This window comes from Janthinobacterium tructae, assembly GCF_006517255.1.
Taxonomy (GTDB): Bacteria; Pseudomonadota; Gammaproteobacteria; order Burkholderiales; family Burkholderiaceae_D; genus Janthinobacterium; species Janthinobacterium tructae.
On the sequence record NZ_CP041185.1, the window covers coordinates 5,145,535 to 5,602,990 of the forward strand.

A 457,456-nucleotide genomic window follows, 5' to 3' on the forward strand; every position below is an offset into this window, starting at 1 on the left:
CCCGACAGCGCCATGTTCAGCGCCGGCGTGACGGGCACGAATGGCAAGACATCCTGCGCGCTGTGGCTGGCGCAGGCATTGGCGCGCCTCGGTGAAACGTCTTCCGTGATCGGCACGCTGGGCGTGGGCCTGTGCAAGCCGCGCGGCGCCATCGAATTCGACGTCACTGGCTACACCACTCCCGACGCCGTGCTGCTGGCGCGTAAACTCGCCGCCATGCGCGATGCCGGCGCCAGGGCCGTCGCCATCGAAGTGTCGTCGATCGGCCTGGACCAGGAACGCGCGGCCGGCATGCATTTTGATGTCGCCATGTTCACCAATCTGACGCGCGACCACCTCGACTACCATGGCGACATGGCGGCCTACGAGGCGGCCAAGGTCAAGCTGTTCGACTGGCCCGGCCTGAAAACGGCCGTCATCAACCTCGATGACCCCATGGGGCTGCGCCTGGCGCGCCACGTGGATGGCAAGCTGTCCGGCGAATATCCCGTCATCGGCTACACCTTGCAGGATGCGGCCAGCCAGCCTGACTTGCCGGGTGTGCTGATGCTGCGCGCCAGCCAGTTCCGCAGCCGCCATGCCGGTACCGACTTCCACCTGGAATGCGCGCTGGGCGTGGCGCTGGTCAAGACGCAACTGGTGGGTCACTTCAATATCAGCAACGCGCTGGCGGTGCTGGGCGCCTTGCTGGCGCATGGCACCGGCCTGCGCGCCGCCATCGACGGCATCGAATCGCTGCAGCCTGCCCCAGGCCGCATGCAACAGGTGGGTGGCCAGGAAGCGCCGATGGTCGTCATCGATTACGCGCATACGCCGGACGCGCTGGAAAAAACCCTGGCCGCCTTGCGCCAGGTGGCGCAGGAGCGTGGCGGCCAGCTGTGGTGCGTGTTCGGCTGTGGCGGCGACCGCGATCCGGGCAAGCGTCCGCAGATGGGCGCCATCGCGCAGTTGGCCGATCATGTTGTGGTCACCAGCGACAATCCGCGCAGCGAAGACCCGCACGCCATCATCGCGCAAATCGTCGCCGGCATGCGTGCAGACGGCCCGCAGCCACAGGCCATCGAAGACCGCGCCGCCGCCATCCTGTCGGCCATCAAGCATGCCGCCAAGCCGGACGTGATCTTGCTGGCGGGCAAAGGCCATGAGCCGTACCAGGAAATCAAGGGCAAGAAACTGCCGTTCTCCGATACCGACCATGCGCAACTGGCCCTGTCGGCGCGCCTGACCATGATGAGGACGAACTGATGCGCGGCACCCTGACAGAGTTGATGCCGTCACTGGACGGCGCGCAGCTGGCGGGCGACGCAGCGTTTGACGGCGTGTCCACCGACAGCCGCAGCGCCCAGGCCGGCTCGCTCTTCGTCGCCTTGCGCGGCGAGAGTTTCGACGCCCACGACTTCCTCGACCAGGTGGCCGCGCGCGGCGTCGCCGCCGTGCTGGTCGAGCGCCTGCCCGCAGGCTGGGACAGCGGCAAGGTCCCGGCCATCGTGGTCGCCGATACCCTGGTGGCGCTGGGACGCATTGCCCATCACTGGCGCCGCCGGTTCAATTTGCCCGTCATCGGCGTCACCGGCAGCAATGGCAAGACCACCGTCAAGGAGATGATTTCGTCCATCCTGGCGGCGGCCTTTGGCGAAGAAGCGCGCCTGGCCACGCGCGGCAACCTGAATAATGAAATCGGCGTGCCATTGACCCTGTTCCGCCTGAGCGAGCAGCACCAGGCGGCCGTGATCGAGATGGGCATGAACCATCCGGGCGAAATCGCGCGCCTGGCGGCAATCGCCGCGCCGACGCTGGCAATGGTCAACAACGCGCAGCGCGAGCACCAGGAATTCATGCATACAGTGGAGGCAGTGGCGCGCGAGAACGGCGCGGCGCTGGCGGCATTGGCCGACGACGGCGTGGCCGTCTTCCCGCACGGCGATGAATTCACGCCCGTGTGGCGCGAGCTGGCCGGCGCGCGCGCCGTCATCACCTTCGGCCTGTCGAAGGACGCTGACGTGAGCTGCACGCACCGCGCGGCCGAGGATTTTGGCAGCGACATGTTCGTCAGCGTGCGCGCGCAGGACGGCAGCTTGCGCCAGTTCTTTGTCGGCTTGCAGGCGGCGGGCGACCATAATGTGCGCAATGCGCTGGCGGCCGTGGCATGCGCTGTTGGCGCGGGCATCGCCATCGAACATATCAAGCAGGGCCTGGAGGCGTTCGCGCCAGTGAATGGCCGTCTGCAGAAAAAACGTGCCGCCAACGGCGCCACCATCATCGACGACACGTATAACGCCAATCCGGATTCGGCGCGCGCGGCCATCGATGTGCTGGCGCAGGCTGCGGCACCACGCATCCTGGTGCTGGGCGAGATGGGCGAAGTCGGCACGCAGGGGCAGCAGTTCCACGAAGAGATCGGCGCCTACGCCGCCATCAAAGGCATCGAATACGTGCTGGCGACGGGCGGCCTGGCGCGCCATCTGGTGAATGCGGCGCAGGCTGCCGCCAGCCAGGAATCGGGCACGGTCGTGGAGTATTTTGAACAGTTCGACGGCTTGCTGGCGGCGCTCGATGCGCATTTGTCCGGCCGTTCGGATGCAACAGTATTAATCAAGGGCTCCCGCTTCATGAAAATGGAACGGGCCGTGCAGCATTTGATTGGTTCAAACAACAATAACAAGGAAGCTCACTAATCATGCTGCTCTGGCTCGCTCATTATTTCCAGGACGACATTGGCCCATTGCGGGTCTTTAACTTCATCACGTTCCGCGCCGTCTTTGCCACGCTGACGGCGATTTTGATCGGCCTGTGCGCCGGTCCCGCCGTGATCCGCATGCTCACGCGCATGAAGGTCGGCCAGGCCGTGCGCACGGACGGCCCGCAGACGCATCTGAAAAAACACGGCACGCCGACCATGGGCGGCGTGCTGATCCTGATCGCCATCGGCATTTCCACCCTGCTGTGGGCCGACCTGTCGAACCGCTTCATCTGGCCGGTCCTGATCGTCACGCTGGGCTTTGGCGCCGTCGGCTGGGCCGACGATTACCGCAAGGTGGTGCACCAGGACCCGGAAGGCATGCGCTCGCGCGAAAAATACTTCTGGCAGTCGTTGATCGGCATCGTCGCCGCGTTTTACCTGGCGTTTTCTGTCTCCGTGTCGGAACCCGACGCGGGTCACGTGTGGAATCTGATCTACGCCTGGGTGCAGTCCGGCTTCGCCATGGACCTGCCGCCGAAAGCCGACCTGATCGTCCCGTTCTTCAAGACCATCAGCTATCCGCTGGGCGTGTGGGGCTTCATCGCGCTGACCTACTGCGTCATCGTCGGTACCAGCAATGCCGTCAACTTTACGGACGGCCTGGATGGCCTGGCCATCATGCCGACCGTGATGGTGGGCACGGCCCTGGGCCTGTTCGCCTACCTGACGGGTAACGCCACGTATGCGCGCTACCTGTTCATTCCGCACATTCCAGGCGCCGGCGAACTGGTGATCTTCTGCGGCGCGCTGGCCGGTTCCGGCCTAGCCTTCCTCTGGTATAACACGCACCCTGCGAAAGTGTTCATGGGCGACGTGGGCGCACTGGCCCTGGGCGGCGCGCTGGGCACCGTGGCCGTCATCGTGCGCCAGGAAATCGTCCTGTTCATCATGGGCGGCATCTTCGTCGTCGAAACGCTGTCCGTGATTATCCAGGTCGTCTGGTTCAAGTACACCAAGAAGCGCTATGGTGCTGGCCGCCGCGTTTTCCTGATGGCGCCGTTGCATCACCATTTTGAACAAAAAGGCTGGAAAGAGACGCAGGTTGTCGTGCGTTTCTGGATCATCACCATGATGCTGGTGCTGCTCGGCCTGACCACTTTGAAGCTGCGCTGATGATGTACGACGCTAAAACCGCACTGGTACTGGGCCTCGGGGAGTCGGGTCTGGCCATGGCCCTGTGGCTGGCCCGCAGCGGTGCCTGCGTGCGCGTGGCCGATACAAGGGAAACCCCTGAGCGCCTGGCCGCGCTGCAGGCTGCCGTGCCGCAGGCGCAGTTCATCGCCGGCGCCTTCACGGCCGAGCTGCTCGATGGCGTCGATTTTGTCGCCGTCAGCCCCGGCCTGGCGCCGGGCCGCGAACTGGCGCAGATTGCACCTGCCGCTGCGGAGAAAAATATCCCCGTGTGGGGCGAGATCGAACTGTTCGCGCAGGCCTTGGCCGCGCTCAAGGCGGAACGCGGCTATGCGCCGAAAGTCATCGCCATCACGGGCACCAACGGCAAGACGACGGTCACCAGCCTGGTGGGCTTGCTGTGCGAACGCACCGGTCTGGTCACGCGCGTGGCCGGCAATATCAGCCCGGCGGCGCTGGACGTGCTGCGCGAGGTGCTCGATGCCGAGCCCGCGCCGCTGCCGGTCGATGCCGAAGCTGAAGCGGCGCAATCCGTTGCCAGCACCTTGCCGCAGGCGTGGATACTGGAGTTGTCCAGCTTCCAGCTGCACACGACGTTCAGCCTGCAGGCCGATGCGGCCACGGTTCTGAATCTGTCGCAGGATCACCTGGACTGGCATGGCGACATGGCCTCCTATGCGAGCGACAAGGCACGCATCTTCGGCGAGCAGACCGTGCGCATCCTGAACCGCGACGATGCGTTAGTTATGCACATGGCCGATCCGCTGGCCGCGACGATCACCTTCGGCACGGGCGAGCCGCTTGACGTGGACAGCTTTGGCCTGGTCAATGAACGGGGCATCTTCTGGCTGGCGCAAGCCGTGCCCAGCGAAGAAGTCATCGAGAAAAAACGCAAGAAGAACGATCCGGCACCGGAACCGGTGCCGACGATGGCGAAGAAACTGATGCCGGCCGATGCGCTGAAAATCCGCGGCCAGCACAATGCCTCGAATGCGCTGGCGGCGCTGGCCCTGTGCCGCGCCATCGGCCTGCCGTTCGCACCGCTGCTGCATGGCTTGCGCGAGTATCAGGGCGAGCCGCACCGGGTGGAACTGATCACGGCCGTGGGTGAAGTCGAATACTACGACGACAGCAAGGGCACCAACGTGGGCGCGACAGTGGCTGCGCTGTTCGGCCTGGGCAAGGCGTTTGGCGGTGCGGAGCAGCGCCTGGTGCTGATCGCCGGCGGTGACGGCAAGGGGCAGGACTTCTCGCCGCTGGCTGAACCCGTGTCGCGCTACGTGCGTGCCGTGGTGCTGATCGGCCGCGATGCGCCTGCGCTGCGCGCTGCTCTGGAGCCGGCTGGCGTGGACATCATCGACTGCACCACCTTGCCGGAAGCGGTCAAGCGCGCCAGCAGCCTGGCGCTGGCCGGCGATGCCGTGCTGCTGTCGCCCGCCTGCGCCAGCCTGGACATGTTCAAGAACTATGCGCACCGCGCACAGGTATTTGTCGACGCCGTGCGCGACATCGCGCTGGAAAACGGACAGGATATCTGATGGCCTTCCAACTGCCTTTCAGCTTTGGTTCCGGCTCGGCTGCCAAGCCGCTGGATAGCCGCGCGCGGCAATCGAAGATGATGGACTATGACAAGCCGCTGGTGTGGGTGGTCCTGCTGCTCATGTTGCTGGGTATGGTGATGGTGTACTCGGCGTCGATCTCGCTGTCGGACGCGCGCAAGTTCGCCGCCTACACGAACAATTATTTCGTCGTGCGCCAGGCGCTGTTCATCGGCGTGTCGATCATCGTCGGCGCGCTGGTGTTCCGCATTCCCGTCGCCACCTGGCAAAAGATGGCGCCGTGGCTGTTCATCGGCACCCTGGTGCTGCTGGTGATGGTCTTGATACCTGGCCTGGGTGTGTCGGTTAACGGTGGCCGCCGCTGGCTGAACCTGCCGGGCCTGCGGCCGCAGCCGTCCGAGCTGATGAAGGTGGTGATGGTGCTGTACGCTGCCGACTACACCGTGCGCAAGCAGGAATACATGCACAAGCTGACCAAGGGTTTCATGCCGATGGCGCTGGCCGTCAGCTTCGTCGGCCTGCTGCTGCTGATGGAGCCAGACCTGGGCGCTTTCGGCGTGATCGTCTGCATCGCCATGGGCATCCTGTTCCTGGGTGGCGTCAACGCCATCTGGTTCGGCGGCATCGGCGCCATGCTGACGGCGATCTTCGTCACCATCATCGCTTTGTCGAAATTCCGCCGCGAGCGGTTTTTTGCGTATCTCGATCCTTGGCAGGAAGACAATGCGCTGAACAAGGCTTACCAGCTGACGCACTCGCTGATCGCCTTCGGGCGCGGCGAATTGTTTGGCGTGGGCCTGGGCGGCAGCGTGGAAAAGCTGCACTACCTGCCCGAAGCGCATACGGACTTCTTGCTGGCCGTGATCGGCGAGGAACTGGGCCTGGTGGGTGTGCTGATCGTGATCGGCATGTTTTACTGGATTATCAAGCGCGCGTTCGATATCGGCCGCCAGGCGATCGCCATCGACCAGACCTTCGCGGGACTGACGGCAAAAGGCATCGCCATCTGGATCGGCGTGCAGACCTTCATCAACATGGGCGTGAACCTGGGCCTGCTGCCGACCAAGGGCTTGACTTTGCCCCTGATGAGTTATGGCGGCACGGGCGTACTGATCAACTGTATCGGCCTGGCGATTTTACTGCGCATCGATTACGAAAACCGGATCCTGATGCGCGGAGGCCGGCTATGAATAACGTGACGAACTTGAAAACGACGAAAAGACTGATGATCATGGCGGCCGGCACCGGTGGCCATATTTTTCCTGGGCTGGCGATTGCGCAGACCATGCGCGCGCGCGGCTGGGAAGTGAGCTGGCTGGGCACGACCCATGGCATGGAGCAGGAGCTGGTGCCGAAGCACGGCATTCCCATGGATGCCATTGAATTTTCCGGCATGCGTGGCAAGGGTCTGGCGCATACGGTCAAAGGCGGCTTCAAGATGCTGGCGAGTTTTTTTGCCATCCGCCGTTTCATCGCCAGCCGCAAGCCGGACGTGGTGATGGGCATGGGCGGCTACGTGACCGTGCCGGGCGGCCTGATGGCGCGCCTGAAGGGCGTGCCGCTGGTGCTTGTCAATGCCGATGCGGCGCTGCTGCTGTCGAACAAGACGCTGGTGCCGCTGGCACAAAAGGTTTGCTTCGGTTTTCCCGCTGATTTCGGCAGCGCCGCCGGCAAGGCTGTCGTCACGGGCAATCCCGTGCGCGCCGAGATCCTCGCCATGGCGCCGCCGGCATCCCGCTTTGCGGGCCGCAGCGGGCCGCTGCGCATCCTGGTGGTGGGCGGCAGCCTGGGTGCGAAAGCGCTGAACGACAATCTGCCTGCCGCGCTGGCCCTGATGCCGGAGGGCGAACGTCCGCTGGTGACGCACCAGTCGGGCAAGAAGAATATCGACGCCCTGCATGCCGCGTATGCGCAGGCGGGCGTGCAGGCCAATGTGGTCGACTTCATCGACGACATGGCCAAGGCGTATACCGAGGCCGACCTGGTGATTTGCCGCGCTGGCGCCATCACCCTGTCGGAATTGACGGCGGCCGGCGTGGCGAGCGTGCTCGTGCCGCTGGTGGCGTCGACCACGAGTCACCAGCGCGATAACGCGCAATGGATGGCCAAACAAGGCGCGGCGATTCATCTGCCGCAGACGGAAATGAGTGCGGCGTCGCTGAGCACCCTGCTGGCGTCCTTGACGCGCGATACCTGCCAGCAGATGGCGCAGGCGGCACTGGCAGCAGGCAAGCGCGACGCCAATGAGGCGATCGCACACGTATTGGAAAAACTGGCATGAGGTTAGCTCTGTGAAGCATAAAGTAAACAATATCCACTTTGTCGGCATCGGCGGCAGCGGCATGAGCGGCATCGCCGAAGTGCTGGTCAACCTGGGCTACAAGGTGTCGGGCTCCGACCTGGGCAGCAATGCGGCGACGCAGCGCCTGGCGAGCCTGGGCGCGACTGTCATGCTCGGCCACGCGGCCGAAAATATCGGCGACGCCGATGCGGTCGTGACCTCGGGCGCCGTCCCGCAAGACAATCCGGAAGTGGTGGCAGCGCGTGCGCGCAAGATCCCGCTGGTGCCGCGCGCCGTGATGCTCGGTGAATTGATGCGTTTGAAACGCGGCATCGCCATCGCCGGCACGCATGGCAAGACGACGACGACCAGTCTGGTCGCTTCGGTGCTGGCGCAGGGCGGCCTCGATCCTACTTTTGTGATCGGTGGACGCCTGACCAGTGCCGGCGCGAACGCCAAGCTCGGATCGGGCGACTACCTGGTGGCCGAAGCCGATGAGTCGGACGCCTCGTTCCTGAACCTGGCGCCGATGATCGAAGTGATCACGAATATCGACGCCGATCACATGGACACCTACGAGCACGATTTCGAAAAGCTCAAGCAGGCGTTCGTGCAGTTCACGCACCGTCTGCCTTTCTATGGCCGCGCCATGCTGTGCATCGATGATCCGCACGTACGCGCCATCATCCCGTTCGTGACCAAGCCGGTCACCACCTATGGCTTCGCGCAGGACGCCGAAGTGCGCGCCATCAACGCGCGTGCAGTGGGCCTGGAAATGCATTTCACGGTGCTGCAGGAAGGCTATCCTGATCTCGACGTGGTGTTGAACCAGCCTGGCATGCACAATGTGCAAAATGCCTGCTCGGCGATCGCCATCGCGCGCGAAATCGGCATCGCCGACAGCGCCACCCAGCAAGGACTGGCCGAGTTTTCCGGCGTGGGCCGCCGCTTCACGCGCTATGGCGACGTGGCACTGCCGAACGGCGGCAGCTTTGCGCTGGTCGATGATTTCGGCCACCATCCGGTGGAAACGGAAGTGACCCTGGCCGCTGCGCGCGCCGCCTATCCTGGCCGCCGCCTGGTGCTGGCTTTCCAGCCGCACCGCTACAGCCGCACGCGCGACCTGTTCGAGGATTTCGTCAAGGTGCTCGGTGCACCCGACGTGCTGCTGCTGTCCGAAGTGTATGCGGCAGGCGAAGCGCCCATCGTCGCCGCCGACGGCCGCGCATTGGCGCATGCGCTGCGCGCGCGCGGCAAGATCGAACCGATTTTCGTCGAGTCCATGACGGACATGGCCGACACCATCATGAGCGTGGCGCGCGACGGCGACGTCGTGCTGACCATGGGAGCCGGCTCGATCAGCGGCATCCCGCAACAACTGACAACGTATCAATCTCACACTGCAAAGGCCTGACGTGAACCAAGCTTCAGCTATCGACGTTAAACAATTGGGCAAAGTCGGCGTCCTGTTCGGCGGCAGCTCGGCCGAGCGCGAAGTGTCGCTGATGTCCGGCGCGGGCGTACTTGCCGCTCTGAAAAGCCGTGGCGTGGACGCGCACGCGTTCGACACGGGCGAACGCAGCCTGGCCGAACTGGCTGCCGAGCAATTTGACCGCGTCTTCATCGCGCTGCATGGCCGCTTTGGCGAAGACGGCAGCCTGCAGGGCGCGCTGGAGCAGCTGGGCATCCCTTACACGGGTAGCGGTGTGATGGCGTGCGCGGTGGGCATGGACAAGGTCTATACCAAGATGATCTGGCTGATGCACCAGTTGCCGACGCCACAGTACGCGGTGCTCAATGACAGCTCCGACCTGGCCAAAGTGGCAGCTGAACTGGGCTTGCCGCTGATCGTCAAGCCGCCGCATGAGGGTTCGAGCATCGGCATCACCACCGTCAATGAAGCATCGGCCTTCCAGGCGGCCTACGATATCGCCGCCGGTCTCGATGATTCGGTACTGGCCGAGGAATTCATCAAGGGCCGCGAATTCACCGTGGCGATCCTGGGCCAGGGTGCCACGGCGCGCGCGCTGCCGCCGATTGAAATCGTCGCGCCGCAAGGCAATTACGACTATCAGAACAAGTACTTCACGGACGATACGCAGTATTTTTGTCCGCCGCAGCTGGACCAGGCGATTGTGTCGGAAATGGAGCGCATCGCCGTGGCAGCCTACCGTGCCCTCGGCTGTGAAGGCTGGGGACGGGTCGATGTGCTGATGCGTGCGGCCGACAGCAAGTTGTTCCTGCTGGAAGTCAATACCTCGCCCGGCATGACGGGACACTCGCTCGTGCCGATGGCGGCACGCGCGGTGGGTATCAGCTATGAAGACCTGTGCCTGGAAATCGTCGCCGGCGCGCGACTGAAAATGCACAAGGGACAGCACTGATATGTGGCATGACGCTAAAAGCCTCAATACGACTGCCAACGGCTTGCTGGCCGCGGTTCTGGTCGTGTGCGTGGCGGCCGGCGTCTGGTGGGTGTCGCAGCGTCCCATGTTCGACCTGCGCACGATCAAGGTGGAAAGTGCGGACGACAAGGGCCTGCGTCACGTGAATTACCTGACCCTGCGCAGCGGCACTTTGGGCCGCATCAAGGGCAATTTCTTCACGACCAACCTGGAAAGCGTGCGCGGCGTGTTCGAAGCGGTACCCTGGGTGCGCCGTGCCAGCGTGCGGCGCGAGTGGCCGAACCAGCTGATCGTGGCGCTGGAAGAACACGAAGCGCTGGGTACCTGGGGCGAAGACGGGCGTTTGCTGTCGGTCAAGGGCGACGTGTTTACGGCCAATGTAGCCGAAGCCGAAGACGACCATGAATTGCCTGCGTTTGCCGGTCCCGATGGCAGCGAGAAGGAAGTACTGGCCACCTATGTGCAGCTGGCAAAGTGGTTTGCGCCGTTGAAGATGGTGCCTGAATCGCTGTCGCTGTCGAGCCGCTATGCGTGGACCGTGAAACTGGATAACGGCATGAGCGTGGCGCTGGGGCGCGAGCAAAATCATACGACCCTGAAGGCGCGGGTCGACCGGCTGGTGGGCATCTACCCGCAGCTGGCGAGCCGGCTGGAGAATATCGACACGATCGATATGCGCTACCAGAATGGTCTGGCGCTCAGTTCCGCCGGCCTGGTGATACCGGCCGAAGGCAAGGATGGCAGGCCGGCGCCAGCCATCAGGAAGAAAAATGGCAGTCCGATTAAAAAACCGACTTAACCGAATAATCAATTTAACAATAGCCCAAAAAACTAGGCGACAGAAATGACAAAAGACGCGAAAAACCTGATCGTCGGCCTCGACATCGGCACCTCGAAAGTGGTGGCGGTGGTAGCCGAAGTGATGTCCGACGGACGCCACGAAGTGATCGGGCTGGGCCAGCACGAATCGAAGGGCCTGAAAAAGGGCGTAGTGGTGAATATCGAGGCCACGGTGGAATCCATCCAGCGCGCGCTGGAAGAGGCCGAGCTGATGGCTGACTGCAAGATCCGCAATGTGTACGCGGGCATTGCGGGCAGCCATATCCGCAGCTTCAATTCCAGCGGCATGGTGGCCATCAAGGACAAGGAAGTGACGGCGACCGACGTGGCGCGCGTCATCGAGACGGCAAAAGCGGTTAACATTCCGACCGATCAGCAATTGCTGCACACGGTGCCGCAAGAGTTCATCGTCGACAGCCAGGAAGATGTGCGCGAGCCTATCGGCATGAGCGGAATCCGCCTGGAAGTGAAGGTGCATATCGTCACCGGAGCCGTGTCGGCAGTGCAGAACATCGTCAAGTGCGTGCGCCGCTGCGGCCTGGAAGTGTCGGACCTGATCCTGCAGCCGATGGCTTCGGCCGATGCGGTGCTCACGCCCGACGAGAAGGAACTGGGCGTGGTGCTGATCGACATCGGCGGCGGCACGACCGATGTGGCGGTATTCTCCGATGGCGCGATCCGCCATACGGCAGTCATTCCCATCGCCGGCGACCAGATCACCAACGACATCGCCATGGCCTTGCGTACCCCGACCGCGGAAGCGGAAGAAATCAAGATCCGCTATGGCGTGGCCAAGCAGGTCCTGGCCGACCCTGGCGAATCGCTGGAAGTGCCTGGCCTGGGCGACCGCGGCCCGCGCAACCTGTCGCGTCAGGCGCTGGCGGCAGTGATCGAGCCGCGGGTCGAGGAGCTGTTCGCGATGGTGCACCAGGTGGTGCGCGAATCCGGTTATGAAGGTGTGCTGTCGTCGGGCATCGTGCTCACGGGCGGTACGTCCATCATGCCCGGCATGGTGGAAATGGCGGAAGACATTTTCCTGAAACCGGCGCGCCTGGGCACGCCCGAGTATCGGGGCCAGCTGGCTGACGTGGTGCGCAGTCCGCGCTATGCCACGGTATTGGGCCTGCTGCTGGAAGCGAAGAAGCAATACCTGCGCGGCCACATCGTGACGCGTCAGGATGGCTCGGTGAAGGCGGTCTGGCAGCGCATGAAGGAATGGTTTTTAGGTAATTTTTAAGGGCGTACTTCAAGCCCGGCAGCACAGGTTTTTTGGCAGCATCGCAGGTACACACACATAACTTTATTTTATATTTAACCGCAGTTTTCAATCTCCAGTTCTCCTACCAATATGAGGCCTGGCGCTTGGAAACCGCATCTGATAGGAGCACATCATGGAGTTCGATATGGTCGATAACACAGCTTTAGGTACCGTCATCAAGGTCGTCGGCGTCGGCGGTGCGGGTGGCAATGCAGTCCAACACATGATCAACAAAGGCATGTCGGGTGTGGAGTTCATTGCCGCCAACACCGACGCACAGGCCCTGTCGACATCGAAGGCGCACAACATCATCCAGATCGGCGATACCGGCCTGGGCGCCGGCATGAAGCCTGCCGTCGGCCGCCAGCTGGCCGAAGAATCGCGCGCACGCATTGCCGACGCGCTGCGCGGCGCGCACATGGTCTTCATCGCTGCCGGCATGGGCGGCGGTACGGGAACGGGCGCTGCACCTATCGTGGCCGAAGTGGCCAAGGAGCTGGGCGCGCTGACGGTCGCCGTGGTATCGAAGCCATTCTCGTACGAAGGCCAGAAGTGCATGGACATCGCCGACGAAGGCCTGGAGCAGCTCTCCTTGCACGTCGATTCGCTGATCATCATCCTCAACGAAAAACTGGAAGAGATCTACGAAGACGAAAGCATGCTGGAATGGATGCAGCACGCCGATGATGTGCTCAACAACGCGGTGGCCGGCATTGCCGAGATCATCAACGTGCCGGGCCACATCAACGTCGACTTCAACGACGTGAAAACCATCATGGGCGAGCAGGGCAAGGCCATGATGGGTACGGCGACCGCTTCCGGCGTCGACCGCGCGCGCATCGCCGCCGAACAGGCTGTCGCTTCGCCGCTGCTCGATGGCATCGACCTGTCCGGTGCGCGCGGCGTGCTGGTCAACGTCACGGCCAGCCGTGGCTTGAAAGGTAAAGAGATCAAGGAAGTCATGGCTGCCGTGCGCGCGTTTGCCGCGCCGGATGCGTCGATCGCGCAAGGCATCGCCTACGACGACGCCATGGGCGACGACATCCGCGTCACCGTGGTGGCCACGGGCCTGGGCCGCGCCAAGAAAAACATCCAGCTGGTACCGCAGCAAGTGCTGCGCACCGGTACCCACAACAGCCCGCTGACCCCGTCGGCTGCCATGGGTAGCGCGCAAGCGGCGACGACGACGGTTGGCGTGGCTACGCCAGCAGCCGGTTTCGACGGCATGAAGGCGCCGGCAGTATGGCGCCGCGAATCGGCTTCCGAGCAGGTGCGCGCGATGGAAAAGAATGGCATGGAAACCTACGATATCCCGGCATTCCTGCGTAAACAGGCCGATTAAGGTGATCTGATGTCAGCAAACACGACGGCGGCCTGAGGGGCGCCGTTTTTTTTGGCGGTTTTTGACTTTTGCCTTTGCCTTTGCCTTTGCGGCCACTTTCTGCACAAATACGGCAAGTCAGGCATACTATTGCGCAGTGTCGGCATCATGCCGGCAGAACCAGATCACGGGCGCTGTCCGCTCCACGGAACGGGCTGCGTCCTCAACCGACAGTACACAAGGAGTCAACATGACCATCAAGATCGGCGACACCCTGCCAGAAGGCACCCTGGCCGAATTCATTGAAAGCGAAACCGAAGGCTGCGCACTGGGCCCGAACACGTTCAACGTGCAAGACCTGGTCAAGGGCAAGAAGATCGTCATCTTCGGCCTGCCAGGCGCCTACACCCCGACCTGCTCCGCACAGCACGTGCCAGGCTACGTGCAGCACGCTGCCGACCTGAAAGCCAAAGGCGTCGATGAAATCTGGTGCATCTCCGTCAACGACGCGTTCGTGATGGGCGCCTGGGGCCGCGATCAGAAAGCCACCGGCGTGGTACGCATGATGGCTGACGGCAATGCCGCCTACAGCAAGGCCCTGGGCCTGGACGCCGATTTTTCCAAGCACGGCATGGGCACGCGCTCGCAGCGCTACTCGATGCTGGTCGACAATGGCGTCGTGACGCAATTGAACGTCGAGCAGGGCGGCAAGTTTGAAGTGTCGAATGCGGAAACCTTGCTGGGCCAGCTGGCCTAAGCAGAGTGCAGCGTGGGTGGACCTGTGCAGGTCGGCGTAGGTCGGCGTAGGTCGGCTTAGCGCAGCGTAAGCCGACGAGCTGCGTTCGCACCGCGTTTGCTCTGGCATTGTTGGATTACGCGCTACGCGCTAATCCAACCTACGCAACTAGACGGGGTCAGACCCCTTCAAAAAAACGGCGCCATCGGCGCCGTTTTTACGTTTACTGTACTGAGGGTTTCGTCGCCTCGAACATGGCCGCATCGATGCTGAACGAATAATCGTCTTGCAGCGCAAAATATCTGCGCGCTTCTTCGGGTGCGCCATCGAACAGGTTGCGGATGGCTGCTACGCGTTCGCCTGGCGTGCGCATGCGCGCCACCCACTCGTCGAACTGCATCGTCAGTTTCCACACGCTGCGCAAGCTGTGCGTGAAGCCCGCGTTATCGAACTTGGCGCCCCACTCGCAGGTGCGGTAGTCGCGCACGTGCGACGCGTCGCGCAGCATTTCCACCGCTTGCAGAGTGCTGTCGTACAGGGCCGTTTTCGGTGCGACGATGTCGACCACCAATAAAGTGCCGTTCGGGCGCAGCACGCGCCAAGCCTCCGCCAGGGCAGCGGCCACGTCGTTCCAGTGGTGCGCGGAAAAGCGCGTGACGACCATGTCGAAGCTGGCGTCGGCAAACGGCAGGCGCGCCACATCGCCCTGTTGCGTGCGGATGTTGTGCAAGCCGCGCTGCACCCTGGCGTAGTCGACCACGTCGAGCATGGGCTGCGCCAGGTCATACGCGACGACCGATTGCGCCACGGGAGCGACGGCGAAGCTGGCGTGGCCGGCGCCGCAGCCCAGGTCCAGGACGGCCGGCTTGCCATGGCGGCGCGCGCATTCCTGCATCAGCACCAGGTCGGCGCCTTGCGCGTGTACCGCGCTGCTCAGGTAGGCATTCGCCGTCTTGCCAAACTGTTCGGTAACGACATCGTGCTGCTGCATGGTTTTCTCCTGTTGATGGGTGAGTTCCTGCAGAATAGGGATAAAATTATCCTGTAACAAGACCATAACTTATACTGGTATATTTACTACCACGCAGGTATCTGATGTCGAATAAGCTCGCTGAATTCATCCGCGCCCGGCGCGAAGCCGTCACCCCCGCCATGGCCGGCTTGCCTGGAGGTGGGCGCCGCCGCACGCCGGGCTTGCGGCGCGAAGAGCTGGCGCAGCTGTGCGACGTCAGCCCCACCTGGCTGACGTGGCTGGAGCAGGGGCGGCCCGTGTCGGCGTCGGCCAAGATGCTGGCCCGCCTGGCGCAGGTGCTGCAGCTGAGCGCGGCCGAGCGCGCCTATCTGTTCGAGGTGGCCGACAAGCATGATCCCAGCCATGGCACAGGCGAGGGCGGAGGGCCGGCCGCCGCCGAGCTGGCCGCCATCGTCGCCGCCATCGACGCGCCCGCGTATATCCTCGACCGCGAATGGAATGCCGTGGCGTGGAACGGGGCGGCGTCCGCGTTGTTTGCGGGCTGGCTGCATGACGACGGGGATGCACCGAACCAGCTGCGCTTCATGTTCCTGGATGCGGGGGCGCGCGCGCTGGTCGTCGGCTGGCCCGAACGGGCGCAGCGGCTGGTGGCGGAATTCCGCGCCGATATCGGCCGCCAGGCGGACCAGGCGCCGCTGGCCGGCCTGATCGCGGAACTGGCCGGCGCCAGCCTTGAATTTCGCCAGTGGTGGGGCGCGCAGCAGGTGCAGGGCCGCGATGGGGGATTGCGCCGCTTCCAGCATGCGCAGCAGGGGCTGCTGGAGTTCAATCAGGTGACCTTGCACCTGGCGCGCCAGCACGACTTGAAACTGGTGATGCTGTTGCCGGTGCCATAAGGTAAACGGTCGCGCTTGCTATAATCGGGCTGACGGCGTGGCCTTGCCCGCCGGTCCTGGCTCCGGCCGTCGCCATGATGACGGTCCCGTTCTTTTGCCCGGAGTCTGTCCTGTTACCCCGCAATCAAAACCTGCGCAGCATCTATGTGATGCTGGTCGCTGTCGCCATGTTTTCCCTGATGGACACAGCCATGAAGCTGCTGTCCGCCCATTATCCCGCCATGCAGGTGACGGCCTTGCGCGCCCTGTCGTCCTTGCCGCTCGTGTGCCTGTACCTGCTGTACCGCGGCGCTTTCAAGAACGTGCTGAAGGTGCGCTGGCCGCTGCACTTGCTGCGCGGCGCGCTGGGCGTGCTGATGATCACCCTGTTCGCCTACGGCTTGAAGCGCATGTCGCTGGCCGAAACGTATGCGCTGTTCTTCGTCGCGCCCTTGCTGATCACGGTCCTGTCGGTTTTTATTTTGAAGGAAAAAGTCGATGTCGCGCGCTGGTGCGCCATCGCCGTGGGGCTGCTGGGCGTGCTGGTGGCGCTGCGCCCGGACGGCTCGGGATTCTTTTCGCTGGCCGGCCTTGCCGTGCTGGGTTCGGCCGCCTGCTACGCCATTTCGGCCGTCACGGGACGCATCCTGAGCCGCACGGACGCCAGCGAAAGCATGGTCTTCTGGCTGATGGTGATGATGGCCATCGGCGGCGTGGCCCTGTCGGCGCATGAGTGGGTGAGCATCCGCCGCGAAGACTGGTGGCTGCTGGCGGGCCTGTCCGTCAGCGGCTTCCTGGGGCAGCTGGCCATCACGGAGGCATTTCGCTTTGGCAAGGCGTCCAGCGTGGCGCCGTTCGAATACTCGGCCCTGGCCTGGGGCATGGCCCTGGACTGGCTGCTGTGGTGCGCCTTGCCCGACGAATACACCCTGATCGGCGCGGCCATCATCATCGGCAGCGGGATTTACCTGGTGCGGCGCGAAGCCGTACACGCCGAGAGCGAACATCCATGACGGCCGGATGTGGTTTTTCTGGCTTGGCCCATGCCGTGCCGCAACGAACAGTCAGCAAATAGATATAATCGACAGATGTTAAAACAACGCACTATCAAACAACAGGTCCGCACCATCGGTGTCGGTTTGCACTCTGGCACCAAGGTCGAGCTGACCTTGCGTCCCGCCGCGATCGATACGGGCATCGTGTTTCGCCGCATCGACCTCGATCCCATCGTCGAGTTTCCCGCCAGCGCCATGGCCGTGGGCGATACGCGCATGGCTTCCGTGCTGATCAAGGATGGCGCCAGGGTTTCTACCGTGGAGCATCTGATGTCGGCTGCGGCCGGCCTGGGCGTCGATAATATGTACATCGACGTGAATGCGGAAGAAATTCCCATCATGGATGGTTCCGCCTCGTCCTTCGTCTACCTGCTGCAGCAGGCTGGCGTGGAAGAGCAGCAGGCGCCGAAGAAATTCATCAAGGTCATCAAGCCGGTGGAAGTGCGTCATGGCAAGGGTGACGCGGAGAAATGGGCGCGCTTGTCGCCGTACGACGGCTTCAAGCTCGACTTCTTCATCGAATTCAATCATCCGGCCGTCGATGGCACGATGCAGCGCGCCTCCGTCGACTTTGGCGACGTGTCGTATGTGCACGACGTGGCGCGCGCGCGCACCTTTGGTTTCATGCAGGACGTGGAAAGCTTGCGCGGCATGGGCCTGGCGCGTGGCGGTTCGCTGGAAAACGCCATCGTCATGGATGAATACCGCATCCTCAACGCCGATGGCTTGCGCTATGAAGACGAGTTCGTGCGCCACAAGATCCTCGACGCCATCGGCGACCTGTACCTGGTGGGCCACCCCTTGCTGGCGTATTACACGGCGCACAAGTCCGGCCACGCACTGAACAACCAGCTGCTGCTGGCGCTGCTGGAACAGCCGGAAGCGTATGAAATCGTCTCGTTCGATACCAACGAGGCGGCGCCGCAATCCTACTTACGCCAGATGGAGCGCGAGTGGTCGTTGACGTAGGTCGGATTACGGCCCGAAGGGCCTAATCCGACCTACGTGCTGCCGCCTGGCGTTGTTAATCTTTAGGTTCGCGGTGGTGGCGCAGCATATTGCGCAGCGCCGCGATCAATTGCTCGTTCTGCTTCGACGCGGGCAGGGCCGTGCTCAGCTCTTCCAGGGCCGTCATGGCTTTTTCCGGCAAGACCAGCGCCCGTGTATGCACGATGGGCGCGATGCTCCTGATGACCTGCACTTTCAGCTTGATGCCTGAAATCTGCCAGCCCTTTCTTTCCAGTTCCCCTTGCAATTTCGGTAATTGCTGCTTGAGCTTGGCCGCCAGCGCCGCGTTCGGCGTGGCCAGCACCAGCTGGCCGCTTTCAAATTGCAGGATGTCGCAATGCTCGAACATCGCCGGCAAGGCCCTGGCGCAATCTTTTTGCAGGGCGGCCAGGCGCGTGACGGTGGGCATCAGGGATGCCATCGTGGCGTTGCCGCGCAGAAAATCGGTTGCGCCAGTGACGGCCGGGCCTGAACGGGCAAAGCCGTAGCCACGGCGCGGCGCCGGAGAGTAGGTAGGAGTTCGCATGGCCGAAACATAGCACACTCGCCCGCGCATGACGAGTGCGGCGGCGGGTGCGGCGCAGGCTGGCCGGCCGTATTGCCTTACAGTATGGAAAATGTCCGCAATTTCTGCCATTTGTTTGTCATTAAGCTATTGTTATATGGTGCATTAGCCCAACCTTGGCGGGAACGCATGATAAAATCATCGTCTTTTGCCATAGTCGAACTCCGTGCGGTCACGCGATTGTTACCTCGTTGTCACCTACCGAGCTTTTTTTAACGGCGTTTTTTCAAGAATTCAAGCATGTCATTACTGACCCAGATTTTCGGTAGCCGCAACCAGCGGCTGCTCAAGCAATACCAAAAAACGGTACGCGAGATCAATGCGCTCGAGCCGGCCATCGAAAAGCTGTCGGATGCCGAGCTGCAAGCGAAGACGCCTGCCTTCAAGGAACGCATCGCCGCTGGCGAATCGCTCGATGCCTTGTTGCCCGAAGCATTTGCCGTCTGCCGCGAGGCCAGCAAGCGCGTCCTGCGCATGCGCCACTTCGATGTGCAGATGATCGGCGGCATGGTCTTGCATTTCGGCAAGATCGCGGAGATGGGCACGGGCGAGGGCAAGACCCTGATGGCCACCTTGCCAGCCTACCTGAATGCCTTGTCGGGCAAGGGCGTGCATATCGTGACCGTCAATGATTACCTGGCGCAGCGCGATGCCGAGACCATGGGCCGCCTGTATGCGTGGCTGGGCCTGTCGACTGGCGTGAACATGTCGCAGATGGAGCACAGCGCCAAGCAGCAGGCGTACAACTCCGACATCACGTATGGCACGAATAACGAATTCGGTTTCGACTTCTTGCGCGACAACATGGTCTACGAAGCGCGCGAGCGCGTGCAGCGCAGCCTGAACTTCGGCATCGTCGATGAGGTCGACTCGATCCTGATCGATGAAGCGCGTACGCCGTTGATCATTTCGGGCCAGGCCGAGAACCACACGGACCTGTATTACAAGATCAATGAAGTGCCTGCACTGCTGACTTTGCAGATCGGCGAAGAAACGCCGGACGGCAAGGGCAAGGTTGACGTGCCGGGCGACTATACCAAGGATGAAAAGGCGCACCAGGTGCTGCTGACGGAAGCGGGCCACGAAAAGGCCGAGCGCATCCTGATGGAAATGGGCCTGCTGCCGGAAGGCGCTTCGCTGTACGATTCGGCCAACATCAGCCTCGTGCATCACCTGTATGCGGCCCTGCGCGCGCATGCGCTGTACTTCAAGGATCAGCACTACGTGGTGCAGAACAGTGAAGTCGTCATCGTCGATGAATTCACGGGCCGTCTGATGACGGGCCGCCGCTGGTCCGATGGCTTGCACCAGGCCGTCGAAGCGAAAGAAGGCGTCAAGATTCAGAACGAGAACCAGACCCTGGCCTCGATCACCTTCCAGAACTACTTCCGCATGTACGCCAAGCTGGCCGGCATGACCGGTACGGCCGATACCGAAGCATACGAATTCCAGGAAATTTACGGCCTGGAAACGGTCGTGATCCCGCAAAATCGTCCGTTGCAGCGCAAGGACCGCCAGGATCAGGTCTACAAATCGTCGGCGGAAAAATACAACGCGATGTTGAACGACATCCGCGACTGCTACGAGCGCGGCCAGCCCGTGCTGGTCGGTACGACCTCGATCGAGAACTCGGAATTGCTGTCGGGCATCCTGACCAAGGCCGGTTTGCCGCACAACGTGCTGAACGCGAAGCAGCATGCCCGCGAAGCCGAAATCATCGCCCAGGCAGGCCGTCCGAAAGCCATCACCATCGCCACCAACATGGCCGGTCGCGGTACGGACATCGTGTTGGGCGGCAACGTCGAGAACCAGATCAAGTTCATCGAAGCCAATGCTGAACTGAGCGATGCCGACAAGGCCGCCCAGTCGCAGAAGCTGCGCGATGAATGGCAATCCTTGCATGACCACGTGGTCAATGCGGGCGGTTTGCACATCATCGGTACCGAACGCCACGAATCGCGTCGCGTCGACAATCAGCTGCGTGGCCGTGCCGGTCGCCAGGGCGATCCGGGTTCGTCGCGCTTCTACCTGTCGCTCGACGATGCGCTGCTGCGCATTTTCGCCGGCGACCGCGTGCGCGCCGTGATGGATCGTCTGAAAATGCCGGAAGGCGAACCGATCGAGGCAGGCATCGTTTCGCGTTCGATCGAATCGGCCCAGCGCAAGGTCGAAGCGCGTAACTTCGACATCCGCAAGCAATTGCTGGAATACGATGACGTCGCCAACGACCAGCGTAAAGTCATCTACCAGCAGCGTAACGAACTGCTGGAAACGACCGACATTTCGGAAATGATCGGCTCGCTGCGCCATGGCGTGTTCACCGACCTGGTGCATGAGTACGTGCCGCACGAATCGGTGGAAGAGCAGTGGGATATCAAGGGCCTGGAAAATACCCTGTCCAGCGAATGGCAGCTCGACTTGCCGTTGCAACAAATGCTGGAAGCCGATTCGACCCTGACGGACGAAGAGATCCTGGAAAAAGTGCTGGTCGCGGCCGATGCCGTGTACCAGTCGAAGATCGATATCGTCGGCAAGGAATCGTTTGGCGGCTTTGAGCGCAATGTCATGCTGCAAAGCGTCGACAGCCACTGGCGTGAACACTTGGCGGCGCTCGATCACCTGCGCCAGGGTATACACCTGCGCGGTTATGCGCAGAAGAACCCGAAACAGGAATACAAGCGCGAAGCGTTTGAACTGTTTGGCCAGATGCTCGACATGATCAAGAACGACGTCACGAAACACGTGATGACGGTGCGTATTCAGTCGCGCGAAGAAGTCGATGCGGCCGAACAGGCGATGCAGCAGTCGCACGTGGAAAACGTGCACTACCAGCATGCCGAGTTCGATCCGAACGCGGCGCCGGAAGAACTGCTGGCGCCTGCGGCAGGCGGCAACACGGACAATGTCGACGACATGAGCGTGAGCATGGGCGTCAAAGTGGGCCGCAACGACCCATGCCCTTGCGGCAGTGGCAAGAAGTACAAGGCTTGCCACGGCAAGCTGGCCTAAAGCCGGCTTCGCAGCCTGAACAAAAAACGGAGACCGCGGTCTCCGTTTTTTTATGTCCGCAATGGCATGCGCTGCGTGTTCATGAGTTCAGGGAAATGCCCAGTATTGCGGTGCCTGCGATGGAATGCCTTTCAATCCGCCACGGTTCCTTGCCCGTTGCCCCGTCTTGATCATGGTGGCGATATCGGTCAGCAAGACGCGGTTGCTGGCGAAGTAATCGTGTCCCATGAAGTTCATGATGACGGTCGAGGCATCGACGAGTTCCATGCCGGGGATGCCGACGACGGGGCCGCGGATGTCGCCTATCCTGTCCCAGTCGGCAAAGGTGTAGGAAGCGCGGATGGCCTTGTCGTTCGCGGAAGCGTACAGGGTGGTGGGGAGCTTGAGGCTGGCAAAACGGGGGGCGATCTGGTCGCGGAAGATATCGGCATTGATGTCCGGTGCCGCCAGCACCACCTGCTTGAACAGGGGCAGCAGGTCGGGGCGTTTTTCCAGCAGGTTGGCAAGGGCCACGGTCATCGGGCGGTTGCCCATGCTGTGGGCGATCAGGTAGATATCCGTGGCGGAAGAATGTTCCGCGAAGTCGGCCAGGAAGGCCTGCAGGTGCGCCTGCGTCCATTCGGCCGAATTCTGGTCGTATTCATAGCCGGCCAAGGTGCCTTTCGACGGCCAGCTGTAGAACACGGGCAGGGCGCCGATATCGAGGTCGACCGCCATCTGCGCCGTGCGCCGGGCGGCGTCGTCAAAGGAGTTGCTGTAGCCATGGATGTAGATGAAGGCGGCCTGCCGTTCCGGGGCAGCCTGTATCCTGGCCTTGACGGTGGCGAGAAAATCCGCGCGCGACAGGCGCGAGGCTGCCTTGATCAGCACATATTTTTGCGCATTATCGCTGGAAAGGATAGCGTACCAGGGCGGCAACGGCAGTTCGCCCGGCGCTCTTTTTTCAGGAATGCTCACCACGACGCTGCCATAGCTGAGGTAGGGCGCCGCACGGTTGGGCTGCCAGCCATAATTGTGGCTGCGGGCCTGGTATTGCCTGTCGGTGGCGTAATACACGGTGACGTGCATGGCGCCGGCTGGCGCAGTCTCGTTGCCGGACGCCAGCGTGCCGCCACTGCCGGTGCTGCCGACCAGATTGCCGAGGTTACCCAGCAAGCCGCCCATGCCCGACCATGCACTGCCCGACGGCCCGATCGTCGATGGCTGCGCTACCGCGCCAGGCGGCGCTTCAGATGCCAGTTCGGCAGAATCGCCGTCCAGACGGTACGCCACGCCATCCTGCACCGTACAGGCCGTCAACCATGCCAGCAGGCAAAACAGGCAAAACAGGCGTAACAGACGCAACAGACGCAACAGGCATGACAGACCCGCATCGCTGTGCTGCATTCGGTTTGACTGACCATGCGCCATGACATCCTCTCTGGCCGGTACGATGGCATGACTCACCATCGTCCATGCCCATACCTTAGCGCCGCCAGGTGGCATGGTTCTGATAAATCGCAAACCTGGCCACGCTGCCGACCCGCTTTGGCGCAGCCGGGGCCGTTGCGACTATTCACTTGCCGTATGTTCAACGGCGCCGCGAAGGCGCTACAATAGCGCTTCCATTTTCCCTCGCAGAAGAACTCACCATGGCCGTCAATTCTCCCAAGCCCGTCGCCGCCGACTTGAAAGCCGTCGCCGGCATTGAAATCGGTGTTGCCGAAGCCGGCATCAAGAAACCCAACCGCAAGGATTTGCTGGTATTGAAACTGGCGCCGACGGCCACCGTGGCCGGCGTATTCACCTTGAACCGCTTCTGCGCCGCGCCCGTGCAAATTGCGAAAGCCAACCTGGCCGCCGTGACGGCCGGCGCCGCGCCGATCCGCGCGCTGCTGGTCAACACGGGCAACGCGAATGCGGGCACGGGCGAATCGGGCCTGGCCGACGCACAGGCCAGCTGCGCCGCACTGGCCGAGCTGCTGGGCTGCACGCCGCAGCAAATTTTACCGTTTTCCACCGGCGTGATCCTCGAACCCTTGCCCGTGCAGCGCCTGGTGGCCGGCTTACCGCAAGCCGTGGCCGCGCTCACTTCTGACAACTGGTTCTCGGCCGCCGAAGCCATCATGACCACCGACACGCAGCCGAAAGCCGGCTCGCGCAGCGTCACCATCGGTGGCCACGCGGTGACCCTGACGGGCATCAGCAAGGGCGCCGGCATGATCAAGCCGAACATGGCCACCATGCTCGGTTTCCTCGCGTTTGACGCCACCGTGGCGCAACCGGTGCTGGACCAGCTGGTGAAGCAGGCGGCCGACAAATCGTTCAACTGCATCACCATCGACGGCGACACGTCCACCAATGACTCGTTCATGCTGGTAGCCACGGGCGCCGGCAGCCTGGTCATCGATTCCATCGACTCGCCGCACTATGCGCAACTGGCCGCTGCCGTCACCGAACTGTCGACCTTCCTCGCGCAAGCCATCGTGCGCGACGGCGAAGGCGCCACCAAGTTCATGACCGTGACCGTGGAAGACGGCCGCAACGTGGAAGAGTGCCGCAAGATCGCCTATTCCATCGCCCATTCGCCGCTGGTGAAAACGGCCTTCTTCGCCTCCGACCCGAACCTGGGCCGCATCCTGGCCGCCATCGGCTACGCGGGCGTGGACGACCTGGACGTGGGGCAATTGAATTTGTACCTTGACGACGTGTGGGTGGCCAAGAATGGCGGCCGCAATCCGGACTACCAGGAACAGGATGGCCAGCGCGTGATGCAGCAAAGCGAAATTACCATCCGCGTGAAACTGGCGCGCGGCGACGCCACGGCGACCTTGTGGACGTGCGACCTGTCGCATGACTACGTGTCGATCAACGCCGACTACCGCTCATGACCGGTCTCGATCAATTCCTGCTGCGCGCGGAAAGCTTGCTGGCGCGCGTGGAAGCGATCCTGCCGCAGGCGACGCCCGCGCCCGACTGGACCAGCTTTGCCTTCCGCTGGCGCCGGCGCCAGGGCGCTGCAGCTTATTTGCAGGCCGTGGCCCATGTGTCGAACATCGCGTTGGACGACTTGCACAATATCGGCACGCAAAAAGCGCAAATTGAACAGAACACGCGCCAGTTCGTCGGTGGCCGTCCGGCCAACAACGTGCTGCTGACGGGTGCGCGCGGCACGGGCAAGTCATCCCTGATCAAGGCATGCCTGAACCAGTTTGCCGGCCAGGGCCTGCGCCTGATCGAAGTCGACAAGGCGGACCTGGCCGACCTGCCCGACATCGTCGACCTGGTGGCGGCGCGCCCCGAGCGCTTCATCATCTTTTGCGACGACCTGTCGTTCGAAGAGGGCGAAAGCGGCTACAAGGCGCTGAAGGTGGCGCTCGATGGCAGCATCGCCGCGCAATCGGACAATGTGCTGATCTACGCCACCTCGAACCGCCGTCATCTGATGCCCGAACGCATGTCGGACAATACCAGCTACAAGACGGACGACGATGGCGATTTGCATCCGGGCGAGACGGTGGAAGAAAAAATTTCGCTGTCCGAGCGCTTCGGCCTGTGGCTGTCGTTCTACCCGTTCAAGCAGGATGATTACCTCGATATCGCCGCCCACTGGCTCGCTTCCTTCGGCTGCACGCCGGAGCAGATCGCGCAAGCGCGCGGCGATGCCTTGCGCTGGGCCTTGCAGCGCGGTTCGCGTTCGGGCCGTGTCGCTTGGCAATTCGCGCGTGATTATGCTGGGAAACTACCTGCAGGAAAGTTGCCGCAATGAGCGAAGTGAAAGTGACACCGGTGGACGTCGCCGTCGGCATCCTGATGAAGCCGAATGGCGACGTGCTGCTGGGCCAGCGTCCGGCCGGCAAGCCGTATGATGGCTATTGGGAATTCCCGGGCGGCAAGGTCGAGCCGGGCGAAGCCATTTTTGACGCCTTGAAACGCGAATTTGTCGAGGAACTGGGTTTATATATCGACAGTGCGGAGGCCTGGTGCGGCGTCGAATATGTGTATCCGCACGCCCATGTGCGCCTGCATTTCTATATCAGCCGCGAATGGCGCGGCGAGCCGCAAAGCCTGGAAGGGCAGGCGTTCGCCTGGCAGGGTACGGTCGGCGTGGAACCTTTGCTGCCAGCCACCATTCCCCTGCTGGAATGGCTCGACGAGGTGCGCCGGGAATCCCTGGCGCCTGCCTGACCCCCACTTGTGCCAGCGGGCAGCGCCATGCTGCGCGCTGGCGCAAGCTTTCCTGTGACTTTCCTTGTATCGTGCGCGCTTTGCGCTACAGTGCTTGCATCAAGCACCGGGGAGTTTCGCATGCCGCTGACACTGATCTTTACCGATACCGATGAATTACTGATCGCCGCGCTGCACAAGCGTGCCCGCGCGCATGGGCGCAGCCTCGAAGAGGAGCACCGCGACATCCTGCGCAGCGCCTTGCGACCGCTGCCGAAGCGTCCGCTCGACGATATTCTGCGCAGCATGCCCGACGTGGAGCACGACGCGGATTTCCAGCGCTGCTCCTGACCCGCCATGCCGATGCCTGGCTATCTGCTCGATACGGATGTGATCGTTGCGGCGCGCAAGGGCGGCGCTGCACCGGCAGGTGTGCTCGCATTTTTCGAACGGGTAGCACCTGACGCGCGCTATGTGCCGGTACAGGTGATCGCGCAGTTGTGTGCGGGCATACAGCGCAGCTGGCGGCGCGAAGCGGCGCTGGAAGCACTGGCGCTGGAAGGCTGGCTGGAAGCCGTGCTGGCAGAGTATGCGCCGCGGCTGCTGGAATTCGACCTCGATTGCGCGCTCGTGTGCGCGCGCCTGCATGGCCACGGCCATGCGCACGGCGTCGATGGACAGATCGCGGCGATGGGTATCGCCTATGGTTTGACGGTGGTCAGCGGCAGGCTTGACAGTTTCGTGACGCAGGGACTGCGGCTGGAAAATCCGTTTAGTTGAGGCTTATTGGGGCTTACTGCGGTTTGTTGTCTTCGTCCGCGAGCGGATCTTCGAACGGATCGGCGGCGGGGATCGTGTATTTTTCCTCGGCCCAGGCACCCAGGTCGATCTGTTTGCAGCGTTCCGAGCAGAAGGGGCGGAATTTGTTGGCTTCAGTCCATTCGACTTTGGCGGCACAGGTAGGGCAGTTAACGACGGTCATGATGGGGCAAATAAGTAACAGTTAAAAATTACAGAGCGTGAGCTCGAATGGAACATCGACTTCCAGCGGCTTGGGTTTCAAGTCGCCACCCTGGGTAGTGAAGCGTACCCACAGCATATATTTGTTGGCGGAAATTTCCGGGATGGCGCCGATATTTTCATCCAGGCTCAGGCGCAGCATCTGATACACCTTGCCTTGCAGCATTTGCTGGTAGCTGCCGCCATTGGCGATCAGTTTAACGGGTCCGCCGGAATCGCGCAGCAGGCGCAAGACCAGGGCCAGCGCATCGAACAAGGGCGCCAGCGGGGCGAACCAGGCTTGGATATCGGTCAGGCGCTGCTCGGAGCTGCGTTTTTGCCAGGCAAAGTAGGAAGGCAAGTCGAATTCGCAGGCGCCGCCCGGGATGATGGTGCGGCCGCGAATACTCATCAGCCATTCATTGTCGCGGATATTCTGCCCCGTCTTGCCTTGCGCCGCCACCAGGGCGCCGCTGACACTGTCGAGTTCACCGAGGATGGCGTCCAGGGTTTCCGGCTCCACATTCGGATTGCTGCGGTAGCCCAGCAGGCTTTGGCGCTGGCGCTCGAGTTCCTGCAGCAGGTCGGACTTCAGGTCGGCGCGGCCGGCCACTTCGAGCATGTCGAAAATAGTTGCCAAGGCAACATGGTGCTGCATTGCATGCTCTTGCTGGATGAAGAACTTGAATTTGTCGTACAGGTCTTCCAGACGCAACAAGGTACGTATGCGTTCGTTGAAAGGGTATTCGTAGACAATCAAAATAATTCCCTTAAGTAAGGACCTGCAAACAATCCCGTGATTTTGAACCAAGCGTCGACAAATTACAAACGTTGCGGCCCGATTCAGGCCATTCTTTTTGAAAATGCCAGATATAAATCGTGCAACTGGGCAATCTGCGGTGCCAGGGCGGCCAAATCGCCATTATTGTCGATCACATCGTCCGCCGCCGCCAGGCGCATGGCGCGCGTGGCTTGCGTGGCCATGATGGCTTTGACTTGTTCTTCCGATAATCCATTGCGGGCCATCACGCGCGACACTTGCAGGCTTTCCAGGCAATCGATGACCAGCACGCGATTGACTCTTTCCACCCATCCGCCGGACTCGACGAGCAGGGGCACGGCAAAGATCACATAGCTGCCCGTCGCTGCGGCGGCCGCCGCCAGGGTGGCCTGGCGGATGCGCGGATGCAGGATGGCTTCCAGTCTGGCCTTGGCGGCGGCGTCGGCAAACACCAGGTTGCGCATTTTTGTGCGGTCGAGGGCGCCGCGCGCATCGGCGTAGTCGGGGCCAAATTCCGCCACCAGGGCCGGCATGGCGGCGCCGTTCCGTGCCGTCAGGCTGTGGGCGATCTGGTCGGTATCGACGATGGTGGCGCCGTGCGCGGCGAACAGGTCGGCCACGGTGCTCTTGCCGCAACCGATGCCGCCGGTGAGGCCGACGCTGAAATAAGGGACGTTTTGTCGTTGCATGTATTTATCCATAATGGCGCAGTGCCGCACCGGTCAGCCGGTCAGACCCTGCGTGAGGCGCGACAGGGGCGCGCCGTACAGCAGCGCTATCAGGCCCGCCGCCGCCAGGTAGGGGCCGAACGGAATCGGTTTGTCGCGCCCGCGCCTGGCGAAGACGATCAGGCCGATGCCGACCACGGCGCCGACCAGCGACGACAACAATATGATGGTCGGCAGCATGGTCCAGCCCAGCCAGGCACCGAGCGCCGCCAGCAATTTGAAGTCACCATAGCCCATTCCCTCCTTGCCTGTCGCCAGCTTGAAGGCCCAGTACACGGCCCACAGCGCCAGGTAGCCAGCGGCCGCGCCGATGACGGCGTCCTGCAGGGGCACGAAGGTGCCATTGATGTTGACCAGAAGACCTGCCCACAGCAGGGGGAAGGTCAGGTCGTCGGGCAGCATTTGCGTGTCGGCATCGATGAAGGTCATGGCGATCAGCAGCCAGGCAAACACGAGCGTGGCCAGGCCCGTCCAGCCGCTGCCGAAGTGCCAGATCAACAGGGCCGACAGCGCGCCCGTCAGCAGCTCGACCAGCGGATAGCGCGCCGAGATGGGGGCCTTGCAGGCGCTGCACTTGCCGCGCAGCAGCAGGTAACTGATGACGGGGATGTTTTCCATGGCCGTGATGCGGTGGCCGCAAGCGGTGCAGTTCGAATGCGGCAGCATCAGGTTGTAGCGGTCCGTATGCGGCAAGGGCTGGCCGCTTTCTTCCGCCACATAATTATCGGATTCGCGCTGCATCATTTTCGGTACGCGGTGGATCACCACGTTGAGGAAACTGCCGACGATCAGGCCGAACAGGGCGGCGACGAGGGCGACGGGCAAATTGCCGGGAGCGGCGAACAGCAGGGTATCTTGCAGCATGGTGGATGGGTCTGAGGTGATGATGTTGCCGCGCAAACATTGCCTGGCACTGCCGCAGTGTAAAACATCTGCCAACACATGGGGACGTTTTGCGCAGGGTGATTTATCAAATCACCGCGCCCAGCTTGAAAATCGGCAAATACAGGGCGATCACCAAGGCGCCGACCAGCACGCCCAGCACCACTATCAGCGCCGGTTCCAGCAGCGCGGAAAGGGTGGCCACCGTGGCATCGATGTCCGCCTCGATGATCTCGGCCGCACGCGACAGCATGGCGTCGAGCGCGCCCGATTCCTCGCCGATCAGGGCCAGTTGCGTCAGCAGCGGGGGGAACACGCCGCTGTGCTCCATGGCCAGGGCCAGGCTGCCGCCGGCGCGGATTTCACGCTCGATGCGCGTCGTCGCTTCCTGGTACAGCGCGTGGCCGGAGGCGGCGCCCACCAGGCCGAGCGAGTCGAGCAGCGGCACGCCGGCGGCAAACATGGCGGCCAGGGTGCGCGTCCAGCGCGCGATCGCCGCCTTGCGCAACAGTGTGCCGAAGACGGGCAGGTGCAATGCCCGCAGCTGCGTGTTGCGCCGCAAGGCGGGCCAGCGGCGCCAGGCCAGGTGCAGCAGCAGGCAAGCGAGCAGGAGCGCCGCCAACAGAGCCAGCCAGTAGCGGACAACAAAAGCGGATAAATCCATGACGACCAGGGTGGGCAGCGGCAAGGGCGCGCCGAAGCTGTCGAAGACCTGGCGGAAGGCGGGCACGACCACGCTCATGATGATGGCCGTGACAGCGATGGCGACGAGCACGATGAGCAGCGGATACATCAGCGCGCCGCGCACTTGCCGCCGCAGGGCGATGGCCTTTTCCTGGTGCGTGGCCAGGCGCGCCAGCAAGTCCTGCACGATGCCCGCCTGTTCGCCTGCCGCCAGCAGCTTGCAGTACAGCTCGTCAAACAGCAGCGGGAACTGGCGAAAGGCCTGCTGCAGGCTGCTGCCCGCTTCGATGGCCTGGCGCAAGTCGCGCATCAGCTCCGTGATCGCGGGTTTGGCGTGGCCCTTGCCGGCGATGTCGAAGGCGTGCAGCAGCGGCACGCCGGCCGCCATCATGGTCGACAGCTGGCGCGTGAACAGCGCGATATCCTTGCGCGTGATGGCTTTGCCGGGCGCGGCGCGCACAGCCTGCACACGGGTGGCCAGGATACCCTGGCGCCGTAGCGCACCCTTCGCAGTGCTGGCGTCGGCGGCGCGCAAGATGCCATCGACCGCCTGGCCATGACGGTCCGTGCCCTTCCATGTAAAGCGCCGCTCGGCCGCCATGTGCACCTCCTGCCGTCACGGTAGCAGCGTCAGGAAAAAGTACCAGCGGCGCTGGCGGCAAGCTTGATGTGGCTCAGCCTTTGGTGGTTTGCACTTCCGTCTGCACAAGGGCCTGGGCTTTCACGTCGGACGCCTCTTCCTCGTCGCTGTCGGAGCCCTTGCTGATGCTTTCTCCATCGTCGCGGCGCAAGGTCCAGAAGGTCAGCGAGGACAGCACCGTCAGGGCAGCCAGGGTCAAAAAGGTGTGGTGCAGGGCGGTGCTGAGCATGGCGCGGTCCGACTGCGGCATGTCGCCCAGGTACCAGCCCGTGATCAGCGAACCGAAGGCCAGGCCAAAGCTCATCGACAGTTGCTGCATCGAGCTGGCGATGGTGCTGGCCATGCTGGAGTCGGTCTTGTCGACATCGGCATACGCGATGGTGTTCATGCTGGAAAATTGCAGCGAATTGAAAAAGCCCATGCACAGGCTGATGCCGACGATCACGTACAGCGGCGTGCCCGCACCCACCTGCGAAAACATGGCGATGGTGATGCCGATCAGCACGGTGTTGACGATCAGCACCTGGCGGTAGCCGAAGCGGGCCAGCACGCGCGCGGAAATGAATTTCATGCCCATGGCCGCCGCCGCCGACGGCATCATCAGCAAGCCCGACTGCCAGGCGGGCAAGCCCAGGCCCAGCTGGTACAAGAGCGGCAAGAGAAAGGGCAGGCCGCCCACGCCCAGGCGCGTGACGAAGCCGCCCACCACGGAGACGCGGAAGGTGCGGATCTTGAACAGGGTCAGGCGCAGCAGCGGGTGCAGCACTTCGCTCGAATGCCAGGCATACGCGGCCAGCAGGCTGATGGAAATGAACAGCAGCACGGCAAACGAGGTGGCATCGATGCGATGTTCGCCGAAAATTTCCAGCAGCCACGACAGCAGCGCGATGCCCGTGCCGAACAGCACCAGGCCGATCAGGTCCAGCGGACGCGGTTTGTCGCCGTAGTAATCGGGCATGTAGCGGTGCGCCAGGTACAGCGCTGCCAGGCCGACGGGCACGTTGACAAAGAAAATCTCGCGCCACGACAGCCAGTGCACGATCAGCCCGCCCACCGTGGGCCCCAGCAGTGGGCCGATCAGGGCGGGGATGATGACGAAATTCATGGCTGCCAGCAATTGTGACTTGGGAAAGGTGCGGATGATGGTGAGCCTGCCCACCGGCATCATCATGGCCGCGCCCACCCCTTGCAGCAGGCGCGCGGCCACCAGCATGGGGGCATTCACGGACAGGCCGCACAGGATGGAGGCGAGGGTGAAGATGGCAACGGCGGCGGAAAATACGCGCCGCGTGCCGAAGCGGTCGGCCATCCAGCCGCTGATGGGAATGCACACGGCCAGGCTCAGGATGTAGCTGGTGACGACGGCCTTCAGGCTCAGCGGCGTCACATGCAGGCTGGCGGCCATGGCGGGGATGGCGGTGTTGACGATGGTGGAGTCGAGTTGCTCCATGAACAGGGCGGTGGCGACCACCCAGGGAAGGTAGCTTTTAATCGGGGAACTGGTCATGGGTGCGAGCCTGAGGAGGAAGAACGGAGCCGACAGTACGATGAATTGTCACATAAATGGCGCCTGCGTGCCGCCCGCGCCCGTCATTCTGGCAGCGTGCGGGGGGCGGCGTCCATGGAACATTTGTTCCATGGCAATAGATTGCGGGCAAGGCTAGCATGTGTTCCTGGCAGCTCCGGCCTCCTCTTTTTCCGAAAGTCACACCACATGAAAAATGCACTTACGTTCCTTGTCCTGGGCGCTGCCCTGTCCGCATGCGGTGGCGGCAGCGATGGCGGTACGCCGGAAGCACCGGTCACACCACCTGTCGTGGTCACGCCTCCCGTCGTCCCAGCCGACAGCGTGACGGTGGCATCGGAAGCCGTGGCGAAAGAGGCTGGCCTGACTGTCATTGCCGGTGCCAGTGCTGACGAAAGCGTGTATGACGTGGCCGCCGATATCGGCGACACCTGGCGCATCACGTTTGACAGCGTCAAGAAAACCTATGCCATCCGTGTCCTGTCGACGCAGTTCGGCTTGAGCGACCGCAGCGGCACGTTCAGCGCTACCACCACCGGCAATCTGACCACCTACACGGCAACAGATTTCAGCGTTACCGTCGATGCACGCACGCGTCTGCTGTCGGGCAATATCAAATTGGGTAACATGGTCTCGACCGTCAGCGGCAGCGGCTATGCGGTGGGTGATGTGGCCAAGCTGGCCGGCAACTATATTTTCCTGGGGGCCATGCGCAATGCTTCCAACGGCGCTTTTCCTTTCCATCCGAAAGGCAGTCTCAAGATTGCAGCCGACGGAGCGGCCCAATTGTGCAATGGCGGCGTGTTCAACGCGCAAGGCGTGTGCTCTGCGGTATCGCCGCAGCTGGAAGCGGAAAACGCCAGCCTGACCCTGGTCAAGGATGCAAAGACCGGTTTGCTCGTCGCCCGCCAGGGTGGCCAGGACTTCGGCATCGTGCACGTGCACTCCGGGGACCGCGGGCTGGCGCTGTTCATCGACCGCTACGGCCGCAACCAGGAAAACGTCCTGCGCGTGGGCACCATCGTGGCGGCCAAACAGCAGAAGATCGGCACGGAACTCAATGGCAGCTATGCCTGCGCGGCGTCGGGCATCAGCGCGAACATCGTCGTTGCCGGCAGCACCGCCACCCTGACGAATAACACGACCGGCAAGACGCATGCGGAAACCATCACCGTCAACAAGCTGGGCCTGGGCGCGCAAGCCGTCGATTTCGATGGCGTCGCCGTGTTCAAGGACCCGGCCGATGTGCCGGCCGATTATTCGATGTTCATGCCCGTGTCGTCGAGCATGGCAGTCGAGTTTTCGACCGACCGTTCGTACATGGGCATGTGCCTGAAAAAATAGCCGCTAGCGTTTGATCTGATCCAGCAAGTAGGTCGGGTTAGCCGGTACGGCGTAACCCGACATCCCCATCAGCGTGGCAATCGTTCCAGTGCATCCAGCAGAGGCAGCGCCGCGTCGGCGATGCGCTCCAGGCTGGCCTCGCGCAGGGCGGCGGTGTCCACCGTGTGGCCGGAGTCCAGCCCCGCCCAGCGCAGCAGCGCCGAACATGCGGCGGGCGTGTCGAACATGCCGTGCAAATAGCTGCCCAGGATTTGCCCGTCGCCCGATACGGCCCCCTCGGGCCGTCCATCGATCATGAACGCCGGCTGCCGCAGGGCGGCGCCGTGCGAGACGCCCATGTGGATTTCATAGCCTGCCACGCGCGCATCGTCCGCGCCGGAAAACGCGCAGTGCCCTGCCACCTGTTGCAGGCGCTTTTCCGCCGTCAGTTCAGTCACCATGTCGAGCAGGCCCAGTGCCTTTGACTCTCCTGCCGCGCCTTCCACGCCCAGCGGGTCGCACACGCTTTGCCCTAGCATCTGGAAGCCGCCGCAGATGCCCAGCACCTTGCCGCCGTAGCGCAGGTGCTTCGCCAGATAGGCGGGCCAGCCCTGCTGCTGCAGCCAGGCCAGGTCGCCGCGCGTGTTCTTGCTGCCTGGCAGGATCACCAGGTCGGCCGGCGGAATCGGCTGTCCTTGTTGGATGAATTGCAGGTCGATGCCGGGATGGGCGCGCAGCGCGTCGACATCCGTGTGGTTGCTGATGCGCGGCAGTTGCGGTACCAGCACCTTGAAGGCGCCCCGTTCGGCCTGCGTCGCTTCGACGGCGTCCTCCGCGTCGAGGAACAGGCCTTGCAGGTAGGGCAGCACGGCCAGTACGGGCTTGCCAGTTTGCTGCTCCAGCCAGTCGATGCCGGGTTGTAGCAGCGAGATGTCGCCGCGGAAGCGGTTGATGACAAAGCCGAGGATGCGCGCGCGCTCGCTGTCGGACAAACACGCCAGGGTGCCGATGATGTGCGCGAAGACGCCGCCCCGGTCTATGTCGGCCACCAGGATCACGGGACAGTCGACGGCTTCCGCAAAGCCCATGTTGGCGATGTCGCGCGCACGCAGGTTGACTTCGGCGGGGCTGCCGGCGCCTTCGACGATGACGGCGGCATATTGCTGGCGCAGTCGCGCGTACGATTCGAGCACGGCGCCCATGGCGATGGTCTTGTATTGCTGGTAGTCGCGCGCATCCATCTCGGCGCGCACCTTGCCATGGATGATCACCTGCGCGCCCGTGTTCGACGACGGTTTTAACAGTACCGGGTTCATGTCGGTGTGCGGCGCGATGCCGCAGGCCAGTGCCTGCAAGGCTTGCGCGCGGCCGATTTCTCCGCCGTCCGCCGTCACGGCGCTATTCAATGCCATGTTTTGCGGCTTGAACGGTGCTACCGTCACGCCGCGGCGCATCAACAATCGGCACAGGGCTGCAACGACGGTGCTCTTGCCCGCATCGGACGTCGTGCCTTGCACCATCAGGGTGGGGAAGGGGGTGTTCATGGCTGGCGCTCCTGCCATTGCGCGATGATGTCGCTGATCCGGCGTAACCCCTCTGTGATGGCGGCCGGACCGGGCGAGAGGATGTCGGGCGACTTGATCTCGAACAGCATCTGGTTTTTCACGGCGGGAATCGCATCCCAGCCCGGGCGTGCCGCCAGTTGCGCGGGCTGGAATTTCTTGCCGCACCAGCTGGCGATGATGATGTCGGGCGCGCGCCGCACCACGGCGCAAGGATCGGCGATGATGCGCTCTTTCGCACCCGGGTGGGCGGACAATTCCGGGAAGGCGTCCGTGCCGCCGGCGATGTCGATCAATTCCGCCGCCCAGCCGATGCCGCTCATCAGGGGATCATTCCACTCTTCAAAGTACATCACGGGCTTGCGCGTCCAGGCGGCGGCGCGGGCCCGGGCGGCGGTGATGTCCGCGCGCAGGCTGGCGATCAGTTCGCGGCCGGCGTCCTCGCGCTGCACCAGCGCCGCCAGTACGGCGATCATGCGCAGGATGCCGTCTACCGTGCGCTGGTTGAACTGGTGTACTTCGATGCCGGCCTTGACCAGGTCGCGGCAGATATCGGCCTGCATGTCGCAAAAGCCGATCACGAGATCCGGTTTCACTGCCAGTATGCGTTCCAGGTTCGTCGACGAAAAGCCGCTGATCTTGGTCTTTTCCTCGCGTGCGCGGGGAGGGCGCACGGTGAAGCCGGAAATGCCTGCGATGACGTCTTCGGCACCCAGCGCATACAGCGTTTCCACGGCTTCCGTCGACAGGCAGGCGATGCGCTGGTAGTGACTCATGGCGCCGTCTTGGCTGCGGGAGCGCTGCGGCGCTGGCGGGCCACCTCCAGCTGTTCGCACATGGCGGCCGTGCCTTCGATCATGCGCGGGCCGGCGCGGTTCAGCAGGTCGCCATTCAGGCGGAACAGATTATTCTTGCGCACGGCCGTCATCGAGGGGAAGGCGCGCCACATGGCCAGGCCGCCTTCGCTGCGCGGATCGCTTTTTTCGCTGGTGCCGAAGATGGCTTCCGGATCTTCCTGCAGCACGCCTTCCGGCGTGACGACGGGCGCCACCACCTTCATCGCGGCAAAGATATTCTGCGCGCCGCATACGCGCATGGAGTCGCTGATGATGCTCGCGCCGCTCAAGGTGTACAGGGGCTTGTCCCACACCTGGTAAAACACGCGCACGGGCGGGCGCTGCGCATACTGGGCCGTCAGGCTGGCCAGTTTGGCGCGCAGCTGCGCGGCGGCCGGCTTGGCGACTTTTTCCGTGCCCATCAGCTGGCCCAGGCGTTCCATGCTGTCCGGGATGTCGGCCAGCTTGCGCGGCTCGCTGTGATAAATCGGCACCTTCAGCTGGCGCAGCATGGCGATCTGGCGCTCGGCGCTGCCATGCATCCACACGACGATCAGGTCCGGCTTCATGGCGATGATACGCTCCATGTCGTACTGGCGGTTGTCGCCTACCTGCGGGATTTTCTTGGCCGCTTCCGGATAGTCGCTATAGCTGACGACACCGGAAATTTTCTCGCCGCCACCGGCTGCGAACAGCAGCTCCGTGACGTGCGGCGCCAGCGCCAGGATGCGCTGCGCGGGCCTGGCCAGGGTGACGGCATTGCCATCGTCATCGCGTACGGTGATGGCGGCGTGCGCCTGGGTCGAGATCAGTCCCGCCAGCAGCAGTGCTGTTTTCAAGTGGTTCATAGCTTCTTCCATGTGGTGAGTGCCTGTTCCAGCTGGAGCCAGGCGTCTTCGTTCGGCGGCAAACCCAGGCGGATGCCGTAGGCGGCGTGGCGGAACAGGCGCACCCAGATTCCCTGCTGGGCCATATGGTGCCAGAAGGCTTCGGCGTCTTCTTCCGGCCACCATTGAAACAGCGCGCAACCGCCGCTGACGATGCCGTGGCTGGCGAGCAGCTGGCGCAGGCGTTCGCCTTCTTCGCGCAGGCGCAGGCGCATCGCATCCTGCCAGCGCGCGTCGGTCAGCGCGGCCAGGGCCACTTGCTGCGCCGGGCCGCTGACGGTCCATGGCCCCAGCATGTCGGCCAGCTTGCTGAGCAGCTCGGGATGGGCGGCGACAAAGCCCAGGCGCAGTCCCGCCAGGCCGAAGAATTTTCCGACCGAGCGCAGCACGATGAGTCCAGGCTGGCCCGCGTGCGGTCCCAGGCCGGCTTGCGCCTGCGTGTCGCCAAACGCTTCATCGACCACCAGCCAGCCGCCGCGCTGGGCCAGTCTGTTTGCCCAGTCCAGCAGCACCTCGGGCGCGATGTGCGCGCCGGTGGGGTTGTTCGGGTTGCAGACAACCATCACGTCGCAGCTGTCCACCGCATTGGCCAGCTGCGCATACGGTACATGCCGCAAGCTGTGGCCATGCTGGCCCCAGTGGTGCGCGTGTTCCGCGTATGAGGGCGCGGCGACGACCACGCAGGATGGCGCGCGCAGCCGGGGCAATGCCTGGATGGCCGCCTGCGTGCCGGCCACCGGCAGCATGGCTGGCGCGTGATAGTAGGCACAGGCGGCGGCAGCCAGCGCCGGGTTGCTTTCCGGCAGACGGTGCCAGGCGCTGGCGCTGCTGGCGGGCACGGGATAGCCGTGCGGATTGATGCCGGTCGACAGGTCGATCCAGTCGGCCAGTGGTCGTCCATATTCGCGCGCGGCGTCGCGCAGGTTGCCGCCATGTTCAAGCAAGGTATTTCCCCCGCAGGTAATACAGCCCGGCCAGCAGCGTCACCCAGATCAGCCACAGCACGGCCGTTTCTGCCACCAGGCGCCAGGCGCGGTCAATGTCGCGCGCTTCGGCCGGACGGCCGGTGCCCAGCGGCGGGCGGCGTTCCAGCTCGCCGTCGTAGATGGCGTCGCCACCCAAGGCCAGGCCCAGGGCGCCGGCGCCGCTGGCCATCACGGGCCCCGCGTTCGGGCTGCCCCAGCTGGGGGCCTGGCTGCGCCAGCAGTGCCAGGCGCGCTGCTTGTCCGCCATGGTCTTGCCCAGCAAGACGTAGGACAGGGCCGTCAGGCGCGCCGGCAGGTAATTCAATATGTCGTCGATGCGCGCGGCGCAACAGCCGAACCAGTCGTAGCGTTCGTTGCGGTAGCCCCACATGGCGTCGAGGGTATTGGCCAGCCTGAATAGCACGGCGCCGGGGCCGCCTGCCACGGCAAACCAGAACAGGGTGCCGAAGACGGCATCGTTGCCGTTTTCCAGCAGGGATTCCGTGCTGGCCTTGGCCAGGCTGGCCGCATCGGCGTTGGCCGTGTCGCGGCTGACGATGCGCGCCGTCAGCAGGCGCGCGTTGTCCAGGTCATCCATGGCCAGGGCATCGGCGATCGGTTGATTGTGGTCGCGCAGGCTGCGCAAGCCGAGGCACAGATACAGCAGGAAGACATGCAGGGCCGCACCGGCCAGGCCGCACAGCCACCAGGCGGCATAGCTGATCGGCAGTACGGCCAATACCCACGCCAGCGCGCCGCGCAGAAAACGCCCACGGCCCCGGTTCAGCAGGCGTTCGAGCGCGCTGGCGATGCGGCCAAAGCCCACCAGCGGATGGCAGCGGCGCGTCTCGCCCAGGATCAGATCGAGCAGCACGCCGGCCGTCATCAGGCCTGCCAGCATGGGCAGCGACAAGCCGCTCAGCATGGGGCGCCTTTCAGGTGCAGCGGCAGGCCGGCGGCGACAAACACGGCCCTGTCGCAGATGGCTGCCACGGCCTGGTTCAGACGGCCCGCTTCATCGGTGAAGCAGCGCGAGATGGCGCCGTAGGGCACGATGCCCATGCCCACTTCGTTCGAGACGAGAACAAGGTCGCAGCCGGTGTCTTCGATTTCGGCCAGCGCGTACAGCAGGTGCGCGCGCTCGCTGTGGAACAGTTCGGGCAGGGCGATGTCACCCACGTCCGGATAGGTTTCGCCACTGGAAAACATCAGATTCGTCAGCCACAAGGTCAGGCAGTCGACCAGCAGCAGGCGCCCGGGCAGTGCTTCCCGCAGGATGGCGTCGCCCAGGCGCAGCGGTTCTTCCAGTGTCGCCCACTCGGCCGGGCGCTGCGCACGGTGGTGCCTGACGCGCGTGGCCATCTCCTCATCGCCCGCCTGGGCGGTGGCGATATACACGATTTCCTTGCCCGACTCGCGGGCCAGCTTTTCCGCATAGGCGCTCTTGCCGGAACGGGCGCCGCCGAAGACCAGGGTGCGCGTCATGGCGCTGCTACCACTCGGTGCCGGCTTGCGCGCCGATGCCGGCCGCATATGCATGCTTGACGACAGCCATTTCGGTGACGGTGTCGGCGATGGCGATCAATTCGTCCGGCGCGCCACGGCCCGTGATGACCACGTGCTGCATCGCCGGGCGTTCCAGCAGGTCGGCGATGACTTTATGTACGTCGAGGTAGTTGTACTTGAGGGCGATATTGAGTTCGTCGAACAGCACCAGGCCGTAGCTGGGGTCGGCCAGGAAGGTCTTCGCCTGCTCCCATGCCAGTTCGGCTTTTTCGATGTCGCGTTCGCGGTTCTGCGTTTCCCAGGTATAGCCTTCACCCATCGCATGAAAACTGATTTCGTCGGGGAAGCGGCGCAGGAATTTTTCTTCGCCGGTCGACATGGCGCCCTTGATGAATTGCACCACGCCCACTTTCATGCCGTGGCCCATGGCGCGGATGGCCATGCCGAAGCCGCTCGAACTCTTGCCTTTGCCATTGCCCGTGTTGACGATGATGATGCCGATTTCCTTGTCGGCCTTGGCGATGGCCGCGTCGATGATGGCCTTCTTGCGCTCCATGCGCACGCGGTGGCGTTCGTTGATCGCTGCGGTGTCCGCGTCGATGGTCTTGTTGTCGCTCATGTCAGTCCTCTTTCGGTATGAATATCTTGCGTTTGCCGTGGGCTATGATCTCGATCGGGTGGCCCAGGTAGTCGCCCAGGATGGATGCCTGCATCACCTCTGCCACGGGGCCGGCCAGCCAGCCGCCATCGCCCATCAGCAGCAGCGCATGGGTCGAGACGCTGTGTGCCAGGTTCAGGTCATGGCCTACCATCACCACGGTTTTATTCTGTTCGCGGCACAGCTTCGACAGCAGGCCCATGACGCTGACCTGGTGCGCCAGGTCCAGCGCATTGGCCGGTTCGTCCAGCAGCAGCAAGGGCGTATCCTGCGCCAGCATGGCGGCAATCGCCACGCGCTGGCGTTCGCCGCCGGACAGGCTGCGCACGTCGCGCTCGGCCAGGTGTTCCACTTCCATCGATGCCAGCGCCGCCAGGGCGATGCGCTGGTCGTCGCTGCCTTCCCAGTAATGGTTGTCGTGATACGGGTGGCGCGCCGACAGCACGGTTTCAATGACGCGGTACGAGAATGCATCGTGGCGCGCTTGCGCCAGGAAGGCCCGTTCACGCGCCAGCTCCTCCAAAGGCCAGTCGACCAGGGCGCGGCCTTGTATGGTCACGTGGCCCGCATCGGGTTCGCGCAAGCCGGCCAGCGCGCGCAGCAAGGTGCTCTTGCCCGCGCCATTGCGGCCGATCACGCTCCAGCATTCGCCATCCTTGATGTGCCAGGTGAGGTTTTCCACCAGGCAGCGCGTGCCTGCTTTCAGGCTGAGTTGGTTGGTGTGTATCATGTGCGGCGCAATCGATGGAGCTGGTACAGGAAGACGGGCGCGCCTATCATGGCCGTGACGACGCCAACGGGCAGCTGCAACGGTGCCAGCACGGTACGCGCCAAGGTATCGGCCAGTACCAGGAAGGTGCCGCCGGCCAGCGCGGCGGCCGGTATCAGCAGGCGATGATCGGGGCCGCAGGCAAAGCGCAGCGCATGCGGCACGATCAGGCCGACAAAACCCACGCTGCCGGCACTGGTGACGGCGCTGGCCGTGAGCAGGCCGGAACAGAAGAACAGTCCCTTGCGCAACGCGCCCACGCGCACGCCCAGGGTGCTGGCCGCTTCCGCGTGCAGGGCCATGACGTTCAGCGAGCGCGCGCTGCGCAGCGCAAAGACCAGGGCGCCGGCCAGGACCAGCCAGGGCATCAGCCGCGCGGGCGCGCCGGCCAGGTCGCCGATCATCCAGAACACCATGCTGCGCAAGCGGCTTTCAGGGGCAATCGACAGCATCAGGGTGACGATGGCCATGCAGGCCGAGGCCAGGATCACGCCCGTCAGCAGCAAGAGCGAGGCGCCGCCTTCGGCCGCCGTGCCGCCGCGCAGGTCGCGGCGGGCAAAGAAATACAGCAGCATGGACACGCCGACGGCGCCGGCAAAGGCGGCCGCGTCGACCACCCACAGCGCGCACATGAACAGCAGCGCGGCCAGCGCGCCGACGGAGGCGCCGGCGGAAATGCCCAGCACATACGGGTCGGCAAGGGGATTGCGCAGCAGCGCCTGCATCATGACGCCGGCCAGCGACAGCGCTGCGCCGGTGACAAACGCGGTCAGCGCGCGGCCCAGGCGCAGGTCGAGCAGGGTGGCGGCGAGGGTATCGGTCTTGCCCTGCATCACATGGAACAGGGCGGACGGCAGGTCGGCGAGCGGAATCGCAATCGAACCGATCATGCCGGAGAAAATCAGGCTGGCAATTGCGCACACGATCAGCACCGTGAGGATCACAGTGGCGCGGTGGCGCATGTTGCGGAAAAATGGGTGCATGTACTGCCTTAAAAACGGGGACTGCAGAACTGCATCTGCGGGCGACGGCATGCCATCGCCCGCAGCTTACATCATTACGACGGGGTTATTTCATGCCGTAGCGTACGCCGACGAAGACTTTCGAGCCGGGTGTCGCGTAGAAGCGCGCCAGTTCGTAATCCTTGTTGGCGATGTTGTTCCAGCGCGCCAGCACCGACCAGTCGCGGGTGAACTGGTAGGTGGCGTACAGATTGACCAGGCCATATCCGCCCAGGACGTTCTTGTTGGCGGCATCATCGAAACGCTTGCCCGACAATTGCCACTCGGCGCCCGACGTCAGCGCGCCAGCCGTGTAGTCGACGGCGAAGTTGGCGTGCTGCTTGGCGCGGCGTACCAGTTGCTTGTCCTTGGTTTCATCGCGCGGGTCTTGCAGGTCGATGTTGCCGCTGACGTTGAAAGCGCCGAACTTGCGTGCGCCAGCAATCGTCAGGCCTTCCAGCAGCGCCTTGTTGACGTTGTAGGCGCAGCCGTAGCCGGTGAACAGCGGATCGGGACAAGGCGAGGTATTCACCAGCAGGTCGCTGACCTTGTTGTGGTAATAGCTGGCGCTCAGTTTCGACACGCCGTCGTCGTAGCGCAGACCCACTTCGGCGTTGCGGCCCTGTTCCGGATTGTTCGTCGCCAGGCCATAGCCCGGGTAGTACAGCTCATTGAAGGTCGGTGCGCGGAAGCTGGTGCCGTAGCTGGCGTTGGCGCGTAATGCGTTGGTGATGCGGTAGCCGTAGGCGACGCTGCCCGTGTTGTGCGTGCCGAATGCCGAGCTGTCATCACGGCGGCCGCTGATGCTGACCAGGTGCGCGCCGCGTACCAGGTTGTACGATGCAGCGAAGGATTTGGTATGGCGTGCGCCCGTGACTTCGGGCGTGGTGCTCGATGTGACATCTTCATCGCGGTAGCCGGCCAGCAGTTGCAGGTTGTCGCGGCCGAAGCGGATGTCATTTTGCCAGGTCAGGTCGGTCTGCTTGGTGTTGATCTGGCTCTTGCTCCACGAATCGGTGCCACCATCATTACCGGCCTTGTCACGCGCTTCCGCATAACGCAGTTCACTGGTCCAGTTGGGCAGGAATTCGTTCTTCGTGAAGACGGAGACGTTTTCCAGTTTCTCGTTGCTGCGTGCATCGTAGCCAGGACCGGCGTCATACTGCGCTTTCAGTTCGCTATTCAGGAATGTCAGGCCCACTTCATGGCCTTTGGCCATCTGATAGCCGAACTGGCCGCTGAAGCTTTCCTTGTCGTAGCCGTCTTTGTCTGGATTGTAGGTGTATTCAGGCGATGCACCGAGCTTCGAGGCCGAGAAACCATCCGATTTTTCCTTGCCAGCTGCCAGCGCATAGCTGAAGCTGTTCGGACCAGCGGTGGAGCCGGCCACTTGCGCTTCGACCTGGCGCGTGTTGTTGCTGCCGTAACCGGCGAATGCGGAGACGCGCGTGGCGCCGTCGCCTTTTTTCGTGAAGATCTGGATCACGCCGCCGATGGCGTCCGCACCGTACATGGTGCTCAGTGGACCATAGACGATTTCAATATGATCGATGCTGGAAAGGGGCAAGGCGCTCCAGTTGGCCGTGCCCAGGGTGGACGAGCCAATGCGCACACCATCAACCAGCACGATATTCTGGTTGCTGTTCGCACCGCGAATGAATACGCTGGCCGCAGTGCCTGCGCCGCCGTTGCGCGCCACTTCAATGCCGCGTTGTTTTTGCAACAGGTCGACAATCGAGCTGGCGCCAGAACGCGCGATGTCTTCCGAGCTGATGGTCTGCGTATCGCTCAAGACTTCGCTCAGGTGTTGCGGGTAGCGGCTGGCGGTGACGACGATCGGATCGAAGGTATCTGGCGTGGCTTGGGCGAAAGCGGCAGGCGCGGCAATGGCTAGCGCGAGCGACGTGAGGGCCGCGTGGCGGGAAACAGCATGGGTCATGATAATTTTCAGTAAGTAATATGCAACCAGCCGACGTCCCCGTAGGCCAGATTGAACAGAAGTGGGAACTGAAGATGACGATCGAAGATGGCCATGGGCCATTCGGATCGCGAACATCCCCGTTCGCACACTTCCACCTGTCCTGGCCGGTATCCGGGCTGGCAAGTACCGCTATCCCACCTTCCCATGCTCGATGAGCAAGCACAGTGGTTGTCAGAGATAGCTTGTCGCCCGCTTCCTGTCGGGAGGGGCGACACTTGCTTACCGTTGCGGGGGCAGCACACGCTCGCCGCGGGAGCGGCATCGTGTTTCCCGTTTAACTGCGCTCATGGACATGAGCGCGGGCACCAAAACCCCGCCATTATACGTGCAGCAGGCGTAGACTGAAATGGCTGGCTGGACGCTTCGAGATCAGAAATCGACGACGACCGTCGCGCCGTAGGCGATTTTGTGGGCGGAACGGGCGGCCAGCAGGGCGGTTTCTTCCAATGGCAGCCGGGCTTGCAGTGCCGACAGCAGGCGGATGGTGCCCGCGTGGCAGATGATGACTGCCGTTTCGTGTTGTTCACGCAACAGATCGCCTAAAAACGCATCGACGCGGGCGGCCATCGCCAGCACATTCTCACCTCCGCCGGGACGGTACCAGGCCAGATCGGCGGCCCAGGCATCGATGTCCGCGCGTGCAATCGCGTGCCAGGGCTGCATTTCCCACGCGCCGAAATCCATCTCGGCCAGCCGCGCGTCGAAGTGCAAGCCGCTGGAAGGCAAGTCTTGCGCCAATGCTGACGCCAGGCCGGCGCAGCGGCGCAGCGGGCTGGCATACAGCGGCACGCCGGCCGGCAGCGTTGCTTGCAGGCTGGCACGCGCCGAGGCCATTTCGTGCGACGCCACCGCCACGTCGCTGCGGCCATAGCAGGTGCCGCTGGTCACCTGCGGCGCGGGGTGGCGCACTAAAATCAGTCGCATGTTAATAGAAGCGTATGGGAGGCTGGAAGCTGGACAGGATGGCCAGGTAAATCGCCACTTCCGCCAGTTGCTGTACTGCGCCCAGGCAGTCGCCTGTGTAGCCTTGCAGGCGGCGCTGGCATTTGCGGCCCAGCCAGAATGCGACAGCTGCCGCCACCACGATGGCAAAGACCAGCGCAGCCCAGTCAAATATCCCCAGCACGCCGCAGGCGATGGCGGGCAACTGGGCGCAGACGGCGGCGATGATGAACTCTGCGGTAGTCATTTCTTGCGCCATCGGCTTGGCCTTGCCTTCGTCGCGCGCATAGTCCATGCCCCAGATCAGCGAGACGGCGGCCAGGCGAGACAAAGGATGGGCGATGAATAATGTCGCCACCAGCGTGGCAGGCGGCAGCGAAGCGAGCGCCGCGCATTTGATGGCCAGCAGGCAGATGATGCCGATGGCGCCATATGCGCCGATGCGCGAATCCTTCATGATTTCCAGTACCCGCTCGCGCGTCAGCCCACCGCCAAAGCCATCGCACATGTCGGCGAAGCCGTCTTCATGGAAGGCGCCCGTCAGATAAATGCCGGCGGCGACGGCCAGCAGCACGGCCACTGCCGAAGGCAGGAGCCAGCTGGCCAGCAGATACACTGCGCCGGAAATGGCCGCCACCACCACGCCGACCAGCGGGAAGTAGCGCGAGGCGTGCTGCAGCCAGGCCGGTTCGAAACCCACCCAGCGCGGGATAGGCAGGCGCGTGAAGAACTGCAGCGCAATGAAGAACAGGCGGCACTGATGGATTGCGGCGGAAACGGGATGGGTCATGGTCTTAGTCTGGCGTGGACTTTTCGCTGACCTGGGCCGAGGCGAAGGTCGCCATCTCGCGCATGAAGTTGACGGCCGCGTGCAGCAGCGGCAAGGCCAGGGCTGAACCCGTGCCTTCGCCGAGGCGCAAATCGAGATGCAGCAGCGGACGCGCGTCCAGGCTTGCCAGCAGCTGGCGGTGGCCGTTTTCATCGGAGCAGTGCGAAAACACGCAGTAATCGAGGATGGCCGGCTGCAGACGGGCCGCCACCAGCAAGGCGCTGCTGACGATGAAGCCGTCGATCAGCAAAATCATGCGCCGTTCGGCCGCTTTGAGCATGGCGCCTGCCATCATGGCGATCTCGAAACCGCCGAAGGTGGCCAGTACGTCGAGTGGCTCATTGACTGCCGCATGATGGGCGACGGCCGCTTCGATCACCTGCTGCTTGTGCAATATGCCTTCCTTTGACAGGCCGGTGCCGGCGCCCACACAATCGGCGACCGGTGTTTGCGTCAGCTTGTGCATCAGCGCGGCGGCGGCGGTGGTGTTACCGATACCCATTTCGCCAAAGCCAAGCACATTGCCATCGAGCGTGGCGGCCAGATCCATCCCCGCCTGCATGGCGGCGATGCACTGTTCCTTGCTCATGGCGGCTACGTTGGCAAAGTTGCGCGTGCCCGGGCCTTGCTTGCGGTCGAGCAAGCCTTCGCGCGGGCCGAAGTCGTGGTTGACGCCCGCATCTACTATATACAAGGCGCAATGGTTCTGACGGGCAAAGACATTGATGGCGGCGCCGTCGGCCAGGAAATTTTCCACCATTTGCCAGGTCACGCTTTGTGGATAGGCAGAAATGCCTTCGGCGACGACGCCATGGTCGGCCGCAAAAACGATGATGGCAGGCTGGTGTAGTGTCAGTTGCGTGCTTTGCTGGATCAGGCCGATCTGGCGGGCCAGCGTTTCCAGTAATCCCAGGCTGCCCAGCGGCTTGGTCTTGCTATTGATGGCATGTTCGAGTGCGCTGGCCAGTGCGGGATTGGCGGTGGGGGTGATGTGTGGGATAGGCATGAGAGTCAAAGTGGGTGAGGCAGGGGATTGTTGGCGCTACGATATCACACAGCAATATTTGCTCAGCTGCAAAATAGCCCTTGCGGGACGCGCAGCCCAAGGCTATAATTCGCCCCCTCGCTGAACGATGCATGCAAATGCTGAGTGAAGTGGGTAAAAAAGAAGGTTGACGAAATGCTGAAAAAGCTTCATACTCTTCCTTCTTCGCAGCTGACAAACACAACGCTTTGTCGATAGCGCGAAAGTAGCAAATAAGCAGTACCGAATACCGTTCTTTAACAATTAACAGTCGATAAGTGTGGGCATTTGATGTAAGTGCAGCGTCAATCTTCGGATTGGCGTCTAACTTAAAATATCAAATGTTCACAAGAAATAATGAAATAGGATACTTCTTCGGAAGTAGCCTGTCAGTTTTTTGAGTGAGCAAATCTTTTGTAATGCAAAAGATTTGGATGGTAGTGATACTGTCCGACCTGTCAGAAATGACATTAAACAGAGATTAAACTGAAGAGTTTGATCCTGGCTCAGATTGAACGCTGGCGGCATGCCTTACACATGCAAGTCGAACGGCAGCACGGAGCTTGCTCTGGTGGCGAGTGGCGAACGGGTGAGTAATATATCGGAACGTACCCTAGAGTGGGGGATAACGTAGCGAAAGTTACGCTAATACCGCATACGATCTAAGGATGAAAGTGGGGGATCGCAAGACCTCATGCTCGTGGAGCGGCCGATATCTGATTAGCTAGTTGGTAGGGTAAAAGCCTACCAAGGCATCGATCAGTAGCTGGTCTGAGAGGACGACCAGCCACACTGGAACTGAGACACGGTCCAGACTCCTACGGGAGGCAGCAGTGGGGAATTTTGGACAATGGGCGAAAGCCTGATCCAGCAATGCCGCGTGAGTGAAGAAGGCCTTCGGGTTGTAAAGCTCTTTTGTCAGGGAAGAAACGGTGAAAGCTAATATCTTTTGCTAATGACGGTACCTGAAGAATAAGCACCGGCTAACTACGTGCCAGCAGCCGCGGTAATACGTAGGGTGCAAGCGTTAATCGGAATTACTGGGCGTAAAGCGTGCGCAGGCGGTTTTGTAAGTCTGATGTGAAATCCCCGGGCTCAACCTGGGAATTGCATTGGAGACTGCAAGGCTAGAATCTGGCAGAGGGGGGTAGAATTCCACGTGTAGCAGTGAAATGCGTAGATATGTGGAGGAACACCGATGGCGAAGGCAGCCCCCTGGGTCAAGATTGACGCTCATGCACGAAAGCGTGGGGAGCAAACAGGATTAGATACCCTGGTAGTCCACGCCCTAAACGATGTCTACTAGTTGTCGGGTCTTAATTGACTTGGTAACGCAGCTAACGCGTGAAGTAGACCGCCTGGGGAGTACGGTCGCAAGATTAAAACTCAAAGGAATTGACGGGGACCCGCACAAGCGGTGGATGATGTGGATTAATTCGATGCAACGCGAAAAACCTTACCTACCCTTGACATGGCTGGAATCCTTGAGAGATCAGGGAGTGCTCGAAAGAGAACCAGTACACAGGTGCTGCATGGCTGTCGTCAGCTCGTGTCGTGAGATGTTGGGTTAAGTCCCGCAACGAGCGCAACCCTTGTCATTAGTTGCTACGAAAGGGCACTCTAATGAGACTGCCGGTGACAAACCGGAGGAAGGTGGGGATGACGTCAAGTCCTCATGGCCCTTATGGGTAGGGCTTCACACGTCATACAATGGTACATACAGAGCGCCGCCAACCCGCGAGGGGGAGCTAATCGCAGAAAGTGTATCGTAGTCCGGATTGTAGTCTGCAACTCGACTGCATGAAGTTGGAATCGCTAGTAATCGCGGATCAGCATGTCGCGGTGAATACGTTCCCGGGTCTTGTACACACCGCCCGTCACACCATGGGAGCGGGTTTTACCAGAAGTAGGTAGCTTAACCGTAAGGAGGGCGCTTACCACGGTAGGATTCGTGACTGGGGTGAAGTCGTAACAAGGTAGCCGTATCGGAAGGTGCGGCTGGATCACCTCCTTTCTAGAGTTTGCACGAATCAGGTAACTGATTCACGCATCAAATGTTCACACTTATCGGCTGTTTAATTAAGAAGAAACAGTAGTCGTAGTAGCACCGCGTTGGGGCTGTAGCTCAGCTGGTTAGAGCACCGTGTTGATAACGCGGGGGTCGTTGGTTCGAGTCCAACCAGCCCTACCAGTAAAAACAAACCCGGGGGTAAGGTGGACACTAGTCCAGCCAGACCTATCAGTATGTAACACACCCAGGGGGATTAGCTCAGCTGGGAGAGCACCTGCTTTGCAAGCAGGGGGTCGTCGGTTCGATCCCGTCATCCTCCACCAATACTTTGAAAGTGCAAACGTAAGCCGTCAGGTTTAGGTTTGATCTTTTAGCGATCAAAGCTGTTTCGTTCTTTAACAATCTGGAAGAAGTAAAGATTATTTATTGATCGGTTTGCCGTAAAACGCAAATCGATGGGTAATGATTGTATGTATCAACAAACAAGCAACAACGTTGTACTTTCTTATCCCTGTAGCGCTCTTTCATCATGCAAATGATGAGAGGCTAACGTTATAGGGACAAGCGAATAAGTGCACATGGTGGATGCCTTGGCGATTACAGGCGATGAAGGACGTAGTAGCTTGCGATAAGCTGCGGGGAGTGAGCAAACACACTTTGATCCGCAGATTTCCGAATGGGGCAACCCACCCTTTTAGGGTATTGCATACTGAATACATAGGTATGCAAGGCGAACGCGGCGAACTGAAACATCTAAGTAGCTGCAGGAAAAGAAATCAACCGAGATTCCCAAAGTAGCGGCGAGCGAAATGGGAAGAGCCTGTACGTGATAGTCGGACCGATAACAGAATCCTCTGGAAATAGGAGCCATAGTGGGTGATAGCCCCGTATGTGAAATCGGACCGGTGGTACTAAGCGTACGACAAGTAGGGCGGGACACGTGACATCCTGTCTGAATATGGGGGGACCATCCTCCAAGGCTAAATACTCGTAATCGACCGATAGTGAACCAGTACCGTGAGGGAAAGGCGAAAAGAACCCCGGAAGGGGAGTGAAATAGATCCTGAAACCGTGTGCATACAAACAGTAGGAGCGGACTTGTTCCGTGACTGCGTACCTTTTGTATAATGGGTCAGCGACTTACATTCAGTGGCAAGGTTAACCGCATAGGGAAGCCGTAGAGAAATCGAGTCCGAATAGGGCGATCAGTCGCTGGGTGTAGACCCGAAACCAAGTGATCTACTCATGGCCAGGATGAAGGTGCGGTAACACGCCCTGGAGGTCCGAACCCACTAATGTTGAAAAATTAGGGGATGAGCTGTGGGTAGGGGTGAAAGGCTAAACAAACTTGGAAATAGCTGGTTCTCTCCGAAAACTATTTAGGTAGTGCCTCAAGTATCACCATCGGGGGTAGAGCACTGTTATGGCTAGGGGTCATTGCGACTTACCAAACCATTGCAAACTCCGAATACCGATGAGTGCGAGCTTGGGAGACAGACGTCGGGTGCTAACGTCCGGCGTCAAGAGGGAAACAACCCAGACCGCCAGCTAAGGTCCCAAAGATTGGCTAAGTGGAAAACGAAGTGGGAAGGCTAAAACAGTCAGGATGTTGGCTTAGAAGCAGCCATCATTTAAAGAAAGCGTAATAGCTCACTGATCGAGTCGTCCTGCGCGGAAGATGTAACGGGGCTAAGCCAGTCACCGAAGCTGCGGATATTGTTCTGTGATTTATCACAGATATATATGGTAGGAGAGCGTTCTGTAAGCCTGCGAAGGTGTCTTGTAAAGGATGCTGGAGGTATCAGAAGTGCGAATGCTGACATGAGTAGCGATAATGGGGGTGAAAAGCCTCCACGCCGTAAGCCCAAGGTTTCCTGTTCAACGTTCATCGGAGCAGGGTGAGTCGGCCCCTAAGGCGAGGCAGAGATGCGTAGCTGATGGGAAGCAGGTTAATATTCCTGCACCGTCGTATGATGCGATGGGGGGACGGATCGCGGAAGGTTGTCCAACTGTTGGAATAGTTGGTTTTTGGCTCATAGAAGGCACTTAGGCAAATCCGGGTGCGGAATTCAAGGGGTTGAGACGAGTGCACTTGTGCATGAAGCAATCGGAAGTGGTTCCAAGAAAAGCCTCTAAGCTTCAGTCATACGAGACCGTACCGCAAACCGACACAGGTGGGCGAGATGAGTATTCTAAGGCGCTTGAGAGAACTCGGGAGAAGGAACTCGGCAAATTGGTACCGTAACTTCGGGAAAAGGTACGCCCCGGTAGCTTGACTGGTTTACTCCAGAAGGGTGAAAGGGTTGCAATAAACTGGTGGCTGCGACTGTTTAATAAAAACACAGCACTCTGCAAACACGAAAGTGGACGTATAGGGTGTGACGCCTGCCCGGTGCTGGAAGATTAAATGATGGGGTGCAAGCTCTTGATTGAAGTCCCAGTAAACGGCGGCCGTAACTATAACGGTCCTAAGGTAGCGAAATTCCTTGTCGGGTAAGTTCCGACCTGCACGAATGGCGTAACGATGGCCACACTGTCTCCTCCCGAGACTCAGCGAAGTTGAAATGTTTGTGATGATGCAATCTACCCGCGGCTAGACGGAAAGACCCCATGAACCTTTACTGTAGCTTTGCATTGGACTTTGAACCAATCTGTGTAGGATAGGTGGGAGGCTTTGAAGCGGGGACGCTAGTTCTCGTGGAGCCAACCTTGAAATACCACCCTGGTTTGTTTGAGGTTCTAACCTTGGTCCGTTATCCGGATCGGGGACAGTGCATGGTAGGCAGTTTGACTGGGGCGGTCTCCTCCTAAAGTGTAACGGAGGAGTTCGAAGGTACGCTAGATACGGTCGGACATCGTGTTGATAGTGCAATGGCATAAGCGTGCTTAACTGCGAGACTGACAAGTCGAGCAGGTACGAAAGTAGGACATAGTGATCCGGTGGTTCTGTATGGAAGGGCCATCGCTCAACGGATAAAAGGTACTCTGGGGATAACAGGCTGATTCCTCCCAAGAGTTCATATCGACGGGGAGTTTGGCACCTCGATGTCGGCTCATCACATCCTGGGGCTGTAGCCGGTCCCAAGGGTATGGCTGTTCGCCATTTAAAGTGGTACGTGAGCTGGGTTTAAAACGTCGTGAGACAGTTTGGTCCCTATCTGCCGTGGGCGTTGGAAATTTGAAGGGGGCTGCTCCTAGTACGAGAGGACCGGAGTGGACGTATCTCTGGTGTACCGGTTGTCACGCCAGTGGCATTGCCGGGTAGCTAAATACGGAAGAGATAACCGCTGAAAGCATCTAAGCGGGAAACTTGCCTTGAGATGAGATTTCCCAGAGCCTTGAGCTCTTTGAAGGGTCGTTCGAGACCAGGACGTTGATAGGCTGGGTGTGGAAGTGCAGTAATGCATTAAGCTAACCAGTACTAATTGCCCGTACGGCTTGTCCCTATAACCTTAGCAGGTACAGAGGATAAGACGGTACAACGTTGCGTGTTTGTTGATACTACTATTCATTACCCAATCTTTGCTTCTTCCGGATTCAGGCTTTGTCGCTCCACTGAGGACAAATGCCAGTACAAGTTATGCCTGATGACCATAGCAAGTTGGTCCCACCCCTTCCCATCCCGAACAGGACCGTGAAACAACTTTGCGCCGATGATAGTGCTGCAACCAGTGTGAAAGTAGGTTATCGTCAGGCTTGTTATTCGCAGTAGAGAAAAACCCGACCAGCAATGGTCGGGTTTTTTTTCGTCTGGTGGTTTTGTTTGCTGCTGGTGCTGGTGGTGGCTGTCGGCTTACGCGCGTTGCGCTAAGCCGACCTACGCCAACCTACGCCAACCTACGCCGACCTGCGGTCAGAGCCGGTAGGTCGGATTAGCGTAGCGTAATCCGACAACATTGTTGGCGTCGTGGCATCAGCTACCACGATAAGTGGAATACGACCACGGCGATACCACCAGCGGCACATGATAATTCTCATCCGTATGCGCAATGCCGAAGGCCAGGGTGACCAGGTCGATGAAGCGGGGCGAGGGCAGTTCCACGCCCTGGGCGGCGAAATAGTCGCCTGCGTTGAATACCAGTTCGTACTGGCCCGCTTTCATGCTGTCGCCTTCCAGCAAGGGTGAACTACAGCGGCCGTCGCTGTTCGTCATATCCATCTTCAATAACACTTTGCCTTCCGGCGCGACGGAAAACAGGGCCACCTTGACGCCGGCTCCCGGTCTGCCGTGGGCGATATCGAGTACATGCGTGCTGAGTTTTCCCATTTGCTATCCTGTATATAGGGTGAGTGAATGTGCTTATTGTGCAAATCATATACCGGCGACTGCGCCCGGCTATATGATTGGGCATATAGCCAACATTGTCCTCCTATAGGCGCGCCTCCGCATGAACAATTACGAACATTATCCACGCGACTTGATCGGCTATGGCCGCACGCCACCCCATCCGCAATGGCCGGGCAAGGCCCGCATCGCCCTGCAATTCGTTCTCAATTACGAGGAGGGGGCGGAAAACAACGTGCTGCATGGCGATGCCGCCTCGGAAACGTTTTTATCCGAAATGATCGGTGCGGCCGCATTCCCTGCGCGCCACCTGAGCATGGAGTCGATTTATGAATACGGTTCGCGTGCCGGATTGTGGCGCTTGCTGCGCATGTTCGAGGAGCGGCGCCTGCCGCTGACCGTGTTTGGCGTCTCGATGGCCTTGAAGCGCAACCCGGATGCGGTAGCCGCCTTTCAGCAACTGGGACATGAAATCGCCTGTCATGGATTGCGCTGGATTTCCTATCAAAACATGGATGAAGCGACGGAACGCGCACATATGCGCGAGGCCGTGCAGATCATCCGCGAATTGACGGGTTCCGCCCCGCAAGGCTGGTATACCGGGCGCGATTCACCCAATACGCGCAAACTGGTGGTCGAGCATGGCGGTTTCCGCTATGACGCCGATTATTATGGCGATGACCTGCCTTTCTGGGAAAAGGTGGCGTACACGGATGCCGCCGGTATGCCTGCCATGCAGCCGCAGCTGATCGTGCCTTACACCCTGGATACGAACGACATGCGTTTTGCCGCCATGCAGGGTTTCAATTCGGGCACGCAGTTTTTCGATTATCTGAAGGATGCCTTCGATGTGCTGTATGCGGAAGGCGATCCGAACGGCTTGAACCAGCCGAAGATGTTGTCCGTGGGCTTGCATTGCCGCCTGGTGGGGCGGCCGGGGCGGGCTGCGGCGCTGGCGCGCTTCCTCGACTATGTGCAGGGCCATGAGCAGGTGTGGATCACGCGCCGCATCGATATTGCCGAGCACTGGCATGCGAACCACCCCTATGGTGTTTGATGGGTATTGATATTGGATGATAAGTAAAATCAGTCTTTGCATATAGTTGTCCCATATGCCGGTGTTAATCTCCTATACTGGGACTATACCGAGGCCAGCATGTCAGAACCGATCCGCTTTTATTATCGTGGTGCCGTACAGGAAGTACGCAACGCCGCCCCTACGCAGACTGTGTTGCAGCACCTGCGCGAGGACTTGCATTGCACGGGCACCAAGGAGGGCTGCGCGGAAGGCGATTGCGGCGCTTGCACGGTGGTCATCGGCAGCCTGGTGGATGGCCAGGTCGAGATGAAGGCCGTCAACGCCTGCATCCAGCTCACGCCCACCCTCGACGGCAAGGCCCTGTTTACCGTGGAAGACTTGCAGCAGCCCGATGGCGCCTTGCACCCGGTGCAGCAGGCGATGGTCGAATGCCACGGTTCCCAATGCGGCTTTTGCACGCCCGGCTTTGTCATGTCGCTGTGGGGCATGTATCTGCAGAAAAACGGTGAGACGCCCACGCGCTGCGAAATCGACGATACGCTGTCGGGCAATCTGTGCCGCTGCACGGGTTACCGGCCCATCATCGATGCGGCCAGGCGCATGGGCGAACTGCCGCATGTCGCATTCGACCGCGATGCCCTGGTGCAGCAATTGCAGGGGTTGCAGCGCGCTAGCCTGAGCACTTATGAGCACGGCGGCCAGCACTTCCACGCGCCGCGCAGCATCGATGAACTGGTGGCGCTGCGCACGGCAAAGCCGCAAGCGTGCCTGCTGGCCGGTTCCACCGATGTGGGCCTGTGGGTCACCAAGCAATTGCGCGACCTGGGCGACATCATTTATCTGGGTAACGTTGCCGCGCTGAAAACCATCGCCATCGTTGACGGCAAGCTGCAGATTGGCGCCGGCGCCAGCCTGAACGATGCCTATGCGGCGCTGTGCGAGCATTATCCGCAAGAGTTGTCGGAATTGTGGCAGCGCTTTGCTTCCTTGCCGATCCGCAATGCCGGCACCCTGGGCGGCAATGTGGCCAATGGTTCGCCCATCGGCGACTCGATGCCGTGGCTGATTGCGCTGGGCAGCGAGATCGTGCTGCGCGGACTTGCCGGCCAGCGCATCATGCCGTTGGAAAATTTCTATCAAGGTTACCAAAAGAAAGATCTGCAGCCCGGTGAATTCGTCGAAGCTGTGCGCGTGCCCTTGTCGCGTGCCAATGTGCATTTTCGCACGTATAAACTGGCGAAACGCTTTGACCAGGATATCTCGGCCGTGTGCGCCGCGTTTGCCTTCCAGCTCGACGGCGAGCACATCATTGATGCGCGCATCGCCTTTGGCGGCATGGCGGCCACGCCGCAACGCGCCGCGCAAACGGAAGCGTTTCTGCGCGGACAAGCGTGGACGGAAGATAACCTCGTTATCGCCATGCGCTTGCTGGCCGACGACTACGCACCGCTGTCCGACATGCGCGCCTCGAATACCTATCGCATGACGACGGCGCAAAACCTGCTGCGCCGCTTCTGGCTGGAAACACGCTTCGGTGCGCCTTTGCTGCGCACTGCCATCAACGCCTACGCTTGCCGCGCTTGAAAGGAGCAGCATGAACCATCCTGTCACGCCCGAATTGCAAGCGGCCACCTGGGCCGCCGTGGGCAAGCCCAGCCCGCATGAATCGGCGCAATTGCATGTGCTGGGGCAAGCGACGTACACGGACGATATCGCCGAACTGCAAGGTACCTTGCACGCGGCACTGGGCCTGTCGCAAAAGCCGCATGCGCGCATCACGGCCATGGATTTGTCGGCCGTGCGCGGCTCGCAGGGGGTCGTCGCTGTCTACACGGCGCAGGACATTCCCGGTACCAATGATTGCGGCCCCATCATCCATGACGATCCCATCCTGACTGCGGAGCTGGTGCAATACGTGGGCCAGCCCATCTTCATCGTGGTGGCCGATACACACGACCATGCGCGCCGCGCCGCCCGCCTGGCGCAAGTGTCGTACGAGGAATTGCCCGCGATCATGACGCCGCAGGCGGCCAAGGCCGCGCAATCGTATGTGCTGCCGCCCATGCAGCTGACGCGCGGCAACTACCAGGCAGCGTTCGAGACGGCGCCGCATGTGGTCAAGGGCCAGCTGTACGTGGGCGGGCAGGAACAGTTTTACCTGGAAGGGCAGATTTCCTACGCCATCCCGAAGGAAGCGCAGGGCATGCTGGTGCTGTGTTCGACCCAGCACCCGAGCGAGATGCAGCACGTGGTGGCGCATGCGCTGGGCGTGCATTCGCACAACATTACGGTCGAATGCCGGCGCATGGGCGGCGGTTTCGGCGGCAAGGAGTCGCAGTCGGCCCTGTGGGCGGCGGCCGCATCGATTGCGGCGGCCAAACTGAAGCGTCCCGTCAAATTGCGCGCCGACCGCGACGACGATATGCTGGTGACGGGCAAGCGCCACTGTTTTTATTATGAATACGAAGTGGGCTACGACGACGATGGCAAGATCCTTGCCGCCAAGGTCGACATGACCACGCGCGCCGGCTATTCGGCGGACTTGTCCGGCCCCGTCGCCACGCGCGCCGTCTGCCACTTCGACAATACCTATTATTTGTCCGACGTGGATATCCGCGCCGCCTGCGGCAAGACGAATACGCAGTCGAACACGGCTTTCCGGGGCTTCGGCGGACCGCAGGGCGCCATCGCCATCGAGTACGTGATCGATGAAATCGCCCGCCATTTACAACGCGATGCGCTCGATATTCGCCTGCTCAATTTCTACGGCCGCAACGATGTGGAAGGACGTAATGTCACGCCGTACGGGCAGACCATCGTCGACAACGTGATCCATGAACTGGTTGCCGAACTCGAAGTGAGCAGCGATTACCGCACGCGCCGCCGCGCCATCGATGCCTACAACGAGGCCAGCCCCATCCTGAAGAAGGGCCTGGCATTCACGCCCCTGAAATTCGGTATCGCCTTCAACGTCACGCATCTGAACCAGGCCGGTGCGCTGGTCCACGTGTACGTCGATGGCTCCGTGCTGGTCAACCATGGTGGCACGGAAATGGGGCAGGGCATCAATACCAAGGTCATGCAGGTGGTGGCGCACGAGCTGGGCCTGGACCTGGAGCGCGTGCGCGCCACGGCCACCGACACCAGCAAGGTGGCGAACACGTCGGCCACGGCGGCATCCACCGGCGCCGACCTGAACGGCAAGGCGGCGCAGGATGCGGCGCGCCAGATCCGTGAACGCCTGGCCGATTACGCGGTCAAACTGTATGGCGGTGAGGCGGCTTGCGTGCGCTTCTTCGATAACCATATCCACGTCAACGGCCATGTCGTGCCGTTTGCCGAGCTGGTGCAGAAGGCTTACCTGGCCCGCGTACAACTGTGGTCGGATGGTTTTTATGCCACGCCGGGCCTGTCGTGGGATGCAAAGACGATGACGGGCCATCCGTTTTCGTATTACGCATATGGCGCGGCCGTGGCTGAAGTGGTGGTCGATACCCTGACGGGGGAATGGAAACTGCTGCGCGCGGACGCCTTGTACGATGCGGGTGAGTCATTGAATCCGGCGATTGATCTGGGTCAGGTGGAAGGGGCATTTATTCAGGGCATGGGTTGGCTGACGACAGAACAGCTATGGTGGAATGCGGCGGGCAAGCTGATGACGCACGCGCCATCGACATACAAGATTCCCGGCATTTCCGATTGCCCGGAAGATTTTCGCGTCAAGCTGTTCCAGAACCGCAACGTGGAAGACAGCATCCACCGTTCCAAAGCCGTGGGCGAGCCGCCGCTGCTGCTGCCGTTTTCTGTGTTCTTTGCCATCCGCGACGCCATTTCCAGCGTGGGCCATCACGCCGTGCAACCACCGCTCAATGCCCCCGCCACCAGCGAGGAAATCCTCAAGGCGGTCATGGCCGTGCAAGCGGCCGGCGTGGCCGCTTAAGGAGTTGACGATGAGCGACTGGCTGACAGTGATGGACGATGACACGCAGGCATCCGTGCTGGTGACGGTCGCTCTGGTGGAAGGTTCCGGACCGCGCGAAGCGGGCGCGAAGATGCGCGTCACCCTCGATGGTCAAATGGATACCATCGGCGGCGGCCACCTGGAACTGCGCGCCGTGGAAATCGCCAAGAGCATGCTGGCCACGGGTGACACGCATGCGCGGCTCGAGCGTTTTGCGCTCGGTCCCAGCCTCGGGCAATGCTGCGGCGGCGTCGTCCATCTGGCTTTTGAATATGTCGATGCCAGCCTGAAAACATTGCTGGCCGCTTTGCGCGAGCGCCGCCAGCACGATAGTTGGCGTCTGGCGGCACTCGATGGTGAGAGCGCGTCGGCCCTGTTCGATGCGGCCGGTAGCTTGATCGCTGGCACGCCGGGCCAGGCGCCCGACACGTTTTCACGCGAACGCGCAACCCATGTTGCGCAGGGGAGTGAAGGGCGGCGCTGGCTGGTCGACCCTTGCCTGGCGCCGCGCGCCCATCTGACCTTGTTTGGTGCCGGCCACGTGGGCGCCGCCATCGTGCGCGCGCTGGCCGATTTGCCCTGCACTATCACCTGGGTCGATGAACGCGAAGACATGTTTTCCGCTGCATTGCCTGCGGGATTGCCAGATAACGTGCGCATCGCTGCCACCGATACGCCCGAGGAATTTGTCGCCATGGCGCCGCCCGGCGGCAGTTTTCTCGTCATGACGCACAGCCATGCGCTCGATCAACGCTTGACGCAAGCCATCATGGAGCGCGAGGATGCGGGCTGGTTTGGCTTGATCGGTTCGCACACGAAACGCAAGCAGTTCGAGCACCGCCTGCAGGCGCGCGGCGTTCCGGACGAGCGCATTGCCGCCATGGTGTGCCCGATCGGCATGCCAGGTATCCACAACAAGGCGCCGGCCGTGATCGCCGCTTCCGTTGCCTGTCAATTACTCATGGTGTGGGAAGAAGCCGCCAGCGCGGCCCTGGCCGCACCGCTGCGGCTGGCCTCTGCCAGCGCGCCTCCGCGTCGCCCGACACGCGTCGCCATTCATCCGTTATAGAAAGAAGTCATGCCGATTGTTCCTGCCACATTGCAAGCTTATCGTGCCAGCTTGCTGCACTTCCACGCCGATCCCGCTTTCACCGAGGAGGCGCACGCCTGGCATGCGGATGGCTTGCTGATCGTGGCCGAAGGCAAGGTCTTGGCGGCAGGCGATTACTCTGCACTGCAGGCGACTTTGCCGCCTGGCACGCATATCGTCGATTACCGCGGCAAGCTGATCGTGCCCGGTTTTATCGACACGCATCTGCATTTCCCGCAGACGGAAATGATCGCTTCGCCAGCGCCCGGTTTGCTGCCGTGGCTGGAAACGTACACCTTCCCCACCGAGCGCGCATTTGAAGACCCTGTGCATGCGCGCAATGTCGCCGAGTTTTTCCTCGATGAACTGCTGCGCTGCGGCACCACCACGGCCATGGTGTATGGCAGTGTGCATCCGCAATCGGTCGATGCCTTCTTTGGTGCCAGCGAGGCGCGCGGCTTGCGCATGGTGGCGGGCAAGGTCATGATGGACCGCAACTGTCCCGAGTTCCTTCGCGACACGGCCGAGTCGGGCGCACGCGAAAGCGAAGAGTTGATCCGGCGCTGGCACAAGCATGGCCGCTCGCTGTATGCGATCACGCCCCGCTTCGTGCCGACGTCCACGAATGAACAGATGCACCTGGCGGGCGAACTGGCGCGCGCCTATCCGGATACGTATCTGCAGACCCACGTGTCGGAAAACGAGGATGAATGCCGCTGGGTGCGTGAACTGCACCCGCAGGCGCGCAGCTACCTCGATGTGTATGACCAGTACGGCATGCTGCGCCCGCGCGCCATGTTCGGCCATTGCATCTGGCTCGACGAGCGCGACCGCGCGCGCATGGCGGAAACGTCCTCGGCGGCCGCCATTTGTCCCACCTCCAACTTGTTCCTCGGCAGCGGCCTTTTCGATTTCGAGCGAGCCGATGCGGCGAAAGTGCTGCTGTCGCTGGCCACCGACGTGGGCGGCGGCACCTCGTTCTCGATGTTGCAAACCATGAACGAAGCCTATAAAGTAGCACGCTTGAAAGGCAGCTATCTGCCCGCCTTGCGCATGTTTTACCTGGCGACCCTGGGTGCTGCACGGGCCATGCAACTGGAAGGTACCCTGGGCAATTTCACGGCAGGCACGGAAGCGGACTTCATCGTGCTCGACAAGCAATCGACGCCGCTGCTGGCGCGTCGCACGGCTGGCTGTCAAAGCCTGGAGGAATTGTTGTTTGCCTTCGCGCTGCTGGGCGACGACCGTGCCGTGGCCGCCACCTATTCAGGCGGGCAATGCGTGCATGTGCGGGGGCAGGGCTGACCTACCCGTTGTTCCATACGAATTATCCTGAGCGAGAACGCGAATGCACAAGAAACTCACTGGCCTGGCGCTTGGCGCCGCGCTGGCATTGACCGGAACGGCGCATGCCGCCCCGTCTTCCAATGAAGCGGCCACCGCGCGCCATTTTGCGGCCCTGCTTGCCGGCGCGCAGCCGAAGACAGCCGAGTTGAGCCTGTTCTTTTCCATGATGCCCAAGGGCGGCGATTTGCATCACCATTACTCGGGCGCCATTTACGCCGAGCAATTCCTCGATTGGGTCGACAAGGAAAACTATTGCGTCAACAAGACGACGTATCGCATCGAAAGCAACAAGGATGTCGTGGCGGCCGAACGCGCCAAGCCCGCCGCACAGCGTGGCTGCCTGTCGTCCACGGAAGTGTTTGCCGATGCTGGCCTGTATGCGCAATTGTTGCAGCGCTGGTCGACCAAGGATTTCTACAACCATGGCGCCATCCAGACGCCACCGGACCGTACTTTCTTTGATACGTTTGGCTACTTCGGCCCCGTGGCGTCGAGCAATACGGCGGACGGCCTGAAAACCCTGAAGCAGCGCGCCATCGCGGAAAACCTCAGCTACATCGAGACGATTTTCGAACTGTCGCCGTTCGTGCAGAATGCGCAGTTCGACCAGCAGGTGCTGGCGCCGGGCTTGCCGCCGGCAGCCCTGCAAGCCGTGCTGGCCAACTGGACAGGCAGCCTGGAGCAGGACGCCAGCTTCCAGAAAAGCATCACCGCCTACAACGACAACGTGAACGCCAGCAGCGCCGGCATCGACGATGCGAATTTCACCATGCGTTACCAGGCGTATGTGCTGCGTTTCCTGTCGCCATCGCAAGTTTTTTCCTCGATGGTGGCCGCGTTCAAGGCAGCCAGCCTGAATCCGCTGCTGGTGGGCGTGAATATCGTGGGCCAGGAAAGCGTGAACGTGTCCATGCGCGATTACAGTCTGCACATGGAAATGTTCAAGTTCCTCAAGGCAAAATATCCGAACGTCAAGATCGCCTTGCATGCCGGTGAGCTGGCGCTGGGCATGGTGCCGCCGGAAGGCATGGCGTTCCATATCGCCGAAGCCGTCGATGTGGCCGGCGCGGACCGTATCGGCCATGGCATGGATATCGCCTACGAGCACAATGCGCTGGCCACCATGCAGAAGATGCGTGAACGCAATATTCCCGTGGAAGTGAACCTGACCAGCAACGATTACATTCTCGGCATCAAGGGCCAGGCCCATCCGATCACCCTGTACCGCAAGTACGGCGTGCCCTTCGTGATCTCCACCGATGATGCGGGCGTTTCGCGCAATACCCTGTCGAATGAGTACGTGCTGTTTGCCAGCCAGTACAAGACCGATTATGCGGAAATCAAAAAGCTGTCGTATAACAGCCTGCGTTATTCGTTTTTGGCTGAAGGCGACAAGCAGCGTTTGCTGAAAGCACTCGATGCCCGTTTCAGCCGTTTTGAAGCGCAAATTGCCGCTGCCGACAAGGCAGGCAAGAGCGGAAAACCGTAAGTTGTACGACGTTAGCGACTGATACTCTTTGAACGGCCGGATCTTCCGGCCGTTTTCCATTTCCTCTCCCAAATCCCTAAGATGTTATTTTGTCAATTTTGTGGCGACCATGCGACACAATTAAAGGCAGATGCACGACGTTATACAATTTCCTGGATGAATCAATTTCAAGTACATATTGCTCATTTATAATCTCGCGCCATAAGCCCGGACGCTGTCACACGATATCAATGCAGCTAGTTACCACATGTTATTTATACTTAAAATATATAAATATGTAAAAAAAAACGTATTTGTCATCCATTTTTTGATGATGCATAGTGGGATGAGTGTGATATTAAAAAGTCACAATTCATATGGCTGATAGCGTATGAAGATGGGTATTTGCAGTAAATAAAGGTGAGATGCAGGGTGAAAACGAACAGTCAATGGAATAAATGACGACATTTTCCTGCTTCTTGCCGCCATGTCACAGGCTTGAAATATTTAACAATTACACTCGCGGCTTGCCATGTTAGCCGGGTAGGTATGTCGGGTGTATGACACAGGTGCTAGCGCCCCGTGTTGTACGGAAGAGAGCACGTTTCTCGCCGTTATTGCTTGAAATATCGATGCTTGTGATGAGTGGAAAGGCATTTGTGCAAGGTCTTGTCAGGGCCAGCAGCCAGTCCAGCCGGCGTAACAGTTGCAGTATCGTAAAGAGGAAATGTTGTGTTTGTGTTGCTGTGCGGCGCAGCCGGACAGTGGGGCAATCCAGGATTTTCAAAAAATAATAGTCTTTTCTGGGGTTAAAGATGATCAATCACAAGCGACTTCGGCTAACGCAAATCGCGTTAAGCCTGTCTATTGCACTGGCGGCGGCACCATCGTTCGCACAGAACACTACGTCTTCCATCGGCGGCCGTATCTCGGCCACCGACGGCAAGCCGGCAGCTGGTGCCACCGTTACCATCGTGCATACCGAATCGGGTTCCGTCAGCAATGTGACGACCGATGCGGAAGGCCGTTACGTTGCCCGTGGCTTGCGCGCAGGCGGTCCTTACACCATCACTATCACCAAGAATGGCGTGGTAGAAAAACGCGAAGGCGTGTATATCGCCCTGGCCGAAACGGCCAACGTCGACGCCACGCTGGGCGCCGACATGCAAGTGGTGAAAGTCAGCACCAATGCTGTTCGCAATCAGGTTTTCAACCGGAACAACATGGGTGCCGGCACCAATATCGGCCCGACCGAACTGGCTACCCAGGCATCGATCTCGCGCAGCCTGCAAGACTATGCCCGCGCCGACCCACGCCTGTCGCAAACCGACAAAGAGCGCGGTGAAATCTCCGTTGCCGGTCAAAACTCGCGCTACAACTCGATGACGATTGACGGCGTGGCCGTGAACGACACCTTCGGCCTGGAAGCGTCCGGTACCGCGACCGGCAAGCAGCCAATTTCGATCGAAGCGATCCAGTCGGTTCAGGTTAACGTTGCCAACTATGACGTCACCCAAAAAGGCTACACCGGTGCGAACGTCAACGCTGTGACCAAATCGGGCACCAACAAGGTCAAGGGGAGTGTCTACTACGCTTTCCGTAACGACACCATGTCGGGCGACCGTTACAACAGCACCGACGACACTTACTACGCACCGCCAAAATCGAAAGACACCACCAAGGGTATTACCCTGGGCGGCCCGCTGATCGAAGACAAACTGTTCCTGTTTGCCAACTACGAAAAAACCACCAGCTCGCGCGGCGCGCCAGCATTCGGCCCTGTCGGCAGCGCACAGACCAACGTTGCTATTACCCAAGGTGCCATCGATAGCGCGGTTGCTATTGCCAAGGATAAATACGGTATCGATGCCGGTACTTCGGCAGTTCCTGCGGGTTCCGAATTCACGGCGACGGAAAAGTTGCTCAAGCTGGACTGGAACCTGACCGACACCCAGCGCATGATGCTGCGTTACACCAAGACTGAACAGTCCGAGCCGATTTACACCGGTTTTTCCGGCACTGGCCTGTCGCTGAGCTCGTACTGGTATGACCAGAACAAGAGCCTGGAAACCCTGGTTGGTCAATGGACCGCCGAGTGGACCCCGACCTTCTCGACCGAAGTCAAAGTGTCGTCGCGCGACTACGACAGCGTACCGCGCAACAACGCTTATCTGCCGGCAATCGGCCTGCAGTTCAGCGGCGCGCTGCCAGCTGGCGCACCTTCGAACCTGGCTACCGGCAACCGCTTCCTGAACTTTGGTACCGAACTGAGCCGTCAGCGTAATATTCTTGGGACCAAAACCAAGGATTTCTACGCAGCCGGTACCTGGTCGCTGGGCGACCATGAAGTCAAGTTCGGTACCGACTATAGCAAGAACGACATCTATAATGCGTTCCTGCAAAACGTCAACGGTAACTACACCTTCGGCTGTATTAACAGCAGTGCCACGTTTGCCTATTCGTTCGGCGCCATCAACTGCGGTTCTGCCACGGCAGCGCAATTGCAGGCAGCCGTGCTGGAAAACTTCAGCCGTGGCCGTCCTAGCTCGTACACCTATCAGGTGCCACAAGCAGGCCGTACGCTTGACGATGCCGTGGCGACGTTCTCGCTGAAAAACATCGGCCTGTTCCTGCAAGATACCTGGGAAGTCAACAAGCAGCTGACGTTGACCGCCGGCCTGCGCATCGACGGCACCCGCATCGGTGAAAAGCCGATCTACAATGCGCGTGCAGCACAGGCAACTGTCGCTCGTACCACGCCTAACGGTCGTCAGACCGGCGGTTTCGGTATCGATAACTCGCATACCATCGACGGCGAAAACTTGTATCAGCCACGTTTTGGCTTTAACTACAAGCTGGAATCGGCGCGTCCGACGCAAATTCGCGGCGGCTTCGGCTTGTTCCAGGGCGCGGCGATGAGCGTCTGGCTGGGCAATCCATACCAGAACACCGGTATGGCAACCCAGAACATTACCTGCGCCTCGTCGGCCGGCACTTGCCCGACCACCGATGGCTTCTTCAATCCCGATCCAACCAAGCAGCCAATGAGCGTGCCAGCGGTTATCCCGGCAATGAAGGTTGATGCCCTGAGCCCGAACCTGGCGCAACCATCGGTATGGAAAGCCAACCTGGCCATCGAACATGAGCTGCCATGGATGGGTCTGATTGTCAGCGCGGAATACCTGCGTTTCCAGACCAAGAGCGCGATTTACTACGAAGAGCTGAACATGGGCGCGCCAACGGCAACCGGTAGCGATGGCCGTCCAATGTACTATGGCCCTAACGCCTACAATACGGCTTGCTGGAATGCAAATGGCGCCCTGATCGGCGGCGCCAATTGCAGCGCCTTGACCAAGGCTGGCAGCAACGCCTCCTTCGGCCAGGTGCTGATGGCTAAAAATACCGACAAGGGCGAGTCGAACGTGCTGACCCTGTCGGTGCGCAGCCCGACCCGTGATGGCCTGTCGTGGGGCTCGTCGTACACCTATACCGATGGCACTGAAGTATCGCCGCTGACGTCTTCGACCTCGAGCTCGAACTGGGGCGGCCGTGCCGTCTTCAATCCGAACGAAAACGTGGCGTCTAACTCGAACTATCTGGTCAAGGATCGCTTTACCGCCAACGTCAACTGGCAAAAACGTTTCTTCGGCGAATACAAGACCACCTTCGGTCTGTTCTATGAAGGCCGTAGCGGCAAACCATACAGCTGGACCATCAACAATGACTTGAACGGTGACGGCCTGGCTGGCAACGACCTGATGTACATCCCTAGCGCGCCAGGTTCGGGCGAAGTGGTGTTCGCCGGTGGGACGCCAGCAGCGCGCGCCGCCAACGAGGCAGCGTTCTGGAAAGTGGTCAACGCCAATGGCGACCTGCGCAAAGCCAAAGGTGGCGTGATCGGCCGTAACGAGAGCTTTTCTCCATGGACCAACAGCTTCGATGTGCGCATGAGCCAGGAAGTACCGGGCTTCTTCAAGGGTAACAAAGGCATCATTACCTTCGATATCCTGAACGTCGGTAACCTGCTGAATCGCAAATGGGGCCGCATCAATGAAGTGGGCTTCCAGGGCGCCGGTGGCCAGGTGCGCAGCTTCGTTGACTATGCCGGTATGGAAAACGGCAAGTATGTGTACAACACCCGTCCTGTGGTGGAAGGCCTGGAAACGCGTCAAGTCAAAGGCGAATCGCAATGGGCACTGCAAGCAACGGTCAAGTACGAATTCTAATCTCGTCCTTGCCTCGTAGCTTGGCAAACTAAAAAACGGCTGGTGGCGACACCAGCCGTTTTTTTTATACACAAGATGGTTTACTCTTCCCCTTTTCAATAAATATCATTCCATGGCTCACTTCCTACGCACTCCGGTCGCTGCCGCGGCCCTGATCCTGATCCTGTCCGCCTGCAGCAACCTGGCGCCTGCGCCCAGCGGCCCGATCGAAGTGAACCTGGTCGCCCTGAACGACTTCCATGGCAACCTCGATCGCAGCAAATTTACCTACACGAGCGTTGCCGATGCCGAGCGCAAGACGGTGCAGGCGGGCGGCATCGATACCCTGTCCGGCGCATTGAAGGCCTGGCGGCGCGAAGATGCGCAGCTGATTTTTGTCGGCAATGGCGACCTGGTCGGCGCCAGCCCCGCCATGTCGGCGCTGTGGGCGGACGAACCGAGTATCGTCGCCATGAACATGCTGGGCATGAAGGCCAGTTCCGTCGGCAACCATGAATTTGACCAGGGCAAAGCGGAATTGCTGCGCCAGCAGCGCGGCGGTTGCGACTCCTCGCGCGCCGACAAGGCGTGCAAGTTCACGCCCGATTTCAAGGGTGCCAGCTACACCTATATGGCGGCCAATGTCATCGACACGCAAACGGGCAAGTCCCTGCTGCCTGCCTACCGCATCGAAGAGGCGCATGGCGTCAAGGTGGGCCTGATCGGCGCCGTGCTGAAAGATACGCCATCCGTGGTGACGGCCGCCGGCATTGCCGGCCTGCAGTTTGGCGATGAAGCGGACGCCATCAACGCCACCTTGCCGCAGTTGCGCGCACAGGGCGTGGGCGTGTTCGTCGTGCTGCTGCACCAGGGCGGCGAGACGACCGAAGCCGTCGACCAGCCCGATTGCAGCCACCTGAAAGGTGAAGTGGTCGACGTGGTGAAACGCCTCGACCCGGCCATTCAACTGGTCATCAGCGGTCATTCGCACCAGGGCTATCTGTGCCGTGTCGATGGTCGGCTCGTGACGCAAGCACAGATGGGCGGGCATATGCTGACGCGCATCAAGCTCAAGGTCGATCCCGTCAAGAATGCGCTGATTGATGCCAGCGCGCACAACGTCGTCATGTTGCCAGGCATGTATGAGCCGGACCCGGCCGTGGCTGCCTACCTGGAATCGGTCAAGCAGCGCAGCGCGCAAGAATTGTCGCGTCCCGTGGCCGCCATCGCCGTGCCGAACGTGGGCCGCAGTACCAAGGGCAGCGGCGCTTCCGCGCTGGGCGACCTGGTGGCTGACAGCACCCTGTTCGGCGCGCGCGCTTTTGGCGCGCAAATCGGCCTGATGAACAATGGTGGCATCCGCAAGGACCTGGAAGCGGGCGCCGACCTGATGACGAACGTGGGCCAGAACCAGGCCGTGGTCCCGTTCGGTAATACCCTGATCGTCGTCAGCCTGTCCGGCGCGCAAATCCGTACCCTGCTTGAGCAGCAGTGGCCGGGCGCGGTAGCGGAAGACAACAACCTGTTGCAAGTGTCCGAAGGTTTTACGTATCGCTGGGACAGCACGCAGCCGCAAGGCCAGCGCGTGCTGCCGGGCAGCATCATGCTCAATGGCATTGCTCTTGAAGACAATCAACAATACCGTGTCGCTGCCAACAGTTTCCTCGCTGGCGGCGGCGACCGTTTTACCGTGCTGGCGGCCGGCACGCGCCGACTCGACACGGGCGTGCGCGACATCGATGCCTTCAGCGATTACCTGATCGCGCGCGCGCGTGCCGGCAAGCCCGCCGGCAGCGCCACGGCGGCAGGGCGCATCGTGCGCGTCAAATAATTTACAAGGAATAAGCATGCGTCATTTATCTGTTTCCCTGCTCGTCTCTACCCTGTTCGCGGGCACGGCCCACGCCGATTTCACCATTCCCGGCTTTGAGCTGGTGCACACCTCGCCCGTGGAAACGAGCTTGACCAATCCCGACCTGCGCGAGCCCGTTGCCGTGTGGCGCGAGCTGTTCGATTCGGCAAAAAAAGAGATCGTCATCGCCCAGTTCTATGCCGTCAGCAAACCGGGCACGGCTTTTGAGAAGGTGCTGGCGAGCCTGACGGCCGCCGGCCAGCGCGGCGTGAAGATCCGCTTCCTGCTGGACCAGAAGGGCGTGGGCCTGTCGGAAGCGGCGACCATCGCCCGGATCAAGGCGATTCCGAACCTGGACTTGCGCCTCATCGATTTCAATAAAATCACGGGCAACGGCATCGTGCACGCGAAATACCTGGCCGTCGATGGCGAGGTCGCGTACATCGGCAGCCAGAATTTCGACTGGCGCTCGTTCGAGCACATCCATGAGACGGGCTTGAAAATCACGGAAGCCGCTATGGTGGGCCAGGTGCAAGCCATTTTCGAACAGGATTGGCAAGCGCAGGCATTGACGTCGCAAGGCAGCCGCGCCACGGTACTCAACAGCAAGGTGGTGCCCGCCAATTACGCGCAAAACGCTTTCCTGCTGGCCAGCCCGAATGCGTATAACCCGGCTGGCGTGGGCGACTCGGAAACGGGCTTGCCCGCCTTGCTGGCCGAAGCGAAAAGCGAAGTGCGCATCCAGCTGCTCGATTACGCGCCGCTGTCCTACGGTCCGAACCGCACGCGTCCGTACTACGCCGTGATCGACAACGCCGTGCGCGCGGCCGCCCAGCGTGGCGTGAAGATCAAGCTGATGGTGTCCGCCTGGAACACGGAAGCGCCGGCCATCGCCTACCTGAAGAGTTTGGCCCTGGTGCCGAACGTGGAGATCCGCATCGTGACGATTCCCACGGCCTCGACGGGTTTCATTCCATTTGCGCGCGTGATCCACAGCAAGACCATGAGCATCGATGGCAAGCTGGCCTGGGTCGGCACGAGCAACTGGGCGGGTGGCTATTTCGATTTGTCGCGCAACCTGGAAGTGGTGCTGCGCAACGATGCCATGGCGCAGCGCATCGCCGCCCTGCATGAGCAGACGTGGAGCTCGGCGTATGCGCAGCCGATCGACATCAACAGGCAGTATCCGAAACCGGCCAAGGCTGCGCCGCAAGGCAAGGAGTGATGGTGAACATGAAAAAACTGCTGACAGTGCTGGCGCTGGGCGCCGCTTTTGCTTCCGGCAACGTCCTGGCCTGGGGCAATGACGGCCACCGCGCCGTGGGCGCCATTGCCGATCAATTGCTCAAAGGTAGCGCGGCACAGGCGCAAGTAGCGAAGTTGCTGTTGCCTGGCGAAAGCCTGGAAAAGATCGCCAACTGGCCCGATTGCGTGAAGGGCACGTATTGCGGCCCGCAATCGCCGGAAATGCTGACCTATGTCGCGGCCAATCCCAAGCATGGCGAATACCACTACACGAACGTGCCATTCCAGAATGCGCACTACCACGACCATGGCGTGGGCACGGCTGACGACGATATCGTGCAAACGCTCAAACAGGCGATCCTGGTGCTGCAGGGCAAGGCTGATGCCGCCAGCAATCCGCACGGCTTCAGCCAGCGCGAAGCCTTGATCCTGATCACGCACCTGGTGGGCGATATCCACCAGCCTTTGCATGTGGGCAATGCGTTTCTCGGCAAGGATGGCCAGTTTTTCGTGCCCGCCATGCAGGCGCAGATCGATGACATCGCCATTTTCAATGCACGCGGTGGCAATGACTTGCTGCTCGACGATGCGAAGATGACGGCGCTGTCCGATGCCGTGATTCCCGCGCCGTTGCCGGCGGAAGAGGGGACAACAAAAGCTCCCGCCTATCCGAAGTCGCCCACCAAGCCCCTGCATTCCTACTGGGATACGACCGTGGTCGATTACGCCATGCGCCGCCTGAGCACGCGCACGCCGCAGCAGTTTGCGCGTACCGTGATCGCCAGCGCGCCGGTGGTGAGCGCCAATAGCGGCGACCCTGTCACCTGGCCGTATCAGTGGGCCGATGCCGCGCTGGCGGCGTCCAAGATTGCGTTTACGGACGTGGTGGCCGGTCCGGCCACGCAGCAGACCAGCCGCAAGGGCGAGGTGTACAAGGTGTGGGCCTTGACGGTGCCGGACAATTATCCCGTGCCCAGCTCGGCGCTGGCGAAGCAGCAACTGATCGAGGGCGGCTATCATCTGGCCGCCGTGCTGCAGGCGATCTGGCCGCAGTAAGATGTCATTTGAAAGCGGCCTGCGGGCCGCTTTTTTCATGCCAGGGTGATGGCAATTCCCATCTCGCGGTAGGGCGCGAGCAGGGCGTCGTCCACGTCGCGGTGCACGATGATGTCGTTGACCTGGCTCAAGGGCGCGATCTGGAACGGTGAAGCCGTATTGAACTTTTCCGGCGAGGCCAGCACGACGGTGCGGCTTGACGCCTCGCTCAGCGCGCGTTTCACGCACGCTTCTTCGTAATCGCCTGTGGTGATGCCCGCTTGCGGATGCAGGCTGGATACGCCCATGAAATACAGGTCGGCGCGGATGCGGCCGATGGCTTCCACGGTCGCCGCGCCGACGCCCACGATCGAGTGCTTGTACAGGCGCCCGCCCAGCATCAGTACCTCGATGCCTGGGTGATTCACCAGCTCGACGGCAATCGACGGACTGTGCGTGACGATGGTGGCGCGCAAGTCGCGCGGCAGCTGGCGCGCCAGTTGCACGGCGGTCGTGCCGCCATCGAGAAATACCACTTGTCCCGTTTGTATCATGGCGCCCGCCGCGCGGCCGATGGCGGGCTTGGCTTCGGGCGAAATCTGTTCGCGACCCGCAAATGGCGCCAGCGCGGGCGAGCGGGGCAGCAAGGGCAGGGCGCCGCCATGCACGCGTTCCAATAAGCCGTCTTTTGCCAGCTCGCGCAAGTCGCGCCGTATCGTGTCTTCCGACAAGCCCAGGGCGTCGCTGACGGCCCTGGCGACGAGCTGGCCTTCGCGCTGGAGCAGGTCCAGCAGGTATTGTTTGCGTTGATGTGTCAGCATGGATTTTCTTGTATTTTCTTGATATTGCACGAGTTTGCATGATAAAGTCGGCGAAGGCAAGTACATGCAAGCACAAGGAGATGACATGCGCGAAGAAAACAGCAAGCAGGAACGGGTCCGCATCCAGCAGGTGCAGACCCTGTCGCACGACTGGTATCTGCTGCAAAAGACCACGTTCGATTACCTGCGCCATGATGGTCAGTGGCAGACGCAGACGCGGGAAACCTATGACCGCGGCGATGGCGCCACTATCCTGCTCTACAACAAGATCAAGCGCACGGTGATCCTGATCCGCCAGTTCCGCTTTCCCACGTATCGCGAGGGCCACGATGGTTTCCTGATCGAAGCAGCGGCCGGCTTGCTGGAAGAGGCCAGTGCGGAACAGCGCATCCGCGCCGAGGTGGAAGAGGAAACCGGTTACCGGGTCGGGCAGGTGCACAAGGTCTTCGAAGCCTTCATGAGTCCCGGCTCGGTGACCGAGCGCCTGCATTTCTTTGTCGCCGAATACGATCCGGCCAGCCGCATCGGCGACGGCGGCGGCCTGGCGCACGAGGGCGAGGATATCGAAGTGCTGGAACTGCCCCTGGCGCAAGCGCTGCAGATGGTGGCCGATGGCCGCATCTGCGACGGCAAGACCATCATGCTGCTGCAGCATGCGCAGCTGCACTTGATGCCGCGCAAACTTGGCATGCAGATACTGGTTGCCGGTCCCTACCGCTCCGGCACGGGCGACGATCCCGCCCTGATGGCGGCGAATGTGGCGGCCATGCAAGCCGTTTGCCTGCCCCTGTATGCCAAGGGACACATGCCCGTGCTCGGTGAATGGCTGGCCTTGCCCATGCTGGCGCTGGCTGGTTCGACCCGGGTGGGCGACGCCGTGTACGAGGAACTGTTTCACGCGCATGCGACGCGTTTATTGAGCCACTGCGATGCGGTGCTGCGCCTCGGCGGCGCATCCCAGGGTGCCGACCAGATGGTGAGCGTGGCGCAAGATCTCGGTTTGTCCGTGTATTTCTCGCTGGACGAGATTGCCCAGGCGTAAAAAAAGCGAAGCCCAAAGGCTTCGCTTTTTGTCATTTTAGGGAGCGCCTGAAAAATGCCCAGGGCAAGGCAACGACGCCATGGGTATTTTCTCAGGTGCTCTTAACGTGACTTGACGAAGGGGATACCGATGGCTTTTGGCGCGATGGATTTCGCCATCAAGCCTGCCAGCACGATCACGGTGACCACGTACGGCACCATCTGGATCAGCGAGCCGGGAATACGGCCCACGACGGGCAAGTCCACGCCTTCGATCTGGATCTGGATGGCGGCGAAGAAGCCGAACATCAGACAGCCGAGGAAAGTGTAGACGGGGCGCCAGTTGCCGAACACCATGGCCGTCAGGGCCAGGTAGCCGGCGCCGGCCGACATGTCGCGCAGGAAGAAGCCGCTTTGCACGATGGCCAGGTACGCGCCCGAGAACGAGCACAGGATGCCGGCCACGAGCATGGCCAGGTAGCGCGTCGCTTCCACGCTCACGCCGGCCGAGTCGGCCGCATGCGGGTTTTCGCCGCAGGCACGCAGGCGCAGGCCGAAGCGCGTGTGGTATAGCAGCCAGTGCACGAGCGGGATCAGCAGGAACGCCACATACACGAGGATGGAATGGCCGCCGATCAAATGGGCATACACCCAGCCGATGAAGGGGATGTGTTCCACGTACTGTGTGCCCGGCAAGACCACGTCGAACAGCCGCGCCGAACCGAGGTCGGGCGTGCGGCCGCCTTGCTGGAAGAAAAATTGCGCCAGCACAAACGTCAGTCCGCTCATGGCGATATTGATGGCCATGCCGGCCACCAGCTGATTGCCCTTTTGCGTGATGCTGACATACGCCTGCAGCAGGGCCAGGGCGACGCAGACGAGCATGCCGGCGGCCATGCCGTAATACGGGTTTTGCGTCGTGTAGGCCACGGCGGCGGAAGCGAAGGCGCTGGCCAGGATCTTGCCTTCCAGGCCGATGTCGATCATGCCGCTGCGTTCGGCGAACAGGCCGGCCATGGCGGCAAAGATCAGGACTGGCGCATTGCGCACGGTCGATACCAGGATGCTGGCGAAATGAAAGTCGTCGAGTGTCATGGTGTTAGCCTTTGGTGCGCTTGAGCAGGGCGGAAATGGCCGGTGCGTAGAAGTTTTCCATGGCGCCGCAGAACAAAATGATCAAGCCCTGGATGAAAATGAACGTTTCCGTCGGGATATTCGGTTTTTCCAGCGACAAATCAAAACCGCCCTGTATCAGCGCGCCAAACAGCACGGCCGAGAGGAAGATGCCGACCGGATGCTGGCGGCCCATCAGGGCGATGGCGATGCCGATGAAGCCGGCGCCGCCCACAAAATTGAGCGACAGATAATGCGTCGAACCCATGATGGAATTGACGGAGCCGAGGCCTGCCAGCGCGCCGGAAATGAGCATGACGATGATGATCATCTTGCTGATCGACACGCCTGCATAGTGGGCTGCATGCTTGTTCAGGCCCGTGGCGCGCAGCTTGAAGCCCCACGACGAGCGCCAGACCATCACGCCGTAGATGACCAGGGCGGCAATCGCCAGAATAAAACTGATGTTCAGCGGCGTATCGCCCAAGGATGGGAACCAGGTGGAGAGGCGCGGCATTTCGCCGCTTTCCGCAAACACGCGGCTGGCCGTGTTCTGCTCGCCCGGCGGAATCAGGTACTTCACGATGATGAAGTTCATCAGGCTGGCGGCGATGAAGTTGAACATGATGGTGGTGACCACAATGTGGCTGCCACGCTTGGCTTGCAGATAGCCGGGCAAGAAGCCCCACAGCGCGCCGAACAGGGCCGCGCCGAGCATGGCGGCCGGAATCAACAGCCAGGCGGGCAGCGTCTGGTCGAAGGCCAGCATGGCCACCGTCAAGCCCAGGCCGCCGATATACATCTGGCCTTCGGAACCGATATTGAACAGGCCGGCCTGCATCGCCACGGAGACAGACAGGCCCGTGAAAATGAAGGTGCTGGCGTAGAACAGCGTGTAGCTCAAGCCTTCCGGATTGAGGATGGCGCTGTTGACGAGGATACCCAGCGATTCTGCCGGGTCTTCGCCCAGCATATAAATCACCAGGGCTGCGACCAGCAAGGCCGACAGCAGGTTTAACATGGGCATGACAAAGGCTGTCGCCCAGCGTGGCAAGTCGTTATTCATGATTTGTGCATTCCCCCCATCAACAGGCCGATGCGGGTGGTATCGAATTCTTCAATTTTCAGTTCGCCGGTGATGCGTCCGCCGCACATGACGAGAATGCGGTCGGCCAGCGCCCGCACTTCTTCCAGTTCGACGGACACCAGCAGGATCGCCACGCCCGCGTCGCGCAGGGCCAGCAATTGCGTATGGATGCTTTCGATGGTGCCGATATCGACGCCGCGCGTGGGTTGCCCGACCAGCATCAGTTTCGGCTTGGCCAGCACTTCGCGCGCGATCACCACCTTTTGCTGGTTACCGCCAGACAACAAACCGATGCGCAGATCCGGGTTGGCCGGGCGCACGTCGAAAGTTTTCAGCAGCTCCGCGCAGCGCGCGCCGATGGCTTTGAAGTTGAACAAGCCCCAGCGGTTTTTCAGGTGGTCCTGGTAACCGAGGATGGTGTTTTGCATGACGGAAAAATTTTTCACCACGCCATCGCGCAAGCGGTCTTCCGGAATGTGGGCGATGCCCAGTTCGCGGAAGGCCAGCGGCAAGCCGTCGGCGTCAGTGCGCTTGCCAAACGGCAAGTCCTTGTCCAGGAAGCGCAGCTTGCCGGACGTTGGCAAGCGCATGCCCGACAGAATTTCCAGCAGTTCGCTCTGGCCATTGCCGGAAACGCCCGCGATGGCGACGATTTCGCCGGCGCGCAAGTTGAAGCCGATGTCGGCCAGCAGCTTGACCTGTTGCGCATCGGCCAGTTGCAGACCGTCCACTTCCAGCACCGTGGCGCCCGGATTGTACGGTGCACGGGGCAAGTGGCTCTGGATGGGGCGGCCCACCATCATATTGGCCAGTTCCTCTTTCGACGTGCCGGCGGTCGCCACGGCGCCCACCACCGTGCCGCCGCGCATGACGGTGACGTTGTCGGTGATTTCCAGGATCTCTTGCAGTTTATGCGTGATCAGGATGATGGTCTTGCCTTGCTCCTTGAACAGGCGCAGGATTTCAAACAGCGACGCCGTTTCCTGGGCCGTCAGCACGGCCGTCGGCTCGTCGAGGATCAGGATATTGGCGCTGCGGTAAATCTGCTTGAGGATTTCCACGCGCTGCTGCGCCCCGACGGACAGGTCTTCGATCTTCGCCAGCGGGTCGACGTCGAGGCGGTAGCGCGCGCAAATCTCGCGCAGCTTGGCTTCCGCTTCGGCACGGTGGCTGGCCAGGCGAAAACCGCCTTCCGTGCCCAGCATGATATTGTCGAGGACGGTGAAGTTCTCGACCAGCATGAAATGCTGGTGCACCATGCCGATGCCGAGATTGATCGCTTCCTGGCTGTTGCGGATAGGCTGTACTTTTCCGTCGAGCAGGATTTCTCCGCCGTCGGCACGGTAATACCCGTACAGGATACTCATCAAGGTCGATTTGCCGGCGCCGTTTTCCCCCACCAGGCCATGGATACTGCCCTTGGCGATGGAGAAACTGACGTCGGCGTTCGCCTTCACATGTCCAAACTGCTTGGAAATGCTGCGAAATTCTACTGCTGGCTGCATAGGTTCATAACTGGATAGTTTCATGGAAACGCGCCGCGCGGAGACAGGCCCCGGCGGCGCGCTAGAAGATACGGAGAAAAATTAAACCGGGCAGCTGCTGCCGACGCGGTAATCGATCACTTTGATCTTGCCATCGATAATGTCCTTACGCGCACCCAACACGCGCTTTTCGATTTCCGGCGTAATCAGCTTGCGGTTGTTCGCATCGAGTGCCCAATCCACGCCGCCTTCTTTCAAGCCTTTATAGCTGACGCCACCCTTCCAGGTGCCGTTCTTGACTTCCATGAAGCTGTCATACACCGTGTTGTCGACGCGCTTGACCATCGAAGTGAGGATGCTGCCAGGGTACAAACCATTCTGGTTCGAATCGACGCCGATGGCCAGCTTGCCTTTTTCCTTGGCCATTTGCAGGGTACCCATGCCGCTGCCGCCGGCCACGGCGAAGACGACATCGACACCGCGCTCGAATTGCGAGCGGGCCAGTTCGCCACCCTTGGCCGGGTCATTCCAGGCGCCGGAGGTGGTGCCGACCATGTTTTGCGTGATTTCCGCTTTCGGATTGATGGCCTTGACGCCTTGCGCGTAGCCGCAGGCGAAGTTGCGGATCAGGGGGATATCGATGCCGCCGATGAAGCCGACCTTCTTGCTCTTGCTGGCCATGGCTGCAGCCACGCCCACCAGGTAGGAGCCTTCTTCTTCCTTGAAGACGACGGAATTGACGTTGCTGCCGGCGGCCTGGCCGTCGATCAGCACGAATTTCACGTTCGGGAATTCTTTTGCGACTTTTTGCACGGCTTGCGTTTGCGCAAAGCCGATGGCGGCGATCATGTCGAGTTTCTTGCGGGCCAGGCCGCGCATGACTTGCTCGGCTTGCGTATCGCTCGATGCCTGAACTTCGATGAAGGAAATGCCTGTGTCTTTTTTGAAGCGCGAGGCACCTTCGAAAGCGGATTGGTTGAACGACTTGTCGAACTTGCCGCCCGCGTCATACACGACACCCAGTTTTGGGGTAGCCGCGGACGCTTGAGCAGTCAGAAATACGGCTGCGATCGTCAAACTAAATTGTGTAAGTTTCATGAATTGGCTCCTGGAAGATCGATATTGTATATTTTTTATAGGTGAAACATATAATTTGGGGCCGATTTAGCCTGTTTTTGATGCAGGAGATGATAATTCCTTATCAACATTGCACCGTATTGAACAAGATCATTGCCGGCCGTGTGTGCTTTTATGTCGACAATGTGATGCTCATGCAACAGTCGCGCCCCGTCTCTTTTATAGTTACAACATCGAATGGGGCTGCCGGAGCTGGCTGGAATGCGCCGTCAATGGACGGGCAGGGCAGGCACGGAACCGGCGCCACGATGGGCGTCCGGATCACTATGCATCATGCCAGATATGTATGACAAATACGTTTTTGTTTATGTATTTATATGCAGCGCATATAAATGGCCTGTCAGGCTGATGGGGGATTGATGATATTCAGGAAGGCCCGCACGACAGGCGCGTCGTCGAGCGTGGTGTAGCTGATATACAGGTTGGCCGACGGCGGATTGGTCTTGATCGGCAGGAAGACGACGCCGGGCCAGCCGATGCGGCTCGTCGTTTCCGGCACCAGGGTCACGCCCAGGCCCGCGCCCACCATGGCCAGCAGGGTTTGCGGCTCGCTCGCTTCCTGGAAAATCACGGGGTCGAAACCGGCATTGATGCAGCATTGCACCAGGTAGCGGGGAAACGCGGATTTATCGAGGTTCAAGGTGAGCATGGGCTCGTGGGCGATGTCGATCAGTTCGATGGCCGTGTTTTTGGCCAGCGGATGGTGTTCGTTGACGGCCACGCAGACGTTTTCGCGGAAGCACAGCTCCTGGCGCAGGTTATCGTGGCGCAAGTCGTCGTCATTGAGTTTCGGTTCGCGCCAGAAGCCCACGTCGATCTGCTTGGCGCGCAGCGCCTCGTACTGCACCGTGGGACCAAATTCATGAATGGTCCAGCTGACGCGGGGAAATTTGGTCTGGAACTCTTCCAGCAGGCTGGGGATGGGGCCCCACATGGCCGAGCCGACGATGCCCACGCGCAAGCGGCCCACTTCGCCACGGTCGATCTGGCGGATGGTGTCGATGGTCATGCGCATCTTGGCCAGCAGCTCGGCCGCTTCATTCATCAGTGCCTTGCCCGCCACGGTCAGCTCGAAAGTGCGCGTGGTGCGCGCAAACAGGCGCACGCCCAGTTCGCTTTCCAGTTTCATGATCTGCTGGCTCAGGGGCGGCTGCGAGATATGCAGGCGCTCGGCGGCGCGGCTGAAGCTTTTCTCCTCGGCGACGGCAAGAAAATACTTTAACTGTTTCAGATCGATGGACATGCTTTCCTTGGCGTTGCGTGGTGCCTGGCGATGGAACGGCGCGCAGACCTTGATACAGGCATGCGCGCTTTCTTTACAGCGGTCCTATTATCGTGCCACGACTGCCCGCATGGCAATGGCCAGCGCGGTGCCCACCTGGGCATTGTGCTTGACCAGCGCGATATTCGTCGCCAGGCTGCGCCCGTCCGTCAACTGCTTGATGCGCGACAACAGGAATGGCGTGACTTGCTTGCCCTTCACGCCGCCCGCATCCGCTTCCTGCAGCGCTTGCGTGGTGATCGCGTCGATTTCTTCCTTGGGCATCGCTTGCGCGGCCGGCACCGGGTTGCTGACGATCACGCCGCCTTTCAAGCCCAGTTGCCATTTCGTATCGATGAAAGCGGCCTGCTCGGCGGCGGTATCGAGGCGGAAATCGGCCTTGAAGCCGCTTTCGCGCGTGAAGAAGGCAGGAAAACCTTCCTGGCCCACGCTGATGACGGGCACGCCGTGGGTTTCCAGGTATTCCAGGGTCAGGCCGATGTCGAGGATGGATTTGACGCCCGCGCAGACGACGGCGACCGAGGTTTGCGCCAGTTCCTGCAAGTCGGCCGAAATGTCGAAGCTGGTTTCCGCGCCGCGGTGCACGCCGCCGATGCCGCCCGTGACGAACACGGTGATGCCCGCCAGTTCCGCGCAGATCATGGTGGCGGCCACGGTGGTGGCGCCCAGTTTGCGTTGCGACAGGACGAACGGCAGGTCGCGGCGGCTGACTTTCATGGCATCGGGCGAGGTGCCCAGCAATTCCAGCTGTTCCGGCGACAGGCCCACGCAGATCTTGCCGTCGATGATGGCGATGGTGGCCGGCACGGCGCCGCCGTCACGGATGATCTGTTCCACTTCGCGCGCCATTTCCACGTTTTGCGGATACGGCATGCCATGCGAAATGATGGTCGATTCCAGCGCCACGATGGCCTTGCCGGCGGCGCGCGCGGCGAGCACTTCTTGCGAGAACAAGAGGAAATTCTGTAATTGGGTCATGTGTCAATCCTGTTGAAAGAGGGTAGGGGGAGGCGGCGCCAGGTCGGCATCGTCGATGTCGTCGAGCGCGCCGGCGGAAATCTGGGGGGAGACAGTGGCGGCCGATTCCAGGGTCATGGCGGCCAGCTTCAGGCCGCGCCGGCACGCCAGTTTCAAATCGCTGCTGTCGTGGTAGAGCGACCAGCAGACGGCGGCGGAAAACGCGTCGCCGGCGCCCGTCACGTCGACGGCGGCCACTTCGCGCGCGGCCAGGTGCACGACAGGCGCGTCCAGGCCGTCGCCATCGGTGAAGTACACGCCTTCGCCGCCGCAGGTGACGATCACATGGCGCGCGCCCTGGCGCTGCACTTCGCGGCAGGCGGCGCGCACCTCAAACGCCGTGGGCAAGGCCCGCGCCACGCGCGTTTCCAGTTCGCCCCGGTTGAGGATCAGCAGATGTAAGCCCGTCAGGTCTTGCGGCAAATGCGCCATCTTCGGCTGCGACACGGCGACGATGACCAGCGGCGTGGCGTGGGCAGCATCCTGGCGTGCATCGGCCAGCAGTGCCTGCACGCTGTCGTGGCCCAGGTTCAGGTCGCAGACGGTGAGGGCGGCGGCGGCGCGCTGCGGCTGGCGGCTGTGCAAGAAGGCCGGGGTCAGCTGTTCGTAGAGTTGCATGTTGGCCATCGCCAGCAGCATTTCGCCATGCTCATCGAGCACGGCCGTATAGGTGCCGCTGCTGGTGTTGCTCAGATGCAAGCTGCCGCGCATGTCGATACCCGCATCTTCCGCGTGCGTCTGCAGGGCGTGGCCGGCCGCATCGTCGCCCAGCGCCGTCAGCAGGGCCACGGGGATAGCCAGGCGGGCCAGGTTTTCCGCGATGTTGCGGCCCACGCCGCCAAACACCTCTTCCGAGCGCACGGGATTCGAGGTGCCCATCTGCAGGGTGGCCAGGGTGCGCATCTTGCGGTCCAGGTTGGCGGCGCCGATGCACAGCACGGGGCGGCTGTCGGGCAGCACGTAGGCGCGTCCCAGCAGACGTCGTTCGCGTATCAGGCCGGCGATGTGGCCGGCCACGGCCGAGCGCGACAAGCCCAGTTCGCTCGCCAGGTCTTGCTGCGAGATGAAGGGATTGTTGCGGATCAGCGCATATAACTGGTCTTTTTTATTGGTATCGGTCACAAGTTTTCGCTGAAGGGTTAAACATTTGTCTGGAACTTTAAACATTTGTCTGTTTGGTGTCAAGCTTGTGCCAAGTTCGTGTCAAGTAGGCATAAAAAACCTTCGTATGGAGCTTGTATGCATGGATTTCCCGGGCATGGCAGGCCTGGGCTAGCCTCGACTATAATATCGGCCATTTATATTTGAATTGTATAAATGGGCAAGAAAAATGGTATTTGCCATACATATTCCGTTTGATGCATAGTGGCGGAAAATAGCAGCCATACGCATCTGGATAGTCCAGCAACAACCATATATACCCGTAACCTGGGCCGTACTTCTTCACCGGGGACGGCCGCGCAGGCAGCAACCATCATCATTAGTCAATCAGAGGATAACCATGTCGAACAACACCCCTTTCCACGCCGCCGAAATCATCCGTGCCCGCGCTCCTGAAAATTTCAAGCCGCGCGTGGCGATGATCCTCGGCTCCGGCCTGGGTGTGTTGGCCGAGCAGATGACGGACGCCGTCAGCATCAGCTTTGACGAATTGCCAGGTTTCCCGATCAGCACCGTGCACGGCCATGCCGGCGAACTGGTGGTCGGCACCCTGTCGGGCGTCGCTGTCGTCTGCATGAAGGGCCGTGGCCACTTCTATGAAGGCTATGGCATGGGCGTGATGACGAGCGCCATCCGCACCCTGAAGCTGCTGGGCTGCGAAATGCTGTTCGTCACCAACGCCGCCGGTTCCCTGCGCCCTGAAGTGGACGCCGGCAGCCTGGTGGCCATCAGCGACCATATCAATCTGCTGCCAGGCACGCCGATGGTCGGCCCGAACGACGACCGCTTCGGCCCGCGCTTCTTCAGCATGGCCAACGCCTACGATGCCGATCTGCGCAACCTGGTCAAGGACACGGCAGCCTCGAACGGCATCACCCTGCACGAAGGCGTGTTCGTCGCCTACCCTGGCCCGAACTTCGAGACGGCCGCCGAAATCCGCATGATGGCCCGCCTGGGCGCCGACACGGTCGGCATGTCCGTGGTGCCGGAAGTGGTCTCGGCCCGTCATTGCGACCTGAAAGTGGTGGGCGTATCCGTCATCACCAACCTGGCTGAAGGCATGTCGCCATTCGCCCTGTCGCACGAGCAAACCCTGAAATACGCGGCCATCGGCGCGAAAGACCTGGTCAAGCTGATCCTGGCTTTCCTCTCCAAGGTTGCTGAAAAACCGCAAGCCTAAATACTTTTTACGCAGTAGCGGCGCGCCGGCCACCGGCGCTGCCGCGCGGCAGGCCGGGAAAATCCGGCCTACACTGTCCGCATCATTCCGCATCATTCCGTAAAGCGAGCCTTATCATGTCACGCGCATTTATCCTCCTGCTTGATTCCTTCGGCCTTGGCGCGACGCCAGACGCCGCCAAGTATGGCGACGCAGGTGCCAATACCTTTGGCCACATTGCCAGCACTGTCGCCAAAAGCGGCAAGACCTTGAAACTCCCGAACATGGAACGCCTGGGACTGGGTGCCGCCGCGCACCTGGCCAGCGGCGAATGGGCCACCGGCTTCGACCAGCGCGACGGTTTCACCGGCGCCTACGGCGCGGCGCGCGAGCGCTCCACCGGCAAGGACACGCAGAGCGGCCACTGGGAAATCGCCGGCGTGCCCGTCGAATTCGACTGGGGCTACTTCCCCCGCACCACGCCATCGTTCCCGGCCGACCTGACCGACAAGCTCCAGGCCCTGTCCGGCGTGCCCGGCTTCCTCGGCGACTGCCATGCCTCGGGCACGGACATCATCAACAAGCATGGCGATGAACACGTCGCCACCGGCAAGCTGATTATCTATACCTCGGGCGACTCGGTGATGCAGATCGCCGCGCACGAAGAATCGTTCGGCCTCGAGCGTCTGTATGAAGTGTGCGAAATGGCCTTCAAGTTGGTCGAACCGTACAACATCGGCCGCGTCATCGCCCGCCCGTTCACGGGCAGCAATGGCAACTACACGCGCACTTCCAACCGCCACGACTATGCCGTCGCGCCGCCAAGCAAGACCCTGCTCGACCACGTCAAGGATGCGGGCGGCGAAGTCGTCGGCCTGGGCAAGATCAGCGACATTTTCGCTACCCAGGGTATTTCCAGGGTCGTCAAGGGCGTCGACAACATGGCGCTGTTCGAAGCGCTGTTGAAGACAGCCGATGAAGTGCAGGACAAGTCGCTCACCTTCGTGAACTTCGTCGATTTCGACCAGGCCTTCGGCCACCGCCGCAACGTCGAAGGCTATGCCGACGCGCTGCGCGAAATGGATGCGCGCCTGCCGGAATTCATGGCCAAGCTCAAGGAAGGCGACCTGGTCGTGATCACCGCCGACCATGGGTGCGACCCCACTTGGCACGGCTCCGACCACACCCGCGAACACATTCCGATGATCTTCTTCGGTCCCGGCGTCGCCCCGCGCGCACTGGGTATTTCCGAGACGTTCTCCGATATTGGCCAAACCCTCGCCAAGCACCTTGGCGTACCACCACTTGCTAATGGAACCAGCTTGTTATGACACTCATGCACCCCGAATTCAAGCGTAACGAGGCCGTTGGCCTCGACCTGGGCTGGATCAACCAGATCCGCGTCAACCGCGCCGCGACGGACCGCCGCGCGGCCAGCCTGGCGAACCGCCGTACGGTGAAAAAGGAATACCAGGCTGCCTGGCTGGTGAAAGCCATCCAGATGATCGACCTGACCACCCTCGGCGGCGACGATACGCCGGGCCGCGTGGAACGCCTGTGCATGAAGGCCATGCGCCCGCTGCGTGCGGACCTGATGGACGCACTGGGCCTGACGCAATTGAGCACCGGCGCCGTGTGCGTGTACCACGAGATGATTCAGCCGGCCGTGAAGGTCATCCAGGGCCGCTTGCCCATCGCCGCCGTGTCGACGGGTTTCCCGGCCGGCCTGACGAGCATGGAAACGAAGCTGCGCGAGATTGAACTGTCGGTCGCCGCGGGCGCTTCCGAGATCGATATCGTCATCACGCGCCAGCACGTCCTGAACGGCAACTGGCAAGTGCTGTACGACGAAATGCTGGCTTACCGCAAGGCTTGCGGCGTAGCGCACGTGAAGGCGATTCTCGCCACGGGCGATTTGCTGACCATGGAAAACGTGGCCAAGGCGTCGTGGGTCTGCATGATGGCCGGTGCCGATTTCATCAAGACCTCCACCGGTAAAGAGGGCGTGAACGCCACCATCCCAGTGGCCCTGACGATGGTGCGCACGATTCGCGAATACCACGAGCAGACGGGCTTCCAGGTGGGCTTCAAGCCGGCCGGCGGCGTCAGCTCGGCCAAGAGCGCGCTGCAATACCTGACCCTGATGAAGGAAGAACTGGGCAACGAATGGTTGCAACCGCACCTGTTCCGCATCGGCGCTTCCAGCCTGCTGACCGACATCGAGCGCCAGCTCGAGCACTACGTCACCGGCAGCTACTCGGCCAATCATCGTCACGCACAACCTTAAAGAACAATCGTCATGCCAACAATTAACGAGATTCTCACTACTATGGACTACGGCCCTGCTCCCGAAAGTCAAAAAGAAGCGCAGGCGTGGCTCGATGGCCACCAGCGCAAATTCGGTCTGTTCATCGACAATGCCTGGAGCGAGCCGGCGGAACTGTTCGCCTCGACCAATCCTGCCGACGGGACGCAACTGGCCGAACTGACGCAAGCGAGCGACGCGGACGTGGAACGCGCCGTGGCAGCGGCGCGCCGCGCGCTGCCCGTATGGCAGGGCATGGGTGGCCACGGCCGCGCGAAAGTCATGTACGCGCTGGCCCGTTTGCTGCAAAAGCATTCGCGCCTGTTCGCCGTGCTGGAAACGCTGGACAACGGCAAGACCATTCGCGAAACGCGCGATATCGACCTGCCGCTGGCCGCGCGCCATTTCTACCATCACGCCGGCTGGGCGCAGCTGCAATCGGAAGAATTTGCCGATTACCGCGCCGTGGGCGTGGTGGGCCAGATCGTGCCGTGGAATTTCCCCCTGCTGATGCTGTCGTGGAAAATCGCCCCGGCCCTGGCGGCCGGTAACACGGTGGTCTTCAAGCCGGCCGAATTCACCTCGCTCACCGCCATGCTGTTCGCCGAATTGTGCCTGCAAGCGGGCGTGCCGGCCGGCGTGGTCAATATCGTCACGGGTGACGGCACGGTGGGTGCCGCCATCGTCAACCATCCTGGCGTCGACAAGATCGCGTTTACGGGTTCCACCGAAGTGGGCCGCGCGATCCGTATCGCGACGGCCGGCAGCGGCAAGAAGCTCTCGCTGGAGCTGGGCGGCAAGTCGCCGTTCATCGTCTTTGAAGACGCGGACCTGGACGGCGCCGTGGAAGGCCTGGTCGATTCGATCTGGTTCAACCAGGGACAAGTCTGCTGCGCCGGTTCGCGCCTGCTGGTGCAGGAATCGATCCAGGAGCGCTTCCTGAACAAGGTGCGCGCGCGCATGGAAAACCTGCGCCTCGGCTCGCCGCTGGACAAATCGATGGACGTGGGCGCGCTGGTCGATCCGGTGCAGCGCCAGCGCATCGCCGCGCTGGTCGACTCTGCCCGTGCCGAAGGCTGCGACGTGTGGCAGCCGGCGTGCGAACTGCCGCTTGATGGCTCGTGGTTCCCGCCGACCCTGATCACGGGCGCGTCGACGTCGGCTGCCGTGGCGCAGGCTGAAATCTTCGGCCCCGTGCTCGTCGCCATGAGCTTCCGCACGCCGCCTGAAGCGGTGCAACTGGCGAACAACACGGTGTACGGCCTGGCCGCCAGCGTGTGGACCGAGTCGATCAGCCTGGCCCTCGATATCGCTCCCGCCATCAAGGCCGGCGTGGTGTGGATCAACAGCGCGAATCAGTTCGACGCGGCTTGTGGCTTCGGCGGCTATCGCGAATCGGGCTTCGGCCGTGAAGGCGGCCGCGAAGGCATGCTGGAATACATGACTGCCCTGGCCGAAGATGCGCGTCCGGCCCTGCCGGTGGTGGAAGCGAAGGCCAAGGCCAATGTGAAACCGGTTGCCGCCGATCCCTTCGCCATCGACCGCACGGCCAAGATGTATATCGGCGGCAAGCAGGCGCGCCCTGACAGCGCCTACAGCGCGCCCGTATTTGGCGTGAATGGCGCCTTGCTGGCCGAAGTGGGCCTGGGCAGCCGCAAGGATATCCGCAACGCCGTCGAAGCGGCGCACAAGGCGTCCGGCTGGACCAGCGCCACGGCGCACAACCGCGCGCAAGTGCTGTACTACATCGCCGAAAACCTCGCTGCGCGCGCCGACGAATTCGCCGCCCGCATCGCCGCCATGACGGGCAGTAAAAATCCCGAGAAGGAAGTGCAGGCATCGATCGAACGCCTGTTCTACTACGCCGCCTGGGCCGACAAGTACGACGGCCTGGCGCACCAGCCGCCCACCAAGGGCATCACCGTGGCGCTGAACGAAGCGGTCGGCGTGATCGGCATCGTCTGCCCGAATGAAGCGCCTTTGCTCGGTTTCATTTCGCTGGTGGCGCCGGCCATCGCGCTGGGCAACCGCGTGGTGGTAGTGCCGTCGGAAGCGCATCCGCTCTCCGCGCTGGACCTGTACCAGGTGTTCGATACGTCCGACCTGCCGGGCGGCGTCGTCAACATCATCAGCGGCAATGCCGATGAACTGGCGCGCACCCTGGCCACGCACGCCGACATCGACGCTGTCTGGCGCCATGACGGCTCGCTTGACGGTTGCGCGGAAGTCGAGCGCCTGTCGGCCGCTACCCTGAAGCGCACCTGGGTCGGTGGCGCCAAAGGCCGCGACTGGTACAGCGCGGCCCAAAGCGGCGGCCGTGCCGTGCTGGCGCATGCGTCGCAAGTGAAAAACGTGTGGATACCTTACGGTGTTTAACTGACTGATCATTGGAATTGTAAAGCTGGGGTCAGACCCGTCGGGGGGATACGCCAATGGGCGTATCCCGATCCCGCAGGGACTGACCCCAAACCTATTTTTATTGGAGTTATTCCATGTTGTTAACCCAGGAAATCATTCGCAAGAAGCGCGACAAGGGCGTGCTGAGCGCCGAGGAAATCCAGTTTTTTGTGCGCGGCATCACTGACGGCAGCGTCAGCGAAGGCCAGATCGCGGCGCTGGGCATGGCCGTCTATTTCAACGACATGAACATGGACGAGCGCGTCGCGTTTACCCTGGCCATGCGTGATTCCGGCCAGGTGCTGGACTGGCGTTCGCTGAACCTGCCTGGCCCCGTCGTCGACAAGCATTCGACGGGCGGCGTGGGCGATGTGGTTTCCCTGCTGCTGGGCCCCATGGTCGCCGCGTGCGGCGGCTACGTGCCGATGATCTCGGGCCGCGGCCTGGGCCACACGGGCGGCACCCTGGACAAGTTCGACGCCATTCCCGGCTATTGCACGGTGCCGGACAATGAACTGTTCCGCAAGGTGGTCAAGGAAGTTGGCGTGGCCATCATCGGCCAGACGGCCCAGCTGGCGCCGGCCGACAAGCGTTTTTACAGCATCCGCGACGTCACCGCTACGGTGGAATCAGTGGCCATGATTACCGGCTCCATCCTGTCGAAGAAACTGTCGGCCGGGCTGGATGCGCTGGTGATGGACGTCAAAGTGGGCACGGGCGCCTTCATGCCGACCTACGACAAATCGGTGGAGCTGGCCGAGAGCATCGTCGCCGTCGGCAATGGCGCGGGCATGCAGACCTCGGCGATTTTGACGGACATGAATGAATCGCTGGCGCCATACGCCGGCAATGCGCTGGAAGTACGCGGCGCCATGGATTACCTGACGGGCCGTTCGCGTCCCGCGCGCCTGCACGAAGTCACGTTGTCGCTGTGCGCCGAGATGCTGGTGCTGGGCGGCCTGGCGGCCACCGAAGAGGAAGCGCGCGTGAAATTGATGGCGGCCCTCGATTCGGGCGCAGCAGCCGAGCGCTTCTCGCGCATGGTCGCCGCCCTGGGCGGCCCGGCGGACCTGGTCGAGAACCCGGACAAGCATCTGGAGCAGGCGCCGTTCGTCGTGCCGGCACCGGCGTTGTCCGCCGGCTTTGCCAACGTGCGCGATTGCCGCGCCATCGGCCTGGCAGTGGTGGCCCTGGGTGGTGGCCGCCGCCGTCCGACGGACAGCATCGATTTCGCTGTCGGCCTGACGGATCTGGTAGGTCTGGGCGAGCAAGTATCCGTCGGCCAGCCGCTGGCCATGGTGCATGCGCGCACGCAAGCGGCGGCGCAGCAAGCCGTCAGGGAAATCCAGGAAGCGTATGCCATCAGCGCGGTGGCGCTGGCGGCCAGTCCGGTGATTTACCGTACGATTCGTCCGTAAACTATTTTTAGCCCCAAAGCAGGGTTTGGGGTCGTACCCTGAGGGTACGACCCCGGCCTTTGCGGGTTTTACAGGTAAATAATCAAATGAACAACCAAGAACTGATCGCCGAAGCCAACGCCGGGCGCGAACTGGCGTACGCACCATACTCGCGTTTCAAGGTGGGCGCGGCGCTGCTATGCAAGGATGGTCGCGTCTTCCGTGGCTGTAACGTGGAAAATGCCGCGTATGGCCTGTGCAATTGTGCCGAGCGCACGGCGTTTTTCAGCGCCATCGCGCATGGCTGTAAACCAGGCGATTTCGCCATGCTGGCCGTCACGGGCGACACGGCTGAACCGATCTCTCCATGCGGCGCCTGCCGCCAGGTGATCTTCGAGATGGGTGGCGCCGACCTGCCGGTGATCCTGACGAACCTGAAAAACGATGTCATGGAAGTGACGGCGGGCTGGCTGCTGCCGCACGGCTTCGGCAATTCCGACCTGGACATGAAGTAACAGGATACGCTTGAACAAGACGATCGACATCCAGGCCGCCGTGGCGATTGCCGCGGCCGAAGCCATGGCAGCCAAGACGCAGGGCACCTTCGGCGTGGGCGGCGTGCTGCTCGACGGCGCCGGCAACGTGCTGCAATCGATGCATAACAACGTCGTGCGCCAGGGCCTGGTGTTCGATCCCACCGCGCATGGCGAGCGACAGCTGGTGGACTGGTATTTCGCCGAGCGGGCCAAGGGCACGCCCTTGCCGCCGCCCGGCGAACTGACCATCGTCACCTCGCTCGACCCGTGCTGCATGTGCACGGGGGCGATTTTGGCGGCCGGCTTCAACGTGGTGGTGGCCGCGCCCGACGTCAAGGCGGGTATCAATTACGATGGCGGCGCCACGTTCACGGCGTTGCCGGCGCCGCTGCAGGCGCAGGCTGGCCGCAGCTTTTGCTATCCGGCCGTGCGCGGTGCCACCGAGTATGCGCGCTTGCCGTCCGGCGCCGCACCCAAATCTTTTTTCATCGGCAAGAGCATCCACGAGGCGACGCAGGCACTGTGCTCGCTGGTGTTCGAAGCGACATCGGCGCAGGTAATGCAGTTGCTGAACGCCGGCGACGACGTGCACCTGCGCGATCCCGCCACCTTGCCGTCCGAGCATGCCGTGGTGCGCGCTCTGCGCCGCCGCTATCCCGATGCCCTGACTTACCGCTGTGACCCGCATGCGCCCGATGCGGGCCTGGCGCCATTCCTGCAGGCGGCCATGGAGCAGGACGCACGCGATGGCGGCCAGGGCGACGCGGCCGCCTTGCTCGATTCCTTTGGCAACCTGCTGCTGTGCATGCCGGGAAAACTGGCGCAATCGGCCATCCGCACGCCGTTCATGGAATGCACGCGCCAGTACGCGCAGCTGCGTTTTGAATTGATGGCGAATGCGGCGCCGACGCTGCAGGAAGAAATCAAAAGCTACCTGGGCCACCCCAAGCATGGCACCTTCGTGCTGGCCATCGGCCCGGACGACAGCGCCGCCAGTTTCATGACCCTGGGCGCCTACGGCTCGACCATGGAAGGGGCGCTGCCGGAGAATAATCCGGCCCAGTTCCAGTACGTGCGCCCGGCCATGGCGCAAGATGCGCTGCTGGTGCTGTGCGACGCCATGCCGCCGCTGTACCGCAAGCTGATACGCATCCGGCCGTGCCAGGTGGTGGACCAGGCTTTGATCCGCGTACTGGGCTAGGCGTCGTCTTCGGGCAGGTTCTTGAGTAAAAAGTCGCGCACGTTTTCGCCCGCCACGCGGCGGATTTGTGCCTCCGACAGGCCCGCGTCGAGCAGCGCCTGCGTCAATCGCGGCAGGCCGGCGGCGTCGATGGCGGTGGTAACGGCGCCATCGAAGTCCGAGCCATACGCCACGTGCTGCGCGCCGATCAGTTTTACCGTGTAGGCGATGGCGCGCGCGATCGACGCCACGTCCTTGCCGCAGACGGCCGTATTCCAGAAACCGATGCCCACCAGGCCACCCTGGGCGGCGATGCGCTTCAATTGTGCGTCGCTGAGGTTGCGCCCATTGGCGCAGGTGCCGCGCACGCCCGTGTGCGACACCATCACGGGACGTTTCGCCAACGTTAACACGTCGTCGATGGTGGCCGGCGAGGCGTGTGCCAGGTCGACGATCATCTTGCGCTGCTCCATGGCGCGCAGCCATTGCCGGCCCAGCGGCGTCAGGCCGCCTTTTTTCAGGCCGTGCTGGGAGCCCGACAATTCCGTGTCGAAGAAATGCGTGGGCGCGGCCATGCGGTAGCCGGCCTGGTACAAGGTATCGAGGTTGTCCAGCTTGCCTTCGAGCGCATGTGCGCCTTCCAGTGTCAGCCAGCCGGCCAGCAGGTCCGGATTCTTTTCGCGCGCGGCGATGAAGCTGCGCAGCTGGGCGCGGCTGCCGATCACGCGCACCTTGCCGTCGCTCTTGGCCACTTGCTGGCGCAGCTCGTCGGCCTGGTAGGTAGCGCGTGCCAGCAGGCTGTTCCAGGTGGCGGGCGGCAAGCCTTGCGCCACCACCAGCGCCGTGATGTTGTCCGTGTCGCTGCCATTGCGCTCGATATTCATCTTGCGCGGCGTCTTGGTGACGACGGAAAAGGCTTGCAGCGCCACGTTGGCCCGCTGCAGGCGGGGAAAGTCGACATGGCCGCGCTGGCTGTCGCGGTTCAGATTGCGTTGCCACAGCAGGCTGTCGGCGTGCAGGTCGGCGATCCACAGGCTCTGGTGCAGGGCTACAGTGGCTGTCGAAGGCGCCTTGCCGGACGGCGGATGGACACGGTTGAGGTGCTCGTCCACGAGGACGGGAGCGGACAGGAAAGCGCCAGCCAGCGCAAGGCTGGCGGCGGTGAGGGTGCTGATAATCATTGTTCTCCGTCTTACCATGGGTCGTAGGTGCCCAGGCTCCAGATATGGCCTTCCGGGTCGCGGCACGTAAAGCCGCGTCCGCCGTAATCTTCATCCTTGATGTCGAGCACGATCTCGGCGCCGGCCTCGCGCGCGCTGCGGTAGACGGCATCGGCATCGCTGACGACCAGGTAGCAGTTTTGCGTGTTGGCGCCGCCGACGTCACCAGGCAGTTTCATCAGGCGGCCATAGTCGCTGTCGAGGGCCGGCGCCACCATGACCATGCCGTTGCCAAAGCTCAGTTGCGCATGGGCGACGCCACCATTGCCGTCAGGCACGATCAATTGTTTTTCAAAACCGAGCGCCTTGCATAGCCATTCGATGGCGGCGGGCGCGTCGCGGTAGCGCAGGCAGGGAATGGTCGTGCCGGTTGTAGCTTTTGCTGTCGTGGTCATCAGAAAACTCCTATGGCTGAGGGGGAGTAGCTTTGATCGTCTATTCAGCGTAGCGTTCCGTATTCAACCCTTCCATCGGGATGGGTTTGATGCCCGTCAATGCTGCGCGCACTCATAGTGCCATAGAACAATCATTGCACTCTTGCCACGACGAAAATTTTTATTGCGGTGACTGCGAAGAGTTCGCTGCCTTCGTGTCCGTGCCTGTATCGTCGCTGTTGCTTGCCCATCTCAGCAGCATGACGAGGGCAAACAGCATGATGGCCAGTGGCAAGATGGTGATCAGGAACGCCAGACCCAGGCAGCACACCAGCAGCATGGGCCAGGACATGTCGCGCAGGGCGGCCATGCCCTGGCGCGCGTAGGCGCACAGCTCGCTCCAGAAAGTGCTGAAGGAAGTGCTGCCCGGTGCCGAATTGATGTCTTTCATGCCGTTCTCCTGTGGTTGCCGCTGCCGTATGCAGGTTGGCGATGAATCCACTATAGGTAAAACCTTGCTGCCAGACATCGTGTATGCGACGAATGGCAGGAATGGCGGAGCGAACGGCGACAAATCAGGACAAACGGTTACTCGAACACCTTGAGTTTCAGCTGGAAACTGAGGGCGCCATACAGGCGGTCCTTGTAGGACGGCACGACGGCGATATTCACGCCCACGCGCTGGTATTCATAGCTGATGGTGGGGACCAGGGCCGGAAACCAGCCGCCATCGCGCATCTTCGGATAGCCGCTGAAGCCGCCAACGACGGCGCCGATGCGCAGCGGGCCTACCTTGATCGGCTGGTAGTACACGCCCAGGTAGTTCGAGTAGGCGCGGTCGCTATTGTAGAAACGGCCGGCCGTGACCGACGCGACCGTGGAAAAGCGGTATTCGGCGCCCAGGCCCGGATTGCTGTCGTTCAGGTTCTTGTCGCGCTGAAAGTGATACGAATAAAAGCCCGCGTTGAGCCAGGTTTCGCTCAGCGGCTGATTGTCTATCATGCCCACTGTCTGCGCCTGTACCGTGGATGCCAGTGCCAGCAGCGCCGCGCAGGCGACCTTGCCCAGCAATGACGCGGTGCGCGCCGATGACCATTGTTTCATGCCTGTTCCTTATCCTGTCGCTATGGCGCCGCGATTGCAAACGCTCCAGCGCGCCATGCTATCACTGCTCGTTTGTTCCTTGGAAATTTCATCACGCGCCGGGCACTGCCGCAGGCAGGGCGATGGCCGCCTGCACCATGTGCGTGAGCAGGATTTCGGCCTCTTCGTAATCCTTGCGCGTGAGCTGCTTGCGATCCAGCACCAGGGCCATCTGCGCCGAAAAATCCGCATACGACTGCGTCATGGCCCAGATGGCGAACATCAGGTGCGTGGCGTTGACGGGCGCGATCCGGCCGGCGGTGATCCATGCCTCGAAGACGGCGATATCCTTGCGCAGCAGCGGCACGACCCGGTCGCGTATCTGCGCGCCGTACAGAGGTGCGCCATTGATCACTTCCAGCGCATACACGCGCGAAGCCCATGGCTGTTCGCGCGAAAAACGCAGCTTCGCGCCGATGTACGCGCGCAGCACGTCGCGCGGCTCGTCGTGTTCATTGGCCAGCGATTCCATGCGCGCCAGCCAGTCGTCGAGCACATCGTCGAGCACGCGCTGGTACAGCAGTTGCTTGGACGGGAAGTAATACATCAGGTTTTGCTTCGACAGGCCGGCCCGCTCGGCGATGGTGGCGATCGACGCGCCTTCATAGCCGCTTTCCGCGAATGCGCGCACGGCTTGCTCCAGGATGTCTGCTTCCAGGCGGTCGCGGTTTTGCAGGCGCCGGCCACCGGCATTTTTCACAGGAAGGGCAGGAGATTTTTCGCTGGCCATGGCAGGTTCTTTAGCGTGGGCGTATCGATTGCAGGAAGGCTTGCAGCACGGGGGTATCGGTGTAGGCCACGTTGAAGCGAAACCACACCGTCTCGGGCGCGCGCAGCATGAAAAATTCGTTCGGCGACAGCAGGATGCCGGCCTTCAAGGCCATGTCGGCGATGATCTTGCCATTCCATTCCGGTGTCTGCAGGTCGGGCCAGCCGGCGCTGACGAACATGCCGCCACGCGGTCGCGCCACGGGCGCCATGCCCGTTTGCGCCAGGCAGTCGATGCTGCGCTCGCGGGCCGCCTCGAGCTGCGTCACCAGGCGTTCCACCATGCGCTTGTAGGGCCGCGCGGAGATGGCGTGGTAGACGGCGCGCTCGTTGATTTCCGACGTCGTCAGCCCTGCCAGCATTTTCACGCGCACCAGTTCGGCCACCAGCGGCGGCGAGGCGCAAATCGACCCCACGCGCAGCACGGGCGACAGTGTCTTGGAAAAACTCCCCACGCGGATCACGCGGCGCAAGCCGTCCATCGCCGCCAGTGATGCTTCGCCGCGTGCCGCCAGCTCGCGGTAGATATCGTCTTCCACCAGCCAGAAATCGAACTGCTCGGCCAGCGCCAGCAGACGGTGCGTCTGCGCCTGGCTCAAGGAAGTACCGAGCGGATTTTGCAGTACCGTGTTGACGAACATCAGCTTCGGCTGCGTGCGCGCGGCTTCAACGGCCAGCGCATCGAGATCGAGGCCCGCCTCGCTGCGCGCAATGCCCACGGGGATGCAGCCGTGGTGGCGTATCAGCGACTGCAGATTGCTGTAGCCGGGGTCTTCCACCAGCACCGTGTCGCCCGGCTTGGTCAGGCTGCGCAGGATCAGATCGAAGGCATGCGTGGCGCCATGCGTCAGCAGGACCTGGTCCGGCTCCACCTGGAACAGCTCTTCCGACAGGCTGTTTGCCAGGTGCTGGCGCAGCGAGGGAAAGCCCAGCGGGTGGCCATAGCCGCGCAGCCGGCTGGCGGGGATGCGCATGGCCTGGCGCACGGCATCGAGCACGGTCGCTTCGCCATACATCTCGGGCGGCAGCCAGCCCGCGCCCACGGGCAGGGCATCGGATACGCCCGAATACAGGTCCGGCGTGAGGGCATCGATGGCGGTGGGGCTGGCAAGGGTGTTGGCTATGAGTGCCGCCTGCGGCGAGGCGGCGATATCGTGGCGCGCGACGAAATAGCCGGAGCCGCGCCGCGACGACAGCAAGCCCAGGTTGACCAGGCGGTCATACGATTCGACGACGGTAAAGGTCGATACGCCATTGCAGCGGGCGAACTGGCGCACGGACGGCATGCGCGTGCCGATGCGCAGGGCGCGGCTGCCCACCATGACGCTGATGGCGATGACGATCTGCTCGACGAGGCCGCCCTTTTTCTGGCGGTCGATGTCCAGCACGGGCCAGCCACTGCCTTGCTCGGGGGCATCGTCTGTGCTGTCGCTGTGCTTCACGGTGGCTCCTTATGCTGCCTTGCACAAAACTGTAGTGGTTTTTCGACCTGTACGGTTGGGGTACTTTGCCGTTTGTGTATCTGTGCCATTGGAGATGGCCTGTCTATTATTACATCAGCTTTTTGCCAACTGGTAAATTATTTTACGCTTCGTCAAAAACGATGCTGGCGCCGCGCCAGCCCATCCCAAGGAGAAGATCATGAACGAAACAAGGCCGGAATCGATGTCGGCATTCTGGATGCCGTTTACGAACAACCGCGATTTCAAGGCCAACCCGCGCTTGCTGGTGTCGGCCGAAGGCATGTATTACAAGGACGTCGATGGCAACGCCATCCTCGATGGCACTGCCGGCCTGTGGTGTGTGCCGTGCGGCCATGCGCAGCCGCAGATCGTCGGCGCCATCCGCGAGATGGTGGGCCAGCTCGATTTCGCCCCCACCTTCCAGATGGGCCATCCGGCCGCCTTCGACCTGGCGGAAAAACTGATGGACTACACGGGGCATAAATTTGGCCACGTCTTCTACACGAACTCCGGTTCCGAAGCCGTCGACACGGCGTTAAAAATCGCGCTGGCCTATCACCGCGTGCGCGGCGAGGGCGCACGTACGCGCCTGATCGGCCGCGAACGCGGTTATCACGGCGTGGGCTTCGGCGGCATTTCCGTGGGCGGCATCGGCGGCAACCGCAAGACTTTCGGCCCCTTGCTGCCGGGCGTGGACCACCTGCCGCACACGCACAACCTGGACAAGAACGCCTATACGGTGGGCGAGCCCGAATACGGCACCCACCTGGCCGATGAACTGGAACGCATCGTCGCCCTGCACGACGCCTCGACGATCGCCGCCGTCATCGTCGAGCCGGTGGCCGGCTCCACGGGCGTGCTGATCCCGCCGAAAGGCTATCTGAAACGCTTGCGCGAGCTGTGTACCAAACACGGCATCCTGCTCATCTTCGATGAAGTGATCACGGGTTTCGGCCGCATGACGACGCCGTTCGCCGCCGACTATTTCGACGTCGAGCCGGACCTGATGACGACGGCCAAGGGCCTGACCAACGGCATGGTGCCGATGGGTGCCGTCTTCAGCAAAAAGTATATCCACGACGCCTTCATGGATGCGCCACCGGGCATCGAACTGTTCCACGGCTACACGTATTCCGGCCACCCGCTCGCTTGCGCCGCCTCGCTGGCCACCCTGCAAGTGTTCGAGGAGCAGGACATCCTCGGCCACGCGAAAAACATGCAGGCGTATTGGCAGGATGCCGTGCATTCCCTGAAAGGCTTGCCGCACGTGATCGACCTGCGCAGCATCGGCCTGATCGCCGGCATCGAACTCGATCCCATCGCCGGCAAGCCCGGCACGCGCGCCTTCAACGCCTTCAAGCAGGCCTTCGCCGACGGCGTGCTGATACGCACGACGGGCGACATCATCGCCCTGTCGCCGCCGCTGGTGCTGGAAAAACAGCATGTCGACGAGCTGTTCGGCAAGCTGGCGACCGTGCTGAAAAACCTCGATTAAGGAAGCCCCATGACTGATCTCGATACGATTACCCACTACATCAACGGCGCCAAAGTCGACACGCAAAGTGGCCGCTACGGCGACGTCTACAACCCCGCACTGGGCGTACCCGTGGCCCGCGTGGCCTTGGGTACCGTGGAAGACGTGGATGCGGCCGTGCAGGCCGCCGCCGCCGCCTTTCCCTCCTGGTCGGCCACGCCGCCATTGACGCGCGCGCGCGTGCTGTTTCGCTACCTGCAGCTGTGCCAGCAGCACACGGACGACTTTGCCGCCATGCTCACGCGCGAACATGGCAAGACCTTTGCCGATGCCCAGGGCGAAGTGGCGCGCGGCATCGAGATGGTGGAATTTGCCGTCGGCATCCCGCAATTGTTAAAGGGCGAATTCACGGACCAGATTTCGCGCGGCATCGACGCCTGGTCCATGCGCCAGGCGCTGGGCGTGGTAGCCGGCATCACGCCATTCAACTTCCCTGTGATGGTGCCGATGTGGATGTTTCCGGTGGCGATTGCCTGCGGCAATACCTTCGTCTTGAAACCGTCCGAGCGCGATCCGTCGGCCTCCCTGCTGCACGCCAAATTGCTGAAGGAGGCGGGCTTGCCCGACGGCGTCTTCAACGTGGTGCAGGGCGATAAAGTGACCGTTGATGCCTTGCTCGACCACCCCGTGGTGCAGGCGATCAGCTTTGTCGGCTCGACGCCGATTGCCGAATACATCTATGCGCGCGGCAGCGCCAGCGGCAAGCGCGTGCAGGCGCTGGGCGGCGCGAAGAACCACATGGTGGTGATGCCCGACGCTGACATGGACATGACGGTCGACGCGCTGATCGGCGCGGCCTACGGTTCGGCGGGCGAACGCTGCATGGCTATCTCTGTGGTGGTGGCCGTGGGCGACGCGGGCGACAAGTTGATCGACGCACTGGCAACGCGCACGGCCGCACTGAAAGTGCGCGACGGCATGGAAGATGGTGCGGAAATGGGACCGGTCGTGTCGCTGGCCGCCAAGCAGCGCATCGAAAAACTCATCGCCTCGGGCGTGGAGCAGGGCGCGACTTTGGTGGTCGATGGCCGCAACCATGTGGTGGCGGGCCGCGAGAACGGCTTCTTTGTCGGCGGTACTTTATTTGACCACGTCACGCGCGACATGAGCATCTACAAGGAAGAGATTTTCGGTCCCGTGCTGTGCGTGCTCCGGTGTCCTGACGTGGTGCATGCGGTGGAGCTGATCAACGCCAACGAGTATGGCAACGGCGTGGCCATCTACACGCGCGATGGCGGCGTGGCGCGCGAGTTCGTGCGCCAGATCCAGGTCGGCATGGTGGGCGTCAACATCCCCTTGCCCGTGCCGATGGCCTTCAACAGCTTTGGCGGCTGGAAGCGCAGCATGTTCGGCGACCACCACGCGTATGGACCCGAAGGCGTGCGTTTCTACACGCGCCACAAGGCGGTGATGCAGCGCTGGCCGAACACGGCAAGCGCTGGTGTGGAATTTGCTTTTCCCCAGATGAAGTAAAGGTTTCAAATTACGAGCCGGCCGCACATAACAAGAGGAATACGCGATGATCGAGTCTTTGAACTATTTGCCGCATCCCGCCCTGCCCAACGAGGAACTGGCGGGCCATTTCACCGATCTGGCGCCGCCCCTGACGGCACGCCAGGCGGCCATCGAAAGCGCCCGCTGCCTGTACTGCTACGATGCGCCGTGCAGCCGCATCTGTCCGTCGGAAATCGACGTGGCCAGCTTCATCCGCAACATTCACGACAAGAACATCAACGGCGCCGCCGCCGGCATCCTGAAACAGAATATCCTGGGCGGCAGCTGCGCCCGCGTCTGCCCCACGGAGATCCTGTGCGAGGATGTCTGCGTGCGCAACCACGACGCGGAAGGCCAGCCTGTGAAAATCGGCCTGTTGCAGCGCTACGCCGTCGACCACATGCATTTTGCGGCGCACCCGTTCCAGCGGGCGGCAAGCACGGGCAAGACGATCGCCATCGTCGGCGCGGGCCCGGCCGGCTTGTCGTGCGCGCACCGTCTGGCCATGCTGGGGCACGACGTGGTGATCTTTGAAAAAGAGGACAAGGCGGGCGGCCTGAATGAATACGGCATCGCCAAGTACAAGCTGACGGACGATTTCGCGCAAAAGGAAATCGACTTCCTGCTGGGCATCGGCGGCATCGAGATCCGATGTCGCCAGGTGCTGGGCGAGAACCTGCAGCTGCGCGACCTGCACGCGCAGTACGATGCCGTGTTCCTCGGCCTGGGCCTGGGCGCCAGCCGCAAGCTGGGCCTGACGGGCGAAGATGCGCCGGGTCTCTTGGCCGCCGTCGATTACATCGCCGCGCTGCGCCAGGCCGACGACCTGGCCGCGCTGCCCGTACCGAAACGCGCCATCGTGATTGGCGCCGGCAATACGGCCATCGACATGGCCGTGCAGATCCAGCGCCTGGGCGCCGAGGAAGTCACCCTGGTCTACCGGCGCGGCTTCGACGCCATGACGGCCACCCACCATGAGCAGGACATCGCCAAGGCCAACCAGGTGCGCATGCTGACGTGGGCCCAGCCACAGCAGGTGCTGCTCGATACTGCCGGCAAGGTGGTGGGCATGCGTTTCGAGAAAACGCGGATGCAGGGCACGCGCCTGGCGGGCACGGGCGAAACGTTCGACGTGGCGGCCGACGCCATCTTCAAGGCCATCGGCCAGAGCCTCGACACCGACGTGCTGCACGACCCGATGGCGTCGCTGCTGCAGCGCGAAGGCGACAAGATCGCCGTCGATGCGGGTTTTCGCACGGTGCTGCCGGGGATCTACGCGGGCGGCGACTGCGTGGCGCTGGGACAGGACTTGACGGTGCAGGCCGTCCAGCATGGCAAGCTGGCCGCACTGGCCATCCATTCCGATTTCTTCAATAAAGTGGAGGCTGCATAATGGCTGATCTCAGCATCGAATTTTGCGGCATCAAGGCGCCGAATCCCTTCTGGCTGGCGTCCGCGCCGCCGACCGACAAGGCCTACAACGTGGTGCGCGCCTTCGAGGCGGGGTGGGGCGGCGTGGTGTGGAAAACCCTGGGTGAAGACCCTGCCGCCGTCAACGTCTCGTCGCGCTACTCCGCGCTGTATGGCAAGAACCGCGAAGTGGTGGGTTTCAATAACATTGAACTGATCACCGACCGCTCGCTGGAGATCAACCTGCGCGAAATCACGCAGGTGAAAAAGGACTGGCCCGACCGCGCCATGATCGTCTCGCTGATGCTGCCGTGCGAAGAGCACTACTGGGCCGACATTTTGCCGAAGGTGGAAGCGACAGGAGCGGACGGCATCGAGCTCAATTTCGGCTGCCCGCACGGCATGCCGGAGCGGGGCATGGGCGCGGCCGTGGGCCAGGTGCCCGAGTATGTGCAGATGGTCACCGCCTGGTGCAAGAAGCACAGCAAGTTACCCGTCATCGTCAAGCTCACGCCGAATATCACGGACGTGCGCATGCCGGCGCGCGCGGCCAAGGCGGGCGGCGCCGACGCCGTCTCTCTGATCAATACCATCAACTCGATTACCTCGCTCGACCTGGACCGCATGGTGGCCTTGCCCATCGTGGGCGGCGCCAGCACGCACGGCGGCTATTGCGGGTCTGCCGTCAAGCCGATCGCCCTGAACATGGTGGCGGAAATCGCCCGCGATCCGCAAACGCGCGGCTTGCCCATTTCCGGCATCGGCGGCATCGGCAACTGGCGCGACGCGGCCGAATTCATCGCCCTGGGTGCCGGCTGCGTGCAGGTGTGCACGGCCGCCATGCTGCATGGTTTCCGCATCGTCGACGAGATGAAGGATGGCTTGTCGCGCTGGATGGACGAGAAGGGCTATGCGCGCATCAGCGATTTTTCCGGCAAGGCCGTGGCCAACACGACGGACTGGAAATACCTGGACATGAATTACCAGGTCATCGCGCACATCAACCAGGACGACTGCATCAAATGCGGCAAGTGCTATGTGGCCTGCGAAGACACCTCGCACCAGTCGATTGCGCAACTGATCGACGCCGCCGGCACGCGCACGTATGAAGTGATCAAGGAGGAATGCGTGGGCTGCAACCTGTGCGAAATCACCTGTCCGGTGCAGGGCTGCATCACGATGGTGCCGCAGGCCACGGGCAAGCCATACATGAACTGGACGCAGGATCCCAGGAATCCACGGGCGTTGGCGGAAACGGCGTAGGGCACGTTTTTTGCGTACGTTTATTTTATAAACTGTTGCCTGTCTTTGCAGTAAGCTAGACTGCCGCAGTTTACACAATGCCGTATCCCTGGCGTCATTCAAGATGCCGGCGGCCTAACCGATGGAGAACACCTGTGAACCACGACTATTCAGGCAATACGCAGCTGTGGAATGAAGATCTGGCGCCCACCACGGCAGCGCAGCGCACCTGGCGCTGGTATCACTTTGCCGCGCTGTGGGTGGGCATGGTGATGTGCATTCCCGCCTACACCCTGTCGGCCAGCCTGATCGACAGCGGCATGTCCGGCTACCAGGCCGTGCTCACGGTATTTCTCGCCAACGCCATCGTGCTCCTGCCCATGCTCTTGATCGGCCATGCGGGCACCAAGTACGGCATCCCGTATGCCGTGCTGGCGCGCGCCTCGTTCGGCACCATGGGCGCGCGCCTGCCGGCGCTGATGCGCGCCATCGTCGCCTGCGGCTGGTACGGCATCCAGACCTGGTTCGGCGGCCAGATGATCTACACCCTGATGGGCGTCTTGATGGGGCATGAACTGGGCGGCGAGAAGATCGCGGGCCTGGGCATCAACGGCAGCCAGTTGCTGTGCTTCCTGGCTTTCTGGGCCATCCAGTTCTATTACATCCTGCACGGCATGGAGTCGATCCGCAAGCTCGAAACCTATACGGCACCGCTGAAAATCCTCATCTGCTTCGTGCTGCTGTACTGGGTGCACAGCAAGGCTGGTGGCGTGGGGGCGCTGCTGGACCAGCCATCGCAGTTTATCCCGGGCGGCAAGAAGGCGGGCCAGTTCTGGAGCGTCTTCTGGCCATCGCTGACGGCCATGGTGGGTTTCTGGGCCACCCTGGCACTGAACATTCCCGACTTCACGCGCTTCGCCAAGACGCAGCGCGACCAGGTGATCGGCCAGTCCGTCGGCTTGCCCGTGCCCATGGGATTGCTGGCCATGCTGGCCGTGATCGTCACTGCCGGCTCCGTGGTCATGTACGGCAAGGCCATCTGGGACCCCGTCGACCTGGCCAGCCGCATGACGGGCGCCGCCGTGCTGGTCGCCCTGATCATCCTGCTGATCGACACGGTCAGCGTCAACCTGGCGGCCAACCTGGTGGGCCCGGCGTACGACTTTTCCTCGCTGGCGCCGAAGCAGATTTCCTACAAGATGGGCGGCTACATCACGGCCTTCATCGCCATCGTCATGATGCCGTGGAAAGTGCTCGAATCGACGCAGGGCTATATCTTCACGTGGCTGATCGGCTACTCGGCCTTGCTGGGCCCCATCGCCGGCATCCTCATCGTCGACTATTATTTTGTGCGCAAGACGCAGCTCGACGTCAGGCAGTTGTACCGCGATGACGGCATCTACTCGTATGGCAATGGCTGGAACATGGCGGCGCTGATCGCCTTTGTCATCGCCGTGCTGCCGAATATCCCGGGCTTTCTGAACGCGGCCTTTCCCACGGCGTTTCCCGGCGTGGCCGAAGGCTTTAAAACCATTTATACCTACGCCTGGTTCGTGGGCGTGGCCATCGCCGCAGTCGTCTACGGCGTCATGATGAAGGGCAAGGCGGCAGCACGCGTGCAGCAGGCACCGCAGTCCTGATCTTTTCGAGAAGGAGACAAGATGACTACACTGATACGTGGCGGTACCGTCGTCAACGCCGACCGGGCCTTCCGCGCCGATGTGCTGATCGAGGGCGACACGATTGCCGCCGTCGGCGAAGACTTGCCGGTGCCGGTGGGCGCCACCGTGATCGACGCGGGCGGCCTGTACGTGATGCCGGGCGGGATCGACACCCACACGCACATGAATTTGCCCTTCATGGGCACCGTGACGTCGGACGACTTTTTCACGGGCACGGCGGCGGGACTGGCGGGCGGCACCACCACCATCATGGACTTCGTCATTCCTGCCCCGAAGCAGTCGCTGATCGAGGCGTATCATCAGTGGCGCGCATGGTCGGCCAAGGCGGCCGGCGACTACACCTTCCACGTGGCCATCACCTGGTGGAGCGAGCAGGTTCATGAGGAAATGGGAGTGCTGGTGCGCGAGCATGGCGTAAACAGCTTCAAGCACTTCATGGCCTACAAAAATGCCATCATGGCCGACGATGAAACGCTGGTGAAAAGCTTTACCCGTTCGCTGGAACTTGGGGCATTGCCCACCGTGCATGCGGAAAATGGCGAACTGGTTTTTCAATTGCAGCAAGCCTTGCTGAAAAAGGGGATTACCGGGCCGCAGGCGCACCCCTTGTCGCGTCCTCCCGCTGTGGAGGCGGAGGCGGCCAACCGCGCCATCGCGATCGCCAATGTGCTCAATACCCCCGTGTACATCGTGCACGTCTCGTGTGCCGAGTCGCTCGACGCCATCACGCGGGCGCGCGCCAACGGCCAGCGCGTGTATGGCGAAGCGCTGGCGGGCCACCTGGTGATCGACGACAGCGTCTACCAGAGCGATGATTTCGATTACGTGGCGGGCCACGTCATGAGTCCGCCGTTTCGCGGCAAGCACCATCAATCGGCCTTGTGGCACGGCCTGCAAAGCGGCAACCTGCACACGACGGCCACCGACCACTGCACCTTCTGCGCCGAGCAGAAGGCGGCCGGCAAGGATGATTTCACGCGCATCCCGAACGGCTGCGGCGGCGTCGAGGAACGCATGGCCGTGGTGTGGGATGCTGGCGTCAATTCCGGCATGCTCACGCCCTGCGAATTCGTCAAGGTGTCGTCGACCAATGCGGCGCAGATCTTCAATATGTATCCGCGCAAGGGCGTCATCGCGGCAGGCAGCGATGCCGACATCGTGCTGTGGGACCCGCAGGGCACGCGCACCATTTCCGCCGCCACGCAGTTTGCCAAAGGGGGCTTCAATGTCTTCGAAGGGCGCACCGTGCGCGGCATCCCCCGCACCACGATTGCCGCCGGCAAGGTGGTGTTCCACCAGGGCGAGCTGACGGCCGTCGAAGGGGCAGGGCGCTATATCGAGCGCCCGGCGTTTGCCGCCACCACCGCATGAAGTCAGGAGACAATAATGGATGATCTACGCATCAATGGCGAACGGCTGTGGGCAGCCCTGATGGAACTGGCGCAGATCGGCGCGACAGTAAAGGGCGGCGTCAAGCGCCTGGCCCTGACGGACCTCGACAAACAGGGGCGCGACCTGGTGGTGCGCTGGGGCCGCGAGGCGGGCATGAGCATCACCATCGACCAGATCGGCAATGTCTTCATGCGCCGCGACGGCACCGACAATACCCTGCCGCCCGTGATGACGGGCAGCCATATCGACACGCAGCCCACGGGCGGCAAGTTCGATGGCAATTACGGCGTGCTGGCCGGACTGGAAGTGGTGCGCACCCTGAACGACCTCAATATCAAGACGCGATCGCCCATCGAGGTGGCGTTCTGGACCAACGAGGAAGGCTCGCGCTTCGTGCCCGTGATGATGGGTTCCGGCGTCTTTTGCGGCGCCTTCTCGCTCGAAACCGCGTATGCGGCGAAAGACACGGAAGGTAAAACGGTGGGCGAGGAGCTGGCGCGCATCGGATACAAGGGCGATCAGGTGCCGGGCGACCATCCGATCGGCGCCTATTTCGAAACGCATATCGAGCAGGGGCCCGTGCTGGAAGACGCCGATAAAGTCATTGGCGTGGTGCCTGCCGTGATGGGCCTGTCGTGGTACGACTGCGTGGTGACAGGCATGGAAGCGCATGCTGGCCCCACGCCCATGGGCCTGCGCAAGGATGCGCTGCAGGTGGCCACCGTCATCATGCAGGAAGTCGTCGCCATTGCCAACCGCTACCCGCCGTACGGGCGCGGCACGGTGGGCATGGTGCAGGTGTTCCCGAACAGCCGCAACGTGATCCCCGGCGAAGTCAAGTTCAGCATCGACCTGCGCAATGTGAACGACGAACTGCTCAACACCATGCATGGCGAGATCACGGCCTTCATCGACGCCACGCGCGAAAAAACAGGCTTGGGCATTTCACTGGAAAGGGTGTCCTATTACCCGCCATGTCCGTTCCACCCCGACTGCGTGGGCGCCGTGCGCAATGCTACCGCAAAGCTGGGTTATTCCGTAATGGACGTGGTGTCGGGCGCCGGTCACGACGCCATCTACGCGGCCAGGCTGGCGCCGGCCGGCATGATCTTCGTGCCGTGCAAGGACGGCATCAGCCACAATGAAATCGAGGATGCCAAGTCCGAGCACCTGGCAGCGGGCTGCAATGTGCTGCTGCACGCGATGCTGGAGCGGGCCGTGGCCGTCTAGCTGCGCTGGCGCGGCGGTGCTATGCTGGGCGCCTTGCGATCACAGGCAACCGGCAATGAGCACTCTCCATTTCGATAACGAAGCCAACCCTGCCGCCGCGCATGCGGCGCGCGGCGGCGAGCTGCTGGCCGGTGGCGATGCGGCCGGCGCCGAAACCTGTTTCCAGCAGGCGCTGGTCTTCGACTCCGGGCATGTATTCGCCCTGGCCAACCTGGCCTGGATGCGTGGACAGGAAGGCTTGCTGGCAGAAGCGGAAAGCTATTACCTGCGCGCGCTGGCGCAAGTGCCCGATGACGTGCATCTGCTGCAGAACCTGGGCGCGCTGCTGATGACGATGCGTCGCCCGGTGGAGGCCGAGCGCATCGACCGGCGCGTGCTGGCGCTGGCGCCGGAAATGCCTTCCGCCTGGTCCAACCTGGGCGCGCTGCTGGCCGCCATGCAGCGCGAGACCGAGGCCGAACGCTGCTACCGCCATGCCATCGCACTCGATGGCGACTACGCCAATGCGCGCTACAACTTGTCGTATCTGCTGCTGCGCCAGGGCCGCCTTCTCGAAGGCTGGCAGATGCTCGAAGCGCGGCCGCAGCCGACCATGTTTGGCGCGTATTTTCGCTTTCCCCGCTGGCAGGGCGAGCCGCTTACCGGCCAGTCGCTGCTGATCTGTCCCGAAGCGGGCATGGGCGACATGCTGCAACTGTGCCGCTATGCATCCTGCCTGCGCCAACTGGGCGCGGCGCGCATCTCGCTGCTATGTCATGCGCCGCTCAAGACGCTGCTGCTAGACCTTCCGGAGATAGACGAAGTATTCGCCATCGGCGAGACCGTGCCGGACGACGGCTGGAATTACTGGGCACCGATCCTGAGCCTGCCCGGTCTGTGCGGCACCACCCTGGAGACAATTCCGGCCCAGTTGCCGTATCTGTGGGCGCAGCCGCAGGCCGTCGCGGCGTGGCGTACGCGCCTGCCGGCGGCGCCACTGCGCGTGGGCCTGGCCTGGCGCGGCAGTGCGCAATTTGAAAACGACGATGCGCGTTCGCTGGCCACGCTCGACGTGCTGGCACCGCTGAGCGCGGTGGATGGCGTGCAGTTTGTCAGCCTGCAGAAGGGGGCCGGCGAAAACGACACATCGGCATCACTCGCCCTGGTCGCCGGCGGCGCGGCGCTCGGTGATATGGCCGATACGGCGGCGCTGGTCGCCAACCTGGACCTGGTCATCAGCGTGGATACGGCCGTGGCCCATCTGGCCGGGGCGCTGGGCAAGCCGTGCTGGCTGCTGCTGCCCGACTACCTGCCGGACTGGCGCTGGATGGCCGGGCGCCTCGATACGCCCTGGTATTCCACGATGCGGCTGTTCCGCCAGCCTGCGACAGGTGGCTGGCAACCCTTGATTGGCCATCTTGCGCAGGAACTGGCGCGCTGGCGCCAGGCGCACGGCTAGGTTTTTGGCTGGAAATTCCGCAAGAAATGCAGCAGGGCTTGCGCCGCGATGTCGGCGTCGTCGGCCGTCATGGTTTCCAGCGGATTGTGGCTGATGCCGCCATTGCCGCAGCGCGTAAACAGCATGGCCACGTCGGTGATGGCGGCCATGGCCATGGCGTCGTGGCCGGCGCCCGACAGCAGCGCGTATGGTGCGATGCCGACCGATTCCACGGCTTGCGCCAGCTGCGCCATCAGCCATGGCGCGCACGGCGCGGCACGCGCCGACAGCAGCAGTTCCAGCTGGTAGTCGATCTGGCGCCGCGCGCAGATGGCGGTGATGCCATCGAGGATGTCGTCGACGGCCGCCTGGCGTACCGCGTCGCTGGCCGCGCGGATATCGAGCGACAGGGTGCAGGCGCCGGCGATCACGTTGACGGAACCGTTGGGCACCTGCAGCTGGCCGACGGTGCCCACCAGCGCTTCGCCCTGGCTGCAGCGCTGTTCCACCAGCAGGATGATTTCGGCCGCCGCGCTGGCCGCATCCTTGCGCATGGTCATGGGCGTGGTGCCCGCGTGGCTGGCCACGCCGCCAAGATGGAGCAGGTAGCGCGAGCTGCCGGCAATCGCCGTGACGATGCCCAGCGGCAGGTCACGCTCGAGCAGCACGGGGCCCTGTTCGATATGCACTTCCACATAGCCGAGCAAATCGGCCGGATCGCGCGCGATGGCGCCGATGGCGCTCGCCTCGTGACCGGCGGCGGCCAGCGCGTCGCGCATGCTCACGCCATCCGTGTCGCATTGTTCCAGCAGCGACAAGTCGAACCTGCCCGTGACGGCCGTGCTGCCCAAAAACGTGCTCTTGAAGCGCACACCTTCCTCTTCGGCGAAGCCGACGATCTCGACGTGGAAGGGCAGCTTTTCGCCCCGTTCGTGCAGGTGGCGCACGACGGCGATCGGCAGCACGATGCCCAGCCGGCCGTCGTACTTGCCGCCGTTGCGCACCGTGTCGTAATGCGATCCCGTCATCAGCGTCTTTGCGCCGGGTGCGTCGGACAGATAGCGGCCGACCACATTGCCGACGGCGTCGATGTGCACCTGCATGCCGGCCTCCAGCATCCAGTCGGCCAGCTGCGCGGCCGTTTTCCGGTGCGCCGGCGTCAGGTAGGCGCAGGTCAGGTTGTAATCGCTGTCGCTCCAGCCGGCCAAGGTTTCGGCGTGCTGCATGATGGCCGGGCCGAAGTCCAGGCGCACGTCGAACAGCTCGTTCAGGCGCAGCTCGGCGATACGCTTGATCTGCCGCAGCGATTCGGCCAGTTCATCGGCATGGCGGTTCTTCAGGCGCCGGGCAAAGGTGGCGATGATGTCCTGGCGCGTCAAACCCTCGCCCGTCGGGCCCTTGACGGCCAGGATGAAGGGAAAGCCGAACTTGGTGTTGTACTCGCTGTTGAGGCGCTGCAGGGTGGCAAATTCGTCGGCGCTGCACAGGTTCAGGCCGGACTTGGCCTGTTCGCGCGTCGACTCGGCCGTCAGCTGTCCCGCGACGGCGGCCTTGCCGGCCAGTTCGGGGTGGGCGCGGATGAGTCCCAGTTGTTCTTCGGGCGAGGCCAGGGCCAGCACGCGCTGCAATTCCGTCTTGAGCGCCGTCAGGCTGGCAAACGGCCGCGCGGCAGCTGCGCGCTGGGCGATCCAGGGCGAATGTTCGTAGATGCCATGCAGCTGCGCGATAAAATCGGCCTGGCTGCCGGCGTTCAGGTCTGAAAGGGTGGTCATGGTTTTCCGATCATGCAAGCAGTGATGATAGCGCCCCGTTCCTGCATCCATTATATGCGCGTGCTGATAGCGCCTATCGCTGTACCAGCGCCTTGGCCGCCGCGCTGACCTGGTCGCGCAGCCATTTATGCTCGGGTGCCTGGTGCACGCGCTGGTGCCACAACTGGTAAAAGCGCATCGGCGGGAATTTCAAGGGCACGGTATACGTTTTCAGCGGCAGGGTCTTTTCATAGAAGCGCATGAACTGGCGGCCCGTGGTGAGTACCAGGTCCGTCTGCGTCAGCATGTAGGGGATCAGGCCGAAATACGCCGATTCGACCACCACGTTGCGCTGCAGGTTTTGCCGTTCGAGGAAGGAGTCGATCACGCCGTGGTAGCCCGGCATCATCTGCGACGGCGCCACGTGGGGCAGGCTCAGATAATCGTCGAGCGTCATGGCGTCGCTGGCTGTGCGCCGCGCATAGGCGTTTTCCGCATGCATGGCGCAGACGATGGGATCTTCGAACAGCTTCGAAATGTGCAGATGGGCGGGCGGTTCATCCCAGTTGGCGATGACCAGATCCAGACCCCCGTCGGACAATTGCCGGATATGATCGATGCCCGGTCCCAGGCTGTGCAGCACGACGCGGCTTTTCGGCGAACCGCGGCGCAACTGGGCCACCACATTGGGCAGGAACTGGCTGTCCAGGTAGTCGGGCGCGGCGATATGGAAGGTGCGCGCCTCTTCCTGCGCCACGAACGGCGTCTTCTTGATGAACAGGCTCTCCGTCTGGTCGAGGATGCGCTTGGCCGGATTGAGCAGGCTTTCGCCATGCTGGGTGGGCACCATGCCGCGCGCGCCGCGCACCAGCAGCGGGTCGCCCGTCAGTTCGCGCAGCTTGCGCAAGGAGGCGGAAATCGACGGCTGCGGCTGATTGAGTTTGAGCGCTACGCGCGAGACATTCTTTTCCACCAGCAGCAGGTAGAGGATGCGGATCAGGTGCAGGTCGAGGTGTTGCGGCAGGCTGGACATGTGGCGGCGGCTCTGTTGTATATCGATTTGAATATGTCAAATATACGATATTTTTCATGTGAAGGGCGGTAATTCCGTTTATCTTGTGTAGATTGGCACGAATATGGGTTCGGTCTGACTAGAGGAAATTTATGGAAGTATTTGCCTATCTGATTCCGTACGGCCTGGAGTGGCTGAACCTGATTGTCCGCTGGCTGCACGTCATCACGGGCATCGCCTGGATCGGTGCTTCCTTTTATTTTGTCTGGCTCGACAACTCGATCCGCCCGCCTGCGCCTGGCTCGGATCTGGCGAAGAAGGGCGTCTCTGGAGAGCTGTGGGCCGTGCATGGCGGCGGCTTCTATAACCCGCAAAAATACCTGCTGGCGCCCGCCGAACTGCCGAAGGAGCTGCACTGGTTCAAATGGGAAGCGTATTCCACCTGGTTGTCCGGCTTTGCGCTGCTGACGATTGCCTATTATTTCAATGCCCAGGCCATGATGATCGACAAGGCCGTGGCCGATATCTCCAGCGGGCAGGCCGTCGGCATCGGCATCGCCACCCTCGTCATCGGCTGGACCGTGTACGACCTGCTGTGCCGCTCCAAGCTGGCGCAATATGAACTGTGGTTTGGCGTGACGGTGTTTGCGCTGATCGTCGGCGCCGCGTACGTGCTCACGCATTTGCTCAGCGGGCGCGCCGCCTACATCCACGTGGGTGCCATGATCGGCACCATCATGGTGGCCAATGTGCTGATGCTGATCATCCCCGGCCAGCGCAAGATGGTCGAAGCCATGGCGGCCGGCAAGCTGCCCGACCCCAGGCACGGCCTGAAGGCCAAGCAGCGCAGCGTGCATAACAATTACTTTACCTTGCCGGTGCTGTTCATCATGATCAGCAACCACTACGCGATGACCTACCGCAACGATCACGCCTGGCTGGTGCTGGCGCTGATCATGGCGGCCGGCGTCTTCATCCGCCACTTTTTCAACTTGCGCCACAAGGGCCGGGTCGAGTGGCGCTATCCGGCCATCGGCGTGGCCTTGCTGCTGGCCGTGGCCGTGGCCATCGCGCCGAAAGCGCCCGTGGCGGCCGCGCCTGCGGTGGACCCTGCCGCGCAGTTCCAGCGCGCGCATGCCATCATCGCCCAGCGCTGCGCCACCTGCCATTCGGCCCAGCCCACGCAAGCGGGTTTCGCCACGGCGCCGGCCGGCATGATGCTGGATAATGAAACGCAAATCCGCCAGCACGCGGCGCAAATCTACAAGCAGGCCATCGAGCTGAAAGCCATGCCGATCGGGAACCTGACCAATATGACGGAGGCCGAGCGCAGCGAATTGGGCGCCTGGCTGCAACAGACCATGCAAGGAGCAAAATGACTACGCACGCAGAAAAAATCACGGCCTGGATCGACGCACACTTCGACGAAGAAGTCGCCTTTTTACAGAAGGTGGTGCAGCAGCCGACGGATACGCCGCCCGGCAATAACGCGCCGCATGCGGAGCTGGTGGCGCAGCTGTTGCAGGCATATGGCTGGCAGGCGGAAAAGCATGCGGTACCTGCGGACCAGGTCGAGGCCTATGGCATGCAGAGCATCACCAACCTGATCGTGCGCCGCCCGTATGCCGAGGGCGGGCCGACGGTGGCCCTGAACGCGCATGGCGACGTGGTGCCGCCCGGCGACAACTGGACGTATCCGCCATATGGCGGCCAGATCGACGGCGGCTATATGTATGGCCGCGCGACGGCCGTGTCAAAAGGCGATTTCGCCACCTATGTGTTTGCTGCGCGCGCGCTCGAAGCGCTGGGTATTGCCTTGAAGGGCCAGCTGGAACTGCACTTTACGTATGACGAGGAATTCGGCGGCTTGCTGGGGCCGGGCTGGCTGCTGGAGCAAAATCTGACGAAGCCCGATTTCGTCATCGCAGCCGGTTTCAGCTACGGCATCGTCACGGCGCACAACGCCTGCCTGCAGCTGGAAATCACCGTGCACGGCAAGTCTGGCCACGGTTCCATGCCGGAGACGGGGCATGACGCGCTGCAGGCAGCCAACAAGATCCTCAACGCCATCTACGGCCAGTTGCCGGAGCTGAAAAAGATCAAGTCAAAAGTCGCCGGCATCGATTCGCCCACCATGCTGGTGGGCCGCATCGACGGTGGCACGAATACCAATGTGGTGCCGGGCAAGGTGGTCATGAAGATGGACCGCCGCATGATCCCGGAAGAAGACCCTGTGGCGGTGGAAGCACAGGTGCGCGCGCTGATCGAAGACGCCGTGAGCGGCGAACCTGGCATCCGGGTCGAAATCCGCCGCCTGCTGCTGTCGCACGCGCTGCGGCCCTTGCCCGGTTCCGAGCAGCTGGTCGCCAGCCTGCAGAAAAATGCGCAAGCCATCCTTGGCGAGACGATTCCTGCCGTCGGCACGCCCCTGTATGCGGATGCGCGCCTGTATGGCGAACGGGGTATCCCCGCCGTGCTGTATGGCGCCGGCCCGCGCACGGTGCCCGAGTCGAACGCGAAGAAGGCCGATGAGCGCCTGGCATTGGACGACTTGCGCAAGGCCAGCAAGATCGTCGCCCTGACCCTGCTCGACTTCCTGGCGGAGAAATAGGGAGGGGTACTTTGGCTTACAATGGGGCGGACACTCACACTGTGAAGAAGAACCCCCCATTGATTGAAGAGCCAAATTGAATACCCGTTTTCTCGAAGCGTTTGTCTGGGCTGCGCGGCTGGGCAGTTTCCGCACGGCGGCCGACAAGCTGCATATCACGCAGGCGGCCATTTCCAACCGCATCGCCTCGCTGGAGCAGGACTTCGGCACGCGCTTGTTCGACCGCGACGCGCGTGAAATCCGCCTGACTTTCGCAGGGCGCAACCTGCTCGTGTACGCCGAACGCATGCTGGAACTGTGCCGTGACATGTATGCGGCCAATTCTTCGCCCGCGCAGATCACGGGCGAAGTGCGTATCGGCGTCATCGAAACCATCGTGCATACCTGGCTGATCCCGTTCCTGCAGCGCGTGCAGGAGCGCTATCCGGGCATCGAGATTCAATTGACGTCCGAATCGACGCGCCGCCTGCACGAACAGCTGCAGCAGGGCGAGCTCGATATCGCGCTGCAGACGGACATGCTGACGGGCGACCATATCCGCAGCACGGGCAGCGGCGCCATTGCCATGGGCTGGGCGGGCAGGGCTGCCGATTGGCCCGACACGGGGGCGCCCTTCACGGTGGCGCAACTGGCGCAGCACCCGATCATCACCATGAACCGGGGCTCGCAGCCTCATTCCGCATTGAAGGCGCTGTGCCAGGACGAGGGCGTGCAGTTAGGCAGGGTGCATTGCGTCAGCTCGATCTCCGCCATCGTGCGCCTGGTGAAGGCCGGCTTCGGCATCGCCGTGCTGCCGCTGGCGCCCCTGCGCGAAGAAATCGAGCAGGGCAACATCGCCCTGATTCCCTGCGTCAGCGCCCTGGCACCGCAGCGCATCGTCATCAGCTACAGCGAAGACATCACCACGGAAGCGATCCAGCTGGTGGCCATGCTGGCGTGCGAGGAGGCGGCCAGGTTCACCCTGGGACTGGGCGAGGAATATGGCGCCGGATGATGTCGTGGCGTAGGACGGATTAGCGCCACAGCGCGTAATCCGACAACATTGTTGGCCCGTCCCCAGCGCGACCCACAAGAAAAACTTATCAGTCGCGTTCAGAATAACCCGTTTGCCAAGTGATGGTGTGCCACCTATTCTGGGTTTGCACCCACTTACAACGCAAACGGAACCATCATGACGACGTTCACCACCACCTTGCCCGGCATCCTGTTTGTCTGGACCAGCGCCGACCCCGAACACGAACTCGATTTCAACCGCTGGTATGACCGCGAGCACGTGGAAGAGCGCGTGCGCATTCCCGGTTTTGTCAGCGGCACGCGCTATCAGAGCCTGCGCGGTCCCCGTAAATACCTGGGCCTGTACCGCACTGACTCGCTCGACGCCTTCCAGACGCCAGACTACTTCAAGGCCTTCAGCCAGCAGACGCCATGGTCGGTGACGAATCTGCAGCGCATGCTTGACCCGATGCGCCGCGTCTGTGCCATTGAGGCGGAAACGGGCATGGGCACGGGCGCCTGGCTGGCCGTGCTGCGCCTGGGTGGGCCAGCCATCGGCCAGGATGCACAGGCGGTGGCCGGCCTGGCGGTGCTGGGGACGAAGCTGCGGCAGATCGACGGCGTGATTGCCACGCGCGTGCTGACACCCGACGCGAAGCTGTCCGGGCCCCTGCCGGCGGAGCGGAAGGAGGGCCGCGTGCTCGACCCGATCTTCCTGATCGACGCCTCGTCGGAAAGCGCCGCCGTGGCGGCGGCCAATGCCGCCAGTGCGGCGCTGGGGCTCGACGGCGAACAGGCGGCCATCCTGCAACTGTCCTGGCAGCTGCGCGAGGCCGACCTGCACGCTGCCTGACACGGCCGCGCACATCTTGCCGGCACGGATAACACGAGACACGGGCCACGGCGCAGGGCAAAGCATCCTGCGCCGGGCCTGCAATAAAACTGACGAGAGAGGTAGGCAATGACCACATATACAACGGCAAACGCTGCGCGTCCGACGGCGCAGGCACCGGGCGACAAGTCCAAGACGGGCCGCCTGGCCACGGCCAGCATGGTCGGCACGACCCTGGAATGGTATGACTTCACCGTCTACAACACCATGGCCGCGCTGATCTTCAATCATCTGTTTTTCCCTTCATTCGATCCGCTGACAGGTACCATCCTGGCCTTTTCCACGTATGCGGTCGGTTATATCTCGCGTCCCATCGGCGGCGTTATCTTCGGCCACTTGGGCGACAAGCTGGGACGTCGCTGGGTGCTGGTGGTGACCCTGATGCTGATGGGCGTGACGACGGGCCTGATGGGCCTCTTGCCCACGTATGCCACGGCCGGTATCTGGAGCCCGGTCCTGCTGGTGGCGCTGCGCTTCGTGCAGGGCATCGCGCTCGGTGGCGAATGGGCCGGCGCCGTGCTGATCTCCGTCGAACACGGGGCACCGGACAAGCGTGGCCGCAACGCCTCGTGGACGCAGGTGGGGCCATCTTTCGGCACCCTGCTGGCGACGGGCTGTATCGGCCTGATCACCTATCTGCTGCCGCATGAAGCGTTCATGGACTGGGGCTGGCGCATGCCATTCATCGCCAGCCTGCTGCTGGTGGCCTTCGGCATGTGGATACGCAGCGGCATCGAGGAAACCCCGTTGTTCAAGGAACTCGACCAGCAGGACGCCAAGGCCGAAGCGCCGATCGGCGACGTGCTGCGCATCTACTGGCGCCGTCTGTTGATCGCCGGCGGCGTGCGCATCGGCTCGGACGTGCTGTATGCGCTGGTGGTGGTGTTCACCCTGACCTATGTGACGACCGTGCTGCACCTTTCCTCGACCCTGGCGCTCACCGCCATCATGATCGGCACGGCCTGCAATGCGCTGTCGGTGCCCCTGTTTGGCGCCCTGTCGGACAAGATCGGCCGCCGTCCCGTGTATGCGCTGGGTGCCATCCTGGGCCTGGTGTGGGCGTTTGCCTTCTTCACCTTGTTGGATACGGCCAGCCCTGCCGCCATCGTTGCGGCCGTCGTCGTGGGCCTGGTCATCCACGCCATCATGTACGGCCCGCAGGCGGCTTTCGTCATCGAGCAATTCCCCACCAAGGTGCGCTATGCGGGTTCCTCGCTGGCCTACACTCTGGCCGGCGTGATCGGCGGCGGCTTCGCGCCCCTCGTCATCGCCAGCCTGTACCGCTCGTACAACAGCACCATGGCCGTCTCGCTGTATGTGGCGGCGGCTTTGCTGATCACCGGCGCCGCCGTTTTCGCGGCCAGAGAAACGGGCCGCGGCCCTCTTGAGGAATAACATCATGACGACATTGAGTTTTCAACTGGCAGGCCACGGCCCCGTTACCTTCGACATCGATAATCTCATCATCGCCGGCTGGACGGGCCGCGACGTGGCGATGGTCGAGCACCATATCGCCGAACTGGAAGCCATCGGCGTGGCGCGCCCGAAAAGCGTGCCGACGTTTTACCGCGTGGCGGCGGCGCTGCTGTCCAGCGATGCCGCCATCGAAGTGCCGGGCCGCGATTCCTCGGGAGAGGCCGAGTTCGTGCTGTTTTCCACCGAATACGGCTTGCTGGTGGGGATAGGTTCCGACCACACGGACCGCAAGGTGGAAAGCTATGGCGTGACGGTGTCCAAGCAGATGTGCGGCAAGCCCGTGGGCGATACCCTGTGGCGCTATGCCGACGTGGCCGGCCACTGGGACCAATTGCAGATGCGCTCGTGGCGCGAACGGGCGGGCGTGCCGGCCCTGTACCAGGACGGCCCCGTGACCCGCATGCTGTCGCCGGAAGACCTGATCCTGCGCTACACGGGGCAAGCGACCCTGCCCGTGGGCAGCGCGATGTTCTGCGGCACGCAACCGATCATCGGCGAGATGGGCCATGGCGACGCGTTCGCGCTGGAGCTGTATGATCCAGCCTTGCAGCGCTGCCTGCAGCACCGCTATGCCGTGCAAACCCTGCCCGTGGAAGGATAAGAGAATGACCCAGTTGACCAAGACCATCCGCGAACTGGCTGCCGACCTGGCCGCCGGCCGCATCACCAGTATGGCACTGACACAGCAGATGCTGGCACGCGCCGAGGCGCATCGGGCGCAGGGCGGCTATGCCTATGTCAGCCTCGATGGCGAACAGGCGCTGATGGAAGCGCGGGCCAGCGATGCGGCGCGCGCCGCGGGCATCGTTGCCTCGCCGCTGGCCGGCGTGCCTGTTTCCATCAAGGACCTGTTCGACGTCAGGGGGCAGGTCAGCAGCGCCGCCTCGCTGGCGCTGGCCGACGCGCCGCCCGCCGATGCCGATGCGCTTGCCGTGGCGCGCCTGCGCGCGGCCGGCGCCGTCCTGCTGGGCCGCACCAACATGAGCGAATTTGCATTCTCCGGCCTGGGCTTGAATCCCCATTACGGCACGCCGCGCAATCCGCACGACCACACGCGCGTGGCGGGCGGCTCCACCTCGGGCGGCGCCGTCACGGTGGCCTTGGCGATGGCGGCCGGCGCGCTGGGCACGGACACGGGCGGCTCGATCCGCATCCCTTCCGCGTTTTGCGGCCTGACCGGCTTCAAGCCGACGGCAGCCTCCGTGTCGCTGGCGGGCACGCTGCCGCTGTCGCGCTCCCTCGATTCGGCCGGCCCCATCGCGCACAGCGTCGATTGCTGCGCCATCCTGTATGCGGCCTTGTCCGGCCACGATATTGCCGATGGCGCGCCAGCCCTGAAAGGCTTGCGCTTCGGCTTTACCAGCGATTACGTAGGCGCCAATGTCGAGCCGCAGGTGCAGCAGGCTTTCGGGCGCGCGCTGGACAAATTGCGTGCGGCAGGCGCGCAGGTGGAACAGTTCGATTTCCCGGAATTGCTGGAACTGCCGGGTATCAATGGCGGCGGCGGCCTGGTGGCGGCGGAAGCGTGGCACTGGCACAAGGTGTTACTTGAAAAGAAGGGCGCGCAATACGACCAGCGCGTGGCGGCGCGCATCCGCCGCGGCCAGCAGCAAGGCGCAGCGGACTACATCGATCTGCTCGATGCGCGTGCGCGCCTGATCGCCATCGCGAAGCAGCGTCTGGCGCCATTCGACGCCTGGCTGATGCCCAGCGTGGCGGTTCTGGCGCCGCAGGTCGCGCCGCTGGAAGCGGACGACGCCACCTTCTTTGCCACGAATGGTCTGGTGCTGCGCAACGCCAGCGTGATCAACTTCCTCGACGGCTGCGCGCTGTCGCTGCCGTGCCACGCCGAAGGCGAACTGCCTGTGGGGCTGGGCATTTGCGGCCTGGCCGGCGCCGACGATCAAGTGCTGCAAATCGGCCGCGCCGTGGAGGCGCTGCTGCGGGGGAGTGGAAAAGAATAGTGCCTCAGTGCAGGAAAATGCCGGGTTTGTAATATGATAGCTGGCATTGACATGGGATAGTCGCGCTTCGGGCGCCGGCAAACTTCAACTGTGCACCGATACGACCTGATTAGCTGTCATGACTGCGGCGTGCTGTACCGCAAACGTCCGCTGCGTCCACGCGAAAAGGCGCGCTGCATCCGTTGCCGCTCGGTGCTATACCGGGGCGCGCACGCGCGGGGCGCATCGGCTGAATTGACCAAGGTGGTGGCGCTGACCCTGGGCGCCGCCTTCGTCTTCCTGATCGCGCAGTTTTTTCCCATCGTTGAACTCGACGTCAATGGACTGAAGTCCAGCGCCACCTTGCTCGGCTCGATCCGCGTGCTGTGGTCCGAGCAGATGCACATCGTGGCGACGATGGTGTTCTTGTTTACCATCCTCTTTCCCGCCATCGAACTCGCTTCCCTGCTGTATGTGGCGCTGGGCTTGCGCGGCGGCGTCAAGGTGCCGGGCTTTAACCGCGTGCTGCGCGCCGTGCAGACGGCGCGCGAATGGGGCATGACGGAAGTGCTGATGATCGGCATCCTGATTACCGTCGTGAAGATGACCAGCCTGGCCACGGTGCTGCCGCAACCGGGGCTGTTCGCGTTTGGCGCACTGACCCTGATGCTGGCCATCGTCGTCTCGTTCGACCCCAAGGCCCTGTGGAACCTCGGCGACGACCTGACCCGTCAAGCGCTGCCGGGCATCCGCTACAAGGCCTTCGCGCCGGGCGCGAAGATCGCGCCCTGCCACGCCTGCGGCCTGGTGGCGCCGCCGCTGGGCAAGGGCAAGCATCTGGCGTGCGTGCGCTGCGGCACGACCCTGCATGTACGCAAACCGGACAGCATCAACCGCACCTGGGCCTTGCTGATCGCCGCCATGATCCTCTACATTCCCGCCAACCTGCTGCCCGTGATGGTGACGCAATCGCTGTTCGGCGCACAGGACGACACCATCATGAGCGGCGTGGTGCTGTTCTGGACCAGCGGCTCGAAAGGCCTGGCCATCATCATTTTCATCGCCAGCGTGGTTGTGCCGATGTTGAAACTGGGCGTGCTGGCGCTGCTGGCGTTCACGGCGCAGCGGCGTTCGCGCTGGCGGCCGCGCCAGCGCACCATCTTGTACCGCATGGTCGAATTCATCGGCCGCTGGTCCATGCTCGACATCTTTGTCGTCACCCTGACGGTGGCGCTGGTGCGCTTCAAGTCACTGGCCGTGATCACTGCCGGACCCGGCGCGCTGGCCTTTGGCGCCGTGGTGGTGCTGACCATGCTGGCGGCGATGCAGTTCGACCCGCGCCTGATCTGGGACCCCGTCGACGAGCAGGTGCCGGGAGAGGAAGAACCCGTGGTGGTGGCAAATACCGGAAACAATACAGTGATTGGAGAACAGCATGTCTGACAAAGAAGCCGGTGACCTTTCCGAAACGGGTGGCCAGGGCGTCCCCCCGTTGCCGGAACCCGATGTGGAACAGGGCAGCCGCTGGCTGCCGTCGCTGGTATGGCTCATTCCGCTGCTGGCCGCGCTGATCGGCGCCGGCCTGGCCGCCAAGTCCATCCTCGACCAGGGCCCCACGGTGACAGTCAGCTTCAAGAGTGCCGAAGGGCTGGAGCCGGGCAAGACCAAGGTCAAGTACAAGGATGTCGATATTGGCCAGGTGCGCGCCATCACCCTCGGCGAGGACTTGAGCAAGGTGCTGGTGACGATCGACATGAGCAAGGAAGCGCGGCGCTTCGCCACCGCCGATTCGCGCTTCTGGGTGGTGCGCCCGCAGATCGGTGCCAGCGGCGTGACGGGGCTGGGCACCTTGCTGTCGGGGGCCTACATCGGCGTCGACACGGGCAAGTCGGAAGCCAAAAAAGAGAACTTCGTCGGCATGGAAAACCCGCCCGCCGTGGCCGGTGACCAGAAGGGCAAGCTGTATACCCTGCATGCGGACAGTCTCGGCTCCGTCGACGTGGGTTCGCCGCTGTTCTTCCACCGCCTGCGCGTGGGCAAGGTGGTCAGCTTCGCGCTGGACAAGGATGGCAATGGCATCACCATGTCGGTCTTCGTGAACGCCCCGTACGACCAGTTCGTCGGCAAGAATGCGCGCTGGTGGCATGCCAGCGGCGTCGACGTGCGCCTCGATTCGAGCGGCTTCAAATTGAATACGCAGTCGCTGGCGGCCATGCTGGTAGGCGGCATCGCCTTCGAGGCGGAAAACGGCCGCAAGCCCGAGGAGCCGGCGCCGGCCAATACCAATTTTCGTCTGGCGGCCGACGAGGCCAGCGCCATGCGCGAACCCGATGGAGAGGCGATCACCACCGTATTCTATTTCGACCAGTCCCTGCGTGGCTTGCAGCCTGGCGCCACGGTGGACTTCCGCGGCATCGTGTTGGGCGAGGTGCGCTCGGTGGGCATCGAATTTGATCCCGTGAAGAAGAACTTCCGCATGCCCGTCACCGTCAGTCTGTATCCGGCCCGCCTGGGCATGCGTTTCAAGACGGCCGTCGACGATGCGGAAGGATCGGCCGGCCACCAGCTGCTCGAACGCATGGTCAGCCGTGGCTTGCGCGCTCAGCTGCGCACGGGCAACCTGCTCACCAGCCAGCTGTACATCGCGCTGGACTTCTTCCCGAAAGCGCCGAAGGTGGCGCTGGACTTGAACAGGTATCCGCTGGAAGTGCCCACCGTGCCCAATACCCTGGACGAACTGCAGACGCAGATCGCCAGCATCGCCCGCAAGCTCGATCAGGTGCCATACGCGGAGATCGGCAATAACCTGAACGCCACCATCAAGCAGGCCAATACCCTGTTCAAACAGCTCGATGGCCAGGTGGTGCCGGAAATGCGCGATACCCTGACGGCGGCGAAACAGACCTTCGGCACGGCCGAACAGGTGCTGCAAAAGGATTCGCCGCTGCAGTCGGACGTGCGCCAGGCCTTGCAGCAACTGACGCAAACCCTGCAATCGCTCAATGCCCTGTCGGATTACCTGGAACGTCATCCCGAGTCCCTGATCCGCGGTAAAAAAGGAGATGAAAAAAAATGATGAAACCGATTTTTTCCGCGCTGCTGGCTGGCAGCCTGCTGGGCGCCTGCTCCACGCCCCAGCCCGAGCATTTCTATACGCTCAGCGGCGGCGCCGACGCGCAGCCGGACAAACCCGTCAAGTACTATGTCGAGGTGCTGGCCGTCAGCGTGCCGCAGCAGGTGAGCCGCAACCAGTTTGTTGTGACGGCGCCGTCGGGACGCATCGAATTGCTGGAGCAGCAGCGCTGGGCGGGACCGCTGGCTGGCGAAATCGGCCAGGCCCTGTCCACGGCCGTGACGGACGACCTGGGCGCCATCGATGTGTTCCGCACGCCGCATCCCGATAACCTGCCCGTGTACCGCATCAGCACCAATGTGCAGCGTTTCGAGTCCGTGATGGGCCAGTATGCGCTGATCGATGCCGTGTGGAGCGTGCGCCAGCTGGCCAGCAACAAGGTGGTGACCTGCCGCACGATCGCCAATGAAAAGGTGGGCGCCGGCTACGATGAACTGGTGCTGGGCCACCGCCGCGCCGTGCACCGCATCGCCGCCGATGCGGCCAGCGTGGTGCGTGCTTTTGACAACGGCAACGCCGCCTGCCCGGCCGCCTGAGCGGCATTGCGCTACCCAGTCCCGGCTGCCGCTGGTAAAATGCGGCCATGGGAATGACCTTGTTCACGCGCCGCTTTGCCGCCTGGATCGCCTGCTTTGCGATCCTGCTGGCGGCGCTCGCACCATCGATTTCCCAGGCCGTCGCCAACGCCAAGCAGGAATCCGGCTCCGGCTGGGCGGAAATCTGCTCGGTGGCCGGCATCCGTTTTGTCCAGGTTCTTCAAGCCGATGGCGGCGCCGCCGACGAAAAATCCGGCGGCAAGGCCATGCAGATGGAGCATTGCGCTTTCTGTTCCACGCATGCGGGTTCCGTCGGCTTGCCGCCAACGAGCCCCGTGCTGCCGCTGCTTGTGGCCAGCGGTACGGCCATTTTCCCGGCGCTGTATTACCAGTCCCCATCCCCGCTGTTCATCTGGTCCACCGCGCAGTCGCGCGCGCCGCCCAGCCTCGTTTAAGTTTTTTTGCTTTTTCAATGTTGGCGCTGTTCACCTTGCGGTGTGACGCGCCGCATCCGCACACTTAAACGAGAATCACATGAACAAGAAATTATTGGTACTGGCCGTGGCCATCACCGCGGCCTACCCCTGCGCGCGGGCGCAGCAACTTGACCAAACCGACCACGCCATTGACACCGTCGTCGTTTCCGGTTCGCGCGCGCAATCGTGGCTGTCCGAGACGCCGCAGGCCATCGGCGTCGTCAATGCCAGAACCCTGGAACGCGACAAGCCCAAGACCATGGGCGATATCCTCAACCGCATCGCCGGCGTGTACTGGAATGACCTGGGCAACGAGCAGCACAGCATGAGCATCCGCCAGCCCATCGGCACGAATGCCGTCTACCAGTACCTGGAAGATGGCATCCCTATCCGTCCGCTGGGCGTCTTCAATCACAACTCGCTCAATGAAATGAACATGGCGGGGGCCAGCGGCGTGGAAGTGGTGAAGGGCGCTGCCTCGTCGCTGTACGGCAGCAATGCCGTGGGCGGCGCCGTCAATTTCCTGACGGCCGGCGCCAGCGCCACGCCGACGGCCAAGGTGGGCGTGCGGCGCGATAACGTGGGCGGCTACACCCGCTACGACACCTCCGCCAGCGATACCTGGGGTCCGCTGGGATTGCGCTTTTCTCATTACAGCTCGCGCCGTTCGCGCGACAACTGGCAAGAGTACAGCTATGGCGACAAGGATTCGTTCTCGCTGCGCGCCGACTATGCGCTCAGCCCCACCTCGCAGCTGCGCGCCACCCTCGTCCACACGGATCTCGATGCGGCCATGACGGGCAGTCTGTTCGAGAATGACTACCGCGCCAATCCGGGCAAGAGCCTGAACACGTTTACCTACCGCAAGGACAAGACCACGCGCATGAATCTGGCGTGGGAGGGCGCGACGACGGCCCATGGCACCAGCACCGTCACCGTGTTTACGCGCAAAAATGACCATGGGCAGATTCCCGCGTATTCCATCGGCAGCTGCGCAGGCATGCTGTGCAAGGGCGTCATCAACAACAACCACGTCGATTCGCTGGGGCTGGACGTGAAACACCAGCAGGAATTCGCGTGGCTGCGTTCGCGCCTGATTGCCGGCGTGTATGTCGACAAGAGTGATAATCCCTTTGTCAGCGATAACCTGTCCATCGTGCGCGATGCGGCCACTGGCCGCTACCTGCGCTATACGCTGGCCAATGCGTCCAATCCGCAGGGCGTGCGCGACTACCAGACGGATATCCTCAACACGGCTGTCTTCGCGCAATGGGAATTTTCTCCGCTGGCCGGCACGCGCGTGGTGCTGGGCGGACGCTCTGACGCCATCCGCTACGATTACCACAACAAGCTGGCGCCCGGCGGCAGCGTCAATTACGGCGCGCCCGACGAGTCGCGCAGCTTTTCGCATGTGAGCCCGAAGCTGGGCGCCACCTACGCCATCGGCCAGGCGGGCAGCGCGTATGCGAACGTCAGCCAGGGTTTTACCCCGCCCGAGGTGAGCCAGCTGTATGGCAAGACGGGCATCGCCGACCTGCAGCCGTCTGTCTACAACAACTATGAACTGGGCTTGCGCTGGGCCTTTTTGCAGGGCCGCTTGAAACTCGACACGGCCCTGTACCGCCTCGACGGGCGCGACACCATCGTCAGCTATACGCTCTCGCCGGGCAACAGCGAAAACCGCAATGCGGGACGCACGCGCAGCGAAGGGCTGGAGCTGGGCCTGAACTACGACAGCGGCCCGTTCGACGCGCGCTTCGCCACGGCCATCGCGCGCCACCGCTACCTGCGCTACCAGGTCTCCGCCAGCCTCGATTACAGCGGCCGCACCATGCCGCAGGCGCCGCGCGACATCACCTCGATCGAGATCGGCTACAAGCCCGTGGCCGGCGCGCGTATCGCGCTCGAAGCCGTGCACCAGGGCCGTTACTGGATGAATAACGCCAATACGGTGGAGTACAAGGGCCACGCACTGCTGAACCTGCGCGCCAGCTACCAGCTCGCGCGCGGGCTGGAAGCATGGGCGCAGGTGCGCAATCTGATGGACAAACGCTATGCCGATTCGGCCAGCAGCAGTTATTCGGGTGTGGGCAGTTACGCGGCCAATACGCAGAACCAGTACACGCCCGGTGCGCCGCGCAGCGTGATGCTGGGCCTGGGCTATACCTTCAACGCACTGTGAGGCTGGCCATGGACGATCACACCTTTCTCATTGCACGGCGTAAAAGCCTGTACTGGCGCATCCACTTCTGGGCCGCGCTGATCGCCTCGCCATTCGCGCTGGTGGCCACCCTGACGGGCATTTTGTATGTGTTCACGCCGCAGATCGAGGCAAGGCTGTACCAGCACCTCGACCATGTGGCACCGCAAGCATCCATGCTGCCGCTGGACGCCGCCGTGGCGGCAGCCGAACGGGCGGCGCCGCGCGGCTGGACTGTGCAACACGTGGTGCCGCCGTTTCAGCAGGACGACGCGGTGCAGGTGGCGTTTGCGCCGCCCGGCGGCGCGCAGGATGAACATGCGGGCCATGGCGGACATGCCGCGCCGGCCACGCCCCCCAGGCCGAAGTTCGGCCTGCCCGCGCAAGCCATCATCGTGTATGTGAATCCGTATGATGCGCGCGTGCTGGGCAGCCTGGCCGGCAGCGAACGCTTCGGCAACTGGGCGAAAAAGCTGCATTCGCGCCTGCTGCAAAACGATGGCTGGCGCTGGATGATCGAGCTGGCCGCCAGCTGGCTGATGGTAATGCTGGTGACGGGCGTGGTGCTGTGGTGGCCACGCGGCGCGCAATCTGGCTTGCCGAAGCGGGGCGCGCGGGGGCGCAATGGCTGGCGCCAGTGGCATGCTTTTCTCGGCGTGGCGCTCGGCGTCGTCAGCGTAGTGATCCTGACGACAGGGTTGACGTGGAGCCAGCAGGCGGGCGGACGCATCCGCGCGCTGCGCGATGCCAGCGGCCAGGCGCCGCCGCCTGTGCCGCGCGGTTTGCATTCGCGCGAGGAGGGCGCTCCGCTCGACTGGCAGGATGCCTGGCAAGTGGCGCGCAGCCATGCACCGGCCATCGCCGTGCAGCTGACGGCACCGGCCGGCCAGGACGATGTGTGGCGCGCCACCATGGCCGACCGCAGCCAGCCCACCTTGCGCTTCGACCTGCAATTCGACGCCTACAGCGGCAAGCCTTTGTACTATGCGGGGTGGCAGGCGCAGACAGCGTTCGGCAAGGCCACGGCCATCGGCATTCCATTTCATCGCGGGGAGTTCGGCTGGTGGAACCAGGCCTTGCTGCTGCTGTTCGGCGCCAGCGTGCTGTTTTCGCTGGTGTCGGGCTGGGTGATGTTTTTCAAGCGTCGTTTGCCAGGCTCGCTGGGCTTGCCCCGGCTGCTGCCGGGCGCCTGGACCTCGCCGTCCGCGCTGGCCTGGCTGGTGGCGGCCGGCATGTGCGCGCTGATGCCGCTGCTGCTCATTTCCGGCTGCATGCTGATGCTGCTGGAGCTGCTCCTGGCGAAATGCGGTGCGCGTATCGGCAGGATGCGACTGCGCTAAAATAAGGGGCGCGGCCAGGCTCGTTGCCATGGGCCGCACCCTTGTACTGGTTGACGCATGATATTCATCGACTTTCCCGCCTTGTCCGCACTGGCCGCCGCGTCGGCCCTGGTGACAAAAAAATGCAGCTGCTGCGCCGTGCCGCTCGATGCCTGGCAACGCCTGCCCACTTCGCTGGAGCTGGATCGGTTTGAAGAAATCGGCACCCTGCGCGAAGACCCGTACGAGGAGCCGACGTTTGCCGAATACCACCCGCACGGCACGCGCTATGACAGCATCGATGCGCCCATCGCGCCGCGCTACTATCCCGCCAACCTGAGCCAGGTGGCGCGCTGCCTGAACTGCGGCCGCCACTACCTGCGCTACAACGAGGCGGGCGGCTATTTCACGGAGCTGCGCATCCGCGCGCTGCGTCCGGCATTGCTGGCCGACGCAGCGTGATGCGTCGCAGGGTTTAGTCTGCGCGCAGGAAGTCCAGCAGTAGTCCCGTAAAGGCCAGTTCCGCTTCGATGTTCGACAGGTGCGAGGCATCGACGGTGGCCACGTCCGCATGGAAGATAGCCTGCTGCATCTGCATGGCGTCGGAGACCGTGGTGACCGGATCGAGGATGCCGGCGATGATCAGTGTCGGTGCAACGATGGCATGAATGGCGCCGCGCAGGTCGGCCTCGGCCAGAGCGTCGCAGCAGCTGGCGTAGCCTTGTGGATTCTGTTGGCGCAGCTTGTCGAGCATGGCGGCGATGGTGGCCGGGCGCGCGGCGACGAATCCCTGGCTGAACCAGCGTCCGGCCGCGCCGTCCGCGATGGCGTCGAGTCCCTCCAGGCGCACGGCGCGCGCGCGGCTATTCCACCCTTCCTGTGTGCCTACCTTGCCCGCTGTATTGGCCAGCACCAGCTTGTGCAGGCGCTGCGGCGCATGGATGGCGAGCCATTGTCCGATCACGCCGCCCATCGACAGGCCGCAGAAATGCGCCTGGCCGATCCGCAGGTGGTCGAGCAGGCCCACCACGTCCTGGCCCAGCATCTGCATGCTGTAGGGGCCGGGCGGACTGCCGGAGGCTCCATGGCCGCGCGTGTCATAGCGCAGCACGTGGAAGTGCGGCGCCAGTGCTTCGGCTTGCGCATCCCACATGCTCAGGTCGGTGCCGAGGGAATTCGACAGCACCAGGCAAGGCTGGCGCGCGTCGCCTTCGCTGCGGTAATGCAGCGATAGTCCATTGATGTCTGCGATTGGCATGTGCGTCCCTTATCCCTGATCGCCGCCACCGACAGGCAGCACGCTGCCCGTGATGTACGATGCTTCATCCGAGGCGAGAAACAGGATCGCGCCCACTTGTTCATCGATGCTGCCATAGCGGTGCATGGCGCTGTGGGCGATGGTCTGGTCGACGATGCCCTGGTACCAGCGCAGTTCCTGCTCATTGAGGGGCGTGCTGTTGCGCGGAATCGCGCGTGGCGGTGCTTCCGTGCCGCCCGTGGCGACTGCATTGACGCGGATGCCGTGTTCCGCATTTTCCAGCGCCAGGCTGGCCGTCAGCGCATTCACGCCACCCTTGGCCGCCGCGTACGGCACGCGGTAGATGCTGCGCGTGGCGATCGACGAGACATTGACGATGGCGCCGCCGCCCTGTTCCAGCATGGCCGGCAGCACCGCGCGGCAGCACCAGAGAGTGGGGAACAGCGAACGGCGGATTTCCGCTTCGATCTGTTCTTCCCGGTAGACCTCGAAAGGCTGTGCCCAGATGGTGCCGCCCACATTGTTGATCAATACGTCGATGCGGCCGAAATCGGCCATGGCCAGTTCGGCCAACTGGCGTGCGCCCGCATAGTGTTCCAGATCGGCCTTGCAGACGCTGACGCGCGCCCCCAGGGCAATCGCTTCGGCGGCCACCTGTTCGACCAGATCGGCGCGATCAGCCAGCACCAGCTGCGCGCCTTCGCGCGCGGCGCGCAGCGCGACGCCGCGGCCTATGCCCTGCGCCGCGCCCGTTACCAGCACGACCTTGTCGGAAAATCGTTGACGATCACTCATTTTTCACACTCCGCTGCTTGCCGAGAATTTCTCGTAGTAGAAGTTGGTGGGTGTCACGCCCGTCTCATTGAGCCAGTTGCGCACCGCATCGACCATGGCGACAGGGCCGCACAGGTACACATCGACATCGCCGCCGTTCATCCATGCCGGCTCCACGTGGGCCGTCGCATAGCCCTTGCGCGCATGGTTGCTGTCGGCCGCCGCCACGCAGGTGACGTAGGAGAACTGCGGATGGGCAGAGGCGATGCGGGCGAGCTGCTCCAGTTCCACCAGGTCGTGCTCATTGGTGACGGCGTACACCATGCGCACGGGCTGGGGAAAGCCGTGCGTGGACAGTGCGCCCAGCATTGACAAAAATGGTGCGATGCCGGTACCGCCCGCCAGCAGCAGGACAGGGCGTTGCACTGGCCGCAGGTAGAAGCTGCCATAGGGACCGGCGAAGCTGGCCGCTGCGCCCGGTTGGGCCGCGTCGCTCAGGTAGCCGCTCATCTGCCCGCCGGGGACATTGCGCACCACGAACTGCGTCTGTGCCGCGCCTGGGGCCGAGCTGAACGAGTACGAACGCGTCAGGCTGGTACCCGGAATGGCCACGTTGACGTACTGGCCCGGCAGAAAGTCGAGTGCGGCAGGATTGGCCAGGTCGATGGCGAAGGCGATCGTCGATGGCGACAGATGCCGTACCGATGCCACGGTGCCGGCGTGGCTGGCCACGGCCGTCTTGCAGGCGGCGGAGGTGGCCGGGATCTTCACCACGCAGTCGGAGGTGGGACGCATCTGGCAAGCCAGGATATGGCCTTGCGCCGCTTCTTCCGGCGTCAGCGCATCCTCGATATAGCTCGACGCGGGCAGGTCGTAGCTGCCGGACTCGCAGTGCCCCCGGCAGGTGCCGCAAGCGCCATCGCGGCAATCGAGCGGGATGTTGATTTTCTGGCGATAAGCCGCATCGGACAGCTTTTCATTGTCGTTACATGAAATGAAGCGGGTGATCCCGTCTTCGAATTGCAGGGCGATGTTATGGCTCATCGTCGGTCTCCTTGCTGGTAAAGCTTGTTAAATGTGGTACACGTCGATGACCTGGTTGATGTAGTCGTTCTTCAGGACGACATACTTGTTCAGGATCAGCGGCTGTGCGCCGGAAAAGTCGATGATGTAGCGCGACATGCCGAAGTAGCTGTAGTCGCGCTTGTAGCGATGGCTCAGCGTATGCCAGTTGAAACGCACCGTGCAGATGGCGCCGTCCTGGCTTTCCAGCTCGATGTTGGCGATGTTATGGCTGGTGCGCGTGTCCGGCATGGTGGCGCTGGAACGCTCGGTCTTGATGCGGAAGACGCGGTCTTCCAGGCCCTGGCGGGTCGGATAAAAGATCAGCGAAATCTCGCGCTGTGGATCGGTGACCAGGGTGTCGTCATCGTCCCAGGCCGGCATCCAGAACTGCGCATCCGGGTGGTAGCAATCGAGCCAGTCGTCCCATTGTTCGTCGTCCAGCAGACGGCTTTCGCGGTACAGGAAGCTGGCGATGTCGTGCTGCGCGATGGCGCTCATGGCTGTTCTCCTTCGGCCGCCAGCGCCCGTTTCATGACGTCGAGCCAGTAGCGGTGCTGCACCGTGTACAGGCCTTCATCCTCGGTGCGCGCGCCACTCATGATTGGCTCCAGCCCGATCTCTTGCGCGGCCGCGTCGGCGCCCTCGATCCAGTGCGTGGCACCGCGGCACATGTCGTTCCATGGCATGGCGCTGCCCGCATAGCCCTGCTGGCATGCGCGGAATTCTTCCAGGTCATCCGGCGTGGCCATGCCGCTGACGTTGAAGAAGTCTTCGTACTGGCGGATGCGCTGCGCACGCGCTTCGTCGTCCTCGCCCTTCGGCGCAATGCAGTAGATTGTTACTTCGGTCTTGTCGACGGAGATCGGGCGCAGCAAACGGATTTGTGAGCCGAACTGGTCCATCAGGTAGACGTTCGGGTACAGGCAAAGATTGCGCGAACGGCTGATCATCCAGTCCGCTGTTGGCTTGCCGAACTGGCGCGCGTAGTCCGCGTGGCGCGCGAAGTTGGGCCGATCCTGCGGATTGGCCCACTGCGTCCACAGCAGCATGTGCCCCTGTTTGAAGGCATAGAAGCCGCCGCCCTGGCGGCCCCAGTTGCCCGCATCCATGGCGCGGATCTTGTCCTCGCGCTGTTCCAGCTGTTCCTTGCGGCGGTTCGTGGTGGCCGCATAGTTCCAATGCACGGCCGAAACGTGGTAGCCGTCCGCGCCATTTTCGGCCTGCAGCTTCCAGTTGCCTTCAAAGGTATAGGTGGAGGCACCACGCAGCACTTCCAGCCCGTCCGGCGACTGATTGACGATCATGTCGATGATCTTGCCGGCTTCGCCGAGGAATTCCTCGAGCGGTGCCACGTCGTCGTTCAGGCTGCCAAACAGGAAGCCCTTGTAGTTGGCGAAGCGCGCGACTTTTTTCAGGTCGTGCGAACCTTCCTTGTTGAAGCATTCCGGATAGCCCGCGTTCTCCGGGTCCTTTACCTTCAGCAGCTTGCCGCTGTTGTTGAAGGTCCAGCCGTGGAAAGGGCAAGTATAGGTGGCCTTGTTGCCCCGCTTGTGGCGGCACAGCTGCGCGCCGCGATGGCTGCAGGCGTTGATGAAGGCATTCAGTTCGCCCAGGCGGTTGCGCGCGATGAAGACGGGCTGGCGGCCAATGTGCGTGGTGTAGTAGTCATTGTTGTTGGCGATCTGGCTTTCATGCGCCAGGTAAATCCAGTTGCCTTCGAAGATGTGCTTCATCTCGAGTTCGAACAGGGCTTCATCGGTGAAGGCGCTGCGGTGCAGGCGATGGTCGCCCGTGGCCTGGTCCTCGACCAGCAAGGCATCGAGATCGGGCGCCGTCGCAGCGGTTGGCCGGTATGGGTGGATGGGGATCATGGCATGACCTCTAGGCGGCTGCGCGGTTGCGTTCGATTTGCGAGGTCGGTGCGGCTGCGGTTTCCGGATACAGGTGGAAGTCGAAGTCGATCGAGGCAAACGGCTGTTGCAGGTCCTTCGCGGCGATGGCTGCGGCATCGCTGACATGCGTGACGGCCGGCACCAGGCCTTCGCGGCTGGCAAAGGCGAAGTCGTCCCACAGGTAGGCATCGCCATCGATGTTGATCTGCGTGGTCAACTGGCGCTGGCCTTCGGCGCTGATGAAAAAGTGGATGTGGGCAGGGCGCTGGCCATGGCGGCCCAGCAGGTCCAGCAGGTGCTGCGTGCTGCCATCCGGCGGACAGCCGTAGCCCTTGGGCATGATGCTGCGGAACTGATAGCGTCCCTGTGCGTCGGCGTAGATGGTGCGGCGCAGATTGAAGGATGACTGGCTTTGGTCGAAGAACGAGTAATTGCCCATCAGGTTGGCGTGCCAGACTTCGACCTTGGCGCCCGGCAGCGGCTTGCCCTGCTGGTCATAGACGGTACCCTGCATGAACAGCACTTCAGCCTGCGCGCTTTCGCTACCGTCGTCAAGACGGGCAAAGCCTTCGCTTGCGGGGGCGCCGGCGACATACAGCGGGCCTTCGATGGTGCGCGGCGTGCCGCCTTGCAGTCCGGCCTTGGCCTCGGCTTCGTCGGCGCGGATATCCATGAAGCGCTCCAGGCCCAGACCTGGCGCCAGCAGGCCCAGTTCATGTGCGGCGCCCGCGTTGGCAAGGAAGTCCAGGCCAGTCCAGAATTCGGCGGGCTGGATATCGAGGTCTTCCATGGCCTTGCACAGATCGCCCACGAGGCGCAGGACGATGGCCTGCACGCGTGGATGGGCCGGCCGGTCGGCGGCGTCGACGATCCAGCTTTTTACCAGGGTATCGATGTCATTGTGTGTCATGTTTGTCTCCTCTGTTGGGAATGATGCTGCGGCGGTTAAAGATCGTTTGCGCGGACCGACGACGGGTGCCGGCACAGGGGCATCACCTCGATCTGCATGTAGGGGTATAGCGGCAGCGACAGCAGCAGCGCGTGCAGCTCCTCGTTGCCGGCCACATCGAAAATGCTGACGTTGGCATACTGGCCGGCGATGCGCCACAGATGGCGCCACTGGCCCTGTTCCTGCAGGCGCTGCGCCAGTGCTTTTTCTTCCTTCTTCAGCGCGTCGGCCCGCTCTGGTGGCATGTCGGGCGGCAGTTTTACATCCATCCTCACGTGAAACAGCATGGCAATCTCCTTATTGGCGCACCAGGCGGCGCAGTTTGTCGGTGTCTATCTGTACGCCCAGGCCGGGACCGGTGGGCACCTGCAGCATGAAGTCGCGGTAGACCAGCGGCTCACGCAGGATTTCCTGCGTCAGCAACAGGGGGCCGAATAATTCCGTGTCCCATGACAGGTCGGCAAAGGTGGCGCACAGGTGGGCGCTGGCCGCCGTGCCGATACTGCCTTCGAGCATGGTGCCGCCATACAGGCCGATGCCGGCCAGCTGTGCCACGGTGGCCACTTGCTGCGCGGGGATCAGCCCCCCCGACTGGGTAATCTTGACGGCATACACGTCGGCGCTGCCGGCGCAGGCCAGGCGGAAGGCGTCGCCGGGGCCGTGCAGCGCCTCGTCGGCCATGATGGCGACGTCGAAACGGGCAGCCAGGCGGCCCAGCGCGGCCGTGTTATCGGCGCGCACCGGTTGTTCGATCAGGTCCACGCCGCCATCCTGCAGTGCGGCGATGCCGCGCATGGCATCGAGCTCGCTCCACGCCTGGTTGACGTCGACCCGCACGCTGGCCGCGTCGCCCAGGGCGCGCTTGATGGCCAGCACATGCGAGACATCGTCAGCCACGCTGCGCGAGCCGATCTTCAGCTTGAAGATGCGGTGGCGGCGCAGTTCCAGCATCTGCTGCGCTTCGGCGATGTCCTGCGCCGTGTCGCCGCTGGCCAGGGTCCAGGCGACAGGCAGCGCATCGCGCACGCGGCCGCCCAGCAGTTCGCTCAGCGGCACGCCCAGGCGCTGGCCCTGCGCATCAAGCAAGGCTGTCTCGATCGCGCATTTGGCAAAGCGGTTGCCCTGGATGGTCTTGCGCACTTTCGCCATGGCCATGGCCACACCGCTCGCCTCCATGCCGACCAGCAAGGGGGCGATATGCGTGTCGATATTCGTCTTGATGCTTTCCGGGCTCTCTTCACCATAGTTCAGGCCACCGATGGTGGTCGCTTCGCCCCAGCCCTCGATGCCGTCGGCGCAGCGTACGCGCACCAGCACCAGCGTCTGCGACTTCATGGTGGCTACCGACATCTTGTGCGCGCGGATGGTTGGCACGTCGGCGAGGATGGTTTCTATGCTGAGTATCATATTTAATTTGTATAATGTGAGCAGGTATGTGTACGATATTCCCCGTTACACCCCACGTCCAACACTGTTTCGGTATGGTTTCAATACTTAAAAGGTATATATGGAGCTGCGTCACCTGCGCTATTTCGTCGCCGTCGCGGAAGAGAAGAATTTCACGCGGGCCGCCGAGCGCCTGCACATCGCCCAGCCGCCGTTAAGCCGCCAGATCCAGCAGCTGGAAGAAGAGCTGGGAGTGCAGCTGATCGAAAAGGGATCGCGTCCCTTGCGCCTGACCGAGGCGGGACGCTTCTTTCATGCGCATGCGCAGGAGCTGCTGGCCAAGGCTGCCGACCTGAAGACCATGACCCAGCGCGTGGGCAAGATCGAGCGCACCTTGTCGATCGGCTTTGTCGCCTCTACCCTGTATGGCCTGCTGCCGGAGATCGTGCGGCGCTTTCGCGAACGCTATCAGGCGGTGGAGATCAGTTTTCACGAAATGACCACGATGGAGCAACTGCAGGCATTGAAGGAAGGCCGTATCGATGTCGGCTTCGGCCGCCTCAAGCGCGAGGATGCCGCGATACGCCGCATCGTGCTGCGCGAGGAGCCGCTGATCGTGGCGCTGCCCATGGGGCACCGGCTCGCCGCGCAAGCAGGGCCGCTGAAGATGAACGACCTGCTGCACGACCCGCTCATCGTCTATCCGAAGTCACCCCGGCCCAGTTTTGCCGACCAGGTGCTGGCCACCTTCAGCGACCGCATGATCGTGCCGGAACAGGTGATCGAGGTGCGCGAGCTGCAGATCGCCATCGGCCTGGTGGGCGCCGGCCAGGGCATTGCCATCGTGCCCGACAGCCTGCAGGGCATGAAGCGCAACGACGTGGTGTACCGCGCCATCGACGACCGGCGCGCCGTATCGCCCATCATCTTCAGCGTGCGGCTGATGGACCGCTCGGAAGAACTGTCCAACATGCTCAGCGTAATTTATGAGATCTACGACGCCTGCAAGCTGCCCCACGTCAAGGAAGAACTGTAGCCCGACGTGGGGAGGCACCGTTTAGAACGCGTGGCGCACGCCCATCAGCACGCCGGACTGATTCAGCCCCGCGCCCACGGTACCGCCGGCATCGAGGGCGATGGCGGCGCCGCCCTTGTTCTGCATGCGGCCCAGGGAGGCGTGGACGGCCGTGCGCTTGGACAGGTAATAGGTGGCGCGCAGCACCGCCAGATTGGATGCCTTCGGGCTGTCCTTGACGTCCAGGCGCGACAGCTGACCATCGAGCTGCCACGGGCCGTCGAAGGTGTAGGACGCGCCCAGGTAATACAGGCCCAGGCGGCTGTCGCTGGCCGCATCGATGCGGCGCTCGATGGCGCCGCCGCCGATCTTGGTTTGTCCCAGCACCGCGTAGCCATTGAGCGAAATGCGCCGGTCGGTATCGGCTGCGCGCACCAGGCCGTTGGCCGCGCCGGGGCCGCCGCGCAGCTGGTCGTACGAGGCCGAGGCGCCCCATGTCCTGGTATCCCAGGCCAGCATGCCCGTCACCTGGCGGCAGGCGCGCGCATTGCCGGGCACTTCCCCCGCGCAGCCGGTGGCGGCGGGCCCGCCCGCCGAAGACGCATCGCGCCCGAAACTGTAAGTGGCGCCCACCGTCAATTCCTTGAACACGCCCAGGTAGCCGATGGCATTGTCACTGCGCGCATTGGGCAGGTACAGATCGAGACTGCTGATGCTGAAGATGTTTGGCCCGATGATGTCCGACCTGGCTGTGGCGAGGAAAGTCATGTTCACCTGCCGGCCCAGCATCAGCTGGCCGTAGGCATTTTTCAGGCCGACATAAGCGGCGCGGCCGAACAGGCGGTTGCCCTGGCCCATGGTGCCCATGTCGGCGCCGATGCCCGTTTCCAGGGCGAAGATGGCTTGCGCGCCGCCCCCCAGGTCTTCGCTGCCGCGAAAGCCGATGCGCGAGGGCAGCGAGGCCGTCAGCGACGGCATCTTGACGATGCTGTCGCCGGCGGCGTTGGCATTGGTGGTGTAGGCCATGCCCAGGTCAAGCAGACCGTACATGGTTACTTGCTGGGCGTGTGCACCCGTGCTCAGGCATCCTGCCGCGATCAGTGCCGTGCAGGCGATAGTGTTGTTCATGCTGGTCTCCGTTGTTGTCATGATGTCGTGGTGCTTATGATTGAACGGCGCGCGCGCGTGGCGGCATCGCCGGTGCCGCTTGCACCGAGGCCGAACGGCCGTGGCGTATCAGCGATACGGCGATGACGGCGATGGCCGCGGGGATGGCGATGGCCATGAAATTCTGTTCCAGTGGCAGCGCCATGCCGACCAGCGTGCCGATGGCGATGGGCGCCAGGATGGCGCCGCTGCGGCCCACGCCCGAAGCCCAGCCGATGCCGGTCGAACGGATCGCCATCGGATAGAACTGGCCCGCATAGGCATAGGTGACGATCTGCGTGCCGATGGTCGAGGCGCCGGCCAGGCCCACCAGCAGGAACAGCAGTTCGGTCGGCACCTTGAAGCCAAGCAGGGTAATCGACATGGCCGCCAGCGCGTACATGCCCATCAGCACATACTTGATGTTGAAACGGTCCGCCAGCCAGCCGCCACCGACGGCGCCGATGACGGCGCCGAAATTCAGCACCAGCACGAAGGTCAGGGCCGAACCGAGGCTGTAGCCGGCGCTGGCCATCAGCTTGGTGAGCCAGGAGCTGAGCGCATAGACCATGAACAGGCACATGAAAAAGGCGATCCAGAACATCGCGGTGCTGAAGCCGCGCCCATCCTGGAACAGTTTGCCGATGGGCGCGCCCTCGGCGCGGTCCTGCGCGGGCAGGGCGAAGCGGTCGCCGGCATCGGGACGATACGACGGCTCCATGCGCGTGACGATCTGCTTGAGTTCATCGAGGCGGTTTTCGCGGATCAGGAAGGGCATCGATTCGGGCAGCGTTTTCAGGATCACGGGTATCAGCAGCACGGGCAGGCCGGCGGCCATGAATACGGACGACCAGCCATAGGTTTCCAGCAGTCCCTTGCCCAGCAACGCCGCCAGCATGCCGCCCACGGCATAGCCGCTGAACATCAGGGTGACCATGGTGGCGCGGATTTTCTTTGGAGAGTATTCCGTCATCTGCGCCACCACATTGGGCATCACCCCGCCGATGCCCAGTCCTGCCAGGAAGCGCATGGCGCTGAAGGTGTACGGATCGTGCGTGAAGCCCGCCGCCGCCGTGAAGACGCTGAACAGCGCGATGCAGATGGCGATTGCCTTGCGCCGTCCGATACGGTCGGCGATGGTGCCGAGGAAGATGGCGCCAAACATCATGCCGAACAGCGCGGAACTGACCATGAAGCCCGCGTTTTGCGCCGTCACGCCCATGTCCTTCATGATCGAGGGCAGGGCGATGCCGGCGACGGCCAGGTCATAGCCGTCGCAGATGATGATGACGGCGCACCACAGTAGCATCCCGGCGTGGAAGCGGTTGAAACGGGCCTTGTCGGATAATTCGTGTACGTCGATATGTCGCATGATGCAAGTCTCCTGGGTGTTGTTGTGGGTTGTGGAGGGCCAGCCGCGCGGCCGGATGGGCGCGCGGGTGTGGTGAAGGGAAGTGCGGGATGGGCGTCAGGATGGGCGCACGGCCTGCCGCCGCCTGGCATGCAGGAGCCAGCAGGCCAGCATGCCGATCAAAATGCCCCAGAAGGCCGAGCCCAGGCCCAGGAAACTCATGCCCGAGGCGGTGGCAAGGAAGGTGATGACGGACGCTTCGCGGTGGTGTTCGGCCGCCGCTATGCCGGCGAGGTTGACGGTGATGGCGCCCAGCAGTGCCAGGCCGGCCAGGGTGGCCACCAGTTCGCGCGGCAGGGCGGCGAACAGCATCACCAGCGAGCCGCCGCACAGGCCGGCGAGCAGGTAGAACAGGCCGTTGGCCACGCCTGCGATGTAGCGCCGCGCGGGATCGTCGTGCGCATCGCGCCCCGTGCACATGGCTGCGGTGATGGCGGCGATGGCGATCGTGATGCCGCCCGCGCAGGCCACGGCCAGCGAAGCCAGGCTGCTGGCCGTGAGGATGGGGCGCACCGGGCTGTCATAGCCGGCCCCGCGCAGCACGGCCATGCCGGGCAGGTACTGGCCGGTCAGGGTGGTCAGCACCAGCGGCAGCGCCAGGCTGAAGGTGCCGGCCCACGACCAGGTGGGCGCGATGAAACGCGGCGTGGCCAGCTCCAGCGTGATGCCGTCAAAGTGCGTGTGGCCGCCGGCCCAGGCCAGCAGCGCGCCGCTGAGCAGCAACAGCACGATGCAGTAGCGCGGCAGCAGGCGCTTGAACACCAGGTAGGCGGCGATCATGCCGCAACTGAGGAGTGGCAGCGAGCCGATGGATTTGAAGGCATTCAGGCCAAATGGCAGCAAGATACCGGCCATCATGCCGCTGGCAATGCCTTTGGGGATGAGCGCCATCAGACGGTCGAACTGGCCCGTCACGCCGATGGCCAGCAGGATCAGCGCGGCCGTCAAGTACGCGCCCACCGCTTCGCTGACCGGCATGGCGGGAAACAGGGTGATCAGGAGTGCCGTGCCGGGTGCCGACCAGGCTGTGATGACGGGGAGGCGCAGCTTCCAGCTGAGGAAAATGCCCGCCAGTCCCGCGCCGATGGAAATGCCCCAGACCCAGGAGGCAAACATGGCATTGCTCATGTGCGCCGCCTGGGCCGCCTGGTAAAAAATCGCCAGCGGACCCGCATACGACACCAGCACGGCCATGAATCCGGCGGCCACGGCTGATACTGACCAGTCGGCCAGACGCAGCCCGCCGGCGGCCTGGCCGCCATCGCGCGGTTCCGGCGGCAGGCTGGCCGCGTGCTGCTGTGGTTTTATGCTTTGCGGCAAGATATCACCTTGATTGTTATCTGATATATGGAGAATAGATAACTGGTGCGGTGGCGTCCAACACCGATTGGGTATCCATTCGATACTCAAAAGGTATGCGTGCGGGCAGCGATCTACTGCGCCGGGAAGCGCCCGCCGTGTTTGCACCTGCGCAGAAATTGACATGGCCAATAGGAAAACGCCATAAATCGTGGTACTTTTTGCATGGTTGCTAGTCGATAAATTCTTGCGCAGAGGTCCGAACGACATGTCTTTTTTGATAGTGCTGGCCGCCCTGGCCTTCCTCATGCTGGCCGCCTACCGTGGCTACAGCGTGATCCTGTTTGCTCCCGTGGCCGCGCTGGGCGCCGTGCTGCTGACCGACGCGTCGGCAGTGGCGCCCGTCTTCAGCGGCATCTTCATGGAAAAGATGGTGGGCTTCATCAAGCTCTACTTTCCTGTATTTTTGCTGGGTGCCGTGTTCGGCAAGCTGATTGAACTGTCCGGCTTTTCCCAGTCCATCGTGGTGGCCGCCATCCGCTACATCGGCCGCTCGCGCGCCAATGCCGTGATCGTCGCCGTGTGCGGGGCCCTGACGTATGGCGGCGTGTCGCTGTTCGTGGTGGTGTTTGCCGTGTATCCGTTTGCGGCCGAGCTTTACCGCCAAAGCAACATCCCCAAGCGCCTGATGCCGGGCGCCATCGCCCTCGGTGCCTTCTCCTTCACCATGGACACCTTGCCCGGCACGCCGCAGATCCAGAACATCATTCCCACCACTTTTTTCCAGACTACGGGCTGGGCCGCGCCCTGGCTGGGCACCATCGGCGCCGTGCTGACGGTGGCAACGGGCCTGGCCTACCTGGAATGGCGGCGGCGTTCGGTGATGGCCAGCGGCGAAGGCTATGGCGGCGATAGCGAGCCGGTCGCGCCGGCCGACCCGGCGAATCTGCCGTCGCCGCTGCTGTCCGTTGCGCCGCTGTTGCTGGTGGGGGTGGCCAATTTCCTGCTGACGCATGCGATACCTCGCTGGTATGGCGCCAGCCACGTCATCACCAGTGATGAGCTGCCGGGCCTGCATGCGCCCGTGACCACCTCGATCAGCGCCGTGGTCGGCATCTGGGCCGTCGAAGGGGCCTTGTTGCTGGGCATTTTGCTGGTATGCGCCACCGCCTTCCGGCGCATCAAGGATTCCTTTGCCGAAGGCACGAAAACCGCCGTCGGCGGCGCCTTGCTGGCAGCCATGAATACGGCCTCTGAATATGGCTTCGGCGGCGTCATTGCCGCGCTGCCCGGTTTTATCGCCGTCAGCAATACGCTGCGCAGCGTGCCCGACCCGCTGGTCAATGCGGCCGTCTCGGTGACGGCCCTGGCCGGCATCACGGGGTCGGCCTCGGGTGGCATGAGCATCGCGCTGGCCGCCATGTCCGACAGCTTCATCGCCGCCGCGCACCAGGCGCACATTCCGCTGGAAGTGATGCACCGCGTGGTGGCCATGGCCAGCGGCGGCATGGACACCCTGCCGCACAACGGCGCCGTCATCACCCTGCTGGCCGTGACGGGACTGACGCACCGGCAGTCCTACCGCGATATTTTCGGCATCACCGTGATCAAGACGGGTGTCGTGTTTTTGGTGATTGCTACTTACTATCTGACCGGACTGGTGTGAGTCATCGGTTTGAGTGCTTCAGGATTGCGCTAGGGTTGAGGGCGATCGATTGCTGGAACATGATCGACAACTTGTACGGTTAATTCGCCTATCGGCACTCGCCGCGCAGAACCGCTGACCGGCTCGAACAGCACGATAGCAGCAGGTGTCGAGACGACCACCCGACCAATTGCCACCCGGGTTTCATCCTTGAAAAGCGCAACGCAGTTGGCTGTCGAGATGACAGGCACAGTCTTTTTTCGCGGGGCAGACAACATCTGCAGCAGCGCTGCATGCGCTCTGACGGGCTCGCAAGTGGCGGGGCTAATTACAAACTTCCTGAAGTAGAGGGTTCCCAGTTGCATGCCAAGCATGGGGACGCTGGAAATCAGGATCACGGTGAATATGAGAACACCAGCAAGCCAGAATGGACTAATGAATATGAATCCGCCGAATAAGCTTGATTCGATCATCCCCTTGGCCAGCAAGCGGCCGCTTGAGTCATGTTTTGTCGGGCGCCAAAAATAGCGCCAGAAACTATTCGGTCCAATGAGTGTTTTGGCTTGGCGGGTTCCTGAGTAAAGCAGGACGCATATAAAAATGAACATGCCCGTTGTCGCCACAAGGCCGAGTGGCCAAGTCTGTTCAAGCATCGGCTGCCATTTGATTTCATCGATTTCCAGAACTGCGGAAATCATGGCATATACCGATAATCCGAGGAGGTCCAATACGGATGTATAGACTGTCTGGTGTGGTATGCCAAATGTCGTTTCAACCGCCATTGCGACGCCATAACCAAGCAATGTAAGGGTCAGGCTGATGGCCGAAATGATCGTGATACCCCATGTAATGCTGTTGCTGGCCTTTTCAACAGCGTTGCTGTTGTCACGTGACAGCCTGGTGTGCATGGCGCCAGATGCCGTACGCTTGCCTTGATTCACCTGAGGTGTTCGTGTCATGCTTGGGCGCATTACCATGTTCCTTGTTAGGGCGCTTGCTTGTGGAGCGGCGTCTGTTTCCTGACGCCGGCGTTGACTGCTCCGGCTGCTTTGGTGGCGATTACCATGGCATGCCTCTCAAGGCTCGTCCCCATTGCTGCAGGAAAATCAGGAACAGCACCACGACAATGAGTGTTGCAATAAAAACCAATCCATACTGTTCTCCCATTGTGATTTGGCCTGATTTTTGCAGCTTGAACGATGCCCAAAGAAACAGGCACGCTGATACCTGTGAATATCCCAAGCAATTCAGTCGGGTGATCGATCAGGAGCAGGAAAAAGGCGAGGATCGGGAGAAATCCGATGAGCAGCCCAAGCAGATAGGCTTTCTTCTTATTTGCTGCTTGCTCTGGCAAATGATTCATCATGGCATAGACGCCTTCTCAGAAAGTTGTATCGCCCAACGAGCTGATTTGTGACGCGAAGTCCGGCAAGGCGAGGTGCTGACGGCATTGGACGATGCTGGTCGGGGTGAGAGGATTCGAACCTCCGGCCTCTGCGTCCCGAACGCAGCGCTCTACCAGGCTGAGCCACACCCCGCTTTCCTTCATTACAGCAGATGGCGGGGCGGCTTTCAAGCGGCTGCGTCAAGGTCTATTTCTTTTCCTGCTGGGCCTTTTTGATGTCCGCTTCGCTGACTTTTTTCGCCGGTGCCTTTGTCGCCGGTGAAGTGGGCGCCTTGCGCGTGGCGTTCGCTTGCGCCATGACAGCGGCGCAGTCCGTGTCGGGGGCTTTGTCGACGTTGACCAGCGGCAGCAGGGCGGCCAGCGGCGTGACGATGGTGGCCAGCGCCACGGCGGCGCCGGCTTTTAATGCCAACGGACCTTTTTGCGGGCCCACGTCCGGATTCTTGAACGTGCCTTTCGCGTACAGCGGCGTGCGCAGGGTGATGATGCGGGCACCCTTGGTACGCGGGCGCACGTCGAGGTCCAGGGTTTCGCTTGCCAGGTTGACGTTGCCCGTGACATTCACGACGGCCGTGTCCGTGTCGAGCACGAAGCGGCGCACGTCGGCCTGGCCATTCGTGACGGCGAAATCGCTGGCCAGACAGTTCAGGTGGACTTGCTTGTCGCCGAAGATTTTCACGAAGACGGCATTGGCCAGGTTCAGGCCGGCCAGTTCCAGCATGAACTGGCTGACGGAGCCTTCGCTGACAGTGGCCGCCAGCTCGCCATTGGTGCTGGCCAGCATGGCCGAGACGGAATTGCCGTGGCCCGTGAGGGCCGCGTCGCCATACACCTCGCCGAAACTCGCTTGCATCGATTGCAGCTTGGGAAACAGTTCGCGAATCTTGAGGTGGCGTGCCGTCACCTTGGCTTGCGCGGCGATGGTCTTTTGACGGCCATCGAGCGTGATATTCGAAGTGATGTCGCCACCGGCCATGCCGAAGTTGAGCGGCGTCAGGCTCAGTACCTTGTCTTTCATGTGGATGTTGGCGACGACGTCGTTGAGCGGGATATCGTGCGTGCGCACCAATTTCTTGCCGGTAAACTTCACGTCGGCGTCGAGCGCATTCCATTTGGCCGTGTTGAACTGTTCCACGGGCAAGGCTTTGTTGTCGGGCTGCACGGCGGCCTTGCCGCGCGCCTGTTTCTGCGCATTGCTGTCCGCGCCGATGGTGGGGCCCAGGTCTTCCAGGCGCAGTTGCTGCGACGTCACTTCGCCGCGCAGCAAGGGACGCGGCTGGCGCGGCAGGTATTGCAGGGTGCCGGCCAGGTCGCTCTGGCCCACCGTGCCCTTGAAGTTCTGGTACGTCCAGCTCCAGCTGGCGCCATCCTTCTTGCCCAGCAATCGACCCCTGGTGGCGTAGTCCGGCGTTTCCGGCAGCAGCACGCCCGTCAGCGGGTACAGGTCGGCCATGCTGGCGCCGGCCAGGCTCAGCTGCAAATCGATGCCCGACAATGAGCGCGGATCCGTCAGGGTGCCGGCGATGCTGGCCTTGTTCTTGCCCAGCACGGCGTGCGCCTGCACGGGATAGACGGTGTTGTTGTCGGTCAGGGACAGCACGGCGCCGGCCTTGCCGCCGCCCGTCACGGGCGTCTTGCGGTAGCTGCCGCCCAGGGTAAATTCAATGCCGTATTTTTCCACGGGGGCGCTGCCCGGCGCGTCGCCCGGCGTGGCGTCGGGCGCCGTCGAGCTGACCTTGGCGCGCAAGTCCAGCGCGATGCCCTCGTCGAGGTAACGGATGGCGCCGTCGCCAAAGGCCATGCGCTGGATTTCCACCTCCCATGGCGAAGGGCCGTTATCCTTCAAGGTCCAGCTATTGCTGCCGTCGGCGCGCCGCTGCAGGGCAATGTTTGGCGCCTCGAGCGCCAGGTCCGTCAGCACCACGCGATGCTGCAACAGGGGCAGTGGATGGAGGGCCACGTCGATGCGTTTCGCGCTGGCCAGTTGCGGGCCTGCCGTGGCCCAGTCCGGGTTGCTCATGCGCACGTCCTGCGCGCTGATGACAGGGCGCGGCACATAGCGACGCCAGCCCGGCTCCGTCTTCAATCCTCGCTTCCATTTGACTTGCAGGTCACCTGCGATGACGAAGCTGCGGCCCGTGCTTTCCGACACTTTCTCGTTGATGTAGGGGCGGGCGCGGTTCCAGTCGAAGGTCAGCACGAAGATGACGAGGAGGGCGATCAGGGCCAGCAGGGCGGCCAGGCTCCAGCCGAGGATTTTCAGGGGTGTCGAGCGTGTCATGGGATACCAATCGCAGTGATTTGTCATCAAGGTAGACCGATAGGCCCTATCGGTCGGTGCGCTGGGTTACGTACGCATCGCGATTGCTGGCATTGATTCCATAATTCGATTATTATTGAAGTATGGAAAATGAAAACGCAATGACGCTGCAAGCCGGGCCGCTGACGAGCACGGCTGCCATCGCGGCGCTGGCGGCGCTGGCGCAGGAATCGCGGCTGGCTGTGTTCCGCCTGCTGGTGCAGACGGGGCCGGAGGGCATGGCCGCGACGAAAATCGCCGAGGCGCTGGCCATTGCGCCATCGTCGCTGTCGTTTCACCTGAAGGAACTGGCGCACGCCGATCTGGTGACGGCGAGCAAGGCGGGCCGCTCCATCATTTATGCCGCCAACTATGCGGGCATGAACGGCTTGCTGGCCTTTTTGAGCGAGAACTGCTGCGCTGGCGCGCCTTGCTGCGTCAGCGAACCACATTTACTGAAGGAAACCACGACATGACGATCACCATTTATCACAACACGGCGTGCGGCACCTCGCGCAACACCCTGGCCCTGATCCGCAACACGGGCGTCGAGCCCGTCATCATCGATTACGTCAAGCACCCACCATCGCACGAGGAACTGGTCGACCTGGTCAAGCGTGCTGGCCTGTCCGTGCGCGCCGTGATGCGCGACAAGGGCACCCTGTACGATGAGCTGGGCCTCGCGAATCCCGAGCTGAGCGATGCGGCCCTGCTCGATGCCATGCAAGCCCATCCTATCTTGATCAACCGCCCCATCGTCGTCACGGAACTCGGCGTGCGCCTGTGCCGGCCGTCGGAAAAAGTGCTGGAGATCCTGCCGCTGCCGCAGCAAGGGGCATTCGTCAAGGAAGACGGCCAGGCCGTGGTGGGCGCCGACGGCAAGCCGGTGGTCTGAGATGGACGAGCTGGCCAATGAGTTACCGAATATCAGCGCTGCGCACCTGGATCTGCCCAGCCTGGATAAATTGGCGCCGGTCAACGCTTCCACGCATGCGCCGCGCATCCTGCTGCTGTATGGCTCCTTGCGCGAACGCTCGTACAGCAAGCTGCTGACACTGGAAGCGGAACGCATCCTGCGCCACTTTGGCGCCGAGACGCGCGTGTTCGATCCGCACGGCTTGCCCATGGTCGACAGCGTCTCGCCCGAGCATCCGAAAGTGCAGGAGCTGCGCGCGCTGTCGCTGTGGTCCGAAGGGCAAGTGTGGTGTAGCCCCGAGCGGCATGGCGCCGTCACGGGCGTGTTCAAATCGCAGATCGACTGGCTGCCGCTGGAAACGGGCAGCGTGCGGCCCACGCAGGGACGCACCCTTGCAGTGATGCAAGTGTCGGGCGGTTCGCAATCGTTCAACGCCGTCAACGGCTTGCGCGTGCTGGGACGCTGGATGCGCATGGTGACTATCCCGAACCAGTCTTCGGTCGCCAAGGCGTATCAGGAATTCGACGAGGCGGGCCGCATGAAACCGTCGCCGTATTACGAGCGTCTGGTCGATGTGATGGAAGAGCTGTATAAATTTACCCTGTTGGTGCGCGACCGCCGTGATTACCTGGGCAGCCGCTACAGCGAACGGCTGGAGGCGGAGCCGGCCATCGTGCAGGCATTGGCGGGCGCGGCGATGGAGCACGAACGCAGCAGCGGCACATAAAGAAAACGGCGCCAGTGGCGCCGTTTTTTATTGCTGATAATGAAACGCGATCAGTGATTGCGGTCCACGGCAAACGAGCACAGTTGCAGCATGGATTGCTTGTAGACGCTGTCCGGCCAGCCGGCGATGGCATCGGCGGCGCGCTTGCCGGCGATTTCCGCCTGCTTGCGCGTGTAGTCGAGGGCGCCGCTGCTGGTGATGGCGGCCAGGATGGCGTCGAAATGCTGTTCGTCGCCTTGCTCGATGCAGCTGCGCACCAGTTCGCGTTGCTCTGGCGTGCCGTTTTCCATCAGCCAGATCAGCGGCATGGTCGGTTTGCCTTCGCGCAAGTCGTCTCCCACGTTCTTGCCGATTTCGGTGGCGTCGCCTGCATAGTCGAGTACGTCGTCGATCAGCTGGAATGCCGTGCCCAGCGAGCGGCCGTATTCGGCAGCCGCTTCGATATCGTCTTCGCTGGCGCCGGCGATCAGGGCGCCCAGTTGCGCCGACGCTTCGAACAGCTTGGCTGTCTTCGAGCGGATGACGTTCAGGTAGCTCTCTTGCGTCACATCCGGATCGTGCATGTTCAGCAACTGCAGCACTTCGCCTTCGGCGATCACGTTGGTGGCGTCGGAGAGGATTTGCATGACGCGCATATTGTTCAGCGATACCATCAGCTGGAACGAGCGCGAGTGCAGGAAGTCACCCACCAGTACCGAGGCCGCATTGCCGAACAGGGCGTTGGCCGTCTGGCGTCCGCGGCGCATCGACGATTCATCGACGACATCGTCGTGCAGCAGGGTGGCGGTATGGATGAATTCGACCACGGCAGCCAGTTCATGGTGCGCCGTGCCGCGATAGGCGTGGGCATTGGCCACCAGCAAAATCAGCACGGGACGGATGCGTTTACCGCCTGCACTGATGATGTATTCAGCGATCTGGTTAATCAGAATCACGTCGGAGTGCAGTTTTTGGCGGATCACCGTATTGACTGCGTCCATATCGGCGGCAATCGTTTGCACGATGGTGTTTTGGTTAACGTGTTTGTTAGCGTCAGACAAGGCGAACCTGCATTAGATTGTGGGTGCGGCGATTATACGACAAGGCTTGCGCGAGCGTGATGTTTGCCTATGACTGTAGAGCAATTGTTTGACCTTGTTGGCACTGGCGCGTGCTTTTCTGTCCGCCTGGCGCAAGCCTGACATCATGGTCAGGTTGTCGACATACCACGATCGTCAAGCTTTGTGAATAGTTTTTGACGCAATTTCTCAGTCCGTGTATAATCGCTGGTTCCCCCTGTTGTGTACGGCTTGCTTTGCGTGGCAGTGGGACAAATTCTTTCAACATTTGATGAGGTTTCAAATCATGTACGCGGTCATAAAAACCGGTGGCAAACAATACAAAGTTGTCGCTGGCGAAAAACTTAAAGTAGAACAGATACCGGCAGACATTGGTTCCGAAATCACCATCGATCAAGTTCTCGCAGTAGGCGCGGGCGACACCATTAAGTTTGGTGCGCCATTGGTCGAAGGTGCAACGGTACTGGTTACGGTTGTGGCGCATGGTCGCCATGATAAGGTCAAAATTTTCAAGATGCGTCGTCGTAAGCATTACCAAAAGCATCAAGGCCATCGCCAGAATTTTACCGAAATCCAAATCGTTTCGATCAACGGCTAATCGCCGCTGTTTGAATTAATCAGCTATCAAGGAGTCTTAAATGGCACATAAAAAAGGCGGCGGCACAACGCGAAACGGCCGTGATTCAGAATCAAAACGTCTGGGCGTTAAAGTCTACGGCGGCCAAGCTATCAATGCTGGCGGCATCATCATTCGTCAACGCGGCACGCCAGTGCGCGCCGGCGAAGGCGTAGGCATGGGCAAAGACCACACCTTGTTCGCGCTGATCGCGGGCAAAGTGAAGTTCGTTGTCAAAGGTGCTGGCTCGAAGCAATTCGTGACCGTTGTACCTAACGCAGCAGTACCAGCGTAATTCATCGCGGGGCGCCAGTTCGCCCCGCCGTGATCGCATGATGTAAGGCGCAAGCCTTCAATCGAAAGGCTCTGCCCAAGGTAGAGCCTTTTTAGTTTTATGGCGGCAAAATTATGAAGTTTATCGACGAAGCAAAAATCGAAGTCATCGCGGGCGATGGCGGCAACGGCTGCGCCTCTTTCTGCCGTGAAAAATTCCGGCCTTTCGGCGGTCCCGATGGCGGCGATGGCGGCAAGGGCGGCACCATTTGGGCAGTCGCCGACCGCAATATTAATACGCTCGTCGATTTCCGCTTCTCCAAAATGCACAAGGCTCGCAATGGCGAGCCTGGCCGTGGCGCAGATTGCTATGGCAAGGGCGCCGATGATATCCATCTGCGCATGCCGGTCGGCACCTTGATCATCGACAACGCGAGCGGCGAAATCCTGGCCGATCTGACCGAACACGGCCAGACCGAAATGCTGGCCAAGGGCGGCGAAGGCGGCTGGGGCAATATCCACTTCAAGTCCTCGACCAACCGCGCGCCACGCCAAAAAGGCGAGGGCAAGGAAGGCGAACGCCGCGAACTGCGCCTGGAACTGAAGGTACTGGCCGATGTGGGCCTGCTGGGCATGCCGAACGCCGGCAAGTCGACGTTCATTTCGGCCGTCTCGAACGCGCGTCCGAAAATTGCCGATTACCCATTTACCACCCTGCACCCGAACCTGGGCGTGGTGCGCGTGTCGCACGAGAAGAGCTTTGTGATCGCCGATATTCCCGGCTTGATCGAAGGCGCTTCCGAAGGCGCCGGCCTGGGCCATCAATTCCTGCGTCACTTGCAGCGCACGGGTCTGCTGTTGCACATCGTCGACCTGGCGCCGTTTGAAACCAACGTCGATCCGGTCAAGGAAGCCAAGGCGCTGGTCAAGGAGCTGAAGAAATACGACGAGTCGCTGGTCGACAAGCCGCGCTGGCTGGTGTTGAACAAGCTTGACATGGTGCCGGAAGAAGACCGCAAGAAGCTGGTGAAGGACTTCCTCAAGCGTTTCGCCTGGAAAGGTCCCGTCTTCGAGATCTCCGCGCTGAACCATCAGGGTTGCCCGGAACTGGTGAATGCGATTTATCAGCATCTGGAAGCGAAGAAACACAGCGAAAGCCGTGCCGAAGAAACGCAGATGACCGAAGAAGCACGCGGTATCTCGTCGATCGACCCGGATGATCCGCGTTTCAAGATCCTCGATTAAGGCTGTATCCTGATGTCAGTACAGGCGGTCGCTGTCGCGTCTTCGCGCAAGCAAGCGTGGCAGCGCCGTGTATTGCATCTGATCGCGTATGCTTACGGGCTGAGCGTGGTCGCCTGCCTGCTGTTCGCCGATGAAATGGCGGCCGGCATGGGCATCTTCCTCAATGGCGTCAATGGCTACAGCCAGTTCTACGCCTCCCATGTCGGTGTCTGGGGCGCTACCGCGCTCCTGGCGCTGTTCGCAGCACGGCAGGGCGAACCGCCCATCCTCGGCGATATCACTGCAATGTTGGTCCTGGCGCAGCCCGCCGGCCGTTTGTACGCGGCCATCAGTTTCGGCTTGCCCCAGGGTTTTGTGTTGTTCATGTGCGCAATGGAGCTGACGGCGGGGCTGGCCTTGCTGCTGCTGCGTCCTGCGCGCTGACGTCTATTAAGTGAAGAGCGCCGCCCCATGGATTCCGTGATTCAAAAAGCTACCCGCATCATCATCAAAGTCGGCTCCTCGCTGGTCACCAACGATGGCCGCGGACTCGACCATGCAGCTATTGCCCGCTGGGCTGCGCAGATTTCCGGCTTGCGCGCGCTGGGCAAGGAAGTCGTGCTGGTCAGCTCCGGCGCCATCGCCGAAGGCATGCTGCGCCTCGGTTTCGAGCAGCGCCCCACCGATATCCACGAATTGCAGGCCTGCGCCGCCGTCGGCCAGATGGGCCTGGCGCAAATCTATGAAAGCAGCTTCCGCGCCCACCAGCTGGGCACGGCGCAAGTGCTGCTGACGCACGCCGACCTGGCCGACCGCGAACGCTACCTGAATGCCCGCTCCACCCTGACGACCCTGCTGCGCCTGGGGGTGGTGCCGATCATCAATGAAAACGACACGGTCGTCACCGATGAAATCAAGTTCGGCGACAACGATACCCTGGGCGCCCTGGTGGCCAACCTGATCGAGGCCGATGCGCTGGTCATCCTGACTGACCAGCACGGCCTGTTCTCGGCCGACCCGCGCAAGGCCCCGAACGCCTACCTGATCACGCAAGGTGTGGCGGGCGATCCGGCCCTGGAGGCGATGGCCGGCGGCGCCGGCAGCAGCCTGGGGCGTGGAGGCATGTTGACGAAAATCCTCGCCGCCAAGCGCGCCGCCAAGTCCGGTGCTCATACGATCATCGCCTGGGGCCGTGACAGCGACGTGCTCAGCCGCCTGGCGCAGGGCGAAGCGATCGGTACGCAGTTGCTGGCGCAAACGGGACAGTTGACGGCGCGTAAGCAGTGGATGGCCGATCATCTGCACACGGCCGGCGCCGTGGTGCTGGACGCGGGCGCCGTGCAAAAGCTGCGCCAGGAAGGCAAGTCCCTGTTGCCGATCGGCGTGACGGGCGTGAACGGCGAATTCGGCCGCGGCGCCGTCATTACCTGCGTCGATGCCGACGGCGTACCCGTGGCGCGCGGCCTGTCCAACTACACGAGCGGCGAAGCGCGCCGCATCATGCGCAAGCCCTCCACCGAGATCGAGTCGATTCTCGGCTATATGGAAGGCCATGAGCTGATTCACCGCGACAATATGGTGTTGTTGTAGGTCGGATTAGCGCGTCGCGCGTAATCCGACAGCTCCAATGTTGTCGGATTACGGCGCTTTGCGCCTAATCCGACCTACGCAGCGACTCCATCGGCCCTATTCGGGCCGTTTTTTTGCCTACACCACGGCCGGCATCGGCGATTTGCTCTTGTAATCGCACAAGTCGGCAATCATGCAGTTCCAGCATTGCGGTTTGCGCGCCGTGCATGTGTAGCGGCCGTGCAAGATGAGCCAGTGGTGGGCGTCGTGCAGGAATTCCTTGGGTATGAATTTCAACAGTTTTTGCTCGACGATATCGACATTCTTGCCCGGCGCGATGCCGGTGCGGTTCGAGACGCGGAAGATATGCGTGTCGACCGCCATGGTCGGTTCGCCAAACGCCGTGTTCATGACCACATTCGCCGTCTTGCGGCCCACGCCGGGCAAGGCTTCCAGCGAGGCGCGGTCGCGCGGCACTTCGCCGCCGTGCTGTTCCAGCAGGATCTGGCAGGTGGCGATGACGTTCTTGGCCTTGGTGCGGAACAGGCCGATGGTGCGGATGTAGCTGGCCAGCTCATCGACACCCAGGGCCAGTATCTTGGCTGGCGTATTGGCGACCGGATACAGCAAACGGGTGGCTTTGTTGACGGACACGTCCGTCGCCTGCGCCGACAGCAGCACGGCGATCAGCAGCTCGAACGGCGTCGTGTATTCGAGTTCCGTTTTTGGCGACGGATTGGCGGCGCGAAAGCGCGTAAAGATTTCCAGGCGTTTGGCGGCGTTCATGCGTCTTTTTTCGGCGTGGTGGGGGCGGGCGGTTCGGTCTGGGCGGCGACGCTGGCGGCGGCCTTGGCGCGCGCGCGCTCCATGGCGGCGGCGATGATGGCGCGCTTGCGTTCCTTCTCCGCCTGTTCATCGGGCGTGACAGGCACTTCCTGCGTCACTTCCTGCATCTTGGCGACGGCCTTGGCGGCCAGGCGCGCGTCGTTGGCCTCGGCTTCGCGGCGCAGCCGCCGTGTGCGGAAATCGTGGCGCGCGCGCGCATCGTCGGCTTCCGCCTGGCTCCAGGCATCCCAGCCGGTGGCGTCGCCGCTGACCGGGTACATCACAATACAGTCGACGGGGCAGGGTGCCACGCACAGGTCGCAGCCCGTGCACAGGCTGGACACCACCGTATGCATCTGCTTGGCGGCGCCGACAATGGCGTCCACCGGGCAAGCCTGGATGCACAGGGTGCAGCCGATACACAGCGATTCATCGATATAGGCGACAGATCGCGGACGTTCGAGGCCGTTGACGGGATTGAGCGGAATGACTTTTTTGCCCAGCAAGCCGGCCAGGCGCACGATGCCCTGTGCGCCGCCCGGTGGGCACTGGTTGATGTCGGCGCTGCCGGCGGCTATCGCTTCCGCATACGGGCGGCAGCCGTTGTAGCCGCATTTGGTGCATTGCGTTTGCGGCAGCAAGTCTTCGATCTGGTCGGCAAGTGAGGGAGGGGCAGGGTGCGGCACGGTCATCTTCGATACGGTAAAACGCCATTATCGGCCATCCGGCGCGCGCACAAGTAAAAACCTGTTTCGTGAGAGGGATAAGGTGTGCCATGGCGAGCTGTTGCAGGCGCGCCGCAATCGTATTTTATTTCCTGCGGGAATGTCAAAGTGAAAATAAACAACTTTGCAATTTCTTTTTTTTGTGGGAGCATGATTTTTATCAAGCCTGTGATTAAAAAAAGCCGACCGCCAGCCCTGTTGCCGCGCCTGCACTGCCAGGTGCGCCAGGCCATAGGAGCCAAACATGCGTTTCCTCCGGACAGTTGGTTTGCCCTTCTGTTTGCTCATGCACTCTACGCTTGCCCTTGCGCACGGGCAGGCGACCTCCCCCGTGGCGACGCCGGGCGCTGCCAGTTCGCGCATCGTCCGTTTCGCGGCGGAAGACTGGCCGCCCTTCATTTCCCATAGCCTGCCTGCCGATGGCATGTCGGGCGCCATGGTTAGCGCCGTCTTCGAACGCATGGGCTATGTCGTTAAGTATGAGTATTTTCCGTGGAAGCGCGCCATGCAGTTTGGTTTGAGCAGTCCCCGCTACGCGGGTTTACTGGCCGTCTGGCGCACGCCCGAGCGGGAAAAACTCTGCCACTTTTCTGTTCCGGTTGGCAACACACAGGGGGTGCTGGCCTACCTGAAGGAGGATGGCGTGCCCGGTACCACCCTGGCCGAACTGGGCAAGCTGCGCATCGGCACCGTGGCCGGCTATTCGAATGGCGAGCAGTTCGATGGCATGGTGGCGCGTGGCGAACTGAAGACGGAAGAGGGCTTGAATGACGCGACGAATCTGAAGAAACTGTTCATCAAGCGATATCGCGTGATCGTCATCGAGCGACACGTTCTGCAGCACTTGCTGATGGGACGCAACTTCAGCAAGGCCGAGCGTGAGCGCATCGCCATTATCGATACCGTTTTCAAGGAGCGCCCCGTGCATGTGTGCTTCCAGCGCACCGCGGACGGCGCGGTGCAGCAAAAGCGCTTCAACGAGGCGGCGCGCGATATCGACACGGCCCGGTTGGAACGCGATTACTGGAAGCGGCTCGACCAGAGCCTGGCGACGGCGCCACCGAATCCCTGAGCTATCGCGCCACTGTTGTTCGTTGCCAAAACGAAATATCTAAATACGAAACCATTCGTTCTTGTTTGTTTGTCCATCCTTTAGTCTGCAACCACTGTGTTGACGACTTTGAAAGGATGTTTTCGTATGTTGGAACTGATTCACAAGCACTACCCCGCACCACGCCTGCGGCAACTGGCACACGCCGTCTCGGTGGCCGTACTGGCGCTGGCAGCGCCCGGCCTGGCGCATGCGCAAGCCGCCCTGGATGGCGCTGGCGCGCTCGACGCCGTCATCGTCACGGGCGCGCGCGGCACGGGCCGCACGGTGGCCAACAGCGCCGCGCCCATCGACGTGATCAGCGCGCAGCAATTGCAAGCTACAGGCAAGTTGAACCTGCTCGATGCGCTGGACACGGCCTTGCCATCGTTTAACTTGCCGGCCCGCGTGCAGCCCGACCTGGGCAGCATCGTGCGCGCCGGGCAGCTGCGCAACCTCGACCCGTCGCATACGCTGGTGCTGGTCAACGGCAAACGCCGGCATACGACGGCCATCGTCAATGAGGATGGCTTTCCCGGTTCCGTCGCCACCGACCTGGCCCTGATCCCCACGGGGGCCATTGCCCGCGTGGAAATCCTGCGTGATGGCGCCTCGGCCATCTACGGCTCCGACGCCATCGCCGGCGTCATCAACATCATCTTGAAATCCGATGACAAGGGCAGCTTCAGCACGCAGCTCGGTTCCACCTACGATGGCGACGGCACGAACGGTTCCGCGCGCATCGATGGCGGCACGCGTCTGGGCGAACACGGCTTTGCCCACTTCGGCGCCGAAGTCCAGCGCCAGGGCATCGCCGTGCGCAATTTCGGCCTGAATGCCGGCTATCTGTCGTATCCGGCCGTGCGCAACAGCGATGGCCAGCTGGTCAAATTGGGACCGAACAACAGCTTGCCCGCCGGCGCTTCGCCGAACCCGGCCGAAGCGAACCGCAACAGCAATCCATGGCGCAATACGGGCGTGCCGCAAAGCACGACTGCCTCGCTCAGCGCGAACGTCGGCTATGACGTGTCGAACGAGGTGCAGCTGTACGGCTTCGGCACGTATGCCCACCGCAATGCCCGCTCGGCGCAGAATTTCCGCCTGCCCAATACCATTTTCAATAACAACAAAGGCTTGCTGTCCGTGTATCCCGACGGCTTCACGCCGTATGAAACGACGAGCGAAAACGACTTTTCCTTGACGGGTGGCATCAAGGGCGAGACGGCGGGCTGGAGCTGGGATATCAGCAGCACCTACGGCCGCGACGATATCGACGTGGGCGTGGAAAATTCGGCCAATTACTCGCTGACCTATCCGGGTGGCAAGACCGATTTTGACATCGGCAACCAGCGCTACAGCCGCTCGACCACCAACGCCGACCTGCGCCGTCCCGTGCCGCTGGGCTTGAGCGAACCGGCCGACCTCAGCGTCGGTCTCGAGTATTCGCATGAAACGCAGCAGCGCAGCCCGGGCGAACCTGCTTCCTGGCAGGGCAGCGGCTCGTCGGCGCTGGCCGGCTACCTGCCCGTCGATGCGTCCGACACGGCACGCCATAGCTATGCAGCGTATATCGGCCTGGGCGCCAAATTGACGCCGCAATGGCTGCTCGACACGGCCCTGCGTGCCGAGAAGTATTCCGATTTCGGCAGCAAGACGACGGGGCGTTTGTCTGCCCGCTATGACGTCACGCCCGCCGTGGCCGTGCGCGGCACCGTCAGCAATGGTTTCCACGCGCCCAACCTGGTGACGCAATCGTATTCGAACACGTCTGACCATGCGGGCGTTCCCTACACCCTGGCGCAGCCAAGCTCGGCCGCGGCGCGGGCCCTGGGCGCACAAGCGTTGAAACCGGAAAAATCGACGAACCTGTCGGCCGGGCTGACCATCAATCCTACGCCGACACTGCGCCTGGCCGTTGATGCGTATCAAATCAAAGTCAGCGACCGCCTGGGCGTGTCGTCGAACATCGGCATCGATCGCAGCTCGGGCGTGGCGCTCGACGGCAGCGGCCGGCCGTTGACGGCGGCGCAAGCAACCGTCATTGAGAACCTGCTGCGCTCGGCGGGCTTGACGGTGGGTAATGGCCTCGTCGCGCATTACTTTGCCAACGTGGGCGACACGCGCACGCGCGGCATCGATTTCACGGCGGAAGATGTGCTGCGCGTGGCCGATGGCAAGCTGCGCTGGACGGCGGCGGCGAATCTCAACCATACGAGTCTGGTGGACAAGGCCGCACTGCCAACGGTGCTGCAAGGCTTGCCGAATATCGGCACCCTGAGCAAGTCGGCCGAGTATGACTTGCTGTACCGCGCACCGCGCGACAAGGAGATCGTCACGCTGGCATATGAAAAAGCGGGCTGGACGTTCAACCTGCGCGAGACGCGCTACGGCAAACTCAAGCGCCTGAACGCCATCACAGGCGGCGATTATCAACTGAAGGCCGCCTTCGTGACGGATGTCAGCGTCGGCTACGACATCAGCAAGCGCATCAACGTGACGGTAGGCGCCAACAATGTCTTCGACCAGAAGCCCAGCCAGGTGCCGCGCGAGGCACGCAGCGCGTCGAATCTGGCGCAGTACACGGGCGCGTATGACAACTCGGGGCCATTAGGCGTATTGGGCGGCTATTACTACGCCCGCGCCACCGTGTCCTTTTAAGAGCGCTCAAAAAAGGCCATGGCGGCGTTGCATCGCCTCGCCGTACTTTCGTACTGTCTTCGGCAATGCGCCTGGCCCTGACCTTTTCATTGAGCACTTTTTATTACTTATCTAAAAATCAGGAACTCACATGTCTGACAACACGCAACACGCGGCCATCGATCTGGAATGGGCCAATCTCCTCTCGCCGCAACGCCGCACGGTCTTGCGTGGCGGCGGCCTGGTGGCGGCGCTGGCCGCCTCTAGCCTGACTGGTTCCGTGCTGGCGCAGGATGGCGCCGTCAAACGCGCGCAACCAGCACCCGGTAAAAGTCCGTGGGGCGAGCATACGGATACGGCGCCCACGCCGCGCCCTGTCAGCGTGCGGCCCGGCGAGGAAACCTTGCCGGGCAAGCCGCGCGCCTACACGGATATCGAGAGTTATCACGCGCATATTTATTTTGATGAAGACAGTTACCAGAAGGCGGCGCTGATACGCAAGTGGGCGGCCGAGCGCTTCCAGATCGAGCTGGGCGACTGGAACCTGGAGCCGCGCGGCCCGCACGTGACGCCCTCGTTCTATTTCGGCTTTACCAATGATTTGCTGCCCGTGATCGTGCCGTGGCTGCAGTTGAACAGCCTGGGCCTGACGATATTGATCCACCCGAATACGGAAGATCCGCGCGCCGACCATCTGTATTACGCGCTGTGGGTGAACCGTTCGCAGCCCGTGAATGGCTATGCGATGAAGAAGCCGGGGCCGGGCGAACCGCGAGTCGAGCAGATCTTTGTCAATACGCACCCGACAGTGAAAATCGAAACGTCGCGCGCATGAGCTGGGTATAAAAAAAACGCCACGTCAGTGTGAACTGGCGTGGCGTTTTGATGGATATGCTGTGTATCAGCCGTGTTTCTGGATGAATTCGCCGATTTTCGGGCAAATGACCTCGCGCCAGCGGCGGCCCGAGAAGATGCCGTAGTGGCCGCATTTCGGCGCCACGAAATCTTGCTGCATCTCGGCAGGGATGCCGGAACACAAGTCATGCGCCGCCTGCGTCTGGCCGGCGCCGGAAATGTCGTCCAGTTCGCCTTCTACGGTAAACAGCGCCACATTCGTGATGTCTTGCGGACGCACCAGCTGGCCGCCCACTTTCCAGGTGCCCGTCGGCAGGCTGAATTCCTGGAACACCGTTTTGATGGTTTCCAGGTAGTACTCGGCCGGCATGTCCAGCACGGCGTTGTACTCGTTGTAGAACTGGCGATGGCCTTCCGCCGGCTCGTCATCGCCCGTCACCAGGTGCATGTAGAACTCGCGGTGGCTTTGTGCGTGGCGGCCCGGGTTCATGGCGATGAAACCGGCGTGCTGCAGGAAGCCCGGATACACCTTGCGGCCAAAGCCAGGGTAGTTCGGCGGCACCGCGTAGATCACGGTGTTTTCAAACCACGAGAATTTCTTTTCCGTCGCCAGGTTGTTCACTTGCGTGGGCGAGCGGCGCGGGTCGATGGGGCCGCCCATCATCGTCATGGTCTTCGGCATGTGCGGATCTTTTGCCGTCGCCATCAGCGAGATGGCGGCCAGCACAGGCACGGTCGGTTGACAGACGGAAATCACGTGCAAGTCAGGCGCCAGCAGGCGGATGAATTCCTGCACATAGTAAATGTAGTCGTCCAGGTGGAACGGGCCTTCCGTCAGCGGTACCATGCGCGCGTCCGTCCAGTCGGTGATGTAGACATCGTGCTCGGCCAGTAAGCCGCGCACGGTATCGCGCAGCAGGGTCGAGTGGTGACCGGACAGGGGGGCAACCAGCAAAACTTTGGGCTGTTGCAAGCCAGTGGCTTCTTTTTTGAAGTGAATCAGGCGGCAAAACGGTTTTGTCACGACAACGTGTTCGCGGATGTCGACGCTCTCGCCCTGGACGAGCACGGATTTGATGTCGAATTGCGGTTTTTCGTAGTCTTTGCCAAGGCGGTACATCAGCTCGTAGCCGGCTGCGATGCGTTGCGAAAACGGAGTGTGGGCCAGTGGGGAAACCGGGTTGGTAAATAACTTGGAGGACATGTCTGCCCATTGCATCACCGGAGTGAGGAAAGAGCGTTGCAGTTCGTGCAGTTGGTAAAGCATATAGAGTCCTTGTTTAATTCCAAGCGCCAATATCGGCTCAAATATCATAATCCAATTCTACGATATTTGTTGAGGACAAAATGTGCTTTACCGCGCATAGGTCCATAGTTTGCGCATCGATGTGACAGCGCGCCACACTTGCGTGGATAGACCTGCAACGATGTTTTAAAAGCAAAAAAAGCAGCGTTTCCGCTGCTTTTTGTATATTTATTTGCCGCTACGCCCCGGCGGGGAGGACGATCCCCATCGGAATGGCCGCCGCAACTGCCGTGCGTTTAGCGCACCAGCATGTCGAGCTTGTCCTTGACGTCCTTGTATTGCTCGGCTTCCGGCAAGGCAGCCTTCGTCTTGGTGATCGAAGGCCAGTTGCGGGCCAGATCGACGTTGATCTTGATGAAGGCTTGCTGGTCGCCCGGCACGTCTTCTTCCGCGAAAATCGCGTTCACCGGGCACTCTGCCACGCAGACGGCGCAGTCAATACATTCGTCCGGATCGATCGCCAGGAAGTTCGGGCCTTCCCGGAAACAATCTACCGGGCAGACATCGACGCAGTCGGTGTAGCGACAGGCGATGCAGGATTCGGTGACAACGTGGGTCATAACAGTCCTATCAATTTTTGGGGGAGGTGCTGTAGCGCCTGCAGGAACCTCGGCGGCGCATACTAAAGCAAAGCATTGTATTTTAAGGCAATTCGCTATTTCTCACAAATCCCGCTTATATACAATACGTATAAGCAAATTCATTTTTTCGCGTTGCCGTTGCCGTGCAGAGAGTGCAATTCAGCGACTATCCGGGACGTTGCCATGACGAACGCGGCAAGAAAGCGACAGTCGCCCGATGCGGCAGGGCGCAGTGCGGGCAGCGTGCTGACTTGCCGTGTGGTGTTTTTGTTTTACTCAAATCAAGATCGATACCAAATACATGCCAGAAAAATCAGGCGCTGGCACGTATTTGCGTCAGCAACTGTTGCCAACGTGCATTTTCAGCACTGCCATCCTCGGCAAATGTGATGGTGCGGCGCGCGGTGGGCGCGTCAACGGTGATCTGCCAGCGGGGGATATCGGCACCCAGCTGTTCTCCCGTGGCTTGCTGATGCGTGAAAAAGCCGCTGCTGGCCAGTGCCGCTTCCAGTCCGGGGCCAGCCGGATGGGCCTGCGTATCGATGTCATACTGTTCACTCAGGCCGGCAAAGCCGCCGCTGCTGCGGGCTGAAATTTTCATGCTGCTCCTTGTTGTCGATGTTGGTGGGGCCAGTCTGGCAGGTTTGAAGCGGGCGCGCTGGTGCGCTGGTGTATTGCGCTGGTACTGCGCTGTCGTACTTTCTAGCGTGCGCCGTAACTGCGGCACCAGGCGGCCAGCGCTTCGCGCTCCGCTTCCAGCAATTGATCCGACTCGCTGTATTCCGCGTGGTTCATGGTACCGCAGCAGGCGCGCCTGTCTTGCACGGCACCATCCCCGTCGACGATGTCGGCGGCAAAGCTCATTTGGCCATCTTCTGTCATGGCATTCGCCTTGAGCACTTCGCGCACGGTAAAGCTGTTGCGGATGTAGTCCAGGTAGGCGCCATTGCCGTCGGCCTCGGCGATCGTCAGCATGTGGCCAGCCACGTCGGCATACGTGGCGGCTTGCTCGGGCGACGCCACCAGGGCGCGCAGGACCAGGCTGCGCAGGTAGTCGCCGCAGCGGTGCAGCACGGCCGCGTCGTCTTCCAGCTGGGGCTGGCGTTCGTGGGCAAAGATGTCGGCCAGGATGTCGTAGATGGCCCCTGTAAACACTTGCGAGATGGCGTGGACTTCCGTGCCTGCTTCCGACAACTTGATGTCGTTGTCGGCATTGCGCAAGCCGTTAGGCCGGCCCAGGGCCAGGCCGAACTGTTCCGCCAGGTCGGCCAGGAAGGTCTTGTCGTGCAGGTCGGACTTGGTTTGGGCAATCACCGCTTCCACCTGGTCCAGCTGCGACAGGGCCAGGAAGATGGCGGTCAGGTCGCCGAACGATTCGTGCAAGCCGCCCGTTTGCGGTGGATTGTTACTGAGCAGCCAGTTCGGCTTGAGGCCATCGAGCACGGCGTGCCCCGTTTCATGCGAGACGATGTCGAGCGAGCGGCAGGTGTAGACGCGCTCGGTGGCGCCGCTGGGGATGAAGTCGCCGAACTTGAGGGCCTTGTCGCTGCGGCTGTAGTACGCGTTCATCACATTGGGCAAGCCGTGCGGGAACACACGCAGGGGCGCTGTATTGCTGGCGCTATTCCATTGCCAGGGCAGGGGCGGCGCCGTGTCGTTGCTGGCCAGTGCGCGCTGGTACATGGTGAGCGTCATGCGCACGATGGCAAAGGTGTGCACGGCATCGAACTGGTCCGTGTTGGGCGAGACGATGAAGTCGCCGAAGGCATTCGGGCTGACCTGCGCGATGCCCGGTTCGCCAAACGTGATGCGCGCGTCGCGCGGGCCTTGCAGGATCAGGCCGGGCAAGAAGGCCTTGCGCGTGCCCAGGTCGCTGACGGACGGGTCTTGCTTCCAGATCAGCACGCGCGAACCGACGGGCACGGCGGCCAGGTTGCGGGCCGTTGCCTCGCTCAGGCGCGGCGGGCCCGGCTGCAGGGTCAGTTGCGCATTTTTGCGGTGCTGGCGGTACGGCGCCGAGGGGGTAGGGACATAGCCGACGGGCAGGGACACGCATTTGGTCAGCACGGCTTCGACCGGCACGATGACTTTCTGGTCCATGGTAGCTCTCCAAGATACGCGCAGCTGGAATTGGAATAGTCGTCCCGCTTCGGTGTATCCGGTTTGATCCCGCGCAAACGAGATGCGGGACGGCGGGCGTTTTTTGCCAGGCCAGTGCCCGCTGCGGCCGCGCCTGCCGCATGGTGGCTGGTATGATGCTGGCCGTAGGGCCCCGTTTTTATAATAAAAGGATCGTTTGATGGCGGATATAAATATAGTTCAGCAACATAAGCTGACAGCAGCAAAGGCGCGCGAAGCGGCGCAGCAAGTGGCCGACAAGCTGGCCCAGGAATATGACCTGGCGTGCGCCTGGGATGGCGACGTGCTGCGCTTCGAGCGCAGCGGCGTCGATGGTTCGCTGACTCTGGAAAAAGAGCAGGCGCAACTGCAAATCAAGCTGGGCTTCATGCTCAGCGCCTTTGCTTCCACCATCGAAGGCAAAATTGCCGAGAAGATGCGCAAGGTGTTTACCGAAGCAGTTTGATGGCGTTCCACCCGCTTGTCTCGCACCCTGTTTGGTGCTAGGGCAAGCGTGGCAGCGATGGGCGAAAAGACGATGCAAACACGTCGCTTTTCGCCTTTTTTGCGTCTGACTGTACGCTGACGAACATTGCTAGCACATTTCTATTTGGAAAGCCATTGGACTTTGGTGGATTTTTGCGTTATACTTGAGTCATATTTACAACAGCTACACCGCGTTTCACCTTCTGCTTCGCAGTACTCTCCGCTCGCTGAGTGGTGAATAATTCTTCGGGTTTTACACCCGCATCCAGTTAAAAGTAGATTGGTCGATTTTTTCGGTCAAATACATTTGGTGCCATGTATTTGCATGGCGCTAGCGTTGTTAAAAGTCCTGAACCACAGCCTCTTTTAGCACGCACACGGCACCCCGGCACCGGCTTTGGCCATCCGCTGGTCATACGCGTGTCACCCCCTGTTTACTGTCGCTCCCGTGTGCTTTTGCGCCGTGGCGTAGCCGACGCAACAGGGTTTGCTGATTCCCGCCGCAAGCTAGCAGCTTGCTGGGTTTCATTCCATTCGTCAAATCGAGGGAGAACCACATCGTGGCAAAACAAATCATTATCGACCATGTGTTCAAAGTGTTCGGCGACAAGCCAGAAGAAGCACTTGAACTCGTCCGCAAGGGCGCCAGCAAGCAGGATATCCTGGCCAAGACCGACTGCACCATCGGCGTCTTCGACGCCACCTTTACCATTGAAGCGGGCGAGATCTTCGTCATCATGGGCCTGTCCGGTTCCGGCAAGTCGACCCTGGTGCGCATGCTGAACCGCCTGATCGAGCCGACCGCCGGCCGCATCCTGATCGATGGCAACGACATCAACACCTTGCCGGACGCCCAGTTGCGTGCCCTGCGCCGCAAGGACATCAGCATGGTGTTCCAGTCGTTCGCGCTGCTGCCGCAAATTACCGTGCTCGACAACACTGCCTTCGGCATGGAACTGGCAGGCATGCCCAAGGCCGAGCGCCATGCGCTGGCCCAGCAAGCGCTGGAGCAGGTAGGCCTGGACGGCTACGGCGCCAGCTATCCCGACGAATTGTCGGGCGGCATGCAGCAGCGCGTGGGCCTGGCCCGTGCGCTGGCTTGCGATCCATCGATTTTGCTGATGGATGAAGCGTTTTCCGCGCTCGATCCGATTATCCGTACGGAAATGCAATCGGAACTGCTGCGCTTGCAGCAGATCAAGCGCCGCACCATCGTCTTCATTTCGCATGACCTCGACGAAGCCATGCGCATCGGTGACCGCGTTGCCATCATGAAAGACGGCCACGTGGTGCAAGTAGGCACACCGGAAGAAATTTTGCGTAAACCGGCCAACGATTATGTGCGCAACTTCGTGCGCGGCGTCGATGCTGCGGCCGTCTTCAAGGCCAGCGATATTGCCCGCAAGAGCCAGATCGTGGTGTCGGAATCGCCGAGCCGCGGTTCGCGCGCCGCGCTGTCGATGCTGGAAGAGCAGGATCGCGCGTTTGCCTACGTCGTCAATCCGCAGCGCAAGTTCCTCGGCGTCGTCTCGGTCGATTCGCTGCGCAGTGCGCTCGACGGCCATGTGGGACCGCTGGGCCTGGCACATGCCTATCTGCCCGACGTGCAGACCATCAATGCAGATGAGCCAGTCGCCGGCCTGTTCGGCCAGGTGGCGCAACTGCCCTACGCCGTCCCTGTGGTGGCCAATGACGGCAGCTTCCGCGGCGCCATCAGCAAGACAACCTTGCTGAAGTTCCTCGACCGCGATACGCCAGCCATAGCCGAACAACAACAGAAAGGACAAGCATGAACCCAAGCACCGTTTCTACCGTAGAACCTGTTGTTGAACAGGCCGCCCAGATCAATCCCTGGGCGCTGACGCCGCCCACCGACGCCAGCACCGCATGGCTCGACGCCGCCGCGCCTGCCGTGCAGCCGGAACAGGCGTCCGGCTTTCACCTGACACAGATTTTCGATGGCTCGCTGCCGCTGGAAAGCTGGATCAACCAGGGCCTGGGCTGGGTCGTGGCGCATTTCCGCCCGTTCTTCCAGGCCGTGCGCGCGCCGATCGACAGCGTATTGTCCGGCGTGGAAGGCGTGCTGCTGGCCGCTCCGTCGCTGACGGTGATCGCCATCATCGGCTTGCTGGCATGGCAATTTACCAGCCGCACCCTGGCCATCGGCACCGTGCTGGCGCTGCTGCTCGTGTCGATGCTGGGCATCTGGCCGGAAGCCATGACGACCTTGTCGCTGGTGTTGACGTCGCTGGCCTTCTGTCTGGCAATCGGCTTGCCGTTGGGCATTTTCCTTGCCAGCAGTGACCGCGCACAGAATATCTTGCGCCCCTTGCTGGACGCCATGCAGACCACGCCTGCCTTTGTTTACCTGGTGCCGGTGGTGATGCTGTTTGGTATCGGTAATGCGCCAGGCGTGATCGTGACGATCATCTTCGCCCTGCCGCCGCTGGTGCGCCTGACCAACCTGGGTATCCGCCAGGTGCGTCCGGACCTGATCGAAGCGGCCCGTGCCTATGGCGCTTCGCCGTGGCAGTTGCTGACCCGCGTGCAGTTTCCGCTGGCCATGCCGTCCATCATGGCCGGTATCAACCAGTCGCTGATGCTGTCGCTGTCGATGGTCGTGATCGCCTCGATGATCGCCGTCGGTGGCCTGGGTCAGATGGTGCTGCGCGGTATTGGTCGCCTGGACATGGGCCTGGCAACCGTGGGTGGCCTGGGCATCGTGCTGCTGGCCATCACCCTGGACCGTTTGACGCAAGCGATGGGTCAGCCGCGCCGTGGCGTGCGCCACTGGTATCAGACGGGTCCCGCCGGTTTCGTGCTGCGCCTGGTGCGCGGCAATACGAAGAAAAATAATGTTGAACAGCAAGCAACGCTGGCCAACGCACAATAAAGGAACCACATGCATCAAATTGACAATTTTAAAGTGACGCAAAAATCGCAACGCAAGTTCCAGCTGTTTTCCGCCCTGGCGATCGCCGCCCTGGCCCTGACCACCAGCCTGGCCATGGCGCAAACGCCGGCCGCCTCCGCCAATGAGTTACCCGGCAAGGGCGTCAAGGTGCAGCCGCTGCAAAGCTCGATCGCGGAAGAAACCTTCCAGACCATGCTGGTCGACAAGGCCCTGGAAAGGCTGGGCTACGAAGTGCAGCCGATCAAGGAAGTGGAATACCCGACCGCACATATCGCCATCGCCAACGGTGACGCCACCTTCATGGCCGTGCATTGGGACCCGATGCACAAGGATTTTTATAACAATGCGGGCGGCGACGCCAAGTTGTTGCGCACCGGCCAGTATGCGGGGCCTGCCGCGCAAGGTTATCTGATCGACAAGGCGACTGCGGAAAAGTACAACATCACGAATATCGACCAGTTGCGCGATCCCACCCTGGCCAAGCTGTTCGACCATGATGGCGACGGCAAGGCTGATTTGACGGGTTGCAACCCCGGCTGGGGCTGCGAAGCGCTGATCGAGAAGCACATGGATGCGTACAAATTGCGCAAGACGGTGACGCACGTGCAGGGCAGCTATGCGGCCCTGATCGCCGATACCCTGGGCCGCTACAAGCGTGGCGAACCGATCCTGTACTACACGTGGACGCCGTACTGGGTGAGTGGCGTGCTGGTGCCGGGCAAGGACGTGGTCTGGCTGAAAGTGCCATTCTCGGCTAATCCGGACAAGGTGAATACCCGCCTCGACGAGGGCAGCGATTACGGCTTTGCCGTCAACACGGCGCGCATCGTGTCCAACAAGGCCTGGGCGGAGAAAAATCCGGCCGCCGCCAAGCTGTTCGAGGTGATGCAACTGCCCGTGGCCGATATCAATGCGCAGAACGAGCGCATGCGCCGCGGCGAAAGCACGCAAGCCGATATCGCGCGCCATACGGCCGGCTGGATCAAGTACCACCAGCAGACGTTTGATGGCTGGATCGCGCGAGCGCTGGCGGCGGCCAAAAAGTAAGTTTTAACGCCGTTTCAACATGTAAGAGTGGCTACCGTTTTGGTAGCCATTTCGACGTTAACGGCCTGTTTTCGTGATTTTTTGTGAGTTTTCAGGCATTTTTGGCCAGTTTCAGGTGCAAAATCGGGAAAGGCTTGCCGAATGGATCAAGCGGCGAGCGGTTTTCCACGATAAAGCCCAGGTGCTGGTAAAAGCCATATGCCTGCGTGTTGTGTTCGTTGACATCGACGGCCGTGGCGCCCAGGGCCGCGAGGGCATGCTGAACCAGCGCGCTGCCGGCGCCGCTGCCGCGCTGGTCGGGATGCACGAACAGCATCTCGATCCTCGCGTGCTCGACGCACAGGAAGGCATACGCGACGCCATCATCGGCGCGCAGCACGTGCAGCAGGCGCTCGGCCGCCACCCTGGCCAGCTCATCGCGGACGAAGGGCATCAGGAAGGCGATATCGCTATCGGCAAGAAAATCGTGGGTGGCGCGTACGGACAGGTGCCAGACGTCGAACAAGCGGGGCAGGTCGGCGGCATCGGCCAGCGAAACCCGGGAAATCGGTGATGGTGTCATGCAGAAATTATACTGCCCCGGCAGTTGTCGGGGCAGGAGAGCGACGATCAGTCCTTCAAATCTTCGATCAGGTCGATGTATTGCTGTTGCGCCTCTTCCTTCGAGGTGCCGGCCAGGGCCGCCCAGGCGTCAAACTTGGCGCGGTTGACGAAGTCGGTCATGCCAGGACGCTCGCCCGTGGCGTCGCCGCTCGAGGCTTGCTTGAACAAGGCGTAAATTTTCAACAAGGTCATATTGTCCGGACGCTCGGACAGGGTCTTGGAATCGAGCTGCGCTTGTTCGAATTGCTCTTGTAAACTCATGATGGCTCCTGTGTGCTGATGGAATCGCTGGAAAAGTGCGGCAGGCCCGGCGGAGTGGCCACCGTGCGTGCTGCAGTGCCTGACATCATAGTGAAAAAAGCGCGCCGTGCATTAGAGGGGATACTCAAAAAAAAACGCCGTCACAAGGACGGCGTCTGGCGGCAGGCAGTGTCTGGACTGCCTGGCAGCTTTATACGCCCAGCAGTTCGACGTCGAAAATCAGGGTGGCGTTCGGTGGAATCGCGCCGCCGGCGCCGCGTGCGCCATAGCCCAGTGCTGCCGGGATGATCAGCTGGCGCTTGCCGCCCACTTTCATGCCTTGCACGCCTTCGTCCCAACCTTGAATGACGCGGCCGGCACCCAGCGGGAATTCGAATGGGTCGTTGCGGTCTTTGCTCGAGTCAAATTTCGAACCGGCGCTGCCGTCGTCGTTTTGCAGCCAGCCTGTGTAATGCACGACAACATTGTTGCCGGCTTGCGCTTCAGCGCCTTCGCCGACGACGGTATCGATGTATTGCAGGCCGGAAGCGGTAGTGGTGGTGGTCATGATAATCCTTGTGTAGGCGATGAAAGCTTCAGATTGTAGAGCAATGAGTTGCAAAGCGCCATTCCAGGCGCGGCACAGGGAAAAAGGGCAAATGACGGCGATGTGTGGCTGCCGGCAGCATTTAAGGGGGATTTCACACAATAAATACAGTGTTCCACGTAAAATGCCTGTTTTGTATTTAACAGTGATTTCTTCCATGTTCCGCAGTCTACGCCGCCTTGTTTTTTCCTCGCTGTGCCTGGTTTCCGCAATATCGACGGCGCAAGCCGAAGTGGTGGTGGTGCTCAATTCCCGTGATGCTACGGTGCAACTGCTGGACCAGAAAACCTATGCTCCCCTGTCCACCTTTGCCGTCGGCAAGGAACCGCATCACCTGATGGAAACGCCGGACGGCAAGTCGCTGATCGTTGCCAGTTCCGTCGGCAATGAACTGATTTTCCTCGACCCCGTGTCGGGCCAGATCCAGCGCCGCATCAGCAATATTCTCGACCCGTACCAGATCGGCTTTTCGCCGGACCAGAAATGGTTCATCTCGAACTCGCTGCGCCTGGACCGCATCGACCTGTACCGCTACGACGGCAAGAACCTGACACTGGCCAAGCGCATCCCATTGCCAAAATTGCCCAGCCATATGGCCTTCACGGCCGACAGCACCATGGCTTTCATTACGCAGCAGGGCAGCAACCAGGTCAGCGCCATCGACCTGGCCACGCAGACGGTGAAATGGACCATGCCTGTCGGTCCGGCGCCGGCCGGCATCACGATGACGCCCGACGGCAAGCATTTGCTGGTGGGCATCATGGGCAGCGATTACGTGGAAGTGATCGACTGGCGCACGCAAAAGACCGTCAAGCGCATCAAGGCGGGCGCCGGCACGCATAATTTCCGCGCGCTCGGTGACAATCGCATGACGTTTGTCTCGAACCGCGTGTCAAACACGATCAACATCATCGACCAGAAAACTCTGGAAAACGTGGGCACCATCAATGTGCCCGGTGGCCCGGACTGCATGGAGATCACGCCCGATGGCAAGACGATGTGGGTGACCTTGCGCTGGATCAAGAAAGTGGCCGTAATCGACCTGACCACGCGCAAGGTGATCAAGACCATACCGGTGGGCCGCTCGCCGCATGGCGTGTATTTCGCCACTCACTCGCCGCGCATGTGATGACGGGTGTGATGATGCAACGCCTCACTTTCGCGGGCGGCGTGCCCGCCATGCTGCTGTGCGCCAGCACCATGCTGTTGCCCGCGCATGCCGCCGCACCTGTCGCTCCAGCCGCATCTGCCACCGCCTTTGCCGCCCCCACTGCCGCCCCGGCCGCCTGCAAGGGCACCCTCTACATGACGTTCGACACGGGTAGCCAGTCGCAAGCGCAGCTGATTGCCGACGTGCTCAATCAACGCCATGTGAAGGCGACGTTCTTCCTGGCCAATGAAAAAACCACGCGCGGCGACTATTCGCTCGATCCGTCCTGGGCGCCGTACTGGAAAGCCCGCGTCGCCGAAGGCCATGCGTTCGGTACGCATACATTTGACCATGTGTACTGGAAGAAGGATCTGGCCAACGGCTTGATCCAGGTCAAGCCCCAGTTCGGCAAGGATGGCGGCAAGCTGGCCTCATTCAGCGATAAGCAATTTTGCGAGCAATTGCGCCGCGTCGATACGCGCTTCCAGGAGTTGACCGGGCATAAGCTTGATCCGTTCTGGCGCGCGCCGGGCGGCTACACGTCGCCGCGCACTCTGGCGGCCGGCAGTGCCTGCGGCTACCAGCATGCGGGCTGGGCGCCGGCAGGGTATTCCGGCGATGAATTGCCTAGCGACAAGTATCCGAACGCCATGCTGCTGAAGAAAGCGCTGGCCAACCTGCGCAGCGGCGATATTTTCATTGCGCACATGGGCATCTGGTCGCGCAAGGATGCGTGGGCGCCCGCCAATCTGGACGCCTTGATTTCCGGCTTGCAAGACAAGGGCTTCTGCTTTGCCACCTTGCGCGAGCATCCTGCCTACGCGCAGAAGAAGGGCCAGCCATGACCGCCGCCGACATCGTCAGCCTCGTCACGCCCGCCATCGACGCCGTGGTCGACGCCTTTGGCGTGGCGCAAGGCTGGCTGTTCCAGACTATCGTCAACCCCCTCGTGTATCACCTGGGCTTTGGCGAATTCACGGAAGAAGCGTTCGAAGGCACGGAATGGCTGCTGATCGGCCTGTGCGAACTGGTGCTGCTGTTTCTCGTGCTGCGTCCGCTCGAAGCCTTGATTCCCGCGCAAAAAATGACCGACCCGCGCGCCCGCTGGAACGATTTTATCTACACCGTGCTGCACCGCATCGGCCTGTTTTCCGTGCTGGTCTTCTTCACGCTCGATCCGCTGATGGATGCATTGGCCGGCGCTTTGCGTTTCGATAATATCCATCCCCTGAACCTGGAGTCGCTGTTGCCCGGCATCAGTCCCTTGCTCAGTTTTATCATCTATTTTGTGATACTGGACTTCGTCGACTATTGCTACCATCGTGCTTCGCACCATTTCGGCTGGTGGTGGGGCTTGCACAGCCTGCATCACAGCCAGCAAAACATGAACTTGTGGAGCGATGACCGCAACCACTTGCTCGATGATTTCTTGCGCGACGTGGTGATGGCCCTGGTGGCGCTCGGTATCGGCGTGCCGCCTGGGCAATATGTGCTGCTGGTGTCGATTTCGCGCATTCTGCAAAGCTTGCAGCATGCGAATGTGAGGATACACTTCGGCCGCATTGGCGAGCGGCTGTTGATCTCGCCCCGTTTCCACCGCACGCACCACGCGATCGGCGTGGGGCATGAGTCGAAAGGCAAGGGCAGCATGGGTGGTTGCAACTTCGGCGTGGTCTTGCCGATTTGGGATATGCTGCTGGGCACCGCGAATTTCGCGGCCGGCTATGCGCGCACGGGCGTGCGCGACCAGCTGGCCCGCATCGATAGCGATGGCGTGGGCCGCCCCGGACGCGAGTATGGCCGCGGCTTCTGGCAGCAGCAATGGCTGGGCCTGCGCCGCATGGTGGAGTTTGCAGGAATCAAACGAAAAGGACGCCGTTGATGCGTAATGTGTTGAATTCGTATGGCCGCGCCTTGCTATCGCAATTGCACGGCAAGATACTGCTGTTAAGCGTAGCGCCATTCATCCTGTCGCTGATCCTGTGGGGCGCCCTGCTGTATGTGGGGCTGCAGCCGCTGATCGACAGCCTGCATGCGCTGTTTACGCAGTACGATTTCTTCCGCACCAGCGGGCAGGTGCTGGCCACCTTCGGCCTCGGCGTGCTGAAAGCCGTGATCGTGCCGCTGATCGCCATGTTCATGCTGTTGCCGCTGATGATCTTGACGGCGCTCATTTTCATGGGTCTGTTCGCCATGCCGGCCATCGGCCGCCACATTGGCGGGCGGCATTTTCCGCAGCTGGAAAAGAAACACGGCGGCAGCCTGCTCGGCAGCGTCGGGACTTCCCTGGCTACCTTTTTGCTGTTCATCGTCGTCTGGGTGCTCATGCTGCCGTTGTACGCGTTTCCGCCCGCCGCACTGGTGGGGCAAGCCGTGCTGTGGGGCTGGCTGACCTACCGCGTGATGGCATATGACGCCATGGCCGACTACGCCAGCGTGGAAGAGCGCCACGCCATCATGCGCACGCAGCGCTGGCCGCTGCTGGCCATCGGCATGGTCTCCGGCGCGGCCGGCGCCGTGCCGGGCATGCTGTGGATGGGCGGCGTGATGTCGGTGGTGTTCTTCCCCTTCCTGGCGGCGTTCGCCATCTGGCTGTATGTACTGATCTTTATCTTTACGGGTCTGTGGTTCCAGTATTACTGCCTGGAAGCACTATCGCGTTTGCGGGGCGTACGCGGCATGACCGACGTGGCGCCGGCGGACGCCTGACCTTCACTAATCGAATCGAACGAGGAAGTTCCATGGCTATCGGATTGATCATCATCGGCGACGAAATCCTGTCAGGCAAGCGCACTGACCAGCATTTCCCGAAAGTAGTGAGTATGCTCAAGCAGCGTGGCTTGCAGCTGAGCTGGGCGGAATACGTGGGCGACGAACCGGCCCGCCTGGTCGCCTTGCTCAAGCGCAGCTTTGCCAGCGGCGACATCGTTTTCAGCTTTGGCGGCATCGGCGCCACGCCGGACGACCATACGCGCCAGGCGGCTGCCGATGCGCTGGGCTTGCCGCTGGTACTGCATCCGCAAGGCAAGGTCAATATCCAGCAGCGCATCACGGAAATGGGAGCAGAGGCGGGCGTGCCGGCCGACTTGAACTCGCCGGAAAACCTGCACCGCCTGAAAATGGCGGAATTTGTCGAAGGCGCCGAACTGATTCCGAATCCGTACAACAAGATTGCCGGCTTTGCCGTGCGCGAGCATTATTTCGTGCCGGGCTTTCCCGTCATGTCCTGGCCCATGATCGAATGGGTGCTCGACACGCATTACAGTCATTTGTTCAACCAGGTGCCGCATGCGGAACATGCCTTGCTCGTGTACGAAACGGCCGAATCCCTGCTGACGCCGCTGATGGTGCGCCTGGAAGCGGAGTTTCCGCTGATCAAGGTGTTCAGCCTGCCCAGCGTGGGTGATGCGCAGACGCGCCGGCATATCGAACTGGGCGTGAAGGGCGAACCCGCGCAAGCGGCGGCCGCCTTTGCGGACATGCGCGCCGCGCTCGATGCCCTGCAGGCGGAATACACCACCATCTGAGCTGCTGCCAGCCCGGCCGCCGGCGGCTTTTTCGCCGGCGTCCAGCCCGCCTTGCATCTTAGTACGCAAGCGTACGTTCCCAGACGTTGTTTTTTTGCGAAAATCTTCGATGAAGCAAGATTTTTGTGTGCGCTCGCCAGTCGTTTTGATGCCGATGTGGTGGAATGGTGAACAGGAACCTGGCGTGTCAAACGCGGGGTTGCCTGCCTGTGCAGCAGCGTGTTTTTTTGATTCACCGGTATGGACATCATGTTAAGCAAGCTCTGTAGTGACCGGCCCCGGCCGGCCCTCGTCTTATCCTGCGCGGAGCGGTATTGCTACCGTATTTTCCGCGCCGTCCAAACCCAACCTTACCCCAGCATCCCATGAAAGACACAGGCGTCAACCTGGCCGCGCAAGAGCGGCCACCCTCTGATCCAGCTGCCGAGGCACCGCCGCCGGCGAGCCCGCCGAAGAAGCGCCGTTCGCGCATCTGGCCGATCTTTGCCATCATCGTGCTGGCGCTGATCGCCGGCGTGGCCTGGTTCGTCATGCGCGAAGTGCGCACCTCGGCCCTGCAGGCCGAGTTTTTCACGCGTCTGGACCGCCAACTGACGTTCAAGGTCGAGCCAGGCCCCGCGCCAGCGGGCGCCATCCGCTATCCGCAGCACGGCCCGTATGACGAGCGCCTCGGCTATGCCAGCCTGCCTGACTTCATCACCAAGCTGAATGCGCGCGACTATGCCGTCACGGCGCAGGCGCGCATGTCGCCGAAGATGGTGGAGCTGGTCGACCGGGGCATCTTTGCCACGTATCACGAGAAAAACCGCGCCGGACTGACCATCCTCGATTGCCGCGCCGCGCCCCTGTTCGCGGCCAGCTATCCCGAGCGCATGTTCGACGGCTTTGCCGACGCGCCGCCCGCGCTGGTGCAAAGCCTGCTGTTCATCGAAAACCGCGAATTGCTCGATCCGGGCACGCCCGAGCGTAACCCTGCCGTGGAATGGGACCGCCTGAGCAAGGCCGTCTTCGACAAGGCGCTGAACCTGTTCGGCGGCCACCGCGGTGGTGGCGGCAGCACCCTGGCCACGCAGATCGAAAAATACCGCCACTCGGAAGACGGCCGCACCAGTTCCATGCAGGATAAATTGCTGCAGATGATTTCGGCCAGCCTGCGCTCGTACCAGGATGGCGAAAACACCATGGAAGCGCGGCGCAAGATCGTCGTCAATTACCTCAATACCGTGCCGCTGTCGGCCAAGAGCGGCTTTGGCGAAGTCAACGGCATTGGCGACGGCATGTGGGTCTGGTATGGCCGGCCGTTTGCCGAGGTGAAAACTTTGCTCAAGGGTAATATGGACCAGCCGGACAGTGCGCTGGCCTACAAGCAGGCGCTGAGCTTGCTGATCGCGCAGCGCCGTCCTTCGCATTACCTGGTGGCCGGCGGCGCCGACCTGGAAGAATTGACCAACAGCCATCTGCGCCTGCTGGCGCAAGCGGGCGTGATTTCGCCGCAGCTGCGCGATGCGGCCATCGCCCAGAAGCTGCGCCCGTCGTCGGCCTCGGGCGTGCAATCGGAAGCATCGACCTCGTTCGTCACGCGCAAGGCCTCGAATGCCGTGCGCAACCATTTGGCCAGCATGCTCGGCGACCCGCGCTTGTACAACCTCGACCGCCTGGACCTGAAAGTGGTCAGCACGCTCGACGCGCAGGCGCAAAACGCCGTTACCAAGGTCTTGCGCGAGCTGCGCGACCCGGAAGTGGCGAAAGCGGCCGGGCTGACGGGCAAGGGCATGCTGGGCAATGGCGACCCGGCCAACGTGGTCTACAGTTTTACCCTGCTGCAAAAGGGCGATCAAGCCAACTTGTTGCGCGTGCAAACGGATAATTTTGACCAGCCGCTCGACATCAACGAGGGCGCCAAGCTGGACCTCGGTTCGACGGCCAAGCTGCGCACCCTGGTCACGTATCTGGACATCATCGACCAGTTGCACCAGCGCTACAGCGGCATGGGCGCCGCCGAGCTGGGCAAGATTGCCGTCGATCCGAAGGACATGCTGTCGCAGTGGGCTATTGCCTACTTGAAACCATTGCCGCTGGGCGAGGCGCGCAACTTGCCCGCCATGCTGGCGGCCGCCATGCAACGCCAGTATTCGGGCAATCCGGGTGAAGGCTTCTTCACGGGCGGCGGCTTGCATCATTTCGGCAACTTCTCCAAGCTTGACGACAGCCGCATCATGACGGTGCAGCAGGCGCTGCGCCAGTCGACCAACCTGGTGTTCGTGCGGCTGATGCGCGACGTGGCCCGCTACTACATGTTCTCGCGTCCCGATTCCTCGGCCTCCCTGCTGGCGGACGCGGACGATCCGCGCCGCGCCCAGTACCTGAGCCGTTTTGCCGACAAGGAAGGGCGTGAATTCCTGCACCGCTTCTATCAGAAGTACCGCGGCAAGAGCGTCGACGAGCAGGAAAAGATTTTGTTGGCCAGCATCCGCCCGACGCCCGTGCGCCTGGCAAATATCTTCCGTACCATCAATCCGAAAGGCACGGTGGCGGAATTCGGCGATTTCCTCAACGCCAACCTGCCATCGCAAAACGAAGTGCCGCCCGAGCGCGTCGCCAAGATGTACCAGCAGTACGCGATGGAAAACTGGTCCTTGGCCGACCGCGGTTATCTGGCCAATGTGCATCCGCTGGAGCTGTGGATGGTGGCGTATCTGCGCCAGCACGAAGGCTCCACCCTGTCGCAGATGGTGGCGGCCAGCGAGAAGGAACGCCAGGAAGTCTATAAATGGCTGTTCAATACGCACCGCAAGCATGCGCAGGACCGCCGTATCGCCAACTTGCTGGAAGTGGAGGGGTTCCTGGAAATCCACCGCCAGTGGAAGAAGATGGGCTACCCGTTCGATTCGCTGGTGCCGTCGTATGCGACGACCCTGGGCGCGTCGGCCGACCGTCCCGCCGCGCTGGCCGAGTTGATGGGCATCATCATCAACGATGGTGTGCGCAAACCGAGCGTGCGCATCGATTCCATGCATTTCGCCGCCAATACGCCGTACGACACCATGGTCAAGCGGGGCACGAAGGTGGAAGCGGAGCAAGTGCTGTCGCCGGACGTGGCGAAAGCCGTGGCCAAGGCCATCCGCGAAGTGGTGTCGGATGGCACGGCCAAGCGAGCCAGGACGGCGTTTGTCGGCGCCGACGGCGTGCCCATTCCCATGGGCGGCAAGACGGGCACGGGCGACCAGCGTTTCGACGTGTATGGCGCTGGCGGCCGCCTGATCGAGTCGCGCTATGTGAACCGTTCGGCCACGTTCGTGTTCAATATCGGCGAGCGCTTCTATGGCAGCATGACGGCGTATGTGCGCGGACCGGAATCGAAAAACTACGATTTCACCAGCGCCTTGCCCGTGCAACTGCTGGTGTCGCTGGCGCCGAGCCTGATGCCGCTGATCGAGGCGCCCGCGCCGGCCGAAGGCGTGGCCAAGCAGTGCACGAATTAAGGTATTGTTGCAGCTGAAAGCCGGCCTTCACGGGCCGGTTTTTTTTTGAGGGAGTGCAATTGGACAAGACGCAGCAGATTTTTCAGCAATATCACCGCTTTGACGATGGCGCGCTCGTTTCCATCGAACAACTGTATCAGCCCGGGGGCGTGCAAGCCGTGCGCATCGTCTTGTATGCAAGAAATCATGCGCTGGACGGCAATGTCTGGCGCCAGGTCGCCATCACGGTGGGCGCGGTGCGCGAAGTGCTGCTCAGGACGCCAGGCAACTTCATCAACCGCATTTGCTGCGGCGTGAAGTTGCAGCGTTTCGGCGACGTCTGGTGCGTCGATGTCGACGGCACCTACACGCACGATGATCCCGCGACACTGGATGAAGTGCGCCGCGATGGCGATTGCTACGTCATCGGCGGCACGGTCGAGGCAATCGAGCTCGATTAGCCGGCAAACACGGCGGTTTTATCTGCCAGGCGCGCATGGTAGGCGGCGATGGCAGGGTAGTCGGGGCGTTGCATCGGCGCCATCAGCCAGCGCTTGACGGACAGGCACAGCACGATATCCGCCAGGCTGAAGGCTTCGCCGCAGACGAAGGCGCCCGTACGCTGCAGCTGCTGTTCCAGGATACCCATCATCTTGTTCCATCCGGCAATGCCGGCCGCCAGCTGCGCCGCATCCTGGTGTGCGGGGCTGTGGCGCACCAGCGACAGGAAGGCGTAGCGCCAGCTGTTGTTGAGGTCGCCCATTTGCCAGTCCATCCATTTTTCCACTTCCGCGCGGGCGCGGGGCGTGCTTGGCAGCAAGTCGTCGCGGCCCGCCTGGGCGCACAGGTAGCGGCATATCGTGTTCGATTCCCACAGCACCAGGTCGCCGTCAACCAGCACGGGCACCATGGCGTTCGGATTCAGGGCCAGGAAGGCGGCGTCGTCCGTGGCGCGGAAGCCGCTGCCCCAGTCTTCGCGTTCGTACGGCAGATCGAGTTCCTCGCACGTCCACAGGACTTTGCGGACATTGATCGAGGCGGCTTTTCCAAGAATTTTCAGCATGCGGGGCTCCGTAGGGCAGGGATCGATTTGCCACTGTAGCGGATTTGGCCATGCCGCGCCGGTGAAAGTGCCTTGCATAGTTGAGGTTTTCTTGGCATCGTAGCCACCCATGAAACCTATGCGCCACCACATGTCCAAAATCCTCGCGTTCAGCCGCTTTTCCGTGCGCGATTTTCTCGCCACCGCCGGTCCCACCCTGCTGCTGGTTGGCGCGTTTTGCGCGCTCGCCTACTGGCTGGTCGACCCGGCGCCGCCGCGCCAGGTGAGCCTGTCGACGGGGCAGGACAATAGCGCGTACGAAGAATTCGGCAAGAAATACGCAGCCACCCTGGCCAGGCACGGCATCAAGGTGACCTTGCAGCCGTCGCTGGGCTCGCAGGAAAACCTGCAGCGCCTCAATAGCGGCAAGACCGATATCGCCTTCGTGCAAAGCGGCTCGACGGAGCATGCCGATGCCGAGCGCCATGGCCTCATTTCGCTGGGCAGCCTGTTTACGGAACCCGTCTGGCTGTTCCTGCGCGAAGACAAGGCGGTGACGGAACTGACGCAATTGAAAGGCATGAAGATCAACCTGGGACCGGAAGGCACGGGCGTGCCCAGCCTGTTCCGGCAGTTGCTGTCCGTCAATGGCGTGGAAGCGAACGAGCTGACGGTGAGCGACTTGCAGAACACGCCGGCCACGGTGGAGCTGCTGGAAGGGCGCATCGATGGTCTCGTGTTCAGCTCGGCGCCGGAAGCGCCACTGATCCAGATGCTGCTGCAAACGCCGGGCATCAAGCTGTTTGATTTTTCGCAAGCGGAGGCGTACACGCGGCGCCTGCCTTTCCTCACGCATGTGGTCTTGCCACGCGGTATCGTCGACCTGGGGCGTAACATCCCCGCGCAGGATTACCACCTGATCGCACCGACCGCCACCCTGGTCGCGCGCGAAGACTTGCATCCGGCCTTGATCGACCTGTTCGTGCAGGCGGCGGCCAGTATTCACGGCGGCACGGGCTGGTTCCAGCAACAGGGGCAGTTCCCGTCCGCGCGCTACACGGAAATTCCCGTCGCGCCCGAAGCGCTGAAGTTCTACAAGGATGGCGCGCCCGTGCTGCAGCGCTATATGAGTTTCTGGCTGGCCAATTTCTTTGACCGCATGTGGGTGCTGGTAGTGGCGCTCGGTGCATTGATCTTGCCGCTGTCGCGCGTGGTGCCACCCTTGTACGTGTGGCGCATCCGCTCGCGCGTGTACCGCTGGTATGGCCAACTGCGCACGGTGGAGCAGGCGCTGGAAGACGTGCCGCCAGAGCAGCGCGCGCAAGTGTATGCGGCGCAATTGAAACGGCTCGACCAGATCGAGGAAATGGTCAACCAGATCTCGATTCCCCTGTCGTTTGCCGATGGCTTGTACGGCTTGCGCAGCCACATCAATTTCGTGCGCAAGCGCATCTTGACCTTGATGGGCGAACATCCAGAGGCGGGTGAGCCAGCCTGAAGCATCAAGCCAGGGCGGGACTTGCCTCTGGCCGACGCATGGCCGTCATCGGCAGGTGTTCCGTTACTCCTGGTTTCAGGCGCCCAGCCACGGCAGCCCCGCCTTGCACCAGCCGCCGATCTGCTTGCGGTGGCCGTCGGCATCCTTGTCGCCCTCAAAACCTTCGAGGATGTCGAAGCAGTTCACGTAGCCGTGCTCGGTCGCCAGCTTGGCCGCATGGCGTGAACGCACGCCGGAGCGGCACAGGAACAGCAGCACCTCGTCTTTGCCGGCCTGGGCAGCCAGTTGCGCGAGGAAGTCGGGATTTGGTACGCCGCCCGGATACGTGGCCCATTGCACCGCACCATGCTGGGTATCGGCGATGTCGACCCGGCCGACCCAGTCGCGCTCGGCATTCGTGCGCACATCGATGAGCTTTGCAGCGGCATCGCCTTGCAGCAAGTCATACGCTTCCTGCGGCGTGACGGCGCCGGCATACGGCGTACCTTCATTGGCCCGGCTGCGGGCGGTGGTCAGGATGTCGGCGGCGGTAGTCATGGCGTCCTCGATGAAAGTGGGGTGGTGTGGTCGATTATAGTGCGCCGTCCGCGCCCCGCAAATGGGAAGTCACGCTGCGCGGTGGATGCACCACAAGAAGGCATTTTTTAGAAATGCGCATAAAATGCACGATAATGGTGCGTTATTCATTTTTTGCACTTGCATAGTGCATTCTTGAATGACTCAAACTCAGCAGGAAAATCGCGGGCAGGAAAACTTTCACAGGGATGGCAGTCATTTTGTTGTTGGCGCCAGGGCGCTTCTGAAGCTGGCATGGAATCTGCTATGATCCTTATGAGTTTTGGTGGCACGCAATGTTTGCTTCGCTTCATCAGCCCAGACGCATTAAGGTCGGCTCACCCCACATTCATTTAGGAGATACGCATGGCAATGACAGCCGCAGAAGTCTTGAAGATGGTAGAAGAAAACGAAGTCAAATTCGTTGATTTCCGCTTTGCTGATACCCGTGGCAAAGAGCAGCACGTGACGGTTCCCGTGTCGCACTTCGACATGGACAAATTCGAGTCGGGCCACGCCTTTGACGGTTCTTCGATCGCTGGCTGGAAAGGCATCGAAGCGTCCGACATGATCTTGCTGCCGGATCCAAACACGGCCAATATCGACCCGTTCATGGAAGAAACGACCCTGTTCATGCAGTGCGACGTGATCGAACCGTCGGACGGCAAGGGCTATGACCGCGACCCGCGCTCGATCGCGAAACGCGCCGAAGCCTACCTGAAATCGTCGGGCATGGGCGACACCGCCTACTTCGGCCCTGAGCCAGAATTCTTCATCTTCGACAGCGTGCGCTGGAAGATCGACATGTCGGGCTGCTTCGTCAAGATCGGTTCGGACGAAGGTTCGTGGTCGACCGGCAAGGACATCGAAGGCGGCAACAGCGGCCACCGTCCTACCGTCAAGGGCGGCTACTTCCCAGTGCCACCAGTAGACAGCTTCCAGGACATGCGTTCGGAAATGTGCCTGATCCTGGAGTCCTTGGGCATCCCGGTTGAGGTACATCATCACGAAGTCGCTGGCGCAGGCCAGAATGAAATCGGTACCCGCTTCTCGACCCTGGTCGAGCGCGCCGACTGGACGCAAAACCTGAAATACGTGGTGTGGAACGTGGCGCACAGCTATGGCAAGACCGCCACCTTCATGCCGAAACCTATCGTTGGCGACAACGGTTCGGGCATGCACGTGCATCAATCCGTATGGAAAGATGGCAAAAACCTGTTCGCTGGCGACGGCTATGCCGGCCTGTCCGATTTCGCCCTGTACTACATCGGCGGCATCATCAAGCACGCCAAGGCACTGAACGCGATCACCAATCCGGGCACCAACTCGTACAAGCGTCTGGTACCAGGCTACGAAGCTCCAGTGAAACTGGCGTACTCGGCGAAAAACCGTTCCGCCTCGATCCGTATTCCGCACGTGGCCAATCCAAAAGGCCGCCGCGTGGAAGCGCGCTTCCCGGATCCACTGGCGAACCCGTACCTGTGCTTCGCCGCACTGCTGATGGCTGGCCTGGACGGCGTTGCCAACAAGATCCATCCGGGCGAAGCCGCCTCGAAAGATCTGTACCATCTGCCGCCAGAAGAAGACGCGCTGATCCCGACCGTGTGCGCTTCGCTGGAAGAAGCACTGGAAGCCCTGGACAAGGACCGCGAGTTCCTGACCCGTGGCGGCGTGTTCAGCGATTCCATGATCGACGCTTACCTGGAACTGAAAATGCAGGACGTGCAGCGCATGCGCATGACCACGCATCCTGCCGAGTTCGACATGTACTACTCGCTGTAATGGCGCCATGCCGGCAACTTGCCGGTAGTGAATAAAAAACGCGGGTGAGGCGATGGTCTTGCCCGCGTTTTTTGTTATGGCGTCACTGGGCGGTGTTGTATAGTCGGCCCAGGAACGATGCGGCACGAGCCGACAGGAGTGAAGATTGACCAAGCATTACAGAATGGCGCTGATGGCAGGATTGCTGGGCGCGGCGGCACAGGCGCACGGGCAGCTGTATGTGTGCGCCGATGCGCAAGGACACAAGACGTACACGGACAAGCGGGCTGGCGCGCATTGCCAGCTGCTCGATTTACCGGGCGCCATGACGGAGCCGCCACGCAAGACGGCGCCGCTGGCCGGTGCGCCTGCGCGGCCCGCCACGCAGGCGGTGGCCACGGCGGTGCCTGCCGCTGGCGCGTTTCCCAAGGTCGATGGCGCCGAGCAACGGGCGCGCGACCTGGACCGGCGCCAGATCCTGCAGGACGAATTGCGCAGCGAAGAGCAGAAACTGGCGGCCCAGCGCCTGGAGTTCAACGAGGGCCAGCCTGAACGCCAGGGCAATGAACGCAACTATGCCAAGTATCAGGAAAGAGCGGCGCAGTTGAAAGAGAATATCAACCGGACCCAGCAGAACGTCGAGGCCCTGAAACGCGAGATTGCGAATATTCGGTAAAGTACATGACAATAGACAACCATTCCAGCCGTCCCGCCCACCTGGCCGGTCTTGATTTGCTCGCTTCGGCCGTGATCCTGCTCGACGGCGACGGCCGCATCAGCTATGCCAACGCGGCGGCGGAAAACCTGCTGGAAAGCTCATTGAAGGCCCTGTCGCGGCAAAAGCTGACGGCGCTGTTCCTCAACCCCGAGGAGCTGGCCGGGATTTGCGCGCAGGCGCTGGAACACAAGTTTTCCGATTTGCGCCAGGACCTGAGCCTGGAACGCCTGGGGCGCGAGCCGCTGCGCGTGCACAGCATCGTCAGCGCGCTCGACGCGCCACGCGACGGCGTGCTGATCGAGCTGCGCGAAAACGTGCAGCAATTAAAACTCGACCGCGAGGAGCGCATCCTCGATCAGAGCCAGGTCAACAAGGAGCTGATCCGCAACCTGGCACATGAAATCAAGAACCCGCTGGGCGGCATCCGCGGCGCGGCGCAGCTGCTGGAGCTGGAACTGCCGGCCCTGCACCTGAGCGAGCTGCGCGAATACACGCAAGTCATCATCAAGGAAGCGGATCGCCTGCAAACCCTGGTCGACCGCCTGCTGGCGCCGCACCGCCGCCCGCACATCGTGGGCGACGTGAATATCCACGAAGTGTGCGAGCGCGTGCGCAGCCTGATCCTGGCCGAGTTTCCCAGCGGCCTGACCATTTCGCGCGATTATGATGCGTCGATTCCCGAGTTTCGCGGCGACAAGGAGCAATTGATACAGACCGTGCTCAACATCGCGCACAACGCGGCGCAGGCGCTGGCCGAGCGCATCGAAGCGGGCGATGCGGAGCTGATTTTCAAGACGCGCGTGGCGCGCCAGGTGACCTTGGCCAAGGTCCGCTACAACCTGGCATTAGACTTGCATATCATTGACAATGGACCGGGCATCGCACCCCAGATCCGTGACCGGATTTTCTACCCGCTGGTGTCGGGCAGGGATGGCGGCAGCGGGCTGGGACTGACCTTGGCGCAAACCTTCGTGCAACAGCACCTGGGTGTGATCGAGTGCGAAAGCCGGCCTGGATACACCGATTTCAGGATCGTTCTCCCCTTGCCATAAGCGAGGAAGTATCCCACCCATGAAATCCATTGCGGGACGCACACACTAATGAAGCCAATCTGGATAGTTGACGACGACGAATCAATCCGCTGGGTGCTGGAAAAAGCCCTGGCGCGGGAAAACCTCGCCACCAAGAGTTTTGCCAATGCGCGCGACGCCATCGCGGCACTGGAATTTGACACGCCGCAAGTGCTCGTGTCTGATATCCGCATGCCGGGCGCCTCCGGCCTGGAATTGCTGCAGACGGTCAAGTCGCGCTTTCCCGGCTTGCCGGTCATCATCATCACGGCCTTTTCCGACCTCGATTCGGCCGTCGCGGCCTTCCAGGGCGGCGCCTTCGAATACCTGGCCAAACCGTTTGACATCGACAAGGCTGTCGAGCTGATCCGCCGCGCGCTGGAAGAGAGCCTGCGCGAGACCAGCGTCGAATCGGGCCCGTCTGAAACGCCGGAAATCCTCGGCCAGGCGCCGGCCATGCAGGAAGTCTTCCGCGCCATCGGCCGTCTGTCTCAATCGAATGTGACGGTGCTCATCACGGGCGAATCGGGTTCCGGCAAGGAGCTCGTGGCGCGTGCGCTGCACAAGCACAGTCCGCGCGCGGCGCAGCCCTTCATTGCCCTGAATACGGCGGCGATCCCGAAGGATTTGCTGGAGTCCGAATTGTTCGGCCATGAACGCGGGGCATTTACGGGCGCTCAGACGACGCGCCGGGGCCGCTTCGAGCAAGCCGAGAACGGCACTTTGTTCCTTGATGAAATCGGCGACATGCCGTTCGACTTGCAGACGCGCTTGCTGCGCGTGCTGTCCGATGGCCATTTCTATCGCGTCGGCGGGCACCAGCCGATGAAGGCCAACGTGCGCGTCATTACGGCCACGCACCAGAACCTCGAGCAGCGCGTGCGCGACGGCCTGTTCCGTGAAGACTTGTATCACCGCCTGAACGTGATCCGGCTGCGCCTGCCCAGTTTGCGGGAGCGGCGCGAGGATATCCCCATCCTGGTGCGCCACTTTCTGGTGCAAAGCGCGCGCCAGCTGGGCGTGGAAGCCAAGCGCATGAGCGAACCGACGATGCAATTTCTCAGCGGCCTCGATTTGCCCGGCAATGTGCGCCAGCTGGAAAACCTGTGCAACTGGATCACCGTGATGGCGCCGGGCCAGACGGTGGAAATCAAGGACTTGCCGCTGGAATTGACGCAGGGGCAGAGCGATGGCGCGGCCACTGCAGCGGCGGGCGAAGCGCCGACGCCGGCCGTGGCTCATCCGCATGGCGGCCAGGTCTTCGAAGCGGCCGCGCCTGCCACCGGTGCGCCGCCGGGCTGGATCGGCCTGCTGGAATTACAGGCGGCCGGCATGCTGGGCGCCGGGCAGCAGGAAGTCATGGCCGTGCTGGGACGGCAATTCGAGTCGGCCCTGATCAAGACGGCGCTCAAGCATACGCACGGGCGCAAGAACGACGCCGCCGTGCGCCTGGGCATCGGCCGCAACACCATCACCCGCAAGATCTCCGAACTGGGCATCGACGGCGCCAAAGACGATTGATCTATCTTCCGGACGGGACGTCTGTCCCGTCCGCATTCCCTCCCGGCGTTTCTTGCACGCCACAACACCCACAACACCCACAGCAGGCGATAAGGTAAGCTGGCGCCTGCCGGGCTGTTTCGTCCGGTCTTAACTTTCATTGTGGAACTGTATGCTGATTAACTGCGTGGCCTATCAGGATGGCAAAAAACTGGCCGACTTGCCGATTGACGATATCAGCGATTACGTCGAGCGCCCCGACTGTTTCGTCTGGGTAGCCCTGCTCGACGCCACGCCGGACGAGCTGAAACAGATGCAGCACGAATTTTGCCTGCATGAACTGGCGGTGGAAGACGCGCAGCGCGGACACCAGCGACCGAAGATCGAGGAGTATGGCGACTCCCTGTTTGCCGTGGTGAAAACCGTGGAAATGGTCGAGAACGAACTGGTCATGGGTGAAGTCGACATCTTTGTCGGTGCCAATTACGTGCTCTCGTCACGCAGCAACAGCTCGCAAGGTTTTCTTGGCGTGCGTGCGCGCGCCGAGCGCGAACCACACTTGCTGCGCCAGGGCTCGGCCTTCGTGCTGTACGCGCTGATGGACGCCGTCGTCGACCGTTACTTTCCCGTGCTCGATGCGCTGGAATCGGAGCTGGAACTGATCGAGGACCGCATCTTCGACCGGGGCACCGAGCGCGACAATATCGAACGGCTGTACCAATTGAAACGCAAAGTCATGGTCTTGCGCCACGTAGTGGCGCCCCTGATGGAAGCGGTGGGCAAGCTGCACGGCGGGAGGGTGCCGCCGTTGTGCCACGATACCCAGGAGTATTTCCGCGACGTGCACGATCATCTGGCGCGCATCAACGGCACGCTCGACACCATCCGCGACACCATCAGCACGGCCATCCAGGTGAATCTGTCGATGGTGGCCATCGACGAGAGCGAAGTGAACAAGCAGTTGGCGGCCTGGGCGGCTATTTTCGCCGTATTCACCGCGTTTGCCGGCGTGTGGGGCATGAACTTCAAGTTCATGCCGGAGCTGGACTGGCAATACGGCTATCCCGTGGCCGTGGGACTGATGAGTTGTGTCTGCGGTTATATGTATTACTTGTTCAAGCGTTCCGGCTGGCTATAAAAAATTCCTGCGTATCTGTATTATTAAACAATAGCCAGGGGTACAATCGCGGCAGGTCCGCTCGGGCGGGCCATGGCTGAGGGGTGCCACGCCGGCAGGTTGGCTGGCGCTTCCAATGCTGCGCAGGAGCATTCATGAGTATTCCGTTGTTTGATGTGAATTCGCGAGAACCCCTGTTCGATCCCGAGCAGCGACGCACCTTGGCGGAAGCGGCCCTGCGCTCGATTACGGCCTCGACGGCGCGCGCCCGTGGCGACGACTTCCTGCGCATCCTCGTCAAGGACCTGGCCGAAGCGCTCGACGTGCACTATGTGATCGCCGGACGCCTGGTGCACATGGACGATGGCAGCGAAGGCATCCGCACGCTGGCCCTGTGGGGCGGCGACGGCTACCAGCCGAATATCGAATACAGCCTGCAGCACACGCCTTGCCAGGACGTAAGCTGCCAGAGCATGTGTTTTCATGGCAGCGACATCCAGCGTCGCTTTCCATTCGATAGCCTGCTGGTCGACATGCAGGCGGAAAGCTATGTCGGCATGCCGCTGATCGATACCGAAGGCAAGACCCTGGGCATTCTGTCGGCCATCGACACGCGTCCCATCGATGAAAACAAGCGCTTGCTGGCCTTGCTGCTGTTGTCGATCTTTTCGGCCCGCGGCGCGGCCGAGCTGCAGCACCAGGAGCGCACGCAGCAGCTGGAGGAAATCGTGCGCGTGCGTACCGAATCGCTGCTGGTGGCGCAAGCGAACCTGATCGAGCAGGAACAGATGGCGGCCCTCGGTTCGCTGGTGGCGGGTGTCTCGCATGAAGTCAACACGCCTATCGGCGTGGCGCTGACGGCGGCGTCGAGCATGAGCAGCTATGCCGACCAGCTGGTGCAGCTGCTGGGCGGCGCCAAGGTCAGCCGCGCCGAACTGATCGACATTGCCGAATCGCTCAAAGGCGCGGCGGCCTTGATTGAGCGCAACCTGGCGCGCGCGGCCGACCTGATCGGCAATTTCAAGCAGCTGGCCGTGGACCAGGTCAGCGAATACGTGGCCGACCTGGCGCTGCACGACTATGTGCACGGCCTGGTGTCGGCGCACAGTCCGGAACTGCGCAAGGCGGCGCTGGGCGTGGAACTCGATATCGCGCCCGATTGCCATGTGCGCCTGGCGGCCGGGAAATTGTCGCAAATCCTCTCGAACCTGCTGATGAACAGCGCCCGCCACGGCTATCCGCAGGGCGGGCCGGGGCGCATCACGATACGCGCGCGCATCGAGGCGGACGCGGATGATGCGGCCTTGCGCTGGCTGCTGCTGGAGTTTTCCGACGATGGCGTCGGCCTGGCGCCCGCCGTGCGCGAGCATATGTTTGAACCGTTCTTCACCACCAAGCGGGGCCAGGGCGGCTCCGGCCTGGGCATGCATATCGTCTACACCATCGTGCAACAACTGGGTGGTCAGGTGTGCGCCATCGATTGCGTTCCCGGCTGTCATATACAGATCAGACTGCCGCTGGCCTCTCCGCAGGCGTGAAAAAACCTCACTGACATAGTGCAGCGACGCTGATTCCTGGTGCATACCGTACACCATCATTGTGCAAAACAGTATTACTGAATTATAAATTGTTGTTTTTTATTCCTGCGCTCAGTACATCGTTGACACCTTCCAATTCCGCGTGTTTTGATGGCTCATTAAGGTTCAGTTTGCCGATGGCAGCTGGGCCTTTAACCGGTAGTGGCACGGCGGCCATGCATCATTCATTAAATTCGGGAAACCCTTTGGCGGAAGCCTGAATACGGTTTTCATAGCGATAAGAATGTTAATGAGCAGATAGCCGCCCTGCACGGAGCGCCGCATCCGTAGTTCAGTGGCGCCGAGTTTACATGATAATAATGCAACATAAAACTATATCAAAGGGAGTTTGCAATGATGATGGAAACAGTCTTGTCTCGTTCTTTGCGTTTGATGTTTACGGGGAGCGCTGTCGTCGCTGGCCTGACCATGCTGGCCCAGCCAGCCATGGCACAACAGAACGATGCACCCATGCAGCGTGTTGAAGTCACCGGCTCCGCCATCAAGCGGATCGATGGTGAAACCTCGGTGCCGATCACCATTATTAAAATGGATGACCTGAAAAAACAGGGTATTACCACCATCGAGCAAGTCATGTCGAACCTGAGCGCTTCGCAGGCTTCGCAAGGCACCAGTCAGGTCGTCGGACTGGGTACCGGCGGCGCGTCGTTCGCCGACTTGCGCGGTATTGGCGCGAACAAGACTCTCGTCTTGCTGAATGGCCGGCGCATGGCCAACAATGCGCTCGACAGCTCCGCGCCCGACTTGAACATGATCCCGTTTGCCGCGCTCGAACGCGTCGAAGTGTTGCGCGATGGCGCGTCGTCGCTGTACGGCAGCGATGCCGTCGGTGGCGTGATTAACTTCATCACGCGCAAGGACTTCCAGGGCGGCATCGTCAGCATCGGTGGCGATATGCCGGAACAATCGGGTGGCTTCTCCAAGAATGCGAATGTCGGTTTCGGCTATGGCGACCTGGATAAAGATGGCTTCAATATTTTCGGTATGCTCGATACCCAGAGCCAGCGTGCCATTACCGGTACCCAGCGCAATTACAACAAGCGCTATCCAGGTGGCATTTCGCCGACCACCAGTCCCGCCAATTACTATCAGGACGACCAGACTGGCAATCCGACCGCGCCTAGCTGCGCTGCCGGCACCTTCCTCGTACCTAGTGGCGATGGTACCAGCTGCAATATGTCGACCTCGAACTTCGTGGACTATGTACCGAAAAGCAAGCGCACGACCGGCTTGCTCAAAGGCGTCTTGAAGCTGAACGCGAATCACGAGATCAGCCTTGAATACCTGAACAGCGAAAGCAAGGTCTACAGCGCCATCGCCCCTGTACCGTATGGTGGCCTGCGCCAGAACCGCACGCGCCTCGATGGCTCGCCAAATCCGTTCTACCCGGGCAATGGCAATTTCACGCCGAACATTCCGCTCAATGCCAATTACGTCGATCCCAACTTCATGCCTGCCGGCGTCAAGCCTGGCTTCGTGAACGTCAAATGGCGCGATTTGCCGAACGGTTCGCGCGCTGATGAAAATATCAACAAGCAACAGCGTCTCGTCGCTGGCTTGAATGGCAACCTCGCTGGCTGGGATTACAACGCGGCGCTGACCTTCAATGAAAACAAGGTCGCTGTGAATCTGATGGGCTACAGCGATGGCGGCATTATCACGAAAGGTGTCTTGAACGGCATCATCAATCCATTTGGCGAGCAAGATGCGGCCGGCATGGCCTTGATCGAAAGTGCTGCATTGAACGGCAATGTTCGTAATGCCAAGGGCACGACCAAGGTCGCCGACTTCAATGCAAGCCGCGAACTCGGTGACTGGATGGGTGCTGGTCGCGCTGCCGCTCTGGCCGTGGGTGCGCAAGTGGGACATGAGAAATTCCTCAGCACCGCCAATTCGGAATATGCCGCCAAGGTCGTTGCCAGTACCGGTATTGATCCGGAAACGCATGATGAAGGTTCGCGCACCACGCAAGCCGTGTACGCCGAATTGAACGTGCCTATCCTCAAGACACTGGACGTGACCGCCGCCGTGCGCTATGACCGTTACAGCGATTTCGGCAATACGACCAATCCGAAAGTTGGATTCCGCTTCCAGCCGACAAAAGAAGTGCTGTTCCGCGGTTCGTATTCGACCGGTTTCCGCGCGCCATCGCTGTATGAGATCAATTCTTCGCAAACGTACACCAATACCAGTCAGCGTGATGATCCGATCAATTGCCCGGATGGCACGCCATTGCCTGGCAAGCCCAAGGCAACGAATTGCAAACAGCAGTTCCAGGCCTTGTTTGGCGGCAATAAAAAGCTGTCGCCTGAAGAGTCGCGCAACATTACCGTGGGTGTCGTACTCGAACCCATCGCCAACCTGAGCATTGGTATCGATTACTGGGATATCAAGCTCGACCATTCGATCGGTGCCCTGCAGGAAGACGATGTGTTTGGCGACCCGGTTACCTACGCTGCCGTGTACCACCGCACGGCGAACGGCAACCTGGCTACCGACGGTTCACAATGCCCGAATCCGGCCACTTGCGGCTATGTCGACCTGCGTACCCAGAACCTGGGTGGCGTGAAGACCCGCGGCCTCGACTTGAGCGTCAACTACCGTTTGCGCACCAGCGACTTCGGCACTTTCGCCCTGATCACCAACAGCACTTACGTCAACAAGTACGATTATCAAAGTGCCGAAGGCGGTAAATGGAAACAGAATGTGGGTGTCTTCTCCGGCTCCGGTCCGATCTTCCGCTGGCAGCATACGGCCAGCGTGAACTGGAACAGCGGTATCTTCAGTGCCGGCATGTCGGCTCATTACAAGTCTGGCTACCTGGACCAGGATGAAGAGAACAAAGTGCCGTCCTATACCACCTTTGACGCTTTCGGAACGGTTGCCGCCACCAAGAATGTGACCCTGACTGCCGGTGTGCGCAATCTGTTCGACCGCGAACCGCCACTGAGCTATCAAACCAACACCTTCCAGGCTGGCTATGATCCACGCTACGCGGACGCCATTGGCCGTACCGTGTATCTGCGCGGTAGCTATACGTTCTAAGTCTGTTGCAGGCTGAAAGCTAAAACGCCCGGGTGAAAACCCGGGCGTTTTTTTTGCCTTGCCGTGCGGCACGGCAGTCGTTGCTTATTTTTCGCGCGCCGCCATCGACAGCGCCACCGCCTCTGCCACCTTGATGCCATCGACGGCCGCCGACAGGATGCCGCCCGCATAGCCGGCGCCTTCACCGGCCGGGAACAGGCCCCGCGTATTCAGGCTTTGCAGGTTGTCGTCGCGGCGCTTGATGCGGATCGGCGAGGAAGTGCGCGTTTCCACGCCCGTCAGTACGGCGTCGGCCTTGTAGTAGCCCTTGATCTGCTTGTTGAATGCCGGGAACGCTTCACGCATGGCCGTGATTGCGTACTCGGGCAGGGCCGGCGCCAGATCCGTCAGGTGCACTGCCGGCTTGTACGAAGGAATCACACTGCCGAACTCCGTCGAGGCGCGGCCCGCCACGAAATCGCCCACCAATTGGCCTGGCGCATCGTAGTTGCCGCCGCCCAGGGCGAACGCGCGCTCTTCCAGGTCGCGCTGCAGCGCGATGCCGGCCAGCGGGTCGCCCGGATAGTCGGCTGGCGTGATGCCGACGACGATGGCGCTATTGGCGTTGCGCTCGTTGCGCGAGTACTGGCTCATGCCGTTCGTCACCAGGCGGCCTGGCTCCGAGGCGGCAGCCACCACCGTGCCGCCCGGGCACATGCAGAAGCTGTAGACGGAGCGGCCATTGCTGGCGTGGTGCACCAGCTTGTAGTCGGCAGCACCCAGAATCGGGTGGCCGGCGCTGGGGCCGAAGCGGCAGCTGTCGATCAAGGATTGCGGGTGTTCCACGCGGAAACCGATCGAGAATGGCTTGGCTTCGATGTACACGCCGCGGCGGTGCAGCATCTCGAAGGTGTCGCGTGCGCTGTGGCCGATGGCCAGCACCACGTGGTTGCTGGCGATGGTCTCGCCATTGTCCAGCACCACGCCGCGTACCTGGCCGCCGTCGGCACCGGGCACGATGTCGAGATCGACCACTTTGCTGCTGAAGCGGTATTCGCCGCCCAGCTGTTCGATATTGGCGCGCATTTCTTCCACCATCTTGACCAGGCGGAAGGTGCCGATGTGCGGCTTGCTCACATACATGATTTCCTCGGGCGCGCCGGCCTTGACGAATTCTGTCAATACCTTGCGGCCGTAGTGCTTGGGATCCTTGATCTGGCTGTACAGCTTGCCGTCGGAAAAGGTGCCGGCGCCGCCTTCGCCGAACTGCACGTTCGATTCCGGGTTCAGTTCGCGCTTGCGCCAGAAGCCGAAGGTGTCGACCGTGCGTTCGCGCACCTGCTTGCCGCGTTCCAGGATGAGGGGGCGCAAGCCCATCTGCGCCAGGATCAGCGCCACGAACAGGCCGCATGGCCCCGTGCCGATGACGATGGGGCGCGCTTCATGCGTGTGGCCGGCCAGCTGTTCGCCGCCGGCGACGAATTTGTAGTCGGTGTCGGGTGCGGGCATCAGATGGATATCGTGGCCCAGGCGCGCCAGCACGGCCGCCTCATTCTTGACGTCCACATGCAGCGAGTAAATCAACACCACGGCGCTGCGCTTGCGCGCGTCGTAGCTGCGCTTGAAAACGGTAAAGCCGAGCAGCTCGTCCGCGGTAATGCCGAGGCGCGCCAGGATGGCGGCGGGCAGGGCTGCATCGTCGTGTTCGAGGGGGAGTTTTACTTCATTGAGTCGTAACATGGTGTGTATTTTCAAAAATTGCCGGGCTCCGTATCTAGCAGAGAGTCTGTGGCGCATCGCGCGCCGCGTCGCTATTTTACCTGTAAAGACGGGCAGCTTCCGCAACCAGGCCATGGCGCTGGCAGCGGCAGTGCCGCGCTGACTGCATGGCCTGAGCACCCTGCGCGCCACCCGACATGCCGGCCGCAGATTTAACAATTGATTGTTTGTGCATTGATATTTTCATGAAAAATGTGTGTGATTCAATATTTCATTTTGATAATAGATGCGCAATCCATTGAAAAATCTGTTTTGCATCAAAGGTGACGCCAGCGACCTGTGTTTCACGCAGCCGGCCGACTCGCCGCGCGCACTCGCCAACCGTGCTTTTTTGCGTCGCCTCATAGGAGAATTGCCATGCCAGCCTGCCGAAAAATGGCGAACGCAAGGGCATCTTGGCTGGTGCGTTTTGTCCGCCAGCGACGCAAAGGATGGCTGGGGACTGTGCGATATCGCCGCATTTTTATGTCAAAAAACAACAAAAAAAGCCTGTTTGGAAATTTTTCATGCAATCGCTAACTGATTCGGCAATGGTAATTGACAATATTTTTCTTGTTACAGATACTTACCTGTGTCAAGAGTTACGACACATAAAGTGCCACGCGAGCCGCTGTGATCCAGTCGCTTGGTGTTCATTAAAAATTACAAGTTGAGATTGCTAAAACATGATGCTGAGTAAACCAAAATTAAGCCCTATCAGTAAGGCGGTGTTTTTTGCTTTGAGCGCCATTGCTGCCTCCGCCCATGCACAAAACAGCGCAGGTGCCGCAGAGCCGGTCATGCAACGTGTTGAAGTGACTGGTTCGAACATCAAGCGCATGGACACGGAAACTGCTTCGCCAGTGACCGTCTTGCGTCGCGACGAAATCAAGGCCACCGGTGCAAATACCGTGCGCCAGATTCTCGATACCCTGACGTCGTTCGACACAGGCACCCTGAAGGATGACGGTTCCTCGAGCAGCTTTGCGCGCGGCGCGTCCGGCGCGTCCATGCGTGGCCTGGGCAAGAGCGCCACGCTGGTGCTGGTGAACGGTCGCCGCGTGTCGAACTATGCCTTCGCCGATGGCGGCAAGGAAACCTTTGTCAACGTCGATTCGATTCCTGCTGACGCGATCGAGCGTGTGGAAGTGCTGAAAGATGGCGCATCGGCCGTGTACGGTTCCGACGCCCTCGCCGGCGTGATCAACATCATTACCCGCAAGAGCTACCAAGGCGTCAGCGTGAGCGCCAATTACCAGCAACCGACCAGCGATAGCCTCGGCAAGCAGACCACTGTTGGTGTGTTGGCTGGTTATGGTGACCTGGAAAAAGACCGCTATAACGTCTTCTTCAACATCGAAGGCTACAAGCGCGAGGGTTACAAACTGGCTGACGTGATCGGCAAATATCCTTCCTACCACAAGAAAGTTGTCAGCACCGCTTTCGGCGATCCTTCGCTGACGTCCTACCCAGGTAACTTGAACCAGGCCGCCGGTGGCGGCAATCCTGCCGTGCGTCAAGCCGTCAAGGGCTGCTCAGTCATCAATGCCACGGGTCTGTGCACCAGCGACCTGAATGGAATCAACCCATGGTCGGACGGTGCCGAGCGCGTCAACATGTACAGCGCCTTGCACTTCAAGCTCAGTGACACGACGCGCGGTTTCGCCGAAGTGTCGTACTCGGAAACCCGTACCAACTACGAGCCACTGCCATTCGGCATGGCGGCAGGTTCGCCATGGAACTGGTTCGACGGCAACAAGAAGCAATCGCAAAGCGTGCAGAAGCCAAAACTGCCAGCCAATTCGCCTTACAATCCATATAACTTCCCGGTTGGTCTGGACTATCGCTTCATGGACAGCAACCTGGACTGGTCCGCGCCATCGAAAGCCACACAATACCGCGTCATGGCAGGCCTGGAAGGCACGATTGGCGCCTATGACTGGGAAGCTACGGTTGGCCGCACCGGCGGTGACGGTACCTCGCGCAACCGCGGCCCGCACCGTGACCGCATGCCTGCCGCTATCGTCAGCGGCGAGTACAAGCTTGGTGGCCAGAATAGCGATGCATTGCTGGCGAGCATGTTCCCTGTGATCGGTACCGATGCGGAACTGTCGACCAACTTCCTCGAAGGCAAGCTGAGCGGTGAGCTGATGGCGTTGCCAGCCGGCCCATTGAGCTTTGCCTTTGGTGCAGAAGTGCGCCAGGAAAAGCAGAAGATCAAGTCGCTCGACAACGTCATGAACGCCGAGATCATCAGCCAGGGTTCGCTGTGGATCGACGGTCAGCGCACGACGAGCGCCGCTTACATGGAGTTGAATGCGCCAGTCGTCAAAGGCCTGGAGCTGAACGGTGCATTGCGCCTGGACAAAGCACCCGGCTTCTCGGCACACGTGTCGCCTAAACTGGGCGCCAGCTGGAAAGTCGTGCCACAGTTGTTGTTGCGTGGTACGGTTTCCGGTGGTTTCCGTGCTCCAAATATCCCGGAAACCCTGGGTAAAGTGGGCTTGACCGGCTTCTTCAACAGCTCGCTGGATCCAAAGCGTTGCGATACGGCAACTGCCATTCGCGATATCCTGCGTAACGGCAATGCCAGCGACAAGGCAGATGCAACCACCGCCTACAACTCGGGTTGCCTGACGTCGATCCCGGCCATGATTTCGTCGAGCTCGACCCTGAAACCGGAAACCTCGCGCAGCATCACGGTAGGTTTCGTGGCTGAGCCGGTCAAGAACTTCACCATTGCACTCGATTACTTCAAGATCGAACGCAAGGACCAGATCGACTACCGCGACGTGCCGTATGTGCTGGAGCGTGAAGACAATGCCGGTTATTCGGACAAACTGGTGCGCAACCCAATCAGCGACACCGACCGTCGCCTGGCTGCCCGCGCCAACACGCTGAAGCCAGGTTCGAACATCGCCTGGGGTGCAGGTACCATCCAGTCGCTGTTGCTGAGCTATGAAAACTTCGGCAAGACCGATTCGCAAGGCGTGGATATCGACTTGAACGGCCGCATCTCGGCAGGCGAGTACGGTACCGTGACCCTGGGTCTGGCGAGCACCGTTTCCCTGAAACTGCGTAGCTGGGATATCGATGCCAATACATACCGTCCTAACACGGTAGGCAACCTGGGCGTGCCTCGTGTCGTGTCGGTGCTCAGCGCCGCATGGCGCAAGGGTCCGATGACGGCTGGCGTGCGCGTCAACTACACTTCGGCCCAGTCCTTGAACTACGACGAGACGGATGAAGCGCGTTGGGGCGAAGCTGGTTGCCGTAAGGCACTGGCAGCGCTGGACGCCAATGATCTGTCGTGCCGCGTTGCCAGCGATGTACGTACTGATTTGAACTTTGCTTACACGGGCATCAAAAACCTGCGTTTGCTGGCGAACATCAACAACGTCTTCGAACGCGACCGTCCGATGAACGTGCGTACCGGCTACGTGTGGCGTCCACGCACCCTGAAAGTGGGTGCCGAGTACACGTTTTAATTAGACAGCCTGGACGGCGCCGGCAAGGGCCGTCCACTGATCTGGCGTGACATCGCTACGATGTCGCGTCACTGGCGCAGTGCGGGAAACCGTACTGCGTTTTTTTTATGCTATTTACATACCGTCCCACAAGGCGCCCAGGGTGGCCAGCGCCGTCAGGCCCGCCGTCTCGGTGCGCAGGATGCGCGGCCCCATGGACAGGCCGATGGCGCCGGCGGCCAGGGCCGCTTTTTCTTCCGCTTCCGAAAATCCGCCTTCCGGTCCCACCATCACCGTAATCGCTTGCGGCGGCTGGTGGCGCGCCCAGTCTGCCAGCGACTGCTGCGCGCGCGGCGTCAGGATGATGCGCTTATGCAAATCTTGCTGGCTGCTCCAGCTATTGAAGTCTTGCAAGGGCGCCAGCTGCGCCAGGCGGTTGCGTCCGCATTGTTCCGAGGCGGAGACGATGATGCCTTGCCAGTGCGCGAGCTTCTTCTCGGCCCGCTCGCTGGACAGGCGCACCACGCAGCGCTGCGCCGCCAGCGGCACGATGCCGGCCGCGCCCAGTTCGATGGCTTTTTCGATGATCCAGTCCATTTTCGATGCTTCCGGCAGCGCCTGCGCCAGGGTCACGGCATACGGCAGTTCCGCTTCGCGCGCCACGTGCGCCTGGATTTCCGCCGTCACGCTGCGCTTGGCGACCGCCACCAGGCTGGCTTGCACTTCGCCGCCTTCGCCATTGAACAGGGTGATGACGTCGCCCGGCGCCAGGCGCACGACCTGGATATGGTGGGCGACTGCCTCCGGCAGGGAGACGGTGGCGCCGGCGACGAGCGGCTGGGGGCAGAAAAAACGCGGCATGCAAATCCTCAACGGGGGTAAGTGGGGTGGAAAGACGTCAAAGTATAGCCATTTGGCGGGCCAGTACGCCGCAATTCTAATTTGCAGCCCCCCAGTCTGGTAAAATAGTTGACTACAGAAAGCAGCCGGCTTCCCTGTCCGCGCTGTTGCAAACGAATCCCAAACTCGCGACTGACCCACACCATCATGACAACTACGCTCCCGACTACCAAAATGGCCAATGCGATCCGCGCACTGGCAATGGACGCTGTACAAAAGGCCAACTCCGGCCATCCAGGCATGCCGATGGGCATGGCCGAGATCGCAGTTGCCCTGTGGAGTGGTCACTACCGCCACAATCCAGCGAATCCAAAATGGCAGAATCGCGACCGTTTCCTGTTGTCGAACGGCCACGGCTCCATGCTGCACTATGCGCTGCTGCACCTGACGGGCTACGACCTGTCGATGGATGACATCAAGGCCTTCCGCCAGATGCATTCGAAAACCCCGGGCCACCCGGAAGTCGATGTCACGCCAGGAGTGGAAACGACCACCGGCCCGCTGGGCCAGGGCATCGCCAACGCGGTCGGCATGGCCCTGTCGGAGCAATTGCTGGCTGCTGAATTCAACAAGCCTGGCCACGACATCGTCAACCACTACACCTACGCCTTCGTCGGCGACGGTTGCCTGATGGAAGGTATTTCGCACGAAGTGTGCGCGCTGGCCGGCACCCTGGGCTTGAACAAGCTGATCGCCCTGTACGACGACAACGGCATTTCCATCGATGGCAAAGTCGAAGGCTGGTTCACGGACGACACCCCGGCCCGCTTCGAAGCGTACGGCTGGAACGTCATCCGCGCCGTCGACGGGCATGACGTTGCCGCCGTGGCTGCCGCCATCGCCGCCGCCAAGACCGCCAGCAAACCAACCCTGATCTGCTGCAAGACCATCATCGGCAAGGGTTCGCCGAACCTGCAAGGCGGCGACAAGGTCCACGGCGCCGCGCTGGGCGACAAAGAAATCGCTGCCGTGCGCGAATACATCGGCTGGGATGCCGCACCGTTCGAGATGCCGGCCGACGTGTACGCAGCCTGGGATGCGAAGCAACAGGGCGCCCTGCTGGAAGCGGACTGGAACGAGCGTTTCGCCGCCTACAGCCGCGAATTCCCGCAACAAGCCGCTGAACTGACCCGCCGCATGCAGGGCGAGTTGCCACAGGCATTCGAAGCGGCCCTGAGCGCCGCCATCGCTTCCTGCGTCGAGAAGAAAGAAAACATCGCCACCCGCAAGGCCAGCCAGAACGCCATCCAGGCGCTGGCGTCGTCGCTGCCGGAATTCCTCGGCGGCTCGGCCGACCTGACCGGTTCGAACCTGACCAACTGGAAAGAGTGCGTGGCCGTGCGTTCGGGCCAGCCTGGCAACCATATCAACTACGGCGTGCGCGAATTCGGCATGAGCGCCATCATGAACGGCATCACCTTGCACGGCGGCTACATCCCGTTCGGCGCCACGTTCCTGACGTTCTCCGACTACAGCCGCAATGCCCTGCGCATGGCCGCGCTGATGAAACTGCGTTCGATCTTCGTGTTCACCCACGATTCGATCGGCCTGGGCGAAGACGGCCCGACGCACCAATCGGTTGAGCACGTCTCGTCGATGCGTTTGATCCCGAACCTGGACAACTGGCGTCCATGCGACACCGTCGAGTCGGCTGCTGCCTGGGGCGCCGCCGTGCGCCGCAAGGATGGCCCGTCGACCCTGATCTTCTCGCGCCAGAACCTGCCGTACCAGGAGCGTTCCAGCGAGCAAATTGAAAATATCTACCGCGGCGGCTATGTGCTGAACGACGTGGCGGACGCCAAGGCGATCCTGATCGCTACCGGTTCCGAAGTGGAACTGGCTGTCGCTGCCGCCAGCGCGCTGGCCTCGGAAGGCATCAACGTGCGCGTGGTATCGATGCCGTCGACCGACGTGTATGACCGCCAGGACGCCGCCTACAAGGCCAGCGTGTTGACGAAGGGCGTGCCGCGCGTGGCCATCGAAGCGGGCGTGACCAGCTTCTGGTACAAATACGTGGGCCTGGAAGGCGCCGTGGTCGGTATCGACACGTTCGGCGAATCGGCGCCTGCCGGCGTGCTGTTCAAGCATTTCGGTTTCACGGTCGAGAACGTTGTCGCCAAGGTGAAAGCCGTTATCGCTGGCTAATATTGATTTTTAACGGTCCTGGCGATGTGCTCGCCAGGGGCGTGCATGTACCTTCTTTTTTAATCAGGAGCAGAGTATGACGATCAAAGTTGCAATCAATGGCTACGGCCGCATCGGCCGTAATGTGTTGCGCGCTTTCTATGAAGGCGGCAAGAAACAGGACATCCAGATCGTTGCCATCAACGACCTGGGCGATGCCAAATCGAACGCCCACCTGACCCGCTACGATACCGCGCACGGCAAGTTCCCGGGCACGGTTACCGTCGAAGGCGACAACATGATCGTCAATGGCGATCCGATCCGCGTGTTTGCACAGCGCAATCCTGCTGAAATCCCATGGGGCGAGCTGGGCGTGGACGTCGTGCTGGAGTGCACGGGCTTCTTTACCACCAAAGAGAAAGCTTCGGCTCACTTGAAGGGCGGCGCGAAAAAAGTCATCATCTCGGCACCAGGCGGCAAGGACGTCGATGCGACCGTCGTGTTCGGCGTCAACCACTCGGTACTGAAATCGACCGACACCGTCATCTCGAACGCATCGTGCACCACCAACTGCCTGGCACCGCTGGTCAAGCCACTCAACGACGCCATCGGCATCGAAACGGGCCTGATGACCACCGTGCACGCCTACACCAACGACCAGGTGCTGTCCGACGTGATGCATGAAGACCTGCGCCGCGCCCGTTCGGCCACCATGAGCATGATCCCGACCAAGACGGGCGCTGCTGCCGCCGTTGGCCTGGTGCTGCCTGAGCTGAATGGCAAGCTGGACGGCTTCGCCATCCGCGTGCCGACCATCAACGTCTCGCTGGTCGACCTGACCTTCATCGCCAAGCGCGACACCACGGTGGAAGAAGTCAACGCGCTGATGAAAACCGCATCGGAAGGCGCCCTGGAAGGCATCCTGACGTACCAGACCGAACCGCTGGTATCGATCGACTTCAACCATAACCCGGCTTCGTCGAACTTCGATTCGACCCTGACCAAGGTATCGGGCCGTCTGGTGAAAGTATCGTCGTGGTACGACAATGAGTGGGGTTTCTCGAACCGCATGCTCGACACCACCGTCGCACTGATGTCGGCCAAGTAATTCCTGGCTAGCCTGCAAAAAACGCCCTTCGGGGCGTTTTTTTATTCGTGGCCGTGCGAATAAAAGCGGCGCCGGTAGAAGCGCCACAGCACGCGCAGGTCGCGCAGCACGGGTACGCCGGACAGCAGGGTCAGCACGCCGGCGAGCAGGATGGTGGCGGCCGGAAAGCCGATGTGCTTGAAGGCCAGTGCGCCGCTGACGCCGCCGATGAAAAAGCAGCTGATCAAGAGGCTGTGCGTTCTCAGCTTGCCGCGGTTGACCTTGACCATGCGGTCCGGCAGGTGGCGCCGGTTGTAATACGCCATCTTGCCCAGTTCGATGCCGATATCGGTGGACAGGCCCGTCACGTGCGTGGTGCGGATGACGGCGCCCGAAATCTTGGTGATGATGGCGTTTTGCAAACCCATGACAAAGCACAACAGCAAGATGGTGACGGGGCCCAGCACGTCGGGCATGGTGGCCAGATAATTGCCCGTCAGGCCGAACAGCAATAACAGGGCCGCTTCCAGCAGCAGGCTGGCGGCAAACTGGCTGTGCAGCCGGCGCCGTTTGCCCCAGTTCACCATGATGGCGGTCACAGCCGCACCGCTGACAAAGGCCAGCCAGGCGCCCAGCGCGGCCAGGGCCAGCGTGATATTGCCCAGCGCCAGGTCATCGGCCATGCCGGAAACGATGCCCGTCATGTGCGAAGTGTAGCCGCCGATGGCCAGAAAGCCGCCCGCATTCACGGCGCCGGCCACCAGCGCCAGCACGCAACCGAGCTGCAGGTTGGCTTGCGTATCGCGTGCCGATCCGCTCAGGCGGGACAGGTAATGGAGCGGCATGCGGGCGTGGTTTCCTCTTGCCGTGGCTTATTTATAGATGCCGGAACCGACAATCATATTGTCGACCCGTTCGATGTAGCCGGATTTTTGCTCGACCACCTTGGTCAGCGGATTGGGCCACTTGAAGTCTACCCAGCCGCGTCCGGCCGGCGTATTGGCCGTGGTGATCAGCGACTTGACGATGGCCTTGCCTTCATTGTCCTTCAGGTCGATCAGGTTCTTGCCGACCATCTTGGGATTGTTGCCGTGCGCCAGGGTGACACCGTTCATGTCGTACACATAAATGTACAGGTCGCGGTCATGGAAGCTGGTGTTGGCGGGATCGGCAATGGCGGCAAAGGCCTTTTCCTTGCCATCGGCCTTGATCATGGCCACGGCGCGCTTGGTCATGGCGATGGCTTCGTCCGCGCTGCCCTTGGGGGCTGCCCAAGCCGCTGCCGGCATGGCGCAGAGGATGAAACTGGCAACGAGGGCTTGGATGCCCGTTTTTACACTCGTCTTCATACGCTGTCTCCTGGGATGATAGGCAACCCCGGCGCGGCCGGTTGTACGGCACTACTGGGAAGTGGAATTGCCTGTACGTATCATACGCCGCCGCCGGGCTTATGCAATCGTTGCGGGAAAGATCGTGTGCCACAGGCGCATCACGTTGTCCGCATGCACGCGCACTCTTTCCGGTTCCACCCGGGCCAGGTCGTGGCCCTGCAGGCGCAACTGGTGCTGCAGCTTGCGTAGCGCGCGGTAGGCGTCGGCCACCAGGGCGGCCAGCTGCGCGTCGATCAGTCCCAGTTCGCCGCACAGGCGCAGCAGGGCGATATTGCCCGAGTTGGCCGTCAGCTGCGGATACTGCGCCGCGTGCTGCAGCACCAGGTATTGCACCATGAACTCGATGTCGATCATGCCGCCCGGATCTTGTTTCAAATCAAAGCTGCCGGGGCGGGGCGGGTGGGCGTCCAGCATTTTCTTGCGCATGGCCACCACTTCACCCTTGAGCGGGCCGTTTTCCGGGCGCTCCTTGCGCAAGATCGTGTCGCGGATGCGTTCGAAGTGCTTGCCGATGGCGACGTCGCCGGCGCAGAAGCGTGCGCGCGTGAGCGCCTGGTGCTCCCACACCCAGGCCGCGCTGCCCTGGTAGCGCTCGAATGCCTGCACGCTGGAAACCAGCATGCCCGAGGCGCCATCGGGGCGCAGGGCGATATCGATGTCGAACAGGATGCCGGCCGAGGTGTGCGAGGTCATCCAGGTGATGAAGCGCTGCGCCAGCTTGGCATACAGGCCGGGCGCTTCCTGGTCGTCGTCGTCGAACAGGAAGATGACGTCCAGGTCGGAGACATAGCCCAGTTCCTTGCCGCCCAGCTTGCCATATGCGATGACGGCGAATTTCGGCACCTCGCGGTGGCGCGTGGGTAAGGTTTGCCACACGGCTTGCACGGTGGCGGCGACGATGATGTCGGCCAGCTGCGACAGGTAATCGGCCAGCTTTTCCACGCTCAGGTCGCCCGCCAGGTCTTGCGCCAGGCACTGGAACAGCTGCGCATGGTGTGTTTCGCGCAGGATATCCATCTGCCGCTCCGTGTCGCCGGGCGCGTCGTCGAGCTGGCGCTGCAGGTCCAGTGCCAGCGCATTTGGATCGGGCACCGTGTTGCGGATGCGTTCATCGAGCAGTTCGTCGAGCAGGATAGGATGTTGCGTGAGGAAGGTGGCGGCCCAGCCGCTGGCGCACACCATGCGCACGACGCGCTCTAGCGTATGGGGATATTCCGTCAGCAGCGACAAATAGGCCGAGCGGCGCGCGATGGCTTCCAAAAAGTCGAGCAGGCGGCCCAGGGTGGCCAGCTGGCTGGCGTTACCGTTGGAAACGGAGCAATCGGTGATCAGGGGCAGGGCGGAATTGACGAGGGCCACCAGGCGCGTGCGGCTCGCCTCGGGCAAGGATTGCAGCCGCGGCGCCTGCCATGTGGCCAGCAAACGGCGCGCGCAGGCGGCAGGTTCGTGGAAACCCAGCGCGGCGAAGCGCGCCTCGATGGCTTCCTGCTGGTCCGAGGCGGCGCAGTCGTTCGACGTCTGCGGGTCGATGCCCGTGTCGGCCGGCGGCGTGCCGCTGCTCTTGTCGCTGAACATCTCGTCGAACTGGCCGGCGACAAACACGCGGTGCGCTTCGAGCTGGGCCAGCAGGGTAGGCGTGTCGGGCAAGCCCATCATCTGCGCCACCACCAGGCGGTCGGCCTCGTTGGCGGGCAGGGTATGGGTTTGCGCATCGTCCAGGTATTGCAGCCGGTGTTCGAGGTTGCGCAGGAAAGTGTAGGAGCCGAGTAATTGCTCCACGATGGCCGGTTCCAGCAAACCCTTGTCTGCCACCGTGCGCAGGGTGGCGCGCGTGGAACGCTCGCGCAGTTCCGCATCGCGCCCGCCGCGTATCAATTGAAACACTTGCGCGAGGAATTCGATTTCGCGGATGCCGCCGCGGCCCAGCTTGACGTTGTTGCTGCGGTCCGGGTGCAGCCGCTCCTGGCGGTTGACCTCGGCGCGGATCTGGCCGTGCATGGTGCGGATGGCATCGATGACGCCGAAATCGAGGTAGCGGCGGAAGACAAACGGGCGCACGATGGCGTCAAGCGACGCAATATCTTCCGGCTTGCCCGTCACGGCGCGCGCCTTGACCCAGGCGTAGCGCTCCCATTCGCGGCCCTGCACGATCAGGTATTGCTCCACCATGCCCAGGCTGGCGGCCAGCGGACCCGAGTTACCGTTCGGACGCAAGGCCATGTCCACACGGAAAGTAAAACCGTCTTGCGTGATTTCGGCCAGGGCGGCGATCAGCTTCTTGCCCATGCGAATGAAAAACTCGTGATTCGACAGGCTGCGCTGGCCCGGCTGAGTAGCGACCGTATCGCCATCTTCCGGGTAGACAAAGATCAGGTCGATGTCCGACGAGACATTCAGCTCGCCGCCGCCCTGCTTGCCCATCGCCAGCACCATCAATGCCTGTTCCTCGCCCGATTCCTCGCCGACGGGCATGCCGTGCAAGGCCACCATCTCGGCCATGATGGCGTCCACATGCGTGCGGATGGCGAAATCGGCAAAGCCCGTCATCGCCGTGACGACCTCGTTCAAGTCGGCCTGGCCGCAAAGATCGCGCTCGATCAGGCCGCACACGAGCAGGTTGCGCAGGCGGCGCATGGCCCGCTCGGCCGGCAGCGGCGGCGTGGCGGCGTTCGATTGCTCGGCCAGCGCAGCGGCAAAATCGAGCCCGTCGAGCGGCGCGCGCACCAGTTGCGTTATCTGCGCGGCGCGCTCGGGGGCGGCGCTCAGCCAGCGCTGGTAGAAACGGGAGGCGGAGATCAAAGGCTGTGTGCTCATGGTGTCGGTAAGGGTCTCGTGAATGCTGCGTGCATGGTTCTTGTTTAACTTGGCTGTGAACGGCGGGGGATGCGGTAAAATTGTGCCGCTGGCGCGAATGCCGCCGGCAGTGCATGCTCTTCCGGACGATGGTAAGGGAGGCTTTGCTCAGAAGCAAGCGCAAGGATGCAGGCGCGCACCACGAATGCAGACGATTTTTGCCATTATTTGACGCCGGGCCAGTTTATTAGCTTATTGATGCAAAAACCGCCAGAAGCAAGCGTGACAGAACATGTGCCATTGGCCTTGCGCTGGCAGCGGCTGCGTGCCGCCTATCGCATGGCCAATCTGGCCACCCACCATGTGTTGGGTTTTACCATCAAACTGGTGCTGCTGGCGTATTTCGCCTTCGCCGTGCTGTTTTTGTTCCTGCGCTACGCCATCCTGCCGAATATCGATTACTACAAGGGCGATATCGAGCGGGCGGCCAGCCGCGCGCTGGGCAACCCTGTCAGTATCGCGCGTATTTATGCCTCCTGGCATGGCGTGCGGCCGAATCTCTTCCTCGGCGACGTGAGCCTGCGCGACAAGACGGGCCGCCAGGCGCTGAGCCTGCCGAGCGTTTCGGCCACCGTGTCATGGTGGAGCGTGCTCGGTTCCGTGCGCTTCGATACGCTGGAAATCACGCGGCCTGACCTGGACGTACGGCGCAGCAAGGATGGCAAGCTGTATGTGGCAGGCGTGCTGGTCGACAGCAAGCAAGGCAGCGACGGCAAGGGTGCCGACTGGCTGCTGTCGCAGCATGAGATCATCATTCGCGACGGCAAGGTGCGCTGGACCGACGAAGCGCGTGGCACGCCGGAGCTGGCTTTAAGCCAGGTTAACTTGCTGCTGCGCAACCACTGGCGCAGCCACCGGCTGGGCTTGCAGGCCACCCCGCCTGCCAGTCTGGCCGCGCCCATCGATGTGCGCGCGCACTTCAGCCATCCCCCTTTCAGCACGCGCATCTCGGATGTGTCGATGTGGAAGGGCGAGTTGTACGCCGACCTGAAAAACGCCGACCTGGCCGCCTGGCGCCGCTATCTCGACTACCCGTTTGAATTAAGCCAGGGCAAGGGCGCCCTGCGCGCCTGGCTGAGCCTGGATCACGCGCGCCTGGCCGGCTTCACGGCCGATGTGGGTCTGACGGAGGTGCAGGCGCAACTGGGCGAGCATATCGCCCCGCTCGACTTGCTGTCGGTCAGCGGGCGCATTTCGGCAAAGGAAGAGCTGTCGGCGCAGGTGCCGGACGGCAAACCCACCTTCGGCGCGAATGGGCACCAGGTCGAGCTGACGAATTTCGCGGTGGAAACGCGCGATGGCCTCAGCCTGCCGCCCACGACCCTGTCCGAACGCTTTGTCGCCGCCACCAAGCGCAAGCCGGCGCGCACGGAAATCACGGCCAAGTCGCTCGATTTGCACACCCTGGCCGCGCTGGCCGACAAGCTGCCGCTGGGCGAGCAGCAGCGCCAGCGTCTCGATGCCCTGGCGCCGCGCGGGCGTTTGCAGGATTTTTCAGCGCAATGGGAAGGCGACATGGCCACGCCCGCCAGCTACCGTTTGCGCGGCAAGCTCATCGATCTGGGCCTGAATGCGCAGCCGGCGCGCCTGGCCGTGGCGAAGACGGCGACCAGCCCTGCACAGGCGGCTGCACCGGCCATTCCCGGCTTCGACCACCTGACCGGCAGCATCGACGCCAATGACAAGGGCGGCAGCATTGCCATCGATGCGCAGGATTTGGTGTTGCAGTTCCCCACCTACCTGAGCGAGCCGGCCTTGCCGTTCGAACAATTCGCCATGCAGGCGCGCTGGACCTTTGAAGCGGGCAATATGCTGCAAGTCGGGCTGGACAAGCTGGACTTCGATCAGCAAGGCTTGCGCGTCGCCTTGCAGGGCACGCACCGCATGCCGCTCGACGGCAAGAACCTGGGCCAGGTCGATTTGACGGGCACGATCGACAATTTCCATATCAACACCATCGGCCGCTATCTGCCGCTGCAAACGCCCGAGCACCTGCGCCACTGGCTGACGGGCGCGCTGGAAGGCGGCGTGGCGCGCGATGTCAGCCTGCGCCTGCGCGGCGAACTCGAGCATTTCCCCTTCAAGGGGGATACGCCCGCCCAGCGCAATCGCGGCGACTTTCGCGTGGCCGGCAAGCTCGAGAACGGCATCCTCAATTATGCACCGGGCGAATTGGCGGAAAACGGACCGCTGGCGGGCAAGGCGCCGTTGTGGCCGCAGGCGGAAAAAATCAAGGGCAGCTTTATTTTCGAGCGGGCGCGCATGGAAATCCGCGGCGACACGGCCACCACGGGCGGCGTGGCTCTGACGAATGTCAAAGCCGTAATTCCCGACCTGACCGTGTTCGACACCTTGCTCGATATCGAGGGCAATGCCGCCGGCCCGATGCAGGAATTCCTCAAGTACGTGGCGGCCAGTCCCGTGCTGGGCTGGATCGAGCATTTCACGGACGAAACGACGGCGACGGGCAACGCCAGGCTGGCCCTCAAATTGCACTTGCCGATCGAGCGCATGCTCGAGGCGACCGTGCAGGGCAGCTTGCAGCTGGCGGGCAACGACGTGGTGCTGTTCCACGACATGCCGCCCGTGCTGGGCACGCAGGGCAAGATCGAATTTAACGAGAAGGGCGTCAACCTGAATGGCTTGAACGGCAGCCTGCTGGGCGGGCCGCTGGCCATCTCGGGCGGCACGCAGGCGGACAATTCCATCCAGGTGAAAATTGCCGGCAACATGACCATCGACGGCTTGCGCAAGACGTATCCGGCGCCCGTGTTGCAGCGGCTGGCGAAGCATTTGAATGGCGGCGCGCGCTACAGCGGCTTGATCACGGCGCGCGACCACCAGGTGGTGGTCAATGTCGAGTCGCCGCTGACGGGCCTGGGCCTGGATTTCCCCGCGCCCCTGAAAAAGCCTGCCGGCGACAGCCTGCCCGTGAAATTCACCTTGACGGGCAATGCGGCGAACGGCGCCGGCCTGCGCACGGACGATATCCGCATCGCGCTGGGCTCTGGCATCGCCGCCCGCTACCAGCGCCAGAAGCAGGGCAAGGATGCCTGGCGCCTGGTGCGCGGCGGCATCGGCGTGAACGTGCCGGCGCCGGAACCGGACAGCGGCATGATGCTCAACGTGAATATGAAAACCCTGGACGTGGACAGCTGGATCGCCGTCGGCGGTGAAATCGCCGGCAACGCCACGGCGCCAGCCGATGCCGGTGGCAACGCCGACGACGCACCCGATATCGCGCAATATGTGGTGCCGGACATGATGGCGGCGCGCGCCAGCGAACTGATGCTGGGCGAGCGCAAGCTGGAAAACGTGGTGGTGGGCGCCACGCATCAAAAGGATGTGTGGCAAGCCAATATTGACGCGAAACAAGTGTCGGGCTATGTGACGTGGCTGGAAACGCCGTCCGGCCTGGGCAAGATGACGGCGCGCCTGTCGTCGCTGATCATTCCGGAATCGGCCGCCAACGATGTGAAGAGTTTACTGGAAGGCAAGAGCGGTGCCCAGTCGATTCCGTCGCTCGATATCATCGCCGAGCAATTTGAACTGTTCAACAAGAAGATCGGCCGGCTGGAGTTGCAGGCCTATAACACCATGGCGGCGGGCGGGCGCGAGTGGCGCGTGGGCAAGCTGCAATTGTCGAATCCCGATGGTGCGCTGAGCGGCAATGGCAAATGGGTCATCAAGGATGGTCAAAGCACGACCAGCCTGCGTTTCGGCCTCGATATCGTCGATGCGGGCAAGTTGCTCGACCGCTTCGGCTTTGCCGATACGGTGCGTCGCGGCAAGGGGCGCCTGAGCGGCGACATCGCCTGGAACGGCTTGCCGTATTCGCTCGACATTCCCACCCTGTCGGGGCAGATCGAGATGAATGTGGAGTCGGGCCAGTTCCTCAAGCAGGATCCGGGCGCGGCCAAGCTGTTGGGCGTGCTCAGCCTGCAAGCCTTGCCCCGTTTGCTGAAACTCGATTTCCACGATGTGTTTTCCGAAGGCCTGGCCTTCGACGGCATCACGGCCAACGCCAGCATCAAGCGCGGCGTGGTGAGCACCGACAACCTCAAGATGCACGGCGTGGCGGCCACCGTACTGATGGATGGCAAGGCCGATATCGCCAATGAAACGACGAATTTGCACGTGGTGGTGATCCCCGAATTTAACCTGGGCACGGGGCCGCTCGTGTATGCGCTGGCCGTCAACCCCGTCATCGGCCTGGGTAGTTTCCTGGCGCAATTGTTCCTGCGTGCCCCCGTGATGAAGGCGCTCACCTATCACATGCAGATTGCCGGACCGTGGAAGTCGCCCGTCGTGACCAAGCTCGATGGTGGTAAATTGGAGCCTGTCGCCGTGCCTGCCGCCGCGGCCGTGGAGGCGGTGGCGAAATAGGCGAGGCGTTCGAATGGAGAAGAGGTGGCAATGATGCATACAGTCGCAGCAGTACAAATGATTTCCTCGCCGTCCGTGGCAGACAACCTGGCCACGGCGCGACGCCTGGTGGCACAGGCCGCCGCCGCTGGCGCGCAGCTGGTGGTGTTGCCCGAATACTGGGCCATCATGGGCCAGCAGGAAACGGACAAGCTGGCCCATGCGGAACAGCCCGGTAGCGGACCGATCCAGGATGGCATGGCGCAGATGGCGCGTCAGCACGGCATCTGGCTGATCGGCGGCACCTTGCCCCTGATCTCCGGCGAGGAGGGCAAGGTCTTGAACACCACGCTGGTGTACGACCCGCAAGGCGAGCCGGCCGGCCGCTACGACAAGATCCACCTGTTCGGTTTTACGCGCGGCACCGAGTCGTACAATGAATCGCGCACCATCGTGCCTGGTGCGCAAGTGCGCGCCATCGAGACGCCGTTTGGCCGGGTCGGACTGTCCATCTGCTATGACTTGCGCTTTCCCGAGCTGTACCGCGCCATGGGCGATTGCGCGCTGATCGTCGTGCCGGCCGCATTTACCCATACGACGGGCAGCGCCCACTGGGAAGTGCTGTTGCGCGCGCGCGCCATCGAAAACCAGTGCTATGTGCTGGCCTCGGCGCAGGGCGGCTTGCATCCGAACGGCCGGCGCACATGGGGCCACAGCATGCTGATCGACCCTTGGGGCGAAGTGAAAGCCGTGTTGCCCGAAGGCGAGGGTGTGGTCAGCGGCGAAATCGACCTGGTGTTTTTGGCCGGCGTGCGCGAATCCTTGCCAGCGCTGGCGCACCGGACGATGTGAATTGAATTGTGAGAAAGAGTTATGAAGCCATTTGAACCCAATCTGTCCAGCCTGGCCGTGGCGCGCGACATCCTGCTCACGCCGTTCGGCCTGGACGAAGACAAGCTGCTCAAAGCCCTGGGCACGATGTTTACGCACAAGGTCGACTATGCCGACCTGTATTTCCAGTCGACCAGGAGCGAAGGCTGGAGCCTGGAAGAGGGCATCGTCAAGACGGGCAGTTTTTCCATCGACCAGGGTGTGGGCGTGCGCGCCGTGTCCGGCGACAAGACGGCCTTTGCGTATTCCGACGATATTTCCGAGCGGGCCTTGCTGGAAGCGGCAGCAGCCACGCGCACCATCGCGCGCGCGGGCGCCGGCAGAGTCAAGATCGCGGGCCAGATGCAGCCGCAAGGCGGGCGTTCGCTGTACCTGCCCAATGATCCGCTCGCCTCGCTGGATGCCACGGCCAAGGTGCAACTGCTCGAGCGTGTGGAAAAGATGGCGCGGGCGAAAGACCCCAGAGTCGTGCAGGTGATGGCGGGCCTGGCCGGCGAGTACGACGTGGTGCTGGTGCTGCGCAGCGACGGCGTGCTGGCGGCCGACATCCGCCCGCTGGTGCGCGTCTCGCTGACCGTGATCGCGGAACAGAATGGCCGCCGCGAAACGGGCTCGGCTGGTGGCGGCGGGCGTTACAGCTATGACTATTTCAGTGATGCCGTGCTGGAACAATATGCGGCAGACGCCGTCAACTCGGCCCTGGTGAATCTGGAAGCGCGCCCCGCGCCCGCCGGCCCCATGACCATCGTGCTGGGACCGGGCTGGCCCGGCATCCTGTTGCACGAGGCGATCGGCCATGGCCTGGAAGGCGATTTCAACCGCAAGGGTTCGTCCGCGTTTTCCGGATGCATCGGCGAGCGCGTGGCGGCCAAGGGCGTCACGGTGGTCGACGACGGCACCCTGGCCGGCCGGCGCGGCTCCCTGAATATCGACGACGAGGGCAACCCGACGCAGTGCACGACCCTGATCGAGGATGGCATCCTGAAGGGTTACATCCAGGACACGATGAATGCGCGCCTGATGAAGATGCCCGTGACGGGCAATGCGCGCCGCGAATCGTTCGCCCACCTGCCCATGCCGCGCATGACGAACACGTATATGCTGGGCGGCGACATGGACCCCGGTGAAATCCTCGCTTCCGTGAAAAATGGTTTGTATGCCGTCAACTTTGGCGGCGGTCAGGTCGACATTACCAACGGCAAGTTTGTCTTCTCGGCCAGCGAAGCGTACATGATCGAAAATGGCAAGCTCAGCTATCCGGTCAAAGGGGCGACCCTGATCGGTAATGGTCCGGACGTGCTCAACCGCGTCTGCATGATCGGCAACGACATGCGCCTCGATTCGGGCGTGGGCGTGTGCGGCAAGGAGGGGCAGAGCGTGCCCGTGGGCGTGGGGCAGCCAACCCTGCGCCTCGATGGCATTACCGTCGGCGGCACAGCCTGATTTTTTGGATGGTTTGCGTAGGTCGGGTTAGTCGCGTAAGCCGACACCCCCAATGGCAGTGTCAACAATGGTGTCGGATTACGCGTGGCTTCGCCCCGCTAATCCGACCTACGCTCCCGCCTTTCTGATTCCTCAGCAAAGCGCGTAACCCGACACCACCATCACGCCAACACCACCGGCCGTGCCAACATGGTTGCTGGATTCCTCAGAATTTGTACTTCAGCCCGGCACTGAAGAAACGTCCCGCCGCACCCGCATAGTCGAGCGGGTTGTAGCCCGTGGCGCCATACGTGAGCGGATCGAGCGGGGCGATCTTGTCGAACAGGTTTTGCACCGTTGCAAACACTTCCAGCTTGGGTGTGGCCAGCCAGCGGGCCGTCAGGTCCACCGTCGTGAACGAGGCGATGCGGCAGCCGCGCGGCGCATCGGTGCCGTCGGCGAAATGCGTGGCGCAGCCGTCCGGATCGTTCTTGAAGCTGATATTGTCGAGCGGCGCGCGGTAGTTGACATTGGTCGAGACGCGCCAGTTCTGACGCTCCCAGGTGGCGCTCAGGTTGACCCTGTCACCGGGCGTGCCCATGCAGTTGGAAACATCGCAATTGCCGTGCGTGCCGGCGAAATCGCGCTGCGTGCCGTCCTGCTCCGTGCGCAGCCATTTGTACAGATGCGTCCACTTCAGGTCGAACACCAGGTTGCCATGGTCGCCGCCCAGGTTGAAGCGCTGGCGCGCGTCGATATCGATGCCGCGCACCGTCGTTTGCGCGGAATTGACATAGCTGGCCAGCACGGCCGTGATGGCACCCGGATCGCCGGGCTTGTCGCTGGCCGTGGACGGGTCGCGTGCCACGTGGCCCTGCGCAATCGCTGTGTCCGTCTGTTCCTGGTTGATCTCATTCTTGCGGCGGATTTGCCACAGATCGACCGAGAGGCTGGTGCGCGGCAGCGGGTCCCACACGGCGCCCACGGAATAGCTGCGCGAACGCTCGGGCGACAGCTTGGGATTGGGCGCGGTGATGACGGCGATCGATGCCGGGTCGCAGGCCAGGGTCACGCCGAGCGCGCAGCGCAGCGGGTCGCTGGCGGTGGAAAACGCAGCCAGGCCGCCAACGCCGTTTTCCGCCGCGCCGGGTGCGCGGAAACCCTTGGCGAAGGTGCCGCGCAGGGCCAGTTCACGCAGCGGCGTCCATTTCACACCCACTTTCGGCGTATAGGAATTGCCCACGTCAGTGAAGTGGTCGGCGCGCAGGGCGCCCGACAGCTCCACGCTTTTCAGCACGGGCGCCAGCACTTCGGCATACAGGGCCGAAGCGTTGCGGCTGCCCTTGTAGGCGGAATAGCCGAGGCAGATGATATTGCCCCGTTCCGTGCCTGCGGTGGGCTGCAGTTCCGTCGACTCGTGGCGGAATTCGGCGCCCACGGCCAGGCCCAGGCTACCGCCGTCGAGCTTGCCCATTTCGCGGCTGGCCTTGAAGTCGATCTGCGCGATATGCGTTTTGGCGTCGTTCGAGATGCGCGGCGACAGGGCCGCGTACAGTGCGGGCGAATTGAGACCCGCGTTTTCCGCGATGCGCCATACGCTGCCGGCGGGCAGGGCCGCATAGGCAGGGTTCAGGCGGGCCGCAGCCACATTGGCGTCGCTGGGGTTGAGCAGGGCGAAGGCCACGTCGCGCTGCAGGAAGCCGCCGCGCTCGTTCGCGACCTTGTTTTGCGAGTACAGCAGGGCGCTGTCGATGTCCCAGCCCGCCACGCTGCCCTTGATGCCGGCGACGAAGCGCGTGAAGGTGGAATCGACTTCCGAGGTGCGCGGACCCACGTCGGCGGCCAGGTAACGCAGTCGTGCAGCGCGGCCGAAGTAGGGATTGTCAGGATGGCCGGCGCCCAGCGCCACAGCCGCATTGCTGACGGGGCCGCCCGGAAAACCCACCGAGCCGCTGATGGTCGACGGCGTGGTGACGGAACTCGATTCGCTGTGATACACGTTCAGTTCGGCATACGCTTGCAGCGCTGGCGTCAGTTGCCAGGCGCCACGGCCAAAGAAATTGATGTTCTTTTGCCTGGGCTGGATCTGGCCATATTGCTGCGCGGCATCGGTCAGGCAGCCGCCGCCTGGATCGCCCTGCGGGTGGTTTGTGAAGTTGCCGCAGGCGGCGCCGGGGAAGGTGCGCGTAAAGCCCACGCCGCCCAGGTTGCCGCGGTTATAGTAGTCGAAGGTGTCGGGATTGCGCACGTTGCCGTTGACGGCGCTGCCCGCCGCATTGTTGTCGGTGATGGCGCCGGCGCCGCTGAGGGTTTCCTGCGCGCTGAAGCCCAGGTCGCGCAAGTCGCTGCGGCCGACGGCGCCCCGTCCGGCCCGGTCGCGGTTCGAGATCGCCCCTTTTTCGCTGTATTCCAGGTTCAGCAGCACATTGTAGCGGTCGTTGTCGATATCGCCGAAGCCGTGCGTGATGGATGCGCGCGCCTCGCGCCCGTCCCAGTCTTTCGTCTTGCCGTAATTGCCCTTCACGGCCGTGCCCTGGTAATCGCGCCGCAGGATCACGTTGACGACGCCGGCGATGGCGTCCGAGCCGTAGATGGCCGAGGCGCCATCCTTGAGAATTTCCACGCGCTCCACCGCTTCCAGGGGGATGATGTTCAGGTCGGCAAATACCTTCTGGCCGTCGTCTGCCAGGCCGTAGGGCGCCACGCGGCGCCCGTTCAGCAAGACCAGGGTCGACGCCGTGCCCAGGCCGCGCAGCGAGATGCCCGACGCGCCGGCGGCAAAGCCGCCGCTGAAACTGGTAGGGACCGAGCCCTGGTTGTCGACGGCCAGGGTTTGCAGCAGTTCGGCCACGCTGGCCTTGCCCGATTTCTCGATATCGGCCGCATTCAGGGTTTGTACGGCCGAGGCTGTTTCAGCCTGGGCGCGGCGGATGTTCGAGCCGGTGATTTCCACGCGCTGCAGGGGCGCAGGTGCAGCATTGTCTTGTGCCAGGACGGGTAGACTCAGCAGTGCACTGGCCAGTGCCAGGCCCAGGCGTGGTGGCGAAAAGGCAGCGGGCTGAAACAAGGGGGTAGGGCTCATTGTGTTCTCCGGAAAAGGTCAGGCAATCAAAGGTCGTCGATGCGTCCTTGAGTCTTGTCCGTCCGGTCTGCCCGTGATTAGATCTTGATCAGTAGTGTGTCGTTTGCCGTCGCCGCAATGGGCGTTGTGTGGTGTGCGCGCCACGACGGGCTCCACACTGGACTGGACTGGCCATGCCGGTCTAGTGGCGCGCAACTTTTTATGCTTTTTTACGCGCTTTGCCGTGTAAAACGGCAGCGGCATGCGGCTTTGCCGACAAATATGCTTGCCAACCCTTGCAATTTAGGTTTATAGTCGTTCATCACTTATGGATGACTCGCATGTTCGCTCGCCACTTTTTTACCGCTTATTTTTACTTTAGCAATTCCAACCCAAAGGCGGTGGAGTAGCGGTCGGTTCACGTAGCAGCAAAAAACGAGATCCCAGCAAATTCTAAAAAACCGCCACTGATGGCGGTTTTTTTTTACCCAGATGTTTTACCCTTCCTTAAATTTTGGAGAAAATGATGCCCCGCACCGATGATTTGCGAATTCGCGAAATGAAGGAATTGACCCCGCCGTCCCACCTGATCCGCGAATTCGCCTGCTCGGAGCAAGCCGAACAGACCGCTGCCAGCGCCCGTATCGCCCTGCACCGCATTCTGCACGGCCAGGATGACCGCCTGATGGTGGTGATCGGGCCGTGCTCCATCCACGATACCAAGGCGGCGATGGAATATGCGCGCCTGCTGGTCAAGGAGCGTGCGCGTTTCTCTGGCGAACTGGAAATCGTCATGCGCGTCTATTTCGAAAAGCCGCGCACCACGGTGGGCTGGAAGGGGCTGATCAACGACCCGTACATGGACAACAGCTTCCGCATTAACGACGGCTTGCACATGGCGCGCGAATTGTTGCGTGATATCAATGAGCTGGGTTTGCCGGCTGGCACGGAGTTCCTCGACGTCATCAGCCCGCAATACATCGCCGACCTGATCAGTTGGGGTGCCATTGGCGCACGCACCACGGAGTCGCAGGTGCACCGCGAGCTGGCCTCGGGACTGTCGTGCCCGGTCGGCTTCAAGAATGGCACGGACGGCAATGTGAAAATCGCCGTGGAAGCCATCAAGGCCGCCTCGCAGCCGCACCATTTCCTTTCCGTCACGAAGGGCGGCCACTCGGCCATCGTCTCGACCAACGGCAATGAGGATTGCCACATCATCTTGCGCGGCGGCAAGACGCCCAACTATGACGCGGCCAGCGTGGACGAGGCCTGCAAGGCCATCGCGGCGCAAGGCCTGGCGGCGCGCCTGATGATCGACGCCTCGCATGCGAACAGCTCGAAAAAACCGGAAAACCAGATCCCCGTGTGTGCCGACATCGCCAGCCAGGTGGCCGGCGGCGACAGCCGCATCGTCGGCGTGATGGTGGAATCGCACCTGGTGGCCGGGCGCCAGGATTTGATCCCGGGCAAGGAATTGATCTATGGCCAATCCGTCACCGATGGCTGCATCGACTGGAGCGCCAGTGTGGCCGTGCTGGAAAACCTGGCGGCGGCCGTCAAGCTGCGCCGCCTGCAGGGCGACGCGGAATAAGGTGGCGTGCAGCATGAAAAAAAGCCCGGAAAGCTAAAGCTTTCCGGGCTTTTTTACTTAATTCAATTCGCCTGACAAAAGCGTAGCGAGCGGCAACGAGTTGCGGCCGAGACGCGGAACTGTGCTTGAGCACAGTGAGCATCGCAGGCCGCTACTCGCGACGCGCAGTAGCTTGTGTCAGGTGTACTTAGAACTTGTACGTGGCGCGCACGTAGAAGGTGCGGCCCAGCGGATCAGTGTAACGCGGATCGTAGCCGGACTGGAAGGTGCCGATCTGGTTACTGAACGGTGGATCTTCGTTCAGCAGATTTTTTACGCCCACGGTGACTTCGGTATTCTTGAAGCCGGAGTACGCGCCCGACAGCGACCATACCGAGTAAGCCTTGACGCTTTGCTCGAATTGCGGATCGACATAGTTCTGGTCGCGGTAGCCGCTCATGTACTTGTTCGACAGCGTGGCATTCCACTTGTCCATATTCCATTGCAGGGAGGCATTGTGTCTCCAGCGGAATACCGGTGCATTGTCGCCATACACGCCCACGTTTTGCACGAATTCGCCGCCGCGTTCGTTCTGGTACTCATACTTCTGTACCCAGGTGCCGTCAAAGGCGAACGTGAAGTTGCCATACTGGCTACGTGGCAATTTCCAGTTCAGGCCCAAGTCGATGCCCGAGGTGTGCATTTCGCCCAGGTTGCCCAGGGTGGCCAGCACGTAATCGAGCTTGCCATCAGCGGTATAGATGAAGTTGTTCTGATACTTTGCGTAGTTGTCGAACAGGGTCTGTTCGGCCACGGTGCCGATCTTGTCGCGCAGCTTGATCTGGAAGTAATCGAGCGAGACGGTCAGCGACTTGGTAGGTTCGATGACGATACCGGCGCTGAAGGTTTTCGATTTTTCCGGGCCGACGTCCGGATTGCCACCCGAGCGGATGTACTGCTGCGCGCCGCAGGCGACATTGCTGTTGGCGCCAGGAATCGCGACGCCGCCTGGGCACAGGCGTGGATCGTCGTACTTGTTGGCCGTGAAGGTCTTGGTTTGCGGACCATGCAGGTCATACAGTGTTGGTGCGCGGAAGCCTGTGTTGTAGGAGCTGCGAAGCAGCACCTGGCTCGTTGGCTGCCAGCGCACGCCGACCTTCGGATTGAAGCTGCCGCCGACGTCGTTATAGTGGTCATAACGGGCTGCCAGCGACAGTTCCAGGTCTTTCACGACAGGAATGCTCAGTTCCGAGAAGATGGCGGCGATATTGCGGCTGCCCGACTGGTTCTGCGCTTCGGCGTAGCCGGAGCTCGACGCCTGGCCGGCCAGATCCCGGTTCACGTTGTACTCGGCTTTGTCGTTGCGGAATTCCGTACCGACGGCGAAACCGACGGCGCCAGCCGGCAGGTTGAACAGCTCGCGGCTGACCTTGGCGTCGACCGCGGTGCTGGTCATCTTCGCGCTCAGGTATTCGCCTTTCAGGACGGAGTCCTTCAGGTACGCATCGCCAGCGCTACTCTGCGCGCCGAACGGGTTCAGTATGCCATTGCCGATACCGTCGATGATGCGCTGGTCATTCAGGTAGCCGCCCGTGAAGGCGCTGGTGGCCTTGCTGACGGAGTAGCTGAGGCCGACGTTGTAGTCCCACGCACCCAGGACGCCTTCGGAAGCCAGTACCAGGCGGTCCGAGGTGCTGGTGTCGAAGCCGCTGCGCTGGCCCGACGCCACCGGACGCCAGCTGATGTCCAGCGGCGCGCCCGACAGGCCCGCCACGGCTGGTACACCGCCGCTGCCGCCTGGATAGTAAGGGGAGCTCGACGACATGAGGATGCCGATGTTCGACATCGGCGGCGGCGAGATGCGCGCCTCGTTGGTGCTGCGCGAGTGCAGGTATTCGATGGTGGCCAGGTGATCCTGGTTCAGCTTGAAGCTGGCCTTGCCGAGGAAGGATTCCTGCTGGGTTTTCGGGATGGCCTGGATGAATGGTGTGACATCCATGGCGCAGGTGCTCTTGCCCGAAGTATTCTTGTACAGGTTCTCACCCACGCAACCGCCGGCGAAGGCCGGGTTGCCGATCAGGCCATTGCCGGTATCGTAAAAGTTGGCAGGGAAGGTGGTGCCGCTCAGGTTATCCACGCCCTTGCTTGGGATGTAGCCGCTCTTCGAGAAGGAACGGTCGGCCGTGCTCAGCGCCGACTGGCGATGTACGTCAACCACGCCGAAGACGTTGAAGCCATCTTTGTTCAGATCGCCGTAGCCGCCGGACAGGTTCAGGCGCGACTCGTCGCCGCCCCCCGCTTTTTGTGGCTCGTAATGTTCGACCGTGACGGAGCCGCCCTTGACGGAACGCTTGGTGATGAAGTTAATCACGCCGCCAATGGCATCGGTACCGTAGATGGCGGAGGCGCCGTCGCGCAGCACCTCAACGCGCTCCAGGGCTGAAATCGGAATGATGTTCAGGTCGACGGACGAGCCGTTGAATGGGTGGCTGGCGATACGGCGGCCGTTCAGCAGGACCAGGGTCTTGTCGCCGCCGATGCCGCGCAGGTCGGCGACGGACTGGCCGCCCGTACCGGAGCCTACGGATTGCGAGCTGCTTTGCGAGCTCTGATTCATGGAAATGGTGGACAGGACTTCCTGTGCCGTCGTCAAGCCTTGCTTGGCGAAATCATCGGCCTTGATCGAGGTGATCGGCAGCGCTGTCTCCGATGCCAGGCGCTTGATGCTCGAACCGGTGACTTCCACGCGCTGCATGGTGCCATCTGTTGTTTCTTGCGCATACGCGGCATGCATGCTCAGGGCCATGCCGCCAGCAAACATCAGGCGCAAGGAGCGCGACATTACATTTTCTATCATCATCTGAAATTCCTTGGTATTGTGATAAAGATGGCATTTATTTTGAAATAACTTGTTGTCTGCTAGCAATTTATTTGTTTATTTCAAAATCCACCAATGAAAATTCTGTAAATTTTCAGGGTCCTCATCAAAACATTCACGATTCAGATTGTCAATTTCGGGCGGACTTTTTGGATGAAATGCAACATTTTCCTGTTTTTTTTATAATCCTTCAGTAATAAAGTATCGTGAGCCCTTGTCAGCCGTGCTCAGATGGGTAAAATAAAACGGCGCACATCATCGCTGACGGCGCCGCTTTTCTGTTGCTGGCACGCTGTTGCCAGCGCTGCCTGTTTTATCTATCGACCTGAAAATTCCCCTTAAAACGTATAGCTGCCGCGCAGGTAATACGCGCGCCCGATCGGATCCGTGTAGCGCGGGTCATAGCCTTTCTGGAACATCGTGCCCTGGTTCGAGAACGGCGGTTCCTTGTCCAGCAGGTTTTTCACGCCAGCCGTCAGCAACAAGCCCTTCCACGCATAACTGCCCGACACGCCAAGCAGGCTGTAGGACGGCACATCGTGCTTGTATTGATCGGCAACATTGTTCTGGTCCGTATAGCCGGACTTGAACGATTGCGACAGGGTGGCACCCCAGTTGCCCATGCGCCAGTTCAGCGCCGCCGTGTGCTTCCAGCGGAAGACGGGATTGTTGTCCGCATAGCGGCCCACGTTGGCGATGAATTCGCCACCGCGCTCGTTCTGGTAGTCATACTTGTGGGTCCAGGTGCCGTCCACTGACACGCTGAAATCACCGTAGGCGCCACGGCCCAGGCGCGCATTCAGGCTCACGTCGATGCCGTCGGTTTTCACTTCACCGAGGTTGTCGTTCAGGTCGAGAATGGCAAAAGGCGAGCCGTCGGGATTGCGCAGGAACAAGGCCTTGTATCTTTCGTAGTTGCCATAGATCGATTGCTCTGGCAGCGAGGAAATCTTGTCTTTCAGGTGGATGTTCCAGTAGTCGACGGCGACGGTGATTTCCTTGACCGGTTCGAGCACCAGGCCGAAGGCGAAGGTGGTGGATTTTTCCGGTTTCAGCTTTTCATTACCGCCTTGCAGCTTGAATTGCTGCAAGTCGCAATCGCGCAGGGGATTGGCGCCCGGCTGCGGCACGCCGCCCGGGCACAGAATCGGGTCGTTGTAGGAGTCATTGGTATCGTTCTTCGACGGCGGAGCGTTCTTTTCAAACAAGGTCGGTGCGCGGAAACCCGTGCTGGCCGAACCGCGCAGCACCAGCGCGCTGCTGGCCTGGTAGCGCAGGGCCAGCTTGGGATTGGTGGTGCTGCCCACGTCGCTGTAATGGTCGAAGCGGGCGGCCAGCTGCACTTCCAGATCCTTGATCAATGGCAAGTTGACTTCGCCGAAGACGGCCTGGATCGTGCGCGAGCCGCTTTTCGACAGCGAGCCGGACAGGCCGGAACTGGCGGCCTGGCTGGCAATATCGCGGTTGACATTGAAGTCGGCTTTTTCACGCCGCAGTTCACCGCCGAGAGCGATGGCCAGCGGGCCGCCGGCCAGTTGCATCAGTTCGCGGCTGCCCTTGATGTCGAAGCCCGTGGTGGTGACCTTGGCGCTCTGTACTTCGCCGCGCAGGGCGGTGCTGTCCAGGTAAGCCTTGCCGGCCGCATCCTGTTCGCCGAAGGGATTCAGGATGCCATTGAGCACGCCAGCGGCAAAACCCGCATCCTGCACGTAGCCGCCCGTAAATTTCTCGGACGACTTGCTGATCGCATGGCTCAGGCCCGTCTTGTAGTCCCAGCCCGCCAGCTCGCCTTCGAGCGCCAGCACCAGGCGGTCCGCCTTGCCGGTGGAATCGATCTGCCGTTGACCTGCCTCGATGGGGCGCCAGTTGACGCTCAGCGGCTGTCCCGACAGTCCCGGCTGGACCGGCACGCCGCCCGCATTGCCCGGATAGTATTTGCTGCTGATGGGCAGGATCAAGCCCGTTTGCGGTGGCGGCGCCGTGCGCGCCTTCACCTTGTTTTCCGAATGCAAGTATTCGAGCGTGGCCAGGTGGCCGCCGCCCAGCTTGAAGGCGCCCTTGCCGAAGAAGGCGACTTGTTCCTGTTCCGGCAGGTCGTCGATCTGGCGCGTGTAATCCTGGCGGCAAGTGCCACTCCCGGAGGGGATGGCCAGCGGCGGCCTGCATCCTGCGGCAGCGTACGGATTGCCGGCCAGGCCCTTGCCGCCATCTGCGGCCGCATCAAAATAGTTGCCTGGGAAGGTGGTGCCGCTGGTACCTTTGGTCACGCTCACGCCCCGCTCGGGAAAGACGCCGGTCTGGGAAAAATCGCGGTCTTGCGAGGTCAGCACATTTTGCTTGTGGTAATCGACCACGCCGAAAATATTGTAGCCGTCCGTATCGAGCTTGCCGAAGCCCGTCGACAGGTTGATGCGGTGTTCGCCGCCGCCCTTGTGTTCGGGCGCGATGACTTCGGCGGTAATGTTGGTGACATTGATCGAGCGCTTGGTGATGAAGTTGATGACGCCGCCGATGGCGTCCGTGCCGTAGATGGCCGAGGCGCCGTCGCGCAGCACTTCGACGCGCTCCAGCGCGGCGATGGGAATGATGTTCAGGTCGACGCTGGCACCGTCATACGGATGGTTGGCGATGCGCCGGCCATTGAGCAGCACCAGGGTCTTGTCGCCGCCCAGGCCGCGCAAGTCGGCGCTGGCCTGGCCGCCCGTGGGCAAGCCGCTGGTATTGCCGCCGACGGCATTGCCGCTGCCCATGCTGGAGGAATTCGAGGGGATCTTGTTGAGGACTTCCTGGGCCGTGGTCAGGCCCTGCTTGGCAAAGTCTTCGGCCTTGAAGATGGAGAGAGGGGTGGCTGTTTCCGAAACCAGCCGCTTGATGGAGGAACCGGTGACTTCGACTCTCTGCATAACGGGGGACTCGCCGGCGGTGCGGGAGTCCTGCGCCATGGCCGCATGGCCATACGCGCCGAGCAAGGCTGCGCACAGCAGGCGCAAGGTAGGTGAGGGACTGCGGGTTTGCGTCATCTGACACTCCTGTGGCGTGGGTTTGGCCAATTGGCTTGCAAGGGAGTTTTACAGGTGCGCAGAAAATAAGGTTTGCGCTGGCGCAATATGCGTGCGGATGAGTGACCTGGCGCCACAGTCACCGACGAAAAAAGGCGGTGATTGCTCACCGCCTTGCGTCAGGATACAGGTGTCAGCTTAGAAGAACTTGTAGCTGGCGCCCAGTTTGAAGTAGCGGCCGATGGCGCCACTGGCATCCATCGGGTTGTAGCTCATACCGCCGTAGGTCAGCGGGTCGAGCGGCGCGATCTTGTCGGTCACGTTGTTGATCGAAGCAAATAATTGCAACTGTTTGTTGACGTTCCAACGGCTCGACAGGTCGAGCGTGGTGAACGAGGCGAGCTTGCAACCGTTCGGCGCCGCGCTGCCATCGGCCAGCTTGGAAGCGCACGGCTTGCCTTCAAACAGGATGTTTTTCATATCCGAGCGGTAGTTCAGCACGCCGCTGACGTTCCAGTTGCCCAGGTCCCATGAGCCGGTGAGATTGATCTTGTCCTTTGGCGTGCCGGCGCAGTTGGAGGTGTCGCAATTGCCATGCGTACCGGCGAACTGGTAGCGCACGGTGGACGACTCGGCCCGCACCCATGAGGCGATGTGGGTCCAGGTCAGGCCGAACGTGGCGCGGCCGTAGTCGCCCAGGCGCACGCGCTGCTTGATGTCCAGGTCGATCCCCTTGATCTCCGTAAAGCTGGAGTTGCGGTACGGCGCCTTGGTGATCAGCAAGGTGCCCGTGTTCGGCGTGACGACGCCATTGATGGTCAGATTGTTGTCGGCGCGGATGGCGGTCGGCAGGGCGGCCGCTTCGTTGTACGGCAGCGGATTGATCTCGTTTTCACGCTTGATCTTCCAGCCATCGAGCGACAGACTGGTATCGTTGAACGGATCCCACACCAGGCCCAAGGTGTAGCCCTTGGATTTTTCCGGCTTGAGGCTGGGGTCGCCGATCTTGACGGCCGCCACTTGCAGTTCACAGTCACTGGCATTGGCGCCCGGCAGGCGGGTGCCGCCCGGGCAGCGCACGGGATCGCTCACCGTCGAGGTGCCCGTCGATTGCGAGTTGGCATTGCTTTCGGCCGGTCCTGGAGCACGGAAGCCTTCCGAATACGTGCCGCGCACCGCGAAGGTTTTTAGTGGCGTCCACTTGGCGCCCAGTTTCGGTGTGGTCGACGAGAAACGGTCGTATTTGTCGTAACGCAAGGCGCCCGACAGTTCTACCGTCTTGAAGACGGGCGCCAGCACTTCCATGAATACGGCCGAGACCTTGCTGTCACCCTTGGCGGCGACATAGCTGGAGTTGATGGAGCCGTTTTCCGTGCCCGACAGCGATGGATTGTCGAGCTTGTCGCGGCGGTGTTCCGCACCGACGGCCAGGCCCATGGCACCACCGGGCAGCTGCATCAGTTCGCGCGAAGCCTTGAAGTCGATTATGTCGAGCTTGGTCGTGGAGTCGGAGGTAGCGTTCGTCACCATGGCCGCGTACAGCGAGGCGGGATTATTGCCTGCCTGCGCGCCGATATAGTACGGGAAATATTTGCTGTTCGGATTGCCCAGGGCATCCTTGACGACGGCCATGTTCAACATGTTGCTGTAATCGAGGTGCAGCTTCGATTCCGAATGCGTGTAGCCGGCATCGTAATCCCAGCCCATGGCATTGCCCTTTACGCCGAGCACGATGCGGTTGAACTCGTTATTCGCCTGGCGCGTGCTGGCGCCCACGTCGAAAGCCTGGTAGCGCACGCGCACGGGTACGCCATACGGATTTTGCGGATGGTTGGCGGCCAGCACAATGGTGGTGCCGGCGCCGGAGCCGTAGTTGACGACGCCAGTGGGACTGGTGGCATTCGGCGGAAAGGCGATGGTCGGCGTGATGGACGGTGGTATCAGGGTAAAGGCCGTATCGCGCTTCGAATAGCCCGCTTCCGCGTACACCTGGGTATCGGCATTGACTTGCCAGGTGCCGCGCGTGTACAGGTTGATCGATTCGATCTTCGGCTGCATCGAGCGGAACTGGTCGTGGTGCCACAGACAGCCACCTTTTGGATCTTGCGGTGAAGACACGGACAAGGTGGAGCAGCCGGGCAGGGACACATAGTTGTTGGTGACGGGGTCGCGGATCAGGCCTGCTGGTGATGCATTCGCATCGTTGTTGCCGTTGATGTAACCGCCGGCGAACTGGGTGTTGATCGCATAGCCATACGGCCGCAGGTCAGCCTTGCCTATCCATTTGCGGCCGGAGCGCTCGTTGTTCATCAGCATGTCCGATTTGCTGTATTCGGCGTTGACGACGACGTTGAATTTATCCGTGTCCAGGTTGCCCTTGCCGAAGGTCAGCGAGGCACGGTGCTGCTTGGCGTCGCTGTCGCCGGAAATGCCCGTGTCACCTTTCAGGGTCAGGCCTTCGAAGTCCTTGCGCAGGATGATGTTGACGACGCCGGCGATGGCGTCCGCGCCATACGTGGAGGAGGCGCCGTCCTTGAGGATTTCGATGCGTTCGACGATCTGCATCGGTACGGTGGACAGGTCGGTAAAGCTCTTCTGGCCATCATCAGCGCGCGCGAACGGCGCCATGCGGCGGCCATTGAGCAAGACCAGGGTCGAGGTGGCGCCCAGGCCGCGCAGCGAGATGGCCGTGGAGCCGGCGGCAAAGCCGTTGCCGAAACCCGTCGGCAGGGAGCCGGCGCCATCGGCGGTGAGGGTTTGCAGGTACTCGGCGACGGTGGCCTTGCCCGATTTCATCAAGTCGTCGCGGGTGATGACCTGTACCGGCGATGCGGTCTCGGCCGTGGCCCGTTTGATGCTCGAGCCTGTAATTTCCACACGTTGCACATTGGCGTCTTGCGCCATTGCCGGCGCAGCCATCATGCCTAGGCTGAGCGCTGCTACGCTACCCGAAAAAATCAGGCGTACGGAGCGGGACATCACTGTTTCCATCATCATTCTCAGAACTCCGAAAGTGTGCTCGGCTGGCCCTTGTGCGGCACAGCTTTGCCAGGGTGATAAAGATTGCTGCGTCGGCAATCGCTGTGGATAAGTCGGCATTTTTATAAGGTGCCGTCATCGATAAGATCATTTTCCGAGAAACCTTGTCAACGCGTACGTATGCTCTTTCAGCATGGAAACAACAGTGTTTTTTATAATGTTGATGTGTTTCAATATTTGCAATTATTTCAATGTTGCACTGCGATGCGTATTTTCCGTACTGTCATAAAAACAGTTGTCATTGGCGGCCGTAAGGGTTACTGCTAAGTGGATTTCTCACGGCATCCGCTTGCCTATGCTGCGCTGCGGAAAATTCTTCCCGCGAGGCAGGCGAGCGTGGCTGCACGTCACGCCAGTGCTGCGGCTTTTCTCCCGGCGAACAAAATATGCGTTATCGTTACGCCTTTTTCCAGCTCGTCTGCACGCGGCCAGGCTGGCGACAAACAAGGCATAGATCTTGCGAGGATGGACTGGTTTTGGCGGTGGACTCCTGTATCCCAGGGGGAAGCCAGTACAAGCGCACCAATACGGTGCGACAGATAATCGAGATGAAGGGTATTACATGAAGTCACCATGGATGCGGCGCGTGGCGCTGCTCGCCTGCCTGGCCACCCTGCCGCTGGCGGCCATTGCCGCCGATGCGGCCCCTGCCCCTGCAGCCGCGCCGGTAAAAACCTTGCGCTATATCCTGCCGGCCGCCGAGACGGGCTTCGATCCGGCTACCGCGCGCGACCTGTATTCGAACCACATCACGCAGGCCGTCTTCGATACCCTGTACACGTATGACTACCTGGCGCGCCCCGTCAAGGTCGTGCCGGGCGCCGCCGCCGCCATGCCGGAAGTGTCCGCCGACGGCAAGACTTACACCATCCGCCTGAAAAAAGGCATCCTGTTTACGCCCGACGCCGCGTTCGGCGGCAAGCGCCGCGAATTGACGATGGCCGATTATGTATATTCGTGGAAGCGATTGTTCGACCCGCGCCTGGCCTCGCCCCACAGCTGGCTGTTCGAAGGCAAGGTGGTGGGCCTCGATGACCTGGCCAAGGAAGCAGGCAAGTCGAACAAACTCGATTTCAACAAGAAGGTGGCGGGCCTGGAAATCCTCGACCCGTACACCTTGCGCATCACGCTGACCAAGACCGATTTCAACTTTCCCATGATCCTCGCCTACGTGCCGACGGCCGCCGTGGCGCGCGAAGTGGTGGACAAGTATGGCGACGTGAAGGGCGAAGTGGGTTCGAATCCCGTCGGCACCGGCTACTACACGCTCGGTGAATGGACGCGCGGCAACCGCATCGTCCTGAACCGCAACCCGCAGCACTTGCCCGAGACGTGGAATTTCATGGCTGGCGACGATCCGGACGACCAGCGCATCGTGCGCCAGATGCAGGGCAAGCGCATTCCCGCCATCGACCGCATCGAAATTTCCGTCATGATCGAAGACCAGTCACGCTGGCTGTCGTTCCAGAGCGGTGGCACGGACGTGTTCTGGCTCGACGGCCCGCTGGCGCCGAAGGCTTTGCTGAACGGCAAGCTGCGTCCCGAGCTGGCGGAGAAGGGCGTGCAACTGTCGCGCCTGCTCGATCCCGAGATCAGCTATTACTACTGGAATATGCAAGACCCGACCCTGGGCGGCTTCAGCAAGGAAAAGATCGCCCTGCGTCGCGCCATTGCCATGGCGCACAATATCGACGAGGAAATCCGCATCATCTGGAATGGCCAGGCCAAGCGCCTCGACTATCCGATCCCGCCGGGCGTGGTCGGCTACGATCCGCACTACAAATCGCTGTTGCAATACGATCCCGTGCTGGCGAATAAACTGCTGGATAAATTCGGCTACAAGAAGGGCGCCGATGGCTGGCGCACTTTGCCGGACGGCAAGCCGCTCTTGATCCGCTATGCCTCGCGCAACGAAGCCAATGGCGTGCTGCAGGCGGAAATGTGGCGCAAGACGTACAACTCGCTGGGCATCCGCATGGAAAATGACCGCATGATCTTTTCCGATATTTTAAAGACGGAAAAGCAGTGCAAGATGCAGACGCGCACGGCGCCATGGCTGGCCGACTATCCGGACGGCGACAACTTCATGCAGCTGTTCTACGGCCCGAACACGCACCAGAACAACAACGGCTGCTACCAGGACCCCGAGTACGATAAATGGTACGCGGCCAGCCAGGCGATGCCGGCCAGCCCCGAGCGCGATGAGCTGTTCCACAAGATGGCGCGCCGCCTGGAAGTGAACGCGGGCGCCCTGATCGGCTATGCGCGCTATCGCAACATGCTGGCGCAAAAGACGGTGCAAGGCTACAAGAAGCACCCGATCCTGTTCCAGGAGTGGGCTTACATGGATATCGACAGCACGGGCACGCCAGTAGCGCCTGCTGCTGACTCGGCTAAAAAATAAGCGCAGCTTATAAAAACAAGGAATTATTATGTTCGCTTATATCCTGCGCCGTCTATGGCAGATGCTGCCCACCATGCTGGGCGTCGTCCTGCTGGTGTTTATCCTGTTCAACTGGGTAGGCGGCGATCCCGCCTACATTTTGGCCGGCAAGATGTCTAGTGCGGAAAGCATCGCCAACATCCGCCGCCAACTCGGTGTCGACCAGCCGTACTACGTGCAACTGTGGATCTTCATCAAGCAGATCGTCACGTTCGACTTTGGCCAGAGCTGGGCCACGGGGGAATCCGTGTCGCACATCATTACGTCGCGCCTGGGGCCGTCGATGATGGTGCTCATTCCGCTGACCGTGCTGGAAACGTTTTTTGGCGTGGCGCTGGCGCTGGCGATCGCCTTCGTGCGCGGCTCGCTGACGGACCGCGCCGTCATGATCGCCTGCACGGTGGGCATGTCGATTTCCATCCTCGTCTACATCATCGTCTTCCAGTACGGTTTTGCTTATAAACTGGGCCTGTTCCCCGTGCAGGGCTGGGGCGACAGTTTCTGGGAAAACCTGCTGCGCTATTCGACCCTGCCGATTCTGATTGGCCTGGCCGTGTCGATCGCGCCGACCCTGCGCCTGTTCCGCACCTTCGTGCTGGACGAGGCCAACCAGGATTACGTGCGCACGGCGCGCGCCAAGGGCCTCAAGGAAGGCCGCATCATGTGGGTCCATGTGCTGCGCAACGCCGGCATCCCCATCATTACCTATGTGATGTCGAACTTGCCGGCCCTGCTGATCGGCGCTTTCCTGTTGGAACGCTTTTTCGGCATTCCCGGCATCGGGCGTGAAGTGATTTTGGCGGTCGAGCGCAGCGACTTTCCGGTGATCAAGGCGATCACCGTGTACGTTGCCGCCGCCACCATGCTCTTCAACCTGCTCACCGACCTGCTGTACCAGGCGGTCGATCCTCGCGTACAACTGAAGTAGAAAGAGACGATGTCGAAACCTCATACATCGCCCGGCCTGTGGGCCCTGGCGTGGCGCCGTTTGCGCGGCGACAAGATTGCAATGGTATCGCTGGCCGTGGTCGGCGCCTTTTTCCTGCTGGTACTGGCCTCTGCCAGCGGCCTGCTCGCCTCGAACTGGGAAGACGAAGTGGCCGTCAGCTATGCGCCGCCCACCTTCATCGGTGCCGACAAGGATGCGTCCGCGTCCGGTGATGGCGCCATTCCTCTGGCGGACGAGCGCAGCGCGCCGACACCCGTCAACGTGCTCGATCCGCTGGCCGACGATATCGCCGAACTGCGCGCGCAGATGGGCAGCAATCCTTCTGCCGGCGTGGACATGTACGGCGTCACCGACCCGCTGGCCGACGACTTGACGGCCTTGCGCGCCGGCATGGGCAAGGCCAAAAAATTGATCGCGCACAAGGCGGCTACCTTGCCGTTCGGCGCCGACAAGTGGGGCCACGACATCGTGCAGAAAACCATCAAGGGCGGCGAAACGTCGATCGTGGTGGGCCTGGTGGCGGCCTTGCTGGCGGTCGTGCTGGGCACGATTTTTGGCGCCGTGTCCGGCTACTTCGGCGGCATCGTCGATGATTTTTTCAACTGGTTCTACAGCATTTTTACCTCGATTCCGTCGATCCTGATGATCTTGACGGTGGCGGCCGTGCTGCAGCAAAAGGGCGTGCTGACCATCGTGCTGATCCTGGGGTTGACGGGCTGGACGGGGCCGTATCGTTTGATCCGCGCCGAGTACATCAAGCACAAGGCGCGCGAATACGTGATGGCGGCCGACGCCATCGGCGCCTCGCACTGGCGCAAGATGTTTTCCCACATCTTCCCGAACGTCAGTCACGTGGCCTTGGTGCAAATGTCGATTCTGGTGGTGGGCTTCATCAAGGCGGAAGTGATTTTGAGTTTCCTCGGCTTTGGCGTGCCGGTGGGCACCGTCTCGTGGGGCAGCATGCTCAACGAGGCACAAAATGAACTGATCCTGGGCAAATGGTGGCAGCTGACCGCCGCCGCCACGGCGATGGCCGTGCTGGTGACGGCGTTCTCGCTGTTTACCGATGCCTTGCGCGATGCGCTCGACCCCAAAGTGAAATAGGAGTTGCTCATGGACCAGAATAACCTGTTGGAAGTGCGCGACCTGCGCGTCACCTTCCGCCTGGACAAGAAGACCACGTTCGAAGCCGTCAAGGGCATCTCGTTCAACGTGCCGCGCAACAGCACCGTGGCCCTGGTGGGCGAATCGGGCAGCGGCAAGTCCGTCAGCTCCTTGGCCGTGATGGGCTTGTTGCCACCAGATAACACCATCATCGATCCCGGATCGAGCATCCATTTTGGCGGGCGCGACTTGCTCAAATTGTCGATCGCCGAGCGGCGCACCATGTGCGGCAAGGATATCTCGATGATTTTCCAGGAGCCGATGTCGTCGCTGAACCCCGTGTTTACCGTCGGCTTCCAGATCGCCGAAGTGTTGCGCCAGCACATGGGCATGAACCGCAAGCAGGCGCGCGCGCGCACGCTGGAGTTGCTCGACGAAGTGGGCATCCCCGATCCCGCCAGCAAGATCGACGCCTACCCGAGCCAGATGTCGGGCGGCCAGCAGCAGCGCGTGATGATCGCCATGGCGATTGCCTGCGAACCGAAACTGCTGATCGCCGACGAGCCGACGACGGCGCTCGACGTGACGATCCAGAAGCAGATCATGGACCTGATCGCGGCGCTGCAAAAGAAACATCAGATGTCCGTGCTCTTCATTACCCACGACCTGGGCCTGGTGGGAGAGATCGCCGACCAGGTGATCGTCATGCGCCACGGCGAAGTGCGCGAAACGGGGGAAGTGCGGCAAGTGTTTGAAGCGCCGCAAGACAGCTACACGAAAGCCCTGCTGCATTGCCGCCCCTCGCTGGACGAGCGCCCGTGGCGCCTGCCCGTGATTGCCGACTACATGGAAGGCAAGGCGGGCCCCGGCGTGGAAGTGAAACAGCGCACGCGCGGCTACACGCCGGGCGATGAACCCGTGCTGGTAGTCAATAATTTAAGCAAAAGCTTTTATACGCGTGTAGGCCTGTTCGGCAAGCGCGAATTCCAGGCCGTCAAGGATGTGTCGTTCACTTTGCCGCGCGGGAAAACACTGGGCGTGGTGGGCGAATCCGGTTCGGGGAAGACGACGGTGGGCCTGACCTTATTGCGCCTGCACCAGGCGACGGGCGGCACGGCCATGTTCCACGGCAAGGACCTCATTTCCATGCCGAACAAGGAGTATTTGCCGTATAAACGCCGCATCCAGATCATTTTCCAGAATCCGTATGCTTCGCTCAACCCCAGGTTTACTGTCGGCCAGATCTTGCTCGAACCGATGCGCATCCACAAGATCGGCGCGAACGATCAGGAACGCATCGCCAAGGCCTACTGGCTGCTCGACAAGGTGGGACTGCCGGAACAGGCTTTCCACCGCTATCCGCACGAGTTTTCGGGCGGGCAACGCCAGCGCATCGCGATTGCCCGCTGCCTGACCATGCAGCCGGAAATTCTGGTGTGCGACGAATCCGTGTCGGCGCTGGACGTGTCGGTGCAGGCGCAGGTACTCAACCTGCTGCAGGACTTGCAGGATGAATTCGGCTTGTCCTACATCTTCATCTCGCACGATTTGTCGGTGGTCAAATACATCGCCGACCAGGTGATGGTGATGCACAAGGGGCAGGTGGTGGAGCTGGCCGATTCGGATGAGTTGTACCGCAATCCCGTGCATCCGTACACGCGCACGCTATTGAGTGCTATCCCGAAGGGCGTGCAAATCTAAACACGCTTTTACGGTAAGATAGCGCCCATGCCCAACCTCATTTACCTGCTCGAACATTACGGTGTCCTGATTGTCTTTGGCATCGTGCTGGTGGAGCAGCTCGGCTTGCCGATTCCCGCCTTTCCCATCCTCGTGGTGGCGGGGGCGCTGGCCGTCGATGGCGACATGAATGGGGGGCTGGTGCTGGCCGCCGCGCTGGGTGCCTGCCTGATCAGCGACTTCACGTGGTTCCGCGCGGGCCGCCATTTCGGCAAGCGCATCCTGCGCCTGCTGTGCCGCATCTCGCTGTCGCCCGATTACTGCGTCAGCCAGACGGAAGACAAATTCAAGCGCTGGGGGCCGAAAGCCCTGATCGTCTCCAAGTTCGTGCCGGGATTCAATACCGTGGCCGCGCCCATGTCGGGCGCGCTGGGTACGCCGCCGGGCCTGTTCTTCCTGTACGCGGGGCTGGGCGCCTTGCTGTGGAGCGGCACGGGCATCGTCGTCGGCGTGATTTTCCATGCCAGCGTGCAGCAGGTGCTCGACTTGCTCAGCACTATGGGCAGCACGGCCTTGCTGATGCTGGCCACCTTGCTGGGCCTGTTCCTGCTGTATAAATTCCTCGAGCGCCGGCGTTTCCGCCAGGCCTTGCAGATCGAGCGCATCGGTATCGATGAATTGCTCGAACTCATAGAGCAGGGCGAGGAACCGCTGATGGTCGACGCGCGCAGCGCCACGGCGCAAGCACTGGAGCCGGCCGTGCCGGGCGCCTTGTTCTTCAATGGCAAGGAACCCGTGCCCGCCATGATCGCCATGGACAAGGACCGCCACATCATCGTGTACTGCAGTTGTCCCAACGACGTGACGGCCGCGCAAGTGGCCAAGCTGTTGCACCAGCACGGCTTTCACCGTGCCAAGCCCCTGCATGGCGGCCTCGATGCGTGGAATGCCGCCTACCGCTCGGACCAGCCGTCGCCTGCCAGTCTGCTGGGCGAAGGCATGCCCTCGTGAGCCGTAAAAACCGGTAGTAATAATACGAAAACGCCTTTCCCAGGCGGCCGGGACGGCAGCACCACGCCTGCGCCATCCCGTACAAAGCGGCTTTGCGCAAACTCCGGCATACTTTGCTTTCAAGGCGATTCCTGCTGCTGTGCAGCATGCTTTTTGCGCGCTTGCCGTGTGCAAGTACTTACTATAAATCATTGTTTTTGAGTAATTTTGGCGCCGCTTGTTGCATTTGGAGTGGAACTACCAATAAAGGCTGGTTTTGATGTACTTAAACTACAAACTTTGCTTGCCTCCGGGCGCATTCATCCTTTAAGCTTGGCGTCCCATGCGTCCCACTTCATCATTTAAAATCATGAGCGCTCCGTCTTCTCCCGTACTGCCGACTTCCGCCTTCGCCGATGGACCGCGCCTGCTGGCCGACGTGGGCGGCACCAATGCCCGTTTCGCCCTGGAAGTGGCCGCCGGCCACATCACCCTGGTCGAAGTGCTGCCCTGTGCCGATTACCCGAGCCTGTCCGCCGCCCTGCAAGCCTACCTGGCCCTGCCGCACATTGCCGCCGCCGGCGGGCAAGCCGTGCGCCATGCCGTGATCGCCATCGCCAACCCGGTCGACGGCGATTTCCTCAGCATGACGAACCACCACTGGTCGTTCTCGATCCGCGCCATGCGCGAAGAGTGCGGTTTCACGACCCTGGACGTGGTCAACGATTTCACGGCCCTGGCGCGTTCCTTGCCACAGCTGTCGAACGAGCAAAAGCACCAGGTGGGCGCGGGCACGGCCCGTCCGAACACGGCCATCGGCCTGATCGGCGCCGGCACGGGCCTGGGCGTGTCGGGCCTGATTCCTTCGCACGGCGGCTGGATCGCCCTGCAAAGCGAAGGCGGCCACGTCAGCTTCGCGCCGTTCAATGAAGTGGAAGTGAGTATCCTGCAATTTGCCTGGCGCGAATACGAGCACGTCTCGGCCGAGCGCCTGATTTCCGGCGATGGCCTGGAACTGATCTACCGCGCCCTGGCCGACCGCGCGGGCGTGCCGGCGGAAGCCTTGCCTGCGGCGGAAATCACGCGCCGCGCGCTGGCTGGCGAATCCCAGCTGTGCGACGACGTCATCGAGGCGTTCTGCTGCATGCTGGGCACGGTGGCGGGCAACGTCGCCGTCACCCTGGGCGCGCTCGGCGGTATTTATATCGGCGGTGGCATCGTGCCACGCCTGGGTGCGCGCTTCGACCGCTCCGGTTTCCGCGCCCGCTTCGAACGCAAGGGCCGCTTTGCCAATTATGTGTCGCAAGTGCCGACCTTCGTCATTACGGCGCAGTACCCGGCTTTCCTGGGTGCATCGGCCATTCTTTCGGAGAAACTCGCCTCCCTGTGATGCGGGCAGCGGGCGATGTGTCGCGCCAGGGCCGGGTAAAACGCGTGTTTTGCCCGGTTTTGCGCTTTTCCGCTTTTTATCAGGTACAATTGGCATCGTTGGATGAAACGACGACTGTCGCTCTCCTGTCTGGCTGAATCTTCGCCACGGGAATAGCAGCCGCTCCGGAGTTCGTTTCATTGCTGGTTATTTAAGGCCAGCGCCATGGATGGCAGGACTTTCACTGCATCCGCTTTAATCCCGCTTTGCGCGCATCGGCCAAGGCGTCGGAAAAACAGCCTCAACTTGTAACCCAGCACGGCGTCATCATCGATGTCTGCCATCTGTTACGTTGAAATGAACGTTTTTGATTTCTTTCTCTGCCTACGAATTGCAATACACATCCGCACAGAATTGCTATGAATACAATTGAGGCTAAAAAAGTCCTCGAAACCGCGTTGCTGTGCGCTCGTGAATCGCTGACGATCCACAGCCTGAAAAAGCTGTTCGTCGATGCGGACGAGAATGGTCGCGTGCGTGGCGTCGGCGTCGGCGCCGACACGATCAAGCAATTGCTGGAAGAATTGCGGCAAGAGTGGGAAGGGCGCGGCATCGAGATCGTCAGTCTGGCTTCGGGCTGGCGCTTTCAAAGCCGCCCGGAAATGAAGATGTATCTTGACCGCATGACGCCCGAGCGGCCGCCCAAGTATTCGCGGGCGACCCTGGAAACCCTGGCCATCATCGCCTACCGCCAGCCGGTGACGCGCGGCGATATCGAGGAAATCCGCGGCGTTGCCGTCAATTCGCAGACGATCAAGATGCTGGAAGACCGTGGCTGGGTTGATGCCATCGGTTACCGCGACGTGGTGGGACGGCCGGCCTTGCTGGCCACCACCAAGCAGTTTTTGGATGACCTGGGTTTGCATTCGCTGTCCCAGCTGCCGCCTTTGCAGCAAATCAGTGAAATGCAGGGCAATGGGCTCGAAGCCCTGGAAGCGGCCCTGCAAGAAAATTTTGACAAGGCAAGCAATGAGCTTGTCCCCCAGCTTGGTGCAGGTAGCAATACGGCTGTGACAGATGTAGATGTGACAGCAAGCCTTGATGCCGGCCCCGATGCTTCGCCCACGGACGAAGCCTACACTCACGACCCTGCGCCAGAACTAACGGTTGACGCTGCGCCAGGTCAGCACAGCCAAGAAACGAAGAATGAATAATCCGAACACACCCGAGACAGTAATCGCCAGCGACGAAGCCATCGTTGCCAAGCCCAAGCGCCGCACCAAGGCCCAGATCGAAGCCGATGCAGTGGCTGCAAGCGCTGCTGCCGCCGCCGGCGATGCCGTCGCTGCCAAGCCGAAGCGCCGCACGAAAGCCGACGTGGCCGCCGACACGCCCGTCGTCGCCGCTGCTGAAACTGAAGCTGCGCCAGCCGTCAAGAAAACCCGCGCCAAGCCGGCCCTGAAGGCCGTCGCCGACGCCGCGGAAGCCGCTGCCGAAGCCGTAGCTGCCCCGGCGCCGCGTCCGCCGCGCGCGCGCGCCGCCGCCAAGGCCGCTGCCGCCGAGGCGGAAGCCGCGCCGGAAGTCGTCGCTGACAAGCCAGCCGAAGCACGCCCTACCCGTGGTCCGCGCCAGATGCGTGGCGTGCAGGCGGAACGCGCACTGCGCCAGCCGCCGCGCGCCGAAGCGCCGCAGGCGGCCGAAGCCGTTGCAGCAGCGCCTGCCGCCGAGCAAGCCGCCGCGCCTGTCGCCGATGTGTTCGATGCCGAAGGCAACCTCGTGTCCGGCCCGCGCCTGCCGCGCGGTCCGCGCAACGACGTGCCGGGCGCTGGCAAGAATGCCGGCAAGAGCCGTAAAAAGGGCAAGGGCCGCCAGGCTGCGCCTGGTAAGCTCAGCGATGCTGATGCTGTCTTCTCGTTCGTCACCTCCGACGCATTCGACAGCGAAGAAGGCGGCGTGGGCCGCGTGCAGAAAGTGGCCGTGCGCCGCGACCTGACGTCCGACGACGACGCGCCGAAGCTGCACAAGGTGCTGGCCGAAGCCGGTCTCGGTTCGCGCCGCGACATGGAAGACCTGATCGTGTCGGGCCGCGTGTCCGTGAATGGCGAGCCGGCCCACATCGGCCAGCGCATCCTGCCAAGCGACCACGTGCGCATCAATGGCAAGTTGATTCAGCGCCGCGTCAGCAAGAAGCCGCCGCGCGTGCTGGTGTACCACAAGCCGGCCGGCGAAATCGTCAGCCACAACGACCCGGACGGCCGTCCATCCGTGTTTGACCGCCTGCCGACCATGAAAGCCGGCAAATGGCTGGCCGTTGGTCGCCTCGACTTCAACACGGAAGGCTTGCTGCTGTTTACCACTTCCGGTGACCTGGCCAACCGCCTGATGCACCCGCGCTACGGCATCGACCGCGAGTACGCCGTGCGTACCCTGGGTGAGCTGGAAGAGGGCATGCGCCAGAAGCTGCTGGCCGGCGTCGAGCTGGAAGACGGCCTGGCGCAATTTTCGAAGATCGCCGATGGCGGCGGCGAAGGCATCAACAAGTGGTATCGCGTGGTGATCGGCGAAGGCCGTAACCGCGAAGTGCGCCGCATGTTCGAAGCGATCGGTCTGACCGTTTCGCGCCTGATCCGTACCCGCTACGGCGCCATGACCCTGCCGAGCGGCCTGAAACGCGGCCGTTGGGAAGAGATGGAAGAAAATACCGTACGCGATCTGTTGACCGCCTACGGCATTGAAAAGAAAATGCCGGCATCGGGCGACCCCCGTGCCGCTGGCGCCGCCAAGGGCCGCGAAGCGCGCAAGGTCGAACGCAAGGACCGCGATGACGAGCCGAATGGCAACCGCATCGATGTCAGCAACCGCAACGCCGATCCATTCCCGGTCGCACCGCGCCGTGGCCAGCCGCAAGGCCAGTTTGCCCGTCCGCAAGGCCAGGGTCGCCCAGGCGGCGCCGGCCGTCCAGGCGAAGCGCGTGGTCCTGGCCGTGGCCAGCCGCAAGGTCCGTTCCAGGGTGGCCAGCCGCGCTCGTCGGCATCGTTCGACGGTGCGCCGCAAGGCCAGGGTCGTCCGCCGCGTGCGGCAGGCCAGGGTCAGGGTCGTCCTGCCGGTGGCGAAGGCCGCGCGCCGCAGCGCGGTCCACGCCAGCCCGATCCGCTGCAAACGACCTTCGGCTTTGCCAATACGGGGCCGCGCCGCAATGCGGGCGGTGGTGCCGGTGGTCAGGCGCGTTCCGGTGGTCAGCCGCGTGGCGGCATGGACCGTGGCGGCATGGATGGCATGCCGCGCCGTCGCAGCAAAGGTTAAATCAGGGGATTTCTTCTCGTGCGCCCGATAATCTGCCGCGGGCGCGCGCTCTTGTAACTGTTGTAAGCCGGGCCTCTCCTTGTGTGCGGCATTGCGGCGAAGTTAATAAGAGGTTATAATCTGCAGCCTAATAAAAGTTCTCCGCAGGGTTGTTTGGCGGGGAGTGCTTATCTGGTTGGGGAAATACAGGAAGATGGGCAGATGCCCATTTTTTTTTTGTTGAACCGTTTGTCATGGCTCCGCAAGGGGCCATATATGACTTGAATGCGTGTTTTTGCATGTTGTCGGCGCTCAATATGGCGCTGTCATGCCGAAAACGGGCCTTATTTCTGGAGAATTTCTTGCAGCAGTTGGGATTAATTGAAAAGACAGTTACAGGTCTGGGCTATGAGCTCGTTGATGTCGAACGTGCCGAGCGCGGAATGCTGCGCGTCTTTATTGATTTCAGCGCCGCCGATGCCGCTGAAAAAGGTCCGATCACGGTCGAAGACTGTGCCACGGTGAGTCACCAGTTATCGCATGTGTTGACGGTAGAGAACGTTCCTTACGAGCGTCTCGAGATTTCTTCCCCGGGTCTGGATCGTCCGGTGCGCAAGCTGGAAGACTTTGTCCGTTTCGCAGGTCAGGAAATCATCGTCAAGCTGAATGTGGCGATGCCGGGTACGAACAACCGGAAATCGTTCCAGGGGATCTTGCAAGAACCCGTGGGCGATAAATTGTCGTTGGAATTTGAAGGTAAGGATGGTCCGGCGATGTTGGAGTTTACGCTCGCGGATGTGGATAAGGCACGCTTGGTGCCGCAGGTGGTTTTTAAGGGACGCAAAGCATGAGCCGCGAAGTTTTATTATTGGTTGACGCGCTGGCGCGCGAAAAAAACGTCGATAAAGATGTCGTCTTCGGCGCCCTCGAATTCGCGTTGGCGCAAGCCACGAAGAAACGGTATGAGGGTGAGGTAGACATCCGCGTTTCGATCGACCGCGAAACGGGCGAATTCGAATCGTTCCGCCGCTGGCACGTGGTGCCTGATGAAGCGGGCCTGCAATTGCCGGATCAGGAGATCCTGCATTTCGAAGCAAAAGAACAGATTTCCGATATCGAAGTCGATGACCACATCGAAGAGCCGATCGAATCCGTTGAATTCGGCCGCCGTTTCGCCCAGGATACCAAACAGGTCGTCCTGCAGCGCGTGCGTGACGCCGAACGTGAACAGATCCTGGTCGATTTCCTGGAACGTGGCGATTCGCTCGTCACCGGCACCATCAAGCGCATGGAACGCGGCGACGCCATCGTCGAATCGGGCAAGATCGAAGCGCGTCTGCCACGCGACCAGATGATCCCGAAAGAAAATCTGCGTATCGGCGACCGTGTGCGTGCCTACATCTTGCGCATCGACCGCAATATGCGCGGCCCGCAAGTGATCCTGTCGCGCACCGCGCCAGAATTCATCATGAAGCTGTTCGAACTGGAAGTGCCGGAAATCGAGCAAGGCATGCTGGAAATTAAATCCGCAGCCCGCGATGCCGGCGTACGCGCCAAGATCGCCGTCTACACGGCCGACAAGCGCATCGACCCGATCGGTACCTGCGTCGGCATGCGCGGTTCGCGCGTGCAGGCTGTCACCGGCGAACTCGGTGGCGAACGTGTCGACATCGTGCTGTGGTCGGAAGATCCGGCGCAGTTCGTCATCGGCGCCCTGGCGCCGGCGAACGTGTCGTCGATCATGGTCGATGAAGAAAAACACGCGATGGATGTCGTCGTGGACGAAGAAAACCTGGCAATCGCGATCGGCCGTTCCGGCCAGAACGTGCGCCTGGCCTCGGACCTGACCGGCTGGAAGATCAACATCATGACGGCCGAAGAATCGGCTGACAAAGCTGCCCAGGAAACGGCTGCCGTGCGCATCCTGTTCATGGAAAAGCTCGATGTCGACCAGGAAGTGGCCGATATTCTGGTGGAAGAAGGTTTCGCCAGTCTGGAAGAAATCGCTTACGTGCCAATTTCCGAAATGCTGGAAATCGAATCGTTTGACGAAGATACCGTCAATGAACTCCGTACCCGTGCGCGTGATGCGCTCGTGACCGAAGCGATTGCTTCGGAAGAGGGTCTGGAAGGCATGGACGAGGCGTTGGTAGGTCTGGAAGGCATGGACCGCATTACCGCCGGCAAGCTGGGTCTGGCTGGTATCAAGACCGTTGAAGCATTTGCAGCACTGGCATACGACGAATTTGGCGCAATCCTGGCCTTGTCTGCGGACCGTGCGCGTGAACTGATTACAAGTGAATTTAAAGATGTGACCGACGATGAGATGAAGTTGGTTGACTCGAAATATGACGATCGTGCCAAGGCGTTGCAAGCCAAGGCATGGAGTCTGGCCGAATCCGCAAAGGCTTAATTTGAGTATCTTTATCATCTCCGCGACACATAGAAAAGAGGACTGAATGGCGAGTAACAACGTAGCCCAATTTGCCACCGAACTGAAGATGCCTGCAGATTTGCTGCTGACGCAGCTGCGTTCTGCCGGCGTCGAGAAAAGTTCGACGTCAGATCCATTGTCGAAAGATGATAAGGACAAGCTTTTGGATCATCTGCGCCGCACACACGGCGCAGCGGCTGACACAGAAAAGAAAAAAATCACCGTGACCCGCAAGGAAACGACTGAAATCAAGCAAGCTGACGCCACCGGCAAGTCGCGCACCATCCAGGTGGAAGTGCGCAAGAAACGCACTTTCGTCCAGCGTGACGAAGCTGCGCCGGTCGCAGCAGAACCGGTCGCGCCTGCCGCACCGGTGATCGATCCCGCCGACGTGGCGCGCCGTGAAGAAGATGCCCGTAAACAGGCTGAACTGATCGCCCGCCAGGAAGCTGATCTGCGCGAAAAGCAAGAACGTCTGGCCAAGCTCGACGCGGAAAAAGAAGCCCAGGCGAAAGCCACACAACAGGCTGAATTGGCTGCGAAGAAAGAAGCTGAAGCGGAAGCGAAGAAAGCGGCTGCCAAGGCTGCTGCTGCGCCTGCCGTCAGCGCCGCTGCGCCTGTCGTTGACGACGCCGCTGCCGAAGCGAAAAAAGCTGCTGCCGCCGAAGAAGCGAAGAAGAAAGCTGCCGCCGCTGCTGTTGCCGCCAAGGAAGCCGCTGACAAAGCGGAAGCCACGGACCGTGCACGCAAGGCTGTTGCCGACGAAGTTGCCCAGATCAAGGCCATGATGAACGCGCCACGCCGCGCCATCAAGGCACCTGAACCCGTACCGGTTCCGGTCAAGCCGAAGGCGCCGGAAGGCACCCTGCACAAGCCTGCTGACAAGAAACCTGGCGACAAGCCGGGCGACAAGAAGCCTGCTGTTGCAGACAAGAAATCCATCAAGTCGGCGAATGTATCGTCCACCTGGTCCGATGACGCGAAAAAACGCGGCACCACCGGTGGTCCCAAGCCACGCGGCAATAGCGGCCCGGGCGGCCGTGACAGCTGGCGCGGTGGCGCGAAGGGCCGTCGCCCGACGCACCATGACGACCGTGAATCGAACTTCCAGGCTCCTACGGAAGCCGTCGTCAAAGACGTGCACGTACCGGAAACGATTACCGTGGCCGAATTGGCACACAAAATGTCCGTCAAGGCATCCGAAGTCATCAAGCATTTGATGAAATTGGGCCAGATGTGCACGATCAACCAGGTGCTGGACCAGGAAACCGCCATGATTCTGGTGGAAGAAATGGGCCACAAGGCGTTTGCCGCCGAACTGGACGATCCGGAAGCGCTGCTGGCTGATGTGGGCGAACACGCGCACTTCGAGTCGAAGCCACGTGCACCGGTGGTCACCGTCATGGGTCACGTCGACCACGGCAAGACCTCGTTGCTCGATTACATCCGTCGCGCCAAGGTTGCCTCCGGCGAAGCGGGCGGCATTACGCAGCATATCGGCGCTTACCACGTCAATACGCCACGCGGCATGATCACCTTCCTCGACACCCCGGGCCACGAAGCGTTTACCGCCATGCGTGCTCGTGGCGCCAAGGCAACCGACATCGTTATTCTGGTGGTTGCCGCCGACGATGGCGTGATGCCGCAAACGAAAGAAGCGATTGCCCATGCGAAAGCAGCCGGCGTACCGCTGGTGGTGGCGATCAATAAAGTCGACAAACCTGGTGGCAACGTGGATCGCGTGACGCAGGAACTGGTCGCCGAGCAAGTCGTGCCGGAAGAATACGGTGGCGAATCGCCATTCGTGCCGGTCTCGGCCAAAACGGGTCAGGGTATCGACGACCTGCTGGAACAAGTGCTGTTGCAAGCCGAAGTGCTGGAACTGACGGCACCGGTCGATGCGCCAGCGCGCGGCCTGGTTGTCGAGGCGCGTCTGGACAAGGGCCGTGGTCCTGTCGCGACGATTCTGGTGCAGTCCGGTACATTGAAACGCGGCGACGTGATTCTGGCTGGCTCTTCGTATGGCCGTGTTCGCGCCATGCTGGACGAGAACGGCAAGTCCATCGCTGAAGCCGGTCCTTCGATTCCGGTCGAAATCCAGGGCTTGACGGAAGTGCCGGTTGCCGGTGAAGAAGTCGTCGTCATGGCTGACGAGCGCAAGGCGCGTGAAATCGGTCTGTTCCGTCAAGGTAAGTTCCGCGACGTGAAACTGGCCAAGCAGCAAGCTGCGAAACTGGAAAACATGTTCGACCAGATGGCCGAAGGCGAAGTGAAAAACTTGCCACTGATCATCAAAACCGACGTGCAAGGTTCGCAAGAAGCGCTGGTTGGTTCGTTGCAGAAACTGTCGACCTCCGAAGTGCGCGTACAAGTTGTGCACGCGGCAGTCGGCGGCATCACGGAATCGGACGTCAACCTGGCAGTCGCCTCGAAAGCGGTCATCATCGGCTTCAACGCCCGTGCTGATGCCCAGGCACGCAAGCTGGCCGAGTCGAATGGCGTGGACATTCGCTACTACAACATCATTTACGATGCGATCGACGAGATCCGGTCGGCGTTGTCGGGCATGTTGGCACCAGAGAAACGTGAAACCGTCATCGGCCAGGTCGAGATCCGCCAGGTTATCCTGGTCTCGAAAGTGGGCGCGATTGCCGGTTGCCTGGTCACCGATGGCGTGGTCAAGCGTGCTTCTTCCGTCCGCCTGTTGCGCAACAACATCGTGGTGTGGAGTGGCGAGATCGACTCCCTGAAACGCTTCAAGGACGATGCGAAAGAAGTTCGCGCCGGTCTGGAGTGCGGCCTGTCGCTGCGCAACTACAACGACATTCAGGTTGGCGACACCCTGGAAGTGTTCGAAGTCCAGGAAATCGCTCGTACCCTGTAATCACAGCAGTATTGGCGCGGACATAGTGATGTCCGCGCAAACACGTGGGGCGCATTGGTCAACGGGCAACCGTTTGACTCATGCGCCCTGCGGCACTTAGGACAGCATAAAATCATGGCTAAACATAGCAAAACCATGCCAGCGCGCGGCTTGCGCGTGGCCGACCAGATCCAGCGCGATCTGGCTGAAATCGTCGCCTACGAATTGAAAGACCCGCGCGTGGGCACGATGATCACCATCACCGAAGTGCAGATCACGCCCGATTACGCGCATGCCAAGGTGTTTTTCACGATGTTGAAAGACAGCAAGGAAGCCATCAAGAACACCACCGAAGGCCTGATGGCCGCGTCTGGCTTCATCCGTGGCTTGCTGGGCAAGCGCCTGCACATCCATACCCTGCCGATGCTGCATTTCGTGCACGACAGCTCGACGTCGCGCGGCATGGAAATGTCCTTGCTGATCGATAAGGCCAACGCCACGCGCGCGGCCGACGCCGAGCCGGACGAAAAGCCTGCAGACAAAGCGGACGAGCAATAAACGTGGCAGGTCCGAAGAAACCACCGGGCATCAAGCGGGTGCGCGACCTGGTCGACGGCGTCTTGCTGCTCGATAAGCCCGTGGGCTGGTCCAGCAACGATGCCCTGATCAAGGCCAAGCGCGTGCTGAATGCCAAAAAAGCGGGCCATACGGGCACGCTGGACCCGTTCGCCACGGGCTTGCTGCCGCTGTGCTTTGGTGAGGCCACGAAGTTCTCGCAGGACTTGCTGGAAGCCGATAAAACCTACGAAACCCTGGTGCACCTGGGGCAGACGACGGATACGGGCGATACCGAGGGCGAGGTGCTGGAAACGCGCGACGTCAACGTCACCGAAGAGCAGATCGAAGCCGTGCTGGCGCAGTTCCGCGGACCGATTTTGCAGACGCCGCCCATGTACTCGGCCTTGAAACGCGACGGCAAGCCCCTATATGAGTATGCAAGGGCCGGTATCACCCTGGAGCGCGAAGCGCGCCCGGTGACCATCCACAAGCTCGAGTTCCTCGGCTACGAAGCCCCGTTCCTGAAATTGTCCGTGATGTGCAGCAAGGGCACGTATATCCGCGTGCTGGGCGAAGACATCGGCCATGCCCTCGGTTGCGGCGGCCATTTGAACGCCTTGCGCCGCACGCAGGTGGGCAGCCTGACCTTGGACGGCGTCGTCACCCTGGACGAGCTGACGGCGCATGCCGCGCCGCTGAGCTTGCTTGCGCCCGTCGATGCATTATTGTCGAGTTTTCCCGCCGTCCAGCTGACCGAAGAATTGGCCAAGCGTTTCCTGCACGGCCAGCGCATCGCACTGGGCAAGGAAGAGGTCGCCGTACCAGCCGAACCGGGCAGGGTGCGCGTGTATCACGACAGCAAGCTGCTGGGCACGGGCCAGTTGCAGGAATACAGCATCCTGGCGCCGGAGCGTCTGATCGCCACGGCACATCAATAAGTCACAGCAACGTCATATTACCCAGCGACACTCGTTAAACCGTGTCGCTTTTTTAAACAAATCGTCCCCGACTGCGGGAGCCGCCAGCATTTTTAGATAGCGTTGCAACGCAACATGCTATACTACGCGGTTCCGGAAATAGATTAGCATTCGGGTATCTCGTACACCTTGTACGCACTCCGCAGTTTTTCAGTAACTACTACGACCATGTCAAATACAAAACGCGCAATTCGTAATATCGCCATTATCGCCCACGTTGACCACGGCAAAACCACGCTGGTGGATCAGCTGCTGCGCCAATCCGGCACCTTCCGTGAAAACCAAGCGGTCGACACCCGAGTCATGGACTCGAACGACCTGGAAAAGGAGCGCGGCATTACGATTCTGTCGAAGAACTGCGCTGTTGAGTACGAAGGCACCCACATCAACATCGTCGACACCCCAGGCCACGCCGACTTCGGCGGCGAAGTGGAACGTGTTCTGTCGATGGTCGACTCGGTTCTGCTGCTGATCGATGCACAAGAAGGCCCGATGCCGCAAACCCGTTTCGTCACGCGCAAAGCGCTGGCACTGGGTCTGAAGCCTATCGTCATCGTCAACAAGATCGACCGTCCAGGCGCACGTCCGGACTGGGCCATCAACCAGACGTTCGAACTGTTCGACAAACTGGGCGCTACCGACGAACAACTCGATTTCCCTATCATTTACGCTTCGGGCCTGAACGGCTATGCCGGCCTGACCGAAGACGTGCGCAGCGGCGACATGAAGCCGATGTTCGATGCGATCCTGCAACACGTGCCTGTCCGTGATGACAATCCGGAAGGCCCGCTGCAAATGCAAATCACCTCGCTCGACTACTCGTCGTACGTCGGCAAGATCGGCATTGGCCGCGTCAACCGCGGTACCGTCAAGGTCGGCCAGGACGTGCTGGTCATCAACGGTCCAGGCGCCACGCCGATCAAAGGCCGCATCAACCAGGTGCTGAACTTCAAGGGCCTGGAGCGCGTGCTGGTAGACGAAGCCGTTGCCGGCGACATCTGCCTGATCAACGGTATCGACGAAATCGGCATCGGTTCGACCCTGTGCGCAGTCGATACCCCGGAAGCGCTGCCTATGCTGACCGTCGACGAGCCAACCCTGACCATGAACTTCATGGTCAACAACTCGCCACTGGCTGGCCGCGAAGGCAAGTTCGTGACCTCGCGTCAATTGCGTGACCGTCTGGACCGCGAACTGAAAGCCAACGTTGCTCTGCGCGTAGCGCCGACCGACGACGATACGATCTTTGAAGTATCGGGCCGTGGTGAATTGCACCTGACGATTCTGCTCGAAAACATGCGTCGCGAAGGCTTCGAGCTGGCCGTATCGCGTCCGCGCGTGGTCTACAAGATGGTCGATGGTGTGCGCCACGAGCCGTTTGAAAACCTGTCGGTCGACGTGGAAGAAGTCAACCAGGGCGGCGTCATGGAAGAGCTGGGCCGTCGTCGTGGCGACCTGCAAAACATGGAATCGGATGGCAAGGGCCGCGTGCGTCTCGAGTATCTGATCCCGGCGCGTGGCCTGATCGGCTTCCAGGGCGAATTCATGACCCTGACCCGCGGCACCGGCTTGATGAGCCACGTATTCAACGAATACGCGCCAGTCGACAACACCCGTGGTGAAATGGCTGGCCGTCGTAACGGCGTGCTGATCTCGCAAGATGACGGCGCCGCTGTTGCCTACGCCCTGTGGAAACTGCAAGATCGCGGCCGCATGTTCGTGGTCCACAACGATCCAGTGTACGAAGGCATGATCATCGGTATTCACTCGCGTGACAACGATCTGGTCGTCAACCCGATCAAGGGCAAGCAGCTGACCAACGTGCGTTCGTCGGGTACCGATGAAGCAGTGCGCCTGGTACCACCAGTGCAAATGTCGCTGGAGTACGCGGTGGAATTCATCGCCGACGACGAACTGGTTGAAATCACGCCTAAATCGATCCGTCTGCGCAAGCGCTTCCTGAAAGAAAACGAGCGTAAGCGCGCCGGCCGCGACTCGTAATTGTTGTAGTGGTGCGGCGCTGCGTCGCCGCGCCAACCAGACCCGCTGTGCTTGCATAACCTTGCGGTGATGCGACACAGCGGGTTTGCCGTTCTGGATTCCCTTTTTTGTAGCGAGCGTATTGTGACTGTCCTAACCCTGCCTTCCCGCCGCCTGTCCGTCGCCCCGATGATGGACTGGAGCGACCGCCATTGCCGCAAGTTCCACCGCGAAATCACGCGCCACACCTGGCTCTACACCGAGATGGTGACGACGGGCGCGCTGGTGTATGGCGACGTGGAACGCCATTTGCGCTTCAACGAGGAAGAGCACCCGGTGGCGCTGCAGCTGGGCGGCAGCGACCCGAAGGACCTTGCCACCAGCGCCAGGCTGGGCCAGCAATGGGGCTATGATGAAATCAACCTGAACTGCGGCTGCCCGTCCGAGCGCGTGCAGAAGGGCGCGTTTGGCGCCTGCCTGATGGCCGAGCCGCAACTGGTGGCCGACTGCGTGAAAGCCATGCGCGACGTGGTCGATATCGACGTCACGGTGAAGCACCGCATCGGCATCGATGACAGCGAGTCGTATGACTTCGTGCGCGATTTCGTCGGCACCGTGGCCGATGCCGGCTGCAAGACGTTTATCGTGCATGCGCGCAATGCCATCCTGAAAGGCTTGAGCCCGAAGGAAAACCGCGAAGTGCCGCCCCTCAAATATGACTATGCCTACCGCTTGAAGCGCGAGTTTCCCCAGTTCGAGTTCATTATCAATGGCGGCATCAAGACCCTGGACGAGATCGACCTGCATCTGCAGCACCTCGACGGCGTGATGCTGGGCCGTGAGGCGTATCACAACCCGTACGTGATGGCACAGTTCGACCAGCGCTACTACGGCGACGACACGCCCGTGAAAACGCGCGAACAGGTGCTTGAAGCGATGATTCCCTATATTAGCGCGCAGCTGGAAAAGGAAGCGGGGCGGCTGAAGCTCAACAGCATCACGCGCCACATGCTGGGCTTGATGCAAAACCTGCCTGGCGCGCGCGGTTTCCGCCAGACCCTGTCCGATTCGAAGAAGCTGGCCTCGGGCGACCCGCGCCTGCTGCTGGAAGCGGCGGCGCGCCTGTCTCTGCCCGCCTGATGAGCGGTGACTGCCACAGCCTTGCGCGCCTGATCGACGGCTACCTGCTGGCCGTCAGCGCGCTCAAGGATGATGGCAGCCTCTTCGCCTGTACCTATCTGGCGGCGCTGCCGCCGCAGGCGTCCTTTGACGCGCTGTGCCGCGCGCTGGAGATAGCGCCGGACGGCCTGCGCCTGCAGCCGATAGCAACAGTCGTGTGCAGCGGCGCCTTGTGCACGCCGCGCCAGTGGCTGATCGAGCGCTTGTGTCCGATCAGTGAGGCGGACCGCGCGCCGCTCGATGCGCGTCTATATGACGGTTTCGAGCGCGAACTGGCCGAACTGCTGGGCAAAGAGCCGCACTGGTATCAACTGGTATCATCGGGTCAGCGCCGCCTGGCCGGACAATTGGGCGCCATCTGGAGCGTCTTTGTCTTTGGCACAGAGTGCCACGCCTATGCGATGCATTGCAGCTGGGACAATTGATTCAACTTGTCTATACCGCTGCCCCGGCGCAGTGGTATTGTCCGCACTTCCCCTTCCTCTGAGCACCTCTCCACAAACGATCCAATATGGCTACGCCATGTGTTGTAAATGCGCTGTTTCGGCGCACGCCCGCACTGCCTTGGGGCATTTCTAGTAGGCAAGAAACGGCGTTGTTGCCATTTCCCCGAAGAAAGTTAATCAGGCATTTATTCAGGTACTTATTGCTTGCTTTGAGGCAAAATTTACACCTATAATTGATTATAGACAAATATTTCTCATATGAATTTTTGATGTTGATTTCATATTAACGGTGTCAACAATTCAGTATGTGGAACAAATTTGCATTCGCAGTCACTGGCGTTTTCAGGGCTGTTGTAGACCAGGAAGTACCCCAGGCTGCGTGCGGCCGGATACCGCCAGCATACCAATGGGTAAGGGCGGATACCGGTGTCTCGCGGCCTTCGTCTTGTCGTGCCGGGCAAAAATTCTTATCAATAGTTTCATTTACGAAGAGCCGAAATGAATTTAGCAAAAATGAAGGTTGGTACCCGCCTGGGCCTGGGATTCGCCCTGGTACTGGTTCTGCTGGTGGCCGTGACCGTCCTCGGCATCGCGCGCATGGCGCAAATCCAGGAACGTCTCGATCACGTGATCAATGTCAACAATGTCGTCACCCGCCTGGTGATCGACATGCGTGGCAACGTCAGCGACCGCATCACCTCGCTGCGCATCCTCACCCTGATGACTGACGCGAGCGATATGGAGCCGGAAATGGCGCGTATCAAGACGCAGACCAGCACCTATCAGGAAACGCAGAAAAAGCTCGAAGAGAAATTCGCCGTCGAGTCGACTGCCGAAGAAAAAACCTTGCTCGCTTCGATCAAGGAATACGAGGCGGCAGCCATGCCGGCCATCGCCAAGGCGTCGGCACTGTGGATGGCCAACGATGCGGAAGGCGCCACGCGCGTGATGATCAAGGAAATCCGCCCGGTACAGAAAAAATGGATCGATGCGCTGGAGCAATTGGCCACCCTGGAAGACAAGTTGAACGAGCAGATGCAATCGGATGCCCGCAAGGCGTTTGACAGCGCGCGCCTGTTCATGATCATCCTCGGCGTACTGGCCGTGGCGATGGGCGTGGCGGCGGCACTGATCATTACCCGTGGCCTGCTCAAGCAGCTCGGCGGCGAACCCGACTATACGGCCTCGATTGCCGGCAGCATCGCCAAGGGCGATCTGTCGATCGGCATCCACACGCAAAGCTCGGACAATTCCAGCCTGCTGGCGGAAATGAAAGAAATGCGCAATAGCCTGGTCGGCGTCGTCGGCCAGGTGCGGGTCGGTACGGAAACCATCGGCACGGCCTCGCATGAAATCGCCGACGGCATTATCGACCTGTCTTCGCGCACCGAAATGCAGGCCAGCGCACTGGAAAAAACCGCCTCCGCCATGGAAGAGCTGACTTCGACCGTGAAACAGAATGCGGACAATGCGCGTGAAGCCAACAAGCTGGCCGCCACTGCATCGGACGTGGCCCTGAAGGGCGGTTCCGTGGTGTCGCAAGTGGTTGACACCATGAGCTCGATCAATGAATCGGCGAAGAAAATTGTCGACATCATCGGCGTCATCGATGGCATCGCCTTCCAGACCAACATCCTGGCGCTGAACGCGGCCGTGGAAGCGGCGCGTGCCGGCGAGCAAGGCCGCGGCTTTGCCGTGGTGGCCTCGGAAGTGCGCAACCTGGCGCAGCGCTCCGCTGGCGCCGCGAAAGAAATCAAGATTCTCATCGACGATTCGGCCGAGAAGACGGAACGCGGCACGCGCCTGGTAGGCCAGGCTGGCGTGACGATGGGCGAAGTGGTCGACAGCGTGCGCCGCGTCACCGACATCATGAGCGAGATCGCCAGTGCCAGCCAGGAGCAAAGCGCCGGCATCGAACAGGTCAACCTGTCGATCATCGAGATGGATGGCATGACGCAGCAAAATGCGGCCCTGGTGGAACAGGCGGCCGCTGCGGCGCAAAGCTTGCAAGACCAGGCGGCCGAACTGGCCCATGTGGTCAGCATCTTCAAACTGGTCGAAGGCGAAGAGAAGCCGGCAGCGTATGTGCCGGCCCCGGTGGCCGCCGCGCCCGTCGCCGTGCGCAAGCCTGCGCCGGCATTGCGCCCGGTGAAGTCGCTGACCCGCAAGCCGGAAGCGGCCGCTCCCGTGGCCGCTCCTGCGCCACGCAAGGCGGCAGGCGCCGGCAGCAATGACGAGTGGGAAGAGTTTTAAGCGCGACCAACAGCGCTCAGGAAGTAGTAATTACCGTATCTGATAATCATGGGGAAGCACATGTTTGAGAATAAGCGTTTGATGAGTGTTGCAGCAGCCTTGCTGGTGTCCGTTTCTTCCACCGCCTTTGCGGCAGAGGTGCCGGCGTCGTTCGATGCCAAGAACTGCAAGGCCGACTATCCAAAAGCCTCGCTGATGAACGAAGAGCAGGGCACCGTGTCGATGTCCTTCCTGGTCAATGCCGATGGTAGCGTTGCCGATTCGAAACTCGACAAGAGCAGCGGCTTCAAGAACCTGGACAAGGCCGCCATCAAGGCCCTGGCCGCATGCAAGTTCAAGCCGGGCACCAAGGATGGCGCCGCAGCGCAAACCTGGACCAAGGTCGATTACGCCTGGAAGCTGGACTGATCCACCTGTCGCCGGGAGCGCGTCTCCCGGCATGGCCGACTCCGCTACGGGCGGCGCCTGCAAGGGTGCCGCCCGTTCTGTTATGTGCGCCAGCCAACGGCGCTGTCGCTGCCGATTCTGTTACCCTCGAAACATACCTTCGGGACATCCCATCACAAGAGGCTTACCATGCAGCGCATCCTGACACTTTCCTCCCTGGCCGCCAGCGGCTTGCTGCTTTCCGCTTGCGCATCGCTGGGCACGCCTGCGGGCTTGCAGGCGGGGCAGACCGTGGCCGTCGTGAATAGCCTGAGCTGGGACAATCCCCTGACGGGCAAGCGCGACGGCGTGCGCACCAGCTGGCCCATCAAGGATGGCAAGATTGCCCCTGAGTATTTTCCCCTGGCGCAATTGAAGCAATGCGATGCGGACGGCAAGCCTTGCGCCTGGGGCGTGATGCGGGCGCAGCGCGGCGCGCCCACGCTGGCCTATGTGGACGGCGGGGTCGACCTGGCCGTGAGCGTATCGATCGACGTGGCGCGGCGCCAGGATGCGCGCCAGGGCGAGACGCAAACGGCGATGGCGATTCCGCAGGATGTGGCCGCACTGTCGGGCAAGCAGCGCGTGCAGCCCGGCTGGAAATTGAGGTATGGCAAGGTCGAGCAAGTCGAACTCGATTACGGCGTGCGCTATCAGGTGTGCGTGCAGCGCTACGATGCCGCTGGCAAGGCCATCGACACCTGCGCGATTCCGTTTATTTGAGGAAACCTGGCGCCTGGCCCGCTTGTGGCGGCTTTGCCACATCTCATGTTGCGGCGTGCTTCGGCGTGTAACAATCGGTAAAAGCGCAGCAAAGCCCGGCGTAATTTCTTATAGTACTGGTAGTACACATTAGGAGAATTACGATGAAAACCCTGTTGGCAGTAATCTCGCTGGCCGCCTTGGGTGGCTGCGCCGTGGCGCCCCCCGGTCCCGCGTATTACGGTTCGCGCGCGCCGCAGGGAGCCTACAATCCTTATGAATGGCATACGGTCTCGTCCGAGCCGGTGCAGTCGGGCCGCGGGATGAGCGCACCGCGCGTGGAATACACGAATGAACCCGTCTACGTGCAGCAGCAACCAGTGTATGTGCAGCAACCTGTGTATGTGCCGGCGCCCGTGTACGCGCCACAACCGTATTATTACAATCCACCCGTATCGATCGGGCTGGACTTCATGTTTGGTTTTGGACGCTACGGTGGACACCGCGGTGGCTGGGGCGGGCATGGACGCTACCACGGCCACCGCTAATCTATTGCGCTTGCATGCAGGACATAGCCGGACAAGCGTTGCTTGCCCGGCTATGTCATTTTACTAGTGGAAATATACCGAATTCTGGTGTAGCACATCCGCCGAGCACAGGATGTACATTGCCGCCGCTGCCAGACCTATTTGCAAGGCGCCAAAGCTGATCGGGATGAGGCGGGACATGTCGTACTCCTGAGTAGTGAGGAATGTGTGGTCAGGCTTTCATCATAGGTTGAATTGATGCTCTCGGGCATCGGATGAATGTCCGCCGCGATGTAGGACAACACCTCGTGCCTGGCACCCCGCCTCGCTTTCCCGCCTGAGGATTACTTAGCGGTTTTTCCAGCGCACCACGGGCGCTTCCGGCGCCGTGTCCGGCACGTTCGAGATCGTCAGCCAGTGCGTCAGGCGTTCCGGATGCTTGAGATTGATGCCCATGCCATCGATGATGCCGACCTGTTCCAGCATGCGCGCATCGATCTTCGCCTTTGACACGGTGGGTGCGCCCATGACCATGCGGTCATACGCCTTGCGCGCCTTGTGCTCCCACTTGTGCAGATTGCTTTCGTCGAAGCGGTTCGCTTCGAAATACACGGTCAGGGTGCCATCGAGGTTGCCGAAGCCGACGATCCCCGCGCCCTTGCGTATGGTGGTGGTGTTGTCGAGGTCAAATTCCGCAGTGGGCACGAAAATGCCGGCGCGGCCATCGATGTCGGGACGTCCCACGGGCGTATCCTTGCCGTAGGAGCTGGTTTCGGTAATGGGTTTCTCTGCAGACATGGTGCGTGTGTGGTGGCCGTACCGGGAGCGCGATCGGGCCCGGCAGCGCCAGTCATCCTGTTCAAAAAATGCGTGCTGATAATCAGGGCGGGGTAGGGGCCCTGGCGGTGCGATGCTTGGCATTGCTTGATGCCCCGCTATTGTAGCGCCAATTTAATTCTTCCTTGCAACATTTCCTGAAGTAATGCACCCGTTTGCCCATGAAAAAGCCGCCCGGCCAAGTGGCGGAGCGGCTGTTGCGCAACGACCCTGGATTCAGGCGGCAGTCTTGCGGCGTGCCATGAAACCCAGCAAGCCCAGGCCCAGCAGCATCATGGCGTAGCTTTCCGGTTCCGGCACGGCAGTCGTCACCGAGACATTGTCCAGATAGGAGCCATAGCTCGGTGCGGAGACCGGGCCGATCGATTCGAAGCGCAGCAGGGTGGACGAACCGAGCGCGGACACGTTCTGGCTGTAGGTTTGCCACACGCCGCTCGTGGTGCCGATCAGGGCCGTTGGCGTGAGCAGAGTGGAACCCCAGTAGACATTCATCAGGCTGCTCGCACCGCCTGGCGTATCCGGGCGGCCCGAATAGGCAAACGACAGCGCATACGTGCCGCCGGCCGTGGTGGCGATCGATTGCGATACTGAGGTCAGGCTCGCGGCGTTGAGTTCCAGGTATTGCGTACCGGCGGCGGCGACGGGGTTGAAGCCGCCTTGGCCGCCTTGCGTGGCGCCTTTCTGGATTTCAAAGGCCGAGTTGCCGCTGGCTGACGAGGTCCAGCCTGTCACGCTGCTGAGCGCAGCCCAGGATGAGGAGATGACATTGTTTTCAAAACTGCCATTGACCACCAGTTCGGTCGCGGCGTTGGCTGTGCCAGCGGTGGCCAGGGCGGCCAATGCGGCAATCTTCAGGAGGGTGGCTGGCATTTTCATGGTGTTCCAATTTAGTTGATTGTAGGATAATTCAATTTCTTAAATGACATTTAAATGATATCACCAAAACTCACACCAAACACCAGGGCCGACTAAAATATTTGCAATTGTGAAATTATTGGTGTCTGTATTGCAATTAATTTCCATGGTGAAGCAATTGCTGCCGCGATGTAAGGCGAGCGCGACTACTAACCTTCTTGCATGGCAGTATTTTTGTAACATTCGGGCGTAAAAAAACCTGCATCGTAACAACAACGATGCAGGTTTTTTTGAGGGTATGTGCGGCTGCGGCAGCATATTGATTCGATAGGCACTGCCGCATGCAGCGCTCAGAACGCCAGGCGGCCCTGCAGATAGACCATGCGCGGTGCGCCCACCAGCTTGCCCAGGTTGCCGTCCGAAGTGCGCGTGAAGTAGCGCTTGTCGGCGAGGTTGTTGACGCCGGCGACCAGCTCCAGGCCCTTCTGGCCCGGCACTTTCCATTTTACTTGCGTGTTCCAGGTGCGAAAGCCGGGGATGACGCCCAGATTGCCGGCCGGGTTTTCCACCACGGTGTTGGCCTCGTCGGCGAACTGGCGGCTCTGGTGGCTGCTCGACAAATCGAAGCCCCAGGCGCCCAGCTGGTAGTGGGCGCCGACGGTGTCCGTGGTGCGCGAATAGAAGGGTACGTCATTGCCCGCGTTCGCGCCATCCTGCAAGGTCGCCTTGGTGTAAGTGTAGGTGGCGTAGGCGTTCAAGCCGGCCAGCGGGCCGGATTGGTCGAAATGGTAATCGACGGCCGTTTCCAGGCCCCGGTGATGCGTGGCGCCCACGTTGTAGAAGACGACGTTCTCGCCGCTGCCGACGGACTGGATCTGGTTGTCGAACTTGATGTTGAACAAGGTCGCCTCGGCCGACAACTGGCCGCTCTTCCAGCGCGCGCCCAGCTCGGCTGTTTTCGCCAGTTCCGGCTGCAGCGGATTCTTGCTCGATTGCGCATTGAGCTGCGTGTTTTGCACGGCGCCAAACGAGCTGTTGTAGTTGCCGAACAGGGTCACGTTGTTGCTCAGCAAGTAGGCCACGTTCAGCGAGGGCAGGGCCTTGTTATTGAGCAATTCGATCTTCTGGTCGACCGGCAAGTGGTTGTAGCGTTCCGTCTTGATATGCTCGTAGCGCACGCCCGGCGTGATGCGCCAGGCATCGATGGCGATCTTGTCGTCGATATACACGGCTTGCGCATCGGTGGCATTGTTGGCGAAGCGCGTCGGCTTTTGTTGCACGCCGCTGGCGATGAGCACGTTGTAGATGGTTTCGTCGGCCCGCTCGGCCAGGTAGCGGTAGCCGACGGTGACGTCCTGCGAAACCTTGCCGGTGGTAAAACGCTGCGTGTAGCGGGGCTCGATGGCGGTCGTTTCATAGTTGCGCGGCTGGTGGCCCAGGTTTTTTCCGCTGATCAGTGTGCTTTCGCGCGAGCTCTTGTTGTAATAGGCGCGCACCTCGAATTCCTGCGTGCCGGACAGGGCATTCAGGTAACCGATGTCGAAGGCCTTGCGCTCGCCGCTCCAGAAGTCGGTGGGGCGCGTGTTCTGGAACGGGTCCGCCTTGTACTGGGCTGCCGTCAGGCCACCCGGCGTGCGCGACGTCACGTCGTAGTAGGACAGCTTGCCGTAGACCTCGGCCGTGGGACTCAGGTCGTAGCGAAATTTCAGGGCGAAGTCGTTGACCTTCTCGTCGCTGCCGACGCGCCAGTCGCTGCCGCGGATGCCCGAGTACAGCAACGCCAGGCCCAGGCCGCTGTCGAGTTGGGTGCCTGCAAAGACGCTGGCCTGCGTATTGTGGCCCACTTCGCTGTAAGAGTTGTAGCGCACGCTGGCGTCGCCCGTGATGCCTGGCGTGGTGGGCACGCGGCGCGTCTTGAAGTTGATGATGCCGCCCACGTTTTGCGGACCGAAGCGCACGGCGCCGCCGCCGCGCACCACATCGACCGTCTCGACATTGGCCAGGCTGACGGGCGCGAACGACAGTTGCGGCTGGCCATACGGCGCCACCGACATCGGGATGCCGTCGAGCAACACCGTGCTGCGCGGCGAATAGCGTCCGGCCAGGCCGCGCACGCCGATGTTCAGGGCGATGGCGCTGCCGGCGCTGCCCGAGTTGTCGCTGATCTGCACGCCAGGAATACGGCGCATCACATCGCTGAGGCTGGTCGCGCCCGAGTTGTCGATATCGTCCTTTTGCACCACCGTGCGCGCGCCCGCGAAATTCTTCGTGCTGGCGGCCATGCTGGTGCCCAGCAGGTTGCTGCTGACCTGAATCGATTCCAGGATGGGGCCGGCGTTATCGGCTGTGCTGGCCGTATTGGCTTCCTGTGCCTGCGCGGCAAGGGAAGTGCCCAGGCAGGCGAGGGCGATGGCCAGGGCGCAGGGGCGCAGCGAAAACGGCAGTGTGGAAAGTGTGGCGGCCATGCATGGATCTCCGTAGTGACAATGTTTGCGCGGGCAAGCAGGCGGCGCGACAACAGCGTGGCGTGGACATCCGGCGCAAGGGGATAAGAATGATAATGATTCTCATTTTATCCGTCAATTGCGCAAACTGCGTAGGGCTGGCTTTCTCCGCGCGGGGTGGGGAAGTGTTGCTGGCGCGGTACAGCGGGGCGCCTGGATTGCTGCTTGGCAGCATTGCTGGGGTGCGACGGCATTACGCGCGCTTCTTGTATACTGCCGTTTTTGCAGCCGTCAGACGTGAAGGTACAATGAGCCAGACAACTGAAACGACACCAGGCAGTTCCTCCTCGGAACGCCGCCAGGGCGACCAGCCGGCAAGTGCTGCGCGCAAACTCAATCTGCTGGTGGTCGACGACAACCAGGAAGTGGGCGAATCGCTGGCCATGCTGCTCGAAGCGCTGGGCCACCACGCGGTGGTGGTGCGCAACTGGCAGATGGCCGTCGAGCAAGTCAAGCTGTGCGTGCCCGACGCCGTCTACCTCGACATCGAAATGCCCGGCATCAGCGGCATCGAAATCGGCCGCCGCCTGCACCACAATCCCGAGACGGCCAACGCCGTGCTGATCGCCGTCACCGGCCACAGCCTGCCCATGTACATGGACGACGCGCTGGCCGTGGGCTTCCGCCACTTCCTCGTCAAACCCGTGCGCCTGGAAGACCTGGCGACGACGGTGCAGTCGGTGTTGGCAGGCTAGTCTTTCCGCTGCCACGCCTGATGAGTAGTCAGGTGTTCAGCGCTGCGGCGCGAAATTGCAAGCCGAGTGCATGCGTCACCTTAAAAATGGTGCCGAAGCTTGGATTGCCTTCGCCTGACATGCTGCGGGAGAAGAAGGCTGATGTTGCCTCATGCATGTGTGCGGAAATGAAAAAAGGGTTACAAGCCGAAGCATGTAACCCTTTTATTTTCCTACGCATTCTGTGGGGTGGCTGATGGGGCTCGAACCCACGACAACAGGAATCACAATCCTGGACTCTACCAACTGAGCTACAGCCACCACTGTCTTACTTGCCTGTTTAGCTGTTTTGCTGAACAGGTGCCGAATTATACAAAGAACTCGGCGAAGTGGCAAATCTAAATGCAGTCTTTTTTAAAGAATCGAAAGATTGCATGAAAACGGTCGCTTTTGCTCACACCGCTCACACGGACAGGTGGGTGACGGGCGGCTGCAAGTCCAGCAAACCGGAGAAGGCTTTCGCCAATGCTTCGACCTTGGCCGTCGTGTAGCCCTGCAGTCGCGGGGCGTCGTTGTCGATGCGGCGCAGGCTTGCCGCGTCGAGCAAGCGGGCCAGCTGGCGCGCCACGGCGTCGCCTGTGTCCACCAGCGTAATTGTTTCCTGCGTGTGTGCGCGCACCGTGCGGACGATGGCGTCCTGCACGAAGGGGTAGTGGGTGCAGCCGAGCACCAGGGTATCGACGCCTTGCGCCAGCATGGGCGCGATGTAGCGTTCGAGCATGGCGCTGGTAGCGTCCGTCGGATCATTGCCCAGCTCGCACTGCTCGATGCGGTCGGCCAGGCCGATGCAGGGCTGCAAGATGAACGTGGCGCCCGTGGCGGCGCTCACCTGTTCGCGCAGGGCCAGCAGCTTGTCGCCGCGCAAGGCGCGTTCCGTTGCCAGCACGGCGATCTTGCCGTTGCGGCTGATGGACGCCGCCGGCTTCAGGCCCGGTTCGACGCCGACGATGGGCAGATCCGGGTAGCGCGCGCGCAGCGCCTTGATGGCGGCGATGGTGGCCGTGTTGCACGCCACCACCAGCGCCTTCGCGCCTTGCTGCAATAAAAAGGCGGTGATGGCCAGCGAACGGTCGACCACTTGCTGTTCCGTCTTGTCGCCATACGGCGCATAGCCGGAATCGGCAAAGTACATCAAATCTTCCTGCGGCAGCTGCGCGCGGATATGGCGCAGCACCGACAGGCCGCCCACGCCGGAATCAAAAATGCCGATGGGCGCGTTTGGGCGGGCAGTGCTTGCAGTAAAAGTCATAGGGAACCGTTGAAGATAAAAAAACGCCGCGCTGATGTTGCCGCGCGGCGTCTATGGTAGAGCTTGTTTAAGCGACCGTCACGGGAATCTTGCTGACGCTATTGAGTTGCTCGATCTTCGCCTGCCATTCTTTCGGGCCCGTGTTGTGCACCGAAGTGCCTTTCGCATCCACGGCCACCGTCACCGGCATATCGACGACGTCGAATTCGTAGATCGCTTCCATGCCCATGTCGGCAAAGCCCAGCACCTTGGCGTGCTTGATGGCTTTCGACACCAGGTAGGCGGCGCCGCCCACAGCCATCAGGTAAGCCGACTGGTGGCGCTGGATCGATTCGATGGCGACCGGGCCGCGTTCGGCCTTGCCGATCATGGCGATCAGGCCCGTTTTTTCCAGCATCATGTCGGTGAACTTGTCCATGCGCGTTGCCGTCGTCGGACCGGCCGGACCGACGGCTTCGTCGCGCACCGGATCGACGGGGCCGACGTAGTAAATCACGCGGTTCTTGAAGTCGACCGGCAACTCTTCGCCACGGGCCAGCATGTCCTGGATGCGCTTGTGCGCGGCGTCGCGGCCCGTCAGCATCTTGCCATTCAACAGCAAGGTCTGGCCTGGCGTCCACGAGGCGACTTCTTCCTTCGTCAGGGTATTGAGGTCGACGCGCTTGGATTTTTCCGTGTCAGGCGTCCAGTGCACTTCCGGCCACGACGACAGCGATGGCGGCGTCATGTAGGCGGGGCCGGAGCCGTCCAGCACGAAGTGGCCGTGGCGCGTGGCGGCGCAGTTCGGAATCATGGCGACCGGCTTCGATGCGGCGTGCGTCGGGTGCATCATGATCTTCACGTCGAGCACGGTCGTCAGGCCGCCCAGGCCTTGCGCGCCGATGCCCAGCGAGTTGATTTTGTCGCACAGTTCGATACGCAGTTCTTCCAGCTTGTTTTGCGGGCCGCGCTGTTTCAGCTCAAACATGTCGATGTCTTCCATCAACACTTCTTTTGCCATCAACATGGCTTTTTCGGCCGTACCGCCGATGCCGATGCCCAGCATGCCAGGCGGGCACCAGCCGGCGCCCATCGTTGGCACCGTCTTCATGACCCAGTCCACCAGCGAGTCGGACGGGTTCATCATGATCATCTTGGATTTGTTTTCCGAACCGCCGCCCTTGGCAGCGACTTTCACGTCGACGGTATTGCCTTCGACCAGTTCCATGTGCACCACGGCTGGCGTGTTGTCCTTGGTGTTCTTGCGGTCGAAATGCGGGTCGGCCACGATGGAAGCGCGCAGCTTGTTGTCGTCGAAGTTGTATGCGCGGCGCACGCCTTCGTTGACGGCGTCGGTAACCGTGCCGGAGAAGCCTTCGAAGCGCACGCCCATGCCGATTTTCAGGAAGACGTTGACGATACCCGTGTCCTGGCAAATCGGACGCTTGCCTTCCGCGCACATGCGCGAGTTGGTCAGGATTTGCGCGATCGCATCTTTCGCCGCCGGGCTTTGCTCGGCCGCGTAGGCGCGCGCCAGGTGCTCGATGTAATCAGCAGGGTGGTAGTAGCTAATGTACTGCAACGCTGCGGCGACGGATTCGATCAGGTCTTCTTGCTTTATGACAGTCATGGTGTTCTCGCGGTGGATAAGAAGGGTAGGACTCTTTGCTAAAAGCCCATGGCCGCCGCTGGCAGCCATGGGCTTCTTTTCTTTAGTGTGGTGCTCTGGCCTGGTTCTGCGTGACGGTCATGATGCGGTCCGTGTACGCAATCGCCATCGCCGACAGGATGAAGACCATGTGTATCACCGTTTGCGCGATGATCACTTCGATCTTGTACGAGTTGGCGTTGATGAAGGTCTTCAGCAGGTGGATGGACGAGATGCCGATGATGGCCATCGCCAGTTTCGTCTTCAGCACGGACGCATTCACATGCGACAGCCATTCCGGCTGGTCCGGATGGTCGTCGAGGTGCATGCGCGAGACAAACGTTTCATAGCCGCCGATGATGACCATGATCAACAGATTCGAAATCATGACCACATCGATCAAGCCCAGTACCACCAGCATGATGGTCGCTTCATTGAGCTTGGTCGGCAGGGCGCTGCCCGGTACGGCCACGGCCGTCAAGACGTGCTGCAGGGCCGCGTCATTGCCGAACACGGCGCCGATCAGGTCCGACAGTTCCACCCAGAAATGAAATACGTAGACGCATTGGGCAAGGATCAGGCCCAGGTACAGCGGCAGCTGCAGCCAGCGCGACATGAAGATGAAGGCGGACAGGGGATGCAGTTTGCTATGGGAGGGCTTTTGTGAGTGGTCGATCATCTGGAGTTTCCTGGGGGTAAATACCAATTTTTGGTATGCCCGACATTTTACACTCGCTGCTGATCACTGCGCATACCCTCGATTTGGATTCTTGGCCTTGATGAAACACAAAGTGGCATCAAGTAGTTACGGTGTTGTCGGTTTTTCATCCTGAAGGCTGAAGGACGTACGCTTGACGCCCGTCGGCAGTGGCGATTATGGTTAGAATGGATCGAGGAAAACGCTGCATGTAAGGCGTCCGTAAGACAGCAGGAATATTGTGTTAACAAACAATTACTACACTGGAGACTAGCATGGCCGCTATAGAGAACCAAGGGCAGGGCACTGAGCAGCAGGGACCGGAAGAGTCGCGCGTATTTGAACCGTCGGCAGCATTTGCCGCACAGGCAACGATTTCCGGCATGGACGCCTACCGCGCCATGGTGGCCGATGCCGAACGCGACTACGAAGGCTTCTGGGCCAAGCTGGCGCGCGAAAACCTGAGCTGGAAAAAGCCGTTCACCCGCACCCTGAACGAAGACGACGCGCCGTTCTACAAGTGGTTCGAAGACGGCCTGCTGAACGTGTCCTACAACTGCCTGGACCGCAACATTGAAAATGGCCTGGGCGACAAGACGGCCATCATCTTCGAAGCGGATGACGGCACCGTCACCAAGGCAACGTATACCGAGCTGCACGAAAAAGTCTGCAAGTTCGCCAACGGCCTGAAAGCCAAAGGCATCGCCAAGGGCGACCGCGTCATCATCTATATGTCGATGTCCGTCGAAGGCGTTGCTGCGATGCAAGCCTGCGCGCGCATCGGCGCCACGCACTCCGTCGTGTTCGGCGGCTTCTCGGCGAAATCGCTGCAGGAACGCATTATCGACGCGGGCGCCGTCGCCGTCATCACGGGCGACGAGCAATTACGCGGCGGCAAGAAGCTGCCATTGAAATCCATCGTCGACGAAGCGCTGGCGCTGGGCGGCTGCGAGTGCGTGAAAAACGTCATCGTGTATAAACGCACGGGCAGCGACCTGCCGATGGTGGCCGGCCGCGACACCTGGCTGCACGACCTGGTCGAAGGCCAGAGCGCGCAATGCGAGCCGGAATGGGTCGATGCCGAGCATCCACTGTTTATCTTGTACACCTCCGGTTCGACGGGCACGCCGAAGGGCGTGCAGCATTCGAGCGGCGGCTACCTGCTGTGGGCCGCGCTGACGATGAAGTGGAGTTTCGACATCAAGCCCGACGACGTGTTCTGGTGCACGGCCGACATCGGCTGGGTGACGGGCCACAGCTACATCGCGTATGGCCCGATGGCCGTGGGCGCCACGCAAGTGGTGTTCGAAGGCATCCCGACCTACCCGAACGCGGGTCGTTTCTGGGAAACCATCAAGAAGCACAACGTCAGCATCTTCTACACGGCGCCGACGGCCATCCGTTCGCTGATCAAGGCGGCCGACGTGGACCCGAAAGTCCATCCAAGCAACTACGACCTGAGCAGCCTGCGTTTGCTGGGTACGGTTGGCGAGCCGATCAATCCGGAAGCGTGGATGTGGTACTACAAGCACATCGGCGGCGAGAAATGCCCGATCGTCGATACTTTCTGGCAAACGGAAACGGGTGGTCACATGATCACCCCGTTGCCAGGCGCCACGCCGATGGTCCCCGGTTCCTGCACTCTGCCATTGCCGGGCATCATGGCCGCCATCGTCGACGAAGCGGGCCAGGACGTGCCGAACGGTCAGGGCGGTATCCTGGTGGTAAAACGCCCATGGCCGTCGATGATCCGCACGATCTGGAACAACCCCGAGCGTTTCAAGTCCAGCTATTTCCCGGAAGAACTGGGCGGCAAGATGTACCTGGCAGGCGACGGCGCCATCCGCAACAAGGAAACGGGCTACTTCACCATCACGGGCCGCATCGATGACGTCTTGAACGTGTCGGGCCACCGCATGGGCACGATGGAAATCGAATCGGCCCTGGTGGCCAACCCGCTGGTGGCCGAAGCGGCCGTGGTGGGCCGTCCGGACGACACGACAGGCGAATCGATCTGCGCCTTCGTGGTGCTCAAGCAAGCGCGTCCGACGGGCGAGGAAGCGAAACGACTGGCGCTGGAGCTGCGCAACTGGGTCGGCAAGGAAATCGGCCCGATCGCGAAACCGAAGGAAATCCGTTTCGGCGACAACCTGCCGAAAACCCGCTCCGGCAAAATCATGCGCCGCCTGCTGCGCGTGCTGGCCAAGGGCGAGACGATCACGCAAGACGTCTCGACCCTGGAAAACCCGGCGATTCTGGATCAGCTGAAAGAAACGTCGTAACAGACAGGCCAGTCCCTCCGGAAGTGCCGTGCGCAGCACTGGCGCGCATCCTTCCGCCGGGTCTGGCCAAACTTTTACCCCTGGGTAAATAACTTTGGCAGTCTGTAGAATCTTTGCTATAATCTGCGGCTTCGCGACAAGCGATATGCAGTACACAATGTGAGCAAGCAAGACGCGCGCATTGCCTTCAGGAGAGATGGCTGAGCGGCTGAAGGCGCACGCCTGGAAAGCGTGTATAGGGTAATACTCTATCGGGGGTTCGAATCCCCCTCTCTCCGCCAAAGATACAAATTGGCCAGTTCAAGGAAGTCCCAGAACGTCCACAAAAAACCGTTTTAGCCCGTGCTAAAGCGGTTTTTTTGTATTCTGGCGTCCAGTACTGTCCAGCTGCATCCAGCTCATCGGGGGGCATTACCTAGGTCGTATGCCCCCGGCTCTAGGAACCTTGCCCCCGGAAGTTGGTCAAAAGTAGTTTCCGGCATTGTGCCGAGGGAGACTACCATGGCCAAGAACAACGTTTCGCTGACCGAGATGCAGGTCAGGAATGCCAAGCCCAGGGAAAAACCTTACAAGCTATTTGATGGTGCTGGACTCTATCTTGAAGTCGCAACCAGCGGTTCGCGCATTTGGCGTTTGAAGTTTCGCCAATTGGACGGCAAGGAAAACCGGCTCACCTTCGGCCCTTATCCAGAAGTTACGCTACAGGATGCGCGAGAAAAGCGTCTGGAGGCGCGTCGATTGCTGCTGAAAGGAATAGACCCCGCCAAGCATCGCGACGACGCAAGGCGGCTCGCCGCCGAAAAATCCTCCAATACCTTCGAGAAAATCGCCAGGGAGTGGTACGCAAACAAGGTGCCAACATGGAGCGAGCGTACTGCCAAGAACATGCTGCAGCGTCTTGAAGCCGATATTTTTCCACGGATCGGCGACAGGCCGATCACGGAAATCAGGCACCGCGAATTGATTGATACCCTGCGCAAGATCGAGGAGCGCGGCGCCACCGAGATCGCGCATCGCCTGAAGGCCGTCTGCTCGCAGATATTCAGCTACGCCATCCAGTGCGGCCTGGCCGACCGCAACCTGGTGGTGGACATGAAGGACGTCCTGAAGACCAAACGCGTCTCGCACTTCGCCGCCATCGATGCCGATGAATTGCCCGCCTTCCTGGACACGCTGGCGCGCAACGAGGCGCGCATGTTCGAGCCGACGCGCATCGCGCTGCGCCTGATGCTGCTGGTCTTCGTGCGCACCAGCGAACTGATAGAGACGCCATGGAGCGAAGTCGATCTGGAGAAGGGCGAGTGGATCATTCCCTGGCAGCGCATGAAGCGCGGCAAGCTGACCGTCAACCCCGACACGACCAATCACCACGTTTGCCTGTCGCGCCAGGCGCTGGCCTTGCTGCGCCAGCTGCACACCATCACAGGCCGCGGCACATATCTGTTTCCCAACCAGCGCGACCACGACAAGCCGCTGAGCAACAACACGATGCTGGTGGCGCTGGCCCGCATGGGCTACAAGGGCCGCATGACCGGCCACGGCTTCCGGGCGTTGGCCATGAGTACCATCAAGGAGCGCCTGGGTTACCGTCATGAAGTGGTGGACCGCCAGCTGGCGCACGCGCCCAAGGACAAGGTGGCCAGCGCCTACGACCGCGCCCAGTTCCTGTCGGAGCGCCGCAAGATGATGCAGGAGTGGGCCGACTACCTGGAAGCCGTGGAACGCGGTGATACGCCGCAGCCAGGCCATCATGGATCGCTGGAACTGGTGTGGCCAGCGCCGCGTCGTTAAGGAGACAGCCATGCCAAGACGAATTGAACCTCTGACAGAGCAACAGCTGATACAGGCGGAGCCTGGGGACAAACCATTCAGGTTATTCGACGGCTACGGCCTGTATGTTGAAGTCATGCCGACTGGCTCGAAGGTCTGGCGCATGAAATTTCGCCAGAAGGACGGCAAGGAAAATGCCCTGACATTCGGCCACTACCCGGAGGTATCGCCAACGCTTGCTCGATGCCGCCGCGCAGTCGCACGCCAGATGCTGCATGATGGGCTGGACCCGCGTACAGAGTTCGACGCGGCCCACATGCGTCCACCGAAGCCCGTCAGGCGGCATTGCCTCCTTCCAGTTGCCATGGACGATAGAAAGGTGGAGCGCTGCGTAAGCCAAGTTGGCAGGCAAGCGTTGGAGCAGTTGCACGGCCTTGTGTTCCCGGCGCTGAGCCGCGTCGTGGCCGAGGAAGGTGTGAGAAGCGACATGCAGATCATACTGGAGAAAATCCAGAAGGAGCGCAGCGCCGAAGTGATTGATTTGCTGTACGACTACTGCGCCGACATCATCTTTGGCTGCCTTGGATTGGGCATTGATGAAGATTATTTGATCGAGGCCATGAGGGATGCCAGGGTGGCGCAGCGGCGGAGGTGAGCGTATCTATGCCGCAGGTATCCCGGTACTTTTCCGGCTTCATTTGGCTCTGGTCCCTTTGTTACCGATTGGCCTGATGCTTGATGAAGTGTCGATTATTGAGGATGCCGTGTTTGCAGGTCTGCTGGCCTCGATACACGCTTGCATCCAACGTAGCACCTCGCTTCTGAGCCATGCAGAGGAGCGTCCCTGCAGCTTGACAGGGGCGGGGAAGCGGCCTTCCTTGACGCCTGCATAAACGCTGCTGCGCGACTTGCCGCAGGTTGCCAGCACTTCGCCCAGGCGGATGAAGCGCTCTTCGCCCATGCGAGGTTCCACGCGGCGCTCTTTCAGGTATTCGGCTGTCGCTGCTTTCATGGCGTCCCCCTTCGTGAATCAAAAATGCCAGCGGCAGCACCGGGGCGAATGGCATATGCCGCAGGCCTTGCCCTGCGACCGATTCGTCCTTCGTCGAGACGCGCTCGCAATCATTATTCCGAAAACATGGGTCCAGTATCGAATGCCGTAATCGCTGGTGCAACAAGAATCGGCCTGCCATGCCACTTGGATCAAGCCTGCCGCGCACTTTGTGTGAGATCAAGGCTGGACACAGGAGCGGGTTCGTGGAAGCTTTAGCAGCTAAAAATTCGGCAATCGACAGCGCATTCTTCATGTGATAGATACATTGGCGCGGCCCAGATTTCATTGCTCCTGTTGCTGTATCGCCGCCACATGTGCATGCGACTGCTGGCATCTCACGCCATCAATACCTGTCAGCAATCGTTTTGACCGCCTCCAGGGGGAGCTCTTTCTGTCCACGCGGAAAGGCGCAGCCATCGGGGGAGAAGCGTGCTATTGCCGTGTAGTACTCGTACAGCAGACTATGAAAATTTGTTCCTGACATTGATCAAGGTCGGCCCAGATGCATGTCAAATGTTCCCACTTGGACGCTGCCAATTGCCGCTGATCAACCGTGCTACTTTCGGCATACATTCCTGCTAAATCTGCTCTCGTACCTGCAAAAAAATGGTTTGGTCGTGGTGTTACCCGGTGATTTAAGGGTTTCAGTCGCTGCACAGGGCGGAACTACCGTGCTAGTTTCGGCATACATTCCTGCTAAATTTGCTCTCGTACCTGCAAAAAAATGGTTCGGTCGAAGTTGCGTCCGATGATTTTTGTGGTTTAGTCGCTGCGCGAAGCGGGGCAGGATAGGTGAAGTTAGCTAACCTTTGGTTAGCTAACTTCACACCTGCTTATTCGCACCTGCGGTGCTCAACGGTCAATGTGTAGTGGTTTAATGTACCCGGACACTGATTTAGGCGAGAATGCTCGCCATGGAGAGGTGTTTGATGAGCAAGCAAAGACGTACGTTTTCCCCTGAGTTCAAACGGCAGGCGGCATGCCTGGTACTGGATCAAGGATATAGCCATACAGAGGCAAGCCGGTCGGTCGGCATCGGCGAATCAGTGCTGCGCCGCTGGGTGCAGCAGCTTCAGTTGGAGCGGCAAGGCATCACGCCACAGAGTAAGGCAATGACGCCTGATCAGCAGCGAATATAGGAACTCGAAGCACGCATTGAGCGTCTCGAGCGGGAGAAGTCCATTTTAAAAAAGCTACCGCGCTCTTGATGTCGGAAGGGATAGAACGTACGAGGTAATCGATCAGATTTGTGGTGACGAATCAATCGAGTTGATCTGCGCGGTGTTCGACGTGGCGCGGTCATGCCTGTATGCACATCGGGAGCGCGTCCGCCACATTGATGTTGAGCGCATGGCATTGCGTAGCCGCGTGCACGAGCTGTTTGTCGAGAGTCGCAGTTCGGCGGGAAGTCGCAGCATCATGGGCATGATGCGCGAGGAAGGCACGGCAATTGGCCGTTTTAAAGTCAGTCGTTTGATGGAGGAGTTGGGACTGGTCTGCAAACAGCCTGGCAGCCATGCCTATAAGCAGGCTACGGTGGAGCGGGTCGATATTCCGAACCACCTCAACCGTGAATTCACAGTGGAGGCGCCAAATCAGGTCTGGTGCGGGGACATCACCTATGTCTGGGCGCAAGGCCGATGGTATTACCTGGCCGTGGTGTTGGACTTATTCGCTCGCCGAGCGGTGGGCTGGGCATTCTCGCTACGACCCGACGCCGACCTTGTTGTGCAAGCGCTGGAAATGGCTTACGAGCAGCGAGGTCGACCACAGGGGCTGCTGTTTCATTCGGATCAAGGTAGCCAGTACGCCAGTCGAAAATTCCGTCAGCGCTTGTGGCGCTATCGGATACGACAGAGTATGAGCCGTCGGGGAAATTGTTGGGATAACTCCCCGATGGAACGGCTGTTCCGCAGCTTCAAAACTGAATGGCTGCCGTCAACTGGTTACCTGACGGCACAGGAAGCACAACGGGATATTAGCCACTACCTGATGCACCGGTATAACTGGATACGGCCACATCAGTTCAATGAGGGGTTGGCACCGGCCGTCACCGAAGAAAAACTTAACGTAGTGTCCGGGATGGGTTGACCACTACAAAGTGCTGAGTGGCTGCCCCAAATAGGGGCAGGCTATGTCTGTCCCATCAAAAAGCCTCGCCCAATCCGAATTTTGATGCCAATATATCAACACAAGGGTTGTGTTGAGGAACTTGAGCGGGATGATGACGTTCTTTTTCTGCAAAAATTGCTCATGAGCAATCACTTTGGATACGAGTGTGTGCTTATTCCGTAGTGCTCGTTTGATGCAGAATTGGCCTGCGTAGCGCTATCCTTAATTTCTTGCGGGCACTGACATCCTATAGTGACTGATGGTATGCTTGATGCAATAGCAACTTGACGCAGATTGCCGTAGACAATTAGGTACTTTAATGCCATTAACTTTCAAGCCGATAAAAGATAAAACCAATTGGGCGGGCTGCCGGTGGGAGGTCGTAGATGACGACAAGCTTGCAGAGCTTATCGCACGAGTAGCCATGGGGCAGAGTAGGTACGTTCGCCGTGTACTTACTGAGTTAAGCGTTAGCGCGACAAAAGGGAAGTCAACGGCCTTAGACGGCGCAATTAAACTTCTTACAGTTGTAGATCCAGAATATCCCTTTCATCGGGATGGCTGGATGTTTCAAGTGATATCTTGGATTTCAGCGCATATGCAGGGTCTTGCAGACGTTATTGCATATCCGCACACTATTCATGCCCATAAGGGATTCGATGGTGTCCATGTCCAATTCGATAAGAAAAAAAGATCGGTTTCGTTGGTTGTTATTTGCGAAGAGAAAGCAACGACAAATACGAAAAATTTGGTTGGTCGTATTTGGAAAGAGTTTGCGGAAATGGAATTGGGCAATCGTGACAATGAACTAACAGATCAATTAACCCATCTTTTAGAAAATCGATCAGATATCGATGTCGATAAAGCAATTGAGGAAGTTATATGGAAAGATGCAAGGGCGTATCGGGTTTCGGTCACTATCGATGATAAGTTTAATAGCGACGCGGGCTATGCTAATTTATTCAAGGGATATTCGACTACCATTTCTGGAAAAATAGATCGACGTCGGAGCGAAGTATTTTACTCTTCTGATATAAGAGATTGGTTCGATAAGTTGGCGGTTAAATCTATTGAATTCGCCAAAAAAATGGAAAAAAACTAATGTACGATCCGATAACATCTCGTCTAATTAGAAGCTCCCCTCCTTTACAGGGTCTGGACAGAGATCGCTTGCCCGAAGAGATGGCCAAGGTATTTGCGGAAATATCTGCTGCACGCCTGCGCATTCGTGAAGGATTGGACGTCGAGACAGATGCTCTTAGAGGTGTGATTAATCGAATGCGTCGTTTAGCTCTGACTAACGAGGCATTGGTAGCAAGTACTCCGAATCGATTGGATAGAGCCTCTGCTGCATTCGTTGCGGGGTCGGCCCATGTGCTAAGTTTTAACGCAAATAGCATTCTTGGAGATGCACCAAATCGTAGTTACTTGGGTGCTCAAAGTATATCTACGGACTTAGCTGCAATACTTTTATTTTTAATTGCAGAGGCTACTCCGGATGCTGCGGAACTTGCTACTAAAATTCAGGCAGAAGATGGCCAAAATCCAATCGTTTTGAGCTTAATTGGTGCTGTACAAGGAATTGCGAAGGGAGAGCTTGAGCAGTTGTGTCAGCAAACGATACCAACACTCGATCTCGGAAATTACGATTCTATGGCAGATGCTGCTATCCAAGCGCTCTACTTGGAAATCTTAAAAGGCGTCATTCGTCTAGCTCAAGAACTGTTGCATATCCAAGACCTGCAGTCGGAAAATGCTCAAGAGATATTTTTCCGGGTCAAAGGCTTAGCATCGGCAGCTCCCGATGACCAGGAATGGCTTACGAAAGAGATTGGTGCCTTCTCCGGCCCCCATCATTTAGCGTCGTTGCTTATAGCGTTAAGCTTAGATTTACCGGGGATAACAATTCATGGTATCCCCCCGCCTACTGGGGTGTCTCCAGAAAAATGGCGGGAATCTATTCGACGGATTGCAATTGGAAGACCATATCTTTGGCGAAATCATCGTGAGGCGATTGATAAAGGGTATTTGAACCCTGGGGTTTCTGCTGCCGTAGGATTTCCAACTGGGGCGGGGAAGTCAACTCTTTCAGAATTAAAAATTAACTCAACGTTGTTAATGGGTAAGAAAGTTGTGTTCCTCGCACCCACTAATGCGTTGGTCGGGCAGGTAACAGCCGCGCTAAAGCGAGTTTTTCCCAGTGAGCATGTAACCCAAGAAAATCTACTAGATATCTCCTTCAACGACATCTCGACAAATACCCCAGAAGTGGTCGTGATGACGCCGGAAGCATGCCTTGCGCAAATCAGTGTCAATCCTTCGGGATTTGAAGATGTTGGCATGTTAGTGTTTGACGAGTGCCATCTGCTTCACAATGACGCTAACGCTTTCGGGAGGAGGGCTCTCGACTCAATGCTTTGTATACTCGGCTTCGCCTCTTTGGCACCCTCAGCAGACTTCCTCTTACTCTCTGCAATGATGAAAAACACTGGCGAAATTGCCAGTTGGCTACAGAGCTTTACCGGCCGTCCTTGCTTGGAACTCTCACTTGCTTGGAAACCTACTCGACAGCTAAGAGGGAGTGTTGTTTATCGACAAGTCGAACTAGAAGAGCTTTCTAAAGGACTTGTAATATCTAGCAAAGTTGGAAAAACAATTGCTCCTTCTACTAAAGACAAGGAAGCGTTAATCTGCCAACCTTTAGGGCTTTTCGGATTGCAACAGACTTGGGCAACTAGGAAGAAAGTGGATTATGCGCTACTGCCGCTGCTTAGTGAAAATATCAATCTTGGCGCCAATAAGTACTGGAAGATTACGCCTAATTCTGGTGAAGTTTCTTCTCGAATTGCAAATGAAGCTGCAAAGTCGGGATTGAAAACTCTTGTCTTTTTCCAAACTATTAAAAATGCTGCAAGCGCGGTTGCTAAATTAAAAAAGCTTGGCGGCAGGACTTCTGTGAGACTTAATGAAAAAGAAAATAAATTATTAAAAATATCTGAGTTGGAAATGGGTGGCGCTGATCATCTTTATATCGATATAAAGAATGGTCGCCTGAATAATCAGTGTGTTGTTCATCACGGGCTTCTGCTAACGGAGGAACGTCACCTATGCGAATCTATATATGCACGCCCAGATGGTGCTGCGGTAATGGTAGCAACCTCTACGGTAGCTCAAGGCATGAATTTTCCTAGCGAATTGGTAATTATTGCAGAAGATAGTAGATTTGATGAAAACTTGGATAGACGTAAGGTATTGGAAGCTCAAGATCTTCTTAATGCAGCCGGTCGCGCAGGCCGGGCTGGTTCAAAATCTAATGGTATTGTGTTAGTTGTTCCAGGTAAAGTTGTTGGAGTTGATTTCAATAAAGGTATAATTGGTAGCCATTGGAATAGTCTGCAGGAAATTTTTGCGCAATCTGATCAATGTTTAGTTATTGACGATCCGATAACTGCAATACTTGATCGTGTGCATGCTAATACAGCCACCGCCAATGAAGTTGAGCGTTATGTTATTTCCAGACTGGGCAATTCAGTGGCAGGGAAAGACGTATCTGAGAAAATTTCAAAAATCATATCAAGGTCTTTAGGAGCTTACCGTGCTATCAAGCAAGGCGACAAAAATTGGATTTCTGAACGGATTAACGCAGCTATAAAATTCTACGAAAACCATAACAATAATGATGAATTTGATAATGATGAATTGCAGATTGCGTCTACCTTAGGCATACCAGTTTCGGTAGTTTCGGCACTGTCAAAAGAGGTCACTCCGGAGCTGATTTTAAAGCTGGATTCGGTCGAAAAATGGTGTAGTTGGATGTTCGCATGGATATCTAGGAATGCTGGATTTTTCAAAATGATTATTCGCGACGATACGCTTGAAGATCTATTTGGCGGCGTATTCGTAAAAATATCGAATGATGATGAGAAAGCTACCTATGCTTTGCCATATTTAAAAAAACTAACAAAACTATGGATGGCGGGTGCATCACTGTCGAAACTTGAGTTGGCGATGGGGACTGATGTTGATAATTTGAAAGTATGTATAAAGGCTCGACGCTTTGTGTTACGAGTAATTCCAGAGCTAGCCTATTTCTTTGGAATACCTTTATTAGTGCATCAGCACAAAGTAAAAGACACTGAAATTCCTGTTGAATTTCCCGCTGCTTTGGCGCAGTTTGGCCGATGTGTCAAAGAGGGGTTTGATAGCTATGAAAAGTTTGCTCTTTCTCAGTTACGTCAAAATATAAATTTATCAAGAATGCAGGTCCATGATCTATTTGGGAAGATTGCGCCCTATTTAGATGAGCCTGCTAAGAGTGAAAGCTGGAAGTCGGCATTTAATCGCGTTAGGGGTGCACGTGATTCTTATGAAGATGATGACATGTAATTTCCATGAATTCTTGTTGATAAATTCCATATAGTGAGTAGATTAATATATGGCGTCTGAGCAAATCTCAACTATTGGATACTTGGCAATTGCGAGCGGTGGGGAAGCGCTGGCAGCAACGACATTTACAGGCGCCAAGGGAATCTTTCGGTTGCCTTCCGCCGCAACGGTTTTTCGGCCGAACATCAAGTTGAGGCATCATCAAGGCCGAAGATTTCAGGTACACGATCTAAAAATTCGCGATGCCAATTAGAGCGCCTTCTGCGTAGTGTCTCCGAACTGTACTGAAAGCCATGTTGGTGTATGAGTTTTGAAACGTAATCATCAAAATCGGATCGATTTTTGATTCCTAGTGGTTCTAGCTTATCTTTATTCTGATGTCGATACCTGTAACTATTTTCCGCAATTAATCCAGCCAAACAATATAAGATAGTCTTTTTAGAGCTGACGATCTTGCGCCGCATCCCATGACTGACGACAAGATGTCGAAGGCTGGGGGGTAATTTCTCGAGAAATTCTGCAGATTCTTTAGGCTTACTATGACGCTTTTGCCATTCCAAATTTAGCCGCATCAAGAGAAGTGCCAGTTGCCGCCCAATGTCATGATTGGGATCATCAAGAGGAACAAGTAGGGCCAACGAATCAAGAACTCCCTTGTCATATACACGAATATTCGCTCGATCCGAATCGATAATGCTGCGTCGAAGTATTCTAGTTTCTCGGTCATCCCCACTAAACATCAGTGTTGACGCTCGCAAGAACCAGATGCTGAATTGGCTATAGAAAAAATCGGAGGGGAGAATTTTTACGGCGACGCGTTGAGGGGAGAATCGTGCGTCGGAGACATATCCATAGTGGTTCAGCTGTGTATAGTGGCTGAGGGCGTTAAGGCTTGTGCGGCTCCCACTGAAACTTGCCAAATCGCTCCAAGAGTAGCACTGATCTATCTTTAGTCGAATTTGCTTTGCTGTTGGAAGCAGCTCAGCGACAATTTCCATTCGCTTGATACGGGCAGGATCGGCAGCTATTCCCTCGACCCCCTTTTCATAGCTCTCGACTTCGGCAATGAGTTCGGACTGAACAATCCTTCCTGGACGGGAAGCAATCGCCATAATGCAAGCCGCTAATGCTGGCACGTGAAATGGGAATTGTTCGCGCTCGCCAATCAAACGAATCCTTGTGCGTATTTGCTGCATGATGCGGCCCTTGGGGGTGCGATCATCAAGCGCTGCTTTGGCCTCCCGCACCAGCGAAACTACGACAAAGTACGGCGCTTTAGTTTCCCGATGGAGGCGCAATAAATCCTTATTAGTCGGCGATATTGACCAGTCTAGCAACGAGTATGAGAGTCCCCTTTCGTTAACACCAATGTTGTTTGCATGCTGAAGTGAGTTAAGAATCGCCCAGGCGGCTGATTCCCGATCACGTTCCGTCTCGAATATGTGGGAAGACTCTCCAACCTTTTCTTTAACTAGCTTGGATAAGTTGCCAAGTTGCGTGAGTCCGTTACCCTGCTCGTGCTCCCAAGTCATGGTGAGCAATAACTGGAGTTCAGCATCCATGAGATCGATAGATGCTGATTCGAATTCATGTAATTTTTGTTTTGTCAAGGGTAGCATTCGTCGTGGTAGATGTGGACATTTTATCCCTATCTTGAATGGGGCAGAATACCTAACGGTGAACGAGTTCACCAAAAACCTACCCCTAACTACGGAGTCATAGCATGCTTACCAATGCAATTAAGCAAGTATCCGGCACTGCCGGTGAGGCGCTCGAAATGCGCGCGTATCAAAAACTCAAAGATCGCTACAAAGACGATGGTGTCATAAAGGCAATCATTGAGGGTGAGTTGCGCTCAGCAGGCGAGACGATGGAGTCGTTCAATATCTACCTCCGTGTAAAGACGAAAGTGCAAAACGACAAAATCAGCATCGTTCGCGCTGAAAAAGAAGCCGAGGAGCTTGCACAGAACTACCTGGGCTCAACCGGTTTTCGTAATGACTAATCTGCAATTTTGAGCCTGACTCGAATCGGCGGCCGTCAATTTACGATAGCCGCCGATTTTTATTTGTAACTCACTTAACCCCGTTACCACGCTCCCACTGTGCGTTGCCACTGCTGTATATTGGCTACTATGACGGCTCATTTTTTGGGAAAATTGGGGAAAATTTTTACGCCCCCTGCTTCGACAGTGGCGATAGTCATGGGGGAAATGTCTGAGGTGTCACTCGTTCACCTACTATCACTTCTTTTACTCGTACAGCAGCGGCAGCGTGCGCAAGCCTACAGCCTAGGATTGGCCGTACCTAATAGGTATCCTACCTATAGGCTATCTTTAGTAAGAGCGAAAAAAAGAGCTACGGGCAAGTGCGCGTAACTCTTTGATTTTATTGCTTATTATTGGTGGCCCGGGGCGGAATCGAACCACCGACACAAGGATTTTCAATCCTTAGCTCGAATGGATATTTTTTGTTGCATTAATTCATGGTGTAGGTAGCCAACTTTTTGGTAAGGGCATCGTTGGGGGTATTCTTTAATCTACCATCCGTCGAAATCAGCCATCCATGCGCTTTGCCAGCTATGATTCGAATCCCCCTCTCGCTTCGCTGCCAGCCGGCTGGACTGAGACTGGCTTGGCACGCGGGCGCGGTTTTGCATTACTCCCCCTCAAACCTTATCCCATCTCAATTCCCCATATTTTTCCCCCATGTATCGTAAGCCTCTCCCACCACCCCCGGAGAGTCCCATGTCCTACACCTATACCAAAGTCGACGAACTGGAAAAAACCACCATGGTCGGCAACCATCAATGCGTCGCGCTGGTCCGCCATTACGCGGGCGCGCCAGCCCCGTTGGCCTGGAAGCAGGGGGAGGCAGCGTTGGGAAATCGCTTGCTGCGCAAGGGCACGGCCATTGCCACGTTTATCAACGGTAAGTATGCGAATCATCAACAAGGCAATCACGCAGCCCTGTATATGGGACAGACGCTGGACGGGATCATTGTCATGGATCAGTGGTCGGGCAAGCGCCTGGGCATCGTGACTTCGCGCACCCTGCGTTCCAAAGGGCAATACAAGAATGGCTTGCATATCGATCCCAGCAACAATGCCGATGCTTTCTTCGTCATCGAATAGGGGAGCATCCATGCAACCTAAACCTTTGTTGACCGGCGTCGCCTGCTGCCTTTTCCCGGTGCTCGCGCAGGCTGCGGTGACCGCCTCATATGCTTGTCCGGAGAGCGTGCCTGCGGCATCGATCAGCCTGACCGGCGTACCGGCTGGCTGGGCGCCGTATATCGACAGCCAGCTCTACCTGAGCGCCGCAGCGCCTATCGATGGCGCACCGCAGCGCAGGGGCCAGCTCGTGCCCAGCGAGGAGCGCAAGAAGAAAGGGCAAACGACGCTCAGCTACCGACTGGAAGGCCGCTATCCAGATGGCAAGTGGCTGCAATGCAGCTATGGCGTGCATGGAGAAGTAACGCTGTCGAGGCGAATGGACGACAGTGTCAGCGTGTGCGAATTTACCTACAGGAAAGGCAGCAAGGCCGGGCAGAACGAGATCGATATCGATTGCCGGTAAGTGAGTTGGTATCAGCGCTATTGCTGGCGGGATCGCAGTCCGCAAAGCCCGATGCGCCTGCGGCTGTGCATTTCGGTTTACGCGTTCCGCTAAGCCGACCTACGAAATGGTCGCCTGCCCGCAGCGCAGACGCAAAAAAACCCGCCGAAGCGGGTTTTTCAATCTACAGCCAAACCAAAAACTCAGAACTGGTTCATGGTGTTGTCTTTACCAGCCGCTTTCAGCGCCGCTTCGCCGCTGAAGTAATCCTTGTGATCGTCGCCGATGTCCGAGCCGGACATGTTTTGATGTTTCACGCAGGCGATGCCCTGGCGGATTTCCTTGCGCTGCACGCCGGCCACGTAGCCCAGCATGCCCTGGTCGCCGAAGTATTCCTTGGCCAGGTTGTCGGTCGACAAGGCGGCCGTGTGGTAGGTCGGCAGGGTAATCAGGTGATGGAAGATGCCGGCTTCGCGGGCCGAGTCGGCCTGGAAGGTGCGGATTTTCTCGTCGGCCGTGATCGCCAATTCCGTCTGGTCGTATTCCACGCTCATCAGCTGGGCGCGTTCGTAGGCGGACACGTCCTTGCCGTCGGCCTTCATGATGTCATACACCTGCTGGCGGAAGTTCAGGGTCCAGTTGAACGATGGGCTGTTGTTGTACACCAGCTTGGCGTTCGGGATGACCTTGCGGATTTCGCTGACCATGCCGCCGATTTGCGCGATATGCGGTTTTTCCGTTTCGATCCACAGCAGGTCGGCGCCGTTTTGCAGCGAGGTGATGCAATCGAGCACGCAACGCTCTTCGCCGGAACCGGCGCGGAACTGGAACAGGTTGCTTGGCAGGCGTTTTGGACGCAGCAGCTTGCCTTCGCGCTTGAGGATGACGTCGCCATTGCCCAGCGCATCGGCCGACACTTCTTCGCAGTCGAGGAAGGAGTTGTATTGGTCGCCCAGGTCGCCTGGTTCATTCGTGACGGCGATCTGCTTGGTCAGGCCGGCGCCCAAGGAGTCCGTGCGGGCAACGATGATGCCGTCGTCCACGCCCAGTTCCAGGAAGGCGTAGCGGATGGCGCGGATCTTGGCCAGGAAGTCTTCATGTGGCACCGTGACTTTACCGTCCTGGTGGCCGCATTGTTTCTCGTCCGATACCTGGTTTTCGATCTGGATGCAGCAGGCGCCCGCTTCGATGAACTGTTTCGCCAGCAGGTACGTGGCTTCCGCATTGCCGAAACCGGCGTCGATGTCGGCGATGATGGGCACGACGTGGGTGATGTGGCCGTCGATCTTGGCCTGGATCGCTTGCTTCTCAGCACCTTGGGCCGCGTCCAGCTGGCGGAACAGGCCGCCCAGTTCGCGGGCATCGGCCTGGCGCAGGAAGGTGTACAGTTCGCGGATCAGGCTGGTGACGGCGGTCTTTTCATGCATCGACTGGTCTGGCAGCGGGCCGAACTCGGAGCGCAGGGCGGCAACCATCCAGCCGGACAGGTAGAGGTAGCGGCGGTCGGTGCTGTTGAAGTGCTTCTTGATCGAGATCATCTTCTGTTGACCGATGAAACCGTGCCAGCAGCCGAGCGACTGGGTGTACTTGGATGGGTCCGCATCGTAGGCAGCCATGTCGTTGCGCATGATCTTGGCCGTGTAACGGGCGATGTCCAGGCCGGTCTTGAATTTGTTCTGGGCGCGCATGCGGGCGGCGGACTCGGGATTGATGGCGTTCCAGGCGCTGCCTTGTTGCTCTTTCAAACCAGCAACAGCCTTGATGTCGTCTTGATATTGGGACATGTGAATCTCCTAAAAAGAAAAGCTATGTTTGAGAAAATCGCCGAGTGCGCCACAACGTCTTGTCGAAGCAAACTGCATGACTAAATAGTAGGCCGATTCGCGCCAATGTTCAAGTCTTATATAAGACATATAACTTAAATTAAGTCTTTGTTTTTCAATGGCTTAATTATGATTTTTCAGGATGTGAAATGAATTTTCAAAAAGTGAGAGCATCAATGGCTGAGTCTGGCGGTTCAGATTCCGCGATGTGAAACGCCTTTTCAGAATTTGGTGCAGCGCGACAAATCGGGGGCGAAAAAAAACCGCCCGAAGGCGGCTTGGGGCGCAGGCGGCGCGTTTAGCGTCCCACGGTCTGCCGCTGGTCCTTGATGAACAGCGCCGTCAGCATGCCGATTACGCACACGCCGATTACATAATAGGCGGGGCCCAGCACGTTGTTCTTCAGCATCAGGGTCACGACCACGGGCGTCAGGCCGCCGAAAATCGCGTACGACAAGTTGTAGGAAAACGACAGTCCCGAGAAGCGCACCTGGGCCGGGAACGCCTGCACCAGCACGTAGGGCACGGCGCCGACGACGCCGACGAACAGGCCCGTCATCGCGTACAGGGGCAGCAGCAGGTCGGGGCGGCTGCCGACGGTGGTGTAGAAGATATATGTGCTGATGGCCAGCAGCACGGAGCCGACGAAGATCACGCGCTTGCCGCCCAGGCGGTCGGCCAGCATGCCGGCGATGATGCAGCCGAAGGCCAGGCACAGGGTGGCCACGGTATTGGCCACCAGGGTGGTGCGCGGCGCGATGTGGTGGATCTTTTGCAGCAGGGCAGGCGTCATCAAAATGACGACAACGATGCCTGCCGACAGCATCCAGGTCAGCAGCATTGACACGGCGACGGCGCCGCGGTGGCTGCGCAGCACGGATTTCAGGGGCATTTCCGTGGACAGCGCCTTGCGTTGCTGCATTTCCGCAAAGACGGGGGTTTCATGCAGCCAGCGGCGCAGATACATGGCGCCAAAGCCGAAGAGGCCGCCCAGCAAGAACGGATAGCGCCAGGCGCCATCGGTGATTTCTGCCGGCGTGTAGACGGTGTTCAAGCCCGTCGCGACGAGCGAGCCGAGCAGAATGCCCACCGTCAGGCCGGCCGTCAGCACGCCGCAGGCAAAGCCCGTGAAACGGCTCGGCACGTGTTCGGACACAAACACCCAGGCGCCCGGCACTTCGCCGCCCACGGCCGCGCCCTGGAAGACGCGCATCAAGAGCAGCAGCAGCGGGGCGGCCAGACCGATGGTGGCGTAGGTCGGCAGCAAGCCGATCAGCAGGGTCGGCACGGCCATCATCAGGATGGAGAGGGTGAACATGCGCTTGCGGCCGAGCAAGTCGCCAAAGTGGGCCATGACGATGCCGCCCAGCGGACGCACCACGTAGCCGGCGGCGAAGATGCCGAAGGTTTGCAGCAAACGCAGCCATTCCGGCATTTCCGGTGGGAAGAACAGCTGGCCGATGGCGTTGGCAAAGAAGACGAAGATGATGAAATCGTAGAATTCCAGCGCGCCGCCGAGGGCGGCCAGCGACAGGGTTTTATAGTCTTGCTTGGTGAGGGGACGGCTTGCGGCGTTGATTGCGGCGGTGTTGGAAGTAGGCATGTGTCTCGTTCTTGTGTGTTATCGGAGATTGCCAGACCTAGCATACGCATTTCCGCCGTGTGAGTAAATGCGGTGCGTATGGGGAATAGCCTCAGCTGTGCTTAATACAACGCCGCTATCATCGGCGTTGACTTCATTGGAAAGGACACACAATGCACATCATGATCGTGGGCGCCAGCCGGGGCCTGGGGCGCGCGCTGGTGGACGGTTTGCTCGCTGACGGACATACCGTCATCGGCGTATCGCGCCAGCAACCCGCCGACTTGCCTGCCGGCCAGGGCACACAGCTGCAATGGATCGCTGCGGACCTGGCCGCACCGGCCGAGGCCGTCGAACGCATCGCGCGTGTAGCGCCCGCCGTGCTGGATGCGGTGATCTACAACCTGGGCGTGTGGGAAGAAAAAGCCTTCAGCGATGACTACGCTTTTCTCGGCGATGCGGACGAGGCCATCGTCGACATGGTCAATATCAACATCACGGCGACGATATTGCTGCTCAAGCGCCTGGTACCCCGCTTGCTGGCCAGCAGCAAGCCGCAGCTGATACTCACGGGGTCGACGTCCGGCCTGCGCCAGAGCGGCCGCCCGGAAGTGACGTTCAGCGCCTCGAAATTCGCCCTGAACGGCATCGCCGATGCCTTGCGCGAAGGTTTCCGCGTACAGGGACTGGCCGTGACGGCGCTGCAGCTGGGCTATCTGAATACCTATGATGGCTTGTCCGTGCCTCTGGCGGACGCCGCCGCGCGGGGCGAGGGCGAGCTGATTCCCGTGCATGACGTCGTTGCCGTCGTGCGCATGCTGCTGAGCCTGTCGAATGCCTCGTTCGTGCGCGAACTGGTGCTGCCGGCGCTGCGCGACGAGCGTTTCTGACTGTCAGGTATCTTCGCCGTAGACCTCGGTCCAGCCGAGCCGCTCTTCCAGCCACTCGTCCACCTCCGAGCTATCCATGTGCAGCAGGGCAGCGCCCAGCCGCAGCTTGCCATTGGCAAGGGCCAGCACGGCAAATACGGATTCCAGCATGACGGGGTCCTGCTGGCCTTGCAGGTCGCGCGCGGCGATGGCCGGTAGCTGCGCCCAGGCTGCCTGATAGCTGTCGGCCAGCCAGTCCGGCAGCGGCGGATTGTGCTTGCGGTGGCGCTCCAGCTCGATCAGGGCGATGAGCGCATAAAAATCTTCCTCGCGCGATTGCGCGTTGCCCAGCATGTGGACGAGCTGGGGCACGGCCGCGTACGAGGCGACGCCCACGTCGCCCTGGTGGTGCAGCTCTTCCCACAGTTCATGCCAGACGTCTTCGCCCGCCTGCATGGCCTTGAGCGCTGCGGCCACGTCGTAGGGCATGCGGTAGCCGCCTTCCAGGGTGGGCCAGATGGGATCGTCTAGTGAGAGCAGCATGGGTTTCCTTGTTCAAACATGCAAGTCATTATGCTTGGCGCGCATACGCAAACATATGCTGCACATACTCGGCCTTGCCTAGCGGCACGCCGTTATGCCGCAGGATGTTGTAGGCCGTCACCAGGTGAAAATAGAACTGCGGCGTGGCCCAGTTGAGCGCGTATTCCAGGCCCGTCATGTCGAAGCTCAAGCCGCCAGCCAGGGTGATCGACACGGGCTGCTGCGCGCTGTCATCGACCGCTGCGCGATCCGCCGCAGCGAGCATTGCCAGGGTGTCCTCGATCAGCGTCTTGGCTTGCCGCATGTCGGCGGGCGTGGCGAGCTGGGGCAGCGCTTTCTGCGTCAGCCGGCACACGGCTTCCTGCGCCTGCGTGCACGTGAATTCCACCTGGCGCGCCAGGGTGTGCATGTCGGGTGCCAGGCGCGCGTCGAGCAGGTTTTGTACCTCAAAACCCAGCGCCTGGGCGCGTTCTTCGCCTTTGCTTAGCAGGGTGCTTAGGGAGCGCAGCATTTGTGCGAAGCAGGGGATGGTAATGGCGTAGACCGACATGGATAGTCCTCGATTGAGTGGAGATGCAGGGGCCTGGCGCCAGATGGGGCCAGGGCATGCCCAAGGCGGACCAGATATTAGCATATTGAAATTTGTAATGATTTGCTAAAGGACTGCCGTTCCCGCTACCATGGCAGCCTCGGATGGCCAGCCCAGGCTGGCTGCCCGGGTTTGCGTATTTTCCCTCGATAGGAACTCCATGAAATCACTCGTCACCAGCGCCGTCTTCGCTTCCTTGCTGGGCTTGCTGCCGGCCGCTGCGCAAGCGCAAGATGCACGCGATCAATTCTTCGCGACCCTGGAAAGCCTGTGCGGCCAGCAATTTGACGGTGTGCTGGTGTATCCCAAGGATCCGCGGCATGATTTCGCGGGCAAGCGCCTGCATGCGGACTTTGCCGCTTGCGGCGAGCGGCAAATCAAGGTGCCGTTCCAGGTGGGCGAGGACAAGTCGCGAACCTGGATCATCAGCCGCACGCCGGCGGGACTGGCCTTGCAGCACGATCACCGCCACGCGGACGGTACGCCCGACGCCGTGACCATGTATGGCGGCATGGCCAGTACAGCTGGCTCGGCCTTGTCGCAATCGTTCCTGGCCGACGACTACACGGCCATGCTGGTCAAGGGTGCGGCCACAAATGTGTGGACCATCAGCATCAGCGCCGACGGCTCAACCCTTACGTATCACCTGGAGCGCGACGCCCAGCCGCGCGCCACCGTAGTGTTCAAGCGTAGCGGCGCCGGTTAAGTTCAGTTCGGTCCGTTCCGGGTTCTTGCTGGAGGAGCTGCCGGGCCGTGCTCCAGCGTGCCCATCGGACATGCTACAGTCCGCCATCGCCGCCTTCCTCGATCATTATCGATGCCTACCTGGACTTCCCCGCCACAACTCGTCGCCCTTGCCGCCTTTTATGTGCAGGCGCAAGCCCAGCCGGATGCCTTCAGCGACGCGGCCTTCCTCGATGCCGTCAAGGCTGCCCACTGGCCCACCAACTGCTGGAGTTACATGGAGGCGTCATTCGCCATCATCGCCCCCGCTTGCCTGCTGCGTCCGCATCTGGCCGCCGAGCTGATCGCCATGCCTATCGACGCCATGATCGCGGGTGGCCTGGAGGATGCGGGGCAAGTCATCGCGATCGGCCTGGACTGCGCCAGGCGCGACGCGCCGTATGTGGCGCCGAGCGAGGAGGGCAAGCGCTGGCTGACGCAGGTGTGGCCGGGATTGGGAGAACTGATCGGGCAGGTATTTGCGGCCAGGCTGCAAGCGGCGCTGGCCGATGAAGATTGATGTAACTATAAACTGACAGGAATACACATGATTGCAGGAAATTTCTTCCCTCGCGACTATAAAAATTTTCCTTTCAAGCAAGGAGATCTGCTGCTTTCTCAAGACGAGGGCGGCAAGTTTTCTGTTTCCAAGGTGTTGAAGATAGATACAGTCGAGGTCGGCCGCGGCGAGGCGATTTACCTGGGCGGCAAGGACATCGTGGCAACGGAGGACGATTACCTGTTGATCATCGGCTGTGCGTACGGCGAATACGAGTTTGACACGGCCGAGGAGGCGCAGGCTGCGGCGCACGAGGGCAGCTGGACGGTCAGGATAGGCCACGCTCCGAATCGCAGTCCGGGCGCGGCGGCGGGGCAGTCATTGATTGGCCATGAACCCGTTCATGAAAGCGAGCTGGAGGGCTACCGTCTGTGGAAGGAAGCGTTTGATGCGGGCGAGGCTGGCGTGTTCTGACTCCGACGTGGCCTGTTGTGTGGCGGATACTTCCTCTTGACCAAGGAAACTGGTTTGCGTTAGGGTATACGTAACTACTTACATATATTCCGATCTCATGTCCTCCAACCTGCAAACCTATGGTTCCCTGATGCTGGCCAGCCGCCTGCGCCGTCTTTCCGATCAACTGTATGCCGGTGTCGATACCAGCTATCTGGCGGCCGGCGTCGAACTGACGTCGCGCTGTTTCCCCCTGTTATTGCTGCTGCGTGACAACGGTCCCACGGCGATCACGGCCCTGGCCGCGCAGATCGGGCAGACGCATCCGGTGGTGGTGCAACTGGGGCGCAAGCTGCTCGACGCTGGCGTGGTGGTGGAGCTGCCGGACGCCAAGGATGAGCGGCGCCGCCTGCTGGCGCTGTCCGACGCGGGGCGCGCTTTGCTGCGCACCATGGCGCCCCTGTGGGATGACGTGCGCGCAGCCGTCGATACGGTATTCGAACACGGTACGCCGCAATTGATGGCCAGCCTCGACCGCGCGGAAGCGCGCTTGCAATCGCAAGGTTTCGGCGAGATGATCGCCGCCTGCCGGCGCCAGCGCGAGCGGGCTGCCGTGGAAATCATCGACTACGCCGCGCCCTACGCGGCCGATTTCAAGCGCCTGAATATTGCATGGCTGGAACGCTATTTCTATGTCGAGGCGCTGGACGACATGGTGCTGTCCGATCCGCAACGTTCGATTCTCGACGCTGGCGGGCAGATTTTCCTGGCGCGCCTGGACGGCAAGATCGTCGGCACCTGCGCCCTGATCCGCGCCGGCGAGGCCAGCATCGAGCTGTCGAAGATGGCCGTCACGCCCGAGTGCCAGGGCCTGGGCATCGCGCGCCGGCTGATCGAACGGGCCTTCGACGCCTTCGAGGCCAGCGGCGCGCAACTGTTGTTCCTGGAATCGAACAGCAAGCTGGCGCCCGCCATCCGTCTGTATGAAAGCAGCGGCTTTGCCCACGTGGCGCGGCCCGCTGGCGACGCGCATTACCAGCGCGCCGACGTCTACATGGAGTGGCAGGGCAGGTAGCACACGCCAGGGCGCCACGCGGCGCTCCCCATCGGCCGTCTCCCGCGTTACAATACGCGCACCCATAACGGAACTCAGGTTCCACTATTCGAGACGCCGACGCCGCATGCCTTCCTTCCCGATGCCCTTCCCGCAGATGATCGTTCCACCGGAGCCCACCCAGGCGCGCAGCAAGCAGGCGTTCGAGCGTCTGCTGCTGGTAGGCGAACAGTTGCTGGCGGAAAACCGTTTCGATGAAATCGGCGTGGCCGACCTTGCCAGGCTGGCGGAAACATCTGTCGGTACTTTTTACCGTTTATTAGGCGACAAGGACACCTTGAGCCGCTTGCTGCTGCAGCGCTTTTTTTCCGACATGGTGGAAAAGGTCGAGACCCTGACGGAGTTGCGCCAGTGGGAAGGGCGCAGCCTGGAAGACTTCATCCGCGCCATGGTGGCCATGTTCGTGGCCGTGAATGGCGGGCGCAGCGGCGTCTTGCGGGCCTTGATCACGCGCGCGTCGCAGGATGCGCAATTTCGCGACAGGGTGCACCAGATCAATCATCTGATTTCGCAACGCACGGTCGCCGTGCTGGCCAGCAAGTCGTCCAGCATCCGCCACCCGAATCCCACGCAGGCGATGATGGTGGTGCCGCCCGTGCTGCTGGGTATCCTGAACCAGCATACCCTGACGGGTTCGCTTTCCTTTTTGTCGGGCGCGGCACTGGAAGATGAACTGGTGCGTGTTGCTTTAAATTACCTGACTTAAGATATTTATCGATTTAACTTGAAATCGGAATTCGGATTCCGTATTATGTTTTCCAACAGCAGGAAAACATATTCCTGCACCTGAACACAAAGCATGTTCAACAGCAAGGAGACAGAATGCGGCGTCACACGACATCCGATGTTCCATTGCATTACCTCGACCTGGGCAAGGGGCAGGGCGATCCCGTGTTTTTGTTGCACGGCCTCGGTTCCTGCGCCGAAGACTGGCGCCCGCAAATTGACGCGCTCGGCAGCAGCTATCGCCTGATCGTGCCCGATATGCGCGGTCATGGCGCCAGTCCGGCGCCAGACGGCGACTGGCAGATCGGCGACTTCGCCAACGACCTCTTCAACCTGATGGACCAGCTCGACGTGCCGCGTGCGCACATCGTCGGCTTTTCCCTGGGCGGCATGGTGGGCCTGGAAATGGCCAACCGCGCCCCCGGCCGGGTAGCCAGTTTGTGCCTGATCAACTCGCAACCGTTTCAGGGCAGCAAGCCGGCGTCTTTGCTGTTTGCCTACTGGCTGCGCCGCACGGTGATCGCTACCTTCGGCCTGAAATCCATGGGCAAGATCATCGGCAAGAAACTGTTTCCCGATCCATCCCAGCAAGCGCTGGTCGGGCGCTTCGCCACGCAGATGGCAGGCATGGACAAGCGCGCCTATCTGGCCGCGCTGGACGCCATTTTCCACTGGGATATCGAACTTCACTTCCAGGCCCTGGCCATGCCCGTCTTCATCATGGCGGCCGACCAGGATTACACGCCCGTCGCCAGCAAGCGGGCCTTTGCCGCACAGTTTCAGCAGTGCGAGATCGAGATCATCGCGAACTCGCGCCATGCCACGCCCCTGGACCAGGCGCAGCGTGTGAATACCTTGTTGCAGTCCTTCCTCGCCACACATTCAAAATAAACAGGCCACTCGCCGCACGGGCAGGGGCCGGGAAACAGTCATCGCAGGGCAGGTGCACGCTTTTTGCGCGCGGGTACCGTTACGTCTTGCGATCCTGGAATCCGGCCGTCTTCCCTGGTGGTAAGCAAGCCTGACATTGGAGACGCTATGAAACTTGCTTTGAAATTAATGCCCGCCGCCCTTGCCGTTGCCGGTGCCTTTGCCACCCAGGCCCAGGCGCAGGAAGCCACTCCCGCTGCTGCCAGCACGGCCCAGGAAGCCAGCGATGCGAAAGAACGCATGGAAACCGTGACGGTTTCTGCCCGCCGCCGCGAAGAGCGGCTGCAGGACGTGCCGCTGGCCGTCACGGCGTTTTCCGCCAAGGCCCTGGAACGGGCGAATATCCAGAACCTGGCCGACTTGCAGGAGCGCGTGCCGAACCTGACCGTGTACGCCTCGCGCGGCACGAATACCACGCTGACGGCCTTCATTCGCGGCGTGGGCCAGGCCGACCCCGTCTGGGGCGTGGATCCGGGCGTGGGCATTTATTTTGATGACGTCTACATGGCCCGTCCGCAAGGCGCGCTGCTCGACGTGTTCGACGTGCAGCGCATCGAAGTACTGCGCGGCCCGCAAGGCACCCTGTACGGCAAGAACACCATCGGCGGCGCCATCAAGTACATTTCGCGCCCCCTGGCGAAGGAAAACGGCGCCTCGGCGGAAGTGGGCATTGGCAATTACAACCAGCGCAACTTCAAGGCGGCCTTCAACCTGGCCAACGAGAATGGCACCTGGCGCGCGCGCCTGGCGGCCGCCAAGCTGGACCGCGATGGCTTCGGCCGCAACACATTTAATGGCGAACAGGTAAGCGACCAGGACAGCACGGCAGCGCGCCTGTCCGTCGGCTACTTTTCGCAGGACATCCCCCTCACCGTCGTGCTGAGCCTGGACGCCACGGATGACAAGTCGGGCGTGCGCGGCTTCCAGCGCATGGGCGTGAGCGCCTTCGACCCGCTCAAGCGTCCCGCCAGCATGGATGCGTATGACATCCAGAGCGGCATGCCGGGCAACAACTTCACGCACAACCGGGGCGGTTCGCTGGTGGCCAACTACACGCTGTCGAACGAGTGGTCCGTGAAAGTGATCGGCGCCAAGCGGCGCAGCACGTCCGAGCAAACCATCGACTTCGACGGCTTGCCGCAACCGATTGCCGACGTGTTTGGCGATTCGCGCGACGAACAGAAAAGCCTGGAATTGCAGGCGTCATATAGCGGCGACTACGGCGCCGGCGTGATCGGCCTGTACCGCTTCGAAGGCACGGCCGGCGGCGGCATCTACAACAACTTCCTGGGGCGCCAGTTCACGGCCGCTGTCAGCACGGTAGAGACGGACAGCACGGCGCTGTACACGGACTGGACCTGGCCGCTGGGCAGGGTGTGGAGCATCAATGCGGGCTTGCGCCACACGCGCGAGGAAAAGCGCGCCATCGTGCTCAACCGCGCCTTTGCCGACGTGGGCTTCACGCGGCCCATCCAGACGGCGGCCGACTTCGACAAGTCCTTGTCGGTCAGCAATACCTCGCCGAAAATCTCCGTGCGCTATGAAGCGTCGAAGACGACGAATTTCTACAGCAACCTGTCGCGCGGTTTCAAGTCGGGCGGCTACAACGTGCGCGCCAACAACCTGGTGGTGCCCGATTCCGCGCGCCCCTACAAGGATGAAAAACTCGACGCGCTGGAAGTGGGCATGAAATACGCGGCACCCGACGACACGTTTGACGCCAACGTGGCCCTGTTCTACAACCGCTACAAGGATATTCAGTTGTCCGTGTTTACCAGCTATGTGCAGCCGGGCGGCGTGCCGGGCTTCTATGGCGACTTCACGAATGCGGGCAAGGCGACGGTGAAAGGCGCGGAATTCGAATTCTCGTGGCGGCCGAACCGCCAGTGGGAAGTCAACGGCTTCCTCGCCTTGCTCGATGCCAACTATGACGAGTTCATGAGCGGCGGCAAGAACATTGCGGATACGCAAAAGTTCAGCAATACGCCAGCGCGGCAAGTGGGCTTGAATGTGACGCGCACGGACCGCGACGTCTTCGGCGGCGCCCTGCGCAGCATGGTCGGCTACGGCTATCGCAGCAAGGTCTACCCGACCACGGACTTGAGCGAAACCCTGGCGCAAGGCGGCTACAGCATCTGGACGGCTGGTGTCGTGTGGGAAGCGCCGAAGAACTGGACCTTCAGCCTGCACGGCAGCAACCTGGGCAACAAGCGCTACCGCACGGATGGCTACAACATTCCCGCCGTCTTCATCCTCGACGGTTTCTATGGCCCGCCGCGCCAGATCATCGCCAAGGCGGGCTACAAATTTTAAGGGGGGGTAGAAGTGCCGGCTTGACGGGCGTCAAGCCGGGTCGTTGTCGCTGTTTTCGTCGTGAATAATAATCAGGAGACTGGCATGGCACATCTGCATCAGCAACTGCGTCACTTCTTATCCGCAATCATCGCCGCCTGCGGCTTGCTGGCCGCGCTGCCGGCGGCCGCTGGCCAGTGGGACTTCGGCCTGTACGCGAGCCTGTGGGGCACGCGCGAATACCAGGTCTGGCTACCGAGCAATTACAATCCGAACACGCCGCTGCCCGTGGTGCTGATGTTGCACGGCTGCGGTTCCGAACCCAACAGCATGGCCGCCGTCAGCCGCTACAACCAGCTGGCCGACAGCGAGAATTTCATCGTCGTCTATCCGCGCCAGAACGCCACGGCCAACCCCATGCGCTGCTGGAATTTCATGTTGCCGCTGAATCAGGAGCGGGGTACGGGCGAGCCGGCCGTGCTGATGGGTATCTTGAACAAGGTCAAGAACAAGTATGCGGTACAGGACAGCCGCGTGTACGTGACGGGCATCTCGGCAGGCGGCGCCATGGCTTCCATCATGGCCGCCTGCTATTCGGACGTGTTCGCTGCCGTGATGGTGCATTCGGGCGGCATGTACAAGGGCGCCATCGGCATGCTCACGGCCGCCGATTCGCTGTTCAACGGTAGTTCCTTCGACCCGAAAGTGCGCGGCAAGGATGCCTGGCGCTGCTCCGGTTCGCCGCGCCGCCTGATGCCGACGATGGTGTTCCACGGCACTTCCGACATCGTCGTCAACCCCGTCAACGGCGAGCAAACCATCGAGCAATTCCTGCAGACCAGCGATGTTGGCGACGATGGCCTCGACAATGACAGCGTGCGCTACCGTGCCGACAGCATCGTGCGCCAGACGGTGCCGTACGGCCGCAGCTATTCCATCGACACGTATCTGCACAACGGCGCCGTCATCGCGCAAAAGTACACGGTCGAGGGCATGAATCACGCGTGGAGCGGCGGTCCTCCCGGCTGGCCCTTCAGCGATGAGCTGGGCCCGGACGCCACCGTGATCAGCTGGAATTTCTTCAAGCATTACCAGCGTTGATGGCGTGAGGAACTGCGGCTTGTACAATGGGGCGCAGCGATTGCGCCCCACTTTATGCCTGTGAAAGATCCCATGCCTGCTTGCCGCCTGTTGTCCTGTCTTGCCCTTGCATTGCTGTCCGCCTGCTCCAGTGTCGGCCCGTCTGCGCCATCGACGGCCGACGTGCAGGCGTTCGAGCGTGCCGCCCAGCAAGACAGCATGCGCAGCGAATGCGACTGGAGCGTGCGCTATGCGCCCGTCGCACCGAAGGACGCCAGCGTGGCGCAACTGCAGGCGATCGCCACGGCGCGCCTGGGGGCCTTGCAACTGCTGCCCGCCTGGACCCTGTCCATGCCCGACAGCGCGGCGCGCGCCTTTACAGAGTCGGAGCAAGACCGCGCCGGGCTGCAATTGTTGCTCAGCATCGTACTGCCCGCCATGGAGCGCTACCCGGTCGGCGTCTTCGCGCGCACGGGCTTGCGCCACGTCGTCCTTGTCAAGGATCTGAGCGTGGACGGCCAGCGCCGCCTGGCCATGCCGGCGCCGGAAATCGACAGCGTCGTCTACGCCGACAACCTGCTGGCCGCCCTGTGTCCATCCGGCATGGAGCTGCGCGTGCACCACGAGTATTACCACTTCATCGAATACCGCCTGTTCAACGATTTCTACTACCGTGACCCCGCCTGGCTGGCCCTGAACCCGCCCGGCACAGCCTACGGCCAGGGCGGCGCCACGGCCTACGGCAAGGGCTTCCAGAACCTGGGCCACCCGCAGCCTGGCCTCGTCAGCCTGTACGCCGCTTACGGTCCCGAGGAAGACAAGGCGGAAGTGTTCGGGTGGATGATGACGCCGGCGTACGCGCTGCGGCTGGAGCAGTGGAGCTTGACGGACGCAGCGCTGGCTGCAAAGCGGCACGTCTTGCGGCAAGTACTGGACAGCAAGACAACTTCTGACTAAAGATCAAGCTGGTTTCTCCAACTGGCGCACGTCCTGACGCCCGCTCCTCCCTGTATTTCCTGGTAACTATATAATCTGCGCTTGGGCGATCCCCGCCCCTGAACGTCGATTGAAGGAATGCCATGCCAGGATATTTCATGCGCTCTGTAGCGCTCTTTACCGTATCGGCCGTGTGCATCTCAGCCAGCGCCGCCGAGGTGGTGGCAGTGGATGCGCAGCAGCGCGCGTCCTTGCTGGAATTTTATGCGCAGCAATATCCGGGCGAGCCCGCTGCGCGCACCGTGTTCGAGAGCGTGCCCGTGGTAGGCGGCCGTGGTAGCGAAGTGGTGGGCAGCGTGGAAACGTCGCCGTATCGCGGTCATGGTGCGCTGTGCCGTACGCAGCGCACCAAGTTCGTGCTGCACGGCGAGGGCAAGCAGGCGCGCTGGCAGGAGGCGGGCATGGAGTATTACGCCTGGCTCGACCGTGGCACTTGCCGCGCGGTGGCTGAACCCGTGCGCATGCTGCAACGGATACCCGATGTGGAGCTGGAAGGCGTGTTGCTGTACCAGAAGCCGCTGCTGGAGCGGGCGCGATTATTGATGGCGGGTAACACGGCCTGCGCGCCGCTGCGTGCGCTGAAGTTTACGCTGGCGGCCGTCGACGTGGGCGCCGCCGCACCGCGCGCCGAAGAGCGCTATGCGCTGGTGTTCAAGAGCGACCGCGACAGCTACGCCCGCGTCTGGCTGCGCAAGAGCGGCGCCCAGTATGACGCCTGGAATGTGACTTGCCCACCAGTGCTGTAAGCTGCGCCTCCTCGATTTATTTTTTTGACTGTTGCAACCATGAACGAAAATTCCACTTCCGCCCGCAGCTGGGGCACCATCGTCACGCATAGCGACGAGATGGCCATCATCTACCGCTATGTCGACACCTTCCATGACGACTGGGACCTGTCGTCGCAGCCGGACCGCATCATCATCGCCTGGCGCTACGAAGATGAAACAGGCATGCCCGCGCCGAACGAGCGCGAGCACATGGAAGAGCTGGAAGCGGCGCTGGCGCCCGTGGTGGAAGAGGGCGGCTTCGCCACGCTGGCGCTGGTGTCGACCGGTGAAAACTTGCGCGAATGGATTTATTACACGCAGTCGGGCGAAGAGTTTTTCAACCGCCTCAACACAGCGCTGGCATCGCGTCCGAAATTCCCGATTGAAATCCGCAGCGCGGCCGACCCCGCCTGGTCGACTTACGCGGGCTTTATGGCTTCCCTGCCGAAGTAATTACGCCAATGCGGCCACCACGATGCGCGTGGCGGCCGTGATGATGTCCTGGTTCGTGTCCGCTTTTTTCTGTTCGCGCGTGTAGTACACGGCGATGACCAGCGGCGCGCCGCTGGGCGGGTAGGCCACGCCAATATCGTTGACGCTGCCATGCGCGCCCGAGCCCGTTTTATCCGCCACCTGCCAGCCGGCCGGTACGCCGGCGCGGATGCGCTTGTCGCCCGTCGTGTTGCCGCGCATCCAGGCGTCCAGCTGCTGGCGCTGCGGCGCCGGCAAGCTATTTCCCAACAATAATTGCTGCAAGCTGTGCGCCATCGACGCGGGGCTGGCCGTGTCGCGCACTTCGCCGGGGATGGCGCTATTGAGTTCCGTTTCCCAGCGTTCCAGCTGGAATACCGTATTGCCGATGCTGCGCGCAAATGCCGTCACGGCTTGCGGCCCGCCTAATAATGTCATCAAGAAATTGGCTGCGCTATTGTCGCTGTACTGCAAGGCGGCGGCGCACAGGTCGGCCACGCTCATGCCGTCGGCCAGATGCTTTTCCGTGATGGGTGAATACGTGACCAGTTCCTTTTTCTCGTAACGCACGTGCTGATCCAGCAATCCCGGCTGGCTGACGCTGCGGGCCAGCACGGCGCCTGCCAGCATCGCCTTGAAGGTGCTGGCCAGGGGGAAACGTTCGTCGGCGCGATAGGTAACGCGCAGCTCGCTGCCCTGGCGCCAGGCGGCAACGCCGAGGCGCCCGCCAGCGGCCTGTTCCAGCGCGGCCAGTTGTGTATGGGCGGCGGCGATGCCGGTGGCGGGTGCGGCAAACAGCAGCGGTGCCGGGCACAGCAGGGCGGCGCCACTGGCCAGCAGGAGGTGGCGGCGGATGTGGTTCGGGGATTCAGTCATGGTTTGTCGGTGTTTTAGGTGTGGAAAGGGTGGCCAGCAATTCGCCGATGGCGAGCAGGTTGGCCGGTTTGGTCAGATGGTGGTCGAAGCCGGCCGCGCTCGATTGGCTGCGGTCGTTTTCGGCGCCCCAGCCCGTCAATGCGACGAGCACGACGTTGGCGCCGGCCGGTATCCGGCGCAGCGCGCGCGCCACCTCGTAGCCGTTCATGCCGGGCAAGCCGATGTCGAGGAAGATAACGTCTGGCAAGAATTGCGGCGCCATGGCCAGCGCCTGCGCGCCATCGTGGGCCACTTGCGTGGCATGGCCCATCATGTCGAGCACGGCGGCGAGGGTATCGGCCGCATCGATATTGTCGTCGACCACCAGCACGCGGAAGTGGGGGCCGCTGGCGCCGTGGACCGGCGCGGCCGGTGCGGCGGGCGCTTTCGTTTCCGCCAGCAGCAGGGGCAGGCGCACGCTGAAGGTGCTGCCCAGGCCGGTGCCGGGACTGGCCGCCGTGGCGCTGCCGCCATGCAGCTCGGCCAGGCGCCGCACCAGCGACAGGCCGATGCCCAGACCGCCCTGCGCGCGGCCCATGTTCTGTCCCACCTGGGTAAACATGTCGAAGATGGTGGCGATCGACTCGGCGGGGATGCCCACGCCGCTATCGCTGACCTCGATCAAGGCCTCGTTGCCATCGCGTACCGCGCGCAAGCTGATATGGCCACCGGCGGGCGTGTACTTGGCGGCATTGTTGAGCAAATTGCCCAGTACTTGCGCCAGCCGCGTGGGGTCGGCATCGAGCTGCAGCGGGTCTTCAGCGAGTTGCATCTGGAACTGGTGGTGGCCCGCTTCGATCAGTGGCATGCTCGTTTCCACGGCGCTGGCGATGATGGTTTTCAAGTCCGCGCGTTCCAGCCTGAGTTCGATCTTGCCCCGCGTGATGCGGGCCACGTCCAGCAAATCATTGACCAGGTGCACCATCTGATTGACTTGCCGCTCCATCACGTCGCGCACGCGCGCCATGGTGGCGGGCTTGTCGGCAGCCAGGCGCATGATCTGCAAGCCGTTGCGGATGGGCGCGAGCGGGTTGCGCAGTTCGTGCGCCAGGGTGGCCAGGAATTCCGTCTTGCGCCGGTCCATCTCGGACAGGTTGTCGGCCAGCTGGCGCAATTGCTGCTCCGAACGCTTGCGCTCGCTGATGTCGCTGAACAGCACCGTCAGCAGGCGGCTGCCGGGGCCGCCCAGGCGCGCGGCGAAGACTTCGAACCAGCGCTCCATGGCCACGGCTTCGTTTTCATAGCGCACGGGTTCGCCCGTCTTGACGACCTGGTCGTACAGGTCGAACCAGTGCTGGTCGTGCTCGGGCACGAAGCTGCGGATGGTCTTGCCGATGGCATTGTCCAGACCCGACTGCTTGACGAAGGCGGCGTTGCCTTCCAGGTAGCGGAAATCGATGGGGCGGCCTTGCTCGTCGTACAGCATTTCGATAACGCAAAAGGCCTGGTCCATCAGCTCGATCAGGGTGCGGTAGCGTTCCTCGCTGCGGCGCAGCGCATCTTCCACCTGTTTCTGGCGCGTGATGTCGAGCAGGACGCCGGGAAATTGCAAGGGTGTGCCATCGGGTGCGTATTCCGCGCGGCCCCGCGCAATGACCGAGCGGTACTGGCCCTCGCCGGCGCCGATGCGGTAGCTGGCCTCGAATGGCGTGTGCGCGTGCACCGCCTGGCTTATCTGCGCGCTGACTTGCTCGCGCTCATCGGGATGGATGAGGTCCAGGTAGCGTGCCAGCGGTGCCGCCTTGGCCGCTTCTGCATTGACGGAGAACAAGCGCGCCATATTGCTGTCGGCCGTGACCCGGTCGGCCACGATGTCCCAGTTCCAGGTGGCCACTTCACCGGCCTCCAGGGTCAGGCGCAGGGTTTCTTCGTTCTGCTTGCTGGTCGTCAAGTCGAGCGAGATGCCGGACAGGGCGATCACGTTGCCGGCGCCGTCGCTGGTGCAGGTGCCGCGCATGTGCGCCCAGTGCAGCGATCCATCGGGCCAGCGCACGCGGATGTCGATCTCGAAATCGCTGGCGCTGGCGATGGCGGCATGCACCACCGTTTGCCAGTGCTGCAGTTCGCCGTCGAGCATGGCACCGGTCAGCTGCGCGTAGTCGATGTGGCTGGCAGGTGGCAGGCCCAGATTGGCCTTGAACGCGTCGGAGCCGGCCATGCTGCCGCTGCCCAGATCGATCTCCCACGTGCCCATGCGGCCGCCCTGCATGGCCAGGCGCAGTCGCTGTTCCGTCTGCCGTTGCTGCGTCACGTCGCAATGCGAACCCAGCCATTCAACGATGCTGCCGTCGGGTGCCAGCACAGGCAGCATGCGCACGACCATATTGCGGTAGGTGCCGCTGACGTGGCGCAGCCGGTATTCCGCTTCGAACACGCTCGTCAGGTGCGACGGCATGACGTAAGGCAAGTTGCGGTCGTCCGGATGCAAGGCATTGAGCCAGCCGCGGCCCAGCAGTTCGGCTTCGGTCTGGCCCGTGAAGGCGCGCCAGGAGGGCTGGTCGGCATCGAACTGGCCGAAGGTTTTCGTGCTCCAGACGATGTCGCAATGGGCGCGCAGCAGTAAATGGGCGGCCTGGGCGGCGGCGATGGAGGACGGGACGGCGTTGCTGGGCTGGCTCGGTTCTGGCATGGAGGCGATCGACGATGGTGCGGGGTACCGCCGCCGCACTGGGATGGGGCGGCATGGCAGCTCAATTCTGGCGATATTACAACTATTTTTACCCTCAGGGTTGTCTTGCAGGACGCCAATTCTGCTTTCTGCAGGCCATGAGAAAAAGGCGCGCCGTGCAGCAAATCATCGGGTGAAACAGCCACGCATTGGCGCTGTTGTGGCTGAATAACCACTAGTCAGCCCTTTATGTTGATGAATGAATATTTTACATAACAATATTCTTGCAGCGCATAAGGCGCTTGAATTAAATTGGCGCCTTACTTAAAAGTTGGTGTTCATCAGACATCCCAGAGATGCGGCCGCCACCGCTGTCAGCTTGGACGACAGCCAGGGCAGAGCCAGTGACGCCAGGAGCGGAGAAACATCCGCTCGCGCTGCTGCACCATGACGGTGCAGAGAACGCCAGCGCCGTACATAAGCCGGAGACAGGTTGGAAGACAGATTTCGCAATTCTTTTTTAAACTTCTGGGAAACAACATGACCAAGATGTCCAAGATGCACCAGCGTTTGTGCGCCAAAAGCGCCGCCATGCTGGCACTGTCCGCTGCCTTGCCTATCGGCTCGGCGTATGCTGATGAAGTCGCTGCTGATACGACCCCTGCCGCCAGCCAGCTGGAAACCGTGACCGTGACGGCGCAGCGCCGCAAGGAAAATATTCGCGACGTGCCCGTTTCCGTATCGCTGTTGCGCGACGAGAAGCTCGACGTGCTGGTATCCGGCGGACAAGATATTCGCGTGCTGGCCGGCAAAGTGCCTAGCCTGAACGTGGAATCGTCGAATGGCCGCACCTTTCCCCGCTTCTACATCCGCGGCTACGGCAATACGGACTTCAATACGTTTGCATCGCAACCTGTTTCCCTGATCTACGACGATGTCGTGCAAGAAAATCCCATTTTGAAGGGTTTCCCGATTTTTGACGTGGCCGGCGTGGAAGTGTTGCGCGGCCCGCAAGGTACCCTGTTCGGCCGTAACACGCCGGCCGGCGTGGTGAAATTCGAATCGGCCAAGCCCAAGCTGGAGAAGGTCGAAGGCTATTACAACGTCTCCGCCGCCACGCACAACACGACCAATTTCGATGGCGCCGTCAACGTGCCACTGAGCAAAGAATGGGCCATGCGTGTCTCGACCCTGCGCCAGCACCGCGACAATTATGTCGACAACACGTTTACGGGCAAGAAAGATGCGCTGGACGGCTACAACGAACACGCCGAGCGCGTGCAACTGCTGTACGCACCGAACACCACGTTCAACGCCCTGTTCAATGTGCATCAGCGCACCACGACCGGCAGCGCGCGCCTGTTCTTCGCCAATGCAATCAAGAAGGGCACGAATGACCTGGTCGATGGTTTCGACCCGCAAAAATCGTACACCAATGGCCAGAACTTCCAGCGCCTGCGTACCAGCGGCGCCAGCGCCCGCCTGAGCTGGGACCTGGACAGCGTCAAGCTGTTCTCGATCACCGGCTATGAAAAGGTCAACAATTACCTGAGCCATGGCGACATCGACGGCGGCGTACCTGGCCCTTCGAATAATTTGCCATTCCAGGTGGAGACGGCTGGCGGCATCAGCGGCGTCACCCAGTACAGCCAGGAATTCCGCGTCGAATCGAAAAACGCCGGTCCTTTGAACTGGCAGTCGGGCCTGTATTTCTTCGATGAAGATGCCAACGGTTTCACCGACAACTTCAATAGCGACACGGGCGCACTGACCTCGCACGTGGCCAGCCATCAGAAAAACAAGGCCTGGGCCGCCTTCGGTTCCGTCAACTACGCCGTCAACGAAGATTTCATGTTGCGCGGCGGCTTGCGCTATACCAAGGACAAGAAGGATTTCAACACGGTCGAAGCGGACCGCGTGAAGCAAATCTCCCCCACCAGCGCCGATGTCAGCAAGGGCAAGGTCAACTGGGACTTGAGCGGTACCTATAAATACAACAAGGACGTGAACTTCTACGCCCGCATCGCCACCGGCTTCCGCGCGCCGAGTATCGCGCCAGCTGGCGACAAGGTGCCTGTCACCATCGCTGATGCGGAAACCATCCTGTCCTACGAGGCCGGCATCAAGGCTGACTTGTTCAACCGCCGCGCCCGCGTCGCCTTCAGCATTTACGATTACGAGATCAAGAACCAGCAACTGACCGTGGTCGGCGGCAGCTCGAACGTCAACCGCCTGATCAATGCTGCCAAGACCAGCGGCCGTGGCGTTGAGCTGGACCTGGAAGGCTTCGTGACGCCTAGCCTGAAAATGTCCCTGGGTGGCAGCTACAACTTCACCCAGATCAATGACGCTGGCCTGGCCGTCAGCAAATGCGGTTTTGCGTCCTGCACCATTCTTGATCCGATCAATGCCGCCGGCAACGTCGTTATCAACGGCAATCCGCTGCCACAGGCGCCAAAATGGATCGTCACGGCCACCGGCCGCTATTCGATCCCGCTGGAAAACGGCGAACTGTTCCTGTTCACGGACTGGGCATACCGCAGCAAGATCAACTTCTTCCTGTACGAAGCGGCCGAATACACGGGCAAATCGTTGCTGGAAGGCGGCTTGCGCGTAGGCTACATCTGGGATGCTGGCAAGTATGAAGTGGCCGCTTTTGGCCGCAACATCACCGATACCCGCCGCATCACGGGCGCCATCGACTTCAACAACCGCACTGGCTTCATCAATGAGCCACGTCAGTTTGGTGTGCAATTCAAGGGCAACTTCTAATTGCCTGATACCAGGCGCCGGCCCTTGCGGCCAGCGCCTGCTTCAACCCGCCCGGCTTGCGCCGCGGCGGGTTTTTTTATGTGCGCTCGGGAAGGCGCGCCAGCCGCTGCGCCCAGGCAGGAATGGCTTGCCGCCAGAAATCTTCCACGTCGTCGGCGCGCACGTCGAGACCGAGGAAGCGGGCGGCCGGCAGCAGCGCCGACGCCAGCAGTTCGCCGGCATGCGTGCCCGTATCGAAGGCGATGGCGCCCGTCTGCTTCGACAGTTTCTCGCCGCTGGCATTGTTGACCACAGGCACGTGCAGAAAGCCCGGATGCGGCAAGCCCAGCACATCCTGCAGATACAGCTGGCGCGGCGTCGAATCGAGCAAATCCGCCCCGCGCACCACCTGCGTGATGCCCTGCACGCCATCGTCAACCACCACGGCCAGCTGGTACGCCCAGTAACCATCGCCGCGCAGCACGACGAAGTCGCCCACCTCGCCAGCCAGGTCCTGCCGCTGCGGACCATGCCAGCGGTCGGCAAAGCCATACACGGCTTGCGGCCCCTCTGGCACGCGCAACCGCAAGGCCCGCGCCGCCTTGCCCGGCGCCAGACCGTGGCGGCAGGTGCCCGGATACACGGCGGCCCCGCCTTTGGGTACACCTGCCTGCAACACCGAATCGTGGATCTCCTTGCGCGAACAGCCGCACGCATACACGAGCCCATCGTCCTGCAAGCGCGTCAGCGCCGCCTGGTACAGCGGCAGCCTGCGGCTCTGCCACGTCGCCTCGCCATCCCACGTCATGCCGCAGCGCTGCAAGGTGGCCAGGATCGCCATATCGGCGCCCTCGACATTGCGGTCATAGTCCAGGTCCTCGATGCGCAGCAGCCACGTGCCGCGATGCACCTTCGCATCGAGATAACTGGCCATGGCGGCTACGAGCGAGCCCATGTGCAGGGGACCGGAGGGAGAGGGGGCGAAGCGGCCGATGTAGGGAGGGATCGTTAAGGTCATGCGAAATTTTTTTACGATAATCTGATGTGCGGGTGCCGCAGTGTTGGGTGGTATGTCCTAAGACTGCAAGAGAAAGTATCGTTTAGAGTGAAAAACAAGTCAAATTTTGAGCTTGATTTTATGAATATTTTGTTCTTGAAGTAGCCTTTTAAATTGTCTTTCATGAGTACTGATATCGATAGTTACAAATAATTGATGTCGTAAGGTTGTGAGGATCATAAAATGCATCTACCTCACCCCATGACCCAGATTGTGGAAGAGTAATTTGAAAGTTTTCAAAAAACCAGTTCCTCATAATTTTCGTATATTTCCCTTCTGGTTTTGATTGAATTTCATTAATGTTATTTTCTGGTCCAAAGTCCCAGAATTTTATGGGGCCATCATTTTTTTCAAAAAAGACAATTAAAATTAAAGTCTCTCTTGGATTTTTTTCATTTTTCAATGTTGTTTTGTAGGATATTACCTCATCATCTCTTGTTATCCAGTCTTTCCATATTTGTTTTTTTGACTGTGAAAGTAGGTCATGTCGTTTCATACCTTTAAATACGGATATGTATTTCCCGGCATTAAGGGATCCATCAGAAGTATGCATTTTCATAATATATGTCATTTCAATTTTATTTTTGTACCAATTTTTATAACTTTGGTTTTGAAATCAGACAAGAAGAATTGTTGGCCGCCACCATTGCCAAAAATAGTAGCATCTTGAGCCATTGCAACGCTTGTTGCTACACACGTATCTTTTTTAACTCTATAAGCCTGTACGTCTGGACGATAGCCAAATTTTCTATGCGGTAATACTTGCAATAATTCGCCTAGCTTTGACTTGCTTCCCGATGCTTTTTTTAATGTATCTTCGTCAAAATAAAATCCCGATTGCCCTGGAACTCCTCCGTAAATAACGGTATTTGCTTTTAAGATGGTATTTTTCCAATTGTCTCTGCCTTTGTATTCACCATGTCCTTGCCATTGGCTTGCCCAAGCTGCTGGATTTTTTCCAATACATGGATCGCAATTTGTATTTTTATTGCATTTTTTTGATAGTCCTAGTGGGTCGACCCAACCAGTTGGATTTGTGGCATATCGATAGCAATTCAATCCTCCCAGTAATCTGATGGGATCTTGCGTCAGGTAACGTCCTGGCTCTGGGTCATAGTACCGGTAGCGATTGTAAAACAGCCCCGTTTCCCCATCCTCATACTGCCCCTGAAACCGTAGCGGCTGTTCGATTTCTCCCTCAGTGTGCAGCAAGCGCCCCCAAGCCTTGTAGAGCGCGCTCCAGACCACGTTTCCTTGCGCATCCGTCAGCTCGCGCGGCGTGCCCAGGTGGTCGCAGTGGTATTGGGTGATGCGGTCGTGTGTTGCCGCGTCATCGGCTGCCGCTTGGATACCTTGCCATGCCGATACCTGCAGCGTTTCGGTGTCCGCCTGTTCTTGCGCAATCGCTGCCTGCAGTTCGGCGTCGTGGCGGGTGGCCGGTAAATCCCATTGCGCGACGCGCGGCAGGTGGACCGTGCTGGCCTGGCGACAGGCTGGCGAAGCGATCCTTGCCAGCGGTACGAAGCTGTCCGGCTCGTACAGGTATGTGATCGTGTCTTCTTGCCCAAGTTCCTGTGCCAGCGTGTCGCCATCCCAGACGAAGAAGGTGGTGGTGGCGTTCGTGCGGGCGGGCTGGTCTTTGGTGATGTCTTGCTGCTTGCTCCAGCGTGCTTCGTCTACCCGCTTGGCGATGCGGCGGCTGAAGGCGTCATAGAAATAGTGTGCGCGGTGGCGTGACTGGCGTTCCGTCCTGGTGGCGTGGCTGAGGCGGTTTTCGGCGTCATATTGCAGTTCCAGGTCGCTCCAGGTCGACTCCCTGCCCGGCGGATGGAAGCGCTTGCTGGTGGCATTGCCTTGTTCGTCGTAATCGTATTCGGTATCGCCATAGCTGTTCAGGACGTTACCAGGCGCGGGAGCCTTGTCGAGCAGATTGCCTGCCGGATCGAAGGCGAAGTGTTCGGCCAGGCCCGGTTGCACGGCGGCCAGCAACTGGCCGACGGGGTCGTAGGTATAGCTGAGTTTGCCAAGCGGGCCGGCAGTGGTGGTGCCTGTTTGAAAAATGGTGCTCAGGTTGCCTTGCGCATCGTATTCGAAGCGGCGTTCGCGCACGGGGGCGGGCGCATTGGGGCCGCGCGCCAGGGTCATTTGCGTGAGCCGCGATTGCGGGTCGTACTGGCGCGTGGCGAGCAAACCGCTGTTGCCCAGCTGCCGCTGCTTTTCGCGGTGCAGCTTGTCGCGCTCGACATCGACCACGGCCTTGCCTTGCCACAGCACGCCATGCCAGTGGCCGGAACCGTAGCGCAAGGTGTCGATGCGGCGTCCGTTCGGCAAGACCGTCTGGATGCGGTTGCCCAGCTCATCATAGGCGTGCGTCATGACAAAGCTGGCATCCGGCATGCGCGGGGCGTTGGGCAGCCTGCCGGCGTCGGGCAGGAATTGCAGAAAATATGCGCTGCGCTCTTCGGTCAGCTGGCCCAGCGCATCGTGGAAGAAACGCTGTTCGGCTTGCGGCGCGGATACGGCCGTCAGGCGGCCCAGCGCATCGTAGGTGTAGCGCACCACGCCGTCCGCCGTGGTCTTGACGGATAACAAACCGAGCGCGTCGCGCAGCAGCTGCGTGCGCCGGTTGCCGCACTCGGTGGCGGTGAGGTTGCCGGCCCGGTCATAGCTGTATTGCGTGCGCTTGCCGTCGAAGCCCGTTTCCGACGTCAGCCAGCCTTCCGCGTGATACGCGAGCCGGTAGCTTTCGCCCTTGGCGTTGATCAATTCCGTCAGTTGCAGTGCGGCATCGTAGCGGTACTGCACCGTCTGGCCGACGGCGTCCGTGCGCTCCACGGGCAAGCCCTGGCCGTTGTAGCGGTAGCGCGTCTGCTGGCCGGCGCCATCCACGTGCGAGACCAGATTGCCGTCTGCATCGTAGGCGTAGTGTTCCCGTGTTTTGTCTGGTGCGATGAGCCCGGTCAGGCGGCCGAGGCCATCGTACTCATAGCTGCTGACGTGGCCCATGGCATCGCGTGCCGCCGTCAACCTTCCCTGCCTGTCGTAGCTGTATTCACTGCTGTGGCCGGAACAGTCCGTGTAGCTGGTAAGCAAGCCCTGGCGGTTGTACTGGAAATGCTTGCTGCCGCCCCTGGCGTCGATCAGTTCCACCAGCTGGCCGCGCTGGTCGTAGCGGTAGCGCGTGACGTGGCCCAGCGCATCCGTGATGCTGACGGGACGACCTGCCGCATCGTATTCGCGGCGTGCGGTGTTGCCCAGCGCATCCGTGAAGGAGACGGGCTGGTTCTTGCCGTCGTAGCCGATGCTGCTGCTGTTGCCCTTGGCATCGGTGCTGCGGGTCAGGTTGCCGGATGCATCGTAGGTGTAGCGCGTGGCGGCGCCGTTGGCGTCGATATCGGCCAGCAGCATGCCATCGCGGTCCCACTCGCGCCGGCCCAGCGAGGCGGCCTTGCCGTCGATGACGCGGCGCACTTCGGTGACCAGCAAGTTGGCGTCGAATGTGTATTCGAGGACGCCGCCGTTTTCCGTGACGCGGCTGGTGTCGTTGTCCACGTAATCGATGCGCGTATGCTCGCTGCCATCGTGCGCCCGCGTGACGATGGCGCGCGCCTGGTAGCTATTAGCCAAGTTGACGGGATGGCGCTGCGCCAGTTCCGGTTCGCTCAATGGGGAACCGCTCCAGCGGGCGCGCAGCGCGTCCAGGCTGATCCATTCCAGCTCGTAACTAAAACCCGTGTAGCTGCTGCACGACGTGAGCAGGTGGTGACGATAGCTGTAGCGGCGCGTGTCGCCCAGGGCATTCGACTGGTTGACCAGGTTGTGGCGGGGCGCGAAGGGCGGCTGGGCATCGTCCGTTTCGCTGGCATAGTCGTAGCGGACATGGCAGAGTCGGCTGCCGTCGGGTAATACCTCGTCGATTCTCTCGATGTGGATGGCCTTTTCCGACTCCCCGCGCATGGCTTCGAGCACGCTGCCGTCATCGCTGCGCAGGCGCAGCAGCACTTCGCCCGGTTTTGCCTCCATGAAACGGTCGATGCTGATGCCGCGTCCATCGCGCCCCTCGCTGCGCACGAGCGCAAAACGCTGCGTGGCAATCGGCGTCGACGGGGCCAGCATGGCGTTCACGCCGTCGTAGCCGTGTGGTAGCCAGCCGTCTTCAGCGCGCGCGTAGCGGTCGATGCTGCCGTCGCGCCATAGCACGGTAAAGGTGTCGGCGCCGTCGCGCGTGAGCGTAAAACCTTCCTTGCGGCTGTCGTGTTGCTGGCCCGGTTCCAGGCCAGGCAGGCGCAGGGCGCGGCCGCTGTCATCGTGCAACACGATGCCGGCTTCGCACAGCGACAGGCTGGTGGTGTAGGGCGTGGACCAGCGCGCGCCCAGCAAGCCCCAGTCTTCGCATTCGGCGCCGGAGCGATAGCAGCGCGTCCAGGCGATGGGGATGCTGCGTTCGAGCGCGAAATCCGTCTGGTACAGGATTTCCTGGCCCGTGCCGAAATGCACGGGCTTGCGGCCCTTGACGGGTTTTTTGGCCGGGCCGCTATCCTTGGGGCAGCAGTCGGAGGGGGCTTCCGATTTCGGTTCCTTCTTGCCCCGGCTCTTGCCGTCGTCACCGCCATTTTTTGGGGGAGGTTTGTCGAGTTTTGGGGGCGGCTTGTCCGGTTTCTTGCCGACCAGCTTGTCCTTGACCTTGTTGATGGTCGGCGCCGTTTTTTTGCCGAGAAACTTGCTCAGTATTTTTCCGCCGGGAATCTTGCTGAACACTGCCGTTTGCAATAATGTGCCTGCCGCATTCATGACGATGTCTGAGGCGGTATTGAGCAAATCTGGTGTCTTGCCTGTCAATATGTAGTCCGTCGCCTGGTCGAGCACCGTGGCCGATGCTTCCATTGCCGTGCCTGTCGTAACGGTCGCCGTGCCGGCAACTGCGCCGGTTGCTGCCGCTGTTTCCATCGCGGCAGCTGCCGGCAGGCCAACGCCAGTTGCCGCAACGCCCACTCCGGCGACTCCCAGCACGGCGCTGCCTGTCAGGACGGTGCCACCCGCATCCACGAGGTCTTCGGCAGCGCCATGCATGCTCTTCGAACCATGCTCCTTGTAGTCTTGTGCCGTTTCCCGTATCGCCGCCTTCAGGTCCTTGAGCACGGGCTTGGCCGCCTCCGCGCCCCGCTCGTAAATCTTGCCCACGGTATTGCGCGAATTCATCCATACTTCGCGCCCCATCTGCACCAGGCTGGCGCCGTTGGCGCGGTGGATGGGGCTGGCGACCTTGGTGTCGACCTGCTTGCCGACGGTGCCGCTCTTGACGCCGCCCGCCTTGCCGGCCGCGTCGCCCTTGACGGTGGGAATGGTGCTGCGCTGGTGCAGGATGACGGGTTCGCTGTGCGACTTGACGTTGGGCGAAGCGTTCTGTGCTTCCGAGAATTCACCGATGATGCTGTAGGGAATAGGCGGCGTGCTGGAGCCGACGGGCGTCTTGCAAATGTCGGGGCTGAGGCTGACGCAATAGAAGCGCGAGGCTTTGGTGACGGTTTCATTTGTCATTGTTTTGACCTTGCCTGGCCGCCTTGCCCAGTGCTTCCTGCGCCTGTTCCAGCAGTTCGATGCGTGCGATCTGCGCCGGCTCCATCGCGTGCAGCAGGCGCGACGCGACCTGGCCCGCGTCGGCCGGCACGAGGGCGCGCCAGACCAGCTCCACGGTGCTCGCTTGCGGGTCGATCAGCACCGTATCGATGGCCAGGCGCCAGACGAGCAACTGGTCGTTCTTGTCTGCCAGCAGCAGGCACAGCACCTGTTGCGGCAGGCCGAAACGCAGCACCGTGTTGCCGCGCGGGTCGATGCGGGCCGAGCGATGGTCGTGGCGGCACAGATTGGTCAAGGTGAATTGCTCCAGTCCCGCCAGGTGCGGACATTGCTGGTCGGGCGGCGTGCTGTTCCAGTAGGCGAAATCGAAGTCTTCCGGCAGGGTAGGGACTTCATCGGCATCCCATTTGTCCTTGACCACGATGCTGCCTGCCAGCGCGCGGCGCGGCAGCCAGCCACGGCCGATAACGGCCAGCCCCGCCGGCGCGGGCAGTTCCTTGCCGCCGGCGCCATGCCAGAACTGGGTGGCCGTGCATGGCAGAGATACATCCAGGATGCGCGGTGCGGGCACCTCGTCGATCTGTTTCGCATCCAGGTACCAGTGCCGCGCAAAGCCCCGTCCCAGCGGATTGGCCTGGCAGGAATCGTGCGCCGCCGCGTTGCAGTCATCGGCTTCGATGCGGCGTTGGCCGCCATACGCGTAGGCGTAGTGCAGCGGCAATTGCAGGAACGCTTCCGGTGCGGATAGCTGCCACGGATTGGGCCGCAGCAAGCCCACGGTGGCGATGCGGGCGCAGCCCTGCGCCAGGCGGGTGAGGACGGCTTTCTTGCGGAAGGCGCGCTCGCCACACACTTGCAAGGTCTTGTCGATCAGGGTCTTCTTTTCTGACCGCACCTTCAGGTTGACGAGAAATTGCGGCATCGCCTGCCCGCGCGGCGCGTGCGCCACGCCATTGACGATCACGTCACAGCGCGGTTTATAGGGCGCGAAGTCGCTTTCCTGTACCGTACCCGCCTGCGTGTCGCCGTCCAGGTGCCGGTCTTGCGTAGCCAGCGGCGACTGACGCACCATGGGCAGCAGGCTGGCCAGGCCGTCCGCGCCGCAGGGGCCCAAGGTGTAGCCCATGCGTGCCACCACCACATGAAAGGCCTCGCCAAACTGGTCGACCATGTCGAACTGGCTGGCCGCGTGCGGCGTGCGGTTGTCGAAGAGCAGGTTGGGGATGTTGAAATGGGCTGTGCCGGCGTCGTTCATCGTCAGCCCGGGTTGTTGTCGATGTCGTCGCCATGGATCTGCACCTTCGACCTGCCGCGGATGATGATTTCATCGGCAACGAGTTCGATGCGTCCCGGCGTGATGGTGATGCTGGACGTGCCAATAGTCATCGTGTGCGAATCGGTGGCCGTGAGCGTGCTGTCGGCGCCGACGATGACGCTTTTCGTCAGGCCGACTTGCTCGGCCTGCGCCAGCACCACGGTGGTGTTCATGGCGCCGATGACGGTGGTCTGGTAGGCTGCGCCGATGGTCAGCACCTTGGCCAGGCCGATCGTTTCGTCCTTGGCCAGGGTCACCCGTTCCGAACGGTGGCCGTCGATCTGCACCTGCTCGTTGCCGCCCACGTGTTCGCGGCGGTTGTCGCCGATGTCGATGTGTTCGTCGTGGTCGACGCGCTCACGGCGGTTGTTGTGCACGGTGATGTCTTCATCGTGGTCCACCGTTTCCGTGCGGTCGCGCTTGACGTGCACCGTTTCATCGCGGTCGATGGTTTTGCGCCGGTCGTTGCCGACCCAGTGCGATTCGTCGTGCTCGACTTCGATGCGCTGGTCTTTTTCCGCATGCAGCCATAGCTCTTCCGCATCCTTGCGGTCTTCGAAGCGCAAGGCGTTGGCGTGCGCTGCGGAACCTTTTTTTGACGAGCGGCTCAGCATGCCGCTTTGCGTCTTGTTGGCCGGTAGCTCCTATGGCGGCATATTGCGCGCGTTGTAGACGCAGCCGATGATGATGGGCATGGCGACGTTACCGTCGAGAAATTGCACGGCCACTTCCATGCCCACCCGGGGCAGGCTGATGTGGCCGAAATTCGGGCCGGCCCAGTTCGATATCACGCGTATCCACGGCGAACTTTTGTCGTCGAAGGTGCCGAGGCGGTCCCAGTGGAATTGCACTTTGACTCTTCCGTAACCGTCCGTATGGATCTCCTCGCCGGGCGGCCCGACGACGGTCGCCGTCTGCACGCCGTAGATCTTCGGTTCGCGGCTATGAAAATTGCGGCCTGGGCGCCAGGGGATGGCGCGGGGGATGCACGTAAATGTGTTGCTGTAGTGCGAGGTGGCGCCGTGCCCTTGCTGATAGTTATTGCTGGCGTAGTGGTGCACGGACAGGATCAGGTATTCGCCAGCTGCGCTGTCGAAATGCCCGTCCAGGGTGAACCAGCGTCCCGGCTGCGCCGTGCGGTCATTGCCCTGCGCCTCGAACAGCTGGCCCTGGGCATCAACCTCTTCCATGCGGCGCTGGGCCAGGGCTTCGCCATCGTCGATGTTTTTAAAACCGTAGCTGCCCGTGTTTTCATACACTTCCAGGGACGGCACGGCGCCTTGCCGGTTCAGCGAGTCGCGGCTGGCGCGGGCGCTGCGCGGATTCTTGAAGTTGAAACTGGCCACCGTCATCTGGGCCGGGGTCATGCGCCGCACCGTGCGCCATTGATGTACGCCATCGTCTTCCAGGGATCCGGCCTGGTGCTGGAAGGGCATGGCGCTCGACTCTCCATCGATGGACTTGCCGGTAGTGCTGTCGTCGTCCAGCCACAAGGTGTGGCCGTCAAGGCGGTGTTCGTAGCGGTAGTGCCAGCCCAGCTGTTCCCAATGGCGGTGCAGCAGGTTGTGGTCGCTCTCGTTGTGCTGGCACGTGTAGGTGATGGCGGGGTCCAGGCCGCTGGCGGCCAGCTTGTAGTCGCGCATCAGGTAGTCATCGAAGACCTTGTCCGTCAGCGCCGCCACCGTCAGGCCGTGGAAGGCGACATTGTTTTTCCGCAAGTGCAGATGCGACAGCCATGGCTCCAGCACCATTTCATAAAAGGCGAAGCCGCCGTCCGTGCGCAGGAAGCGGAACTCGAACACGTAACCATTAAAGTAGCGCAAGGTACCGTCTTCGCGCACCAGTTCGACGGTCACCATCTTGCCCATCACCTTGTCGAGCGCGATGGCGGCGTCGTCGGACAGCACTTCCACCACATGGGAAAAATCGCGCGACAGGCTTTCGCTGGCGTCCAGGCTGTTGGCCAGGAACTGGATGCCGGCGGGGCCGTCGCCATGCGGAAAGTGCAGGCGCAGCAGGCGCTGGCCCTGCATGTCGCCCGTTAATGCCGTCCATGCCGCTGTCGTATCGGGGAACTGGCTCATCGCGCATCGCTTCACGGTAGGAATCGTTGACCGACTGTAGCAATAGCGAACACGGGCGTTTTGCGCCGCCGCAAGCTTCAATCTTTGAGTGAGGGCATCAATTGCATTTCGTAATGCATGTCGTCGCGGTGGCGCGGTGATGCTGCAGCACCGAGGAAACTGTTGCAGCCGAGGCCAGCTTGCCCGTTGGCCGTCAATGCCAGTCCCCTTACCTCGCTGGCGCGCAGCACCAGCACGATCTCGTAGCGCACGAGCGGCTGGCCGAACAGCATCAGCATGTGCCGCAGCGCCTCGCTGGCCGGGGCGCGCGGCAAAAAGCTGGCGTGCTGCTCTGCCGTGAGCGGACCGAGGCGCAGGCGTACGGCCAGGTCGGGGCGGCGGCAGCGCTCGCCGATGGTGGCGCGCTGGCCCAGCACGGCATTGGCCATGCACAGCGCCGTTTGTTCGCGCGGCGCCAGTGCGTCCATGGCGCCCGTCGCTTCGTCGATGTGGCAGGGCACGCCAAAGTGGTCGCCGAGGATGCGCGCCATGACGATGGACGAGATGTTGCGTTGCTGCAGCAAGCCGGAGTACAGGCCGATCGCCGCCTCGTCCTGGCCCTGGCCCTGGCCCGACTGGCAGGCGGCCAGGTCCAGCAGGCGCGACAGGAAGGCGCCGCTGTGGCTGGCTTGCTCGATGCGGTATTTTTGCCACGCGTGGTAAAACAGGGTGACGGCACGGCTGGAAAACAGGTCGAGAAAAGCGCGCGCGCTGGTGTCGCGCTCGCTATGCTGGTGCGCGGCGATGCGCTCCGAATAGTGGCTGGGCAAGCTGCCCTGGCAACCCAGCAGGCCCATGAAGGCGGGCGTGAGGTGGATGTGCTGGCTGTGGCCGGACAGCAGCGCCTGCAGCAAGGCATCGGCATCAGCGATGCCGTTTGTCGTGAGCGCCTCGATCTGGCTGGCGGGAAAGCGCAGCGAGACGCTGTTGTCGAAGCGCATGATCTTTGCCAGCGCCGTGTGCTCATCGATGCCGTGTTCGGCCAGCCAGGCCAGCAGCAGGCGCAGCGCCTGGAAGCACTCGAAGCGCTGCGGCGCGTCGAGCATTTGCTGGATCACGCTGGGATGGCGTCGGCGCTGCGTTCCGGGCATCGCAGGATTTCCTCGCCGCTGCGCTGGGACAGCAGCGTCAGTTGGCTAAAGCAGTTGAGCTGGCTGTTCAGGGCGAAGTAGCGCTGCAGCACCTGGGCAAAAATATAGATGCTGCTGCCGACGAAGGCTTGTTCGTCGATGCCCAGGCGGATGGCGATGCCGGGCATCAGGGTGGGAAACGGCACGGTCGGCATCCACGCGCGCGTGCTGCCGTGTTCCAGCGTGACGATGCCCTGGATCAGGCGCTGCGTGGTGGGCGAACGGGGCAGGTCGTACAGGCTGAGCATTTTCTGGAATTCGCCCAGGCCCGCTTGCGTCAGGCCCGAGTAATTAAGCGACAGGTGCGCAATCAGCCGCCAGTGCGTGTCCGCCAGGAAGCGCATGCTGGGCGTGGGCTTGCGCAGGAAGCGCGCGGGGATGCCGTCGGGCACGTCTTCGGCCAGCAGGTCGCCGCCGGGCAAGCCGTAATGCAACTGCGTGGGCAAGTCGCGGTTGCTGCACAGCAGTTGCGTCGAGACGGTGGCGCAGGCCGCGCTGCCCGGCGAAAATTGCGGGTCGATCAGGCAGAGGCGCATTTCATGGCCGGGGCTGATGGCCGCCACCGTTTCGTCGCGGCGCGCCAGCCAATACTGTCCTTGCGTTAGGCCATGCTCTGCCTGAGAACCCTGCAGCGAGGCATACAGCGGTAAAAAAGTGCTGAGGCGCTCGCCGGCCTCGTCCTTGCGCACCACGGTAACGGCCTCGATGCTGTGGATGTCATAGGCAAACGCATGCGTGGCATCGGCCAGCAGGGCGTAGTCGGGCTCGGTATGCGTGAGGCGGATCGGCACGCCGGACTTGGCAAACAGGTTGACGACAGGCGTGCATCCCAGCAAGAGGTTGTCGCGGCTGACGCCGGACAAGAGCCGCGCCTCGTGGCTGTCGCTGCGCACGCCCTTGAGGGGCAGGTGCAAGGTGAACTGGCGGCATTGCTTCGGCAACAGGGCCGCCAGCCGTGACCAGGCGATATCGATGAAATGGAATTTTTCCGGAAAGGCGAAATACTCGGTCAGCAGGCGCAGCGCCGGGTGCGAACGGGCGGAAATGGGGATCAGCGCGTCGTCGTCCGCATAGCCGGCCGGCGCCAGTGGCGTGCCATCGACAGCCAGCCACGGACTGTGTTCATCCAGCGCCACGTACGCGCCCGCGCCGCGCAGGAACAGGGCGTCGAGCAGGGCCGCGCGCACGGACGGTTCGCCATCGGCAAACAGGCGCAGGTTGGCAAAACCCGGCTGGTCCAGATGGTAGTTGTCACTGCTGCTGGTGAATTGAATGCTGAGCAAGGCGCTGGCGCCGTCGGGCAGGCGCAGGCCGGGCGGCGCGTCGATGATGGCTGAAAAATGCAGGCGAGAAACGGCCAGCGGCGCCAGGGTCACGTCATACACGCTGGTGAACTTGCAGGCCACGCCTTGCACCGGCTGCGAGCGCAGCACGGTGCCGCGCGGGACATGCGCCAGCTGGCCGCCACCGGGCGCCTCGTCGGCGGCGATGCGCACGATGGAGCATGCGGGAAACGGCCGCAGATAGTGCGGGTACAGGGTGTCGAGCAGGGCATGGGTGAATTGCGGATAGGCGTCGTCGAGGCGCTTGGTGACCCTGGCCGTGAGCAGGGCGACGGACTGGATCAGGCGTTCGACATGCGGATCTTCGCAGGTGTCGCCGGCGATCAGCAGGCGCCCGGCCGCTTTCGGATAACGGCTGGAAAACTCGCGCGTGTACTGGCGAAACAAGCCCAGCTCACGCTCGTAATACGGCAGCAGTTGTTCCACGGTCGCGCTCTCCGCCAGCTGGAAAGCTTCATGCTGGCATCAGGCGCGACCGTGGATGTTGATGCGTGACAATGATTCTTAGAAATGGTACTCCGCGCGTATCATCGGCGTCTTCGCCGTCTGGCCCACATTGCCCGTGGTGGCGGCCGAGTTGCCGAACTTGTTCTTCCAGTACTGGTATTCCAGGCCCACGCGGAAGGTGTTTTTCGGACTGCCCAGAGCCGCGCCCACGTCGAACATCACCTGCATGTCGATATTCGTTTCCACCGCCGTCTTGCGTCCCACTTCATCGTTGCCTTTGGAGTCGATGAGGTTAAAGAAGCCTTCGAACGAGAACAGCGGCGACAGGGGAATGCCCCAGGCGCCCGTCAGCATGGCGTGCGTTTTATACGTGTAGCGGCCCGTCACTTGCGAGATGGGCGGGAAGGCGCCGCTGGGGGCATTGCTTTCACGCAGCAACAGCAGGCTGGTATTGAAGAATCCGGGCACGTCCCACATCAAGGTCGGGCCGGCCACCAGCATGCGCTTGCGCGAGTTGTAGCCGACGTCATTTTTCGTGTTGACATCGAAACCCAGGGTGACGCCGACGCCGCGCACGGGGCCGAACTTGATGTCGCTGCCGCGCACCTTGCCGATGTCGATGGTGTTGCGGTACACCAGATACGCCTCTTGCGCGCCGGAAGTCTTGCCCAGCGCGCCAGGGTCCTTGCTGTCGGACATGAGGAAATCGAGGTTGACGAAGTTGCTGCCGTATTTGTAGCCGCTGGCGTGCGTGATGGCAAAGATGTTTTTCTTGATGTCATCGGGATTGAACGGCTCGCGGTAATCATTGCCGGCGCGCCAGCTCAGCGCGGTATCGCTCCATTCGGCAGCCTGGGCGGTTGCACCCACGCCGAGGGTGGTAGTGAGGCAGAGCAATAGACACGGTATGGTTTTTGGCACTTTCGGCTCCTGATGGCGGTGTTGGAAAACGGATACAAGGGATGGCGGGGCGCGTAGGGCGCATGATGCGCTGCGTTGCCGCAGAATGCGCGCCGTTCAATCCATGATGGGAGAGGCGCGGCGTCAGATAATATGCAGTATTTACATACCTACTATCATTTCTTGCATATAATCATCGCATCTTCCAGCCCTTGTGGGGCAAGGCGGGGGCTGTAAAGCAGCTAATTTTTTTCAAAATTGTATACAGGTGTTGTTTTTTTGTAGAAATAGAAATGGACTGCCAAACGCCAGCCCCCAAGCATCCGCGGATGCCGATACGATAGCTATCGCGATGGCTTGATGCCGCGCCGATCGATAGACGGACAACTTAGCGAGGCACGAAAAAAACAATGACGGCACGTCTCGAATTACACGACATCAGCAAGCGCTATCCGTCCGTGGTGGCGAATGACGGCATCCACCTCAGCGTGGCGCCCGGACAGATTCACGCCGTGCTCGGCGAAAACGGTGCCGGCAAATCGACCTTGATGAAAATCATCTATGGCGCCGTGCAACCCGATGGCGGGCGCATCCTGTGGAATGGCCGCGAGGTCGAGATCGCCAACCCGTCGGCTGCGCGCGCGCTGGGCATCGCCATGGTGTTCCAGCACTTTTCCCTGTTCGACACGCTCACCGTGACGGAAAACATCGCCCTCGGTTTGCCCGCCGGCACCAACATGGCGGAACTGGCGCAGCGCATCGAGGCGACGGCGCGCCAGTACGGCCTGGACCTGGAACCGCAGCGCCACGTGCACACCTTGTCGGTGGGTGAATGCCAGCGCGTGGAAATCGTGCGCGCCCTGCTGGCCAAGCCGCAACTGTTGATCCTCGATGAACCGACTTCCGTGCTGACGCCGGGCGCCGTGGAGAAACTGTTTACTACCTTGCGCCAACTGGCGGCCGAAGGCTGCAGCATCCTGTACATCAGCCACAAGCTCGACGAAATCCGCGCCCTGTGTCATACCTGCACGGTGGTGCGCGCCGGCAAGAACGCGGGCGTGTGCGATCCCACTCAGGAATCGGCGGCCAGCCTGTCGCGCATGATGATCGGCGCCGAACCGCCCGCCGTCACGCGCGTGGCGCGCACGCCCGGTGCCGTCATGCTGAGCGTGCGGCAGTTGGACTTGCCGAAGAGCCACCCGTTTGCCACGCAGTTGACGGACATTAATTTCGACGTGCGCGCGGGAGAAATCGTCGGCATCGCGGGCGTGTCCGGCAATGGCCAGCAGGAATTGCTGGCCGCGCTGTCGGGCGAGGACATGCGCGCGGCCCCCGCCAGCATCGTGCTGAACGGCACGCCGGCAGGCCGCTTGCCGCCGGGACGCCGGCGCGCCCTGGGCTTCGGCTTCGTGCCTGAGGAGCGGCTGGGTCGCGGCGCCGTGCCCGACATGGGGCTGGCCGATAACGTGTTGTTGAGCTTGCAGACCCCCGCCACCATCCGCCACGGCTTCGTGCGTCATCACGTCATCGCGCAGCGGGCGGCCGCCATCATCGCCCGCTTCCAGGTGAAGGCGGGCGGGCCGCAGTCGCTGGCGCGCAGCTTGTCTGGAGGCAATTTGCAGAAATACATAGTCGGACGCGAAGTCATGCGCGAGCCCACCGTGCTGGTGGTGGCGCAGCCGACCTGGGGCGTGGACGTGGGCGCCGCCGCGCAAATCCGCGCCGAGTTGCTGGCGCTGCGCGACGCCGGTTGCGCGCTGCTCGTCGTTTCGGAGGAACTCGATGAATTGTTCGAGATCAGCGACCGCCTGCTGGTGATGGCGAAAGGAAAAATTTCACCTTCGCTCGAGGTGGGCGAGGCCAGCGTGGCCCAGGTGGGGCAATGGATGAGCGGGCTGTGGCCACAGGAGGTAGCCCATGGCTAAGTTTGCCTTGCGCCTGGAAGCCCGTCCCACCCCGTCGCGGCTGATGTCGTGGCTGTCGCCCGTGCTGGCCGTGCTGCTCACCGTGCTGTGCGGCGCTTTGCTGTTTCTGGCGCTGGGACACGATCCGCTGGCGGGACTGGCCGTCTTCTTCGTGGAACCCTTGCGCGACGCGCACGGCTGGTCCGAGCTGGGCATCAAGGTGGCGCCGCTGCTGTTGATCGCCGTGGGCCTGGCCATCTGCTTTCGCGCCAACATTTATAACATCGGCGCGGAAGGGCAGCTGACCCTGGGCGCCATCTGCGGCGGCGCGGCGGCCCTGTACCTGGACGATGGCGTGGGCGGCGCGACCGTCATCGGCGTGTCCCTGCTGGCCGGCATGGCGGGCGGCATGGTGTGGGCGGGCCTGGTGGCGTGGCTGCGCGACCGCTACAACGCCAGCGAAATCCTCGTCTCGCTGATGCTGGTCTACATCGCCCAATTGCTGCTCAGCTATCTCGTGTACGGCGTGCTGCGCGACCCGGAAGGCTTCAACTTCCCTCAGTCGAAACTGTTGTCCGACGGCTTGCTGTTGCCGATGGTGATCAGCGACACGCGCTTGCATGTGGGCATCATCTTCGCCTTGCTGGCCTCGCTGGGCGGCTGGCTGTATTTGTCGCGCAGCATCGCCGGCTTCCGCCTGCGCGTGGGCGGCATGGCGCCGGCCGCCGCGCGGTATGCGGGTTTTTCTTCGCGCAAGACCTTGTGGTCGTCCCTGCTGATCTGCGGCGCCCTGTCCGGCCTGGCGGGCGCCTGCGAAGTGCTGGGACCGATGGGGCAGTTGACGCCCACGGTCTCGCCCGGCTACGGCTTTGCCGCCATCATCGTCGCCTTCGTGGGGCGGCTGCATCCCGTCGGCGTCCTCTTTTCCAGCTTCGTCATGGCCCTGTTCTATATCGGCGGCGAACTGGCGCAATCGCGCCTGGGGCTGCCCAGCGCGATCACGGGCGTGTTCCAGGGCATCTTGCTGTTTGCCTTGCTCGCTTGCGACGTGCTGATCCAATATAAATTGCGCTGGAGAAAACATGGATAACCTGGCCCTGACGATAGCGCCCTTGATCGCCGCCAGCATCAATGCGGGCACGCCGCTGATGCTCGCCGCGCTCGGTTTATTGGTGAATGAAAAGGCGGGCGTGGTGAACCTGGGCGCGGAAGGCATGATGCTGGTGTCGGCCATCACGGGCTTTGCCGTGGCCGTCAACACGGGCAGCCCCACCCTGGGCTTCCTGGCGGGGGCGGGCGCCAGCATGGTGCTGTCCGGCTTCTTTGCCTGGCTGACCGTGTGGCTGGGCACGAACCAGTACGCGACGGGCCTGGCTTTATCGCTGTTCGGCGCGGGCGCCTCCACCTACATCGGCCTGAAGTATGTGGGCAACAGCTTGCAGAACGGCCGCTTCGGCATCCCATTCCTGGAAGACATTCCCGTGCTGGGGCCGGCCCTGTTCCGCCAGCATCCGATGGTGTATCTGTCGCTGCTGCTGTGCGTGGCCATCGCCTGGTTTTTGTACCGCACGCGGGCGGGACTCGTGCTGCGCGCCGTGGGCGAGTCGCCCGCTTCCGCGCATGCGCTCGGTTACCCCGTGCGCCGCATCCGCCTGGCGGCCGTGCTGTTCGGCGGCGCCTGCTGTGGCCTGGCCGGCGCGTTTTTGTCGCTCGTGTACACGCCGCTGTGGGTCGAGGGCATGGTGGCGGGGCGCGGATGGATCGCGCTGGCGCTGACCACGTTTGCCACCTGGCGCCCCGCGCGCGTGGTGGGCGGCGCCTACCTGTTTGGCGGCATCACCATTCTGACCTTCCATGCGCAGGCGCTGGGCGTGCCCATCGCTTCGCAACTGCTGTCGATGTTGCCGTATCTGGCGGCCATCGTCGTGCTCGTGCTCATTTCCAGCAATGCCAATTACATCAAGCTCAACATGCCCGCTTCGCTGGGGAAAAATTTCAATCCCGGAAATTAATCACTCACCACAAGGAAAACCATGTCCAAGAAATTACTGTGCGCCGCCGTTTGCAGTGCCATTCTGATGCCTGCCATGGCCGCCGCGCCCGCCGCCGCTCCATTGAATGTCGGTTTTGTTTATATCAGCCCCATCGGCGACGCGGGCTGGACCACCCAGCATGACCAGGCGCGCAAGGAAATGGAAAAGGCGCTGGGCAACAAGATCACCACCAAGTTTGTGGAAAACGTGCCGGAGAGCGCCGATGCGGAACGCGTGATCCGCGACTTGGCGCAAACGGGCAGCAAGCTGGTCATCACGACCTCGTTCGGTTACATGAATCCCACCTTGAAAGTGGCGAAGCAATTTCCTAATGTGAAGTTCATCCACCTGACTGGCTACAAGACGGCCGTCAACGTGGCCAACACGAATGCCCGTTTCTACGAAGGCCGCTACCTGGCCGGCGTGTTGGCAGGCAAGATGAGCAAGACGCATGTGGCTGGTTACGTGGCGGCGTTTCCCATCCCGGAAGTGTTGCAGGGCGTTAATGCCTTCACGCGTGGCATGCGCAGCGTCGACCCGAAGGCGGAAGTGAAAGTGGTGTGGGTGAATAGCTGGTTCGACCCGGGCAAAGAGCGCGACGCGGCCATCACCCTGATCGGCCAGGGCGCCGACGTGGTCACCCACCACACGGACTCGACCGCCGTGGTGCAGGCGGCGGAAGAGAAGGGCAAGTATGCGATCGCCTACCACTCGGACATGAAAAAGTACGGGCCGAAGGCGCAGCTGGCTGCCGTCACCCACCATTGGGGCGAGTACTATACGAAGCAGGCACAGGCTGTGCTGGACGGTACGTGGAAGTCCAGCAGTACCTGGGGCGGCATCAAGGATGGCATGGTCAAGCTGGAAGGCATCAACGCCGCCGTGCCCGCCGATGTGAAACAGTTTGTATTGGCGCGCGAGAAAGACTTGGTGGCTGGCAAGCTCAATCCTTTCAGTGCACCGATCAAGGATAACGATGGCAAGGTGCGCCTGGATAAAGGCGTGCTGGACGATGCGGCGCTGACGAAGATGGATTATTTTGTCGAAGGCGTGGCAGGGAAAGTTTCCGGAAAGTAATAGGTTTGAGTCAGAACTTGCTGTAATATTGCCGGAAACGGGAGCAGGGCCGGGAGTACATGCGCATTCCCGGCCCCTCCATAGAGCAGAGCTTGAACAAGCCCGTACCGGAGATCGACCCATGGACAGACTGGAAGTATTCAAGATTATCGCGCTGCAAGCGAGCAAGGGCGAGCTGACGTTCCCCGCCAACGTCAAGGCCACCTTGAAGTTGCAGGAAGCGCTGGACGACCCCGATTGCCATATCGAAGCGGCCGCCCGCATGGTCATGGCCGAGCCGCTGCTGTCGGCGCGGGTCGTGGCCTTGGCCAACTCGGCCGCCTACAACCGTTCCGGCAATGAAATCGCCAATGTGCGCGCAGCCGTTTCGCGCCTGGGCTTTGCCACATTAAAGTCGATGGTGGCATCGGTCATCGTGCGCCAGCTGGGCAGCCAGATCACCGACCCGCAATTGCGCGCCAAGGGGGCCAAGCTGTGGGAGCACACGGCCCACGTGGCGGCGTTGAGCCAGGTGATCGCGCGGAAAGTCACGCATGTGGACGTGGAAACGGCCATGTTCGCCGCCATCGTGCACGAGGTGGGCGGCTTTTATCTGCTGTCGCGCGCCGAGGAATATCCGGGCTTGCTCGATGACAACACGGAAGACTGGATCGAATACGGCGAAAAACTGATCGGCCGCGGCGTGCTGCGCCAGTTGCAAGTGCCCGACATGGTCTTGCAGGCCGTGGAAGGCATGTGGCACGGCGGCAGCCCGTTCCCGCCCCGCACCCTGGGCGCGACCCTGGTGCTGGCCAACGATCTGTCGCCTGTTGGCTCGCCCCTGCACCCGCCGGAAAGCGCCGAGCGGCGCCTGGCGGCGGCGAAGATCGACTTCGGGATTGGTGGCAGCACCCTGCACACGATACTCGATGAATCGGCCGAAGAGATCGAATCGCTGGCGGCGGCCCTGCTGGTCTGACGCTTTTTCCATCGTATTTCCCCGCCCTTGTTGCGGGGATTTTTTTCGTCCGCATTTTGATCCATCTTTCCCCATGGCATACAATCGCCGGCCCGGCTATCCGCCGGACCGCTTTCCTCCTCTTACCCAAAGGATCTTATGCAGAAGCTGTTTTCTTCCCTCGCCTTGACTGCGCTGGCGTTTTCCGCGCACGCCGCTGCCGGTTTGCCCGTGGTACAGGAAGCGCCCTTGCGCGCCCACCTGGCCTTCCTGTCCAACGATTTGCTGGAAGGCCGGGGCACGGGCCAACGGGGCGCCGACCTGACGGTGGCGTATCTGGAAACCCAGGCGCAGATGGCCGGTTTGCGCCCCGTGCGCGGCAACAGCTACCGCCAGAGCGTGCAAATCGCCGGCGTGAAGTCGCTGCCTGCCGAGAGCAGCCTGCAGGCGCTGGCCGGGGGCAAGGCCGTGCCGCTGGCGTTCGGCCCGGACTGGGTCTGGGCCACGGGCGACTCCGTTGCCGTGCACACCTTCGATGCGCCGCTGGTGTTCGTCGGCTACGGCATCACGGCGCCGGAAGAGGGCTGGAACGATTTCAAGGGCGCCGATGTCAAAGACAAGATCGTCGTCATGATGGTCAACGACCCGCAAGCCACTGCTCTTGATCCGAACCGCTTCGCGGGCAAGGCGCTGACTTATTATGGCCGCTGGACGTACAAATTCGAGGAAGCCAAACGCCAGGGCGCCGCTGGCGTCTTGCTGATCCACACGAAACCGTCCGCCTCGTACGACTGGAGCGTGGTGCAGAACAGCTGGAGCGGCAGCGAGCGCTTCCAGCTGGCGGATCGCACTGCCGGCACTCCCCTGCAGGGCTGGATCGCGGAAGACGCGGCGCGCCGTCTGTTTGCGGCCGGCGGGCAGGACCTGGACGCCTTGCGCGCGCAAGCGGAAAGCAAGGACTTCAAGGCCGTCGCCTTGAACGCCAAGCTGAGCGGTGAAATGAAATCGGCCGTGCGCAAGGTGGAACAATTCAATATCGCCGGCATGGTGCCAGGCACCGACCCGGCATTGAAGGATGAAGCCGTCATCTACAGCGGCCACTGGGACCATCTGGGCAAGCAAGGTAAGGATGACGAAAAAGCGGGCGACACGATTTACAACGGCGCCGTCGACAATGCCTCGGGCACGGCCGGCTTGCTGGCCATGGCGCAGGAAGCCGTCAAGAAACCGGCGAAGCGCACGCAGATTTTCCTGTGGGTGGCGGCCGAAGAGCAGGGTTTATTGGGCAGCGCCGCGTATGCGGCCGACCCGCTGTGGCCCCTGAACAAAACGGCGGCCGCGCTAAACCTCGATAGCTTGAATTTCGTCGGTGCCACGCATGATATCGGCGCGCAAGGCAGCGAGCGCACGGACTTGGGCGCGATGGCGGCGGCAACCGCCAAAGCCATGGGCATGCATATCGCTGCCGCGCGTCCCGACCTGGCCGGCGGCTATTTCCGCAGCGACCATTTCAGCTTTGCCAAGGCGGGCGTGCCCGCGTTTTCCATCAATGGCGGCCGCGAGTACATCAAGGACGTGGCGGCGTCGAAAGCCAAGGCGGCCGCGTATGGCCCCCGCTACCATCAAGTCACCGATGAGTACGATGCCAGCTGGGATTTGTCCGGCATGACGCAGCAGGCGCAATTTACGCTGAACCTGGGGCAAGCCGTGGCCAACGCGGCGAAAATGCCGGCCTGGAAGGCGGGCGATGCGTTTGGCAAGGCGCGCGAGCAAGCCGCGAAATAAGACGTGGTCCGTGCATGTTTTGTCGGGTTACGCGCTGGCGCGCTAACCCGACCTACGCACTTGCTCCAAGCGAACAGGCGTAGGTCGTTTAGCGCGGCGAGGCCGTGCGTAATCCGACAACATTGTTGGCGCCGCAGTGTTGGCCCCGCAGCGCCGGATCAAGCCGCCCGTTCCAGCTTGCGCTGCGCGTGGCGGTACTTGCTCCACACCAGCAACAGCAGCAGCGGCATGGCGCCGCCCACCATGCACAGGGCGGGCCAGCCGCCAGCGGCGAAGCTGGCGCTGGCCAGCGCCGAGCCGGCCGAGGCGCCGATGAAGCCGCCCGCGATGAACACGGTGGTGACTCTTGCCCGCGCATGCGGCGCCAGTTTATAGATGATGGACTGGTGCGTCACTTGCAAGCCCATCACGCCCATGTCCAGCAGGACGATGCCTATTAGCAATAGCACCAGCGAATGCGCGCCGAAGCCGATCAGGGCCCAGCCCGCGATCGAGGCGACGGCCAGCAGCCAGGTGGCCTGGCGCGCATAGCCGCGGTCGGCCATGCGGCCCGCCGTATTCGCGGCAAAGGCGCCGGTGGCGCCTGCCAGGCCGAACAGGCCGATCTGCATTTCCGAATAGTGGTACGGTGCGCCGCTGAGCAAAAAGGTCAGGCCCGTCCAGAACACGCTGAAGGTACCCAGGCCCAGGCCCGAGAACAGGGCGCGCTGGCGCAGCAGGGGTTCCTGGCGGATGATGTCGGCCAAGGAGGCCATCAGCTTGCCGTACTGCAGCTTGCCACGTGGCGCCTCGTTCGGCAGGATGCGGCGCAGCATGACGAGCAGGGCGGCCACGACGATGGCGGCCAGTACGTAGACGCTGCGCCAGCCGCCGCTGATCTGCGACACTGTGCCGGATACGGTACGCGCCAGCAGAATTCCCAACAACAAGCCCGTCATGACGGTGCCCACCATGCGGCCCCGGCTATGGTCGGGCGCATACGAGGCCACCATGGCCGTGACCACCATCAAGGCGCTGGATGTGATGCCCATCAAGACGCTGGCGATGGCGAAGACGATGATGTTCTGGCTGGTGGCAGCCAGCAGCAGGGCGCCTATCTTGGCGATCAGCATCCACGTCAGCAACTGGCGGCGGTTCAGCACGTCGCTGAGGGGCACCAGAAACACGATGCCCAGCACATAGCCGATCTGCGTGGCCGTGACCAGGTAACCCGCTTGCGGCACGCTGACGCCAAACGAGGCGGCCAGCATCGAGGTGAGCGGCTGCACGTAGTACAGGCTGGCGACGAGCACGCCGGCGGACAGGGCGAACAACAGGATGCGGGTGGAACTGAGCAGCGTGCTGGCGTCGAGATGAGAGGGTGCGGATTTCATGCGATACAACTTTCCTGGAATGACGCTTTTGGATCAGCATGATAGCGGGGCTGCGCATATCCTGCCGGACAGGGCCGGTTTTGCGGCTGTAACGTAGACAAAAGGCCGGCAAAAAAATCCCGGCGATCGTTACCGACGGCCGGGAAAAGGGTATACGGGGATATACCGAGGGAGGAAGATTTACTGCTGCTGCGCCAGCTCCGCATGCACCTGCGCCGTGATTTCATACGAGCGCAGGCGGTGCTGGTGCTCGAAAATTTGCGAGGTGATCATCAGCTCGTCGGCGCCCGTTTCGGCGATGAAGGAAGCCAGCTTTGCCTTGACGGTGTCCGGCGCGCCGATGGCCGTGCACGACAGGACGGAGTCGAGCATGGCGCGTTCCTGCGGGCCCAGCTGCTCCAGATAACCGGGCACGGGCGGCTGCAGGCGCGACGGGCGGCCCGTGCGCAGGTTGACGAACGCCTGCTGCATCGAGGTGGCGCGCAGATGCGCCTCGGCATCCGTGTCGGCGGCGAATACATTAAAGCCCAGCATCACGTACGGTTTGGCCAATTGTTTGGAAGGCTTGAAGTGTTCGCGGTAATACGCCACCGCTTGCAGCATCATCTGCGGCGCGAAGTGCGAAGCGAACGCATACGGCAAGCCCAGGTGGGCGGCCAGCTGGGCGCCGAACAGGCTCGACCCCAGTATCCACACGGGCACTTTTGCGCCCTTGCCGGGTACGGCCAGCACGCGCTGGCGCGGCTCGTCGGACATGTAGTCGATCAATTCCAGCACGTCCTGCGGAAACTGTTCCGCGTCGGATTGCAGGTCGCGGCGCAGCGCGCGCGCCGTGGTCTGGTCGGAGCCGGGCGCGCGGCCCAGGCCCAGGTCGATGCGGCCCGGGTGCAGCGCTTCCAGCGTGCCGAACTGTTCCGCGATGACCAGCGGCGAATGGTTCGGCAGCATCACGCCGCCCGCACCCACGCGGATGGTTTTCGTGCCGGCCGCCACATGGGCGATGACGACGGCCGTGGCGGCGCTGGCGATGCCGGGCATGCCGTGGTGTTCGGCCAGCCAGTAGCGGTTGTAGCCCCAGCGTTCACCGTGCTGCGCCAGGTCCAGCGTGTTCTTGAACGACTGGCTGGCGTTGCTGCCTTCGGCGATGGGCGCGAGGTCGAGTATGGAAAATGGAATCATGGTAGCGATATCGGGACGTGGTGGAAAATCACAATGGACGATTTGTCTATCCCCTGACGCTGGCAGGGTCACCCATGGCAGCATGGCGGGGAAGACAGGCTGTGTACATGATAATGCGAATCGGGAATTTGCGTACTGATCGGTAAAAAACTCGCTAGGCGATGAACGCGATCCAGGATGAGCAGGTGCCGCTGAGCAAGTGCATCGCGCTGTACGTGTACCAGTCTGAGGCATGGACGGGGAAGCGTTGCAACCGTTCCTGAAAACCCCTGCGCCGCCGCAGGTGAACATCACCATCCCCGGTGGTGCCGGCAGCCCTGCAGGTGCGGATCGGCGATGTACACGGGGCATTACGAAGACGAGTTCATCACGGAAAAGCAGTTGCTGCTGCCTCTGCAAATGTACATGGCTGTCTTGAGCGAGCTGGCGAAATAGCTGCTTGCAAAAATAGGGGGAAGTCATAGACTGCAAGCCTGAGACGAATCCGGGCGCCGAACTTTTTATGCGCATGCGGGTCTGACGTTTCCATATAGGAAGGGAGCAGCTATGCATGAGCAACAGGAGGCCCGGCTGGCGCCAGGCAGGGCAGGCGGGGTGGTGCCGTGCCTGAACCCGGACGAGGGGCGGCCATGAACTGGCCGCTGGAACTGGAAGTGGCGCACAAGCTGGCGCAGATGCGGGGCTGGCTGGAACAGGAACGTGCCGGTGCCTTGCGCTTGCGCGGCGTGGACTGGTTTGCCTGGGCCACGGCGGGCGCATCGAACAGCCATAGCCATACGGCCGAGTGCGGCTGCGCGGAAGTGCTGGTGACGCGCGACGCGGCCTATATCCTGACGGACGAAGCCGAAGCCATGCGCATGCGCGAGGAAGAAGTGCGCGGGCCATGGACGTGGCAAGTGTCGCCCTGGATGCAGCCGCAGTTGTATGAGTTGCGCGAGCATTTCGTGCAGCATGCGGCCGCTGGTGCGCCTGTCTTGTCCGACCGGCCAGGCTTGCACGAGCGTAACCTGCCCGTGGCCCTGCGCGAAGAGCGGCTGGTGCTGCTGGAATCGGAGCAGCAGCGCTATCGCCAGGTGGGGCAGCTGGCTGCCGGCGCGGCGGCCGATGCGCTGCGCCATGCTCGCCCCGACTGGAGCGAGCAGGAACTGGCTGCCGCCTGCGTGCGCGCGCTGTGGCTTAGGGGCTTGCAGGCCGTGCATGTGCTGGTCAGCGGCGAGGAGCGCCAGCAGCGGTATCGGCGCGCGCCGCCGGCCCAGGTGGTGCTGGGCACGCAAGTCGTACTGGCCCTGTGCGCGCGGCGTTTCGGCCTGTGCGCCAGCCTCACTCGTCAACGCCGTTTTGGCCCGGCGCAGCATCGCGCCGATGGCGCGGCGCTGGCCATGGACGATGCCGATGCCGCCATGCTGGCGCTGGAAGCGGTGGCGCTCGACGCTTGCGAAACGGGCCACGCGCTGAGCATGGTGTATCACGCGCTCGACAGCGCTTACGCGTTCGCAGGCCAGCCCGATACGGTGCGTACCAGCCGGCAGGGCGGCATCCATGGCTACCTGGCGCCCGAAGTTGCGGCCGGCGCGCACACGGAAATCATCCTCAAGCGGGGCATGGCGCTGGCCTTCCACCCGAGTCTGCCCGGCAGCACGGTGGAAGACACCTTTCTGCTCGACGGCAAGCAATTGCACAACCTGACGCATGACCCGGCCTGGCCCTCGGCCATGGTGCAGGGGCGCAGCCGCCCGCTGACCCTGGCCTTGGCCTGATGCGGCCCTGTGCAGTCGCCATCGGCAGGGATCGGCAAGCCCCGGTACCCGTCAATAGCGCTGTATCACGCCTTTTTGCACGCTGACCCGCTCGCCGATCTGGAAGACGGGCTGGGTATTTTGCATGAAGGTGCGTGTCGTGCCGTCGTCCAGGCGCAAGGTGACGCGGTATAGCATATTGCCCGCCGCACCCGAGGTGCTGCCGGCGGTGCCCGATGTGCCCGCCTGCATGTCGGCACTGCCTTGATCCATGCCGCGCGGTACGGTTACTATCGACTGCACCGTGGCGTAGCTGATGTTCATGGTGGACTGGCTCATGTCGTTGCCGGTATCGGCGGCGGTGCTGGCCGTGCTGCTGGCCGGCATGCTGCCTTGCGGCGCAGTGCCGGCCGGTGCGGCATAGGTCTCGCCGCTATTGCTGCGCGCCAGGCTGGTACTGTCCGTGGAATGACAGGCCACCAGCAAGGTACAGGCCAGGCCGGCCAGCAGCAGGTTTTTTTTCGATCTCATCTTGGTCTCCTCATGGTCGAACACTCAGGATCGGCACCCGCAATGATGCGGATAGCAGCGATGGCTGCATGTAAGAGCATGGCGGCGCCGGGATGTTCTGCCGCCATCATCAGCGATTGAGCCAGATCAATCGTTGAATTACCGTGCTTGGTATAAACGATGCTGGTAATCATTAGGTCGTGCGCCTGCACGATTCCTCACTGTTGAATCGGGAGAAAAAATGTCATCTGGTCCTACCGAAAAACTCATCGATGAGCTGGTGCTGGCCGTCGGCGGCACTGCGCGCGATGCCCGTGCGCGCCATGTACTGGCGCAGGCCTTGCATGGCCTGGTGCGGCTGGCGCGCTCGGAACAGTTGCTGGACATGCAGCGCGATGCGGCTCGCGCCATGGGGGCCGGCAGCCGGCGCGAGACGCGCGCCCTGATGCGGCGCCTTGGTGCGCGCAGCCAGCGGCAGTTGCCGCTGGCATTGCAGGATAGCGAAGCGGACCGCGCCTGACGGGCGGTCATGCTGCATTCAGGCAGTCGGTTGCGGCTTACCCTTGCCGAGGGCAGAGGCGACCATTTTCGGCCAGAGGAAACACAGCGGCAGGCAGACCGCCGTCGCGGCCGTGATATCGACCATCCAGTCGCTCACGGCGCCACGGCGCCACGGCAGGAAACTCTGGATGAACTCGTCCAGCGCGCCCATGGCCGCCACCATCAGCACCGACAGCAGCGCCCGGCGCGCCATGCCGCCTTTCGTCCCGCTGAACAGGATCAGGGCCAGTACGCCATAGCCGAAGGAATGCAGCACGCCGCCCGACGCATATTGGCCCACGTCCGCGCGCACGCCCGGTATGTCGCCGATCAAAATCACCAGGGCATACAACACCAGGGCAGTGCGGTAGCGCAGGCGTGCGTGGCGGTCGGCAAAACAGAGTTCGAGCAAGGGTGCAAGCATGGTGCGTCAGGACGGTGGAAAGGCAGTCACAATATCATGTGCGTGGCAGGTCACCATGTTTTTGCGCAAGAGCTTGCCGATCAGGCAAAAAAAAGGCCCGCGGGGACGCGGGCCAAAAACCCAAATGAAATGGGTCAAGAGTTGAGAGTTGCTAGGTGCTCACCATGTCGCGCGCCTTGCCGACGCGCGCCACGGTCATAAAGGGGAGTGGTGTGCCATCGCGGCACACCTGTCTGTAGTCAGGCATATCGGTTGCCTGTACAGCAGATGAAGCAAGTATAGGGAGCCAACATGACGGGCTGATGACACGCCGCAACATTTTTTTTCGGCAGGCAGAATGACCGGGAAGATTGGGCATCGTGACAAGAATGGCCATGTTTCAGGAGTGACAGCAAAAAAAAAGCCCGCTGGTGAAAGCGGGCTTAAAACTATTTTCTTGGAGGAGAATAGTGGAGACAGGTGCATTATGCTGCGTCGCACGATATGTGTCTAATGATCTTTTTAGATATGTATTATTATTTTTTGATATAACTCGCTTGTTTCACTCTTTCACGGGCACCGTGTAGTTGAGCGCCATGCGTCCGCCATCGACATAGATGGTCTGGCCCGTCATGTAGGTGGCATCGTCGCTGGCCAGGAAGGCGGCGATACCGGCCACTTCTTCCGGTTCGCCGCAGCGGCCCAATGGGGTGCGCGACAGGATCGTGTGGCGCGCCTCGGGACTCGACAGCACCGCCTGCTTGGCCAGTTCCGTCAGGATGGTGCCCGGGCCGATGCCGTTCACGCGCACGCCGTGCGTGGCCAGGTTCAAGGCCATGACCTTGGTCAGCTGGTTGATGGCGCCTTTCGACACCACATACGGCACCTGGTTCGGGATCGCCAGCTCCGCATTCACGCTGGACATATTGATGATGCAGCCGCTGTTGCGCTTGACCATCTCGCGCGCCACGGCCTGGCCGCACAGGAACATCGATTTCAGGTTGATGCGCATGACCCGGTCGAAATCGTCTTCGCAGACATCGAGGAAATCGGCCGCGTGCGTCACGCCCGCATTGTTGACGAGGATATCGATGTGGCTGAACTGGGCCAGCGTTTCCTTCAGCATGGCGTCCACGTCCGCCTTCTGGCTGACGTCGGCGCAAAAGAAGCGCGCCTGCGGGCCGAGGGCGGCGGCCGCCTGCGCGCCTTCTTCCTTGATGTCGACCAACATCACCTGCGCGCCTTCGGCGATCAGGCGGGTGGCGCAGGCCAGGCCGATGCCTTGCGTGGCGCCCGTGACGATGGCGGTTTTATTGACTAGTTTCATGTAATCGCCTCGGCGGGAAGGAATCAGAGGAGGATAGGTTCGTTCGGCAACTGGTTGCCGCGCGTGCCATTGGCGGGGAAGTGGCTTTGCAGCAAGGTATTTAACTGCTGCAAGGCATCGAGCGTGCTGTCGTGGTAATTGCCATCCTTGAAGCCGCCCGTCATGGTGCGGCATACGGCTTGCCACTGTTCCGGCGTGACGCGCCGGCCCACGTTGCGGTCGGCGACGATATCGACCTGGTGTTCGGCCAGGTTGATATAGATCAGCACGCCGACGTTATCTTCCGTATCCCACACGCCATACTGGGCGAACAGTTCGCGCGCCCGCTCGCGGTTGCTCACGCCCTGGTAGGCCATGCCAGGCGTCAGGGCCGCTTCGACGATCAGGCGCACTTCCGCCTGGTGCATCGCTTCACCGTCGGCAATCGTCGTCTCGATGGCTTTCAGGGTGCGTTCTGGAAACGCCTGGCGCGCCGTCGCCGGCGTGCCGCGCAAATGTTTTAAAGCGCGTCCACAGCGTTGTCCGAATGTCAGTTGTTTCGTCATTACCAATCTCCCGAGGCGCCGCCGCCATCAAAGCCGCCGCCGCCGCCACCGAAACCACCGCCGCCACCGCCAAAACCACCGCCGCCGCCGAAGCCTCCGCCGCCACCGCGGTTGTTCAGCGCCTGGCTCAAAATGCTGCCCAGCACGACACCCGTGGCACCGCTGGACCAGTTGCTGCCGCGCTGCAGCCTGTTAGGCCCGCCGCGCGAACGGAACACGGTCAGCACGACGAGAAAGCCGAAGAACAGCAGCGGCAGCCAGAAGGTCAGGCCGCCCGCTTCCACGGTGGCCGGCGCCTTTTGCTGGGCGGGCGCGGGGAATTGCTCCTGGTTCAGCAAGGTGGCAATCGACCCCACGCCAGCGACCAGGCCGCCGTAATAATCATTTTGCTTGAAATGCGGGGCGATCACGTCTTGCAGGATGCGTTTCGACTGCGCATCCGTCAGCACGCCCTGCACGCCGCGGCCCGCTTCGATGCGCAGGCGGCGCAGGGACGATGGATTGTCTTTCGCCACCATCAGCAGCACGCCGTCATCGACGCCCTTGCGGCCCAGCTTCCAGGCATCCGTCACGCGGATGCTGTATTGCTCGATGGCTTCCGGTTCCGTGCTCTTGACCAGCAGCACGGCGATCTGGCTGCCCGTCTTGGCTTCGTAATCGGCCAGCACGCCTTCCAGCGCCGCCTTTTGCTTCGCGTCGAGCATGCCGGCGTTGTCCGTCACGCGCGCCGCCAGCGGCGGCACGGGCTGCAAGCCCTGTGCGCCGGCCGGCGCCATCGTCCACAGCAGCAGCGCCGTCGCCAGCGCCGCGAGGTAGGACCAGGCTTTCATCTTATTTGCCAAAGTTGACGGTCGGTGCGGTCGAGATCGCTTTTTCGTTTTCCACCGTGAACGATGGCTTGACCTTGTAGCCGAAGACCATGGCCGTCAGGTTGTTCGGGAAGCTGCGCGCATGCACGTTGTAATCCTGTACGGCGACGATGTAACGCTGGCGCGCCACGGTGATGCGGTTTTCCGTGCCTTCCAGCTGCGACTGCAAGTCGCGAAAGCTCGTATCGGCCTTCAGGTCCGGGTATTTCTCGGACACTACCATCAGGCGCGACAGGGCTGACGACAGCTGGCCCTGCACTTGCTGGAATTTCTCGAACGCGGCCGGGTCGTTCAGCACTTCGGGCGTGATCTGGAAACTGGTGGCGGCGGCGCGCGCCTTGGTCACCGCTTCCAGCGTTTCGCGCTCGTGCGTGGCATAGCCCTTGACGGTATTGACCAGGTTGGGGATCAGGTCGGCGCGGCGCTGGTACTGGTTGACCACTTCGCCCCAGGCGGCCTTGGTGGCTTCATCCTTGCTCTGGAAGTCGTTGTAGCCGCAGCCCGTCAGGATGCCGGCCAGGACGGTGATGCTCAGCGTCAGGCGCAGCCATTGGGTGAATTGTCTGGTGATTTGCATGATGGTTTCCGTGCAGAGTAAAAGGGATGCGGCAAATATACCTGAAACGGCCCGCAATGTCGGTTTAATCAGTGCAGGCCGCCGCCACCGGCTGACTTGACAGGACCGCGCCGCGTTACAATACGGGGTTTGCAACTGAATATAGAGAAGGTGTGCCGTGAATTTCATCAATAAATTATCCGCCGCATGGACGGCCAATAATTCCCTGCTGTGCGTGGGACTCGATCCCGACCTGGCGAAACTGCCGGCCGAACTGCGCGATCTGCCTGATGGAATCACCACCTTTTGCACGCGCATCATCGACGCCACGGCCGACCTGGCCTGCGCCTTCAAGCCGCAGATCGCCTATTTCGGCGCGCTGGGCGCGGAAAAACAGCTGGAAGACATCTGCCGCTACGTGCGCGAGAATTATCCGCACATCCCCCTGATCCTCGACGCGAAACGCGGTGACATCGGCGCGACAGCCACGCAATACGCGCGCGAAGCGTTCGAGCGCTATGGCGCCGACGCCGTCACCGTGAACCCCTACATGGGCGAAGATTCGCTCGATCCCTACCTGGCGTGGAAGGACCGCGGCGTGATCATCCTGTGCCGCACCTCGAACCCGGGCGGCTCGGACCTGCAATTTCTCGACACGGACGGCGTGCCCCTGTACCAGCGCGTGGCGCGCCTGGTGGCCGAGAAGTGGAACAAGAACGGCCAGTGCGCACTCGTCGTCGGCGCCACTTTCCCTGAAGAACTGGCGCAAGTGCGTGCCATCGTGGGCGACATGCCGCTGCTGGTGCCCGGCATCGGCGCCCAGGGCGGAGATATCGCCGCCACCGTCGGCGCGGGCCAGACGGCGAACGGCATGGGCATGATGATCAGCTCGTCGCGCGCCATCATCTACGCCACGCCGCAAGCGGGCGAAGACTATGCCGATGCGGCGCGCCGCGTGGCGATCGAGACGCGCGATGCGATCAATCAACACCGTGCGGTTTAAGCGGCGTAGGTCGGATTAGCGGCGTAGCCGCGTAATCCGACACCACCGGTAACGTCAACAATATTGTCGGATTACGCGGGGCTTTGCCCCGCTAATCCGACCTACCCGGCTTGGTACTTCAGTCGCGCATGGGCGCGACCATCTCCGCGTAATCGTACAGCTCGCCCAGTATCTCTTCTCCCCGCTCATCCACGGACTCCGACAGCACGTCGATTTCCGTAAACAGCATCTCGATGGTGCGGGCGTTGCCGTCGCCGTCGAACAACCGGGCGGCGCGGTGCTGTTCCCAGCGCAGGCTTTCCGCTTCGCTCAGGGTTTGCGGGAAATTGCGGGCGCGGTAGCGGAACAGCAATTCCTGCAGGCGCTCGTCGGCAAACGAGGGGCGGGCCGCGGCCAGCTTGGCCGGCGTGTCGCGGCGCAAGGATTCGAGCAGGCGGCGGTCGTCGTTGCTGACGAAACCGTTGTACAAATCCTCATCCACGTCCAGCGCGACGTTCGCGCCCGGGCGCTGGAACACTTCGGCCCAGATCGCATCCATGTTCGGCGCCGTGGCGGCCAGCCGGGCGTTGACCTTCGCCGCATCCACATCGATGCCCCATTGCGCGGCCATGGCCGGCGACAGGGTCTTTAAATTGCCGACCAGCATGGGCGACTTGTTCAGGTGCACGCTTTTCACGGGCAGGCGCGTCATGCCTTCCGGCATGGCTTCCTTGCGCGTGAACAAACGCGTGCGGATCGTGTCGGCGTCCAGGCTGAACAGTTCGCGCGGGTCGTAGGCGCAATCCCAGACGAGAATTTCATTTTTATTGCTCGGGTGCGTGGCCAGCGGCCAGACGATGCCCAGGCAGCCGCGTTCGGCGGGGAACATGCCCGACACATGCAGGAAGGGCTGGCGCTCGCTGGCGGCCAGGTGCATGCCCATTTCGCTGGCGACCTTGTCCTTCTTGTGCAGGGCCAGGCAGAATTCGAACAGTTTCGGCTGCTTTTCGCGGATCAGGCGGGCCAGGGCGATGGTGGCGCGCACGTCGGACAGCGCATCGTGCGCCGCTTCGTGCAGCAGGCCATTGGCCTTGCTCAGGTGTTCCAGTTTAAAACTGGTCTGGCCATCGTCGCGCTTCGGCCATTGCATGCCTTCAGGGCGCAGCGCGTGCGTCATGCGCACCACGTCGAGGATGTCCCAGCGGCCGCAGTGGTTTTTCCATTCGCGCGCATACGGGTCGATCAGGTTGCGCCAGAACAGGAAACGCGTGACTTCATCGTCGAAACGGATGGTGTTGTAGCCTGCGCCGATGGTGCCCGGTTCCGAAAAGGCCGCTTCGATGGTGGCGGCGAACTGGTGCTCCGGCACGCCCAGCTGCAAGCATTGCTGCGGCGTGATGCCGGTGATCAGGCACGCTTGCGGGTCGGGCAGGAAATCATTTGCAGGCTGGCAATACAGCATGATGGGCTCGCCGATCTCGTTGAGTTCGGCATCCGTGCGGATGGCCGCGAACTGGGCCGGGCGGTCGCGGCGCGGCTGGGCGCCAAAGGTTTCGTAGTCGTGCCAAAGGAAAGTCTGGGTAGTCATTGATGGTCGTTGCTTAATTGGTTATCTGGGCCGCTCAAAGCGTCGCGGCTACAGTTTTCTGAAAACCTGCCGATACTACACGAGAGGATGGTCATCATGGCGTTTCCCGCATGGTGGCATATATTGCCCGTTCAAGGAGGTCTATCGTGTCAATTCCCATCGCCGCAAGCGGCAATTCCACCCCTTCCGTGACTTCCGTCAGTACGGGCGTTGCCGGCAAGGACGATAAAGTCCAGAAAAAGGATGGCGTCAACACTGAAATGAGCGTGAACGAGCGCAGCAAGCTGCAGTTGAACGCCTCCATCATGCAGGCGTCGCTGAATGTCTCGATCGGTTCGGAAAACGAGCCGCTGGCGCTGCTGTACAAGACGGCCATCACGAATATCAATGAAGCGCTGAAGGCTCAGTACGGCGACGATGCGATCCAGAACGCGGCCTCGCAAGACAATAGCGCCGAAGCGACGGCGAGCCGCATCGTGTCGCTGTCGACGGGTTTTTTTGACGCGTTCAAAAAACAGAATCCCGGCATGGACGACGATGCGGCCCTGAGCAAGTTCATGGACACCATCAGCGGCGGCATGGAAAAAGGCTTCAAGGAAGCGCGCGACATCCTGGACGGCTTGAAAGTACTGAATGGCGATATCGCCGGCAATATCGACAAGACGTACGAGCTGGTGCAGAAGGGCTATGCGGATTTCATTGCCGCGCACAGCAGCAAGAAGGATGATGCGGCCAAGCCGGCCGACAGCAAGGCCGCCTGATCATTATTACGCCGGAAGCGCCTGAGAAAATGTCCAGGGCTAGGCGCAGTGCCGAAGGCAGTACGAATGTACGACGAGGCATTGCAACGACGCCATGGGCGTTTTCTCAGGTGCTTACGCGGTTGCGGCCTGATGCCTTGGCCCGGTAGAGCGCCGCGTCGGCGGCCGCGATCAGCGCCTCGTCGTCCTGTTCGGCCGCCAGGCTGGCCACGCCGAAGGAGCCTGTGATGTGGGGCAGCGCGCTGCGCATGTCGGCGAAGATGACGGCGTGCTGCATGCGTTCGCACAGGCGCTCGGCCACACGCAGGGCCACGTGTTCGTTGGTATCGGGCAAGATCACCATCATTTCCTCGCCACCATAGCGCACGGCAAAATCCGTCGGCCGCAGGGCTGCGCCCAGCACTTGCGCGGCGATGCGCAGCGCCTGGTCGCCCGCCTGGTGGCCGTGCGTGTCGTTGAAACGCTTGAAATGGTCGAGGTCTATCATCACCAGCGACAGCGGCGAGCCGCTGGCGTGGGCGGTGATGATCATGTTCGGCAGTAAGTCGGTCAGCCAGGCGCGGTTGTACAGGCCCGTCAGGCTGTCGACCATCGACAGCTGGCGGTAGAATTCGCCCAGTTTCTGGCGCCGGCGCAACAGGGCATTGGCGGCGCGGATGCGGAAGGACAGCAAGCGCAGCAGGTTGCGCGCCAGGCCGTTCGATTGTTCGATCAATTCCCAGACGACGGCCGCGTCGATCACCAGCAAATCGGTTTCTTCCAGGGCCGAAATGGCGGCCAGGTTGCTCGCTTCATCGAGTACCGATTGTTCGCCCACGCTTTCGCCGGGCAAGACCTTGCTGACGGTGCCGTCATCCATGCCCGTGTGGGTGTCGGCTGCCACGGCCAGCGAGCCGCGCAGGACGATGTACAGGCTGGTGCCCTGGCTGTCGGCAATGGCTTCGCCCGCTTCGAGGCGCATGACGGGACAGGGCGCCAGCATCGCAGCCGTCTGGCTGTCCGCAGCATCGCTAAATAGCTGTAAATCGCCGATGTTGCAGCCTGAAGCGCCGAAGTTGCCAATCTGTTCCACAATCATACTTTCAAAAAGCCGGCGCGCGCGAGCAGAGGGCCGGTAGCTTCATGATAGCGTAAAGCGGCCTTGGCTGTAACGGCAAAGGCTTGCTTGATGTCACTTACTGTGGGAAATACGACAATTATTTCATTCTCGCGTCCATGCGCTGGAATGCTGCTGGTTTTGGCATTCTTGCTGGCGCGCGCGAAAGGCGGGGCGGATGTGCAAAGGCAGCCTTGAACGGCTGCCTTGGTCACTGAAGAGTGCTGCTGTGGGGGGGAGTTACTCGGCGGTTTCTTCCGCTTCAGCCGTATCGATCACGGCATTCTTGCCGGTGGCGTGGCGCTTGCTGTCTTGCAGGCGGCCCAGGGCACTATCGATGGCGCGTTTCAGTTTGTCGGTGGCGCCGGCAACGGATTGATGCACGGTGGCGTTCTGTTCGGTCACGGCAATCGGTTGATAGCCAGCAACGCGTGCTTCCATGACGCAGCGGATATCGTCAGCGCCGCCTTTCGGGCCATTCGTGTCGCTGATGTGGACTTCGATACGGGTCAGGTTGTCGCGGAAGCGGTTCAGTGCGCTTTCAAGTACGGATTGCACATGTTCGTTCAGTCCAGCGGTGTTGGCGATGGTGCTGTCGGTATGAATATTGATTTGCATATGCTTACTCCTGTCAATTCAAAAAAAACCCATCTCAGGCGTGCTGCGGCCTGGTTGCTGCCTCATGCACATGACCTCTGTGCATGGAACTTATCTTACTCCTCTTTCCGGTATTTCAAGAGGGTGCGCACGATTAAGATGAGCTTAACCCTTCAGCCAGGTCAAGTTTCCTTGCAGAATCTTTTTAAGCCGAGTCAGCTTTATCCATTGATGAGGCCGGCGGCGATGTTGATCGACAGTCCCAGCACGACCAGGTTGAAGAAAAAGCTCAGCACGGATTGTCCCAGCACGATCTGCCGCATCAGGCGCGTCTGCACGCAGACGTCCGACGTTTGCACGGCCACGGCGATGGTGAAGGCGAAATACAGAAAATCCCAGTAATCGGGGTTTTGCTCGTCGTCGGGAAACTTCAGGGGGCGCAGCGTGGGGTCTGCCTGGTAATACAGGTGGGCATAATGAAAGCAAAACAGGGTGCCGACGAGAAACCAGGAACCGACCAGGGTGAGGATCGTCAAGCCGTAGTGCAGCGCGCGTTCGTCCGGCGCCATGTCTTTCATCGAGGACAGTTGCGAGACGATGGCGACCAGGCTCATCACGGATGCGACGGACAGGGCCGACAGGACCGTGGTGGCCCGCTCATCCTGGCGCGCGGCCATCACCTTCACCTTGTGATGGTTGGCGCGCATCATCATCCAGGCCATCGTCGCCAGGTAGAACCAGACGGCGACATTCCACGCCGTCAGCAAACGCGTCATCTCTTGCCAGGAAGAGGGCAGCAGCAGGCCGGCCGCCACGCCGATGGCCGTGGCCATGCTCAGGTGGGGGCGGCTGCGGATGAAGCTGTGCAAGGGAAACGTGATTTTCATGCTGCAAGTCAGTCAGTGGCAATAGCGCATCTTATAGCTTATGTGCCTGCCGCGGTGGCCGTCCTGGCGGCCGTTTCCTTTTCGTGGTGGGGAAAGCGGTCCATGCGCGACAGCACGGGGAACAGCACGGCCCACACGCCCGTCACGGCCAGGGTGGCGGCACCGCCGAAGAGCACGGCGCGCACCAGGCCGAACCAGCCGGCCGTCAAGCCCGATTCGAATTCGCCCAGTTCGTTCGAGGCGCCGATGAAAACGGCATTCACGGCGCTGACCCGGCCGCGGATCTCGTCGGGCGTCTCGAACTGCACCAGCAGGTGGCGGATGTAGACGCTGACCATGTCGCCGGCACCCATCAGGAACAGCGCCGCCAGCGCCAGCGGGAAATAGCTGGTGCTGCCCAGCACCAGGGTGCCCAGGCCGAAGACGGCCACGCCGCCGAACATCCACGCGCCCACGCGGCGCGTGATGGGGAAGATGGCCAGCACGATCGAGCACAGGGCGGCGCCGGCGCCTGGTGCCGTGCGCAGCAGGCCCAGGCCGACGGGGCCGATATGCAGCACGTCATGCGCGAGCGCCGGCAGCAGGGCCGTAGCGCCGCCGAACAGCACGGCAAACAGGTCGAGCGAAATGGCGCCCAGCACGATGGGTTTCGACCAGACGAAGCGCAAGCCTTCGAGCAAGGTATGCCAGCTGACGGGTTCGCGTTTCACCACTTGCGGCGCCGGCGTGGTGGCGCGCATCAGCAGCACGGACAGCACCAGCAAAGCCGAAGAGATCAAATACACCACCTTGGGGCCGAAGTAATACAGCAGGCCGCCCAGCGTAGGCCCCAGGATGATGGCGACGTGCGAGCTCGACGAGCTGAGCGCGACGGCGCGGCTGAAGTGTTGCGTGGGCACCATGTTGACCAGCACGGCTTGCGTGGCCGGCATCATGAAGGCGCGCGCGCTGCCGAACAGCACCAGCACGGCAAACACGGGCCAGACGATGGAAATATTGCTTAACGTAAACGCCAGCAAGGCCAGCGCGCAAGCGAGCTGCGCCGCCAGGCACCAGGCGATGATGTTGCGGCGGTTGTAGCGGTCGGCTACGTGGCCGGCCGGCAAGATCAGCACGAGGAAGGGCGCGAACTGCGCTAGGCCGATCAGGCCCAGATCGAACAGGCTGCCCGTGATCTGGTACACCTGCCAGCCGATGGCCACGCTTTGCATCTGCACGGCCAGCGTGCCCAGCACGCGGGCGGACAGGTAACAAGCGAAATTGCGGTGACGCAGGATACTGAAGCCGTTGCCGGCGGACGCGAGGGACATGAAATTTCCGGGAAGCAGCGGGGTAGAGCGGTGGTGGTAGCGGGCGCCGCACCAGCCGCGCCCCGCTGTCTGGAAGGTAACGCTTACTTGGCCAGGTCGGCTTCGGTGGTGAAGGCGTCCGCGTAGAACTCGTCGGCTGGAAGTTGACACAATTGCACGAAATCGCGGTTGGCCGACTCGACGACGATCGGTGCGCCGCAGGCATACACCTGATACGCGGACATGTCGGGCAGGTCGGTCATGACGGCCTGGTGCACGAAGCCCGTGCGGCCGCTCCAGGCGTCTTCCGGCAGCGCTTCCGAGACGACGGGCACATAGGTGAACTGCGGCAAGTCGGCGGCCCACTGGCGGCACAGCGCATCCATGTACAGGTCGTGCGGACGGCGTGCGCCCCAGTACAGGGTGATCGGGCGCGGCGATTGCTCGTTGATCATGTGCTCGACGATGGCTTTCAAGGGGGCAAAGCCCGTGCCCGAGGCCAGCAGCACGACGGGCTTGTCGGAGTCTTCGCGCAGGAAGAAGGTGCCCATCGGGCCTTCGAAGCGCAGGATGTCGCGCTCTTTCATGTTGCCAAATACCTGATCGGTGAACAGCCCGCCCGGCATGTGGCGGATGTGCAGGCTCACGGGGCCGCCGTCGACGGGCGCGCTGGCCATGCTGTAGCTGCGGCGTTTGTTATCGCGCAGCATGATTTCGATATACTGTCCGGCGCGGTAGTGCAGGCGCTCGCTGGCCGGCAACTGCAGGGTCAGCACGACGACATCGGGCGCGACTTTTTCGATGGTGGTTACGCGCGACGGCATTTTCTTGATCGGGTAGTCGCTGCTGCCCGCCACTTCGCGCGCCTGCACCACCAGGTCGCCCTGCGGCACGGCGCAGCACAGCAGCGAGTAGCCGGCGGCCGCTTCATCTTCCGTCAGGGAGCGTGCCTGGTATGGCTTATGCTGTACATTGCCGGACACGATCTTGCCCTTGCAGGAGCTGCAGGCGCCGCTTTTGCAGCTATACGGCAAGCCCACGCCGGCGCGGATCGCCGCCGACAGGACGGTTTCGTCCGCTTCACAGCTGAATTGGTGGCCGCTGGGCTGAACAGTAATTTGAAAAGTCATACAATCCTTGAGATGAAAAATATGTTAATGCACTCTTTGCGCAAGCCGGTGGGCTTGCCGCGCCTGCTGATCCTGGGCTGCGGCGACGTCGGCCTGCGTCTGCTGCCCCTGCTGCGCGCGCGCTTTCGTGTCTTTGCCGTCACCAGCCAGCCGGCGCGTTGCGCGCAGCTGCGGGCAGCCGGCGCCGTGCCCATCGTGGCCAACCTCGACGACCGCGCCAGCCTGAAACGGCTGGCGGGACTGGCGCCGACGATCGTGCACCTGGCGCCGCCCCTGTCGTCGGGCTTGCTGGACCGGCGCACGCGCAATCTGGCCGCCATTTTACCCGAGCATGCACGCCTGGTGTATGTGAGTACCAGCGGCGTGTATGGCGATTGCGCCGGCGCCTGGGTCGATGAGACGCGCCCGACGGCGCCGGGCAATGCGCGCGCGAAGCGGCGCGTGGATGCGGAGCAGGTTTTGCGTGCCTGGGGCGCGCGCCGCGGCGCCAGCGTGGCCATCCTGCGCGTGCCCGGCATTTATGCGTCCGACCGCCTGCCCCTGAAGCGCCTGCGCGAAGGTACGCCGGCCCTGGCTGCGGGCGACGATGTGTACACCAACCATATCCATGCCGATGATTTGGCGCGCATCATCGAACGGGCCTTGTGGCGCGGCAAACCGGGACGCGTGTATCACGCCAGCGATGACAGCGAACTCAAGATGGCGGAATATTTCGATGCCGTGGCCGATACGTTTGGCCTGCCGCGCCCGCCGCGCCTGCCACGTGCCGAGCTGCGGCAAGTGGTCACGCCGATGTTGCTGTCGTTCATGTCCGAATCGCGCCGCCTGCACAATACGCGCCTGAAGCGCGAGCTGGGCGTGCGCCTGCGCTACGCGCGCGTGGCCGATGCCTTGCAGTCGCTGTCTGCCGATACGGCCGGCATCGGGTAAAATGGCCGGTTATCTGCGCACTTTGCCGGACCGGTGCGCAGCGCGCCGTTGCGGCGGCGCGCCATTCACTTAAGGACTACAGCATGACCACCCTCACTTACGAAGAATACCTGGACGAGGTCACCACCGTCCTGACGGAACTGTATGACCTCGACGACGACGCCGCCATCAAGCTGGTCGTGGCGGCGCAGGATGCCGAATTTTTTGTTCCGCACGATACGCATGAGGAAATGCGTACCGCCGAGCAAGCCAAGAAAGATGCAGTCACGCTGTTCGAGCGCAAGCAGAATCGCCAGCAAACGCAGGAAAAACAGCAACAGCGCGTGCGCCAGCAAAAGAAATAAGAGCCAGCTATTGGCCGCCAGGCCGCTGGAGCATGGCGCAGTGCGGGCTTCGGCGCAACACCGGGGCCTTGCCATTTGATGCAACGCAAACGCATCATGGCGCGCTGGCGATATGGTGAGCAATGTCGTCACGCGTCCTGGCTAGTTGTGGCGGGCTCGGCATCTACAATTAGCGCGACGCAGTTTCCCGTCAGCAGGAGCGATCCATGCGAGCTACGAGTCACCCCAGCAAGGAACAGGTGCGTGCCTATATGCGGCGTCGCGAACGTGCGCTGCAGCCGCCACCGCCGCCCGATGAAATTCGCCGGCAACTGGCCTGGTGCCGCGTGGGCGCCTTCCCCGGCACCTGCCTTCCGGCCACCCCGGCCGGCCTGGTCGCGCAAGGCTGGCATTTATCCGCCGATATGGCCCGCCTGGGCACCCTCATGGCCATAGTCTGGCTGATGCACGGCGGTGTTGCTCATCGTAAAAATTGATGACGTGCAGCAAATTTTCCCGATTTGAGTTATCCTCTAGCACATTCCAAGTGCGTCAATTCTCTTCAATTATCACAATTTTGCTTTAAGTTACGCAAAAATCAACAATAGCGTGTATTATATTGTTTGTGGCCTAAAAGCCGCATAAGTGATGGCGCTTTTTAGTGTGTTTACCCTGAATTATTGCAGAAGAGACATTCGGTTTCTTTTTGCCTTAATACAACAAGTACGGATTTTCGATCATGTCTCTCAAACAAATTACCTCTTTGCCTACCTACAACCCGAATCGCGTCCTCGATGCAATCATCGACAAGCTGCAGCTGAAAAACGATGCCGCCCTGTCGCGAGCGTTGGAAGTGGCGCCACCGGTCATCAGCAAGATTCGTCATAACACCTTGCCGATCGGCGCCACGATCCTCATCCGCATGCATGAAATCAGCGATTTCAGCATTCGTGAACTGCGCGAGTTGATGGCTGCCTAAGAGCGCCTGACAGACGGCAAACTGAGAGGTGCCGTCTGGGTAAGTCAGGCTTGCCGCGTGCGGCAGCCACATCTGTTTTTTCTATTGCGGGTCGCGGTTCAGCACCGGACGATCGACATAGAAACGCCCCATTTCCAGGCCGCTCGAAGACGACTTGAGCAGCGCTGCTGCCAAGGTGGCGGGTGCGCTGGAAAATGCCGTGCTGGCTGTCCCCGTCGCGCGCCCTGAATACGCGGTCGCCTGCACCGCCGCGCTGGAAAACGCCGTTTGCACGGCCCGGCCCGAGTATGCCGTCGCCTGTACCGCACGCCCTGAATACGCGGCCTGCACGGCCCGTCCCGAATACGCCGCCTGTACGGCGCGCCCCGAATACGCCGTTTCTGCGCGGATATAATCTTCCCCGAACGTTTGCTCATACAGCTGCTTCATGCGCTCGCCCACGTGCCGGTGCGCTGCTTCGTCGTCTTCGCCGCGCAGGCCGATGTACGGAAAGTGATGCAGGAAGTAGCCGAACACCTGTTCGCAGTCCGCCGCATATTTCAGGGTGTCGAGGATGTGGTAGTGCCAGAAGGTATCGACATCCATCAGCGGCGCCGTTTCTTCTTCCGGAAACTGTTTCATCAGGATCAGAAAGCGCCGGTACTCGAACTCCACCGCATTGGCCTTCTCCAGGCTCCATCCTTCGCCTGACTCCCGATGCATCAGCTTGACTTTGATCGCGTCCAAATTCAAATCGGCAATTGCCTTGAAACTGTCGTTCGTATCCATGAATGTCCTTGTGGTAAAGAGCGTTGTGGGAAATACAGTGCAACAAGGGAGAGCGGCGGGGCGTACTCCTGGTAAATGGTCGAGGAATGCCTGGCCCATGGCGGGCTGGCGCTGAGTTGTTCTACATCAATATTGCATCTAATTACAAAATACGCAAGCGGAGCTTGTTTCATGCGGGACATGGCTGTCAGGCGCTGGCTCGGCCATTCTCCTGGTAGGGAAACGCCGTGGCGTCCGCGCCCAGCGGCACGCTGACATGCACGCTCATGCCTGCGCCGGGGCTGCTTTCGATGTAGAAAGTGCCACCCAGTAACTTGATGCGCTCCTCGATGCCCACCAGACCAAACGAGCCCAGCTTGTTGCGTCCGTCGATGGCCGCGCCCACGCCATTGTCGCTGACGCTCATCGATACGGTGTCGCGGCACTTTTCCAGCTTGACTTGCACGCGGCTGGCATTCGCATGCTGGGAAATATTGCTCAGCGATTCCTGCAGGATGCGGAACAGGGCCGTGGCGCATTGATCGCTGAGGCAAATGTCGTCATGGCTTTCGCTCACTTCGCAGGCGATGCCCGTGCGCTGGCGAAATTGCGCCACCTGCCATTCGACGGCCGCATTCACGCCCAGGTCCAGCACGGTGGGACGCAAGTCGTTGATGATCTGCCGCACGCTTTTAATCGTGGCGTCGATCTGTTCCAGGGTCGAGCGGGCGCGGGCGTTCAGGCGCGGGTGGCGGCGCTGCGTGCGCGAGGCGAGCATGTCGGCGTCGATGCGCAAGACCAGCAGGTTCTGTCCCAGGTCGTCGTGGATTTCGCGCGCGATGCGCTTGCGCTCCTCTTCCTTGATCCGGTCGGCGTGGGCTGCCAGGCGGCGCAGTTTCTGGTGCGACAGTTGCAGGCGAATCTGGCTGGCGCGCAATTCCTCCGTCATGCCCGTCGCCATCTGGATGGCGCGCCGGCGCGACGACGCCAGGGCATGAAACAGCATGTACAGCAGCATGGTGCTGGCAAAGCCGGTCAGCAGGGCCAGCCACGGCAGGAAGGCGTCGAAGCGCGTGTACAGGTCGCTCTTGCGCACGCTGAACAGCGCTTGCCAGACGCGGCCATTGTGTTCGATCAGCATCGTGCTGCTCAGGTAACGGCCCGAGTTGCCGGGCAGCCACCATGGCGCATGCATGCCCGCCGTCGTGCTGTCGAAGATGGGGCGCATGTCGTGCGGCAAGTCCAGCGGCTCGCGCGCCTGCGGGCCGATATCGAACAGGGTCAGGCGGACATTGCGTACCGGCATGTCGGCCAGTGCGCTGCGCATCATCGTCACCAGGTCGTAGCCGATGCCGACGGAACCCTGATAGGCCGTGCGCCTTTGCTCCACCGTGCCGGTCGGCATGCCGAAGCGGTACACGGGCAGGCGCATGGCCATGCCCGTCAGCTGCGGCCGGCCATCCATCGGCACGGGCACGCCGGAATTGCTGAGCTGCCCGGTATCGCGCGACTGTTCCAGCGCTTCGGCGATCAGGGGCCGCGAAGCGATGTCATAGCCATACTTTTCCGGCGCGCTGGCGATCGGCTCGATGTACATCAGTACGGAATAACGGGGGCGCGGGGCGGGCGGATGGATGGCAAACGCCGGATAGTCGTCGCGCCCGGGCGGATAGTCGCGCTGCATGGCCGTTTCGAAGGTGGCGCGCTGCGACTCGTCGAGTTCCTGGCTGTAATTGAGATTCATCACGCCCGGGTAGTTCTGTTGCAAGGCGATGTTCGCCACGTAGCGGTGGAATTGCTCGCGGCTCACATGTTCGTTGGCGCGGAACAGGCTGGCCGTGCCGCGCAGCAAGTTGGTATACGACTTGAGGCGTGATGCGATGTTTTTCTGGGTATTGCGCGACAGATTGTTGAATAGCTCGCTGGCATCGTTTTCGATCGACAGCGAGGCGGCCATGTAGAACAGCAGGCCCACCATCAGCGACATCACGACGCCGAGCAGCCAGAGCGGTTTTTTTTCAGCAGATAAGTGTTTGCCGGCAGTAGTAGACATCGCCATCCGCATCAGGAAGAGGAATCGGGTGCCGCCTGTGTGCTGGAGGCTGTACCAAGTTGCACAAGCACTAACGACATTGTAAATTGCTCAATAGCTGCCTAATATACAAAATTATCGTGAATATAGTCAACAGGCAATATTTCTGTTGGGAACGAAAAAAAACCGCCGCAGCGGTTTTTTTGTGGATCGTGCGGCGCCTTACTTGGCGGGCTGCCAGCTGTCTTTCAGGGTGACGATGCGGTTGAAGACGGGCTTGCCCGGCTGGCTGTCGACGCGGTCGGCCGCGAAATAGCCGTGGCGCTCGAACTGGAAGCGCTGTTCCGGCTGGGCCAGTTCCGCGCCCGGTTCCAGCCACGCTTGCACCACTTCCTTGGCCAGCGGGTTCAGGGCCAGCTTGAAGTCCTTGCCGCCCGCGTCCGGCTGCGGGTCGGTAAACAGGCGGTCGTACAGGCGTACTTCGGCGGGGATCGCCGTCGGCGCGCTGACCCAGTGCATATTGCCCTTGACCTTGTAGGTCGAGCTGCCCTCCGTGCCCGACTTGCTGTCCGGGAAGTAGGTGCAATGCACGGCGATGACCTTGCCGTCTGCATCCTTGTCAAAGCCCGTGCACTCGATCACGTAGCCGTAGCGCAGGCGCACGCGGCTGCCCGGCTTGTCGGCTATTGGCGGATACAGGCGGAAATAGCCCTTGTTCGGCACTTCCATGAAATCGTCTTCCTCGATCCACAGCTCGCGCGAGATGGGGAAGGTGCGCAAGCCCCGTTCCGGGAAGTGCGGGTGCACGGGCGCCGTGCATTCGACGCTCTCGTTTTCAGGGAAATTGTCGATGATCAGTTTCAACGGACGCAGCACGGCCACCGTGCGCGGCGCCTTCGGGTCCAGGTCTTCGCGCAGGCAGCCTTCGAGCACGCTGTAGTCGATCCAGCCGTCGGACTTCGTCACGCCCGTGCGTTCGCACATCAATTGAATCGCTTCCGGCGTGTAGCCGCGGCGGCGCATGCCCACCAGGGTCGGCATGCGCGGGTCGTCCCAGCCGTCGACGATCTTTTCTTCCACCAGCTGGCGCAGCTTGCGCTTGCTGGTGACGATGTAGGTCAGGTTCAGGCGTGAGAATTCGAACTGGTGCGGCACCGGTTGCTGGAAGAAGCCACCGGCGGCCAGGGTTTCCAGCAGCCAGTCGTAGAACGGGCGGTGGTCCTGGAATTCCAGCGTGCAGATAGAATGCGTGATGTTTTCCAGCGCGTCCGAGATCGGGTGCGTGTAGTCGTACATCGGATAGATGCACCAGGCGTCGCCCGTGCGGTGGTGATGTGCATGGCGGATGCGGTAGATGGCTGGGTCGCGCAAGTTCATGTTCGGCGAACTCATGGCATCTTCGCTCATCTTCGCGCGCAGGATGTGCTCGCCATCCTTGAACTGGCCCGCCTTCATGGCGCGGAACAGGGCCAGCGATTCGTCGCGAGGACGGTCGCGGAACGGCGAATTCTTGCCGGCCTGGCCGAAATTGCCCCGGTTGGCGGCCATGTCTTCGGCGCTCTGGCTGTCCACATAGGCAAAGCCGGCCGTGATCAGGTACTCGGCCATCGCGTACAGCTGGTCGAAATAGTCGCTCGCGTAGTGCAGGTGGCTCTGGCCATCGGCATGCTTCGGTTCCCAGTCAAAGCCCAGCCATTTCACGCTGTCCATGATGGTGTCGACGTATTCCTGCTCTTCCTTCGCCGGGTTGGTGTCGTCGAAGCGCAGGTTGCACTGGCCGGCGTAATCGCGCGCCAGGCCGAAGTTGACGCAGATCGACTTGGCGTGGCCCACGTGCAGGTAGCCGTTCGGCTCCGGCGGGAAACGCGTGATCACCTGGGGCAGGCCGGGACGCACGTGGGTGCCGGCAGCCAGGTCGGCTTCGATGATGTTACGCAAGAAATTGGGCGCCAGCGCTGGCGCGGCGGTATTCGGTTTATCGTTGCTCATTGATCAATGCGGAAGAGTGACAGTAAAAAGCATTTTACCGTACCGCAAGCGCTTTATAAGCACGTATTTGCCCCCATATCCCAGCATGCAAGCGACGCGGGCGCCGTTCTATAGGATAATCTGCCTTTAATTAGCAAACAAAACGTGACCCCGGAGCCATTTATGGAAAATTTATATAACGTCCTCGGTGTCGCGCCCAATGCCAGCGACGATGAAATCAAGAAGGTTTACCGTTCGCTGGCCATGCGCTTCCACCCCGACCGCAACCAGGCCCCCGGCGCCGAGGCGCGCTTCAAGAGCGTCACCAAGGCGTATGAAATCCTGGCGGACCCGGTCAAGCGCGCCGAATACGACCAGAGCGTGAACCACCGCATCATCATCGATCCGGAAGCGGAAGCCTATGCCCTGTGGTGCGGCGTGTTCCGCCTGCATGGCACAGTACTGCCAGCAGACTAAGCCTGCTGGCGGTCGCCCGGCCAGCCTGAATGATTTGAAAAACAACAAACAATGGTGCTTTTACTTTTATGTAAAAGTGCCCAGCATCACATTGGAAAGCACAGCATGAGAAGAGTACACCCTGAATTCGCGTACCAGTCGCGCGAGCTGGAAGGCCAGATCGATGGCATCCTCGGCGACCCGCCAAACCGCAAGAACTACAAAAGCATGGTCGACGCGCTGGTGAGCGAGTACGCCAGCGGCGGCGGCATCGAAGACGTGAATATGCTGGCCTTCGCGCTGGTCGACCACATCACCTTCAGCGACCCGAAAGGCTTGCTGGCCGAGAGTGAAGACTACGAGTTCGGCGACCCGGCCCGCGTGTTTTCCATGGCCGCCTGCGCTGCGCCGGAAGCGGCGAAGATGTATGCCGCCATTGAAGAGAGCTTCCCCGACCTGGCGCGCCAGGCCATCATCACGGCCTTTTTGCACAAGAACCCGCGCCTGTGGGACGACGACGACCAGTCGCTCGACCAGCTGGCGGCCAATGACGACGGCGACGACGAGCACGATGAAGACGAAGCCACCGACGATTTCGCCCAGATGTTTGACCAGGATGGAGACGACCATGGCCGATAACAAGGATCAAAATACCGAACAAAAAAGCAACCTGCCCGCGCTGACGAAACAGGTCATGGAATTGGTGCTGTCCGGTTCGCTGGGCCACGCCGAGCAGGCGTTTGCCGATGCGGCCGACCAGTACGGCGATCTGGCCGTGGTGGAAGTGCTCAATGCCATCCCGCCGCAAGTGACGGCCCTGCACCTGGCCGGCTTTGACGGCGGCAAGATGTCGCTGGCCACCTTGCTGGTGCCGCCGAAGGCCTGGGCCGACAGCCTGGCCTTCATCGCCGCCACCTGGAGCGACGACCAGATCGAGGATGATCCGGAACGCATCGCCGAGTCGTTGTTCGCGCACATCCACGGCGTGGTGTTTTCCACCGACGACGCCGAGCGCCGCCGCGAGCTGCTGCTCGAAGCGTCCGCCACCGACTGGGGCGCCACCGCGTTCGCCATTTTGTTCTCGATGGCGCCGAAGGAAATCCTCGAAGTGGCGGGCGAAATCGTCATCAAGGGACCGTACGTGACGGGCGTGACCTCGTCGGACAACGACGTCGTGCCGCTGGCCATTGAGCTGGCGCAAGCGAATGAAGACGGCTGGGACCGCTCGCTGTTCGAACTGTTCCCCGACTTCCGCCACAGCGCCGACCTGGCCGATGCCGAATATTCGGACGACCCGGACGAAGAGCCGACCATGTTGCAGCGCAGTACCAAGGAATTGCTGTACCGCCTGCGCAAGCAAGTGCCGAGCACGCGCAGCGCGCCGCGCTCCAGCACGCGCCGCAGCCTTGGCACCGGTATTTTCTCGTAATGAAAGCAGGAAACGTCTAATGCTGCCAGCAATTGTTGTAGAAAATCTTCCGCGCCTGGTGCGCGCCATCAAGCTGTTGCCGAACGACCCGCGCGAGGATGCGGCGCTGGACCTGGCCGACGAGTTGACGGGCATCACGGCCATGGTGGCCGAGAAGTTCACGAATGAACGCACGGCCGACGGCATCCAGAAAGCGCTGTTCCTGACGGTGGGCGGCGTGTCCTTGGGCCTGGAGCAGGCCGTCACGCATGAAGGCGACCAGGCCGCCCTCGACTTCCTCGTCGAGCACGGCGCCGAGCACGCGTTCCAGGTGGGCTTTCGCCTGATCAAGGAATTGTCGCAGCTGCCGGAAGACGCCCTCGTCGGTGAATATGACCAGGACCCCGTCTACCTGCAGCGCCGTTTGCGCGAGCTGTTCATCGATATTTGCCAGGCCGACCCGAACCAGAACTGGGCCGGCTATGAAAAGTATGCGGTGCAGTTGCAACAGCGCAAGGAAGTGCAAGCTGTGGTGCGCCTTGCCAGCTGGCTGCGCCGCCACCATGACAACGGCCCCGTCAGCGATAGCGACCTGAATGCCGAGGGTGTGATTGCCGTGGCCATCATCTTCGCCATCGAAGGCGGCGGACGCATCATGGCGCGCACGGGTCAAAAGGAGTTTGAACGCTTCGTGCGTTCCGTGCGCAAGAACAAGCCCGACTTCGAGGAAGGCTGGGCCGCCCTGGTGGCCAAGGTGCCCGTGCAGCATCACCCGGTGTTGCTCGACCGCATAGAATCCTACCGCCGCAGCTGCACCGTCGTGCATAAAATCCTGACGCGGGCCAGCATGAAAAGCCTGTTCGAGGACCTGGAAAACTACGCGGGTTCGGAGCTGGACGCGGATTATTCGTAATCCAACGCTGTTGTCGGATTACGCGGCGTGCCGCCGCTAATCCGACCTACGCTCCCCCTTCCAGCGCCGCTGCCTCGGCCAGTTTGACGAACGCCGCCACCAGCGGCGACGTTTCTTCTTCCCGTTGTGCCAGTAACAGGCTGGTGGTCGCCTGCGGGTCGGCGATAGGGCGGTAGCACACGCCATCCATGCGGATGCGGTCGAACGAGGCGGGCAGCACGGAAATGCCGCAGCCGGCCGCCACCAGGCCGATGATGGTCGACGCTTCGCCCGCTTCCTGCGTCACCTGGGGCACGAAGCCGGCCGCCTTGCACAGGCGGAAGATCTGCGGATAAATCCCCGTGCCCGCATCCTTGGGGTACATCACAAAACCTTCGCCCGCCATGTCGGCAATGGCAATCGCCTCCTTGGCCGCCAGCGCATGGGCGACAGGCAGCACGAGGAACAGCGGGTCTTGCCGCAATTGCGTCAGGCGGATGTCGTCCGGATACGTCGTTTCCGGCGGGCGTACGAAACCCAGGTCCATCGTCCTGCCCGAGATCGCTTCCAGCTGATGCAATGTGGCCATTTCATGCAAGGTCAGGGTGACGTGCGGGAATTGCTGGCGGTAGCGGTTGATGACGGTCGCGAAATACGGCGTAAACGGCGTGGAAAACGTGAAGCCGATGCGCAATTCGCCCGCTTCGCCCCGCTGTGCCCGGCGCGCCGTGACGGCCGCCTGTTCCGACAGGGCCAGTATGCGCCGCGCATCGTCGAGAAACAGCGCGCCCGCCTGCGTCAGGCGCACGGAGCGCTTGTTGCGCTCGAACAACTGCGCGCCCAGCTCCGCTTCCAGCGCCTGGATTTGCTGGCTCAGCGGCGGCTGGCCGATGTGCAGGCGTTCGGCCGCGCGCGTGAAGTGCAGCTCTTCGGCGACGGCGACAAAGTAACGCAGGTGGCGCAGTTCCATGTTCGTCCAGTAATCGTTTTAAAGTATGAGTTGGGCCTTAAATATATATTGGACGATATGAGTTGGCAATCCTAACATGCAGATTCGCTTCTCTTTTGAAACACGGCCATGTCTGATTCATCGCTCGCTTTTGCCCCCGCTGCCCCATCGGCCATCCCGGTTTCTGCTCCCGCTCCCCGTTCGGCCATCGCCAAGGGGTCCATTGAATTCAAGCGCAGCAACCGCGCCCTGTTCTTCGGCGGCTTTTCCACTTTCAGCTTGCTGTACTGCATCCAGCCCCTGTTCCCGCTGCTGTCACAGCAGTTCCACCTGACGCCGGCGCAGAGCAGCTGGTCCCTGTCCGTGTCGAGCGGCTTGCTGGCCATTTCCTTGGTGCTGCTGAGCGCCGTCTCGGACCGCATCGGCCGCAAGCCCTTGATGGTGGCGTCGATGTTTTCCGCCGCCATATTGACGATTTTGTCCGCCTTCGCCCAGGATTACGCGCAGCTGCTGGCGATCCGCGCGGCGCTGGGCATTGCCCTGGGCGGCATGCCGGCCGTGGCCATGGCTTACCTGGGCGAGGAAATCGAGGGACCGTCGCTGGGCCTGTCGATGGGCTTGTATATTGCCGGTAGCGCCTTTGGCGGCATGTCGGGGCGCTTGATCGCTTCCATGCTCAGCGATTTCCTCTCGTGGCGCTGGGCCCTGGGCGCGCTGGGCGTGGCCGGCGTGCTGGCGGCGGCGGAATTCTGGCGCAGCCTGCCCGCATCGAAAAATTTCGTGCCCAGTACCCGTGGCTGGAATGCCTTGCCGCACGCCATCAAACAGCATTTTTCCGACCGGGGCTTGCCGTGGCTGTTTTGCCTGGCGTTCCTGCTGATGGGGTGTTTTGTCAGCCTGTACAACTACATCGGCTACCGTTTGCTGGCCGCGCCGTTCAACTTGCGCCAGAGCACGGTCGGCTTGCTGGCCTTTCTGTACCTGATCGGCATCTTCAGTTCCGTCTGGGCGGGACGCCTGGTGGATCGCCTGGGGCGCCGCGGCGTGCTGTGGATCATGCTGTCGCTGATGCTGTCCGGCATTGTATTGACCCTGTTCGACTCGCTGCCGCTGATCGTCATCGGCATGGCGCTGGCCACCTTCGGCTTCTTTGCCTCGCATTCGATCGCCAGCAGCTGGGTCAGCCGCCGCGCGCGCGCGCCGCAGGCGCTGGCTTCGGCCTTCTATCTGCTGTTCTATTACCTGGGATCGAGCCTGATCGGTTCCGCCTCGGGCATGATGTGGGGCTTCGATGGCTGGACGGGCGTCATCATCATGCTGGGCCTGTGCCTGGGCGGCGGCGTGCTGATCGCCTTGCGCTTGCGCCATCTGCAGCCGCTGGGCGCGCGCGAAGCGGTGGGTTGAGCGGCTATTTGGGGCAGTTGCCGATCATCGTTTCCCCATTTCTGCCTGCGCCCGTGGTCACGCACAAGGTGCCCAGCGCGCTGGTGATCTTGTAGGTGCGGCTGCCCTTGGCCGCATTCGCGCCCACTTCCTCGATTTTTGACGCTTCATACCATTTCGGCGGCACGGCCGCGTAGGCCTCGGCAAAGCCTTGCTGCATGCGCTTGAAGCCCGTGTCGTCCAGTTTTTGTTCGCCGCGCTGCGGGAATTCCTTGCGCAACTCCCTGTCGATCTTGCCCACGTCGCGTTTGGCTTGCGCCAGGATATCGGCCGCGCTGGGCGCTGGCGTCACCGTGATCGCTTCCGGCGTTGCTGGCGCTGGTGCCTGCGTGACGCTGGCGGCGGGCAGGGGGCGGCTGACGGGCGCCAAGATGGGCAAACTCGGCAGACGTGGCACGCGCGCGGCAGCTGGTTTGATGCTGGGCAAGGGCAAGGGCAGGGGCTTGGGCGGCGCCGGGAGCGTGTGGCGCAGCCAGCTGATGGCCGGACCTTGCGGCAGGTTCTCGTCTGAGGCAAGGCGCGGCCGCGACTGCACGATGACATAGGCCAGTCCCGCGTGCAGCAAGACGATCAGCAGCAGGCCGGGCGCGCGGCGGGGCAGGGGTGGCAAAGAGGTCATGGAGGGCATGGTGGTTCAGGTACGCCAATGTATCTGAAGGATTTGATAATTATCTAAAATGTCACACGTGCTTACAAAAAAGTGCCTCATGGAAATTTCAATGCCTTGGCGGGCGGTGGGGAACCTTGGATCGGCCTGACGATCCAACTGCAGATAGCATGGGAGGACACATCATGATGCAGGTAAAGGAAGTGGCACGGCGCTTTGGCGCCATCGAACACGCGATCGGTCAGGCGGCCCAGCTGTGCGGCAAACAGCAGGGCATGCCCATGGACTTGAAGGATTGCATCAACCAGCTGGACCAGCAAAAGAGTGCCGTGCGGCAAGCCATCGACACGCAAGACGATGCGCGCATCCGCCAGGCCGTCGACCAGATGGAGTCGTTGGGCGACCGCGCCAAGCGGGCCTGTGGCACGGCGTCCAGCGTGACGCCGGAAATGAAGAGCGCCGTGCTCAAGGTGCACGATGAATTGTCGGACCTGAAGCACCAGCTGCATTAGGTTTTGTCAGGTGTTGTAACCGTTTTACATCTGGCGGAACAGATGGGCATATAAGGGACTGACGCGCAGCTGCGCCGGGTGCTGGCGCAGGGTCAGCGACAGCTTGCCCGCGTCGTCGCGCACGGCCGTGGCGATGGCGCTGGCGTTGACGATGGTGCCCCGGTGGATTTGCCAGAATTGTTGCGGGTCCAGCTGGGGCAAGAGTTCCTTCAGGCTCGTGCGTATCAGTGCTTCGCTGTCCCGGCACACGACGTTGATGTATTTGTCCAGCGCTTCGAAATACACGACGTCGGCCAGGGCGATCATGCGTACGCTGTTGCCGACGGCGGCCCGTATCATTTGCAGGCGCGGCGCCGGCGGCAGCATGGCTTGCAGCTGGCTCAGCAGTCGGGCCAGGTTGTCATCGCTGGCGGACGCCGTTTCCGTCGTCGCCAAGGGTACCGTCGTGGTGGCTGCCCCTGCCCCTGCCGTTGGGGGCGCTGTTGTTGTACCACTGTCGCGCAGGCGCTGCTGCAGGCGTTCCACCGTCTTGCCCAGGCGTGCATCATTGACGGGTTTTAGCACGTAATCGGCGGCCGCATGTTCGAAGGCGGCCAGTGCGTATTCATCGTAGGCCGTGACGAACACGATGTGGGGAAACACAATACCGTCGGGCCACTGCTCCGCCAGTTCTTCGGCCGCTTCCAGGCCCGTCTTGCCTGGCATCTTGATGTCGAGAAAGAGGATGTCGGGCTGCAGTGCCAGGCCTTGCCGCAAGGCTTCCACGCCGTTGGCGCAGGTGGCGACAATGTCGAGTTCCGGCCACAGCCGTTGCAAGGCGTGCGCGAGGGCGGCGGCAAGGATGGGTTCGTCTTCGGCGATCAGGGCGCGCGGGGTGTGGTGGCTCATGCGAGGGGACTCGTGATGGTGGGTGGAAGGGGGAGTGTCAGGCGGGCGACGACGCCTGCCGGATGGTTGGCGGCCAGCGACAGGCTGGCGGCATCGCCATGCATGCCGCGCAGGCGTTCGCGGATATTCGCCACGCCCAGATGCGTGCCCTTGGTCTGGCCCGGATGATCGAGACCCAGGCCATCATCGGCAACCGTCAGGATCAGCACGCCGCCGTCCGTGGACGCCTGCACGTGGATATGGCCGCCTTCGATCTTCGGCTCCAGGCCGTGCTGGATGGCGTTTTCCACCAGCGGCTGCAGCAGCATGGGTGGCACTTTGATATCGCGCAAGGCCTCGGGCAAGTCCAGCGTAAAGCGCAGGCGCGCGCCCATGCGGGTGGACATCAGGCCCAGATAGGCTTGCATCAGGGAAAACTCCTGCTCCAGGGTGGTGGACCCGGCACGCGAGGAAGAGAGGGTGGCGCGCAGATACTGGATCAATTGATCGAGCAGCAGCTGGGCGCGCTCCGGATCAAAGCTGATCAGGCCCTGCAGATTGGCCAGCGTGTTGAACAGCATGTGCGGTTCGATCTGCGCCTGCAGCAGCTGCAGCTGGGCCTGCATAACCTGGCGCGCCACGGATTCGGCGCGGGCTTTTTCCTGGGCTGCCTCCATTTGCAGGCGCGCAATTTTTTCTCGGCCGCTAAAGAACAGGATGGCGGCCCCCGCCGCCGCCAGTGTGAACACCGTCATGCCGACGTTGCGTGGCGACATGGACACGGGCGCGGGAACGTCGATATTGGCCAGCCAGCCGAACAGCATGGTGCCGCCGACTTGCGCCACGGCGGCGCTGACGATGATGAGGGCAGTGAAGGGCAGCAATGGGACGCGCCGCTGTTCGCCCCAGCACGCCAGGCGGATGCCGTCGATGAGCAGGAAAGCAATACTGCCGATGCACATCGACGCAAGCAGGTTGAGCCAGAAGCTTTGTCCACCGCTTAGCACGAAGGTGATGAAGAGGGCACACAGGACGTTGAGCAGCAGCGCATAGCGGGCATCGGCCAGCAGGCGCTGGTAGGGAAAGCCCGTCTTGCGCGGGGCTGCGTCGGTAGTGTGCATGCGGGACTGCTTTCAGGTGGGCGCTCGGGTTGGCAATGCGGCAATTATGGGCGGCTCTGCACGCGGGCGCAACGCGGTTGCGACGAAACCGTGCGGATGTGGCGCCAATCGCGGGATCGCGTCCTTTACACAGTGGCGCTTGCGCGCGATGATGGCAAGCTGTCTTGATCGACAACCTCATCACGATAAAGGAACATCATGTGGCCCTATCCACGCACCCTGGCGCACCGCGGCGGCGGCACCCTGGCGCCTGAAAACACCCTGGCTGCCCTGCGCTGTGGCCTGGCCTACGGCTACCGCGCCGTGGAGTTCGACGTCATGCTGGCGTCCGACGGCGTGCCCGTCGTCGTGCACGACCCGGAACTGGGCCGTACCGTGGCCGGCAGCGGCCATGTCAGCGATTACACGGCCGCGCAGCTGGGCGCCATGGAAGCGGGCGCCTGGTTCGGCCCGCAGTTTGCAGGCGAGGGCGTGCCCACGTTTGACGCCGTGGTGGCGTATTGCAAGGCGCAGCGCATCTGGATGAATATCGAAATCAAGCCGGCACCCGGCGTTGACGTGGCCACGGGCGCGGCGGTGGCGCGGGCCACGCGCGATTATTTCGCAAAGGAAATTGCTGCAGGAGAGTTATTGCCACTGCTATCGTCGTTCAGCATCGCCGCACTGGAAGCGGCATGCCAGGCGGCGCCGGAACTGGCACGCGGCTGGCTGGTCGAAGCCATTCCCGCTGACTGGGAACGCACGGCAAAGGAACTGGGCGTGGTGGCGATCCATTGCAACCATCAGCAGCTGACGCGCGCGCTGGCGCTGGCAGTCAAGGAGGCGGGATACGGGCTGTTCTGCTACACCGTCAACACCCCGGAACGGGCCAGCGAACTGCTGGCCTGGGGTGTGGATGGATTTTGTACGGACAGGATAGATATTATTCCATCCATGGCGTAGGTCGGATTAGCGGGGCAAAGCCCCGCGTAATCCGACAACATTGTTGACGTTATTGGTGTTGTCGGCTTACGCGCTTGCGCGCTAAGCCGACCTACGTTTCAAACAGCTTAGAAAGTTACGCGCATGCCGACCGTGACATTGCGCCCCATCAACGGCGCCGCGTTCTTGATGAACGAAGTATGGCTGTACGCCAGTTCATTCGTCAGGTTGTTCGCCTTGATGTAGAACTGGGCCGGCGTCGTGCCGATGCGCGTGTCGTAGTTGGCGGACAGGTTCAGCATGTTGTAGCCCGGGGTCGCCGTTTCGAACGCGGCGACCTTGTCTTGCTTGCCCACGCGGTAGAACTCGGCCACGCCGCTCCACGCCTGCCAGTTGGCGTCAACTTTTACACCGACGCGCTGGGCGGGGATGCGCGGCAAGTTTTTATTGTTGCCTGCGCCACCGTCGGCCAGCTTGGCTCGCACGTAGTCGCCGAACACGCTGGCACCGAACATGGGGTTCAGCTGCTGGCGGATTTGCCCTTCCATGCCCGTAAATGTGGCGTCGCGCTGGGCGTACTGGATCAGCTGGAAGCCTTCGTGGTTGTCCAGCGTGGAGCCGAAGATGTAGTTGTCGACCTTGTTGCGGTAGGCGCTGGCCGAGAAGGTCGTGGCGCCCGCATATTTGCGCAAGGTCAAGTCGATATTGTTCGACGTTTCCTTGCCCAGGTTTTGATTGCCCAGCTCATACGTGGCCGTGGCCATGTGCACGCCGTGCGCATACAGTTCCTCGGCGCTGGGCAAGCGGTGCGTGCGCGAGATGGTCGAACCGAGCGAATACTGGGGCGCGAATTTCCACACGGCGCCCAAGGAGATCGAGGTGCCCTTGGCGCTGCGGTCCTGCAGGGTGGCGCTGTCGACCGTGATGTCTTGCCATTCGTGGCGCAAGCCCGCCTCGAAGCGCCATTGGTCGAGCTTGTATTCTTCCACCAGGAAGGCCGCGTGCTTCTTCGTCACCGTCGGCGCCACATACGCTTCCTCGCCCAGTGCCGAGAAATCGCGCTTCGATGTTTGCAGGCCCACCACGCCGCGCCAGCCGAAGACGGGATGGTGTTCCATTTCCAGGCGCGCATCGTGGCCCTTGTTCTTGAACGTGGTGGCGATTTGCGTGCCTTCGATTTCGTCGTGCTTGTAATCGGTGAATGCGGCGCGCAGGCGCAGCTTGGCGAAGCCGGGCACGGGATCGCGCAATTCGCCGCGCACATCCCAGCGCTCGCTCTTCAGCTTCACGTAGGGCACGCTGCCGTGCGCGTGGTCATGTTCCTCTTCGGCACCGTGGTCGTGGCCGTCGTGGCCACCGCAATGCAGGTGCGTGCCGTGCGGGTGGCAGCTCTCGAATTCGTGGTTGTGGCCAGGCAAGCCGTAGTCCGCATGCTGGCTGGTGAAGGCCAGGCCCAGGAAGCCGCGTTGACCCACCCACGACACGCCCACGCTGCCCGTGTCCGTCTTGTTGTAGCTGCCGGCCACCTTGGAGCCGCCTTCCCAGCCGCTGCCGACCTTGTATTCCTTCGCATCGCGCTTGACGCCTTCCGCATGGAAAGCGATGTTGCCGGAGCCGCCAGTGACTTCAAAGGCGCCCGCCTTTTCGCGAGCCGCCGAGTTGGCGCGCACTTCCGCGCTGCCTTCAACACCTTTCGCCGGCACGCGCGTGGGGATTTTCTTGTCGATCACGTTGACCACGCCACCGACGGCGCCGCCGCCATAGGCCAGCGCGGACGGGCCGCGCAAGACTTCAATCTGTTCCGACAGCATCGGCTCGGCCGCGACAGCATGGTCGGGGCTGATGGTCGACGCATCCTGCACTTCGGCACCATCGGACAGCACCTTGACGCGCGGGCCATCCATGCCGCGGATGATGGGACGGCTGGCGCCGGCGCCGAAATGGCTGGCGGTGATACCGGGTTGTCCCGCCAGGGTCTCGCCCAGGGTCGCAGCCCTTGCCAGCACCAGTGCTTCGCCTTCCAGTACGGTCACTGGCGTGCTCATGTCGTCGCTGCCCAGGGCCAGGGCGCTGGCCGAAACGGTGACGGCTGGCAAGGTGGCGGTTTGCTGCGCCAGGGCGCTGGCAGGGGCGGCAAAGGCCAGCATGATGGCCAGCGCGAGGGGAGTGGGTTGTTGAGGACGGACGGACATGGGCAAGAGTTCCTTTATCGGCTATCGGTGTTTGCGGGGTTTGGGCAGGCGCTTGCCGGATGGGGCGACTGCCCGAAGATGATAATGATAACCCATTATCATTACTGTGTGACAGTTTTCCGGGCGGGAGATGCAGGCGGATGGTGTATTCTGTCGGCTATGGAACGCACAACACGTCAAAAAACCGCTATTCAAGCCGCCATCGAGTCGGCTCAGCGCCCCCTGTCGGCGCAGGAAATCTTGGTGCAGGCCAGCTTGCAGGTGACGCAGCTGGGCATTGCCACCGTTTACCGCAACTTGAAGTCCCTGGTGCTGGAAGAAAAAGTGCACGTGGTGACCTTGCCGGGCGAAAACCCGCGCTACGAGTCGAACACGGCCGCCAATCACCACCACCACCATTTCCAGTGCACCACGTGCCAGCGCGTGTTCGACGTGCATGATTGCCCGGGCGACTTGAAGCGCATGGCGCCGCAAGGCTTTGTCGTCGAGCGCCACGAATTGACCCTGTACGGCCGCTGCGCCGACTGCAATGCCGCTGCCGGCGCCACAGCCACGGCGGGGGGCGCCGCCGTTGCCAGCACTGTGCACGCCTGTGCCAGCCACCACGACCCGGCCTGAGCTGGCAGGCTGTCGATGTTGGCACGGGCGCAACAATGCCCTGGCCAGCCATCATTGCCGCACCCCATATCACGTATAATCTTCCCTTTAAAGCTGCCGCCACTCTTTGCCAAAAAAACATGAAATCATCTGAAATCCGCGACAAGTTCCTCAAATTTTTCGAATCCAAGGGCCATTCCATCGTCCGTTCCAGCTCCCTGGTGCCAGGCAACGATCCGACCTTGCTGTTGACGAACAGCGGCATGGTGCAATTCAAGGATGTGTTTACGGGCACGGACAGCCGTCCGTACACGCGTGCCACCTCGGTGCAGCGCTGCGTGCGCGCCGGCGGCAAGCACAACGACCTGGAAAACGTTGGCTACACGGCGCGCCACCATACGTTCTTTGAAATGCTGGGCAACTTCAGCTTCGGCGACTATTTCAAGCGCGACGCGATTCAATACGCGTGGGAACTGCTGACCAAGGTGTATGGCTTGCCGGCTGACAAGCTGACCGTCACTGTCTACATCGAAGATGACGAAGCGTATGACATCTGGGCCAAAGAAATCGGCGTGCCTGTCGAACGCATCATCCGCATCGGCGACAACAAGGGTGCGCGCTACGCTTCCGACAATTTCTGGCAGATGGCGGATACGGGCCCATGCGGTCCGTGCACGGAAATCTTCTACGATCACGGCGCCGACATTCCTGGCGGCCCGCCGGGCTCGCCGGACGAAGATGGCGACCGCTTCATTGAAATCTGGAATCTGGTGTTCATGCAGTTCAACCGCGACGAAGCGGGCGTCATGCACAAGCTGCCGAAGCCGTGCGTCGACACGGGCATGGGCATGGAGCGCCTGGCCGCCGTGCTGCAGCACGTGCATTCGAACTATGAAATCGACCTGTTCCAGCATTTGATCCGCGCCGCCGCGCGCGAAACGGGCGCCACGGACCTGGAAAACAAGTCGCTGCGCGTGATCGCCGACCACATCCGCGCCGCCGCCTTCATGATCGTCGATGGCATCATTCCGGGCAGCGAAGGCCGCGCGTATGTCTTGCGTCGCATCATCCGCCGCGCCTTGCGCCATGGCCACAAGCTGGGCCAGACCAAACCATTCTTCTACAAGCTGGTGGCCGACCTGGCCATCGAGATGGGCGGCGCCTATCCGGAACTGGAAGAAGCGAAAGACAACGTTGCCAACATGCTCAAAGCCGAGGAAGAGCGTTTCGGCGAAACCCTGGAAACGGGCATGAAAGTGCTGGAAGCGCAGCTGGCCAAGGATGCCACGGGCATCGACGGCGCCACCGCATTTACTTTGTACGAAACCTACGGCTTCCCGCCGGACCTGACAGCCGACATTTGCCGCGAACGCAATATCACGTTCGACCAGGTGGGCTACGACGCGGCCCTGAAGGAAAGCCAGGAACTGTCGCGCAAGGGCGGCAAGACGCACAAGGACAGCAAGGTCGAGTACACGGGCGAGAAAAACACCTTCGTCGGCTACGATCAATTGACCTTCAGCGGCAAGGTCGTGGCGCTGTACGCGGCCGGCACACCGGTAACGGAATTGAAGGCCGGCCAGGATGGCATCGTGGTGCTCGACACCACGCCGTTCTACGCGGAATCGGGCGGCCAGGTGGGTGACCAGGGCGTGATCGCCTCGGGCGCCGGCAGCTTTGCCGTCAGCGACACCTTGAAAATCCAGGCGGACGTATTCGGCCACCACGGCGTGCTCGAGTCCGGCGTGTTGAAAGTGGGCGACGCCGTCTCGGCGCAAGTCGATACGGCCAAGCGCGCACGCACCATCCGCAACCACTCGGCCACGCACTTGATGCACAAGGCCTTGCGCGAAGTGCTGGGCAGCCATGTGGCGCAAAAGGGCTCGCTGGTCGATCCGGACAAAACCCGTTTCGACTTCAGCCACCATGCGCCGATGACGGTGGAACAGATCGTCGCCGTGGAAACCATCGTCAATAAAGAGATCCTGGAAAACCGCGCCACGCAGGCCCACCTGATGTCGTTTGACGATGCCGTCAAGCATGGCGCGATGGCCCTGTTCGGCGAGAAATACGGCGACGAAGTGCGCGTGCTCGACATCGGCAGCTCGAAAGAGCTGTGCGGCGGCGTCCACGTGCAGCGCACGGGCGATATCGGTCTGTTCAAGATCATCGCCGAAAGCGGCGTGGCCGCCGGCATCCGCCGCGTGGAAGCGGTGACGGGCGAGGGCGCGCTGGCGCTGGTGCAAACCATCAACCGCCGCCTGGTCGAAGCAGCGCAAGCGCTGAAGGCGCAGCCGGAAGAGCTGACTGCCCGTATCGGACAGGTGCAGGACCATGTGAAGGCGCTGGAGAAGGAACTGGCCGCGCTGAAATCGAAGCTGGCTTCCGGCCAGGGCGATGAGCTGGTCACGCAAGCCGTCGATGTGAACGGCATCAAGGTGCTGGCCGCCGTGCTCGATGGCGCCGACGTGGCCCGTCTGCGCGAAACCATGGACAAGCTGAAAGACAAGCTGAAGACGGCTGCCATCGTGCTGGCCAGCGTGACAGATGGCAAGGTCAGCCTGATCGCCGGCGTCACGGCGGACGCCACTTCCCGTGTCAAAGCGGGCGAGCTGGTGAACTTCGTTGCACAGCAAGTGGGCGGAAAAGGCGGCGGACGCCCCGATATGGCGCAAGCGGGCGGTACCGATCCGAGTGGTCTGGCGAACGCCCTGGCTGGCGTACCGGCCTGGGTCGGCGAACGTGCCACACAGGCGTAAGCTAGAGGATATGCGGGGTTTGCGCCCCATAGTCCCTTGAAAACGGCCCGCAGACGATGTTTGCGGGCCGTTTTGCCGTGTGGAATCCCGTTGTGACCCCACAACAGCCGATGAACTATTTTGGTGCAGCGCGTCAATGCCCCTGATTTAGAGTAGTATGTCGAAAATCAGTACAACAAAACAATGGTGGGATATTGATGATGAGCGACACACTACTTGATACCGAGATTATGGAATTTCACAAAGAACTCGACGCGCGCGGCTTGAATTGCCCGTTGCCGATTCTGAAGGCGAAAAAGGCTTTGTCAGAGCTGCAGAGCGGGGAAGTGCTGCGCATCATGGCAACCGATCCCGGTTCCGTGCGCGACTTTCAGGCTTTCGCCAAGCAAACGGGCAATGCCCTGCTGTCGCATGTGCAGACGGGCACCGAATTCGTCTTCCTCATGCAACGCAAATAATTCTGCCGGCCGTGGCCGCCGTGGCGCGGCCTGCTGGATACCTTGCCGCACCGTTTTTGCTTCACTTTCACGCCCTTTTGCTGCCCTGCAGCGTAGCGGCAGACTCCCCTGGAATCCCCGAAGCTGGACAGTTTAGATGGATTGCTCTAACAAAAAATCGCACGATCGTGCTTAAATTCGGTTCAGGATTCAAATTTCTCTTATAATCGAACGCACAATCAGCACTTGATCCGTCATTTTTATAATTTCCCAAAGGCATAGCTATGAAAGTCTTGGTACCCGTCAAACGCGTGGTCGACTATAACGTCAAAGTCCGCGTCAAGAGTGACGGCACTGGCGTCGATACCGCCAACGTCAAAATGTCGATGAACCCTTTCGATGAGATCGCGCTGGAAGAAGCGATGCGCCTGAAAGAAGCCGGCAAGGTCACGGAAGTGGTCGCCATCTCCTGCGGCGTGACGCAGTGCCAGGAAACCTTGCGCACCGCCATGGCCATCGGCGCCGACCGCGGCATCCTGGTGGAAACGACGACCGAACTGGAGCCGCTGGCCGTGGCCAAGCTGGTGAAAGCCCTGGCCGAGAAAGAGCAGCCGCAACTAATCATCCTGGGCAAGCAAGCCATCGATGACGACAGCAACCAGACCGGCCAGATGCTGGCAGCCCTGCTGGGTTGGCCGCAGGCCACGTTCGCCTCGAAAGTCGTGCTGGAAGACGGTAAAGTCACCGTCACGCGCGAAGTCGACGGCGGCCTGGAAACCCTGGCATTGACCTTGCCAGCGATTATCACCACCGACCTGCGTTTGAACGAGCCACGCTATGTGACCTTGCCGAACATCATGAAGGCCAAGAAAAAGCCGCTCGAGACCGTCAAACCGGAAGACCTGGGCATCGACGTCGCGCCACGCCTGAAGACCCTGAAAGTCGTCGAGCCAGCCAAGCGCTCGGCCGGCATCAAGGTAGCAGACGTGGCCACGCTGGTCGCCAAGCTGCGTACCGAAGCCAAAGTCATCTAAGCGCGGCTTCGCCGTTTATCCAGAACAATTACAGGACACATCATGGTCGCATTAGTTATTGCTGAACACGACAACGCTACCTTAAAGGGCAGCACCCACCACACCGTGACCGCGGCTGCCCAGTGCGGCGGCGACGTGCACGTGCTCGTCGCAGGTTCGAACGCCTCGGCTGCCGCCGCTGCCGCCGCGCAAATCGCCGGCGTGACGAAAGTCATCGTGGCCGACGCGCCATACTTCGCCGACGGCCTGGCCGAAAACGTGGCCGAGCAAGTGCTGGCCATCGCCGGCAACTACAGCCACATCCTGGCGCCAGCCACCGCCTACGGCAAGAACATCCTGCCGCGTGTGGCTGCCAAGCTGGACGTGGCGCAAATCTCGGAAATCACCAAGGTCGACTCGCCAGATACGTTCGAGCGTCCGATCTACGCCGGTAACGCGATTGCCACCGTGCAATCTGGCGACAAGATCAAGGTCATCACCGTGCGCACCACCGGTTTCGACGCCGCTGCCGCCACCGGCGGTTCGGCTGCCACCGAAACCGTCGCCGCCGTTGCCGATGCCGGCAAATCGGCCTTCGTGGGCCGCGAGCTGGCCAAGTCCGACCGTCCTGAACTGACCGCCGCGAAAATCATCGTGTCGGGCGGCCGTGGCATGGGTTCGGCCGAGAACTTCCACATCCTGGAACCGCTGGCCGACAAGCTGGGCGCCGCCATGGGTGCTTCGCGCGCCGCCGTCGACGCCGGCTTCGTGCCGAACGACTGGCAAGTGGGCCAGACGGGCAAGATCGTCGCGCCATCGCTGTACATCGCCGTCGGTATCTCGGGCGCGATCCAGCATCTGGCCGGCATGAAAGACTCGAAAACCATCGTCGCCATCAACAAGGATCCGGAAGCGCCGATCTTTGCCGTGGCCGACTACGGCATCGTGGGCGATCTGTTCGAGATCGTGCCGCAACTGGTCAAGGAACTGGGCTAAGTCTTACCCATTCAGGTTTTGTTATTGACAAAGCCACGCCGGCCCGCCCCACACGGCGAGCCGCGCGTGGCTTTTTTCTTGGAGAAATAGATGAGCTATCAAGCCCCGCTGAAAGATATGTTGTTCGTCATGAACGAACTGGCCGGCCTGGCCGAAATCCACACTTTGCCTGGCTGCGAAGATGCCACGCCCGACACGGCCGAAGCCGTGCTGGAAGAGAACGCCAAATTCTGCGGCGCCGTGGTGGCCCCGCTGAACTGGCCCAGCGACAAGGAACCGAGCTTCTGGCACGACGGCCAGGTCACGACGTCAAAGGGCTTCAAGGAAGCCTTCAAGGCGTATGGCGAAGCGGGCTGGCAGGGCGTGCAGCATCCGACTGAATTCGGCGGCCAGGGTTTGCCGAAGCTGCTGGCCACGCCGTGCATCGAAATGCTCAATTCCGCCAGCATCTCCTTCGCTTTGGTCGCCCTGCTGTCGGACGGCGCCATCGAAGCGCTGCTGACGGCCGGCAGCGATGAGCAAAAGGCGGTCTACCTGGAAAACCTGGTGTCGGGCAAGTGGACGGGCACCATGAACCTGACGGAGCCGCAAGCCGGTTCCGACCTGGCCGCCGTGCGCACGCGCGCCGTGCCGCAGGACGATGGCACCTATAAAGTCTTCGGCACGAAGATTTTCATCACGTATGGCGAGCACGACATGGCGGAAAACATCGTCCATCTGGTGCTGGCCCGCACGCCGGACGCGCCCGCTGGCGTGAAAGGCATTTCGCTGTTCATCGTGCCGAAATTCCTCGTCAACGCCGATGGCAGCCTCGGTGCGCGCAATGACGCGCACTGCGTGTCGATCGAGCACAAGCTGGGCATCAAGGCCAGCCCGACGGCCGTGCTGCAGTTCGGCGACCACGGCGGCGCCATCGGCACCCTGGTGGGCGAGGAAAACCGCGGTCTCGAATACATGTTCATCATGATGAATGCGGCCCGTTTCGGCGTCGGCCTGCAAGGCATCGGCCTGGCCGAGCGCGCTTACCAGCAGGCGGTGGCGTTCGCCAAGGACCGCGTGCAGTCGCGCGACCTGGCCGGTTCGCCCGGCCCGGTCTCCATCATCCACCACCCGGACGTGCGCCGCATGCTGATGTCGATGCGCTCGCAGACGGAGGCGGCGCGCGCGCTGGCCTACGTGGGCGCGGCCATCAGCGACGTGGCGCACCACCATCCGGAGGCCGAAGTGCGCGCGGAAAGCCTGGCGACGTATGAATACCTGGTGCCCGTGATCAAGGGTTGGGCCACGGAAATGTCGCAGGATGTCACGCGCGACGGCGTGCAAGTGCATGGCGGCATGGGTTTTATTGAAGAAACAGGCGCTGCCCAGCATTACCGTGACGCCAAGATTCTCACCATCTACGAAGGCACGACGGCGATTCAGGCGAACGACCTCGTGGGCCGCAAGACGGTGCGCGACGGCGGCGCCGTGGCGAAAGCCATCATCGCCCAGGTGCGCGCCACGGAAGCCCAGTTGGGCGAGCTCTCCGGCGCCGACTTCCAGGCCATGCAGCGCCACCTGGCCGAAGGCAGCGCCGCGCTCGAAGCGGTGGTGGAATACGTGGTGGCCAACATGAAGACGGACGTCAAGGCCGTGTTTGCGGGCAGCGTGCCGTATCTGAAGCTGGCTGGCATCGTGCTGGGCGGCTGGCAAATGGCGCGCGCGGCCGTGGTGGCGCAGCAAAGGCTGGGAGAGGGCAGCGGCGACGCCTCGTTCTACAAGGCAAAAATCGCCACGGCGCGTTTCTTTGCCGACCACATCCTGTCGCAAGCGCCGGGCTTGCGCGCCACCATCATCGATGGCAGCGCCGGTGTGATGGCCTTGTCGGAAGAGCAGTTTTAAGTTGAAACTTGGTCAGCGCAAGCTGGCTGAATGAAAAAAAAGCGCTGGAGATCACTCTCCAGCGCTTTTTTCTGTTTCAGAAGCTTATCTTCTGGCGATACCATTGCCCGAGTTGCGTACCAAATCGCCAGCGGCCAGGCCAGGATCCTGGTCAAACGCGAAGTCGGCCTTGGCGCCCGTTTCATATTGCACGGTGACGGTCCAGGTCTTGGCATTTTTCATGTGGCCTTCGACTTGCTTGCCGGCATACGCGCCGCCAGCGGCGCCGGCCAGGGTGGCCAAGTCCTTGCCGCGTCCGCCGCCGACCTGGCGGCCCAGCAGGGCGCCGGCCACGCCGCCGCCTATCATGCCCAGCGCGCCGCCTTCACCGGCCTTCTCGGCGACATTGACTGCCAGCACCTTGCCGCATTCGGCGCAAATCTGGTGCGGCGGCTGCTTGTTTTGCTGGCCAACGTTGGCGTTGCCTGCTCTTTGCGCGGCCTTGGCATTGATGATGGCCTGGTCGTATTCGCTCTTGGCATCGCGCAGGCATTGCATGCGGGCTTTCGAGCTGCTTTCTTCCGCGCACAATTTCTTGTCGTCCGCATAGCGCGTGTTCGCCTGTTTCGTGTCGTAGGTGTATTGCGCCTTCGGCGACAGGTTTTGCGCGAAGGCGGAGGTGCTGAACAGGGCCGTGATGGCGACTGCGAGGATGAGTGGGCGACGAATCATGATCTTCTCCTAGGGGTGTGGAATATGCCAGTAATGTCGGCATTGTGAATGCAGTATAGGGGAAAATCATGATTGCTTACCAACACTTACATGTGCGTGCGCGAGGCAATATCTGGTGCCATTTCCGTGCGGAAATTAACCGTAGGCGCCGCCTGTGTACAGCAAGTCGAACAGGCGCGCGATGGTGGCGATCAGCACGCCCGCACCGAGCATCAAGGTGGCGACCAGCACCACGGCCAGGGGCCAGCCCGTGTCCGACAGGCGGCCGGAGGCTGCGTTGTAGCGCGCATCCCACTTGTCGTCCGGCATCAGGCCCAGTACCAGTGCTTCCAGGAAGCCGACCAGGGCAGACAGGGTCAGCGGCAATATCTGGTAAAACCAGTCGGCCTCGGGAAACAGCTGGTGCAGCAGCAAGGAGGCGGGCAGGGCGGCCAGGTGTAGCCAGCCCCAGCGGTCTTTGCTGCCATGCAGGTAGAAGCGGTGTGCGCCCAGCATGCCCAGCAGGAAGGCCAGCAAGGTGGTGAAGGCCTTGTTCTTGTGCGACTGTTGCAAAATGGTAGCGGTGGTCATGGGACTCCAGAGTTGCTCATCGGTAAAGATTGCCAGTATCGGTCATTGTCTCGCACAACGATAGCACTTTCCTGTGGCGTTTATACAATGATTTGGCGTGATTTCCAGCCATGGCCGGCACGATAGGCGCAGACGCCTATTGCGTCTTCGGCCATGACTGGTCATAATGTTTGATTAGCCCAAATTACACGCCCGTCATCATAACGCTTGCTGCCTGGCGGTAAAGCGCGCTATAATTTGCGGCTTTTTCCGCCTCAGCACACTTTTTGGAAATATTATGGTCGTTATTCGTTTAGCTCGTGGAGGCGCCAAGAAGCGCCCGTTCTTCAACATCGTCGCTACAGATTCGCGCAATCGCCGCGATGGTCGCTTCATTGAGCGTATCGGTTTTTACAACCCGATGGCGCAAGGTGGCGAAGTTCCACTGCGTATCACCGCAGACCGTCTGGCCTACTGGCAAGGCGTTGGCGCACAATTGTCGCCAACCGTTGCTCGCCTGGTTGCCAGCAACAACAAAGCAGCAGCTTAATTAGATCACTGGTTTGACGGTCAAGACTGCATCCGGGGTGAAAGTCCCCGATGACCTGGTACAGGTAGGCTATGTCTCCGGTGCTTATGGCATTGCTGGCGGGGTCAGGATCACTCCTTTCTCCGACGACGCGGATGCATTATTAAGCGTTAAAACCTGGTGGTTTGATAAACCGACCTTGCATGATGTTGAAGTCAGGCAAGCGAAGTTGCACGGCGGCGACGTCGTGGCCCAGCTGGTGGGTGTGGTCGGGCGGGATGCCGCAGAAGCGCTGAAAGGCGTTTCTGTGCAAATTCCGCGTAGCCATTTCCCGACGCTGACGGCCGATGAATTTTATTGGTCCGATCTGATCGGACTGACAGTCGAGAATTTGCAAGGCGAGTGCCTTGGCACAGTGCACGACATGATGAGCAATGGTCCGCAGTCGATCTTGCGCGTTACGCCCGTAGCCAGTGCCGATGAGACCGTTGAAAAGGCGCCTGAGCGCCTGATCCCGTTTGTTGGCCAGTTTGTCATTAACGTTGACAAGAGCGCCAACAAGATCACGGTCGACTGGGGCCTCGATTATTAAACCGCCTGCGCATAATTTTGCGCCGGGCAAACATTGCAGGATGGTGAGCGATGCAATTTGATGTCGTGACCCTGTTCCCGGAAATGTTTGCCGCGCTGACGCAGTCGGGTGTGACCCGGCGCGCCTTCGAGCAGGGGAAGTGTGGCTTGTCGCTGTGGAATCCCCGTGATTTCACCACCGACAATCACCGTACCGTGGATGACCGCCCGTATGGCGGCGGCCCCGGCATGGTGATGATGGCGCGTCCCCTCGAAGCGACAATTAATGCCGCGAAGCAACGCCAGACCGATCTCGGCCTGGCGGCGCCCCGCGTGGTGTTCATGTCGCCGCAAGGTCGTGCGCTGACGCACGAGCGCGTCACGCAGCTGAAAGCCGAACCTGGTTTGGTGATCCTGTGTGGCCGCTATGAAGCCGTGGACCAGCGTTTGCTGGACCGTTGCGTCGACGAAGAAATCAGCGTCGGCGACTTTGTCCTGTCGGGCGGTGAATTGCCCGCCATGGCGCTGATGGATGCGGTGATCCGCCTGTTGCCGGGTGTCTTGAACACCGAGGCATCGGCCATCGAGGACAGCTTCGTCAATGGCTTGCTCGATTCGCCGCACTACACGCGGCCGGAAACATATGAAGGCATGGCCGTGCCGCCCGTCTTGATGGGTGGCAATCATGCCGAGATCGTCAAGTGGCGCCGCCAGCGCATGCTGGAAGCGACCGCGACGAAGCGGCCTGACCTGCTGGTCAGTGCACGCGCCGCCGGCTTGCTCAGCAAGACCGACGAAAAATTCTTGGCCAGCCTGTAAGCCGTCTCTGACGGCCGGCAGGGTGGCCAGTAGTGCCGGGCATGTTGCCCAAATTGTGTTACCCATCCTCTACCGGGCGGATACTTGCTATCCACAGTGCGCCGGCATGATGGTTTTCGGAGTGTTAAAAATGGACTTGATTCAACAATTAGAGCAGGAAGAAATTGCTCGTCTGGGTAAAACCATTCCTGAATTCGCACCAGGCGATACCGTTATCGTCAGCGTCAACGTAGTCGAAGGTACGCGCAAGCGCGCCCAGGCTTACGAAGGCGTCGTTATCTCCCGTCGTAACCGTGGCCTGAACTCGAACTTCATCGTTCGCAAGATCTCGTCCGGCGAAGGCGTCGAGCGTACGTTCCAACTGTACTCGCCGCTGATCGCTTCGATCGAAGTGAAACGCCGTGGTGATGTTCGCCGCGCCAAGCTGTACTATCTGCGTGAGCGTTCGGGTAAATCGGCGCGTATCAAAGAAAAATTGCCAAATCGCCGCGTTGTGGCGAAAGCAAGCGCGTAATATCAGCGTCTGCGTTGGGAAAAGGGGTGCCTCTCGGCGCCCCTTTTTTTATTCTGAATTGTCTATGGGACAAGCTGCATGGCCACCATCGCATTTGATCCACAACAGCTAGCTATCGATTCGATCGCCGGCGAGGCGGCGCTGGACGCCGTGCGCCTGACGCCGGACTGGCTGCGCCAGCGCCTGGCCGAACAGCCTGACTGGCAACCCGAGATTACCCAGGATTTCCTGTCCGCCCGCGCCGTGCCCGTGCGCGCCGCCGTGCTCATTCCCCTCGTGCAACGGCCGCATGGCTTGACCATCTTGCTGACCATGCGCACGGATCATCTGAGCAGCCATGCGGGCCAGGTCAGCTTTCCCGGCGGGCGCAGCGAAGCCTTCGATGCGTCGCCCATCGCCACGGCCTTGCGCGAAACGCAGGAAGAAGTCGGCCTGGCGCGCGAACACATCGAAGTGCTGGGCCACCTGCCCGACTACCTGACGGGCACCGGCTACCAGGTCACGCCCGTGGTGGGCCTGGTGACGCCGCCGTTCGAACTGCGCGCCGACCCGTCCGAAGTGGCGGAAATTTTCGAAGTACCGCTGGCCTTCCTCATGGATGGCCTCAACCATCAGCGCCTGTCGGTGGAATTGCCCGGCGGACGGCGCTCGTTCTACGCCATGCCCTACGAACGCTTCTACATTTGGGGCGCCACTGCCGGCATGCTGCGCAATCTGTTTCACCTCTTGCGTGCGTAAAATAGTGCCGCGCACGTAATAAGTTTGATTCCAGCACGGCACTGCGCTATCGTAGCGGGCATTGCGGTATTGCTGAAAAAGACAAAAAGGACGTTTGATGACATTTCTCTCCATACTTTGCGCATTGCTGATCGAGCAGCTCAAACCTTTGCGCGCGGACAATCCGATCTACGCCGAAATCAAGAGCCTGGCAATGCGCATGGAGACCTGGTTCAATGCCGGCCATGCCAACCATGGCCGCATGGGCTGGTTCCTCATGATCGGCGTGCTGATGGTGCCGACGGCAGGCGTGTACTGGCTCTTGCAGCATTATCAGCTGACCCTGCTGGCTTTTGCCTGGAACGTCCTCATCGTCTACCTGACCCTGGGCTTCCGCCATTACAGCCATTACTTTACCTCCATCCAGCTGGCCCTGAGCGCCGGCGACGAAGCGACCGCACGTACCTTGCTGGCCGACTGGACCAAGCTCGACACGGTGGGCATGGAGGCGAGTGAAATCGCCCGCATCGCCGTGGAAAAAGCCCTGATCACCACGCATCGCAATGTATTTGGCGTCTTCTTCTGGTTCCTGATGCCGCTGGGCCCTGCCTGCGCCGTGATGTACCGCGTGGCCGAATACCTGGCGCGCGCCTGGAACGAACCCGAGCACATGCGCAATGAAGCGTTCGGCCAGTTTGCCGCGCGCGCCTTTTACTGGATCGACTGGATCCCCGTGCGCCTGACGGCCGTGGCGTTTGCCGTGGTCGGCAATTTCGAAGATGCCATCTATGCCTGGCGCAATTTCGCCCAGCGCTGGCAGGACGAGGCCATCGGCATCATCCTGACGGCCGGCGGCGGCGCCATGGGCGTACGCCTGGGCACGCCAGCGGAAACGGCGGCCCGAGTGCTGGTGACCCCCGACATGGCCGTCGATGACAGCGACAGCGAAAGCGATATCCTGCCCGGCGAAGAGCCGGGCGCGCGCGCATTGCAGAGCACGGTCGGCCTGGTCTGGCGCGCCTTGCTGCTGTGGATGCTGCTGCTGCTGTTGATGTCGGGCGCCGTTTTCCTCGGCTGACGCGGGTGCACACGCGCCATCCATGCGCCTTGCGCGTGGAACAAGGTTAAAATAGGGGCTGGCGCGTTACGCGTGCCGGCCCCTGTTTGCAGCGACAGGGCAGATCGAGGTAGAACCCAAGTCTTCTATAAGATATAATACTGGCTTACCGCAGCAAACGTAGTTGAATTACCAGCCCGGCTTACCCGCCGGGGCCATTCACGCAATCCAGTCCCGACAAGCCACATGGCCGAGTTATCTCAAAAAACAGGGGAACTCTCAGACGAGTTCTTCATCCTTGGTCTCACCAGCAATGGCAAGCAATTCCGACCCAGCGATTGGGCCGAGCGCCTTTGTGGAGTGATGTCCTGTTTCAATCCCGAAGGTGGCGGGCGCAATGCGCACCTCCAGTATTCGCCCTACGTGCGCCCGACCGTCGTCAATGGCGTCAAGTCGGTGGTGGTCAACACCAAATTGCGCGAGATCGAGCCGATGGCGTTTCACTTCGTGCGCGAGTTCGCCAAGGATAACGACCTGCAGATCGTCGAAGCCTGCTTCCTGCCGCCCCCCGAAGAAAAGTAAGACCCGTTTCATTTGATCTGGCGCAAAGCCTGCCACGGCGGGACGGCGTAGCGTGGACACTCTGTCTCAAACGGAGTGACGACATGCGTATCGGCGACATCTGTACCCTGCACACCATCCATTGCCAGCGTGACACCAGCGTGCAGGACGCCGCGCTGCTGATGCGCCAGCATCATGTGGGCGACCTGATCGTGGCCGAACAGCCGAACGGCGAGCGCGTCCCCATCGGCATCCTCACCGACCGCGACATCGTTATTTCCGTCATCGCCCTGGGCCTCGACCCGGCCAGCCTGCTGGTGGGCGACATCATGAGTGCGCAACTGCTCACGGCCAGCGAAGACGAAGACGTCTACGACATCATCGAACGCATGCGCGTCAACGGTATCCGCCGCTTGCCCGTGGTCAATCGCCTGGGCGGCCTTGCCGGCATCGTCAGCATCGATGACCTGCTGGCCTTCCTGGCCCAGGAGATGGCCGAGCTGGCACGCATCAGTAGCGGCCAGCTGGTACATGAAAAGCACGTCAGAAAATAGGAACACCTGTCAAAACCTGCTGCGCGTCGCGCTTTGCTGCCGGCGATGCTCACCGGCTCGGCGCCCCCGTACTTCAGTACGGTTGCGCTTCTCAGCCACAAATCACTGCCGCTCGCTACGGTTTTGTCAGGTGTTCCGCTAAGTAGGTCGTGGGAAATTATTGTAAAGTTATGAAGAACAGAACCGGATGCTCTGCAAGGCGCCCGCTGCTAGCAGTGCGAGCACTGCTAGCAGCGGGCAACACCGCAGAGCGCCGGGTATGGAAGTCAGAAATCACAATAATTTATTGCGACCTACTTAGCCCGTATTGCGCAATTCCGGTCAAGTCAAGGCTTGCTGAAAATGCTACAGTCGCTGCTCGTTCAACGGGAAGCGTTCATGCACTATCTGGCCAAGGCACTCTGGTATATCGAATCGCATTACGCGGAGAATATCTCGCTCGGTGATATCGCCCGCGTGGGCGGCGCCTCGCCGTGCCACATGACGCGCGCGTTTGGCCTGGCCACGGGCCACTCCGTGATGCGTTATGTGCGGGCGCGCCGGCTCAGCGAGGCCGCCCTCGTGCTGGCGCAGGGCGCGCAAGACATTCTCAGTGTTGCGCTGCAGGCTGGCTACAGTTCCCACGAAGCATTTACACGGGCTTTCCGCGAACAGTTCCAGATGACGCCGGAAAGAGTGCGGGAGCAGCGCCATGTAGGCAACATCGCGCTGGTCAGTGCCATCAAAATGGATGTGGCGCCGGGCGTGCCCCTGGAAGCGCCCCGTTTCGAGCCTGGGCCCGCCTTGCTGCTGGCCGGCCTGGTCGAACGATATCGGGCGGAAACTTCTGCCGGCATCCCCTCCCTGTGGCAGCGCTTCTTGCCCCATGTGGCGCCCGGCCAGCTGGTGTATGGCGTGTGCTGCAACAATGACGAGGCGGGCAATTTCGATTACCTGTGCGCCATGCCGATGAGCGACTTTTCCCAGGCCCCCGCTGCCTGGACGCGGCTGCGCATCGCCGCGCGGCGCTATGCCGTGTTTCGTCACCGCGGGCATATTTCCACCATCCGCGCCACCTGGCACACGCTGTGGAACGAGTGGCTGCCCCAGTCCGGGCTGGAAGTGGCCGACGCGCCCGATTTTGAACGCTATGACCAGCAATTCGATCCCGCCAGCGGTAGCGGCGGCGTGGAAATCTGGCTCCCCTTGAAAGCATGAGCATGCTCGATATCTTGTCTGCCCCGGCTGCCGGCAGTAGCCCGCTGCGCCGGTGCTTGTGGCAAATCGCCGCCGCGCTGGCGGCGGGCCTGCCCCTGTACTGGGTGCTGGGGCCGCAGCCGCTGGGCTGGCTCGCCTGGTGGGCGCCGTTGCCTGTGCTGTGGCTGGCTCTGCGCTCGTCGCGCCGCGATGCGGCCTGGATGACGTTCCTGGCCGCCATGTTGGGCCTGTCATCCAACGTTGCCTATTTTCGCCTGCTGATGCCCTTGCCGGCTGTGCTGGCCGTGATCCTCCTCAAGGCACTGTTGTGGCTGCTTGTAGTGCTGGCGACGCGGCGCCTCGTGCTGCGCTACCGCTCCGGCTGGACGGTGCTGGCGTATCCCGTGCTGTGGGTCGCCATCGATACGCTGATGGCGGCCTTGCTGCCAGACGGTAACTGGGGCAGCCTCGCGTATTCGCAAGCTGACAATGTTGCCATATTGCAGTTGGCTGCCCTGGCGGGCGTACCTGGCCTGCTGTTTTTGCTGTGCCTGCTGCCCTCGGCGCTGGCCTTGCTGCTGGCCGGTGGGCGCGCATATGCGCCAGCGGCGGGTGCCACCGCACTGCTGCTGGTGGTGGCGTGGGCGGGTGGCGCCTGGCGCGTGCAGGGCGCGCCTGAATCAGGCGGGCCGCTGGCGGGGCTGGTGGCCATCGATGATTTTATCGGTCCGGCCACGCCGCCGGCGCGTGCGCAAGCCATCTGGGACCAGTATGCGCGCCACGTCGTGCAACTGGCCGGGCAGGGCGCCAGGCTGGTGCTGTTGCCGGAAAAGATAGCCGTGCTGACACCGGCGCAGGCGGACGCCGTGGGGCAGCGTTTCCAGGCGCTGGCGCGCAGTGCGGGCGTGTGGATCACCGTGGGCATCGGCGTGCACGACGCTACCGGCCGGCGCAACCTGGCCTGGCTGTTTTCTCCCGATGGCGCCGCGCCCGTCAGCTATCAAAAACATCATCTGGCGCCGCCCGAGCGCGACTTTCTTGCTGCCAGCGCGTATGCCGTGCAGCCGGTGGCGGGCCAGGCCATGGGCCTGGCCATCTGCAAGGACATGCATTTCGCTCCCCTGGGACAAGCGTATGGCGCGGCCGGGGCGCAGACGATGCTGGTGCCGGCCTGGGATTTCCAGTTTGACGCCTGGATGGGCGCGCGCATGACCGTGGTGCGCGGCGTGGAAAACGGCTACGCGGTGCTGCGCGCGGCGCGTGAGGGCGTGCTGACGGTCAGCGATGCGTATGGACGGGTACTGGCGGAGCGCGCCAGCAGCAGCATGCCGGGCAGCACCTTGCTGGCGCCGCTGCCGGCGCATCCGTCCGTCTCCACCTGGGCGGGATGGCTGGGGCCGCTGTTCGGCTGGCTGTGCGTGGCGCTGGGCGTGATTTTGCTGTGCCTGTGCCGCCGCGCGGTGCCCGCTGCCTGACGCATAACGGCATGTTTTGCTGCAATGCGCAAAACCGCGTTATGCGCCCTTTTTTTATATTCTCCGCATGAGGCCACATAATCGCCGCCAATGATTGCACCATGGCTGTGCATATACAGGCGCGTTGTCGGCATATATATTGCACTGCAATAAGTGGTGTTATCTGGTATTGAGAAATTCGCGCGGCTGGTATTAATTGGTACTTAATTCGGCCACGAAGTCATACATATCGCCGCGGAAGTAGGAGCGGCAAAATTCCACGGCGCGGCCATCGCGCAAAAAGCCCAGTCTTTCCACCGACAAGCCCGCGTCGCCTTCCTGCGCCTGCAGCAGGCTGGCCTGTTCCCCTGTCAACAACAAGGCACTGAGGCGCTGCAAGGCGCGCACGGGCCGGTTGCCCGCCTGTTCCAGCGCGTCATACATGGACACGTCGACGGCGTCGAGCGCCGGCAGGCAGCTGGCGACGATGGTCGCGTACTCCAGGCACATCGGTATCTCGTCCGCATAGCGGATGCGGTGGAAGCGGTACACGGGCGCGCCCGGCGACAGCCGCAGGCGCAAGGCCTCTTCTGGCGTGACGGTGCCCTCTGCGCGCTTGAGCCACACGCTGCGGGGCGTGCGCCCGCGCGCCCGCATGTCCTCGGAAAACGAGGTCAGCTTGGCGAAATTCTTCTCGATGCGCGTATTGATGAAATTGCCCGAGCCGGGGCGCCGCACCAGCAAGCCCTCGTTGACGAGGCCATCGATGGCCTTGCGCACGGTGATGCGCGAGACGGACAGGTCGCTGGCCAGCTGGCGCTCGGCCGGCAGGGCTTCTTCGGGGCCAAGGATGCGCTTGTCGATCGCTTCGCGCAGCGCGCGCTGCAGTTGCTGGTACAGGGGCAGGCTACTCGTCTGCCCCAGGCCTTGCATGATGTGAGCCAGGGTTGTCATACGCTGAGGGTCTCCGTTACGGCGCGTTGCAGACGCGCTCTGTATCTGTTTTGTGTCGCTGGATAATACCAAAAAAGGCCGTTATAAAACCAATTTGAATTATCAGGGCAACAATTTATGCCTGGCTTCCCCCTCATTTAAGCCTTGCATACGGGCTACGGATTGATTTGGATAAAGTGGTCTGTGTGATTCAAACAACGTTATAAAAAAAAAGTTGCAACTGGTAGTGTTCTGGTATTGGATAGTAGTATATTGGCGTTGAATTGGTTTTGTAAGTGGTTGTGCCGAAGGGTCTGCAGCATGCCGGCGAGAGTGGGCGGGCTGGAAAGAAGATCTACGTTAAAAATGAAAAGGGTCCAATCCTGGAGCCTAAATCAAGGGGGAGTACATGAAACGCAATTTGACAGCTAGCTCTGCAGCACGCAATTTGACGCCTATCGCCGCTGCTGTGGCTATGTTGGTGGCAGGCGCGAGTTTCTCGGCGCAGGCTCAGGAAGTCGTGGCAGCCAAGCCGGCAGCAACGGCTGAAGTTGATGAAGGCCAGACCGTCGTCGTGACGGGTATCCGCGCATCGCTGCAACAATCCTTGAACCAAAAACGCAATTCCGACAGCCTGGTCGAAGTGATCACGGCTGAAGACGTGGGCAAGATGCCTGACAAAAACATCGCCGACTCGCTGCAACGCGTGCCAGGCGTCAGCGTCGCCGCTGCTGGCGGCAACGAAGGCAGCTTTGGCGAGAATGACCGCGTGGCACTGCGCGGCACACCGTTCGGCCTGACCCTGACCACCTTCAATGGCCACTCGGTCAGCAGCGGCGACTGGTTTGCCGACAACATCATCGGCGGCGGCCGCAGCGTCAGCTTCTCGTTGTTTCCATCCGAACTGATCGGCCGTGTCACCGTGCACAAAGGTTCGCAAGCGAACCTGCTGGAAGGCGGCGCGCAAGGCGTGATCGATATCGAATCGCGCAAACCGCTGGACTTCAAGAAACAAATTACGGGCCAGGTCAGCCTGGGCGCCGTGTACTCGTCCAACTCGGGCAAGAAAGATCCGCAAGTGAGCGGCATGCTGAACTGGAAGAACGATGCCAACACCATGGGTGTGATGCTGCAGGGCTTCTATCAGAAGCGCAAACTGAGCCGTGTCGGCCAGGAAAATGGCGTCTGGTATGACGGCGTTGCCGCAGATTCGGCAGTCGCTGGCGCCTTGCCAGGTTCGGCCGGTGGCCGCGTCAATTACATGGGCGGCACCGCCTGGTTCGAACAGGAACGCACCCGCAAGGGCGGCCTGATCGACGTGCAGATCAAGCCGAGCAGTGCGCTGACCCTGGACTTCACCCTGTTCCACTCCGAACTCGACGCACCGAACATCAACCATAACTTCATCCAGACCGTGGGCCTGGAAACGGGCAGCAAGGGTGGTTATCCTGTCGGCAACGTCAGCGGCACCTACAAGGGCGGTATCGTCACCGGCCTGCACACCACCGTGCCAGCCAACTGCGGCGCCGTCTGCGCCGGCTATTCCAGTGCCGTGCAGGAAGAGTTCAGCCGTCCTGTGGCGGAAAGCAAGTCCGACTTCTTCAATATCGATGCCAAGTACCGCGTCAACGACCGCCTGACCTTCTCGGGTAAAGTTGGCACGACCAAGGGCGTGGGCAACACGGAAAGCGGCGCGCTGGGCGTTTGGATGCCTTGGACGGGCGGCGGCTACACCCAGAACGGCGCCAGCCATGGCGTGATTTACGATACGCCGGGCGCGAACAAGTTCTCGATCGGCGGCCGTCAGGCAACGCCTTACACCTATGGTTCGCACGTTACCGCGAACGACAAGGAAACCTATGGCCAGATCGACGGTATTCTGAAACTGGACCTGCCAGCGATCTCGTCGGTGGAATTCGGCGCCCGCGTCGCGGAACACAAGCGTGACCTGACCGCCATCGGCATCGTTGCCAAACCATCGCTGGGCGTCACCGCCAACCTGCCGATGAATGGCCTGACCTCGTTCCCAAGCAACTTCAACGACCTGGGCGTGAACGGTGCCGGCTACTGGACGTTCTCGCAAGCGAGCGTCAACAAGTGGCTCAAGGATAACGCCACGTATGAAGGCAACCTGCGCCAGTCCGAGTTCAACATCAAGGAACCGACCCAGTCGGTGTACGCGATGGCGAACTTCGGCACGGAAGGCCTGTCGGGTAACTTCGGCGTGCGCTATGTGCATACCAAGGAAGATGTCAACCGCTACGAGTTGAACCCGGCTGCCCAGTATGTCATCAAAAACTACACCAACACGTATAATGATTTCTTGCCTAGCGCCAACTTCCGCCTGGATGTGACGAAGGATATCATCGGCCGTTTCGGCATCAGCCGCACCATGGCTCGTCCTGAACTGGGCATGATGGCTGGCCTGGATCTGCGCGACAACCAGCTCGACGGCAACGCCGGCAATCCTAACCTGCGTCCTATCCGCTCGAACAACGCCGACATCGGCGTGGAATGGTACTTCGCGCCAAAATCGATGGTCTCGGCTGGCATCTTCTACTCGTCGCTCGATGGTTATGTGACCTACGGCAAAGGTGTGACGACGTTCTACAACCAGTTGCAGAACAAGTTCACCCAGTATGAAGTTGGCACGCCAACCAATACCACGGCGGAAGTCAAGGGCCTGGAACTGTCGTATGTACAGGCATTGCCAGCAGGCTTCGGTGTGAACGCCAACTACACCTATACCGATGGCAAGGAAACGGGCAACGTCAAGGGTTCGCCATGCGGTGATTTCGGCGAATGCACCATGATCGGCACCTCGAAAAACGCCTATAACATAGGCGCGTTCTTTGAGAACGACAAGTTCAGCGCGCGCCTGACGTACAGCTACCGTTCGCAATTCCTGAACGGCACCTCGCGTCGCAGCGCCGCCTACCAGGCTGGCATCGGCGGCCTGTCCGCATCGATCGCCTACCAGCTGACGGAAAACCTGGCCATCACCCTGGACGGCAAGGATCTGAACAATCCACTGTCGCGTTCGATCATCAAGACCCCTGGTTCGGATGACATGCCAGGCGCGTTCTACAAGAACGGCCGTCAGATCTACCTGGCATTGCAAGGCAAGATGTAAGACGTTGTATGTAGTGGATGCCGCCCGGCGGACACCCGGGATGGCATGACAATGGCGGAGCGCAGCTGGCTCCGCCATTTTTTTATTGCAAGAAGGTTTTCTTTATATGGTGGGATAGCTCCGATGACATTACATGCAATGCTGGCTTGCTGCGCCTGCGCGCTGCCGCTGGCCGCCTCCGCCGCCTCCGCCGCGCCGGCCCTCGCACCGGAAGTGGTGGCCTATTATCCCGGCTGGAAATCGGCCGATTTTCCCGTGAGCGAGCACAATATTCGCGCTGGCAATGTCAGCCTGATCCAGTACGCGTTCGCCGACATCTGCTGGGATGGCGAACATGGCAACCCCGCACCCGAGGGTGGCGGCGTGAGCGCCTGCCTGGATGCGCAGGGCCAGCCGTCCCGGCCGGCCAATGGCAGCATCGTGCTGCCGGCGCCGCAAGCCGATGCCGACAACTTGCGCAAGCTCAATGCGCTCAAGCAAAGTCATCCACGGCTGCGCGTCCTGCTGTCGGTGGGCGGCTGGATCTGGTCGAACCGCTTTTCGGACGTGGCCGCCACGCCGGCCGCGCGCCAGGCGTTCATCGCTTCCGCGCTGGAACTGGTGCGCCGGCATGGTCTCGATGGCGTCGATATCGACTGGGAGCATCCGGCCACGGGGGGCATTCCCTGTATCGAAGGCAAGGTCTGCCACCGCGGCGGCGACAAGGAAAACTATGTGCGCCTGGTTAGCGAACTGCGCAGCGCCTTCGACCAGGCTGGCAAGCGGGCGGCCGGCCGCCATTACCTGATCACCATCGCCGCCGGCGCGCATGCCAGCCTGAGCGATGACAGCGACGCCGCGCCGGGCTGGATCGTCCGCCTGGCGGCGCAGCTGGACTGGATCAACCTGATGACGTATGACTACCGCGGCGTGTGGGATGCCGAGAATGGCCAGCTGGCACCCCTGTATGCCGACCCGGCCGATCCGCAGCGCGACAAGCAGCTGCATGCGGACGCCACCGTGACGCGCTTCCTGCGCGCCGGCGTGCCTGCCGCCAAGCTGGTGCTGGGCGTGCCCTTCTATGGCTATGGCTGGAAGCAGTGCGCCGCCGGTCCCCGCGGCGATGGCCTGTACCAGCCTTGCCAGGGCGCGGCCAGTGGCAATGATGCTACGCCGACCTTCACTTACCGGCATCTGATCGAGCACGGTTATCTGGTTGATGGCAAGGGCGCGCGCGGCTTCCAGCGCCATTGGAATGCCGCGTCGCAAGTACCGTATCTGTACAACCGCGACAGCGGCGTCTTCATCAGCTATGAAGATGCGCAGTCGGTGGCCCATAAGGTGCGCTATATCCGCGACAAGGGCTTGCGTGGTGGCATGTTCTGGGAATTGAGCGGCGATGCGCAGCAGGTGCTGGGCACGGCCCTGGCGCCTGTCCTGCAGGGTGCGCAGCCATGAATCAGCGCTACCTTGCCCTCGACGTCCTGCGCGGCCTGACCGTGGCCCTGATGATCGTCGTCAATACACCGGGCGACTGGGGCAAGGTGTATGCGCCGTTCCTGCATGCCGAATGGCATGGTTTTACTGTGACGGACCTGGTCTTTCCCAGCTTTTTGTTTGTCGTCGGCAATGCGCTGGCCTTTGCGCTGGGCAAATATGAGCACCTGGGTCATGGCGCCGTGCTGGCCAGGCTGTGCAGGCGCAGCGCGCTGATCTTTTTACTGGGCTTCCTGCTGTACTGGTTCCCTTTCTTCAAGATTGACGATGCGGGCCAGTTCGCCTGGTCGCCCCTGTCGCACACGCGCATCCCCGGCGTGCTGCAGCGCATCGCCGTGTGCTACCTGGCCGCCGCTTTGATCCTGCATTACTGGAAGACGCGCGGCGCGCTGGTCTTTTGCGCCTGCGCCTTGCTCGGCTACTGGACCATCCTGGCATGCTTTGGCGACTACAGCTTGCATGGCAATGCGCCAGCCAGGCTGGACCTGTTCCTGCTGGGCGACAGCCACCTGTATCACGGCGAAGGGCTCGCCTTCGATCCGGAAGGCGTGCTCGGCACCTTGCCTGCCATCGTCAATGTGATTGCCGGCTACCTGGCGGGCAGTTTCTTGCGCCAGGCGACGCCGGCGCAGCTGCGCTCCAGCCTGGTTCAGCTGGCCGTGGCCGGTCTCATCTGCGTGGCCGTGGCCCTGTGCTGGAACGAGGTGTTTCCGATCAACAAGAAGCTGTGGACCAGCTCTTACGTGATGCTGGGCATCGGCCTGGACTTGCTGCTGCTGGCGCTGCTGATGTTCATCATCGACGTGCGCAAGATCACGGGCTGGACGTATTTCTTTGAAGTCTTCGGCAAGAACACTTTGTTCATTTACCTGGTGTCGGAAGTGCTGGTGATCATCGCGTTTACCGTGCGTATCGGCAGCGGCAACCTGTACCAGTGGCTGTACCAGCAGTGGTTTACGGGCTGGGCGCCGGCGCGTGTGGGCTCGCTGCTGTTTGCCGTCAGCTTCATGCTGCTGTGCTGGCTGATCGCCTACGCCATGGACAAGCGCAAGATCTATATCAAGGTCTAAAACTTCAACTTCAGGCCGTAGCGGGTGGCCAGCGTGGTGAAGAGCAGCATCAGGGCGGTGACGGCGGCGGCATTCCACAGGCCGGCCGTGCCGCCCGTTGCCAGCCAGGGCCACCAGAAGCGCGGCAGGTGCAGCACGGCCGCCAGTTGCTGCCACAGGTCGGGCACGATGTAGGCGAACAGGGCATTGGTACCGGCGGGCAACAGCACCACCGCCCAGGCGCGCCAGCGCCACACATCGATGACGATGTAAAACACGAGGAACAGGGCCAGGATGATGGCGCTGCAGACCAGGGTGTACGATTCCGTCGCCGCGATCTTGTTGATGTGGTGATATGGGCGCAGCAGCAGGCCGGCCGCCAGCAGGCCCAGCGCGAACCACGCCATGAAACGGATGCGTTGCCCATGGTTCAGGGCGGCGCTGCGCAGAAAGAGCTGGCCCACCAAGGTGCCGGCCAGCACGTTGGCCGCCGTCGAGCCGAGCACTTGCGGCACGTTGACGATGGCGTTCACGCCAGCCGGCAGGAAATCCAGGCTGCCCGCCGTGCCGCCCATGTACAGCACGAGCAGCAGGGCAAACATGCCCATCAGCGCCGTGCTGCTGCCCCGGCACGCCAGGTACAGCAGGCTGCACAGCAGATAAGACCAGCCTATCATGCCGAGGATGCCCCACCATGACGGTTGCAGCCAGGTGCTGGAAAATTCCGCATTCAATTCGCCGCGAAACATCGCCAGCAGGAACAGCATCAGCGCGCCGCCGGCGGCCAGCTCCAGCTTGCCCGCGCCCTGGCGCCACAGCAGCATCATGGCCATATAAAACAGAAGCAAGTACACGGCCTGCGGCAGCAGCGCCGCCTGTGCATCGTAGCGGTAGGCATTCGCCAGCACCACGCCGGCCAGCATCAGGCTGGCGGAGCGCCACAGCAAACGCCCCAGCAAGGCTGGCGTGACGAGGCCGCAATGGCGCTGCAAGGCCAGCGGAATGGCCATGCCCAGCATGAACAGAAAGCCGGGAAAGACCAGGTCGGGCACGGTGATGCCATCGGCGCGCGGACCCGCATGTTCGAGCCAGAAGGCAATGCCTGGCATGCCGGCCAGGTAGTTGACCCAGATCATGGTGACGATCACGCAGCCGCGGAAGGCGTCCAGGCTGATCAGGCGTTCGGCGGGGGAGGTCGATGGCGGCATGGGAGGATGAAAAAGGTCGAAAAAAAAGCAGCCCCGGCCTGAGCCGGGAACTGCTTTGCGCATGCTGCGGGGAGCCGGATTTACTGCGCCGCTGCTGCCGGTGCCGCCGTTGCCGTGGCAGGACGGTTCAGCCACAGGATCCAGTAGCGGGCCAGGTCGCCCACGCCGTCGCCGCCCTTGACCGTTTCCAGAACCTTGATGGCGTCGTCTTTCTTGCCGGCCATGGCGTAGGAATAGCCGAGGCGCAGTTTGGCGTCTTCCGGACGCTTCAAGCCGCCCTTGGCGATGCCCTTCTGGATCAGGTCGATACCTTTGTCGAACTGGTCCATCGTCACGAAGGCGTAACCGAGGTTGATCAAGCCCGTGCCATCCTTGCTCTTCATGGCCGAGGCTTCGCCGCTGGCGATGTTTTTCGCATCGTCGGCGGCGGCCTTGTTGGCCTGGTCGCGCAGTTTCTTGTGCTTGGCGGCATTCGCGCCCGTGCCCAGCACGCCTTTGGCAAAGCCGGCGTCGAGCACTTTTTTCGCTTCCGTCGGGAAGGCGTTCTGCAAGGCGATTTCAGCCATGTCGCTGTAATCTTGCGGCGGCATGGTGCCCACGGCCTTGAATTGCAGGCGCAGCACGTCAAGCGCGAAGCGGTCCGAATAGCCGGCCTTGCCTTGCGTGCGGCTCAGCAAATCGCTCCAGTAGTCATCCGACGGGTAGTAGCGCACCAGGTTTTCCATGGCGACCAGGTAGGTGGCCGGATCCTTGCTCTTCGAGCCCGTATTGGCCAGCAATTGCAGTTCTTCGATGGTCGGCGTCTTGCCCGCTTGCTGCTTGGCCGTCAGGTCGGCCATCAGTTCCTGTCTCGCGCGCGCGAAATCATTGCTGAAGTAGTAGGAGCGGATGATGTACTGGCGCACGCCCGCGACGTCACCTGTTTCCGTCTGGTAACGGGTGAACCACTTGATGGCGTTCGGATAATCCTTGGCGTTGTAGTGGTAGTTGGCCAGCGCCTGGATGAAGTCGCCCTGGGCTTTCTTGTCCAGCTTGCCTGATTCGATTACCGCTTCCAGTGCCGTCATGGCCATGGCCGTATTGTTGGTGGTGGAGGCGAGCGCCACGCGCAGGCGGTTCAGCACGAACAATTCGTAGGGCGTCAGGGCGGGAATGGCGGCTGCCTGGTCGATGCGGCTTTGCACGTCGGCGTAGTTTTTTGCCTCCATTGAGGCTTTGACGGCGGCCGGATCGAGCAGTTTGAATACTTCAGGACGTACCGTGTCTGCGGGGGCGGCGACGGGTGCACCGGCGGCAGCGGCTGGCTTGGCATCCTGCGCGTGCGACAGGGTAGGCAGGACGTTCAGGCCGATGGCGGCCAGGATCAGGCTGAGACGGGCAAGACGGAATTGGGACATGGGTTATCCTTCAATCAATAACAAAAATACGCACCTGCAGTGGCAGCGGCAACATCGTGCAGCGGCATCGCAAAGGGGCAGGGAAGCTCGAAAAAATACATTTCCGCCAGTCTGCCTGCATAAGACAAACAGAAGCGGCATGATACAGAGCGGCTATTGTCACATAAACGGCTGAGCGGGGGCGGCAAACGTGCGCGCCAGTGCTTGCCCTGCGGCATCGAACAGCAGGCAGCGCTGCGGCGGCAAATGCAGGCGCATGGCGTCGCCCGCCCGGCGCACGCCATCTTCGGCCGGCAGCTTGACGGCCAGCATCTCGGCCAGCATGCCGGCCACACCTGGCATGCTGGCGTAAACGATGGCCACGTCGCCCAGGTATTCGACATGGCTGACACTGGCATCGATCACGTTGTCGTTCGCCGTCTCCCCGTGCTGCAGGCTGACATGCTCGGCGCGCACGCCCAGGGTCAGCTGGTCGCCCGGGGCTACGCCATTGCCCTGCGCTTCGACGTCGATCACGGCGCCGCCGGGCAGGCGCACGGCCACCGTGCCAGGCCCGCAGGCGACAGCCTCGCAAGCGATGAAGTTCATCTTCGGCGCGCCCAGGAAGCCGGCCACGAACAGGTTGCCGGGATGGTTGTACAGCTCGTGCGGACTGCCCACCTGCTCGATGCGCCCGCCGTTGAAGACGACGATGCGCTCGCCCAGGGTCATGGCCTCGACCTGGTCGTGCGTGACGTAAATCATGGTGGTTTTGAGTTCCTGGTGCAGGCGCGAAATCTCCACGCGCATCTGCACGCGCAGCGAGGCGTCGAGGTTCGACAGCGGCTCATCGAACAGGAAGACCTTGGGTTTGCGCACGATGGCGCGGCCGATGGCCACGCGCTGGCGCTGGCCGCCCGACAGGTCTTTCGGTTTGCGTTTGAGCAAAGGCGTGATCTGCAGGATCTCTGCCGCGCGCTCGACGGCGGCGCGCACCTCCGCCTTCTTGTGCCCGGCCAGGCTGAGGGCGAACGCCATGTTTTCGTACACCGTCATGTGCGGGTACAGGGCATAGCTCTGGAAGACCATGGCCAGGCCCCGCTCGGCCGGGGCGATGTCGTTGGCCAGCTTGCCGCCGATATGCAGCTCGCCGTCCGTGATGTCTTCCAGCCCGGCGATCATGCGCAGCAGGGTTGATTTGCCGCAACCGGAAGGCCCCACGAAGACGACGAATTCGCCGTCGCCGATAGCGAGGTCGATGCCGTGGATGACCGGGTGCTTGTCGTCGTACAGCTTGACGATGTTCTTTAAAACGATATGTGCCATGTGGTGGTTCTATCCTAGCTGGCGCTGGCTGGCGCCTGGGGGGAATCGGCCTTGGTCAGGTCGGGTTTGTCGGCCGCATCCTTGGGCCCGATGCGCATGAAGCGCGACAGGATCAGGACGGGCAGGGCCGACACCAGCACCCACAGGAAAAAGGTTTTGTAGCCGAGCGCCGTCTGGATGTCGCCGCTGATCATCTTGAACAGCACGAAGCCGAGCTGCATCACGCCGGTGGCGAACGCATAGTGGGCCGTCTGGTACTTGCCGACGGAGACCACCTGCATCATGAACAGGATCAGGCCGACGAAGCCGAAGCCGTAGCCGAACATCTCCACGCTGAGTGCGGCCGTGATCAGGGTCAGGTCGGTGGGCATGCTGTGGCTCAGGTAATAGAACACCAGGTTCGGCAAGTTCATGGCCAGGATCAGGAACAGCATGGCGCGTTTCAGGCCCAGCCAGGAAGTGAAATAGCCGCCGCCTACGCTGCCCAGCAAAAAGGCGACAGTGCCGGCCGTGCCGTACACGGCGCCCACTTCCGTCGTCGACAGGCCCAGGCCGCCCAGCTCGCGCGCTTCGCGCAGGAACAGCGGGCCGATGGTCTGCACTTGCGCCTCGCCGGCGCGGAACAGGATGATGAAGGCGATCATGCCCCAGATGCCGGGCTTTTTCAGGAAGTCCACCAGCACGTCCCACAGGGTGCTGCTGATGCCGGCCACGCTCTTGTCGGCCACGGCCACGTTGCGCACCTGCGGCAGCGCCCACAGGTGATATGCGGCCAGCGACAGCATCATGGCGCCGATGATCAGGAAAATCACCGACCAGGCAGGCTTGACGCCGATATTTTTTTCCAAGTAGCCGGCCAGGATCACCAGGCCGCCCAGCGAGATGAACTTGCCCGCGTTGAAGAAGGCGCCCTGCCAGCCCGCGTAAGCCGCCTGCTGCTTGTCGGACAGGCTGGCGATGTACAGGCCATCGCAGACGATGTCGTGCGTTGACGAAGCCAGCGCGGCGACGAACAGCACGGCGATGCAGGCGGCGAACCACAGCGGCGTTTGCAGCGCCAGCGCGATCAGGCCCAGGCTCAGGCCACCGGCGAACTGGAACAGCACCACCATGGTCTTCTTGCTCGACGCCAGCTCCAGAAAGGGGCTCCACAGCGACTTGAAGACCCAGGCAAAGCCGATCAGGCCCGTCCAGCGGGCGATCTGGTCGTTCGGCACGCCCATGCTCTTGAACATCAGACCGGCCACCAGGGCCACCGCGTAAAACGGCAGGCCCTGGGCGAAGTACAAGGTGGGCACCCACGAAATCGGGCTGCGGACGCCGCCCTTGCTACGGTTGCTGCTGCTGGTCTTGTCGTTCATGGATGCTTCCTCGGGTCGTCTTGATAGTCGGGTATTGCGTTCGGTGCAAAGGCGCGGTTATTGGCAGCGCCGCCTGGCCTCGGCCATGATGATGCGGTCGGCCGCCTCCTGCGCGTACACGCCGCTGGCGGCCGGGTAGCGTGCGGCCATGGCCGCCAGGCGCTGCAGCCGCGCACCCACGGCCTGCAGCGGCAGGGCGCCAGAGGCCAGCGCGGCGCTGACATCGTCCAGCGCGGCCGGCAACTGCGCGGCATCGGCCAGCAGGGCCATGTCGGCGCCGGCGGCCAGGGCGCGCGCGCCGACATGCCCGCCCTGCGCGTCGATGCCGGGCGTGAGCAGCACGCCGCCATAGCCCCACTGCTGGCGCAGCAAGCCATGCATCACCGCGTGCGACAGGCTGGCGGGCTGGCGCGCGTCGAGAGCCGGATAGGTCACGTGCGCGCTCAGCATCGAGGCCGTCTGCGTGGCGGCCTGGCGAAACGGCACGAAATCGTGTTCTTCCAGCTGCGCGCGGGTCTTGTCGACGCTGGGCAGCTGGCCACCGGCAGCGTGCTGCGGCAGGTACAGCCTGGCGCAGCACGCCACGCCCTCGGCCTGACAGCCCGCCGTCCAGGCTTGCGCCATGGCGGCCGCTTGTGCCGGATCGCCGCCAAACGCCTGCGCCGCGCCAGGCGCCTGTGCGGCGCCGGTGTCGAGATTGATCAAGGGTGCCAGCAGCCAGTTGATACCCAGCGCGCGCAAGCCGCGCGCCGTCGCCGCGCCCATGCCGTTGGCCAGCTCCGCGTCGCCAAGGGCGCACAGGTCCATGGCGCCCGGCGGCTGCGGCAGCCAGGCCGGGTAAGCCGGGGGCATGCCGGCCGGGTCGATGGCGATCAGCGCGTGCGGCCCCAGCGCGCGCCGCAAGTCCGCGCTCAGGCGCGTCAGCTGCGCCGTATCGCGCAGATTGGCCGCGTGCAGGCACACGGCGCGCACGCCGCTGGCCTGCAGCCATTGCGCCGTGGCCGCATCGAGTTCGGTGCCGGGGATGCCCGTCATCAGCAGCTGCCCGGCAAGCCGGCGCAGGTCGGTGGCGATGGCGGCGCTCATTTGACGGCGCCGTCCATGCCGCGCATGAAAAAGCGCTGGGTAAACAGGAATGCCAGCAGGGTCGGCACGATGGTGATCAGGGTGCCGGCGGCGATCACGCGCGTGCTGCTGCCGAACGTGCCGCGCAAATACAGCACGCCTACCGACAGCGGGAATTCATCGGGTTTGCTCATGACGATGGAGGGCCAGATGTATTCATTCCAAGATTCGACGGCCGTCAGGATGCCGACGGTGGCCAGCCATGGCGTGATCAGGGGCAGCATGATGCGGCTGAAGATGACCCACTCGGAGGCGCCGTCGACACGCGCGGCGTCGATCAGGTCTTGCGGCACTTCCTCGAACGCCTGCTTGAGCAGCAAAATGGCCACGGCCGTCACCACGTTGGGCAGGATCACGCCCGTGTAGGTGTCGACCAGGCTCATTTGCGTGATGGTGATGAAGTTGACGAGAAAATTCACCTCCGACGGCAGCACCAGCGTGGCCAGGATCAGGCCGAACACCAGTTTGCGGCCACGGAATTTCAGGCGCGCCAGCGGATACGCGGCCAAAGAGCACAGCAGCAGTTTCCAGAAGACGGTGAACACGGCGATCAGCACGGAGTTCTTGAAGAACGACCAGATCGGGATCGCATTGAACACTTCGATGAAGTTCTCAAAAGACGGCGCCTTCGGCCAGAAGGTGGGCGGGAAGGCGAAGATATTGCCTTGCGTGGAAATGGCCGTCACCAGGGTCCACCAGAACGGGAAGACGCAGACGACGGCGATCGCGCACAGCACGGCATAGTGGCCCAGTATTTGCAGGCGGGTTTTCAGGGGGCGGGAACGGGTATTCATGGTCATGCCCCTGTCAGCGGTGCTTGGGTTTCAGATAGCGCAGGCACAGCAGGGCGATGGCTATGCAGAACAGCGAGACGACGAAACTGGCGGCCAGCGCGCGCGGCAGTTTCAAGTGTTTGAGGCCCTGGTCATACGCGTAGTACAGCGCCGTGAAGGTCGAGTTCATCGGTCCGCCCTGGGTCAGCACGTCGACTTCCTGGTAAGCCTTCAGGGCCGCCAGCACGGACAGGATGGAGCACAGCATGATGGTGGGGCGCAGCATCGGCACGGTGATTTTCCAGAATCGCTGCCAGCGGTTGGCGCCATCGAGCATGGCCGCCTCCTGCATGTCCGACGGGATCGATTGCAGCGCCGCCAGGTACATCACCATGTACCAGCCCAGGCCGCGCCACAGGGTGACGAACATGACGGCGAACAGGGCCAGGCTGTCGTTCGTCAGCCAGCCCACGGGCGCGTTCACCAGTTTCAGCGTCAGCATCACGTAGTTCAAGGCGCCCTGTTCGTGGAACATGAAGCCCCACATGATGCCGACCACGGAAACGGTGGTCACCACGGGGACGTAGAAGGCGGCGCGGAACAAACGGATGCCGGGAAGGCGGTTGTTGGCCAGCACGGCCAGCACGATGGCGCCCACTTGCACGAAGGGCACCATCAGCAAAAACATCAGCGAATTCTTCAGGCCCGAGACGAACATCTCGTTGTTGAAGATATAGCGGAAGTTATCCAGGCCGACGAAGCGCGTCTCGCGTATCAGGCTGTAGTCGGTAAACGCCAGCACGGAGCCGTAGCCGACGGGCCAGAAGGAAAAGGCGGCCAGCAGCAGCAGGGCCGGGGCGAGAAACAGCCAGGCTTGCAGGGTGTGGCGGTGGGTGAGTTTCATGCTGTCCTCAGTGACGCGGCAGGGTGGCCAGCTTGCGGTTCCAGATGGCGACGGCCTGGTCCAGCGCCTGTTTCACGTCCTGCTTGCCCGTCACGCCCGCCTCGACGGCTTTGACCAGCGAGCGGCGCAGCTCGTCGTAGTCGTCGATGCCGGCCACGTACAGGGTGCGCGAGTGGCCCATCGACAGGGCGCCGGCAGCGACGGCTTTCTCGGCCGCGCCCGCGTTCTGCGGCGTGGCGAGGAAGAACGGGTCGGCCGCCGCCTTGACGGTGGTGGGAAAGACGCTGGCCTGCCTGGCGAAGGCCAGCTGGTTGGTGTCGTTCGTCAGGAAGCGCGCGAACTTGCCGACCGATGGCAACAGGTGTGCCGGCACGCCTTTCGGAATGGCGAAGTGCACCAGCCAGCCGCCGTCGGCGATGCCGGTGGGGCCAAGCGGCGCGGGTGCCACGTCGGTGATGGCGTAGATGTCTTTCGCATCGCCGCGAATGCGCTGCATGGCCGTGGGGGGCGCCAGCAGCATGCCCAGGCGGCCGCCCTTGTAGGCGTCGATCACGGCCGGGAAGTTATCTTCGGCGAACAGGCTTTCTTTCAGCAGGCCGCCCACTTTATAGGTGTCGGCCAGTTTTTGCACCAGCGCCACGTGCTGCGGCGAATTGAAGACGGCGCGGCCATCGGTGATGACGGCCAGGCCCTGCTGCATGAACAGGCCGTCGATCTTCGACAGCGCGGGGGCGATGCCGGCCTTGCCCGTGCGTTGCGCGATCTGGCGCGCGAACGCCAGCTGTTCATCGAGGCTGGCAGGTCCGCGCGCGAGGCCCGCCTGTTTGAAGATATCGGTATTGAAGGCGATCACCGCGACATTGCTGTACATGGGGAAGCCATAGGTGCGGCCCTTGAAGCGCAGGTCTTCCAGGGCACTGGGAATGTAGCTGGCGCGCGCCTCCGCGATCAGGCCATCGATGGGCGTGAGCAAGCCGTCGCGCGCAAATTCGTCGGCCCAGGGCACGTTCAGGCTGACCAGCGCAGGCGGCGTGCCGGCCACGATGCGCGTGACCAGCTTGGTCTGGATGACGTCCCACGGGAAGTCTATCCATTCGATTTTGACGCCGGGATTCTGCGCCTCATAGCGCGCCACCACTGCATTGAAATACGGCGTGAACTTGGGCTTCATGCTGAAGGTCCAGAATTCGATTTTTTCGGCAGCCCATGCCTGTGGCGCGAGCAGACCCGCGCAGGCAAACACCGCCAACAGTCTCTTGATCGTCATTTTTATCCTGGAGCGTGGCGCTCCAATGTCCATGAGTCCGCGGCGCGGGTACATGCCCTTGCCGTCGCTTATATTCGGGTGCTGCTGCCGGCAGCCGCGTCCCGTGCCGGGAGCGCAGTTGCCAGGTATTGCTTAGTTTGTTTTTGTTACTTTGCTCAGGTGGCGCGGCGCATCCGGGTCCATGCCGCGCGCGGCCGACAGTTTCGCCGCCATCACGTAGAAGGACTGAATGGCGACGATCGGGTCGAGGTCCGGCGTGGCCGCCACGGGCAGGGTCAGGTCGCGTTCGGCCACGTCGGCGGGGGCCGCCAGCAAGACCTTGGCGCCGCGGCCGCGCATCTCTGTTGCCAGTTGCAGCAGCCCGGCTTGCGTCGGGCCGCGCGTTGCAAAAATGAGCAGCGGGTAGCCGTCTTCGATCAGTGCCATTGGGCCGTGCTTGATCTCGGCGCCGCTGAACGCTTCCGCCTGCAGGGCCGAGGTTTCCTTGAATTTCAGCGCCGCTTCCAGCGCCACGGGGAAGCTGATGCCGCGCCCCACGACCATGATGTTGCGCGCCGGCGCCAGCACGTCAATCGCCGGCGACCAGTCGACGCGGGTCGCTTCGAGCAGTGCTTCGGGCAGCGCTTCCAGGCCCGCCTGCAGCTCGGGGTCGTTCTGCCACTGGGCCACCATGCGCGCACCGGCGACCAGGCTGGTGATGAAGCTTTTCGTCGCAGCGACGCTTTGTTCCTTGCCGGCGCGCAGGGGCATGGCCCATTCGGCGGCGTGCGCCAGCGGCGAATCGATGTCGTTGACGAGGGCCACGGTAGTGGCGCCGCCGTCGCGGAAGTAGCGGATCGGTTCGACCACGTCCGGGCTCTGGCCCGATTGCGAAATCGAGATGGCCAAGGTATCGCGCGTCACCAGCGGCGATTTGTTCAGCGTGACCAGCGACATCGGCAAGGATGCCACGACACGGCCCAGGCGCGCCATGATCAGGTAGGCGACGTAGTTGCAGGCGTGGTCGGAGCTGCCGCGCGCGATGGTCAGCGCGGTCGAGAACGAGGTGCTCCTCAATTTGCGGCCCAGTTCCGCGTAGCGTTCCGTGTCGCTGGCCAGTTGCAGGGCGACGCATTCGGCGGCGGAAATGGCTTCTTTAAGCATCATTGAGGTCACAGATTTCTCCTTCTATATACACAGCTTTGAGTTTGAGATCGCGATCGAGTACCACCAGATCGGCGTAAGTGCCGGGGGCCAGCCGGCCGCGTTCTTCCAGGCCCAGGTAATCGGCGGCATTGGTCGACACGCGCTTGGACGCGTCGGCCAGATCCAGTCCCAGTCCCACCAGGTTGCGCAGCGCCTGGTCCAGGGTCAGGGTGCTGCCCGCCAGCGTGCCGTCGGGCAGGCGCACGCCGCCCATGCATTTCTGCACGGCGTGGCGGCCCAGCATGTATTCGCCGTCCGGCATGCCGGTAGCGGCGGTCGAATCGGTGACGCAGTACAGGCGCGGGATGGCGCGCAGGGCCACCTTGATGGCGCCCGGGTGCACGTGCAGCAGGTCGGGGATCAGTTCGGCGTATTCGGCGTGCGCCAGGGCGGCGCCGACCATGCCCGGCTCGCGGTGGTGCAGGCCGCTCATGGCGTTGAACAAATGCGTAAAGCCCATGGCGCCATGTTCCAGCGCGGCCACGCCGTCTTCATAGGAACCGAGCGTGTGGCCGATCTGCACGCGCACGCCGGCGTCGGCCAGGGCACGCACCAGGTCCAGGTGGCCGGCGATTTCCGGCGCCACGGTGATGACGCGCAGCTTGGCCAGCGTTTGCAGGCGTTCGATTTCGGCCAGCGTGGCAGCGCGCGCGTAGTTGGGCTGCGCCCCGAGCTTGCCGGAATTGATGTACGGGCCTTCCAGGTGGGCGCCCAGCACGCGTGCCGTGTTCGGGCGGCGGTTGTTGGCGGCGATGCCGATGGCGCTCAATGCCATGTCGATATCTTCCGGCGGCGCCGTCATGGTGGTGGCCAGGAGGCTGGTGGTGCCGTGGCGCGCATGGATGGCCGCGATGGTGTAGACGGCTTCGCCGCCTTGCATGATGTCCTTGCCGGCGCCGCCATGCACGTGCAGGTCGATAAAGCCGGGCAAAATATAGTCGTCGCTATTGGTCGACGGGTGGAGGGACTCGCCCGTGATGCTGTCGACGCGCTCGCCGAAGGCGATGGCGCCGTGGATCCAGCCGCCTGGGGTAAGGATATTGCCTTTGATAGTGCTGCTCATCTGCGCGACTCCGCTACGAATTCATAATAATCACTGCGGCAATACGAGTGGGTCAGTTCCACCGCCGCGCCGTTGTCGAGATAACTGACACGGGTGATGTGCAGCATGGCTTCACCCGTCTTGATATTGGCCAGCTTGGCCTGTTCCGCCGTGGCGTTGACGGCGCGGATATGCTGCAGCGCGCGCATCGGGATGGTGCCGCGCGACTCCAGGTAACCGTACAGCGAATCGGTGACCTGCTGCGGGTCCGGCATGTACAGCGCGGGGATGGTGGTCGTCTCGATCGCCATCACCACTTCGTCGGCCGTGCGCAGGCGGCGCAAGCGCGCCACCGGCATGTGTGGCGACAGGCCCAGCGACAGCAGTTCCAGCGGCGCCGCCGCGCCGATGTCGCGCTGCAGCCAGCGCGAGCCGGCCGTGAAGCCCCGCTGGCGCAATTCTTCCGAAAAGCTCGTCAAGCGCGACAGCGGCTGCTCCAGCTTGGGCGTGATGTAGGTGCCCGAGCCGCGCCTGCGCGTCAGCATGCCCCGGTCGCACAGCATGTCGATGGCCTTGCGCGCCGTGACGCGCGAGATTTCCAGGATGTCCGACAGCACGCGCTCGGAAGGCAAGGCCTGGTTGGCGCGCCAGTCGCCGCTGGCGATGCCGTCCGACAGCATGTTCGCCAGTTGCATGTAGAGCGGCGTGTCGCTGGCGGGATTGGGTTTGAAGCCGGACAGTTTGGTCAGCATGGTCATTGCTCCTGCAAGTGCTTGCTGATCAGGCGCAGGCCGCCTGCCGCCGAGTCGCCCTGTGCCGGCACGAGCAGTTGCAACAGTGCCGCCGGCAGGTAGCCAGACAAGGGCGCCGCCAGGCCGCCGCACAGGGCCACGGGCAAGGTGCCGGCCGGGTCGAGCGCCCTGGCGATGAGGGCGATCTGCTGGCCCGCGTCGCTCAGGATAGTGCGCGCCACCACGTTGCTGGCCGCATGTTCGAGTACCAGCCGCGCCAGTTGCGCGTAGGTGGTCTGGCTGGCGGCCGCCAGCCACACCTGCATGGCGTTGCGCTGGCCGCCGCAGGCGTCGATGATGGCCGTGGCGAAGGCGCTGCCGGGCACGCGCCCGTCGACCACCTGCTGCGCGTGGTTGATGGCGCGCATGCCGATCCAAGCGCCACCGGCTTCGTCGCCGGAGGGAAAGCCCCAGCCGCCCACTTCGTGGCGGCTGCCGTCCGCGTGCAACACTTCGCCTACGCTGCCGGTGCCGATGGCAACGATGACGCCCGGCTGGCCCGCGTGTGCGCCCAGCAGGGTGGTCAGGGCATCCGATTCGAGTGCCACCAAGGCATAGCCGGGATTGTGTTCGATAAAGCTGGCGGCCCACTGCTTGTTGTGTACGCCGGCCAGGCCCAGGCCGATGGCCATGCGCTGCAGCGACGGTTGTTCCAGGCCGGCGGCGCGGAAGGCCAGGGTGACGGCATGTGCCACGGACGTCCAGGCGCGTTCGATGCCCAGTCCCAGGCCGGATGGGCCGCTTTGTCCCTGCGCCAGTTCCTGGCCATCGAGGCGCGCCAGGCGTACGCGGGTGCCGCTGCCCCCGCCGTCGACGCCGATTATGTATTCGATCATGTTGTGCAGTCCCGCATATGGTTGATTGCGCCTGTCTCGTTTTTTATTTCTCGGGCGGCGAAAAAGCTGAAGGCACTATATTGTCGCCTCGATGGCTTGTCAACAGGTATTTAAGTGGTATTAGCAAATGCCTTGTGCGATGCCGTGCCGTGCCCGAGTTGGAGATTGCAAGTATTTGTTAATAAAGGGATTTTTGTGTTTTGAGAATGGTATTGAAATTGGCCTTGTTTAATGCCAATTTTTTCAGACTGGTCTATGTCTGGTGTTGCGCTATTGCTTGTATGCATGCTTGGCAAGGGACGCCATGAAGAGTAAAGTCCGCCTTTTACATCTGAGTTGGAAGAGCATGATGAACGACAAGGCAGCAAAGAGCGAGTACTGGGATGACTGGCAGCAAGAGGCGCTGGCCGCCGGCGTGTCGGCGCCGCTGGCCAAGCTGGGCATGGAAATGATGCGCACGCACCGCAAGAACCGCTGGCCGAAGGATTTCCTGGGCCGCGAAAGCGATGGCCCGGTCATGCTCGAAATGTGCCTGGAAGATGAAGCGGAAACGGAATTGTTCTTTATCGAGAACCTGCATCCCTACGATGCGGAGTTGATCGAAAAGACGCGCCGCCGCCTGTGCCTGCACTGATAGTGCGCTGATGCCTGACTGGAACGGCCGCCTTGCGCGGCCGTTTTCACATCAGGTGCTGAATTTTTCGCTGCTGGCGCGCACGCGCATGCGCAGGCTCAGCAGTACGATGGCGACCAGCAGCAGCGAATGCGTGCTCGGTTCATGCGGCGCGAGCGCACGCTGGCTGGCGTCGGGTAACTGGAAACTGGCCAGGCGTACGGCCAGAGGAGCGTGCGTCGCCTGGTAGGCGGCCAGCGGAATCGGTGTCGGCTTGTCTGCCGCATGCGTGTTGCCAGCGGCCCAGAGCGACAGGGCCGCGCACAGCAAGATCATCTTTCTCATCATGTTCTGTATTTCTGCCGAGGGCTGTAATTCGTTACACATGGTCCCGCCGTATGCCGGCCTATGCTCTGTCCCCAGTTTGTATGCTTTCAGGCGCTGGTCATGCCGCACCGGAATAATATCTTTTTATAAATTGCGTGTATTAAAACATAATAAAATGGAAATGCAAACATCTTTTTGCAAATAATAAGCGCATGCGCGGCATGTGCTTGCCAGACGGGATCTATTGCATGGGGGAAATTGCGTGGCATTTTTATGGGGGAGTGTCATAATGGCCCAGGCATTTTCGCCCAAGCATGGAGTAGATGATGAGCAAGGCACAGGACAGCAAGAAAGAAGCCAAGAAGGAACCGGCCAAGAGCATGAAGGAAAAGAAGGAAGCCAAGAAGGTCAAGAAAGAAGAGCGCAAGCGCTGATCATGCGCGTGCGCCGTGCATTGATGCACCCCTGGCGTGCGCCGGCCCTGCTGGCGGCGTTCGCCCTGCTGGCCTGCGGCGTCCCCGTGTCCGGCGTGCTGGCGCAGCAAAAGGCAGCGCCGTCCACGTTCGGGCAAGTGGTGGGCAATGCCGTGCTGTGCATCGACCAGATCGATAACAAGGCCTTCTATGCCTATTTGCTGACGGCTTTCGGCCCCGCCTACAAGCATGAAGGCGGCGCCTACTGGTTCCGCACGGACGCCACCTTGTGGGGTGCGCCCGTTACCGACGTGATCGTCAGTGACGACACCAGCCCCCTCGTCTTCATGGGCGTGGTGGCGGACGCGACGCCGGAAAAGCTGGAACCGGCCATCCGCAGCGCCTCGGGCCTGCGTTTCAATAAACTCGACAATTCCGCCTTTCCTGTCCGTGGTTCCGTGCCTGGCAGTAAAATCGTCTACTTCCGCAGCAAGGCGAAAGTGTATTGCGCCAAATACAAGCCGTTGCCGCCCGCCCGCACCCGCTGAGGGGTTCGGCTTGCCGCCGCGCATTTTGATCGTTTCATCCGCAGGGTCTTCATGTACACGCATTATTTCCAGCTCAAGCAATCGCCGTTCTCGATCGCCCCCGATCCGCGCTACCTGTTCATGAGCGAACGCCACCGCGAAGCGCTGGCGCACTTGCTGTATGGCGTGGGCAGCGGCGGCGGCTTCGTGCTGCTGACGGGAGAAATCGGCGCCGGCAAGACCACCGTGTGCCGCTGCTTCATGGAGCAGATTCCGGAAAATTGCCAGCTCGCCTATATCTTCAATCCGAAACTGTCCGTCGAGGAATTGCTGCTGTCGATCTGCGAGGAATTCCGCATCGCCGTGGCGCCCGGCGTGGCCAGCGTGAAAGGCTATGTCGACGCCATCAATGCGCACTTGCTGGCCAGCCATGCGCAGGGCAAGAATAATGTGCTGATCATTGATGAAGCGCAAAACCTGTCCGCCGCCGTGCTGGAGCAGCTGCGTTTGCTGACGAACCTGGAAACGAGCGAGCGCAAACTGCTGCAGATCATCCTCATCGGCCAGCCGGAATTGCGCGCCATGCTGGCCCGGCCCGAGCTGGAGCAGCTGGCGCAGCGCGTGATTGCCCGCTATCACCTGGGCTCGCTGACGGCCGAGGAAACGGCCAGCTATGTCCGCCACCGCCTGGCCGTGGCGGGCAGCACGGCGCAGACACCGTTCGCGCCGCGCCTGATGGCGCAGATCCATGCCTTGAGCAAGGGAGTGCCGCGCCGCATCAACCTGCTGTGCGACCGCGCGCTGCTGGGCGCCTACGTGGAAAACCAGGCGCAGGTGACGCGCCAGATATTGCGCCGTGCCGCCGAGGAAGTGTTTGCCGAAGAGGGCAAGCCGGCTGCCGGACGGGGCCTGCGCTGGCCGCACGTGGCCGGTGGCGTGCTGGCCGGTGCCGTGGTCACGGCTGCGCTGGCATGGCATTTCATGCCGCGCGCTGGCATGCCCGTACCGGCGGTCACTGCACCGGCACCGGCCTTGGCCGCATCCGTGCCGGCGGCGTCTGCAGTGGTGGCCGTGCCTGCGCCCGTCAGCGTGCCGGACCGCAACGCCGTGCTGCGCCAGCTGGCCGCCCTGTGGGGCGAGCAGTTGCCGGCCGGCGACGCTTGCCAGGCGGGCGCCCGCGCCGGCCTGCGCTGCCTGCATAGCCGGGGCGGCATCGCCGAACTGCGCGTGCTCGATACTCCCGCCATGCTGACCTTGCGCGATGGGCAAGGGGCGGAACAGCTGGCGCTGCTGACGCGCTTGCAGGGCGAGACGGCCACCTTGATGCTCGATGGCAAACCACAAAGCCTGTCGCTGGCCCAGCTGGCGCAGCGCAGCGATGGCAGCTTTACCACCTTCTGGCGTGCCCCGCGCAGCTGGCGCGACGAAGTGCCGCTGGGTGCCCGCGGCGCCGACGTGGACTGGCTGGCGCAGCGCCTGGCGCAACAGCGGAGCTTGCCGGTGCCGGCAGCCAACCTGCCGCTCGATGCCGAGATGCAAGGCCAGCTGCGCGCTTTCCAGCAGAGCCAGAACTTGCGGGCCGATGGCCTGGCAGGTCCGAAAACGTACATACGCCTGAGGCAACTGGGTGATAACGCGGAGCCGCGCCTGAGCAGCGCGGCTCCTGCCGTGGCAGCATCCGCTGCGACGGCGATGGTGGCGGGGAAATAAGATGTCCTACATACTTGAAGCATTGAAAAAATCGCAGGCCGAGCGCCAGCTGGGCGAGTTGCCCTCGATTCACGCACCGCAAGTGCAGCTGCATGATGGCGCAGCGTCCGCTTCTGCGCGGCGCACGCCCGTGTGGCTGGCGCTGGGCGGCGTCGCCGTGGCCGTGGCTGCCGCACTGCTGCTGTGGCAGCCTTGGCAGGCGGACGCGGCGGCACCTGCGGCCGCTGCTGTCGTCCCAGCCGTGCTGGCCCAGGCCGTGCCCGCGCCCTTGCCCGTGGCTGCCCCGCCAGCGGCGGTCGCACCCGCGCCTGTGGCGGCCTTCGTGCCGCCAGCGGCCACCGCCGCGCCCGTGCACCATGCCAGGCCCGTGGCGGAGCCGAAGCAGGAGACGCCCGGCCAGGCCGTGTCGCCGCCCGTTGCGGCACCGGCGCCTGCAGTGCCGCCCACGCCCGCCGCCGAGGAAAGTGTCCCCGGCATGCGCGACCTGCCTGAGCCGATACAGCGGCAAATCCCCGCCATTGCCATCGGCGGCTATATCTATTCGAAGAATCCGGCCGACCGCCTGTTGCTGATCGACAAGGTGCTGCGCCACGAAGGCGAAGAGCTGGCACCGGGCCTGGTGCTGGAAAAGTTGCAGCCGAAGGCGGCCATCTTCAGTTTCAAGGGCTACCGCTACCGCGTGCCGTATTGACTTGTTGCGCATCAAGGCCGGGCCGCCATAGCTGAACCAACCTGGCCTGGCCTGGTCGAACCAGGGTCGCTGCGCCCCTGTGCGCGGCCGGGGAGTTCCCATGATTGCTGCCGCCAATGAGGGTGTGCTTGATACGGATGCGCCGGAAAACCTGGCGCGCATCGAGCATATCGTCGTGCTGATGATGGAAAACCGCTCGTTCGACCACATGCTGGGCTACCTGAGCCTGGAAAGTGGGCGCGCCGACATCGATGGCTTGCAGTCCAGTCATGCCAACCTGCACGCGGGCGTGACGTATCCTGTGCACCATTTGCAGCGCACGGCCTTCGGCCCGCAGCAAGACCCGTCGCATACGGGCCTGTCGGTGGCGCAGCAATTGCAAAACAATAACGGCGGCTTCGTCGACGACTATGCGCAAACGCATCCGGGCGACCCCGACATCGATCTGGTGATGGGTTACTATAATGCGGCCGACTTGCCCATGTATGATTTCCTGGCGCAACAGTTCTGCGTCTGCGACCGCTGCTACAGTTCCGTGCCGGGCGCCACCTGGCCCAACCGCCTGTATGCGATCAGCGGCAAGGCGGCCGGCAGCCGCGACAGCAAGCGCGTGCCCCTGTATGCGAACAAGTCCTTCGTGCGCCACCTGGACCGGGCCCAGCTTAGCTGGAAATTTTATTCCGCCTGGAAACCCTGGAGCCTGGCCTTCAGCGACGACCATTACCGCTCGTCCGAGTGGTATGAGCCCTTCGGCTCCAGCGCGCGCCGCTATGGTTTCATCGGCGATGCGCTGGCGGGCACCTTGCCGTCTGTCAGCTGGATCGATCCGCATTTTTTTGAGAATGACGACCACCCACCGGCCGATATCCGCGCCGGCCAGGCGCTGGTAGCGCAGGTTTACCAGGCCCTGTCGCGCGGTCCCGCCTGGTCGCGCACCTTGCTGATCCTCAGTTATGACGAGCACGGCGGATTTTTCGACCATGTGCCGCCGCCCGCCGCCGCCGACGACGACCCCGCGTTTCGCCAGTACGGCGTGCGCGTGCCCATGCTGCTGGTGTCGCCGCTGATCGCGCCGGGCAGCGTCAGCCACGAGGTATACGATCACACGTCGATCATCAAAACCATCTTGCAGCGATTTTGCCGCGGCGCCGATGGCGGCTTGCCTCAGATGGGCGCGCGCGTGGCGGCCGCCAGCGGCCTGGGTGCCGTGCTGGCCCTGGCGCAGCCGCGCGCGGCACCCGCCGTGCCCTTTGCCGTGCTGGCGCAGCGGGCCGCATGGGAAGCGGATGTGCGGGCGCATGACTTCGCCCCGCTGGCGCAGGCTGAAGGCTTGGTCGCCGCCGTTACTGCCGTGCCCGTGCAATCTGATGCCGAAGCGGGCGTAATCGCTGCGCATCGGCAATTGGCGCGCTGGGCCAGGAATGCGCAGATAGCGCCCGGGCCGGCGGGCCGGCGCCGGCGGCAGGGTGGCAAAGTCGCAGGCGCTTGAGCTGGACAATGAGCTGGACAATGAGTTGGACAATGAGCTGGACAATGAGTTGGACAATGAGCCGGGCAATGCATGGCGCCAGCGCCGGGCGTTGGCGCCGGTGGGGCTGCGTATAATCACTGCTTCTCAATCAAGGAGTGATCATGCACGATGCGATGCCCGCCCACCCGGTACTGGGTGTGATCGGCCGTTCCGGTAGCGGCAAGACGACCCTGCTGGAATTTGTGGTGAAGGAACTGGCGGCGCGCGGCTTGCGTGTCAACCTGGTCAAGCACAGCCACCATGACCTGGCGCTGGAACCGCCGCAAAAAGACAGCGCCCGGTTGCGCCTGGCTGGGGCGGCGGAAGTGCTGGTGGCGTCGCCATATCGCTTTGCCATCGTGCATGAGTTGCGCGGCGCGCCCGAGCCGAGCCTGGCGCAGCAATTGGCCCGCATGGGGCCGGCGGATCTGACCCTGGTCGAAGGTTTCAAGACGGACCCCATCCCCAAGCTGGAAGTATTCCGCCCGGAAGTGGGGCAGGCGCCCCTGTATCCGCACGACCCGCATGTGATCGCCGTCGCCTCCGACAGCCCGGCGCCGGCCGACCTGCGTGAGGGCGTGCAATGGCTGGACTTGAATGCGCGCGAGCACGTACTGGCCTGGTTGCTGCTGCAGTTGGAAAATAAGCTGGAAAAATAAGCTAAAGGTTTGCCGGCGCCATCCGTTAATACTGGTAGAACCTCATTGGAGAAATGTATGGACGTCGGAAGCATTGCTCAACTGTCAACCACGATGGCGGAGACCGGCACGCGGCAAGCCGTCGGTTTGACTGTCCTGAAAAAAGCCCAGGATATCCAAAGCTCGACTGCTACTGCCTTGCTGGCAGCGTTGCCACCGGTACAGTCGGCGCCGAGTCTGCCGGCTCACCTCGGTAACCGCATCAACACGACAGCCTGAGCGCAGGTCTGTAGCGCCCGTCTGGCGCTTTGCCGTGCCCATGCCCACACCACCGTCCTCGACGGTGGAGAGTGGGCGTTTTTGTCAGTGTTTTCGCTTTTTTTCCTGCTCCTGTCAAGTTGATTAATTGACCATGGTTCGCCATGGCACGGCCGATTCAGTAAAATGACGTCCATCACCTCGCGTTGCCCATAGTGCAGCCCGGGGCGTGCCATTACTTTGACCCATGCAAGAGGACTCCCCATGAACAAACGTCAAGCTCTCATCGCCGCCGCCCTTGCGGGCCTCTGTGCCGGCACCACCGTCAACGCGACCGCACACGATGGTCCCGCTCCTGGCGACAAGGAAAAATGCTACGGCGTCGCCAAGGCAGGGCAGAACGATTGCGCCTCGTCCGATGGCGCGCATTCCTGCGCGGGCCAGGCCGAGGCGGACAACTTGCCCACGGAATGGGCGTATGTTGCCAAGGGCACGTGCGAACAGGCGGGCGGCTCCGTCAAGCCCATCAAGGCCGGCAAGGCCGCCAAACCGGCCACGCAGCCGTAAGCTCTCGCCGCTTGCCCATGCCGCAGCCACTTCGAGCGCGTGCCGGCGTCGGCCTGCGCGCCGCGCACTACCGCGACTTCATGGCGCGCCGGCCCGCCGTGGGCTGGCTGGAAGTGCATACCGAAAATTATCTGCAGCCATCTGGCTGGGATAGTCATGTGTTGCAGACGCTGCGCCAGGATTACCCGATCAGCCTGCATGGCGTGGGCCTTGGCCTGGGCTCCGTGCGCGGCTTTTCCGAGCCCCATTTGCAGCGCGTGCGCGCCGTGGTGGAGCGCATCGAGCCGGCCCTCGTGTCGGAACACCTGTGCTGGGGCGCCGTGGCGCAGCAGCAACTCAATGATCTGTTGCCGCTGGCCTTGAATGGCGCCGCCCTCGACTTGTTGTGCGCAAGGGTGGGCCGCGTGCAGGATGTGCTGAAAAGGCCGATCTTGCTGGAGAATGTCTCCACTTACCTGCGTTTTGCCGACGATGCCATGAGCGAGGCGCAATTCCTGGCGGAACTGGCCCGCCGCAGCGGCTGCGGGCTGCTGCTCGATATCAACAACTTGTATGTGAACCAGTGCAACCACGGCGAAGACACCCTGCTTGCCATGCAAAGCATCGCGCCGGGCAGCGTGGGCGAGCTGCACCTGGGCGGCCATCTGCTGACGCCGCACGCCGTGATCGACCACCATGGCGCCGCCGTGGCCGAGCCCGTCTGGGACTTGTATGCGGCCGCCTTGCTGCGCTTTGGCGCCATTCCCACCCTGGTCGAATGGGATACGGATTTGCCGCCGCTCGATATCCTGCTGGGCGAAGCGGACAAGGCGCAAGCGATGCTGGCGCGCCATGCGCCGCAAGCGCCATGGCAGGGCGCGCTGCTGGCGGCGGCGCCACCGCCCGCGTCGTGCGATGCGCTGGCGGTCGGCCAGCAAGCATTTGCCACGGCCTTGCTCGATACTGCGGCGACGTTGCCATCGTTCGCGGGAGAGGCGGTGCCGCAGCGTTTCTCTTTGTATCGCGGCAATTTGAGCACCACCTGGCGCCGTACCCTGGGCCACGCCTATCCCGTCGTGCTGGCGCTGGTTGGCGCGGATTTTTTTGGCGGCCTGGCGCGCGCGTACGGCCGCCAGTATCCGTCAGATAGCGCCGATTTGACGCAGTTTGGTGCCCGTTTCGCCGATTTTCTGAGCAGTTTTCCGCCTGCGGCCGAGTTGCCCTATCTGCCGGACATGGCGCGCCTGGAATGGGCCGTGCACCTGGCCCATTACGCTGCCGATGCGCAAGCGCTGGCGCCAGAGGCGCTGGCCGCCCTGCATCCCGATCAGCTCGAAGTGCGCCGTTTTACCTTGCATCCCGCTTGCGCCTTGCTGGCATCGAACTGGCAAGTGGCGGCCCTGTGGCATGCGCATCAGGATGGCGAAGAGCAGGGGATGTTTCCGCACGATATGCAGGTGGCCAGCTGGACATTGGTATGTAGGTCGCGCTGGAAGGCGCAGGTGCTGCAAGTGGATGCGGCCGCGCATGCGGCCTTGCTGGCGTTGCGGCAGGGACAAACGTTTGGCGCCGCGCTCGATGCGGCGTTCGAGCGGGATCCGGCATTCGACCTGGCCGCCCGCCTGCGCCAGTGGCTGGCGCATGCGGTGCTGGCGGCGTGACACTTTATTCGAAGGCCCGCAGCAGGCGCGCTTCGCCCGTCTGATCGCGGTACAGGGCATTCGCGGCCAGGGTGGCGTCCATCATGCGCGCGACTTGCTCTTCTTCAAAGCGGGCCAGCTCGGCGGTGGCCCCGACGAGGGCCAGTTCCAGCCTGGCGCGTGCGCTCTGATACAGGCTGCTGGTGTATTTGTCTGTGTTACGCAGCAATTCTTCCGCGTTTTCTATTACCTGGCGCAAGTCGCCGATCAGGCGTTCCTGGCTGCGCGTACCGTGTTCGGGATGGTCCATGGCGCTTCCCTTCCGCAATCGATATTTATCTGACAATAACGACGTGTCGCAGCTTGACTTGGGCAGCCGGGCTGGCAGCGGTGCTGGCTGGACGCATGGGGCTGCTTTCGCCCCCCATGCCGGAGTCAGACGGGAGCGACGACCGTGATACGGATATCGCCCACGCTGACGACCTGGCCGGCGCGGATCTTGGCGGTCTTGCGCAATTCCTTCTTGCCATCGACCTTCACCACGCCGCTATCGACCATGACCTTGCCTGCGCCACCGCTGTCGCACAAGCCGACCAGCTTCAGCAGCTGGTTCAGCTCGACGAACTCGGATGTTAAATCAAAGCTTACTTTTTGCATTGTATCCCTTATTGCAATGATGTGTTTTCAACACTTGATGACGACCTCAACTAATCCATAGTTTACCTGAAGCCGCCAGCAATGCAGGGTGTAAGTCAGCTTTTGTTGGGCTGCGTCATCTCCAGTGGCACGATCCATGCACTGAATTGCTCTTCCGTCACATAGCCCAGGGCCAGTGCCGCTTGCTTCAGGGTCGTGCCTTCATGCTGGGCCTGCTTGGCGATTTGCGCCGCCTTGTCGTAGCCGATGTGTGGCGCCAGCGCCGTGACCAGCATCAGGGAGCGCTCCATCAGCTCGGCGATGCGACCACGGTTCGGCGCGATGCCGTGCGCGCAATGCGCGTCGAAGCTGCGCATGCCGTCGCCCAGCAGGCGCGCGCTTTGCAGGAAGTTGTGCGCAATCAAGGGTTTGAAGACGTTCAGCTCGAAATTACCCGAGGCGCCACCCACCGTGATGGCGACGTCGTTGCCGAACACCTGGCAGCACAGCATGGTCAGTGCTTCGCACTGGGTGGGATTGACCTTGCCCGGCATGATGGAACTGCCTGGCTCGTTTTCGGGGATGGTGATTTCACCGAGGCCGGAACGGGGGCCGGACGCCATCCAGCGCACGTCGTTGGCGATTTTCATCAGCGCCGTGGCCAGGGTTTTCAGCGCGCCATGGGCGGCCACCAGGGCATCATGGGCGGCCAGGGCGGCAAACTTGTTGCTGGCCGTCTCGAACGGCTGGCCCGTCAGGCGTGCCAGTTCCGCCGCAATGCGACCGGCAAATTCCACGTGGGCATTCAAGCCCGTGCCCACGGCCGTGCCGCCGGCGGCCAGCTGCAGCAGCGGCGGCAGCGATGCCGTGATGATGTGCTCGGCAAAGTCCAGCTGCGCCACATAGCCGGAAAATTCCTGGCCCAGGGTCAAGGGCGTGGCATCCTGCAAATGCGTGCGGCCGATCTTGACGATATCGGCAAACTCCGTGGCTTTCGCGTCGAGCGTGGCGCGCAGCTGGCGCAGCGGCGGCAGGACCGTGTTGGCGACGGCAAGTGCGGCCGCCACATGGATGGCGGTGGGAAAGATGTCGTTCGAGGACTGGCCCAGGTTGACGTCGTCGTTCGGGTGCAGCAGGCGCGCTTCTCCTCGCAAGCCGCCGATCAGCTCGGAACCGCGGTTGGCCAGCACTTCATTCATGTTCATATTGCTTTGCGTGCCGGAGCCCGTCTGCCAGACGGCCAGCGGGAATTCTGCGTCATGCTTGCCAGCCAGCACTTCGTCGGCCGCTTGCGTGATGGCGATGGCCTTCTTGCCATCCAATAGGCCCAGCTCCAGGTTGACGTGGGCGGCCGCGCGCTTGACGGTGGCCAGGGCGGCGATCAGTTCAGGCGGCATCTTTTCCGTGGAGATATGGAAGTGCTCAAGCGAGCGCTGCGTTTGCGCTCCCCAAAGCCGGTCGGCGGGTACGTCGATCGGGCCGAAACTGTCGCGTTCGATTCTGCTACTCATGGCATCCCTTTCATCGATGGAGGTGGATCGAGTGTACTCCAGACGTCAAAAAGACACAGGATGATGCTGTATTGCATCATTTTTCCCTTGGTCCATCTATATTTTTGCGATTTCCTGCCGTTAAAGACAGACGAGTTTCCCTTCCTATCTTGTTATCAAAGCGATCAGTCCATGCAAAGCAGCATTGTTACCCGTTGGTCCCTGATCGCGTGCGCCGCCGCCAGCCTGGCCTTGCCGCCCGTGATGGCGGCCGAACTGGGCGAGATGGCGGTGCTGTCACATGTAGGGCAGCCCTTGCTGGCCGAGATCGAACTGACGGCCCTTACTCCAGAAGAGGCCGGCGGCGTGGCCGTGCGCCTGGCCTCGCCCGATGTGTACCGGGGCGGCGGCATCGGCATGGACCCGGCCTTGCAAACTTTGATGATCAGCCCGCTGGAACGCGGTGGGCGGCAGTATGTGCGCGTGACTACCCGGCAAGCGATTCAGGCGGGTCATGTACATTTGTATTTGTTATTGGGTAATGGTAGCGGCGCCGTCGTGCGTCTGGGTACGCTGTGGCTGACGCCGGCACCGCCCGCCGCCGTCGCTGCCGGTGCGCCAGTCAGGCCCGTCATTCCGGCGCCCGTGACCGTGCCTTTGCCGCTGCCGCGCACTGCGTCCGGCACGCCGCCGCCCGATGCCGCCGCGCTGGCAGCGCGCGCGCGGGCCGAGGGACTGGTGCGTCCGGCGCGCGTGTTCGTGCCGCCGCTTGCCGTGCCTACGCCGGCGGCTCCCGCGCTGCGTCCGCCGCCGCTGCGCCGTGTCAGGGCGCCCGTCGCCGCTTGCGCGCCCCAGGTGGATGCTGGGCAGGCGCAAGCGTGCGTGGCGCTGGATGAGAAAAATGCGGCCCTGAATGACAAGCTCGGTGAATTGGAAGGCAAGATCGGCGCCTTGCAAAAGGCGCTGGCTCAGCCCGTCACCGCCGCCGCTGTGCCGGCTGCCGCGCCGGTCGAGGCGCAGGCGCCGCATGTCAAGCCCAAGCCCCTGCACGCGGCGCCGGCAACCGACAAGGAAAAGAAAACGGGCGGCAACGGCTTGCTGTGGCTCGGTATCGGCACCCTGGCCTTCGTGCTGTTGACGGCGCTCATCGTGTATGTCGTGCGCAAGCGCAGGCAGGTGGCGGGGCCGGGCGCGCCGTCGAAATACTGGGTCCTGCTGCGCAAGCCGTTCGGCCGCAAGAAAGAGGTGCCGGTACTGACGGAGGCGGTGGAGGAGGAAGCGGCCGAGGCGGAAACGGAGCCGTTCTCGCGTTAATGCTGCTGCAAGGCCGCGCTAAAAATTTGATATAAAAAAAGATATTTAAAAAAGATAGAAAGTGCCTGTGTACGGTGTTGCCTATTTTTCAAAGATGGTGATATGATTAACTCAGTGGACTTGCTCTACGACAAAACAGCCCCAGCCTGTCGCAGTCACCAACGATAGTGTGGCGCGGCAAACAGGTGTAGCGTTGCATAAACGCCTGGGACTGGAAGCGGTTTGCGATGCCGACGATGTGCTCGCGAACGCCGGATGCAACCGGCAGCGAGGCGACGCCAGGAGATACCTGGGGTTCGCCTTCCAAATTCCCCCTCCTTGCTTTTTGAGTGTCGCAGATGGCGCGCTCCCTGGCACGGCGGCAGACGTAAAAAAAGCACCCTCGGGTGCTTTTATCGTTTCTGGCGTGGCAAGCTTGCTTATTTACATGCGGGCGCGCGATCCTGGCATGATGTTCGACAGCTGCGTCATCCACGGTTCCGTGATGGCGCGGATTTCGCGGTCATTGGCCAGGATTTGCTTGAGCAAGTCGATCTTGCGCAGGCGCGAGGCGCCGGCCTGGGCAGGCATGCTGCCCGTCAAGGTCGCGCTGGCTGCGCTGGCGCACTGGTTTTCCAGGGTATCCAAGCCATCCCAGTCGCTCGAACGTGCGGCCACGACCATTTTGTTGGTCATTCCTGCAATATTTTCATACATCGAGAGAACGTCGTTGGAGGTCATGAGCACACCCGTAACTAGTGAATGGATTACCGCTTGTCCAGATTAGCGGCAGGTTCAGCGGGAACTTGAGGGTGTTTTTGAAAAAAAAGTGAAAATAATCTGAATGGTTTTGCCTGGCCGCCGGAATCGCCCGCAAAACCCGCATGGATGCTGGGGAGACGATTCCGGCCGCGACCGGTTTATTTGACGAGTTCTTCCAGTCCCGCACTCAGTTCGGCAGGCGGCGGCATCCTGTCCACCAGCACGGACGGCGGTAAACCGAGCGCTTCAGCCACTTCATTCGGGTAGCAGGCGATGATTTCTTCATTGCTCAAGGCATTTTCCTCGATGCGCGCGCGCCAGGAAGCCAGGTGCACGATGGCGGCCAGCCGGTTCAGGGGCGTCTTGGCCAGCGGATCGGGAAAGGCGGCGATGGCCTCGGCAAAGGTGGCAGGGAACTTCCAGCGGCGCGTCAGTTCGGCGCCCACTTGCGCATAGTCATAGCCCAGCGACACCCGTTCCGCATCAAGCCGGCGCGCATCGAGCGGCGGCGCGATCTTGTCGAGCTGCATGGCTTGCTCGGGCATGGCGGCATGGATCACCAGTTGTCCGATCGCATGCATCATGCCGACGGTGAACGCCAGGTCCTGGTTGTCGCCCGTCTGTCTGGCGATCCAGCGGGCCGACACGGCGCTGTGCAGGCTGTAGCGCCAGAACTGCGGCAGATTCAGGCCGGGCACGGTCTTGTAGCCGCTGACCAGGCCCGAGCTGATGACGAGGGTGCGCACGGTCACAAAACCGAGCATCAGCACGGCGTCTTCCACCGTGCCGACGCTGCGCGAGACGTGGTAATAGGCCGAGTTGGCCAGCCGCAGCAGCTTGGCGCTCAGCACCGGGTCCGCTCCCAGCTGGCGCGCGATGTCTTCGGTGGCAATGGCGGGGTTGTCGAAACTGCGCACCAGTTCATTGACGATCTTCGGGGCGGCAGGCAGGGCGTGGGGTTGCTGGAACAGCGCTTCCAGTTGCATGGCAATCTCCTTTGGCGTACACGCGGCACGGGGTCGTTCAACTATAAGCTGATTTTTTGTCCGCATGAAAAAAAGTTTGGGGATGGTTGTCGGGCCCAAAAAAGGTATGATTTCAGGCTATGATTTTGGCTATTTTCATCGAAAGGATCGCCATGCACGGTTTGCGTTTTTCCTGGCCCCGCACGCCAGTCCAGGCTGCCATCGTCATCGCCCTGGCCGGCGTCTCGCTGGCCGGTTTTCCGGCTCAGGCGCACGGCCAGGCCGCCGGCGCCACTGCCGCTGTCCCCGTCAAAGTCTTGCCTGGCGACGACTTCTATGACTACGTGAATGGCGACTGGCTGCGCAGCACGGAGATTCCCGCCGACCGCAGCAGCTGGGGCTCGTTCGCCATCCTTGCCAACGCGACCAACGAGCGCATCATCGGCCTCGTCGAAGGCCTGGCGGCGGCGCCACAGACGGATGCCTCCGCGCGCCAGGTCAGCGATTTTTACCGTTCCTGGATGGATGAAGCGGCTATCGAAGCGAAAGGCTGGGCGCCGATCAAGCCCTTGTTGACAAAGATCAATGGCATACGCGACCAGGCAGGGCTGGCCCGTGCGCTGGGCGAGAGCTTGCGCGCCGATGTCGATCCGCTCAACGCCACCAATTTTCATACGGAAAACCTGTTTGGCCTGTGGGTGGCGCAAGACTTGAACGACACCACGCGCAATGTGGCTTACCTGCTGCAGGGCGGACTGGGCTTGCCCGACCGCGCCTTTTACCAGGGCGACAGCGCGCGCATGCAGGGCTTGCGCACGGCTTACCAGGCGCATATTGCCGCCATGCTCCGGCAGGCCGGCTACAGCGATGCGGCGGGCCGCGCCGCGCGCGTGTTTGCGCTGGAGCAGCAGATTGCCGCCAGTCACGCCAGCCGCGAAGATTCGGCCGATGTGGTCAAGGGCAATAACGCGTGGCGCGCCGCCGACTTCGCCAGCAAGGCGCCGGGCCTGGACTGGAAAGCTTTCTTCCAGGCGGCAGGGCTGGGCCAGCAGACGGATTTCATCGTCTGGCATCCGACGGCCATGACGGGCAGCGCGGCGCTGGTGGCGAGCGTGCCGCTGGCCACCTGGAAGGATTTCCTGGCCTTCCACGCCATCAACCATTTCAGCACGATTCTGCCGAAGGCGGCCGCCGAGCAGCGCTTTGCCTTCTATGGCAGCACCCTGAGCGGCACGCCGCAGCAGTCGCCGCGCAGCAAGCGGGCGCTGGAGGCGACGAATGCGGCCCTGAGCGATGCCGTCGGCAAGCTGTACGTGGAACGCTTTTTCCCGCCGGAATCGAAAGCCCGCGTGCAAGACATGGTGACGAATATCGTCGCCGCCTTCTCGCGCCGCATCGACAAGCTGGACTGGATGGCGCCCGCCACCAAGGCGCAGGCGCAGGAAAAACTCAAGACCCTGTACGTGGGCGTGGGCTATCCCGAGCGTTGGGACAGCTATGCGGGCTTGCGCGTGGTGCGCGGCGACGCGCTGGGCAATGTGCAACGGGCGGAACAGTTTCACTATCGCCGGGAACTGGCCAAGCTGGGCCAGTCGCCGGACCGCAAGGCCTGGGCCATGCCGGCGCAGCTGGTCAACGCCGTCAACCTGCCGCTGCAAAATGCGCTGAACTTCCCCGCCGCCATCCTGCAGCCGCCATTCTTCGACCCGCAGGCATCCGATGCGGCCAACTATGGCGGCATCGGCGCCACCATCGGCCACGAGATCAGCCACAGTTTTGACGACCAGGGTGCGCAGTTCGACGCCCAGGGCAAGCTGCGCGACTGGTGGACACCGGCCGACCTGGCGCATTTCCAGTCGGCATCCCAGCAGCTGGTGGCGCAATTCGCGGCCTACAAGCCGTTTCCCGACCTGGCCGTGAATGGCCAGCTGACCCTGAGCGAAAACCTGGCCGATCTGGCCGGCGTGGCGGCCGCGCATGATGCGTTCACGCTGTCGCAACAGGGCAAGCCGGCGCAGTCGAACGCGGACCGCGATTTCTTCATCGGCTACGGCGTCAGCTGGCGCAGCAAGGCGCGCGAAGCGGCGGCGCGCCAGCAAATCCTCACGGATGGCCATGCGCCGGCGCAATACCGCGCCGCCACCGTGCGCAACCTCGACGCCTGGTATCCGGCCTTCGACGTCCAGCCGGGGCAGCAGCTGTACCTGGCGCCGCAACAGCGTGTGCGCGTCTGGTAGACATAAGCGGTGCCGGACGGGGAGTCGGCCGGCAGCGTAAAATGCGCCCATCGATGACAGGAGCGCCATGAAGCCGACCCCGCAGCAAGATCAGCAAGACCCCATCCACGCCATCACGGGGCGCACGCTGGCCCATTACGATGCCAGCGCCGAGCAGTTTTTCGAAGGCACGCGCGACCACGATGTCAGCCAGAACATCGCCGCGCTGCTGGGGGCCATCGGCAAGCCTGCGCCGTTGGCGATCCTCGACCTCGGTTGCGGCCCCGGCCGCGACCTGAAGGCGTTCACGGCCATGGGCCATCACGCCACGGGCGTCGATGGCTGCCCCCGCTTCGTCGAGATGGCGCGCGCCTACAGCGGCTGCACCGTGTGGCAGCAGGATTTCGTCGACCTTGATCTGCCTGCCGGGCACTTCGACGGCGTGTTCGCCAATGCCGTGCTGTTCCACGTGCCCAGCGCCGTCTTGCCCGGCGTGCTGCGCGCCCTGTACTCCTGCCTGAAGCCCGGTGGCGTACTGTTCAGCTCGAACCCGCGCGGGCAGAACCAGGAAGGCTGGAATGGCGCGCGCTATGGCAGCTACCACGACGAAGCGACGTGGGCCGCGTACGTACAGGGCGCCGGTTTTACCTTGATCGAGCAGTACTACCGTCCGCCCGGCTTGCCGCGCGACCAGCAGCCGTGGCTGGCCACTGTATGGCGCAAGGATTTGACGGCCTGATCGACGATGTTGGCGCTGTGTTAGGAACCGTACAGAGCCTTTGATCGCCACTGCGTATTATGAACACATCGACACGCAGCAAGCAGTTTGCAACAGCGTGTGAGCCGCAGTACCGGCCCTTGCGGGCTGGACAACAGATGTACCAACTACAGTGAGGATCCATCATGAACAAAGATCAAGTCGAAGGTAAACTGAAGGAAGTCGGCGGTAAAATCCAGGAAGCCGCTGGCAAAGTCGTCGGCAACGAAGAACAGCAAGCCAAGGGCCTGGCAAACCAGGTCGAAGGCAAAGTGCAGAAGAAGGTTGGCGACGTCAAGGATGCAGTAGAGACCATCACCCGCAAGCCTTAATGGCAGACACCTGACAAGACCTGCTGCGCGTCGCGACTTGCGGCCTGCGATGCTCACTGCCTCGGCGGCCCCGTGCACAGCACAGTTCCGCTTCTCGGCCACGTGGCTTCCGCTCGCTACGGTCCTGTCAGATGTCGTTACTGTGCTTGATCGCATTAAGTTCAGTACAAAATAAAAACCGCCGCCTGTCGCAAGACAGGCGGCGGTTTTTTATTGGATGCAGCGCAAACTTACTGTGCTGGCTTCATCAGGTTCTGCTTGAAGAACATCTCAATTTTCTTGTAGACATGGCGCTGGCCCGCGCGCGACGAGATGCCGTGCTTGGCGCCCGGATACGTCATCAGGTCGAACTGCACGCCGCGGTTCACCAGCGCGTCGATCAGGCGCGTGCTGTTGCTGAACAAGACGTTATCGTCGGCCATGCCGTGCACCAGCAGCAGCGGCGACTGCAAGCCGTCCAGGTGGGCGAACACGGTGCTGGCCTTGTAGCCATCCACGTTTTCCTTCGGCATGCCGAGGAATTGCTCCGTGTAGTGGGTGTCGTACAGCGACCAGTCGGTCACGGGCGCCACCGAGACGCCCATGGCGATCTTGCTTGATGCGGCCGACAGCAGGCGCAGGGTCATGAAGCCGCCGTAGCTCCAGCCGAACACGCCAATGCGTTTCGCGTCAACGAAACTTTGCTTGCCCAGCCAGTCGATGCCGACCAGTTGATCGGCCACTTCGGCCGCACCGAGGTTGTGATAGATGGCGTCCGTGAACGCGCGTTCGCGGCGCGAGGAACCCCGGTTATCCAGGCGGAAGACGACAAAGCCTTGCTGCGCCATGTACTGGTCGAAGTTGTTGCCCCAGCGGCGCGCCACGTGCTGCGAGTGCGGGCCGCCATACGTCGACAGGTAGACGGGATAGCGTTTGCCCGCGTCGAAGTTCGACGGCTTGACGATGGAATAGTGCAAGGTCTGGCCATCGTTGGCTTTCAGGGTGCCGTATTCCGTTGGCAGGTGGTCCGCCTTGTACTTGAAATACGGATGGCTGGCGTTGAGCGCATTTTCTTCCAGCCAGCCCACCATGGCACCGTCCGGGCGGCGGATGCTCACTTGCGGCGGCGTGGCCGGGTCGGAATAGGTGTCGACGAAGACTTCACCATTGCGCGAGAACGTCGTGTCGTGCCAGCCATCGGCTTTCGTTACGCGCTGCGGCTTGTCGGCCGTGCTGCCATCGAGGGCCAGGGCGTAGGTCTGCTTGTCGATCACGGCGTCGCGGTTCGACGATACATAAACCTTGCCGGTTTTCTGGTTCACCGCCAGCACGCTGTCGATGCCCCATGCACCCGACGTGACCGGGTGCAGCAGCTTGCCGCCCATGTCGTACAGGTACAGATGGTTGCGGCCCGTGCGCTCGGACGACCAGAGGAAGGTGCCGTTCGACAGGAAGCGCAGGTCGTCATGGATGCTGACCCAGGTTGTCGACGTTTCCGTCAGCAGGGTGCGCTGCGCCAGGGTGGCTGCATCGACAGCCACCAGGTCGAGGGTCTTCTGGTCGCGCGACTGGCGCTGGTAGACCAGCGACTTGCTGTCCGCACTCCAGTCGGCGCGCACCAGGTAGATGTCCGGGTTCGTGCCCAGATCCACCTGGCGCTGCGCGCCCGTTTCCGGCGAGACGATCAGCAGCTGCACCAGCACGTTCGGGTCGCCGGCGGCAGGGTAGCGCTGCTCGACGACGTCGGTGCGGTCGGCGAAGATTTCGAAGCGGCGCACCACGGGCACCGGTGCTTCGTCATAGCGTTTGTAGGCGATGGCAGAATCGTCGGGCGCCCAGTAGTAGCCGGTGCGCTGGCCCATTTCTTCCTGTGCCACGAATTCGGCTTCGCCGTTGCGGATCGTGCCCTTGCCATCGGTGGTCAGCTGGCGTTCCTTGTCCGTCTTGAGGTCGATCACATAGATGTTTTGATCGCGCACAAACGACACGTAGCGGCCTTTCGGCGAAATTTTCGGGTCCAGCACATTGCCCTTGGCGACCAGGCGCGCCTTGTCCGGGTGGGCCGCGTCGACCAGGTACAGATTGCCGGCCAGCGGCACCAGCAGCTGCTTGCCATCGGGCGACCAGCTGTAGCTGAGAATGCCGTTCAGGCTGGCCGTGCGCTCGCGTTCGCGGCGCGCCTGCTCTTCGGGCGAAATCGTTTCATTCGGCACCAGCGCCTTCGAGTCGACCAGGCGGTGCGTGCTCTTGTCCTTCAGCTTGAATTCCCACAGGTCGAGCTGGAACTGGTTGTCGGCGCGCCCGCGCAGGAACGTGACGCGCTCGCCGTCGGGCGAGACCTTCAGGTTGCGCACGCCGGGGCCGGCCAGCGCCGGATCGGCATGGATACGTTCCAGGGTCAGCTTTTCAGCCGATGCGGGAACGCTGGCCATCGCGGCCAGAAAACAAAGAATAAAACGCATGGATGTCTCGGTAGTTGGAAGAATGAATAACGCTGCATGCCAAACAGGGCAGGCAGGATTGAGCGTTGCCTAAGCGTAAGACGATACCAGAGCGTGCCTGTTTATGCGATAGCCCCGGCCACGGAATAAGACGTTCCTGGCCGTATTTCCTTCGTCAAAAATATCCAACAGCCGCCCATTCCATGGCGCTTTCACTGGTTCAGGCCAATATCGTACCTGCTATCACGGTCAGGCATGCGCCGCCTATCCAGGCGTGGCCATCGCGGAAATTGACGGACACGCGGCCGTCGCGCTGCAAACAGGTGCCCTGGCGCACGCGGTAGTCGGCGCCTGCCATCAGGTGCGCGATGCAGGCGTTGGCGCTGCCCGTGACGGGATCCTCGACCAGCGCGCCGTGCTCGCTGAGCAGCGCGCGCACTTCGTAATCGGCCGGCCCACCGGCGCCGTGCGCGCCGTAGAGTGCCAGTCCGTCAGCCATTGACGCTGCCAGCAATGCCGTCATCGCCGCGATGTCGGCATGGACGGCCAGGCAGGCCGCAGCGCTTGGCAGCGGCACGCACAGCCAGCGGATGCCCATGTCGACGACGGTGCCGCCAGCGGCCGCCGCGTCGCCCAGTGCCGTTTGCAGCAGCGGCAGCAGCGCGGGGACGAGCGAGCGCGTGGTGCAGGGCGGCGCCTCGAACGCCAGTACGCCGCCGGCGCCGCGTTCTATCTGCACCAGGCCGACGCCGCATTCCTGCACGATGCGCGCGCCCTTGGGCCGCATGCCCGCATCGAGCAGGGCATGCGTCGTGCCCAGGGTCGGGTGGCCGGCGAACGGGAATTCCATCTCGGGCGAAAAAATCCGCACGCGGTAATCGGCTGCCGGGTCGCGCGGCGCCAGCACGAAGGTGGTTTCCGACAGGCCCGTCCAGCGCGCGATCGCCTGCATCTGCGCGTCATCGAGGCCGTCGGCGTCGAGCACCACGGCCAGCGGATTGCCCATGAACGGCACCGTGCTGAAGACATCGACTTGCCTGAAGGGGCGGGGCTGTGGCATGGCGGTTTCCTTGTCGGCTTATCGGGCGGCGCGCAGGCGCTGCAGCGACAGGCGGTTCAAATACCAGGTCAGCAGCACGGCGGCCACCGTCAGGCCCGTGACGAGGCCGATCCAGAAGCCGGCGGCGGCCATCGGTTCGGCCGGCGACCAGATGAAGCCTTGCGGCGCGAGGCCCAGCACATAGCCGATGGGCAGCGAGAAACCCCAGAACGCCAGCAGCTGGATCAGCATCGGCTGGCGCGTCACCTTGTAGCCGCGAATGGCGCAGGAAGTGGCCACCTGCGTAGCGTCGGACAGCTGGAACAGGGCGGCGAACAGCAGCAGCTGCGCGCACAGTTCCTGCACCTGCGGATCGGACGTATAGGCTTGCGCGATCTGGTGGCGGAAGACGGTGATGGCGGTGGCCGAGACGATGGCCGCCGTCAGCGACATGGCCACGCCCACCCACGAAATGAAACGTGCGCGGTGCAGATTGGCTTCGCCCACGGCATGGCCCACGCGCGTCACCAGCGCGATGCCGAAAGTGAGCGGCACCATGAAGACGACGGACGAGAAATTCAGGGCAATCTGGTGCGCCGACACCTGGATCACGCCGAAGCGCGCCACCAGCAGGCTGATGACGCCAAAGGCGCTCACTTCGGCAAAGTAGGTGACGCCAATGGGCAGGCCCAGGCGCAGCATGGGGCCGATGGACGACGGCTGCGGCCATTCCCAGTGCGTGAATGGATACGTGGCATGGTAGGCGGGCGCGATCCTGATCCAGGCCAGCATGGCCAGCAGCATCATCCACACGCAGCAGGTGGTGGCCACGGCGCAGCCCACGCCGCCCATCTTCGGCATGCCCCAATGGCCGTAGATCAGCAGGTAGTTGACGAGAATGTTCAGCGCCAGCGCGGCCAGCGCGATGACCATCACGGGCTTGGTCTGGTTGATGCTGGTGCTGTAGCCGTACAGCGCGCGGTAGGCGGCGAACGGCGGCAGCGCGCAGCTGATGATGTGCACGAACAGCTTGGCCTTGGCCGCCACGGCGGGTTCGAGCATCAGGTGGTCGAACACCAGCGCCGCCATGTTCGTCAGCAGGCAGGCCACCAGGCCGACGAGCAGCGCCTTCCACAGCGACTGGCGCACGATGTGCGGCACCTGGTCGTGGCGCGCGGCGCCGATTTCATGCGCTACCAGGGTATTGATCGCCATCATGATGCCGCTCACGGTGACGAGCACGATGGACCAGATGGCCGCGCCCAGCGACACGGCCGCCAGTTCCTCGGGATTCGTATGGCCCGTCATCGCCACGTCGGCCGCGCCCATGCCGACGGTGGCCAGCTGGCCGATCAGGATGGGCCACGCCAGCTTCCACAGTGAGGAAATTTCAGTACGGACGGCAGGCAGGGTGAATGAGGTAGTGTGTGGCATAGGCGGCAACCTTGACTAAACACAACATTCTACTGGCATTCGCCGTGCTTGTCCGTCGAGGCATTCCTGACCCCCGGGCGCGGTAATCATTTGTTACAGCCAAGTGGGCCAGTCGCGGATAGACTGCGCGCTCTATTTGGCAAAATGACCAAATAGTCACACCGTACTATCCTGACTATGGAGTAAGACCATGTTGAAGAAAGCCTTGAACTGCGCCCTGTTGCTGGGTGCCGCCATGACGGCCGAACTGGCCGGCGCCGGCGAACTGACCCTGTATTCGCGCGACGATTATCACGGCCGCTCGCACACCGTGCGCGATGCCGTCGCCGACCTGGAAGATGTCCGTTTCAACGATACGACGCAAAGCATCCGCGTGCGCTCGGGACGCTGGGAAGCGTGCGAGGAAGCCGATTTCCGAGGTGCCTGCTTTCTGCTCGAGGCTGGCGAGTATCCGTCGCTGGACGGCCATGCCAACAAAATCACCTCGCTGCGCGAAGTGCGCGGCGGCTGGGACGGTCATCCGGGCCGTGACCGGGATCGAGATCGGGATCACCGCCGGGAGCGCGACCGGGAGCGCGGCCATTTGCCAGGGCGCTCGCTGGGCGGCGAACTGACCTTCTATACGCGCGATGATTTCGCCGGCCGTAGTCTGACCGTGCGCAATGGCGCTGCCGACTTGCGCGAGCGCGATTTCAACGACACGGTGCAAAGCGTGCGCGTGCGCTCCGGCTATTGGGAAGTGTGCGAGGACGTGGATTTCCGTGGCCGCTGCCGCACGCTGGGTCCCGGCGATTACGCGAGCCTGGAACGCCTGAGTAACCGCATTTCGTCGGTGCGCGAAGTGCGCTGACGCGGGGCTGGCAAGAGTGGCCGGTCCCTGCGGGGGCCGGCTATTGCTTTTGGTAACAATTTATTGTGCTTTTCCCATACTTTGTTACACCGTTTTTTCTACGGATGGCTACACTGACATCAGTTGTCATGTCGATCACTTGCCTTTGCCGCCACCGGAGACCACCCCATGAATCGCCCGTTCGCCTTTGCCCTGCTGTGCGCCAGTTCGTTGTTTGTCCACCTCGCGGCGCAGGCCGGCGAAATCCGCCTGTACACCGATGATAATTTCAAAGGCAGGGTAGTGGTTTTGCGCGATACGACCGATGACTTGTCGCGCGTCAATTTCAACGATACCGTGTCGAGCATCCAGGTCGATGCGGGCAGCTGGGAGGTGTGCAAGGATGCCGATTTCAAGGGCGATTGCAAGACGCTGGAAAGAGGCGATTACCGCTCGCTGCCGGGCATGAACGATAAAATTTCGTCCGTGCGCGAAATCGGCGGCGGGCAGGGGAGCGGCAGCAGCGGTGGCCGCCGCGCGGCGCTGGAACTGTATGCCGACAGCAGCCAGCGCGGCGCGTCGGCCGGCGTCAATTCGGACCGCGACGACCTGGTCGACATCAGCTTCAATGACCGCGCCAGCAGCGCGCGCATCGAGCATGGCTACTGGCAGTTGTGCAGCGATTCCAACTACCGTGGCAGCTGCCGCGTGTTCGGCCCTGGCAGCCACGATGACCTGGGCAGCTTGAATGGGCGCGTGTCGTCGGCGCGCCTGGTCGATCCGCGCGAAGAGAACCGTCCGCAAAATGACGCGGGCCTGGTGGTGCTGTACGGCCGCGCATTTTTGAAAGGACCCGGGCTGCAGGTGAACCGCGACGTCAGCGACCTGGTGCGCCTGAACTTCAATGACCAGGCCGAATCCATCGCCGTGAACGAAGGCACCTGGGAAGTGTGCACGGATTCCCAGTTCAACGGCACCTGCGAGCGCATGGGACCGGGCAAGTATGAAGTGCTGAACACGGCGCTCGACAAGCGCATTTCCTCGCTGCGCCGCCTGTACTGAGCGTGTGATCGGGCCGTCCGCTTGGCCTTGTATTTGTTACACTAACACCCTGGCGTTTTGACCAGGAAAATCATCACCAAAGAATGAAGAATGGAGTTAATCATGACGGGCCCTTTCAAACATGCTGCGGCATGCGCCGCAACCTTGCTGCTGTCGCTGGCGGCCCACGCCGGCGCCCATGCGGGCGAGATCACCCTGTTCGAGGACGACAATTTCCGTGGCCGCGCCGTGACCCTGCGCGAGACGACGGACGACCTGTCGCGCATGGGCTTCAATGACAAGGCGTCGAGCATCATGGTACGTTCGGGTACGTGGGATGTGTGCACGGACTCCGGTTTTCGCGGCAATTGCCGCACCCTGGGGCCAGGCGAATACCGCTCTTTGCCGGGCATGAACGACGCCATCACTTCGGTGCGCGAATCGGGCCGCGGCGATGGCTACAATCCGGGGCGTCCGGGACGCGATCCAGACCGTGGCAATGGCGGCTATGGCCGTGGCGGCACCCTGGAAGTGTATTCGGGCGCCGGCCAGAATGGCGGCTCGGCGCGCCTGAACCGCGATACGGACGATTTCGTCGGCATCGGTTTCAATGACCGCACCACCAGCATCGTCATCCATAACGGCTACTGGCAGCTGTGCAGCGATTCGAACTACCAGGGCACCTGCCGCATCTTCGGCCCCGGCCGCCACGATGACCTGGGGCGTGGCCTCGATGGGCGCGTGTCGTCGGCGCGCATGGTCGACGAGCGCGAAGCGCGTCGCCAGCAGCAGTACGATCAACAGTACCAGCGGCCGCAATACGAGCAGCAGTATCCGCAGTATCAGCAGCCGCAGTACCAGCAGCGCGGCGCCGTCCTGCTGTTCCCCGAGGCGGGCATGCGCGGCGAACCGCTGGCGCTGGACCGCAATGCGGAAGACCTGGTGCGCTACAATTTCAATGACCGGGCCTCGTCCATCGTCGTCAACGAGGGCCAGTGGGAAGTGTGCAGCGATTCGAACTTCCGTGGCCGCTGCGAAGTGATCGGGCCGGGCGAATACGGTCGCCTGAACAACATGGAAAACCAGATTTCCTCGCTGCGCCGCGTGCGCTGATTTTCTCCAGTACACATGCTGACAGGCCGCCTGCCGGGTTGCTCCCGCCGGGCGGTTTTTACATTCGCTGCCGTGCGCTGACATTTGCTTGCCCTTTGTTACACTCGCCGCCTGCCGCCTGGACTACACTGGCGAAAATGTAATCAGTATTGGAGTTGTCATGGTTCGATCTTTCCGGCCCGCGCTGCTGTGCGCGGCCACCTTCCTCGCCCCCCTTGCCGCATCCGCGGGCGAAATTACCTTGTTCGAGGACGCCGGTTTCCGCGGCCGCCAGGTCACCCTGCGTTCCGACGCGGGTGATTTGTCGCGCATGGGCTTTAACGACAAGACGTCCAGCGTCATCGTGCGCTCGGGCACCTGGGAAGTGTGCAAGGACGCCAACTACCGGGGCAACTGCCGTACCTTCGGGCCGGGGCGCTACGACAGCATGCCGGGCATGAACGACGCCATTTCCTCCGTGCGCGAAGCGGGACGCCCGGGCCATGGCGGCGGCCACCGCCCCGATCACCGTCCCTACCCGCCGCGTCCTCCGCGTCCGGAGCCGGAGCGTCCTCATCCCGGTTATCCAGGCCATGGCGGCGGACACCGTCCCGACATGAATGGCGCCGTGCTGATGTTTCCTGACGCCGGCATGCGCGGCCGGCCCGTGCGCCTGGACCGAGAAGTGCGCGACTTGAGCCGCTATGGCTTCAACGACCGCGCCGAATCGATCGTCGTCAATTACGGCCGCTGGGAGTTCTGCGTCGATGCCAACTTCCGTGGCCGCTGCGTGGCGATGGGGCCAGGCAGCTACGGCCGCCTGCACGGTGGCCTCGACCGCCGCATTTCCTCGCTGCGCCGCGTGCGCTAGGCGTTCGGCCTTCCCTTCCAGCGCCCGCGTGCCCCATGTTTCGCGGGCGCTGTTGTATTGTGCGCACGCTATGTCACACTCAATTCGTGTACTCTTCCCATAGGCAGTTCAACCATGGGGAGCAAACGCGGTGGAATACAAGGACTACTACAAGGAACTTGGCGTCGAAAAGACGGCGACCGAGGCCGAGATCAAGAAGGCGTACCGCAAGCTGGTACGCAAATACCACCCCGACGTGAGCAAGGAACCGGACGCGGACAAGCGCACCAAGGCCCTGAATGAGGCCTACGGCGTGCTGGGCGACGCGGAAAAGCGCGCCGCCTACGATGAACTGGGCCGCAACCAGGGTGCGCAGGGCCAGCCCTTCCGGCCGCCGCCGGACTGGGGTTCGGGTTACGAATCATCGGGCGCCGACGACAGCGACTTCTTTGCCGACCTGTTTGCCCACGTGGGCGGGCGCCGCCGCGCCGGCGGCAGTTTCCAGATGCAGGGCGAAGACAGCCACGCCGCCATCACCATCGATTTGCACGACAGCTACCATGGGGCCAAGCGCCACATCGTCATGCGCGTGCCCGAAGCGGATGCGCAAGGCCACGTGGTGACGCGCGAGCGCACGCTCGAAGTGACGATACCGAAAGGCGTCACGGAGGGCCAGCAGCTGCGCATGAAGGGGCAGGGCAATCCTGGCAGCGGCGGCGCGCCCGCTGGCGACCTGTATCTGGAAATCCGCTTTCAGCCCGATGCACGCTACAAGGTGGAAGGGCGCGACGTGTTCGAGACGGTGCCCGTCACGCCATGGGAAGCGGCGCTGGGCGGCGAAATCGCCGTGCCCACGCCATCGGGCACAGTGGCCGTCACGGTGCCGCCCAATTCGCAGACGGGGCGCAAGCTGCGCCTGAAGGGGCGCGGCATTCCCGCCGCCCAGCCGGGCGACCTGTATCTGCTGCTGGAAGTGGTGCTGCCGCCAGCGAACGATGACAAGGCGCGCGAATTGTATGCAACCATGGCGCGCGAGATGGCTTTCAATCCGCGCCAGAAGCTGGGAGGGTAAATCATGACAAACAAGGTAATTGGCGAACTGCTCGAAGATCGTGCCCTGAGCCTGGAGGAACTGGCGCGCGCCTGCGCCGTGGAGCCGGACTGGGTGGTGCGGCATGTGCAGACCGGCGTGCTGCTGCAAAATGGCCCGCCGGCGGGGCAACTGACGGCCTGGCGCTTCACCAGCCTGGATCTGGTGCGCGCGCGGCGCCTGCACGAAATCGAATCCGTGTTCGATGCGAACGCCGAACTGGCCGCGCTGGTGGTCGATCTGTCGGAAGAAGTGGCGCGCCTGCGCCGCCGCCTGCACGTGCTGGGCGTCGAGTAGCCTTCAGGCCGGGTCGCCGTGCCGCTGCACGGTGATCCTGCCGATATAAAACTGCCCGTCGATGACCACCCGGTGCGGGATGCCGGCCACGTCGAAGCCGGGGCCGCCGTCTTCCATCCATTCCAGTGCCAGCGAGTCGAACTGCTGTGGCGTCATGCGCAGCATCTGCGCCGTGATGACGAAGCGCGCGCCAGGTTTTTGTTTGTTGACGAAGTCGTCGATGCCGGCCATGGTGGTTCCTTATCAATGTATGCGCGCATGATACCCGCCCGCGCGCGCATCTAAAAGACTTGTTCCAGCAACGGCAACTGCTCCGCAAAGCGCTCGGTCAGCCACTTGCCCGCCTGGCCGGGCGGCGTGTCGGCGCGCTGGATCAGGTAAATCGGATAGTTCTCGCCCTTGTCGACGGCCAGCGGCAGGTGCATCAGCCGTCCCTGCGTCAAATCTTCGCGCACCATCGCTTCTGGCATGTTGCCCCAGCCCAGACCCGCGCGCAGCAAGGCGTGCTTGGAACCGAGGTCGCCCAGGCGCCAGTTGCGCAATCCCAGCACGCCGAAATCCTGGCCCTGCGTCAGATCGCTGCGGTCGCTGAGCACCAGCTGCACGTGTTCGCGCGCCACGTTGGAGGCGATCGGGCCGTCCAGCTGCGCCAGCGCGTGGCTGGGCGCGGCCACGGGAATCAGGCGCACGTGACCGACGGCCAGACGTTCGAAGACGCTGGCCGTGGCCGTCATCCAGCCGCCGAGGCCGATGTGGCAACTGCCATCCATCACCAGCTGCGCCACGGCACCCATGGCTTCGATACGCAGGCGCAGGGCGACGGTGGGAAACTGCGCCTGGAACGCCTCCAGAATGCGCACCAGCACGCAGGTGGGGAACATCACGTCGACCACCACCGACACTTCCGCCTCCAGTCCGCCGGCCAGCGCCTTGGCGCGCGCGCGCATGCCATCGACCTTCAGGGCCACGGCGCGCGCATCGGCCAGCAGGGCCTTGCCCGCGTCCGTCAGGGTGGGCTTGCGCTTGCCGCGGTCGAGCAGCACCACATTCAGTTGTTCTTCCAGGTTGGCGATGGTGTAGCTGATCACCGATTGCGTGCGGTGCAGCTGGCGCGCTGCATGGGCGAAGCCGCCCGCGTCGATGACGGCGACAAACACGCGCAACTGGTCGAGCGAAGGCTGGCCCGGTTCTCTCATGGAAACTCCCTATCTAGAAATTCGATGCTAACCATTGATATTTATACGGTTTCATCGATGGTAGACCCGAACTATGCTGTGCGCAAGGGCTGCGACGTGGCCCATCCCCTCATCCATTTCCACAGGAGCAATTCATGAGCAAGGTCTTGTACATCAATAGCAGCGTGCGCAACAGCGGTTCCCTGTCGCGCCAATTGTCCGGCGAATTCGTGGCGAAACTGGCCGCGCAAGGTGCCAGCGTGGTCGAACGCGACCTGGCCGTGCAACCGGTGCCGCACCTGACGGAAGAGGTGATGGGCGCCTTCTTCGCCCCGGCAGAGCAGCGCAGCGCGCAGGCGGCCGCCGCCGTGCAGCTGTCCGATACCCTGGTCGACGAATTGCTGGCCGCCGACGTGCTGGTGCTGGCCGCGCCCATGTACAACTTTTCCGTGCCGTCGACCCTGAAGGCGTGGATCGACCACGTGGCGCGCGCGGGCCGTACTTTCCAGTACACGGCGACGGGGCCCGTCGGCCTGGCCACGGGCAAGAAAGCGGTTATTTTCACGGCCAGCGGTGGCGTCTACAGCGCAGGGCCGGGCGCCGCGTATGACTACCTGAGCACCTATCTGCGCACGGCGCTGGGCTTCATCGGCATCACCGACATCGAGTTCGTGCAGGCCGAAGGCGTGGCCATGGGCGAGGAGGCCGTTGCCAGCGCGATCGCTAAGGGCCGCGCCTCGATCGAAGCCCTGGCCGCCTGAACCAGGCCTTCAGAGGGATCGTCAATCTGCCATGGTTGACATAAGCTTGCCGGCGGCACGCCCCGTGTCAGCCCGGCGAGCGGTTCGCCATGACAACTTCATCCAGCGCTAACCACAGCGTACTCCAGCGTGCCACCCGCGTTCAGTACAGGGTTGCCCAGCAAGAATTTTTTCGCATCGTCTATACTTTCAGCTTGCACAAGTAGATAGCCCGACAAGTGTGCCTGCACCGGCCTGGCCGTTGCAGGCAGATGCTTGTGTGTCGTCATGCATGCAGATGATGTAGTCATTCATCCTTTTCTCCTGTGCCGCCTGATAAAAAGAGAGCTGAATTGAGTATCCTGAGCAATCGCGAGCGCATGGTTTTACCCTCACCGCGTCAGTCCGTAGAGACAAGCTGTCCGGCCATGTCATTTTTGGAGCGCACATCGTGCCGATAAAGTATGTTGATTTTTATGAAGTGAATTACACGGCAGAGCGCTTGCCGGGCTGCAAACTATGGGGCGCGTACGTCGCCATCTATGCCCCCTCGTCCAACCCCATGCACCGGGTGAATCTGCTGCGCAAGCGCCGGGTGTCGGCCGACCACCCGTTTGCAACGGAAGCGGACGCCATGGCGGAAGCGGGCGAGGTGGCCGTCAAGCTGGTCGAGCGGCGCCGGCGCCGCTATGTCTTCCATCCCTGATGCCATTGCGCCGCATCCTGCAGCACGCGCCATGGCAGGATTTGCACGCGGCCGGAATGCACGGCTTCCAGCGCCACGTGCGTGACGGGTTCATCGGGCGTGGCAGCTGCGCATAGCTTGATGACGAGGAAGTGTTTTTCCTTGTTGGCTGGCGTAACGGCCGTCCATTTGCTGTTGAGTAATTTGTTCGGACGCAAGTTGTTGCGCTTTAGAAGGTTCATGGCGGCTCCCGGATTGGCGTGATGGTGATGTTGCCATTATCATGCAATACCCGCCACGCACGAGGAATGCCATGAAACGCCAGCTGCACCTGCTCGTCATCGATCCGCAAAACGATTTTTGCGATTTACCTCCCGCCTGGCTGCCGCAGGATGCGGCGCCGGCCCTGCCCGTGCCCGGCGCCCACGCCGACATGCTGCGTGTGGCGCAGCTGATCCGTGAAGGGGGCGGCGGGCTGACGCAGATCAGCGTGACCCTCGACGCCCACCACCGCTACGACATCGCCCATCCCGCCTTCTGGCGCACGGGCGATGGTGGCCCCGTTGCGCCGTTTACGCAGATCAGCGCGCAGCAGGTGCGTGACCGCCTGTTTCTGCCAGCCGCCAGCGGCGCCTTGCCGCGTGTGCTGGCCTACCTTGATGCCTTGCAGCAAGCGGGGCGCTATCAATTGATGGTGTGGCCCGTGCATTGCGAGATCGGCAGCTGGGGCCAGAATATCCACGCGGCCGTGCGCGCCGCCTACAACGCTTGGGAAGTGGCCAACTTGCAAGTGGTGGCCAAGCTGAGCAAGGGTTCCAACCCGTGGACCGAGCATTACTCGGCCGTCATGGCGGAAGTGCCCGACGCGCAAGATGCGGCCACCCAGCTCAACCGCGTCTTCCTCGACACCCTGCTGCCGGCGCAGCAGATGTATGTCGCCGGCGAAGCGGGCAGCCACTGCGTGAAAGCCAGCACCGAGCATATCGCCGACTATCTGCAAGCCCAGCAAGGCAAGCCGGCCCTGGCGCGGCTGGTGCTGCTGACGGACTGCATGAGCCCCGTCACGGGTTTCGCAGCGCAGCAGCGCGACTTCCTGGCCGCCATGCACGAGCGCGGCGCGCGGCTGGCCACGTCCTCCGAGGTCTTGCCCGAATTGCTGGCCAATGCGCTGGCCTGAGCCATTGTTGAGCGTGGCCTGCTGAAATGCTTGCGGTGGCGTACTATTCTGGCTTCAGGAAGTTGGAGAAAACACACATGACCCCGATAGTGCGCAGTTTGCTGGAAACCGATCTGTATAAATTTACAATGTGGCAAGCATTGCTGCACGGTCATCCGAATACCCATACCGAATACGAATTTGTCTGCCGCAACGCCACCGCCTTTCCCCTGGCCGAGCTGAAGGGCGAGCTGGAAGAACAGCTCGACCACCTGTGCTCGATGTCGTTTGCCGACGACGAGCTGGCCTATTTGCGCACCCTGCGCTTCATGAAGAGCGATTTCGTCGATTTTTTGACGGTGTTCCGCTTCCAGCGCAAGTTCATCGACGTCAGCACCGATGGCGACACCCTGCTGGTACACGCGGCCGGTCCGCAGGTGCACGTGATGGGCTTCGAGATTTTCGTGCTGTACATCATCAATGAACTGTATTTCCGCCGCTTCGACCTCGATGCGGCCATGCGCAAAGGGCGCCACCGCCTGGGCTTGAAAGTGGCGGCCGTCAAGGAGTTCGGCAAGCTGCCGCGGCGTAAACACCCGTTTGAATTTTCCGACTTCGGCGTGCGCCGGCGCTTTTCCGGCGCCTGGCACGACGAAGTGGTGCAGCGCCTGGCGCATGAGGTGCCCGAGTATTTCAAGGGCACGTCGAATGTGTACCTGGCGAAAAAGCTCGGCATCGTGCCGATCGGCACCATGGCGCATGAATACATGCAGTCATTCCAGTCCTTCGGCGTGCGCCTGCGCGACTTTCAAAAGGCGGCTCTGGAAGACTGGGTGCAGGAATACCGCGGCGACTTGGGGATCGCCCTGACCGACGTGGTCGGCATGGATGCCTTTTTGGCCGACTTCGACCTGTATTTCGCCAAGCTGTTCGACGGCTTGCGCCACGATTCGGGCGACCCCGTCGAATGGGGCGAAAAGGCGCTGGCCCATTACGCGGCCCTGCGCATCGACGCCAATACCAAGCGCCTGGTGTTTTCCGACGGCCTGGACCTGGACAAGGCGTTCGCCCTGTACCGGCACTTCGCCGACCGCATCATGACGGGCTTTGGCATCGGCACCAATCTGACCAACGACGTGGGTTTGACGCCGCTCAACATCGTCATGAAACTGGTGCGCTGCAATGGCCAGTCGGTGGCGAAATTGTCGGATTCGCCGGGCAAGACCCTGTGCAAGGATGAAACTTTCCTCGCGTATTTGCGGCAGGTGTTCCATCACCCTGCGGCATGACGGCGGCAGGGCAGGCGCTGACGGTTTAGAAACCCGACAGCACGGTGTTCATGTGCTCGACCTGGGGCGGGGCGGCAAAGAATTCGCCCACCAGGCCGCGCCATGCCTGGAAGTCGTCGCTGCCGCGGAAATGCACGGTGTGGTCTTCCAGGGTGCTCCAGCCGACCACCAGGCGGTAGGCATCGCCATTTTCGATCGAGCGCTCCAGGCGCATCGATTCGCAGCCGCGCGCGCGCTGGAACAGGGGCACGGCTTTGGCGACGGCCGCTTCGAAGGCGTCATGCGTGGCCGATTTGATCTGGATGTGGGCAATTTCATAAATCATGGCAAGTTCCACTGTGGAATGAAGGAAGCTCGATCTTGCCATAGTTTGGCCGCGCGGGGGAGGGTGTCAGCCCGCCAGCGCGTGTTTGCCTGCACCTGTGTCTGCACGCCTGGCCGTGCGCTGTTCGATGTCGCAGCCGTTGCAGGCCTGCACGATGGCGTGCGCCCGTTCGCGCTCTTGTGGCGTGCCGATGGCCACGACGAGGCGGGACATGCCGCGCCACGCCGCCTTGCGGTGTACGGGCACGGCTTCGTCGTCGACCGTGTCGAGCTGCACGGCGTGCGCGGCGAAGCCAGCGTCGAGCAGGGCGCTGCGGGCCTGCTGCGCATCGCTGAAATGGTCGAAGATACGGATCAGGGCCGATGCGACAAGAGGGTTGGCAAGGGGGCTGGTGGAGGTGCTCATGGCCAGGCTTTCAGGGAGGGGTATCCGAGTTTGACCTGCGAGCCTGTAAGAAATTCTGTCTCAGCCTGTAAAATCCTCGATCAAGGCGCGAAAATTTGATAAATATCCAGTATGGCCGCCAAGTCGCGCTAAGATACGCCTTGCGCGATCAATCTTTCATAGGAGAACTAAATGGCAGCGAAGAAAATTCTGTTTTTGACCGGCGATTTTGCAGAAGATTATGAAACGATGGTGCCATTCCAGGCCCTGCTGATGCTCGGTCATACCGTGCATGCCGTTTGTCCCGGCAAGAAAAGCGGCGAGACGATCAAGACGGCCATCCACGATTTCGAGGGCGACCAGACCTACACGGAAAAGCCGGGCCATTTGTTCACCCTGAACGCCAGCTTCGACGAGATCGATCCGGCCGACTATGACGCGGTGATGATCGCCGGCGGCCGAGCGCCCGAATACCTGCGCCTGAACGAGAAAGTCATCGCCGCCGTACGCCATTTTGCCGAGGCGGGCAAGCCTGTCGCGGCCGTGTGCCACGGCGCGCAATTGCTGGCCGCCGCCGATGTCATCCGCGGAAAGCGCATTTCCGCCTATCCCGCCTGCGCGCCGGAAGTCAAACTGGCGGGCGGCACGTATGCCGACATCGCCGTCACGGACGCCGTCACCGATGGCCAGTTCGTCACGGCCCCCGCCTGGCCCGCGCATCCGGCCTGGCTGGCGCAGTTCGTCAAGCTGCTCGGCACCGAGATCCGTTTGTAAGCCGTTTGTAACCTTTACCTGCCCGGCAGGCCGCAGCGCTTGCCGGGCGGCCCACTTTTCAGATTCGAGTTCTTCATGCAAGCGCCGCGCAGTCAACCTTCCCGCAAACAACTTCCAGCGTCGCGCTGGCGCCAGCGCCGCCTGGCGCAAGCCGCATCGGGCCTGAGCGCCGCGCAGGAACGCCAGCTGGCCACCCTGCATGAGATTTCCACCCTGCTGGCGGGCCAGCACGCCATCGATGCGCTATGCCGTGGCTTCCTGCACCATGTGATGCAGTTCGCGCAAGCCGAAGGCGGTACCGTGCGCATCCTCGATCCGCAGAACGATACGGTGCACATCATCGTGCATGAGGGCATTTCGGACGCCATGGTGGAAGAGGAACATTGCATCCGCAATAACGATTGCCTGTGTGGCGCCGCCGTGGCGCAAGGCGTGATCCAGATCCGCGATTTCCGCCAGGTCGAAGCGCTGCAGCGCTTTCGCTGCCAGGACGAAGGTTTTGTTGCCATCGCCGTCTTTCCCATCCTCGCGCGCGACCAGGTGGTGGGCAGTTTTTCGCTGCACTTCGCGGGCCCGCAAGCGGTGCATGCGCAGCAGCAGGGCTGGCTGGAAACGCTGGGCCAGAGCCTGGGCATCGCCATTGAGAACCAGCGCCTGATCGCGCGCGAAAAGGAATTTGCCGTGGCGCGCGAACGCAGCCTGCTGGCCGAAGGCTTGCACGACAGCATTGCGCAAAGCCTCAATTTCATCAGCCTGCAAGTCCAGATGCTCGACGATTCCGTGCGCCGGGGCCAGCTCGACGAAGCGGCCGAGGTGCTGCCGCTGATGCGCATGGGTGTCGAACAAAGCTACCAGGATGTGCGCGAATTGCTGGTCAATTTCCGCACGCGCTGGCATGGCAGCGACCTGGAAAGCAAACTGTCCGAAGTGCTGGCCAAGTTCGAGCTGCAGACGGGCGTCGTCGGCACCCTGGACATGAGCGGCAATGGCGCGCCGCTGGCGCCGGAGCAGCAGTTGCAGATCCTGTTCATCGTGCAGGAAGCACTGTCGAATATCCGCAAGCACGCGCAGGCGAGCAACGTGGGCCTGCGCGTGGTCAACGGGCGCGATTTTGCGCTGCAGGTGCGCGACGATGGCGAAGGCTTCGCCGCCAACCTGCGCGACAAGAAAACGGAATTGCAGATCGGCTTGCGTATCATGCAGGAAAGGGCCGAGCGGCTCGGTGCGCAATTTGCCATCGACAGCACGCCCGGCGGCGGCACGACAATCTCGCTGGCCTTGCCGGCAGCCCGGCGCCAGGCCGCGTAACAGAAGATTCATTCTTACCAGGTAAAAGATACAAATACGTGAACGCTCCAATCAAAATCCTGCTGGTCGACGACCACACCTTGCTGCGCAGCGGCGTCAAGCTGCTGCTGCAGCGCAATCCTCTATTCCAGGTGGTGGGCGAGGCATCGAACGGACTCGACGGCGTGCGCCTGACGGCCGAGCTGCTGCCCGACGTGGTGCTGATGGACTTGAACATGCCCGGCGTAACGGGCGTCGAAGCGCTGCAGCTGATCTTGCAGGACATGCCGCAGATGGTGGTGCTGATGCTGACCGTGTCCGAAAACGCGGCCGACCTGGGCGCGGCCCTGCGCGCTGGTGCACGCGGCTACTTGCTGAAAAATATAGAAGCCGAGCAGCTGGGCCAGGCCATCTGCCGCGCCGCCGCCGGTGAGTCCGTGATTGCCGACGCCATGACGGCCAAGCTGGTGTCGCAGTTCCGCGCTGGGCAGAACGCGCCCCAGGCCGACTACGACAAACTGACGCCGCGCGAACGCGAAGCCATGGCCTGCCTGGCGCAAGGGCTGAGCAACAAGGAAATCGCGCGCCAGCTGGACGTGGCCGAAAGCACGGTGAAAATCCACGTGCAAAACATCCTCAAAAAGCTTAAGCTCAGCAGCCGCGTGCAGATCGCCGTCTACGCGGTCGAGCGCGAACTGGGTAAATAAGAGTACCTACATAACCTACTGCGCGTCGCGATTTGCGACCTCCGATGCTCACTGTGCTCAAGCACAGTTGCGCTTCTCTGTCGCAACTCGCTGCCGCTCGCTACGGTTCTGCCAGGCACTCTAAAAATCAAACAATGCGCAAATAAATGGCAAAAAATGCGCGATTGTTTGATCTGCATGGCGTTCCGGCCTAGACAACCCTAGTTCCTTTGACGTATGGCCTTGACGATGCCTGCGCATTACACTCTTAGTCATTCGCTAATCTAATAAGAGAGTGTCATGCATAAGGTCAACGTCGATGGCTTGCTATCGAGCCAGGCTCTGTTCCGCCATATTTCCCCTTCGCAATTAGAGCAATTGCGCCAGGATGTCGTGCGCGTCGAAGTGGAAAAAGGCAAAGTGCTGTTCCGCAAGGGCGAAGTGCCGGAAGGCGCCTATGTGGTGGTCTTCGGCCTCGTCAAGCTGAGCGTGTTTTCCATGGAAGGTACCGACAAGGTACTGGAACTGATCCGTCCGGGCCAGAGCTTCGGCGAAGCCATGATTTTCCTCGATGAACCGTACCCGTTCTGCGCCGAAGCGCTCGAGCACTGCCTGCTGCTGCGCATCCCGCCGCACGCGCTGCTGCGCCTGCTGGACCAGTCGCCGCGTATCGCCCGCCAGATGATGAACAGCCTGTCGCACCACCTGATGGGTTTTATCCGCAACGTGGAACGCTGCTCCGTGCAGAACGCCACCCAGCGCGTGGTCGAGTACCTGCTGCAGGCATCGGACCAGCAGCGTTCGAACGAGGTCAAGCTGGACCTGAAGAAAAGTCTGCTGGCATCGTTCCTGAACCTGGCGCCCGCCACCCTGTCGCGCGTGCTGCACCAGTTGACGGACTTGCACCTGATTAAAGTCAGCGGTTCGCTGATCCAGATCCAGCCCGATGCCTTGAAAACCTATCGCCACGGCTCCGCCACGGCGATGCTGAATTAAGCGTTTATTACTAAGCTTTTTCAGCAGGTAAGGTCAGCCGCCAGTACAGCAGGGCGAGCAAGCTGACCGCCGCGCCCAGTGCGCATACCGCATGCCAGCCCGCCAGCGCATACGCGCTGGTGGCGGCAATCGCACCGACACCGCTTCCCACCGCATAAAACAGCATGTAGCACGCCACCAGGCGGCTGTGCGCGTCGCTGTCCTGCTTGAAAATCAGGCTCTGGTTGGTCACATGGATGGCCTGGCCCGCCAGGTCCAGCGCGACGATGCCGATGACCAGGGGCCACAGGGCCGTGCCGGCAAAGCCGAGCGGCAGCCACGCGGCCAGCAACAGCAGCAGCGCCGCGCCCGTCGTCCACTGCGCGCGGCCCTTGTCGGCCAGTGCCCCTGCGCGCGCCGCGCCCAGCGCACCGATCACGCCGACCAGGCCAAACGCGCCGATGGCCGCGTGCGTATAGCCTTGCTCAGTCAGTGGCAGCACCAGGGCGCTCCAGAAAATATTGAAGACGGCAAACATCAGCAGTGCCAGCATGCCGCGCACGCGCAGCACCTTGTTGTGCAGCAGCATGTCCAGCATGGAAGCGAGCAGGGCGCCGTAGGCCAGCCGTTGACTGGACGGCTGCGCCGGCGGCAGCTTGCGCCACAGCAGCAACAGCAGGGCGCAGGCGATGGCCGCCGAGACGAAATACACGGCGCGCCAGTCGGCCAGATCGGCCACCACGCCGGACAGGGTGCGCGCCAGCAGCAAGCCGATCACCACGCCGCCTTGCGCCATGCCGACGACGCGGCCCCGCTCGTGGCTGGCCGCCGCGCTGGCCGCATAGGCGATCAAGCCCTGCGTCATGGCAGTGCCCAGCAAGCCCACCAGCAGCATGCCACCCAGCAAGGCGGCCGTGGAACGGGCGCAAGCCAGCGCCGCCAGGGTGATGGCAAGCAAGCCCAGCTGGAACAGGGTCAGGCGGCGCCGGTTCAGCATGTCGCCCAGGGGCACCAGCAGCAGCAGGGCCAGCGCGCAGCCGAGCTGCGTGGCCGTGATGACCATGCCGCTGGCAGCCTCGGTCATGCCGAATTCATGCGCCAGGGTGGCGAGCAAGGGCTGGGCGTAATACACATTGGCCACGCTGAGGCCGGCTGCCGCGGCAAACAGCCAGACGAGGGAGGGCGGGAGTGCTGTCGTGAGGGGAGGGTTTGTGTCGCGCATGGGTTAGTCCATAAGTGGTTTCAAATTAAAACCAGTTGGAGTCTACGCCGGGAAGTTTTAAAATGCAACCAGTCAATCCTGGAGTATGCCCGTGGCCAAGCGCAAGAGCCTGAAAACCGACCCCTGTCCCGTGGCGCGCGCGCTCGACGTGATCGGCGAGCGCTGGTCGCTGCTGATCGTGCGCGACGCCTTCGACGGCATGCGCAGGTTCGGTGAATTCCAGAAAAGCCTGGGCGTGGCGAAGAACATCCTGGCCGACCGCCTGCACATGCTGGTGGAAGAGGGAATTTTCACCATTGCGCCCGCTTCGGACGGCACGGCCTACCAGGAATATGTGCTGACGCACAAGGGGCTGGGCCTGTTCCCCGTCGTCGTCGGCCTGCGCCAGTGGAGCGAGGCGCAATTGTTTGAACCAGGCGAGGCGCATTCCACCCTGCTGCAGCGCGGCTCGGGCTTGCCCGTGCGCCGCATGGACGTGCTGGCCGAGGATGGCCGCGTCTTGCAGGCGGGCGATACCGTCGTGCACAAGGTGTCGCCACCATGACGCGCGTGGCTGTGCTCGGCGCCGGCATCACGGGCGTCACCACCGCTTACGCGCTGGCGAAACGGGGCGTCAATGTCACCCTGATCGAGCGCCACCGTTACGCGGCGATGGAAACGTCGTATGCGAATGGCGGGCAATTGTCGGCCTCGCACGCGGAAGTGTGGAACCACAAGGCGACTATATGGAACGCGCTGAAATGGATGGCGCGGCGCGATGCACCGCTGCTGCTCAATCCGACTCCCGGCTGGCACAAGCTGAGCTGGTTTGCGGAGTTTCTCGCCGCCATGCCGGACTATGAGCGCAACACCATCGCCACGGCGCGCATGGCGATCGCCGCGCGCGAACACTTGTTTGCGTGGGCGCAAGCGGAAAACATCGCATTCGATCATCGCCGCGCCGGCATCCTGCACGTGTATCGGGACCGGCGTGGCTTCGAGCGGGCGGCCGGCGTGTCGCGCCTGCTGGCCAAGGGTGGCTTGCAGCGGCGCGCCGTGAGCTTGCTGGAAATGCGCGCCATCGAACCCGCATTGCACGGTGATTTTTACGGCGGCTACTACACGGACAGCGATTCCACGGGCGACATCCACAAATTCACCAGCGGCCTGGCCGACGCCTGCGTGCGCCTGGGCGTGGCCTGCCGCTATGGTGCACCGGTCACAGCGCTGGCGCGCGAACACGGCAAGCTGCGCGTCAGCGTGGGAGACGGCGAGGGCGAGGACAGCACCGTGTTCGACGCCGTCGTCATCTGCGCGGGCACGGCCAGCCGCGCCATGGCGGCAATGCTGGGCGAGCATGTGAACGTGTATCCCGTGAAAGGCTATTCGATCACCGTGCAGCTCGATGACGGCGCCAGCCAGGCGGCGGCGCCCAAGGTCAGCCTGCTCGACGACGCGACCAAGCTGGTCAGCAGCCGCCTCGGTGAAGACCGGCTGCGCGTGGCGGGTACGGCGGAATTTAATGGCATCAATTACGATATCCGCGCCGATCGCATCCGCCCGCTATTGCAGTGGGTCGAACAGTGTTTTCCCGACATTAATACGCGCAAGGTGATCCCGTGGGCGGGCTTGCGCCCCATGCTGCCGGCCATGCTGCCGAAAGTAGGGCCGGGCAAGGCGCCGGGCGTGTACTACAACACGGGCCACGGTCACCTGGGCTGGACCCTGGCGGCCGCGACGGCGGAGCTGGTAGCAGAGGCGGTGGCTAGTTCTTCGGCAGCAAATCGCTGAGCGCGGCGCGGCCCTTGACGGTGAGGAAGGGGCCGACCTTGTTGTAGGGGAGTAAAAAATCGTTTTCACAGCCGCTGCCGTTCGAATCTTCCCAGAACGACACGCCTTCAGGTTTCAGCGACAGGTGGAAGCGGCCGCGGCCGTCGTAATCCGTGCCCTTGCACTCGGCGTCGATTGTCACATTCTTGAAGAGGGCCTGGCGCAGGCGGTCCGGCAATTCGGCCTTGTCGTCGCCATCGCTGGCGCTGGCGCCAAACCAGTTCCACACGTCCGTTTCCTGGCCCGTTTTCACGTCCCAGGTGCGGAATCGGATGGAGATGCCGCTGGCGCCATAGCCGGCCGGCCAGCGGTAAAACTTGATCGTCACCCAGCGCGGCGACCAGTAGGTGGGCTCCGCATACACTTCGTCTTCCGTCGTGAAACCGTTGCGGCCCAGATATTCGCGGCGCGTGGCATAAAAATCGGCCAAGTCCTTTTTGTTCTTCGCCAGCACGGCGCGCAGTTGCGTGTTGATTTTCGCCACGCCGTCGCCGGGGGCGATCAGTTCCACCGTGATGCTGTCGCCCACTTGCAGGTTGCGGTATTGCTTGCCTTCGAAGGCGATGGGTTTGCTGACCTTGGTACTGGGAAAGTCTTCCAGTACCAGGTTGTAGGCGTCACTGGCGCAGGACGGATGGTCGCGGTCGCCCGCCGCTTCCAGCAGGGTCAAGGCCAGGGGCAGGGTCTTGCCGCTTTTTGGCTCCGTCCAGGTGCCGATGAGCTTGCCGCCCTGCGGTGCATTGAGTTTCCACGTGCCCGTGGTATCGCCCTTGGCATCGGATTCGCTCCAGTCGCTCTTGCCGTTCGGCATGGACAGCATGATCGGTGTCTTGTAGCGCGTGTAGTAGTAATTGCCGCTGCGGTCAGATCCTTGCGTGGGGCTGGGCTGGTTGAAGCAAGCGACGATATCGGCCTTGCCCAGCGTGCCCTGCCATACCCCTTGCACGGGCGGTTCGGCCGCCATGGCGATATGGAAGGCAGGCAGGGTCAGGCAAGCAAACAGAAAGCGGCGCATCGGCGGTTCCTCTCGTGGGCGAAGGCCGATTCTACATGGCCGCGCCCACGAGATGCCGCACGCCAACTTTTACGCTGGCTTTTCCTGCGCCACCACGGCCATCGCCGCGCCCAGGTATTGCAGCATGGCCGCGTCGACAAAGCTGCCTTCCATCAAACGCGGTTCCTGCTGGTGCGCCTGGCGAAATTTCAGCTGCGTGGCCGGGTCCGTGCCCGCATACGCGCGGAACAGCTCCAGCCACTGCCGCGTCAGTTGCAGCACGGCCTGGTCGGTGGGCGGCGTGCGCGCATCGATGGCGGCGCGCACGGCGGCGATCAGGGCCGGCCACTCGCCCGAACGCTTGCCGTAATTGGCGGCCAGGTGCGCATATTCCTGCTCGTTGAGGAAAGGCCGATACAGTGCGATGCGCGAGGCATTGAAGGCGGCGATGATGAACTGCATCAAGTCCGCATCGATGCTGGTCGTCGCTTGCAGCGATGGCTCCTGCGCGTGCATGTCGTTCAGCCGCGCGAACAGGCCAGGGTGGGCGCCCGTGTCGCGCACCAGCTTGACCATCCATTGCGTGGCCAGCGCCTGCGCTTGCGCATCGCCGGGGCTGGCGCCCGCGTCTTTGACGGCGCGCACTCTCGCTATCAGTTCTTTCCACTCCTGTTCCACGGCCGCGTCCGACAGCAGCGGCAGTTGTTGCAGTTCTTCGTGACTAAAATATTTGTCGTACATGGTCATCAACTCCATTGTGGTGAGCCACTCGGCCAGTTCCGGCGCCTGCCCCTGCGCCAGTTGCGCCTGCAAGCTGCACAGGCGTGCGCGCAGGGTGGAAGCCTGCGCGATCTGGCGCTCCAGCATGGCGATCTGCCGCGCCACGATGGAGGAGAGCGGCAGATCCGGCCCGGCGAGTGCGTTGGCGATATCGGCCAGCGACAGCCCGAACTTGCGCAGCGCCATGATCCGGTGCAAGCGGTCCATGTCGCCGTGCTGGTACAGGCGGTAGCCAGCGGGTGTGCGCGCCGAAGGCGAGAGCAGGCCAATGCTGTCGTAGTGGTGCAGGGTGCGGATGGTCAGGCCCGTGAGCCTGGCCAGTTCACCGATTTTCAACAGCATGGCGTACTCCTTTCCTGGTGCGTACGGCCAGCATCGACCATGACGTAACGTCAGGGGCAAGCCGTATTTTTATCTGATTGTCAGCCGCTGCTGCAGTTCCTGCAGCAGGGTGCCCGTCTTCGGCGTCAGCTCGCGCGCCAGCGGCCAGGCCAGGTACAGGGGCAAGCCTGGCGTGCTCAGCTGCGGCAGGACTGCCACGATGGCGCCCGTGGCCAGGTATTCCTGCACCAGCCAGGTGGCCAGCTGCGCCACGCCCAGGCCCGCCAGCACGGCGGCCGTGCGCGCTTCCGCGTCGCCCACCGTCATGCGTGGCGACGCCAGGCGGTATTCCACCTGCCCACCATGTTCATCGTGCGGGAAGAGCCACGGCATGGGCGAGCCGTCGCCGCGTCCGTAGGCGATGCAGTCGTGCTGCTCCAGATCTGCGATGGACGCGGGCGTGCCGCGCCGCGCCAGGTAGGCCGGCGCCGCGCACAGGATCAGCTGCTCGTCGCCCAGGTGCATCTGTCCCAGCGCGGCCGGCCAGTGCGAGGGTGCGCCGATGCGCACGGCGATGTCGATGCGTTCCTCGAACAGGTCGACGAAGCGGTCACTGAAGGCGATCGAAGGCTGCAGGCGCGGATACTGCGCGCACAGTTCCAGCAGGGCCGGCATCACGCGCAGCCGGCCATACGCGGCGGGCACGCCGATGCGCACCTTGCCCGCCAGTGCCGTCGCGTGCTCGGCCAGCACGTCTTCCGCGTCCGCCAGTTCCTGCAGCACGCGCTTGCAGGTGGCGTAATAGGCGCGGCCAGCGTCGCTCAGTTTCAGCCGGCGCGTGCTGCGCACGAACAGCAGCACGCCCAGCCGTTCTTCGAGGCGCGCCACGCTCTTGCTGACGGCCGAGCTGCTCAGGTGCAGGTGCTCGGCCGCCTTGGTAAAACTGCCCGCGTCGGCCGTGGCGAGGAAGGGCGTGAGACCTTTTAGATGTTCCGATGAAAACATGATTCGCGAATTTTATTCATGAATAAGGTGAAATAGTATCGCGGATAAGAATTTCAGTCGCGGATATGATGGGTTTTTCTTTCGGAGGCTTTCTAACATGCAAAAACACGCCCTCATCATCGGCGCCAGCGGCGTCATCGGCAGCAACCTGGCCACGCATTTGTTGGCGCAAGGCTGGCAGGTGACAGGCGTCTCGCGGGGGCGCACGCCAGTCCCCCCCGGCTGCACGGCCTTGCCGCTCGATGCGACGGATGGCGCCGCCGTCGCCTCGGCGCTGGCGGGCCTGGATGCCAGCCACGTCTTCTTCACGGCTTGGGCGCGCCAGGACAACGAGCAGGAAAACATCCGCGTCAATGGCGCCATGGTGGCCAATGTGCTGGCCGCGCTGGGACCGCAGGGCCATTTGCGCCATGTAGCGCTGGTGACGGGCCTCAAGCATTACCTGGGACCGTTCGATGCGTATGGCAAGGGAACAGTGCCTGTGACGCCGTTCCGCGAGGAGCAGGGCCGCCAGGACGTCGAGAATTTTTACTATGAGCAGGAGGACCGCCTGTTCGCGGCCGCCGCTCAGTACGGCTTTACGTGGAGCGTGCACCGCCCGCACACCATCATCGGCTATGCGCTGGGCAATGCCATGAACATGGGTTTGACGCTGGCCGTGTATGCGCATTTGTGCAAGGCCAGCGGCGCGCCCTTCGTCTTTCCCGGTTCACCCGCGCAGTGGCATGGTTTGTCCGACATGACGGACGCGGGCCAGATCGCGCGCCACCTGGCGTGGGCGGCGGACAGTCCCGCCGCACGCAATGAAGATTTTAATATCGTCAATGGCGACGTGTTCCGCTGGAAGTGGCTGTGGCCACGCCTGGCAGCCTACTTCGGCGTGGCAGCGGCGGACTTGCCGGAAACGATGGCGCCGCTGGCTGAGCGCATGCAGGGTGCGCCCGCCCAATGGCGTGCCATCGCGCAGCAGCATGGCCTGGTGGAATCCGATATCAGCCGCCTGGCTTCCTGGTGGCATACGGATGCCGACCTGGGCCGGCCGATGGAAGTGATGACGGACATGGGCAAGAGCCGCAAGGCGGGCTTCCTCGACTACCAGGATACGCAGGATGCCTTCTTCAATCTGTTCGAGCGCCTGAAGGCGGAGCGCGTCATTCCGCGCTGACCCGGTCGCCGCCAACGATGTTGTCGGCTTACGCCGTTCCGGCTAAGCCGACCTACCGGGCCATCGTGGTAATGCGTAGGTCGGCTTAGCGCGCAAGCGCGTAAGCTGACATCCCCACATGCTATTCGGCCTTGCGCCGCTCCTGCGCCCGCTGCCATTCCAGGCCCGGGCGGTCGACGCGAAATTGCAGCAGGCGTCCCTGCACCACTTCCGTCACATACGCCGTGCGGCCGTCGGGGCCGCCGAAGGTGATGTTGCTGGGCTTGGCGCCGGGCACGCTGATCTCGCGCAGGATGCGCCCCTGCGGCGACAGTTTGACGACGCTGCCCTTGCCGTAGCGCGTCACGTACAGGTTGCCGTCGACATCCACGCGCATGCCGTCCATGCCGAAATCGTCAAACTTGATCAGCAATCGCTTGCCGCTCAGGCTGCCGTCCGCGGCGATGTCGTACATCCAGATATTGCGCTGAACACTTTCATTCACATACAAAATCTTGCCGTCAGGGCTCACTTCGATGCCGTTGGCCGTGCCCATGGTGTCGAGCGCCAGGGTCACCGTGCCGTCTTGCGCGATGCGCCACACGCGGCCCGTGTTTTCCTTCCAGTTCGGGTCGCTCGCATACAGTACATCGTCGGCCGTGATGGCGATGTCGTTCGGCTGCGTCATGCGCGGCTCGCGCGCGTGGATGGTGAGCGCGCGCGTGGCCGGATCGACCAGGTAAATCGTGTGTTCCATGTAGTCGGCCAGATACATCTGGCCCCGGCTGCCGAAGCGGATGCCGTTGGCGATGCTGGTGCCGGGCAGGGTCAGCCACACTTCGCCGCTGCCATCGGGACGCACCTTGCCGATGGTTTGCTGGCGCGCAAAGTTGACGGCGTAGATATTGCCATCCGCATCCACGGCCGGGCCTTCGATGCCCTTGGTAAAGGAGTGCGCGGGCGTGAAGGTGGTGGTGAGAAACAGCGCTTCGTGCGCGGGCGGGCTGGCGCAGGCGGACAGGCTGGCCAGCGCGGCGGCCAGCACGGCGGTGCGCAGCGCCGGCAGGGCGGTTCGGGTATCGGACATCAGGGATCTCTGTATGGCAAAGGTGGCGTATGTTACCCGAGGCGCAGCAAGCGGGGCGCCATTGTATGCCTTATCCCAAGCCTCATCTCAGGCCGCCACCACGACCAGGTCGGGGAAGTCATCCTGCCAGCCGGCCCAGGCATCCTGCAAATGCGCGTGCATGCCGGCGCGTTCTTGCGCCTGATCAAACGTGTCCGCGCTGGCCAGCAGAAAATGGGCGATGGCGCGCAGGGTGGCCGGGTCGGCCTGGATGGTCACGTCGGAGCAGGGTAGCGGACGTTCGGCGGCCTCGTCTTGCAGGTAGCAGTGCAGCGATAAGTGTGCGGTCATGGGTATCAATTGTTGATGTAGGCGCCCAGCATGGCGTGTGCGTTCAGTGCGGCGCGGGCCGCTTCCTGTTCCCCGGGCTGCAGGTACCAGAAGATCCAGCCGGCATGTTCTTCACAGCGGCCATGGGCTTGCATCGCACCGCGCAGCGCTTGCCGGCGCTCGGGCGGCAGCGCGTCCAGTCTGGCTTGCGTGAAACCATTGATGGGATAGACATCGCGCAGGTGCGCATCTTGCAGCCCGCGCCGCTTGATGGCGGACCAGTTGTTTGCCGGGCAAGGAATGCCAAAGGTCATCGGATGGGTCTCATCGAGCTGCCGGTAGCCGAGTGCGTAGCCGGTGCCATAGCCCTGCGTTTCAGCGTAGCAGTACACATAATCGCAATGGTCAAACAGGCCGGGTATGGCCCGTGCTCCGTCGAACAGCGGCGCCAGCGCAAGCTTGCTGGCGCGTATGGACAGAATCAGCTCCGAGCCCGATGAATACATCGCCTGCGCGTCGCAGTTAACGGCCTCGTCAGCTTCGTCGGGCGGCACGATGCGCGGCGAAAGCAGTCCGATGCTGTCGGTCTCTGGCGCAAACAGCATCTTCTCGTAATTTCGCTGTGAGAACTTGACGATCTTGCCGCGCTTGTTGCCGTAGCGCTCGACGCGCTCGCCCACGCGTTCGAACCAGGCAAACAGCTGTGCGCTGGCCGCGGCGGGATTGAAGGGGCTATTCTGGCTGAATTCGCCGACGAGGAAATGGTATTGGTCCATTGGCAATACGGGGGGAGGGTTGCGACAGGCGCATTTTTGCACGGAATGCAACATATTGCCAATGCGCGCGCGTGACCATTCCGTCAGGCGGCCTGATGCGTATGTAGTTGATTTAAATGGAATTTTCGCCGCATTGTGCTTACTTTGAAGCGTATTGCGGTTACACTAAGTCTGACTATACTGCAATGATGACCGTGGTGCTTGTTCACTACGTCGCTGGCAATCCCACGGAGGCCTCATGTCTTATGCGAATCCCACCACCCACAATGGCTTCCTGATCTCGGCCTATGCCTGCGAATTGCCCGAGGGGTGCTGGCAGGGACAGTTGGTGCTGAGCAAGTGCGGCTTTGAAGAGGTGCGGCAAGCCAATCTGGAAAATCGCAGCACGCAGCACGAGGCGGAGCAATCGGCCCTGGCCATGGGCTGGCAGCTCGCCAATTACGTGCTACCCGTGCGCACTGTTGACGATAAGTAACCGAATGCTTTCATTTCATGAGGAAAATAGAGTATCGTGCTCAGCTAGAAAGTAATACACCGTATGCAGCAATAGAGCTGGCGTGCGCGGCGAGGTCTGAGTGAACGCCGCGGAACGAAGAGTTGTCCTTGAGGCCGGCCCCCACAGGCCGCACACCGTCACCATGCACCACACAGCACACTCGCCGGATCCTGAGGATGCGCCCGCCCAGCAGTTGTCCTCCGAGCAAAATCTGCAGGCCTTGCATAACCGTGAAGTCAAACTGCTGCGCGAGACGATCAATCAACTGTTGATCATGGCCAAGATGCAGATGCAGGAAAAGGATAAATCCGACGCCTTTGGCATGTTGATCATGCAGTTGCGCGAAGCCAATCAAAACCTGGTGCTGGCGACGTTTGGCGCGCAGGATATGCAGGCGTCCGCCGAAGCGACAACCGTGCGCCAGACGGAATTTCTGGCCATGCTTGCGCATGAGTTACGCAATCCCTTGCAGCCGCTGGCGATGGCCAATGATTTGCTGGCCAAGAAGGTCGACCTCGATCCCCAGCTGGTCGATGTGCATGGCGTGATCGGCCGCCAGGTCGCGCATATGGCGCGCCTGATCGACGATTTGCTCGACGCATCGCGCGTCAGCAGCGGCAAGATCACCTTGCAGCTGGCGCCCATCCTGCTGAGCGACATCATCGCCAGTGCCGTGGAAGTTGGCCAGGCCAGCATCAGCCAGCGCCAGCAAGTGCTGAGCGTGAGCATGCCGAAGGAAGCCCTGGTGATCGAAGGGGACCTGGTGCGCCTGACGCAGGTGTTTGCGAACTTGCTCATCAATGCCAGCAAATTTACGCACGAGTTTGGCCACATCGACATTGTCGTCAGGCGTCACGATGATCTGGTGGAAATTGCCGTCAGCGACGATGGCGCCGGCATCGCCCTCGATATCCAGCCCTTCATCTTCGACTTGTTTACTCAGGGCTTCCGTTCGCTGGAACGGGCGCAGGGCGGCCTGGGCATCGGCCTGTCGCTGGTGCGCATCATTACCCAGTTGCATGGCGGCACCGTGGATGTCTTCAGCGCCGGGGTCGGCTTTGGCAGCCAGTTTGTCTTGCAGCTGCCCCTGTCGTCGCTTGCGCCGCCATCGCAGGACATGCAGGCGGCACCTGCGGCGTGCGCACTGCCACGCCGCATATTGCTGATCGAGGATAATGCCGATGCGGCGGAAATGCTGGCGTTGCTGCTGACGCAGGACGGCCACCATGTCGACGTGCGCAACGACGGCCCCAGCGGCTTGCGTGCCGCGCTCGATGCGCCCTACGATGTGATCGTGTGCGATATCGGCTTGCCGGGCATGGATGGCTTCCAGGTCATCAGTTCGGCACGCGCGGCCTTGCCGGCGCCGCTGCCGTGCTTTGTTGCCGCGTCAGGGTACAGCCAGCTTGGCGAGTTTGACCGCGCCGGTGAGGCAGGGTTTGACCACTATCTGGTAAAGCCCATCAATATCGACGCTTTGTCGAGAATAATCACGGCAACGGTTCCGCGCTGATGGGCGAGGAAACCCTGATGCTTTTGTTTAACATGGTCCATGCACCGAAAACCGCAGAGAAAAGATCCGATTATGGCCACAGTCCATGAACAGCGGCAGCGCAGGATAGAACACGCGCTGTTACGCGACCCAGGTGCGGTGGTAGACGTCAGTATTCGCCTGTGGGAGCAACTGGCCACTGAATTGAATCAGATCATAGGTGAGCGGGGCGTGGAGTCGATGTATGCCCGCAGCCTGCACCAGAGTCAGAAACAGTTCAGCTGGTTGACGCCCCATCCGCCGCAAGCACTGGAAGCTGCCATGACCGCCTTGCGCGCCAGCTTGCAGGGACAGGCGGGCACAGCCGCTTGTGCGGCAAGCACGGCGATGTTGATGCACTTCATCAACACCCTTATTTTATTAATTGGCGAACTCTTAACGAATAGCATCCTCCTCAAAGCCTGGGGTGATGACGTTGTGAATAATGCTGGAACGGAGCCGAACGAATGAACAAAGTCACCATCCACCGCCTGGCCACTGGCGTGCCGGGGTTGGACGAACTGCTGGGCGGCGGAATACCTGAATTTTCCTTCAACCTGGTGGCGGGCACGCCCGGCAGCGGCAAGACGACGCTGGCGCACCAGATCATGTTTTCCCTCGCCAGGCCCGAGCGCAGGGCACTGTTCTTTACGGTCCTGGGCGAGCCACCGCTGAAGATGTTGCGCTATCAGCAGCAGTTTCCCTTCTTCGATGTGAACAAGATTAACCAGTCGATCAAGTTCGTCAATCTGTCGGCTGACTTGCTGGAAGGCGATTTCGACCGCGTGCTGGCGCGCATCGCTGAAGAGGTCGAGGCGTTCTCGCCCAGCCTGGTCTTCGTCGATTCCTTCCGCTCCGTGGTGCAATCGGCCAAGGCCATGGACGTGGGCCCGGCCGGCCTGCAGAATTTCGTGCAGCAACTGGGGGCGCAAATGACCAGCTGGCTGGCCACGACCTTCCTGATCGGCGAATACCTGGCGCCCGAGGCTGAGTCGAGCGCCGTGTTCACGGTCGCCGACGGCATCCTGTGGCTGTCGCAGCTCGTGCACCGCGACGCCATGGTGCGCAAGATCCAGGTGGTCAAGATGCGCGGACAGGCGCAAAGCCTGGGCGTGCACACCTTCCGTATCAATAACGATGGGGTGGAAATCTTTCCCCGCGCCGTGCTGAAGACGAGCGGCATGGAAAAGATCAGCATTTCCGGCAATGAGCGCCTGTCGCTGGGCGTGCCCGAGCTCGACCAGATGATGGGCGGCGGCTTGCCGGCAGGTTACTCACTGCTGCTGGTGGGGCCGTCCGGTTCCGGCAAGACCGTGCTGGCCACGCAATTCCTGACGGAAGGCGTGCGCTGCGGCGAGCCCGGCGTGATCGCCGCTTTCGAGAAAAGCCCGAACCAGCTGCTCAGCCATCAATTGAGTACACTCGTCGATTCCGGCCAGATCGGCGTCATCAATACGCGCACCCTGGATTTGTCGCTCGATGAAATCCTGCATGACCTGGTGAGCATGATCACGCGCATGAAGGCCAAGCGCGTGGTGATCGACTCGCTGTCCGGTTTTGAAATGGCGCTGGCCTCGATGTTCCGCGAGGATTTCCGCGAATCGCTGTACCGCCTGGTGGCGGCCTTGACGGACATGGGCGTGTCCGTGCTGATGACGGCCGAGTTGGAAGACCAGTACACCATGCTGCGCTTCAGTTCCTACGGCAACGCCTTCCTGGCCGACGCCATCGTCATGCAGCGCTACATCGAGCTCGAAGGCCAGTTCAAGCGCGTGGTATCGGTGGTGAAGGTGCGCGGCAGCGGCCACAGCAAGGATATCCGCTTCTACGATATCGACGCCGAGGGCATGAAGATCGGCGCCGCCCTCAGCCAGTATAAGGGCATCCTGTCGGGCGAGCCGTACCGGGCCTAGACGCCTGCTGTTGGTGACGGCTGAGTTGAGGCGTATGATGGAAGTGCGGCCATGCCGACGGCGATGGCTGTACCCAAGGGGACGGATGATGCGTCTTCTGGGTTTCCCAGCTGATCAAGAGGAGATATGATGGACAAACCCGAATTCATCCTGGCCGCGAAAGCCATGGAAACGCTGGAGATGTATCAAACGTTTTATGGTCACTCCAGCGAATACCAGGCGCACCAGCAGGAAGTGCTGAAACTGCTGCGCCACAAGGGTGCCTCCCTGCTGGTGTCGGATCATGGCCCGGCGAAGTTCCTGCTGGCCTTTGCCGATGCGCTGGAAGCGGCCAGCTTGCCGGGCGAGTATGTGCCGCTGAGCCGCAGATAAGGCGACTCCGGCCCGGCAGGGCAGGTCGTCTGCTCAGAGGGCGCGCGGCTAGCCGCCGTTCGCTCCCTCGTTCAGCGCTACCCTGGGCAGGCGCACGGTAAATACCGTGCCGCATTCCAGGCTCGACTCGGCGCCGATGGTGCCGCCGTGCGCGCTGGCGATTTCACGCGCGATAAACAGGCCCAAGCCGATACTGGTGGCGTTGGGCGCTTTGTGATCGTCGGAAATGGCCAGCTGTACCAGGGGATCGAAAATGCTCTTCAGCGAGGCCTCCGGGATCTGGCGGCCGAAATTCTTCACTTGCACCACGGCCGTCTCGGCGTCGCCGCAGGCTGCGATGCTCACCGGCTGGTCGTCGCTGCGATATTGCGCAGCATTGTTGAGCAAATTGGAAAACAGCTGGGCCAGGCGGGCCGCATCGAAGTCGCCGATCATCTCGCCCGTGGTACTCAGTTCAAACTTGCACTGCGGGTGAGCGGCCGAGGCATCCTCGACGGCGGTCTTGCAGATTTCCCCCAGGTCGCCCAAGCTGGGCGAAATGGGCATGCGTCCCCCCAGCTGCGTCCTGGCAAATTCCAGCAGATCGTTGACCATGGTTGTCATGGTGGCCGCGCTGCGGGCAACCCGTGCCCCGATCTGCACCGTGGAAGCAGAGGTCGCGCTCGGCCGGCTCAGCAGCGCACCGGCCATCGTCATCGTGCTCAGCGGACTGCGCAGATCGTGGCTGAGGATGGCGAGAAAGGTATTGCGGGTGCGGTCGCTCTGCTGCGAATAGCGTATCGCCGATTCCTGCAGCGCCTGGTCGATCGCTTCATTGAAGCGCAGGATGTCTTGCGTCGCCGTTTTCGTCGTCACCGACACCTGTGCCATCCACAAGCGCAGCACGCTGGCCCGCATTGCGCGAAATTCCGCCGTCAGCTGCGGCAGCGTGAAGCCGATCTGCTGGCGCAGCGAGCCATGCGTGGCCGCTGCCGTTTCCTTGCCCGCTATTTCCGACACGCCCGTGGTCGATTTCTTTTTCCGCTGCGCCGCGTTCTCGATGACATCCATGTCGCGCACGATGGTTTCCAGCATCTGCTTCGCATGATCGCGTAATTCGGCTTTCGAAATGGCGGTGCCAGGAATGGGAAGCGACCTGGCGAAGAGTTCCCACTCTTCCAGGATCGGCTCCAGATGGCCGGTAATAAAGCGTGATAGTTTCACTGTGAACCAATGCGGTGATGGAAGAGGGGCCAGTGTACGCTGTTGAGGTGAGGGATGGGGGATTGGGCCTGCTCCGGGTGTCATATGCAGGTAGAGTCGCTCAGGCGGAAGAATTCGGCTGGCTGTGCGCCGGTACAATGAGGCAGACCCTGGTTTTAGCAGCGCCCGGGCTAGCAGATTGCTCCATACATCCCTTTTCCCGTACGCAGGTCGAGTCCGAAATAGCATTCGTATGCTGCCCCTTTTGTATGAACGCAGGTAATATCCCCCCTGCGCCGCTCACGGTAGTCCGCCGAGGAACTGCATGCCTGCTCCTGTTTCACATCGGGGCCGAGCTGGGCAAACAGTTCCCGTGCCAATTCACCTTTGACCATGATTGCCACTTTCCGGTCGTTTCGCGTGGGCGGCAGCATGTCGGACAGCGTTCCGCCATAGATCTGATAGTCACCCCGCAAGGGGCGTGGTTCGCCAGTCCATGCCGGCGGCTTGTCAGCGGCTTGCGACGGCGAGAATAGAGCGAGCGCCATGGCGCAGCATGCAAGCCGAGTATTCATCAGTGCTCTCTGATTTCAATGTGAAGGTGATCGTCGTGCCCTTGCAGAGACCGGACGCGCCCACCGGTAATCGCCTTTTGTACCTCACCGTCGTTAAAGAAGACCTTGGTGACCATGGGATGGCGCAAAAACAGCCGTATCAATTTGATGGTGGCGTCCCGGTCATATACGTCATCAAAGCGCGACACGCGTGCGCACTGGCCTTCCAGCTTGTCCTTCCGCAGGGGGCGTAGATCCATTTCAATGCCCTTTCTGTGGCTCACATGCTTGTCGTACGCCAATCCTTCCGCGATGCTGATATTCCCGATGCCAAATTTCCGATCATCAATTGCCTGCCATTCACGTTCGATGTAAAAGATCAGGGATAGCAAGCTGGGGTGCGCATATTGGGCCATATGGCCGGAATGTGGCATCCGGTGCAGATTGCCATAGACGTAATACCCGGCACCTTCCGGAGCCTGGGGCAGGATAAAAAAACCGCGCTTATCCCTGGGCTGAACTTCAAGCATGCTCGACTCCGCTATGCGCAACGGTGGGGGAGCTGGCATTGTTTCGCATTCCTTTCTGTTTGGACTTGCGGTATCGCAAACAATGGCGAGCTGGATCCGGGTTTGTCCATTGTTCTCGGCGGCGCGTGCGCCAGCCTTGTCCATGAAGAATCGGCAACATACGGATTGATGGATCGATGTATCCGCCCCTTCATTGCGGAGTACGCACTAGCGTGACACAAACATTGCAAACCTGGCTGCTGGCCTGGCGGGAAGCCTTCACGTGTATCGGCCTGGGACTGCGCGACGCGCGTCATGCGGGCCTGTGGTGGCGCTCCGCCCTGTGGTGCATGGCGGTCGTGGCGCTGTGGCTGGGACTGTATAGCTGTTTCGGCCGTTTTTTGTCGAGCTGAGCGCCATGCTGGCGCTGGTGTCCGTCACCGGTTTGCTGGGCCTGGGCGTGATGGATGGCATCGGGACACTGGCCAACGGGCCGGCCACGCTCTCGCAGATGGGCAATATCGCCGGCAGCCTGGGCAGTGCCGCCAAGGCCCTGCTGTCGATCGGCCAGATCGCCCTGGCGCTGCTGGCGTTGGCAGCTTTTTTCTATGTGATGGTCTTTATCGTCGGCGCCATCGGCACGGCGCGCTTGCCGCTGCGCTGCTTGTTGCTGGAGCACGCCAAGGCCGTGGCGGCGCGCCGCTATGTTGCTTGGCAAGCGCCGGCCGGACTGGATGCCTCCGCCGCGTGCCCCGCCTGGCGGCGGCGCCTGTTGCTGTTGCTTTCCCTGATGATTCCCGTGTGGGCGATGTGCGTGCTGATCTCGTACTTGCTGGCCTGGAATGTGCAAATGATCTACGGCGCTGCGGCCGAAGCCGTGCTCAGCGTGGAACAACAAGCGGCCTTGCGCCGCGAGCAGCGTCCTGTGATCTTTGCTCTAGGCCTGCTGTTGTGCTTGCTGATGCTCGTACCGGTTCTCAATTTATTGTTGCCAGCCTTGCTGTGCACCAGCGTCTGCCACTTGCAGCGCCGCGGCTGGCGCGCAACCAAGGCGCGAGGGCCAGGTCCGACATTCGTACACGACCTGAGCGGCTGAGGTTGACCTGTAGATAGAATTCCTGCCAGCCTGGACTGGCCAGTACCGTCGCTAGTGACCGATTACCGGCATGGTGGAGATCTGAGGCCTTCCGAAATTGTTGCCACTTAACTTTTTCAACACAATAAGGAGGAAGCGCACGGAGCCGATTAGCGCTCTGAATCGCCACCAGTAGCTTAAGACCGCGATTCTCAGCGCGGGAATTTATATCGTACCAGCAGCGTAGGTCCTTTGCCGCCGGATGGCGTCAGCAGTATCTCGTCACCGGGCTGCATCTCTTCATACATTACCGTGCAACAGGTCGGCATCGAGTGGCCGCGCGCGGGATAAACGCCAACGTCGGTGTGCAGGGTCGCAGCGCGTACGTCCACGCTGGTTTCGCCGGCCTTTGCTGCTTCTTGCAGCTGCTTGCGCAGTGCGGTGACGAAGTCCCCTTTGCTGAGTCTGGCAGGAGCCTGGTTTGCTGGCGGGCGAGCGGTTGCGTTGTTTTTCATGTTGGTTTCCTTCAGTGAATACATTCCCGGCACTATATCATTGGCCCCTGACACAGAGCGAGGTCCGCCATTCGTATACAGCCTGAGCCGCTAAGGTTGTCGTTAGGAAAAACCGCCTGCGGCGCAAGAGCCAGTCAGACGAATCGGAGAGGGTTGCGCTTGCAAGCGCAACCCGGTTTTGCGGCGCCGAGCTGCGCTCGCCGAAGGCCCCGCAAAACCCCCGCGCCCGTACCGGACGCGGATGCGCTGCCCGCGCTCTGCATGCGTTGAATAAATAAAAAGGGCCTCCCCGCCAAAACGGGGAAGCCCTTTTATTTATTCAGTGGTGGAGACGGCGGGAATCGAACCCGCGTCCGCAAGCACTCTACAGACAGTTCTACATACTTAGCACTATCATTTAATTTAACTCAGCCAGCACGGATGTGCACGTTATGGGCAAGCGAGTTACCTATTATTTAGTCGGACGCTAAGTAACCCAGCATCAGACGAGTCCCTGTAAATGACTCTAGAGCTTTTAACGGCCCACCCCAGGGACGAGGTGTTCTAGAGCTAACAGCAATTAAGCTGCCAGTGCGTACGAGTTATCGTTTGCAGTTAAGTTTTTTCAGGTTGTATTTACGAGGTAGCCCGCCCTCGGTATGCCCTGCGCTGCTTTGCAACCCACGTCGAAACCAGGTCGTCCCCACAGAACCTTCATTGTAGCGCAATCTGCCCACTCTTGCATGATGCATTCGTTTGCTGGCGTGCCAGATCAAGTGGAGGCCGATTTATGCCGCCAGCTGCCGCTCCTGCGCCGCCTTCACCACGCCAGTCACCAGCTCGAGCAGGGCCAGCGGCGTGTCCAGCAGGTGGTCGGCCTTCCAGTGCTGCGGCTCGATGGGGCCGCAGTAGCCCCAGGCGCAGGCGACCGTGCGCATGCCCGCGGCGCGGCCGGCCTGGATGTCGCGCAGGTCGTCGCCCACGTACCAGCAGTCTTGCGGCGCCAGTTCCAGGCGGCGCGCCGCTTCCAGCAGAGGGGCGGGGTGCGGTTTCGGGTGCGCCATGGTGTCGCCCGAGATCACGCAGCCGGCGGCGCCCAGGCCGATCTGGCCCACCAGCGGGTCGGTGAAGCGGGCCGCCTTGTTGGTGACCACGCCCCAGGCCAGGCCCAGCGTTTGCAAGCCGTCGAGCAGGGCGGGGATGCCGTCGAATAAACGGCTTTCCACGGCCAGGGCCGCTTCGTAATTGTTCAGGAAGCCGTCTTTCAGCGCTTCGTAGCCGCTTTCGCCAGGTTGCACGCCATACGACGCGCCTATCATGCCGCGCGCGCCGGCCGAGGCGGTGGGGCGCAGGATGTCATACGGGGTCGGCGCCAGGCCGGCGCGCGCGCGCAGCAGATTGATGGCCGCCGCCAGGTCGGGCGCGGTGTCGGCCAGGGTGCCGTCGAGGTCGAACAGGATGGCGCGCGGGGCTGGCAGATGGTCTGTGATCATGGCAGGCAAAGTGTGTCAAGTAAGAATGAAAAATGGCGGCCGCAGCCGCCTTGTATTGTGCGTGATGGTTACAGCGACCGGGTGCAGGCCACCAGATAATTGACGCTGGTATCGCTATTAAGTGAGTAAATCTTGGTCAGCGGATTGTAGCCCATGCCGCGCATGCTGTTGACGTCCAGGCCGGCGCTGCGCAGGTATTGCGACAGTTCGGACGGGGTGATGAATTTGTCATAGTCGTGCGTGCCTTTCGGCAGCAGGCGCAGGATGTATTCGGCGCCCAGGATGGCGAACAGGTACGCTTTCGGGTTGCGGTTCAGGGTCGACAGGAAGACGTGGCCGCCCGGTTTCACCAGCGTGGCGCAAGCCTTGACGATGGCGGCGGGGTCCGGCACGTGCTCGAGCATTTCCATGCAGGTCACGACGTCGTACTGGCCCGGCTCTTCCTCGGCCATGGCTTCGGCGGCGATCAGCTTGTAGCGTACCTTGGCGCCCGATTCCAGGCTGTGCAGGTCGGCCACTTTCAGGGCCTTGTCGGACAGGTCGATGCCTGTCACGTCGGCGCCCTTGCGGGCCATCGATTCGGCCAGGATGCCGCCGCCGCAGCCGATGTCGATCACGCGCTTGCCGGCCAGCGGCACTTTCGCGTTGATCCATTCCAGGCGCAGGGGGTTAATTTCGTGCAAGGGACGAAACTCGGAAGTGGGGTCCCACCAGCGGTGGGCCAGCTCACTGAATTTTTGGATTTCGAGAGGGTCGGCGTTCATAGGTCGAATAATAGCGGCAATTTTACAATCGGGCAGCCACGGACGAAAAAAAACCCCGCCTTGGCGGGGTTTTTCATGCTGTCCTTGACTTGCGCGATGACTTGCGGCAAGTCCGGGGGCTCAGCTATTACTTGTTGCGGGTACCAACAACTTCGATTTCCACGCGACGGTTTTTCGCACGGCCTTCGGCAGTTTTGTTATCAGCAACAGGTTGTTTTTCGCCTTTGCCTTCGGTGTACACGCGGTTGCTTTCAACGCCTTTGGAGACCAGGTAGGCTTTGACAGCATCAGCACGACGTACCGACAGTTTTTGGTTGTAAGCATCGGTGCCGACGGAGTCGGTGTGACCCACAGCGATGATGACTTCCAGGTTGATGCCGCCCAGTTGTGCGGACAGTTCGTCCAGCTTGGCTTTGCCTTCTGGCTTCAGCGTAGCTTTGTCGAAATCGAAGAATGCATCAGCAGCGAAGCTGACTTTTTCCGAGGTAGGAGCCACAACGACTGGTACTGGTACGACAACGACTGGTGCCGGTGCTGGTACGACTGGCGCTGGTGGCGCTACGCACTTGCCGTCTTGCAGGGTTTCTGGCTCTACGCACAGTGGCACGTCGCAACCTGGCACTGCGTCAGCAGGTGTCCAGTAGCCAGTGCGCCAGCACAGACCGAATGGATCGCGCACGATCACGCCGCGGGCATCTTGCACGTAAGCGCTTTTTGGGCTTGGTGCTTTGATGTCAGTGGTAACTGGCGCGAATGGTGGGGAGGTTGGGGTTTGGGCCGAAGCCGAGCCAGCAATCACTGCGGATGCAGCGAAAAACAGCGTTACAAATTTATTCATTCTTTTTTCCTTTCGGGGGGTGATATCCGCAGAACAACACTGCGCTACTGGTGCTACGTGCCAAGATTTTATCATGTAGACCATATGCGCTCGTTTCAGATTGCGAAACTAGCAATTAACTTCTCAGTCATTTTGCCACACGCATCAGGGGCGCACGACGGTGGTTAAATCAAAGCTTGCCCGATTTTAGACCGTGCGTTGTATTTGCGCAACGAAAATGCCCATTTGTAACGCATCTGTAACATTTGATCGCTTTTTTTGCCACTTTTAAGGGCAGGTGTCTTGAACTGATATTGTCATTGTGCATTATCGACAGGTCAACATGCACGCCCCCGGTGCAAACTGCCAATCTTGTTGGTATGGCCAATTTGTACAGGTAGCTGGGCGCGCATGCTAAAATCGTGCGCTTGACTGTTAAGAGTGTCGGGCAAATGCCCACGGCGGCACCGCATGACCAGCACGTACCCTAGCGGTACGCATACTGGCCGTGCCGCCAGTGCGCCGATTTGTTCTGGCACTCTGCGACATGGACGCCGGGCCGCGCCAGCAGCGCACGGCGCAGCGTCCACGACGACAGCCACCCAGGATATGCAGTATTGCGTCATACATTGCGTAACAGATAAGTTAACCACAGCCTGAGATCAGTCGAACCGCCAATGGATCAATTCGCAAAAGAAACAATTCCTATTTCCCTCGAAGAAGAGATGCGCAAGAGCTACCTCGATTACGCCATGAGCGTGATCGTCGGTCGCGCCTTGCCCGATGCGCGTGATGGCTTGAAGCCAGTGCACCGCCGCGTCTTGTTCGCGATGCATGAAATGAATAACGTGTGGAACCGCCCTTACGTCAAGTGCGCCCGCGTGGTCGGCGAAACCATGGGTAAATACCATCCCCACGGCGATGCCTCGATCTACGACACACTGGTGCGCATGGCGCAGGATTTTTCGCTGCGCTACATGCTCGTCGATGGCCAGGGTAACTTCGGTTCCGTCGACGGCGATGGCGCCGCGGCGATGCGTTACACCGAGTGCCGCCTGGACAAGATTGCCGGCGAACTGCTGGCCGATATCGACAAGGATACCGTCGACTTCCAGCCCAACTACGATGGCAAGGAAAAGGAACCGACGGTCTTGCCGACGCGTATCCCGAACCTGCTGATCAATGGCTCGTCCGGTATCGCCGTCGGCATGGCGACGAATATTCCGCCACACAACATCACCGAAGTCATCGACGGTGCGCTGCACGTGCTGCGCAACCCCGATTGCACGATCGATGAATTGATCGAGATCATTCCCGCCCCCGATTTCCCTACCGCCGGCATCATCTATGGCGTGTCGGGCGTGCGCGACGGCTACCGCACGGGCCGCGGCCGCGTAGTGATGCGCGCCAAGACCCACTTCGAAGAATACGGCAAGGATGGCGGCCGCATCGCCATCATCGTCGACGAGCTGCCATTCCAGGTCAACAAGAAATCCTTGCTGGAGCGTATCGCCGAAAACGTGCGCGACAAGAAGCTCGACGGCATTTCCGATATCCGCGATGAATCCGACAAGTCGGGCATGCGCGTGGTGATCGAGCTGAAACGGGGCGAAGTGCCGGAAGTGGTGCTGAACAATCTGTACAAGCAGACCCAGTTGCAAGACACCTTCGGCATGAACATGGTGGCCCTGGTCGATGGCCAGCCGAAGCTGCTGAACCTCAAGCAGATGCTGCAATGCTTCCTGTCGCACCGCCGCGAAGTGGTCACGCGCCGCACCGTGTTCGAACTGCGCAAGGCGCGCGAACGCGGTCACGTGCTCGAAGGCCTGGCTGTCGCGCTGGCCAATATCGATGACTTCATCGCCATCATCAAGGCCGCGCCGACGCCGCCGATCGCCAAGGTCGAGCTGATGGCCAAGGCCTGGGATTCGTCCGTCGTGCGCGAAATGCTGGCCCGCACGGGCGACGGCACGACGCCAGGCGGCATCGATGCTTACCGTCCGGAAAACCTGCCGAAGCACTACGGCATGCAGGGCGATGGCCTGTACAAGCTGTCGGACGACCAGGCGCAGGAAATTTTGCAAATGCGTTTGCAACGCCTGACCGGCCTGGAACAGGACAAGATCGTCAACGAGTACAAGGACGTGATGGAACATATCGCCGACTTGCTCGACATCCTGGCCAAGCCGGAACGCGTCACCGTCATCATCACCGATGAAATGACGGCGGCGAAGAACGAATACGGTGCCGGCAACAAGGACGTGCGCCGCTCGCAGATCGAGCTCAATGCCACCGACCTGGAAACGGAAGACCTGATCACGCCGCAAGACATGGTCGTGACCCTGTCGCACACCGGTTACATGAAGGCGCAGCCGATTTCCGAATACCGCGCGCAGAAGCGCGGCGGACGCGGCAAGCAAGCCATGGCGACCAAAGAGGAAGACTGGATCGACCAGCTGTTCATCGCCAACACGCACGACTACATCCTGTGCTTCTCGGATCGTGGCCGCATGTACTGGCTGAAGGTGTGGGAAGTGCCGCAAGGCTCGCGCAATTCGCGCGGCAAGCCGATCGTCAACATGTTCCCGCTGCAGGACAACGAAAAGATCACCGTGATCCTGCCGCTGTCGGGCGAGAACCGCACGTTCCCGGAAGACCATTACGTGTTCATGTCGACCAGCCTCGGTACCGTGAAAAAGACGCCGCTGAAGGACTTCAGCAATCCACGCAAGGCCGGCATCATCGCGGTCGACCTGGACGACGGCGACTTCCTGATCGGCGCGGCGCTGACCGACGGCCAGCACGACGTGATGCTGTTCTCCGATTCGGGCAAGGCAGTGCGCTTCGACGAAAACGATGTGCGTCCGATGGGCCGCACGGCGCGCGGCGTGCGCGGCATGAACCTGGAAGAAGGCCAGCACGTGATCGCCCTGCTGGTGGCCGAGAACGAGCAGCAGTCGGTACTGACGGCAACCGAAAACGGTTACGGCAAGCGTACGCCGATCACCGAGTACACGCGCCATGGCCGTGGCACGAAAGGCATGATCGCCATCCAGACCAGCGAGCGCAACGGTAAAGTGGTTGCCGCGACCCTGGTCGATACCAGCGATGAAATCATGCTGATCACCACCGGCGGCGTGCTGATTCGCACCCGCGTGTCGGAAATCCGCGAAATGGGCCGCGCGACGCAGGGCGTGACCCTGATCGCCGTGGAAGACGGCACCAAGCTGTCCGGCCTGCAGCGCGTGGTGGAAACGGATATCGACGAAGTCGAGCTGACGACGGAGGCGGGCCTGGAGGCCGCGGCTGCGCCGGCAGAGGCTGAACCAGCCGATCCCGTTGATCCTGTCGATCCGGTCCAGCCGGAGTAAGATGATTGGGGCTCTTTCGGGAGCCCCAATTGCTGTTGGCGCACCACTTGCGACACGGACGGTTATTGTGTTCGTAGGTCGGCTTAGCCCACAGGGCGTAAGCCGACGCCTCCTGGCCGCACCCCTTTTACCAGTCATTCAACATCCCGCATGCCATGAGAAAAATCGTCGCCACCTTCTTCGCCGCGTTTTCGCTGGCCTTCCTTGCGACCCTGCCGGCCCTGGCCCAGAGCGCGCAAGCCACGCCCGCGCGCCAGGCCGCGCCCAGCCCCGCCATGAAAGTGGCCGTGCGGCGCATGCTTGACGCGATGCAGTTCCCGCAGCTCACGCGCAGCATCTTCGACCAGATGCTGCAATCGGTGCCGGCCATGATCCGCCAGTCGGCGCAGCAGCAAATCAACAGTAACCCGAAACTGGACGAGCAGCGCAAGGCGCGCGCGCTGGCCAGCGCCGAGGAAGAAATTCCCGTCGCCATCGCCACCCTGACGCAGGTGCTGGCCGACCCGACCCTGATCGATGAGTTGAGCGCCGAAATGGTGCCCCTGTACGCGCGCTTTTACACGGTGCCGGAAGTCGAGCAGCTGACGGCCTTCTACAAGACGCCGCTGGGCCGCAAGATGCTGGCCACCATGCCGCAACTGTCGGCCGAATCGATGGCCATCAGCCAGCGCGTGCTGATTCCGCGCGTGAACGCCGTGCTCGAGCAAGTCATGCGGGCGGCCACGCAGCCGCCCCAATAATTTCATTTTACTAAGGACCGTATCGTGACCCATATCTACAACTTCTCCGCCGGCCCCGCCGTCCTGCCCAAGGAAGTGCTGGCGCAAGCGGCCGCCGAAATGCTCGATTGGCATGGCAGCGGCATGTCGGTGATGGAAATGAGCCACCGTGGTCCCGAATTCATCTCCATCTACAAGCAGGCAGTAGCCGATCTGCGCGAACTGCTGGCCGTGCCCGAGAACTACAAGATCCTGTTCCTGCAGGGCGGTGGCCTGGGCGAGAACGCCATCATCCCCATGAATCTGGTGGGCCTGGCCGCGCAGCAGCCGGCCACCATCGACTTCGTGCATACGGGTTCGTGGTCGGGCAAGTCGATCCAGGAAGCGGCCAAGTATGCCAACGTCAACGTGGCCGCATCGTCCAAGGCCACGCGTTTCACGGGTGTGCCACCCGTCGCCGAGTGGCAGCTGACGCCGGGCGCCGCCTACCTGCATATCTGCACCAATGAAACCATCGACGGCGTGGAATTCCAGCAGGCGCCAGGCGTGCCGGCTGGCACCACCATCGTGGCCGACATGTCCTCGCATATTTTGTCGCGCGTGATCGACGTGTCGCAATACGGCGTCATCTTTGGCGGCGCGCAAAAGAATATCGGCCCGGCCGGCCTGACCCTGGTCATCGTGCGCGAAGACTTGCTGGGCAAGGCGCTGCCGATCTGTCCGTCGGCCTTCGACTGGACTATCGTGGCCGAACATGAGTCGATGTACAACACGCCGCCCACCTACGGTATCTATATCGCCGGCCTGGTTTTCCAGTGGCTCAAACGCCAAGGTGGCGTGGCGGCCATGGAACAGCGTAATATTGAGAAAGCGGCGCTGCTGTACGCGGCGCTCGATGCGGACGACTTCTACCAGAACCGGGTCGATCCCGCATACCGCTCGCGCATGACCATCCCGTTCTATCTGCGCGATGAAAGCTTGAACGACGCATTCCTGGCCGGCGCCAAGCAGCGCGGCCTGCTGCAACTGAAGGGCCACAAGTCCGTCGGCGGCATGCGTGCATCGATCTATAACGCGATGCCGATCGAGGGCGTGCAAGCCTTAGTGAATTATCTGAACGAGTTTGCCGGACGCTGAGTCGCCTAGACGACCGCGCCGGCCCGCCGCCGGCGCAGGCCGCGCGGCCATGATTGAAGTACAGCTGACGAAACAAACAACCATGACCGATAAATTGAAACCGCTGCGCGAACAGATCGATGCGATCGACGCGCAAATCCTCGAACTGCTGAATCGTCGCGCGCAAATCGCCCAGCAAGTGGGCCACGTGAAGGCCGAGACGCAGGCGCCCGTGTTCCGTCCCGAGCGCGAAGCGCAGGTGCTGCGCGGCGTGGCCGAGCGCAATCCCGGCCCCATGGGCGATCGCGAAGTGCAGACCATCTTCCGCGAAATCATGTCGTCCTGCCGCTCGCTGGAAAAGCGCGTCACCGTGGCCTACCTTGGCCCGGCCGGCACCTTCAGCGAGCAGGCCGTGTACCAGCAGTTCGGCAGCGCCGTCGAAGGCTTGCCGTGCGCATCCATCGATGAAGTGTTCCGCTCCGCCGAGGCGGGAACGGCCGACTTTGGCGTCGTGCCCATCGAAAACTCCTCGGAAGGCGCCGTCAACCGCACGCTGGACATGATGCTGCAGACTAGCCTCATCATCAGCGGTGAAGTCGCCATTGCCGTGCACCACAGCCTGATGACGAAGAGCGGCAACATGGATGGCGTGACCTCGATTTGCGCGCATTCGCAGGCGCTGGCGCAGTGCCAGGTGTGGCTGAACCAGAATTACCCGCACATCGCGCGCCATGCCGTGGCCTCGAATGCCGAAGCGGCGCGCATGGCCGGCGAAGATGGCACGGTGGCGGCGATTGCCAGCGAACTGGCGGGCGCGCAGTACAAGCTGGGCGTGGTCAAGGGCCATATCCAGGACGACCCGCACAACCGTACGCGCTTCGCCGTCGTGGGCACCTTGCAGACGGCGCCGTCGGGCAAGGACCAGACCTCGCTGGTGCTGGCCGTGCCGAACAAGGCGGGCGCCGTGTACCAGTTGCTGGCGCCTCTGGCGAAGCATGGCGTGTCGATGACGCGCTTCGAGTCGCGCCCGGCGCGCATGGGCAGCTGGGAGTATTATTTCTATGTCGATGTGGAAGGCCACGTGCACGACGCTGCCGTCGCCCAGGCGCTGGCCGAGCTGCAGAGCAACGCGGCGTTTTTCAAGGTGCTGGGGTCGTATCCGGTCAGCTTGTAACTTCGTTGACTGGTGTCGGATTACGCTGCGCTAATCCGACCTACCCGACCTGCGGTAAGCTGTAGGTTGGGTTAGCGCAGCGTAACCCAACAACAGCCACCAGCCTAATCATTCACCAACTTTTAAAGAACACCATGTCTAAAAATATCGGTCCAGAATACGTCCGCGCCATCGCCCCTTACCAGAGCGGCAAACCAATCGCCGAAGTCGCGCGCGAATTCGGCCTCGACGAGGCAGCCATCGTCAAGCTGGCATCGAATGAAAATCCGTACGGCATGCCGGAATCGGCCAAGCAAGCGATGATCGCCGCCATCGATGACCTGGGCCGCTACCCGGACGCCAACGGCTTCGACCTGAAAGCCGTGCTGTCGAAGCGCTATGACGTGCCGGCCGACTGGATCACTCTGGGCAATGGCAGCAACGATATCCTGGAAATCGCCGCGCACGCGTTTGTCGAGCATGGCCAGTCCGTGGTGTACTCGCAGTATTCGTTTGCCGTGTACGCGCTGGCCACGCAAGGCCTGGGTGCGCGCCACATCGTCGTGCCGGCGCAAGCCTACGGCCATGACCTGGACGCCATGGCGGCGGCGATTGCCGACGATACGCGCCTGGTCTTCATCGCCAACCCGAACAACCCGACCGGCACCTTCCTGTCGGCCGCGCAGCTCGAAGCGTTCCTGCAAAAAGTGCCACAGCACGTGGTGGTGGTGCTGGATGAAGCCTACAACGAATTCCTCTCGGCCGACGAGCAGTACGAGTCGACGGCGTGGGTGCGCCAGTATCCGAACCTGGTGGTCTCGCGCACCCTGTCGAAGGCCTACGGCCTGGCCGGCCTGCGCATCGGCTTCGCCATCGCCCAGCCGGTGCTGACGGACCTGATGAACCGCATCCGCCAGCCGTTCAATGTCAACTCGCTGGCGCAGGCGGCGGCGATTGCCGCGCTGAACGACAAGGCCTTCCTCGAGCAAAGCGCGCGCAACAACGCGGCCGGCTACCAGCAGTTCACCGAAGCGTTCACGCAGCTGGGCCTGGAATTCGTGCCGTCGCACGGCAATTTCGTGCTGGTGAAAGTAGGCGACGATGACGGCGCCGGCGCGCGAGTCAACCTGGCACTGCTCCAGCAGGGCGTGATCGTGCGCCCCGTGGGCAGCTACGGCTTGCCGCAATGGCTGCGCATTTCCATCGGCCTGCCGCAGGAAAACGCCATCTTCATCGCCGCGCTGACGAAAGCGCTGGCCTGACGATATGACGACGCCTGCACTGAAAAAAGTCGTCATCTTCGGCGTAGGCCTGATCGGCGGCTCGTTCGCGCGCGCCCTGAAACACGCGGGCGCGGTCGCCACGGTGGTCGGCATGGGCCGTTCATCGGCCTCGCTGGCGCGCGCGCTGGAGCTGGGCATCATCGACGAAATCGGCGGCGACATGGCGCAAGCCTTGCTTGGCGCCGACCTGGTGCTGGTCGCCGCGCCCGTGGCGCAGACGGGCGCCATTTTGGCGTCCATCGCGCCGCATCTGCAGCCTGCTACCGTCGTCACCGATGCTGGCAGCACGAAAAGCGACGTGGTGGCGGCCGCGCGCGCGGCGCTCGGCGGCAAGGTGGCGCAATTCGTGCCCGGCCACCCGATCGCGGGACGCGAGACGAACGGGCCTGACGCGGCCATCATCGATCTGTATCAAGGCAAGAAAGTGGTGCTCACGCCGCTGGCGGAAAATTGCGCCGCCGACGTGGAACGGGTGGCGGCCGCGTGGCGCGCCTGCGGTGCCATCCTGCACACATTGACACCCGAAGAACATGACAAGGTATTTGCCGCCGTCAGCCATCTGCCGCATTTGCTGGCCTTTGCGCTGGTCGACGACATCGCCAACAAACCGCACGCGGGCCTGCTGTTTCAATACGCGGCCAGCGGCTTTCGCGACTTTACGCGCATCGCCGGCTCATCGCCGGAAATGTGGCGCGACATCAGCCTGGCCAACCAGCCGGCGCTGTTGCATGAACTGGACGCCTATCTGGCGCAGTTGACGACCTTGCGCGCCCACCTGGCCGCGAACGACGGCGCCGCCATCGAAGGCGTGTATGCGAACGCCCAGCACGCGCGGCAACAATGGATCGAGGCGATTGAAACGGCGGAAATACCTGCCGCGCCCACACGATAAATACTCAAGGATTCCAGCATGACCCAGACCAAGCACTACCCTCACCATATCGATTTGCAGCCGGTGATGCATGCCGAAGGCACGGTGCGTTTGCCCGGCTCGAAAAGCATTTCCAACCGCGTGCTGCTGCTCGCCGCGCTGGCCAGGGGCACGACGAAAATCATCGACTTGCTCGCCTCCGACGACACCTTCGTCATGCTCACGGCGTTGACGTCGCTGGGCGTCAAATGGACGCAGGATGAATTGACGGGCGATCCGGCTACTGCCCACCAGGTGCACCACGTGGAAGGCTGCGGCGGCGTCTTCCCGCACCACGCGGCTGACCTGTTCATGGGGAACGCCGGCACGGCGATCCGCCCGCTGACGGCGGCCCTGGCCGTGATCGGCGGCGACTACACGCTGCACGGCGTGTCGCGCATGCACGAGCGTCCGATCGGCGACCTGGTCGACGCGCTGAACGCCGTCGGCACGCAGATCGAATACACGGGCGAGCAGGGTTTCCCGCCGCTGCGCATCCGCCGTGGCCATATCCACGCGCAACGCATCGCCGTGCGCGGCAATGTGTCGAGCCAGTTCTTGACGGCCCTCTTGATGGTGGCGCCGCTGATGGCGCGCGACCATGCGGTGACCATCGATGTGACGGGCGAGCTGATTTCCAAGCCATACATTGAAATTACCCTGAACCTGATGCGCCGCTTCGGCGTGACGGTCGAGCATGACGGCTGGCAGTCGTTCACCGTGCAGCCGGGCCAGCACTATCAAAGCCCGGGCACGATCCACGTGGAGGGCGACGCGTCGTCGGCCTCGTACTTCCTGGCGGCCGGCGCCATCGGCGGCGGTCCCGTGCGCGTGGAAGGCGTGGGGCGCGACAGCATCCAGGGCGACGTGCGTTTCGTCGAAGCCTTGCAGCAGATGGGCGCGACCATCACCATGGGCGAGAACTGGATCGAGGCCCGCTCGAACGGCGTCTTGACGGCCGTCGACATGGATTTTAATCATATTCCCGACGCGGCCATGACGATCGCCGTGGCCGCCCTGTACGCGGACGGCACCTCGACCTTGCGCAATATCGCCAGCTGGAGGGTGAAGGAAACGGACCGCCTGACCGCCATGGCGACGGAGTTGCGCAAGCTGGGCGCGGAAGTGGAAGAGGGCGCGGACTACCTGCGCGTGACGCCACCAGCCTCAATCGCCGCAGCGACCATCGACACGTATGACGACCACCGCATGGCCATGTGCTTCTCGCTCGCCTCGCTCGATGGCGCGGCGCGCCGCGGCAACGCCATGCGCATCAACGACCCGAAATGCGTGGCCAAGACCTTCCCCGAGTATTTCGCTGCGTTTGCGGGGATAGCCAAAGATACCTTGATTTAATTGATTGTTTAATACTATGTCAACCTCCAATATCCCGGTCATCGCCATCGACGGCCCTACCGCTTCCGGCAAGGGCACGGTGGCGCACCGCGTGGCCGACAAGCTGGGCTTTCATTACCTGGATTCGGGCGCGCTGTACCGCCTGACGGCCTTGAGCGCGCTGCGCCGCGGCACCGACCTGCGCGACGAGCACGCGCTGGCCAAGCTGGCCGAGCATTTGCCCTGCCATTTCGCGGGTGGCGAGATCCTGCTGGCGCAGGAAAACGTCACCGAGCAGATCCGTGCCGAAGAAGTGGGCAATACGGCGTCAAAAATTGCCGTTCTGCCAACGGTGCGCCATGCACTGGTGGGCTTGCAGCTGGGTTTTCGCAAGACGCCGGGTCTGGTGGCCGACGGGCGCGACATGGGCACGGTGATCTTCCCGCATGCCCAATTGAAGGTGTTCCTCACCGCCAGCGTCGAGGCGCGCGCGCAACGGCGCTACAAGCAATTGATAGACAAGGGTTTTTCTGCTAAGATGGAAGACCTTCTGATGGATTTGCAGGCGCGGGACGAACGTGATACTCACCGTGCGATTGCGCCGCTGGTCCCTGCGGAAGGGGCGCATGTCCTCGATACGTCGGAAATGACGGCAGATGTTGCCGTTGAAACCGTGTTGAAATGGTATGCAGCTGCAGCAAAATAGCGTGTTGTTGTGCTATGTGGTGCCCGTTGACGGCTCCTGGCCTGTCCGGGTGTGTCAAAAACCTAACCCAGTTTAAGTCGCGTCGTGCGATCTCTGCTGGATAACCTGTGTGAACCCTATGTCTACTGTTACAACTAACGAATCTACCGGTATGGAAAGTTTTGCTGCGCTCTTCGAGGAATCGTTGTCGCGTCAAGATATGCGCTCCGGCGAAGTTATTTCCGCTGAAGTCGTGCGCCTCGACCACAATTTCGTGATCGTGAACGCTGGCCTCAAATCCGAAGCATTCATCCCTGTCGAAGAATTCAAGAACGACCACGGCGAACTGGAAGTCAAAGTTGGTGACTTCGTTTCCGTGGCGATCGAATCGCTGGAAAACGGTTTCGGCGATACCATCCTGTCGCGCGACAAAGCCAAGCGTCTGGCTTCGTGGCTGGCTCTGGAAAAAGCGATGGAATCGGGCGAAATCGTCGTCGGTACCGTCAATGGTAAAGTCAAAGGCGGTCTGACCGTGTTGACCAACGGCATCCGCGCATTCCTGCCGGGCTCGCTGGTTGATACCCGTCCTGTCAAAGACACCACCCCATTCGAAGGCAAAACCCTCGAATTCAAAGTGATCAAGCTCGATCGCAAGCGTAACAACGTGGTTCTGTCCCGCCGCGCCGTCATCGAAGCTTCGATGGGCGAAGAGCGTCAGAAACTGATGGAAACGCTGAAAGAAGGCACGGTCGTGACCGGCGTCGTCAAAAATATCACCGACTACGGCGCGTTCGTGGATCTGGGCGGTATCGATGGCTTGCTGCACATCACCGACCTGGCATGGCGCCGTGTACGTCACCCGTCGGAAGTACTGACGGTTGGCCAGGAAATCACCGCCAAAGTCCTGAAATACGATCAAGAGAAAAACCGTGTTTCGCTGGGCGTGAAACAACTGGGCGACGATCCTTGGACCGGTCTGTCCCGTCGTTACCCACAAAGCACCCGTCTGTTCGGTAAAGTAACGAACCTGACCGACTACGGCGCGTTCGTTGAAGTGGAACAGGGTATCGAAGGTCTGGTACACGTTTCCGAAATGGACTGGACGAACAAAAACGTTGCTCCTAACAAAGTTGTCCAACTGGGCGATGAAGTAGAAGTGATGGTTCTGGAAATCGACGAAGAGCGTCGTCGTATCTCGCTGGGTATGAAACAGTGCAAAGCCAACCCTTGGGATGACTTTGGCGTTACCCACAAGAAGGGCGATAAAGTCCGCGGCGCGATCAAATCGATCACCGACTTCGGCGTGTTCATCGGCCTGGCCGGCAACATCGACGGTCTGGTGCATCTGTCCGACCTGTCCTGGACCGAAACCGGCGAAGAAGCCGTGCGTCGCTTCAAGAAAGGTGACGAACTGGAAGCCATCGTTCTGGCCATCGACGTTGAGCGCGAGCGCGTTTCCCTGGGCGTCAAGCAACTGGAAGGTGACCCATTCAACAACTTCGCAGCCATGAACGACAAAGGCTCGCTGGTAACCGGCACCGTTAAATCGGTTGAGCCTAAAGGCGCCGTGATCCAACTGTCCGAAGAAGTTGAAGGCTACCTGCGCGCTTCCGAAATCTCGCGCGACCGCGTTGAAGATGCTGGTACGCACCTGAAAGTCGGCGATACCGTCGAAGCCATGGTGTTGAACATCGACCGCAAAGCCCGTGGTATCCAACTGTCGATCAAAGCGAAAGACAACGTGGAAACCCAGGAAGCCATGCAGAAGATGGCAGCTACCGACAACAACGCAGCTTCGGGCACCACCAGCCTGGGCGCCTTGTTGAAAGCTAAGTTCGATAACAAGAACTAAGACTGCGGATACGGCAGATGACAAAGTCCGAGCTGATCAACCGCCTCGCTGAGCGTTATTCTCAGCTGGTGGCGAAAGATGCGGAGTATGCCGTCAAGACCATTCTCGATGCGATGACCAACGCCCTGGCGACCGGTCAGCGTATCGAGATCCGCGGTTTTGGCAGTTTTGCCCTGAACAGCAGGCCCCCGCGCATCGGCCGCAACCCGAAATCCGGCGACAAGGTGATGGTTCCCGAAAAACGGGTACCCCACTTCAAACCGGGCAAACAGTTGCGCGAGCGCGTGGACGCGATGGTCGGGCAACCGATCATCGAGGATTAATCGTCTGCTGGAAGGCGACATAGAAAGCGGCGTCCTCGGATGCCGCTTTTTTTTGTTAATATGCTGAGAATACCTGACATAAGCTACTGCGCGTCGCGCTTTGCGGCCTGCGATGCTCACCGTACTTCAGTACGGTTGCGCTTCTCGGCCACAAATCACTGACGCTCGCTACGCTTCTGCCAGGCATTCCGAGGTTGTGCCATACGGCATTTTTTGTACTTTCTGGGCGTATCGATGAAAATCATCTCCACCATCGTTGGCTGTGTTCTTTTCGTCCTGTTCTTCAGTTTTGCGCTGAAGAATGCGCAGGTTGTCGACCTGCATGTTTTCCTCAATTATGAAATTCGCGGCCCCCTGGTCCTGATGCTGCTGGGCTTTTTTGTCGCCGGCGCCAGCCTGGGCGTATTGGCCCTGACGCCGACCGTGTTCCGTCACCGCCGCGAAGCGAGCAAGCAAAAAACCACCATTGCCGCGCTGCAAACCGTTGGCGTGGCCAGCAATGTCCAGCCGCAACCGGACAGCGTGAGCGCGCAGTAAGCGGCGCCGTCGCTCCTATCTCTCTTACTCGAATAAAAACAATCGCATGGATTTTGAACTCTGGTGGCTCTTGGGTATCCCGGTGTTTTTCGCGCTGGGCTGGATTGCCGCGCGTGTGGACATTCATCAACTGGTGTCCGAATCGCGCAGCCTGCCGCGCAATTACTTCAAGGGCTTGAATTTCCTGCTCAATGAGCAGCATGACAAGGCCATCGATGCCTTCATCGAAGTCGTCAAGCTGGACCCGGAATCGGCCGATATGCACTTTGCGCTGGGCAACCTGTTCCGCCGCCGCGGCGAGACGGAGCGCGCCATCCGCGTGCACCAGAATTTGCTGGCGCGCCCGGACTTGCCGCTGGAACAGCAGGGCCATGCCGCCTATGAGCTGGGCATGGATTACCTGAAGGCAGGCTTGCTGGACCGCGCCGAGGAAACCTTCAACAGCCTGGTCGACACGCAATATGCGGCCCAGGCGCGCCGCGCGCTGCTGGAAATTTACCAGCGCGAAAAGGAATGGCCGCGTGCCATCGAAGCGGCCGTCGGCTTGCAGGAATCGGGCGCCGGGGCGCGGCAGAAGGAAATCGCCCAGTTCTATTGCGAGCTGGCGCATGACGCGCTGGTGCACATGAAACCGGACGACGCCATGCCGCTGCTGGAAAAAGCCCTGCAGACGGACCGCAAGAGCGTGCGCGCCACCATCCTGACGGGTGACGTGCTGCTGGCGCGCGGCGACACGGAAGGCGCGCTGACGACCTGGCGCCGCGTGGAGCAGCAAAGCGTGCCGCACGTGGCCCTGGTGGCGCAGCGCCTGATGGATGGCTACACCAAGGTGGGCCGCGCGCAGGAAGGCGTCAACCTGCTGCGCTCCTACCTGGAAGAGGCGTCGTCGATCGACTTGATCGAGGTCGTCTTCAAGGCCGTCATCGAACTCGACGGCGTGGAAGCGGCGAAGCAGTTGGTCAGCGCCGAGCTGCGCCGCACGCCGACCCTGCTGGGCCTGGATAAACTGCTGGAAGCGCGCATGATGGATGCGCCGGCCGCCATCTGGTCCGAGCTGTCGATGGTGAAAAACCTCGTGCACGGCTACACGCAGAAGCTGGCCCGCTACCAGTGCAGCCACTGCGGCTTCAAGGCCCGCCAGTTCTACTGGCACTGCCCTGGCTGCAATCGCTGGGAAACGTATCCACCGCGTCGCACCGAAGAGCTCAACGTCATGAATTAGTCGTGCCCACCACAGGGTCCATGGCTGCGTTGCAACGCCTCGCCGTACTATTCGTACTGTCTTCGGCGCCGCGCCTTGCCCTGAACCCTGTGCTGTGCACTTGCAGGTCAGATAGACATATTACAAATACGGCACAACCATGAAAATCACCATTATCGGCACGGGCTATGTGGGCCTCGTGACGGGCGCCTGCCTGGCGGAACTGGGCAACGACGTTTTTTGCCTCGACCTGGACGCACAGAAGGTCGCCTTGCTCAACAGCGGCGGCATCCCCAT

The 457,456-nt window shown here is 61.7% G+C and carries 399 protein-coding genes, 5 tRNA genes, 3 rRNA genes, 1 other RNA gene, 2 pseudogenes and 1 riboswitch (2 of these 411 running past the window's edge); of the genes and pseudogenes, 241 read left to right on the plus strand and 169 right to left on the minus strand.

Annotated features, from left to right (window positions below):
* From FJQ89_RS22645 to FJQ89_RS22700, 12 genes are all read left to right on the plus strand, one after another.
* Positions 1-1,245: the 3' portion of a UDP-N-acetylmuramoyl-L-alanyl-D-glutamate--2,6-diaminopimelate ligase gene (locus tag FJQ89_RS22645; protein WP_141171792.1), read on the plus strand. It extends 264 nt beyond the left edge of the window; 1,245 of the gene's 1,509 nt are visible here — the last part of the coding sequence; its start codon lies off the left edge, out of view; its stop codon occupies positions 1,243-1,245.
* Complete coding sequence (locus FJQ89_RS22650; RefSeq protein ID WP_141171793.1) at positions 1,245-2,675, plus strand: UDP-N-acetylmuramoyl-tripeptide--D-alanyl-D-alanine ligase; 1,431 nt, start codon at positions 1,245-1,247, stop codon at positions 2,673-2,675. Before FJQ89_RS22645 ends, FJQ89_RS22650 begins: the two co-directional genes overlap by 1 nt.
* A 2-nt stretch (positions 2,676-2,677) precedes the next feature.
* Positions 2,678-3,853: a phospho-N-acetylmuramoyl-pentapeptide-transferase gene (mraY, locus tag FJQ89_RS22655; RefSeq protein WP_071079386.1), complete on the plus strand. Its 1,176-nt coding sequence runs from the start codon at positions 2,678-2,680 to the stop codon at positions 3,851-3,853.
* Positions 3,853-5,409 (plus strand): UDP-N-acetylmuramoyl-L-alanine--D-glutamate ligase, encoded by a 1,557-nt coding sequence (murD, locus tag FJQ89_RS22660; protein WP_141171794.1) that lies wholly within the window; start codon positions 3,853-3,855, stop codon positions 5,407-5,409. Before mraY ends, murD begins: the two co-directional genes overlap by 1 nt.
* Positions 5,409-6,620 (plus strand): putative lipid II flippase FtsW, encoded by a 1,212-nt coding sequence (gene ftsW / locus FJQ89_RS22665; RefSeq protein WP_141171795.1) that lies wholly within the window; start codon positions 5,409-5,411, stop codon positions 6,618-6,620. Before murD ends, ftsW begins: the two co-directional genes overlap by 1 nt.
* Entirely contained in the window at positions 6,617-7,711 is a 1,095-nt protein-coding gene (gene murG, locus FJQ89_RS22670) for an undecaprenyldiphospho-muramoylpentapeptide beta-N-acetylglucosaminyltransferase (protein WP_141171796.1), read from the plus strand. Before ftsW ends, murG begins: the two co-directional genes overlap by 4 nt.
* Before the next feature lie 10 nt (positions 7,712-7,721).
* Positions 7,722-9,125, plus strand: coding sequence for a UDP-N-acetylmuramate--L-alanine ligase (murC, locus tag FJQ89_RS22675; protein WP_141171797.1), 1,404 nt, complete (start codon positions 7,722-7,724; stop codon positions 9,123-9,125).
* A gap of 1 nt (position 9,126) precedes the next feature.
* Positions 9,127-10,095, plus strand: coding sequence for a D-alanine--D-alanine ligase (locus tag FJQ89_RS22680; protein WP_243136210.1), 969 nt, complete (start codon positions 9,127-9,129; stop codon positions 10,093-10,095).
* 1 nt (position 10,096) lies between these two features.
* A complete protein-coding gene (locus FJQ89_RS22685; protein ID WP_141171798.1) occupies positions 10,097-10,915 on the plus strand; it encodes a cell division protein FtsQ/DivIB in 819 nt (272 codons plus the stop codon).
* A gap of 45 nt (positions 10,916-10,960) precedes the next feature.
* A complete protein-coding gene (gene ftsA / locus FJQ89_RS22690; protein ID WP_010394955.1) occupies positions 10,961-12,193 on the plus strand; it encodes a cell division protein FtsA in 1,233 nt (410 codons plus the stop codon).
* Between the two features lie 154 nt (positions 12,194-12,347).
* Complete coding sequence (gene ftsZ, locus FJQ89_RS22695; RefSeq protein WP_141171799.1) at positions 12,348-13,556, plus strand: cell division protein FtsZ; 1,209 nt, start codon at positions 12,348-12,350, stop codon at positions 13,554-13,556.
* A 229-nt stretch (positions 13,557-13,785) separates the two neighbouring features.
* Positions 13,786-14,292, plus strand: a complete 507-nt coding sequence (locus FJQ89_RS22700) for a peroxiredoxin (protein WP_071079380.1) — start codon at positions 13,786-13,788, stop codon at positions 14,290-14,292.
* A gap of 202 nt (positions 14,293-14,494) precedes the next feature.
* On the opposite strand, the gene FJQ89_RS22705 is transcribed toward FJQ89_RS22700, so the two are convergent.
* Complete coding sequence (locus FJQ89_RS22705; protein ID WP_141171800.1) at positions 14,495-15,262, minus strand: class I SAM-dependent methyltransferase; 768 nt, start codon at positions 15,260-15,262, stop codon at positions 14,495-14,497.
* Positions 15,263-15,366: 104 nt separating this feature from the next.
* Here FJQ89_RS22705 and FJQ89_RS22710 point away from each other — a divergent pair, with 104 nt between their 5' ends.
* From FJQ89_RS22710 to lpxC, 3 genes are all read left to right on the plus strand, one after another.
* Positions 15,367-16,140, plus strand: coding sequence for a helix-turn-helix transcriptional regulator (locus FJQ89_RS22710; RefSeq protein WP_141171801.1), 774 nt, complete (start codon positions 15,367-15,369; stop codon positions 16,138-16,140).
* Positions 16,141-16,289: 149 nt separating this feature from the next.
* Positions 16,290-17,132 (plus strand): DMT family transporter, encoded by an 843-nt coding sequence (locus tag FJQ89_RS22715; RefSeq protein ID WP_141172944.1) that lies wholly within the window; start codon positions 16,290-16,292, stop codon positions 17,130-17,132.
* Between the two features lie 75 nt (positions 17,133-17,207).
* Positions 17,208-18,143, plus strand: a complete 936-nt coding sequence (lpxC, locus tag FJQ89_RS22720; protein WP_141171802.1) for a UDP-3-O-acyl-N-acetylglucosamine deacetylase — start codon at positions 17,208-17,210, stop codon at positions 18,141-18,143.
* Between the two features lie 55 nt (positions 18,144-18,198).
* On the opposite strand, the gene FJQ89_RS22725 is transcribed toward lpxC, so the two are convergent.
* Positions 18,199-18,708 carry a DciA family protein gene (locus FJQ89_RS22725; protein ID WP_116743247.1) on the minus strand — a complete coding sequence of 170 codons (510 nt, stop codon included), beginning with the start codon at positions 18,706-18,708 and terminating at the stop codon, positions 18,199-18,201.
* Positions 18,709-18,987: 279 nt separating this feature from the next.
* Here FJQ89_RS22725 and secA point away from each other — a divergent pair, with 279 nt between their 5' ends.
* Positions 18,988-21,756 (plus strand): preprotein translocase subunit SecA, encoded by a 2,769-nt coding sequence (gene secA / locus FJQ89_RS22730; RefSeq protein ID WP_141171803.1) that lies wholly within the window; start codon positions 18,988-18,990, stop codon positions 21,754-21,756.
* A gap of 87 nt (positions 21,757-21,843) precedes the next feature.
* Here secA and FJQ89_RS22735 read toward each other — a convergent pair whose 3' ends face one another.
* Entirely contained in the window at positions 21,844-23,142 is a 1,299-nt protein-coding gene (locus FJQ89_RS22735; protein WP_168208508.1) for an alpha/beta hydrolase, read from the minus strand.
* A gap of 245 nt (positions 23,143-23,387) precedes the next feature.
* Here FJQ89_RS22735 and argJ point away from each other — a divergent pair, with 245 nt between their 5' ends.
* The 5 genes from argJ to FJQ89_RS22760 all read left to right on the plus strand — a co-directional run bounded on the left by argJ (position 23,388) and on the right by FJQ89_RS22760 (position 26,682).
* Positions 23,388-24,626, plus strand: coding sequence for a bifunctional glutamate N-acetyltransferase/amino-acid acetyltransferase ArgJ (gene argJ, locus FJQ89_RS22740; protein WP_141171805.1), 1,239 nt, complete (start codon positions 23,388-23,390; stop codon positions 24,624-24,626).
* Positions 24,623-25,504 carry an ATP-binding protein gene (locus FJQ89_RS22745; protein WP_141171806.1) on the plus strand — a complete coding sequence of 294 codons (882 nt, stop codon included), beginning with the start codon at positions 24,623-24,625 and terminating at the stop codon, positions 25,502-25,504. The genes argJ and FJQ89_RS22745 overlap by 4 nt, the downstream gene beginning before the upstream one ends.
* On the plus strand, positions 25,501-25,923 hold the full coding sequence (locus FJQ89_RS22750; RefSeq protein ID WP_141171807.1) for an NUDIX domain-containing protein: 423 nt from the start codon (positions 25,501-25,503) through the stop codon (positions 25,921-25,923). The genes FJQ89_RS22745 and FJQ89_RS22750 overlap by 4 nt, the downstream gene beginning before the upstream one ends.
* A gap of 120 nt (positions 25,924-26,043) precedes the next feature.
* A complete protein-coding gene (locus tag FJQ89_RS22755) occupies positions 26,044-26,253 on the plus strand; it encodes a FitA-like ribbon-helix-helix domain-containing protein (RefSeq protein WP_141171808.1) in 210 nt (69 codons plus the stop codon).
* A 6-nt stretch (positions 26,254-26,259) separates the two neighbouring features.
* Positions 26,260-26,682, plus strand: coding sequence for a type II toxin-antitoxin system VapC family toxin (locus FJQ89_RS22760; protein ID WP_141171809.1), 423 nt, complete (start codon positions 26,260-26,262; stop codon positions 26,680-26,682).
* A 13-nt stretch (positions 26,683-26,695) separates the two neighbouring features.
* Here FJQ89_RS22760 and yacG read toward each other — a convergent pair whose 3' ends face one another.
* The 6 genes from yacG to FJQ89_RS22790 form a co-directional block, all read right to left on the minus strand.
* Positions 26,696-26,887, minus strand: a complete 192-nt coding sequence (gene yacG, locus FJQ89_RS22765; protein ID WP_034748814.1) for a DNA gyrase inhibitor YacG — start codon at positions 26,885-26,887, stop codon at positions 26,696-26,698.
* 18 nt (positions 26,888-26,905) lie between these two features.
* Entirely contained in the window at positions 26,906-27,661 is a 756-nt protein-coding gene (zapD, locus tag FJQ89_RS22770; protein WP_141171810.1) for a cell division protein ZapD, read from the minus strand.
* A gap of 83 nt (positions 27,662-27,744) precedes the next feature.
* A complete protein-coding gene (gene coaE, locus FJQ89_RS22775; protein WP_141171811.1) occupies positions 27,745-28,371 on the minus strand; it encodes a dephospho-CoA kinase in 627 nt (208 codons plus the stop codon).
* A gap of 33 nt (positions 28,372-28,404) precedes the next feature.
* The gene (locus tag FJQ89_RS22780; RefSeq protein WP_141172945.1) at positions 28,405-29,274 is read right to left on the minus strand and encodes a prepilin peptidase; all 870 of its coding nucleotides are present in this window, start codon (positions 29,272-29,274) and stop codon (positions 28,405-28,407) included.
* A 106-nt stretch (positions 29,275-29,380) separates the two neighbouring features.
* Complete coding sequence (locus tag FJQ89_RS22785; RefSeq protein ID WP_141171812.1) at positions 29,381-30,577, minus strand: type II secretion system F family protein; 1,197 nt, start codon at positions 30,575-30,577, stop codon at positions 29,381-29,383.
* A gap of 73 nt (positions 30,578-30,650) precedes the next feature.
* Positions 30,651-32,123 carry a DHA2 family efflux MFS transporter permease subunit gene (locus FJQ89_RS22790; protein WP_205704521.1) on the minus strand — a complete coding sequence of 491 codons (1,473 nt, stop codon included), beginning with the start codon at positions 32,121-32,123 and terminating at the stop codon, positions 30,651-30,653.
* A 207-nt stretch (positions 32,124-32,330) separates the two neighbouring features.
* Here FJQ89_RS22790 and FJQ89_RS22795 point away from each other — a divergent pair, with 207 nt between their 5' ends.
* A complete protein-coding gene (locus FJQ89_RS22795) occupies positions 32,331-33,485 on the plus strand; it encodes a hypothetical protein (RefSeq protein ID WP_141171813.1) in 1,155 nt (384 codons plus the stop codon).
* 68 nt (positions 33,486-33,553) lie between these two features.
* Here FJQ89_RS22795 and FJQ89_RS22800 read toward each other — a convergent pair whose 3' ends face one another.
* From FJQ89_RS22800 to cobT, 13 genes are all read right to left on the minus strand, one after another.
* Positions 33,554-35,008: a cobyric acid synthase gene (locus FJQ89_RS22800; RefSeq protein WP_141171814.1), complete on the minus strand. Its 1,455-nt coding sequence runs from the start codon at positions 35,006-35,008 to the stop codon at positions 33,554-33,556.
* Entirely contained in the window at positions 35,005-35,802 is a 798-nt protein-coding gene (locus FJQ89_RS22805) for an ABC transporter substrate-binding protein (RefSeq protein ID WP_141171815.1), read from the minus strand. The genes FJQ89_RS22800 and FJQ89_RS22805 overlap by 4 nt, the downstream gene beginning before the upstream one ends.
* A complete protein-coding gene (locus FJQ89_RS22810; protein ID WP_141171816.1) occupies positions 35,799-36,710 on the minus strand; it encodes a cobalamin-binding protein in 912 nt (303 codons plus the stop codon). Before FJQ89_RS22810 ends, FJQ89_RS22805 begins: the two co-directional genes overlap by 4 nt.
* Positions 36,707-37,693: a threonine-phosphate decarboxylase CobD gene (cobD, locus tag FJQ89_RS22815; protein ID WP_141171817.1), complete on the minus strand. Its 987-nt coding sequence runs from the start codon at positions 37,691-37,693 to the stop codon at positions 36,707-36,709. The genes FJQ89_RS22810 and cobD overlap by 4 nt, the downstream gene beginning before the upstream one ends.
* Complete coding sequence (gene cbiB, locus FJQ89_RS22820) at positions 37,686-38,639, minus strand: adenosylcobinamide-phosphate synthase CbiB (protein ID WP_141171818.1); 954 nt, start codon at positions 38,637-38,639, stop codon at positions 37,686-37,688. The genes cobD and cbiB overlap by 8 nt, the downstream gene beginning before the upstream one ends.
* Positions 38,633-39,199: a bifunctional adenosylcobinamide kinase/adenosylcobinamide-phosphate guanylyltransferase gene (gene cobU / locus FJQ89_RS22825; protein WP_141171819.1), complete on the minus strand. Its 567-nt coding sequence runs from the start codon at positions 39,197-39,199 to the stop codon at positions 38,633-38,635. The genes cbiB and cobU overlap by 7 nt, the downstream gene beginning before the upstream one ends.
* A gap of 7 nt (positions 39,200-39,206) precedes the next feature.
* Entirely contained in the window at positions 39,207-39,839 is a 633-nt protein-coding gene (cobO, locus tag FJQ89_RS22830) for a cob(I)yrinic acid a,c-diamide adenosyltransferase (protein WP_141171820.1), read from the minus strand.
* Position 39,840: 1 nt separating this feature from the next.
* On the minus strand, positions 39,841-40,608 hold the full coding sequence (locus tag FJQ89_RS22835; RefSeq protein ID WP_141171821.1) for an ABC transporter ATP-binding protein: 768 nt from the start codon (positions 40,606-40,608) through the stop codon (positions 39,841-39,843).
* Positions 40,605-41,630, minus strand: a complete 1,026-nt coding sequence (locus FJQ89_RS22840; protein ID WP_141171822.1) for a FecCD family ABC transporter permease — start codon at positions 41,628-41,630, stop codon at positions 40,605-40,607. Before FJQ89_RS22840 ends, FJQ89_RS22835 begins: the two co-directional genes overlap by 4 nt.
* A gap of 85 nt (positions 41,631-41,715) precedes the next feature.
* The gene (locus tag FJQ89_RS22845; protein WP_141171823.1) at positions 41,716-43,587 is read right to left on the minus strand and encodes a TonB-dependent receptor domain-containing protein; all 1,872 of its coding nucleotides are present in this window, start codon (positions 43,585-43,587) and stop codon (positions 41,716-41,718) included.
* A 127-nt stretch (positions 43,588-43,714) separates the two neighbouring features.
* Positions 43,715-43,954, minus strand: a riboswitch (cobalamin riboswitch).
* A gap of 44 nt (positions 43,955-43,998) precedes the next feature.
* Positions 43,999-44,553: a histidine phosphatase family protein gene (locus FJQ89_RS22850; protein WP_141171824.1), complete on the minus strand. Its 555-nt coding sequence runs from the start codon at positions 44,551-44,553 to the stop codon at positions 43,999-44,001.
* Position 44,554: 1 nt separating this feature from the next.
* Complete coding sequence (locus FJQ89_RS22855; protein ID WP_141171825.1) at positions 44,555-45,361, minus strand: adenosylcobinamide-GDP ribazoletransferase; 807 nt, start codon at positions 45,359-45,361, stop codon at positions 44,555-44,557.
* A 4-nt stretch (positions 45,362-45,365) separates the two neighbouring features.
* Positions 45,366-46,406, minus strand: coding sequence for a nicotinate-nucleotide--dimethylbenzimidazole phosphoribosyltransferase (gene cobT / locus FJQ89_RS22860; protein WP_141171826.1), 1,041 nt, complete (start codon positions 46,404-46,406; stop codon positions 45,366-45,368).
* Positions 46,407-46,907: 501 nt separating this feature from the next.
* Between cobT and FJQ89_RS22865 the strand changes: the two genes are divergently transcribed.
* The 5 genes from FJQ89_RS22865 to rrf all read left to right on the plus strand — a co-directional run bounded on the left by FJQ89_RS22865 (position 46,908) and on the right by rrf (position 52,131).
* Positions 46,908-48,438, plus strand: a 16S ribosomal RNA gene (locus tag FJQ89_RS22865).
* A gap of 100 nt (positions 48,439-48,538) precedes the next feature.
* A tRNA-Ile gene (locus FJQ89_RS22870) sits at positions 48,539-48,615 on the plus strand.
* 67 nt (positions 48,616-48,682) lie between these two features.
* Positions 48,683-48,758 (plus strand) — tRNA-Ala (locus tag FJQ89_RS22875).
* A 235-nt stretch (positions 48,759-48,993) separates the two neighbouring features.
* Positions 48,994-51,881 (plus strand): 23S ribosomal RNA (locus tag FJQ89_RS22880).
* Between the two features lie 137 nt (positions 51,882-52,018).
* Positions 52,019-52,131, plus strand: a 5S ribosomal RNA gene (gene rrf / locus FJQ89_RS22885).
* Together the 16S, 23S and 5S rRNA genes with 2 tRNA genes alongside form the textbook arrangement of a ribosomal RNA operon.
* A 217-nt stretch (positions 52,132-52,348) precedes the next feature.
* Here rrf and uraH read toward each other — a convergent pair.
* Complete coding sequence (gene uraH, locus FJQ89_RS22890) at positions 52,349-52,702, minus strand: hydroxyisourate hydrolase (protein WP_071079294.1); 354 nt, start codon at positions 52,700-52,702, stop codon at positions 52,349-52,351.
* Positions 52,703-52,823: 121 nt separating this feature from the next.
* Here uraH and puuE point away from each other — a divergent pair, with 121 nt between their 5' ends.
* The 10 genes from puuE (at position 52,824) to FJQ89_RS22940 (ending at position 69,983) form a co-directional block, all read left to right on the plus strand.
* Entirely contained in the window at positions 52,824-53,777 is a 954-nt protein-coding gene (gene puuE, locus FJQ89_RS22895) for an allantoinase PuuE (RefSeq protein ID WP_141171827.1), read from the plus strand.
* A gap of 99 nt (positions 53,778-53,876) precedes the next feature.
* Entirely contained in the window at positions 53,877-55,343 is a 1,467-nt protein-coding gene (gene xdhA / locus FJQ89_RS22900) for a xanthine dehydrogenase small subunit (protein WP_141171828.1), read from the plus strand.
* A 10-nt stretch (positions 55,344-55,353) separates the two neighbouring features.
* A complete protein-coding gene (gene xdhB / locus FJQ89_RS22905; RefSeq protein ID WP_141171829.1) occupies positions 55,354-57,699 on the plus strand; it encodes a xanthine dehydrogenase molybdopterin binding subunit in 2,346 nt (781 codons plus the stop codon).
* Positions 57,700-57,709: 10 nt separating this feature from the next.
* Positions 57,710-58,789, plus strand: coding sequence for a xanthine dehydrogenase accessory protein XdhC (gene xdhC / locus FJQ89_RS22910; protein WP_141171830.1), 1,080 nt, complete (start codon positions 57,710-57,712; stop codon positions 58,787-58,789).
* Between the two features lie 9 nt (positions 58,790-58,798).
* Positions 58,799-60,115: a guanine deaminase gene (gene guaD, locus FJQ89_RS22915; protein WP_141171831.1), complete on the plus strand. Its 1,317-nt coding sequence runs from the start codon at positions 58,799-58,801 to the stop codon at positions 60,113-60,115.
* A gap of 43 nt (positions 60,116-60,158) precedes the next feature.
* Complete coding sequence (locus tag FJQ89_RS22920; RefSeq protein ID WP_141171832.1) at positions 60,159-61,646, plus strand: adenosine deaminase family protein; 1,488 nt, start codon at positions 60,159-60,161, stop codon at positions 61,644-61,646.
* A gap of 794 nt (positions 61,647-62,440) precedes the next feature.
* Positions 62,441-65,851, plus strand: a complete 3,411-nt coding sequence (locus FJQ89_RS22925; protein WP_141171833.1) for a TonB-dependent receptor — start codon at positions 62,441-62,443, stop codon at positions 65,849-65,851.
* 112 nt (positions 65,852-65,963) lie between these two features.
* Complete coding sequence (locus FJQ89_RS22930) at positions 65,964-67,661, plus strand: bifunctional metallophosphatase/5'-nucleotidase (RefSeq protein WP_168208509.1); 1,698 nt, start codon at positions 65,964-65,966, stop codon at positions 67,659-67,661.
* A gap of 16 nt (positions 67,662-67,677) precedes the next feature.
* Positions 67,678-68,907, plus strand: coding sequence for a phospholipase D-like domain-containing protein (locus FJQ89_RS22935; protein WP_141171834.1), 1,230 nt, complete (start codon positions 67,678-67,680; stop codon positions 68,905-68,907).
* An 8-nt stretch (positions 68,908-68,915) separates the two neighbouring features.
* Positions 68,916-69,983 carry a S1/P1 nuclease gene (locus FJQ89_RS22940; RefSeq protein ID WP_141171835.1) on the plus strand — a complete coding sequence of 356 codons (1,068 nt, stop codon included), beginning with the start codon at positions 68,916-68,918 and terminating at the stop codon, positions 69,981-69,983.
* Positions 69,984-70,018: 35 nt separating this feature from the next.
* On the opposite strand, the gene FJQ89_RS22945 is transcribed toward FJQ89_RS22940, so the two are convergent.
* The gene (locus tag FJQ89_RS22945; protein WP_141171836.1) at positions 70,019-70,783 is read right to left on the minus strand and encodes a DeoR/GlpR family DNA-binding transcription regulator; all 765 of its coding nucleotides are present in this window, start codon (positions 70,781-70,783) and stop codon (positions 70,019-70,021) included.
* 85 nt (positions 70,784-70,868) lie between these two features.
* On the opposite strand from FJQ89_RS22945, the pseudogene FJQ89_RS28510 reads away from it, so the two are divergent.
* A pseudogene (locus tag FJQ89_RS28510) lies at positions 70,869-71,453 on the plus strand (NUDIX domain-containing protein); the annotation flags it as partial.
* A 473-nt stretch (positions 71,454-71,926) separates the two neighbouring features.
* Here FJQ89_RS28510 and FJQ89_RS22955 read toward each other — a convergent pair.
* From FJQ89_RS22955 to FJQ89_RS22985, 7 genes are all read right to left on the minus strand, one after another.
* Positions 71,927-72,898 carry an ABC transporter permease gene (locus FJQ89_RS22955; protein WP_086145100.1) on the minus strand — a complete coding sequence of 324 codons (972 nt, stop codon included), beginning with the start codon at positions 72,896-72,898 and terminating at the stop codon, positions 71,927-71,929.
* Between the two features lie 4 nt (positions 72,899-72,902).
* Positions 72,903-73,982: an ABC transporter permease gene (locus tag FJQ89_RS22960; protein WP_141171837.1), complete on the minus strand. Its 1,080-nt coding sequence runs from the start codon at positions 73,980-73,982 to the stop codon at positions 72,903-72,905.
* The gene (locus FJQ89_RS22965; RefSeq protein WP_141171838.1) at positions 73,979-75,508 is read right to left on the minus strand and encodes an ABC transporter ATP-binding protein; all 1,530 of its coding nucleotides are present in this window, start codon (positions 75,506-75,508) and stop codon (positions 73,979-73,981) included. The genes FJQ89_RS22960 and FJQ89_RS22965 overlap by 4 nt, the downstream gene beginning before the upstream one ends.
* Before the next feature lie 81 nt (positions 75,509-75,589).
* Positions 75,590-76,585 carry a BMP family lipoprotein gene (locus FJQ89_RS22970; RefSeq protein ID WP_096233951.1) on the minus strand — a complete coding sequence of 332 codons (996 nt, stop codon included), beginning with the start codon at positions 76,583-76,585 and terminating at the stop codon, positions 75,590-75,592.
* 379 nt (positions 76,586-76,964) lie between these two features.
* On the minus strand, positions 76,965-77,867 hold the full coding sequence (locus FJQ89_RS22975) for a LysR family transcriptional regulator (RefSeq protein ID WP_141171839.1): 903 nt from the start codon (positions 77,865-77,867) through the stop codon (positions 76,965-76,967).
* A gap of 87 nt (positions 77,868-77,954) precedes the next feature.
* Positions 77,955-78,884, minus strand: coding sequence for a pseudouridine-5'-phosphate glycosidase (locus FJQ89_RS22980; RefSeq protein WP_141171840.1), 930 nt, complete (start codon positions 78,882-78,884; stop codon positions 77,955-77,957).
* 3 nt (positions 78,885-78,887) lie between these two features.
* Positions 78,888-80,045 carry a carbohydrate kinase gene (locus tag FJQ89_RS22985; RefSeq protein ID WP_141171841.1) on the minus strand — a complete coding sequence of 386 codons (1,158 nt, stop codon included), beginning with the start codon at positions 80,043-80,045 and terminating at the stop codon, positions 78,888-78,890.
* A gap of 379 nt (positions 80,046-80,424) precedes the next feature.
* Here FJQ89_RS22985 and xapA point away from each other — a divergent pair, with 379 nt between their 5' ends.
* The 7 genes from xapA (at position 80,425) to FJQ89_RS23020 (ending at position 89,079) form a co-directional block, all read left to right on the plus strand.
* On the plus strand, positions 80,425-81,264 hold the full coding sequence (gene xapA / locus FJQ89_RS22990; protein ID WP_141171842.1) for a xanthosine phosphorylase: 840 nt from the start codon (positions 80,425-80,427) through the stop codon (positions 81,262-81,264).
* Positions 81,265-81,380: 116 nt separating this feature from the next.
* The gene (locus FJQ89_RS22995; RefSeq protein WP_141171843.1) at positions 81,381-82,574 is read left to right on the plus strand and encodes a phosphopentomutase; all 1,194 of its coding nucleotides are present in this window, start codon (positions 81,381-81,383) and stop codon (positions 82,572-82,574) included.
* Positions 82,571-83,530 (plus strand): deoxyribose-phosphate aldolase, encoded by a 960-nt coding sequence (gene deoC, locus FJQ89_RS23000; protein ID WP_141171844.1) that lies wholly within the window; start codon positions 82,571-82,573, stop codon positions 83,528-83,530. The genes FJQ89_RS22995 and deoC overlap by 4 nt, the downstream gene beginning before the upstream one ends.
* Positions 83,531-83,542: 12 nt before the next feature.
* On the plus strand, positions 83,543-85,924 hold the full coding sequence (locus FJQ89_RS23005; RefSeq protein WP_423245170.1) for an aldehyde dehydrogenase family protein: 2,382 nt from the start codon (positions 83,543-83,545) through the stop codon (positions 85,922-85,924).
* Between the two features lie 116 nt (positions 85,925-86,040).
* Entirely contained in the window at positions 86,041-87,363 is a 1,323-nt protein-coding gene (gene deoA, locus FJQ89_RS23010; RefSeq protein WP_141171845.1) for a thymidine phosphorylase, read from the plus strand.
* Positions 87,364-87,449: 86 nt separating this feature from the next.
* Positions 87,450-87,857 carry a cytidine deaminase gene (locus tag FJQ89_RS23015; RefSeq protein WP_141171846.1) on the plus strand — a complete coding sequence of 136 codons (408 nt, stop codon included), beginning with the start codon at positions 87,450-87,452 and terminating at the stop codon, positions 87,855-87,857.
* Positions 87,858-87,867: 10 nt separating this feature from the next.
* Positions 87,868-89,079: a nucleoside deaminase gene (locus FJQ89_RS23020; RefSeq protein ID WP_141171847.1), complete on the plus strand. Its 1,212-nt coding sequence runs from the start codon at positions 87,868-87,870 to the stop codon at positions 89,077-89,079.
* Here the strand turns inward: FJQ89_RS23020 and FJQ89_RS23025 are convergent.
* The 6 genes from FJQ89_RS23025 to FJQ89_RS23050 form a co-directional block, all read right to left on the minus strand.
* Positions 89,076-90,239: a dipeptidase gene (locus tag FJQ89_RS23025; protein WP_205704522.1), complete on the minus strand. Its 1,164-nt coding sequence runs from the start codon at positions 90,237-90,239 to the stop codon at positions 89,076-89,078. The genes FJQ89_RS23020 and FJQ89_RS23025 overlap by 4 nt on opposite strands.
* An 11-nt stretch (positions 90,240-90,250) precedes the next feature.
* Positions 90,251-90,673, minus strand: coding sequence for a VOC family protein (locus FJQ89_RS23030; RefSeq protein WP_141171849.1), 423 nt, complete (start codon positions 90,671-90,673; stop codon positions 90,251-90,253).
* A gap of 160 nt (positions 90,674-90,833) precedes the next feature.
* Positions 90,834-91,103, minus strand: coding sequence for a hypothetical protein (locus FJQ89_RS23035; RefSeq protein WP_141171850.1), 270 nt, complete (start codon positions 91,101-91,103; stop codon positions 90,834-90,836).
* A 137-nt stretch (positions 91,104-91,240) separates the two neighbouring features.
* Positions 91,241-91,756, minus strand: coding sequence for a hypothetical protein (locus tag FJQ89_RS23040; RefSeq protein ID WP_141171851.1), 516 nt, complete (start codon positions 91,754-91,756; stop codon positions 91,241-91,243).
* 91 nt (positions 91,757-91,847) lie between these two features.
* Positions 91,848-92,525 (minus strand): TetR/AcrR family transcriptional regulator, encoded by a 678-nt coding sequence (locus FJQ89_RS23045; RefSeq protein WP_141171852.1) that lies wholly within the window; start codon positions 92,523-92,525, stop codon positions 91,848-91,850.
* Between the two features lie 10 nt (positions 92,526-92,535).
* Positions 92,536-94,005 (minus strand): aminotransferase-like domain-containing protein, encoded by a 1,470-nt coding sequence (locus FJQ89_RS23050; RefSeq protein ID WP_141171853.1) that lies wholly within the window; start codon positions 94,003-94,005, stop codon positions 92,536-92,538.
* A 199-nt stretch (positions 94,006-94,204) separates the two neighbouring features.
* Here FJQ89_RS23050 and aptA point away from each other — a divergent pair, with 199 nt between their 5' ends.
* The 8 genes from aptA (at position 94,205) to FJQ89_RS23090 (ending at position 105,448) form a co-directional block, all read left to right on the plus strand.
* The gene (gene aptA / locus FJQ89_RS23055) at positions 94,205-95,521 is read left to right on the plus strand and encodes an omega-aminotransferase AptA (protein WP_141171854.1); all 1,317 of its coding nucleotides are present in this window, start codon (positions 94,205-94,207) and stop codon (positions 95,519-95,521) included.
* A 9-nt stretch (positions 95,522-95,530) separates the two neighbouring features.
* The gene (locus tag FJQ89_RS23060) at positions 95,531-97,033 is read left to right on the plus strand and encodes a CoA-acylating methylmalonate-semialdehyde dehydrogenase (RefSeq protein ID WP_141171855.1); all 1,503 of its coding nucleotides are present in this window, start codon (positions 95,531-95,533) and stop codon (positions 97,031-97,033) included.
* 46 nt (positions 97,034-97,079) lie between these two features.
* On the plus strand, positions 97,080-98,447 hold the full coding sequence (locus FJQ89_RS23065) for an NAD(P)-dependent oxidoreductase (protein WP_141171856.1): 1,368 nt from the start codon (positions 97,080-97,082) through the stop codon (positions 98,445-98,447).
* Positions 98,447-99,727 (plus strand): NAD-dependent dihydropyrimidine dehydrogenase subunit PreA, encoded by a 1,281-nt coding sequence (gene preA / locus FJQ89_RS23070; RefSeq protein WP_205704523.1) that lies wholly within the window; start codon positions 98,447-98,449, stop codon positions 99,725-99,727. The genes FJQ89_RS23065 and preA overlap by 1 nt, the downstream gene beginning before the upstream one ends.
* A gap of 134 nt (positions 99,728-99,861) precedes the next feature.
* On the plus strand, positions 99,862-101,346 hold the full coding sequence (locus FJQ89_RS23075) for an NCS1 family nucleobase:cation symporter-1 (protein WP_141171858.1): 1,485 nt from the start codon (positions 99,862-99,864) through the stop codon (positions 101,344-101,346).
* Positions 101,347-101,367: 21 nt separating this feature from the next.
* A complete protein-coding gene (gene hydA / locus FJQ89_RS23080) occupies positions 101,368-102,759 on the plus strand; it encodes a dihydropyrimidinase (protein WP_141171859.1) in 1,392 nt (463 codons plus the stop codon).
* 15 nt (positions 102,760-102,774) lie between these two features.
* Positions 102,775-104,010 (plus strand): Zn-dependent hydrolase, encoded by a 1,236-nt coding sequence (locus FJQ89_RS23085; protein WP_141171860.1) that lies wholly within the window; start codon positions 102,775-102,777, stop codon positions 104,008-104,010.
* A gap of 55 nt (positions 104,011-104,065) precedes the next feature.
* Complete coding sequence (locus FJQ89_RS23090; RefSeq protein WP_141171861.1) at positions 104,066-105,448, plus strand: glycosyltransferase family 9 protein; 1,383 nt, start codon at positions 104,066-104,068, stop codon at positions 105,446-105,448.
* On the opposite strand, the gene FJQ89_RS23095 is transcribed toward FJQ89_RS23090, so the two are convergent.
* On the minus strand, positions 105,445-107,199 hold the full coding sequence (locus tag FJQ89_RS23095) for an allantoate amidohydrolase (protein WP_141171862.1): 1,755 nt from the start codon (positions 107,197-107,199) through the stop codon (positions 105,445-105,447). The genes FJQ89_RS23090 and FJQ89_RS23095 overlap by 4 nt on opposite strands.
* A gap of 73 nt (positions 107,200-107,272) precedes the next feature.
* Entirely contained in the window at positions 107,273-108,211 is a 939-nt protein-coding gene (locus FJQ89_RS23100) for a LysR substrate-binding domain-containing protein (RefSeq protein ID WP_071079255.1), read from the minus strand.
* A 131-nt stretch (positions 108,212-108,342) separates the two neighbouring features.
* Between FJQ89_RS23100 and FJQ89_RS23105 the strand changes: the two genes are divergently transcribed.
* The 14 genes from FJQ89_RS23105 (at position 108,343) to FJQ89_RS23170 (ending at position 124,231) form a co-directional block, all read left to right on the plus strand.
* The gene (locus FJQ89_RS23105) at positions 108,343-109,569 is read left to right on the plus strand and encodes a urate hydroxylase PuuD (RefSeq protein WP_141171863.1); all 1,227 of its coding nucleotides are present in this window, start codon (positions 108,343-108,345) and stop codon (positions 109,567-109,569) included.
* A complete protein-coding gene (locus FJQ89_RS23110; RefSeq protein ID WP_141171864.1) occupies positions 109,566-110,801 on the plus strand; it encodes a M20/M25/M40 family metallo-hydrolase in 1,236 nt (411 codons plus the stop codon). The genes FJQ89_RS23105 and FJQ89_RS23110 overlap by 4 nt, the downstream gene beginning before the upstream one ends.
* Before the next feature lie 76 nt (positions 110,802-110,877).
* A complete protein-coding gene (locus FJQ89_RS23115) occupies positions 110,878-111,795 on the plus strand; it encodes a LysR family transcriptional regulator (RefSeq protein ID WP_141171865.1) in 918 nt (305 codons plus the stop codon).
* Positions 111,796-111,972: 177 nt separating this feature from the next.
* Complete coding sequence (locus FJQ89_RS23120) at positions 111,973-112,647, plus strand: DUF4286 family protein (RefSeq protein ID WP_141171866.1); 675 nt, start codon at positions 111,973-111,975, stop codon at positions 112,645-112,647.
* Between the two features lie 108 nt (positions 112,648-112,755).
* Positions 112,756-114,081: an MFS transporter gene (locus FJQ89_RS23125; protein ID WP_141171867.1), complete on the plus strand. Its 1,326-nt coding sequence runs from the start codon at positions 112,756-112,758 to the stop codon at positions 114,079-114,081.
* A 4-nt stretch (positions 114,082-114,085) separates the two neighbouring features.
* On the plus strand, positions 114,086-114,763 hold the full coding sequence (locus FJQ89_RS23130; protein ID WP_141171868.1) for a DUF2848 domain-containing protein: 678 nt from the start codon (positions 114,086-114,088) through the stop codon (positions 114,761-114,763).
* 4 nt (positions 114,764-114,767) lie between these two features.
* A complete protein-coding gene (locus FJQ89_RS23135) occupies positions 114,768-116,126 on the plus strand; it encodes an amidase (RefSeq protein ID WP_141171869.1) in 1,359 nt (452 codons plus the stop codon).
* 129 nt (positions 116,127-116,255) lie between these two features.
* Positions 116,256-117,548 (plus strand): paraquat-inducible protein A, encoded by a 1,293-nt coding sequence (locus FJQ89_RS23140; RefSeq protein ID WP_423245171.1) that lies wholly within the window; start codon positions 116,256-116,258, stop codon positions 117,546-117,548.
* Positions 117,541-119,181, plus strand: a complete 1,641-nt coding sequence (locus FJQ89_RS23145) for a PqiB family protein (protein WP_141171871.1) — start codon at positions 117,541-117,543, stop codon at positions 119,179-119,181. The genes FJQ89_RS23140 and FJQ89_RS23145 overlap by 8 nt, the downstream gene beginning before the upstream one ends.
* Positions 119,178-119,774 (plus strand): PqiC family protein, encoded by a 597-nt coding sequence (locus FJQ89_RS23150; protein WP_243136213.1) that lies wholly within the window; start codon positions 119,178-119,180, stop codon positions 119,772-119,774. Before FJQ89_RS23145 ends, FJQ89_RS23150 begins: the two co-directional genes overlap by 4 nt.
* 47 nt (positions 119,775-119,821) lie before the next feature.
* A complete protein-coding gene (locus FJQ89_RS23155; protein WP_243136214.1) occupies positions 119,822-120,229 on the plus strand; it encodes a DUF2946 domain-containing protein in 408 nt (135 codons plus the stop codon).
* Positions 120,230-120,308: 79 nt separating this feature from the next.
* The gene (locus tag FJQ89_RS23160) at positions 120,309-122,432 is read left to right on the plus strand and encodes a TonB-dependent receptor family protein (protein ID WP_243136215.1); all 2,124 of its coding nucleotides are present in this window, start codon (positions 120,309-120,311) and stop codon (positions 122,430-122,432) included.
* A gap of 8 nt (positions 122,433-122,440) precedes the next feature.
* Entirely contained in the window at positions 122,441-123,790 is a 1,350-nt protein-coding gene (locus FJQ89_RS23165; RefSeq protein ID WP_141171872.1) for a PepSY-associated TM helix domain-containing protein, read from the plus strand.
* 57 nt (positions 123,791-123,847) lie between these two features.
* Positions 123,848-124,231, plus strand: a complete 384-nt coding sequence (locus FJQ89_RS23170; protein WP_141171873.1) for a hypothetical protein — start codon at positions 123,848-123,850, stop codon at positions 124,229-124,231.
* A gap of 13 nt (positions 124,232-124,244) precedes the next feature.
* Here the strand turns inward: FJQ89_RS23170 and pcaD are convergent, their stop codons facing one another.
* Genes pcaD through FJQ89_RS23210 form a run of 8 tightly spaced genes read right to left on the minus strand, consistent with a single transcriptional unit; the run spans position 124,245 to position 131,114 of the window.
* Positions 124,245-125,027 carry a 3-oxoadipate enol-lactonase gene (gene pcaD / locus FJQ89_RS23175; protein ID WP_141171874.1) on the minus strand — a complete coding sequence of 261 codons (783 nt, stop codon included), beginning with the start codon at positions 125,025-125,027 and terminating at the stop codon, positions 124,245-124,247.
* A gap of 9 nt (positions 125,028-125,036) precedes the next feature.
* Entirely contained in the window at positions 125,037-125,822 is a 786-nt protein-coding gene (locus tag FJQ89_RS23180) for a 1,6-dihydroxycyclohexa-2,4-diene-1-carboxylate dehydrogenase (protein WP_141171875.1), read from the minus strand.
* A 3-nt stretch (positions 125,823-125,825) separates the two neighbouring features.
* Complete coding sequence (benC, locus tag FJQ89_RS23185) at positions 125,826-126,845, minus strand: benzoate 1,2-dioxygenase electron transfer component BenC (RefSeq protein WP_141171876.1); 1,020 nt, start codon at positions 126,843-126,845, stop codon at positions 125,826-125,828.
* A 27-nt stretch (positions 126,846-126,872) separates the two neighbouring features.
* Positions 126,873-127,364, minus strand: coding sequence for a benzoate 1,2-dioxygenase small subunit (benB, locus tag FJQ89_RS23190; protein ID WP_141171877.1), 492 nt, complete (start codon positions 127,362-127,364; stop codon positions 126,873-126,875).
* The gene (gene benA, locus FJQ89_RS23195; protein WP_141171878.1) at positions 127,361-128,737 is read right to left on the minus strand and encodes a benzoate 1,2-dioxygenase large subunit; all 1,377 of its coding nucleotides are present in this window, start codon (positions 128,735-128,737) and stop codon (positions 127,361-127,363) included. The genes benB and benA overlap by 4 nt, the downstream gene beginning before the upstream one ends.
* A 10-nt stretch (positions 128,738-128,747) precedes the next feature.
* Positions 128,748-129,668: a catechol 1,2-dioxygenase gene (gene catA, locus FJQ89_RS23200; RefSeq protein ID WP_071079235.1), complete on the minus strand. Its 921-nt coding sequence runs from the start codon at positions 129,666-129,668 to the stop codon at positions 128,748-128,750.
* Between the two features lie 35 nt (positions 129,669-129,703).
* Entirely contained in the window at positions 129,704-129,994 is a 291-nt protein-coding gene (gene catC / locus FJQ89_RS23205; protein ID WP_141171879.1) for a muconolactone Delta-isomerase, read from the minus strand.
* 10 nt (positions 129,995-130,004) lie between these two features.
* The gene (locus FJQ89_RS23210) at positions 130,005-131,114 is read right to left on the minus strand and encodes a muconate/chloromuconate family cycloisomerase (RefSeq protein WP_141171880.1); all 1,110 of its coding nucleotides are present in this window, start codon (positions 131,112-131,114) and stop codon (positions 130,005-130,007) included.
* Between the two features lie 100 nt (positions 131,115-131,214).
* Here FJQ89_RS23210 and FJQ89_RS23215 point away from each other — a divergent pair, with 100 nt between their 5' ends.
* The gene (locus FJQ89_RS23215; RefSeq protein WP_141171881.1) at positions 131,215-132,129 is read left to right on the plus strand and encodes a LysR family transcriptional regulator; all 915 of its coding nucleotides are present in this window, start codon (positions 131,215-131,217) and stop codon (positions 132,127-132,129) included.
* Between the two features lie 21 nt (positions 132,130-132,150).
* On the opposite strand, the gene FJQ89_RS23220 is transcribed toward FJQ89_RS23215, so the two are convergent.
* The 3 genes from FJQ89_RS23220 to FJQ89_RS23230 form a co-directional block, all read right to left on the minus strand.
* Positions 132,151-133,236: a porin gene (locus FJQ89_RS23220; protein WP_141171882.1), complete on the minus strand. Its 1,086-nt coding sequence runs from the start codon at positions 133,234-133,236 to the stop codon at positions 132,151-132,153.
* 34 nt (positions 133,237-133,270) lie between these two features.
* Positions 133,271-134,626 (minus strand): MFS transporter, encoded by a 1,356-nt coding sequence (locus FJQ89_RS23225; RefSeq protein WP_141171883.1) that lies wholly within the window; start codon positions 134,624-134,626, stop codon positions 133,271-133,273.
* Between the two features lie 96 nt (positions 134,627-134,722).
* Entirely contained in the window at positions 134,723-135,946 is a 1,224-nt protein-coding gene (locus tag FJQ89_RS23230; protein ID WP_423245220.1) for a benzoate/H(+) symporter BenE family transporter, read from the minus strand.
* Positions 135,947-136,232: 286 nt separating this feature from the next.
* Here FJQ89_RS23230 and FJQ89_RS23235 point away from each other — a divergent pair, with 286 nt between their 5' ends.
* Positions 136,233-137,630: a GntP family permease gene (locus FJQ89_RS23235; protein WP_141171885.1), complete on the plus strand. Its 1,398-nt coding sequence runs from the start codon at positions 136,233-136,235 to the stop codon at positions 137,628-137,630.
* Between the two features lie 29 nt (positions 137,631-137,659).
* On the opposite strand, the gene FJQ89_RS23240 is transcribed toward FJQ89_RS23235, so the two are convergent.
* The 4 genes from FJQ89_RS23240 to FJQ89_RS23255 all read right to left on the minus strand — a co-directional run bounded on the left by FJQ89_RS23240 (position 137,660) and on the right by FJQ89_RS23255 (position 141,295).
* A complete protein-coding gene (locus FJQ89_RS23240) occupies positions 137,660-138,568 on the minus strand; it encodes a hypothetical protein (RefSeq protein WP_141171886.1) in 909 nt (302 codons plus the stop codon).
* A gap of 26 nt (positions 138,569-138,594) precedes the next feature.
* Positions 138,595-138,975, minus strand: a complete 381-nt coding sequence (locus FJQ89_RS23245) for a hypothetical protein (protein ID WP_141171887.1) — start codon at positions 138,973-138,975, stop codon at positions 138,595-138,597.
* A gap of 95 nt (positions 138,976-139,070) precedes the next feature.
* Positions 139,071-139,147: transfer RNA gene (locus FJQ89_RS23250), tRNA-Pro, on the minus strand.
* A gap of 54 nt (positions 139,148-139,201) precedes the next feature.
* Positions 139,202-141,295 carry an AsmA family protein gene (locus FJQ89_RS23255; RefSeq protein ID WP_141171888.1) on the minus strand — a complete coding sequence of 698 codons (2,094 nt, stop codon included), beginning with the start codon at positions 141,293-141,295 and terminating at the stop codon, positions 139,202-139,204.
* Positions 141,296-141,435: 140 nt separating this feature from the next.
* Between FJQ89_RS23255 and FJQ89_RS23260 the strand changes: the two genes are divergently transcribed.
* Genes FJQ89_RS23260 through arsH form a run of 3 tightly spaced genes read left to right on the plus strand, consistent with a single transcriptional unit; the run spans position 141,436 to position 142,956 of the window.
* Positions 141,436-141,789 carry an ArsR/SmtB family transcription factor gene (locus tag FJQ89_RS23260; protein ID WP_243136217.1) on the plus strand — a complete coding sequence of 118 codons (354 nt, stop codon included), beginning with the start codon at positions 141,436-141,438 and terminating at the stop codon, positions 141,787-141,789.
* Entirely contained in the window at positions 141,786-142,208 is a 423-nt protein-coding gene (gene arsC / locus FJQ89_RS23265) for an arsenate reductase (glutaredoxin) (protein WP_141171889.1), read from the plus strand. The genes FJQ89_RS23260 and arsC overlap by 4 nt, the downstream gene beginning before the upstream one ends.
* A gap of 10 nt (positions 142,209-142,218) precedes the next feature.
* A complete protein-coding gene (gene arsH / locus FJQ89_RS23270) occupies positions 142,219-142,956 on the plus strand; it encodes an arsenical resistance protein ArsH (RefSeq protein WP_141172954.1) in 738 nt (245 codons plus the stop codon).
* A gap of 50 nt (positions 142,957-143,006) precedes the next feature.
* Here the strand turns inward: arsH and ispB are convergent, their stop codons facing one another.
* On the minus strand, positions 143,007-143,936 hold the full coding sequence (gene ispB, locus FJQ89_RS23275) for an octaprenyl diphosphate synthase (RefSeq protein ID WP_243136592.1): 930 nt from the start codon (positions 143,934-143,936) through the stop codon (positions 143,007-143,009).
* A 364-nt stretch (positions 143,937-144,300) separates the two neighbouring features.
* Here ispB and rplU point away from each other — a divergent pair, with 364 nt between their 5' ends.
* From rplU to proB, 5 genes are all read left to right on the plus strand, one after another.
* The gene (rplU, locus tag FJQ89_RS23280; protein ID WP_038500602.1) at positions 144,301-144,612 is read left to right on the plus strand and encodes a 50S ribosomal protein L21; all 312 of its coding nucleotides are present in this window, start codon (positions 144,301-144,303) and stop codon (positions 144,610-144,612) included.
* Between the two features lie 40 nt (positions 144,613-144,652).
* A complete protein-coding gene (gene rpmA / locus FJQ89_RS23285; protein WP_010395157.1) occupies positions 144,653-144,925 on the plus strand; it encodes a 50S ribosomal protein L27 in 273 nt (90 codons plus the stop codon).
* A gap of 113 nt (positions 144,926-145,038) precedes the next feature.
* A complete protein-coding gene (gene obgE, locus FJQ89_RS23290) occupies positions 145,039-146,148 on the plus strand; it encodes a GTPase ObgE (RefSeq protein ID WP_096234008.1) in 1,110 nt (369 codons plus the stop codon).
* Between the two features lie 12 nt (positions 146,149-146,160).
* Positions 146,161-146,571: a hypothetical protein gene (locus FJQ89_RS23295; RefSeq protein ID WP_099760489.1), complete on the plus strand. Its 411-nt coding sequence runs from the start codon at positions 146,161-146,163 to the stop codon at positions 146,569-146,571.
* Positions 146,572-146,598: 27 nt separating this feature from the next.
* A complete protein-coding gene (gene proB / locus FJQ89_RS23300) occupies positions 146,599-147,717 on the plus strand; it encodes a glutamate 5-kinase (protein WP_141171891.1) in 1,119 nt (372 codons plus the stop codon).
* Positions 147,718-147,834: 117 nt separating this feature from the next.
* Here the strand turns inward: proB and nth are convergent, their stop codons facing one another.
* Genes nth through FJQ89_RS23315 form a run of 3 tightly spaced genes read right to left on the minus strand, consistent with a single transcriptional unit; the run spans position 147,835 to position 149,492 of the window.
* Positions 147,835-148,482: an endonuclease III gene (nth, locus tag FJQ89_RS23305; protein ID WP_141171892.1), complete on the minus strand. Its 648-nt coding sequence runs from the start codon at positions 148,480-148,482 to the stop codon at positions 147,835-147,837.
* Positions 148,479-149,213, minus strand: coding sequence for an electron transport complex subunit RsxB (gene rsxB / locus FJQ89_RS23310; protein WP_141171893.1), 735 nt, complete (start codon positions 149,211-149,213; stop codon positions 148,479-148,481). Before rsxB ends, nth begins: the two co-directional genes overlap by 4 nt.
* A gap of 21 nt (positions 149,214-149,234) precedes the next feature.
* Positions 149,235-149,492 (minus strand): hypothetical protein, encoded by a 258-nt coding sequence (locus FJQ89_RS23315; RefSeq protein ID WP_141171894.1) that lies wholly within the window; start codon positions 149,490-149,492, stop codon positions 149,235-149,237.
* A 40-nt stretch (positions 149,493-149,532) separates the two neighbouring features.
* Here FJQ89_RS23315 and FJQ89_RS23320 point away from each other — a divergent pair, with 40 nt between their 5' ends.
* The 3 genes from FJQ89_RS23320 (at position 149,533) to FJQ89_RS23330 (ending at position 153,808) form a co-directional block, all read left to right on the plus strand.
* Positions 149,533-150,318, plus strand: a complete 786-nt coding sequence (locus tag FJQ89_RS23320; protein ID WP_243136219.1) for a substrate-binding periplasmic protein — start codon at positions 149,533-149,535, stop codon at positions 150,316-150,318.
* A 126-nt stretch (positions 150,319-150,444) separates the two neighbouring features.
* On the plus strand, positions 150,445-152,994 hold the full coding sequence (locus FJQ89_RS23325) for a TonB-dependent receptor plug domain-containing protein (protein ID WP_141171895.1): 2,550 nt from the start codon (positions 150,445-150,447) through the stop codon (positions 152,992-152,994).
* A 130-nt stretch (positions 152,995-153,124) separates the two neighbouring features.
* Positions 153,125-153,808, plus strand: a complete 684-nt coding sequence (locus tag FJQ89_RS23330) for a DOPA 4,5-dioxygenase family protein (RefSeq protein ID WP_141171896.1) — start codon at positions 153,125-153,127, stop codon at positions 153,806-153,808.
* A gap of 66 nt (positions 153,809-153,874) precedes the next feature.
* On the opposite strand, the gene FJQ89_RS23335 is transcribed toward FJQ89_RS23330, so the two are convergent.
* The 4 genes from FJQ89_RS23335 to FJQ89_RS23350 all read right to left on the minus strand — a co-directional run bounded on the left by FJQ89_RS23335 (position 153,875) and on the right by FJQ89_RS23350 (position 157,815).
* Positions 153,875-155,095 (minus strand): polyhydroxyalkanoate depolymerase, encoded by a 1,221-nt coding sequence (locus FJQ89_RS23335; RefSeq protein WP_141171897.1) that lies wholly within the window; start codon positions 155,093-155,095, stop codon positions 153,875-153,877.
* Positions 155,096-155,370: 275 nt separating this feature from the next.
* Positions 155,371-155,694, minus strand: a complete 324-nt coding sequence (fdxA, locus tag FJQ89_RS23340; protein WP_010395176.1) for a ferredoxin FdxA — start codon at positions 155,692-155,694, stop codon at positions 155,371-155,373.
* 334 nt (positions 155,695-156,028) lie between these two features.
* Positions 156,029-156,316: a protealysin inhibitor emfourin gene (locus FJQ89_RS23345; RefSeq protein ID WP_071079214.1), complete on the minus strand. Its 288-nt coding sequence runs from the start codon at positions 156,314-156,316 to the stop codon at positions 156,029-156,031.
* A 101-nt stretch (positions 156,317-156,417) separates the two neighbouring features.
* Positions 156,418-157,815 carry a gluzincin family metallopeptidase gene (locus tag FJQ89_RS23350; RefSeq protein ID WP_141171898.1) on the minus strand — a complete coding sequence of 466 codons (1,398 nt, stop codon included), beginning with the start codon at positions 157,813-157,815 and terminating at the stop codon, positions 156,418-156,420.
* Between the two features lie 199 nt (positions 157,816-158,014).
* Between FJQ89_RS23350 and FJQ89_RS23355 the strand changes: the two genes are divergently transcribed.
* From FJQ89_RS23355 to proX, 4 genes are all read left to right on the plus strand, one after another.
* Positions 158,015-158,299, plus strand: a complete 285-nt coding sequence (locus tag FJQ89_RS23355) for a polyhydroxyalkanoic acid system family protein (protein WP_070219270.1) — start codon at positions 158,015-158,017, stop codon at positions 158,297-158,299.
* Between the two features lie 580 nt (positions 158,300-158,879).
* Positions 158,880-160,112, plus strand: coding sequence for a glycine betaine/L-proline ABC transporter ATP-binding protein ProV (proV, locus tag FJQ89_RS23360; RefSeq protein ID WP_071079337.1), 1,233 nt, complete (start codon positions 158,880-158,882; stop codon positions 160,110-160,112).
* Positions 160,109-161,212: a glycine betaine/L-proline ABC transporter permease ProW gene (gene proW / locus FJQ89_RS23365; protein WP_116743309.1), complete on the plus strand. Its 1,104-nt coding sequence runs from the start codon at positions 160,109-160,111 to the stop codon at positions 161,210-161,212. Before proV ends, proW begins: the two co-directional genes overlap by 4 nt.
* Positions 161,213-161,221: 9 nt before the next feature.
* On the plus strand, positions 161,222-162,280 hold the full coding sequence (proX, locus tag FJQ89_RS23370) for a glycine betaine/L-proline ABC transporter substrate-binding protein ProX (protein WP_141171899.1): 1,059 nt from the start codon (positions 161,222-161,224) through the stop codon (positions 162,278-162,280).
* A gap of 91 nt (positions 162,281-162,371) precedes the next feature.
* Here the strand turns inward: proX and FJQ89_RS23375 are convergent, their stop codons facing one another.
* The 3 genes from FJQ89_RS23375 to FJQ89_RS23385 form a co-directional block, all read right to left on the minus strand.
* Positions 162,372-162,842: a GNAT family N-acetyltransferase gene (locus tag FJQ89_RS23375; RefSeq protein ID WP_141171900.1), complete on the minus strand. Its 471-nt coding sequence runs from the start codon at positions 162,840-162,842 to the stop codon at positions 162,372-162,374.
* A gap of 47 nt (positions 162,843-162,889) precedes the next feature.
* Positions 162,890-163,144 (minus strand): acyl-CoA-binding protein, encoded by a 255-nt coding sequence (locus FJQ89_RS23380; RefSeq protein ID WP_034782468.1) that lies wholly within the window; start codon positions 163,142-163,144, stop codon positions 162,890-162,892.
* Positions 163,145-163,334: 190 nt separating this feature from the next.
* Entirely contained in the window at positions 163,335-163,691 is a 357-nt protein-coding gene (locus FJQ89_RS23385) for an FKBP-type peptidyl-prolyl cis-trans isomerase (RefSeq protein ID WP_010395194.1), read from the minus strand.
* Positions 163,692-163,887: 196 nt separating this feature from the next.
* On the opposite strand from FJQ89_RS23385, the gene FJQ89_RS23390 reads away from it, so the two are divergent.
* The 7 genes from FJQ89_RS23390 (at position 163,888) to FJQ89_RS23420 (ending at position 172,329) form a co-directional block, all read left to right on the plus strand.
* Positions 163,888-164,859: a YVTN family beta-propeller repeat protein gene (locus FJQ89_RS23390; RefSeq protein WP_058049179.1), complete on the plus strand. Its 972-nt coding sequence runs from the start codon at positions 163,888-163,890 to the stop codon at positions 164,857-164,859.
* A gap of 50 nt (positions 164,860-164,909) precedes the next feature.
* Positions 164,910-165,725: a polysaccharide deacetylase family protein gene (locus tag FJQ89_RS23395; RefSeq protein WP_141172956.1), complete on the plus strand. Its 816-nt coding sequence runs from the start codon at positions 164,910-164,912 to the stop codon at positions 165,723-165,725.
* Positions 165,722-166,762, plus strand: coding sequence for a sterol desaturase family protein (locus FJQ89_RS23400; RefSeq protein ID WP_141171901.1), 1,041 nt, complete (start codon positions 165,722-165,724; stop codon positions 166,760-166,762). Before FJQ89_RS23395 ends, FJQ89_RS23400 begins: the two co-directional genes overlap by 4 nt.
* Positions 166,762-167,589: an EI24 domain-containing protein gene (locus tag FJQ89_RS23405; RefSeq protein ID WP_096234022.1), complete on the plus strand. Its 828-nt coding sequence runs from the start codon at positions 166,762-166,764 to the stop codon at positions 167,587-167,589. The genes FJQ89_RS23400 and FJQ89_RS23405 overlap by 1 nt, the downstream gene beginning before the upstream one ends.
* Positions 167,590-167,621: 32 nt before the next feature.
* Positions 167,622-168,407, plus strand: coding sequence for a competence/damage-inducible protein A (locus FJQ89_RS23410; RefSeq protein ID WP_141171902.1), 786 nt, complete (start codon positions 167,622-167,624; stop codon positions 168,405-168,407).
* A 365-nt stretch (positions 168,408-168,772) separates the two neighbouring features.
* Positions 168,773-171,889, plus strand: a complete 3,117-nt coding sequence (locus FJQ89_RS23415) for a transglycosylase domain-containing protein (protein ID WP_141171903.1) — start codon at positions 168,773-168,775, stop codon at positions 171,887-171,889.
* A 59-nt stretch (positions 171,890-171,948) separates the two neighbouring features.
* Positions 171,949-172,329, plus strand: a complete 381-nt coding sequence (locus FJQ89_RS23420) for a hypothetical protein (RefSeq protein WP_141171904.1) — start codon at positions 171,949-171,951, stop codon at positions 172,327-172,329.
* On the opposite strand, the gene FJQ89_RS23425 is transcribed toward FJQ89_RS23420, so the two are convergent.
* On the minus strand, positions 172,326-172,931 hold the full coding sequence (locus FJQ89_RS23425; RefSeq protein WP_141171905.1) for a glutathione S-transferase family protein: 606 nt from the start codon (positions 172,929-172,931) through the stop codon (positions 172,326-172,328). The two genes, FJQ89_RS23420 and FJQ89_RS23425, sit on opposite strands and share 4 nt — an antisense overlap.
* Before the next feature lie 130 nt (positions 172,932-173,061).
* Here FJQ89_RS23425 and FJQ89_RS23430 point away from each other — a divergent pair, with 130 nt between their 5' ends.
* Positions 173,062-174,408, plus strand: a complete 1,347-nt coding sequence (locus tag FJQ89_RS23430; RefSeq protein ID WP_141171906.1) for a TAXI family TRAP transporter solute-binding subunit — start codon at positions 173,062-173,064, stop codon at positions 174,406-174,408.
* Positions 174,409-174,483: 75 nt separating this feature from the next.
* Here the strand turns inward: FJQ89_RS23430 and FJQ89_RS23435 are convergent, their stop codons facing one another.
* Positions 174,484-174,945, minus strand: a complete 462-nt coding sequence (locus FJQ89_RS23435) for a rhodanese-like domain-containing protein (protein WP_141171907.1) — start codon at positions 174,943-174,945, stop codon at positions 174,484-174,486.
* 384 nt (positions 174,946-175,329) lie between these two features.
* On the opposite strand from FJQ89_RS23435, the gene glnA reads away from it, so the two are divergent.
* The 6 genes from glnA to FJQ89_RS23465 all read left to right on the plus strand — a co-directional run bounded on the left by glnA (position 175,330) and on the right by FJQ89_RS23465 (position 182,667).
* The gene (gene glnA, locus FJQ89_RS23440) at positions 175,330-176,745 is read left to right on the plus strand and encodes a type I glutamate--ammonia ligase (protein ID WP_071079202.1); all 1,416 of its coding nucleotides are present in this window, start codon (positions 175,330-175,332) and stop codon (positions 176,743-176,745) included.
* Positions 176,746-176,890: 145 nt separating this feature from the next.
* The gene (locus FJQ89_RS23445) at positions 176,891-177,400 is read left to right on the plus strand and encodes a DUF4124 domain-containing protein (RefSeq protein WP_341474467.1); all 510 of its coding nucleotides are present in this window, start codon (positions 176,891-176,893) and stop codon (positions 177,398-177,400) included.
* A 5-nt stretch (positions 177,401-177,405) separates the two neighbouring features.
* Complete coding sequence (gene glnL / locus FJQ89_RS23450) at positions 177,406-178,494, plus strand: nitrogen regulation protein NR(II) (RefSeq protein WP_096234029.1); 1,089 nt, start codon at positions 177,406-177,408, stop codon at positions 178,492-178,494.
* Positions 178,495-178,542: 48 nt separating this feature from the next.
* A complete protein-coding gene (gene ntrC / locus FJQ89_RS23455; protein ID WP_141171908.1) occupies positions 178,543-180,033 on the plus strand; it encodes a nitrogen regulation protein NR(I) in 1,491 nt (496 codons plus the stop codon).
* A 151-nt stretch (positions 180,034-180,184) separates the two neighbouring features.
* Positions 180,185-181,150, plus strand: a complete 966-nt coding sequence (gene corA, locus FJQ89_RS23460) for a magnesium/cobalt transporter CorA (protein WP_071079199.1) — start codon at positions 180,185-180,187, stop codon at positions 181,148-181,150.
* A gap of 134 nt (positions 181,151-181,284) precedes the next feature.
* Entirely contained in the window at positions 181,285-182,667 is a 1,383-nt protein-coding gene (locus FJQ89_RS23465; RefSeq protein ID WP_141171909.1) for a GAF domain-containing sensor histidine kinase, read from the plus strand.
* Positions 182,668-182,749: 82 nt separating this feature from the next.
* On the opposite strand, the gene FJQ89_RS28625 is transcribed toward FJQ89_RS23465, so the two are convergent.
* Positions 182,750-182,884: a hypothetical protein gene (locus FJQ89_RS28625; RefSeq protein ID WP_279239615.1), complete on the minus strand. Its 135-nt coding sequence runs from the start codon at positions 182,882-182,884 to the stop codon at positions 182,750-182,752.
* Positions 182,885-183,078: 194 nt separating this feature from the next.
* Between FJQ89_RS28625 and FJQ89_RS23470 the strand changes: the two genes are divergently transcribed.
* Positions 183,079-185,772: a TonB-dependent receptor gene (locus FJQ89_RS23470; protein WP_168208510.1), complete on the plus strand. Its 2,694-nt coding sequence runs from the start codon at positions 183,079-183,081 to the stop codon at positions 185,770-185,772.
* An 84-nt stretch (positions 185,773-185,856) separates the two neighbouring features.
* Here the strand turns inward: FJQ89_RS23470 and FJQ89_RS23475 are convergent, their stop codons facing one another.
* Positions 185,857-187,491, minus strand: a complete 1,635-nt coding sequence (locus FJQ89_RS23475; protein WP_141171911.1) for an NAD(P)/FAD-dependent oxidoreductase — start codon at positions 187,489-187,491, stop codon at positions 185,857-185,859.
* A gap of 265 nt (positions 187,492-187,756) precedes the next feature.
* Between FJQ89_RS23475 and FJQ89_RS23480 the strand changes: the two genes are divergently transcribed.
* Positions 187,757-188,053: a hypothetical protein gene (locus FJQ89_RS23480; RefSeq protein WP_141171912.1), complete on the plus strand. Its 297-nt coding sequence runs from the start codon at positions 187,757-187,759 to the stop codon at positions 188,051-188,053.
* Positions 188,054-188,309: 256 nt separating this feature from the next.
* Positions 188,310-190,997: a TonB-dependent receptor domain-containing protein gene (locus tag FJQ89_RS23485; RefSeq protein ID WP_168208511.1), complete on the plus strand. Its 2,688-nt coding sequence runs from the start codon at positions 188,310-188,312 to the stop codon at positions 190,995-190,997.
* A 114-nt stretch (positions 190,998-191,111) separates the two neighbouring features.
* Here the strand turns inward: FJQ89_RS23485 and FJQ89_RS23490 are convergent, their stop codons facing one another.
* Complete coding sequence (locus tag FJQ89_RS23490; protein ID WP_141171914.1) at positions 191,112-191,837, minus strand: 16S rRNA (uracil(1498)-N(3))-methyltransferase; 726 nt, start codon at positions 191,835-191,837, stop codon at positions 191,112-191,114.
* A 186-nt stretch (positions 191,838-192,023) separates the two neighbouring features.
* On the opposite strand from FJQ89_RS23490, the gene tkt reads away from it, so the two are divergent.
* On the plus strand, positions 192,024-194,021 hold the full coding sequence (gene tkt, locus FJQ89_RS23495; protein ID WP_141171915.1) for a transketolase: 1,998 nt from the start codon (positions 192,024-192,026) through the stop codon (positions 194,019-194,021).
* Positions 194,022-194,097: 76 nt separating this feature from the next.
* On the plus strand, positions 194,098-195,108 hold the full coding sequence (gene gap / locus FJQ89_RS23500; protein ID WP_071079192.1) for a type I glyceraldehyde-3-phosphate dehydrogenase: 1,011 nt from the start codon (positions 194,098-194,100) through the stop codon (positions 195,106-195,108).
* Positions 195,109-195,149: 41 nt separating this feature from the next.
* On the opposite strand, the gene FJQ89_RS23505 is transcribed toward gap, so the two are convergent.
* The 3 genes from FJQ89_RS23505 to glnE all read right to left on the minus strand — a co-directional run bounded on the left by FJQ89_RS23505 (position 195,150) and on the right by glnE (position 199,292).
* Positions 195,150-195,932, minus strand: a complete 783-nt coding sequence (locus FJQ89_RS23505; RefSeq protein ID WP_141171916.1) for a YoaK family protein — start codon at positions 195,930-195,932, stop codon at positions 195,150-195,152.
* A gap of 27 nt (positions 195,933-195,959) precedes the next feature.
* Positions 195,960-196,436 (minus strand): cache domain-containing protein, encoded by a 477-nt coding sequence (locus FJQ89_RS23510; protein ID WP_141171917.1) that lies wholly within the window; start codon positions 196,434-196,436, stop codon positions 195,960-195,962.
* Between the two features lie 99 nt (positions 196,437-196,535).
* Positions 196,536-199,292, minus strand: coding sequence for a bifunctional [glutamate--ammonia ligase]-adenylyl-L-tyrosine phosphorylase/[glutamate--ammonia-ligase] adenylyltransferase (gene glnE, locus FJQ89_RS23515; RefSeq protein WP_141171918.1), 2,757 nt, complete (start codon positions 199,290-199,292; stop codon positions 196,536-196,538).
* A 237-nt stretch (positions 199,293-199,529) separates the two neighbouring features.
* Here glnE and FJQ89_RS23520 point away from each other — a divergent pair, with 237 nt between their 5' ends.
* The 3 genes from FJQ89_RS23520 to tldD are packed head-to-tail and all read left to right on the plus strand — an operon-like array spanning position 199,530 to position 206,030.
* Positions 199,530-203,717, plus strand: coding sequence for a YhdP family protein (locus FJQ89_RS23520; RefSeq protein ID WP_168208512.1), 4,188 nt, complete (start codon positions 199,530-199,532; stop codon positions 203,715-203,717).
* Positions 203,718-203,747: 30 nt separating this feature from the next.
* Entirely contained in the window at positions 203,748-204,548 is an 801-nt protein-coding gene (locus tag FJQ89_RS23525; protein WP_141171919.1) for a carbon-nitrogen hydrolase family protein, read from the plus strand.
* Positions 204,549-204,569: 21 nt separating this feature from the next.
* Positions 204,570-206,030, plus strand: a complete 1,461-nt coding sequence (tldD, locus tag FJQ89_RS23530) for a metalloprotease TldD (protein WP_141171920.1) — start codon at positions 204,570-204,572, stop codon at positions 206,028-206,030.
* Positions 206,031-206,235: 205 nt separating this feature from the next.
* Here tldD and FJQ89_RS23535 read toward each other — a convergent pair whose 3' ends face one another.
* Positions 206,236-209,091 (minus strand): TonB-dependent receptor, encoded by a 2,856-nt coding sequence (locus FJQ89_RS23535; RefSeq protein WP_141171921.1) that lies wholly within the window; start codon positions 209,089-209,091, stop codon positions 206,236-206,238.
* Positions 209,092-209,596: 505 nt separating this feature from the next.
* Here FJQ89_RS23535 and aroG point away from each other — a divergent pair.
* A complete protein-coding gene (aroG, locus tag FJQ89_RS23540; protein WP_279239669.1) occupies positions 209,597-210,661 on the plus strand; it encodes a 3-deoxy-7-phosphoheptulonate synthase AroG in 1,065 nt (354 codons plus the stop codon).
* A 187-nt stretch (positions 210,662-210,848) separates the two neighbouring features.
* On the opposite strand, the gene FJQ89_RS23545 is transcribed toward aroG, so the two are convergent.
* From FJQ89_RS23545 to FJQ89_RS23555, 3 genes are all read right to left on the minus strand, one after another.
* Positions 210,849-213,500: a TonB-dependent receptor gene (locus tag FJQ89_RS23545; protein ID WP_243136224.1), complete on the minus strand. Its 2,652-nt coding sequence runs from the start codon at positions 213,498-213,500 to the stop codon at positions 210,849-210,851.
* Positions 213,501-213,856: 356 nt separating this feature from the next.
* Positions 213,857-216,538, minus strand: a complete 2,682-nt coding sequence (locus tag FJQ89_RS23550) for a TonB-dependent receptor (protein WP_141171923.1) — start codon at positions 216,536-216,538, stop codon at positions 213,857-213,859.
* A 177-nt stretch (positions 216,539-216,715) separates the two neighbouring features.
* Positions 216,716-219,496 (minus strand): TonB-dependent receptor, encoded by a 2,781-nt coding sequence (locus FJQ89_RS23555; protein ID WP_141171924.1) that lies wholly within the window; start codon positions 219,494-219,496, stop codon positions 216,716-216,718.
* Positions 219,497-220,118: 622 nt separating this feature from the next.
* On the opposite strand from FJQ89_RS23555, the gene FJQ89_RS23560 reads away from it, so the two are divergent.
* From FJQ89_RS23560 to FJQ89_RS23585, 6 genes are all read left to right on the plus strand, one after another.
* Positions 220,119-221,960 (plus strand): ABC transporter substrate-binding protein, encoded by a 1,842-nt coding sequence (locus FJQ89_RS23560; RefSeq protein ID WP_243136225.1) that lies wholly within the window; start codon positions 220,119-220,121, stop codon positions 221,958-221,960.
* A 28-nt stretch (positions 221,961-221,988) separates the two neighbouring features.
* The gene (locus FJQ89_RS23565; RefSeq protein ID WP_034782513.1) at positions 221,989-222,927 is read left to right on the plus strand and encodes an ABC transporter permease; all 939 of its coding nucleotides are present in this window, start codon (positions 221,989-221,991) and stop codon (positions 222,925-222,927) included.
* A gap of 9 nt (positions 222,928-222,936) precedes the next feature.
* The gene (locus tag FJQ89_RS23570; protein ID WP_141171925.1) at positions 222,937-224,052 is read left to right on the plus strand and encodes an ABC transporter permease; all 1,116 of its coding nucleotides are present in this window, start codon (positions 222,937-222,939) and stop codon (positions 224,050-224,052) included.
* A gap of 9 nt (positions 224,053-224,061) precedes the next feature.
* On the plus strand, positions 224,062-225,753 hold the full coding sequence (locus FJQ89_RS23575; RefSeq protein WP_141171926.1) for an ABC transporter ATP-binding protein: 1,692 nt from the start codon (positions 224,062-224,064) through the stop codon (positions 225,751-225,753).
* Positions 225,754-225,780: 27 nt separating this feature from the next.
* Positions 225,781-226,743, plus strand: coding sequence for a VTT domain-containing protein (locus FJQ89_RS23580; protein WP_141171927.1), 963 nt, complete (start codon positions 225,781-225,783; stop codon positions 226,741-226,743).
* Between the two features lie 349 nt (positions 226,744-227,092).
* A complete protein-coding gene (locus FJQ89_RS23585) occupies positions 227,093-228,112 on the plus strand; it encodes a glucokinase (RefSeq protein WP_141171928.1) in 1,020 nt (339 codons plus the stop codon).
* A gap of 176 nt (positions 228,113-228,288) precedes the next feature.
* Here FJQ89_RS23585 and FJQ89_RS28115 read toward each other — a convergent pair whose 3' ends face one another.
* Positions 228,289-228,435 carry a hypothetical protein gene (locus FJQ89_RS28115; protein ID WP_168208513.1) on the minus strand — a complete coding sequence of 49 codons (147 nt, stop codon included), beginning with the start codon at positions 228,433-228,435 and terminating at the stop codon, positions 228,289-228,291.
* A 75-nt stretch (positions 228,436-228,510) separates the two neighbouring features.
* Here FJQ89_RS28115 and scpB point away from each other — a divergent pair, with 75 nt between their 5' ends.
* The 14 genes from scpB to FJQ89_RS23655 all read left to right on the plus strand — a co-directional run bounded on the left by scpB (position 228,511) and on the right by FJQ89_RS23655 (position 245,739).
* Entirely contained in the window at positions 228,511-229,305 is a 795-nt protein-coding gene (gene scpB, locus FJQ89_RS23590) for an SMC-Scp complex subunit ScpB (RefSeq protein WP_034782524.1), read from the plus strand.
* Positions 229,298-231,394, plus strand: a complete 2,097-nt coding sequence (rluB, locus tag FJQ89_RS23595; protein ID WP_141171929.1) for a 23S rRNA pseudouridine(2605) synthase RluB — start codon at positions 229,298-229,300, stop codon at positions 231,392-231,394. The genes scpB and rluB overlap by 8 nt, the downstream gene beginning before the upstream one ends.
* Positions 231,395-231,735: 341 nt before the next feature.
* Positions 231,736-232,224, plus strand: a complete 489-nt coding sequence (gene rimP, locus FJQ89_RS23600) for a ribosome maturation factor RimP (RefSeq protein WP_071079329.1) — start codon at positions 231,736-231,738, stop codon at positions 232,222-232,224.
* Positions 232,221-233,786, plus strand: coding sequence for a transcription termination factor NusA (gene nusA / locus FJQ89_RS23605; protein ID WP_071079176.1), 1,566 nt, complete (start codon positions 232,221-232,223; stop codon positions 233,784-233,786). Before rimP ends, nusA begins: the two co-directional genes overlap by 4 nt.
* A 46-nt stretch (positions 233,787-233,832) precedes the next feature.
* Complete coding sequence (gene infB / locus FJQ89_RS23610; protein ID WP_141171930.1) at positions 233,833-236,691, plus strand: translation initiation factor IF-2; 2,859 nt, start codon at positions 233,833-233,835, stop codon at positions 236,689-236,691.
* Between the two features lie 114 nt (positions 236,692-236,805).
* Positions 236,806-237,228 carry a 30S ribosome-binding factor RbfA gene (rbfA, locus tag FJQ89_RS23615; RefSeq protein WP_034782531.1) on the plus strand — a complete coding sequence of 141 codons (423 nt, stop codon included), beginning with the start codon at positions 236,806-236,808 and terminating at the stop codon, positions 237,226-237,228.
* Between the two features lie 2 nt (positions 237,229-237,230).
* Complete coding sequence (gene truB / locus FJQ89_RS23620) at positions 237,231-238,166, plus strand: tRNA pseudouridine(55) synthase TruB (protein WP_141171931.1); 936 nt, start codon at positions 237,231-237,233, stop codon at positions 238,164-238,166.
* Between the two features lie 207 nt (positions 238,167-238,373).
* A complete protein-coding gene (gene typA, locus FJQ89_RS23625) occupies positions 238,374-240,206 on the plus strand; it encodes a translational GTPase TypA (protein ID WP_071079173.1) in 1,833 nt (610 codons plus the stop codon).
* A gap of 168 nt (positions 240,207-240,374) precedes the next feature.
* Entirely contained in the window at positions 240,375-241,325 is a 951-nt protein-coding gene (gene dusA, locus FJQ89_RS23630; protein ID WP_243136593.1) for a tRNA dihydrouridine(20/20a) synthase DusA, read from the plus strand.
* Complete coding sequence (locus FJQ89_RS23635) at positions 241,325-241,789, plus strand: hypothetical protein (RefSeq protein ID WP_141171932.1); 465 nt, start codon at positions 241,325-241,327, stop codon at positions 241,787-241,789. The genes dusA and FJQ89_RS23635 overlap by 1 nt, the downstream gene beginning before the upstream one ends.
* A gap of 519 nt (positions 241,790-242,308) precedes the next feature.
* A complete protein-coding gene (locus FJQ89_RS23640) occupies positions 242,309-244,063 on the plus strand; it encodes a methyl-accepting chemotaxis protein (protein WP_243136226.1) in 1,755 nt (584 codons plus the stop codon).
* 60 nt (positions 244,064-244,123) lie between these two features.
* A complete protein-coding gene (locus FJQ89_RS23645) occupies positions 244,124-244,471 on the plus strand; it encodes an energy transducer TonB (protein WP_205704525.1) in 348 nt (115 codons plus the stop codon).
* 168 nt (positions 244,472-244,639) lie between these two features.
* Positions 244,640-245,212 (plus strand): hypothetical protein, encoded by a 573-nt coding sequence (locus FJQ89_RS23650; RefSeq protein ID WP_141171933.1) that lies wholly within the window; start codon positions 244,640-244,642, stop codon positions 245,210-245,212.
* A 143-nt stretch (positions 245,213-245,355) separates the two neighbouring features.
* The gene (locus FJQ89_RS23655) at positions 245,356-245,739 is read left to right on the plus strand and encodes a hypothetical protein (RefSeq protein WP_141171934.1); all 384 of its coding nucleotides are present in this window, start codon (positions 245,356-245,358) and stop codon (positions 245,737-245,739) included.
* A gap of 327 nt (positions 245,740-246,066) precedes the next feature.
* Here the strand turns inward: FJQ89_RS23655 and FJQ89_RS23660 are convergent, their stop codons facing one another.
* The 3 genes from FJQ89_RS23660 to FJQ89_RS23670 form a co-directional block, all read right to left on the minus strand.
* Positions 246,067-246,516, minus strand: coding sequence for a hypothetical protein (locus tag FJQ89_RS23660; protein ID WP_141171935.1), 450 nt, complete (start codon positions 246,514-246,516; stop codon positions 246,067-246,069).
* A 255-nt stretch (positions 246,517-246,771) separates the two neighbouring features.
* The gene (locus FJQ89_RS23665) at positions 246,772-247,431 is read right to left on the minus strand and encodes an FxDxF family PEP-CTERM protein (RefSeq protein ID WP_141172964.1); all 660 of its coding nucleotides are present in this window, start codon (positions 247,429-247,431) and stop codon (positions 246,772-246,774) included.
* A 329-nt stretch (positions 247,432-247,760) separates the two neighbouring features.
* Positions 247,761-249,875 carry a TonB-dependent receptor family protein gene (locus FJQ89_RS23670; protein ID WP_141171936.1) on the minus strand — a complete coding sequence of 705 codons (2,115 nt, stop codon included), beginning with the start codon at positions 249,873-249,875 and terminating at the stop codon, positions 247,761-247,763.
* A 287-nt stretch (positions 249,876-250,162) separates the two neighbouring features.
* Between FJQ89_RS23670 and FJQ89_RS28120 the strand changes: the two genes are divergently transcribed.
* Positions 250,163-250,609, plus strand: coding sequence for a response regulator (locus FJQ89_RS28120; RefSeq protein ID WP_168208514.1), 447 nt, complete (start codon positions 250,163-250,165; stop codon positions 250,607-250,609).
* A 224-nt stretch (positions 250,610-250,833) separates the two neighbouring features.
* On the opposite strand, the gene FJQ89_RS23680 is transcribed toward FJQ89_RS28120, so the two are convergent.
* From FJQ89_RS23680 to FJQ89_RS23695, 4 genes are all read right to left on the minus strand, one after another.
* Positions 250,834-250,909, minus strand: a tRNA-His gene (locus FJQ89_RS23680).
* Positions 250,910-251,051: 142 nt separating this feature from the next.
* Positions 251,052-251,897: a glutamate racemase gene (gene murI, locus FJQ89_RS23685; protein ID WP_141171938.1), complete on the minus strand. Its 846-nt coding sequence runs from the start codon at positions 251,895-251,897 to the stop codon at positions 251,052-251,054.
* Positions 251,898-251,964: 67 nt separating this feature from the next.
* Positions 251,965-253,506, minus strand: a complete 1,542-nt coding sequence (locus tag FJQ89_RS23690) for a fumarate hydratase (RefSeq protein ID WP_116743341.1) — start codon at positions 253,504-253,506, stop codon at positions 251,965-251,967.
* A gap of 82 nt (positions 253,507-253,588) precedes the next feature.
* Positions 253,589-254,203, minus strand: a complete 615-nt coding sequence (locus tag FJQ89_RS23695; protein ID WP_071079162.1) for a YqhA family protein — start codon at positions 254,201-254,203, stop codon at positions 253,589-253,591.
* Between the two features lie 293 nt (positions 254,204-254,496).
* Between FJQ89_RS23695 and acs the strand changes: the two genes are divergently transcribed.
* From acs to FJQ89_RS23715, 4 genes are all read left to right on the plus strand, one after another.
* Positions 254,497-256,503 carry an acetate--CoA ligase gene (acs, locus tag FJQ89_RS23700; RefSeq protein ID WP_141171939.1) on the plus strand — a complete coding sequence of 669 codons (2,007 nt, stop codon included), beginning with the start codon at positions 254,497-254,499 and terminating at the stop codon, positions 256,501-256,503.
* Between the two features lie 190 nt (positions 256,504-256,693).
* Positions 256,694-256,784: transfer RNA gene (locus FJQ89_RS23705), tRNA-Ser, on the plus strand.
* A 220-nt stretch (positions 256,785-257,004) separates the two neighbouring features.
* Positions 257,005-258,294: a tyrosine-type recombinase/integrase gene (locus tag FJQ89_RS23710; RefSeq protein ID WP_141171940.1), complete on the plus strand. Its 1,290-nt coding sequence runs from the start codon at positions 257,005-257,007 to the stop codon at positions 258,292-258,294.
* Between the two features lie 10 nt (positions 258,295-258,304).
* Complete coding sequence (locus FJQ89_RS23715; protein ID WP_141171941.1) at positions 258,305-258,928, plus strand: Arm DNA-binding domain-containing protein; 624 nt, start codon at positions 258,305-258,307, stop codon at positions 258,926-258,928.
* A gap of 39 nt (positions 258,929-258,967) precedes the next feature.
* Here the strand turns inward: FJQ89_RS23715 and FJQ89_RS23720 are convergent, their stop codons facing one another.
* Positions 258,968-259,285, minus strand: a complete 318-nt coding sequence (locus tag FJQ89_RS23720) for a helix-turn-helix transcriptional regulator (protein ID WP_243136227.1) — start codon at positions 259,283-259,285, stop codon at positions 258,968-258,970.
* 971 nt (positions 259,286-260,256) lie between these two features.
* On the opposite strand from FJQ89_RS23720, the pseudogene FJQ89_RS23725 reads away from it, so the two are divergent.
* The 3 genes and pseudogenes from FJQ89_RS23725 (at position 260,257) to FJQ89_RS23735 (ending at position 265,825) form a co-directional block, all read left to right on the plus strand.
* Positions 260,257-261,418 (plus strand): annotated as a pseudogene (locus FJQ89_RS23725) (IS3 family transposase).
* A gap of 340 nt (positions 261,419-261,758) precedes the next feature.
* Positions 261,759-262,541 (plus strand): hypothetical protein, encoded by a 783-nt coding sequence (locus FJQ89_RS23730; protein WP_141171942.1) that lies wholly within the window; start codon positions 261,759-261,761, stop codon positions 262,539-262,541.
* Positions 262,541-265,825: a DEAD/DEAH box helicase gene (locus FJQ89_RS23735; protein WP_141171943.1), complete on the plus strand. Its 3,285-nt coding sequence runs from the start codon at positions 262,541-262,543 to the stop codon at positions 265,823-265,825. Before FJQ89_RS23730 ends, FJQ89_RS23735 begins: the two co-directional genes overlap by 1 nt.
* A gap of 185 nt (positions 265,826-266,010) precedes the next feature.
* On the opposite strand, the gene FJQ89_RS23740 is transcribed toward FJQ89_RS23735, so the two are convergent.
* The gene (locus tag FJQ89_RS23740; RefSeq protein WP_141171944.1) at positions 266,011-267,435 is read right to left on the minus strand and encodes a hypothetical protein; all 1,425 of its coding nucleotides are present in this window, start codon (positions 267,433-267,435) and stop codon (positions 266,011-266,013) included.
* 113 nt (positions 267,436-267,548) lie between these two features.
* Between FJQ89_RS23740 and FJQ89_RS23745 the strand changes: the two genes are divergently transcribed.
* The 3 genes from FJQ89_RS23745 (at position 267,549) to FJQ89_RS23755 (ending at position 269,403) form a co-directional block, all read left to right on the plus strand.
* Entirely contained in the window at positions 267,549-267,830 is a 282-nt protein-coding gene (locus tag FJQ89_RS23745; RefSeq protein ID WP_141171945.1) for a hypothetical protein, read from the plus strand.
* Positions 267,831-268,571: 741 nt separating this feature from the next.
* On the plus strand, positions 268,572-268,958 hold the full coding sequence (locus tag FJQ89_RS23750; RefSeq protein WP_141171946.1) for a BPSL0067 family protein: 387 nt from the start codon (positions 268,572-268,574) through the stop codon (positions 268,956-268,958).
* 10 nt (positions 268,959-268,968) lie between these two features.
* Positions 268,969-269,403 (plus strand): STY0301 family protein, encoded by a 435-nt coding sequence (locus tag FJQ89_RS23755; RefSeq protein WP_141171947.1) that lies wholly within the window; start codon positions 268,969-268,971, stop codon positions 269,401-269,403.
* 182 nt (positions 269,404-269,585) lie between these two features.
* Here FJQ89_RS23755 and FJQ89_RS23760 read toward each other — a convergent pair whose 3' ends face one another.
* Together FJQ89_RS23760 and FJQ89_RS23765 are read right to left on the minus strand one after the other, a co-directional pair.
* Entirely contained in the window at positions 269,586-271,166 is a 1,581-nt protein-coding gene (locus FJQ89_RS23760) for an isocitrate lyase (RefSeq protein ID WP_099760425.1), read from the minus strand.
* Positions 271,167-271,503: 337 nt separating this feature from the next.
* Complete coding sequence (locus tag FJQ89_RS23765; RefSeq protein ID WP_141171948.1) at positions 271,504-272,808, minus strand: MFS transporter; 1,305 nt, start codon at positions 272,806-272,808, stop codon at positions 271,504-271,506.
* 152 nt (positions 272,809-272,960) lie between these two features.
* Here FJQ89_RS23765 and FJQ89_RS23770 point away from each other — a divergent pair, with 152 nt between their 5' ends.
* The gene (locus FJQ89_RS23770; RefSeq protein ID WP_141171949.1) at positions 272,961-273,677 is read left to right on the plus strand and encodes an SDR family oxidoreductase; all 717 of its coding nucleotides are present in this window, start codon (positions 272,961-272,963) and stop codon (positions 273,675-273,677) included.
* A gap of 3 nt (positions 273,678-273,680) precedes the next feature.
* Here FJQ89_RS23770 and FJQ89_RS23775 read toward each other — a convergent pair whose 3' ends face one another.
* Positions 273,681-274,199, minus strand: a complete 519-nt coding sequence (locus tag FJQ89_RS23775) for a hypothetical protein (protein ID WP_141171950.1) — start codon at positions 274,197-274,199, stop codon at positions 273,681-273,683.
* Between the two features lie 28 nt (positions 274,200-274,227).
* Complete coding sequence (locus FJQ89_RS23780) at positions 274,228-274,749, minus strand: DUF1993 domain-containing protein (RefSeq protein WP_141171951.1); 522 nt, start codon at positions 274,747-274,749, stop codon at positions 274,228-274,230.
* Between the two features lie 199 nt (positions 274,750-274,948).
* On the opposite strand from FJQ89_RS23780, the gene FJQ89_RS23785 reads away from it, so the two are divergent.
* The 11 genes from FJQ89_RS23785 to FJQ89_RS23835 all read left to right on the plus strand — a co-directional run bounded on the left by FJQ89_RS23785 (position 274,949) and on the right by FJQ89_RS23835 (position 284,821).
* Entirely contained in the window at positions 274,949-275,494 is a 546-nt protein-coding gene (locus FJQ89_RS23785) for a hypothetical protein (protein ID WP_141171952.1), read from the plus strand.
* 111 nt (positions 275,495-275,605) lie between these two features.
* Positions 275,606-276,031, plus strand: coding sequence for a hypothetical protein (locus FJQ89_RS23790; RefSeq protein WP_141171953.1), 426 nt, complete (start codon positions 275,606-275,608; stop codon positions 276,029-276,031).
* Positions 276,032-276,058: 27 nt separating this feature from the next.
* A complete protein-coding gene (locus FJQ89_RS23795; protein ID WP_243136229.1) occupies positions 276,059-276,484 on the plus strand; it encodes a hypothetical protein in 426 nt (141 codons plus the stop codon).
* A 97-nt stretch (positions 276,485-276,581) separates the two neighbouring features.
* Positions 276,582-277,538 carry a bifunctional helix-turn-helix transcriptional regulator/GNAT family N-acetyltransferase gene (locus tag FJQ89_RS23800; protein WP_141171955.1) on the plus strand — a complete coding sequence of 319 codons (957 nt, stop codon included), beginning with the start codon at positions 276,582-276,584 and terminating at the stop codon, positions 277,536-277,538.
* Positions 277,539-277,644: 106 nt separating this feature from the next.
* Positions 277,645-278,283, plus strand: coding sequence for a TetR/AcrR family transcriptional regulator (locus tag FJQ89_RS23805; RefSeq protein WP_205704526.1), 639 nt, complete (start codon positions 277,645-277,647; stop codon positions 278,281-278,283).
* Positions 278,284-278,399: 116 nt separating this feature from the next.
* Positions 278,400-279,194, plus strand: coding sequence for an alpha/beta fold hydrolase (locus FJQ89_RS23810; RefSeq protein WP_141171956.1), 795 nt, complete (start codon positions 278,400-278,402; stop codon positions 279,192-279,194).
* A gap of 147 nt (positions 279,195-279,341) precedes the next feature.
* The gene (locus FJQ89_RS23815) at positions 279,342-281,546 is read left to right on the plus strand and encodes a TonB-dependent receptor (protein WP_205704527.1); all 2,205 of its coding nucleotides are present in this window, start codon (positions 279,342-279,344) and stop codon (positions 281,544-281,546) included.
* Between the two features lie 84 nt (positions 281,547-281,630).
* Positions 281,631-282,626 (plus strand): extracellular catalytic domain type 1 short-chain-length polyhydroxyalkanoate depolymerase, encoded by a 996-nt coding sequence (locus FJQ89_RS23820; protein ID WP_141171957.1) that lies wholly within the window; start codon positions 281,631-281,633, stop codon positions 282,624-282,626.
* Positions 282,627-282,698: 72 nt separating this feature from the next.
* Complete coding sequence (locus FJQ89_RS23825; RefSeq protein ID WP_141171958.1) at positions 282,699-283,562, plus strand: hypothetical protein; 864 nt, start codon at positions 282,699-282,701, stop codon at positions 283,560-283,562.
* A gap of 137 nt (positions 283,563-283,699) precedes the next feature.
* On the plus strand, positions 283,700-284,347 hold the full coding sequence (locus FJQ89_RS23830) for a hypothetical protein (RefSeq protein ID WP_141171959.1): 648 nt from the start codon (positions 283,700-283,702) through the stop codon (positions 284,345-284,347).
* Positions 284,348-284,386: 39 nt separating this feature from the next.
* Positions 284,387-284,821 carry a DUF695 domain-containing protein gene (locus FJQ89_RS23835; protein ID WP_141171960.1) on the plus strand — a complete coding sequence of 145 codons (435 nt, stop codon included), beginning with the start codon at positions 284,387-284,389 and terminating at the stop codon, positions 284,819-284,821.
* On the opposite strand, the gene bla is transcribed toward FJQ89_RS23835, so the two are convergent.
* Positions 284,822-285,715, minus strand: a complete 894-nt coding sequence (gene bla / locus FJQ89_RS23840) for a class A beta-lactamase (protein ID WP_141171961.1) — start codon at positions 285,713-285,715, stop codon at positions 284,822-284,824.
* Positions 285,708-288,383, minus strand: coding sequence for a hybrid sensor histidine kinase/response regulator (locus tag FJQ89_RS23845; protein WP_141171962.1), 2,676 nt, complete (start codon positions 288,381-288,383; stop codon positions 285,708-285,710). The genes bla and FJQ89_RS23845 overlap by 8 nt, the downstream gene beginning before the upstream one ends.
* A 519-nt stretch (positions 288,384-288,902) precedes the next feature.
* Between FJQ89_RS23845 and FJQ89_RS23850 the strand changes: the two genes are divergently transcribed.
* On the plus strand, positions 288,903-291,134 hold the full coding sequence (locus tag FJQ89_RS23850) for a TonB-dependent receptor (protein WP_141171963.1): 2,232 nt from the start codon (positions 288,903-288,905) through the stop codon (positions 291,132-291,134).
* Positions 291,135-291,210: 76 nt separating this feature from the next.
* On the opposite strand, the gene gluQRS is transcribed toward FJQ89_RS23850, so the two are convergent.
* The 9 genes from gluQRS to FJQ89_RS23895 all read right to left on the minus strand — a co-directional run bounded on the left by gluQRS (position 291,211) and on the right by FJQ89_RS23895 (position 305,026).
* The gene (gene gluQRS / locus FJQ89_RS23855) at positions 291,211-292,131 is read right to left on the minus strand and encodes a tRNA glutamyl-Q(34) synthetase GluQRS (RefSeq protein ID WP_141171964.1); all 921 of its coding nucleotides are present in this window, start codon (positions 292,129-292,131) and stop codon (positions 291,211-291,213) included.
* A gap of 160 nt (positions 292,132-292,291) precedes the next feature.
* On the minus strand, positions 292,292-292,729 hold the full coding sequence (locus FJQ89_RS23860) for a hypothetical protein (protein ID WP_141171965.1): 438 nt from the start codon (positions 292,727-292,729) through the stop codon (positions 292,292-292,294).
* Positions 292,730-292,737: 8 nt separating this feature from the next.
* A complete protein-coding gene (locus FJQ89_RS23865; protein ID WP_141171966.1) occupies positions 292,738-297,708 on the minus strand; it encodes an RHS repeat-associated core domain-containing protein in 4,971 nt (1,656 codons plus the stop codon).
* A complete protein-coding gene (locus FJQ89_RS23870) occupies positions 297,698-299,002 on the minus strand; it encodes a DUF2169 family type VI secretion system accessory protein (protein ID WP_141171967.1) in 1,305 nt (434 codons plus the stop codon). Before FJQ89_RS23870 ends, FJQ89_RS23865 begins: the two co-directional genes overlap by 11 nt.
* Before the next feature lie 2 nt (positions 299,003-299,004).
* On the minus strand, positions 299,005-299,676 hold the full coding sequence (locus FJQ89_RS23875; RefSeq protein WP_141171968.1) for a bacteriophage T4 gp5 trimerisation domain-containing protein: 672 nt from the start codon (positions 299,674-299,676) through the stop codon (positions 299,005-299,007).
* Between the two features lie 30 nt (positions 299,677-299,706).
* Entirely contained in the window at positions 299,707-301,146 is a 1,440-nt protein-coding gene (locus FJQ89_RS23880) for a type VI secretion system Vgr family protein (RefSeq protein WP_141171969.1), read from the minus strand.
* A gap of 77 nt (positions 301,147-301,223) precedes the next feature.
* On the minus strand, positions 301,224-302,276 hold the full coding sequence (gene tssG, locus FJQ89_RS23885; protein ID WP_141171970.1) for a type VI secretion system baseplate subunit TssG: 1,053 nt from the start codon (positions 302,274-302,276) through the stop codon (positions 301,224-301,226).
* Positions 302,240-304,084, minus strand: a complete 1,845-nt coding sequence (gene tssF / locus FJQ89_RS23890) for a type VI secretion system baseplate subunit TssF (protein ID WP_141171971.1) — start codon at positions 304,082-304,084, stop codon at positions 302,240-302,242. The genes tssG and tssF overlap by 37 nt, the downstream gene beginning before the upstream one ends.
* 78 nt (positions 304,085-304,162) lie before the next feature.
* Positions 304,163-305,026, minus strand: a complete 864-nt coding sequence (locus tag FJQ89_RS23895) for an outer envelope protein (RefSeq protein WP_423245172.1) — start codon at positions 305,024-305,026, stop codon at positions 304,163-304,165.
* 389 nt (positions 305,027-305,415) lie between these two features.
* Here FJQ89_RS23895 and FJQ89_RS23900 point away from each other — a divergent pair, with 389 nt between their 5' ends.
* From FJQ89_RS23900 to FJQ89_RS23925, 6 genes are all read left to right on the plus strand, one after another.
* Entirely contained in the window at positions 305,416-306,930 is a 1,515-nt protein-coding gene (locus FJQ89_RS23900; RefSeq protein WP_141171972.1) for an ABC transporter ATP-binding protein, read from the plus strand.
* On the plus strand, positions 306,923-307,999 hold the full coding sequence (locus FJQ89_RS23905; RefSeq protein WP_141171973.1) for an ABC transporter permease: 1,077 nt from the start codon (positions 306,923-306,925) through the stop codon (positions 307,997-307,999). The genes FJQ89_RS23900 and FJQ89_RS23905 overlap by 8 nt, the downstream gene beginning before the upstream one ends.
* Positions 307,992-308,921 carry an ABC transporter permease gene (locus FJQ89_RS23910; RefSeq protein WP_071079119.1) on the plus strand — a complete coding sequence of 310 codons (930 nt, stop codon included), beginning with the start codon at positions 307,992-307,994 and terminating at the stop codon, positions 308,919-308,921. Before FJQ89_RS23905 ends, FJQ89_RS23910 begins: the two co-directional genes overlap by 8 nt.
* 21 nt (positions 308,922-308,942) lie before the next feature.
* Complete coding sequence (locus FJQ89_RS23915) at positions 308,943-310,019, plus strand: BMP family ABC transporter substrate-binding protein (protein ID WP_116743386.1); 1,077 nt, start codon at positions 308,943-308,945, stop codon at positions 310,017-310,019.
* A 121-nt stretch (positions 310,020-310,140) separates the two neighbouring features.
* Entirely contained in the window at positions 310,141-310,977 is an 837-nt protein-coding gene (locus tag FJQ89_RS23920) for an HDOD domain-containing protein (protein ID WP_141171974.1), read from the plus strand.
* A 138-nt stretch (positions 310,978-311,115) separates the two neighbouring features.
* Entirely contained in the window at positions 311,116-312,741 is a 1,626-nt protein-coding gene (locus FJQ89_RS23925; protein WP_141171975.1) for a M28 family peptidase, read from the plus strand.
* Between the two features lie 158 nt (positions 312,742-312,899).
* Here FJQ89_RS23925 and FJQ89_RS23930 read toward each other — a convergent pair whose 3' ends face one another.
* Positions 312,900-314,114, minus strand: coding sequence for an MFS transporter (locus FJQ89_RS23930; RefSeq protein WP_141171976.1), 1,215 nt, complete (start codon positions 314,112-314,114; stop codon positions 312,900-312,902).
* Between the two features lie 180 nt (positions 314,115-314,294).
* Positions 314,295-315,293: an LLM class flavin-dependent oxidoreductase gene (locus tag FJQ89_RS23935; protein WP_141171977.1), complete on the minus strand. Its 999-nt coding sequence runs from the start codon at positions 315,291-315,293 to the stop codon at positions 314,295-314,297.
* A gap of 629 nt (positions 315,294-315,922) precedes the next feature.
* Between FJQ89_RS23935 and FJQ89_RS23940 the strand changes: the two genes are divergently transcribed.
* A complete protein-coding gene (locus FJQ89_RS23940; protein ID WP_141171978.1) occupies positions 315,923-317,050 on the plus strand; it encodes a M24 family metallopeptidase in 1,128 nt (375 codons plus the stop codon).
* Between the two features lie 51 nt (positions 317,051-317,101).
* Here FJQ89_RS23940 and FJQ89_RS23945 read toward each other — a convergent pair whose 3' ends face one another.
* Positions 317,102-317,560, minus strand: coding sequence for a hypothetical protein (locus FJQ89_RS23945; RefSeq protein WP_141171979.1), 459 nt, complete (start codon positions 317,558-317,560; stop codon positions 317,102-317,104).
* Positions 317,557-317,733 (minus strand): hypothetical protein, encoded by a 177-nt coding sequence (locus tag FJQ89_RS28125; protein WP_168208515.1) that lies wholly within the window; start codon positions 317,731-317,733, stop codon positions 317,557-317,559. Before FJQ89_RS28125 ends, FJQ89_RS23945 begins: the two co-directional genes overlap by 4 nt.
* 47 nt (positions 317,734-317,780) lie before the next feature.
* Between FJQ89_RS28125 and FJQ89_RS23950 the strand changes: the two genes are divergently transcribed.
* On the plus strand, positions 317,781-318,059 hold the full coding sequence (locus FJQ89_RS23950) for a hypothetical protein (RefSeq protein ID WP_141171980.1): 279 nt from the start codon (positions 317,781-317,783) through the stop codon (positions 318,057-318,059).
* An 18-nt stretch (positions 318,060-318,077) separates the two neighbouring features.
* Here FJQ89_RS23950 and FJQ89_RS23955 read toward each other — a convergent pair whose 3' ends face one another.
* The 5 genes from FJQ89_RS23955 to FJQ89_RS23975 all read right to left on the minus strand — a co-directional run bounded on the left by FJQ89_RS23955 (position 318,078) and on the right by FJQ89_RS23975 (position 321,800).
* Positions 318,078-318,503, minus strand: a complete 426-nt coding sequence (locus tag FJQ89_RS23955) for a VanZ family protein (RefSeq protein WP_243136231.1) — start codon at positions 318,501-318,503, stop codon at positions 318,078-318,080.
* Between the two features lie 541 nt (positions 318,504-319,044).
* On the minus strand, positions 319,045-319,809 hold the full coding sequence (locus FJQ89_RS23960) for an SDR family NAD(P)-dependent oxidoreductase (protein ID WP_141171981.1): 765 nt from the start codon (positions 319,807-319,809) through the stop codon (positions 319,045-319,047).
* Between the two features lie 23 nt (positions 319,810-319,832).
* Positions 319,833-320,354: a TPM domain-containing protein gene (locus FJQ89_RS23965; RefSeq protein WP_141171982.1), complete on the minus strand. Its 522-nt coding sequence runs from the start codon at positions 320,352-320,354 to the stop codon at positions 319,833-319,835.
* Positions 320,354-321,184, minus strand: a complete 831-nt coding sequence (locus FJQ89_RS23970; RefSeq protein WP_141171983.1) for a TPM domain-containing protein — start codon at positions 321,182-321,184, stop codon at positions 320,354-320,356. The genes FJQ89_RS23965 and FJQ89_RS23970 overlap by 1 nt, the downstream gene beginning before the upstream one ends.
* Position 321,185: 1 nt before the next feature.
* Entirely contained in the window at positions 321,186-321,800 is a 615-nt protein-coding gene (locus tag FJQ89_RS23975; protein ID WP_243136233.1) for a LemA family protein, read from the minus strand.
* A gap of 157 nt (positions 321,801-321,957) precedes the next feature.
* Here FJQ89_RS23975 and pyrF point away from each other — a divergent pair, with 157 nt between their 5' ends.
* On the plus strand, positions 321,958-322,782 hold the full coding sequence (gene pyrF / locus FJQ89_RS23980; RefSeq protein WP_141171984.1) for an orotidine-5'-phosphate decarboxylase: 825 nt from the start codon (positions 321,958-321,960) through the stop codon (positions 322,780-322,782).
* Positions 322,783-322,900: 118 nt separating this feature from the next.
* Here pyrF and sbcB read toward each other — a convergent pair whose 3' ends face one another.
* The gene (gene sbcB / locus FJQ89_RS23985; RefSeq protein ID WP_141171985.1) at positions 322,901-324,349 is read right to left on the minus strand and encodes an exodeoxyribonuclease I; all 1,449 of its coding nucleotides are present in this window, start codon (positions 324,347-324,349) and stop codon (positions 322,901-322,903) included.
* A 146-nt stretch (positions 324,350-324,495) separates the two neighbouring features.
* Between sbcB and FJQ89_RS23990 the strand changes: the two genes are divergently transcribed.
* Positions 324,496-325,110 (plus strand): DUF5610 domain-containing protein, encoded by a 615-nt coding sequence (locus tag FJQ89_RS23990; protein WP_243136235.1) that lies wholly within the window; start codon positions 324,496-324,498, stop codon positions 325,108-325,110.
* A 106-nt stretch (positions 325,111-325,216) separates the two neighbouring features.
* On the opposite strand, the gene FJQ89_RS23995 is transcribed toward FJQ89_RS23990, so the two are convergent.
* The 5 genes from FJQ89_RS23995 to FJQ89_RS24015 form a co-directional block, all read right to left on the minus strand.
* Positions 325,217-326,182, minus strand: a complete 966-nt coding sequence (locus tag FJQ89_RS23995) for a GGDEF domain-containing protein (protein ID WP_141171986.1) — start codon at positions 326,180-326,182, stop codon at positions 325,217-325,219.
* A gap of 264 nt (positions 326,183-326,446) precedes the next feature.
* A complete protein-coding gene (locus FJQ89_RS24000) occupies positions 326,447-326,824 on the minus strand; it encodes an HPF/RaiA family ribosome-associated protein (protein ID WP_034781728.1) in 378 nt (125 codons plus the stop codon).
* 200 nt (positions 326,825-327,024) lie between these two features.
* Positions 327,025-327,690, minus strand: a complete 666-nt coding sequence (locus FJQ89_RS24005; RefSeq protein ID WP_141171987.1) for a DUF1345 domain-containing protein — start codon at positions 327,688-327,690, stop codon at positions 327,025-327,027.
* A gap of 38 nt (positions 327,691-327,728) precedes the next feature.
* The gene (locus tag FJQ89_RS24010) at positions 327,729-329,000 is read right to left on the minus strand and encodes an MFS transporter (RefSeq protein WP_141171988.1); all 1,272 of its coding nucleotides are present in this window, start codon (positions 328,998-329,000) and stop codon (positions 327,729-327,731) included.
* An 83-nt stretch (positions 329,001-329,083) separates the two neighbouring features.
* Complete coding sequence (locus FJQ89_RS24015; protein WP_141171989.1) at positions 329,084-330,109, minus strand: CDP-6-deoxy-delta-3,4-glucoseen reductase; 1,026 nt, start codon at positions 330,107-330,109, stop codon at positions 329,084-329,086.
* A 12-nt stretch (positions 330,110-330,121) separates the two neighbouring features.
* Here FJQ89_RS24015 and FJQ89_RS24020 point away from each other — a divergent pair, with 12 nt between their 5' ends.
* The 4 genes from FJQ89_RS24020 (at position 330,122) to FJQ89_RS24035 (ending at position 332,341) form a co-directional block, all read left to right on the plus strand.
* Entirely contained in the window at positions 330,122-331,039 is a 918-nt protein-coding gene (locus tag FJQ89_RS24020) for an SDR family oxidoreductase (RefSeq protein ID WP_141171990.1), read from the plus strand.
* Between the two features lie 83 nt (positions 331,040-331,122).
* Positions 331,123-331,383 carry a hypothetical protein gene (locus FJQ89_RS24025; protein ID WP_141171991.1) on the plus strand — a complete coding sequence of 87 codons (261 nt, stop codon included), beginning with the start codon at positions 331,123-331,125 and terminating at the stop codon, positions 331,381-331,383.
* 206 nt (positions 331,384-331,589) lie between these two features.
* A complete protein-coding gene (locus FJQ89_RS24030; protein WP_141171992.1) occupies positions 331,590-331,859 on the plus strand; it encodes a hypothetical protein in 270 nt (89 codons plus the stop codon).
* Positions 331,860-332,101: 242 nt separating this feature from the next.
* On the plus strand, positions 332,102-332,341 hold the full coding sequence (locus tag FJQ89_RS24035) for a hypothetical protein (protein WP_029496207.1): 240 nt from the start codon (positions 332,102-332,104) through the stop codon (positions 332,339-332,341).
* An 81-nt stretch (positions 332,342-332,422) separates the two neighbouring features.
* Here FJQ89_RS24035 and FJQ89_RS24040 read toward each other — a convergent pair whose 3' ends face one another.
* The 3 genes from FJQ89_RS24040 to FJQ89_RS24050 all read right to left on the minus strand — a co-directional run bounded on the left by FJQ89_RS24040 (position 332,423) and on the right by FJQ89_RS24050 (position 337,109).
* Positions 332,423-333,109, minus strand: coding sequence for a glycine-rich domain-containing protein (locus FJQ89_RS24040; RefSeq protein WP_141171993.1), 687 nt, complete (start codon positions 333,107-333,109; stop codon positions 332,423-332,425).
* Positions 333,110-333,296: 187 nt separating this feature from the next.
* Positions 333,297-335,141 carry a sensor histidine kinase gene (locus FJQ89_RS24045; protein ID WP_243136237.1) on the minus strand — a complete coding sequence of 615 codons (1,845 nt, stop codon included), beginning with the start codon at positions 335,139-335,141 and terminating at the stop codon, positions 333,297-333,299.
* Positions 335,142-335,342: 201 nt separating this feature from the next.
* Positions 335,343-337,109 carry a glutamine--tRNA ligase/YqeY domain fusion protein gene (locus FJQ89_RS24050; protein ID WP_141171994.1) on the minus strand — a complete coding sequence of 589 codons (1,767 nt, stop codon included), beginning with the start codon at positions 337,107-337,109 and terminating at the stop codon, positions 335,343-335,345.
* A gap of 162 nt (positions 337,110-337,271) precedes the next feature.
* On the opposite strand from FJQ89_RS24050, the gene FJQ89_RS24055 reads away from it, so the two are divergent.
* From FJQ89_RS24055 to FJQ89_RS24070, 4 genes are all read left to right on the plus strand, one after another.
* Positions 337,272-337,565: a DnaJ domain-containing protein gene (locus tag FJQ89_RS24055; RefSeq protein ID WP_096234166.1), complete on the plus strand. Its 294-nt coding sequence runs from the start codon at positions 337,272-337,274 to the stop codon at positions 337,563-337,565.
* Positions 337,566-337,670: 105 nt separating this feature from the next.
* Positions 337,671-338,183 carry a hypothetical protein gene (locus tag FJQ89_RS24060; RefSeq protein ID WP_071079095.1) on the plus strand — a complete coding sequence of 171 codons (513 nt, stop codon included), beginning with the start codon at positions 337,671-337,673 and terminating at the stop codon, positions 338,181-338,183.
* Complete coding sequence (locus FJQ89_RS24065) at positions 338,173-338,973, plus strand: hypothetical protein (RefSeq protein WP_141171995.1); 801 nt, start codon at positions 338,173-338,175, stop codon at positions 338,971-338,973. The genes FJQ89_RS24060 and FJQ89_RS24065 overlap by 11 nt, the downstream gene beginning before the upstream one ends.
* 19 nt (positions 338,974-338,992) lie before the next feature.
* A complete protein-coding gene (locus FJQ89_RS24070; protein ID WP_116743402.1) occupies positions 338,993-339,865 on the plus strand; it encodes a hypothetical protein in 873 nt (290 codons plus the stop codon).
* Between the two features lie 46 nt (positions 339,866-339,911).
* Here the strand turns inward: FJQ89_RS24070 and FJQ89_RS24075 are convergent, their stop codons facing one another.
* Entirely contained in the window at positions 339,912-340,814 is a 903-nt protein-coding gene (locus FJQ89_RS24075) for a LysR family transcriptional regulator (RefSeq protein WP_141171996.1), read from the minus strand.
* Between the two features lie 108 nt (positions 340,815-340,922).
* Between FJQ89_RS24075 and FJQ89_RS24080 the strand changes: the two genes are divergently transcribed.
* Positions 340,923-342,197: an MFS transporter gene (locus FJQ89_RS24080; RefSeq protein WP_141171997.1), complete on the plus strand. Its 1,275-nt coding sequence runs from the start codon at positions 340,923-340,925 to the stop codon at positions 342,195-342,197.
* A 4-nt stretch (positions 342,198-342,201) separates the two neighbouring features.
* Here FJQ89_RS24080 and FJQ89_RS24085 read toward each other — a convergent pair whose 3' ends face one another.
* Complete coding sequence (locus tag FJQ89_RS24085) at positions 342,202-342,855, minus strand: hypothetical protein (RefSeq protein ID WP_141171998.1); 654 nt, start codon at positions 342,853-342,855, stop codon at positions 342,202-342,204.
* 173 nt (positions 342,856-343,028) lie between these two features.
* Between FJQ89_RS24085 and FJQ89_RS24090 the strand changes: the two genes are divergently transcribed.
* Positions 343,029-343,355, plus strand: coding sequence for a hypothetical protein (locus tag FJQ89_RS24090; RefSeq protein WP_141171999.1), 327 nt, complete (start codon positions 343,029-343,031; stop codon positions 343,353-343,355).
* Between the two features lie 24 nt (positions 343,356-343,379).
* On the opposite strand, the gene FJQ89_RS24095 is transcribed toward FJQ89_RS24090, so the two are convergent.
* Positions 343,380-344,243 carry a LytR/AlgR family response regulator transcription factor gene (locus tag FJQ89_RS24095; RefSeq protein ID WP_141172000.1) on the minus strand — a complete coding sequence of 288 codons (864 nt, stop codon included), beginning with the start codon at positions 344,241-344,243 and terminating at the stop codon, positions 343,380-343,382.
* Positions 344,240-345,343, minus strand: coding sequence for a sensor histidine kinase (locus FJQ89_RS24100; RefSeq protein ID WP_141172001.1), 1,104 nt, complete (start codon positions 345,341-345,343; stop codon positions 344,240-344,242). Before FJQ89_RS24100 ends, FJQ89_RS24095 begins: the two co-directional genes overlap by 4 nt.
* A gap of 198 nt (positions 345,344-345,541) precedes the next feature.
* On the opposite strand from FJQ89_RS24100, the gene ugpQ reads away from it, so the two are divergent.
* Positions 345,542-346,285, plus strand: a complete 744-nt coding sequence (ugpQ, locus tag FJQ89_RS24105) for a glycerophosphodiester phosphodiesterase (RefSeq protein ID WP_141172002.1) — start codon at positions 345,542-345,544, stop codon at positions 346,283-346,285.
* Positions 346,286-346,392: 107 nt separating this feature from the next.
* Here the strand turns inward: ugpQ and FJQ89_RS24110 are convergent, their stop codons facing one another.
* Complete coding sequence (locus FJQ89_RS24110) at positions 346,393-348,456, minus strand: TonB-dependent receptor domain-containing protein (RefSeq protein WP_168208517.1); 2,064 nt, start codon at positions 348,454-348,456, stop codon at positions 346,393-346,395.
* A gap of 159 nt (positions 348,457-348,615) precedes the next feature.
* Between FJQ89_RS24110 and FJQ89_RS24115 the strand changes: the two genes are divergently transcribed.
* From FJQ89_RS24115 to FJQ89_RS24140, 6 genes are all read left to right on the plus strand, one after another.
* The gene (locus FJQ89_RS24115; protein WP_141172003.1) at positions 348,616-349,074 is read left to right on the plus strand and encodes a Fur family transcriptional regulator; all 459 of its coding nucleotides are present in this window, start codon (positions 348,616-348,618) and stop codon (positions 349,072-349,074) included.
* A gap of 119 nt (positions 349,075-349,193) precedes the next feature.
* Complete coding sequence (alaS, locus tag FJQ89_RS24120; RefSeq protein ID WP_141172004.1) at positions 349,194-351,812, plus strand: alanine--tRNA ligase; 2,619 nt, start codon at positions 349,194-349,196, stop codon at positions 351,810-351,812.
* 200 nt (positions 351,813-352,012) lie between these two features.
* A complete protein-coding gene (locus FJQ89_RS24125) occupies positions 352,013-352,270 on the plus strand; it encodes a sulfurtransferase TusA family protein (protein WP_225317265.1) in 258 nt (85 codons plus the stop codon).
* A 263-nt stretch (positions 352,271-352,533) separates the two neighbouring features.
* Positions 352,534-353,283: an electron transfer flavoprotein subunit beta/FixA family protein gene (locus FJQ89_RS24130; protein WP_141172005.1), complete on the plus strand. Its 750-nt coding sequence runs from the start codon at positions 352,534-352,536 to the stop codon at positions 353,281-353,283.
* Between the two features lie 42 nt (positions 353,284-353,325).
* Positions 353,326-354,258 carry an electron transfer flavoprotein subunit alpha/FixB family protein gene (locus FJQ89_RS24135; protein ID WP_034759881.1) on the plus strand — a complete coding sequence of 311 codons (933 nt, stop codon included), beginning with the start codon at positions 353,326-353,328 and terminating at the stop codon, positions 354,256-354,258.
* Between the two features lie 90 nt (positions 354,259-354,348).
* Positions 354,349-356,139, plus strand: a complete 1,791-nt coding sequence (locus FJQ89_RS24140; protein ID WP_141172006.1) for an acyl-CoA dehydrogenase — start codon at positions 354,349-354,351, stop codon at positions 356,137-356,139.
* Between the two features lie 84 nt (positions 356,140-356,223).
* On the opposite strand, the gene FJQ89_RS24145 is transcribed toward FJQ89_RS24140, so the two are convergent.
* Both FJQ89_RS24145 and FJQ89_RS24150 read right to left on the minus strand, forming a co-directional pair.
* Positions 356,224-356,850, minus strand: a complete 627-nt coding sequence (locus FJQ89_RS24145; protein ID WP_141172007.1) for a glycine zipper 2TM domain-containing protein — start codon at positions 356,848-356,850, stop codon at positions 356,224-356,226.
* A gap of 135 nt (positions 356,851-356,985) precedes the next feature.
* Positions 356,986-357,420 carry an NINE protein gene (locus FJQ89_RS24150; protein WP_141172008.1) on the minus strand — a complete coding sequence of 145 codons (435 nt, stop codon included), beginning with the start codon at positions 357,418-357,420 and terminating at the stop codon, positions 356,986-356,988.
* Between the two features lie 277 nt (positions 357,421-357,697).
* Here FJQ89_RS24150 and rpsP point away from each other — a divergent pair, with 277 nt between their 5' ends.
* The 10 genes from rpsP (at position 357,698) to FJQ89_RS24200 (ending at position 365,371) form a co-directional block, all read left to right on the plus strand.
* On the plus strand, positions 357,698-357,949 hold the full coding sequence (rpsP, locus tag FJQ89_RS24155; RefSeq protein WP_010395524.1) for a 30S ribosomal protein S16: 252 nt from the start codon (positions 357,698-357,700) through the stop codon (positions 357,947-357,949).
* Between the two features lie 13 nt (positions 357,950-357,962).
* The gene (gene rimM, locus FJQ89_RS24160) at positions 357,963-358,520 is read left to right on the plus strand and encodes a ribosome maturation factor RimM (protein WP_141172009.1); all 558 of its coding nucleotides are present in this window, start codon (positions 357,963-357,965) and stop codon (positions 358,518-358,520) included.
* 50 nt (positions 358,521-358,570) lie between these two features.
* Entirely contained in the window at positions 358,571-359,317 is a 747-nt protein-coding gene (gene trmD, locus FJQ89_RS24165; protein WP_141172010.1) for a tRNA (guanosine(37)-N1)-methyltransferase TrmD, read from the plus strand.
* 130 nt (positions 359,318-359,447) lie between these two features.
* Entirely contained in the window at positions 359,448-359,831 is a 384-nt protein-coding gene (gene rplS, locus FJQ89_RS24170) for a 50S ribosomal protein L19 (protein ID WP_010395528.1), read from the plus strand.
* A 78-nt stretch (positions 359,832-359,909) separates the two neighbouring features.
* Positions 359,910-360,569 (plus strand): CoA pyrophosphatase, encoded by a 660-nt coding sequence (locus tag FJQ89_RS24175; RefSeq protein ID WP_141172011.1) that lies wholly within the window; start codon positions 359,910-359,912, stop codon positions 360,567-360,569.
* Positions 360,570-360,666: 97 nt separating this feature from the next.
* A complete protein-coding gene (locus FJQ89_RS24180) occupies positions 360,667-361,626 on the plus strand; it encodes a CobD/CbiB family protein (RefSeq protein ID WP_141172012.1) in 960 nt (319 codons plus the stop codon).
* 225 nt (positions 361,627-361,851) lie between these two features.
* Entirely contained in the window at positions 361,852-362,187 is a 336-nt protein-coding gene (locus FJQ89_RS24185) for a DUF3579 domain-containing protein (RefSeq protein ID WP_029496213.1), read from the plus strand.
* 83 nt (positions 362,188-362,270) lie between these two features.
* Entirely contained in the window at positions 362,271-362,720 is a 450-nt protein-coding gene (locus FJQ89_RS24190; RefSeq protein ID WP_141172013.1) for a CBS domain-containing protein, read from the plus strand.
* Positions 362,721-363,062: 342 nt separating this feature from the next.
* Entirely contained in the window at positions 363,063-363,917 is an 855-nt protein-coding gene (locus FJQ89_RS24195) for an AraC family transcriptional regulator (RefSeq protein ID WP_479723892.1), read from the plus strand.
* Positions 363,914-365,371: a carbon-nitrogen hydrolase family protein gene (locus FJQ89_RS24200; RefSeq protein WP_141172014.1), complete on the plus strand. Its 1,458-nt coding sequence runs from the start codon at positions 363,914-363,916 to the stop codon at positions 365,369-365,371. The genes FJQ89_RS24195 and FJQ89_RS24200 overlap by 4 nt, the downstream gene beginning before the upstream one ends.
* Before the next feature lie 192 nt (positions 365,372-365,563).
* Here the strand turns inward: FJQ89_RS24200 and FJQ89_RS24205 are convergent, their stop codons facing one another.
* Positions 365,564-366,304 (minus strand): GntR family transcriptional regulator, encoded by a 741-nt coding sequence (locus tag FJQ89_RS24205; RefSeq protein ID WP_071079073.1) that lies wholly within the window; start codon positions 366,302-366,304, stop codon positions 365,564-365,566.
* 460 nt (positions 366,305-366,764) lie between these two features.
* Between FJQ89_RS24205 and FJQ89_RS24210 the strand changes: the two genes are divergently transcribed.
* The 3 genes from FJQ89_RS24210 to FJQ89_RS24220 all read left to right on the plus strand — a co-directional run bounded on the left by FJQ89_RS24210 (position 366,765) and on the right by FJQ89_RS24220 (position 371,962).
* Entirely contained in the window at positions 366,765-369,416 is a 2,652-nt protein-coding gene (locus tag FJQ89_RS24210; protein WP_168208518.1) for a TonB-dependent receptor, read from the plus strand.
* Positions 369,417-369,539: 123 nt separating this feature from the next.
* A complete protein-coding gene (locus tag FJQ89_RS24215) occupies positions 369,540-370,853 on the plus strand; it encodes a glycoside hydrolase family 18 protein (RefSeq protein WP_141172016.1) in 1,314 nt (437 codons plus the stop codon).
* The gene (locus tag FJQ89_RS24220; RefSeq protein WP_141172017.1) at positions 370,850-371,962 is read left to right on the plus strand and encodes an acyltransferase family protein; all 1,113 of its coding nucleotides are present in this window, start codon (positions 370,850-370,852) and stop codon (positions 371,960-371,962) included. The genes FJQ89_RS24215 and FJQ89_RS24220 overlap by 4 nt, the downstream gene beginning before the upstream one ends.
* Here the strand turns inward: FJQ89_RS24220 and FJQ89_RS24225 are convergent.
* The 12 genes from FJQ89_RS24225 to FJQ89_RS24280 form a co-directional block, all read right to left on the minus strand.
* Positions 371,959-373,149 (minus strand): DUF5009 domain-containing protein, encoded by a 1,191-nt coding sequence (locus tag FJQ89_RS24225; RefSeq protein ID WP_168208519.1) that lies wholly within the window; start codon positions 373,147-373,149, stop codon positions 371,959-371,961. The genes FJQ89_RS24220 and FJQ89_RS24225 overlap by 4 nt on opposite strands.
* A gap of 80 nt (positions 373,150-373,229) precedes the next feature.
* Complete coding sequence (locus FJQ89_RS24230; RefSeq protein ID WP_141172019.1) at positions 373,230-374,546, minus strand: hypothetical protein; 1,317 nt, start codon at positions 374,544-374,546, stop codon at positions 373,230-373,232.
* A 159-nt stretch (positions 374,547-374,705) separates the two neighbouring features.
* Positions 374,706-375,851, minus strand: a complete 1,146-nt coding sequence (locus FJQ89_RS24235; RefSeq protein ID WP_141172020.1) for an ABC transporter ATP-binding protein — start codon at positions 375,849-375,851, stop codon at positions 374,706-374,708.
* 14 nt (positions 375,852-375,865) lie between these two features.
* The gene (locus tag FJQ89_RS24240) at positions 375,866-377,212 is read right to left on the minus strand and encodes an MFS transporter (protein WP_141172021.1); all 1,347 of its coding nucleotides are present in this window, start codon (positions 377,210-377,212) and stop codon (positions 375,866-375,868) included.
* A 57-nt stretch (positions 377,213-377,269) separates the two neighbouring features.
* On the minus strand, positions 377,270-378,298 hold the full coding sequence (locus FJQ89_RS24245; protein ID WP_141172022.1) for a glycoside hydrolase family 3 N-terminal domain-containing protein: 1,029 nt from the start codon (positions 378,296-378,298) through the stop codon (positions 377,270-377,272).
* On the minus strand, positions 378,295-379,131 hold the full coding sequence (locus FJQ89_RS24250; protein ID WP_141172023.1) for a carbohydrate ABC transporter permease: 837 nt from the start codon (positions 379,129-379,131) through the stop codon (positions 378,295-378,297). The genes FJQ89_RS24245 and FJQ89_RS24250 overlap by 4 nt, the downstream gene beginning before the upstream one ends.
* A 13-nt stretch (positions 379,132-379,144) precedes the next feature.
* Complete coding sequence (locus FJQ89_RS24255) at positions 379,145-380,014, minus strand: carbohydrate ABC transporter permease (RefSeq protein ID WP_141172024.1); 870 nt, start codon at positions 380,012-380,014, stop codon at positions 379,145-379,147.
* 7 nt (positions 380,015-380,021) lie between these two features.
* Positions 380,022-381,281 (minus strand): ABC transporter substrate-binding protein, encoded by a 1,260-nt coding sequence (locus tag FJQ89_RS24260; protein WP_141172025.1) that lies wholly within the window; start codon positions 381,279-381,281, stop codon positions 380,022-380,024.
* Between the two features lie 132 nt (positions 381,282-381,413).
* Positions 381,414-382,427, minus strand: coding sequence for an SIS domain-containing protein (locus tag FJQ89_RS24265; protein WP_071079063.1), 1,014 nt, complete (start codon positions 382,425-382,427; stop codon positions 381,414-381,416).
* Positions 382,417-383,529 carry an N-acetylglucosamine-6-phosphate deacetylase gene (nagA, locus tag FJQ89_RS24270; protein ID WP_141172026.1) on the minus strand — a complete coding sequence of 371 codons (1,113 nt, stop codon included), beginning with the start codon at positions 383,527-383,529 and terminating at the stop codon, positions 382,417-382,419. The genes FJQ89_RS24265 and nagA overlap by 11 nt, the downstream gene beginning before the upstream one ends.
* Positions 383,526-384,260 (minus strand): GntR family transcriptional regulator, encoded by a 735-nt coding sequence (locus tag FJQ89_RS24275; protein WP_141172027.1) that lies wholly within the window; start codon positions 384,258-384,260, stop codon positions 383,526-383,528. The genes nagA and FJQ89_RS24275 overlap by 4 nt, the downstream gene beginning before the upstream one ends.
* A 2-nt stretch (positions 384,261-384,262) precedes the next feature.
* Positions 384,263-385,135: a glucosamine kinase nucleotide-binding domain-containing protein gene (locus FJQ89_RS24280; RefSeq protein WP_141172028.1), complete on the minus strand. Its 873-nt coding sequence runs from the start codon at positions 385,133-385,135 to the stop codon at positions 384,263-384,265.
* A gap of 346 nt (positions 385,136-385,481) precedes the next feature.
* Between FJQ89_RS24280 and FJQ89_RS24285 the strand changes: the two genes are divergently transcribed.
* Positions 385,482-385,769, plus strand: coding sequence for a hypothetical protein (locus FJQ89_RS24285; protein WP_071079060.1), 288 nt, complete (start codon positions 385,482-385,484; stop codon positions 385,767-385,769).
* 51 nt (positions 385,770-385,820) lie between these two features.
* Here the strand turns inward: FJQ89_RS24285 and FJQ89_RS24290 are convergent, their stop codons facing one another.
* Positions 385,821-386,096, minus strand: a complete 276-nt coding sequence (locus FJQ89_RS24290; RefSeq protein WP_141172029.1) for a hypothetical protein — start codon at positions 386,094-386,096, stop codon at positions 385,821-385,823.
* 415 nt (positions 386,097-386,511) lie between these two features.
* On the opposite strand from FJQ89_RS24290, the gene FJQ89_RS24295 reads away from it, so the two are divergent.
* The 8 genes from FJQ89_RS24295 to bufB all read left to right on the plus strand — a co-directional run bounded on the left by FJQ89_RS24295 (position 386,512) and on the right by bufB (position 394,029).
* Positions 386,512-387,036, plus strand: a complete 525-nt coding sequence (locus FJQ89_RS24295; RefSeq protein WP_141172030.1) for a hypothetical protein — start codon at positions 386,512-386,514, stop codon at positions 387,034-387,036.
* A gap of 51 nt (positions 387,037-387,087) precedes the next feature.
* Entirely contained in the window at positions 387,088-388,725 is a 1,638-nt protein-coding gene (locus FJQ89_RS24300; protein ID WP_141172031.1) for an ExeA family protein, read from the plus strand.
* 1 nt (position 388,726) lies between these two features.
* Positions 388,727-389,416, plus strand: coding sequence for a general secretion pathway protein GspB (locus FJQ89_RS24305; protein ID WP_071079057.1), 690 nt, complete (start codon positions 388,727-388,729; stop codon positions 389,414-389,416).
* A gap of 100 nt (positions 389,417-389,516) precedes the next feature.
* On the plus strand, positions 389,517-390,905 hold the full coding sequence (locus tag FJQ89_RS24310; RefSeq protein WP_141172032.1) for an alkaline phosphatase family protein: 1,389 nt from the start codon (positions 389,517-389,519) through the stop codon (positions 390,903-390,905).
* Positions 390,906-391,048: 143 nt separating this feature from the next.
* A complete protein-coding gene (gene mobB, locus FJQ89_RS24315) occupies positions 391,049-391,585 on the plus strand; it encodes a molybdopterin-guanine dinucleotide biosynthesis protein B (RefSeq protein ID WP_116743428.1) in 537 nt (178 codons plus the stop codon).
* Positions 391,586-391,642: 57 nt separating this feature from the next.
* Complete coding sequence (locus tag FJQ89_RS24320; protein ID WP_034781856.1) at positions 391,643-391,843, plus strand: YjfB family protein; 201 nt, start codon at positions 391,643-391,645, stop codon at positions 391,841-391,843.
* Positions 391,844-392,086: 243 nt separating this feature from the next.
* Complete coding sequence (locus tag FJQ89_RS24325) at positions 392,087-392,389, plus strand: BufA1 family periplasmic bufferin-type metallophore (RefSeq protein WP_141172033.1); 303 nt, start codon at positions 392,087-392,089, stop codon at positions 392,387-392,389.
* A gap of 17 nt (positions 392,390-392,406) precedes the next feature.
* On the plus strand, positions 392,407-394,029 hold the full coding sequence (gene bufB, locus FJQ89_RS24330; protein WP_141172034.1) for an MNIO family bufferin maturase: 1,623 nt from the start codon (positions 392,407-392,409) through the stop codon (positions 394,027-394,029).
* A gap of 4 nt (positions 394,030-394,033) precedes the next feature.
* Here the strand turns inward: bufB and FJQ89_RS24335 are convergent, their stop codons facing one another.
* From FJQ89_RS24335 to fumC, 3 genes are all read right to left on the minus strand, one after another.
* Positions 394,034-394,318: a hypothetical protein gene (locus FJQ89_RS24335; RefSeq protein ID WP_141172035.1), complete on the minus strand. Its 285-nt coding sequence runs from the start codon at positions 394,316-394,318 to the stop codon at positions 394,034-394,036.
* 125 nt (positions 394,319-394,443) lie between these two features.
* Positions 394,444-394,665, minus strand: a complete 222-nt coding sequence (locus FJQ89_RS24340) for an RNA-binding S4 domain-containing protein (protein ID WP_035825476.1) — start codon at positions 394,663-394,665, stop codon at positions 394,444-394,446.
* Positions 394,666-394,760: 95 nt separating this feature from the next.
* The gene (fumC, locus tag FJQ89_RS24345) at positions 394,761-396,155 is read right to left on the minus strand and encodes a class II fumarate hydratase (RefSeq protein WP_141172036.1); all 1,395 of its coding nucleotides are present in this window, start codon (positions 396,153-396,155) and stop codon (positions 394,761-394,763) included.
* A gap of 171 nt (positions 396,156-396,326) precedes the next feature.
* Between fumC and FJQ89_RS24350 the strand changes: the two genes are divergently transcribed.
* On the plus strand, positions 396,327-397,448 hold the full coding sequence (locus tag FJQ89_RS24350) for a type IV pilus assembly protein FimV (RefSeq protein ID WP_141172037.1): 1,122 nt from the start codon (positions 396,327-396,329) through the stop codon (positions 397,446-397,448).
* A gap of 423 nt (positions 397,449-397,871) precedes the next feature.
* Here the strand turns inward: FJQ89_RS24350 and FJQ89_RS24355 are convergent, their stop codons facing one another.
* Together FJQ89_RS24355 and FJQ89_RS24360 are read right to left on the minus strand one after the other, a co-directional pair.
* A complete protein-coding gene (locus tag FJQ89_RS24355; protein WP_341474469.1) occupies positions 397,872-398,123 on the minus strand; it encodes a flagellar protein FliT in 252 nt (83 codons plus the stop codon).
* Between the two features lie 224 nt (positions 398,124-398,347).
* On the minus strand, positions 398,348-399,175 hold the full coding sequence (locus FJQ89_RS24360; protein ID WP_141172039.1) for an HDOD domain-containing protein: 828 nt from the start codon (positions 399,173-399,175) through the stop codon (positions 398,348-398,350).
* 152 nt (positions 399,176-399,327) lie between these two features.
* Between FJQ89_RS24360 and FJQ89_RS24365 the strand changes: the two genes are divergently transcribed.
* The 3 genes from FJQ89_RS24365 (at position 399,328) to FJQ89_RS24375 (ending at position 402,459) form a co-directional block, all read left to right on the plus strand.
* The gene (locus tag FJQ89_RS24365) at positions 399,328-401,391 is read left to right on the plus strand and encodes a M13 family metallopeptidase (protein WP_141172040.1); all 2,064 of its coding nucleotides are present in this window, start codon (positions 399,328-399,330) and stop codon (positions 401,389-401,391) included.
* A gap of 67 nt (positions 401,392-401,458) precedes the next feature.
* Positions 401,459-402,109, plus strand: a complete 651-nt coding sequence (locus FJQ89_RS24370; RefSeq protein ID WP_141172041.1) for a class I SAM-dependent methyltransferase — start codon at positions 401,459-401,461, stop codon at positions 402,107-402,109.
* A gap of 164 nt (positions 402,110-402,273) precedes the next feature.
* Entirely contained in the window at positions 402,274-402,459 is a 186-nt protein-coding gene (locus FJQ89_RS24375) for a CsbD family protein (RefSeq protein ID WP_071079044.1), read from the plus strand.
* A 230-nt stretch (positions 402,460-402,689) separates the two neighbouring features.
* Here FJQ89_RS24375 and FJQ89_RS24380 read toward each other — a convergent pair whose 3' ends face one another.
* From FJQ89_RS24380 to FJQ89_RS24390, 3 genes are all read right to left on the minus strand, one after another.
* Entirely contained in the window at positions 402,690-404,900 is a 2,211-nt protein-coding gene (locus tag FJQ89_RS24380; protein WP_141172042.1) for a S9 family peptidase, read from the minus strand.
* Between the two features lie 199 nt (positions 404,901-405,099).
* A complete protein-coding gene (locus FJQ89_RS24385; protein ID WP_141172043.1) occupies positions 405,100-405,939 on the minus strand; it encodes a PhzF family phenazine biosynthesis protein in 840 nt (279 codons plus the stop codon).
* Between the two features lie 18 nt (positions 405,940-405,957).
* Positions 405,958-407,352 carry an MATE family efflux transporter gene (locus FJQ89_RS24390; protein ID WP_141172044.1) on the minus strand — a complete coding sequence of 465 codons (1,395 nt, stop codon included), beginning with the start codon at positions 407,350-407,352 and terminating at the stop codon, positions 405,958-405,960.
* Between the two features lie 190 nt (positions 407,353-407,542).
* Here FJQ89_RS24390 and FJQ89_RS24395 point away from each other — a divergent pair, with 190 nt between their 5' ends.
* From FJQ89_RS24395 to FJQ89_RS24420, 6 genes are all read left to right on the plus strand, one after another.
* Positions 407,543-408,202 carry a beta/gamma crystallin-related protein gene (locus FJQ89_RS24395; RefSeq protein WP_141172045.1) on the plus strand — a complete coding sequence of 220 codons (660 nt, stop codon included), beginning with the start codon at positions 407,543-407,545 and terminating at the stop codon, positions 408,200-408,202.
* Positions 408,203-408,370: 168 nt separating this feature from the next.
* Positions 408,371-409,243, plus strand: a complete 873-nt coding sequence (locus FJQ89_RS24400; protein WP_141172046.1) for a beta/gamma crystallin-related protein — start codon at positions 408,371-408,373, stop codon at positions 409,241-409,243.
* A 102-nt stretch (positions 409,244-409,345) separates the two neighbouring features.
* The gene (locus FJQ89_RS24405; RefSeq protein WP_168208520.1) at positions 409,346-410,335 is read left to right on the plus strand and encodes a beta/gamma crystallin-related protein; all 990 of its coding nucleotides are present in this window, start codon (positions 409,346-409,348) and stop codon (positions 410,333-410,335) included.
* Between the two features lie 160 nt (positions 410,336-410,495).
* Entirely contained in the window at positions 410,496-411,185 is a 690-nt protein-coding gene (locus tag FJQ89_RS24410) for a beta/gamma crystallin-related protein (RefSeq protein WP_141172048.1), read from the plus strand.
* A 130-nt stretch (positions 411,186-411,315) separates the two neighbouring features.
* Positions 411,316-412,236 carry a DnaJ C-terminal domain-containing protein gene (locus FJQ89_RS24415; protein ID WP_099760326.1) on the plus strand — a complete coding sequence of 307 codons (921 nt, stop codon included), beginning with the start codon at positions 411,316-411,318 and terminating at the stop codon, positions 412,234-412,236.
* A 3-nt stretch (positions 412,237-412,239) separates the two neighbouring features.
* Entirely contained in the window at positions 412,240-412,551 is a 312-nt protein-coding gene (locus FJQ89_RS24420; protein ID WP_071079037.1) for a chaperone modulator CbpM, read from the plus strand.
* Between the two features lie 3 nt (positions 412,552-412,554).
* Here the strand turns inward: FJQ89_RS24420 and FJQ89_RS24425 are convergent, their stop codons facing one another.
* Both FJQ89_RS24425 and FJQ89_RS24430 read right to left on the minus strand, forming a co-directional pair.
* Positions 412,555-412,782, minus strand: coding sequence for a hypothetical protein (locus FJQ89_RS24425; RefSeq protein ID WP_141172049.1), 228 nt, complete (start codon positions 412,780-412,782; stop codon positions 412,555-412,557).
* Positions 412,783-412,832: 50 nt separating this feature from the next.
* Positions 412,833-413,747: a LysR family transcriptional regulator gene (locus FJQ89_RS24430; protein ID WP_141172050.1), complete on the minus strand. Its 915-nt coding sequence runs from the start codon at positions 413,745-413,747 to the stop codon at positions 412,833-412,835.
* A 134-nt stretch (positions 413,748-413,881) separates the two neighbouring features.
* Here FJQ89_RS24430 and FJQ89_RS24435 point away from each other — a divergent pair, with 134 nt between their 5' ends.
* Both FJQ89_RS24435 and FJQ89_RS24440 read left to right on the plus strand, forming a co-directional pair.
* Positions 413,882-414,487: an FMN-dependent NADH-azoreductase gene (locus tag FJQ89_RS24435; protein ID WP_141172051.1), complete on the plus strand. Its 606-nt coding sequence runs from the start codon at positions 413,882-413,884 to the stop codon at positions 414,485-414,487.
* A gap of 430 nt (positions 414,488-414,917) precedes the next feature.
* Positions 414,918-415,172 carry a hypothetical protein gene (locus FJQ89_RS24440; protein WP_141172052.1) on the plus strand — a complete coding sequence of 85 codons (255 nt, stop codon included), beginning with the start codon at positions 414,918-414,920 and terminating at the stop codon, positions 415,170-415,172.
* On the opposite strand, the gene FJQ89_RS24445 is transcribed toward FJQ89_RS24440, so the two are convergent.
* Complete coding sequence (locus tag FJQ89_RS24445) at positions 415,154-415,393, minus strand: TIGR02450 family Trp-rich protein (RefSeq protein ID WP_141172053.1); 240 nt, start codon at positions 415,391-415,393, stop codon at positions 415,154-415,156. The genes FJQ89_RS24440 and FJQ89_RS24445 overlap by 19 nt on opposite strands.
* Positions 415,394-415,464: 71 nt before the next feature.
* Between FJQ89_RS24445 and FJQ89_RS24450 the strand changes: the two genes are divergently transcribed.
* Positions 415,465-416,328, plus strand: a complete 864-nt coding sequence (locus tag FJQ89_RS24450) for a cysteine hydrolase family protein (RefSeq protein WP_141172054.1) — start codon at positions 415,465-415,467, stop codon at positions 416,326-416,328.
* Between the two features lie 77 nt (positions 416,329-416,405).
* Positions 416,406-417,596 (plus strand): nicotinate phosphoribosyltransferase, encoded by a 1,191-nt coding sequence (gene pncB / locus FJQ89_RS24455; protein ID WP_141172055.1) that lies wholly within the window; start codon positions 416,406-416,408, stop codon positions 417,594-417,596.
* 25 nt (positions 417,597-417,621) lie between these two features.
* Here the strand turns inward: pncB and FJQ89_RS24460 are convergent, their stop codons facing one another.
* On the minus strand, positions 417,622-417,921 hold the full coding sequence (locus FJQ89_RS24460) for an antibiotic biosynthesis monooxygenase family protein (RefSeq protein WP_141172056.1): 300 nt from the start codon (positions 417,919-417,921) through the stop codon (positions 417,622-417,624).
* 66 nt (positions 417,922-417,987) lie between these two features.
* Complete coding sequence (locus FJQ89_RS24465; RefSeq protein ID WP_141172057.1) at positions 417,988-418,326, minus strand: hypothetical protein; 339 nt, start codon at positions 418,324-418,326, stop codon at positions 417,988-417,990.
* Positions 418,327-418,497: 171 nt separating this feature from the next.
* Here FJQ89_RS24465 and FJQ89_RS24470 point away from each other — a divergent pair, with 171 nt between their 5' ends.
* From FJQ89_RS24470 to FJQ89_RS24485, 4 genes are all read left to right on the plus strand, one after another.
* Positions 418,498-419,079 carry a DJ-1/PfpI family protein gene (locus FJQ89_RS24470; RefSeq protein WP_099378854.1) on the plus strand — a complete coding sequence of 194 codons (582 nt, stop codon included), beginning with the start codon at positions 418,498-418,500 and terminating at the stop codon, positions 419,077-419,079.
* Positions 419,080-419,154: 75 nt separating this feature from the next.
* Positions 419,155-420,387 carry a GAF domain-containing sensor histidine kinase gene (locus FJQ89_RS24475; RefSeq protein WP_141172058.1) on the plus strand — a complete coding sequence of 411 codons (1,233 nt, stop codon included), beginning with the start codon at positions 419,155-419,157 and terminating at the stop codon, positions 420,385-420,387.
* Between the two features lie 38 nt (positions 420,388-420,425).
* Positions 420,426-421,073, plus strand: a complete 648-nt coding sequence (locus tag FJQ89_RS24480; protein WP_071079025.1) for a response regulator — start codon at positions 420,426-420,428, stop codon at positions 421,071-421,073.
* Between the two features lie 279 nt (positions 421,074-421,352).
* Positions 421,353-422,048: a Crp/Fnr family transcriptional regulator gene (locus tag FJQ89_RS24485; RefSeq protein ID WP_071079024.1), complete on the plus strand. Its 696-nt coding sequence runs from the start codon at positions 421,353-421,355 to the stop codon at positions 422,046-422,048.
* Between the two features lie 10 nt (positions 422,049-422,058).
* On the opposite strand, the gene FJQ89_RS24490 is transcribed toward FJQ89_RS24485, so the two are convergent.
* Positions 422,059-423,249, minus strand: coding sequence for an MFS transporter (locus tag FJQ89_RS24490; protein WP_141172059.1), 1,191 nt, complete (start codon positions 423,247-423,249; stop codon positions 422,059-422,061).
* Positions 423,250-423,340: 91 nt separating this feature from the next.
* Here FJQ89_RS24490 and FJQ89_RS24495 point away from each other — a divergent pair, with 91 nt between their 5' ends.
* On the plus strand, positions 423,341-423,793 hold the full coding sequence (locus FJQ89_RS24495; RefSeq protein WP_141172060.1) for a winged helix-turn-helix transcriptional regulator: 453 nt from the start codon (positions 423,341-423,343) through the stop codon (positions 423,791-423,793).
* Positions 423,790-425,019: a D-amino acid dehydrogenase gene (locus FJQ89_RS24500; RefSeq protein ID WP_141172061.1), complete on the plus strand. Its 1,230-nt coding sequence runs from the start codon at positions 423,790-423,792 to the stop codon at positions 425,017-425,019. Before FJQ89_RS24495 ends, FJQ89_RS24500 begins: the two co-directional genes overlap by 4 nt.
* On the opposite strand, the gene FJQ89_RS24505 is transcribed toward FJQ89_RS24500, so the two are convergent.
* From FJQ89_RS24505 to FJQ89_RS24515, 3 genes are all read right to left on the minus strand, one after another.
* Entirely contained in the window at positions 424,994-426,073 is a 1,080-nt protein-coding gene (locus tag FJQ89_RS24505) for a hypothetical protein (RefSeq protein ID WP_141172062.1), read from the minus strand. The genes FJQ89_RS24500 and FJQ89_RS24505 overlap by 26 nt on opposite strands.
* Positions 426,074-426,142: 69 nt before the next feature.
* Positions 426,143-427,174, minus strand: coding sequence for a MerR family transcriptional regulator (locus tag FJQ89_RS24510; RefSeq protein WP_141172063.1), 1,032 nt, complete (start codon positions 427,172-427,174; stop codon positions 426,143-426,145).
* Between the two features lie 69 nt (positions 427,175-427,243).
* Positions 427,244-428,158, minus strand: coding sequence for a LysR family transcriptional regulator (locus FJQ89_RS24515; RefSeq protein WP_141172064.1), 915 nt, complete (start codon positions 428,156-428,158; stop codon positions 427,244-427,246).
* Between the two features lie 97 nt (positions 428,159-428,255).
* On the opposite strand from FJQ89_RS24515, the gene FJQ89_RS24520 reads away from it, so the two are divergent.
* Positions 428,256-429,323: an SDR family oxidoreductase gene (locus tag FJQ89_RS24520; RefSeq protein WP_141172065.1), complete on the plus strand. Its 1,068-nt coding sequence runs from the start codon at positions 428,256-428,258 to the stop codon at positions 429,321-429,323.
* A gap of 121 nt (positions 429,324-429,444) precedes the next feature.
* On the opposite strand, the gene FJQ89_RS24525 is transcribed toward FJQ89_RS24520, so the two are convergent.
* The 3 genes from FJQ89_RS24525 to FJQ89_RS24535 all read right to left on the minus strand — a co-directional run bounded on the left by FJQ89_RS24525 (position 429,445) and on the right by FJQ89_RS24535 (position 431,528).
* Positions 429,445-430,389, minus strand: a complete 945-nt coding sequence (locus FJQ89_RS24525; protein ID WP_205704528.1) for an SMP-30/gluconolactonase/LRE family protein — start codon at positions 430,387-430,389, stop codon at positions 429,445-429,447.
* 87 nt (positions 430,390-430,476) lie between these two features.
* A complete protein-coding gene (locus FJQ89_RS24530) occupies positions 430,477-430,719 on the minus strand; it encodes an Imm32 family immunity protein (RefSeq protein WP_141172066.1) in 243 nt (80 codons plus the stop codon).
* A gap of 5 nt (positions 430,720-430,724) precedes the next feature.
* Positions 430,725-431,528: a hypothetical protein gene (locus tag FJQ89_RS24535; protein WP_141172067.1), complete on the minus strand. Its 804-nt coding sequence runs from the start codon at positions 431,526-431,528 to the stop codon at positions 430,725-430,727.
* 184 nt (positions 431,529-431,712) lie between these two features.
* Here FJQ89_RS24535 and FJQ89_RS24540 point away from each other — a divergent pair, with 184 nt between their 5' ends.
* The 5 genes from FJQ89_RS24540 to FJQ89_RS24560 all read left to right on the plus strand — a co-directional run bounded on the left by FJQ89_RS24540 (position 431,713) and on the right by FJQ89_RS24560 (position 435,786).
* Complete coding sequence (locus FJQ89_RS24540) at positions 431,713-431,949, plus strand: hypothetical protein (RefSeq protein WP_141172068.1); 237 nt, start codon at positions 431,713-431,715, stop codon at positions 431,947-431,949.
* Between the two features lie 163 nt (positions 431,950-432,112).
* A complete protein-coding gene (locus FJQ89_RS24545) occupies positions 432,113-433,483 on the plus strand; it encodes a hybrid sensor histidine kinase/response regulator (protein ID WP_243136240.1) in 1,371 nt (456 codons plus the stop codon).
* Between the two features lie 72 nt (positions 433,484-433,555).
* Complete coding sequence (locus FJQ89_RS24550; protein ID WP_141172069.1) at positions 433,556-433,972, plus strand: hypothetical protein; 417 nt, start codon at positions 433,556-433,558, stop codon at positions 433,970-433,972.
* Positions 433,969-435,414, plus strand: a complete 1,446-nt coding sequence (locus FJQ89_RS24555; protein WP_141172070.1) for an ATPase domain-containing protein — start codon at positions 433,969-433,971, stop codon at positions 435,412-435,414. The genes FJQ89_RS24550 and FJQ89_RS24555 overlap by 4 nt, the downstream gene beginning before the upstream one ends.
* A 129-nt stretch (positions 435,415-435,543) precedes the next feature.
* Positions 435,544-435,786 (plus strand): hypothetical protein, encoded by a 243-nt coding sequence (locus FJQ89_RS24560; RefSeq protein ID WP_141172071.1) that lies wholly within the window; start codon positions 435,544-435,546, stop codon positions 435,784-435,786.
* Positions 435,787-435,834: 48 nt separating this feature from the next.
* Here FJQ89_RS24560 and FJQ89_RS24565 read toward each other — a convergent pair whose 3' ends face one another.
* The 3 genes from FJQ89_RS24565 to FJQ89_RS24575 form a co-directional block, all read right to left on the minus strand.
* On the minus strand, positions 435,835-436,989 hold the full coding sequence (locus tag FJQ89_RS24565) for a sensor histidine kinase (RefSeq protein ID WP_141172072.1): 1,155 nt from the start codon (positions 436,987-436,989) through the stop codon (positions 435,835-435,837).
* Positions 436,990-437,159: 170 nt separating this feature from the next.
* Positions 437,160-437,543: a hypothetical protein gene (locus FJQ89_RS24570; RefSeq protein ID WP_141172073.1), complete on the minus strand. Its 384-nt coding sequence runs from the start codon at positions 437,541-437,543 to the stop codon at positions 437,160-437,162.
* A complete protein-coding gene (locus FJQ89_RS24575; protein ID WP_168208522.1) occupies positions 437,543-438,052 on the minus strand; it encodes a penicillin-insensitive murein endopeptidase in 510 nt (169 codons plus the stop codon). The genes FJQ89_RS24570 and FJQ89_RS24575 overlap by 1 nt, the downstream gene beginning before the upstream one ends.
* A 212-nt stretch (positions 438,053-438,264) precedes the next feature.
* On the opposite strand from FJQ89_RS24575, the gene FJQ89_RS24580 reads away from it, so the two are divergent.
* Complete coding sequence (locus FJQ89_RS24580) at positions 438,265-438,444, plus strand: hypothetical protein (RefSeq protein ID WP_141172075.1); 180 nt, start codon at positions 438,265-438,267, stop codon at positions 438,442-438,444.
* Between the two features lie 5 nt (positions 438,445-438,449).
* On the plus strand, positions 438,450-439,127 hold the full coding sequence (locus tag FJQ89_RS24585) for a hypothetical protein (RefSeq protein ID WP_141172076.1): 678 nt from the start codon (positions 438,450-438,452) through the stop codon (positions 439,125-439,127).
* A gap of 191 nt (positions 439,128-439,318) precedes the next feature.
* On the opposite strand, the gene FJQ89_RS24590 is transcribed toward FJQ89_RS24585, so the two are convergent.
* From FJQ89_RS24590 to ompA, 5 genes are all read right to left on the minus strand, one after another.
* Positions 439,319-439,621: an HNH endonuclease gene (locus FJQ89_RS24590; protein WP_141172077.1), complete on the minus strand. Its 303-nt coding sequence runs from the start codon at positions 439,619-439,621 to the stop codon at positions 439,319-439,321.
* A gap of 323 nt (positions 439,622-439,944) precedes the next feature.
* Positions 439,945-440,305, minus strand: a transfer-messenger RNA (tmRNA) gene (ssrA, locus tag FJQ89_RS24595).
* An 83-nt stretch (positions 440,306-440,388) separates the two neighbouring features.
* Positions 440,389-441,093: an HAD family hydrolase gene (locus FJQ89_RS24600; RefSeq protein WP_141172078.1), complete on the minus strand. Its 705-nt coding sequence runs from the start codon at positions 441,091-441,093 to the stop codon at positions 440,389-440,391.
* Between the two features lie 68 nt (positions 441,094-441,161).
* Positions 441,162-441,857 carry a bifunctional 2-polyprenyl-6-hydroxyphenol methylase/3-demethylubiquinol 3-O-methyltransferase UbiG gene (gene ubiG / locus FJQ89_RS24605; protein WP_141172079.1) on the minus strand — a complete coding sequence of 232 codons (696 nt, stop codon included), beginning with the start codon at positions 441,855-441,857 and terminating at the stop codon, positions 441,162-441,164.
* Between the two features lie 127 nt (positions 441,858-441,984).
* Positions 441,985-442,695, minus strand: coding sequence for an outer membrane protein OmpA (ompA, locus tag FJQ89_RS24610; RefSeq protein WP_071078971.1), 711 nt, complete (start codon positions 442,693-442,695; stop codon positions 441,985-441,987).
* 656 nt (positions 442,696-443,351) lie between these two features.
* Between ompA and gyrA the strand changes: the two genes are divergently transcribed.
* The 13 genes from gyrA to FJQ89_RS24675 all read left to right on the plus strand — a co-directional run.
* Complete coding sequence (gyrA, locus tag FJQ89_RS24615; protein ID WP_141172080.1) at positions 443,352-446,045, plus strand: DNA gyrase subunit A; 2,694 nt, start codon at positions 443,352-443,354, stop codon at positions 446,043-446,045.
* Between the two features lie 155 nt (positions 446,046-446,200).
* Complete coding sequence (locus FJQ89_RS24620; protein WP_141172081.1) at positions 446,201-446,785, plus strand: DUF2059 domain-containing protein; 585 nt, start codon at positions 446,201-446,203, stop codon at positions 446,783-446,785.
* Positions 446,786-446,809: 24 nt separating this feature from the next.
* Positions 446,810-447,901, plus strand: coding sequence for a 3-phosphoserine/phosphohydroxythreonine transaminase (gene serC, locus FJQ89_RS24625; protein WP_141172082.1), 1,092 nt, complete (start codon positions 446,810-446,812; stop codon positions 447,899-447,901).
* Between the two features lie 82 nt (positions 447,902-447,983).
* Complete coding sequence (pheA, locus tag FJQ89_RS24630; RefSeq protein WP_092612019.1) at positions 447,984-449,054, plus strand: prephenate dehydratase; 1,071 nt, start codon at positions 447,984-447,986, stop codon at positions 449,052-449,054.
* A gap of 134 nt (positions 449,055-449,188) precedes the next feature.
* On the plus strand, positions 449,189-450,295 hold the full coding sequence (hisC, locus tag FJQ89_RS24635; RefSeq protein ID WP_141172083.1) for a histidinol-phosphate transaminase: 1,107 nt from the start codon (positions 449,189-449,191) through the stop codon (positions 450,293-450,295).
* A 4-nt stretch (positions 450,296-450,299) separates the two neighbouring features.
* The gene (locus tag FJQ89_RS24640) at positions 450,300-451,208 is read left to right on the plus strand and encodes a prephenate dehydrogenase (protein ID WP_205704529.1); all 909 of its coding nucleotides are present in this window, start codon (positions 450,300-450,302) and stop codon (positions 451,206-451,208) included.
* Positions 451,209-451,226: 18 nt separating this feature from the next.
* A complete protein-coding gene (gene aroA / locus FJQ89_RS24645) occupies positions 451,227-452,582 on the plus strand; it encodes a 3-phosphoshikimate 1-carboxyvinyltransferase (protein ID WP_141172084.1) in 1,356 nt (451 codons plus the stop codon).
* Positions 452,583-452,598: 16 nt separating this feature from the next.
* The gene (cmk, locus tag FJQ89_RS24650; RefSeq protein ID WP_141172085.1) at positions 452,599-453,267 is read left to right on the plus strand and encodes a (d)CMP kinase; all 669 of its coding nucleotides are present in this window, start codon (positions 452,599-452,601) and stop codon (positions 453,265-453,267) included.
* Positions 453,268-453,418: 151 nt separating this feature from the next.
* Positions 453,419-455,098, plus strand: a complete 1,680-nt coding sequence (gene rpsA / locus FJQ89_RS24655; protein ID WP_034751798.1) for a 30S ribosomal protein S1 — start codon at positions 453,419-453,421, stop codon at positions 455,096-455,098.
* 17 nt (positions 455,099-455,115) lie between these two features.
* Positions 455,116-455,421, plus strand: a complete 306-nt coding sequence (locus FJQ89_RS24660) for an integration host factor subunit beta (RefSeq protein WP_008446215.1) — start codon at positions 455,116-455,118, stop codon at positions 455,419-455,421.
* Positions 455,422-455,655: 234 nt separating this feature from the next.
* Positions 455,656-455,958: a LapA family protein gene (locus FJQ89_RS24665; RefSeq protein ID WP_077400759.1), complete on the plus strand. Its 303-nt coding sequence runs from the start codon at positions 455,656-455,658 to the stop codon at positions 455,956-455,958.
* 46 nt (positions 455,959-456,004) lie between these two features.
* Positions 456,005-457,180, plus strand: a complete 1,176-nt coding sequence (gene lapB, locus FJQ89_RS24670) for a lipopolysaccharide assembly protein LapB (RefSeq protein ID WP_141172086.1) — start codon at positions 456,005-456,007, stop codon at positions 457,178-457,180.
* A gap of 139 nt (positions 457,181-457,319) precedes the next feature.
* Positions 457,320-457,456, plus strand: the 5' end (the start) of a protein-coding gene (locus tag FJQ89_RS24675; protein ID WP_141172087.1) for a UDP-glucose dehydrogenase family protein. 1,231 nt of this gene lie beyond the right edge of the window; the window shows 137 of its 1,368 coding nt (coding positions 1-137); the start codon lies at positions 457,320-457,322; its stop codon lies beyond the right edge, outside the window.

What these genes read in the sequence shown, in the direction of transcription:
- FJQ89_RS22940 (WP_141171835.1), top strand. Translation starts at nt 68,916, where the DNA reads ATGAAAAAACTGCTGACAGTGCTGGCGCTGGGCGCCGCTTTTGCTTCC.
- FJQ89_RS24465 (WP_141172057.1), bottom strand. Translation starts at nt 418,326, where the DNA reads ATGAGCACCTCCACCAGCCCCCTTGCCAACCCTCTTGTCGCATCGGCC.
- FJQ89_RS24660 (WP_008446215.1), top strand. Translation starts at nt 455,116, where the DNA reads ATGACAAAGTCCGAGCTGATCAACCGCCTCGCTGAGCGTTATTCTCAG.
- FJQ89_RS23400 (WP_141171901.1), top strand. Translation starts at nt 165,722, where the DNA reads ATGACCGCCGCCGACATCGTCAGCCTCGTCACGCCCGCCATCGACGCC.
- FJQ89_RS23475 (WP_141171911.1), bottom strand. Translation starts at nt 187,491, where the DNA reads ATGTTACGACTCAATGAAGTAAAACTCCCCCTCGAACACGACGATGCA.
- FJQ89_RS23945 (WP_141171979.1), bottom strand. Translation starts at nt 317,560, where the DNA reads ATGAGATCGAAAAAAAACCTGCTGCTGGCCGGCCTGGCCTGTACCTTG.
- fumC (WP_141172036.1), bottom strand. Translation starts at nt 396,155, where the DNA reads ATGAGTAGCAGAATCGAACGCGACAGTTTCGGCCCGATCGACGTACCC.
- FJQ89_RS24380 (WP_141172042.1), bottom strand. Translation starts at nt 404,900, where the DNA reads ATGCGTTTTATTCTTTGTTTTCTGGCCGCGATGGCCAGCGTTCCCGCA.
- FJQ89_RS23120 (WP_141171866.1), top strand. Translation starts at nt 111,973, where the DNA reads ATGACGACGTTCACCACCACCTTGCCCGGCATCCTGTTTGTCTGGACC.
- FJQ89_RS24600 (WP_141172078.1), bottom strand. Translation starts at nt 441,093, where the DNA reads ATGATCACAGACCATCTGCCAGCCCCGCGCGCCATCCTGTTCGACCTC.
- FJQ89_RS23355 (WP_070219270.1), top strand. Translation starts at nt 158,015, where the DNA reads ATGGCGGATATAAATATAGTTCAGCAACATAAGCTGACAGCAGCAAAG.
- lapB (WP_141172086.1), top strand. Translation starts at nt 456,005, where the DNA reads ATGGATTTTGAACTCTGGTGGCTCTTGGGTATCCCGGTGTTTTTCGCG.
- rpmA (WP_010395157.1), top strand. Translation starts at nt 144,653, where the DNA reads ATGGCACATAAAAAAGGCGGCGGCACAACGCGAAACGGCCGTGATTCA.
- acs (WP_141171939.1), top strand. Translation starts at nt 254,497, where the DNA reads ATGGCCGCTATAGAGAACCAAGGGCAGGGCACTGAGCAGCAGGGACCG.
- aroG (WP_279239669.1), top strand. Translation starts at nt 209,597, where the DNA reads ATGCCCCGCACCGATGATTTGCGAATTCGCGAAATGAAGGAATTGACC.
- FJQ89_RS23560 (WP_243136225.1), top strand. Translation starts at nt 220,119, where the DNA reads ATGAAGTCACCATGGATGCGGCGCGTGGCGCTGCTCGCCTGCCTGGCC.
- FJQ89_RS23925 (WP_141171975.1), top strand. Translation starts at nt 311,116, where the DNA reads ATGCAGAAGCTGTTTTCTTCCCTCGCCTTGACTGCGCTGGCGTTTTCC.
- FJQ89_RS24010 (WP_141171988.1), bottom strand. Translation starts at nt 329,000, where the DNA reads ATGTCCCTCGCGTCCGCCGGCAACGGCTTCAGTATCCTGCGTCACCGC.
- FJQ89_RS23315 (WP_141171894.1), bottom strand. Translation starts at nt 149,492, where the DNA reads ATGTTTGGCTCCTATGGCCTGGCGCACCTGGCAGTGCAGGCGCGGCAA.
- FJQ89_RS23800 (WP_141171955.1), top strand. Translation starts at nt 276,582, where the DNA reads ATGTCCTCCAACCTGCAAACCTATGGTTCCCTGATGCTGGCCAGCCGC.
- FJQ89_RS24575 (WP_168208522.1), bottom strand. Translation starts at nt 438,052, where the DNA reads ATGCTTGAAGTTCAGCCCAGGGATAAGCGCGGTTTTTTTATCCTGCCC.
- FJQ89_RS23210 (WP_141171880.1), bottom strand. Translation starts at nt 131,114, where the DNA reads ATGATACTCAGCATAGAAACCATCCTCGCCGACGTGCCAACCATCCGC.
- FJQ89_RS24215 (WP_141172016.1), top strand. Translation starts at nt 369,540, where the DNA reads ATGACATTACATGCAATGCTGGCTTGCTGCGCCTGCGCGCTGCCGCTG.
- FJQ89_RS23145 (WP_141171871.1), top strand. Translation starts at nt 117,541, where the DNA reads ATGTCTGACAAAGAAGCCGGTGACCTTTCCGAAACGGGTGGCCAGGGC.
- FJQ89_RS23390 (WP_058049179.1), top strand. Translation starts at nt 163,888, where the DNA reads ATGTTCCGCAGTCTACGCCGCCTTGTTTTTTCCTCGCTGTGCCTGGTT.
- FJQ89_RS23415 (WP_141171903.1), top strand. Translation starts at nt 168,773, where the DNA reads ATGAAAGACACAGGCGTCAACCTGGCCGCGCAAGAGCGGCCACCCTCT.
- FJQ89_RS23405 (WP_096234022.1), top strand. Translation starts at nt 166,762, where the DNA reads ATGCGTAATGTGTTGAATTCGTATGGCCGCGCCTTGCTATCGCAATTG.
- fdxA (WP_010395176.1), bottom strand. Translation starts at nt 155,694, where the DNA reads ATGACCCACGTTGTCACCGAATCCTGCATCGCCTGTCGCTACACCGAC.
- FJQ89_RS24400 (WP_141172046.1), top strand. Translation starts at nt 408,371, where the DNA reads ATGAATCGCCCGTTCGCCTTTGCCCTGCTGTGCGCCAGTTCGTTGTTT.
- FJQ89_RS24175 (WP_141172011.1), top strand. Translation starts at nt 359,910, where the DNA reads ATGGCCACCATCGCATTTGATCCACAACAGCTAGCTATCGATTCGATC.
- FJQ89_RS24180 (WP_141172012.1), top strand. Translation starts at nt 360,667, where the DNA reads ATGACATTTCTCTCCATACTTTGCGCATTGCTGATCGAGCAGCTCAAA.
- ugpQ (WP_141172002.1), top strand. Translation starts at nt 345,542, where the DNA reads ATGTGGCCCTATCCACGCACCCTGGCGCACCGCGGCGGCGGCACCCTG.
- FJQ89_RS24360 (WP_141172039.1), bottom strand. Translation starts at nt 399,175, where the DNA reads ATGCAACTGGAAGCGCTGTTCCAGCAACCCCACGCCCTGCCTGCCGCC.
- FJQ89_RS23335 (WP_141171897.1), bottom strand. Translation starts at nt 155,095, where the DNA reads ATGCTTTACCAACTGCACGAACTGCAACGCTCTTTCCTCACTCCGGTG.
- FJQ89_RS24405 (WP_168208520.1), top strand. Translation starts at nt 409,346, where the DNA reads ATGACGGGCCCTTTCAAACATGCTGCGGCATGCGCCGCAACCTTGCTG.
- FJQ89_RS24245 (WP_141172022.1), bottom strand. Translation starts at nt 378,298, where the DNA reads ATGAGCGCCGCCATCGCCACCGACCTGCGCCGGCTTGCCGGGCAGCTG.
- trmD (WP_141172010.1), top strand. Translation starts at nt 358,571, where the DNA reads ATGCAATTTGATGTCGTGACCCTGTTCCCGGAAATGTTTGCCGCGCTG.
- FJQ89_RS23775 (WP_141171950.1), bottom strand. Translation starts at nt 274,199, where the DNA reads ATGCTGCTCTCACTAGACGATCCCATCTGGCCCACCCTGGAAGGCGGC.
- dusA (WP_243136593.1), top strand. Translation starts at nt 240,375, where the DNA reads ATGATGGACTGGAGCGACCGCCATTGCCGCAAGTTCCACCGCGAAATC.
- FJQ89_RS24490 (WP_141172059.1), bottom strand. Translation starts at nt 423,249, where the DNA reads ATGCGCGACACAAACCCTCCCCTCACGACAGCACTCCCGCCCTCCCTC.
- FJQ89_RS23780 (WP_141171951.1), bottom strand. Translation starts at nt 274,749, where the DNA reads ATGTCGGTCTACGCCATTACCATCCCCTGCTTCGCACAAATGCTGCGC.
- FJQ89_RS24510 (WP_141172063.1), bottom strand. Translation starts at nt 427,174, where the DNA reads ATGCTGTTGAAAATCGGTGAACTGGCCAGGCTCACGGGCCTGACCATC.
- xdhA (WP_141171828.1), top strand. Translation starts at nt 53,877, where the DNA reads ATGTCAGAACCGATCCGCTTTTATTATCGTGGTGCCGTACAGGAAGTA.
- scpB (WP_034782524.1), top strand. Translation starts at nt 228,511, where the DNA reads ATGAATACAATTGAGGCTAAAAAAGTCCTCGAAACCGCGTTGCTGTGC.
- proX (WP_141171899.1), top strand. Translation starts at nt 161,222, where the DNA reads ATGCATCAAATTGACAATTTTAAAGTGACGCAAAAATCGCAACGCAAG.
- FJQ89_RS24055 (WP_096234166.1), top strand. Translation starts at nt 337,272, where the DNA reads ATGGAAAATTTATATAACGTCCTCGGTGTCGCGCCCAATGCCAGCGAC.
- FJQ89_RS23480 (WP_141171912.1), top strand. Translation starts at nt 187,757, where the DNA reads ATGCGCAATCCATTGAAAAATCTGTTTTGCATCAAAGGTGACGCCAGC.
- secA (WP_141171803.1), top strand. Translation starts at nt 18,988, where the DNA reads ATGTCATTACTGACCCAGATTTTCGGTAGCCGCAACCAGCGGCTGCTC.
- rbfA (WP_034782531.1), top strand. Translation starts at nt 236,806, where the DNA reads ATGGCTAAACATAGCAAAACCATGCCAGCGCGCGGCTTGCGCGTGGCC.
- FJQ89_RS23260 (WP_243136217.1), top strand. Translation starts at nt 141,436, where the DNA reads ATGACGCTGCAAGCCGGGCCGCTGACGAGCACGGCTGCCATCGCGGCG.
- FJQ89_RS22925 (WP_141171833.1), top strand. Translation starts at nt 62,441, where the DNA reads ATGATCAATCACAAGCGACTTCGGCTAACGCAAATCGCGTTAAGCCTG.
- FJQ89_RS23040 (WP_141171851.1), bottom strand. Translation starts at nt 91,756, where the DNA reads ATGAAACAATGGTCATCGGCGCGCACCGCGTCATTGCTGGGCAAGGTC.
- FJQ89_RS23410 (WP_141171902.1), top strand. Translation starts at nt 167,622, where the DNA reads ATGGCTATCGGATTGATCATCATCGGCGACGAAATCCTGTCAGGCAAG.
- FJQ89_RS23350 (WP_141171898.1), bottom strand. Translation starts at nt 157,815, where the DNA reads ATGGACCAGAAAGTCATCGTGCCGGTCGAAGCCGTGCTGACCAAATGC.
- FJQ89_RS24065 (WP_141171995.1), top strand. Translation starts at nt 338,173, where the DNA reads ATGGCCGATAACAAGGATCAAAATACCGAACAAAAAAGCAACCTGCCC.
- FJQ89_RS23820 (WP_141171957.1), top strand. Translation starts at nt 281,631, where the DNA reads ATGGCACATCTGCATCAGCAACTGCGTCACTTCTTATCCGCAATCATC.
- FJQ89_RS23910 (WP_071079119.1), top strand. Translation starts at nt 307,992, where the DNA reads ATGGATAACCTGGCCCTGACGATAGCGCCCTTGATCGCCGCCAGCATC.
- FJQ89_RS24470 (WP_099378854.1), top strand. Translation starts at nt 418,498, where the DNA reads ATGGCAGCGAAGAAAATTCTGTTTTTGACCGGCGATTTTGCAGAAGAT.
- lpxC (WP_141171802.1), top strand. Translation starts at nt 17,208, where the DNA reads ATGTTAAAACAACGCACTATCAAACAACAGGTCCGCACCATCGGTGTC.
- hydA (WP_141171859.1), top strand. Translation starts at nt 101,368, where the DNA reads ATGACTACACTGATACGTGGCGGTACCGTCGTCAACGCCGACCGGGCC.
- FJQ89_RS24545 (WP_243136240.1), top strand. Translation starts at nt 432,113, where the DNA reads ATGCACCACACAGCACACTCGCCGGATCCTGAGGATGCGCCCGCCCAG.
- uraH (WP_071079294.1), bottom strand. Translation starts at nt 52,702, where the DNA reads ATGGGAAAACTCAGCACGCATGTACTCGATATCGCCCACGGCAGACCG.
- FJQ89_RS22715 (WP_141172944.1), top strand. Translation starts at nt 16,290, where the DNA reads ATGCTGGTCGCTGTCGCCATGTTTTCCCTGATGGACACAGCCATGAAG.
- FJQ89_RS23030 (WP_141171849.1), bottom strand. Translation starts at nt 90,673, where the DNA reads ATGACCACGACAGCAAAAGCTACAACCGGCACGACCATTCCCTGCCTG.
- FJQ89_RS24110 (WP_168208517.1), bottom strand. Translation starts at nt 348,456, where the DNA reads ATGTCCGTCCGTCCTCAACAACCCACTCCCCTCGCGCTGGCCATCATG.
- FJQ89_RS23425 (WP_141171905.1), bottom strand. Translation starts at nt 172,931, where the DNA reads ATGCTGAAAATTCTTGGAAAAGCCGCCTCGATCAATGTCCGCAAAGTC.
- FJQ89_RS24525 (WP_205704528.1), bottom strand. Translation starts at nt 430,389, where the DNA reads ATGTCCGATACCCGAACCGCCCTGCCGGCGCTGCGCACCGCCGTGCTG.
- FJQ89_RS23770 (WP_141171949.1), top strand. Translation starts at nt 272,961, where the DNA reads ATGCACATCATGATCGTGGGCGCCAGCCGGGGCCTGGGGCGCGCGCTG.
- FJQ89_RS24560 (WP_141172071.1), top strand. Translation starts at nt 435,544, where the DNA reads ATGGACAAACCCGAATTCATCCTGGCCGCGAAAGCCATGGAAACGCTG.
- FJQ89_RS22705 (WP_141171800.1), bottom strand. Translation starts at nt 15,262, where the DNA reads ATGCAGCAGCACGATGTCGTTACCGAACAGTTTGGCAAGACGGCGAAT.
- FJQ89_RS23805 (WP_205704526.1), top strand. Translation starts at nt 277,645, where the DNA reads ATGCCTTCCTTCCCGATGCCCTTCCCGCAGATGATCGTTCCACCGGAG.
- nusA (WP_071079176.1), top strand. Translation starts at nt 232,221, where the DNA reads ATGAGCCGCGAAGTTTTATTATTGGTTGACGCGCTGGCGCGCGAAAAA.
- FJQ89_RS24475 (WP_141172058.1), top strand. Translation starts at nt 419,155, where the DNA reads ATGCAAGCGCCGCGCAGTCAACCTTCCCGCAAACAACTTCCAGCGTCG.
- FJQ89_RS23005 (WP_423245170.1), top strand. Translation starts at nt 83,543, where the DNA reads ATGCCAACAATTAACGAGATTCTCACTACTATGGACTACGGCCCTGCT.
- FJQ89_RS24505 (WP_141172062.1), bottom strand. Translation starts at nt 426,073, where the DNA reads ATGCGCCGCTTTCTGTTTGCTTGCCTGACCCTGCCTGCCTTCCATATC.
- FJQ89_RS23830 (WP_141171959.1), top strand. Translation starts at nt 283,700, where the DNA reads ATGCGCTCTGTAGCGCTCTTTACCGTATCGGCCGTGTGCATCTCAGCC.
- FJQ89_RS24015 (WP_141171989.1), bottom strand. Translation starts at nt 330,109, where the DNA reads ATGACTTTTCAAATTACTGTTCAGCCCAGCGGCCACCAATTCAGCTGT.
- FJQ89_RS23755 (WP_141171947.1), top strand. Translation starts at nt 268,969, where the DNA reads ATGCAACCTAAACCTTTGTTGACCGGCGTCGCCTGCTGCCTTTTCCCG.
- FJQ89_RS24350 (WP_141172037.1), top strand. Translation starts at nt 396,327, where the DNA reads ATGCAAAGCAGCATTGTTACCCGTTGGTCCCTGATCGCGTGCGCCGCC.
- rsxB (WP_141171893.1), bottom strand. Translation starts at nt 149,213, where the DNA reads ATGACCGTGCCGCACCCTGCCCCTCCCTCACTTGCCGACCAGATCGAA.
- FJQ89_RS24370 (WP_141172041.1), top strand. Translation starts at nt 401,459, where the DNA reads ATGAAGCCGACCCCGCAGCAAGATCAGCAAGACCCCATCCACGCCATC.
- FJQ89_RS24075 (WP_141171996.1), bottom strand. Translation starts at nt 340,814, where the DNA reads ATGGAACTGCGCCACCTGCGTTACTTTGTCGCCGTCGCCGAAGAGCTG.
- xdhB (WP_141171829.1), top strand. Translation starts at nt 55,354, where the DNA reads ATGAACCATCCTGTCACGCCCGAATTGCAAGCGGCCACCTGGGCCGCC.
- FJQ89_RS23510 (WP_141171917.1), bottom strand. Translation starts at nt 196,436, where the DNA reads ATGAAGACGAGTGTAAAAACGGGCATCCAAGCCCTCGTTGCCAGTTTC.
- FJQ89_RS24390 (WP_141172044.1), bottom strand. Translation starts at nt 407,352, where the DNA reads ATGCCACACACTACCTCATTCACCCTGCCTGCCGTCCGTACTGAAATT.
- cbiB (WP_141171818.1), bottom strand. Translation starts at nt 38,639, where the DNA reads ATGCTGAGCGGCTTGTCGCTGCCCATGCTGGCAGGCCTGATGACGGCC.
- FJQ89_RS23570 (WP_141171925.1), top strand. Translation starts at nt 222,937, where the DNA reads ATGTCGAAACCTCATACATCGCCCGGCCTGTGGGCCCTGGCGTGGCGC.
- FJQ89_RS24185 (WP_029496213.1), top strand. Translation starts at nt 361,852, where the DNA reads ATGGCCGAGTTATCTCAAAAAACAGGGGAACTCTCAGACGAGTTCTTC.
- FJQ89_RS24005 (WP_141171987.1), bottom strand. Translation starts at nt 327,690, where the DNA reads ATGAAAATCACGTTTCCCTTGCACAGCTTCATCCGCAGCCGCCCCCAC.
- FJQ89_RS23255 (WP_141171888.1), bottom strand. Translation starts at nt 141,295, where the DNA reads ATGACACGCTCGACACCCCTGAAAATCCTCGGCTGGAGCCTGGCCGCC.
- FJQ89_RS23655 (WP_141171934.1), top strand. Translation starts at nt 245,356, where the DNA reads ATGAAAACCCTGTTGGCAGTAATCTCGCTGGCCGCCTTGGGTGGCTGC.
- FJQ89_RS23565 (WP_034782513.1), top strand. Translation starts at nt 221,989, where the DNA reads ATGTTCGCTTATATCCTGCGCCGTCTATGGCAGATGCTGCCCACCATG.
- FJQ89_RS23345 (WP_071079214.1), bottom strand. Translation starts at nt 156,316, where the DNA reads ATGAAAATTTCAGCCCGCAGCAGCGGCGGCTTTGCCGGCCTGAGTGAA.
- FJQ89_RS23330 (WP_141171896.1), top strand. Translation starts at nt 153,125, where the DNA reads ATGTCTGACAACACGCAACACGCGGCCATCGATCTGGAATGGGCCAAT.
- FJQ89_RS24090 (WP_141171999.1), top strand. Translation starts at nt 343,029, where the DNA reads ATGATGCAGGTAAAGGAAGTGGCACGGCGCTTTGGCGCCATCGAACAC.
- FJQ89_RS23965 (WP_141171982.1), bottom strand. Translation starts at nt 320,354, where the DNA reads ATGACGAAACAACTGACATTCGGACAACGCTGTGGACGCGCTTTAAAA.
- FJQ89_RS22795 (WP_141171813.1), top strand. Translation starts at nt 32,331, where the DNA reads ATGAAAAATGCACTTACGTTCCTTGTCCTGGGCGCTGCCCTGTCCGCA.
- FJQ89_RS24365 (WP_141172040.1), top strand. Translation starts at nt 399,328, where the DNA reads ATGCACGGTTTGCGTTTTTCCTGGCCCCGCACGCCAGTCCAGGCTGCC.
- pncB (WP_141172055.1), top strand. Translation starts at nt 416,406, where the DNA reads ATGACCCCGATAGTGCGCAGTTTGCTGGAAACCGATCTGTATAAATTT.
- FJQ89_RS22980 (WP_141171840.1), bottom strand. Translation starts at nt 78,884, where the DNA reads ATGACCCAATTACAGAATTTCCTCTTGTTCTCGCAAGAAGTGCTCGCC.
- cobT (WP_141171826.1), bottom strand. Translation starts at nt 46,406, where the DNA reads ATGCCTATCCCACACATCACCCCCACCGCCAATCCCGCACTGGCCAGC.
- FJQ89_RS22725 (WP_116743247.1), bottom strand. Translation starts at nt 18,708, where the DNA reads ATGCGAACTCCTACCTACTCTCCGGCGCCGCGCCGTGGCTACGGCTTT.
- FJQ89_RS24460 (WP_141172056.1), bottom strand. Translation starts at nt 417,921, where the DNA reads ATGATTTATGAAATTGCCCACATCCAGATCAAATCGGCCACGCATGAC.
- FJQ89_RS23320 (WP_243136219.1), top strand. Translation starts at nt 149,533, where the DNA reads ATGCACTCTACGCTTGCCCTTGCGCACGGGCAGGCGACCTCCCCCGTG.
- FJQ89_RS23960 (WP_141171981.1), bottom strand. Translation starts at nt 319,809, where the DNA reads ATGAAACTAGTCAATAAAACCGCCATCGTCACGGGCGCCACGCAAGGC.
- tkt (WP_141171915.1), top strand. Translation starts at nt 192,024, where the DNA reads ATGACAACTACGCTCCCGACTACCAAAATGGCCAATGCGATCCGCGCA.
- FJQ89_RS23735 (WP_141171943.1), top strand. Translation starts at nt 262,541, where the DNA reads ATGTACGATCCGATAACATCTCGTCTAATTAGAAGCTCCCCTCCTTTA.
- typA (WP_071079173.1), top strand. Translation starts at nt 238,374, where the DNA reads ATGTCAAATACAAAACGCGCAATTCGTAATATCGCCATTATCGCCCAC.
- FJQ89_RS23575 (WP_141171926.1), top strand. Translation starts at nt 224,062, where the DNA reads ATGGACCAGAATAACCTGTTGGAAGTGCGCGACCTGCGCGTCACCTTC.
- FJQ89_RS24250 (WP_141172023.1), bottom strand. Translation starts at nt 379,131, where the DNA reads ATGAATACCCGTTCCCGCCCCCTGAAAACCCGCCTGCAAATACTGGGC.
- FJQ89_RS23690 (WP_116743341.1), bottom strand. Translation starts at nt 253,506, where the DNA reads ATGACTGTCATAAAGCAAGAAGACCTGATCGAATCCGTCGCCGCAGCG.
- FJQ89_RS23520 (WP_168208512.1), top strand. Translation starts at nt 199,530, where the DNA reads ATGCAAAAACCGCCAGAAGCAAGCGTGACAGAACATGTGCCATTGGCC.
- FJQ89_RS24530 (WP_141172066.1), bottom strand. Translation starts at nt 430,719, where the DNA reads ATGACCGCACACTTATCGCTGCACTGCTACCTGCAAGACGAGGCCGCC.
- FJQ89_RS24235 (WP_141172020.1), bottom strand. Translation starts at nt 375,851, where the DNA reads ATGGCACATATCGTTTTAAAGAACATCGTCAAGCTGTACGACGACAAG.
- FJQ89_RS24640 (WP_205704529.1), top strand. Translation starts at nt 450,300, where the DNA reads ATGACGACGCCTGCACTGAAAAAAGTCGTCATCTTCGGCGTAGGCCTG.
- FJQ89_RS23850 (WP_141171963.1), top strand. Translation starts at nt 288,903, where the DNA reads ATGACCAAGATGTCCAAGATGCACCAGCGTTTGTGCGCCAAAAGCGCC.
- FJQ89_RS23930 (WP_141171976.1), bottom strand. Translation starts at nt 314,114, where the DNA reads ATGAAATCCGCACCCTCTCATCTCGACGCCAGCACGCTGCTCAGTTCC.
- FJQ89_RS23375 (WP_141171900.1), bottom strand. Translation starts at nt 162,842, where the DNA reads ATGACACCATCACCGATTTCCCGGGTTTCGCTGGCCGATGCCGCCGAC.
- cobO (WP_141171820.1), bottom strand. Translation starts at nt 39,839, where the DNA reads ATGAGCGACAACAAGACCATCGACGCGGACACCGCAGCGATCAACGAA.
- FJQ89_RS24290 (WP_141172029.1), bottom strand. Translation starts at nt 386,096, where the DNA reads ATGATGAGAAAGATGATCTTGCTGTGCGCGGCCCTGTCGCTCTGGGCC.
- FJQ89_RS23835 (WP_141171960.1), top strand. Translation starts at nt 284,387, where the DNA reads ATGAACGAAAATTCCACTTCCGCCCGCAGCTGGGGCACCATCGTCACG.
- FJQ89_RS23940 (WP_141171978.1), top strand. Translation starts at nt 315,923, where the DNA reads ATGAACTGGCCGCTGGAACTGGAAGTGGCGCACAAGCTGGCGCAGATG.
- FJQ89_RS23035 (WP_141171850.1), bottom strand. Translation starts at nt 91,103, where the DNA reads ATGAAAGACATCAATTCGGCACCGGGCAGCACTTCCTTCAGCACTTTC.
- FJQ89_RS23130 (WP_141171868.1), top strand. Translation starts at nt 114,086, where the DNA reads ATGACGACATTGAGTTTTCAACTGGCAGGCCACGGCCCCGTTACCTTC.
- FJQ89_RS24535 (WP_141172067.1), bottom strand. Translation starts at nt 431,528, where the DNA reads ATGTTGCATTCCGTGCAAAAATGCGCCTGTCGCAACCCTCCCCCCGTA.
- FJQ89_RS24335 (WP_141172035.1), bottom strand. Translation starts at nt 394,318, where the DNA reads ATGGACCATCCCGAACACGGTACGCGCAGCCAGGAACGCCTGATCGGC.
- benC (WP_141171876.1), bottom strand. Translation starts at nt 126,845, where the DNA reads ATGAGCCATAACATCGCCCTGCAATTCGAAGACGGGATCACCCGCTTC.
- FJQ89_RS23220 (WP_141171882.1), bottom strand. Translation starts at nt 133,236, where the DNA reads ATGAACAACACTATCGCCTGCACGGCACTGATCGCGGCAGGATGCCTG.
- FJQ89_RS23505 (WP_141171916.1), bottom strand. Translation starts at nt 195,932, where the DNA reads ATGCCGCTCCATTACCTGTCCCGCCTGAGCGGATCGGCACGCGATACG.
- FJQ89_RS23065 (WP_141171856.1), top strand. Translation starts at nt 97,080, where the DNA reads ATGATCGAGTCTTTGAACTATTTGCCGCATCCCGCCCTGCCCAACGAG.
- FJQ89_RS23785 (WP_141171952.1), top strand. Translation starts at nt 274,949, where the DNA reads ATGAAATCACTCGTCACCAGCGCCGTCTTCGCTTCCTTGCTGGGCTTG.
- FJQ89_RS22960 (WP_141171837.1), bottom strand. Translation starts at nt 73,982, where the DNA reads ATGAATAACGACTTGCCACGCTGGGCGACAGCCTTTGTCATGCCCATG.
- FJQ89_RS23920 (WP_141171974.1), top strand. Translation starts at nt 310,141, where the DNA reads ATGGACAGACTGGAAGTATTCAAGATTATCGCGCTGCAAGCGAGCAAG.
- FJQ89_RS22920 (WP_141171832.1), top strand. Translation starts at nt 60,159, where the DNA reads ATGCACAAGAAACTCACTGGCCTGGCGCTTGGCGCCGCGCTGGCATTG.
- FJQ89_RS23430 (WP_141171906.1), top strand. Translation starts at nt 173,062, where the DNA reads ATGTCCAAAATCCTCGCGTTCAGCCGCTTTTCCGTGCGCGATTTTCTC.
- arsC (WP_141171889.1), top strand. Translation starts at nt 141,786, where the DNA reads ATGACGATCACCATTTATCACAACACGGCGTGCGGCACCTCGCGCAAC.
- FJQ89_RS23660 (WP_141171935.1), bottom strand. Translation starts at nt 246,516, where the DNA reads ATGTCTGCAGAGAAACCCATTACCGAAACCAGCTCCTACGGCAAGGAT.
- FJQ89_RS23745 (WP_141171945.1), top strand. Translation starts at nt 267,549, where the DNA reads ATGCTTACCAATGCAATTAAGCAAGTATCCGGCACTGCCGGTGAGGCG.
- FJQ89_RS24665 (WP_077400759.1), top strand. Translation starts at nt 455,656, where the DNA reads ATGAAAATCATCTCCACCATCGTTGGCTGTGTTCTTTTCGTCCTGTTC.
- ispB (WP_243136592.1), bottom strand. Translation starts at nt 143,936, where the DNA reads ATGGACGCAGTCAATACGGTGATCCGCCAAAAACTGCACTCCGACGTG.
- FJQ89_RS24115 (WP_141172003.1), top strand. Translation starts at nt 348,616, where the DNA reads ATGGAACGCACAACACGTCAAAAAACCGCTATTCAAGCCGCCATCGAG.
- FJQ89_RS24190 (WP_141172013.1), top strand. Translation starts at nt 362,271, where the DNA reads ATGCGTATCGGCGACATCTGTACCCTGCACACCATCCATTGCCAGCGT.
- FJQ89_RS23815 (WP_205704527.1), top strand. Translation starts at nt 279,342, where the DNA reads ATGAAACTTGCTTTGAAATTAATGCCCGCCGCCCTTGCCGTTGCCGGT.
- FJQ89_RS22835 (WP_141171821.1), bottom strand. Translation starts at nt 40,608, where the DNA reads ATGATACACACCAACCAACTCAGCCTGAAAGCAGGCACGCGCTGCCTG.
- FJQ89_RS23150 (WP_243136213.1), top strand. Translation starts at nt 119,178, where the DNA reads ATGATGAAACCGATTTTTTCCGCGCTGCTGGCTGGCAGCCTGCTGGGC.
- FJQ89_RS24260 (WP_141172025.1), bottom strand. Translation starts at nt 381,281, where the DNA reads ATGACGATCAAGAGACTGTTGGCGGTGTTTGCCTGCGCGGGTCTGCTC.
- catA (WP_071079235.1), bottom strand. Translation starts at nt 129,668, where the DNA reads ATGACACACAATGACATCGATACCCTGGTAAAAAGCTGGATCGTCGAC.
- FJQ89_RS22735 (WP_168208508.1), bottom strand. Translation starts at nt 23,142, where the DNA reads ATGCAGCACAGCGATGCGGGTCTGTCATGCCTGTTGCGTCTGTTGCGT.
- FJQ89_RS24305 (WP_071079057.1), top strand. Translation starts at nt 388,727, where the DNA reads ATGTCCTACATACTTGAAGCATTGAAAAAATCGCAGGCCGAGCGCCAG.
- FJQ89_RS23845 (WP_141171962.1), bottom strand. Translation starts at nt 288,383, where the DNA reads ATGCCAGAACCGAGCCAGCCCAGCAACGCCGTCCCGTCCTCCATCGCC.
- FJQ89_RS24145 (WP_141172007.1), bottom strand. Translation starts at nt 356,850, where the DNA reads ATGATTCGTCGCCCACTCATCCTCGCAGTCGCCATCACGGCCCTGTTC.
- FJQ89_RS24030 (WP_141171992.1), top strand. Translation starts at nt 331,590, where the DNA reads ATGCGAGCTACGAGTCACCCCAGCAAGGAACAGGTGCGTGCCTATATG.
- FJQ89_RS24445 (WP_141172053.1), bottom strand. Translation starts at nt 415,393, where the DNA reads ATGAACCTTCTAAAGCGCAACAACTTGCGTCCGAACAAATTACTCAAC.
- ftsW (WP_141171795.1), top strand. Translation starts at nt 5,409, where the DNA reads ATGGCCTTCCAACTGCCTTTCAGCTTTGGTTCCGGCTCGGCTGCCAAG.
- infB (WP_141171930.1), top strand. Translation starts at nt 233,833, where the DNA reads ATGGCGAGTAACAACGTAGCCCAATTTGCCACCGAACTGAAGATGCCT.
- ompA (WP_071078971.1), bottom strand. Translation starts at nt 442,695, where the DNA reads ATGAATAAATTTGTAACGCTGTTTTTCGCTGCATCCGCAGTGATTGCT.
- rplS (WP_010395528.1), top strand. Translation starts at nt 359,448, where the DNA reads ATGGACTTGATTCAACAATTAGAGCAGGAAGAAATTGCTCGTCTGGGT.
- FJQ89_RS22995 (WP_141171843.1), top strand. Translation starts at nt 81,381, where the DNA reads ATGTCACGCGCATTTATCCTCCTGCTTGATTCCTTCGGCCTTGGCGCG.
- FJQ89_RS22710 (WP_141171801.1), top strand. Translation starts at nt 15,367, where the DNA reads ATGTCGAATAAGCTCGCTGAATTCATCCGCGCCCGGCGCGAAGCCGTC.
- FJQ89_RS23790 (WP_141171953.1), top strand. Translation starts at nt 275,606, where the DNA reads ATGCCTACCTGGACTTCCCCGCCACAACTCGTCGCCCTTGCCGCCTTT.
- FJQ89_RS23555 (WP_141171924.1), bottom strand. Translation starts at nt 219,496, where the DNA reads ATGTCCCGCTCCGTACGCCTGATTTTTTCGGGTAGCGTAGCAGCGCTC.
- FJQ89_RS22750 (WP_141171807.1), top strand. Translation starts at nt 25,501, where the DNA reads ATGAGCGAAGTGAAAGTGACACCGGTGGACGTCGCCGTCGGCATCCTG.
- FJQ89_RS23875 (WP_141171968.1), bottom strand. Translation starts at nt 299,676, where the DNA reads ATGCTGAGCCGCTCGTCAAAAAAAGGTTCCGCAGCGCACGCCAACGCC.
- benB (WP_141171877.1), bottom strand. Translation starts at nt 127,364, where the DNA reads ATGAGCGCCATCGCGCAGCACGACATCGCCAGCTTCCTGTACCGCGAA.
- hisC (WP_141172083.1), top strand. Translation starts at nt 449,189, where the DNA reads ATGTCTAAAAATATCGGTCCAGAATACGTCCGCGCCATCGCCCCTTAC.
- FJQ89_RS24320 (WP_034781856.1), top strand. Translation starts at nt 391,643, where the DNA reads ATGGACGTCGGAAGCATTGCTCAACTGTCAACCACGATGGCGGAGACC.
- FJQ89_RS23060 (WP_141171855.1), top strand. Translation starts at nt 95,531, where the DNA reads ATGACTGATCTCGATACGATTACCCACTACATCAACGGCGCCAAAGTC.
- FJQ89_RS23650 (WP_141171933.1), top strand. Translation starts at nt 244,640, where the DNA reads ATGCAGCGCATCCTGACACTTTCCTCCCTGGCCGCCAGCGGCTTGCTG.
- FJQ89_RS24485 (WP_071079024.1), top strand. Translation starts at nt 421,353, where the DNA reads ATGCATAAGGTCAACGTCGATGGCTTGCTATCGAGCCAGGCTCTGTTC.
- FJQ89_RS24225 (WP_168208519.1), bottom strand. Translation starts at nt 373,149, where the DNA reads ATGCCGCCATCGACCTCCCCCGCCGAACGCCTGATCAGCCTGGACGCC.
- FJQ89_RS23245 (WP_141171887.1), bottom strand. Translation starts at nt 138,975, where the DNA reads ATGATGAATCATTTGCCAGAGCAAGCAGCAAATAAGAAGAAAGCCTAT.
- FJQ89_RS23435 (WP_141171907.1), bottom strand. Translation starts at nt 174,945, where the DNA reads ATGACTACCGCCGCCGACATCCTGACCACCGCCCGCAGCCGGGCCAAT.
- FJQ89_RS23825 (WP_141171958.1), top strand. Translation starts at nt 282,699, where the DNA reads ATGCCTGCTTGCCGCCTGTTGTCCTGTCTTGCCCTTGCATTGCTGTCC.
- FJQ89_RS23385 (WP_010395194.1), bottom strand. Translation starts at nt 163,691, where the DNA reads ATGACCACCACCACTACCGCTTCCGGCCTGCAATACATCGATACCGTC.
- FJQ89_RS24130 (WP_141172005.1), top strand. Translation starts at nt 352,534, where the DNA reads ATGAAAGTCTTGGTACCCGTCAAACGCGTGGTCGACTATAACGTCAAA.
- bufB (WP_141172034.1), top strand. Translation starts at nt 392,407, where the DNA reads ATGCCGCAGCCACTTCGAGCGCGTGCCGGCGTCGGCCTGCGCGCCGCG.
- coaE (WP_141171811.1), bottom strand. Translation starts at nt 28,371, where the DNA reads ATGCAACGACAAAACGTCCCTTATTTCAGCGTCGGCCTCACCGGCGGC.
- murD (WP_141171794.1), top strand. Translation starts at nt 3,853, where the DNA reads ATGATGTACGACGCTAAAACCGCACTGGTACTGGGCCTCGGGGAGTCG.
- FJQ89_RS24070 (WP_116743402.1), top strand. Translation starts at nt 338,993, where the DNA reads ATGCTGCCAGCAATTGTTGTAGAAAATCTTCCGCGCCTGGTGCGCGCC.
- tldD (WP_141171920.1), top strand. Translation starts at nt 204,570, where the DNA reads ATGAAGCCATTTGAACCCAATCTGTCCAGCCTGGCCGTGGCGCGCGAC.
- FJQ89_RS23180 (WP_141171875.1), bottom strand. Translation starts at nt 125,822, where the DNA reads ATGAGTGATCGTCAACGATTTTCCGACAAGGTCGTGCTGGTAACGGGC.
- rluB (WP_141171929.1), top strand. Translation starts at nt 229,298, where the DNA reads ATGAATAATCCGAACACACCCGAGACAGTAATCGCCAGCGACGAAGCC.
- FJQ89_RS23170 (WP_141171873.1), top strand. Translation starts at nt 123,848, where the DNA reads ATGATATTCATCGACTTTCCCGCCTTGTCCGCACTGGCCGCCGCGTCG.
- glnL (WP_096234029.1), top strand. Translation starts at nt 177,406, where the DNA reads ATGACAATAGACAACCATTCCAGCCGTCCCGCCCACCTGGCCGGTCTT.
- FJQ89_RS22850 (WP_141171824.1), bottom strand. Translation starts at nt 44,553, where the DNA reads ATGCGACTGATTTTAGTGCGCCACCCCGCGCCGCAGGTGACCAGCGGC.
- bla (WP_141171961.1), bottom strand. Translation starts at nt 285,715, where the DNA reads ATGACTGAATCCCCGAACCACATCCGCCGCCACCTCCTGCTGGCCAGT.
- FJQ89_RS22935 (WP_141171834.1), top strand. Translation starts at nt 67,678, where the DNA reads ATGCGTCATTTATCTGTTTCCCTGCTCGTCTCTACCCTGTTCGCGGGC.
- FJQ89_RS24285 (WP_071079060.1), top strand. Translation starts at nt 385,482, where the DNA reads ATGATGAACGACAAGGCAGCAAAGAGCGAGTACTGGGATGACTGGCAG.
- FJQ89_RS23860 (WP_141171965.1), bottom strand. Translation starts at nt 292,729, where the DNA reads ATGAAAATGCATACTTCTGATGGATCCCTTAATGCCGGGAAATACATA.
- corA (WP_071079199.1), top strand. Translation starts at nt 180,185, where the DNA reads ATGCTGATTAACTGCGTGGCCTATCAGGATGGCAAAAAACTGGCCGAC.
- FJQ89_RS24310 (WP_141172032.1), top strand. Translation starts at nt 389,517, where the DNA reads ATGATTGCTGCCGCCAATGAGGGTGTGCTTGATACGGATGCGCCGGAA.
- FJQ89_RS23550 (WP_141171923.1), bottom strand. Translation starts at nt 216,538, where the DNA reads ATGACGCAAACCCGCAGTCCCTCACCTACCTTGCGCCTGCTGTGCGCA.
- aptA (WP_141171854.1), top strand. Translation starts at nt 94,205, where the DNA reads ATGAACGAAACAAGGCCGGAATCGATGTCGGCATTCTGGATGCCGTTT.
- FJQ89_RS23380 (WP_034782468.1), bottom strand. Translation starts at nt 163,144, where the DNA reads ATGAGTTTACAAGAGCAATTCGAACAAGCGCAGCTCGATTCCAAGACC.
- FJQ89_RS22930 (WP_168208509.1), top strand. Translation starts at nt 65,964, where the DNA reads ATGGCTCACTTCCTACGCACTCCGGTCGCTGCCGCGGCCCTGATCCTG.
- FJQ89_RS22945 (WP_141171836.1), bottom strand. Translation starts at nt 70,783, where the DNA reads ATGCTGACACATCAACGCAAACAATACCTGCTGGACCTGCTCCAGCGC.
- FJQ89_RS24340 (WP_035825476.1), bottom strand. Translation starts at nt 394,665, where the DNA reads ATGCAAAAAGTAAGCTTTGATTTAACATCCGAGTTCGTCGAGCTGAAC.
- FJQ89_RS22785 (WP_141171812.1), bottom strand. Translation starts at nt 30,577, where the DNA reads ATGGCGGCCGAGCGGCGCTTTACATGGAAGGGCACGGACCGTCATGGC.
- murI (WP_141171938.1), bottom strand. Translation starts at nt 251,897, where the DNA reads ATGACTTTTACTGCAAGCACTGCCCGCCCAAACGCGCCCATCGGCATT.
- FJQ89_RS23490 (WP_141171914.1), bottom strand. Translation starts at nt 191,837, where the DNA reads ATGCCGCGTTTTTTCTGCCCCCAGCCGCTCGTCGCCGGCGCCACCGTC.
- FJQ89_RS22975 (WP_141171839.1), bottom strand. Translation starts at nt 77,867, where the DNA reads ATGTCCATCGATCTGAAACAGTTAAAGTATTTTCTTGCCGTCGCCGAG.
- FJQ89_RS23125 (WP_141171867.1), top strand. Translation starts at nt 112,756, where the DNA reads ATGACCACATATACAACGGCAAACGCTGCGCGTCCGACGGCGCAGGCA.
- FJQ89_RS23955 (WP_243136231.1), bottom strand. Translation starts at nt 318,503, where the DNA reads ATGCTTGCACCCTTGCTCGAACTCTGTTTTGCCGACCGCCACGCACGC.
- FJQ89_RS23695 (WP_071079162.1), bottom strand. Translation starts at nt 254,203, where the DNA reads ATGATCGACCACTCACAAAAGCCCTCCCATAGCAAACTGCATCCCCTG.
- FJQ89_RS23635 (WP_141171932.1), top strand. Translation starts at nt 241,325, where the DNA reads ATGAGCGGTGACTGCCACAGCCTTGCGCGCCTGATCGACGGCTACCTG.
- FJQ89_RS22955 (WP_086145100.1), bottom strand. Translation starts at nt 72,898, where the DNA reads ATGACACTCGACGACTTTCATTTCGCCAGCATCCTGGTATCGACCGTG.
- FJQ89_RS23905 (WP_141171973.1), top strand. Translation starts at nt 306,923, where the DNA reads ATGGCTAAGTTTGCCTTGCGCCTGGAAGCCCGTCCCACCCCGTCGCGG.
- benA (WP_141171878.1), bottom strand. Translation starts at nt 128,737, where the DNA reads ATGATCCCCATCCACCCATACCGGCCAACCGCTGCGACGGCGCCCGAT.
- FJQ89_RS23975 (WP_243136233.1), bottom strand. Translation starts at nt 321,800, where the DNA reads ATGCAAATCACCAGACAATTCACCCAATGGCTGCGCCTGACGCTGAGC.
- sbcB (WP_141171985.1), bottom strand. Translation starts at nt 324,349, where the DNA reads ATGACTACCCAGACTTTCCTTTGGCACGACTACGAAACCTTTGGCGCC.
- FJQ89_RS23580 (WP_141171927.1), top strand. Translation starts at nt 225,781, where the DNA reads ATGCCCAACCTCATTTACCTGCTCGAACATTACGGTGTCCTGATTGTC.
- FJQ89_RS24240 (WP_141172021.1), bottom strand. Translation starts at nt 377,212, where the DNA reads ATGAACGACAAGACCAGCAGCAGCAACCGTAGCAAGGGCGGCGTCCGC.
- FJQ89_RS24585 (WP_141172076.1), top strand. Translation starts at nt 438,450, where the DNA reads ATGCTGGCGCTGGTGTCCGTCACCGGTTTGCTGGGCCTGGGCGTGATG.
- FJQ89_RS24395 (WP_141172045.1), top strand. Translation starts at nt 407,543, where the DNA reads ATGTTGAAGAAAGCCTTGAACTGCGCCCTGTTGCTGGGTGCCGCCATG.
- FJQ89_RS24325 (WP_141172033.1), top strand. Translation starts at nt 392,087, where the DNA reads ATGAACAAACGTCAAGCTCTCATCGCCGCCGCCCTTGCGGGCCTCTGT.
- argJ (WP_141171805.1), top strand. Translation starts at nt 23,388, where the DNA reads ATGGCCGTCAATTCTCCCAAGCCCGTCGCCGCCGACTTGAAAGCCGTC.
- FJQ89_RS24435 (WP_141172051.1), top strand. Translation starts at nt 413,882, where the DNA reads ATGAGCAAGGTCTTGTACATCAATAGCAGCGTGCGCAACAGCGGTTCC.
- pcaD (WP_141171874.1), bottom strand. Translation starts at nt 125,027, where the DNA reads ATGCCAATCGCAGACATCAATGGACTATCGCTGCATTACCGCAGCGAA.
- FJQ89_RS22685 (WP_141171798.1), top strand. Translation starts at nt 10,097, where the DNA reads ATGTGGCATGACGCTAAAAGCCTCAATACGACTGCCAACGGCTTGCTG.
- FJQ89_RS24590 (WP_141172077.1), bottom strand. Translation starts at nt 439,621, where the DNA reads ATGAAAAACAACGCAACCGCTCGCCCGCCAGCAAACCAGGCTCCTGCC.
- FJQ89_RS24280 (WP_141172028.1), bottom strand. Translation starts at nt 385,135, where the DNA reads ATGATCGAATACATAATCGGCGTCGACGGCGGGGGCAGCGGCACCCGC.
- preA (WP_205704523.1), top strand. Translation starts at nt 98,447, where the DNA reads ATGGCTGATCTCAGCATCGAATTTTGCGGCATCAAGGCGCCGAATCCC.
- FJQ89_RS23165 (WP_141171872.1), top strand. Translation starts at nt 122,441, where the DNA reads ATGGACGATCACACCTTTCTCATTGCACGGCGTAAAAGCCTGTACTGG.
- FJQ89_RS22805 (WP_141171815.1), bottom strand. Translation starts at nt 35,802, where the DNA reads ATGAGTCACTACCAGCGCATCGCCTGCCTGTCGACGGAAGCCGTGGAA.
- FJQ89_RS23970 (WP_141171983.1), bottom strand. Translation starts at nt 321,184, where the DNA reads ATGAAAGCCTGGTCCTACCTCGCGGCGCTGGCGACGGCGCTGCTGCTG.
- FJQ89_RS23720 (WP_243136227.1), bottom strand. Translation starts at nt 259,285, where the DNA reads ATGAAAGCAGCGACAGCCGAATACCTGAAAGAGCGCCGCGTGGAACCT.
- FJQ89_RS28115 (WP_168208513.1), bottom strand. Translation starts at nt 228,435, where the DNA reads ATGGCAGACATCGATGATGACGCCGTGCTGGGTTACAAGTTGAGGCTG.
- gap (WP_071079192.1), top strand. Translation starts at nt 194,098, where the DNA reads ATGACGATCAAAGTTGCAATCAATGGCTACGGCCGCATCGGCCGTAAT.
- FJQ89_RS24570 (WP_141172073.1), bottom strand. Translation starts at nt 437,543, where the DNA reads ATGAATACTCGGCTTGCATGCTGCGCCATGGCGCTCGCTCTATTCTCG.
- FJQ89_RS22700 (WP_071079380.1), top strand. Translation starts at nt 13,786, where the DNA reads ATGACCATCAAGATCGGCGACACCCTGCCAGAAGGCACCCTGGCCGAA.
- FJQ89_RS23765 (WP_141171948.1), bottom strand. Translation starts at nt 272,808, where the DNA reads ATGCCTACTTCCAACACCGCCGCAATCAACGCCGCAAGCCGTCCCCTC.
- FJQ89_RS28625 (WP_279239615.1), bottom strand. Translation starts at nt 182,884, where the DNA reads ATGGCCGCCGTGCCACTACCGGTTAAAGGCCCAGCTGCCATCGGCAAA.
- tssG (WP_141171970.1), bottom strand. Translation starts at nt 302,276, where the DNA reads ATGCCCGGAACGCAGCGCCGACGCCATCCCAGCGTGATCCAGCAAATG.
- FJQ89_RS23105 (WP_141171863.1), top strand. Translation starts at nt 108,343, where the DNA reads ATGGAAGTATTTGCCTATCTGATTCCGTACGGCCTGGAGTGGCTGAAC.
- FJQ89_RS23525 (WP_141171919.1), top strand. Translation starts at nt 203,748, where the DNA reads ATGATGCATACAGTCGCAGCAGTACAAATGATTTCCTCGCCGTCCGTG.
- cobU (WP_141171819.1), bottom strand. Translation starts at nt 39,199, where the DNA reads ATGACGCGCACCCTGGTCTTCGGCGGCGCCCGTTCCGGCAAGAGCGCC.
- FJQ89_RS23760 (WP_099760425.1), bottom strand. Translation starts at nt 271,166, where the DNA reads ATGTCCCAATATCAAGACGACATCAAGGCTGTTGCTGGTTTGAAAGAG.
- FJQ89_RS23100 (WP_071079255.1), bottom strand. Translation starts at nt 108,211, where the DNA reads ATGTCCAGCCTGCCGCAACACCTCGACCTGCACCTGATCCGCATCCTC.
- FJQ89_RS24200 (WP_141172014.1), top strand. Translation starts at nt 363,914, where the DNA reads ATGAGCATGCTCGATATCTTGTCTGCCCCGGCTGCCGGCAGTAGCCCG.
- FJQ89_RS23640 (WP_243136226.1), top strand. Translation starts at nt 242,309, where the DNA reads ATGAATTTAGCAAAAATGAAGGTTGGTACCCGCCTGGGCCTGGGATTC.
- FJQ89_RS24020 (WP_141171990.1), top strand. Translation starts at nt 330,122, where the DNA reads ATGAAAAATATGTTAATGCACTCTTTGCGCAAGCCGGTGGGCTTGCCG.
- FJQ89_RS23535 (WP_141171921.1), bottom strand. Translation starts at nt 209,091, where the DNA reads ATGAGCCCTACCCCCTTGTTTCAGCCCGCTGCCTTTTCGCCACCACGC.
- FJQ89_RS24295 (WP_141172030.1), top strand. Translation starts at nt 386,512, where the DNA reads ATGCGCGTGCGCCGTGCATTGATGCACCCCTGGCGTGCGCCGGCCCTG.
- ftsZ (WP_141171799.1), top strand. Translation starts at nt 12,348, where the DNA reads ATGGAGTTCGATATGGTCGATAACACAGCTTTAGGTACCGTCATCAAG.
- FJQ89_RS24095 (WP_141172000.1), bottom strand. Translation starts at nt 344,243, where the DNA reads ATGAGCCACCACACCCCGCGCGCCCTGATCGCCGAAGACGAACCCATC.
- FJQ89_RS23155 (WP_243136214.1), top strand. Translation starts at nt 119,822, where the DNA reads ATGGGAATGACCTTGTTCACGCGCCGCTTTGCCGCCTGGATCGCCTGC.
- FJQ89_RS23880 (WP_141171969.1), bottom strand. Translation starts at nt 301,146, where the DNA reads ATGAGCCAGTTCCCCGATACGACAGCGGCATGGACGGCATTAACGGGC.
- deoC (WP_141171844.1), top strand. Translation starts at nt 82,571, where the DNA reads ATGACACTCATGCACCCCGAATTCAAGCGTAACGAGGCCGTTGGCCTC.
- FJQ89_RS24040 (WP_141171993.1), bottom strand. Translation starts at nt 333,109, where the DNA reads ATGGATACGAACGACAGTTTCAAGGCAATTGCCGATTTGAATTTGGAC.
- FJQ89_RS22970 (WP_096233951.1), bottom strand. Translation starts at nt 76,585, where the DNA reads ATGAAACTTACACAATTTAGTTTGACGATCGCAGCCGTATTTCTGACT.
- FJQ89_RS28125 (WP_168208515.1), bottom strand. Translation starts at nt 317,733, where the DNA reads ATGATTACCAGCATCGTTTATACCAAGCACGGTAATTCAACGATTGAT.
- FJQ89_RS24500 (WP_141172061.1), top strand. Translation starts at nt 423,790, where the DNA reads ATGACGCGCGTGGCTGTGCTCGGCGCCGGCATCACGGGCGTCACCACC.
- FJQ89_RS24550 (WP_141172069.1), top strand. Translation starts at nt 433,556, where the DNA reads ATGGCCACAGTCCATGAACAGCGGCAGCGCAGGATAGAACACGCGCTG.
- catC (WP_141171879.1), bottom strand. Translation starts at nt 129,994, where the DNA reads ATGCTGTTTCACGTGAGGATGGATGTAAAACTGCCGCCCGACATGCCA.
- FJQ89_RS24045 (WP_243136237.1), bottom strand. Translation starts at nt 335,141, where the DNA reads ATGTCTACTACTGCCGGCAAACACTTATCTGCTGAAAAAAAACCGCTC.
- FJQ89_RS23395 (WP_141172956.1), top strand. Translation starts at nt 164,910, where the DNA reads ATGCTGCTGTGCGCCAGCACCATGCTGTTGCCCGCGCATGCCGCCGCA.
- obgE (WP_096234008.1), top strand. Translation starts at nt 145,039, where the DNA reads ATGAAGTTTATCGACGAAGCAAAAATCGAAGTCATCGCGGGCGATGGC.
- FJQ89_RS23710 (WP_141171940.1), top strand. Translation starts at nt 257,005, where the DNA reads ATGGCCAAGAACAACGTTTCGCTGACCGAGATGCAGGTCAGGAATGCC.
- FJQ89_RS22760 (WP_141171809.1), top strand. Translation starts at nt 26,260, where the DNA reads ATGCCGATGCCTGGCTATCTGCTCGATACGGATGTGATCGTTGCGGCG.
- alaS (WP_141172004.1), top strand. Translation starts at nt 349,194, where the DNA reads ATGAAATCATCTGAAATCCGCGACAAGTTCCTCAAATTTTTCGAATCC.
- deoA (WP_141171845.1), top strand. Translation starts at nt 86,041, where the DNA reads ATGTTGTTAACCCAGGAAATCATTCGCAAGAAGCGCGACAAGGGCGTG.
- glnA (WP_071079202.1), top strand. Translation starts at nt 175,330, where the DNA reads ATGGCAATGACAGCCGCAGAAGTCTTGAAGATGGTAGAAGAAAACGAA.
- murG (WP_141171796.1), top strand. Translation starts at nt 6,617, where the DNA reads ATGAATAACGTGACGAACTTGAAAACGACGAAAAGACTGATGATCATG.
- FJQ89_RS24140 (WP_141172006.1), top strand. Translation starts at nt 354,349, where the DNA reads ATGAGCTATCAAGCCCCGCTGAAAGATATGTTGTTCGTCATGAACGAA.
- FJQ89_RS23670 (WP_141171936.1), bottom strand. Translation starts at nt 249,875, where the DNA reads ATGGCCGCCACACTTTCCACACTGCCGTTTTCGCTGCGCCCCTGCGCC.
- FJQ89_RS23865 (WP_141171966.1), bottom strand. Translation starts at nt 297,708, where the DNA reads ATGACAAATGAAACCGTCACCAAAGCCTCGCGCTTCTATTGCGTCAGC.
- FJQ89_RS24195 (WP_479723892.1), top strand. Translation starts at nt 363,063, where the DNA reads ATGCTACAGTCGCTGCTCGTTCAACGGGAAGCGTTCATGCACTATCTG.
- FJQ89_RS23235 (WP_141171885.1), top strand. Translation starts at nt 136,233, where the DNA reads ATGTCTTTTTTGATAGTGCTGGCCGCCCTGGCCTTCCTCATGCTGGCC.
- FJQ89_RS24275 (WP_141172027.1), bottom strand. Translation starts at nt 384,260, where the DNA reads ATGCTGACCAAACTGTCCGGCTTCAAACCCAATCCCGCCAGCGACACG.
- rplU (WP_038500602.1), top strand. Translation starts at nt 144,301, where the DNA reads ATGTACGCGGTCATAAAAACCGGTGGCAAACAATACAAAGTTGTCGCT.
- xdhC (WP_141171830.1), top strand. Translation starts at nt 57,710, where the DNA reads ATGAGCGACTGGCTGACAGTGATGGACGATGACACGCAGGCATCCGTG.
- FJQ89_RS23045 (WP_141171852.1), bottom strand. Translation starts at nt 92,525, where the DNA reads ATGGCCAGCGAAAAATCTCCTGCCCTTCCTGTGAAAAATGCCGGTGGC.
- FJQ89_RS24100 (WP_141172001.1), bottom strand. Translation starts at nt 345,343, where the DNA reads ATGCACACTACCGACGCAGCCCCGCGCAAGACGGGCTTTCCCTACCAG.
- gluQRS (WP_141171964.1), bottom strand. Translation starts at nt 292,131, where the DNA reads ATGACCTTAACGATCCCTCCCTACATCGGCCGCTTCGCCCCCTCTCCC.
- FJQ89_RS23915 (WP_116743386.1), top strand. Translation starts at nt 308,943, where the DNA reads ATGTCCAAGAAATTACTGTGCGCCGCCGTTTGCAGTGCCATTCTGATG.
- FJQ89_RS23900 (WP_141171972.1), top strand. Translation starts at nt 305,416, where the DNA reads ATGACGGCACGTCTCGAATTACACGACATCAGCAAGCGCTATCCGTCC.
- cmk (WP_141172085.1), top strand. Translation starts at nt 452,599, where the DNA reads ATGTCAACCTCCAATATCCCGGTCATCGCCATCGACGGCCCTACCGCT.
- gyrA (WP_141172080.1), top strand. Translation starts at nt 443,352, where the DNA reads ATGGATCAATTCGCAAAAGAAACAATTCCTATTTCCCTCGAAGAAGAG.
- FJQ89_RS22780 (WP_141172945.1), bottom strand. Translation starts at nt 29,274, where the DNA reads ATGCTGCAAGATACCCTGCTGTTCGCCGCTCCCGGCAATTTGCCCGTC.
- FJQ89_RS24050 (WP_141171994.1), bottom strand. Translation starts at nt 337,109, where the DNA reads ATGAGCAACGATAAACCGAATACCGCCGCGCCAGCGCTGGCGCCCAAT.
- FJQ89_RS24300 (WP_141172031.1), top strand. Translation starts at nt 387,088, where the DNA reads ATGTACACGCATTATTTCCAGCTCAAGCAATCGCCGTTCTCGATCGCC.
- FJQ89_RS24220 (WP_141172017.1), top strand. Translation starts at nt 370,850, where the DNA reads ATGAATCAGCGCTACCTTGCCCTCGACGTCCTGCGCGGCCTGACCGTG.
- FJQ89_RS23090 (WP_141171861.1), top strand. Translation starts at nt 104,066, where the DNA reads ATGAGCACTCTCCATTTCGATAACGAAGCCAACCCTGCCGCCGCGCAT.
- puuE (WP_141171827.1), top strand. Translation starts at nt 52,824, where the DNA reads ATGAACAATTACGAACATTATCCACGCGACTTGATCGGCTATGGCCGC.
- FJQ89_RS24080 (WP_141171997.1), top strand. Translation starts at nt 340,923, where the DNA reads ATGTCTGATTCATCGCTCGCTTTTGCCCCCGCTGCCCCATCGGCCATC.
- aroA (WP_141172084.1), top strand. Translation starts at nt 451,227, where the DNA reads ATGACCCAGACCAAGCACTACCCTCACCATATCGATTTGCAGCCGGTG.
- FJQ89_RS23810 (WP_141171956.1), top strand. Translation starts at nt 278,400, where the DNA reads ATGCGGCGTCACACGACATCCGATGTTCCATTGCATTACCTCGACCTG.
- FJQ89_RS23215 (WP_141171881.1), top strand. Translation starts at nt 131,215, where the DNA reads ATGGAGCTGCGTCACCTGCGCTATTTCGTCGCCGTCGCGGAAGAGAAG.
- ubiG (WP_141172079.1), bottom strand. Translation starts at nt 441,857, where the DNA reads ATGAACGCCGACCCTCTCGAAATCCAAAAATTCAGTGAGCTGGCCCAC.
- FJQ89_RS24060 (WP_071079095.1), top strand. Translation starts at nt 337,671, where the DNA reads ATGAGAAGAGTACACCCTGAATTCGCGTACCAGTCGCGCGAGCTGGAA.
- FJQ89_RS22755 (WP_141171808.1), top strand. Translation starts at nt 26,044, where the DNA reads ATGCCGCTGACACTGATCTTTACCGATACCGATGAATTACTGATCGCC.
- FJQ89_RS22790 (WP_205704521.1), bottom strand. Translation starts at nt 32,123, where the DNA reads ATGACCAGTTCCCCGATTAAAAGCTACCTTCCCTGGGTGGTCGCCACC.
- FJQ89_RS23295 (WP_099760489.1), top strand. Translation starts at nt 146,161, where the DNA reads ATGTCAGTACAGGCGGTCGCTGTCGCGTCTTCGCGCAAGCAAGCGTGG.
- FJQ89_RS22745 (WP_141171806.1), top strand. Translation starts at nt 24,623, where the DNA reads ATGACCGGTCTCGATCAATTCCTGCTGCGCGCGGAAAGCTTGCTGGCG.
- FJQ89_RS24085 (WP_141171998.1), bottom strand. Translation starts at nt 342,855, where the DNA reads ATGACCTCTTTGCCACCCCTGCCCCGCCGCGCGCCCGGCCTGCTGCTG.
- FJQ89_RS23465 (WP_141171909.1), top strand. Translation starts at nt 181,285, where the DNA reads ATGAGTATTCCGTTGTTTGATGTGAATTCGCGAGAACCCCTGTTCGAT.
- FJQ89_RS23015 (WP_141171846.1), top strand. Translation starts at nt 87,450, where the DNA reads ATGAACAACCAAGAACTGATCGCCGAAGCCAACGCCGGGCGCGAACTG.
- FJQ89_RS23085 (WP_141171860.1), top strand. Translation starts at nt 102,775, where the DNA reads ATGGATGATCTACGCATCAATGGCGAACGGCTGTGGGCAGCCCTGATG.
- FJQ89_RS24205 (WP_071079073.1), bottom strand. Translation starts at nt 366,304, where the DNA reads ATGACAACCCTGGCTCACATCATGCAAGGCCTGGGGCAGACGAGTAGC.
- FJQ89_RS24425 (WP_141172049.1), bottom strand. Translation starts at nt 412,782, where the DNA reads ATGGCCGGCATCGACGACTTCGTCAACAAACAAAAACCTGGCGCGCGC.
- FJQ89_RS22855 (WP_141171825.1), bottom strand. Translation starts at nt 45,361, where the DNA reads ATGACCCATCCCGTTTCCGCCGCAATCCATCAGTGCCGCCTGTTCTTC.
- FJQ89_RS22965 (WP_141171838.1), bottom strand. Translation starts at nt 75,508, where the DNA reads ATGCAGCCAGCAGTAGAATTTCGCAGCATTTCCAAGCAGTTTGGACAT.
- mraY (WP_071079386.1), top strand. Translation starts at nt 2,678, where the DNA reads ATGCTGCTCTGGCTCGCTCATTATTTCCAGGACGACATTGGCCCATTG.
- FJQ89_RS22650 (WP_141171793.1), top strand. Translation starts at nt 1,245, where the DNA reads ATGCGCGGCACCCTGACAGAGTTGATGCCGTCACTGGACGGCGCGCAG.
- FJQ89_RS23645 (WP_205704525.1), top strand. Translation starts at nt 244,124, where the DNA reads ATGTTTGAGAATAAGCGTTTGATGAGTGTTGCAGCAGCCTTGCTGGTG.
- FJQ89_RS24355 (WP_341474469.1), bottom strand. Translation starts at nt 398,123, where the DNA reads ATGACCAACAAAATGGTCGTGGCCGCACGTTCGAGCGACTGGGATGGC.
- nth (WP_141171892.1), bottom strand. Translation starts at nt 148,482, where the DNA reads ATGAACGCCGCCAAACGCCTGGAAATCTTTACGCGCTTTCGCGCCGCC.
- proB (WP_141171891.1), top strand. Translation starts at nt 146,599, where the DNA reads ATGGATTCCGTGATTCAAAAAGCTACCCGCATCATCATCAAAGTCGGC.
- FJQ89_RS24035 (WP_029496207.1), top strand. Translation starts at nt 332,102, where the DNA reads ATGTCTCTCAAACAAATTACCTCTTTGCCTACCTACAACCCGAATCGC.
- nagA (WP_141172026.1), bottom strand. Translation starts at nt 383,529, where the DNA reads ATGAGCAGCACTATCAAAGGCAATATCCTTACCCCAGGCGGCTGGATC.
- ftsA (WP_010394955.1), top strand. Translation starts at nt 10,961, where the DNA reads ATGACAAAAGACGCGAAAAACCTGATCGTCGGCCTCGACATCGGCACC.
- FJQ89_RS24150 (WP_141172008.1), bottom strand. Translation starts at nt 357,420, where the DNA reads ATGACCACCGCTACCATTTTGCAACAGTCGCACAAGAACAAGGCCTTC.
- FJQ89_RS23135 (WP_141171869.1), top strand. Translation starts at nt 114,768, where the DNA reads ATGACCCAGTTGACCAAGACCATCCGCGAACTGGCTGCCGACCTGGCC.
- FJQ89_RS23545 (WP_243136224.1), bottom strand. Translation starts at nt 213,500, where the DNA reads ATGATGATAGAAAATGTAATGTCGCGCTCCTTGCGCCTGATGTTTGCT.
- FJQ89_RS24230 (WP_141172019.1), bottom strand. Translation starts at nt 374,546, where the DNA reads ATGTCCCAATTCCGTCTTGCCCGTCTCAGCCTGATCCTGGCCGCCATC.
- FJQ89_RS24515 (WP_141172064.1), bottom strand. Translation starts at nt 428,158, where the DNA reads ATGTTTTCATCGGAACATCTAAAAGGTCTCACGCCCTTCCTCGCCACG.
- FJQ89_RS23935 (WP_141171977.1), bottom strand. Translation starts at nt 315,293, where the DNA reads ATGATTCCATTTTCCATACTCGACCTCGCGCCCATCGCCGAAGGCAGC.
- FJQ89_RS23665 (WP_141172964.1), bottom strand. Translation starts at nt 247,431, where the DNA reads ATGAAAATGCCAGCCACCCTCCTGAAGATTGCCGCATTGGCCGCCCTG.
- FJQ89_RS23795 (WP_243136229.1), top strand. Translation starts at nt 276,059, where the DNA reads ATGATTGCAGGAAATTTCTTCCCTCGCGACTATAAAAATTTTCCTTTC.
- FJQ89_RS24450 (WP_141172054.1), top strand. Translation starts at nt 415,465, where the DNA reads ATGAAACGCCAGCTGCACCTGCTCGTCATCGATCCGCAAAACGATTTT.
- FJQ89_RS24135 (WP_034759881.1), top strand. Translation starts at nt 353,326, where the DNA reads ATGGTCGCATTAGTTATTGCTGAACACGACAACGCTACCTTAAAGGGC.
- FJQ89_RS24430 (WP_141172050.1), bottom strand. Translation starts at nt 413,747, where the DNA reads ATGAGAGAACCGGGCCAGCCTTCGCTCGACCAGTTGCGCGTGTTTGTC.
- ntrC (WP_141171908.1), top strand. Translation starts at nt 178,543, where the DNA reads ATGAAGCCAATCTGGATAGTTGACGACGACGAATCAATCCGCTGGGTG.
- FJQ89_RS24265 (WP_071079063.1), bottom strand. Translation starts at nt 382,427, where the DNA reads ATGATGCTTAAAGAAGCCATTTCCGCCGCCGAATGCGTCGCCCTGCAA.
- FJQ89_RS22845 (WP_141171823.1), bottom strand. Translation starts at nt 43,587, where the DNA reads ATGACCCATGCTGTTTCCCGCCACGCGGCCCTCACGTCGCTCGCGCTA.
- FJQ89_RS23585 (WP_141171928.1), top strand. Translation starts at nt 227,093, where the DNA reads ATGAGCGCTCCGTCTTCTCCCGTACTGCCGACTTCCGCCTTCGCCGAT.
- FJQ89_RS22800 (WP_141171814.1), bottom strand. Translation starts at nt 35,008, where the DNA reads ATGAACACCCCCTTCCCCACCCTGATGGTGCAAGGCACGACGTCCGAT.
- FJQ89_RS23160 (WP_243136215.1), top strand. Translation starts at nt 120,309, where the DNA reads ATGAACAAGAAATTATTGGTACTGGCCGTGGCCATCACCGCGGCCTAC.
- FJQ89_RS24125 (WP_225317265.1), top strand. Translation starts at nt 352,013, where the DNA reads ATGAGCGACACACTACTTGATACCGAGATTATGGAATTTCACAAAGAA.
- FJQ89_RS23950 (WP_141171980.1), top strand. Translation starts at nt 317,781, where the DNA reads ATGTCATCTGGTCCTACCGAAAAACTCATCGATGAGCTGGTGCTGGCC.
- proW (WP_116743309.1), top strand. Translation starts at nt 160,109, where the DNA reads ATGAACCCAAGCACCGTTTCTACCGTAGAACCTGTTGTTGAACAGGCC.
- FJQ89_RS24255 (WP_141172024.1), bottom strand. Translation starts at nt 380,014, where the DNA reads ATGAAACTCACCCACCGCCACACCCTGCAAGCCTGGCTGTTTCTCGCC.
- guaD (WP_141171831.1), top strand. Translation starts at nt 58,799, where the DNA reads ATGCCGATTGTTCCTGCCACATTGCAAGCTTATCGTGCCAGCTTGCTG.
- FJQ89_RS24520 (WP_141172065.1), top strand. Translation starts at nt 428,256, where the DNA reads ATGCAAAAACACGCCCTCATCATCGGCGCCAGCGGCGTCATCGGCAGC.
- FJQ89_RS23730 (WP_141171942.1), top strand. Translation starts at nt 261,759, where the DNA reads ATGCCATTAACTTTCAAGCCGATAAAAGATAAAACCAATTGGGCGGGC.
- mobB (WP_116743428.1), top strand. Translation starts at nt 391,049, where the DNA reads ATGCACGATGCGATGCCCGCCCACCCGGTACTGGGTGTGATCGGCCGT.
- xapA (WP_141171842.1), top strand. Translation starts at nt 80,425, where the DNA reads ATGTCGAACAACACCCCTTTCCACGCCGCCGAAATCATCCGTGCCCGC.
- glnE (WP_141171918.1), bottom strand. Translation starts at nt 199,292, where the DNA reads ATGAGCACACAGCCTTTGATCTCCGCCTCCCGTTTCTACCAGCGCTGG.
- FJQ89_RS24385 (WP_141172043.1), bottom strand. Translation starts at nt 405,939, where the DNA reads ATGCCACAGCCCCGCCCCTTCAGGCAAGTCGATGTCTTCAGCACGGTG.
- FJQ89_RS23750 (WP_141171946.1), top strand. Translation starts at nt 268,572, where the DNA reads ATGTCCTACACCTATACCAAAGTCGACGAACTGGAAAAAACCACCATG.
- FJQ89_RS23870 (WP_141171967.1), bottom strand. Translation starts at nt 299,002, where the DNA reads ATGAACGACGCCGGCACAGCCCATTTCAACATCCCCAACCTGCTCTTC.
- pheA (WP_092612019.1), top strand. Translation starts at nt 447,984, where the DNA reads ATGACCGATAAATTGAAACCGCTGCGCGAACAGATCGATGCGATCGAC.
- FJQ89_RS23485 (WP_168208511.1), top strand. Translation starts at nt 188,310, where the DNA reads ATGCAACGTGTTGAAGTGACTGGTTCGAACATCAAGCGCATGGACACG.
- FJQ89_RS24555 (WP_141172070.1), top strand. Translation starts at nt 433,969, where the DNA reads ATGAACAAAGTCACCATCCACCGCCTGGCCACTGGCGTGCCGGGGTTG.
- FJQ89_RS22810 (WP_141171816.1), bottom strand. Translation starts at nt 36,710, where the DNA reads ATGAACCACTTGAAAACAGCACTGCTGCTGGCGGGACTGATCTCGACC.
- FJQ89_RS24420 (WP_071079037.1), top strand. Translation starts at nt 412,240, where the DNA reads ATGACAAACAAGGTAATTGGCGAACTGCTCGAAGATCGTGCCCTGAGC.
- FJQ89_RS22840 (WP_141171822.1), bottom strand. Translation starts at nt 41,630, where the DNA reads ATGCACCCATTTTTCCGCAACATGCGCCACCGCGCCACTGTGATCCTC.
- FJQ89_RS23110 (WP_141171864.1), top strand. Translation starts at nt 109,566, where the DNA reads ATGACTACGCACGCAGAAAAAATCACGGCCTGGATCGACGCACACTTC.
- FJQ89_RS24620 (WP_141172081.1), top strand. Translation starts at nt 446,201, where the DNA reads ATGAGAAAAATCGTCGCCACCTTCTTCGCCGCGTTTTCGCTGGCCTTC.
- FJQ89_RS23025 (WP_205704522.1), bottom strand. Translation starts at nt 90,239, where the DNA reads ATGATTATCAGCACCCTCACCGCCGCCAGCCTTGCGCTGGCTGGCGCT.
- FJQ89_RS23240 (WP_141171886.1), bottom strand. Translation starts at nt 138,568, where the DNA reads ATGACACGAACACCTCAGGTGAATCAAGGCAAGCGTACGGCATCTGGC.
- FJQ89_RS23715 (WP_141171941.1), top strand. Translation starts at nt 258,305, where the DNA reads ATGCCAAGACGAATTGAACCTCTGACAGAGCAACAGCTGATACAGGCG.
- FJQ89_RS23325 (WP_141171895.1), top strand. Translation starts at nt 150,445, where the DNA reads ATGTTGGAACTGATTCACAAGCACTACCCCGCACCACGCCTGCGGCAA.
- FJQ89_RS23225 (WP_141171883.1), bottom strand. Translation starts at nt 134,626, where the DNA reads ATGCGACATATCGACGTACACGAATTATCCGACAAGGCCCGTTTCAAC.
- FJQ89_RS24025 (WP_141171991.1), top strand. Translation starts at nt 331,123, where the DNA reads ATGACCACCCTCACTTACGAAGAATACCTGGACGAGGTCACCACCGTC.
- FJQ89_RS24410 (WP_141172048.1), top strand. Translation starts at nt 410,496, where the DNA reads ATGGTTCGATCTTTCCGGCCCGCGCTGCTGTGCGCGGCCACCTTCCTC.
- FJQ89_RS24000 (WP_034781728.1), bottom strand. Translation starts at nt 326,824, where the DNA reads ATGCAAATCAATATTCATACCGACAGCACCATCGCCAACACCGCTGGA.
- FJQ89_RS28120 (WP_168208514.1), top strand. Translation starts at nt 250,163, where the DNA reads ATGAGCCAGACAACTGAAACGACACCAGGCAGTTCCTCCTCGGAACGC.
- FJQ89_RS24540 (WP_141172068.1), top strand. Translation starts at nt 431,713, where the DNA reads ATGTCTTATGCGAATCCCACCACCCACAATGGCTTCCTGATCTCGGCC.
- rpsP (WP_010395524.1), top strand. Translation starts at nt 357,698, where the DNA reads ATGGTCGTTATTCGTTTAGCTCGTGGAGGCGCCAAGAAGCGCCCGTTC.
- FJQ89_RS23095 (WP_141171862.1), bottom strand. Translation starts at nt 107,199, where the DNA reads ATGACCACCCTTTCAGACCTGAACGCCGGCAGCCAGGCCGATTTTATC.
- FJQ89_RS24375 (WP_071079044.1), top strand. Translation starts at nt 402,274, where the DNA reads ATGAACAAAGATCAAGTCGAAGGTAAACTGAAGGAAGTCGGCGGTAAA.
- rpsA (WP_034751798.1), top strand. Translation starts at nt 453,419, where the DNA reads ATGGAAAGTTTTGCTGCGCTCTTCGAGGAATCGTTGTCGCGTCAAGAT.